General features: G+C 70.6%; 394 protein-coding genes, 8 tRNA genes and 1 pseudogene (2 of these 403 running past the window's edge). 193 read left to right on the top strand and 210 right to left on the bottom strand.

Annotated features, from left to right (window positions below):
- From OG430_RS33015 to OG430_RS32925, 19 genes are all read left to right on the top strand, one after another.
- Positions 1 to 319, top strand: partial view of a hypothetical protein gene (locus OG430_RS33015; RefSeq protein WP_327356296.1) — the 3' portion only. It extends 128 nt beyond the left edge of the window; only the last 319 of its 447 coding nucleotides appear in the window; its start codon lies off the left edge, out of view; the stop codon is at positions 317 to 319.
- Positions 316 to 555: a hypothetical protein gene (locus tag OG430_RS33010; RefSeq protein WP_327356295.1), complete on the top strand. Its 240-nt coding sequence runs from the start codon at positions 316 to 318 to the stop codon at positions 553 to 555. The genes OG430_RS33015 and OG430_RS33010 overlap by 4 nt, the downstream gene beginning before the upstream one ends.
- The gene (locus tag OG430_RS33005; protein ID WP_327356294.1) at positions 552 to 1,553 is read left to right on the top strand and encodes a DUF3560 domain-containing protein; all 1,002 of its coding nucleotides are present in this window, start codon (positions 552 to 554) and stop codon (positions 1,551 to 1,553) included. Before OG430_RS33010 ends, OG430_RS33005 begins: the two co-directional genes overlap by 4 nt.
- A gap of 131 nt (positions 1,554 to 1,684) precedes the next feature.
- The gene (locus OG430_RS33000; RefSeq protein WP_327356293.1) at positions 1,685 to 2,671 is read left to right on the top strand and encodes a hypothetical protein; all 987 of its coding nucleotides are present in this window, start codon (positions 1,685 to 1,687) and stop codon (positions 2,669 to 2,671) included.
- A gap of 1 nt (position 2,672) precedes the next feature.
- A complete protein-coding gene (locus tag OG430_RS32995) occupies positions 2,673 to 3,233 on the top strand; it encodes a hypothetical protein (RefSeq protein WP_327356292.1) in 561 nt (186 codons plus the stop codon).
- Between the two features lie 284 nt (positions 3,234 to 3,517).
- Positions 3,518 to 4,399 (top strand): N-6 DNA methylase, encoded by an 882-nt coding sequence (locus OG430_RS32990; RefSeq protein ID WP_327356291.1) that lies wholly within the window; start codon positions 3,518 to 3,520, stop codon positions 4,397 to 4,399.
- Between the two features lie 144 nt (positions 4,400 to 4,543).
- A complete protein-coding gene (locus tag OG430_RS32985) occupies positions 4,544 to 4,936 on the top strand; it encodes a hypothetical protein (RefSeq protein ID WP_327356290.1) in 393 nt (130 codons plus the stop codon).
- A gap of 65 nt (positions 4,937 to 5,001) precedes the next feature.
- Positions 5,002 to 5,574: a hypothetical protein gene (locus tag OG430_RS32980; protein ID WP_327356289.1), complete on the top strand. Its 573-nt coding sequence runs from the start codon at positions 5,002 to 5,004 to the stop codon at positions 5,572 to 5,574.
- 45 nt (positions 5,575 to 5,619) lie between these two features.
- Entirely contained in the window at positions 5,620 to 7,299 is a 1,680-nt protein-coding gene (locus OG430_RS32975; protein ID WP_327356288.1) for a ParB/RepB/Spo0J family partition protein, read from the top strand.
- A gap of 116 nt (positions 7,300 to 7,415) precedes the next feature.
- Positions 7,416 to 8,069 (top strand): hypothetical protein, encoded by a 654-nt coding sequence (locus OG430_RS32970; protein ID WP_327356287.1) that lies wholly within the window; start codon positions 7,416 to 7,418, stop codon positions 8,067 to 8,069.
- A gap of 41 nt (positions 8,070 to 8,110) precedes the next feature.
- Positions 8,111 to 8,509, top strand: a complete 399-nt coding sequence (locus tag OG430_RS32965; RefSeq protein ID WP_327356286.1) for a hypothetical protein — start codon at positions 8,111 to 8,113, stop codon at positions 8,507 to 8,509.
- Positions 8,506 to 8,784, top strand: coding sequence for a phiSA1p31-related protein (locus tag OG430_RS32960; protein WP_327356285.1), 279 nt, complete (start codon positions 8,506 to 8,508; stop codon positions 8,782 to 8,784). The genes OG430_RS32965 and OG430_RS32960 overlap by 4 nt, the downstream gene beginning before the upstream one ends.
- On the top strand, positions 8,772 to 9,257 hold the full coding sequence (locus tag OG430_RS32955; protein WP_327356284.1) for a hypothetical protein: 486 nt from the start codon (positions 8,772 to 8,774) through the stop codon (positions 9,255 to 9,257). The genes OG430_RS32960 and OG430_RS32955 overlap by 13 nt, the downstream gene beginning before the upstream one ends.
- Before the next feature lie 108 nt (positions 9,258 to 9,365).
- A complete protein-coding gene (locus tag OG430_RS32950; RefSeq protein ID WP_327356283.1) occupies positions 9,366 to 9,737 on the top strand; it encodes a hypothetical protein in 372 nt (123 codons plus the stop codon).
- 67 nt (positions 9,738 to 9,804) lie between these two features.
- Positions 9,805 to 10,041 carry a hypothetical protein gene (locus tag OG430_RS32945; RefSeq protein WP_327356282.1) on the top strand — a complete coding sequence of 79 codons (237 nt, stop codon included), beginning with the start codon at positions 9,805 to 9,807 and terminating at the stop codon, positions 10,039 to 10,041.
- Between the two features lie 386 nt (positions 10,042 to 10,427).
- Complete coding sequence (locus OG430_RS32940; RefSeq protein WP_327356281.1) at positions 10,428 to 10,871, top strand: hypothetical protein; 444 nt, start codon at positions 10,428 to 10,430, stop codon at positions 10,869 to 10,871.
- Complete coding sequence (locus OG430_RS32935; RefSeq protein ID WP_327356280.1) at positions 10,868 to 11,335, top strand: hypothetical protein; 468 nt, start codon at positions 10,868 to 10,870, stop codon at positions 11,333 to 11,335. Before OG430_RS32940 ends, OG430_RS32935 begins: the two co-directional genes overlap by 4 nt.
- Positions 11,332 to 12,060, top strand: a complete 729-nt coding sequence (locus tag OG430_RS32930) for a hypothetical protein (RefSeq protein WP_327356279.1) — start codon at positions 11,332 to 11,334, stop codon at positions 12,058 to 12,060. Before OG430_RS32935 ends, OG430_RS32930 begins: the two co-directional genes overlap by 4 nt.
- 97 nt (positions 12,061 to 12,157) lie before the next feature.
- Positions 12,158 to 12,646, top strand: coding sequence for a hypothetical protein (locus tag OG430_RS32925; protein WP_327356278.1), 489 nt, complete (start codon positions 12,158 to 12,160; stop codon positions 12,644 to 12,646).
- Positions 12,647 to 13,099: 453 nt separating this feature from the next.
- Here the strand turns inward: OG430_RS32925 and OG430_RS32920 are convergent, their stop codons facing one another.
- The 5 genes from OG430_RS32920 to OG430_RS32900 all read right to left on the bottom strand — a co-directional run bounded on the left by OG430_RS32920 (position 13,100) and on the right by OG430_RS32900 (position 19,007).
- Positions 13,100 to 13,672 (bottom strand): dihydrofolate reductase family protein, encoded by a 573-nt coding sequence (locus OG430_RS32920; RefSeq protein WP_327356277.1) that lies wholly within the window; start codon positions 13,670 to 13,672, stop codon positions 13,100 to 13,102.
- Positions 13,673 to 13,835: 163 nt separating this feature from the next.
- Positions 13,836 to 14,495 carry an O-methyltransferase gene (locus tag OG430_RS32915; protein WP_327356276.1) on the bottom strand — a complete coding sequence of 220 codons (660 nt, stop codon included), beginning with the start codon at positions 14,493 to 14,495 and terminating at the stop codon, positions 13,836 to 13,838.
- A gap of 40 nt (positions 14,496 to 14,535) precedes the next feature.
- Positions 14,536 to 15,357, bottom strand: coding sequence for an HAD family hydrolase (locus OG430_RS32910; protein ID WP_327356275.1), 822 nt, complete (start codon positions 15,355 to 15,357; stop codon positions 14,536 to 14,538).
- The gene (locus tag OG430_RS32905; RefSeq protein ID WP_327356274.1) at positions 15,354 to 17,813 is read right to left on the bottom strand and encodes a phosphoribosyltransferase; all 2,460 of its coding nucleotides are present in this window, start codon (positions 17,811 to 17,813) and stop codon (positions 15,354 to 15,356) included. Before OG430_RS32905 ends, OG430_RS32910 begins: the two co-directional genes overlap by 4 nt.
- A gap of 18 nt (positions 17,814 to 17,831) precedes the next feature.
- On the bottom strand, positions 17,832 to 19,007 hold the full coding sequence (locus OG430_RS32900; protein ID WP_327356273.1) for an HpcH/HpaI aldolase/citrate lyase family protein: 1,176 nt from the start codon (positions 19,005 to 19,007) through the stop codon (positions 17,832 to 17,834).
- Positions 19,008 to 19,194: 187 nt separating this feature from the next.
- Here OG430_RS32900 and OG430_RS32895 point away from each other — a divergent pair, with 187 nt between their 5' ends.
- The gene (locus OG430_RS32895; RefSeq protein WP_327356272.1) at positions 19,195 to 20,025 is read left to right on the top strand and encodes a TerD family protein; all 831 of its coding nucleotides are present in this window, start codon (positions 19,195 to 19,197) and stop codon (positions 20,023 to 20,025) included.
- A gap of 8 nt (positions 20,026 to 20,033) precedes the next feature.
- On the opposite strand, the gene OG430_RS32890 is transcribed toward OG430_RS32895, so the two are convergent.
- The 6 genes from OG430_RS32890 to OG430_RS32865 form a co-directional block, all read right to left on the bottom strand.
- The gene (locus OG430_RS32890; protein ID WP_327356271.1) at positions 20,034 to 20,783 is read right to left on the bottom strand and encodes a TerD family protein; all 750 of its coding nucleotides are present in this window, start codon (positions 20,781 to 20,783) and stop codon (positions 20,034 to 20,036) included.
- Positions 20,784 to 20,918: 135 nt separating this feature from the next.
- On the bottom strand, positions 20,919 to 22,064 hold the full coding sequence (locus OG430_RS32885; RefSeq protein WP_327356270.1) for a DUF475 domain-containing protein: 1,146 nt from the start codon (positions 22,062 to 22,064) through the stop codon (positions 20,919 to 20,921).
- 70 nt (positions 22,065 to 22,134) lie between these two features.
- Positions 22,135 to 22,710, bottom strand: coding sequence for a TerD family protein (locus OG430_RS32880; protein ID WP_327356269.1), 576 nt, complete (start codon positions 22,708 to 22,710; stop codon positions 22,135 to 22,137).
- A gap of 166 nt (positions 22,711 to 22,876) precedes the next feature.
- Positions 22,877 to 23,452 (bottom strand): TerD family protein, encoded by a 576-nt coding sequence (locus OG430_RS32875; RefSeq protein ID WP_327356268.1) that lies wholly within the window; start codon positions 23,450 to 23,452, stop codon positions 22,877 to 22,879.
- Between the two features lie 179 nt (positions 23,453 to 23,631).
- A complete protein-coding gene (locus tag OG430_RS32870; protein WP_327356267.1) occupies positions 23,632 to 24,108 on the bottom strand; it encodes a peroxiredoxin in 477 nt (158 codons plus the stop codon).
- A gap of 135 nt (positions 24,109 to 24,243) precedes the next feature.
- The gene (locus tag OG430_RS32865) at positions 24,244 to 24,678 is read right to left on the bottom strand and encodes a DUF3052 domain-containing protein (RefSeq protein ID WP_327356266.1); all 435 of its coding nucleotides are present in this window, start codon (positions 24,676 to 24,678) and stop codon (positions 24,244 to 24,246) included.
- 518 nt (positions 24,679 to 25,196) lie between these two features.
- Here OG430_RS32865 and aceE point away from each other — a divergent pair.
- Together aceE and OG430_RS32855 are read left to right on the top strand one after the other, a co-directional pair.
- Positions 25,197 to 27,929 (top strand): pyruvate dehydrogenase (acetyl-transferring), homodimeric type, encoded by a 2,733-nt coding sequence (aceE, locus tag OG430_RS32860; RefSeq protein WP_327356265.1) that lies wholly within the window; start codon positions 25,197 to 25,199, stop codon positions 27,927 to 27,929.
- 137 nt (positions 27,930 to 28,066) lie between these two features.
- Positions 28,067 to 28,870 carry a potassium channel family protein gene (locus OG430_RS32855; protein WP_327356264.1) on the top strand — a complete coding sequence of 268 codons (804 nt, stop codon included), beginning with the start codon at positions 28,067 to 28,069 and terminating at the stop codon, positions 28,868 to 28,870.
- Here the strand turns inward: OG430_RS32855 and OG430_RS32850 are convergent.
- The 3 genes from OG430_RS32850 to OG430_RS32840 form a co-directional block, all read right to left on the bottom strand.
- Positions 28,867 to 29,178, bottom strand: a complete 312-nt coding sequence (locus OG430_RS32850) for a small hydrophobic protein (protein WP_327356263.1) — start codon at positions 29,176 to 29,178, stop codon at positions 28,867 to 28,869. The genes OG430_RS32855 and OG430_RS32850 overlap by 4 nt on opposite strands.
- Positions 29,179 to 29,242: 64 nt before the next feature.
- On the bottom strand, positions 29,243 to 29,635 hold the full coding sequence (locus OG430_RS32845) for a peptidase inhibitor family I36 protein (protein ID WP_327356262.1): 393 nt from the start codon (positions 29,633 to 29,635) through the stop codon (positions 29,243 to 29,245).
- Positions 29,636 to 29,827: 192 nt separating this feature from the next.
- Positions 29,828 to 31,456, bottom strand: a complete 1,629-nt coding sequence (locus OG430_RS32840) for an MFS transporter (RefSeq protein ID WP_327356261.1) — start codon at positions 31,454 to 31,456, stop codon at positions 29,828 to 29,830.
- 134 nt (positions 31,457 to 31,590) lie between these two features.
- On the opposite strand from OG430_RS32840, the gene OG430_RS32835 reads away from it, so the two are divergent.
- From OG430_RS32835 to OG430_RS32805, 7 genes are all read left to right on the top strand, one after another.
- Positions 31,591 to 32,232, top strand: coding sequence for a TetR family transcriptional regulator (locus tag OG430_RS32835; RefSeq protein ID WP_327356260.1), 642 nt, complete (start codon positions 31,591 to 31,593; stop codon positions 32,230 to 32,232).
- A 190-nt stretch (positions 32,233 to 32,422) separates the two neighbouring features.
- Complete coding sequence (locus OG430_RS32830; protein ID WP_327356259.1) at positions 32,423 to 33,634, top strand: alpha/beta hydrolase; 1,212 nt, start codon at positions 32,423 to 32,425, stop codon at positions 33,632 to 33,634.
- Positions 33,635 to 33,710: 76 nt separating this feature from the next.
- Positions 33,711 to 34,580, top strand: a complete 870-nt coding sequence (locus tag OG430_RS32825; RefSeq protein WP_327356258.1) for a DUF4429 domain-containing protein — start codon at positions 33,711 to 33,713, stop codon at positions 34,578 to 34,580.
- 154 nt (positions 34,581 to 34,734) lie between these two features.
- On the top strand, positions 34,735 to 36,093 hold the full coding sequence (locus OG430_RS32820; protein ID WP_442816597.1) for a sensor histidine kinase: 1,359 nt from the start codon (positions 34,735 to 34,737) through the stop codon (positions 36,091 to 36,093).
- Complete coding sequence (locus OG430_RS32815; protein ID WP_327356256.1) at positions 36,090 to 36,770, top strand: response regulator transcription factor; 681 nt, start codon at positions 36,090 to 36,092, stop codon at positions 36,768 to 36,770. The genes OG430_RS32820 and OG430_RS32815 overlap by 4 nt, the downstream gene beginning before the upstream one ends.
- A 120-nt stretch (positions 36,771 to 36,890) precedes the next feature.
- The gene (locus tag OG430_RS32810; protein ID WP_327356255.1) at positions 36,891 to 38,048 is read left to right on the top strand and encodes an alpha/beta hydrolase; all 1,158 of its coding nucleotides are present in this window, start codon (positions 36,891 to 36,893) and stop codon (positions 38,046 to 38,048) included.
- Complete coding sequence (locus OG430_RS32805) at positions 38,048 to 39,292, top strand: acyltransferase family protein (RefSeq protein ID WP_327356254.1); 1,245 nt, start codon at positions 38,048 to 38,050, stop codon at positions 39,290 to 39,292. Before OG430_RS32810 ends, OG430_RS32805 begins: the two co-directional genes overlap by 1 nt.
- Positions 39,293 to 39,465: 173 nt before the next feature.
- On the opposite strand, the gene OG430_RS32800 is transcribed toward OG430_RS32805, so the two are convergent.
- Both OG430_RS32800 and OG430_RS32795 read right to left on the bottom strand, forming a co-directional pair.
- Positions 39,466 to 40,509 (bottom strand): aldo/keto reductase, encoded by a 1,044-nt coding sequence (locus tag OG430_RS32800; protein ID WP_327356253.1) that lies wholly within the window; start codon positions 40,507 to 40,509, stop codon positions 39,466 to 39,468.
- 5 nt (positions 40,510 to 40,514) lie between these two features.
- Entirely contained in the window at positions 40,515 to 41,012 is a 498-nt protein-coding gene (locus OG430_RS32795) for a MerR family transcriptional regulator (protein ID WP_327356252.1), read from the bottom strand.
- Positions 41,013 to 41,100: 88 nt separating this feature from the next.
- Here OG430_RS32795 and OG430_RS32790 point away from each other — a divergent pair, with 88 nt between their 5' ends.
- Both OG430_RS32790 and OG430_RS32785 read left to right on the top strand, forming a co-directional pair.
- Positions 41,101 to 41,916 carry a serine hydrolase domain-containing protein gene (locus OG430_RS32790; protein WP_327356251.1) on the top strand — a complete coding sequence of 272 codons (816 nt, stop codon included), beginning with the start codon at positions 41,101 to 41,103 and terminating at the stop codon, positions 41,914 to 41,916.
- Between the two features lie 37 nt (positions 41,917 to 41,953).
- Positions 41,954 to 42,559 carry a GNAT family N-acetyltransferase gene (locus OG430_RS32785; protein ID WP_327356250.1) on the top strand — a complete coding sequence of 202 codons (606 nt, stop codon included), beginning with the start codon at positions 41,954 to 41,956 and terminating at the stop codon, positions 42,557 to 42,559.
- Positions 42,560 to 42,593: 34 nt separating this feature from the next.
- Here OG430_RS32785 and OG430_RS32780 read toward each other — a convergent pair whose 3' ends face one another.
- Positions 42,594 to 43,265, bottom strand: coding sequence for a pirin family protein (locus OG430_RS32780; RefSeq protein ID WP_442816596.1), 672 nt, complete (start codon positions 43,263 to 43,265; stop codon positions 42,594 to 42,596).
- 61 nt (positions 43,266 to 43,326) lie between these two features.
- Here OG430_RS32780 and OG430_RS32775 point away from each other — a divergent pair, with 61 nt between their 5' ends.
- From OG430_RS32775 to fabF, 5 genes are all read left to right on the top strand, one after another.
- Entirely contained in the window at positions 43,327 to 44,526 is a 1,200-nt protein-coding gene (locus OG430_RS32775) for a PucR family transcriptional regulator (RefSeq protein ID WP_327356248.1), read from the top strand.
- A gap of 89 nt (positions 44,527 to 44,615) precedes the next feature.
- Complete coding sequence (locus OG430_RS32770; protein ID WP_327356247.1) at positions 44,616 to 45,527, top strand: ACP S-malonyltransferase; 912 nt, start codon at positions 44,616 to 44,618, stop codon at positions 45,525 to 45,527.
- Between the two features lie 17 nt (positions 45,528 to 45,544).
- Positions 45,545 to 46,540: a ketoacyl-ACP synthase III gene (locus tag OG430_RS32765; RefSeq protein ID WP_327356246.1), complete on the top strand. Its 996-nt coding sequence runs from the start codon at positions 45,545 to 45,547 to the stop codon at positions 46,538 to 46,540.
- A gap of 83 nt (positions 46,541 to 46,623) precedes the next feature.
- Complete coding sequence (locus tag OG430_RS32760; protein ID WP_327356245.1) at positions 46,624 to 46,872, top strand: acyl carrier protein; 249 nt, start codon at positions 46,624 to 46,626, stop codon at positions 46,870 to 46,872.
- A 90-nt stretch (positions 46,873 to 46,962) separates the two neighbouring features.
- Entirely contained in the window at positions 46,963 to 48,234 is a 1,272-nt protein-coding gene (fabF, locus tag OG430_RS32755; protein ID WP_327356244.1) for a beta-ketoacyl-ACP synthase II, read from the top strand.
- 85 nt (positions 48,235 to 48,319) lie between these two features.
- Here fabF and OG430_RS32750 read toward each other — a convergent pair whose 3' ends face one another.
- Positions 48,320 to 48,814 carry a DUF3145 domain-containing protein gene (locus tag OG430_RS32750; RefSeq protein ID WP_327356243.1) on the bottom strand — a complete coding sequence of 165 codons (495 nt, stop codon included), beginning with the start codon at positions 48,812 to 48,814 and terminating at the stop codon, positions 48,320 to 48,322.
- Between the two features lie 281 nt (positions 48,815 to 49,095).
- On the opposite strand from OG430_RS32750, the gene OG430_RS32745 reads away from it, so the two are divergent.
- Entirely contained in the window at positions 49,096 to 50,001 is a 906-nt protein-coding gene (locus OG430_RS32745) for an SGNH/GDSL hydrolase family protein (protein WP_327356242.1), read from the top strand.
- Between the two features lie 64 nt (positions 50,002 to 50,065).
- Here OG430_RS32745 and OG430_RS32740 read toward each other — a convergent pair whose 3' ends face one another.
- Positions 50,066 to 52,522 (bottom strand): beta-glucosidase family protein, encoded by a 2,457-nt coding sequence (locus OG430_RS32740; protein WP_327356241.1) that lies wholly within the window; start codon positions 52,520 to 52,522, stop codon positions 50,066 to 50,068.
- 169 nt (positions 52,523 to 52,691) lie between these two features.
- On the opposite strand from OG430_RS32740, the gene OG430_RS32735 reads away from it, so the two are divergent.
- On the top strand, positions 52,692 to 53,258 hold the full coding sequence (locus tag OG430_RS32735) for a TetR/AcrR family transcriptional regulator (RefSeq protein ID WP_327356240.1): 567 nt from the start codon (positions 52,692 to 52,694) through the stop codon (positions 53,256 to 53,258).
- A gap of 11 nt (positions 53,259 to 53,269) precedes the next feature.
- Here OG430_RS32735 and OG430_RS32730 read toward each other — a convergent pair whose 3' ends face one another.
- Positions 53,270 to 53,650, bottom strand: a complete 381-nt coding sequence (locus OG430_RS32730; RefSeq protein WP_327356239.1) for a RidA family protein — start codon at positions 53,648 to 53,650, stop codon at positions 53,270 to 53,272.
- A 46-nt stretch (positions 53,651 to 53,696) separates the two neighbouring features.
- The gene (locus OG430_RS32725; RefSeq protein WP_327356238.1) at positions 53,697 to 54,515 is read right to left on the bottom strand and encodes an NAD(P)-dependent oxidoreductase; all 819 of its coding nucleotides are present in this window, start codon (positions 54,513 to 54,515) and stop codon (positions 53,697 to 53,699) included.
- Positions 54,516 to 54,564: 49 nt separating this feature from the next.
- On the opposite strand from OG430_RS32725, the gene OG430_RS32720 reads away from it, so the two are divergent.
- From OG430_RS32720 to OG430_RS32705, 4 genes are all read left to right on the top strand, one after another.
- A complete protein-coding gene (locus tag OG430_RS32720; RefSeq protein WP_327356237.1) occupies positions 54,565 to 55,521 on the top strand; it encodes a LysR family transcriptional regulator in 957 nt (318 codons plus the stop codon).
- Between the two features lie 53 nt (positions 55,522 to 55,574).
- On the top strand, positions 55,575 to 55,832 hold the full coding sequence (locus tag OG430_RS32715; protein ID WP_327356236.1) for a CopG family transcriptional regulator: 258 nt from the start codon (positions 55,575 to 55,577) through the stop codon (positions 55,830 to 55,832).
- Positions 55,829 to 56,227, top strand: a complete 399-nt coding sequence (locus OG430_RS32710) for a DNA-binding protein (protein WP_327356235.1) — start codon at positions 55,829 to 55,831, stop codon at positions 56,225 to 56,227. Before OG430_RS32715 ends, OG430_RS32710 begins: the two co-directional genes overlap by 4 nt.
- Before the next feature lie 109 nt (positions 56,228 to 56,336).
- On the top strand, positions 56,337 to 57,599 hold the full coding sequence (locus OG430_RS32705) for a pyroglutamyl peptidase (RefSeq protein ID WP_442816746.1): 1,263 nt from the start codon (positions 56,337 to 56,339) through the stop codon (positions 57,597 to 57,599).
- A 15-nt stretch (positions 57,600 to 57,614) separates the two neighbouring features.
- Here OG430_RS32705 and OG430_RS32700 read toward each other — a convergent pair whose 3' ends face one another.
- The 3 genes from OG430_RS32700 to OG430_RS32690 all read right to left on the bottom strand — a co-directional run bounded on the left by OG430_RS32700 (position 57,615) and on the right by OG430_RS32690 (position 60,137).
- On the bottom strand, positions 57,615 to 58,478 hold the full coding sequence (locus tag OG430_RS32700) for an aminoglycoside phosphotransferase family protein (RefSeq protein WP_327359325.1): 864 nt from the start codon (positions 58,476 to 58,478) through the stop codon (positions 57,615 to 57,617).
- 134 nt (positions 58,479 to 58,612) lie between these two features.
- Entirely contained in the window at positions 58,613 to 59,227 is a 615-nt protein-coding gene (locus tag OG430_RS32695) for a LysE family translocator (protein ID WP_327356233.1), read from the bottom strand.
- Between the two features lie 31 nt (positions 59,228 to 59,258).
- Complete coding sequence (locus OG430_RS32690; protein WP_327356232.1) at positions 59,259 to 60,137, bottom strand: EI24 domain-containing protein; 879 nt, start codon at positions 60,135 to 60,137, stop codon at positions 59,259 to 59,261.
- Positions 60,138 to 60,290: 153 nt separating this feature from the next.
- Between OG430_RS32690 and OG430_RS32685 the strand changes: the two genes are divergently transcribed.
- A complete protein-coding gene (locus OG430_RS32685; protein ID WP_327359324.1) occupies positions 60,291 to 62,843 on the top strand; it encodes a M14 family zinc carboxypeptidase in 2,553 nt (850 codons plus the stop codon).
- Between the two features lie 151 nt (positions 62,844 to 62,994).
- On the opposite strand, the gene OG430_RS32680 is transcribed toward OG430_RS32685, so the two are convergent.
- Both OG430_RS32680 and OG430_RS32675 read right to left on the bottom strand, forming a co-directional pair.
- Entirely contained in the window at positions 62,995 to 63,420 is a 426-nt protein-coding gene (locus tag OG430_RS32680) for an organic hydroperoxide resistance protein (RefSeq protein ID WP_327356231.1), read from the bottom strand.
- 72 nt (positions 63,421 to 63,492) lie between these two features.
- Positions 63,493 to 64,512: an NADP-dependent oxidoreductase gene (locus OG430_RS32675; RefSeq protein WP_327356230.1), complete on the bottom strand. Its 1,020-nt coding sequence runs from the start codon at positions 64,510 to 64,512 to the stop codon at positions 63,493 to 63,495.
- A 127-nt stretch (positions 64,513 to 64,639) separates the two neighbouring features.
- Here OG430_RS32675 and OG430_RS32670 point away from each other — a divergent pair, with 127 nt between their 5' ends.
- Positions 64,640 to 65,080: a MarR family winged helix-turn-helix transcriptional regulator gene (locus tag OG430_RS32670; RefSeq protein WP_327356229.1), complete on the top strand. Its 441-nt coding sequence runs from the start codon at positions 64,640 to 64,642 to the stop codon at positions 65,078 to 65,080.
- 13 nt (positions 65,081 to 65,093) lie between these two features.
- Here the strand turns inward: OG430_RS32670 and OG430_RS32665 are convergent, their stop codons facing one another.
- From OG430_RS32665 to OG430_RS32655, 3 genes are all read right to left on the bottom strand, one after another.
- Complete coding sequence (locus OG430_RS32665; protein ID WP_327356228.1) at positions 65,094 to 65,756, bottom strand: SCO2400 family protein; 663 nt, start codon at positions 65,754 to 65,756, stop codon at positions 65,094 to 65,096.
- A gap of 160 nt (positions 65,757 to 65,916) precedes the next feature.
- Positions 65,917 to 67,224: a PucR family transcriptional regulator gene (locus tag OG430_RS32660; RefSeq protein ID WP_327359323.1), complete on the bottom strand. Its 1,308-nt coding sequence runs from the start codon at positions 67,222 to 67,224 to the stop codon at positions 65,917 to 65,919.
- A gap of 5 nt (positions 67,225 to 67,229) precedes the next feature.
- Entirely contained in the window at positions 67,230 to 67,382 is a 153-nt protein-coding gene (locus tag OG430_RS32655) for a hypothetical protein (protein ID WP_327356227.1), read from the bottom strand.
- Positions 67,383 to 67,614: 232 nt separating this feature from the next.
- Between OG430_RS32655 and OG430_RS32650 the strand changes: the two genes are divergently transcribed.
- From OG430_RS32650 to OG430_RS32605, 11 genes are all read left to right on the top strand, one after another.
- Positions 67,615 to 68,577 (top strand): DUF3068 domain-containing protein, encoded by a 963-nt coding sequence (locus OG430_RS32650; RefSeq protein ID WP_327356226.1) that lies wholly within the window; start codon positions 67,615 to 67,617, stop codon positions 68,575 to 68,577.
- A gap of 256 nt (positions 68,578 to 68,833) precedes the next feature.
- Positions 68,834 to 69,991 carry a glycosyltransferase family 4 protein gene (locus tag OG430_RS32645; RefSeq protein WP_327356225.1) on the top strand — a complete coding sequence of 386 codons (1,158 nt, stop codon included), beginning with the start codon at positions 68,834 to 68,836 and terminating at the stop codon, positions 69,989 to 69,991.
- 73 nt (positions 69,992 to 70,064) lie between these two features.
- Complete coding sequence (locus OG430_RS32640; RefSeq protein ID WP_327359322.1) at positions 70,065 to 70,736, top strand: class I SAM-dependent methyltransferase; 672 nt, start codon at positions 70,065 to 70,067, stop codon at positions 70,734 to 70,736.
- The gene (locus OG430_RS32635) at positions 70,733 to 75,301 is read left to right on the top strand and encodes an alpha-(1->3)-arabinofuranosyltransferase (protein ID WP_327359321.1); all 4,569 of its coding nucleotides are present in this window, start codon (positions 70,733 to 70,735) and stop codon (positions 75,299 to 75,301) included. The genes OG430_RS32640 and OG430_RS32635 overlap by 4 nt, the downstream gene beginning before the upstream one ends.
- On the top strand, positions 75,298 to 76,713 hold the full coding sequence (locus OG430_RS32630) for a condensation protein (RefSeq protein ID WP_327356224.1): 1,416 nt from the start codon (positions 75,298 to 75,300) through the stop codon (positions 76,711 to 76,713). The genes OG430_RS32635 and OG430_RS32630 overlap by 4 nt, the downstream gene beginning before the upstream one ends.
- Positions 76,710 to 77,456, top strand: coding sequence for a class I SAM-dependent methyltransferase (locus tag OG430_RS32625; RefSeq protein ID WP_327356223.1), 747 nt, complete (start codon positions 76,710 to 76,712; stop codon positions 77,454 to 77,456). Before OG430_RS32630 ends, OG430_RS32625 begins: the two co-directional genes overlap by 4 nt.
- A gap of 13 nt (positions 77,457 to 77,469) precedes the next feature.
- Positions 77,470 to 78,462: a hypothetical protein gene (locus OG430_RS32620; protein WP_327356222.1), complete on the top strand. Its 993-nt coding sequence runs from the start codon at positions 77,470 to 77,472 to the stop codon at positions 78,460 to 78,462.
- The gene (locus tag OG430_RS49520) at positions 78,459 to 78,689 is read left to right on the top strand and encodes a Trm112 family protein (RefSeq protein ID WP_442816595.1); all 231 of its coding nucleotides are present in this window, start codon (positions 78,459 to 78,461) and stop codon (positions 78,687 to 78,689) included. The genes OG430_RS32620 and OG430_RS49520 overlap by 4 nt, the downstream gene beginning before the upstream one ends.
- Before the next feature lies 1 nt (position 78,690).
- A complete protein-coding gene (locus OG430_RS32615) occupies positions 78,691 to 79,455 on the top strand; it encodes an FkbM family methyltransferase (protein WP_327356221.1) in 765 nt (254 codons plus the stop codon).
- 173 nt (positions 79,456 to 79,628) lie between these two features.
- Complete coding sequence (locus OG430_RS32610) at positions 79,629 to 80,216, top strand: hypothetical protein (protein ID WP_327356220.1); 588 nt, start codon at positions 79,629 to 79,631, stop codon at positions 80,214 to 80,216.
- Between the two features lie 66 nt (positions 80,217 to 80,282).
- The gene (locus OG430_RS32605) at positions 80,283 to 80,942 is read left to right on the top strand and encodes a maleylpyruvate isomerase N-terminal domain-containing protein (protein WP_327356219.1); all 660 of its coding nucleotides are present in this window, start codon (positions 80,283 to 80,285) and stop codon (positions 80,940 to 80,942) included.
- Positions 80,943 to 81,111: 169 nt separating this feature from the next.
- Here the strand turns inward: OG430_RS32605 and OG430_RS32600 are convergent, their stop codons facing one another.
- Complete coding sequence (locus OG430_RS32600; RefSeq protein WP_327356218.1) at positions 81,112 to 81,768, bottom strand: DUF4360 domain-containing protein; 657 nt, start codon at positions 81,766 to 81,768, stop codon at positions 81,112 to 81,114.
- A 276-nt stretch (positions 81,769 to 82,044) separates the two neighbouring features.
- On the opposite strand from OG430_RS32600, the gene OG430_RS32595 reads away from it, so the two are divergent.
- A complete protein-coding gene (locus OG430_RS32595) occupies positions 82,045 to 82,926 on the top strand; it encodes a GNAT family N-acetyltransferase (RefSeq protein WP_327356217.1) in 882 nt (293 codons plus the stop codon).
- Positions 82,927 to 82,984: 58 nt separating this feature from the next.
- Here the strand turns inward: OG430_RS32595 and OG430_RS32590 are convergent, their stop codons facing one another.
- Entirely contained in the window at positions 82,985 to 83,689 is a 705-nt protein-coding gene (locus OG430_RS32590; protein WP_327356216.1) for an esterase/lipase family protein, read from the bottom strand.
- 263 nt (positions 83,690 to 83,952) lie between these two features.
- Here OG430_RS32590 and OG430_RS32585 point away from each other — a divergent pair, with 263 nt between their 5' ends.
- A complete protein-coding gene (locus tag OG430_RS32585; protein ID WP_327356215.1) occupies positions 83,953 to 85,449 on the top strand; it encodes an acyl-CoA synthetase in 1,497 nt (498 codons plus the stop codon).
- Positions 85,442 to 86,803: a carboxyl transferase domain-containing protein gene (locus tag OG430_RS32580; RefSeq protein ID WP_327356214.1), complete on the top strand. Its 1,362-nt coding sequence runs from the start codon at positions 85,442 to 85,444 to the stop codon at positions 86,801 to 86,803. The genes OG430_RS32585 and OG430_RS32580 overlap by 8 nt, the downstream gene beginning before the upstream one ends.
- 405 nt (positions 86,804 to 87,208) lie before the next feature.
- Here OG430_RS32580 and OG430_RS32575 read toward each other — a convergent pair whose 3' ends face one another.
- Positions 87,209 to 87,628 (bottom strand): ATP-binding protein, encoded by a 420-nt coding sequence (locus OG430_RS32575; RefSeq protein ID WP_327356213.1) that lies wholly within the window; start codon positions 87,626 to 87,628, stop codon positions 87,209 to 87,211.
- Positions 87,629 to 87,782: 154 nt separating this feature from the next.
- Between OG430_RS32575 and OG430_RS32570 the strand changes: the two genes are divergently transcribed.
- Together OG430_RS32570 and OG430_RS32565 are read left to right on the top strand one after the other, a co-directional pair.
- A complete protein-coding gene (locus tag OG430_RS32570) occupies positions 87,783 to 88,634 on the top strand; it encodes a helix-turn-helix domain-containing protein (RefSeq protein ID WP_327356212.1) in 852 nt (283 codons plus the stop codon).
- Complete coding sequence (locus OG430_RS32565) at positions 88,631 to 88,822, top strand: DUF397 domain-containing protein (protein ID WP_327356211.1); 192 nt, start codon at positions 88,631 to 88,633, stop codon at positions 88,820 to 88,822. The genes OG430_RS32570 and OG430_RS32565 overlap by 4 nt, the downstream gene beginning before the upstream one ends.
- Before the next feature lie 567 nt (positions 88,823 to 89,389).
- On the opposite strand, the gene OG430_RS32560 is transcribed toward OG430_RS32565, so the two are convergent.
- From OG430_RS32560 to OG430_RS32540, 5 genes are all read right to left on the bottom strand, one after another.
- Positions 89,390 to 90,520 carry an esterase-like activity of phytase family protein gene (locus OG430_RS32560; RefSeq protein ID WP_327356210.1) on the bottom strand — a complete coding sequence of 377 codons (1,131 nt, stop codon included), beginning with the start codon at positions 90,518 to 90,520 and terminating at the stop codon, positions 89,390 to 89,392.
- Positions 90,521 to 90,629: 109 nt separating this feature from the next.
- Positions 90,630 to 92,762: an ATP-binding protein gene (locus tag OG430_RS32555; RefSeq protein ID WP_327356209.1), complete on the bottom strand. Its 2,133-nt coding sequence runs from the start codon at positions 92,760 to 92,762 to the stop codon at positions 90,630 to 90,632.
- A gap of 184 nt (positions 92,763 to 92,946) precedes the next feature.
- Positions 92,947 to 96,675, bottom strand: a complete 3,729-nt coding sequence (locus OG430_RS32550; RefSeq protein ID WP_327356208.1) for a S8 family serine peptidase — start codon at positions 96,673 to 96,675, stop codon at positions 92,947 to 92,949.
- 182 nt (positions 96,676 to 96,857) lie between these two features.
- Positions 96,858 to 98,084, bottom strand: a complete 1,227-nt coding sequence (locus OG430_RS32545) for an MFS transporter (protein ID WP_327359320.1) — start codon at positions 98,082 to 98,084, stop codon at positions 96,858 to 96,860.
- Between the two features lie 727 nt (positions 98,085 to 98,811).
- Positions 98,812 to 100,107, bottom strand: coding sequence for a helix-turn-helix domain-containing protein (locus tag OG430_RS32540; protein WP_327356207.1), 1,296 nt, complete (start codon positions 100,105 to 100,107; stop codon positions 98,812 to 98,814).
- Positions 100,108 to 100,574: 467 nt separating this feature from the next.
- Between OG430_RS32540 and OG430_RS32535 the strand changes: the two genes are divergently transcribed.
- The 5 genes from OG430_RS32535 to OG430_RS32515 all read left to right on the top strand — a co-directional run bounded on the left by OG430_RS32535 (position 100,575) and on the right by OG430_RS32515 (position 110,632).
- Positions 100,575 to 101,612 carry a rod shape-determining protein gene (locus OG430_RS32535; RefSeq protein WP_327356206.1) on the top strand — a complete coding sequence of 346 codons (1,038 nt, stop codon included), beginning with the start codon at positions 100,575 to 100,577 and terminating at the stop codon, positions 101,610 to 101,612.
- A gap of 40 nt (positions 101,613 to 101,652) precedes the next feature.
- Positions 101,653 to 101,910, top strand: coding sequence for a CBU_0592 family membrane protein (locus tag OG430_RS32530; RefSeq protein WP_327356205.1), 258 nt, complete (start codon positions 101,653 to 101,655; stop codon positions 101,908 to 101,910).
- The gene (locus OG430_RS32525) at positions 101,907 to 103,517 is read left to right on the top strand and encodes a sensor histidine kinase (RefSeq protein ID WP_327356204.1); all 1,611 of its coding nucleotides are present in this window, start codon (positions 101,907 to 101,909) and stop codon (positions 103,515 to 103,517) included. The genes OG430_RS32530 and OG430_RS32525 overlap by 4 nt, the downstream gene beginning before the upstream one ends.
- A gap of 141 nt (positions 103,518 to 103,658) precedes the next feature.
- On the top strand, positions 103,659 to 109,922 hold the full coding sequence (locus OG430_RS32520; RefSeq protein ID WP_327356203.1) for a non-ribosomal peptide synthetase: 6,264 nt from the start codon (positions 103,659 to 103,661) through the stop codon (positions 109,920 to 109,922).
- Positions 109,922 to 110,632 (top strand): thioesterase II family protein, encoded by a 711-nt coding sequence (locus OG430_RS32515; protein ID WP_327356202.1) that lies wholly within the window; start codon positions 109,922 to 109,924, stop codon positions 110,630 to 110,632. Before OG430_RS32520 ends, OG430_RS32515 begins: the two co-directional genes overlap by 1 nt.
- A gap of 95 nt (positions 110,633 to 110,727) precedes the next feature.
- Here OG430_RS32515 and OG430_RS32510 read toward each other — a convergent pair.
- From OG430_RS32510 to OG430_RS32500, 3 genes are all read right to left on the bottom strand, one after another.
- A tRNA-Ile gene (locus OG430_RS32510) sits at positions 110,728 to 110,801 on the bottom strand.
- A 200-nt stretch (positions 110,802 to 111,001) separates the two neighbouring features.
- Positions 111,002 to 111,074, bottom strand: a tRNA-Asn gene (locus tag OG430_RS32505).
- Positions 111,075 to 111,079: 5 nt separating this feature from the next.
- Positions 111,080 to 111,152: transfer RNA gene (locus OG430_RS32500), tRNA-Asn, on the bottom strand.
- Between the two features lie 148 nt (positions 111,153 to 111,300).
- On the opposite strand from OG430_RS32500, the gene OG430_RS32495 reads away from it, so the two are divergent.
- The 5 genes from OG430_RS32495 to OG430_RS32475 all read left to right on the top strand — a co-directional run bounded on the left by OG430_RS32495 (position 111,301) and on the right by OG430_RS32475 (position 117,504).
- Positions 111,301 to 111,609 (top strand): YtxH domain-containing protein, encoded by a 309-nt coding sequence (locus tag OG430_RS32495; protein ID WP_327356201.1) that lies wholly within the window; start codon positions 111,301 to 111,303, stop codon positions 111,607 to 111,609.
- A 76-nt stretch (positions 111,610 to 111,685) separates the two neighbouring features.
- Positions 111,686 to 113,125 (top strand): FGGY family carbohydrate kinase, encoded by a 1,440-nt coding sequence (locus OG430_RS32490; protein ID WP_327356200.1) that lies wholly within the window; start codon positions 111,686 to 111,688, stop codon positions 113,123 to 113,125.
- A 167-nt stretch (positions 113,126 to 113,292) separates the two neighbouring features.
- Positions 113,293 to 115,026 carry an ABC transporter ATP-binding protein gene (locus tag OG430_RS32485; RefSeq protein WP_327356199.1) on the top strand — a complete coding sequence of 578 codons (1,734 nt, stop codon included), beginning with the start codon at positions 113,293 to 113,295 and terminating at the stop codon, positions 115,024 to 115,026.
- A complete protein-coding gene (locus OG430_RS32480; protein ID WP_327356198.1) occupies positions 115,026 to 116,954 on the top strand; it encodes an ABC transporter ATP-binding protein in 1,929 nt (642 codons plus the stop codon). Before OG430_RS32485 ends, OG430_RS32480 begins: the two co-directional genes overlap by 1 nt.
- A gap of 28 nt (positions 116,955 to 116,982) precedes the next feature.
- Positions 116,983 to 117,504, top strand: a complete 522-nt coding sequence (locus OG430_RS32475; protein WP_327356197.1) for a methyltransferase family protein — start codon at positions 116,983 to 116,985, stop codon at positions 117,502 to 117,504.
- Positions 117,505 to 117,653: 149 nt separating this feature from the next.
- Here OG430_RS32475 and OG430_RS32470 read toward each other — a convergent pair whose 3' ends face one another.
- Together OG430_RS32470 and OG430_RS32465 are read right to left on the bottom strand one after the other, a co-directional pair.
- Positions 117,654 to 118,016, bottom strand: a complete 363-nt coding sequence (locus OG430_RS32470; protein WP_327356196.1) for a VOC family protein — start codon at positions 118,014 to 118,016, stop codon at positions 117,654 to 117,656.
- Positions 118,017 to 118,052: 36 nt separating this feature from the next.
- Positions 118,053 to 119,390, bottom strand: coding sequence for an RNA polymerase sigma factor (locus tag OG430_RS32465; protein WP_327356195.1), 1,338 nt, complete (start codon positions 119,388 to 119,390; stop codon positions 118,053 to 118,055).
- Between the two features lie 136 nt (positions 119,391 to 119,526).
- Between OG430_RS32465 and OG430_RS32460 the strand changes: the two genes are divergently transcribed.
- Complete coding sequence (locus tag OG430_RS32460) at positions 119,527 to 120,216, top strand: hypothetical protein (RefSeq protein WP_327356194.1); 690 nt, start codon at positions 119,527 to 119,529, stop codon at positions 120,214 to 120,216.
- A complete protein-coding gene (locus tag OG430_RS32455; RefSeq protein ID WP_327356193.1) occupies positions 120,213 to 121,208 on the top strand; it encodes a nucleotidyl transferase AbiEii/AbiGii toxin family protein in 996 nt (331 codons plus the stop codon). The genes OG430_RS32460 and OG430_RS32455 overlap by 4 nt, the downstream gene beginning before the upstream one ends.
- Positions 121,209 to 121,253: 45 nt before the next feature.
- Here OG430_RS32455 and dnaG read toward each other — a convergent pair whose 3' ends face one another.
- The 4 genes from dnaG to OG430_RS32435 form a co-directional block, all read right to left on the bottom strand.
- Positions 121,254 to 123,149: a DNA primase gene (gene dnaG, locus OG430_RS32450; protein ID WP_327356192.1), complete on the bottom strand. Its 1,896-nt coding sequence runs from the start codon at positions 123,147 to 123,149 to the stop codon at positions 121,254 to 121,256.
- A 30-nt stretch (positions 123,150 to 123,179) separates the two neighbouring features.
- Entirely contained in the window at positions 123,180 to 124,442 is a 1,263-nt protein-coding gene (locus OG430_RS32445; protein ID WP_327356191.1) for an NAD(P)/FAD-dependent oxidoreductase, read from the bottom strand.
- 139 nt (positions 124,443 to 124,581) lie between these two features.
- Positions 124,582 to 125,895, bottom strand: a complete 1,314-nt coding sequence (locus OG430_RS32440) for a deoxyguanosinetriphosphate triphosphohydrolase (RefSeq protein WP_327356190.1) — start codon at positions 125,893 to 125,895, stop codon at positions 124,582 to 124,584.
- Positions 125,896 to 125,949: 54 nt separating this feature from the next.
- Positions 125,950 to 126,951 (bottom strand): sirohydrochlorin chelatase, encoded by a 1,002-nt coding sequence (locus tag OG430_RS32435; RefSeq protein WP_327359319.1) that lies wholly within the window; start codon positions 126,949 to 126,951, stop codon positions 125,950 to 125,952.
- A gap of 320 nt (positions 126,952 to 127,271) precedes the next feature.
- Here OG430_RS32435 and OG430_RS32430 point away from each other — a divergent pair, with 320 nt between their 5' ends.
- The 3 genes from OG430_RS32430 to OG430_RS32420 all read left to right on the top strand — a co-directional run bounded on the left by OG430_RS32430 (position 127,272) and on the right by OG430_RS32420 (position 131,387).
- On the top strand, positions 127,272 to 128,003 hold the full coding sequence (locus OG430_RS32430) for a SanA/YdcF family protein (protein ID WP_327356189.1): 732 nt from the start codon (positions 127,272 to 127,274) through the stop codon (positions 128,001 to 128,003).
- 156 nt (positions 128,004 to 128,159) lie between these two features.
- A complete protein-coding gene (locus OG430_RS32425) occupies positions 128,160 to 128,927 on the top strand; it encodes a glucose 1-dehydrogenase (protein WP_327356188.1) in 768 nt (255 codons plus the stop codon).
- Positions 128,928 to 129,167: 240 nt separating this feature from the next.
- A complete protein-coding gene (locus OG430_RS32420; RefSeq protein WP_327356187.1) occupies positions 129,168 to 131,387 on the top strand; it encodes a molybdopterin oxidoreductase family protein in 2,220 nt (739 codons plus the stop codon).
- Here OG430_RS32420 and OG430_RS32415 read toward each other — a convergent pair.
- Together OG430_RS32415 and cutA are read right to left on the bottom strand one after the other, a co-directional pair.
- Positions 131,311 to 131,820 (bottom strand): gamma-glutamylcyclotransferase family protein, encoded by a 510-nt coding sequence (locus OG430_RS32415; protein WP_442816745.1) that lies wholly within the window; start codon positions 131,818 to 131,820, stop codon positions 131,311 to 131,313. The genes OG430_RS32420 and OG430_RS32415 overlap by 77 nt on opposite strands.
- 38 nt (positions 131,821 to 131,858) lie before the next feature.
- Positions 131,859 to 132,206, bottom strand: coding sequence for a divalent-cation tolerance protein CutA (gene cutA, locus OG430_RS32410; protein WP_327356186.1), 348 nt, complete (start codon positions 132,204 to 132,206; stop codon positions 131,859 to 131,861).
- Between the two features lie 264 nt (positions 132,207 to 132,470).
- Here cutA and OG430_RS32405 point away from each other — a divergent pair, with 264 nt between their 5' ends.
- Positions 132,471 to 133,496: a hypothetical protein gene (locus OG430_RS32405; protein WP_327356185.1), complete on the top strand. Its 1,026-nt coding sequence runs from the start codon at positions 132,471 to 132,473 to the stop codon at positions 133,494 to 133,496.
- Positions 133,496 to 134,758 (top strand): HAMP domain-containing sensor histidine kinase, encoded by a 1,263-nt coding sequence (locus tag OG430_RS32400; protein ID WP_327356184.1) that lies wholly within the window; start codon positions 133,496 to 133,498, stop codon positions 134,756 to 134,758. The genes OG430_RS32405 and OG430_RS32400 overlap by 1 nt, the downstream gene beginning before the upstream one ends.
- A 187-nt stretch (positions 134,759 to 134,945) precedes the next feature.
- Here the strand turns inward: OG430_RS32400 and OG430_RS32395 are convergent, their stop codons facing one another.
- The gene (locus tag OG430_RS32395) at positions 134,946 to 135,590 is read right to left on the bottom strand and encodes an NADPH-dependent FMN reductase (protein ID WP_327356183.1); all 645 of its coding nucleotides are present in this window, start codon (positions 135,588 to 135,590) and stop codon (positions 134,946 to 134,948) included.
- 296 nt (positions 135,591 to 135,886) lie between these two features.
- On the opposite strand from OG430_RS32395, the gene OG430_RS32390 reads away from it, so the two are divergent.
- Together OG430_RS32390 and OG430_RS32385 are read left to right on the top strand one after the other, a co-directional pair.
- Positions 135,887 to 136,423, top strand: coding sequence for a hypothetical protein (locus tag OG430_RS32390; RefSeq protein WP_327356182.1), 537 nt, complete (start codon positions 135,887 to 135,889; stop codon positions 136,421 to 136,423).
- A 141-nt stretch (positions 136,424 to 136,564) separates the two neighbouring features.
- On the top strand, positions 136,565 to 137,194 hold the full coding sequence (locus OG430_RS32385) for a class F sortase (protein ID WP_327356181.1): 630 nt from the start codon (positions 136,565 to 136,567) through the stop codon (positions 137,192 to 137,194).
- A 4-nt stretch (positions 137,195 to 137,198) separates the two neighbouring features.
- Here the strand turns inward: OG430_RS32385 and OG430_RS32380 are convergent, their stop codons facing one another.
- The 3 genes from OG430_RS32380 to OG430_RS32370 all read right to left on the bottom strand — a co-directional run bounded on the left by OG430_RS32380 (position 137,199) and on the right by OG430_RS32370 (position 139,907).
- Positions 137,199 to 137,984, bottom strand: a complete 786-nt coding sequence (locus OG430_RS32380) for a sulfite exporter TauE/SafE family protein (RefSeq protein ID WP_327356180.1) — start codon at positions 137,982 to 137,984, stop codon at positions 137,199 to 137,201.
- 70 nt (positions 137,985 to 138,054) lie between these two features.
- Positions 138,055 to 138,186 carry a hypothetical protein gene (locus OG430_RS32375; protein WP_327356179.1) on the bottom strand — a complete coding sequence of 44 codons (132 nt, stop codon included), beginning with the start codon at positions 138,184 to 138,186 and terminating at the stop codon, positions 138,055 to 138,057.
- 116 nt (positions 138,187 to 138,302) lie between these two features.
- Positions 138,303 to 139,907 carry a ferredoxin reductase family protein gene (locus OG430_RS32370; protein ID WP_327356178.1) on the bottom strand — a complete coding sequence of 535 codons (1,605 nt, stop codon included), beginning with the start codon at positions 139,905 to 139,907 and terminating at the stop codon, positions 138,303 to 138,305.
- A gap of 106 nt (positions 139,908 to 140,013) precedes the next feature.
- Here OG430_RS32370 and OG430_RS32365 point away from each other — a divergent pair, with 106 nt between their 5' ends.
- Entirely contained in the window at positions 140,014 to 140,409 is a 396-nt protein-coding gene (locus OG430_RS32365; protein ID WP_327356177.1) for a LysR substrate-binding domain-containing protein, read from the top strand.
- Positions 140,410 to 140,433: 24 nt separating this feature from the next.
- On the opposite strand, the gene OG430_RS32360 is transcribed toward OG430_RS32365, so the two are convergent.
- The 3 genes from OG430_RS32360 to OG430_RS32350 form a co-directional block, all read right to left on the bottom strand.
- Positions 140,434 to 140,925 (bottom strand): allene oxide cyclase barrel-like domain-containing protein, encoded by a 492-nt coding sequence (locus OG430_RS32360; protein ID WP_327356176.1) that lies wholly within the window; start codon positions 140,923 to 140,925, stop codon positions 140,434 to 140,436.
- An 83-nt stretch (positions 140,926 to 141,008) separates the two neighbouring features.
- The gene (locus tag OG430_RS32355; RefSeq protein ID WP_327356175.1) at positions 141,009 to 141,218 is read right to left on the bottom strand and encodes a DUF397 domain-containing protein; all 210 of its coding nucleotides are present in this window, start codon (positions 141,216 to 141,218) and stop codon (positions 141,009 to 141,011) included.
- 12 nt (positions 141,219 to 141,230) lie between these two features.
- The gene (locus OG430_RS32350) at positions 141,231 to 142,082 is read right to left on the bottom strand and encodes a helix-turn-helix domain-containing protein (protein WP_327356174.1); all 852 of its coding nucleotides are present in this window, start codon (positions 142,080 to 142,082) and stop codon (positions 141,231 to 141,233) included.
- A 235-nt stretch (positions 142,083 to 142,317) separates the two neighbouring features.
- Between OG430_RS32350 and OG430_RS32345 the strand changes: the two genes are divergently transcribed.
- Positions 142,318 to 142,788: an ATP-binding protein gene (locus tag OG430_RS32345; RefSeq protein ID WP_327356173.1), complete on the top strand. Its 471-nt coding sequence runs from the start codon at positions 142,318 to 142,320 to the stop codon at positions 142,786 to 142,788.
- Positions 142,789 to 142,845: 57 nt separating this feature from the next.
- On the opposite strand, the gene OG430_RS32340 is transcribed toward OG430_RS32345, so the two are convergent.
- Together OG430_RS32340 and OG430_RS32335 are read right to left on the bottom strand one after the other, a co-directional pair.
- Positions 142,846 to 143,400: a GNAT family N-acetyltransferase gene (locus OG430_RS32340; protein ID WP_327356172.1), complete on the bottom strand. Its 555-nt coding sequence runs from the start codon at positions 143,398 to 143,400 to the stop codon at positions 142,846 to 142,848.
- Positions 143,391 to 144,644, bottom strand: coding sequence for an XRE family transcriptional regulator (locus OG430_RS32335; RefSeq protein ID WP_327356171.1), 1,254 nt, complete (start codon positions 144,642 to 144,644; stop codon positions 143,391 to 143,393). Before OG430_RS32335 ends, OG430_RS32340 begins: the two co-directional genes overlap by 10 nt.
- Before the next feature lie 245 nt (positions 144,645 to 144,889).
- On the opposite strand from OG430_RS32335, the gene OG430_RS32330 reads away from it, so the two are divergent.
- The 4 genes from OG430_RS32330 to OG430_RS32315 all read left to right on the top strand — a co-directional run bounded on the left by OG430_RS32330 (position 144,890) and on the right by OG430_RS32315 (position 146,951).
- On the top strand, positions 144,890 to 145,141 hold the full coding sequence (locus OG430_RS32330; RefSeq protein WP_327356170.1) for a hypothetical protein: 252 nt from the start codon (positions 144,890 to 144,892) through the stop codon (positions 145,139 to 145,141).
- 100 nt (positions 145,142 to 145,241) lie between these two features.
- Positions 145,242 to 145,847, top strand: a complete 606-nt coding sequence (locus OG430_RS32325) for a DUF5753 domain-containing protein (RefSeq protein ID WP_327356169.1) — start codon at positions 145,242 to 145,244, stop codon at positions 145,845 to 145,847.
- Positions 145,848 to 145,989: 142 nt separating this feature from the next.
- Positions 145,990 to 146,232, top strand: a complete 243-nt coding sequence (locus OG430_RS32320) for a hypothetical protein (RefSeq protein WP_327356168.1) — start codon at positions 145,990 to 145,992, stop codon at positions 146,230 to 146,232.
- Between the two features lie 140 nt (positions 146,233 to 146,372).
- Positions 146,373 to 146,951, top strand: a complete 579-nt coding sequence (locus OG430_RS32315) for a hypothetical protein (RefSeq protein WP_327356167.1) — start codon at positions 146,373 to 146,375, stop codon at positions 146,949 to 146,951.
- A gap of 408 nt (positions 146,952 to 147,359) precedes the next feature.
- On the opposite strand, the gene OG430_RS32310 is transcribed toward OG430_RS32315, so the two are convergent.
- The 3 genes from OG430_RS32310 to OG430_RS32300 all read right to left on the bottom strand — a co-directional run bounded on the left by OG430_RS32310 (position 147,360) and on the right by OG430_RS32300 (position 150,042).
- On the bottom strand, positions 147,360 to 148,004 hold the full coding sequence (locus tag OG430_RS32310) for a response regulator transcription factor (protein ID WP_327356166.1): 645 nt from the start codon (positions 148,002 to 148,004) through the stop codon (positions 147,360 to 147,362).
- Between the two features lie 38 nt (positions 148,005 to 148,042).
- Complete coding sequence (locus OG430_RS32305; protein ID WP_327356165.1) at positions 148,043 to 149,329, bottom strand: sensor histidine kinase; 1,287 nt, start codon at positions 149,327 to 149,329, stop codon at positions 148,043 to 148,045.
- Between the two features lie 101 nt (positions 149,330 to 149,430).
- Entirely contained in the window at positions 149,431 to 150,042 is a 612-nt protein-coding gene (locus OG430_RS32300; protein WP_327356164.1) for a sensor domain-containing protein, read from the bottom strand.
- Positions 150,043 to 150,367: 325 nt separating this feature from the next.
- Here OG430_RS32300 and OG430_RS32295 point away from each other — a divergent pair, with 325 nt between their 5' ends.
- From OG430_RS32295 to OG430_RS32280, 4 genes are all read left to right on the top strand, one after another.
- A complete protein-coding gene (locus OG430_RS32295) occupies positions 150,368 to 151,576 on the top strand; it encodes an NAD(P)/FAD-dependent oxidoreductase (RefSeq protein ID WP_327356163.1) in 1,209 nt (402 codons plus the stop codon).
- The gene (gene nirB / locus OG430_RS32290) at positions 151,573 to 154,128 is read left to right on the top strand and encodes a nitrite reductase large subunit NirB (protein ID WP_327356162.1); all 2,556 of its coding nucleotides are present in this window, start codon (positions 151,573 to 151,575) and stop codon (positions 154,126 to 154,128) included. The genes OG430_RS32295 and nirB overlap by 4 nt, the downstream gene beginning before the upstream one ends.
- Positions 154,125 to 154,481 carry a nitrite reductase small subunit NirD gene (gene nirD, locus OG430_RS32285; protein WP_327356161.1) on the top strand — a complete coding sequence of 119 codons (357 nt, stop codon included), beginning with the start codon at positions 154,125 to 154,127 and terminating at the stop codon, positions 154,479 to 154,481. The genes nirB and nirD overlap by 4 nt, the downstream gene beginning before the upstream one ends.
- A gap of 96 nt (positions 154,482 to 154,577) precedes the next feature.
- Positions 154,578 to 155,033 (top strand): group III truncated hemoglobin, encoded by a 456-nt coding sequence (locus OG430_RS32280; protein ID WP_327356160.1) that lies wholly within the window; start codon positions 154,578 to 154,580, stop codon positions 155,031 to 155,033.
- 99 nt (positions 155,034 to 155,132) lie between these two features.
- Here OG430_RS32280 and OG430_RS32275 read toward each other — a convergent pair whose 3' ends face one another.
- From OG430_RS32275 to OG430_RS32260, 4 genes are all read right to left on the bottom strand, one after another.
- A complete protein-coding gene (locus OG430_RS32275) occupies positions 155,133 to 156,062 on the bottom strand; it encodes an oxidoreductase (protein WP_327356159.1) in 930 nt (309 codons plus the stop codon).
- A gap of 116 nt (positions 156,063 to 156,178) precedes the next feature.
- Complete coding sequence (locus OG430_RS32270) at positions 156,179 to 156,949, bottom strand: SDR family NAD(P)-dependent oxidoreductase (RefSeq protein ID WP_327356158.1); 771 nt, start codon at positions 156,947 to 156,949, stop codon at positions 156,179 to 156,181.
- A gap of 114 nt (positions 156,950 to 157,063) precedes the next feature.
- Positions 157,064 to 158,431: an MFS transporter gene (locus OG430_RS32265; protein WP_327356157.1), complete on the bottom strand. Its 1,368-nt coding sequence runs from the start codon at positions 158,429 to 158,431 to the stop codon at positions 157,064 to 157,066.
- 135 nt (positions 158,432 to 158,566) lie between these two features.
- The gene (locus OG430_RS32260) at positions 158,567 to 159,151 is read right to left on the bottom strand and encodes a TetR/AcrR family transcriptional regulator (RefSeq protein WP_327356156.1); all 585 of its coding nucleotides are present in this window, start codon (positions 159,149 to 159,151) and stop codon (positions 158,567 to 158,569) included.
- Between the two features lie 77 nt (positions 159,152 to 159,228).
- On the opposite strand from OG430_RS32260, the gene OG430_RS32255 reads away from it, so the two are divergent.
- From OG430_RS32255 to OG430_RS32240, 4 genes are all read left to right on the top strand, one after another.
- Positions 159,229 to 159,843: a hypothetical protein gene (locus OG430_RS32255; protein ID WP_327356155.1), complete on the top strand. Its 615-nt coding sequence runs from the start codon at positions 159,229 to 159,231 to the stop codon at positions 159,841 to 159,843.
- Between the two features lie 126 nt (positions 159,844 to 159,969).
- A complete protein-coding gene (locus tag OG430_RS32250) occupies positions 159,970 to 161,226 on the top strand; it encodes an ABC transporter substrate-binding protein (protein WP_327356154.1) in 1,257 nt (418 codons plus the stop codon).
- A complete protein-coding gene (locus OG430_RS32245; protein WP_327356153.1) occupies positions 161,223 to 162,158 on the top strand; it encodes a carbohydrate ABC transporter permease in 936 nt (311 codons plus the stop codon). Before OG430_RS32250 ends, OG430_RS32245 begins: the two co-directional genes overlap by 4 nt.
- Before the next feature lie 20 nt (positions 162,159 to 162,178).
- Positions 162,179 to 163,015, top strand: a complete 837-nt coding sequence (locus tag OG430_RS32240; RefSeq protein ID WP_327359317.1) for a carbohydrate ABC transporter permease — start codon at positions 162,179 to 162,181, stop codon at positions 163,013 to 163,015.
- A 166-nt stretch (positions 163,016 to 163,181) separates the two neighbouring features.
- Here OG430_RS32240 and ppdK read toward each other — a convergent pair whose 3' ends face one another.
- The gene (gene ppdK, locus OG430_RS32235) at positions 163,182 to 165,890 is read right to left on the bottom strand and encodes a pyruvate, phosphate dikinase (RefSeq protein ID WP_327356152.1); all 2,709 of its coding nucleotides are present in this window, start codon (positions 165,888 to 165,890) and stop codon (positions 163,182 to 163,184) included.
- Positions 165,891 to 166,315: 425 nt separating this feature from the next.
- Positions 166,316 to 167,452, bottom strand: a complete 1,137-nt coding sequence (dusB, locus tag OG430_RS32230) for a tRNA dihydrouridine synthase DusB (protein ID WP_327356151.1) — start codon at positions 167,450 to 167,452, stop codon at positions 166,316 to 166,318.
- Between the two features lie 66 nt (positions 167,453 to 167,518).
- Between dusB and OG430_RS32225 the strand changes: the two genes are divergently transcribed.
- Positions 167,519 to 168,982 (top strand): MFS transporter, encoded by a 1,464-nt coding sequence (locus OG430_RS32225; RefSeq protein WP_327356150.1) that lies wholly within the window; start codon positions 167,519 to 167,521, stop codon positions 168,980 to 168,982.
- A gap of 11 nt (positions 168,983 to 168,993) precedes the next feature.
- On the opposite strand, the gene OG430_RS32220 is transcribed toward OG430_RS32225, so the two are convergent.
- A complete protein-coding gene (locus OG430_RS32220; protein WP_327356149.1) occupies positions 168,994 to 169,926 on the bottom strand; it encodes a helix-turn-helix transcriptional regulator in 933 nt (310 codons plus the stop codon).
- Between the two features lie 197 nt (positions 169,927 to 170,123).
- Between OG430_RS32220 and OG430_RS32215 the strand changes: the two genes are divergently transcribed.
- Entirely contained in the window at positions 170,124 to 171,497 is a 1,374-nt protein-coding gene (locus tag OG430_RS32215; RefSeq protein ID WP_327359316.1) for an MFS transporter, read from the top strand.
- Positions 171,498 to 171,569: 72 nt separating this feature from the next.
- Here OG430_RS32215 and OG430_RS32210 read toward each other — a convergent pair whose 3' ends face one another.
- Positions 171,570 to 171,773 carry a DUF6243 family protein gene (locus OG430_RS32210; RefSeq protein ID WP_327356148.1) on the bottom strand — a complete coding sequence of 68 codons (204 nt, stop codon included), beginning with the start codon at positions 171,771 to 171,773 and terminating at the stop codon, positions 171,570 to 171,572.
- Positions 171,774 to 172,034: 261 nt separating this feature from the next.
- Between OG430_RS32210 and OG430_RS32205 the strand changes: the two genes are divergently transcribed.
- Together OG430_RS32205 and OG430_RS32200 are read left to right on the top strand one after the other, a co-directional pair.
- The gene (locus OG430_RS32205; RefSeq protein ID WP_327356147.1) at positions 172,035 to 173,039 is read left to right on the top strand and encodes an aldo/keto reductase; all 1,005 of its coding nucleotides are present in this window, start codon (positions 172,035 to 172,037) and stop codon (positions 173,037 to 173,039) included.
- Positions 173,040 to 173,065: 26 nt separating this feature from the next.
- Entirely contained in the window at positions 173,066 to 173,662 is a 597-nt protein-coding gene (locus OG430_RS32200) for a TetR/AcrR family transcriptional regulator (RefSeq protein WP_327356146.1), read from the top strand.
- Between the two features lie 30 nt (positions 173,663 to 173,692).
- Here the strand turns inward: OG430_RS32200 and OG430_RS32195 are convergent, their stop codons facing one another.
- From OG430_RS32195 to OG430_RS32185, 3 genes are all read right to left on the bottom strand, one after another.
- Positions 173,693 to 173,899 carry a hypothetical protein gene (locus OG430_RS32195; protein WP_327356145.1) on the bottom strand — a complete coding sequence of 69 codons (207 nt, stop codon included), beginning with the start codon at positions 173,897 to 173,899 and terminating at the stop codon, positions 173,693 to 173,695.
- Between the two features lie 95 nt (positions 173,900 to 173,994).
- Entirely contained in the window at positions 173,995 to 174,645 is a 651-nt protein-coding gene (locus OG430_RS32190; RefSeq protein ID WP_327356144.1) for a response regulator transcription factor, read from the bottom strand.
- A complete protein-coding gene (locus OG430_RS32185; protein ID WP_327356143.1) occupies positions 174,633 to 175,892 on the bottom strand; it encodes a sensor histidine kinase in 1,260 nt (419 codons plus the stop codon). Before OG430_RS32185 ends, OG430_RS32190 begins: the two co-directional genes overlap by 13 nt.
- A gap of 177 nt (positions 175,893 to 176,069) precedes the next feature.
- On the opposite strand from OG430_RS32185, the gene OG430_RS32180 reads away from it, so the two are divergent.
- Positions 176,070 to 176,471, top strand: coding sequence for a hypothetical protein (locus OG430_RS32180; protein ID WP_327356142.1), 402 nt, complete (start codon positions 176,070 to 176,072; stop codon positions 176,469 to 176,471).
- A gap of 95 nt (positions 176,472 to 176,566) precedes the next feature.
- Here OG430_RS32180 and OG430_RS32175 read toward each other — a convergent pair whose 3' ends face one another.
- The gene (locus OG430_RS32175) at positions 176,567 to 177,949 is read right to left on the bottom strand and encodes a glycine--tRNA ligase (RefSeq protein WP_327356141.1); all 1,383 of its coding nucleotides are present in this window, start codon (positions 177,947 to 177,949) and stop codon (positions 176,567 to 176,569) included.
- A 203-nt stretch (positions 177,950 to 178,152) separates the two neighbouring features.
- Here OG430_RS32175 and OG430_RS32170 point away from each other — a divergent pair, with 203 nt between their 5' ends.
- The 4 genes from OG430_RS32170 (at position 178,153) to OG430_RS32155 (ending at position 181,389) form a co-directional block, all read left to right on the top strand.
- Positions 178,153 to 179,130 carry a metal ABC transporter substrate-binding protein gene (locus OG430_RS32170; protein ID WP_327356140.1) on the top strand — a complete coding sequence of 326 codons (978 nt, stop codon included), beginning with the start codon at positions 178,153 to 178,155 and terminating at the stop codon, positions 179,128 to 179,130.
- 77 nt (positions 179,131 to 179,207) lie between these two features.
- Positions 179,208 to 179,984 carry a metal ABC transporter ATP-binding protein gene (locus tag OG430_RS32165; RefSeq protein WP_327356139.1) on the top strand — a complete coding sequence of 259 codons (777 nt, stop codon included), beginning with the start codon at positions 179,208 to 179,210 and terminating at the stop codon, positions 179,982 to 179,984.
- A 1-nt stretch (position 179,985) separates the two neighbouring features.
- Complete coding sequence (locus OG430_RS32160; RefSeq protein WP_327356138.1) at positions 179,986 to 180,888, top strand: metal ABC transporter permease; 903 nt, start codon at positions 179,986 to 179,988, stop codon at positions 180,886 to 180,888.
- Positions 180,889 to 180,978: 90 nt separating this feature from the next.
- Positions 180,979 to 181,389 (top strand): Fur family transcriptional regulator, encoded by a 411-nt coding sequence (locus OG430_RS32155; protein ID WP_327356137.1) that lies wholly within the window; start codon positions 180,979 to 180,981, stop codon positions 181,387 to 181,389.
- On the opposite strand, the gene OG430_RS32150 is transcribed toward OG430_RS32155, so the two are convergent.
- Genes OG430_RS32150 through recO form a run of 3 tightly spaced genes read right to left on the bottom strand, consistent with a single transcriptional unit; the run spans position 181,386 to position 183,572 of the window.
- A complete protein-coding gene (locus tag OG430_RS32150) occupies positions 181,386 to 181,901 on the bottom strand; it encodes a YcxB family protein (RefSeq protein ID WP_327356136.1) in 516 nt (171 codons plus the stop codon). The two genes, OG430_RS32155 and OG430_RS32150, sit on opposite strands and share 4 nt — an antisense overlap.
- A gap of 34 nt (positions 181,902 to 181,935) precedes the next feature.
- A complete protein-coding gene (locus tag OG430_RS32145) occupies positions 181,936 to 182,772 on the bottom strand; it encodes an isoprenyl transferase (RefSeq protein ID WP_327356135.1) in 837 nt (278 codons plus the stop codon).
- Between the two features lie 50 nt (positions 182,773 to 182,822).
- Positions 182,823 to 183,572 (bottom strand): DNA repair protein RecO, encoded by a 750-nt coding sequence (recO, locus tag OG430_RS32140; protein ID WP_327356134.1) that lies wholly within the window; start codon positions 183,570 to 183,572, stop codon positions 182,823 to 182,825.
- Positions 183,573 to 183,735: 163 nt separating this feature from the next.
- Between recO and OG430_RS32135 the strand changes: the two genes are divergently transcribed.
- On the top strand, positions 183,736 to 184,152 hold the full coding sequence (locus tag OG430_RS32135; RefSeq protein WP_327356133.1) for a hypothetical protein: 417 nt from the start codon (positions 183,736 to 183,738) through the stop codon (positions 184,150 to 184,152).
- A gap of 27 nt (positions 184,153 to 184,179) precedes the next feature.
- On the opposite strand, the gene OG430_RS32130 is transcribed toward OG430_RS32135, so the two are convergent.
- From OG430_RS32130 to OG430_RS32120, 3 genes are read right to left on the bottom strand one after another with little or no spacing between them, the layout of a single operon-like run.
- Positions 184,180 to 184,836 carry a hypothetical protein gene (locus OG430_RS32130; RefSeq protein WP_327356132.1) on the bottom strand — a complete coding sequence of 219 codons (657 nt, stop codon included), beginning with the start codon at positions 184,834 to 184,836 and terminating at the stop codon, positions 184,180 to 184,182.
- Positions 184,829 to 186,754, bottom strand: a complete 1,926-nt coding sequence (locus tag OG430_RS32125; RefSeq protein ID WP_327356131.1) for a beta-galactosidase — start codon at positions 186,752 to 186,754, stop codon at positions 184,829 to 184,831. The genes OG430_RS32130 and OG430_RS32125 overlap by 8 nt, the downstream gene beginning before the upstream one ends.
- A gap of 46 nt (positions 186,755 to 186,800) precedes the next feature.
- Positions 186,801 to 187,529, bottom strand: a complete 729-nt coding sequence (locus OG430_RS32120; protein ID WP_327359314.1) for a FadR/GntR family transcriptional regulator — start codon at positions 187,527 to 187,529, stop codon at positions 186,801 to 186,803.
- 203 nt (positions 187,530 to 187,732) lie between these two features.
- On the opposite strand from OG430_RS32120, the gene OG430_RS32115 reads away from it, so the two are divergent.
- From OG430_RS32115 to OG430_RS32095, 5 genes are read left to right on the top strand one after another with little or no spacing between them, the layout of a single operon-like run.
- A complete protein-coding gene (locus OG430_RS32115) occupies positions 187,733 to 189,367 on the top strand; it encodes an ABC transporter substrate-binding protein (RefSeq protein ID WP_327356130.1) in 1,635 nt (544 codons plus the stop codon).
- A 40-nt stretch (positions 189,368 to 189,407) separates the two neighbouring features.
- On the top strand, positions 189,408 to 190,370 hold the full coding sequence (locus OG430_RS32110; protein ID WP_327356129.1) for an ABC transporter permease: 963 nt from the start codon (positions 189,408 to 189,410) through the stop codon (positions 190,368 to 190,370).
- On the top strand, positions 190,367 to 192,376 hold the full coding sequence (locus OG430_RS32105; RefSeq protein WP_327356128.1) for a dipeptide/oligopeptide/nickel ABC transporter permease/ATP-binding protein: 2,010 nt from the start codon (positions 190,367 to 190,369) through the stop codon (positions 192,374 to 192,376). The genes OG430_RS32110 and OG430_RS32105 overlap by 4 nt, the downstream gene beginning before the upstream one ends.
- On the top strand, positions 192,373 to 193,665 hold the full coding sequence (locus OG430_RS32100; RefSeq protein ID WP_442816594.1) for an oligopeptide/dipeptide ABC transporter ATP-binding protein: 1,293 nt from the start codon (positions 192,373 to 192,375) through the stop codon (positions 193,663 to 193,665). Before OG430_RS32105 ends, OG430_RS32100 begins: the two co-directional genes overlap by 4 nt.
- A complete protein-coding gene (locus OG430_RS32095; RefSeq protein ID WP_327356127.1) occupies positions 193,662 to 194,597 on the top strand; it encodes a dihydrodipicolinate synthase family protein in 936 nt (311 codons plus the stop codon). The genes OG430_RS32100 and OG430_RS32095 overlap by 4 nt, the downstream gene beginning before the upstream one ends.
- Before the next feature lie 233 nt (positions 194,598 to 194,830).
- Here OG430_RS32095 and OG430_RS32090 read toward each other — a convergent pair whose 3' ends face one another.
- The 5 genes from OG430_RS32090 to leuA form a co-directional block, all read right to left on the bottom strand.
- Positions 194,831 to 195,505, bottom strand: coding sequence for a response regulator transcription factor (locus OG430_RS32090; protein ID WP_327356126.1), 675 nt, complete (start codon positions 195,503 to 195,505; stop codon positions 194,831 to 194,833).
- Positions 195,502 to 196,902: a sensor histidine kinase gene (locus OG430_RS32085; RefSeq protein ID WP_442816593.1), complete on the bottom strand. Its 1,401-nt coding sequence runs from the start codon at positions 196,900 to 196,902 to the stop codon at positions 195,502 to 195,504. Before OG430_RS32085 ends, OG430_RS32090 begins: the two co-directional genes overlap by 4 nt.
- Positions 196,903 to 196,978: 76 nt before the next feature.
- Positions 196,979 to 199,054: an MMPL family transporter gene (locus OG430_RS32080; protein WP_327356124.1), complete on the bottom strand. Its 2,076-nt coding sequence runs from the start codon at positions 199,052 to 199,054 to the stop codon at positions 196,979 to 196,981.
- Between the two features lie 223 nt (positions 199,055 to 199,277).
- Complete coding sequence (locus OG430_RS32075; RefSeq protein ID WP_327356123.1) at positions 199,278 to 199,979, bottom strand: tellurite resistance TerB family protein; 702 nt, start codon at positions 199,977 to 199,979, stop codon at positions 199,278 to 199,280.
- Positions 199,980 to 200,162: 183 nt separating this feature from the next.
- Complete coding sequence (gene leuA, locus OG430_RS32070) at positions 200,163 to 201,893, bottom strand: 2-isopropylmalate synthase (RefSeq protein WP_327356122.1); 1,731 nt, start codon at positions 201,891 to 201,893, stop codon at positions 200,163 to 200,165.
- Between the two features lie 319 nt (positions 201,894 to 202,212).
- On the opposite strand from leuA, the gene OG430_RS32065 reads away from it, so the two are divergent.
- The 3 genes from OG430_RS32065 (at position 202,213) to OG430_RS32055 (ending at position 205,041) form a co-directional block, all read left to right on the top strand.
- A complete protein-coding gene (locus tag OG430_RS32065; protein ID WP_327356121.1) occupies positions 202,213 to 203,286 on the top strand; it encodes a M4 family metallopeptidase in 1,074 nt (357 codons plus the stop codon).
- A 94-nt stretch (positions 203,287 to 203,380) separates the two neighbouring features.
- Positions 203,381 to 203,647 (top strand): protealysin inhibitor emfourin, encoded by a 267-nt coding sequence (locus OG430_RS32060; RefSeq protein ID WP_327356120.1) that lies wholly within the window; start codon positions 203,381 to 203,383, stop codon positions 203,645 to 203,647.
- A gap of 32 nt (positions 203,648 to 203,679) precedes the next feature.
- Positions 203,680 to 205,041: a GH1 family beta-glucosidase gene (locus tag OG430_RS32055; protein WP_327356119.1), complete on the top strand. Its 1,362-nt coding sequence runs from the start codon at positions 203,680 to 203,682 to the stop codon at positions 205,039 to 205,041.
- A gap of 41 nt (positions 205,042 to 205,082) precedes the next feature.
- Here the strand turns inward: OG430_RS32055 and OG430_RS32050 are convergent, their stop codons facing one another.
- Positions 205,083 to 205,946, bottom strand: a complete 864-nt coding sequence (locus tag OG430_RS32050) for an NAD-dependent epimerase/dehydratase family protein (RefSeq protein WP_327356118.1) — start codon at positions 205,944 to 205,946, stop codon at positions 205,083 to 205,085.
- Between the two features lie 141 nt (positions 205,947 to 206,087).
- On the opposite strand from OG430_RS32050, the gene OG430_RS32045 reads away from it, so the two are divergent.
- On the top strand, positions 206,088 to 206,933 hold the full coding sequence (locus OG430_RS32045; protein WP_327356117.1) for a helix-turn-helix transcriptional regulator: 846 nt from the start codon (positions 206,088 to 206,090) through the stop codon (positions 206,931 to 206,933).
- A gap of 101 nt (positions 206,934 to 207,034) precedes the next feature.
- Here OG430_RS32045 and era read toward each other — a convergent pair whose 3' ends face one another.
- A complete protein-coding gene (gene era / locus OG430_RS32040; protein ID WP_442816592.1) occupies positions 207,035 to 207,982 on the bottom strand; it encodes a GTPase Era in 948 nt (315 codons plus the stop codon).
- 53 nt (positions 207,983 to 208,035) lie between these two features.
- Here era and OG430_RS32035 point away from each other — a divergent pair, with 53 nt between their 5' ends.
- The 5 genes from OG430_RS32035 to OG430_RS32015 all read left to right on the top strand — a co-directional run bounded on the left by OG430_RS32035 (position 208,036) and on the right by OG430_RS32015 (position 212,018).
- Positions 208,036 to 209,025: a LysR family transcriptional regulator gene (locus OG430_RS32035; protein WP_327356115.1), complete on the top strand. Its 990-nt coding sequence runs from the start codon at positions 208,036 to 208,038 to the stop codon at positions 209,023 to 209,025.
- A gap of 149 nt (positions 209,026 to 209,174) precedes the next feature.
- Positions 209,175 to 209,963, top strand: a complete 789-nt coding sequence (locus tag OG430_RS32030) for an AzlC family ABC transporter permease (RefSeq protein ID WP_327356114.1) — start codon at positions 209,175 to 209,177, stop codon at positions 209,961 to 209,963.
- Positions 209,960 to 210,301: an AzlD domain-containing protein gene (locus OG430_RS32025; protein ID WP_327356113.1), complete on the top strand. Its 342-nt coding sequence runs from the start codon at positions 209,960 to 209,962 to the stop codon at positions 210,299 to 210,301. Before OG430_RS32030 ends, OG430_RS32025 begins: the two co-directional genes overlap by 4 nt.
- A gap of 52 nt (positions 210,302 to 210,353) precedes the next feature.
- The gene (locus OG430_RS32020) at positions 210,354 to 211,508 is read left to right on the top strand and encodes a PLP-dependent cysteine synthase family protein (RefSeq protein WP_327356112.1); all 1,155 of its coding nucleotides are present in this window, start codon (positions 210,354 to 210,356) and stop codon (positions 211,506 to 211,508) included.
- A 33-nt stretch (positions 211,509 to 211,541) separates the two neighbouring features.
- The gene (locus OG430_RS32015; protein ID WP_327356111.1) at positions 211,542 to 212,018 is read left to right on the top strand and encodes a RidA family protein; all 477 of its coding nucleotides are present in this window, start codon (positions 211,542 to 211,544) and stop codon (positions 212,016 to 212,018) included.
- A 110-nt stretch (positions 212,019 to 212,128) separates the two neighbouring features.
- Here the strand turns inward: OG430_RS32015 and OG430_RS32010 are convergent, their stop codons facing one another.
- From OG430_RS32010 to OG430_RS31985, 6 genes are all read right to left on the bottom strand, one after another.
- Positions 212,129 to 213,076: a WxL protein peptidoglycan domain-containing protein gene (locus OG430_RS32010; RefSeq protein WP_442816591.1), complete on the bottom strand. Its 948-nt coding sequence runs from the start codon at positions 213,074 to 213,076 to the stop codon at positions 212,129 to 212,131.
- An 84-nt stretch (positions 213,077 to 213,160) separates the two neighbouring features.
- Positions 213,161 to 214,462: a beta-xylosidase gene (locus tag OG430_RS32005; protein WP_442816590.1), complete on the bottom strand. Its 1,302-nt coding sequence runs from the start codon at positions 214,460 to 214,462 to the stop codon at positions 213,161 to 213,163.
- Between the two features lie 305 nt (positions 214,463 to 214,767).
- On the bottom strand, positions 214,768 to 215,247 hold the full coding sequence (locus OG430_RS32000) for a hypothetical protein (RefSeq protein ID WP_327356109.1): 480 nt from the start codon (positions 215,245 to 215,247) through the stop codon (positions 214,768 to 214,770).
- Positions 215,248 to 215,533: 286 nt separating this feature from the next.
- Positions 215,534 to 215,878: a cytidine deaminase gene (locus tag OG430_RS31995; RefSeq protein WP_327356108.1), complete on the bottom strand. Its 345-nt coding sequence runs from the start codon at positions 215,876 to 215,878 to the stop codon at positions 215,534 to 215,536.
- Positions 215,879 to 215,987: 109 nt separating this feature from the next.
- A complete protein-coding gene (locus tag OG430_RS31990; protein WP_327356107.1) occupies positions 215,988 to 216,716 on the bottom strand; it encodes a hypothetical protein in 729 nt (242 codons plus the stop codon).
- 121 nt (positions 216,717 to 216,837) lie between these two features.
- Positions 216,838 to 217,731, bottom strand: coding sequence for a helix-turn-helix transcriptional regulator (locus OG430_RS31985; protein WP_327359311.1), 894 nt, complete (start codon positions 217,729 to 217,731; stop codon positions 216,838 to 216,840).
- A 115-nt stretch (positions 217,732 to 217,846) separates the two neighbouring features.
- Between OG430_RS31985 and OG430_RS31980 the strand changes: the two genes are divergently transcribed.
- On the top strand, positions 217,847 to 219,325 hold the full coding sequence (locus tag OG430_RS31980) for an MFS transporter (protein WP_327356106.1): 1,479 nt from the start codon (positions 217,847 to 217,849) through the stop codon (positions 219,323 to 219,325).
- A gap of 152 nt (positions 219,326 to 219,477) precedes the next feature.
- Here OG430_RS31980 and OG430_RS31975 read toward each other — a convergent pair whose 3' ends face one another.
- The 5 genes from OG430_RS31975 to OG430_RS31955 form a co-directional block, all read right to left on the bottom strand.
- On the bottom strand, positions 219,478 to 219,831 hold the full coding sequence (locus OG430_RS31975) for an MmcQ/YjbR family DNA-binding protein (protein ID WP_327356105.1): 354 nt from the start codon (positions 219,829 to 219,831) through the stop codon (positions 219,478 to 219,480).
- Positions 219,828 to 221,132 (bottom strand): hemolysin family protein, encoded by a 1,305-nt coding sequence (locus OG430_RS31970; protein ID WP_327356104.1) that lies wholly within the window; start codon positions 221,130 to 221,132, stop codon positions 219,828 to 219,830. Before OG430_RS31970 ends, OG430_RS31975 begins: the two co-directional genes overlap by 4 nt.
- Complete coding sequence (gene ybeY / locus OG430_RS31965) at positions 221,129 to 221,626, bottom strand: rRNA maturation RNase YbeY (protein ID WP_327356103.1); 498 nt, start codon at positions 221,624 to 221,626, stop codon at positions 221,129 to 221,131. The genes OG430_RS31970 and ybeY overlap by 4 nt, the downstream gene beginning before the upstream one ends.
- Before the next feature lie 14 nt (positions 221,627 to 221,640).
- Complete coding sequence (locus tag OG430_RS31960) at positions 221,641 to 222,702, bottom strand: PhoH family protein (RefSeq protein ID WP_327356102.1); 1,062 nt, start codon at positions 222,700 to 222,702, stop codon at positions 221,641 to 221,643.
- Positions 222,703 to 222,997: 295 nt separating this feature from the next.
- On the bottom strand, positions 222,998 to 224,131 hold the full coding sequence (locus OG430_RS31955) for a carbohydrate kinase family protein (RefSeq protein ID WP_327356101.1): 1,134 nt from the start codon (positions 224,129 to 224,131) through the stop codon (positions 222,998 to 223,000).
- 97 nt (positions 224,132 to 224,228) lie between these two features.
- Between OG430_RS31955 and OG430_RS31950 the strand changes: the two genes are divergently transcribed.
- Positions 224,229 to 225,539, top strand: coding sequence for a family 4 glycosyl hydrolase (locus OG430_RS31950; RefSeq protein WP_327356100.1), 1,311 nt, complete (start codon positions 224,229 to 224,231; stop codon positions 225,537 to 225,539).
- Between the two features lie 160 nt (positions 225,540 to 225,699).
- Here the strand turns inward: OG430_RS31950 and OG430_RS31945 are convergent, their stop codons facing one another.
- From OG430_RS31945 to hrcA, 12 genes are all read right to left on the bottom strand, one after another.
- Complete coding sequence (locus OG430_RS31945) at positions 225,700 to 226,713, bottom strand: adenosine deaminase (RefSeq protein WP_327356099.1); 1,014 nt, start codon at positions 226,711 to 226,713, stop codon at positions 225,700 to 225,702.
- Positions 226,714 to 226,720: 7 nt separating this feature from the next.
- Positions 226,721 to 228,502 carry an aminotransferase class V-fold PLP-dependent enzyme gene (locus tag OG430_RS31940; protein WP_327356098.1) on the bottom strand — a complete coding sequence of 594 codons (1,782 nt, stop codon included), beginning with the start codon at positions 228,500 to 228,502 and terminating at the stop codon, positions 226,721 to 226,723.
- 65 nt (positions 228,503 to 228,567) lie between these two features.
- Positions 228,568 to 229,473 (bottom strand): ribonuclease Z, encoded by a 906-nt coding sequence (locus OG430_RS31935; RefSeq protein WP_327356097.1) that lies wholly within the window; start codon positions 229,471 to 229,473, stop codon positions 228,568 to 228,570.
- An 18-nt stretch (positions 229,474 to 229,491) separates the two neighbouring features.
- The gene (locus OG430_RS31930; RefSeq protein WP_327356096.1) at positions 229,492 to 229,845 is read right to left on the bottom strand and encodes a histidine triad nucleotide-binding protein; all 354 of its coding nucleotides are present in this window, start codon (positions 229,843 to 229,845) and stop codon (positions 229,492 to 229,494) included.
- 62 nt (positions 229,846 to 229,907) lie between these two features.
- Positions 229,908 to 231,029 (bottom strand): tetratricopeptide repeat protein, encoded by a 1,122-nt coding sequence (locus OG430_RS31925; protein WP_327356095.1) that lies wholly within the window; start codon positions 231,027 to 231,029, stop codon positions 229,908 to 229,910.
- Positions 231,026 to 232,390, bottom strand: coding sequence for an ATP-binding protein (locus OG430_RS31920; RefSeq protein WP_327356094.1), 1,365 nt, complete (start codon positions 232,388 to 232,390; stop codon positions 231,026 to 231,028). Before OG430_RS31920 ends, OG430_RS31925 begins: the two co-directional genes overlap by 4 nt.
- A gap of 57 nt (positions 232,391 to 232,447) precedes the next feature.
- The gene (locus OG430_RS31915) at positions 232,448 to 235,660 is read right to left on the bottom strand and encodes a S41 family peptidase (protein WP_327356093.1); all 3,213 of its coding nucleotides are present in this window, start codon (positions 235,658 to 235,660) and stop codon (positions 232,448 to 232,450) included.
- A gap of 45 nt (positions 235,661 to 235,705) precedes the next feature.
- Positions 235,706 to 236,257: a hypothetical protein gene (locus tag OG430_RS31910; RefSeq protein ID WP_327356092.1), complete on the bottom strand. Its 552-nt coding sequence runs from the start codon at positions 236,255 to 236,257 to the stop codon at positions 235,706 to 235,708.
- Between the two features lie 226 nt (positions 236,258 to 236,483).
- Positions 236,484 to 237,215 carry a 16S rRNA (uracil(1498)-N(3))-methyltransferase gene (locus OG430_RS31905; protein WP_327356091.1) on the bottom strand — a complete coding sequence of 244 codons (732 nt, stop codon included), beginning with the start codon at positions 237,213 to 237,215 and terminating at the stop codon, positions 236,484 to 236,486.
- Positions 237,212 to 238,288, bottom strand: coding sequence for a nitronate monooxygenase (locus OG430_RS31900; protein ID WP_327356090.1), 1,077 nt, complete (start codon positions 238,286 to 238,288; stop codon positions 237,212 to 237,214). The genes OG430_RS31905 and OG430_RS31900 overlap by 4 nt, the downstream gene beginning before the upstream one ends.
- 100 nt (positions 238,289 to 238,388) lie before the next feature.
- Positions 238,389 to 239,522: a molecular chaperone DnaJ gene (gene dnaJ, locus OG430_RS31895; RefSeq protein ID WP_327356089.1), complete on the bottom strand. Its 1,134-nt coding sequence runs from the start codon at positions 239,520 to 239,522 to the stop codon at positions 238,389 to 238,391.
- The gene (hrcA, locus tag OG430_RS31890) at positions 239,523 to 240,539 is read right to left on the bottom strand and encodes a heat-inducible transcriptional repressor HrcA (protein WP_327356088.1); all 1,017 of its coding nucleotides are present in this window, start codon (positions 240,537 to 240,539) and stop codon (positions 239,523 to 239,525) included.
- A gap of 172 nt (positions 240,540 to 240,711) precedes the next feature.
- Between hrcA and OG430_RS31885 the strand changes: the two genes are divergently transcribed.
- Both OG430_RS31885 and OG430_RS31880 read left to right on the top strand, forming a co-directional pair.
- The gene (locus OG430_RS31885) at positions 240,712 to 241,479 is read left to right on the top strand and encodes an MBL fold metallo-hydrolase (protein ID WP_327356087.1); all 768 of its coding nucleotides are present in this window, start codon (positions 240,712 to 240,714) and stop codon (positions 241,477 to 241,479) included.
- Between the two features lie 35 nt (positions 241,480 to 241,514).
- Complete coding sequence (locus OG430_RS31880; protein ID WP_327356086.1) at positions 241,515 to 242,324, top strand: DUF3097 domain-containing protein; 810 nt, start codon at positions 241,515 to 241,517, stop codon at positions 242,322 to 242,324.
- A 105-nt stretch (positions 242,325 to 242,429) separates the two neighbouring features.
- Here OG430_RS31880 and hemW read toward each other — a convergent pair whose 3' ends face one another.
- A complete protein-coding gene (hemW, locus tag OG430_RS31875) occupies positions 242,430 to 243,662 on the bottom strand; it encodes a radical SAM family heme chaperone HemW (protein ID WP_327356085.1) in 1,233 nt (410 codons plus the stop codon).
- Between the two features lie 27 nt (positions 243,663 to 243,689).
- Positions 243,690 to 245,621 (bottom strand): SpoIIE family protein phosphatase, encoded by a 1,932-nt coding sequence (locus OG430_RS31870; protein ID WP_442816589.1) that lies wholly within the window; start codon positions 245,619 to 245,621, stop codon positions 243,690 to 243,692.
- Positions 245,622 to 245,695: 74 nt separating this feature from the next.
- Between OG430_RS31870 and OG430_RS31865 the strand changes: the two genes are divergently transcribed.
- Both OG430_RS31865 and OG430_RS31860 read left to right on the top strand, forming a co-directional pair.
- A complete protein-coding gene (locus OG430_RS31865; protein WP_327356084.1) occupies positions 245,696 to 249,841 on the top strand; it encodes a HAMP domain-containing protein in 4,146 nt (1,381 codons plus the stop codon).
- A gap of 11 nt (positions 249,842 to 249,852) precedes the next feature.
- Complete coding sequence (locus OG430_RS31860; protein WP_327356083.1) at positions 249,853 to 250,443, top strand: response regulator; 591 nt, start codon at positions 249,853 to 249,855, stop codon at positions 250,441 to 250,443.
- A 30-nt stretch (positions 250,444 to 250,473) separates the two neighbouring features.
- Here OG430_RS31860 and OG430_RS31855 read toward each other — a convergent pair whose 3' ends face one another.
- The 4 genes from OG430_RS31855 to lepA all read right to left on the bottom strand — a co-directional run bounded on the left by OG430_RS31855 (position 250,474) and on the right by lepA (position 255,668).
- A complete protein-coding gene (locus OG430_RS31855; protein ID WP_327356082.1) occupies positions 250,474 to 252,357 on the bottom strand; it encodes an AMP-dependent synthetase/ligase in 1,884 nt (627 codons plus the stop codon).
- Between the two features lie 297 nt (positions 252,358 to 252,654).
- Positions 252,655 to 253,008: a hypothetical protein gene (locus OG430_RS31850; protein WP_327356081.1), complete on the bottom strand. Its 354-nt coding sequence runs from the start codon at positions 253,006 to 253,008 to the stop codon at positions 252,655 to 252,657.
- 193 nt (positions 253,009 to 253,201) lie between these two features.
- Positions 253,202 to 253,534: a hypothetical protein gene (locus tag OG430_RS31845; protein ID WP_327356080.1), complete on the bottom strand. Its 333-nt coding sequence runs from the start codon at positions 253,532 to 253,534 to the stop codon at positions 253,202 to 253,204.
- A 268-nt stretch (positions 253,535 to 253,802) separates the two neighbouring features.
- On the bottom strand, positions 253,803 to 255,668 hold the full coding sequence (lepA, locus tag OG430_RS31840; RefSeq protein ID WP_327356079.1) for a translation elongation factor 4: 1,866 nt from the start codon (positions 255,666 to 255,668) through the stop codon (positions 253,803 to 253,805).
- Positions 255,669 to 255,874: 206 nt separating this feature from the next.
- Here lepA and rpsT point away from each other — a divergent pair, with 206 nt between their 5' ends.
- A complete protein-coding gene (gene rpsT / locus OG430_RS31835) occupies positions 255,875 to 256,141 on the top strand; it encodes a 30S ribosomal protein S20 (RefSeq protein ID WP_327356078.1) in 267 nt (88 codons plus the stop codon).
- Between the two features lie 252 nt (positions 256,142 to 256,393).
- Here rpsT and holA read toward each other — a convergent pair whose 3' ends face one another.
- Entirely contained in the window at positions 256,394 to 257,383 is a 990-nt protein-coding gene (gene holA, locus OG430_RS31830; protein WP_327356077.1) for a DNA polymerase III subunit delta, read from the bottom strand.
- A 101-nt stretch (positions 257,384 to 257,484) separates the two neighbouring features.
- Here holA and OG430_RS31825 point away from each other — a divergent pair, with 101 nt between their 5' ends.
- On the top strand, positions 257,485 to 257,730 hold the full coding sequence (locus OG430_RS31825) for a hypothetical protein (RefSeq protein WP_327356076.1): 246 nt from the start codon (positions 257,485 to 257,487) through the stop codon (positions 257,728 to 257,730).
- 14 nt (positions 257,731 to 257,744) lie between these two features.
- On the opposite strand, the gene OG430_RS31820 is transcribed toward OG430_RS31825, so the two are convergent.
- From OG430_RS31820 to leuS, 6 genes and pseudogenes are all read right to left on the bottom strand, one after another.
- Positions 257,745 to 258,521 (bottom strand): arylamine N-acetyltransferase family protein, encoded by a 777-nt coding sequence (locus OG430_RS31820; protein WP_327356075.1) that lies wholly within the window; start codon positions 258,519 to 258,521, stop codon positions 257,745 to 257,747.
- 256 nt (positions 258,522 to 258,777) lie between these two features.
- Positions 258,778 to 261,480: pseudogene (locus OG430_RS31815) on the bottom strand (ComEC/Rec2 family competence protein); the annotation flags it as partial.
- Positions 261,477 to 262,226 (bottom strand): ComEA family DNA-binding protein, encoded by a 750-nt coding sequence (locus OG430_RS31810; RefSeq protein WP_327356074.1) that lies wholly within the window; start codon positions 262,224 to 262,226, stop codon positions 261,477 to 261,479. The gene OG430_RS31810 and the pseudogene OG430_RS31815, both read right to left, overlap by 4 nt.
- Positions 262,227 to 262,844: 618 nt before the next feature.
- The gene (locus OG430_RS31805) at positions 262,845 to 263,690 is read right to left on the bottom strand and encodes a DegV family protein (RefSeq protein ID WP_327356073.1); all 846 of its coding nucleotides are present in this window, start codon (positions 263,688 to 263,690) and stop codon (positions 262,845 to 262,847) included.
- A gap of 99 nt (positions 263,691 to 263,789) precedes the next feature.
- Positions 263,790 to 264,566 carry a hypothetical protein gene (locus OG430_RS31800; RefSeq protein WP_327356072.1) on the bottom strand — a complete coding sequence of 259 codons (777 nt, stop codon included), beginning with the start codon at positions 264,564 to 264,566 and terminating at the stop codon, positions 263,790 to 263,792.
- A 184-nt stretch (positions 264,567 to 264,750) separates the two neighbouring features.
- On the bottom strand, positions 264,751 to 267,633 hold the full coding sequence (gene leuS / locus OG430_RS31795; RefSeq protein WP_327356071.1) for a leucine--tRNA ligase: 2,883 nt from the start codon (positions 267,631 to 267,633) through the stop codon (positions 264,751 to 264,753).
- Between the two features lie 522 nt (positions 267,634 to 268,155).
- On the opposite strand from leuS, the gene OG430_RS31790 reads away from it, so the two are divergent.
- Both OG430_RS31790 and OG430_RS31785 read left to right on the top strand, forming a co-directional pair.
- The gene (locus tag OG430_RS31790; protein ID WP_327356070.1) at positions 268,156 to 269,391 is read left to right on the top strand and encodes a cytochrome b/b6 domain-containing protein; all 1,236 of its coding nucleotides are present in this window, start codon (positions 268,156 to 268,158) and stop codon (positions 269,389 to 269,391) included.
- Positions 269,388 to 270,968 (top strand): NADH-ubiquinone oxidoreductase-F iron-sulfur binding region domain-containing protein, encoded by a 1,581-nt coding sequence (locus tag OG430_RS31785; protein WP_327356069.1) that lies wholly within the window; start codon positions 269,388 to 269,390, stop codon positions 270,966 to 270,968. Before OG430_RS31790 ends, OG430_RS31785 begins: the two co-directional genes overlap by 4 nt.
- Before the next feature lie 129 nt (positions 270,969 to 271,097).
- Here the strand turns inward: OG430_RS31785 and OG430_RS31780 are convergent, their stop codons facing one another.
- The 3 genes from OG430_RS31780 to OG430_RS31770 all read right to left on the bottom strand — a co-directional run bounded on the left by OG430_RS31780 (position 271,098) and on the right by OG430_RS31770 (position 272,527).
- Positions 271,098 to 271,805, bottom strand: coding sequence for a hypothetical protein (locus OG430_RS31780; RefSeq protein WP_327356068.1), 708 nt, complete (start codon positions 271,803 to 271,805; stop codon positions 271,098 to 271,100).
- Positions 271,802 to 272,287: a SigE family RNA polymerase sigma factor gene (locus tag OG430_RS31775; RefSeq protein WP_327356067.1), complete on the bottom strand. Its 486-nt coding sequence runs from the start codon at positions 272,285 to 272,287 to the stop codon at positions 271,802 to 271,804. Before OG430_RS31775 ends, OG430_RS31780 begins: the two co-directional genes overlap by 4 nt.
- 167 nt (positions 272,288 to 272,454) lie before the next feature.
- A tRNA-Ala gene (locus OG430_RS31770) sits at positions 272,455 to 272,527 on the bottom strand.
- A 220-nt stretch (positions 272,528 to 272,747) separates the two neighbouring features.
- On the opposite strand from OG430_RS31770, the gene OG430_RS31765 reads away from it, so the two are divergent.
- Positions 272,748 to 274,043, top strand: a complete 1,296-nt coding sequence (locus OG430_RS31765; RefSeq protein ID WP_327359309.1) for a glycosyltransferase 87 family protein — start codon at positions 272,748 to 272,750, stop codon at positions 274,041 to 274,043.
- Here the strand turns inward: OG430_RS31765 and OG430_RS31760 are convergent.
- From OG430_RS31760 to OG430_RS31750, 3 genes are all read right to left on the bottom strand, one after another.
- The gene (locus OG430_RS31760) at positions 274,022 to 274,255 is read right to left on the bottom strand and encodes a hypothetical protein (protein WP_282536901.1); all 234 of its coding nucleotides are present in this window, start codon (positions 274,253 to 274,255) and stop codon (positions 274,022 to 274,024) included. The two genes, OG430_RS31765 and OG430_RS31760, sit on opposite strands and share 22 nt — an antisense overlap.
- A 3-nt stretch (positions 274,256 to 274,258) precedes the next feature.
- Positions 274,259 to 274,492 (bottom strand): hypothetical protein, encoded by a 234-nt coding sequence (locus OG430_RS31755; RefSeq protein ID WP_327356066.1) that lies wholly within the window; start codon positions 274,490 to 274,492, stop codon positions 274,259 to 274,261.
- 86 nt (positions 274,493 to 274,578) lie between these two features.
- Complete coding sequence (locus tag OG430_RS31750) at positions 274,579 to 275,985, bottom strand: MFS transporter (protein ID WP_327359308.1); 1,407 nt, start codon at positions 275,983 to 275,985, stop codon at positions 274,579 to 274,581.
- A 184-nt stretch (positions 275,986 to 276,169) separates the two neighbouring features.
- Between OG430_RS31750 and OG430_RS31745 the strand changes: the two genes are divergently transcribed.
- Positions 276,170 to 277,036, top strand: coding sequence for a helix-turn-helix transcriptional regulator (locus OG430_RS31745; RefSeq protein WP_327356065.1), 867 nt, complete (start codon positions 276,170 to 276,172; stop codon positions 277,034 to 277,036).
- 71 nt (positions 277,037 to 277,107) lie between these two features.
- Here OG430_RS31745 and OG430_RS31740 read toward each other — a convergent pair.
- The 7 genes from OG430_RS31740 to OG430_RS31710 form a co-directional block, all read right to left on the bottom strand.
- Positions 277,108 to 277,180, bottom strand: a tRNA-Ala gene (locus OG430_RS31740).
- A gap of 107 nt (positions 277,181 to 277,287) precedes the next feature.
- Complete coding sequence (locus OG430_RS31735) at positions 277,288 to 277,962, bottom strand: histidine phosphatase family protein (RefSeq protein WP_327356064.1); 675 nt, start codon at positions 277,960 to 277,962, stop codon at positions 277,288 to 277,290.
- On the bottom strand, positions 277,959 to 278,408 hold the full coding sequence (gene rsfS / locus OG430_RS31730; protein ID WP_327356063.1) for a ribosome silencing factor: 450 nt from the start codon (positions 278,406 to 278,408) through the stop codon (positions 277,959 to 277,961). The genes OG430_RS31735 and rsfS overlap by 4 nt, the downstream gene beginning before the upstream one ends.
- A gap of 161 nt (positions 278,409 to 278,569) precedes the next feature.
- A complete protein-coding gene (locus OG430_RS31725; protein WP_327356062.1) occupies positions 278,570 to 280,423 on the bottom strand; it encodes an LCP family protein in 1,854 nt (617 codons plus the stop codon).
- 16 nt (positions 280,424 to 280,439) lie between these two features.
- On the bottom strand, positions 280,440 to 281,075 hold the full coding sequence (gene nadD, locus OG430_RS31720) for a nicotinate-nucleotide adenylyltransferase (protein ID WP_327356061.1): 636 nt from the start codon (positions 281,073 to 281,075) through the stop codon (positions 280,440 to 280,442).
- A gap of 76 nt (positions 281,076 to 281,151) precedes the next feature.
- The gene (locus OG430_RS31715) at positions 281,152 to 281,316 is read right to left on the bottom strand and encodes a hypothetical protein (protein WP_327356060.1); all 165 of its coding nucleotides are present in this window, start codon (positions 281,314 to 281,316) and stop codon (positions 281,152 to 281,154) included.
- Positions 281,317 to 281,444: 128 nt separating this feature from the next.
- Complete coding sequence (locus OG430_RS31710) at positions 281,445 to 281,624, bottom strand: hypothetical protein (protein ID WP_327356059.1); 180 nt, start codon at positions 281,622 to 281,624, stop codon at positions 281,445 to 281,447.
- Positions 281,625 to 281,789: 165 nt separating this feature from the next.
- Here OG430_RS31710 and OG430_RS31705 point away from each other — a divergent pair, with 165 nt between their 5' ends.
- Positions 281,790 to 282,884 (top strand): M48 family metallopeptidase, encoded by a 1,095-nt coding sequence (locus OG430_RS31705; protein ID WP_327356058.1) that lies wholly within the window; start codon positions 281,790 to 281,792, stop codon positions 282,882 to 282,884.
- A 136-nt stretch (positions 282,885 to 283,020) separates the two neighbouring features.
- On the opposite strand, the gene OG430_RS31700 is transcribed toward OG430_RS31705, so the two are convergent.
- From OG430_RS31700 to proB, 5 genes are all read right to left on the bottom strand, one after another.
- Positions 283,021 to 284,094, bottom strand: a complete 1,074-nt coding sequence (locus tag OG430_RS31700) for an SCO2583 family membrane protein (RefSeq protein WP_327356057.1) — start codon at positions 284,092 to 284,094, stop codon at positions 283,021 to 283,023.
- A gap of 101 nt (positions 284,095 to 284,195) precedes the next feature.
- Positions 284,196 to 284,804: an SCO2584 family spore wall biosynthesis protein gene (locus OG430_RS31695; protein WP_327356056.1), complete on the bottom strand. Its 609-nt coding sequence runs from the start codon at positions 284,802 to 284,804 to the stop codon at positions 284,196 to 284,198.
- Between the two features lie 80 nt (positions 284,805 to 284,884).
- Positions 284,885 to 286,168 carry a glutamate-5-semialdehyde dehydrogenase gene (locus OG430_RS31690; protein ID WP_327356055.1) on the bottom strand — a complete coding sequence of 428 codons (1,284 nt, stop codon included), beginning with the start codon at positions 286,166 to 286,168 and terminating at the stop codon, positions 284,885 to 284,887.
- An 85-nt stretch (positions 286,169 to 286,253) separates the two neighbouring features.
- On the bottom strand, positions 286,254 to 286,760 hold the full coding sequence (locus OG430_RS31685; RefSeq protein WP_327356054.1) for a hypothetical protein: 507 nt from the start codon (positions 286,758 to 286,760) through the stop codon (positions 286,254 to 286,256).
- A gap of 256 nt (positions 286,761 to 287,016) precedes the next feature.
- The gene (gene proB, locus OG430_RS31680; protein ID WP_327359307.1) at positions 287,017 to 288,123 is read right to left on the bottom strand and encodes a glutamate 5-kinase; all 1,107 of its coding nucleotides are present in this window, start codon (positions 288,121 to 288,123) and stop codon (positions 287,017 to 287,019) included.
- 424 nt (positions 288,124 to 288,547) lie between these two features.
- Here proB and OG430_RS31675 point away from each other — a divergent pair, with 424 nt between their 5' ends.
- Positions 288,548 to 290,632, top strand: a complete 2,085-nt coding sequence (locus OG430_RS31675) for a hypothetical protein (RefSeq protein WP_327356053.1) — start codon at positions 288,548 to 288,550, stop codon at positions 290,630 to 290,632.
- 184 nt (positions 290,633 to 290,816) lie between these two features.
- On the opposite strand, the gene obgE is transcribed toward OG430_RS31675, so the two are convergent.
- The 17 genes from obgE to folC form a co-directional block, all read right to left on the bottom strand.
- The gene (gene obgE / locus OG430_RS31670) at positions 290,817 to 292,259 is read right to left on the bottom strand and encodes a GTPase ObgE (protein ID WP_327356052.1); all 1,443 of its coding nucleotides are present in this window, start codon (positions 292,257 to 292,259) and stop codon (positions 290,817 to 290,819) included.
- Between the two features lie 164 nt (positions 292,260 to 292,423).
- A complete protein-coding gene (gene rpmA, locus OG430_RS31665; protein WP_327356051.1) occupies positions 292,424 to 292,681 on the bottom strand; it encodes a 50S ribosomal protein L27 in 258 nt (85 codons plus the stop codon).
- Positions 292,682 to 292,697: 16 nt separating this feature from the next.
- The gene (gene rplU / locus OG430_RS31660; RefSeq protein ID WP_327356050.1) at positions 292,698 to 293,018 is read right to left on the bottom strand and encodes a 50S ribosomal protein L21; all 321 of its coding nucleotides are present in this window, start codon (positions 293,016 to 293,018) and stop codon (positions 292,698 to 292,700) included.
- A gap of 247 nt (positions 293,019 to 293,265) precedes the next feature.
- Positions 293,266 to 294,627 (bottom strand): phospholipase D-like domain-containing protein, encoded by a 1,362-nt coding sequence (locus OG430_RS31655; protein WP_327356049.1) that lies wholly within the window; start codon positions 294,625 to 294,627, stop codon positions 293,266 to 293,268.
- Positions 294,628 to 294,849: 222 nt separating this feature from the next.
- Complete coding sequence (locus OG430_RS31650) at positions 294,850 to 298,899, bottom strand: Rne/Rng family ribonuclease (protein ID WP_327356048.1); 4,050 nt, start codon at positions 298,897 to 298,899, stop codon at positions 294,850 to 294,852.
- A 248-nt stretch (positions 298,900 to 299,147) separates the two neighbouring features.
- Positions 299,148 to 299,930, bottom strand: a complete 783-nt coding sequence (locus OG430_RS31645) for a TIGR03936 family radical SAM-associated protein (RefSeq protein WP_327356047.1) — start codon at positions 299,928 to 299,930, stop codon at positions 299,148 to 299,150.
- A gap of 48 nt (positions 299,931 to 299,978) precedes the next feature.
- On the bottom strand, positions 299,979 to 301,436 hold the full coding sequence (locus tag OG430_RS31640) for a hypothetical protein (RefSeq protein WP_327359306.1): 1,458 nt from the start codon (positions 301,434 to 301,436) through the stop codon (positions 299,979 to 299,981).
- A gap of 128 nt (positions 301,437 to 301,564) precedes the next feature.
- Positions 301,565 to 303,490 carry a TIGR03960 family B12-binding radical SAM protein gene (locus OG430_RS31635; RefSeq protein WP_327356046.1) on the bottom strand — a complete coding sequence of 642 codons (1,926 nt, stop codon included), beginning with the start codon at positions 303,488 to 303,490 and terminating at the stop codon, positions 301,565 to 301,567.
- Between the two features lie 52 nt (positions 303,491 to 303,542).
- Positions 303,543 to 305,150, bottom strand: a complete 1,608-nt coding sequence (locus tag OG430_RS31630) for a CYTH and CHAD domain-containing protein (protein ID WP_327356045.1) — start codon at positions 305,148 to 305,150, stop codon at positions 303,543 to 303,545.
- Positions 305,151 to 305,302: 152 nt separating this feature from the next.
- Positions 305,303 to 306,493, bottom strand: a complete 1,191-nt coding sequence (gene rodA / locus OG430_RS31625) for a rod shape-determining protein RodA (RefSeq protein ID WP_327356044.1) — start codon at positions 306,491 to 306,493, stop codon at positions 305,303 to 305,305.
- Positions 306,493 to 308,670: a penicillin-binding protein 2 gene (mrdA, locus tag OG430_RS31620; protein WP_327356043.1), complete on the bottom strand. Its 2,178-nt coding sequence runs from the start codon at positions 308,668 to 308,670 to the stop codon at positions 306,493 to 306,495. Before mrdA ends, rodA begins: the two co-directional genes overlap by 1 nt.
- A 28-nt stretch (positions 308,671 to 308,698) precedes the next feature.
- Positions 308,699 to 309,373 (bottom strand): rod shape-determining protein MreD, encoded by a 675-nt coding sequence (gene mreD, locus OG430_RS31615; protein WP_327356042.1) that lies wholly within the window; start codon positions 309,371 to 309,373, stop codon positions 308,699 to 308,701.
- A gap of 3 nt (positions 309,374 to 309,376) precedes the next feature.
- Positions 309,377 to 310,324: a rod shape-determining protein MreC gene (mreC, locus tag OG430_RS31610; protein WP_327356041.1), complete on the bottom strand. Its 948-nt coding sequence runs from the start codon at positions 310,322 to 310,324 to the stop codon at positions 309,377 to 309,379.
- 202 nt (positions 310,325 to 310,526) lie between these two features.
- Complete coding sequence (locus OG430_RS31605) at positions 310,527 to 311,546, bottom strand: rod shape-determining protein (RefSeq protein WP_327359305.1); 1,020 nt, start codon at positions 311,544 to 311,546, stop codon at positions 310,527 to 310,529.
- A gap of 328 nt (positions 311,547 to 311,874) precedes the next feature.
- The gene (ndk, locus tag OG430_RS31600; protein WP_327356040.1) at positions 311,875 to 312,285 is read right to left on the bottom strand and encodes a nucleoside-diphosphate kinase; all 411 of its coding nucleotides are present in this window, start codon (positions 312,283 to 312,285) and stop codon (positions 311,875 to 311,877) included.
- A gap of 93 nt (positions 312,286 to 312,378) precedes the next feature.
- The gene (locus OG430_RS31595) at positions 312,379 to 312,732 is read right to left on the bottom strand and encodes a DUF4233 domain-containing protein (protein ID WP_327356039.1); all 354 of its coding nucleotides are present in this window, start codon (positions 312,730 to 312,732) and stop codon (positions 312,379 to 312,381) included.
- A gap of 5 nt (positions 312,733 to 312,737) precedes the next feature.
- On the bottom strand, positions 312,738 to 314,225 hold the full coding sequence (gene folC / locus OG430_RS31590) for a bifunctional tetrahydrofolate synthase/dihydrofolate synthase (protein ID WP_327359303.1): 1,488 nt from the start codon (positions 314,223 to 314,225) through the stop codon (positions 312,738 to 312,740).
- 208 nt (positions 314,226 to 314,433) lie between these two features.
- On the opposite strand from folC, the gene OG430_RS31585 reads away from it, so the two are divergent.
- Positions 314,434 to 315,441 carry a rod shape-determining protein gene (locus OG430_RS31585; RefSeq protein ID WP_327356038.1) on the top strand — a complete coding sequence of 336 codons (1,008 nt, stop codon included), beginning with the start codon at positions 314,434 to 314,436 and terminating at the stop codon, positions 315,439 to 315,441.
- A 201-nt stretch (positions 315,442 to 315,642) separates the two neighbouring features.
- Here OG430_RS31585 and OG430_RS31580 read toward each other — a convergent pair whose 3' ends face one another.
- Positions 315,643 to 316,809 (bottom strand): sensor histidine kinase, encoded by a 1,167-nt coding sequence (locus OG430_RS31580; RefSeq protein WP_327356037.1) that lies wholly within the window; start codon positions 316,807 to 316,809, stop codon positions 315,643 to 315,645.
- A 181-nt stretch (positions 316,810 to 316,990) separates the two neighbouring features.
- Between OG430_RS31580 and OG430_RS31575 the strand changes: the two genes are divergently transcribed.
- Together OG430_RS31575 and OG430_RS31570 are read left to right on the top strand one after the other, a co-directional pair.
- The gene (locus OG430_RS31575; RefSeq protein WP_327356036.1) at positions 316,991 to 317,593 is read left to right on the top strand and encodes a vitamin K epoxide reductase family protein; all 603 of its coding nucleotides are present in this window, start codon (positions 316,991 to 316,993) and stop codon (positions 317,591 to 317,593) included.
- A 50-nt stretch (positions 317,594 to 317,643) separates the two neighbouring features.
- Positions 317,644 to 318,264 (top strand): hypothetical protein, encoded by a 621-nt coding sequence (locus OG430_RS31570; protein WP_327356035.1) that lies wholly within the window; start codon positions 317,644 to 317,646, stop codon positions 318,262 to 318,264.
- Positions 318,265 to 318,399: 135 nt separating this feature from the next.
- Here OG430_RS31570 and OG430_RS31565 read toward each other — a convergent pair whose 3' ends face one another.
- Entirely contained in the window at positions 318,400 to 321,033 is a 2,634-nt protein-coding gene (locus OG430_RS31565) for a valine--tRNA ligase (RefSeq protein ID WP_327356034.1), read from the bottom strand.
- 137 nt (positions 321,034 to 321,170) lie between these two features.
- On the opposite strand from OG430_RS31565, the gene OG430_RS31560 reads away from it, so the two are divergent.
- Positions 321,171 to 322,151: a hypothetical protein gene (locus tag OG430_RS31560; protein WP_327356033.1), complete on the top strand. Its 981-nt coding sequence runs from the start codon at positions 321,171 to 321,173 to the stop codon at positions 322,149 to 322,151.
- Between the two features lie 101 nt (positions 322,152 to 322,252).
- Positions 322,253 to 323,275: a hypothetical protein gene (locus OG430_RS31555; protein WP_327356032.1), complete on the top strand. Its 1,023-nt coding sequence runs from the start codon at positions 322,253 to 322,255 to the stop codon at positions 323,273 to 323,275.
- A 114-nt stretch (positions 323,276 to 323,389) separates the two neighbouring features.
- Here the strand turns inward: OG430_RS31555 and clpX are convergent, their stop codons facing one another.
- The 5 genes from clpX to OG430_RS31530 form a co-directional block, all read right to left on the bottom strand.
- Positions 323,390 to 324,676 (bottom strand): ATP-dependent Clp protease ATP-binding subunit ClpX, encoded by a 1,287-nt coding sequence (clpX, locus tag OG430_RS31550; protein WP_327356031.1) that lies wholly within the window; start codon positions 324,674 to 324,676, stop codon positions 323,390 to 323,392.
- A gap of 200 nt (positions 324,677 to 324,876) precedes the next feature.
- Positions 324,877 to 325,563, bottom strand: a complete 687-nt coding sequence (locus tag OG430_RS31545; RefSeq protein WP_327356030.1) for an ATP-dependent Clp protease proteolytic subunit — start codon at positions 325,561 to 325,563, stop codon at positions 324,877 to 324,879.
- A gap of 46 nt (positions 325,564 to 325,609) precedes the next feature.
- Positions 325,610 to 326,215: an ATP-dependent Clp protease proteolytic subunit gene (locus OG430_RS31540; RefSeq protein ID WP_327359302.1), complete on the bottom strand. Its 606-nt coding sequence runs from the start codon at positions 326,213 to 326,215 to the stop codon at positions 325,610 to 325,612.
- A 927-nt stretch (positions 326,216 to 327,142) separates the two neighbouring features.
- Positions 327,143 to 328,528 (bottom strand): trigger factor, encoded by a 1,386-nt coding sequence (gene tig / locus OG430_RS31535; protein WP_327356029.1) that lies wholly within the window; start codon positions 328,526 to 328,528, stop codon positions 327,143 to 327,145.
- Positions 328,529 to 328,728: 200 nt separating this feature from the next.
- Positions 328,729 to 328,805 (bottom strand) — tRNA-Pro (locus OG430_RS31530).
- Positions 328,806 to 328,958: 153 nt separating this feature from the next.
- Between OG430_RS31530 and OG430_RS31525 the strand changes: the two genes are divergently transcribed.
- Positions 328,959 to 329,032: transfer RNA gene (locus OG430_RS31525), tRNA-Gly, on the top strand.
- A 53-nt stretch (positions 329,033 to 329,085) separates the two neighbouring features.
- Here OG430_RS31525 and OG430_RS31520 read toward each other — a convergent pair.
- Together OG430_RS31520 and OG430_RS31515 are read right to left on the bottom strand one after the other, a co-directional pair.
- A complete protein-coding gene (locus OG430_RS31520; protein WP_327356028.1) occupies positions 329,086 to 331,242 on the bottom strand; it encodes a protein kinase domain-containing protein in 2,157 nt (718 codons plus the stop codon).
- Between the two features lie 69 nt (positions 331,243 to 331,311).
- Positions 331,312 to 331,506, bottom strand: a complete 195-nt coding sequence (locus OG430_RS31515; RefSeq protein ID WP_327356027.1) for a hypothetical protein — start codon at positions 331,504 to 331,506, stop codon at positions 331,312 to 331,314.
- 520 nt (positions 331,507 to 332,026) lie between these two features.
- On the opposite strand from OG430_RS31515, the gene OG430_RS31510 reads away from it, so the two are divergent.
- On the top strand, positions 332,027 to 333,211 hold the full coding sequence (locus OG430_RS31510; RefSeq protein ID WP_327356026.1) for an acyltransferase family protein: 1,185 nt from the start codon (positions 332,027 to 332,029) through the stop codon (positions 333,209 to 333,211).
- Between the two features lie 92 nt (positions 333,212 to 333,303).
- On the opposite strand, the gene OG430_RS31505 is transcribed toward OG430_RS31510, so the two are convergent.
- The 5 genes from OG430_RS31505 to OG430_RS31485 all read right to left on the bottom strand — a co-directional run bounded on the left by OG430_RS31505 (position 333,304) and on the right by OG430_RS31485 (position 341,249).
- On the bottom strand, positions 333,304 to 335,898 hold the full coding sequence (locus tag OG430_RS31505) for a MinD/ParA family ATP-binding protein (protein WP_327356025.1): 2,595 nt from the start codon (positions 335,896 to 335,898) through the stop codon (positions 333,304 to 333,306).
- Positions 335,899 to 335,922: 24 nt separating this feature from the next.
- Positions 335,923 to 337,269: an EsaB/YukD family protein gene (locus tag OG430_RS31500; RefSeq protein WP_327356024.1), complete on the bottom strand. Its 1,347-nt coding sequence runs from the start codon at positions 337,267 to 337,269 to the stop codon at positions 335,923 to 335,925.
- A gap of 67 nt (positions 337,270 to 337,336) precedes the next feature.
- Positions 337,337 to 337,801: an HD domain-containing protein gene (locus OG430_RS31495; RefSeq protein WP_327356023.1), complete on the bottom strand. Its 465-nt coding sequence runs from the start codon at positions 337,799 to 337,801 to the stop codon at positions 337,337 to 337,339.
- 94 nt (positions 337,802 to 337,895) lie between these two features.
- Positions 337,896 to 340,337, bottom strand: coding sequence for an ABC transporter permease (locus OG430_RS31490; protein ID WP_327356022.1), 2,442 nt, complete (start codon positions 340,335 to 340,337; stop codon positions 337,896 to 337,898).
- Between the two features lie 87 nt (positions 340,338 to 340,424).
- A complete protein-coding gene (locus OG430_RS31485; protein ID WP_327356021.1) occupies positions 340,425 to 341,249 on the bottom strand; it encodes an ABC transporter ATP-binding protein in 825 nt (274 codons plus the stop codon).
- 284 nt (positions 341,250 to 341,533) lie between these two features.
- Between OG430_RS31485 and OG430_RS31480 the strand changes: the two genes are divergently transcribed.
- Complete coding sequence (locus tag OG430_RS31480) at positions 341,534 to 342,745, top strand: cation:proton antiporter (protein ID WP_327356020.1); 1,212 nt, start codon at positions 341,534 to 341,536, stop codon at positions 342,743 to 342,745.
- Here OG430_RS31480 and OG430_RS31475 read toward each other — a convergent pair.
- Positions 342,702 to 343,808 (bottom strand): PP2C family protein-serine/threonine phosphatase, encoded by a 1,107-nt coding sequence (locus OG430_RS31475; protein WP_327356019.1) that lies wholly within the window; start codon positions 343,806 to 343,808, stop codon positions 342,702 to 342,704. The genes OG430_RS31480 and OG430_RS31475 overlap by 44 nt on opposite strands.
- 211 nt (positions 343,809 to 344,019) lie before the next feature.
- On the opposite strand from OG430_RS31475, the gene OG430_RS31470 reads away from it, so the two are divergent.
- Positions 344,020 to 345,252 (top strand): GNAT family N-acetyltransferase, encoded by a 1,233-nt coding sequence (locus OG430_RS31470; protein WP_327356018.1) that lies wholly within the window; start codon positions 344,020 to 344,022, stop codon positions 345,250 to 345,252.
- On the opposite strand, the gene OG430_RS31465 is transcribed toward OG430_RS31470, so the two are convergent.
- Both OG430_RS31465 and OG430_RS31460 read right to left on the bottom strand, forming a co-directional pair.
- A complete protein-coding gene (locus tag OG430_RS31465) occupies positions 345,249 to 346,079 on the bottom strand; it encodes an Fpg/Nei family DNA glycosylase (RefSeq protein ID WP_327356017.1) in 831 nt (276 codons plus the stop codon). The two genes, OG430_RS31470 and OG430_RS31465, sit on opposite strands and share 4 nt — an antisense overlap.
- 178 nt (positions 346,080 to 346,257) lie before the next feature.
- Positions 346,258 to 346,743: a ribose-5-phosphate isomerase gene (locus OG430_RS31460; protein WP_327356016.1), complete on the bottom strand. Its 486-nt coding sequence runs from the start codon at positions 346,741 to 346,743 to the stop codon at positions 346,258 to 346,260.
- A gap of 151 nt (positions 346,744 to 346,894) precedes the next feature.
- On the opposite strand from OG430_RS31460, the gene OG430_RS31455 reads away from it, so the two are divergent.
- Positions 346,895 to 348,370: an amino acid permease gene (locus tag OG430_RS31455; protein ID WP_327356015.1), complete on the top strand. Its 1,476-nt coding sequence runs from the start codon at positions 346,895 to 346,897 to the stop codon at positions 348,368 to 348,370.
- Between the two features lie 122 nt (positions 348,371 to 348,492).
- Complete coding sequence (locus OG430_RS31450; RefSeq protein ID WP_327356014.1) at positions 348,493 to 349,830, top strand: FAD-binding oxidoreductase; 1,338 nt, start codon at positions 348,493 to 348,495, stop codon at positions 349,828 to 349,830.
- Here the strand turns inward: OG430_RS31450 and OG430_RS31445 are convergent.
- Positions 349,827 to 350,408, bottom strand: a complete 582-nt coding sequence (locus OG430_RS31445) for a biotin transporter BioY (RefSeq protein ID WP_327356013.1) — start codon at positions 350,406 to 350,408, stop codon at positions 349,827 to 349,829. The two genes, OG430_RS31450 and OG430_RS31445, sit on opposite strands and share 4 nt — an antisense overlap.
- Before the next feature lie 276 nt (positions 350,409 to 350,684).
- On the opposite strand from OG430_RS31445, the gene OG430_RS31440 reads away from it, so the two are divergent.
- The 3 genes from OG430_RS31440 to OG430_RS31430 all read left to right on the top strand — a co-directional run bounded on the left by OG430_RS31440 (position 350,685) and on the right by OG430_RS31430 (position 354,584).
- The gene (locus tag OG430_RS31440; protein ID WP_442816588.1) at positions 350,685 to 352,097 is read left to right on the top strand and encodes an amino acid permease; all 1,413 of its coding nucleotides are present in this window, start codon (positions 350,685 to 350,687) and stop codon (positions 352,095 to 352,097) included.
- 140 nt (positions 352,098 to 352,237) lie between these two features.
- On the top strand, positions 352,238 to 353,785 hold the full coding sequence (locus tag OG430_RS31435; protein WP_442816587.1) for an amino acid permease: 1,548 nt from the start codon (positions 352,238 to 352,240) through the stop codon (positions 353,783 to 353,785).
- Between the two features lie 157 nt (positions 353,786 to 353,942).
- Positions 353,943 to 354,584, top strand: coding sequence for a superoxide dismutase (locus OG430_RS31430; protein WP_327356012.1), 642 nt, complete (start codon positions 353,943 to 353,945; stop codon positions 354,582 to 354,584).
- A 151-nt stretch (positions 354,585 to 354,735) separates the two neighbouring features.
- Here OG430_RS31430 and OG430_RS31425 read toward each other — a convergent pair whose 3' ends face one another.
- The 3 genes from OG430_RS31425 to OG430_RS49515 all read right to left on the bottom strand — a co-directional run bounded on the left by OG430_RS31425 (position 354,736) and on the right by OG430_RS49515 (position 358,881).
- Positions 354,736 to 356,193, bottom strand: a complete 1,458-nt coding sequence (locus OG430_RS31425) for a serine hydrolase domain-containing protein (protein WP_327356011.1) — start codon at positions 356,191 to 356,193, stop codon at positions 354,736 to 354,738.
- A 325-nt stretch (positions 356,194 to 356,518) separates the two neighbouring features.
- The gene (locus OG430_RS31420; RefSeq protein ID WP_327356010.1) at positions 356,519 to 357,127 is read right to left on the bottom strand and encodes a hypothetical protein; all 609 of its coding nucleotides are present in this window, start codon (positions 357,125 to 357,127) and stop codon (positions 356,519 to 356,521) included.
- Between the two features lie 140 nt (positions 357,128 to 357,267).
- Entirely contained in the window at positions 357,268 to 358,881 is a 1,614-nt protein-coding gene (locus tag OG430_RS49515; protein WP_442816586.1) for a serine/threonine-protein kinase, read from the bottom strand.
- A 218-nt stretch (positions 358,882 to 359,099) separates the two neighbouring features.
- On the opposite strand from OG430_RS49515, the gene OG430_RS31410 reads away from it, so the two are divergent.
- Genes OG430_RS31410 through OG430_RS31400 form a run of 3 tightly spaced genes read left to right on the top strand, consistent with a single transcriptional unit; the run spans position 359,100 to position 363,171 of the window.
- Positions 359,100 to 361,337, top strand: a complete 2,238-nt coding sequence (locus OG430_RS31410) for an MMPL family transporter (protein ID WP_327356009.1) — start codon at positions 359,100 to 359,102, stop codon at positions 361,335 to 361,337.
- A 5-nt stretch (positions 361,338 to 361,342) separates the two neighbouring features.
- Positions 361,343 to 362,536: a sensor histidine kinase gene (locus OG430_RS31405; RefSeq protein ID WP_327356008.1), complete on the top strand. Its 1,194-nt coding sequence runs from the start codon at positions 361,343 to 361,345 to the stop codon at positions 362,534 to 362,536.
- Complete coding sequence (locus OG430_RS31400; RefSeq protein WP_327356007.1) at positions 362,533 to 363,171, top strand: response regulator transcription factor; 639 nt, start codon at positions 362,533 to 362,535, stop codon at positions 363,169 to 363,171. The genes OG430_RS31405 and OG430_RS31400 overlap by 4 nt, the downstream gene beginning before the upstream one ends.
- Before the next feature lie 121 nt (positions 363,172 to 363,292).
- Here OG430_RS31400 and pepN (OG430_RS31395) read toward each other — a convergent pair whose 3' ends face one another.
- Positions 363,293 to 365,869: an aminopeptidase N gene (gene pepN, locus OG430_RS31395; RefSeq protein WP_327356006.1), complete on the bottom strand. Its 2,577-nt coding sequence runs from the start codon at positions 365,867 to 365,869 to the stop codon at positions 363,293 to 363,295.
- A 142-nt stretch (positions 365,870 to 366,011) separates the two neighbouring features.
- Between pepN (OG430_RS31395) and OG430_RS31390 the strand changes: the two genes are divergently transcribed.
- On the top strand, positions 366,012 to 366,656 hold the full coding sequence (locus OG430_RS31390; RefSeq protein ID WP_327356005.1) for a mycothiol-dependent nitroreductase Rv2466c family protein: 645 nt from the start codon (positions 366,012 to 366,014) through the stop codon (positions 366,654 to 366,656).
- A gap of 319 nt (positions 366,657 to 366,975) precedes the next feature.
- A complete protein-coding gene (locus tag OG430_RS31385) occupies positions 366,976 to 368,082 on the top strand; it encodes a hypothetical protein (protein ID WP_327356004.1) in 1,107 nt (368 codons plus the stop codon).
- A 78-nt stretch (positions 368,083 to 368,160) separates the two neighbouring features.
- On the opposite strand, the gene OG430_RS31380 is transcribed toward OG430_RS31385, so the two are convergent.
- The 3 genes from OG430_RS31380 to OG430_RS31370 all read right to left on the bottom strand — a co-directional run bounded on the left by OG430_RS31380 (position 368,161) and on the right by OG430_RS31370 (position 372,031).
- Positions 368,161 to 369,327, bottom strand: a complete 1,167-nt coding sequence (locus tag OG430_RS31380) for a serine hydrolase domain-containing protein (protein WP_327356003.1) — start codon at positions 369,325 to 369,327, stop codon at positions 368,161 to 368,163.
- A gap of 97 nt (positions 369,328 to 369,424) precedes the next feature.
- Positions 369,425 to 371,158, bottom strand: coding sequence for a TIGR03767 family metallophosphoesterase (locus OG430_RS31375; RefSeq protein ID WP_327356002.1), 1,734 nt, complete (start codon positions 371,156 to 371,158; stop codon positions 369,425 to 369,427).
- 429 nt (positions 371,159 to 371,587) lie between these two features.
- Positions 371,588 to 372,031: an NUDIX hydrolase gene (locus OG430_RS31370; RefSeq protein ID WP_327356001.1), complete on the bottom strand. Its 444-nt coding sequence runs from the start codon at positions 372,029 to 372,031 to the stop codon at positions 371,588 to 371,590.
- Positions 372,032 to 372,136: 105 nt separating this feature from the next.
- On the opposite strand from OG430_RS31370, the gene OG430_RS31365 reads away from it, so the two are divergent.
- Positions 372,137 to 372,682, top strand: coding sequence for a CGNR zinc finger domain-containing protein (locus OG430_RS31365; protein WP_327356000.1), 546 nt, complete (start codon positions 372,137 to 372,139; stop codon positions 372,680 to 372,682).
- 174 nt (positions 372,683 to 372,856) lie between these two features.
- Positions 372,857 to 376,141: a S8 family serine peptidase gene (locus OG430_RS31360; RefSeq protein WP_327355999.1), complete on the top strand. Its 3,285-nt coding sequence runs from the start codon at positions 372,857 to 372,859 to the stop codon at positions 376,139 to 376,141.
- A gap of 82 nt (positions 376,142 to 376,223) precedes the next feature.
- Here the strand turns inward: OG430_RS31360 and OG430_RS31355 are convergent, their stop codons facing one another.
- Together OG430_RS31355 and OG430_RS31350 are read right to left on the bottom strand one after the other, a co-directional pair.
- Positions 376,224 to 377,009, bottom strand: a complete 786-nt coding sequence (locus tag OG430_RS31355) for a hypothetical protein (protein WP_327355998.1) — start codon at positions 377,007 to 377,009, stop codon at positions 376,224 to 376,226.
- A gap of 1 nt (position 377,010) precedes the next feature.
- Complete coding sequence (locus OG430_RS31350; RefSeq protein ID WP_442816585.1) at positions 377,011 to 377,577, bottom strand: sigma-70 family RNA polymerase sigma factor; 567 nt, start codon at positions 377,575 to 377,577, stop codon at positions 377,011 to 377,013.
- Positions 377,578 to 377,899: 322 nt separating this feature from the next.
- On the opposite strand from OG430_RS31350, the gene OG430_RS31345 reads away from it, so the two are divergent.
- Positions 377,900 to 378,916 (top strand): aspartate-semialdehyde dehydrogenase, encoded by a 1,017-nt coding sequence (locus OG430_RS31345; protein WP_327355996.1) that lies wholly within the window; start codon positions 377,900 to 377,902, stop codon positions 378,914 to 378,916.
- Here OG430_RS31345 and OG430_RS31340 read toward each other — a convergent pair.
- The 3 genes from OG430_RS31340 to OG430_RS31330 form a co-directional block, all read right to left on the bottom strand.
- The gene (locus OG430_RS31340; RefSeq protein ID WP_327355995.1) at positions 378,913 to 379,428 is read right to left on the bottom strand and encodes a DUF1203 domain-containing protein; all 516 of its coding nucleotides are present in this window, start codon (positions 379,426 to 379,428) and stop codon (positions 378,913 to 378,915) included. The two genes, OG430_RS31345 and OG430_RS31340, sit on opposite strands and share 4 nt — an antisense overlap.
- A 211-nt stretch (positions 379,429 to 379,639) precedes the next feature.
- On the bottom strand, positions 379,640 to 380,887 hold the full coding sequence (locus tag OG430_RS31335) for a flavin-dependent oxidoreductase (protein ID WP_327355994.1): 1,248 nt from the start codon (positions 380,885 to 380,887) through the stop codon (positions 379,640 to 379,642).
- Positions 380,884 to 381,633 carry an ABC transporter ATP-binding protein gene (locus OG430_RS31330; RefSeq protein WP_327355993.1) on the bottom strand — a complete coding sequence of 250 codons (750 nt, stop codon included), beginning with the start codon at positions 381,631 to 381,633 and terminating at the stop codon, positions 380,884 to 380,886. Before OG430_RS31330 ends, OG430_RS31335 begins: the two co-directional genes overlap by 4 nt.
- A gap of 125 nt (positions 381,634 to 381,758) precedes the next feature.
- On the opposite strand from OG430_RS31330, the gene pepN (OG430_RS31325) reads away from it, so the two are divergent.
- The 6 genes from pepN (OG430_RS31325) to OG430_RS31300 all read left to right on the top strand — a co-directional run bounded on the left by pepN (OG430_RS31325) (position 381,759) and on the right by OG430_RS31300 (position 388,821).
- Complete coding sequence (gene pepN, locus OG430_RS31325) at positions 381,759 to 384,338, top strand: aminopeptidase N (RefSeq protein ID WP_327355992.1); 2,580 nt, start codon at positions 381,759 to 381,761, stop codon at positions 384,336 to 384,338.
- Positions 384,339 to 384,686: 348 nt separating this feature from the next.
- Entirely contained in the window at positions 384,687 to 385,994 is a 1,308-nt protein-coding gene (locus tag OG430_RS31320; RefSeq protein WP_327359299.1) for a sensor histidine kinase, read from the top strand.
- Positions 385,995 to 386,047: 53 nt separating this feature from the next.
- On the top strand, positions 386,048 to 386,428 hold the full coding sequence (locus tag OG430_RS31315; RefSeq protein ID WP_327359298.1) for a roadblock/LC7 domain-containing protein: 381 nt from the start codon (positions 386,048 to 386,050) through the stop codon (positions 386,426 to 386,428).
- Positions 386,425 to 386,787 carry a DUF742 domain-containing protein gene (locus OG430_RS31310; RefSeq protein ID WP_327355991.1) on the top strand — a complete coding sequence of 121 codons (363 nt, stop codon included), beginning with the start codon at positions 386,425 to 386,427 and terminating at the stop codon, positions 386,785 to 386,787. The genes OG430_RS31315 and OG430_RS31310 overlap by 4 nt, the downstream gene beginning before the upstream one ends.
- Positions 386,768 to 387,400: a GTP-binding protein gene (locus tag OG430_RS31305; protein ID WP_327355990.1), complete on the top strand. Its 633-nt coding sequence runs from the start codon at positions 386,768 to 386,770 to the stop codon at positions 387,398 to 387,400. Before OG430_RS31310 ends, OG430_RS31305 begins: the two co-directional genes overlap by 20 nt.
- The gene (locus OG430_RS31300; RefSeq protein WP_442816584.1) at positions 387,397 to 388,821 is read left to right on the top strand and encodes a cytochrome P450; all 1,425 of its coding nucleotides are present in this window, start codon (positions 387,397 to 387,399) and stop codon (positions 388,819 to 388,821) included. The genes OG430_RS31305 and OG430_RS31300 overlap by 4 nt, the downstream gene beginning before the upstream one ends.
- Positions 388,822 to 388,938: 117 nt before the next feature.
- Here the strand turns inward: OG430_RS31300 and OG430_RS31295 are convergent, their stop codons facing one another.
- The 3 genes from OG430_RS31295 to OG430_RS31285 all read right to left on the bottom strand — a co-directional run bounded on the left by OG430_RS31295 (position 388,939) and on the right by OG430_RS31285 (position 391,716).
- The gene (locus OG430_RS31295) at positions 388,939 to 390,048 is read right to left on the bottom strand and encodes a terpene synthase family protein (protein ID WP_327355989.1); all 1,110 of its coding nucleotides are present in this window, start codon (positions 390,046 to 390,048) and stop codon (positions 388,939 to 388,941) included.
- Positions 390,049 to 390,052: 4 nt separating this feature from the next.
- On the bottom strand, positions 390,053 to 390,955 hold the full coding sequence (locus tag OG430_RS31290; RefSeq protein ID WP_327355988.1) for a methyltransferase domain-containing protein: 903 nt from the start codon (positions 390,953 to 390,955) through the stop codon (positions 390,053 to 390,055).
- A gap of 146 nt (positions 390,956 to 391,101) precedes the next feature.
- Positions 391,102 to 391,716: a LysE family translocator gene (locus OG430_RS31285; RefSeq protein ID WP_327355987.1), complete on the bottom strand. Its 615-nt coding sequence runs from the start codon at positions 391,714 to 391,716 to the stop codon at positions 391,102 to 391,104.
- A 99-nt stretch (positions 391,717 to 391,815) separates the two neighbouring features.
- Between OG430_RS31285 and OG430_RS31280 the strand changes: the two genes are divergently transcribed.
- Positions 391,816 to 393,519, top strand: a complete 1,704-nt coding sequence (locus OG430_RS31280) for an aminotransferase-like domain-containing protein (RefSeq protein WP_327355986.1) — start codon at positions 391,816 to 391,818, stop codon at positions 393,517 to 393,519.
- Positions 393,520 to 393,543: 24 nt separating this feature from the next.
- Here OG430_RS31280 and OG430_RS31275 read toward each other — a convergent pair whose 3' ends face one another.
- The 4 genes from OG430_RS31275 to OG430_RS31260 form a co-directional block, all read right to left on the bottom strand.
- Complete coding sequence (locus OG430_RS31275) at positions 393,544 to 395,106, bottom strand: carboxylesterase/lipase family protein (RefSeq protein WP_327355985.1); 1,563 nt, start codon at positions 395,104 to 395,106, stop codon at positions 393,544 to 393,546.
- Between the two features lie 245 nt (positions 395,107 to 395,351).
- Positions 395,352 to 396,314 (bottom strand): LysR family transcriptional regulator, encoded by a 963-nt coding sequence (locus OG430_RS31270; protein ID WP_327355984.1) that lies wholly within the window; start codon positions 396,312 to 396,314, stop codon positions 395,352 to 395,354.
- Between the two features lie 543 nt (positions 396,315 to 396,857).
- Positions 396,858 to 397,934, bottom strand: coding sequence for a DMT family transporter (locus tag OG430_RS31265; protein WP_327355983.1), 1,077 nt, complete (start codon positions 397,932 to 397,934; stop codon positions 396,858 to 396,860).
- 104 nt (positions 397,935 to 398,038) lie between these two features.
- Positions 398,039 to 399,100 (bottom strand): EamA family transporter, encoded by a 1,062-nt coding sequence (locus tag OG430_RS31260; RefSeq protein WP_327355982.1) that lies wholly within the window; start codon positions 399,098 to 399,100, stop codon positions 398,039 to 398,041.
- A gap of 104 nt (positions 399,101 to 399,204) precedes the next feature.
- Between OG430_RS31260 and OG430_RS31255 the strand changes: the two genes are divergently transcribed.
- Positions 399,205 to 399,723 carry a MarR family winged helix-turn-helix transcriptional regulator gene (locus OG430_RS31255; protein ID WP_327355981.1) on the top strand — a complete coding sequence of 173 codons (519 nt, stop codon included), beginning with the start codon at positions 399,205 to 399,207 and terminating at the stop codon, positions 399,721 to 399,723.
- Positions 399,724 to 399,805: 82 nt separating this feature from the next.
- Complete coding sequence (locus OG430_RS31250) at positions 399,806 to 400,036, top strand: hypothetical protein (protein ID WP_327355980.1); 231 nt, start codon at positions 399,806 to 399,808, stop codon at positions 400,034 to 400,036.
- 96 nt (positions 400,037 to 400,132) lie between these two features.
- Here the strand turns inward: OG430_RS31250 and malQ are convergent, their stop codons facing one another.
- Complete coding sequence (malQ, locus tag OG430_RS31245; protein WP_327355979.1) at positions 400,133 to 402,283, bottom strand: 4-alpha-glucanotransferase; 2,151 nt, start codon at positions 402,281 to 402,283, stop codon at positions 400,133 to 400,135.
- Between the two features lie 7 nt (positions 402,284 to 402,290).
- The gene (locus tag OG430_RS31240; RefSeq protein WP_327355978.1) at positions 402,291 to 402,533 is read right to left on the bottom strand and encodes a hypothetical protein; all 243 of its coding nucleotides are present in this window, start codon (positions 402,531 to 402,533) and stop codon (positions 402,291 to 402,293) included.
- A 271-nt stretch (positions 402,534 to 402,804) separates the two neighbouring features.
- Between OG430_RS31240 and OG430_RS31235 the strand changes: the two genes are divergently transcribed.
- The 4 genes from OG430_RS31235 to OG430_RS31220 all read left to right on the top strand — a co-directional run bounded on the left by OG430_RS31235 (position 402,805) and on the right by OG430_RS31220 (position 408,619).
- Positions 402,805 to 405,777, top strand: coding sequence for a beta-N-acetylglucosaminidase domain-containing protein (locus OG430_RS31235; RefSeq protein WP_327355977.1), 2,973 nt, complete (start codon positions 402,805 to 402,807; stop codon positions 405,775 to 405,777).
- 141 nt (positions 405,778 to 405,918) lie between these two features.
- Positions 405,919 to 406,467, top strand: coding sequence for a PadR family transcriptional regulator (locus tag OG430_RS31230; RefSeq protein WP_327355976.1), 549 nt, complete (start codon positions 405,919 to 405,921; stop codon positions 406,465 to 406,467).
- Positions 406,464 to 407,204 (top strand): ABC transporter ATP-binding protein, encoded by a 741-nt coding sequence (locus tag OG430_RS31225; RefSeq protein WP_327355975.1) that lies wholly within the window; start codon positions 406,464 to 406,466, stop codon positions 407,202 to 407,204. Before OG430_RS31230 ends, OG430_RS31225 begins: the two co-directional genes overlap by 4 nt.
- Positions 407,201 to 408,619, top strand: a complete 1,419-nt coding sequence (locus OG430_RS31220; protein WP_327355974.1) for an FtsX-like permease family protein — start codon at positions 407,201 to 407,203, stop codon at positions 408,617 to 408,619. Before OG430_RS31225 ends, OG430_RS31220 begins: the two co-directional genes overlap by 4 nt.
- A gap of 168 nt (positions 408,620 to 408,787) precedes the next feature.
- Here the strand turns inward: OG430_RS31220 and OG430_RS31215 are convergent, their stop codons facing one another.
- Entirely contained in the window at positions 408,788 to 409,861 is a 1,074-nt protein-coding gene (locus tag OG430_RS31215; protein WP_327355973.1) for a mechanosensitive ion channel family protein, read from the bottom strand.
- Between the two features lie 273 nt (positions 409,862 to 410,134).
- On the opposite strand from OG430_RS31215, the gene OG430_RS31210 reads away from it, so the two are divergent.
- The 7 genes from OG430_RS31210 to OG430_RS31180 all read left to right on the top strand — a co-directional run bounded on the left by OG430_RS31210 (position 410,135) and on the right by OG430_RS31180 (position 417,864).
- The gene (locus tag OG430_RS31210; RefSeq protein ID WP_327355972.1) at positions 410,135 to 410,671 is read left to right on the top strand and encodes an HNH endonuclease; all 537 of its coding nucleotides are present in this window, start codon (positions 410,135 to 410,137) and stop codon (positions 410,669 to 410,671) included.
- Positions 410,672 to 411,077: 406 nt separating this feature from the next.
- Positions 411,078 to 412,313 (top strand): ROK family transcriptional regulator, encoded by a 1,236-nt coding sequence (locus OG430_RS31205; protein ID WP_327355971.1) that lies wholly within the window; start codon positions 411,078 to 411,080, stop codon positions 412,311 to 412,313.
- A gap of 91 nt (positions 412,314 to 412,404) precedes the next feature.
- On the top strand, positions 412,405 to 413,736 hold the full coding sequence (locus OG430_RS31200) for an ABC transporter substrate-binding protein (protein ID WP_327355970.1): 1,332 nt from the start codon (positions 412,405 to 412,407) through the stop codon (positions 413,734 to 413,736).
- 35 nt (positions 413,737 to 413,771) lie between these two features.
- Positions 413,772 to 414,713: a carbohydrate ABC transporter permease gene (locus tag OG430_RS31195; protein WP_327355969.1), complete on the top strand. Its 942-nt coding sequence runs from the start codon at positions 413,772 to 413,774 to the stop codon at positions 414,711 to 414,713.
- A gap of 5 nt (positions 414,714 to 414,718) precedes the next feature.
- Positions 414,719 to 415,573, top strand: coding sequence for a carbohydrate ABC transporter permease (locus OG430_RS31190; RefSeq protein WP_327355968.1), 855 nt, complete (start codon positions 414,719 to 414,721; stop codon positions 415,571 to 415,573).
- 6 nt (positions 415,574 to 415,579) lie between these two features.
- Entirely contained in the window at positions 415,580 to 416,845 is a 1,266-nt protein-coding gene (locus OG430_RS31185; protein ID WP_327355967.1) for a 6-phospho-beta-glucosidase, read from the top strand.
- Positions 416,842 to 417,864: an N-acetylglucosamine kinase gene (locus OG430_RS31180; protein WP_327355966.1), complete on the top strand. Its 1,023-nt coding sequence runs from the start codon at positions 416,842 to 416,844 to the stop codon at positions 417,862 to 417,864. The genes OG430_RS31185 and OG430_RS31180 overlap by 4 nt, the downstream gene beginning before the upstream one ends.
- A gap of 125 nt (positions 417,865 to 417,989) precedes the next feature.
- Here OG430_RS31180 and OG430_RS31175 read toward each other — a convergent pair whose 3' ends face one another.
- Complete coding sequence (locus tag OG430_RS31175) at positions 417,990 to 421,670, bottom strand: S8 family peptidase (RefSeq protein ID WP_327355965.1); 3,681 nt, start codon at positions 421,668 to 421,670, stop codon at positions 417,990 to 417,992.
- Positions 421,671 to 421,957: 287 nt separating this feature from the next.
- Between OG430_RS31175 and OG430_RS31170 the strand changes: the two genes are divergently transcribed.
- From OG430_RS31170 to OG430_RS31115, 12 genes are all read left to right on the top strand, one after another.
- A complete protein-coding gene (locus tag OG430_RS31170) occupies positions 421,958 to 422,425 on the top strand; it encodes a DUF3995 domain-containing protein (protein WP_327355964.1) in 468 nt (155 codons plus the stop codon).
- 52 nt (positions 422,426 to 422,477) lie between these two features.
- A complete protein-coding gene (locus tag OG430_RS31165) occupies positions 422,478 to 422,918 on the top strand; it encodes an RNA polymerase sigma factor (protein ID WP_327359296.1) in 441 nt (146 codons plus the stop codon).
- A complete protein-coding gene (locus OG430_RS31160; RefSeq protein WP_327355963.1) occupies positions 422,915 to 423,400 on the top strand; it encodes a hypothetical protein in 486 nt (161 codons plus the stop codon). Before OG430_RS31165 ends, OG430_RS31160 begins: the two co-directional genes overlap by 4 nt.
- Positions 423,401 to 423,679: 279 nt before the next feature.
- Complete coding sequence (locus tag OG430_RS31155) at positions 423,680 to 425,581, top strand: nucleic acid/nucleotide deaminase domain-containing protein (RefSeq protein WP_327355962.1); 1,902 nt, start codon at positions 423,680 to 423,682, stop codon at positions 425,579 to 425,581.
- Positions 425,582 to 425,635: 54 nt separating this feature from the next.
- Positions 425,636 to 426,193 carry an SUKH-4 family immunity protein gene (locus tag OG430_RS31150; protein ID WP_327355961.1) on the top strand — a complete coding sequence of 186 codons (558 nt, stop codon included), beginning with the start codon at positions 425,636 to 425,638 and terminating at the stop codon, positions 426,191 to 426,193.
- Positions 426,194 to 426,498: 305 nt separating this feature from the next.
- Positions 426,499 to 428,031, top strand: coding sequence for a hypothetical protein (locus OG430_RS31145; RefSeq protein WP_442816583.1), 1,533 nt, complete (start codon positions 426,499 to 426,501; stop codon positions 428,029 to 428,031).
- Positions 428,032 to 428,042: 11 nt separating this feature from the next.
- Positions 428,043 to 429,062, top strand: a complete 1,020-nt coding sequence (locus OG430_RS31140; protein ID WP_327355960.1) for a glutamate ABC transporter substrate-binding protein — start codon at positions 428,043 to 428,045, stop codon at positions 429,060 to 429,062.
- A gap of 150 nt (positions 429,063 to 429,212) precedes the next feature.
- Positions 429,213 to 430,538, top strand: coding sequence for a hypothetical protein (locus OG430_RS31135; RefSeq protein WP_327355959.1), 1,326 nt, complete (start codon positions 429,213 to 429,215; stop codon positions 430,536 to 430,538).
- Between the two features lie 47 nt (positions 430,539 to 430,585).
- Positions 430,586 to 433,081, top strand: a complete 2,496-nt coding sequence (locus tag OG430_RS31130; protein WP_327359294.1) for a serine/threonine-protein kinase — start codon at positions 430,586 to 430,588, stop codon at positions 433,079 to 433,081.
- A gap of 39 nt (positions 433,082 to 433,120) precedes the next feature.
- Positions 433,121 to 434,608: a protein phosphatase 2C domain-containing protein gene (locus OG430_RS31125; protein ID WP_442816582.1), complete on the top strand. Its 1,488-nt coding sequence runs from the start codon at positions 433,121 to 433,123 to the stop codon at positions 434,606 to 434,608.
- Between the two features lie 163 nt (positions 434,609 to 434,771).
- The gene (locus OG430_RS31120) at positions 434,772 to 436,109 is read left to right on the top strand and encodes a vWA domain-containing protein (protein WP_327355957.1); all 1,338 of its coding nucleotides are present in this window, start codon (positions 434,772 to 434,774) and stop codon (positions 436,107 to 436,109) included.
- 125 nt (positions 436,110 to 436,234) lie between these two features.
- A complete protein-coding gene (locus OG430_RS31115; protein ID WP_327355956.1) occupies positions 436,235 to 437,875 on the top strand; it encodes an FHA domain-containing protein in 1,641 nt (546 codons plus the stop codon).
- Between the two features lie 38 nt (positions 437,876 to 437,913).
- Here the strand turns inward: OG430_RS31115 and OG430_RS31110 are convergent, their stop codons facing one another.
- The gene (locus OG430_RS31110) at positions 437,914 to 438,912 is read right to left on the bottom strand and encodes a methyltransferase domain-containing protein (protein ID WP_327355955.1); all 999 of its coding nucleotides are present in this window, start codon (positions 438,910 to 438,912) and stop codon (positions 437,914 to 437,916) included.
- A gap of 124 nt (positions 438,913 to 439,036) precedes the next feature.
- Here OG430_RS31110 and OG430_RS31105 point away from each other — a divergent pair, with 124 nt between their 5' ends.
- Positions 439,037 to 439,441: a globin gene (locus tag OG430_RS31105; RefSeq protein ID WP_327355954.1), complete on the top strand. Its 405-nt coding sequence runs from the start codon at positions 439,037 to 439,039 to the stop codon at positions 439,439 to 439,441.
- Positions 439,442 to 439,463: 22 nt separating this feature from the next.
- Here OG430_RS31105 and OG430_RS31100 read toward each other — a convergent pair whose 3' ends face one another.
- The 7 genes from OG430_RS31100 to OG430_RS31070 form a co-directional block, all read right to left on the bottom strand.
- On the bottom strand, positions 439,464 to 440,129 hold the full coding sequence (locus tag OG430_RS31100) for a hypothetical protein (protein ID WP_327355953.1): 666 nt from the start codon (positions 440,127 to 440,129) through the stop codon (positions 439,464 to 439,466).
- Positions 440,126 to 440,551, bottom strand: coding sequence for an acyl-CoA thioesterase (locus tag OG430_RS31095; RefSeq protein ID WP_327355952.1), 426 nt, complete (start codon positions 440,549 to 440,551; stop codon positions 440,126 to 440,128). The genes OG430_RS31100 and OG430_RS31095 overlap by 4 nt, the downstream gene beginning before the upstream one ends.
- Positions 440,552 to 440,562: 11 nt before the next feature.
- Positions 440,563 to 442,227, bottom strand: coding sequence for an energy-dependent translational throttle protein EttA (gene ettA / locus OG430_RS31090; protein WP_327355951.1), 1,665 nt, complete (start codon positions 442,225 to 442,227; stop codon positions 440,563 to 440,565).
- 262 nt (positions 442,228 to 442,489) lie between these two features.
- Positions 442,490 to 443,899 carry a Cys-Gln thioester bond-forming surface protein gene (locus tag OG430_RS31085; protein ID WP_442816581.1) on the bottom strand — a complete coding sequence of 470 codons (1,410 nt, stop codon included), beginning with the start codon at positions 443,897 to 443,899 and terminating at the stop codon, positions 442,490 to 442,492.
- 237 nt (positions 443,900 to 444,136) lie between these two features.
- The gene (locus tag OG430_RS31080; protein WP_327359293.1) at positions 444,137 to 444,712 is read right to left on the bottom strand and encodes a single-stranded DNA-binding protein; all 576 of its coding nucleotides are present in this window, start codon (positions 444,710 to 444,712) and stop codon (positions 444,137 to 444,139) included.
- Positions 444,713 to 444,926: 214 nt separating this feature from the next.
- Positions 444,927 to 447,011 (bottom strand): YfjP family GTPase, encoded by a 2,085-nt coding sequence (locus OG430_RS31075; RefSeq protein WP_442816580.1) that lies wholly within the window; start codon positions 447,009 to 447,011, stop codon positions 444,927 to 444,929.
- A gap of 5 nt (positions 447,012 to 447,016) precedes the next feature.
- Positions 447,017 to 448,633, bottom strand: coding sequence for a dynamin family protein (locus OG430_RS31070; protein ID WP_327355949.1), 1,617 nt, complete (start codon positions 448,631 to 448,633; stop codon positions 447,017 to 447,019).
- Positions 448,634 to 448,953: 320 nt separating this feature from the next.
- On the opposite strand from OG430_RS31070, the gene OG430_RS31065 reads away from it, so the two are divergent.
- Positions 448,954 to 449,026, top strand: a tRNA-Arg gene (locus tag OG430_RS31065).
- 178 nt (positions 449,027 to 449,204) lie between these two features.
- Here OG430_RS31065 and OG430_RS31060 read toward each other — a convergent pair.
- Complete coding sequence (locus OG430_RS31060; RefSeq protein WP_327355948.1) at positions 449,205 to 449,645, bottom strand: VOC family protein; 441 nt, start codon at positions 449,643 to 449,645, stop codon at positions 449,205 to 449,207.
- Positions 449,646 to 450,400: 755 nt separating this feature from the next.
- Here OG430_RS31060 and OG430_RS31055 point away from each other — a divergent pair.
- Positions 450,401 to 451,015 (top strand): RNA polymerase sigma factor, encoded by a 615-nt coding sequence (locus tag OG430_RS31055; protein WP_327355947.1) that lies wholly within the window; start codon positions 450,401 to 450,403, stop codon positions 451,013 to 451,015.
- Positions 451,012 to 452,646, top strand: coding sequence for an IclR family transcriptional regulator domain-containing protein (locus tag OG430_RS31050; RefSeq protein WP_327355946.1), 1,635 nt, complete (start codon positions 451,012 to 451,014; stop codon positions 452,644 to 452,646). The genes OG430_RS31055 and OG430_RS31050 overlap by 4 nt, the downstream gene beginning before the upstream one ends.
- A 78-nt stretch (positions 452,647 to 452,724) precedes the next feature.
- On the opposite strand, the gene OG430_RS31045 is transcribed toward OG430_RS31050, so the two are convergent.
- On the bottom strand, positions 452,725 to 453,942 hold the full coding sequence (locus OG430_RS31045) for an MFS transporter (protein WP_327355945.1): 1,218 nt from the start codon (positions 453,940 to 453,942) through the stop codon (positions 452,725 to 452,727).
- Between the two features lie 120 nt (positions 453,943 to 454,062).
- Here OG430_RS31045 and OG430_RS31040 point away from each other — a divergent pair, with 120 nt between their 5' ends.
- A complete protein-coding gene (locus OG430_RS31040; protein ID WP_327355944.1) occupies positions 454,063 to 454,518 on the top strand; it encodes a GNAT family N-acetyltransferase in 456 nt (151 codons plus the stop codon).
- Between the two features lie 33 nt (positions 454,519 to 454,551).
- Here the strand turns inward: OG430_RS31040 and OG430_RS31035 are convergent, their stop codons facing one another.
- Positions 454,552 to 456,078: a YfcC family protein gene (locus OG430_RS31035; protein ID WP_327359291.1), complete on the bottom strand. Its 1,527-nt coding sequence runs from the start codon at positions 456,076 to 456,078 to the stop codon at positions 454,552 to 454,554.
- A 59-nt stretch (positions 456,079 to 456,137) separates the two neighbouring features.
- Complete coding sequence (locus tag OG430_RS31030; protein ID WP_327355943.1) at positions 456,138 to 457,493, bottom strand: M20/M25/M40 family metallo-hydrolase; 1,356 nt, start codon at positions 457,491 to 457,493, stop codon at positions 456,138 to 456,140.
- Between the two features lie 400 nt (positions 457,494 to 457,893).
- Here OG430_RS31030 and OG430_RS31025 point away from each other — a divergent pair, with 400 nt between their 5' ends.
- The 3 genes from OG430_RS31025 (at position 457,894) to OG430_RS31015 (ending at position 459,846) form a co-directional block, all read left to right on the top strand.
- Positions 457,894 to 458,319, top strand: coding sequence for a VOC family protein (locus tag OG430_RS31025; RefSeq protein WP_327355942.1), 426 nt, complete (start codon positions 457,894 to 457,896; stop codon positions 458,317 to 458,319).
- Between the two features lie 158 nt (positions 458,320 to 458,477).
- Complete coding sequence (locus tag OG430_RS31020) at positions 458,478 to 459,026, top strand: hypothetical protein (protein WP_327355941.1); 549 nt, start codon at positions 458,478 to 458,480, stop codon at positions 459,024 to 459,026.
- A 172-nt stretch (positions 459,027 to 459,198) separates the two neighbouring features.
- A complete protein-coding gene (locus OG430_RS31015; RefSeq protein ID WP_442816744.1) occupies positions 459,199 to 459,846 on the top strand; it encodes a class F sortase in 648 nt (215 codons plus the stop codon).
- Positions 459,847 to 459,905: 59 nt separating this feature from the next.
- Here OG430_RS31015 and OG430_RS31010 read toward each other — a convergent pair whose 3' ends face one another.
- Positions 459,906 to 461,373, bottom strand: the 3' portion of a protein-coding gene (locus OG430_RS31010; protein WP_327355939.1) for a nitronate monooxygenase. 170 nt of this gene lie beyond the right edge of the window; 1,468 of the gene's 1,638 nt are visible here — the last part of the coding sequence; its start codon lies off the right edge, out of view; its stop codon occupies positions 459,906 to 459,908.

The raw sequence follows: 461,373 nt of genomic DNA, 5'->3' as shown, positions 1-461,373 counted from the left end.
CTTGCCCAAGCTGTGGGCTCTGACCAGCCCGGAAGCACGACGGCACGTACTGCTTCTTGCCGCCTGGGAAGCCCGCGACGCCACAGCCGCCGAGCTCGAATCCCCCACATCCGCAGGCCAGTACGCGTGGGCGTTCACCCAGTACGCATCCTCGTGGGCCAGCAGCACCCGCGGGAACTCGGACGCGTTTTGCGCGGGACCGCACTCGGCACGCCATGCCGCCTCGTCCCTCGCCTTCGACCGCGACGACCTCTTGTTGTCCTTGCAGACGGCGCTGCTCCTGGCCTCCCGTGCGGCCACGCCGGAGGGGCGACCGTGAAGGCCGGCGACTGCGTGGGGCTGCGCGCTGCCCTCGGTACGCCGCTGTCCGACGCACACGGTCCGGAGATCGCCTTCCACATCACCGCGGCCGAAACCCTGGCCGGCCACGGCGCTTGGTACCACCTGCACACCGCTCACTGCGCAGCACAGGAAATCTTCGGGGGCTGGCACACCGGCCTCGCTCTGACCCCCATACCGCCAATCCGGCTCACGGAAGGACCACCACAGCTGTGACCATCGAGATCACGCACTCACGTCGCGACGGCACCCTCGTAGAGGGCAGCCGTAAGGGAGACGGCGTCTTCGAGCTCATCAGGCCGTACGGCTTCCGCTTCTTCCGTTCGCTGGGCTGCCTGGGCCTGCCCCGCTCACGCGACAAGGCGGCCATGATGTGGAAGATCAACCCTGCCGCCGAGGCCCTGCGCGCCGAAGGCTTCGAAGTCACCGTCACCATTGACGAGGACACCCGGCGCAGCTTCGCCGAGGCGGAAGCCGAACGCGTCGAGCAAGCCGAGGCGCGGGCCGACCGGTTCGTTGAGCGTGCCGGCCGCGCGGCCGGACACTCCGAGGCGCTGCAGGAGAGCGCGCACCGGCTGGCGTCCTCGATCCCTTTCGGTCAGCCCATTCTGGTCGGGCACCATTCGGAGCGCCGCGCCCGGCGCGACCAGGAACGCATCCACAACAGCATGGGCAAGTCCATCGCCGAGGGAAAGCGCGCCGACTACTGGGCGGGCAGGGCGGCAGCTTCCGAAAACTACGAAGAGTTCCGCAACGCCCCGCGGCGTACTCTGCGCCGCCTAGAGAAGCTGCGGGCGGATCTGCGCAGGGTCGAGAAGTGGCAGAAGGGCGAATCGGCCGGGGGCTACACCCGGAACATCGGCAGCCCGGAGACGGTCGCGGAGCTCAACCGTCGGCATGAAGAGCTGACGGAGGAGATCACCTACTGGGAGGCGATCATCTCGAAGGCGGAGGCGGACGGCTTCAAGATCTGGGGGCCGGCGGACTTCGCGAAGGGGGACTTCGCGCGCGTGCACGGCCGGTGGTTCCAGATTCTGAGGGTGAACCCGAAGTCGTTGACCGTGCCGAGCATCCTCAACGTGCACTCCAAGGTCGTCACCAAGGAGAACTCGGCGTTCGGCAACATGACGCACACCGTCCCCTACGACTCGGTGTTCGGCCGCAAGTCCGCCTCGGCCATGGCTGAGGCGCTCGCGCCCGCAGACGAGTCGTAACCCCAACACCCCCTTGTGAGCTGGGTGTTCGCAGTTGCCCCACCCCACATAGAGAGTAGAATTTGATTACGAGGTGAGGGGATCACGCACTCCCTCACCTCCCACCTCAGCCCCACGAGAACGGCATCCGCATGAGCAACACCCAAGCCCTCGCAAGCGGCGGCACCAGCGTCTACCTCGCAGGACTGAAACCCTCGATCCGCAACCTGGCCTCAGCCGCCAAGGCCTTGGCCCGGATCGACGAACTCAGCTGGGCGCCGCTGGGCGGATATCCCGGCAGCGACGTCCTGTGGCCCGTGCGCTGCCTGATCTGCGGCTGGGAAGGCACCCGCTTCTACAGCCACCTGCGCCTGGCCCGCCCCGCCAGCCGTCACCCCGGCTGCCTCCCGCAGGCAGAACATCCCGCCGCCCTGGCCAAGCTCGCCGAGCGAGCAAGGAGCACCTGCGAGTGTTCCGTGCCGCACGCGATCACACCCGAGCAGGTCGCACTGGCCATCGAGACCGTCACCCAGGCTCAAGCACGCGGCAACGTCCAGGGGTTGGTGATCGGGCTCGACCGTCTCCTGACCCCCTGCCCGGCGACCGGGGCCCGCGCGGCAGCGGTCGCCGCCCACGTCCGGTCAGCGAACCGCATCAACAACGAGGAAAGAATCTCCGTGGATCTCTACCTGCCCGGTGACCGGGTGGCCGTCCGGTACCTGTCGAAGCACCACGGCCCCTGCGTCGCCTACAACCGCACCGTCATCCAGTCCGAGCCCCACGAACAGCACGGACCGCAGGTCTGGGTGCACATGCCCGACGACGCCGTGTACGGCAGTCCGCTGCGGTTCGCCGCCCAGAGCGACTCCATAGCCTTGATGGAGAGCACTCCGATCGAGCGACAGAGCCCCGCGTTCCTGGCGGCCAACCTGAGCTGGCACCTCGCCGCTGCGGCCCCGAACTCCCTGCAGGCGACCTGGCCGCACCCCCGCAGCCATGCCCTGGTCACCGAGCCGTTCACGGAAGCCGAGCGTGCCGGACACGCCAGCATCGCCGCCCGGTACATCCAGCAGTGGCGCCAGATGGACCCTGCCGGGTTCCGCGCCTGGCAGCACTCCTGCTCTTCGGACGGTGTGTGACGTGACGGGCTGGATGCGCGGCATGTGGAGCATCACACTGCGGCACCCCGAACGGGAGGCGGGCACGTTCACCTATTTCGTACCCCACTGGCAGGCCCGCACCGAAGCAGAAGCACGCGGGGCCGCGACGGCTCGCCATGCCGATCGGGCCTCAGTGCTGCTCGACCCGCTCACCTTGCGCGAGATGATCGTCGGCGAAGTGGCGTACAGGGCTGCGGTGCGCTCGCAGGAACGGGCCGTGGCCTGGGTCGCCCTCGCGCAGCACGATGCGATCAACGCTCGCGGATGGCACGCCGCCGAGCCCGGCCACCGCGATGAACTGTGGCGCCAGGAGCTTCGGGAGATGCACGAGCGGTACCGGGAGCGGGTCATCGGCTTCGGCGACTCCCTCGCCGACATCCTGACTTCACCGCCTGGCACGAACGCGGGCTGGGACCTGGACCCGTACCGCGATGATCTCGGACGCATCGTGTGGGACGACATGCGCGCCGACATCCACAAGGCTGCGCTCTCCCACATCTGGCACACGCCGTACGGCGTCGTCTGGATCGACCAGGGCTGACCCTCGCCCCGCATGACCTGCACGGCTGTCTCCTCTTCACCATCCCGGCCCGCCCCTGCCTGCGAGGGCGGGCCCCCGCACACCCACACCCCCTCGCCGAAAGCGATCAACTCGTGACGCAGCTCGACCTGTTCGCCGCCCTCCAAGAAGAGCCGCAGCCCATCCCCGCCGCCTTCACCGCGCCCAAGGCGCCGCCCGCTCCTTCCCGCCCCACACCCACGGCGGCCGCGGCTCCAGCCCGGCCGCGCAGGACAAAGCCTTCGGGTGACCCGCACGGGCACGCCATGCGGATCGGCGAGGGCGTTGCAGGCGTATGGCACCGGCAGCACGGTGGTCCGCGCATCGAGGTGCCCATCGGTATCGTCGCCGCGCTCTCCCTGATCCGGCAGAAGGACGACAGGGGCCCGGACTTGAAGGCGCAGATCCTCGCCCAGGAAGACACGCAGTTGATCGGCATGTTCCGGGAGATCTGGTCAACCCACTGGATGCACCGGCCCGACCTGATCGAGCGGGCTCGCATCCTGCACGAGTGGCTCAACGACGAGGAAATCGACGGCCACCGCGCCTACGTGGTGCGCGCCGTCACCAAAGCCGCCTTGGAGCATGGCCTGTTCGACCTCACCGGGCATGCGGACCCGTACCTGCGCGCCCAGACGGATGTGCTGTCGCCGGTCATGATGCTCGTTCGTTCCAGCGGCGCCCAGCAGGGCCTCGGCGAGTACCACACCCCCGCCTCAGTAGCCGATGCCATGGCGAACATGCTCGCGGCCGAGAGCGTCATGGATATCCAGCTTGCGGTGGATGACCCGCAGCGCGGTCAGCACGTCCACGACCCGGCCGCCGGCAGTGGCGGACTGCTGCGCTCGGCGGCGCAGCACCTGCGTGAGCGGGGGCTCGATCCGGCAGATTTCCAGTGGTCGATGGTCGACATCGACGAGATCGCCGCCGCCTGCGCGGCAGTGAATTCGATCATCTGGCAGCTCGGGCCTCGGGTGACGGTCGCCTGCGCCGACTCGATCGTGAACCCGAGGGCCGTCGAGGAAGCGATGAAGCAGGCGCGGGCCGTGTTCGCGCACCGCGACGAAATGCTCGGCAAGGCGCGCATCATCGCCGCCCTGCGCCAGACGCAGCACCTGCTGGAGCAGAGCACCGCGGTCGCCGCCTGACTCAGGCAGGCGCGAAGCCGACAGCGGCAGCCTGCACCTTCCCCCTGAACTGCACAAACGGGTTTGACGCCCCCTCTGCGAAGAGTAGAATTCAAGTATCAGTTGGAGGGGAAATCCCTTCCATTACGACGAACGGACTCCCCCATGACCGCCACCATCCGCGCCCTTCGCATCGACCTCGACGGCCAGGTCCGCGACCTCGATATCGGCACCACACTCAATGAGCAGTCGAAGGTCATCGCGCGTGCGCTGCTCGACTCGGTGGAGGCCGTGCAGTTCATCAGGCGGACGAGCGGGCCCTCGATCGCCGTGCTCGCCGGGGAGCACCGCGACAACAAGCTCCCCAACTTCTACGCGGGTCTTGCCGTTCACGACCTCGCCGGAAGTCTCGGCCATGAACTCCAGGGACCGGTCGTCTTCGCCGGATACACGCGTGACGGCGAACTCGCAGACCTCCCCCAGGACGCGGCCGATGAGATTCGCGCACTGTGCCCGGACAACCCCGACGGCATTCCGGCCATCGTCCACATCCGCTGAACCCGCCCGCGGTACGGCCACCGCCCCGCCCCGTCCGCCGCACCTCTGGAACAGGACTTCTTCGCATGACCTCCACGGACACCACCGGCCTGCCGCCGATCACCGTTTCCCTGTTCGGCCTGCACCTTCTGGCCGAGGACCTTGCCGGGGAGCTCGGCGTCTGGAACGTCGTCGACGACTTCGAGCCCCGCCAGGCCCCCTCCGTCCACCTCATCGCCCCCGACCGCCGCGCGATCGGACTGCGTCTCCTCTTCGGCGGGCGGGCAGTGCAAGCCTTCGCCATCGGCGGCACACCCTCCGAGCCCGACACAAGCACCGACGAGCCCGGCCGTCACCGCCTGGCGGAGGGCATGCGCTACAGCACCGGCGTCACCTTCACTCACGCCGAGACTCCGCTGGAGTCGCTCCTGACGGCTGTGCGCACCGTGCTGCTCCCGGCATTCAACGGCCACCGTCCCTCACTGAACTCGCGCGGCCGCCGCCTCGCTCCCGCACCTGCCGAGCCGGTCAAGGAGGCCGACGAGGCGAAGCCTGCGGCGAAGGCGGGTCCCAAGTCCCGCGCGCGCAAGAGCACTGCCCGGACGAACGACGCGAAGCCCGCTCGCCGCAAGAAGGCGGCCGCTACCACCGCCATCTGAGTCCACCGCCCCGGATTACTGTCCACTCGCACGCGAAAGGTCATCATGACCGTCATTGACACCGAGAAGCCCGCGACCAGCACCGATCCTGGCGCGGAGGTGACCGCTGAACCGGCCGTCGGCGTCGAAGGGTTCGCCGGTGCGTTCGCCTGGGTCGACCCGCACACGCTGGTCGTCGACCCGTACAACCACCGCAAGCCCCATCCATCGGCGTCCAAGGACGACGAAGGCACCGAGGACGAGGAGTCCACGCAGGAGGGTGAGGACACCACCGAGCCGGATCCCGAACTGATCGCTTCTGTCGAGGAGATCGGCGTGCAGACCCCGCTGCTGCTGCGCCCGCAGGACGACGGGAAGACGCTCGGCATCATCTTCGGCCAGCGCCGCTTCAAGGCCGCCGTCCTCGCCGCGGAGAAGGCGATCGCCGCCGGCCGCTCTTACCTGCTGGTTCCGGCGATCATCCGGACCGACCTCAAAGGCGTGGACGATGACGCGCTGACAATCAGCCTGATCGAGAACAAGCACCGCAAGGCCGCCTCCGTACGCGATGACATCAACGCGGTACGGCAGTTGTCGCTGATGAAGATCAGCAAGACCCGCAAGGCCAAGCACGCCCGCTCCCTGGGCCTGACACCCGAGCAGGTCAAGGCCGCCGAGACGGCGGACAAGCTGAGCGACAAAGCTCTCAGCAAGGCCCTTCAGTACGACTTCGATTTCCTGGAGCTGGCCGATCTGCACGAAGTCGAGAGCCTCGACCATGCCTTGTGGTGGCTGCGCGACGCCAAAAAGTGCGACCTGGAGCAGGGCACCGGTCAGCGCGGCAACTGGGCGCACACCATGCAGCAGTTGCGCGACCAGCTCATCGACCAGGCCGAGCGCGCGAAGGTCACCGAGGAACTTGCTGCGGCCGGCATACCGCTCGTCGACCGCTGCTGGGACTGGACGAGGACCGCCGCCCGCCCCCTCACCGACCTCGTGACGGCAGACGGCGAACCGGTCACACCCGAGACCCATCGCGCCTGCCCAGGCCATGCAGCGTTCCTCGACCGGCAGGAGCCTGTCGCGGTGTGGCTGTGCCAGGACTGGCTCAAGTGCGGGCACCAGCTCAGCCCCGACGCTCCCAAAGACACCCGGGCACACAAGGACAAGGAGCTGGAGAAGGAGGAGCGGCGCACCGTCATCCAGAACAACAAGGCATGGCGGGCAGCCCGGTTGGTGCGCCACGAGTTCCTCGCCACGCTGTGCACCCGCAAGGGCGACGCGTCGCCCGCTGCATGGAAGGTGATCATGACGACGATCACCGGCACCAGTTACCTGTACGAGCACTTCATCGACACCGCCGACACGACCCTGACGGCTACGTTCCTGCGCGTCCCGGACCCCAATGAGGACCGCAACAAGTGGACTCGGGTCGGTGACCCGTTCGCCGAGGTGATCGCGAAGACCCCGGCTTCGCGCCGGTGGCAGATCCTGCTCGCGCAGGTCTGCGCTGCGCACGAGCAGCAGGCCATGGGCGACAGCGCCTGGCGCGGGGAGATCAGCTCCACCACCGCCGCCTGGCTCACGCTCCTGAAGGGCGAGGGCTATGCGCTTTCCTCCATCGAGGCCGAGACGCTGGCGAGGGCTGAAGAGCAAGCGCAGAAACGGGCCGAAGCACTGGCTGCAGAGGAGAAGGCCCAGGCGGAGAGGGACGCGGTACAGGATGCCGAGCTAGCCGCCGCCTGACGAGCACAGCCCTGTTGACCTGCATAAACGGGTTTGACGCCCCCTTCGTGAAGAGTAGAATTGACGTAACGGATGGAGGGGGCGCCACCTCCCAAGCACCACGAACGGAACATGCAATGACACCCACCACCCCCAACCGCAGCAACGTCCTCAACGCCCTGGAAGCCGCTAACCGCCCCCTTCAGCGATACGACCTCCTCGTAGCCGTCTTCTGGGAGATCGGATACAACCGCGACACCTACCGCACCATCCATGACCTCCCCAACGAATGCCTCCAGTGGCTCCGGTTCATCGACCGCATGCACACCGACGGAGAACTCGTCCTCCTCCCCTCCACGAAGTGGCGGCAGATACTCGGCACCGCCTTCGACACCGCCACCATCCACAAACAGCGCGGCTACTTCTGGTTCGCCACCCATAACCAGTACGCCCTCTGGTCCTCGGCCGACCGCACCCGAAGCGAACGCATCCTTGAGATCACCGCACGCCTCAAGACCGCGAACCTGCCCCCGCTCGAACTCCACCGCACCCACTGGGCCCGCAACGGCGGCCTCGTCGACGCCGACGACCCCGAAGCCGTACACACCTCCCTCGAGATCCTCGAACCAGACGGCGCACGCGTCGCTGAAGTCCTGTGCAATCACGCACCCGACGACGAGCAGCCCGCCCACACCCTCGCCGCCGCGCAGGCAGCAGCCGACCTCCTCGTGAACGCCCCCGCCGACCTCGCCTTCCTCCTAGCCCTCGTCAACGACAAGACCAGCCGATGATGCTCCTCTACGGAGCCTCGGTCTCCGCAAAGCCCCACCTCGTGACAGTGGCCACCTGGCCGACCGACCCTGACCAGCTCGTCCTCACCCGCTGCGGCCGCCTCGCCCTGCACGAGATCCCCGAACCCGCCCCAGGCCACCTGTGCGGCAGCTGCAAGCGCCTGCACGAGAGCGACCAGCGGCAGGAAGCAGCCGACCTAAAGCACCACCAACGCCGCCTCGAACCCGTCTGCCGCCAGATCGCCGACGAAATCCGACACCTGCGCGCCCAGCTCCTCACCGACATCGAACTGCCCGCCTACCTCCCGATGACACCCGCTCACCGCTCCGCAAAGTCATCCATCGTCACCGGGCTCCTCACCGCGCTGTCGATCGCTCTCGGTCGCCCCGGTGATGACGCCGCGGCCGAGAACTACCTCCAGCAGGCAGGTCGGCAGTGAACGGCCTTCCCTGGCAGGCAGGCTTCCCCACCACCATCTACGCCTTCAACGGCCACACATACGACCTCACCCGCCCCTACATCGCGCCCGACGGCTCGATATGGCGCTGGACCCGCTGGTGCACCGAACACCGGCGCCCCGTCGCCACCCGCAGCGGACACACCCCCGGCGACCCCGCAGCCAGCGCCGAGATCCGCGAACTCATCGCAGGCCACGCCTATCGCTACCTCGCCCGCCCCAACACCACGCAAGGAACACCCTCGTGGAAGCAGTGACCTGGCTCCGCCCCGAATACCAAGGCCGCGAAAACGAACTGACCACGCTCGCCGGCGGCGCCCGACTCGTCGGCGTCACCCGCTCCGCCATCAGCAACTGGGCAGCCCGCCACAGCAACTTCCCCCGCCTCGTCCTACTGACCGGCCCCCTGAACCAACGGACCAAGTACGTCGTCCGCGAAGAGCTCGTCGCCTTCGCCCGCGCACAGCGCAACAAGCCCCGCAGCGAGGTACGGACTCACAAACCCCACCGGCCGAGCGTCGAAGTCCGCGCCAGTGAAGTCGAGCACTACACGCAGCAGGTCGCCCGTCTCACTGAGCTCGTCGACCGACACAAAAAGACCTTGGCCGGCGCCGAGACCCGGCTGCGCACCGCACGGAAGCGACTGCGCGAGGCCCACGCCGGACTGAACACCGAACTCGAAGCGGCCCACAAGCACAACACCCCCGAGACGAGCGCCAACGGTGACTGAACCTCCCTGACGGGCCGACTCCCCCGTCCGGCCACAGCCCACCGCGTGCCAGCACGGCCACCCATCTCAAGCAGAGCACCGCACCGCACCGCACCAGAGAGACCAGTCTTGAACTCCACGCCCAACCCGCCCCTGCCCAACCCGCGCCAGGCCAAAGGCTTCATGGTCACCACCGCGCTCCCGGCGGCTCTTCCCGCATCGCGCCTCCAAGAAGGTGACACCTTCGCCCTTCACGAGAACCCGGGCGAGCATCTGCTTGTCGAACAGACCAAAGCCCACCCCCACCTGCCCTCCCAGCTGATCATCACCGTCTCCGGCAAAGACACCCCGATCACACTGCACGCCAACGAAGCCATACGGCCCCTACGGATGCCCCGAACCGTTCACGTCACCTGCCAGCTATGCGGCCGGACCACCGAAACCCATCTCGAACTCGTCGCCAACGGCGAGCCGAAGACATGGGTCTGCAACCGGCACTGACGAGCCTGCGGGCGGGCCCGCGAGGACCGCCCGCCTCCACAAGCGCCACAAACAGGACACCTGCGCAGTGACCTATGACGCTGAACGCACCATCACCGTTGGCGACATCACCATCCACGCGCGAACCAGCAACCCAATCACCCTGGGCCTCAATGTCATCACCTCCGGTCAGGTCGCCGTCCGCGCTCCCCGGCACGCCATCAACACCCAGGCGGCCGACCTTGCTCGGCGTCATCGCCGCTGGATCCACCGCCCCTTCAAGGCGTCATCGCCATCACGCCTTCCAGCCCGACAAGGCCCTTGAGGCGGTGACGGAGTTCAGCACCCTCCGGCAGCCCCCCGCCCGTGGATCGCCTCGGCCACCCATCAGACCGAGCCACTCCCATGCCAGCAGGACCCCGCCTCCGGCTTCCGACCCTCGACGCGGCAAGACATGGCCGCAAACTTGAACATTAGGCCGCAAACCGTCACCAGACCGCACGCCGCCATCGGCCAGGAATGACTCAAAATCGCCTGCCCTCAAACTAGGAGAACAGCCATGAAACCGGCCATACCGATCACATCCCCGACCACACTCCACACGTTCCGGACCCACTGCCATCCCACCCTCCGGAAGGAGCACGAGCAGAAAGCCGTACACCTCAACACCCGCGAGCAGGAAGGCCGCCAACTGTGACAACAACGACCCGCATGCCTCGCACTGATGCAGTCCGACCAGGTCTCGGCAAGGACTGGCGCGCGGTGTGGGAAATCGTGCACCACACGCTCAACGACGACGGGGAACGAGGCACGTCGTGCATCGTCACTCAGCTCGAAGCGCACCCGCTGACATCGAACACCACCCTTGCCCACGCCGTGTTCGTACGCCTGACGCAAGACCCAGACACTCCCGAAGCCGACATGCTCGACGCGCAGTCGCGACTGCTGGGCTACGCCGCAGGCGAGCCCTACGAAGACGGAACGCTCCCCCGCATACATAGAGTCCTCTGCACCGAATGCGGCTCAGACCAAGTGGCGTTCACAACGAGATCCTGGGCGAACTGCCGGACCTGCGGCCAGGGGCAGCCACAGGGCGAAGCAATGCTGTGCTCCGAGTACTGCAAGGACTGCAGCGCGAAGGCGCTGAGCGCATGACCAACGCAATCACCACGGCCGTCATCACGGAGATGTTCCCTCCACCGCCCGACGGCCGCACGCCAGAAGAACTGAGGGCCGAAGCCGAGGCCCTGGTCCCCACCGACGTCGACGAGTTCGACGAGACGTACTCCACCTCGTACGGCGTGCACAACGCCGAGGGCCCGTGGCCGAGATGGCTGGCCATTGCGCTCGTCTTCCGCGGCCTCAGCAAGAGCGCAACGATCGCCATCGAATACGGGGAAGTCACCATCCGGCATGCCGACGGCTCCTCATCGACGCTACGCCCCCGCGGCACCGACCCCGTACGACCGGACGTCCCCCCAATGGGCTGCCGGTACTGCGGACTGACCCGTAGACACAGCACCCAATCCTCGGCCTGGGGCAAGCACGCCTACACCGAACCAACACAGTTCCAGATCAAGGCGCGAATGCTGGAGCGCCGGAAGAAGGCAGGAAAGTGAACGCGCAGGAGATCACCACACCGGACGGAGTGCGGCGACCGACCCACTGGGAGTGGGACGCCGAGATGATCACGGGCACGGCGGCACGAACGCTGCTTTGGGGGCTGATGCCGTGCCCGCTGGACGGCCGGGAGAACCAGCTCCACGACTGGATACGGTTCGAGGTCTCCTACAACGACAAGGGCCACATCGTCGGGCTGAATCCGATCGCATGCGACCTCATGCCCAAGCACAACGACGACCCCAAGTCAGCGTTCGAGATGAGCATCCACCGCATCACCGCACTCGGCTTCGACCTACGCAGCAGCGTCCACTACCGGCCCGGCAAGGTACTCATCAGCATCAAGGACGAGCGGACCAGCGAAGACGTATTTGCCTGCCTCTTCGACCTGAACGACGCACCCGGCCAGCACTTCCACGTCGGCAATGCCATCGACGCGACGCACGGCGACGAAGGAGTGTGGGATCACGAGCGGATCATGACCGCCGCCGGCCACAACCCGTCCTTCCTCCACGAGGAGTGCCGCATCTGCGGACAAGAGTTCCAGCACCATGAGCGCCTGGTCCTACGCGTCGCCCGCGGCGACGAGCACGACCCCGCCAAGATCCACTGCGCCCTCGTCATAGCCTGCGGGCCCAACGCAGATATCCCTGAGTCCAGCCGCAGGGTCGCCCGGCTGGAGGCACACGGCATCGGCAGAGTGCCAGGCCTCAACCACCGGTGAACGAACACTCACGACGGGGCTGCAATCCACCCTCTACCCTGACCATAGGAAAGCCCAAGCACGGCGCCGCAACACCTGTAACCCCATGGAGAACCCCATGACCACCCCCGAAGCCCGCGCCGCCGGCCTCTTCCTCGGCGCCTTCAACACCGCCTTTGAAGACGACCGGCGCATGACGATCTCCGTCCACACAGAAGGCGGCACCGTCTCCGTCCTAGGACAACTCTCCGACAACCACCGCATGACCTTCCAGGCTGAGGACGTCACATTTCTCGTCGACCGCCTCGCCAACCTCCTCTCCAAGGAAAAGCCGCAGGGCTCCCTGACCGTCACTGTGCCCCACCTCGGACACATCAGAGTGCCCATCGACGCCTGGGCATGGAGCCTCACTGCTGACGGCAGCACAGAACCGCTCGACCCGGAACTGGCTGTCATCCTGCTCCCCTCAAGCGCGAACTTCCCACAGCCGGACGCCGACCTCGGCAATGGCATCTTCCACAGCACACCCTCCGCATCGATGGACAGCGAAACCCTGTCCGAGCTTCGCCGACGCGGCCTCACCATCACGGACTTCGACACCGCCTGAGTCCGCAGCCCGCGTTCGCTGCGGTGCTAGGCCGCGAACCCTGAGCGGTAGTCCGTCGATTGCCTAGCAATGCGTTAGCTGCGGCTTTGATACAGATGATCGCGTGAAGGGCCAGGCGGAGGGTCTCGGGGCACGCTCGGGGGACAGGCGGGGGACAGACGCCTAAGAACAGCCAGGGAAAGATCGGGAAGGATCCGGTAAGAACTGCTCTCGCCGCTAGGCTCCGCTCCTACCAGGACGAGCCTCTGACCTGCACGGATATCCATTTGACCTGGTCGAACACACTTCGGCGCTCTTGATCACGAAAGCATGATCCAACATCCTTACAAGGAGGATGTCGGCGGTTCGAAACCGTCCGCGCCCACAGCAATGACCAGCCAGGATGCCGATACGGCAGCCTGGCTGGTTTTTTGTGCCCCTACCGCGAGCAGCTGACGACGCCGGCGGACGACGTCAGCGGACGACGTCGAAAACGTTCTTCTGCAGGCCGTTGGCGTAGGCCTCGTGCTCGACCAGCTTCAGCTTCTGCTGGTCCTTGTCCGTGGCGCTGAAGAGCCGCTTGCCGGCGCCGAGCAGCAGCGGGAAGACGAGCAGGTGGTAGCGGTCGATCAGGCCGGCGTCCGACAGGGCCTGGTTCAGGGCGGCGCTGCCGTGGACGATGATCGGGCCGCCCTCGGTCTCCTTCAGCGCGGCGACCTCGTCGAGCGAGCGCAGGATCGTCTGCTCGCCCCAGTTGTCCACCAGGTCGTCCTCGGTGAGCTTGGTGGAGACGACGTACTTCGGCATCACCTTGTAGCCGGCGAAGTCCTCCATGTCGGGCCACACCGGGCTGAACGCCTCGTAGCTGGTCCGGCCGAGGAGTATCGCGGTGGCTTCTTCCTGCTCCCGGCCCTTGATCTCGAAGGCCTCGGGGAGGAATTCGATGTCCTTGAAGGTCCAGCCCGAGTTCCGGTAGCCCGGCTCGCCGCCCGGGCCCTCCACGACTCCGTCGAGGGAAATGAAGGCGGTGCTGATCAGGGTGCGCATCTCGGGTTCCTCGGTGTCTGGTGGCTGGTTGGCCGCAGGTAGGACGGTTTTCGGCCGGTGCGCGATTGGACCACACTCGTGGCTTCCTCGCACCAACTGTCATCTATGACTGCGGATCACGCGGGAACTCATCGGTCGCCGGCCGACTTTTCCGGGAGCGTCCTCAGAGCCTCCGCGCCAACGTCAGTCCGTCCGCCACCGCCAGCATCACGCTGTCCACGCGATCGTCCGCCCGTACGCGCTCGTTGAACTCCTTGATCGCCGCCGCGAGGCCGGTCGCCCCCGGGTCGGTGACCTCGCCGCGCAGGAACACGTTGTCCGCGACGATCAGGCCGCCGCGCCGCATGCGGGGCACCAACTCCTCCCAGTACGCGACGTAGTTGTCCTTGTCCGCGTCGAGGAACGCCATGTCGATGTGCGGGGCGAGGGGCAGTGCGCGCAGGGTGTCGAGCGCGGGGGCCAGGCGCAGGTCGATGCGGTCCGCCACGCCCGCCTTCTCCCAGGCGTCACGGGCGTGGGCCGTCCACTCCTCCGAGACGTCGCAGGTGAGGAGGGTGCCGCCGGGGGGCAGGGCCTGGGCCATCGACAGGGCGGACAGGCCCGTGAAGGTACCGACCTCGACGATGTGGCGGGCCCCGGTCAGGCCGACGAGGAACGCGAGCAGCGGGCCCTGCTCCTCGGCGACCTGCTTGCCCGCGTACATCGGCAGCTCGGTGTGCGTGACGTCGACGAGCATGCGCTGGACGGGGTCGAGCGGCGGGTTGTGGCCCAGCATGTAGGCGTACAGCTCGGCCGTGAGTGGTGTGCTGTTTCCCTTCGTCATGAGGGCAGCGTGCCCCAGCCGACGGCCGGGGCGACAGCCCTCAGCCGGACGCGTCCAGGAACTCGCGCAGGATCCGCTCCCCTGCCGCAACTCCCAGCTCCGGCAGCACCGTCAGCGAGGGCGCCGTCCAGCCCGTTTCCGCCAACTCGCCGTGCCCCGGCCGCCAGGCGCGGTCCGCCGCGAGCAGCAGGTCCGCGTCGAGGAGGGAGTCACCGGCCGCGAGGGTCAGCTCGGCGCCGGTCCGGCGGGCCACCTCGCGCATGGCGGCGCTCTTGGTCAGGGGCTTCGGCACGGCGTAGATCTTGCGGCCCTGCAGGGACACCGTCCAGCCGCGCCCCTGCGCCCACTCGCCGAGTTCCTTCACCCAGCCCTCGGGCAGCAGCGCGCGCTCGACGACGAGATACGCGAAGAGGTCCTCCGCCACCCGCTCCTTGAGAAGCCAGGACTCGTCGGCCGTACGCAGGAGATGTGCGCGCACCTCCGCGAGCGAGGCGCACTCGTCGGCGAGCCGGGCGGCGACCTGCCGCTGCCAGGACGCATCCGAGACGCCGTCGACGAGGATGTGCCCGCCGTTCGCGCAGATCGCGAACTGCGGGGCGGGGCCCGGGAGATGGATGCGCTGGTACTGCTCACGGGTGCGGGTCGTGGTCGGCACGAAGACCGCCTGCTCACCGAGTGCGGCGAGCAGGCCGGCCGCCGTCTCCGTCAGGTACGACAGCGGCTTGCCCTGGTACACCTCGACGCACAGCAGCCGGGGCGCCGACGCGTCCGGCATGTCCAGCTGCAGGGCGGGCGCGGAGTAGATCAGCGTACGGTCGAGATCGCTCGCCACCAGCGTGGTCGCGGTCCTGGTCGTGCTCATGCGGACGCCACCGCCTTGCCGTCCGCGCCCGTCGCGCCGCGCGTGTACTTGGGGTGGATCAACCCGACGCAGGTGTACGGGAGTTCGTCGACCTCCTCGACCGGCACCCCGCGCTGCTCCGCGAGCAGGCGTACGTGGTCCAGGTCGGCCCCGGCGCCCCGCTTGGCCAGGATCTTCCAGGGGACACGGCGAAGGAGCACGCGCGTCGTCTCGCCGACGCCCGGCTTCACCAGGTTCACGTCGTGGATCCCGTACGACTCACTGATCCGCTCAACCGCGGCCCAGCCCTCCCAGGTCGGCGCCCGGTCGGCCGACAGCAGCTCCTTGACCGACGCGTCCACCGCGTCCCCCACCTCGTCGAAGCGCGCGGCGACCGCGTCGAGGAACTGCACCGACACATCGGCCCCGGCCAGCTCCCGGTAGAACTTGGCCCCGTGGAAATCGTCGGGCCCGACCAGATCGGCCCGCAGCACGGTCCGCGATATCAGGCCGGAGACGGTCGAGTTGAGGCAGGCGGACGGGATGAGGAAGTCCTCACGCGTGCCGTAGGTGCGGACGCAGGAACCCGGGTCGGCGAGCACCGCGATCTCCGGATCGAAGCCGACAGCACCACCCGATGCCTCGAACTCCTTGACGGCCTCGGCGAGTTCACGGGTGATGGCGCCCTTGCCGGTCCAGCCGTCGACGAAGACGACGTCGGCCGGGTCATGGTGGGCGGCCAGGTAGCGCAGGGCGTTGGCGTCGATGCCGCGGCCGCGCACGATGGACACCGCGTAGTGCGCGAGGTCGACGCCGTGCCGGTGCTGGGCCCAGCGCCGCATCAGGACGCCGACGGGCGTGCCCGCGCGGGCCAGCGAGACGAGGACCGGGCGGGGCGTGCGTTCGGCGATGACCGTCTCGGTGACCACGCCGACGGCCTGCGCGATGCGGGCCGCCGACTCCGCGAGGGCGGCCTGGAACAGCTGCTGGTACTGCTCGCTCGGCTGGTACTCGACGGGCAGCGACTCCGCGTAGTGCGCGCCACCGCTCTGGATGGCCTCCTCGCGCTCCTCGGTGGGCGCCTCCAGCTCCGCGTCCGAGAGGTCCTGCAGCAGCCAGCCCACCTCGTCGGGTGCGTACGAGGAGAAGGCGGGGCCGCGAAGGGGCTCGGGCAGCATGCGGGGCCTTTCGGGTGCGTACGAGGGGACGTACGAAGGGATGACGGCCAGGACGACGCGCGAGGCGTGCCCGGCCAGCTGCGCCAACAGGCCGTCGGGAGCGTGCAGTTCGGGGGTGTCGGCGACGGAGTCCACGACGAGGACGATCGAGTCGAAGCCGCCGCCCGCGACGTTGTACGCGTACCGGGTGCCGGGCCCATCGGCCGGGGCGTCGTGCGCGGGGAAGGTGAGGCGGGTGCGGATCGCGTAGCCGGGGTCGTCGATGGCGAGGACGGGTGAGCGGGTGGTGGTGGAGTACGCGACGTCGAAGTCGCGGCCCTCCAGGTGGCCGGCCAGCCGCAGCGGGGCGTACATCAGTTCCTCGAAGCCGAGGACGAGCACCCGGCCCGCCTCCTCCGGGTCGCCGAGCGCCGCGGCCAGGCGGTCCGAGACGGCGGGCAGGGCTTGGGCGAGGGCGACCCGGTGGCGGGGCGTGAAGCCGTGCCGGCCGCCGTCGGGCAGGCCCTCGGGCCAGCCGAGGTCGACCCGCGTGACCGTGCCCGGTGCCGGACGCTGAGCGGGCACCGCACCCGACAGGGCGGCCTCCTGCTCGGCGACGATCGCCTGGCCCTTGTCGAGGACGCCCTCGGGCAGGCGCACCGTCCCGGTCGCGCCCGCGATCAGGTCGACCCGGGCCCCGATCTCGGCCGCGAAGGCTTCGAGCCGGCCCTGGTCCTCGGGCGAGCGCATGTCGACGAGCGCGACGATGACGTACCGGTCGCGCGGGTAGCGGGCGTGCAGGTCACGGATGGTGTTGAGGACGGTGTTCCCGGTGGAGAACTCGTCGTCGACGAGGACCAACGGGCCGTCGCCCGCGAGGAGTTCGGGATCCTCCGGCAGCAGCAGGTGCGAGGTCGCGTGCGAGTGGGCCTCCTCGAAGCCGCCCGCCTGCGCGACGCCCTCGACGGGCCGTCGGGTGGAGTGCAGATAGGGCGCGAGGGTCACCCCGTCGGCGACGCAGTGACCGAGCCCGGTCGCGGTCTCCGCATAGCCGAGGACGACCGCCCGCGCGGCTTCGGCCTCACCGAGCAGCGCGTACACCCGCTGCCCCAGCTCCTGCCCCGCCATGTACACGGTCGTGGGCCGCTGCGGAACGTGCTTGCCCAGCACGTTCGACACCAGCAGATGCGCCCGCTTGGGGTTGCGCCGCAGCGCGAGTCCGAGCAGGTCCTGCAGCTTCTCGTCGCCGACGAGTTCGACTCCGAGCCGCTCAGCGACCCAAGTACCCGACCACACTGCGTTGTTCACGTGGCTACTCATTCCTACCTATGTTGACGATCATCCGGGCAGCCCGGCGCTGAGCAGCTCCACGAAGCCGACGTCCTCGTTCGCGACGCCGAAGGCCTGCGCGCGCAGCAGGGTGCGTTCGGCCCAGGCGCGGTGCGGCTTCACCTCGTTCATCTTGTTCGCATAGCTGGACCCCATGGCCCCGCCGCCGTGCCGCTCCGGCCGCAGGATGTCCTGCGCGTCGCTGTACTCCTCGTGGCTGACCACGGAGAGCGCGTGCACGGGCAGGACGTGCGAGGGGTGGATGCAGGTCTTGCCGAGCAGGCCGTTGGCCCGGTCGAGCCCGATCTCCCGCAGCAGGCCGTCCATGTCGTGCTCGATGAGCGCCGTACGCAGCTCCTCTGCCCGGCCCAGGAAGGGGCTGGCCCGCAGCTGCGGCTTGAACATGCGCTCCTGGACCCGAAAGTACTCCCAGACCGGTCCGGTCACCGTAAAGCCGGTGCCGTCCGCCCGGCCCAGGACGTTCACGACGTCCGCGATGACGCCCGCCACGATCTGGACGTCGTACGCCGTCATGTCGGGCTGCCGGCGCAGTCCGTACGCCGAGCAGAAGTCGGTGACGCCGAGGCGCAGGGCGAGCACGCGGTCGCGGTACTTGTCGACGGTGCGGGCGATCCCGGTGAGCGTCTCGACGCGCGTCTCCAGGTGCAGCAGCTCCGGCGACTCCAGGACCGGCATCGCGAAGAGCCTGCGCCCGCTGCTCGCCTCGGCCGCGGTGAGCGCCTCGAGGAAGGGCACGCCCCGCTCCTCGGTGAACTTCGGCAGTACGAATCCGGACAACATTGCGGCGGCCGGTCCGAGGCGACGTACGAGATCGGGAATCTGCGCGGCCTCGCGTACCCGGACGAACAGCAGCGGAAGCTCCTGCGCACCGGGCTCACGGCTGACCTCGGCGAGCTCCGAGAACTGCCTGACCAGGTTCTCCTCGGCGGCGACGACATCGGCGTCGCTGATCGAGTCCTCCAGGCAGATCACCATGGACACGACGCCCCGCGCGGCCAGCTTCACGATGTCGGCGGCAAGGCGCGGCCTGGTGGCCGGGCTGTAGAGGGTGGCACCGAGCGCCGTGGAGAGCAGGGGTGCCGGGGAGTCGGCAGTGAACTCGCGCGGCTCGCTATGGAACAGACGATTCCGGATCTCAGGCGTGATATGCCCGAAATGACGCATGAGACTCCCCCGAGAAGACAAGGCCGGTGAATGGATGTGGCCGGTAATAGTACGTAGGGCAGCGTGTCAGGGGTTCCCGGTCGGCGTGAAATTCAGGTAACCCAGCCATGTCGGGCGTCCACACAATGCGCACACCAAGAGGCCCCCGCGTTGTCCTGGCCTGGACAGGGAAGGCAGGATGAACGGCATGACGCACGCGATGCTGAAGGGGTCGAACGTCCCGCTCGAAGCCACGGCCGTCCGCGCCGTGCTGCGCTGGGCCCCGAGCTCCGACGTGCCCGACGTCGACGCCTCGGCACTGCTGCTCTCGGCCGAGGGCCGGGTCCGCTCCGACGAGGACTTCGTCTTCTTCAACCAGCCACGACACCCGTCCGGCAAGGTGTGGCGCCTCGGCAAGAAGCGTCTGGCCGAGGGCCTGACCGACACCATCCAGGTGGATCTGGCGGGCCTCGACCCGGCGGTCGACAAGATCATGATCGTCGCGTCCGCGGAGGAGCGCCGCTTCGAGCACGTACGCGCACTGCGGATTTTGCTGTACGACGCCACCGCATCGGATGCGGAGCCGTACGCGTATTTCGATGTGAAGCCGGAGACGGGCGCCGAGACCGCACTGATCTGCGGCGAGCTGTACCGGCGCGGGGACGGCTGGAAGTTCCGGGCCCTGGGCGAGGGGTATTCCAACGGGTTGGTCGGCCTGGCCACCGACTTCGGGATCTCGGTGGACGAGTCCGAGCAGCAGGAGGCGGGCCCGGCGGGTCCGACCCCGGACGCCACGCCCGCGGCTCCGGTCCCGGCCCAGCCCGATGTGGCCTTGGCGCCGCAGCCCGCGTACGGCTACCCCCAGCCGCCCACTCAGGCGCCGCCGGCGCCCGCGTACGGCTACCCGCAGCCGGCCTCCCCACAGCCCGCGTACGGCTACCCCCAGCCCGCCTCGGCCGCCCCTGCCGGGGCCCCGGCGCAGGCCCCGGACCCGAACTTCCGGCTGCCTCCGCAGGGGCCGCAGTTCGTGGGCCGCTGAGCCCTGCCCTAACGCCGCTGCTCCGCGGTCGACTTGTAGCCGCGGCCCCACTGCAGTCCCCAGCCGTACAGCCGGTCGAGCTCGGCCTGGAAGCCGTACACGAACTTCACCTCGCGGCGCACGGTCAGCTCGCCCTTGACGTTCTCGATCGTCACCACCGCGCAGGAGCGCGCCTGCGGGGCCCGCTCGTCGAGGTCGATCTCGATGCGCGGGCCGCTGCTCGGGTAGAGCGTCACCTTGGCGTGCGTACGGTCGAACGCCGGGGTCTCGTCATAGATGTAGACGAAGACCAGCAGACGTTTGATGGCTTCCCGGTGGTCCAGATTGATGTAGACCGTCTCACCGGAGGCCGAGCCGAACCGGTCGTCGCCGCTGAGCTTCACGAACGGCGGCCCGTTCAGGTCCCCCAGGAAATTGCCGAGCGGCTGCACCACGCCCTTGGCGCCGTCCACCAGCTCGTACATGCAGCCCAGGTCGAGGTCGACATTGACCACGCCCTGGGTGTGGCCCTGCACCACATCGGGCTGGAACAGCTTGAACGGGTGCCGCAGCAGCCGGCCGTTCTGCCTGGAGCGGCCCTCGATGTCGGACGTCCGCATCTGCCAGGAGAGGTTGACCCGCAGATTTCCGCTGGCCGCGCCCTGTTTGCTCAAGCTGACCGTCGGGTGCCGCTTGGTCAGCTCGATCGAGTTGGTCGCCGCGCTGCCGGACTCGAACTGCGCGGAGTTCCCGCGCCAGAACCTCTCCCATGCGGACATCCCGCCGCCACCCCACCTTGTGTGCCGTGCCCCTGCGCCGCCGCAGGGGCCCCGTACCGATGAAAACGGGGCGGCCCAGAGGTTCAGGACCTCCTGGCCGCCCCGCTTCAGAGCGTTCCCTCAACTACCGCCGGGTCACACCCCGGACGAGACTTCGGCCTTCTCGTCCGAGGCGTCAGCTTTTCCCTCTGCGGCCGCCAGCGCCTTGTTGCGGCGCACGGAGGACCAGAAGGACCAGGCGATCAGGAGGACGCCGACCGAGCCGGTGATGACCTCGTGGATCTCGTACTGGATGGTGACGAGGAGGATGACCGCGAGCGCACCGATCGCGTAGTGCGCGCCGTGCTCCAGGTACACGTAGTCGTCCAGGGTGCCCTGGCGGACCAGGTAGACCGTGAGCGACCGGACGTACATGGCGCCGATACCGAGGCCGAGAGCCATCAGGACGATGTCGTTGGTGATGGCGAAGGCGCCGATGACACCGTCGAAGGAGAAGGACGCGTCCAGGACCTCGAGGTAGAGGAACATGAAGAACGCGGCCTTACCGGCCATGGCCACGGCCGAGCGCGGCTTGCCGGCCTTCTTGGCCTCTTCCTCTTCCTCGTGCTCGCGCTCCTCGTCCTCTTCGAGCTTGTTCTCGAAGTAGCCGGAGAGACCGCCGACGATCATGTACGTGACGAGACCGAAGACGCCGGAGATCAGCACCGTCTGCGCCTTGTCCACATGCCCGGTGTGGGTGTGGGCGTTGACCGCGAACGTCATCGAGGTGATGGCGAGCACCAGCAGCGCGATACAGGCCGACAGCATGTCGACCTTGCCGAGCTTGGCCAGGGGCCGCTCGAGCCACTTGAGCCACTGGATGTCCCGCTCCTCGAAAATGAAGTCGAGGAAGATCATCAGCAGGAACATGCCACCGAAGGCGGCGATCGACGCGTGGGCGTCGGTCACCAGCTCCTTGTAGTGCTCCTTCTCGTTCAACGCCAGGTTCACCGCGTCGATCGGGTTGAGCTTGGCGCTGATCGAGACGATCGCCACCGGGAAGACCAGCCGCATACCGAAGACGGCGATGATCACGCCGATGGTGAGGAAGATCTTCTGCCAGAAGGCATTCATCTTCTTCAGGATCCCGGCGTTGACCACCGCGTTGTCGAAGGACAGCGAGATCTCGAGGATGGACAGGATCGCCACGATCCCGAAACCGGTCCACCCCCCGTAGAGCACCGCTGCGACCAGGCCGATCGCGGTGACCGCGAACGACCAGCCGAAGGTTTTCAGTACCACTGGCTTCCCTATCGTTGGTTACGGGACTCCCCCGCGCCGAGTACGGGGCTCCCCCGAGCCGCGCGCGGCTTTACGAAACGTTGACCCCGAAGTCTAGAGCGATACCGCGCAGTCCCGACGCGTACCCCTGCCCAACGGCACGGAACTTCCATTCGGCGTTGTAGCGGTACACCTCGCCGAAGATCATCGCGGTCTCGGTGGAGGCGTCCTCGGAGAGGTCGTAGCGCGCGATCTCCTGGCCGTCGGCCTGGTTGACCACGCGGATGAAGGCGTTGCTGACCTGGCCGAACGACTGGCCGCGGTTCTCGGCGTCGTGGATCGAGACCGGGAAGACGATCTTCTCGACATTGGCCGGGACCTTGGCCAGGTCGACCAGGATCGACTCGTCGTCGCCCTCGCCCTCACCGGTGAGGTTGTCACCGGTGTGCTCCACCGAGCCGTCCGGGCTCTTGAGCTGGTTGTAGAAGATGAACCACTCGTCGCCGAGCACCCGGCCGCCGTTGCACAGGAGTGCGCTGGCGTCGAGGTCGAAGGGGGCTCCGGTGGTGGAGCGTGCGTCCCAGCCGAGCCCGATCAATACCTGCGTGAGGTTGGGTGCGGCCTTGGAGAGGGAGACATTGCCTCCCTTGGCGAGCGTGACGCCCATGTTCGTGTTCCTCCCCGAGTGGTGGAGCAGAGTGCAAAGAGGTGGTGAGCGCGTCCGGCGCCGCACAGCATGTGTGCGGCGCCGGACGGCTGGAACGCTGAGGCTCCGAACGACTCAGACGTACGGCTCGGTCGTAAGACCCGGTCGTACGCCTCGGACGTACGACTCAGACGTTCACGCCGAAGTCCTGCGCGATGCCGCGCAGGCCCGAGGCGTAGCCCTGGCCGATGGCGCGGAACTTCCACTCCGCACCGTGCCGGTAGAGCTCACCGAAGACCATCGCGGTCTCGGTGGAGGCGTCCTCGGAGAGGTCGTAGCGCGCGATCTCGGCGCCGCCCGCCTGGTTCACGACGCGGATGAACGCGTTGCGGACCTGGCCGAAGGACTGCTGGCGGTTCTCGGCGTCGTAGATGGAGACGGGGAACACGATCTTGGTGATCTCGGCCGGTACGCCGGCCAGGTTCACCTTGATCTGCTCGTCGTCGCCCTCGCCCTCACCGGTGGTGTTGTCACCGGTGTGCTCGACCGAGCCGTCCGGGCTCTTGAGGTTGTTGAAGAACACGAAGTTCGCATCGCTGCTGACCTTCCCGTCCTCCTTCGTCAGGATGGCGCTGGCGTCCAGGTCGAAGTCCGTACCGGTGGTGGTACGGATGTCCCAGCCGAGGCCGACCGTGATGTCGGTCAGGCCGGGGGCTTCCTTCGACAGCGAGACGTTGCCGCCCTTGCTGAGGCTGACTCCCATGAGTCCTCCCAATGGTGTCTAGGGGCAGCGCCCCCGAAGTACGTGCGTTGGCATCGGATCAACGACTGGATCCTAGTGACCGGTTCCCGGCTCAAACAGGCTCTTCGCCCGAAGGATCACGTTGTGGCCGTGTTCCCGGCCCGATCTTTCCCAAGGATTCGGTGATCCTCGGGAAGGATTCAGCCGACGGCGATCGCGCTGAGCGCCGTCACGTACTCGTTCAGGTCGCGCGCGTCAGGCAGCGCGTTGACGACGCTCCAGCGGACCACGCCCTCCTTGTCGATGATGAAGGTGCCGCGCACCGCGCAGCCCTTCTCCTCGTCGAAGACGCCGTAGGCCCGCGAGGCCTCGCCGTGCGGCCAGAAGTCGGACAGGAGCGGGTACTCGAGGCCCTCCTGCTCGGCGAAGACGCGCAGCGTGAACGGCGAGTCGTTCGACACGGCGAGCAGCTGGACGTCGTCGTTGACGAACTTCGGCAGCTCGTCACGGAGCGCGCACAGCTCGCCGGTGCACACACCGGTGAACGCGAACGGATAGAAGAGCAGCACCACCGTCTTCTCACCGCGGAAGTCGGAGAGCCGCACGGTCTCGCCGTGCTGGTTCTTCAGCTCGAAGTCCGGGGCCTTGGTGCCGGCATCGATCGCCTGCAGCGCCATGAGTACGCCAATCCCTTCGAAGGGGCTGTTCGGGTGGTGCCCAGCCTACGAGAGACGACCCGAGGCACACGTCGAAGCCCCCGTCGACCACAGGGGTCGACGGGGGCTTCGGTGGCTTCTGCCGGGCAGGGCGCCTCAGCGCTTGCCGGCCGCCTTGGGCGTGAGGAGCCTGGTGCCGCTCCAGTCCTTGCCCGCGTTGATGCTCTTGGTCTGAGACAGACCGGCGGTCGTCGCCGCCTCGCCGATGTCGCTCGGCTCGACGTAGCCGTCGCGGCCGGTCTTCGGCGTCAGCAGGAGGATGGAGCCGCCCTCCTCGATGTACGCGATGGCGTCCACCAGCGCATCGGTCAGGTCCCCATCGTCCTCACGGAACCAGAGCACCACGGCATCGGCGACATCGTCGTACTCCTCGTCGACGAGCTCGCCGTCATCGCCCAGGACCTCCTCGATAGCCTCGCGGAGCTCCTGGTCGACGTCGTCGTCGTAGCCGATCTCCTGGACCACCTTGCCGGGCTGGAAACCAAGCCTTACGGCAAGGTTTGTTTCCGCGTGGTCCGCGGTCGCGCTCACGGATTGCCTCCTGATCATGTTTCGGAAAGTTTGGTGGCCGCGCGCGTACGCGTGGCGTTGGCCGTAGTCCACACGGGCGGGGCGGATCGCGCAAGTACCCGGCCGTCGAGACCGCCGAAACGGTGACGTTCCAGGCCGTGTCACCGCAACTTATTGCCCGATTTCGCCCCACTCAGTGATTCATCCCACACCGTTCTGCCGGATTTGCCGGGCCTGGGGGTCTTCCCGGTCGGGGGCCCCGTCGATTAAAGGCGGCACCCGGGACTTTTCGAGTCGACATCCAGGACTTTCGTACGGGATCCATGGTCCAACGTCCTGGAGGAACACTCCAGCGGGGTGGGCGTATCGTTGCGATTTGGGCTGAAGACGCCGTACGTCGACCTTCCGAACGTCAGGGTTACCTCTCGGTACAGATGACGTTCAGACCCTCTGGGTAGACGATGGGGATCGTCGATAACCCCTTGATTGACCGTGTCACACCGTGCAGAGCAGCACGCCCGACGAGCGTAAGGAACAGCGTGGCTTCCGGATCCGATCGCAACCCGATCATCATTGGCGGCCTGCCCAGCCAGGTCCCGGACTTTGATCCCGAAGAGACTCAGGAATGGCTCGACTCGCTTGACGCGGCGGTCGACGAGCGGGGCCGTGAGCGCGCCCGCTACCTGATGCTCCGGCTGATCGAGCGGGCGCGCGAGAAGCGCGTGGCCGTGCCCGAGATGCGCAGCACGGACTACGTGAACACGATCGCGACCAAGGACGAGCCGTTCTTCCCGGGCAACGAGGAGATCGAGCGCAAGGTCCTCAACGCCACCCGCTGGAACGCGGCCGTGATGGTCTCGCGCGCCCAGCGCCCGGGCATCGGCGTCGGCGGTCACATCGCGACGTTCGCCTCCTCCGCCTCCCTCTACGACGTGGGCTTCAACCACTTCTTCCGCGGCAAGGACGAGGGCGACGGCGGCGACCAGATCTTCTTCCAGGGCCACGCCTCCCCCGGTGTGTACGCCCGCGCCTACCTCCTGGACCGGCTGAGCGAGCAGCAGCTCGACGCCTTCCGCCAGGAGAAGTCGAAGGCGCCGTACGGTCTTTCGTCCTACCCGCACCCGCGCCTGATGCCGGACTTCTGGGAGTTCCCGACCGTCTCGATGGGCCTCGGCCCGCTCGGCGCGATCTACCAGGCCCGGATGAACCGCTACATGCAGGCGCGCGGCATCGCCGACACCTCCAAGTCGCATGTGTGGGCCTACCTCGGCGACGGCGAGATGGACGAGCCCGAGTCGCTCGGCCAGCTCTCGCTCGCCGCCCGCGAGGGCCTCGACAACCTGACCTTCGTCGTCAACTGCAACCTGCAGCGCCTCGACGGCCCCGTGCGCGGCAACGGCAAGATCATCCAGGAGCTGGAGTCGCAGTTCCGCGGCGCCGGCTGGAACGTCATCAAGCTGATCTGGGACCGCAGCTGGGACCCGCTGCTCGCCCAGGACCGCGACGGCGTGCTCGTCAACAAGATGAACACCACGCCGGACGGACAGTTCCAGACGTACGCGACCGAGACCGGCTCGTACATCCGTGAGCACTTCTTCGGCGACGACCACCGCCTGCGCGCGATGGCCGAGGGCATGACCGACGACCAGCTCCTGCACCTGGGCCGCGGCGGTCACGACCACAAGAAGGTCTACGCGGCCTACAAGGCGGCCCTGGAGCACAAGGGCCAGCCCACCGTGATCCTGGCGCAGACCGTCAAGGGCTGGACGCTCGGCCCGAACTTCGAGGGCCGCAACGCGACCCACCAGATGAAGAAGCTGACGGTCGACGACCTCAAGCACTTCCGCGACCGGCTGCACATCCCGATCGCCGACAAGGAGCTCGAGGGCGGCCTGCCCCCGTACTACCACCCGGGCCGGAACTCCGAAGAGATCCAGTACATGCACGACCGCCGCAAGGGCCTGGCCGGGTATGTGCCGACCCGTGTGGTGCGCGCGAAGCCGCTGAACCTCCCGGACGACAAGGCGTACGCCACCGCCAAGAAGGGCTCGGGCCAGCAGTCGATCGCCACCACCATGGCGTTCGTCCGCATCCTGAAGGACCTGATGCGGGACAAGGAGATCGGCAAGCGCATCGTGCCGATCGCCCCGGACGAGTACCGCACGTTCGGCATGGACGCGTTCTTCCCGAGCGCCAAGATCTACAACCCGCTGGGCCAGCAGTACGAGTCGGTGGACCGTGAACTGCTGCTCGCCTACAAGGAGTCGCCGACCGGCCAGATGCTGCACGACGGCATCACGGAGGCGGGCTGCACGGCCTCGCTGATCGCCGCGGGTTCGGCGTACGCGACGCACGGCGAGCCGCTGATCCCGGTGTACGTCTTCTACTCGATGTTCGGTTTCCAGCGCACCGGCGACCAGTTCTGGCAGATGGCCGACCAGTTGGCGCGCGGTTTCGTCCTCGGCGCGACCGCGGGACGTACGACTCTGACCGGTGAGGGTCTGCAGCACGCGGACGGCCACTCGCACCTGCTCGCCTCGACCAACCCGGGCTGTGTCGCCTACGACCCGGCGTACGGCTTCGAGATCGCGCACATCGTCAAGGACGGTCTGCGCCGGATGTACGGCGAGAACAGTGAGGACGTCTTCTACTACCTCACCGTCTACAACGAGCCGATCCAGCACCCGGCCGAGCCCGAGGGCGTCGACGTCGAGGGCATCCTCAAGGGCATCCACCGCTACAAGGCGGCCGAGGCCGGCTCGATCCCCGCGCAGATCATGGCCTCCGGTGTCGCGGTGCCGTGGGCGATCGAGGCGCAGAAGATGCTCGCCGAGGAGTGGAACGTCAAGGCCGACGTCTGGTCGGCGACGTCCTGGAACGAGCTGCGCAGGGAGGCCGTCGACGTCGAGCGGCACAACCTCCTGCACCCGGAAGAGGAGCAGCGCGTCCCGTACGTGACGCAGAAGCTGTCCGGCGCGGAGGGTCCGTTCGTGGCCGTCTCCGACTGGATGCGTGCGGTTCCCGACCAGATCTCGCGCTGGGTGCCCGGGCGTTACAACTCGCTCGGCGCGGACGGCTTCGGCTTCGCGGACACGCGTGGTGCGGCCCGCCGCTTCTTCCACATCGACGCGCAGTCGATCGTGGTGGGCGTGCTGACCGAGCTGGCCAAGGACGGCAAGATCGACCGCTCCGTCCTGAAGCAGGCCATCGACCGGTACCAGCTGCTTGATGTGGCGGCGGCCGACCCGGGCGCGGCAGGCGGCGACGCGTAACGCTCCGCGGGGCGGCGGGAATACTGCGGGTCCGTTGTGGCTGGTCGCGCAGTTCCCCGCGCCCCTTTGGGGCGCAAAGCGGGCCGGGGACCTTCAGTGGTCCCCGGCCCGCTTACGCATTCCTTACGATGCTGGGCATGAAGGAACAACCCGCACAGATCCGTTGGGAGAACCGCACCCATCGGCCACTGCTCGCCCTGGCGATCCTCTTCGCCGTGGCGTACGCGGTGCCGATCGTGGCGCCCGATGCGGGCGACCGGATCCGGGCCGCGTGCACGATGGTCGAGTGGGTGGTGTGGGGTGCCTTCGCCGCCGACTATCTGATCCGGCTCGTACTGACCGAGCACCGCTGGCACTTCGTGCGCCACCACTGGCTGGACCTGGCCGCGGTGATCGTGCCGTTGCTGCGGCCGTTCCAGCTGCTCCGGCTCGTCGCCACGCTGATGCTGGTGGGGCGGCGGGCCAGGATGGCGTCCCAGGTGCGGATAACGACCTATGTGGCCGGGGCCGTGGTGGGCCTGCTGATGTTCGGCTCGCTCGCGGTCCTCGCGGTGGAGCGGGAGTCGCCGAATGGGAACATCAAGACGCTCGGTGACGCGGTGTGGTGGTCCTTCACGACCATGACGACCGTCGGCTACGGCGACCACGCGCCCACGACCGGACTGGGCCGGGTGCTCGCGGTCGGCCTGATGCTGTCCGGGATCGCCCTGCTCGGTGTGGTCACGGCGAACATCGCGGCCTGGTTCATCGCCCGCTTCGAGTCGGACGACGCGGAGGAGCGGCGGCAGACCGAGGCGATCCAGGCGCTGACCGAGGAGGTCAGGTCGCTCCGGTCGCAGGTGGCCGCGCTGGCCGGAACGCCCGTACTGGACAAGGCGGTTGTGCCCTCGCCCGTGGGGGCGCCGCCGGTGGCGGCGCCCCCACGGGACAAGGCGCTCTAGAACATTCCGTTGCCGAGGGTCGCGGCCCCCGCGATCCAGATGATCGCCAGAACCGTGTCGATCGCGCCGAGTACGACGGCGATCAGGGCCGGCACCGGCTGGGTGCCGTTCCAGCGGCGGCCCATCGCGAGCCAGCCGCAGATCACCGCGAGCGGCCCGAGCACGATCCCCAGGACGAAGAACCCTGCGACCGCGCAGATGACCCCGACGATGCCCAACGTCGCGCGATCCGGCCCGCTCCGTGACCAGTTACGGCCACGTGAGCGGGGGCGCCTGCGCGTACTGCTGTGTCCGAAGCCCGCCATCATCACTCCCTGAGTCGGTGGAGGGCGGCTCAGCGGTCCGGGTACCCCGGTCGGGGCGGGCCAGTCCTCAGGTCTCCCAGACCTTGAACGCGCGTACCCGATAAGGCGATTGAGGCGCCCAGGTGCCGCTGCCGGGATAGGTGGCGAACTCCCCCGTCTCCGCACACTCCGCGGACTGGTACGTGGTCACCGGCCGCCCGGTGCGATTGGCGAGGGCCTGCGCGCTGCTCCCCTCCGGCAGCGCGGTGCAGCTCTCGATGTCGACACCGCTCAGTTCGTACGTATACGAAGTGCCGGTGAAGTCCGCCCGTCCCCACAGGCAGAGCTCGCCGGGGCCGCACGCACCCAGCCGTGGTGGTGCGGCCCCGGAGGCGGGTGCGGGTGTCAGCGCAAGCAGGGCGGTGGCGAGGACGCCCGCCGCGACGCTGTTCCGCAAGGTCTTGAACCCCGTGTCGTACATGGTGGTGAACCCCCGTGTGGTGCTGGTCGATTGGCCCCACTCTGACCTGATCGGCGGCGTGGCCGGAAGGGTTGGCGGGGCCCGCCACCCTGATAGGCGAAAGCCCCGCCGGAGTGCTCCGGCGGGGCTTTCGGGCAGGACGGGTCGGGCTCCGGGCAGGACGGGTCGCGCTTTCGCCCGTGTCCTCGTGCGTCAGATGTGCGCGGCTCCCGCGCCCGCCTCCGCGTTGGCGCCGCGCTTGGTCAGCAGGGCCACGAGGACGGCGACCGCGGCGACGCCCGCCGCGACCAGGCAGGCCAGGCCCATGCCCGACATGAAGGTGTCGTGCGCGACCTTGCTGATCTGCGGGACGAGCTCCGCGGGGGTCTCCTTGGTCACCGGGGGCACGCCGACCTGGACCGCCTCCGAGGCCTTGTCCAGCTGGGCCTCGGTGAGCGGCGGAAGCTTGGCGCCGGTCCAGTTGCCCGGCAGGTCGCTGTCGACCTTGGACGCCATGACCGCGCCGAGCACCGCCGTGCCGAGGCTGCCGCCGATCTGCATGGCCGCCTGCTGCAGGCCGCCCGCGACGCCGGAGAGCTCCATCGGGGCGTTGCCCACGATGACTTCGGTCGCGCCGACCATGACCGGGGCGAGGCCGAGGCCGAGCAGGGCGAACCAGATGGACATGACGAGGCTGGAGGTGTCCGTCTCCAGGGTCGACATGCCGAACATCGCGACGGCCGTCAGGACCATGCCGCCCGCCAGCGGAATGCGCGGGCCCGCCTTGGTGATGAGCGCGCCCGCCAGCGGGGAGCCGACGATCATCATGCCGGTGAGCGGCAGCAGATGCAGGCCGCTCTCGACCGGGCTCTTGCCGAGCACGTTCTGCAGATAGAAGGTGACGAAGAACAGGCCGCCCATGAAGGCGATCGCCATCATGACCATCAGGACCGTGCCCGCGGACAGCGGCACGGACTTGAACAGGCCCAGCGGGATCAGCGGCTCCTTGACCTTCGTCTCCCAGAACGCGAAGACCACGAAGGCGAGCACCGAGCCACCGAGGAAGAGCCAGACCTTGGCGTCGCCCCAGCCCCACTCCGGCGCCTTGATGAGCGCCCAGACCAGGCAGAACATGGCCGCCGAGAGCAGGGCGATCCCGAGGATGTCGAAGGACCGCGGGGCGTTCTGCGCGCGGTGGTCCTTCAGGATCACCAGGCCGAGCACCAGGGCGATCAGGCCGACCGGCACGTTGATGAAGAACACCGACTGCCAGCTGACGTGCTCGACGAGCAGGCCACCGACGATCGGGCCGCCGGCCGTGGAGGCGCCGATGACCATGCCCCAGATGCCGATCGCCATGTTCAGCTTCTCGGCCGGGAACGTGGCGCGCAGCAGGCCGAGCGCGGCCGGCATCAGCAGGGCGCCGAACAGGCCCTGGAACACCCGGAAGGTGATGACCAGCGTGACGCTGTCGGAGAGCCCGATAGCGCCGGACGCGGCGGCGAAGCCGACGACGCCGATCAGGAAGGTCTGCCGGTGGCCGAAGCGGTCACCGAGCTTGCCCGCGGTGATCAGGGTGACCGCGAGGGCGAGGAAGTAGGCGTTGGTGATCCACTGGACGTCCGCGAAGGACGCGTGCAGCTTGTCGGCGATCACGGGGTTGGCGATGGCGACGATCGTGCCGTCCAGGGCGACCATCATGACGCCGATCGCGACGGCGAAGAGCGTCAGCCAAGGGTGTCCGCGAAGCCCCTTGGCCGGGGCGGCCGAAGCGGACGGGCCCGCCCCCGGCCGACCTCCTTGAGCCTTGTCCGCCTTGTCGACGGTGGTCTGACTAGTCATGGCGAGAAGAATAGTGACAGCCACTGACACTTGACGAACCATTTCACTAGTCGGTAACTGTCACGTAGCTCACAGGTAAGGTGAGCCGCACCCGTGAGCTGCACAAACAGCAAGAAAGAGGACCAAAGGCGACCATGGAGCCCGGAATCGGACTACGCGAGCTCAAGAAGCAGCGCACCCGAAACGCCCTGCTGCGCGTCGCGCTGGAGCTCTTCACGACCAAGGGGTACGAGCAGACGACGGTCGACGAGATCGTCGAGGCCGTCGATGTCTCGCAGCGCACCTTCTTCCGCTACTTCGCGGGCAAGGAAGAGGCCGCCTTCGCCGTGCAGGAGATGGTCGAGTCCCGCTTCGCCGACGCCCTGCGCGCCCGGCCCGCCACCGAGGCGCCGATCGAGGCCATGCGCCGGGCCGTGCTCGACTCCTGGGAGGCCATGGGCGAGTCGATCGCCGAGGTCGTCCCGCTCGAACTGCACATGCGGACGTACCAGATGATCGAGTCGACCCCGGCCCTGCTCGCCGTCCACATGCGCCGCTCCATCGAGATGGAGGCGGAGATCGCCCGCATCGTCGCCGAGCGCGAGGGCCTCGACGTCGAGACCGATCCGCGCCCGCGCGTGGCCGTGGCGGCCTTCAGCGGAGTGATGCGGATGACCGGGCAGATGTGGGGCGCGGCCGGCGACATCAGCGTGGAGTCGATGCGCGCCGTCACCGAGTCCTACCTCGACCACCTGGTGCCCGCCCTCGCCATGGACTGGCGGGCCGCCGGCAGGTAGCCCGCGGGCCGTGGCGGGAGCCACTGCGGGGAGCCGCCGAGGAGACCCCGTCCTCGGCGCACCCGGACTGTGGAAAAGGCCACCGGGGAGACCGCGGACTGTGGAGAAACCCCGGTGACAAAGCGCGGGTGACGTGATCTGCCCCACCCTCTGCCCGAACCGCCTCACGGGTCTCCTAGGGTGTCCCGCAGTGACTTCCTTCGATACATCCCCCCAGTTGAACGTCTGGCGCGCCCTGCTGGCGCTCGCGGTCGTCTTCCTCATGCTGACCACCACGGGCTGGACCGCCGTACGCAGCCAGCGAGCCGGCGACTCCCCGCTGGAGGCCGCGCTCGAGGCCTGGGGGCGCGGCACCATGAACGGCCGGGCGCTGCCCGACCCCGAGGCGCCCGCGGCCCGTATCACGCACTTCTTCTCCTCGCTGACGGCCAAGCAGCGCACCCGCCTCGCGCACCGCTATCCGCTCGCGGTCGGCAACATGGACGGCGCCCCGGTGCGGCTGCGCTACGAGGCCAATCACCTCGCCCTCGACCAGGCCCGCAAGGTCGAGCAGAAGCGCATGCACGACGACCGGCTCAATGACGAGGGCCGCGAGGAGGCGGGGCGCCGCATGCACCGCTTCGAGTCGCTCAGACTGCCGGGCCGGCAGATCCTCGCCTTCGACCCGATGGGCGCCGGCCGCGTCGCCGAGGTCCTCGGCAATCTCGACAAGGCCGAGCGCGTCTCGATCGTGGTGCCCGGCGTCGACACCAACCTGCTGACCTTCCAGAAGACGTTCGGCAAGTACACCGCCCCCCGTGGCATGGCCAGGGCGATCTACAACCAGGAGGGCGACCTGCGCCCCGGCACGCGGCGGGCCGTCATCGCCTGGGCCGACTACACGACCCCGGTCGGCGTCGGCATGGACGCGGTCACCGCCAAGCGCGCCGCGGACGGCGCGGTCCGCCTGAACGAGCTGGTGCGCTCGCTGCCCGGCCGCTCCGGGGTGGCGCTGTTCTGCCACAGCTACGGCTCGGTGGTGTGCGGGGTGGCCGCCGCCGAACTCCCCGACCGGGTCACGGACATCGCCGTCGCGGCCAGCCCCGGCATGCGCGCCGACAACGTCGCCGGGCTCGGCACGAACGCCCGGGTCTGGGCCATGCGTGACGGCGACGACTGGATCGAGGACATCCCGCATCTGGAGGTCGGCGGCCTCGGCCACGGCGCCGACCCGGTCTCCTCCGACTTCGGCGCCCGTGTCGTCTCGGCCGAGGGCGCGGTCGGGCACACCGGGTACTTCCTGCCGGGCACGGAGAGCCTGCGCAACTTCGCGCGGATCGGCGTGGCGGCGTACGACGACATCAGCTGCAAGGACGGCGGCGCGGACTGCCGGGAGGGCGCTCCCGGAACCGTGGCGGCCTGACGCGCGTAGAAGTTAGTGGCGCCGGGACCACGGCGGACCGCTTGCAGGGGGGACGTAGAGGGACGTGCCGCATACGATGAGCCGCATGGGTGACGTACTGGCCGGATTTCATGCCGCCTGGGAGTTCGACTCCGACTCCGTGCTCATCCGCTTCGAACGGGGAATCAGGACGCCGAAGCTGTTCCAGGCTCTCGGCGAACGCCGCATCCCCCACGAGGCGTTGAAGGCGGTGACGCTCACTCCCGGCAAGCGCGGGACGGTCGTCCTGCACGCCGTGCCGAGACCTGGCGCGGATCCGCTGATGGAGGCGGCCGCCGGGCAGCTCAAGGACGGCTGCGACCCCTACCGCCTGGTGCTTCCCGCCGAGCGCGAGACCCTCGCCGAGTACTACGCGGACGAGCTGCGTCCGCTGCTCGGCCGGGACACGCACAGCGAGGACTTCCTGGTGGCGGGGCCGGAGGGGCCGCTGCACTTCAAGGCGTACGACGGCAAGGCGTCCTTCGACGGCAAGTCGGTGGCCTATCGCTGGTTCTGGACGGGAGCGTCCTCGGCGAAGTGGAAGGCGGGCGACCAGACCTTCCAGGTCAGCGAGTTGAGCGGGGTCGAGTGGCGGTCTCCCGAGCTCTTCGACGGGTATCTGCGGCTCTTGCGGCGGGGCGCGGGCGAGGCGCAGCCGGCACAGGCGGACCAGGATCCGGCGGCGGTGGTCTTCGGGCTGGGGTACGGGCCTGTGCACGAGTCGCTGCCGTTCGCCGCTGCGGTGCTTTCGGCTGTACGGAGTTGTGGGCCGGCCGTTCTTGACGCGGCGCCTGCGGCTGCGCCTGGCCGGCGGGACCCGGCGGACATCGCGGATCGGATCCGGCATCTCGGGGAGCTGCATCAGGCCGGGTTGCTGACGGATGAGGAGTTCAGCGCGAAGAAGGCCGAGCTGCTGGCTGAGCTTTAGGCGGCTCCTTTTCTCCCCGCCCCGCCCCTTCCCGAAAGACTGCCATCGGCGTCAAAGAAAGTCCTCAGGCGCCGGACGGGCTGATAAATCAGCCCGTCCGGCGCCTGAGGACTTTCGGGAAGGGGCGGGGCGGGGAGAAAGTTGGCTCCGCGGTATGACGGCACAGTCGGCTCGCCCTGCCTACGCTGATCAAGCCATGAAAGCCATGAAATCTTCCTCTCCATCACGCCTGCGTGGGCGGTTCTCCGGAACGCGGGACGGGCTCCGCGAGCTGGGCCTTGCTCTGATGACGCCCGCCGCACCGGGGCGGGCCCCGCTCGCCTCGGCGCCCAAGCTGTGGGTGCGGCTGTCGCCGTACGTGCTCGTGCTGGCCTTCGTCGTCACGCTGCTGCCCGTCACGGTCACCGTGCTGACCCAGGACTACCGGGTGAACGGCGGCCTGGCCGGTGCCCTCGCCGTCGCCCAGACCACCCCGCTGCTGCTCGCCCTGACCCGGCCGCTGCACGCCTGGTGGGTCGTCTTCGCCGCGGATGTCGTGGGCGGGCTCGTACTCATCGCCGCCGACGGGACGCCGGGCCGTACCTGGCCCTGGACGCCCATGGCGATCGTCGGCTACCTGCTGCTCATGGTCCTGCTCGGCCTGCGCGAATCGCGGCGCACGCTGCTCGCCGTGTGGCTGGCGACCGGCACGGCGGGCCTCGCCTTCGAGCTGGCCCAGCCGAAGCTCGGCGCCGGCATGTGGGTGCTGCTCTTCGTGCTCAGCGGCCTCGCGCTCATCGCCACGTACGCGCTGCGCGAGCGCGGCATCGCCCAGAGCCGCCTCGTCGAGCAGGAGGCGCGGAACGAGCTCGAGCGCGCCCAGCGCACCCTGCTCGAGGAACGGGCGCGCATCGCACGGGAGTTGCACGACGTGGTCGCCCACCACATGTCGATGATCACCGTGCAGGCCGACTCGGCGCCGTACCGCATCCAGGGCCTCCCGCCCGAGGCCCAGGAGGAGTTCGCCACCATCGCGGGCAGCGCCCGCGAATCGCTGACCGAGATGCGGCGGCTGCTCGCGGTGCTGCGCAGCGAGGAGTCCGGGGGCGAGCGGGCGCCGCAGCCGGGGCTCGACAAGCTGCAGCAGCTGGTGGAGGCGACCGTGCGCGCAGGGGTGCCGGCCGAGCTGTCCCTCGCCGCCGAACTCGGCGACGTACCACAGGCAGTTGATCTGTCGGCGTACCGGATCGTGCAGGAGGCGCTGTCCAATGTGGTGCGGCACGCGGCCGGTGCACCGACCAAGGTGTCGGTGAGCGGGGACGGGAACGGGGACGATCTGACCGTGCTCGTGGTCAACGGTCCGCCGCCCGGGCCGGTCGCGCCCGTCGAGGGCCCCGGCGGCACCGGGCACGGCCTGGTCGGCATGCGGGAACGCGTACGGTTGGTCGGCGGCTCGCTCGACGTGGGCCCGCTGCCCGACGGCGGATTCCGCGTCGCGGCCCGGCTTCCGCTGCGTACGAAGGACGATCTGTGACCATCCGCGTGATCATCGTCGACGACCAGGCCATGGTGCGGGCGGGCTTCGCCGCGCTGCTCGCCGCGCAGAGCGACATCGACGTGGTGGGCGAGGCGCCGGACGGGCGCCAGGGTGTCGAGGTCAGCCGGTCCACGCACCCCGATGTGGTGCTGATGGACGTGCGGATGCCGGAGATGGACGGGCTCGCGGCGGCGCGGGAGCTGCTCGATCCGCCGGTGGGCGTGGTGCACCGGCCGAAGGTGCTGATGCTGACCACCTTCGATGTCGACGACTACGTGTACGAGGCGCTGCGGGCCGGAGCCTCCGGCTTCCTGCTCAAGGACGCGCCGCCCGCCGATCTGATCGCGGCGGTCCGGGTCGTGGCGGCCGGGGAGGCACTGCTCGCGCCGTCCGTGACGCGGCGGTTGATCGCGGACTTCGCGAAGTCGCGGCCCGCTCCTCGCAAGGATCCTTCGTTGCGGCTCAATGGGCTGACGCCGCGGGAGACCGAGGTGCTCGAGCTGATCGCCCGGGGGCTTTCGAACCAGGAGATCGCGGGCCATCTGGTGCTTGCCGAGCAAACCGTGAAGACGCATATCGGGCGGGTGTTGGCCAAGCTTGATCTGCGGGATCGGGCGCAGGCCGTGGTCTTTGCTTATGAGGCGGGGGTCGTGGTGCCTGGCGATGCTGGGTGATTGATACACCCCCTACCCAGGTATGACCCCCCACTTGGCGCCCCGGTGTGACGTACGACCCCAGGCCGTCTTCCTACCTTCCCTCCGTCAGCGAAACGGACGGAACGAGGGAGACAGGCCATGGCGGGCAAGCGGCTTCGATACAGGCGGACCCTGGTGGCGGCGGCGCTCACGACCACCGTCGTGGCCGGTACCGCGGGCTGGGCCGTCGGGAACGAGCAGGTCGCCGTCACCAGCCCGGTCCCCGGCGTCAGCTCCTGGCGGGCCGACCGGGAGCTCGGGCAGCCGATGCCCGACCCGGCGACCGCGAAGCCGGCCGAGGTGGCCCGCTTCTTCGCCGGTCTGAGCGAGCACGAGCAGCGGGACCTGATCGCCCGCCACCCCTTGGTCGTCGGCAATCTGGACGGCGCCCCGGTGGCGCTGCGGTACGAGGCCAACCGCAGCGCTCTCCAGGAGGAGCGCGCCAAGGAACGGCGCCTCGCCGCCGAGCCGGGCCGCACCGCGCAGGACCACGAGGCGGCCCGCGCCCGTGCCGAGCGGTACACCGGGCTCCTCGCGGGCGAGCGGCAGATACTCGCCTTCGACCCGCGCGGACGCGGCCAAGTCGCCGAGGTCTACGGCGACTTGGGGCGGGCCGAACACGTCTCCGTGATCGTGCCGGGCTCGGACATCGACCTGGACACGTTCGACCGTACGCGGGACCAGTACGGCACTCCGACCGGCATGGCCCGCTCCCTCTACGCCGCGACCGGACACCGCTCGGCGGTGATCGCCTGGGCCGGTTACACCACCCCGGTCGGGCTCGGACCGGACGCCGCCACCGGCCGCCTGGCAGCGGCGGGTGCCCCGCGCCTGGCCCGCTTCGTGCAGGGTCTGACCGCGTCCGGCGCACCCGAGCCCGCCGTGTTCTGCCACAGCTACGGCTCGGTCGTCTGCGGCCTGGCGGCGGACGAGATGCCCGCCGCCGACCTCGTGGTGGCCGGCTCCCCCGGGATGCGCGCGGACAACGTGGGCGACCTGAGGACCGAGGCCCGGGTGTGGGCCGCCAAGGACGGCGGCGACTGGGTCGACAACGTACCGAACGTCGAATTCCTCGGCCTCGGCCACGGCGCCGACCCCACCGACCCGTCCTTCGGCGCCCGCAGGGTCCCCGCCGCCACGGCCGACGGCCACACCGGCTACTTCGCCCCCGGCACGGACTCGCTGCGCGCGTTCGCCCGGATCGCGCTGACCGACGCCGGCTCCCTCAACTCCCTTGACGTACAAGGAGAGCACTGATGACCGCCACCCTCACGACGCTGCGCGAGAACGCGGGCAGGACGGTCGCGTCCATCGACGCCAAGACCCCCGCCCACCGCGACCGCGCCATCGACGGCCTGCGCGCCCTCGCCCTGCTCGCCGTGCCGCTGGGCCACTGGCTGCTCGGCGGCTTCACCCGCGACGCGGACGGCGCGCTGCACAACGCCAGCCCGCTGTCGACGTTCGGCTTCCTCTCCCCGGCCAGCTGGGTGCTGCAGATGCTCGGCATCTTCTTCCTGGTCGGGGGGTACGCGTCCGTCCTGTCGCTGCGCCGGGCGACCGAGCGCGGCGAGTCGACGGGCGCGTGGCTGCGCGGGCGGGTGGCCCGGCTCGGCCGGCCCGTGCTCGGGGTGAGCGCCGTGTGGGCCGCGCTGATTCCGGTGCTCTACTCGCTGGGGGTGCCGGGCGCGACCCTGCACACGGGGTCGACGCTCGTCGTCCAACCCCTGTGGTTCGTGGGCGTGTACGCGGTCGTCACCGCCCTCACCCCGTACTGCGTACGCGCCGCGCGGCGCCTCGGCGCGTGGGCGGCGGCGCCGCTGCTCGGGGTCGTGGCGGTGGTGGACTTCCTGCGGTACGGGCCGTTCGCCGAGGCCATGCCGTCGTGGCTGAGCGTGCTGAACATCCTGCCCGGGTGGATGTTCGCGTACCAACTGGGCGTGTCCTGGGGCGAGAAGAAGCTCGGCAGGCGGGGTGCCTGGTTGCTGCTGGTGGGCGGTACGGCGCTGTTCGCCGCGCTGCTGCTCGCGTTCCACTACCCGGCGTCGATGGTGGGGGTCCCGGGCGAGGCCCGGACCAACTCGCATCCGCCGTCGCTGCTCGTGCTCGCGCTGGCTTCGGCGCAGAGCGGGGCCGCGATCCTGCTCAGGGACCGGCTCGGGCGGCTGCTGCGCAAGCCCGCGCTGTGGGCGCCGGTGGTGGTCATCAACCTCTCGGCCATGACGATTCTGTGCTGGCACCAGACGGCGATGTGGGCCGCGGCCGCGTCCGGGTCGTTCCTGGGTTCGGTTCCGGGGCTCACCGAGGGGCCGGATTCCGTGGGGTGGATTGTGGCTCGGGTGTTGTGGTTGCCGGTGTTCGGGGGGCTGTTGATCGGGATCGGGCGATATGCGCGGCGCTTCGAAGCGCCTTGGCAGACGGGTACGCGGGCTTCGCAGGCGCGGCGTTGGGCGGCGGGGCTGCTGGCGGTCGGGTTCGGGGTGTTCGCGTTGGGTCTGGCTTAGGCCTTTGGGATCCCCACCCCGCCCCTTCCCGAAATTCTGCGAAGCCTTCCGCCCTTCGGGCGGTGTCCTCAAACGCCGGACGGGCTGGTAAAACCAGCCCGTCCGGCGTTTGAGGACAATCTTTGAAGCCGTCCGCAGGACTTTCGGGAAGGGGCGGGGTGGGGAAGAAATCTCTACTCGCGCCCGGCCGACGTGAACGCCATGTCCGCGTACCGGCCCCCGGCCACCTGATCGGCAATCGGCTCCAGGAGCGAGAGCTCGCTCTCGGTCAGCACCAGCCGCGTCGCCGACGTGTTCTCCTCGACCCGAGTCCGCTTGCGCGTCCCCGGAATCGGCACCACGGCAAGCCCGTGCACCGCGGCCTGCTGCTGGATCCAGGCGAGCGCGACCTGCCCCAGCGAGGCCCCGCGGGACTCCGCCAGCTTCCGCACAGGATCGAGCAGCGCCGCGTTCGCCGCCGCGTTGTCCCCGGTGAACCGCGGCATCGTCTGCCGGAAGTCGTCCGCCCCCAGCTCGCTGGAAGCGTTCACGAACGCGCCCGTCAAGAAGCCACGGCCGAGCGGCGAGTACGGCACGAACGCCGTTCCCAGCTCCGCCGCCGCCGGCACCACGGCCCGCTCCACGTCGCGGCTGAAGATCGACCACTCGGACTGCACGGCGGCGATGGGGTGCACCTCATGGGCCGCCCGCAGCTCGGGGCCGGTGACCTCGCTCAGGCCCAGGTGCTTGACCTTGCCCTCGGCGACCAGTTCGGCCATGGCGCCGACGGTCTCCTCGATGGGGGCGTCCACATCGCGCCGGTGCATGTAGTAGAGGTCGATGACGTCGACGCCGAGCCGCTGCAGGCTGCCCTCGACACAACTGCGAATGTACGCACGGTCGTTGCGCACGCTGCGCTTCGACGGGTCCTCGGGGTCCATGACGATGCCGAACTTGGTCGCGAGGACCACCTCGTCGCGGTGCGCCTGTATGAACGGGGCGAGGAACTTCTCGTTCTCGCCGAAGCCGTACATGTCCGCGGTGTCGTACAGCGTGACGCCCAGTTCGAGGGCCCGCTCCAGCGTGGCCCGCGCCTCGTCGACGTCGGTCGGTCCGTACGCGAAGCTCATGCCCATGCAGCCGAGGCCCTGGACGCCGACCTCCGGGCCACCGGTGCCGAGCCGGGTCTTGACGATCTTTTCGGGGTGCGCGGTGTGCGCGGTCTTCTCGGTGCTCATCAGGTTCAGGCCCTTCCCGACGTCCGCTGGGCGCCGGCATAGAAGTCGATCTTGTAGTCGAGTACGGCGAGCGTGTCCTGCAGCTCCGCGATCCGGCCGATGACATCGCGCCGGGTCTGCTCGAGCAGCTCCTGCCGTTCGTCGAAGGTGTGCTCGCCCTCCCGCACCAGCTCCGCGTAGCGCACCATCCCCGCGACCGGCATCCCGGTCAGGCGCAGCTTGCCGACGAAGGCCAGCCAGTCCAGGTCGCGGTTGCAGAAGCGGCGCTGGCCGGTGTGCGAGCGGTCCACGTGCGACATGAGGCCGATCCGCTCGTACCAGCGCAGGGTGTGTGCGGTGAGCCCGGTGAAGGCGACGACCTCGCTGATCGTGTAGCGGTCCTGGCCGTCGGGGCGTGGGTGCGGACGCGGGCCCGAGGCGCACGCGTCGACCGCGGCGGGCCGCACGAGGGACACGGGCTGTACGGATACCGACTGCACGGGCGTGCTCTCCATCACCGTCATGGCCTCCACGCTAAATCCTTGGAGTGCACTCCAGGCAAGTGAATTCCGCGGGACGGACCCGCTGTGCGGCCGAAGTAGGCTCGGGGGCATGCAGAGCCTGACCCTCATCGAGAACTGGCCCGTGCCCACCGCGGCCGCCGCCGTGGTCCGCGCGGACGGAACCGTCGCCGGATCGCACGGCCCGACCGCGCACCGCTTCCCGCTGGCCTCGGTCACCAAGCCGCTGGCCGCGTACGCCGCGCTCGTCGCGTACGAGGAAGGGGCGATCGAGCTCGACGAGCCGGCCGGGCCCGAGGGTTCCACGGTCCGCCATCTCCTCGCGCACACCAGCGGTCTGGCCTTCGACGAGCACCGCGTGACGGCACCGGCCGGCACGCGCCGGCTCTACTCGAACGCGGGCTTCGAGGTGCTCGGCGACCACATCGCGAAGGCGACGGACATCCCGTTCGCCGAGTATCTGCGCCAGGCGGTGTTCGCCCCGCTGGGGATGACGCACACCAGCCTGGAGGGGTCCCCGGCCAAGGACGGCGTCTCCACGGTGGACGACCTGGTGCGGTTCGCGGCCGAGGTGCAGGTGCCGCGGCTGCTCGACCCTCGTACGGTCCTGGAGGCCATGTCGGTCGTACACCCGGGACTCTCCGGGATCCTGCCGGGCTACGGCCATCAGAAGCCCAACGACTGGGGTCTCGGCTTCGAGATCCGCGACTCCAAGTCGCCGCACTGGACGGGCAGTTCGTCCTCGCCCCGCACCTTCGGGCACTTCGGGCAGTCCGGTACGTTCCTGTGGATCGACCCCGATGCGGGCGCGGCCTGTGTCGCCCTCGCGGACCGGGCGTTCGGCCCCTGGGCCGCCGAGGCCTGGCCGCCCTTCACCGACGCGGTGCTCGCGGAGCTGCGGCACTGATTCGGGCCCTACGGGCCAGGCGCTAGCCTGCACGGCCATGGCCGACATAGTCCGTGCGACCCCTGCCGACGTCCATGCCCTCGCCGCCGCGCTCACGAGCGCGTACGACTCGGATCCCGTCTGGAACTGGCTCCTCCCACGCGACCGAGCCCGCCGGCTGAACCTGCTGTTCACGGGCCATCTGTCGCAGCAGGTGGCGCGGGGCCGGGTGTGGACGGACATCGACCGTACGGTCGCCGCGGTGTGGTGTCCGCCGGGCGAGTGGAAGCTTCCGGTCAGCTACTTGCTGCGCAATGCGGCCGTGCTCGGTCGAGTGGGCCGGTCCCGGCTGCCCCTGCTGGCGGGCCGGTTGCTGACGCTCGAGCATCGGCATCCGGGCGCCCCCGAGCACTGGTACCTGGAGTTCATCGGTACGCACGCCGATGCGCGGGGCACGGGGCGTGGGTCTGTGGTCCTCGGCGGGTTGCTGGCGCAGGCGGACTCGGACGGGCGTCCGGTGTATCTGGAGTCGAGCAATCCGCGGAATCTGTCGTTCTACGAACGCCACGGGTTCAAGGTGCGCTCGGAGATGACCTTCCGGTCCGGGCCTCCGATGTGGGCGATGTGGCGCGAGCCGGATGAAATCAGCCCGTCCGGCGTTTGAGGACACCGCCCGAAGGGCGGAAGGCTTCGCAGAATTACGGGAAGGGGCGGGCAGGGGAGAATTCCCACACCAGGACCTCAGCCCCTGCCCCGATCCCCCGAAGCTCCAGCCCCGCCGCGTCGGAAACCCGGGCCGCATCCCCGGGGCCCAACTTCTCGGCGCCGAGCCGCACTTCGCCGCGCACGGCGTGGACGTACAAGAACGGCGCGTCCGGCAAAGCGGCCCGCTCGCCGTCCGACAAGCGGCGCACATGCAGCATCGCCCCGGCCCGCGGCACCGCGTACGGCGTGGAATCCGCGATCCCGCGCACGATCGCGTACGACGGCTCCCCGCCCGGCGACAGCGGGGCGAGCCACATCTGGAGGAAGGTCAGCGGCACCTCCCCGTCGTTGCGCTCGACGTGCCGGACCCCCGCCGCAGCGGACAGGTGCTGCACGTCCCCGGCCCGCACCACCGACTCGTGCCCCGCAGAGTCCCGGTGCGTGAGCTCGCCCGAGACCACCCAGGTCACGATCTCCGTGTGGCTGTGCGGATGCTCGTCGAAGCCCGCGCCCGGCGCCAGCCGCTCCTCGTTGCACGCGATGATCGCGCCGAAGCGCAGATTTCCGGGGTCGTAGTGGGGCCCGAAGGAAAAGGCGTGCAGGGACGCGATGCCGGCCCCCGGATCCCCGCCCTGGTACCGGTCGCCGGAGCGCCAAACGTCCATCACATCCCCCACCGTAGACCCGGCACGACGCCGACCCGCCCGGATAGGGCAGTCTTGTCCCGTGCCTGAACCCGAATCCACGCAGCCCGTGCCCTCGCCCGCCCACTCGCATTCCGCGACCCTGAAGCGTCTCGAGAAGTCCTCCGGCAGCCTTGCCGCGCAGGCCATCGCGCGCATGGACGAGACGCTGCCCTGGTACCGGGCGATGCCACCGGAGAACCGGTCCTGGATCGGTCTGGTCGCGCAGGCCGGTATCGCCGCGTTCACCGAGTGGTTCCGGCACCCGGAGACCCCCCAGGCGATCTCGACGGACGTCTTCGGCACGGCGCCCCGCGAGCTGACCCGGGCGATCACGCTGCGGCAGACCGTCGAGATGGTGCGTACGACGATCGAGGTGATGGAGTCCGCGATCGAGGAGGTCGCCGCACCCGGTGACGAGTCGGTGCTCAGGGAGGCGCTGCTCGTCTACGCCCGCGAGATCGCCTTCGCCACCGCCCAGGTGTACGCCCAGGCCGCCGAGGCACGCGGTGCATGGGATGCCCGCCTTGAGTCGCTGGTCGTCAACGCCGTTCTGTCCGGCGAGGCCGACGAGGGCGCCGTCAGCCGTGCCGCGGCCCTCGGGTGGAACTCCCCCGAACACGTCTGCGTCGTCCTCGGCACCGCCCCCGACGGCGACAGCGAACTCACCGTCGAGGCCATCCGCCGGGCCGCCCGGCACGCGAAGCTGCAGGTCCTGACCGGAGTGCTCGGGAACCGGCTCGTCGTCATCGCGGGCGGCAGCGACAATCCCCTAGCAGTCGCGAAGGCGTTGATCGGGCCGTACGCCGCCGGGCCCGTGGTCGCCGGACCCGTCGTGCCCGACCTGCTCGCGGCCACCCGGTCCGCGCAGGCGGCGGCCGCCGGGCTCAAGGCCTGCACAGCCTGGCAGGACGCCCCGAGGCCGGTTCTCGCGGACGATCTCCTGCCGGAGCGCGCGATCGCCTCCGACCCTGCTGCCAGGGACCAGCTGGTGGAGGAGATCTACAGACCGCTGGAGGAAGCGGGCTCCGCGCTCCTTGAGACGCTGAGCGTCTATCTCGAGCAGGCGAGTAGCCTCGAAGGCGCGGCCCGGATGCTCTTCGTGCACCCCAACACCGTGCGCTACCGGCTCCGACGTGTGACCGACGTCACCGGCTGGTCGCCCTCGGATGTGCGCTCGGCGTTCACCCTGCGCATCGCCCTGATCCTGGGGCGCCTGGCCGACGGGGATACCCAGCCATAGACTTTTGTCGGGGGTCGACAATTCCCCTGACTGTTCTTCGTCCCTGTCCCCACGGGCGGTGCCCACCGTCCACAAGAGAGAGTGTGAGAGTGCTCGTACTCGTCGCTCCCGGCCAAGGCGCTCAGACGCCCGGCTTCCTGACTCCCTGGCTCGACCTCCCCGGTGCCGCTGACCGCGTCGCCGCCTGGTCGGACGCCATCGGGCTCGACCTTGCCCACTACGGCACGCAAGGAGACGCGGACGCGATCCGCGACACGGCCGTGGCGCAGCCGCTGCTCGTCGCGGCCGGACTGCTCTCCGCTTCGGCACTGGGTGCCACGCCGAGCGCCGTGGCGGGCCACAGCGTCGGTGAGATCACCGCCGCCGCCTTCGCCGGAGTCCTGGACGACAGCGCGGCCCTCCAGCTCGTCCGCAAGCGCGGTCTCGCCATGGCCGATGCCGCCGCCATCACGCAGACCGGCATGTCGGCGCTGCTCGGCGGCGAGCCGGACGTGGTCCTGCCGCACCTGGAGAAGCTGGGCCTGACCCCGGCGAACGTGAACGGCGCGGGCCAGATCGTGGCCGCCGGCACCATGGAGCAGCTGGCAGCCCTGGCGGAGGACAAGCCCGAGGGTGTACGCCGCGTCATGCCGCTGAAGGTGGCCGGCGCGTTCCACACCGAGCACATGGCCCCGGCTGTGCAGGCCCTCGCGGCCGCCGCCGCGGAGCTGACCCCGGCCGATCCCACGGTGACGTACGTCTCCAACAAGGACGGCAAGGCGGTCGCCACCGGCGCCGAGGTCATCTCGCGGCTGGTCGGCCAGGTCGCCAACCCGGTCCGCTGGGACCTGTGCATGGAGACCTTCAAGGAGCTCGGCGTGACCGCGCTGGTCGAGGTGTGCCCCGGCGGCACCCTGACCGGCATCGCCAAGCGCGCGCTGCCCGGCGTGAAGACCCTCGCCCTCAAGACCCCCGACGACCTCGACGCTGCTCGCGAGCTCATCGCCGAGCACGCTGCCTGAGAAGGAGCTCCCGAGCAATGTCGAAGATCAAGCCCAGCAAGGGCGCCCCGTACGCACGCATCCTCGGTGTCGGCGGCTACCGTCCGACCCGGGTCGTGCCCAACGAGGTGATCCTCGAGACGATCGACTCGTCCGACGAGTGGATCCGCTCGCGCTCCGGCATCTCGACCCGGCACTGGGCCAATGACCAGGAGACGGTCGCCGCGATGTCCATCGAGGCGTCCGGCAAGGCGATCGCGGACGCCGGGATCACCGCGGACAAGATCGGTGGCGTGATCGTCTCGACGGTCTCGCACTTCAAGCAAACCCCCGCCGTGGCCACGGAGATCGCCGACAAGCTCGGCACCGACAAGGCCGCAGCCTTCGATATCTCGGCCGGCTGCGCGGGCTTCGGCTACGGCCTGACCCTCGCCAAGGGCATGATCGTCGAGGGCAGCGCGGAGTACGTACTGGTCATCGGCGTCGAGCGGCTCAGCGACCTGACCGACCTGGAGGACCGTGCCACGGCCTTCCTGTTCGGTGACGGCGCCGGAGCGGTCGTCGTCGGCCCCTCGGACGTGCCCAAGATCGGCCCCACGGTGTGGGGTTCGGAGGGCGACAAGTCCGAGACGATCAAGCAGACCGTGCCGTGGAACGAGTACGACTCCACGGGCAAGTTCCCTGCGATCACGCAGGAGGGCCAAGCGGTGTTCCGCTGGGCCGTGTTCGAGATGGCGAAGGTTGCCCAGCAGGCGCTGGATGCGGCCGGAATCACCGCGGACGACCTGGATGTCTTCATTCCGCACCAGGCCAACGAGCGGATCATCGACTCGATGGTGAAGACTCTGAAACTGCCGGAGCACGTCACGGTCGCCCGTGATGTGCGCACCACCGGCAACACCTCGGCCGCCTCGATCCCGCTCGCTATGGAGCGGCTTCTGGCGACCGGTGAGGCGAAGAGCGGCGATACGGCGCTCGTCATCGGCTTCGGGGCGGGTCTCGTGTACGCCGCCACGGTCGTTACCCTCCCCTAGGCATCGTCCGGACCTTCACGGATCTCCGTGAGGATCCCGGCCGAAGCCGTCAAACCACCTGATACACAAGAAGGAGCGCCAACATGGCCGCCACTCAGGAAGAGATCGTTGCCGGTCTCGCCGAGATCGTGAACGAGATCGCCGGGATCCCGGTCGAGGACGTCCAGCTGGACAAGTCCTTCACCGACGACCTGGACGTCGACTCGCTGTCCATGGTCGAGGTCGTCGTCGCCGCCGAAGAGCGCTTCGACGTGAAGATCCCCGACGAGGACGTCAAGAACCTCAAGACCGTCGGCGACGCCGCGAAGTACATCCTCGACAACCAGGGCTGAGTCCCGGCTGTCGCGTAATGCCACCCGGCGGTGGCTCCGTGCAAGTTCCGGATCCACCGCCCCATTCCAAGACGTGGAGAAAGAATTCCTGTGAGCTCGACCAATCGCACCGTGGTCGTCACCGGTATCGGCGCAACCACACCGCTGGGTGGCGACGCAACATCGACCTGGGAAGGTCTGATGGCCGGACGCTCGGGGGTCAAGCCCCTCGAGGGCGAGCGCTTCGCCGAACTGCCGGTCCGCATCGCCGCACCCGCGGCCGTCGACCCGGGCGAGGTCCTGCCCCGCCCGCTGGCCCGCAAGCTGGACCGCTCGGCGCAGTTCGCGCTGATCGCGGCCCGCGAGGCCTGGGCGGACGCGGGTTACGAGGCCAAGGCGGGCGAGGACGAGAAGATCGCCCCCGAGCGTCTCGGCGCGGTCATCGCCTCCGGCATCGGCGGCGTCACGACCCTGCTCGACCAGTACGACGTGCTCAAGGAGAAGGGCGTACGCCGCGTCTCCCCGCACACCGTGCCGATGCTGATGCCCAACGGCCCGTCCGCCAACGTCGGTCTGGAGATCAACGCTCAGGCCGGCGTGCACACTCCGGTCTCGGCCTGTGCGTCCGGCGCCGAGGCGATCGGCTACGCCGTCGAGATGATCCGCTCCGGCCGTGCCGACGTGGTCGTCGCGGGCGGTACCGAGGCGGCCATCCACCCGCTGCCCATCGCGGCGTTCGCCAACATGATGGCGATGTCCAAGAACAACGACGAGCCCGAGAAGGCGTCTCGTCCCTATGACAAGGCCCGTGACGGCTTCGTCCTCGGGGAGGGCGCGGGCGTTGTCGTCCTCGAGTCCGCCGAGCACGCCGCCGCGCGTGGCGCCCGGGTCTACTGCGAGGTGCTCGGCCAGGGCCTGTCGGCCGACAGCCACCACATCGCACAGCCCGAGCCGACCGGCCGCGGCATCGCGGCCGCGATGGTGAACCTCCTTGAGTCGACGGACCTCAAGCCGGCCGAGATCGTGCACCTGAACGCGCACGGCACCTCCACCCCGCAGGGCGACGTCGCCGAGATCAAGGCACTGCGCAAGACGCTGGGCGACGACCTGGACCACGTGGCGATCTCCTCCACGAAGTCGATGACCGGTCACCTCCTCGGCGGCGCGGGCGGCATCGAGTCCGTCGCGACGGTCCTCGCGCTGCACCACCGCAAGGCTCCGCCGACCATCAACGTCGACGACCTGGACGAAGAGATCGCCGAGGACGGCGCGGACATCGTCCGCGACACCCCGAGGGCGCTGCCCGAGGGCACGATCGCCGCGATCAACAACTCGTTCGGTTTCGGCGGCCACAACGTGGTCCTTGCGTTCCGAACCGTCTGATCTGTTCGTACGGTTCGTACACAGCCTGTACGTAACTGAAGGGGCCCCCACCACACGGTGGGGGCCCCTTCAGCTTGGGTGAGCTTCAGACCACCTGATGCAGCCACCGCACCGGCGCGCCCTCACCGGCGTACCGGAACGGCTCCAACTCGTCGTCCCAGGGCTTGCCGAGCAGCTTCGTGATCTCTGCTTCCAGGTTGGTCTCGCCCTGCACGGACCGGGCGAGCGCCGCGCGCAGACGGTCCTCCGGGATCAGGATGTCGCCGTGCATTCCGGTGACCGCGTGAAAGATTCCGAGCTCGGGCGTGGCGGAGTACCGCTCGCCCTCCGCAGTGGGGCAGGGCTCGGCCGTGACCTCGAAGCGGAGCATCTGCCAGCCGCGCAGCGCGGAGGCCAGCTTGGACGCCGTACCCACCTCGCCCTGCCAGGAGAACTCGGATCTCCAGGTGCCTGGAGACGCGGGCTGCCTGATCCAGTCGAGGTTGACGCGCACACCGAGCACGCCCGCGACTGCCCATTCGACGTGCGGGCACAGCGCGCGCGGGGCGGAGTGGACGTAAAGAACTCCACGTGTCGTCACCGGGACCTCCAGTGTGGGTGGGTCGATCGAGGTCGCCTTCCCCAGCGGCCTCGCACCCGTGCCGAACGATATTGCCCAAAGGTAACCAATATGGACAGATCTGACGTGATGTAATTTACCGGAACCGAGACACCGGCGTGTCTCTGGGTCGACTGGGGCAAAGCTACCGTGCGGTGCGAGCCCGAGTGTGACGTACCGTCGGTCCCAAGGCCCGGAAACAGTAAGCATTCACCCGGCAGGACGCCATAGTCGGCACAGGGGAGACGCGGAGGAGACGGAACATGCGGGACACCGGTCGGAGCCGCGTACGCGCCGCCGTCGCCACCGTGACGGCGGTGCTGCTCGCCGCCCCCCTGGTCGCCTGTGACGCGACCGGCGGCAACTCCCCCGCCCCCAAGGGCGCCCCGGCCGCCGACCCGACACCGAAGCCCACCCCCGCCTGGAACAGCAGGCCCGGCTCCGTCGCCGCGGTCGGCGACTCCATCACCCGCGGCTTCGACGCGTGCACCGTCCTGTCCGACTGCCCCGAGGTGTCCTGGTCGACCGGCACCGATCCGGAGGTGCGCAGCCTCGCCGTGCGGCTGCTCGGGAAGGACCGGGCGGCCGAGCGCAGTTGGAACTACGCGGAGACGGGCGCCCGCATGGCCGCCCTGCCCGAGCAGATGGAGCGCGCCGCCGCCAAGTCGCCCGAACTGGTGACGGTCATGGTGGGCGCCAATGACGCCTGCCGGGGCGCGTTGCGCGCGATGACGCCGGTCGCCGAGTTCCGCCGTGACTTCGAGGACGCGCTGCGGACGTTGCGCGGCAAGGCGCCGAAGGCGCAGGTGTACGTCGCCAGCGTGCCGGATCTCAAGCGGCTGTGGTCCGAGGGCCGGGGCAACGCCATGGGCAAGCAGGTGTGGAAGCTGGGCATCTGCCCCACGATGCTGGGCGACCCGGACGACATGGGTGGCGAGGCGGTCGAGCGCCGGTCGACGGTGCAGGACCGGGTGGTCGCGTACAACAAGGTTCTTGAAGAGGTGTGCGCGAAGGACCAGCACTGCCGGTACGACGACGGGGCGGTCTTCGACTACCGCTTCGGCACGGACCAGTTGAGCCACTGGGACTGGTTCCACCCGAGCAAGGACGGCCAGTCCCGCCTTGCCGAGCTGGCGTTCCGCGCGGTGACGGCGGAAGAAGAGCGGTAATGGCTCGGGCCCCGGGGCATCCGTCAGGAAGCGCCCCGGGGCTCGTGCCGGCTTGAGGGGGCGGTCAGACCGTGAGCGTCGCCTTCAGGCGGACGTCGGTGAGCGAGTGGGACGCCTGGACCTCGTACGAACCGGAGACGAAAGTCCAGGAGTTGATGGCCTCGTCCCAGATCTCGAAGGCGCGGTGCGGCAGTTCGACGCGCACCTCGACGCTCTCCCCGGGCGCGGCCTCGACGCTCGCGAAGCCGGCCAGGCGGCGGGCCGGGCGCTCCACCCGGTCTTCCTCGGGGACGGCGAGATAGATCTGGACGACCTCGCGGCCGGTGCGCGTACCGGAGTTGGTGACGCGGACCGTGGCAGTGCCGGGCGTCGCCTCCAGGGAGTCGTACGTCCAGTCGGTGTAGCCGAGGCCGTGGCCGAAGGGGTACGCGGGGGTGGCGCCGGACTTCTCCCAGGCGCGGTAGCCGATGAACAGGCCTTCGGTGTATGGGACTTCACCGTCGACCGGGGTGACCTCGGTGACCGGGGCGTCGGCGAGCGCGCCCCAGGTGGTGGGCAGCCGGCCGCCCGGCTCCTCGGCACCCAGCAGGACGTCGGCGAGTGCCGCGCCGCCCTCCTGGCCGGGGAACCAGCTGAGCAGCACGGCCGCGACGTCCTCGCGCCAGGGCAGCTCGACCGGGGAGCCGGCGTTGACGACGACCACGGTGTTCGGGTTGGCGGCGGCGACGGCGCGTACGAGATCGTCCTGGCGGCCGGGGAGCCTGAGGTCGGTGCGGTCGAATCCCTCGGACTCGACGCGCTCGGTGGTGGCGACCACGACGACCGCCGTGTCGGCGGCGCCTGCGGCGAGGGCCGCCTCGACGATCAGTTCGTCGGCGTCGCGCCGGGGCTCGCGGTGGGCGAAGGTGAAGCCGATGGCCTCGATGGGCGCGTTCGGCATCTTGGCGAGCTCGTGGAAGAGGCTGACCTCGATCTGCGTGCCCTCTTCGAGGGCGACCCGGGCGATCTCGACGGGCGTGCCGAAGAACGCCTCGAACGGGTCGGCGCCGGGGGCGAGGACGCGCTTGTCGTCGGAGAGTTCCTGTCCGTCGACCGCGAACCGGAAGCGGCCGAAGCCGCGGGTGCCGAAGGCGTGCTCGCCGGTGACGCGTGGCGTGAAGGTGCCGGTCAGCTCGACGCTGTGCACATCGGCGAAGACGACGCCCTCGGGCAGGTCGGTGTTGAACCACTGGACCTGGCCGCTGGGCGCGCTGAGCGTGCCGAGCTCGGTGCCGGACTCGTCGCGGACGACGGCCCGGAGGGTGAACCCCTGGTCGGCGGCGGTGAGTTCGTCGGTCGGGTCGGCGCCGAGCGCGTACGTGAGCGAGCCGTCCGGGAGCGCGGCGGTCAGGCCGTCCAGCGGGGAGACGACCCGCTCGGGGAAGACCGTGGCGGAGCCGCCGCCGAGCACGCGGGCGTCGCGGGCGGCGGCGCCGATGAGGGCGACGGTTCCGGTCGGGGCGAGCGGCAGGGTCCGGTCCTCATTGCGCACGAGGACGAAGGCGCGCCGCGCGATCTCCCGGGCCACCTCCTGGCCGTCGTACGTCTCGGGCAGCTCGGTCACGACGGGCTCGGCGCCTTCGAGGATGCCGACGCGGGCGGCGAGCCTGAGGACGTTGCGTACCGCCTCGTCGACGACGGACTCCTCGACCTCCCCGGCGCGCACGGCGGCGGCGAGCGCCGGGCCGTACACGGTGCGCGGTCCCGGCATCGCGACGTCGAGGCCGGCCTCGACGGTGCCCTTGGTGGAGCGGGCCGCGAACCAGTCGGAGACGTTGCAGCCGTCGAAGCCCCATTCGCCGCGCAGGACTTCATTGACCAGGTAGCGGTGCTCGCTCATGGTCACGCCGTTGACCTGGTTGTAGGCGGTCATGATGCCCCAGGGGTGGGCGTTCTTGACGATCGCCTCGAAGGGGGCGAGGTAGAGCTCGCGCAGGGGGCGCGGGGCGATGAGGTTGTTGACGGTGAAGCGGTCGGTCTCCGCGTCGTTGCCGACGAAGTGCTTGACCGTCGTGCCGACGCCGCCGTCCTGAACGCCCTGGACGTAGCCGGTGCCGATCTCGCCGGTCAGGTACGGGTCCTCGGAGTAGCACTCGAAGTGCCGGCCGCCGCGTGGGGTGCGGTGCAGGTTCACGGTCGGCGCGAGCAGCACGTGCACGCCCTTGCGGCGGGCCTCCTGCGCAAGCACCCGGCCCGCGCGGCGGGCGAGCGCCGGGTCCCAGGTGGCGGCGAGCGCGGTCGGCGAGGGCAGGGCTATGGACGGGTCGTCGGCGGTCCAGCGCACGCCACGCACGCCGATCGGGCCGTCGGACCAGACGACGGACTGCAGCCCGATCTCGGGGAGTTCGGGCAGGGTCCACATGTCCTGGCCGGCGAGCAGTTTCGCCTTGGCGTCGAGGTCCAGCTTGCCGAGTGCGGCTGTGACGACCGCCTCGCGTGCCTGGTCTGCCTGGGCCTGTGCGGGGCGTGCGGTGTCCGCCATGACCGGGTCCCTCCTCGTTGAAGTCCGTTCCGTTCTCCCATCATGCCTCGACTACCTGTAGAGTGGTAGGTTTCGTTATCCTGTCGTTACTGATGGATGCCGTACGGTCCTCTCAGCAGGGCCGGTACAGGGCCTGTGCAGGGCCGATCAGGAAAGGGCGGGGTTCGAGATGGCAGCCAGGGCGAGGAGTGAGGAGCGGCGCGCGGAGATCGTGCGGTCCGCCCTCGAAGTCATCGCCGAGCGCGGCTACCGGGGGGCGTCCCTGGCGGCCGTGGCCGAGCGGGTCGGCCTCACCCAGCAGGGGCTGCTGCACCACTTCCCCACCAAGGAGGCGCTGCTCGTCGCCGTCCTGGAGGAGCGCGACCAGTGGGACGCGACGCCGAGCCGCGAGTGGCGACTGGACCTGCTCGGCTCGCTGGTCGAGTACAACGCGATGCGGCCCGGCATCGTCCAGACCTTCTCGGCGCTGCTCGGCGAGAGCGTCACCGACGAGCATCCCGCGCGTGACTTCTTCACCCGGCGGTACGCGACCGTGCGCGGGGAGATGGCCCGGATGCTGCGGGCCGAGTTCGGCGACCGGCTGCCGTCCGGGCTCACCCCCGAGCAGTCCGCGCCGCTCCTTGTCGCGGTCCTCGACGGGCTGCAGTACCAGTGGCTGCTTGATCCGGAGGCGGTCGACATGGCCGAGGCGTTCCGGGGGTTCCTGCTGCTGCTCCAAGGACCGTCCTCCGACTAGGAGTTGACGGCTTAGGAGGTGAGCGCGGCCACCACCTCGACCTCGATCAGGGCCTCGGGCCGGAAGAGCCGGGGCACCTCGACGGTGGTGCTGGTGGGCGGGGTCCCGGTGAGGAACTGCCTGCGTACGGCGGCGTATTCGGGGAGCCGGGTGATGTCCGTGAGGTACGTACGGATGTTGACGATGTCGTCGAGGGTCGCGCCATGGGCCTTGAGCAGGGCGGCGATGGTGACGAAGATGCCGTGGCTCTGGGCGGCGAGGTCCTCGCCCTCGGCTATCTGGCCGGAGAGCTGGAGGAGGGTGCCGCCGCCCGGGAGCTGGATGCGGGCGACCTGGGAGTAGGGGCCCAGCGGCTGCGGGGCTTCGGACGGGTTGTCCAGGGTGAACTGCATGACGGGTCCTTGTGGTTGAGGGCGCTTGAGCCGAGTGAAGGGGGCGCTATCGGTTGGCGCGGATGCGGGCGGTGAGGGCCGCGATGTCCTCGTGGGCGATGTCCGGATGGGCCTTCAGGTGTGCCAACACCGCCTCCATCGCCGGGAGTCGGGTGACCTCGGTGGCCAGCGCCACGTCCTTCACGCCGAGCGCGACGTCGAAGTGCACGTCCGTCGCGAAGGCGCGGGACACGGCGCCGCCCAGCGGGCTCTTGGTGAGGGCCGCCTTCGCGGTGGCCTCGTCGACGCCCAGCGCGTCCGCGAGCGCCATGGCCTCGGCGACCAGGGCGACCCCGCCCATCACGGCGGTGTTGACGACGAGCTTGAGCGCGGCGCCGGAGCCGGGCGGGCCGGTGCGGGTCACGGTGCCGAGCGCGGAGAGCAGGCCCTCCACGGCGTCCGCGTCGCCGCCCGCGAGGATGCCGAGCTGCCCGGCGGCGGCCTTGTCGGTGCTGCCCATCACGGGGGCGTCGACGAGGGTGACGCCCTGCGGGAGGCGGTCGCCCAGCGCCTTGACGGCGTCGGGGCCGACGGTCGACATCTCGATCCAGTACGTTCCCGGGCCCAGCTCCGGGATGACCTGGTCGGCGACCGCGCTCAGGGCCTCCGGTCCGGCCAGCATCGTGAGGACGACGTCGGCCCCGCGGACGGCCTCGGCGGGGCCGGCGGCCTGGCGGGCGCCGGCGGCGACGAGGGGTTCGGCCTTGGCGGGCGTGCGGTTCCACACCGTCAACGGGTGTCCGGCGGCGAGGAGTTGACGGGCCATGGGGGCGCCCATGTGGCCGAGTCCGAGGAAGGCGATCTGCTTGGGGGCGATCTTCTGCATGCCTCAGACGCTAGGACTGCCGACATGATGCCACAAGCGAATGTCTAGCATGGCTCCCATGCCGAACCCGCATGGCGCATCCTCGTCACCCCTGCCCGAGGTCTCCACATCCTGGCTCGCCGTGTTCCTGGAGGTGGCCCGGCAGGGGTCGTTCACGGCGGCCGCGGTGTCGCTGGGCTATACGCAGTCGGCGATCTCCCGCCAGATCGCGGCGCTGGAGGCGGAGCTGGGCGGTGCGACCCTCTTCGACCGGCTTCCCCGCGGCGTACAACTCACCGAGCCCGGCCGCGTGTTGCTGCCGCACGCCGAGGCCCTGACGGAGCGGTTGCGCGGTGTGCGACGGGAGCTGGACGCGCTGCGGGAGGTGTCGGGCGGGCGGCTGCGGGTCGGGGCGTTCCCGACGGCGGACGCGGCGCTGCTGCCGCGGGCGATCGCGGCGTTCCGGGCCCGCTATCCGGGGGTCGAGCTGACGCGCGAAGAGGGGCTCACGGCAGGGCAGTTGGCGCGGCTCGATGCCGGGGAGCTGGATCTGGCGGTGGTGTCGACGACGGGTGGGGATGCGCTGGCCTCGTACGAACTCCACCATCTTCTCGACGAGTCGATGTACGTCGCCCTGCCCGCCGACCATCGGCTGGCGGGCCGGCGCCGGGTGCGGCTCGCCGAGTTGGCCGACGAGGACTGGATCTCGGGCAGCCCCCGGATGGAGCGGAGCCTGCTCGGGCCTGCCGTGCGGGACGGGTTCCACCCCCGGGTCGCGCATGTGGCGGCCGAGTGGATCGCCAAGCAGGGGTATGTGGCGGCGGGGCTGGGGGTGGCCCTGATCCCGGCGCTCGCTGCGGAGTCCGTACGGCCGGACATCGCGCTCGTCGCGGTGCACGAGGCGGACGCTCCGGCACGCGCGGTGTACGCGGCGACGCTCCGGGGGCGGTCGCTCTCACCTGCGGCGGGGGCGTTTCTGGGGGCGTTGCGGGAGGCCGTGGGCGGGCTGGGCGGGGCCTCGGGGTGATCCCGTCGAGCAGAACCGATTCGTCATGCTACCGGCGATGCTACCGTTGTCGCATGAGTGGAACCACGCGGAAATACTCGATCAGCATGCCGGAGGACCTCGCGGAAACGGTGCGGGCGCGCACTGGCCCCGGCGGCTTCTCCGCCTTCGTCACGGCTGCCGTCGCCCGCGAGATGGAGCGCCAGCAGCTGCGTGAGCTCATCGACGCAGCAGAGGCCGAGCACGGATCGTCCGACCGCGCAGAGGTGGACGCCTACCGTGCGGTGCTGCGCGGCGACGACGTCCGCGACGACAACGCGGCCGCGGCATGACGGCGGGCGGCACCCTGATCCTGGACAGCGAGGGGTTGTCCAAGGTCGTCCTGCGCAATCCCAAGCTCACGGCTTGGTTGGTTGCCGCCGAAGAAGAGGACGCCCGGGTCGTCACCTCGGCTGCGACGCTTGTCGAGGCACGTGACCCCCATGTCAATCAGGCCAAATTCGACTGGGCCGTCTCCCGCATCCACGTGGAGCCGGTCACGGAGGAGATTGCCCGACAAGCATCGAAACTGCTGGCCGCTGCGAAGCTGCACGGACACAAGTACGCGATCGACGCCATACTGTCGGCACTGGCCCTCAGCTCCCCGGCCCCTGTCACCGTGCTGACCTCCGACCCCGATGACATCACCACCCTCTGCGGAAACCGCGTACGCACCATCAAGGTCTGACACCCCGGCCTCACCCGGCCCACCCATAGCGCCCGCCCCACCCGCCCCGCGATACTTCCGATACCCACACACTCAGGCGACGGAAGGACCCGGGGCTCCCGTGACAGCAATGCGCGTACGTCTGACGGCAGTTGGACTCTCCCTGGCGGCAGCGGCCGCGGCGACGGTGGCCGCCGCGCCCACCCCGGCCGGCAGCAGCACCGCCCCGCCCACCGTCGAGGAGCAGCGCCTCGACCGGGCCGTGCCGCAGGAGATCCTGCGGCTCAGCGGGTTCGACTCCGTGGCGCCGGCGTTCGTACGGGCGTTGGAGCAGGCCTCGTCGTACGCCGAGGCCGAGCGCATTGCCGTACGCCATGGGTCGAAGCTGTGGAAGCGGGCCGTGGCGCGGGCGCAGGGGCGGGGTCCCGGGGACGGGCTGAGCCGGGACGACGATCGGCCGCTGTACTGGGCGCGGCTCGGGATGACGCGTGAACTACGGGGCTGGAGCCCGGAGTTCGGGCTGTCGGAGCAGGGCCGGGCGCGGCTGCTCGGGGCGCTGGAGCGGGCCTCTCGCGGGCAGGACAGCCTCGACTATCCGAAGGGGCGGGGCTTCAAGCGGGTCCTGGTCACCGGGTTCGACCCGTTCACCCTCGACCGGGACGTCCGGATCAGCAATCCGTCGGGGGCGACGGCGCTGGCACTGGACGGCACCTGGATCCGTACGTCCGACGGCGGGCGCGCCCGCGTCGAGACCGCCGTCTTCCCCGTGCGCTGGCAGGACTTCGCGGACGGCACGGTCGAGCGGGCGCTGCGGCCCGCCCTTGCGAAGGTCGACCTGTTCACCACGGTGAGCCAGGGCCGCCCCGGCCGCTTCGACATCGAGCGCACCAACGGGGCGTGGCGGGGCGGCTTCCCGGACAACGACAACCTCTCCCGTACGGAGACCATCCCGGTCGGCGATCCGGGCTCACAGCCGCAGTGGACGTCGACGACCCTCCCGTACAAGGAGATCGTCGAGGCGAAGACCGGGCGCTTCCCGGTGTACGACAACACGTCGGTGACCGAGATCCCGGCGGGCGGCACCGAACCGGTCGTCCGCCCCGACGGGCCCACGCCGGGGTCGACGGCCCGTGCGGGCGGCGGCGGCAACTACCTGTCGAATGAGATCGCGTACCGCGCGACGCTGCTGCGGGACCGGCTCGGGCTGCACATCCCGGGCGGCCATGTGCACACGCCGGTGCTGGAGTTCGGGGCCGGGAACACCGATCCGGCGACCGGGAAGGTCACGGACCCGGAGTTCGTGCGCAATCGGGTCGACATCGTCGAGCAGGTACGGGCGATCGTGGGCGTGGCGGCTTCAGGTTCCGCAGGTTCTTCAGGTTCTTCAGGCTGAGGAAGCCGCGGGGCCTCAGCGGGCGGCGAGTACGCGGTCGAGCGTCGCCCGGCCTGCGGGCCCCCAGGTCTTCTTGCCGCCGGGACGGCCCTCCTCCCCCGCCCGGCCGATGGCCACGAGGCCCAGGCCCCGCTGGACCGCCCAGCCACGAGCCCTCCTCATCGTCGCCTCGTCCACAGTCCCGTACGCCTGGAAGAAGCGTGCGGCCGCGCCCTCGGGCAGGAGGACCCAGGCGGCGGAGAGGTCCGTGGCCGGGTCACCGGCGCACAGCTCGCCGAAGTCGAGGACTCCGGACAGGGTCCCGTCGGCGACGACGACGTTGGCCGGGTGCAGGTCGCCGTGCAGCCAGACGGGCGGGCCCGACCAGTCCGGGGCGGCCACGGCGTCGTCCCAGACGGCGCGCAACTCCGGGTCGAAGCGGGAGGCGTCGACGCCGAGCGCCCTCAGGGGCACGCCTCGCTGCGGGTTGACCGGCGCTTCGGCCGGGGCTTCCCGGTGGAGCGCGCGCAGGAAGCCTGCGAGGGTGCCGGCCGCGCGCTCGCCCTCGCTCACGGGCGCGCGGTCGGCCGGGGTGCCCGGGACCCAGGTCGCGATGGTCCACGGCTTGGGGAAGCGGGCGGAGGGTTCACCGAGGCGCAAGGGGATCGGAACGGGGAGCGGCAGCCGCCGGGCCAGCTGCGGCAGCCAGCGGTGTTCCTTGCGCAGCAGCTCGGGGGCGCGGTCCGTGCGCGGCAGGCGTACGGCCAAGTCGTCGCCCAGGCGCCAGAGTTGGTTGTCCCAGCCGGTGACCGTGTGGTGCAGGTCGAGGGTGGCGAGGTCGGGGTGCTGGTCCCGCAGGAGGGAGCGCACCAGAACCTCGCCGATCTCCGCGTCGCCCATGGCCGGGACCTCTCTGTCGACTCTGTCGGGGGTCAAGGGCCGATGCTAGTGGGGAGAAAGGGGCAGTCGGAGGCCCGATATGCCCCATTATGGCTGCCTCTTTCCCCTCACTTGGCCCTCACTTGGCCCCGCCCTCAGTGCGACGGCGCGAAGGCCAGGCTGATGCCCAGGCCCGCCAGGACCGAGCCGATCACCCGGTTCAGGACCTTCTGGGCCCGCAGCATCGCCTGGCGCAGGCGGGCCTGGGAGAAGAAGAGGGCCACCACTCCGAACCACGCCATGTGCGCGAACGACATGAACAGGCCGTACCCCGCCTGCCGCAGCAACGACGTGTCCGGGCCCACGACTTGAGTGAAGGTCGAGACGACGAAGAGGGTCGTCTTCGGGTTGAGGACGTTGGTGAGGAAGCCCGTGCGCAGCGCGGCCAGCGGAGAGAGCTCCGCCTTGCGGTCGAGGTCGACCTCCAGGTCGCCGCGTGAGCGGAACGTCTTGATGCCGATGTAGACCAGGTACGCCGCCCCGATCAACTTGATCGCCGTGAAGAGCGCGGTCGATGAGGCGATCAGGAGGCCGACGCCCAGCATCGTGTAGGTGACGTGGACCAGGACGCCGGTCGCGACACCCAGCGCGGCGAGCAGGCCGGTCGCACGGCCGTACAGATAGCTGTTGCGGATGACCATGGCGAAGTCCGCGCCGGGGCTGATGACGGCGAGGACGGTGATGACGGCGACTGCGATCACTTCTGGCATGCACAGATCGTGACCCGCGAGCAGTCAGGGCTCAACGGCCTTCCGGATACTGGGACGCAGGGGGCGTGTTGGGCCATCCCTGCGGCTGGCCCTGCGGCCACTGGCCCTGACGTCCCTGCCCCTGCCCCTGCGGGCCCGTCTCGTCCTCGTCCCCGTCGGCCGGCTGTCCCTCCCCCCGAAGGTCCCGCACCATCAGCGTCGCCCCCGCCACCGCCCCCGGCATCAGGAACACCGCCACGAAGGGGATCAGGAAGCACACGGCCAGCGGCACCCCGAAGCCCCAGATCAGCATCCGGCGCGAACGCATCAGGGCGAGCTGCTCGCGGACTTCGACCCGGCGGCGCTGCAGCGCGACCGACGTCAGCTCCTGGGTGAGGAAGAAGCCGGTCACGCAGAACCCGATCGCCGGGACGACCGTCTGGCCGAGGACCGGGATGAAGCCGAGCGCGAAGAGCAGGACCGCCCAGGCCAGGGCGCGGACCAGGATGCGCAGGCTGTCCCGGCCGGAGATCCACAGCTCGCGCCAGAGCGGCAGGCCCGACTCGGGGGCCGTGCCGTCCGGCGACTCGGACTTGTCGACCTGCTCGGACAGCGACTCGTAGAAGGGCTGGCCGATCAGGAGCGTCACCGCCGTGAAGGTGATCACCGCGAGCAGCAGGCCGAGCGCGAAGATCAGGGCGACCAGGAAGCCCCGGAACAGGCCCAGCCAGGGCGAGCTCCAGTCGTCCGCGAAAGGCGTGGCCCAGGCGGCGAAGTCGTCGGCGCCCAGACTCAGGCCGTACAGCGCGGCGACGTACAGAACGAGGGTGATCAGCCCGGGCAGCAGGCCGAAGCCGAACCAGCGGCCGTGGGTCGCCACCCACCGCTGGCCCTTGAGGAGATAGCCGAAGCCTGTTGCAAGATCGCGCATGGTCCTCAGCCTATCGGCGCCCACCGACAGCGGGGCCGCCGGTCGGCCCCTGGTACGCGTGTGTAACCAAGACACCCTTGTTGTGGGCGAGTTGACACGGTAGACCCTCTCCTATTGATCTCCGGGAGGTATCCATCCGTGCGTGTACGACCTGTGGGCATACCAAGACCCATCCTCATCGCCACCGCGTCGACGCTGAGTGCCCTGTTGCTCGCGTCGGCGTCCCCTGCGACCGCCGAGCCCAAGCAGGACCCGAAGCCGGACCCCGGCCCCACCCGCGAGCACGACGCGGCGGACGCGGGCCGTGCGGCCAAGTCCCCGGCCGAAGCTGCCGCCCGCGCGCTCAAGGGACAGATACCCGACCTCGCGAAGCACACCGGCGGCTACCCCCGCGAGCAGGTCCTCACCCCCGAGCCGGCCAACCCCGCCGACAAGTCGATCAAGTTGGGCCTGACCCCGTACCACTCCATAGCCCCGAAGCTGAACTCCCTGCAGAAGCTGGGCGACCGGGTGAGCGTGGAGATAGCCGGGCGGTCCGCGAACGGCCATCAGCTGTACCTGGTCACGGTGACCGCGCCCGAGTCGGCGGGCGAGGCCCGGCGTCAGGAACGTATGCGGGAACGCATCGAGAACTCCCCCGCCGCGGCCGCCAAGGACAAGGCGATCAAGCGGGACTACAAGACGCCCGTCCTCATCAACAACAACATCCACGGCAATGAGTGGGAGGGCACGGACGCGGCCCTGAAGCTCATCGAGGAGCTGGCGAAGGCCAAGGACGAGAAGTCCGAGGACCTGCTCGACCACAACCGGCTCTACTTCAACGTCACCGCCAATCCCGACGGCCGCATCGCGGGCACCCGCGCCAACGGCAACGGCTTCGACCTCAACCGGGACATGGTCACCGCCTCGCAGCCGGAGGACCGGGCGATCCGGCAGATCGCCATCGACAAGCAGCCGGCCGTGATGATCGACCTCCATGGGTACGTCAACGGCACGCTGATCGAGCCGACCACTCCCCCGCACGGCGAGAACTACGAGTACGACCTCTTCCTGAAGAACGCGTACGCCAACGCCCTTGGCATGGAGGCCGCGGTCAACGGTCTCGGCTACACCAAGGAGAAGGACGGCGTCGAGCCCGCCGTCATCCCCTTCCGCGACCAGGAGGAGGGCTGGGACGACTGGCCGCCGGTGTTCACACCGCAGTTCATGCCGTTCCAGGGCGCGGTCGCCGCGCACACCATCGAGTTCCCGATGACGGTGAACAACGAGGAGTACGACGAGCTGCCGGTCCCCGAGCTGCGGCGGCGGTCCGCCATCAACGTGGACATCGCGGGTGCCGTGATGCGGGCGACGCTCAAGTACACGGACGAACACCGGAGTTCGGTGCTCGCCGACCAGATCGAGACGTTCCGGCGCGGGGTCGCGGGTGCGGAGCAGGTGCCGATCTCGGAGGAGACCGTGCCGGGCGTTCCGGGCATCGGCCCGGAGGACGTCTACACGACCAAGTTCCCGCGCGCGTACGTCATTCCGGCCGGCCACGCTCAAAGGTCGGCGACGGCTGCCGCGCGGCTCGTGGACCATCTGCTCGCCAATGACGTCAAGGTGGAGCGGGCGACCCGGGACTTCCGGCTCGGGGGCCGTTCGTACGCCAAGGGCTCGTACGTCGTCGATCTGCACCAGTCCAAGCGGGGCATGGCCAATGTGCTGCTCGCGGACGGGCGGGACATCAGCGACAAGGTGTCGGTGATGTACGACATCTCGGGCTGGAGCCTGGGCCGCCTGTGGGGCGCGACCGTCACGCCGGTCCAGGGCGGCAAGCTGGACGTCCCGCGCCGTCCGGTGCACGACGCCACGGCGGCCGGATATGTCGCGCCGCGCGGCGATCTGCGGCTCCGGCTTGAGGACCCGCAGGAGGTCGCGGCCCTCAACTCGCTTCTGGCAGACGGGATTTCGGTACGTCGAGCGGCGGACGGCAGCGCGATCGTCCCGTCGTCCGCCCGTCGCCGGGCGGCACGGCTCGCGGTGAAGTACGACGTCGCCTTCGATGCGACGAAGGTCAAGGGCGTGGCCCCGCTGCACCGTACGCGGGTCGCCGCGGCCGTGGAGCCGGGCGAGCTCTTCGCCCTGCGCGAGATGGGCTTCACGGTGACGCCCGTCTCGACCGAGGCGCTGAACGACGGCTTCGACTGGGCGAAGACGGATGCCCTGTTCGTCTCGTCGGGGCTCGACCACGCGAAGCTGAACGCCGCCGCCAAGAAGGCGCTCAAGGCGTTCCTGACCGGCGGGGGCCGGGTCGTGGCGCGCGGTGAGACGGGTGCCGCGTTCAACGCGGACGCGGGGCTGCTCGCGGCGAAGGCCGTCGCGGGTCACGGCGATGCGAACGGCGTGGTGAAGGTCGTGAACGCGGGCGGGCGGGTCACGGGCGGCGCTCCGGCGCACAGCTTCGTCTACTCGCCGGTGTGGTTCACCGACCTCGGACCGGGTGTCCGGGTCGACCAGTCGTACGCCACCGGGGACTTGCTCGTGTCCGGGCACTGGCGGGCGCTTGAGGACGGCTCGGGCGGGCCGGCTGCCGCGGCCGGCAAGGCGTCGGTGGTCAGTGGCAAGGCGGGCGCTGCGCGGGTCACCCTGTTCGGCACCGAGCCGCTGTTCCGGGACCACCCCAAGGGGGTCTTCCCGCAGGTGGGTCGGGCACTGCTCGGTTAGTCGTACGCGAACGTCCAGTCGTACGCGAGCGTCCTGACGTACGTACCAGTCGTACGCGGGCGTCCTGACGTACGTACACGAAGAGGGCCGCACCCCAAGCCGGGGTGCGGCCCTCCCGCGTACAAGCGCGAAGCCCTACGAGCGCAGAGGCTTAGGCGACAGCGAGGGAAACCTCGATGTTGCCGCGGGTCGCCTTGGAGTACGGGCAGACCTGGTGGGCCTTCTCGATGAGCTCCTGGGCCTTGGCGGCGTCCACGGTCGGGATGGAGGCCTTGATGGCGACGATGATGCCGAAGCCCTCGTCGTTCTGGCCGATGCCGACCTCGGCGGTCACGGTGGAGCCCGTGATGTCGACCTTCTCGTTCCGGGCGACGACGCCGAGGGCGCCCTGGAAGCAGGCGCTGTAACCGGCGGCGAAGAGCTCCTCCGGGTTGGTGCCCGCGCCGTTGCCACCCATCGCCTTCGGCGGGTTCACGACGACGTCGAGGTTGCCGCTGGTGCCGGTGACCTTGCCGTCACGGCCGTTCTCGGCGGTGGCAACGGCGGTGTACTTGACGTCGGACTGCTGAATAGCCATGGAAAAACATCCTCCGGTTGGTGCTCCGCCGGGCTCGCGCCCACGACCCGGCGGTGCGGTCTGCAGTCGACCCTACTTGGTCGGGCTGACGATCATCTTCCCGGTGTTCTCACCCCGGAGGAGGCCGAGGAAGGCGTCCACGCCGTTCTCGATGCCCTCGACGAACGTCTCGTTGTACTTGAGCTCGCCGCTCGCGATCCAGGACGCGACGTCCTGGACGAACTGGGGCTGAAGGGCGCCGTGGTCCTGCACCATCAGGCCCTGCAGGCGCAGCCGCTTGCCGATGATCATGGCCATGTTGCGCGGGCCGGGGGTCGGCTCGGTGTCGTTGTAGCCGGCGATCATGCCGCAGATGGTGATGCGGCCGTGCAGGTTGAGGCGGCTGATCGCGGCCTCCAGGTGGTCGCCGCCGACGTTGTCGAAGTAGACGTCGATGCCCTCGGGGGCGGCCTCCTTCAGCTGCTCGGCGACGGGGCCGTTCTTGTAGTTGAAGGCCGCGTCGAAGCCGTACTCCTCCACCAGGAGCTTGACCTTCTCGTCGGAGCCCGCCGAGCCGATGACCCGCGAGGCGCCCTTCAGACGGGCGATCTGGCCGACCTGGCTGCCGACCGCGCCGGCCGCGCCGGACACGAAGACGGCGTCGCCCTCCTTGAAGGAGGCGACCTCGAGCAGGCCCGCGTAGGCGGTCAGGCCCGGCATGCCGAGGACGCCGAGGTAGGCGGAGAGGGGCGCGAGGTTCGCGTCCACCTTCTTGGCGTGCTTGGCCGGTACGTCCGCGTAGTCGCGCCAGCCGAGGCCGTGCAGCACGTGGTCGCCGACCGCGAAGCCCTCGGCGTTCGAGGCGATGACCTCGCCGACCGCGCCGCCGTCCATGGGCTGGTCGAGCTGGAAGGGCGCGATGTACGACTTCACGTCGTTCATGCGGCCGCGCATGTACGGGTCCACCGAGAAGTGCAGGTTCTTGACCAGGATGCGGCCCTCGGCGGGCTCGGTGACCGGGGTCTCACGCAGCGCGAAGTCGGTCGGCTCGGGCCAGCCGTGCGGGCGGGCGACGAGGTGCCAGGCGCGGGAGGTGGCGGGGAGTGCGGACATGAGGGTGCGGCCTCCGAGGTCTTCGCGATCTTCGCGGATGGGATGCTCCAGCTGATTTAGTTCAGCATGTGAAACAACCCTGCGCCTGATATTTCATGTTGTCAAGTAAATGGGTACGCTGGTGAGCATGGCCACCGATCGAGCACCGCGCACCGACCCTCTGACCCTTGAGGTCGTCGAGCTGATCGGCACCGTCGTGGCGCGCTACCACGAGGAGTACGAGCAGGTCGCGGGCAAGCACGCGCTGACCGGCGCGCAGGCGCGGCTGCTCGGGCTGCTCTCGCTGGAGCCGCTGCCGATGCGGCGGATCGCCCAGACGTTGAAGTGCGAGCCGTCGAACGTGACGGGCATCGTGGACCGCCTGGAGGCGCGCGGCCTGGTCGAGCGGCGGCCGGACCCGGCGGACCGCCGGGTGAAGCTGGCCGCGCCGACCGAGGAGGGCGTGCGGACCGCACGGGAGCTCAGGGACGAGTTGGGCTTCGCCCGGGAACCGCTTGCCGAGCTTTCGAGGGACGACCGGGTGGCACTCCGGGATCTGCTGCAGCGAATGCTGGGCCAGAAACCGTGAGCCGAGCCAGGCGCTAGGTGCACCACCACAAGAACCGGTCGCACGTCTCCGAAGGCGTGGGGCTCGGAGTGGGCGTCGGCTTGGGTGCGGGTGGGGTGGTGTTCGGTGTCGTCGGGCGCTGGGAGGTGGCCGGGGCGGTGGGTGAAGTGCCGCCGTCGGGGCTCTCCTTGGGGCCCTTGGACTCCTTGGCGTCGGGGTCGTCCGCGTCGTCGGACTCCTTGGCGCTCGCGCTCGACGCGGATGCGCCGGGCGCGGCGGACGAGACCTGGTCCGGGCCCGAGGACTTCTTTCCGTCGCCCGGTTCCGCCTCCTCGCCCGACGATTCCCCGTCGTCCACGGGCACGTCCGACACGGAGGAGCCCGCCTGGTCGTCGCCCGGCGACTCGCTCGCCAGCTCCGCCAGGCTCAGGCCGCCCGCCGCGAGCACGAGGCCCGCGCCGACCAGCAACATCCGGCGGCGCCTGCGCCGGTGCACAGCGGCCCGTCGGGAGCGGCGCTCGCCCCGGCCGCGGCGGGGCTCGCGGGTCTCCTCGGCGTACGTCTCCTCGGGGTCCGCCGCCTCCTCGACCGCGGCGATCTCCTCGGCGTACCGACGGCAGGCCTCGGCGGGGGTGCCGCAGCCGGGGCAGGCGAAGGCGCCGTTGAGGTGGCGGCGGCAGGGGTGGCAGTAGTCCATGACGTGGGGAGATTAAGCGGGCCACCGGTCACGGATCGAGACGACCTTGTGAAAGTTGTGTGCCGGTGGGGCGGGCCGGTATGCGTATCCGGATATGACCACCCAGGAATGTCCCGTTCCGCCCGGCCACGGACGACCGCGGACGACCGCGGACGACCGCTCAGCCTCCCACGGCGCCTCGCAGCCGCTGAGCCCTCAGGACGAGTTCCAGCTCGAACCGCCGGTCCGGATCATCGACCTCGTCGCCCCACAGCTCCCGGATCTGCCGGAGGCGATACCGCACCGTCTGCGGATGCACCCCGAGCCGGGCCGCCACCTCCGGCGCCCCGCCCCGTGTCTCCAGCCAGGCGAGCAGCGTCTCGGCGAGGCGGCGCCCGTGTGCGGGACCGCAGTGGGTGAGCGGGGCCAGACAGCGGCGGGCCAAGTCGTCGATCAGTTCCTCGGGTTGGAGCAGGACCAGGGCCTCCGTGTGCTCCGTACAGAAAAGGACCTCGCCGGACGGCAGCAGGCCGCGCTCCATCAGGCGCACCGCGGCATCCGCCCAGCGCAGCGACTTGGCCGCGTCCGCGAGGGGCACGGGCGGGCCGATGGCGCCCGACCAGCCGGCCATGGCGCGGCGCAGGAGTTCGGGGCGGCCCGCGGCGTCCGGGTCGGGGACGACCATGCGGGGCTGTTCCGTCTCCATGTCCAGGAGCACCCCCTGGCCGACCGCGGGGGCGACCGCCTCCCGGGCGGGCCGCAGGAGCACGCCCACGGCGACCGTCTCGGGCAGCGACCAGCCGATCCGGGCACCGCGCTCCGCGAGGGCCTTGGCCGGATCGGTGCGGTGCTCGGCGAGCAGGAGTTCCATCAACTTCCGCTGCAGTCGCAGGCGTTCACCGGCCTGCCGGGCGGCGGCCTCCGCGTAGCCGCGTACGGACTGGTCCACGAGGCCGTCCAGATACTCGAAGCCCAGCTCGGCGAGCTCGTACATGGCGGGCGGCGGGAAGTCGACCTGCTGGCCGAGTTCGGTGAGCCGGCGCCAGGCGAGGCGGACGCCGAGCCGGTAGATGGACTGCAGGTCGTCGAGGGTGCGGCCGTGCAGGCCCTCGCCGCGGCCGAACTCCTGGAAGACCTCCGGGTAGTAGCGCGGCCGGTCCTCGGCCAGGGCCAGCTGGTGGACGAAGCCTTCGAGGGCGCGCCGGATCCCGATGAGGGCCATGGGCTCGCCCGAGTCGTCGAGGACCAGCGGCAGCCCCGGGTACTCGCGGCGGATCTCCCGCAGGATGTCGTTGGCGAGGTGCGGCACCTCCTCCAGGGCGAGCGCGGCGAACTGCTTGACCTGCAGGCGTGGCACTTCGCGCCAGGCGGAGCCCGGCGACAGCGGGGAGCGGCTCGGCGCCGCCCGGCCGGCGGCCTCGGACAGCAGCGGACGGACCGCGTCCGAGGAGGGCTTGGGCGAGGGCGTGGGGGGATGGCGGGCCGGCATCGTGGTCAACGGTTCTGCCGCGCCGTCTCGTAGGTCACGAGCGGCGTGTTGGGCTGGTCGGGCGTCTTGTTGAGCAGTGCCACGATGCCGAAGCCGGCGCCGACGGCGAGTGCGGCGGCGAAGGCCGCGGTCAGGATGGCGGCGAGCAGTCTGTGCATGACGGGGTAGGCCTCTCTGATCTGAATCTCGTACGAAACGATCCGAGGTCGCCCACACCCAGGCAGTTACCGGCCCCATCCGGCAATTGCCCAGTGTCGACTGTGCGTTGACAGTGCGTCAAGGGTGCGCCTACGGTTCCGGGCCCATACACGCACGCGCACTTCCCTCCGCCGCGCTTCTCGACGCCCCATGCGCCGCAACGAGCCGCCTAGACCCTCCTGGAGAGCCCGGATGCGCAGAACCGCAAGCCCCTTGTCGCTGGTCATCCTCGGCCTGGGCGTTTTCCTGCTCGTCCTGTCGCCGATGCTCGCGTGGTACGTCGAACCCCACGCGAAGCGCACCCCGATCGACGTCGACCAGACGACCGTCTTCAAGGGCAAGGGTGCCTATTTCGACAGGTTCAAGGCCGAGTCCGTGCCGTACGCGAATCTCACCGTCACCCGCCAGGTGCGCGGCGATGTCGCCGACAGCGAGGACAGCGGGCGGGCGGTGTGGGACGTGGTCACCTCGGTCGACCCGGACGACTCGCTGCCCGCGGCCGATCCGAACGACTCGCTGCAGTTCACCCAGGAGCGCTGGGTCACCGACCGCAAGACCAACAAGCCGGTGCACTGCTGCGAGGAGGAGCCCTACATCGAGGGTGAGGCCTACCTGAAGTTCCCCTTCGACGTGCAGAAACGCTCCTACACCTGGTGGGACAACACCCTGGGCGCGACCGTCCCGCTGAAGTACCGCGGAACGAAGGAGATCCAGGGCTACAAGGGCCTGTGGTTCACCGCCACGGTCAAGGCCACCAAGACCGGAACCCGGCAGGTTCCAGGGCGACTTGTGGGGTCCAAGGCGGCTCAAGTCATCGCTGAGGAGTGGTACAAGAACTACGGCGTCGAACTGGTCGCCGACCAGCGCACCGGCCGCATCATCTACGCGCAGATCGGGCCGCGGAAGACGCTGCGGGCGCCGGGGTCGAAGCGGGACGCCGTGGTGCTCCTGGACAGCAAGAAGATCGCGTTCACCGAGAAGACCCAGAAGGCGCAGGTCGAGCTGGCGGACGCCGATTCGAGCAAGCTCAAGACGGTCGGCGAGACGCTGCCGATCGGGACGGCGGGGCTCGGTCTGGTCCTTTCGGCGGCAGGGGTGTTTCTCGTCGTACGGGGCCGGGAGAGGCCAACCACGCAGCAGTCCAGCACGATGTGATGAGGCGTCAGCTAGAAGTGACCCCAAAATTGTCACTTCCGTGAGTAGCCGCATCGAACAGTGCGGCGAAAACTATCCACCCCCACCGAATGAGCACAGCCGTGCACAGTCGATCCACACATGGGCACGGCGGCACCTCACAACTGAATACACGCACCACACCCTCAGCACCCGCACCACCCGCCTAACACCCAGGCACGGCCCCCCGGTCACCCCCCACTTTCGTCACCGCACCCCGAGACGAGTTGGAGCACGGATGCCCCAGCACGTACCTCCCTCGCTGCGCGCCATGGAACCTCAGGAGGCCCTGCATCATGCACAGACCGGCGCGGTCCCCCCACACCCGCGCCGCATCGTCTTCCTCTCCCGCCGCGACCTCGGCAACCCGGCCGCCGGCGGTTCCGAACTCCTCGTCGACCAGCTGGCCGACGGGCTGACCAAGCGCGGCCACCAGGTCACGCTGTTGTGCGGCGGCCCGGCCGCGTACCGCGACTACCGCGTGGTCTCGGCGGGCGGCGACCTCGGCCACTACCTCAAGGCCCGCTCGGCGTTCTCCCGCCAGGTCGGCGACTGCGATCTCCTCGTCGAGGTCTGTAACGGCATGCCGTACCTGGCACCGCTGTGGCACAGCGGGCCCACGCTGTGCCTCGTCAACCACGTCCACACCGACCTCTGGGGGATGCGCTATCCGGGCCCTGCCGCCCGGCTTGGCAGAAGACTGGAGCACTGGTCGCTCTCGGGCGCCCAGCGCGGCAATCTCCTGGTCGCCGTCTCCCCCTCCACGGCAAGCGCCCTGCAGGCGATCGGGGTCCCGCCCGAGCGGATCCGGGTCGTGCACAACGGAGTCGACGAGCCGGGCCCCCTGGAGCCGCGCTCCGAGGAGCCCTTGTTCCTCGCGATGGGGCGGCTCGTCGAGTACAAGCGCATCGATCTGCTGCTCAGGCTCTGGGAGCGGGTACGTCCGGTCACCGGTGGCCGTCTCGTGATCATCGGGGATGGCCCGGAGTTGGGCCGGCTGCAGCAAATGGCGGGCCCCGGCGTCGAGTTCGCCGGGCATGTCTCCGAGGCCGAGAAGCACCGGCTGCTCTGTGCGGCGTGGCTGCTGCTGCACCCCTCCGCCGTCGAGGGGTGGGGCCTGGTCGTCACGGAGGCGGCCACCCGTGGGACGCCCGCGATCGGCTTCGACGTACCGGGACTTCGCGACTCCATCGAGGACGGGGTCACGGGCATGCTCGCGCGCGGGGAGTCCTCGTTCGCGGCGGCCTGGTGCACGTTGGCGCTGTCCGCCGAGCGCCGGAGAGGCATGGGCAAGGCCGCTGCCAGCCGGGCCGCCGACTATCGCTGGTCCAACACGGTCCGCCAGTTCCAGGCGGTCGCCGCCGAAGCAGTGGCAGAACACAGGGAGCGCGGGTGAAGCACGGGTGATACGTCAGGCCGGCTTCAGGGATCCCTCCCTGAAGCGTTCGGTGACGCTGTTCCGCGCGTTCATGCGCGAACAGTCCGACCCGGAGCACACGTACAACCTCCTGGCCCGCGACGCCGCCGACCAGGTCGAACGGTACGTCCGCCTCGACGGACGTACCGTCGTCGACATCGGCGGCGGAGGCGGCTACTTCACCGAGGAGTTCCGGCGGCGCGGTGCGCAGAGCTATCTCTTCGAGCCGGACGCAAGGGAGTTGGGCAAGGAACCGCCCAAAGGGACGGTCGTCGCCGACGGCTATCTCCTCCCGCTCCAGGACGCCGTCGCGGACGTCGCCTTCTCCTCCAACGTCCTTGAGCACGTGGACGACCCGGGCACCTTCCTCAGCGAAATGGTCCGCGTCACCCGTCCCGGCGGGCTGATCTACGTCTCCTTCACCAACTGGTACTCCCCCTGGGGCGGCCACGAATGGGCGCCCTGGCACTACCTGGGCGCCGAACGGGCCAAGCAGCGCTATCAGCGCCGCACCGGAAAGCCCGCCAAGCACACCCTCGGCGAGAACCTCTACGCCATCCACATCGGGCCCACCCTGCGCCAGGTCAGGGCCCGTGACGACGTCCAAGTCGTCTCGGCCAGATCCCGGTACTGGCCCTTCCTCGCCTCGGCCGTCACCAAGGTGCCGGGCCTGCGCGAGTTCGCCACCTGGAACCTCCTCCTCATCCTCCGGCGGTGTCCATGACCAGCACGGTCCAGACCCCTCAGCTGCCTCCGCAGGCACCTGCTCCCACCTCAGGTGCCCCGCAGGGCCCTCCCGAGGGCCCACGGTCCAGGCGGTGGCTGATCGGGTTCTGGGCCGTGGCGCTCGTCCTGTTCATCGCGGCCGCGCCCGGGAAGATGACGTTCGACACCAAGCTCGGGGTGAACGTCGACCCGTGGAAGTTCCTCAGCGACCTCGGTGAGCTGTGGCACGACCGGGCGGGCTTCGGCGGGATCGCGGACCAGTACATCGGGTACGTCTTCCCGCAGCTCCCCTTCTACGGCATCGCCGATCTGCTGCAGATACCGGTGTGGCTGACGGAGCGGCTGTGGATGTCGCTGATCGTCGCGACCGCGTTCTGGGGTGCGCTGCGGCTCGCGGAGCGGCTGAGCATCGGCTCCGGTTCGTCGCGGCTGCTCGGCGCGGTGGCGTACGCGCTGTGGCCGACGTACACCATCGTCATCGGCTCGACCTCGGCGGCCGCGCTGCCGGGCGCGCTCCTTCCGTGGGTGCTGCTGCCGCTGACGAACGACCGGGTGAGCGCGCGGGTGGCGGCGCTGCGGTCGGCCGTGCTCATCCCCTTCATGGGCGGCGTGAACGCGGCATCAACTCTGGCTTCCCTGCTGCCCATCGGCCTCTATCTGCTGTCGCGTCCGAACGGTCCGCGTAAGCGGAAGCTGATCACCTGGTGGGTGCCGGGCGTCATCCTGGCGACCGCCTGGTGGACCATCCCCCTCGTTCTCCTCGGTCTGTACGGGGAGAACTTCCTGCCGTTCGTGGAGTCGGCGCAGACCACCACGGACACCATGTCCGCCACCGAGACGCTGCGCGGCGCCGGCAACTGGGTGGCCTATCTGAACTTCGGCGACGCCTGGCTGCCCGCCGGCTGGACCGTCGCCACGGCCGTACTGGCCATCGTGTGCTCGGCGTTCGCCGCCGCCTTCGGTCTCGCCGGCCTCGCCAGACGCGACCTGCCCGAGCGCCGCTGGCTGGTGCTCACCGTCGCCTCGGTCGCCCTGCTCACGCTGGCCGGGTACGGCGGCGCGTTCGGCGCGCCCTTCCACGGCACGATCCAGGACTGGCTGGGCGGCGCCCTGGTGCCGTTCCGGAACATCTACAAGTTCCAGACGGGCCTCGCCCTCGCGCTCGCTCTCGGCCTGATGCACCTGGTGGGCATCGCGGTCCAGTCGCGCGGCGCCCGCCCCGTGCGCGGCCGCCGGTACGCACCGCTGATCGCCGCGGTCCTGGTGATCCCCGGGCTCGCGCTGCCCTATCTGAACGGCACGATCCTGCAGTCCGGTGCCTTCAAGAAGCTGCCGAACCACTGGCAGGCGACCGCCGACTGGCTGGAGAAGTACTCCCCCGACTCCCGCGCCCTGGTCGTCCCCGCCACCGCGCACGGCATCTACACCTGGGGCTCCCCCATCGACCAGCCGCTCGACGTGCTCGCCGAGTCGCGCTGGGCACAGCGGGACTACGTGCCCTTCGGCACGCCCGGCAACCGGCGTGCCCTGGACGCCATCGAGCAGGCCCTGATGACAGGCGGCCAAGTGCCGGGCCTGCAGGACTACTTGAGCCGTTCCGGTCTGCACTACGTCGTCGTACGCAACGACCTCGACCCCGACCAGATCGGCTCCGTACCGTCCTCGACCGTCAAGCGGGCTCTGGAGGCCTCCGGGTACACCCGGGTCACCGGCTTCGGGCCGAAGATGACCGGCGGTGTCATCGCCGACGACACCCCGACCCAGATCGAGGGCCTTTATCCGAGGCAGCAGGCCGTCGAGATCTACCAGCCCGGCGAGGACGCCCAGCGCCCCGGTCAGGCCGGGATCCAGCAGGTCGCCAACACGGCCGTGGTCAGCGGCGGCCCCGAGGCGATCCTTCCGCTGTCGGCCGACCCGTCGATGCGCAACCGTCCGGCCGTGCTCGCCGGGGACAACCACCCGGGCCTCGGCCAGCCTCCGCTGTGGGCCGTGGGTGACGGGATGCGCCGGGCGGACACCCGCTTCGGACTGCTCAACTCCAGTACCTCGTACACCTATACGCCCGAGGAACGCAATCACAGCGGCAGCGTCCAGGACCCGGGCGCGAAGCCCAAGCAGATCCTGCCGTCCGAGGGCATCGAGCACCAGACGACCGCGTCGCTGCGCGGCGCCAAGTCGGTGACCGCGTCGTCCAGCGGCAACTGGCTGTTCCACCTGCCGCAGTACGACCCGGTGAACGCCTTCGACAACAACGGCTCCACCGCCTGGGCCGAGGGCACCCCCGGCAAGCCCGAGGGCCAGTGGGTGCGCGTCGACTTCGACGAGAAGAAGGAGATCGACTCTTCGATCTCCCTGACGCCGCTGCCGCAGAACGGGGTGCGGCCCGCGCCGACCCGGGTGAAGGTCGAGACCGACCGGGGCGAGGCGATCAGCCCGCTGCAGCCCAACGGCATGCCGCAGAACGTCAAGGCACCCCGAGGTCCCGCCAGTTGGCTGAAGGTCACCATCCTCGATGTGCAGGAGGCGCGGCCCGGACTGAGCGGGGCCGGCTTCTCCGAGATCACCGTTCCCGATCTCGTGGTGAACCGGCTGCTCGACCTGCCCGCCGACGGCGACGCCGCCGACGGCACCGCGACCACCTACTCGCTGCACCGCAGCGCCGACCCGGGCGGACTCGCCCCGACCTCCGCCGAGGTGGGCCTGCACCGCAAGTTCAAGACGGCCGGCGAGGGAACGTACGAGGTGAAGGCGAGCGCGACCACCGTGCCCGGCGACAAGCTCGACGAGCTCCTCTACAAGGTGGCGCCCGAGCAGGAGCAGCAGATCAGGGCGAGCGCCGACTCGACGGCGCAGCTCGGCCCGAACCTGTCGCCGCGCAACCTCACCGACGGAGACCTGACGACGGCCTGGATCGCGGGCGACTCGGCGGTGATCCACCTCCGCTGGCCCGACAAGCAGCCGGTCGGCGAGATCATCCTCGCGGGCGCGGGCGGTCTGTCGACGCGGCCCGAGGAGATCACGATCCAGTCCCCGGACGGGGCGGCGACGGTGGGCGTCGACAAGAACGGCGCCGCCCGCTTCGAGCCGATCACCACGGACCGGATGGACATCACGGTGACCAAGTCGGCGCCGCTGACCGTCCACAACCCGTTCGCCGATGAGCAGATGCAGCTGCCGATCGGCCTCACCGAGATCTACATCCCGGCGCTCGACAAGTACCGCACGCCGCAGCCGAAGGCGGACGACACCTTCGAGCTGGGCTGCGGCGAGGGCCCGCCGCTCGCGATCGACGGGACGCTGCACGCGACCAAGGCCTCCGGCACGGTCCGCGACCTGACCGAGCGCAGGCCCATCAAGGTGGAGCTGTGCGCCGGGGCCGCCTCCGACGGCAGCGTGTCGCTCGGCGCGGGCGACCACACGGTGGAGGCCGACGACAAGGGTCCCCTCGCCCTCACGGACATCTCCCTCACGCGGGGTTCCGTGAGTGAAGCGGCCGCCGACACAAGGAAGTTGACCGTACGCGACTGGGAGGGCGACCGGCGCGAACTGGCGGTCGACGCCGGTCCGGCCTCGTACGTGTCGACGTACGAGAACTACAACGACGGCTGGAAGGCCACCCTCAACGGCAAGACCCTGCAGAAGGTCCGCCTCGACGGCTGGCAGCAGGGCTGGCTCGTTCCCGAGGGGCAGGCCGGCACGATCAAGCTGGAGTACGAGCCCGCCCGGGTGTACGAGGGCGGCATCATCGGCGGCGGCATCGCGGTGCTCGTCCTGGTGGGGCTGCTGTTCTACCGGCGCAACGAGGAGAATTCCGACGGGCCTTCGCCCGTGCCGCCGTCTCCGGGGCTGATCCTCGGCACGGTCGTGCTCACGCTGATCGGCATCGTGATCGCGGGACCGTTCGCGCTGCTCGTGCCCGCTCTCGCGCTGCTCGCCTGGTGGAAGCACGCGCTGCTCGTGCCGATCGCGTTCGTGGCGATGGCGGGCGCGGGGATCGCGGCGGCGACCGGGGCCGGGCAGGCGGTCTCCTCGGACGAGGGTGCCTTCGGTCCTGCGGCCCAACTGCTCGCCCTGATCGCGCTGTTCGCGGCGCTGGCGACGGTACGCGAGGAGCGTGCGCCCGAGCCCGCGGTGGGCCCGCACGCGCCGATGTACGGCCCCGCCCCGCAGGTGCCCGGCGCGCCTCCCGGCCCTTCCGCACCGCTCGGGCCGTACGCGCCCGGCGGTCCCGGCGGGGCTCCCGGCGCACCTGGCGGGACTCCCGGCGGGTCCACGGCGACCTTGCCGGTCACGCCGCGCCCCGACGCCGACCCGCCGACCGCGCCCCTGCCACGCCGTGAGCGGGGCACCAACCCCGGTCCGGGTCAGGACGGTTCGACGCCGCCGCTGGGCACGGCCCCGCGCGCCGGTGAACCGGAGTCGGGCCCGACGGTCTCGGCACGGGGGCCCGCCAGCGCGCAGCCGGAGCCGTCGACGACACGGCTCTCGCCGCGCAAGCGGCCGAAGTTCAGGCCCACGCCCCCGGAGTCGACGGGCGGGGCGGGGGAAGGAGACCAGGCATGACGGCACTGCAACACCCGGGCCCGGACACGGGATCCGCGGGGCCGGGCCCGGCCGGGGCGGCCCCGCACCCCCGCGTCCCCTTCCCCGTCGTCGACGAGGTCGCCCGGCACTGCCTCCAGGAGGAGGAGCCGGAAACCGTCCACATAGAAGTGCACCTGCCCGGCCGTCCGGACCCGGACCGGCTCACGGCCGCCTTCGTCGAGGCACTGAAGCGGCACCCCCGCATCCTGATGCGGGAGGCGCCGGGGCCCTGGTACCGGCGCCGCTACGAGTGGGAGCTGACGCCGGGGCCCGAGGTGGAGGTCGTCACCTTCCCCGAACCGGGGCCGGACGCGCTCAAGCTCGCGCGGCAGCGGGCGCTCGCCGACGCGCCCCCGCTGTCGGCGTCCCCGCCCATCCGGCTGGAAATGGTGGACGACCCCGAAGTGCCGGGCGGGGCCGTGCTGTTCCTCGTCATCAACCACACCGCCCTGGACGGGCCCGCCTGTCTGCGGGTCCTGGCGACCGCCGCCGAGCTGTACGGCGGGCAGGACAACTCCCCCGTGGCGCCACCCGTGCGCGCCGCGTCCGGGGACGGCCCGGCGGCCGAGCCGGTGGACATGCCGGGCGGCTGGGCCACGCCCGCGCACGTCGCGCCCGGCCTGCCCGAGCACTCGCCCGGCAACGGCATGCTGATCGCCGAACTCCCGGTGCCGAAGCGGCCGAAGGGGGCCGCGTACACCGTCAACGACCAGCTGATGGTCGCGACCGCCCTGATGATCGCGCACTGGAACCGCGAGCACGGCAAGGGCGCACGCCCGATGCGGATCACCATGCCCGTGGACGACCGCACGCGCGACGCCGACATGCCCATCGGGAACGGCACCCGGCTCGTGGAAGTACCTTTCGCCGCCGACGAGTTGGTGACCGGTGAGCTGGACGGCGACGAGATGTCCGCCGACCGGGTCCGCGATCTGCTCTGCCGCACCGCCGAGCGCACCCGCGCCCTGAAGGCCCTGAGCCGCCCCCAGTTGGGGCGCGGCGCGAACCTGCTGACCGCACCGGTGGTCCCCGTGTCCTGGCGAGCCGCCCTGACCAGGGGCCTGCGGCGGGCCGCCGGCCCGTGGACGTCCACGACCCTGCTCAGCAACATCGGCCGCATCCCGTACGCCCTCGACTTCGGCGACGCGGGCCGCGCGCACGCCGTCTGGTTCTCGGCACCCGCCCGGGTCCCGCGCGGCCTCACCGTGACCACCGCGTCCACCGCGGGCCGCCTCCACCTCGCCCTGCGCTGGTCCAAGTCGCTGCTCAGCCAGGGCGACGGCACCCACCTGCGGGACCTGTTCGAGCACTACATGCACGCGACGGAGCTCCCGGCCCCCGAGCCCGACCCGACCTCCGGTCCGACGACGAGCGAGGGCGGCGACGTATGACCACCACGACCTCCACGACGCGCACCCGGCCCCCCGGGCTGCGCGACTTCTACGAGGACCCGGCCGTCCCCGTCGCCTCCGGCGACGCCCGCAGCCTGCGCCAGGCCCGGATGCTCGCCGACGCCCTCGGCCCGGCCACCGCGGCGCCCGGTGTCGTCCTCGACATCGGCTGCGGCGACGGCACCGCGGCCCGGGCGGCCGCACCCCTGCTCGCGGGCCACCGGGTGATCGGCGTCGACTGGTCGCAGGACGCGCTCAAGCGCGCCCAGTCCCACATGTCGTACGTCGTGCGCGGTGAACTGTCCGACGGCGGGCTGCCGTTGGCCGACGCGAGCGCCGACGCCGTCCTGTTCAGCGAGGTCATCGAGCATCTCGTCGACCCGGACAGCGCCCTCGACGAACTGCGCCGGATCCTGAAGCCGGGAGGCCATCTGATGCTGTCGACCCCCAATCTGGCCGCCTGGTACAACCGTGCCCTGCTGCTCGCGGGCGTCCAGCCGGTGTTCTCCGAGGTGAGCCTGCGCGGCATCCACGGCCGGCCGGGCAAGGAGGTCGTGGGCCATCTGCGGCTCTACACCGCGCGGGCGCTGCGCGAGTTCCTGACCGCCTCGGGCTTCGAGGTGGTTCGCGTCGCCGGAGCGCCCTTCCACGGAGTGCCCCGGGTGCTCCGCCCCCTGGACAGACTCGCCTGCGCACGACCAAGTGCCGCCTCGATCCTGCTCGTTCACGCCCGCAGGACCTAGCGTGTGGTGGGGGGTGGCCTCTGCGCTGCTGGCCAACACGCTGTACAGCATCGGCTTCGTACTGGAAAAGAGGGCTCTGGGGAAGCTGCCTTCGCTCTCCACGCGACAGCCGTTCGTCCTCCTTCGTCATGTCCTGGGCAGCCCGCTGTGGATCGGCGGATCGCTGGCCCTCGCGGCGGGCTTCGGGGCGCAGCTCGCGGTGTACCGGACGCTGCCGATCGCGGCGGCCCAGGGCATCTTCGTGTCCGGCCTGGTGCTCCTCGTCCTCCTGTCGTCGGTCCTGCTCGGCGAACAGACGTCGGGGCGTGAGCGGTACGCGATCGGGGCGATCCTCGCCGCGCTGCTCATGGTCGTCCTCTCCCTGAAGGAGGGCGCCGACCAGGTCAGCAAGCACGCCCCGGTGCAGCTGGTGCTGCTGATCTGCGTGCCGTCGCTGGCTGCGGGCCTGTGGCTGTACGCGGCCGCCGAACGCCGGGCCAAACGCCAGCACCGGATGCCGACGAACGGAGTCGAGTACGGGGTGGCGGTGGGCCTGCTGTACGGGGTGAGCTCGCTGGCCATCAAGGGGGTGTCGAGCTATCTGACGACCTCGGGACTGGCCGGAGCCGCCCGAGGGCTCCTCTCCTCCCCCTATCCGTACCTGCTCCTCTTCACCTTCCCGTTCGGCCTGATCATGTCGCAGGCGGCGCTGCAACGGTCCCGGGCCTCACTGATCGTGCCGGTGTGCACGACGGTTACGTGTCTGTTCACCGCGGTACTCGGGACACTCGCGTTCGGCGAACCGCTGCCGGACGAACCGGTGCGGCTCGCGCTGCGCATCGCGGGGACGGCCCTTGCGGTGTCGGTGCTGCTCGCGCTGCCACGCCACGACGAGCCGGCCGCCCCCGCGTCTCCTGAGCCTCCTGCCCTCCCCCCACCTCCGGACAGCCCCAGGGAGTTGACCAGCACCGAATCACAAATCCTGCGTGAATCCGGCTTGAACCCCGAAGGAGCTGACCAGCCTTGAACTCCGACGACCCGCTGCTGAAAATCCTCGCGTGCCCCCTCGACAAGGGCCCGCTGCACCTCCTCACCCCGGAGGACACGCTCTACAACCCCCGCCTTCGCCGCCGCTACCCGATCATCGACGGCATCCCGCAACTCCTCCCCGCCTCCGGCGAGCAGGTGTCCGACGACGAGCACGAGAGTCTCCTCAAGCGAATCGAGGCGGGCGAGGCCAGCGAGGTGACGTGACATGACCGTCGCCGCACGCATCGGCCCGCTGCTTCCCGCCCGACTGGTCGGATCCCTGGCCCAGTTCGTCTATCCCCGCTTCGAACCGGAGCTCGCCCATCTCGCCGACTTCTGCCCGGCCGGCTGCGACACGGCGGTCGACGTCGGCGGCTGGTTCGGGCCCTGGTCACACCGGCTCGCGCGGCGGGCCCGGCGGGTGGTCGCGGTCGAGCCGGTGCCGCACCTGGCCCACACTCTTGAGTCGACCACGCCGTCCAACGTCGACGTCGTCCAGGCCGCGGCCTCGGACCGGCGGGGCACTGCCCGGCTGTGGCTGCCGCAGGGGGATCGGGGCGAGCGGGGAGTGTCGTCGCTGGTACGCCGCGACATTCATGCCCGGGCGGTGGATGTGCCCTGTCTGACGCTGGACGGGCTCGGGTTGCGCGAGGTCGACTTCATCAAGATCGATGTGGATGGGAACGAGTTGGCGGTGCTCAGAGGCGCCGAGTCCCTCCTCGACCGGGACCGCCCGGCGCTCATCGTCGAGTTGGAGGCGCGCATCCAGCCGATGGGGCCGGTGGTGTCGCTGCTCGCGTCGCACGGGTATCGGGGGTGGGTGCTGCCCGAGCGGTCGTGGGTGCCGCTCGACGACTTCGACCTGGCCGGTCATCAGGCGCGTAGAGAGTACGTCGTCCGACGCGGGCTGCTGCGTCGGGTGCTGCCCTTCCGTGGGCCTCGGTATGTGAACTCCGTGCTGTTCCTGCCGGACGGTCGGCAGCCTGGGTGAGTTCTCCATTCCCCTCCCCGCCCCTTCCCGAAAGTCCTCAAGCGCCGGACGGGCTGATGAATCAGCCCGTCCGGCGCTTGAGGACAGAGGCCGAAGGCCGATCTGGGGGCTAGGGGCGCAGCCCCAGGCTGCGCAGCATTTCGGGAAGGGGCGGGGAGGGGAAGAATCACCACATGGCCCACACCAGCACCCCGTTCACACCCCACGACTTCCAGCTGGTCCTCCTGCGCCGCATGGCAGACCACAACCCCGACCTCGTGGAAGACGCCCGACGCCGGCTAGGCACAAGCGTCGCCGACATGCGCGAGGCCAACCGCCGCTGGCAGGCCATGACCCGCTCACCCCGCGGCCGGGGCGCGGCCTCGCGGTACCGGCAGGTCCTGGGCCCGCCCGAGCAGACCCTGACCCGGAAGATCGGCGACCTGGAGTGCGAGGCGCAGCTCTGGCCCGTCCCGCTCTGGCCGGACCTCCGGTTCGAGATCCTGCTCGCCCCGACCGGCGCCGTATGGAACGAGTGGCTGATCCGCACCCCGGGCACCGCGGGCCCGACCCTCACCGGCCTCGACGACCTGACCCCTTGGTCCGCCACGGTCGATGAGGTGGCCCGCGCCTTCCCGCCGGCCCAGCCCCTGGAGGGCACGGCCCCCACCCGCTGGCGCCTGCTGTTCACCGCACCGGAGACAGCCGACGGGCAACGGCGGCGCTGCGTGGCCGAGTTCACCTGGGGACTGTTGCAGAGGCTGTCGTTCCCGGACCACTGATCACATACGCGGGACGCACCGGATATCTGATCGCGTACATACGACCAACCGGATACGGTCCGCGCCATGACCACCACCCCACCGGCGGCAGCCCCCCGCACCCCCGTGACCGCCGACGACGTCAAGCACGCCGTCCGACTGGCCCTCGCCACCCTCCGCAAGGCCCCCGCCGATGCCTGGCAGGGCAAGGCCGGGACGCTGGAGTGGACCTGCTGGGACACCGTCGAGCACCTGGCCGACGACCTCTTCTCGTACGCCTCCCGGTTCGGCCTCGAGTCCCCGCCCCAGGAGCGCGAGGTGCCCTTCCTCTGGGAGGCCCGCACCCCGGGCGGCCCCGCCAACGCCGTGCACGCCGACCCCGCGGCCGGCCCCGACGGGCTGCTCCAAGTCCTGGAGGCGTGCGGTGCGTTCCTCGTGGCGCTGGTCCGTCTGACCCCGCCGGAGGTCAGGTCGTACCACGTGTTCGGCCACTCGGACCCCGAGGGCTTCGCCGCGATGGGCGTCGTGGAGACCCTGGTGCACACCCACGACGTGGCCGAGGGCCTCGGCCTGGACTGGGAGCCGCCCGCGGACCTGTGCGCCCGCACCCTGGCCCGGCTCTTCCCGGACGCCCCGACCGACACCGGCCCGTGGCCCACACTGCTCTGGGCCACGGGCCGCGCGGAACTGCCGGGCCGGCCGCGCCTCACCAAGTGGCGCTGGTACGGCGAGCCGAGGGCCGACTAGGGCCTGTCCGGCGGATCTTCGCGGACTAGCCCGCGGCGTCTGGTGCGTGCTCTCGGCGTGCGCCCGGATCGCCCTCGTACTGGACGTACTTGGGTGATTCGGGCGTGCGGCGAGAGTGCGTGCCAGGCGTCGTGGGCCCGCGAAGATCCGCCGGACAGGCCCTAGCCGGTCAGTGCGGGCACTCCTTCCAGGCGATGTGGTAGATCGTGCTGATGTCGCCGTCGGTGGAGTCCATGGTCATGAAGCTGGTCTTGGCCGGGTCGGAGGTTCCCGCGTCGACCCGCAGTTCCGTGTTGATGTTGAAGTTGCGCTGAACTCCACAGGGTGCCCAGACCAGTTGGGCCCAGTCGGTCGAGTCGGTGGCCTGCCAGTTGTCGTTGAGCGGGCCGGTGAACGGATGCGAGATGGATGCCGTGCTGGGCGAGCCCTGGAAGTAGTACGAGGCCTTCTCGGTGCTCTTCGCCCCGGCCTGCAGCGAGGCATAGCCGCGGTAGTCGGCGCTGGCGATCGCGTAGGTGAAGCCCTGCGGGACGTGTACGACCAGGTTGAGCTGGCAGTTCTTGCGGAAGGCGGTCGGGCCCGAAGCGCCTCCCGTCTGGGCGAGGTAGTCGCTGTAGGTCACTGTGAAGGCCGTGTTGTCCTCGGACACGGCGACGGCGGCGGTGCCCTGCGGACAGCCGGATCCGTTGACCGTGGCGACCTCGATCACGATCTTGTCCGGCGGCGGGTCGAGGATCACGGAGGTGCCGGGGGTGGCGGCTTGCGCGGGGAGCGCGGAGGCGAACAGCGCGACCATCGCGCCGCTCACGAGAAGTCCACGAGACATGGTCGGTCCCATCCGGTACGTCGGGGAAGTGGGGGGTGCACCGTGCCGATGAAGGAGCTTGCGTGGGATCGATCGGATGGTATGGACCAGCCCGGAGGGCGCCTAGGTCGTTCTCCGGCCATTCCTGTGACGGAAGGGCCGTTACGTTGCGGGCGGCGCGAAAGTGACGCCCGTGGCACGTACAGCCAAGACCCCTTCTCCGTAAGCCTCATACGTGATCCACTGACGCTCGCGCTCCGATCCGCGCACCCTTGCCGCCCCTCACCAGGAGTCGACTTGCCCCTCCGCATCACCGCCCTCACCGACCCCGAACGCTCCCCCTCCGGCCACCGCCTGGCCTGGCTGGCGAGCGACGGCGACGGCTCACCCCTCGGGTCGGCCTATGTGCGGATGTTCGCCAGGGAAGGGCAGGAACACCTGGCCGAACTGCAGCTGAACGTCCATCCGGCCGAGCGGCGCAAGGGAGTTGGCGCGGCACTGCTCGCGCCCGCGGTGGCCGCCGTACGGGAGGCCGGTAAGCGGTCCCTCGTCGCGCAGGCCGACGCCGGTACGCCCGGCGACCGCTTCCTCGCCGCGAACGGCTTCCGCCAGGTGCTCGCGCTGACGTACGCCCGGCTGCCGTTGGCCGAGGCCGACCTGACCGCCGTCACGGGCCTCGTCGAACTACCGCACCCCGGCTACCGGTTGGCCTCCTGGCGCGGCACCGTGCCGGACGAGCTCGCCCGGACCTTCGCCGACTCCCGTCGCGCCATGGACGACATGCCGATGGACGACACCGACTACGGCGTCATGACCTGGGACGTCGAGCGATGCCTGGCCGCCGCGAAGGCCATCGCGGACCGCGGGGAACTGCTCACCACGGTGGTGGCGATGGACGAGTCGGACGGCACGATCGCCGGGTTCACCGAGCTCGTCGTCCCCGGCGACGGCAAGGGCGACGGTCTGCACTACGGCACCGGCGTGCTGCCCGAGCACCGCGGGCACGGCCTCGGCAGCTGGATGAAGGCCGAGTCGATCCGCCGGGCCCGCGAGGAGCACCCGGGCCTCGGCGGCCTGATCACGGACACGGCCGACAACAACACCCACATGCGCGCCATCAACGACAGCCTCGGCTACGTACCGACGCACAAGGCGCTGGAGTACCAGCTCGATCTCTGAGTACGCGTACGGGCGGGGCCTGTCCTCAAGTCCCGCCCGTACCCGCCTGGTTCGAGCGTCAGCGGACGAAGGCCCGCACGCCCTGCGACACCCCGTCGTCGCCCAGCAGATCGTTGTGCTTGAGGCACCCGGCCGCGTTGTTCGTCGCGCCGGAGAGCGGCACGCTGCTGTCGGGGTTGATGACCTCGTCGCAGTTGGACCACCAGGTCGCGTACGCCACGTCGCCCGGCGTCTCGTCGCCCTCCGCGAGCCCGTCCTGGACGTAGCTGCCCGGCGTCATGTCCTTGCACGCCTGCGACCAGAGCGCACAGGCCCAGGCGGTGCTGGTGCCGTGGTTGGGGCCGGCCAGGGAGACCCAGTGCGCGACCTTGGACGTGCCGCCGCCGTGCTTGACGTACCAGCGGGTGACGAGGCTCCCGAAGGAGTGCGCGACGACGTCGACCTTCGCGGCGCCGGTCTGGGCGCGGACCTGCTCCACATAGGCGGCGAAGCGCCCGGACAGCGTCTCGTTCACGGACTGGCTGGTGTCGTAGCCCCAGGAGAACAGCTCGGCGTCGGTGTACCCGTCCGCCTTGAAGTCGTCCCGCAGCGAACCCCAGACGCCGGGGTCGGCGTTGTAGCCGTGCACGAAGATGACCGGGGTGTGGGCCGCCTTCACCTGAGGCCGCGCCTGCGACGGTGCGGCCTGGGCCGTGGTCAGCGGCATCAGCAGGGCGGCGGTGGCAGCCGCGACGGCCAGGGGTGCGGATATTTTGCGCAGCACGAATTCCCCCTCGGGTTAGAGGACTTGTGAGGGCCTACGAGGACTTGTTACGCGCGAGTAGTCCTGAGAATGGTGGGGCCTGCGCGAGTGAATGAACAGCCCTGTGCAGCGATGGAGTTACCGCGGGATACCCCGTTCCCGTCGGCTGCCTGCATGGCTACCGTGCATGGCTACCGTGCCGCTGCAGTGCGGCTCGTCCTCGTGATGCCAGGGTTTGGGTAGAGCCAATCGACAGCAGCGTGACGATGCGAGGAGTACGTAGCGTGAGTTCTGCCCCGCCAGCCCCCTTTCCGGCCCTCTTCCCGGCCCTTGCCGCGGACCCCGGCCGCCCCGCCCTGCGCTTCGGCGAGCGGTCGCTGACATACGGCGAACTGGCCGCTGCGGCCGGGGCGTTGGTGCCCGAACTCTCCGGGGCCGGCATCTCCGGCGCCGGCGGCCGGGTCGCCGTATGGGCCACGCCCACCCTGGAGACCGCCGTCGGCGTGGTGGCCGCGCTGCTCGCCGGGGTGCCCGTGGTGCCGCTGAACCCGAAGGTCGGCGAGCGGGAGCTGGCGCACATCCTCGGCGACAGCGCACCGAAGGCCGTGCTCGCCGGGCCGGGCGAGCAACTTCCCGCGGCGCTGGACGCGTTGGCGCGTACGGACGTCGAAGTGACCCCGGGAACGGGCGCCCCGGACCGCCCGGTCGCGCTGCCCGCCGAGCCCGACCCGGAGTCCCCCGCCCTGATCGTCTACACCTCCGGCACCACCGGCCCGCCCAAGGGCGCGGTCCTCCCCCGCCGTGCCGTCGCCGCGAGCCTGGACGCGCTGGAGGACGCCTGGCAGTGGACGGCGGACGACGTGCTGGTGCACGGGCTGCCGCTGTTCCATGTGCACGGCCTGATCCTCGGGATTCTGGGCCCGTTGCGGCGGGGCGGATCGGTGCGGCACCTCGGGCGGTTCTCCACGGACGGGGTGGCGCGTGAGCTGGCCGACGGGGCGACGATGCTGTTCGGGGTGCCGACGATGTACCACCGCATCGCCGAGTCCGTGGCGGACGATGCCGGCCTGGCCAAGGCGCTGTCCGGGGCCCGGCTCCTTGTCTCCGGGTCCGCCGCACTGCCCGTGCACGACCACCAACGGATCGCGGCGGCCGCCGGTTGCCGGGTGATCGAGCGGTACGGCATGACGGAAACGCTCATGAACACCAGTGTCCGCGCCGACGGCGAGCCGCGGGCGGGCACCGTCGGCGTGCCCCTCGCCGGGGTCGAGCTGCGGCTGGTGGAGGAGTCGGGTGAGCCGTGCCCGGACGATCCGGAGGCGGTGGGCGAGATCCAGGTGCGCGGCCCCAACCTCTTCAGCGGCTATCTGAACCGGCCCGACGCCGACGCCGCCGCCTTCACGGAGGACGGCTGGTTCCGTACGGGCGACATGGCGGTACGCGACCCCGACGGCTATGTCCGCATCGTCGGCCGCAAGGCCACCGACCTCATCAAGAGCGGCGGCTACAAGATCGGGGCGGGTGAGATCGAGAACGCGCTGCTGGAACACCCGGGCGTGCGCGAGGCCGCGGTCACCGGGGAGCCGGACCCGGACCTGGGCGAGCGGATCGTGGCATGGATCGTCCCGACCGACCCCGAACAGCCGCCGGGCGAGGCCGAGTTGGCCGACCACGTGGCGGCCCAGCTCGCGCCGCACAAACGTCCCCGAGTGGTGCGGTACCTGGCGGAGCTGCCCCGCAACGACATGGGGAAGATCATGAAGCGGGCGCTCGATGCCTGAACGCACGACCGCCCGCACGACCGCCCGCGGGGCCGTCGCGGCCGTGGCGGACGAGGGCTCCTTCACCGAGCTGCCCCCGCCGCCCACCGACCGCGCGGGCAAGCCCAACGGCCCGCTGGACTGGCAGGGTTACGCCGACTCGCGGGCCCGCGCCACGGAACGTACCGGCGAGACCGAATCCGTCGTCTGCGGAACGGCGGCTGTCGGCGGGCGCGAAGTCGCCCTTCTCTCCTTCGAGTTCGGTTTCCTCGGCGGGTCCCTCGGCGAGCGCACGGGCGACCGGATCGAGGCCGCGTACACGCATGCGCGCGAGCACCGCCTGCCGGTCGTGTCGCTGATCGCGACGGGCGGCAGCCGCATGCAGGAGGGCATGCTCGCATTGACCCAACTACAGCGCGTGGCAAGGCAGTCGGCACTCACCCGTGCGGCCGGGCTTGCCCAGCTGGCCGTGGTGCGGGATCCCACGACGGGTGGCGGCTGGGCCACGCTCGGGGCCGGGGCCGATGTAGTGCTCGCGCTGCCGGGGGCGCAGGTCGGCTTCGCGGGGTCGCGGGTGCGGCCGCCGGACGCGGATCCGGCGGCGTACACGGCGCAGGGGCAGTTGGCGGCGGGGGCGGTCGACGAGGTCGTACGCCCCGAGGAGCTGGCGGGGCGGCTCGCCCTGTGGCTGCGCCTGCTCTCCGCAGAAGCCCCGCATGCGCCGACCGCGGCCGATCCGCCCCGCGCCCTCGGCCGGACCGACCTGCCGGCGACCGGCTGGGACGCGGTGGAGCGTGCCCGATCCGCGCAACGCCCTCGCGCCGGGGCCTACTTGGACGCGTACTTCACCGAGCGCCTCGCGATCAGCGGCGACCGCTGCGGCGGCACCGACCCGGGGATGCTGTGCGGGTTCGGGCTGCACGAGGGGCGCCCGGTCGCCTTCGCCGCGCAGGCCGGGACGGCGACGCGGCCCGCCGGATACCGCACCGCCGCCCGCCTGGTCCGCCTCGCGGAACACCTGCGCATCCCCGTGCTCACCCTGGTCGACACCCCTGGCGCGGCGAACGACGCGGAGGCGGAGCGGGCCGGGGCCGGGGCGGCCATCGCCGACCTCTTCGCCGCGGTCGCCGCGGCGACGGTGCCGTTGACCACGCTCGTGATCGGCGAGGGCGGCTCGGGCGGGGCGCTCGCGCTGGCCGCGCCCGGCAACACCTGGGTCACGCCGGACAGTTACTTCTCCGTCATCGCACCCGAGCTCGCCGCGGCCATCCTCAAACGCCCGGCGGACCAAGTCCGTTCACTGGCCGACGAGTTGCGGCTCAGACCTCAGGACCTGGCCGAACTCGCCCTCGTACAAGGGACTGTGACGCGGTGACAGATGAGCAACGCACACCAACCGAACCGAACAGGGGCGCAGTTGTTCCCGCGAACAGGTGATCGTTGCCGCTGAGATTGCTTTAGTCCTATGTGACCAACGATGCTTACGGTGCGCAAGCAACGGGCTGCAGACCGTGATTGCCGTACGTCCCATACGAGCAATACGTGCGTGTGTCACCGCACGCATGCGAACCGTAGAACCAAGGAGAACGCACCACATGAACTTCCTCACCGACCTCCTCGCCGGCGTCTTCCACTTCGTTGGCTGGCTGGTCTGATCGAAGTCCCGCAGCGGCGCCGTCTCCCCTCGTCCCAAGGGGAGACGGCGCCGTCGCGTTGTGGCCGTGAATCGCCTTCCGCGCGACCGCCTGGGCATCACGTCAGCAGCCGTGACCGCCACCTCCTAAGGACCTGCCTCGGACCGAACGATCTCGGCCCACACCGTCTTGAGCGGGGCAGGCCCCAGCTCCGTCCCCCAGCGCGTGGCCAACGCCTCGACCAGGAGCAGGCCGCGGCCCGACTCGGCGCAGCCGTCGGCGTGTTGGGCGGGGCGACGGGGCGAGAGGTCCGCGCGGGTGTCGGAGACCTCGATACGGAGCGTGTTCGGAGGGGTGAGCCTCAGCGTGAGACGGAAGCTCCGGCCCGGGACGCGGCCGTGCAGGGCAGCGTTGTTGGCGAGTTCAGCTACGACCTGTTCAGCGTTTTCGAAGTCGCATGCCCACTTGGCGAGTTGCTCGACCGTGAGTCGACGGGCGAGGCGGGCACCTCGGGGCGTCACCGAGAGCAGGATCGTGAACTGAGTGCTGGCGATTTCTTGATTCACGTCACTCAGCGTGGCGGCGCGTGCGTCACTTGTTGAGCGTTGCGGGCTGCGCGTATCCGTTTGTCTCGCCGTTGTCTCGGCTTGTCTCGCCTGTCCGGCGTGCCGACGGGGTACGGGTGCGCGTTGAGGTTGGGCAGCAAGCCGGAGGTGCGCGATGACCGTCGACGACAGCGTGGACGAACCTGGTTGGGATGTCGATCCGGAGGACGAGATCAGTGCGGTGGTCGAGTACACCGGACATCTCCTCAAGCGCCGGCGGGAGACGGTCGGGATGAGCGTGCCGCAGTTCGCGCATGCCGCCGGATACAGCGAGGACCAGATCCGCAAGATTGAACGCGGTGCTCGCATTCCGCGAACGGAGTTCCTGGACAAGGCGGATGAGGTATTGCGGGCCGGTGGGTTCATCTCGGCGATGAAGCCGGAGATGGAGCAAGCTCGGTACCCGAAGAAGGTTCGGGATCTGGCGAAGCTGGAAGAGCAGGCGACCCAGCTCGAGTCGTACGGAAACCACAATCTGCACGGCCTGTTGCAGACGAGGGAGTACGCCAAGGCGCTGTTCGAGCTGCGGCAGCCCGCGCTCTCCGAGGACAAGGTCGAGCGGGAGGTAGCGGGCCGCCTGGCGCGACACTCCATCTTCGAGCGGGACCCCGCGCCGGCGCTGAGCTTCGTCTTGGAAGAGGTGACACTGCGGCGCCCCATCGGCAGCACAATGGTGATGCAGCGGCAGCTTGAACACCTTCTGGAGGTAGCCCAGTTGCGCAATGTCACCATCCAGGTGATGCCAACTGCTCACGGTGGCCACGCCGGAATGGACGGGAAGATTCAGGTGCTGAGGTTCAGAGACGGTACGGCCGTCGGACAGTCCGAAGGGGCATTCGCCAGTCGGCTCGTCTCCGACCCGAAGGAGCTCCAGATCCTTGAGCTGCGCTATGGCATGATCCGAGCCCAGGCTCTCACGCCACGGGAGTCGCTGGCTTTTACCGAGCAAGTGCTGGGAGAGACATGAGCGACGGCGCCGAACTGGACTGGTTCAAGAGCAGCTACAGCGACAGTAGCGAACCCGGCGACTGCGTAGAGGTAGCCACAGCCACCACCCACATCCACGTCCGCGACTCCAAGCGCACCTCAGGCCCCCAGCTGACCTTCGACGCCACGTCCTGGGCCGACTTCGTCACCTACGCCGCGAAGGCCTGACGCACTCCGGCCGCGAGCCCTCGATTCGCCGAGCTCACTGCTCAACTGCCTGATTGCGTGGCTGGTGTGGGTGGGTGGTTGCGCGGAACTCCGTCTCTTTCGTCGCTGGCTGCGGGTGCTCTGTGGCTGGCTTTCTCCAACTGATGTCAGTACGGGGCCACGGGGGAGAGTGCCGGTGTTGGAGGGTGGGGGCAAGGCAAAGAGACAAAGACCGCAGCGAGAGAAGGGGGTGGAGGGGGAGCGGGCGGAGGGCGGGGTCTGGAGGCTTAGTGGGGGAAAGGGGGCCCAAAAGCGCCCCTTTTGTACTGGTTCTGTTGCCCCTTTTCCCCCACCAAGCCCCAGCCAGCCCTCCGGGCCCCCGCCAGCCCCCTCCTCCCCTTCCCTCGCTGCGGTCTTTGTCTTTGCCCTGCCCCCGCCTCTTCGGTTGCCGGGACTTCTCCCCCTGGGCCCCGTACTGACATCAGTTGGGGAAAGCCAGCCAAAAGAGCACCCGCAGCCAGCAACGAAACAGACGGAGGTCCGCGCAACCACCCACCCCCACCAGCCACGCAATCCAGCTTTTCGCCCCTACCTCCCCCCACCAGAGCCTGCCGGCAACCGCACCCGAACCCCGTAGAGCCGGGTGATCTGCTGAGCCAGCTCGTTGTCATCGCTGACCAGCAACACCCGAAGCCCCCGCCCGGCCCCACCGCCACTACCACTACCACTACCGCCGCCACTGCCACGGCCACCGCCACGACCACCACCCACGACCGCCATCCCCTCGATGTTGTCGATCAACGGGTTGTTCCCCGGCGGGAGTTGGGACGGTGCCCCCAGCGAAGGGCAGGCGTTCAGGTCCGCGAGCAGCGTCTTGCGGGCCACGCGCACCGAGCCGTCCCCGGCCAGCCGCTCGACACCCGATACGTCCGAAGCTCCGCGCAGGTCGGCGACGTACAGCTTCGCGCTGAGGAGGAAGTCCGGGGTGAACCCGCGTTCCAGGACGAGCAGCCGCCCGTCCCCCGTGGGTGCGAGCTCCACCAGGCCCTTGCCCGGGTCGACCGCGTACGCGTACTGCGGTCCGAGCCTGAACTCACCCCGCCCGTACGACCGTTGCCAGGTCTGGACGCGCTGCAGCGTACGGCCCGCCGCATCCACCCCGTCGTCGGCGAGCGGCCCCTCCATCCCCGCGACCAGGCGCCGCCCGTGCGAGAGCCAGGTGAGGCTCTCGAAGGTCTGGTTGGTGCGGGCCCGCCCGGCCGGGGCGACCCGGAGCGCGTCCGGGACGGGGAGGCGGCCGAGGATCTCGCCGTGGGGGCCGATGCGGCGTATGGACGGTTCGACCTCCGACGTCACGAGGTGACTGCCGTCCCGGTCCACGACCAGCCCCTCGGAGTCCAGGGCCTTCCCCGCCTCGTCGGCGAGCGGGAAGTACCCGGTGGCCCGGGCGTGCGGCACCGGACCTCTCGCCACGTCCAGCGTGAAGAGGGCCGAGCGGTCGGAGACCGCGGCGACCGACCCGTCGTGCCGGACGGCGAGCGCGGAAAGGCCCCCGACCAGCCGCCCGTCGCCCGTCCGGGCCTTGTTCAGCGAGTCGGAGTACCCGGCGACGGACACGTACGGCGAACAGGCGCCCGGCGCCCGGGGCGCGGCCTCGGCGGCTCCCGGGACCACGGCGGCGAGCAGAGAAGCAGCTACGACGGCGACGCGCAGACGCATGGCGGACCCTCCAGTGGCAGGCAGGCAACCCGAGGAGTGTCGTATGCCCAACTGGCAGAGATGTGAAGGGAGTTGGACGACTGCGCGAAAGGGGAGCCGCACAACCCGGCTACGCGAACTCCGTCGGATCGGGGCTGCGGATCGACCCGAGCACCTGACGGACCCCGGCGCTGACGGACTCGACGGCGAAGCCCGCCCGGTACTGCCGCTCGAAGCGCGCGGACCCGAGCGCCGCGCGGGTCTGTTCCTCGCACAGCCGCCGGTGCTCGACCATCTCCGGGGCGCCCAGGTGGGGCGTGCCGAGGATGCCCCAGGCCTTGTCGCCGAGCCCGAGCAGCCCGGCCGCCAGCCCGGCCCGCCCGGCGCCGACGGCGGCGCGGGCCATCGAGTCCAGGGTGACGGCGGTGCCGTAGAGGTCGTCCAGGAGCGACTTGGCCTCCAGGGCCGTACGCAGCGAGGTGAGCGCCTCGCCATGGCGGCCCTGGACGATGCTCAGATTGCCCAGGACGAAATCGCCGTACGCACCCGCCCAGATCTCGCCGATGGCACCGGACAGATCCTTGAGCCGCTGCACCTTGGCACGGACCTCGGCGGCCTCGCCGCGCATCATGTGCGCATAGCTCCACGACGCCAGGCTCACGAGTTTGACCAGGTCCGGGCCCGTGCGCGCGGCACCCTCGTGGGCCTGCGCGTACTTGGGGAGCGCGCCAGCCGTATCACCTTGCAGGGTCAGCGCCCCCGCCTGCACGTACAGCGAGCCCGCCGCCGCCATCTCGTCGTCGACGCGCTCGGCGAGGTCCTGCCCGCCCACAGCCAGCTGCAGGGCATCGTCGAGATCGCCCTGCCCCATGGCGAGCAGCCCGCACGACCAAAGGGCTCTGGCCCGCCCGCCCTCATAGGTGGGATCCAGCGCGAGGGCCGCCTCCGTGTAGTGCCGGCCCTCGCGGAGGTGGCCGCAGCAGAACCAGAAGAAGAGCAGGTCGCCGGCCATGTCGAGGGACGCGCCCACCGACGTGTCCAGGCAGGTGTCCATGGCGGCACGCAGATTGGGCAGTTCCACGGTCATCCGCGCGCACCAGGCCGGCTGGTCGGGGCCGATCCACTCCTCGTACCCGCTCATCGCCAGGTGGCGGTAGTAGTCGCGGTGGCGCAGCCGCAGCCGGCGGGCCTCGCCGATCCGCTCCAGCCATTCGGCGCCGTACTCACGGATGGTGTCGAGCATCCGGTAGCGGCGGGCGCCCGCGACGCCCTCGCGCAGCACGATGGACTTGGCGATCAGGGAGTTCAGTACGTCGGTGAGGTCGAAGCCGAACAGCGGGTCGCCGGTGCACACGAAATCGACGGCGAGTATGTCGAAGCTGCCGGGGAACACCGCGAGCCGGGCCCAGAGCAGCCGCTCCTCGCTGGTGCACCACTCGTGGCTCCAGCCGATGGTGGTACGCAGCCCCGCATGGCGGGAACGCGTGGCGAGCTGCCCGGTGTCGTCGAGGTGGTCGGGTGCGCTCGGCTCGTCGAAGCCGTCGGGCGACAGCACGGACATCCTGCGGGCGAGGTGCCCGATGAAGAGGTCGGCCGGCATGGTCCGCAGCGGGGCTGCGGCCAGTTCGAGGGCCAGCGGGATGCCGTCTAACAGGGCGCAGACCTGGGCGAGTTCATGGTTGCTGTGCCGTCTGAGGGTCCCGGCGGCCGAGGCCTCCTGGATGCGGGCGCGGAGCATCGTGATCGCGTCGCCGCCGAGGGCGGTCTCCATCGGGCCGATGGTCAGGACGCGCTCACCGGGGACGTCGAGGGCCTGTCTGCTGGTCACGAGGATGCGCAGGCCGGGCGCGGCGTCGAGCAGCAGCCGGGCGAGGCGGCCGCACTCCTCGACGAGGTGTTCGCAGGTGTCCAGGACGAGCAGCAGCTCGCGGCCGCGCAGATAGTCGACGAGTACGTCGAGCAGCGGGCGGGACGTCTGGTCGGCGGCCCCGAGGGCGCGGGACACGGCCTGCGCCACGTGGCGGCCGTGCAGGACGGCCGACAGCTCGACCAGCCAGGCGCCGTCCGCGAGTTGACCGGTGAGTGCGGCGGCGGCGCGGAGCGCTATGCGGGTCTTGCCGACACCGCCGGGCCCGGTGAGGGTGACGAACCGGTCCTCGGCGAACAGGGCGGAGACATCGCGCAGTTCGGCGGCCCGCCCGATGAACGGGGTCGCCTCGTCCGGCAGATTGCCACGCTCCCGCACTTGCCCACGACCTGGCACGGGACCCTCCCACTGGTTCCGTTGCTTCCATTATCCGCGCAGCGGAGCCCTTGGCTCCCCTCGTGCGGGCAACTCCGTCATGACCGCCACGACTGTCACGACCGCCACGGAATCGGCCCGGCACGGGGCACACCCACATCAGTGGAGTGCCGCCGTACCGGGCCGAACCGGCGGTCGTACGAGGCTACTTGACCCCGACCGCCCTGATGATCTCCTGCTTCACGGAACCGCCCTGGTCATCCTTGGCGGAGGCCCGCAGCGAGATGAAGTCGGCGCTCGCCGGGACCTTCAGCGTGCCCTTCCAGGACGTGCCCGACCCGCCGAGCCGGACGGAGGTCCAGTTCTTGCCGTCGTCGTACGACACCTCCAGGGTCCCGCCCGTGATCTTTCCGGTGCCCTCCGCGCCCTTGACGTACTCGGCGAAGATCCCGACCGGCAGGCGCTGCCCGCCCCGGACGTTGCCCGTGAGGTCGGTGTCGACGTCGAAGCCGAGGTTCAGCAGGGGCAGGAAGGTGTAGCGGTCCTCGGGGGTCTCGGACGACTTGAAGGTCCACTCGGAGTGGCCCTTCGTGGACAGGCGCCAGCGCTCGGGGTCGCTGGTCGTGTCCGTGACGACCTTGAAGTCCTGCTCCTCGGACGTGACGCCGTCCTCGTCGCCCCAGGCGTAGGCGCCCGAGCTCATCTTGCGGTCGACCTGGACCCCGTCGACGTACACCTCGGTGAACTGCGTGAGCCCAGACTCGCTGTCCCAGACGTCGCCGAAGCCCGTGTGGTCGGGGCCGGAGTCGCCCCAACCCGGCGTGTTGAACTGCAGGTTGTTGCCGTAGCGCTGCTGGCCCCAGCCGAGCCCGGTGCCGAGCCACGGGTGCAGGACGGGCTTGAACCAGTTGAGTTCGGTGCGGCTGCCGCCCTTGTACGGCACGGTGCCGGAGCGCTCCTCGATCACGCCCGGGCCGTTGGTGACCGACTGGTGCCAGAGCTGGCCGGGGCCGGTGGACACGTAGTCGGTGCGCTCGCGCGGGTAGGCGATCTTCTCGGGGAAGCCGATGCCGACCGGGAAGGTGTCGGTGATGGAGTAGCGGAACTCGCCGCCCGGTGCGGGCTTGGTGGCGTGGAACTTGCTGTCCAGGACGGCCAGTTCGCGCTTGCCCGGCTCGAAGGTCAGGTCGCGGTTCGGGATCGCGCCCTTGTGGCCCTCGGACAGGTCGTAGACGTACGGGGTGTACTGGGTGCCTTCGAGTTCCAGCTTGCGGCCGTCGCGGGCGGCGGCGATCAGCCTGGCCCCGTCCGCGGCGTTGACGGTGCCGATGTGCAGCGGCCGGTCCTCGTACCCCTCGGTGCCGAACCAGTCCATCAGCCGCCCGGGGGTCTCATCCGTGACGAACAGCGCCTTGGCGCCCGCGTCCTGCGCGGCCTGCCCCAGCTGCCAGGCCTCGGCCGTGCCGTCGGCCTTGACGACAACTGCCTTGCCCTTGACGTCCTTTCCTTCGTACGCGGCCGGGGTGCCGTTGCCCGCGTTCACGACGGGCAGCTTCAGCCCGCCGTTCAGGATGGTGCCGCCGCCCTGCACGGTGACCCCTTCGAGCCGCCGGCCCGCCGCCTCGACGGACAGGAGCGGCTTGCCCAGGCGCCACACGGTCCGGTACTCGAAGTCGCCCGTGGACGGCTTACGGGTGGGTGCCGCGAAGATGGAGTCGAAGGTCAGCGGGACCTGGACGGTGCCGCCGATGCCGGTGCCCGCGCCGGTCTGGCTGTACTCCATGAGCAGCTGGCGGGTCTCGGTGCGCTTGTCGACGTCGGCCTTGACCTCGCGCAACTTGCGCCCGTCCAGGGTGATTTCACGGTCCCGGTCGAGCTTGACCTCGGGCTCGGCGAGGAAGCCGATGCCGAGGGAGTCCTTGCCGTGGCTGCCGCGTACGTCGACGAAGGAGCTGAGCGAGTACGTGCCGGGCTTCAGGCGCAGCTTCAGGGTGCCGGAGTCGCCGACCTCCTCCTGGTACGGCTCCGAGCCCTCGGCCAGCTTGAGGATGTTCAGCAGGGACTTGGCCCCGGCCCCGTCGCGGTCCTTGACGTTGACCGTGAGGGTGTACCGCTCGTCCTCCTTGACCAGGCCGAACGCGGTGTGCGCGACCGTCGCGTCGCCGGCCTTGGCGGTGATGTGCCCGCCGAGGTTGCCGACCGGGGCCTTGGCGCCGTCGCCGGTGACGGTGGTCTGCGCGGTGCCGTGCGCGGGGACGGTGAGCTTGGCGTCGGCGAGGGTGACGGCACCCTCCGGGGCGCCCTCGGCGGCGAGGGTCAACTCCACTGCCTGGTCGGAGGAGTTGGTGTAGGTGACGGTCTTCGTCACCGGCTTGTTGTCCTCGTACGGCCAGCTGTAGTAGCCGAAGTCGACGCTGCCCGTCGCGGTGACCTTCGCGTCGATCGCGTCGGGCACGGAGACGCGGCCCGCGCCGAGGTCGTACGGCGAGTCGGTGAGCGTCTTGGACGTCGACATCAGCCCGTCCTTGAGCTGCTGCGCCGTCCAGTCCGGGTGCTTCTCGGCGAGCAGGGCGGCGACGCCCGCGATGTGCGGCGTCGCCATCGACGTACCGCTCATGTCGGTGTAGAAGCCCTCACCGGCGACGAGTTGGGAGCGGGCCGCGACGATGCCGACGCCGGGGGCGGACAGGTCGGGCTTGAGGGCGTAGTCGCCGCGGCGGGGGCCCTTGCTGGTGAAGTACGCGGCCTGGTCGGTGGAGTCGACCGCGCCGACGGTCAGCGCGGAGTCGGCGGCACCGGGCGAGCCGATGGAGCCGGGCGTGCCCGAGTTGCCCGCCGCGATCACGAAGAGCGCGCCGGTGTCCTTGGTGAGCGTGTTGACGGCCTGCGCCATCGGGTCGGTGCCGTCGCTCGGCTCGCGCGAACCGAGGCTCATGGACACGACCTTGGCGTCGACGTCCTTCGCGGCCCACTCCATGCCCGCGATGATCTGCGAGTCGTAGCCCTCGCCGTTGTTGGCGAGGACCTTGCCGATGGCGAGCTCGGCGCCCGGCGCGACCCCCTTCTCCTTGCCGTCGCTCGCCGCGCCGGAGCCACCGACGGTGGAGCTGACGTGGGTGCCGTGCCCCTGCTTGTCGGCGACTTCCTCGCCCTCGATGAAGGACTTGGACTGGCTCACCCGGTCCTTGAGGTCGGGGTGGGTGAGGTCCGCGCCGGTGTCGAGGACGGCGACCTTGACGCCCTTGCCGGTGAGCCCGGCCTCCCACGCCTTGGGGGTGCCGATCTGGGCGTTGGACTCGGCCATGTCGGCCTCGACGCGGCCGTCGAGCCAGATCTTGGCGATCCCCTCGTCGAAGGTCCGGGTGCGGGCCCCGTCCTCGGTGACCGTGCGCCACAGCTCGGCGTTCTTCTCCGCCTCGACCGCCGTGCCGTTGATGCTCGGCAGGGAGCGGACCTTGTCGCTGCCCTCGGGGGTCGCGGCGCTCCGCGCCGCCTTGCCGTACGTGACGATGAGCGGGAGCCCGTCCGCCTTGTGGCCCTTGGCGTCCGCGAGCCCCTGACGTATCAGCTCGCTCACGTTGAAGAGCCGCTTGTCGAGCTTGCCGGAGGCCAGATACGGACGCGCCTCGTCCGGTACGACGCTGATGTTGGCGCCGTCCTTCGACGTCTGGGTCCGCACCGCGCCGGTGGCGCCCTTGGGCCGCTCGACCGCCACGGACTTCTTGCCGTCGCCGAGTTCGGTGACCGTGACCTTGTCGCCGGTGATGAGCGTGACGGTCTGCGCGGCGCGGGCCACGGCGGTCGCCTTCGCCGGCGCGTCCGCCGGGGCCTGGGCCGCGTCCGGCCCGGCCATGGCCTGGCCGGCCGGGAGCAGTGCGAGCGCGAGCGTGGCCGTCAGCAGCCTGGCTCTGCGCCGCGCGGGTGCTCTGGTCATCGTTGGGTGCCCTCTCCCTCGACGGTCCCGGGCCGGGGGTGGGGCCCGAGTGCTGGGAAGAGTGTCAGGGGGCGAGTGTTGCGGGGATGTTGACGGGAGCGGGCGGGAAACCGCCATGGCAGCTATTTGCCAAGTGCGGGGAGCGGACCGGGGGTTGCCCCGGAGGGGGCGGGGTCGGGCCCCTACGCCTGCGGCGCCCGCGCGTCATACCGGGCGAAAGCCCGCCACTTCAGGGCAAGCAACCCGACCGCGACCACACACGCGAGCCCGCCTCCCGTGATGGCAACCTTCGGCGACGTGAGGTCCGCGACCGACCCGGCGAGGAAGTCCCCGAGCCGCGGCCCGCCCACGACGACCACGATGAACACGCCCTGCAGCCGGCCCCGCATGTCGTCCGGGGTGGCGGCCTGCAGCATGGTCGCGCGGAACACCATCGAGATGGTGTCGGCGCACCCGGCGAGGGCGAGAAAGAACATGCCGAGCCACAGATTCCGGGTGAGCCCGAAGACGGCGATGGCGACGCCCCAAGCGGCGACGGACAGCAGGATCGCCAGCCCGTGCCGCTGGATCCGCCCGAACCATCCGGAGAACACCCCGCCGAGGAGCGCCCCCACGGCGGGCGCGGCGACCAGCATCCCCGCCGTCTTCGCGTCCCCGCCGAACCACAGCACCGCGACGGCCGGGAACAGGGCCCGAGGATGCGCGAGGACCATGGCGCACATGTCCGTGAAGAACGTCATGCGCACATTGGGCCGCGTACCGAGAAACCGCAGCCCGTCCAGGACGGAGGCCCGCTTGGCCCCGTCGCCCGCACTCCGGATGGGCTTCATGGCGGGCAGCCGCCACATGGCATAGAGCGCGGCGGTGAAGGTGACGGCATCGATCAGATAGGCCGCCTGATACCCCCAGAACCCCACCACCAGACCGCCCACCATCGGCCCGACCATCGTGCCCGAGGTGGTCGTCATGGACCCGAGCGCATTGGCGGCGGGCAACTGCTCGGGCGGCAGCAGCCGGGGAATCATCGAGGTCCGGGCCGGCGAGTTGAGCGCCATGCACGCGGCCTGCAGCGCAACGACCGTGTAGAGCAGCCACACCCGGTGATACCCGGCGAACGCGGCCACGGCGAGCACGACCGACAGCGCACACAGCCCCGCGGCGGTGACGAGCCCCAGCTTGCGCCGGTCGAAGGTGTCGGCGATCGCCCCGCCGTACAGCCCGAACACGACGAGCGGCACCAGCGAGAACACCCCCACGAGCCCCACCGAGAAGCTCGACCCGGTGATCTCGTACACCTGCAACGAGACGGCCAGCGCGGTCATGGCCTGCCCCAGCCACGACACGGTGTTCCCGACCCAGAGCCGACGGTAGTCCTTGGAGGTGCGCAGGGGGGTGAGGTCGGCGAGGATGCGGGGGCGCTTGACGGGTGCGGGTTGGGCGGGCCCCGGGGAAAGGTCTCCGGCTTGGACAGGCCCCGGGGAAGAGTCTCCGACTTGGACGGGACCTCGGGAGGGGTCGCCGGCTTGGCCGGGTATGCCGGATGAGTCCGTTTGGCCTTCCTGGCCTGAGGTCGCGCTGGTCACAGGGGATGCTAACGCGTGCCCCTTACACCCGACCGGGGCGGCCACCAAGGCCCGCTGCGAACCCCATCCCAGCCCTCGCCGCACCGGCCGCCGCCCGCCTGCCCCGCCCCCGCTGCGGGCAGGCCTCCTCAACTATCCCCACCCCGCCCCCCGCTATAGGCAGGCCTCCCCACCCATTCCCGCCCCCCGCTGTGGGCAGGCGTTCCGCAGGGCGAGGGGGGTCCCCCCTGCTCGAGCGAAGCCGAGAGCTTGGGGGAGGGTGGGCACAGCCCGAAGGTGCCGCACGCCGTGAAAGCAGGGCCCCGGCCCACCACGGCGCCGCACGCCATTGAGTCTGGGCTGCCCCGGCCCACCACGGCGCCGCACGCCATTGCCTCAGGGCCACCCCACCCCTGGCGCCGCAAGCCGTTGCGTCAGGGCCGACCCCACCCCCAGCGCCGCAAGCCCAAAACCCGACCCCCAACGAAGCCCGCCCGGCCCCTGAGGACCGGGGGCCCGGGGGCAGAGCCCCCGCGACCCAGGCGGGAACGCGACCCAGGAGGGACAAGCCTCACTACCTCGCAGCAACCACCCGCCGACGAGGCACAAACACCCGACGCCGCAGCGCAGCAACCCCCGCGGCAACCCGCGCAGACCGAAGCTCCGCCATCCCCGAGGGCACCAGCCGCAACAACTCCCCGGCCCCGTCCCCCTCCCCCAGCACCAGCCGAAGCTCCGCGAGCTCGATCCGCAACAACGCCCGCGTCCGGTGCTCCGCAGGCCCCCGCAGCGCCAGCGACAGCTCCAGCGCCGACACGGCCCGCCGCACATCCCCTTGCGCCCGATGGATCCGGGCCCGCTGATGCACCAGCGCCCCCAGCGGATACGCCCCGCACTCCGCGTCCCCCCGATCGGCCCACCGCTCGGCCAGATCGATGTCCTTGAACGCGCCGCACCGATCCCCGCGCACCGCCCGCGCCACCCCTCGCTGGCCGTACAGATACGCCCGCCCCCCGGGCCCGGCCAGGGCTCCGCCGAGCCCCACCGCCGCCTCGGCGAGCACCAGCGCCTCGGCGGGCTGCCCGCACTCCAGGGCCTGCACGCTCAGGTCCCGCAGCACCAGCGCCCGCAGCACCGGCCGCCGTGCCGCACAGCCGAAGGACAGCGCGAGCCCGAAGGCGCCCTGCGCCGCACCGTGCCCCAACTCGTCCATCCAGCACCGCCCGAGCATCCGGCACAGCCCGGCGGCCGCGGCGAGCGCGGCGGGCTCGGCCTCCTCGAACGCGGGGCCGGCCAGGGCTTCCTGCAGCCGCGCCACCACCAGTTCGCGCGCCCGCCCGCCCCCGTACCGCTCCAGCACTCCGTCGATCTCCGCCACCGCCGCGCAGCGTCCTGCGGGCGCCGGACCCCCACGGCCGGCGCCCGCTCCCCCTTCCCCCACCAGGTCCGCCAACTGCACGCGCCGATACGCCAGTTGGCGCAGTCGACGCAGCTTGACGGGGTCCTGGTGCCGGCCGAGCAACTCGGTCAGGCCTCGCGCGGAGTCCGACGCGCAGGCACAGTCGTCCGCCGGTCGGCAGGCCGATCCCCCCACAGGAAAGGCCCCCTGCCCGACGTCCGACAGACCGAGCTCGATGCCGCCCACTGCGCGCTCGAGACGCTGGGAGAACACCCCGGCGAGCAGTTGTCCGGCGGGCGGCCTCGGCCGGGTTCCGGTGAGCCAGTGGGAGACGGTCGAGCGGTCGTACGAGACGCTGAACCCCAGTTCCGCACCGCGCGCGTTGACGGCCCTGGCCAGCTCGGCACCGCTCAGGCCCGCCTCGGCCATCAGTGCGCGCAGCCGGTCGTTCGGCAGCTTCCTCGTCCGCATGACCCCTCCCTCTGCCTGGCCCCCGTCCCTCAGGTGCCCACCACCCACCCGTGGCGGGCACCAGCCATTCGCTGCACCAAGTGGTTCCCAAACGCAACCACCTGTCCCCCAGCAGACGCCGGGACCCCCTTCCGTCACCCCAGACCGGCCGCTCGCTCCGGCTCCGACGACTGAGCCCCATGCGTCTTCCGGGGACATTTCCATCCACAGGGTGACCGTAACAACACGGCATGTGACGGAGTTTCAACATCAACGGCCGGAAACCGACGGAGAGTTGAGGCTCTGGCCCACGCCTGAGGGCCTGTGCGGCGAATGGTGGCTCCAGCAAATGGCCGAAGGTTGCCGTCCCCGTTCGCCGAGCCCGAACGGCGCACCCCAACGCGCGCCTCACCGGGCCTCACCTGACGATGCGTAAGGGACCGCACCCGCGGCCCCGTACACGGTCTGCGCTCTCGGGAGGCTCTGCCATGACCGTAAGCCTTGAGCAGCTACGCCGCTGCCACGTCGCCGTCGATCTGGGGGCCGCGCGTACGCGGGTCTACGTGAAGGGGGCCGGGCTCGTCGTGGACGAGCCCAGCGTCGCCGCCGTCAACACCAAGACCGGCGCCCTGATCGCCGTGGGCGAGTTCGCCGAGCGCATGACGGGCCGCACCCCGGGCTACATCCGGGTGGTGCGGCCGGTGTCCGGCGGCACGGTGGTCGACATCGAGATGGCCCGCCGCATGCTCAGCCAGCTCCTGGACGACAAGCTCCGCCGCGCCCTGCGCCGCAAGCCCCGCCTGCGTGCCGCGGTCTGCACCCCGCACGACGCCGACCCGCTCGCCCAGCGCGCGGCGACCGAGACGCTGGTGGGCCTGGGCGCCCGCCGCGTAGAGCTCGTGGACACCCTGATCGCGGCAGCCGTGGGCTGCGGCCTGCCCGTGGAACAGCCCGAGGCCACCATGATCATGGTGTGCGGTGCGGCGACCACCCAGGTCGCGGTGCTCTCGATGGGCTCGATCGTCACCGCCGAGCGGATGGCGGTGGGCGGCGACGCGATCGACCACGCGATCCTGCAACACCTGCGCCACCAGCACGAGTTGGTGCTGCCGAGCCAGTCGGTGCGCCCGCTGCAGCTGGCGCTGAGCGGCAACGGCCTGACCTCGCACGGCCCGGAGAGCACGGAGATCCACGGCCGCGACGTGGCCACCGGCCTCGCCCGCTCGGTGCAGGTCCAGACGGCCGCCGTACGCGATGCCATCCACACCCCGCTGACCGCCGTGCTCGACGGCATCGGCAAGGTGCTGCGGAACTGCCCGCCGGACCTCGTGGCCGACCTCGCCGACCGGGGCATCATGATGGTCGGCGGCAGCGCGCTGCTGCCCGGCCTGGACACGATGCTGCGCAGCGCCACGGGCATGCCGGTGGCCATCGCGGAACGCCCCGACGTGTGCGCGATCCTGGGCCTGGGCGCGCTCCTGGAGGGCAAGGTCGCCCCGATGCACCTGGACCCCCTGGCCCAGTGACCGCAACACCGACACCAGGACCAGGAGAGGAGCGCACCCCATGGCCATGTCCATCCAGCTCATCGGCGCCGCCCTGATCCTGGTGTCGTTCGTGCTCGCCCAGTCCGGCCGGGTCGCCTTCGGCTCGGCCGGTCATCTCTGGCTGAACTTCATCGGCTCCTCGCTCCTCACCATCGAGGCGGCGGCCGGCGAGCAGTGGGGGTTCCTGCTGCTCGAAGGGGCCTGGGCGCTGTACTCGCTGCTCGGCCTGGTGGACTGGGCGCGGGGCCGCCCGGTCAGCGGCCAGGAAGCCGCGTGAGCGAAGGTCCGGTCCCAGGTCCGGTCGACGGCCCGAGGGTGCCGCTCCTGGAGGCGGTCCTCAGCGTCGGCACGGACCTCGAACTACGGGCCACACTGAAGCACTTGGTGGACGCCGCGGCCGAGCTGACGGACGCGGCGTACGGGGCGCTCGGCGTCGTCGACCCGGCGCAGGGGCGGCTCACCGAGCTGTTCACCGCGGGCATGGACGAGGCGACCCGGGCCGCGATCGGGCGCCTCCCGTGCGGCGACGCCGGGCTGCTCGGCGTACTCATCAAGGACCCGAAGCCGCTGCGGCTGACCGATCTCACCGAGGACCCCCGTTCGTGCGGAATGCCCGCCGGGCATCCCCCCATGCGCAGCTTCATCGGCGTCCCGGTCCTGGTGCGCGCCGAGGTGTTCGGCAATCTCTATCTCACCGACAAGAGGCACGGCGCAGCGTTCACCGCCGAGGACGAGCAGCTCCTGCGGATCCTCGCCGCGCAGGCCGGCATCGCGATCGGCAACGCCCGGCTGTACGAGGCCGCGCGGCAGCGCGAGCGCTGGATCGAGGGCGCCGCCGCGGTCACCACGGCGCTGCTGTCCCGGAAGTCGCCGACCGATGCCCTGATGGTCGTGGCCGAGCAGGCCAGGAAGCTCGCGGACGCCGCGGCCGGGGTGATCCTGCAGCCCACGGTCGACGGCGGCATGGAGATCGTCACGGCCTCCACGCACGGGGACCCCGGCGACCTGGTCGGCACGACCATCTCCCCCGGCAGCCCGGTCCTGGATCAACTCCTGGGCGGCGAGGCGGTGTTCGTCGAGGACTCGTCGACCGACCCGCGGATGACTACGCCGGTACGCGCCCGCTTCGGCCCGAGCATGCTGCTGCCCCTGCAGGCCGAGGGCCGACTGATCGGCACCCTCGCCCTGCCCCGCAGGATCGGCGCCCGCACCTACACGGCGACGGAGCGCGTCCTCGCCGGCCACTTCGCCCAGCAGGCCGCGCTCGCCCTGGTCCTCGCGGACGCGCAGGAGAGCCGGGAGCGCCTCGCGGTGTTCGAGGACCGGGACCGGATCGCCCGCGATCTGCACGACCTGGTGGTGCAGCGCCTGTTCGCCACCGGGATGATGCTGGACGCCGCCAAGCGCCGGGCCCAGCTCACGGACGTCGAGGACACCATCGGCAAGGCGGTGGACGAGCTGGACTCGACCATCCAGGAGGTGCGTACGGCCATCTTCGCCCTGCAGCAGCCGCCCGCCGACGCCCCGACCAGCTTTCGCGGCAAGGTCCTGCGGGAGGCGGCGGGGGTCGCGGCGGTGCTCGGGTTCCAGCCGTCCGCGCAGTTCACGGGGGCGGTGGACAGCCGCATCGGGGAGCGCACGGCGGGGCATCTGCTGACCAACCTGCGACGCGCCCTGGAGACGGCCTCGCGCCGCCCGGAGGTGTCCCGCATCGAGATCACGGTCGACGCGGCGGCCCGACTGCCGGACGGGCGGGACGGGGTACGGCTCACGGTGTACGACGACGGGGCCAGGGACGCGGCCGCCGAGGGCGGCGACAGCGGCGGCGAGGGTGACGGCGAGGGCGTTGCGGGTACGACGCTGACCTGGCAGTCACCCCTCTGAGGCCTGTCCGACCCGAACCTCCCGCACATGCTTTCGGATAGCGCCCATTACTCTCGTCCCCAACTGCGCGGCCCCAGCGGCACCACCTGCCACAGGGGCCCTGACCAGCAGTGTCACCTGCCTTCCGAAATAGGGGAGTTCATGTCCGTCAGTCGCCTGCACCGCCCCGGCCATCCGACGGAGGGCCTGCTGGAAAGCCTCCGCCGCCCTGCCGAGAAGGCCCCGCAGGAGACGGCCTTCACCTTTCCCCGCTTCGATGAGCACTCCGGACTCGAACTGCCGCCGGTCCGCCTGACCCGCGGGGAACTCGACTCCCGCGCCCGCGCCTTGGCGGTCGCCCTCACCGAACGTGGCGCACGGCGCGGACGCGTACTGCTTCTGCTGCCGCCCGGTCCGGCCTTCGTGGTGGGCCTGTTCGGCTGTCTGTACGCGGGTGCCGCGGCGGTGGCATGCGCGCCGCCCAAGGAAGGCACGGGCGGCGCGCTCGCCGAACGCTTCGTGCAGATGGGCAAGGACGCCGAGGTCGCGGCAGTCGTGGCCCCGCGCGGCCGGACGGCGGAGCTGCGCCGGATCTGGGCCGAGGGCGGCGCCCCCCAGGGACCGGACTGGATCGAGGTCGACGCCGACGCGAGCGACGTACCGGCTGCGCCCGACCTGTGGACGCCTCCGGACGCGGACGGCCACGACCTGGCCCTGCTTCAGTACACCTCGGGCTCGACCGGCACCCCCAAGGGCGTCATGGTCACCCGCGACAACCTCCTGGAGCAGCTGCGCGTCTTCCGCGACCTGGCCGAACTCCCGGACGGCGCCGACGTGGTGACCTGGATGCCCGTGTACCACGCGCTCGGCATCGCGGGCACGGTCACGATGTCCCAGTTCGTCGGCGGCCACTGCACCGTCCTCACCCCGGACGACTTCGTCGCCGAACCCTTCCGTTGGCTGAAGGCGATATCCGACGCACAGGCCCCGGTCTTCAGCTGCGGCCCGAACTTCGCGTACGACCGCTGCGTCGAGCGCGTCACCCCCGAGCAGCGCGAACAGCTGGACCTCGGCCGCTGGCACGCCGCCTTCAACGCGGCCGAACGCATCCAGGCCCGCACCATCGAGGCCTTCACCGACGCCTTCGCCCCGCACGGCTTCCGCCGCGAGGCCTGGTTCCCCGGCTACGGCCTCACCGAGGTCACCCTCGGCATCAGCGGCCGCCGCGGCCCCGACCCGCTGCGGCTCACGCTGGACGCGGCCGCCCTGGAGGCGGGCCGCGCGACCCCGGCCACGACCGACACCGCCCGCACGGCCGAGCTCGTGGGCTGCGGCACCCCGCACCCCCGCGTCCGCATGCTCGTAGTCGACCCGACGACGCTGACCGAGTGCGCCGACGGCGAGGTCGGCGAGATCTGGGTGGCCGGCGACGTCGTCAACCAGGGCTACTGGCAGCGCCCCGAGCAGACCACGGAGACCTTCGGCGGCCAACTGGCCGACGGCGAGGGCCCGTTCGTCCGCACGGGCGACCTCGCCTTCTCCCAGGACGGCGAGATCGTGGTCTGCGGCCGGCTGAAGGAACTCATCATCATCCGCGGCCGCAACATCCACCCCCAGGACGTCGAGTCCGCCGCCCGTAGGGCCCACCCGGCCCTGGAGACGGCACCGGCGGCCGCGTTCTCGGTGGACACGGAGAGCGGCGAGCAGCTGGTCCTGGTCCAGTCGGTCGAGTCCCCCGAGGACCTCGACCTGCCGGCCCTCGCCACCGAGGTACGCGCCGCCGTCGCCGCAGATCAGGAAGTCGAGGCGCACACGGTCGTGTTCGTCCGCCCGGCCGACATCCCGATGACGGGCAGCGGCAAGATCCGCCGCACCACCTGCCGCCAGGCCCACCTCGACGGCGAACTCACCCCGCTGCTCACCTCGTCCGTCACCTCCGCCCCGGCGGAAGAGGCGGCCGACGCCGAGGATCCGCAGACCCCCGCAAGCCCCTTGCGGGACATGGTGATCGCCCTCCCCGCCGAGCTCCGCGCCCAGGTCCTCACCGCGGAGATACGCCGCCGGGTCGGCGCCCTCCTGCGCGTCGACCCGGCCTCCGTCGCCGAGGACCGCCCCCTGACCTCCCTCGGCCTGGAGTCCCTGCGCACGGTCGAACTCCGGCACGGCCTGAGCCGCGACTTCGGCGTGCCGCTGCCGCTCGCCGACTTCTTCCGGGGCGGCATCCCGACGGTGGCGGGGCTGATCGCGACCGGACTGACCTCCGAAGAGGCGGTCACACCCGGGGAGTTGGTCCGGCCGACGCTCACACCGAACCCCTCGGCCCGCCACGAGCCGTTCCCGCTGACCGAGATCCAGCACGCCTATCTGGTCGGCCGGAGCAGCGGCTACGAGCTGGGCTCCACCTCCATCCACCTCTACACCGAGTACGCCTCCCCCGACCTCGACCTGCCCCGCCTCCGCCGCGCCCTGACCGCCCTGGTCGCCCGGCACGAGATGCTGCGGGCCGTCGTCGCCTCGGACGGCACCCAGCGCATCCTCTCCGAGGTGGGCGAGGTCCCGGTCACGGAGTACGACCTCCGCGAGGCGCCCGACGAGGACCAGAGGGCTCATTTGGCCGCCCTGCGCGCGGAGTTGAGCCACCAGGCCCTCCCCCTGGACACCTGGCCGATGTTCGATATCCACGTCACCTGGCTCGACGGCGACCGTGACGGCAACCACGCCCGCGTCCACATCGGCATCGACCTGCTGATCGCCGACGTGGCCTCGATCCGCCTGTTCTTCCTGGAGCTCGGCGACCTCTACGCCGACCCGACCGCCCAACTCCCGCCGCTCGACGTGTCGTTCCGCGACTACGTCCTCGCCGCGCAGGAGCTGCGCGACTCACCGGCGTACGACACGGCACGCGCGTACTGGAAGACCCGGATCGAGACCCTCCCCCCGAACCCCCAACTCCCCTTGCGCGCAGGGACACTTCCCACCGGCAGCACTCCCCTGCGCACCCGCCGTCAGGACCGCCTGCCGGCCGCCGACTGGATCCGGGTGAAGGAGCGCGCCGCCGCCCGCGGCCTCACGCCCTCCGCCGTCCAGCTCGCCGCGTACGCCACCGTCCTCGGCGCCTGGAGCCGCAGCGGCCACTTCACCCTCAACGTGCCGCTCTTCAACCGCCACCCGCTGCATCCGCACATCGACCGCGTGATCGGCGACTTCACCTCGGTGACCCTCCTGGAGGTCGACCTCCGCCCCGGCGGCGGGTTCACCGCGCTCGCCGCACGCATGCAGCGGCAACTGTGGCAGGACATGGACCACCGACTCTTCAGCGGCGTGGACGTCATCCGCGAGATCGCACGGGTCCGCGACGTGCCGCCGCACGCCTTCTCCGCGACGGTCTTCGCCAGCGCCCGCGAACAGGGCCGCGACCAGGACTTCACGGGCGGCGAGGTGGGCGCGGACTGGCTCGGCGAGACCGTGTACGCGGTGTCGCAGACGCCCCAGGTCCGCCTCGACCACCAGGTGTACGAGGACCGGGGCGACCTCACCTACAAGTGGGACGCGGTAGAGGAGACCTTCCCGCCGGGCGTTCTGGACGACATGTTCGACGCCTATACGCGGCTGCTGTGGGGCCTCGCCGACGAGGCGGGCGCCTGGGACGCACAGGGTGAATCGGTGTTGCCCGCACGGCAGTTGGCGCTGATCGAGGCGGCCAACGCGACCGAGGAGAAGGTGCCGGACGGGCTGTTGATCACGGACCTGGTCGAGCAGGCGCTGACGCATCCGGAGCGCACGGCGGTCGTCGGGGCGGGCCGCGAGCTGACGTACGGCGAGCTCTACCGACACGCCTGCCGACTCGCACGCCAACTGCGTGAACTCGGGGCTGGTACCGGCGAGTTGGTGGCGGTCGGGATCGGCAAGAGTGTCGAGCAGATCGTGGCGGTGGTCGCGGTGCAGCTGGCGGGGACGGCGTATCTGCCGGTCGACCCCGCGCTGCCGACGGCCCGCCGGGAGTGGCTGCTCGCGCACTCGGGGGCCCGGCTCGCCCTGGTGGCGGAGCGGGGCGACTGGCCGGCCACGGTCGGCACGCTCGTCGTCGACCTGACCACCGAGGACGGCGACGACTCGCCGCTGGAGCCGGTACAGGGGCCGGACGCTCTCGCGTACGTCCTCTACACCTCGGGCTCCACCGGCACGCCCAAGGGGGTCGCGGTCTCGCACCGCGCGGCCCTGAACACCTGCCTGGACTTCGCTGACCGCTGCGAACTCAACGCCGATGACCGGGTGCTGGGGTTGTCGGCGCTCGGGTTCGACCTGTCCGTGGCGGACATCTTCGCCGTCCTCGGACGGGGCGGGGCCCTGGTCCTGCCCGCACCCTCGGCCGTCACCGACCCGGCCCGCTGGCTGGCCCTGATGGCCGAGCACCGGGTCACCCTGTGGAACTCGGTCCCGGCCCTGATGCAGATGCTCGTCGAGCACATCGGCGACGCCCCGGCCCCGCCCGCCCTGCGGACGCTGCGCGAGGTGTGGCTCTCCGGCGACTGGATCCCGGTCGACCTGCCGGCCCGCATCCGGTCCGCGGCCCCCGCCGCCCGGGTCACGTCGGCGGGCGGCGCCACGGAGGCCGCGATCTGGTCGGTCGCCCACGTGGTGACCGAGGACGATGCCGGACGCGACTCGATCCCGTACGGCACCGCCCTGCGCAACCAGACGATGGAGGTCCTCAACGACCGCCTGGAGCACTGCCCGGTCGGCGTCACCGGCGAGATCCACATCGGCGGCACCGGCCTGGCCGACGGCTACTGGAGAGACCCGGAACGCACCGCCGCGTCCTTCGTCACCGACCCCGCCTCCGGCCGCCGCCTGTACCGCACGGGCGACCTGGGCCGCTGGCTCCCGTCCGGCGAGATCGAGATCCTCGGCCGCGAGGACTTCCAGGTCAAGATCCGCGGCCATCGCATCGAACTGGGCGAGATCGAGGCGGCGTTGCTGCGCCGCCCCGAGGTACGGGCGGCGGCCGTCACAGTCATCGGCTCCACCCGCGGCACCCGCCGCCTCGCAGCCGTGATCGTCCCCGAGACCCCACCAGCCACACAACCCGGGACCACCCCGCTCACCTACCGGGCCGACCTCCACCCTGACACCGCGCCCGCCCCCCTGAACCCCTTGACCACCAAGCCAACCCACCCCACCCCCCACACGAGCCACCCACCAACGGCCGCCCCCGACAGACCGGCCGCACAGGCCAGGACCACCCCCGCCACCTACCGGGCCGACCTCGGCGAGGGCGTCCTGACCGACCCCCTCGGCCGCCTCGCCTTCAAGGCGAGCCGTCCCGGCCTGCGTACGGACCTCCCGGCCGCCGCCGACCGGCTCGTGCTGCCCACCGCGAACCCGCCCGCCCGCACCAGCCGGCGCACCTTCGCCCCCGACCCGCTCGCGGTCGACGCCTTCGCCGGACTCCTCGGCGTCCTCGGCGCGTACGAGGACGCCACCGGCACCCTGAAATACCGCTACGCCTCCGCCGGCGGCCTCTACCCGGTCCAGACGTACGTGCACATCGCCCCCGGCCGCATCGCCGGCCTCGACGGCGGCACGTACTACCTGGACCCGCACCGCCACCGCCTGGTCGCCCTGACCACCGGCGCCACGATCGACCCCGGGGTCCACACGCCGGACAACCAACTCATCGCGGATTCAGCCGCGTTCACCCTCCTCTTCGTCGCCCGCCGCTCGGCGATCGAGCCGCTGTACGGCAGCCGGGCACGCGACTTCTGTCTGATCGAGGCGGGCCTGATGGCGCAGTTGCTGGACAGCGCGGCGCCGGAGCTAGGGCTCGGCCTGTGCCAGGTGGGCGTGCTGCACCCGACCGAGGCCCTGCGCACGGCCCTCGCCCTGGACGACGACCACGAGGTGCTGCACGGGATGCTCGGCGGGTCCCCCGACCCCGAGGAGGCACCGGCCCCGGAGGTCTCCCTGACCGACACCCTCCGGTCCGCCCTGGCCGCGACCCTGCCCGACTACCTGGTCCCCGCCACCTTCGTCGAGGCCGACCGCCTCCCCCTGACCTCGCGCGGCAAGCTCGACCGCGAGGCGCTGCGGGAACTGGCCGAAGCCGCCGAGCCGGAACCCACCGAGCCCGACGACGCGGCCCACACGGAGACCGAGGCGAAGATCCTCGCCGTACTCCGCACCGAGCCGGGCCTCACCGCCCTCGCCCTGCACGACCATCTGCTCGACCTGGGCGTCGACTCCGTCGCCATGGTCCGCCTGCACCGCCTGCTGCAGACGGCCCTGGACCGCCGCTTCCCCCTGGTCGCGATGTTCGAGCAGCCCACGGCCGGCGGCCTGGCCGCCTACGTCACCGGCCTCCCCCCGGCCACCGAGGCCGAGGACCCGGCCGCCACCACCCGCCCGCAGGACAGGGAAAACCAGTAATGCCGACGCCCCCCGAGAAGCCGTCCCTGCGTCTCTTCTGCATCCCCTACGCCGGCGGCTCGTCCTACGTCTACCGGGGCTGGCAGCGGGCCTTCCCGGCCGGCATCGACGTCTGCCCCATCGAGCTGCCCGGCCGCGGGACCCGCATCCGCGATCCCCTGCCCACGGACCTCGACGCCCTCGTGGACGACATCCTCGCCACGATGGACGACCGGCTCGACGGGCCCTTCGCCCTGTTCGGCCACAGCTTCGGCGCGGCCCTGGCCTTCGAGGCGGCCACCCGCCTCGAAGCAACGGGCCGACCGCCGGCCCACCTGGCGGTGGCGGCGTACCGCGCCCCGTCGTCCGCGCCCGTCACGGACTCGGACGCACGGCTCCCCGACGCCCAATTCCGCGAGGTGCTGCGCAAGATGGGCGGCACCCCCGCCGAACTCCTGGACGACGACGCCTTCATGGAGATGGCGATGCCGGTCATCAGGGCGGACATGCTCCTGGCCGACGCCTACGGCGACCGCACACCGCCCCCGCTGAGCTGCCCCGTCTCGACGCACGGCGGCGCGGACGACTGGTTCACCCAGGCCGACCTCAAGGCCTGGTCCCGGCACGCCGGCGGCCGCTTCGCGATGCACGAGTACCCGGGCGGCCACTTCTTCCTGCAGACCCACGAGGCGGAGCTGCAACGGGCGCTGAGGAGCGAGCTCCATCCCTGAGGGGCCTGGAGTGAAATAAGGGCCGCCACGGTTTGCGTGGCGGCCCTTACGGATACATGTGCGCAGGTCGCATCGTTTCTGCACCTGCTGCCTTGTGGGGCGGGTGGGACTCGAACCCACGGCCGACGGATTATGAGTCCGCTGCTCTAACCGGCTGAGCTACCGCCCCGGAACGGCGTGTCGCGTACACATGTACGCGCCGTCTGCCGCAGCATAGCCGCTCATACGATCTCCTGCGTCGGATGGTCGGCTCTGCCCGGCTGCGCATCTACCGGCTCGCGGTCGGTGCACGTCGATGAGGACTGCGTCGCAGGCAGGACGGTTCCACCGGACATGAAAAAGGACCCCGAAGGGGTCCTTTTTTCACTGCTCTCCCAACTGGACTCGAACCAGTAACCTGCCGATTAACAGTCGGCTGCTCTGCCAATTGAGCTATGGGAGACCGAGCTCCCCCGACTGGACTCGAACCAGTAACCTGCCGGTTAACAGCCGGCTGCTCTGCCAATTGAGCTACAGGGGATCGTCTCGTTGCGACGAAGCCACCTACCTGGGGTTTCCCGGGCGGCGGACGTTCGCTGCGACACATACATTAGCGCAAGCAGGGGGGTGCTCCGCCAATCGGTATCGGGTAGGCACCCAGTACGCGACGTAGAGGAAGGGTGACAGCCATGCGGTACAAGCTCACGTTCGTCGTCGGACTGGCCCTCGGGTACGTGATCGGGACGCGGGCCGGGCGCGAGCGCTACGAGCAACTGAAGAAGACCGCCCGCCAGATCTCGCAGAATCCCGCGGTCCGCAACACCGTGGAGTCGGCGGCGCAGGGCGGCCGCGAGTTCGCGGGCAAGGCCTTCGCCTCGGTGAGCGACAAGGTCGGGGACAAGGTCCCGGACTCGGTGGCCGACCGGGTGCGTTCACTGAGGGAGAAGAACGGCAAGGGCGGCGCCGGCGAGGACGACTGGGGCACGAGCAACACCTGACGCCGGTGGCGTAATACCTGAGGTTTGCCTCTCCAAGGGCTCAGGACACTCCCGCGGTAGGGCAAAATCTTGAGGCATGGGGATAGTCGCCGGTCTGGACAGTTCTGCCGAGTTCACTCGCATCGTCGTGTGCGACTCGGATACGGGTGCCGTGCTGCGGCAGGGCTATGCGCCGCATCCGGTGGAGGGCCGGCCTTCGGACATCGATCCGCAGGCCTGGCTGCTCTCGCTCGGTGAGGCCGCCGGCGGCGGGCTCCTGGAAGGCGTGCAGGCCATCGGGGTCTCCGCGCAGCAGAACGCCGTGGTGCCGCTGGACGCACAGGGCAACACCGTGCGCCCCGCGATCGTCGGCGGGGACAAGCGGGCCCAGGTCGCGGCCGTCGATCTGGTCGACGCGCTCGGCGGGCGGCAGGCCTGGGCCGAGGCCGTGGGCTCGGTGCCCGGGGCGCCGCATCCGATCACCAAGCTGCGCTGGCTGGCGAAGACCGAGCCGGACGCCGCGCAGCGCACCGCGATGGTGCTGCAGGCGCACGACTGGCTGGTGTGGCAGCTCCTCGGCCGTCCGGCGCGCCGCACTGCGGACCGCGGCGGCGCCTCCGGCACCGGCTACTGGTCGGCCTCGACCGGCGCCTACCGCCCCGATCTGGTCGAGCTGGCGCTCGGCCACCAGATAGCGCTGCCCGAGGTGCTCGGTCCCGCCGAGGCCGCCGGGACCACGCCGGAGGGGCTGCTGATCTCGGCCGGCACCGGCGAGACGATGGCCGCCGCCTTCGGGCTCGGCATCGGCGTGGGTGACGCCGTGGTGTCGCTCGGGGCCTCCGGGTCCGTCATGGCCGTGCATCACGAGGCGCTTGCCGACCCGAGCGGAATGATCACTTCCTTCGCCGACGCGACGGGGATGCACCTGCCCGTCGTCCACACGCTGAATGCGGTACGTGCCCTCCGTGGCACCGCCGATCTGCTCGGCACCGACCTGGACGGGCTCTCGGAGCTCGCCCTGAAGTCGACGCCGGGCGCGCACGGACTGGTCCTTCTGCCCTATCTGGAGGGCGAGAAGACCCCCGCGCTGCCGCACACCGCGGGCACCCTGACCGGCCTTCGCCGGGAGTCGATGAAGCCGGAGCACCTGGCGCGGGCCGCGTTCGAGGGCATGCTCTGCTCGCTGGCCGACGCGATGGACGTACTGCGCGGCCGGGGCGTGGAGGTGCGCCGGGTCTTCCTGCTCGGGGCGGCCGCCGAGCTGTCCGCCGTGCAGGCCGCAGCGCCGATGCTGCTCGGGGCGCAGGTCGTCGTGCCGCAGCCGGCCGACTACGCGGCGCTCGGCGCGGCCCGGCAGGCGGCGTGGGCGCTCGGCGTCTCGCAGGGCTCGCTCACCGCGCAGGCGCCGCCCGCCTGGCAGGGGGCCGCGGCTCAGGTCTTCGAGCCGGGCGAGGAGCTGGCGGTGGGCAAGGCGGTGCGCCAGCAGTACGTGGCGGTGCGCGAGCAGACCCATCCGGGTGCGTTCGGGCCTGCCTGATCCTGACCCGGTGGGGGCCTTGGTCCCGGCCCGTGGGGACGGGGCTCTGGCCGGTTCTTGACCCTCCCTTGAGTTAATCCGTTGAGCTCCGGGCGGTCGGGTGTCGCAGGATGGGGTGAACCGTTGATTGATGAAACGGTGACCCCGGCTAAAGCGATGGGTAGCTCGTGCTCATACGACTCCTGCGGAAACACCTCGCTCCGTACAAGAACTCCATAGCCCTGCTGGTGCTGCTGCAGTTCCTGCAGACCTGCGCCACGCTGTACCTGCCCACCCTGAACGCCGACATCATCGACAAGGGTGTGGTGAAGGGGGACACGGGCTACATCCTGTCCTTCGGCGCCATCATGATCGCGATCACCGTGGTCCAGGTGGTGTGCAACATCGGTGCCGTCTTCTACGGCGCCAGGACCGCCGCGGCTCTCGGCCGGGACGTCCGGGCCTCGATCTTCGACCGGGTGCAGTCGTTCTCCGCCCGGGAGGTCGGCCACTTCGGGGCTCCCACCCTGATCACCCGTACCACCAATGACGTCCAGCAGGTCCAGATGCTGGTCCTGATGTCGTTCACGCTGATGGTGTCCGCGCCCATCATGTGCGTCGGCGGCATCGTGATGGCACTCAGCCTCGACGTCCCGCTGTCTTCGGTGCTCGTCGCGGTCGTGCCGGTCCTCGGGATCTGCGTGACCATCATCGTGCGCAAGCTGCGGCCGCTGTTCCGCACCATGCAGGTGCGGCTCGACAAGGTGAACCAGGTGCTGCGCGAGCAGATCACCGGTAACCGTGTGATCAGGGCGTTCGTCCGGGACTCGTACGAGAAGGAGCGCTTTCGCGGCGCCAACACCGAGCTGACGGACGTCTCGCTCGGCACCGGGCGGCTCCTCGCCCTGATGTTCCCGATCGTCATGACGACGGTGAACATCTCGTCCATCGCGGTGGTCTGGTTCGGTGCGCACCGCATCGACAGCGGCGGCATGGAGATCGGCGCGCTGACCGCGTTCCTGGCCTATCTGATGCAGATCGTGATGAGCGTCATGATGGCCACCTTCATGTTCATGATGGTGCCGCGCGCCGAGGTCTGTGCCGAGCGCATCGAGGAGGTCCTGGACACCGAGAGCAGTGTGGTGCCGCCCAGCAACCCCGTGCGGGAGCTGACGCGGCACGGGCATCTGGAGATTCGCGGCGCCGGGTTCTGCTATCCGGGTGCCGAGGAATCCGTGCTCCAGGACGTCCGGCTGGTGGCCAGGCCCGGGGAGACGACCGCGGTGATCGGGTCGACGGGCAGCGGGAAGTCGACGCTGCTCGGACTCGTACCGCGACTGTTCGACGCCACGGACGGCGAGGTCCTTGTGGACGGGGTGGACGTACGCACCCTGGACCCCGCGCTCCTGGCGAAGACCGTGGGGCTCGTGCCGCAGAAGCCGTATCTCTTCTCCGGGACCGTCGCGACGAATCTGCGGTACGGAAACCCGGACGCGACGGACGACGAACTGTGGCAGGCGCTGGAGGTGGCGCAGGCCCGGGACTTCGTGGAGCGCCTGGAGAACGGGCTCAACTCGCCCATCGCGCAAGGCGGGACGAATGTGTCCGGCGGTCAGCGCCAGCGGCTCGCGATCGCGCGGACCCTGGTGCAGCGGCCGGAGATCTACCTCTTCGACGACTCCTTCTCGGCCCTCGACTACGCGACGGACGCCGCGCTGCGGGCCGCGCTCGGGCGGGAGACCGCCGAGGCGACCGTGGTGATCGTCGCCCAGCGGGTGGCGACCATCCGGGACGCCGACCGCATCGTGGTCCTCGACGAGGGCCGGGTCGTCGGGACCGGGCGCCATCACGAACTGATGGACAGCAATGAGACCTATCGGGAGATCGTGCTCTCCCAGCTCACGGAAGCGGAGGCTGCCTGATGGCCGGGCCTGCAGGGCGGATGATGGCCGGGGGCGGCCCCGATCAGCGGTCCATGGACTTCAAGAACTCCGGCAAGCGGCTGCTCGCGCAGTTCAAGCCGGAGCGGATCACAATGTACGGCCTGCTGCTCGCGGTCGTGCTCAGCGTGGGCCTCTCGGTGGTCGGGCCGAAGATCCTCGGCCACGCGACCGACCTGATCTTCTCCGGCATCGTCGGCAAGGACATGGAGGCCGGGCAGACCAAGGCCGAGGTGCTCGCGAAGATGCGGGAGCACGGCCAGGGCAAGATGGCCGACATGCTCTCCGGGATGGACTTCACCCCCGGCAAGGGCATCGACTTCAACGCGGTCGGCGAGGTGCTGCTGCTCGCGCTCGCGATCTTCGTGGTGGCGGGCCTGCTGATGGCGATCGCCACGCGGCTGGTGAACCGGGCGGTCAACCGCACCGTGTACCGGATGCGCGAGGACATGCAGGCGAAGCTGTCCCGGCTCCCGCTGTCGTACTTCGACAAGCGGCAGCGCGGTGAGGTGCTGAGCCGGGCGACCAACGACATCGACAACATCGGGCAGACCCTGCAGCAGTCGATGGGCCAGCTCATCAACTCGCTGCTCACCATCATCGGCGTACTGGTGATGATGTTCTGGATCTCGCCGCTGCTCGCGCTCGTCGCGCTGATCACGGTGCCGCTGTCGTTCCTGGTGGCGACCCGGGTCGGCAAGCGCTCGCAGCCGCACTTCGTGCAGCAGTGGAAGACGACGGGCAAGCTCAACGCGCACGTCGAGGAGATGTACACGGGCCACGCGCTGGTGAAGGTCTTCGGGCGGCAGGACGAGTCGGCCCGTGACTTCGCCGAGCAGAACGACGCGCTGTACGAGGCCGGGTTCAAGGCGCAGTTCAACAGCGGGGTCATGCAGCCGCTGATGTTCTTCATCTCGAACCTCAACTATGTGCTTGTGGCTGTCGTGGGTGGTCTGCGGGTCGCTTCCGGGTCGCTGTCGATCGGCGACGTCCAGGCGTTCATCCAGTACTCGCGGCAGTTCTCGATGCCGCTGACGCAGGTCGCGTCGATGGCCAACCTGGTGCAGTCCGGCGTCGCTTCGGCCGAGCGGATCTTCGAGCTGCTCGACGCGGAGGAGCAGGAGCCGGACCCGATGCCGGGCGAGCGGCCGGCGCATCTGCGGGGTCTGGTCGCGCTGGAGAACGTCTCCTTCCGGTACGAGGAGGACAAGCCCCTGATCGAGGACCTGTCCCTCACCGTGGAGCCGGGGCACACGGTCGCGATCGTCGGGCCGACGGGCGCGGGCAAGACCACGCTCGTCAACCTGCTGATGCGGTTCTACGACGTGACGGGCGGGCGGATCACGCTCGACGGGGTCGACATCGCGAAGATGTCGCGCGACGAACTCCGGTCCGGGATCGGCATGGTGCTGCAGGACACCTGGCTGTTCGGCGGGACGATCGCGGAGAACATCGCGTACGGCGCGGCGAAGGACGTGACGCGGGAGGAGATCGAGGAGGCCGCGCGTGCGGCCCACGCCGACCGGTTCATCCGTACGCTCCCCGAGGGCTACGACACGGTGATCGACGACGAGGGCACGGGCGTCAGCGCGGGTGAGAAGCAGCTCATCACCATCGCGCGGGCCTTCCTGTCCGACCCGGTGATCCTGGTGTTGGACGAGGCGACGAGCTCGGTCGACACCCGTACGGAGGTCCTGATCCAGAAGGCGATGGCCCGGCTCGCCCACGGCCGTACGTCGTTCGTGATCGCGCACCGGCTCTCCACGATCCGGGACGCGGACACGATCCTCGTGATGGAGAACGGCTCGATCGTCGAACAGGGCACGCACAGCGCGCTGTTGGAGGCGGGCGGGGCGTATGCCCGCCTGTACAAGGCGCAGTTCGCTCAGGCTGTCGCCGAGGTGGACTAGCCGGGTCTGCTGCCGCACTCTGGGTTTCATGCGCAAGGGTGCGGCAGCTGCGGGCAGCGCGGTCTTCTTCCTGGCCGCTCCGATGGTCGTCACGGGGGTAGTCCCGTGGTGGCTCACCGGGGGCTGGGACGCGGGTCGTTCATGGCTTCTTCCGGTACGTATCGCCGGCTGGGCGGTGCTCGTGGGCTCGGCGGCCCTGCTGATCCACTCGTTCGCCCGTTTCGTGGTGCAGGGACTCGGGACGCCCGCGCCCGTGGCGCCCACGGAGCATCTGGTCGTCACCGGGGCCTATCGCTACGTGCGGAATCCGATGTACGTGGCTGTGGTGGCGCTCATCCTTGCGCAGGGGCTGGTGCTTTCGCGGCCGCTGCTGCTCGGGTACGGGGGCCTCGCCTGGGCGGTGATGGCGACGTTCGTGCGCATCTATGAAGAGCCCACGCTGCGGCGGCAGTTCGGGGCGGAGTACGGGGCGTATCGGGGGGCTGTGCGGGGGTGGGTGCCGGTGCTTCGGGCTTACCGTTCCGCTCCCCCACCCCGCCCCTTCCCGTAATTCTGCGAAGCCTTCCGCCCTTCGGGCGGTGTCCTCAAACGCCGGACGGGCTGATTCATCGAGCTCGGCCTCGATGAATCAGCCCGTCCGGCGTTTGAGGACAGTCTTTGAAGCCGGCGGCAGCCTTACGGGAAGGGGCGGGGCGGGGACTATTTCGACTTGTCGACGACGCAGAACCGGTTGCCCTCCGGATCGGACAGCACGACGAAGTCCGCGTCGGCCGGATACTGCCAGCCCAGCACGACCTCCGCCCCAAGGCCCACCAGTCGGTCGATCTCGGCCTGCGGATCATCCGCGTACAGATCGAGATGCACGCGCGGCTGCAGCTGGGGTCGCGTCTCCAGCGTGTCCAGTGCCAGGTGCGCGCCCGCCGCACCATCCGGCGGCACCAGGATCACCGAATCCACCACGGGTCCGGGGTCACGCGGGACATACCCCAAGGCCCGACTCCAGAAGGCCAGCGCCCGCTGAACGTCGTCCACTCCCAGCACGGTCGTACCAAGCGTCAGCATGAGCCCATGCTGCCGGCCCGGGCCGTGCCGGGCCCGTCAGTCCAGGTAGCCGCGGAGCTGGTCCGCGAAGGCGTGGTCGCGGAGCTTGTTGAGGGTCTTGGACTCGATCTGGCGGATGCGTTCCCGGGTCACGCCGAAGATCCGGCCGATCTCCTCGAGGGTGCGCGGACGCCCGTCCGCCAGGCCGTACCGCAGCTGCACCACCTTGCGCTCACGCTCGCCGAGAGTGGAGAGCACGGCCTCCAGATGCTCCCTGAGCAGCAGGAACGCCGCAGACTCCACGGGCGACGTCGCATCGCCGTCCTCGATCAGGTCGCCGAGCGCGACATCGTCCTCCTCGCCGACCGGGGCGTGCAGCGACACCGGTTCCTGGGCCAGGCGCAGGACCTCGCTGACCCGCTCGGGCGCCAGGTCCAGGTGTGCGGCGACCTCTTCGGGCGTGGGCTCGTAGCCCCGCTCCTGCAGCATGCGGCGCTGGACGCGGACCACGCGGTTGATGAGCTCGACCACATGGACCGGGACCCGGATGGTGCGGGCCTGGTCGGCGAGGGCCCGGGACATGGCCTGGCGGATCCACCACGTGGCGTACGTGGAGAACTTGTAGCCGCGGGCGTAGTCGAACTTCTCAACTGCCCTGATCAGGCCCAGGTTTCCCTCCTGGACGAGGTCGAGCATGGTGAGCCCGCGTCCCACGTACCGCTTGGCGACCGACACGACCAGGCGCAGGTTCGCCTCGATCAGGCGGCGCTTGGCCATGCGGCCCATGACTACCAACTTGTCGAGGTCCAGGGCGAGTTGGGAGTCCAGGTCGGAGGCGGAGCCCAGCTTCTCCTCGGCGAAGAGGCCGGCCTCCACGCGGCGCGCGAGGTCGACCTCGTCGGCCGCGGTGAGCAGCGGGATCCGTCCGATCTCGCGCAGGTACTGGCGGAACAGGTCGGACGAGGGCCCGCCGGTCTCGGGCCGGGTGCGGGGCTCGGGAGCCTCGACGTGCTCCACGATCTCCACTGCCTCGGGAGGCTCCGCCGGCTCCGCGGCCTCGGCCTCCGCCGTCGCGGGCGGCGCTCCGGCCGCCTCCGCCTCGGGGTGGTGCACGGCCCGGCTCTGTGCCGGGACCGCGGTGATGATGTCCCCGTCCGGGGCTCCGGCGTCGCCGGATTCGCCCTGGGGCGGGGTGGGTTGAGTCAACGTCTGGGTCTGGGTCTGCACGGGGGCGACCTCCATGGTGATCGCAGCTGCCGGTTCGGGGGCGTGCGGCAGCGGGACGTCCGGGGCGTCGACGGCCGCGCCGCCGTATGTCCCGTAATCGTTGAGCGGATCCGCGGGGTTGTCGGGCCCGTGTTCGCTGGGCCGGCCGCGCTCCGAGGACTCAGGCACCGCCCCCAGTGTGGGGTACGACACATCTCCGCCACGAGGGGCGTGCGGTGACTTTTTGAGTCCGGTCCGTGACCACCCGGTTACCCACGAGGGAAACTCGCATGCCGGTTCGGGACGTGTCTGCGACGATCGAACGATGTACGATCACCAACTTTCGGCCCCCTCCTCGGGGTACCGCCCAACTCCGCTGTACGAGGCCCATGTCACCGTCCGCTGCGAGGACGCGGAGACCTTCGGGGCCTTCGAACGGTGGGCCGCCGAGGCCTCGTTGAAGGTGACCCACATCGTCCTCGCCCGTGGCCGTACGGTGTCGCAGCCGATGCTCACGCTGCGCGACGCGAGGTCGTACGAGGAGCAGCTCGGGGTGGCCCGGGCGGTCGCGGAGCGGCTGCGCGACGCGGGGTTCGAGCCGGTGCGGATCAAGGTCGAGACTGCGGTCCGGTCGCCCGAGGTGCCGCGGGACGCGGACGCCGACCGATTCACCTTCGGGGAGCGGCACTTCGAGCACCACGTGAAGCTGCTGCTCGACGCCGGCTTCGACCGCGCGGCGCTGACCGGGGTGGCCGTGGCACACGGGGCGCATCTGTCGTGGAACGCGCGGCGGGTGCGGGAGGGCGGACGGCACGAGCGCTTCTTGACGCAGCGCTGCTTCGGGGTGGGCGCGGAGTCGGCGGGGCGGGAGCTGGATGCGTTGCTGGCGGGGCTGTCGGCGTACGAAGTGGTCGGTGTGGAGCGGGAGTTCGTGCTGTACGACAGCGACCTGTCGGTGGACGACGGGTGGATCGAGCCGAGGAACGTGACGAGGAAGGCGGGGGCGGTGGCATGAGCGAGGCATGGCGGAAGTTCAGCTGGAACGACGACCAGGAGGTGCCGAGCGAGCCGCTGAGCGAGGAGCAGCGTGCATGGCTGAAGCTGCCGCGCACGCTCGTGCCGGCCGATTCCCGGGTGGTCCAACAGGCCGTCTTCGAGCCCGCTTTCAAGCATCTGGACCGGGCCTACCGGGCCCTCGACCCGGACTTCGCCGACCAGGAGCAGGCCGCCGCATGGAAGGCGGCACGGCAGGATGCGCTGCACACCGTGCTGGCGGCGGTCGCCGGCTCGCCGTGGGTCGACTCGCTGGTGCTGCGCGGCAGTGTGCTCCTTCCGCTGTGGCTGGGTGAGGCGGCGCGGGAGCCCGGTGACCTGGACTTCGTCGTCGTGCCCGAGGGCTGGCGGGTCGAGGAGGGGCGCACCCGGCGGATGCTGGACGGCATCGCGGAGGCGGCCCAGCGCATGGCGGAGCAGGGCGGTGGGGCGCTCGGGATCTCGGCGGGCGGTGCGGTGATCGAGGAGATCTGGACGTACGACCGGGTGCCGGGCCTGCGGATGATGCTGCCGTGGGCGGTGCCCGGACTGCCGGGCGGGCAGGTCCAGTTGGACTTCGTGTTCAACGAGAAGCTGCCGGTGCCGCCGGAGCCGGTGGCCTTCCCCGGCGGGGTGGTCGTGCAGGCCGCGACGCCCGAGCTGTCCCTGGCCTGGAAGGTGATGTGGCTGGTCAGCGACGCCTACCCGCAGGGCAAGGACCTGTATGACGCGGTGCTGCTCGCGGAGCGGTATCCGCTGCGGTACGCGCTGCTCGACGAGGTGTTCCGGCTGGCCGAGGCCGAGCCGTATCCGTATCACGCCGTGGAGTCGGCCCACATCGAGCGGATCCAGGACGACGTGGAATGGGAGGACTTCCTGAAGGAGTACCCGCAGATCGGCGGGCACGACTTCGCGCATGTGGACCGCCTCAAGGCCGCGCTGGCGCCCACGTTCCTGGAAGTGCCCGAGGCTTGACCGGCCGCCCGCCCGTCAGGGCCGGCCCGGTCCGGTCCGGTCCGGTCAGAGCGCGTCGGCCCCGCGGTCCATCAGCGCCCGGTTGTACCGCTGGAGAACCATCAACTCCTGCTGTACAGCGGCCAGTTGCTGGGGGTCGGCGTGCTGGCCGAGCCGGGCCAGCGTGCCCTGGACCTCGGCGATGCGCCGGTCGACCGCGCGGCGGCGGACCCAGACCAGCTGCTCCCCCGCGTAGGCCACGTCGACCGCTCTGCGCATGATGGCCTCGACGGCCAGTTCCGTGACCATGGCACGGACCGCGTCGTCGGGCGCGGCCTCCCGGACACGTACGAGATATTCCTGCGGGTCCTGCGTGCCGAGCTCCGCGCCGCCCGCCTCCATGATCGCCTGGCGTACGGCGGCGTAGGGTGCGGCGGTGAACTCGTCGATGCCGTACGCGTCGAAGGCCGGGGAGACCAACTCGGGCCGCTGCAGGGCGAGCTTGAGCAGCTCGCGCTCGGTGGCGAACACCGGGTTGCGCAGGTTCAGGGCCGGGCCCGAGGGGCCGGAGGAGCCCGCTGTGAAGGTCTGGCCCTGAGCGGGTGTGGGCGCGGGCCCCCGGCCGCCCCGGTCGCGGGCCCAACGGGCCAGCTGGGCCACCCGCTTGACCACGAACTGGGTGTCGAGGATGCCGAGCATCCCGGCGAGCTGGACCGCGACCTCGTGCTGCGCCCCGGTGTTCTTGATGCGGGCCACGATGGGCGCGGCCTCGTCCAGGGCACCCGCACGGCCAGCCGGGGTCTCCAGGTCGTACCGGGCCACGATCTGGCGCAGGGCGAACTCGAAGAGCGGAGTGCGGGGTTGGACCAGGTCGGCGACCGCCTCGTCGCCCTTGGCCAGGCGCAGGTCGCAGGGGTCCATGCCCTCGGGGGCGACGGCGATGTAGGTCTCGGCGGCGAACTTCTGGTCGTCCTCGAAGGCGCGCAGGGCCGCCTTCTGGCCGGCCGCGTCGCCGTCGAAGGTGAAGATCACGCGCGCCGAGCCGTTGTCCATGAGGAGCCGGCGCAGGATCTTGATGTGGTCGCTGCCGAAGGCCGTGCCGCAGGTGGCGATGGCGGTGGTGACGCCGGCCAGGTGGCAGGCCATGACGTCGGTGTAGCCCTCGACGACGACCGCGCGGGAGGTCTTGGCGATCTCCTTCTTGGCGAGATCGACGCCGTACAGGACCTGCGACTTCTTGTAGATCGCGGTCTCGGGGGTGTTCAGGTACTTCGGGCCGTTGTCGTCGTCGCGGAGCTTGCGGGCGCCGAAGCCGACGACATCGCCGGAGATGTCCCGGATCGGCCACATCAGTCGGCCGCGGAAGCGGTCGATGGGGCCACGGCGGCCCTCCTGGGAGAGGCCGGAGAGGGTGAGCTCCTTGTCGCTGAAGCCCTTGCCGCGCAGGAAGCGGGTGAGGTGGTCCCAGCCGGCCGGGCTGTACCCGACGCCGAAGTGCGCCGCGGCGGCTTGGTCGAAGCCGCGCTCGGCGAGGAACTTCCGGCCGATCTCGGCCTCGGCGCTCTCCAGCTGCTCGACGTAGAACTGCGCCGCGACCTTGTGCGCCTCGACCAGGCGGATGCGCTCGCCGCGCTGGTGGGAGGGGTTGTACCCGCCCTCTTCGTAGCGCAGCGTGATGCCCGCCTGGCCGGCCAGGCGCTCGACGACCTCCGAGAAGGACAGGTGGTCGACCTTCATCACGAACGTGATGGTGTCGCCGCCCTCCTGGCAGCCGAAGCAGTGGAAGAGGCCCTTGCTGGGGCTGACCTGGAAGGACGGTGACTTTTCGTCGTGGAAGGGGCAGAGCCCCTTGAGATTGCCGCCCCCGGCGTTGCGCAGCTGGAGGTACTCGGAAACGACGGCGTCGATCGGGACCGCGTCCCGTACCGCCTTCACGTCGTCGTCATTGATCCTGCCTGCCACGCGTGAAGTCTACGGGGGCGGACTGACATCTCAGTCTGCGAGTGAGCTCAGGGGGACGGAAGCATCGGTGAGCTGCGTCGCGTCCAGGGTGCGGCCCGAGCGGATCAGGCGCTGTACGTCGTCCGTGACGTCCCACACGTTCACGTTCATGCCCGCCAGGACCTTGCCCTCGCTCAGCCAGAACGCGATGAACTCGCGCTTCCCGAGATCGCCGCGGATCACCACTTGGTCGTACGAGCCCGGGGGCGCCCAGCCCGAGTACTCGAGGCCGACGTCGTACTGGTCGGAGAAGAAGTAGGGCACGCGGTCGTACGTGACCTCCTGGCCGAGCATCGCGCGGGCGGCGGCAGGACCGCCGTTCAGGGCGTTGGCCCAGTGCTCGACGCGCAGGCGGTGGTCGAAGAGCGGGTGGCGGGCGGCGGCCACGTCGCCCGCCGCGTAGATGTCGGGGTCGGAGGTGCGCAGGCTCGCGTCCACCGCGATGCCGCCGCCGTGCTCACGGTCGGCGAGGGCGAGCCCGGCGGCCTCGGCGAGGCCGGTGCGGGGCGCGGCGCCGATCGCGGCGAGGACGTCGTGCGCGGGGTGCTCCTCGCCGTCGTCCGTCAGGGCGGCCAGGACCACGCCGTCCTGACCGGTGATCTCGGTGAGCTTGGCGCCGAAGTGGAAGCGGACGCCGTGCTCGGTGTGCAGGTCGGCGAAGAGCTGTCCGAGCTCGGGCCCGAGGACGGAGTGCAGCGGGGTCGGCTCGGGTTCGACGACGGTGACCTCCGCGCCGTACGTACGGGCGGCCGCGGCGACCTCCAGGCCGATCCAGCCGGCGCCCGCGATGACCAGGTGGCCGTTGTCCCGGCCGAGGGCGCCGAGGACACCCTTCAGGCGTTCGGAGTGGGCCAGGCGGCGCAGGTGGTGGACGCCGACGAGGTCGGTGCCGGGGACGCTGAGGCGGCGCGGCTCGGCGCCGGTGGCGAGCAACAGCTTGTCGTAGGCGATGGCGGTGCCGTCGCCGAGGCGTACCGCCTTCTTCTCGCGGTCCAGCGAGACGGCGGGCTGGCCGAGGTGCAGCTCGATGTCGTGCTGCGCGTACCAGGCGGGCTCGTGCACGAAGACGCTGTCGCGCTCCTCCTTACCGAGGAGGTAGCCCTTCGACAGCGGAGGGCGCTCGTAGGGGTGGTCGCGCTCGTCACAGATGAGGATCACCCGGCCGGTGAACCCTTCGGCGCGCAGGGATTCGGCCGCCTTGGCGCCGGCCAGACCCCCACCGATGATGACGAACGACTGATCCGCGTCCACCACTTGATGCCTCCTCGCCACTGCCGTACAACTGCCGTTCCATCTTGCCGCCATCTGCGAGCGTCCCGCACGGAGCGTAATCGCGGAAGGGGGTGGCGCCCGTTCGTGGCTCATTCCTGTCGTGTGCCGGGGGCAATTCCGGTCAGGCCCGTGCCCCTGTGAGCCGGGCGTGCAGGGAGCGCGCGGAGGCGTCGGTGAGGGCCGCGATCTGGTCGACCACCACGCGTTTACGTCCCTGTTCGTCGGGTGCGGCGTCGAAGAGAGCCCGGAACTGGGGGTCCAGGCCCTCGGGCGCCCGCGCGGTGAGCGCCGCGGCGAGCTCGGCGATCACGACGCGCTGGTCCGCGCGGAGCCGCTCCTGCTCGTCACGCTGCATCACATAGCGGTCGGCCACGGCCTTCAACACCGCGCATTCATGGCGTGTTTCACGCGGTACCACGAGTTCCGCGGCGTACCGCGTGAGTCTTCCTGTGCCGTACGCGGCGCGCGTGGCGGCCTCGGCGGACTGGCAGAAGCGGCCGATGAGCTGGCTGGTGGCGTCTTTCAGCCTGGCCTGGGCGACGGCCGATCCGTCGTAGCCGTGCGGCCACCATTCCTGGTCGAGGAGGCGGTCCAGGGCCTCGCCGAGCTCTTCGGGGGACGTGTCCTCGGGGACGTACCGGCCGATGGCGACCTCGAAGACCGCCTGCCGTTCGGGTTCCGCGTGCAGGCAGTTGGGGTCGATGTGGCCCGCGTGCAGTCCGTCCTCGACGTCGTGCACGGAGTACGCGACGTCGTCGGACCAGTCCATGACCTGGGCCTCGAAGCAGGTCCGGTGGGCGGGGGCGCCCTTGCGGGCCCACTCGAAGACGGGCCGGTCGTCCTCGTACACCCCGAACTTCGTCGACTTGGGGTCGTGCGGGTGGGCGCCGCGCGACCAGGGGTACTTGGTGGCGGCGTCGAGCGCGGCACGGGTGAGATTCAGTCCTACGCTGACGAGCTCGCCCGTGGTGTCGCTGGGGACGAACCGCTTGGGCTCGAGGCGCGTGAGCAGTCGGAGCGACTGGGCGTTGCCCTCGAACCCGCCGCAGTCCTCGGCGAATTCGTTGAGCGCCTGCTCGCCGTTGTGCCCGAAGGGCGGGTGGCCCATGTCGTGCGCGAGGCAGGCCGTCTCGACCAGGTCCGGGTCGCAGCCGAGGGCGGCGCCCAGCTCGCGGCCGACCTGGGCGCACTCCAGGGAGTGCGTCAGCCGGGTGCGCGGGCTGGCGTCCCAGGCCTGGCTCCTGGTGCCGGGCGTGACGACCTGGGTCTTGCCGGCCAGGCGGCGCAGGGCCGCGGAGTGCAGCACGCGCGCGCGGTCGCGCTGGAAGGCGGTGCGGCCGGGGCGCTTGTCGGGCTCGGTGGCCCAGCGCTCTATGGCTGCGGGGTCATAGGCGTCGGTCGGTCGGGGGCCGTTGAGCGGTGCTGTGCCTTCCATAGCCCCGACAGTAAACGGAAGCAGTGACAATCCGGGCGTCAGGTGACTGTTGGCTCAGGAAGCGGAGGCCAGTTGGAGACGGTCGGTCGTCGTGGTGGCGGTGAGCGCCTGGTCGTAGCGGTGCAGCAGCAGCTGGGCGACGGCCGGGTGCGCGCCGAGCGGGGCGGCCGCGATCCAGGGGGCGCCGGCCGCGGACTGGGCGGCGAAGCGGCCGGGTGCGGTGAAGTACGAGGCGACGGCGGCCCGGTGCCGGCCGCGGGCGGCGAGGGAGCGCAGGGCGGCGGCGACGGTGGGCGCGGCGGCGGACGCGTAGGCGGGAATGACGGGGACGCCGAGCCTTTCGGCCAGTTCCTGAGCGGTACGCCTGGTGTCGGCGAGCCCTTCCGGGTCGCTGGAGCCGGCCGCGGCGAGGACGACGCCGGCGCTCCGGCGCACGGCGGGGGTGAAGCCAGGGCCTGTTGTGAGTTCCCCGTCGTCCGCGCGAAGCGCGGGCGCAGCGGCGTTCGGTGCGTGCCCTCGGTGTGCGGCGTCACAGGTCATGTGGCGGAGCCACCTGTCCTGCGACGCCGTGCAGCGAGGGTGCGTGCCGGGCGTCGGGGCGCAGGCGGGGAACTCACAACAGGCCCTGGGCCCGGTGGGCCAGCCGGCTTCGACGAGGCGGGCGTACAGCGCCTCCACGAGCAGCGGGTGCGGGCCGAGCGGGGCGGCGATGCGGGTGTGCAGGTGGGGAGCGGCTGCCGCGGCGGCGGGCAGGTCCTGCTTGACGTGGTAGCCGCGGCCGAGCAGGAGGGGCACGAGGACGGCGCGGCCGGGGCCGAGCGCCGCGAGGGTGTCGGTGAGCAGTGGCTCGTTGAGTTCTATGTGGCCGAGCCGGACGGGCAACGATGGACGCAGCTCGCGGACTCTATTGAGTAGGGACGTGACGGTGGCGAGGGTGCGGGGGTCGCGGCTGCCGTGGGCGGCGAGCACCAGGGTGGGAGGTGGTTCGGGGCGGCGCCTGCCGCTGAGGGAGACGTGGCTGAGCTGGTCGCCGAGCTGGGCGGTGATCCGGTTCATGAGCTGCGCCGTACTGTCGAAGGTGTCGAAGGTGGCGGACTTGTCGAAGGTGCCGTCGAGCGTGCGGTCGTCGCGCGGAGGGTTCGACGCTGTCATGGGCCAAGCGTGGGGGGCGGAGATTGCCGCCTCGTTGCGCGGCGGTGACGGGTGCTTTCCTGTGCGCTCACGGGGCTCCTGCGTGGGGTGTCAGGGCCGGTGAGGTTCCTCACGCGGGGCGGGCGAACTGATCGAGCGCGGGCGGGCGTCATAGCCGGAGCCGGGGACGGGGGCCGGTTGCTGGGACGGGATGGGCACGACTGGTGGGGATTGCGGGGGTTCGGATGGGCGAGTCGGCGGGGCGGCTGAGGACTGCCGGGACGCGGGTGCGGGCTGCGGTGGGGCGGGTGCGGGTCCGGCTGCCCCGTACCCGGCGTGGGCGGCGGCGGGCCGTGCAGGGGCTGATGCTCGGGTGCGTGCTCGCGCTGCTGCCGTCGACGTGGATGCACGCGGTGGCGGACAGCCGGGTCGGCAGCACGGCCACGGCGCCGCGGGCGCAGGTCGCGATGGTGTTCGGGGCCGGGCTGTGGAACGGCGAGCCGTCGCCGTATCTGGCCCATCGCCTGGACGCGGCGGCCGAGTTGTACCGGGCGGGGAAGATCGAGGTCGTCCTGGTCACCGGGGACAACAGCCGGGTGGAGTACGACGAGCCGGACGCCATGCGCGCCTATCTGAAGAAGCACGGCGTGCCGGACCGGCGGATCGTCAGCGACTACGCGGGGTTCGACACCTGGGACTCCTGCGTGCGGGCCAAGAAGATCTTCGGCGTCGACCGCGCGGTGCTGATCAGCCAGGGCTTCCACATACGCCGGGCGGTCGCGCTCTGCCGCTCGGCGGGCATCGACGCGTACGGCGTGGGGGTCGAGGCCGTGCACGACGCGACCTGGTACTACGGCGGCGTACGGGAGTTGATCGCCTCGGGGAAGGCGGCGGCCGACGCCCTGTTCGAGCCGGACCCGACGTTCCTCGGGGAGCGCGAGCGCGGAGTGACCGATGCCCTGAGGGCGCGGCGCTGAGCACATCTTCTGGCGCTGATCTTGTGTTGCGGCGATGACAGAGCGGGGCCGTCCTGCCAGACTGACGCCGGTCGATATGCCAATTAGTCATATGGGCCAAGCCGGTTGAGCCGGTCGCCCCCGACCGGTTCCAGGACGCAGGGAGCGCAGGGAGCCATGACCGCTGATCTGAGCAACAAGGTCGTCGTCGTCACCGGAGGCGCACGCGGGCTGGGCGCCGCCGCGGCCCAGGCCGTCGTGGCGGGCGGTGGGCGGGTGGTGCTCACCGATGTGCTCGAAGAGCAGGGCGCCGAGACCGCGGGGAAGCTGGGCCCGGCCGCCCGCTTCCTGCGGCACGACGTGACCAGCGAGCGGGAGTGGCAGTCGGCGCTCGACTTCGCGGTCGCCGAGTTCGGCCGGCTCGACGGCCTGGTCAACAACGCGGGCATCTCCACCGGGCAGCTCCTGGAGCACGAGACCGTCGAGCACTTCCGGCAGGTGATCGACATCAACCTGACCGGCGTCTTCATCGGCCTCAAGACGGCCATCCCACTGCTGCGCGCGCAGGGCGGCGGCTCCATCGTCAACATGTCCTCGGCGGCCGGCCTGATGGGCCTCGCCCTGACGGCGGGCTACGGCGCGTCCAAGTGGGGCGTGCGCGGCCTGACGAAGATCGGCGCGATCGAACTGGCGGAGGCGAAGATCCGCGTCAACTCGGTCCACCCCGGCATGACTTACACCCCCATGACGGAGGGCCTCGGCCTCCGACCGGGCGAGGGCGGCTACCCCGGCACGCCGATGCGCCGGGTCGGGGTGCCGGAGGAGATCGCGGGGGCGGTGGCGTTCCTGCTGTCGGACGCGGCGGCGTATGTGACGGGGGCGGAGCTGGCGGTGGATGGGGGATGGACGGCGGGGCCCACGTTGAAGGCGCTGACCGGGATGTAATCCAGCCCATCGGGCCTCTCCAATCAGCCCGTCCGGCGTTTGAGGACACCGCCCGAAGGGCGGAAGGCTTCGCAGAATTTCGGGAAGGGGCGGGGCGGGGAGAAGAGACGGGGCCCGGGGCGGCGCCCCGGAGACCGAGCTCGGCCTCACCACGCCCCACCCCCCGGAGGGAGCCCCCCGTACCGCGCACGTAACCCGCGAGGCCGAGCCACGTAACACCCCCGACGCATGCTGAACCGCATGCACTCCACGCCGACGCTCACCCATTGCCCGTACTGCGCCCTGCAATGCGGGATGGGGCTGGCCCGGGATCCGGCCGGGGCCGAGGCCGGGGGCGGCCTCACCGTCGTGGAACGCCCAGACTTCCCCGTGAACCGCGGAGCACTCTGCGGAAAGGGCCGCACCGCCCCCGAAGTGCTCTCCTCCCGGGTGCGACTGACCGAGCCCCTCATCCGGTCCCACGCCACGGGCAGGCTCGAGCCGGCCACCTGGGAGGAGGCCCTCGACAAGATCGCCGAGGGGCTGGCCCGCACGCGCGGCGAGCACGGTCCGGACGCGTGCGGGGTGTTCGGGGGCGGCGGACTCACCAACGAGAAGGCGTACAGCCTCGGCAAGTTCGCCCGCATCGTCCTCGGCACCTCGCAGATCGACTACAACGGCCGGTTCTGCATGTCGTCCGCGGCGGCGGCGCACCAGCGGGCCTTCGGGCTCGACCGGGGGCTGCCGTTCCCGCTGGAGGACATCCCGAAGACCGGGTGCGTGATCCTGGTCGGCTCGAACCTCGCCGAGACGATGCCGCCCGCGCTGCGCTACCTGACCGAGCTCCGGGCGAACGGCGGCAAGCTGATCGTCATCGACCCGCGCCGCACGAAGACCGCCGAGCAGGCCGACCTGCACCTGGCCCCGCGCCCCGGCACCGACCTGGCCCTCGCCCTCGGCCTGTTGCACCTGGTGGTGGCGGAGGGGCGTACGGACGAGACGTACATCCGGGCACGTACGAGCGGCTGGGAACAGACGCGGGCCGCCGCGATGGCGCACTGGCCCGAGCTGGTGGAGCGGATCACGGGCGTGTCCGTGCCCGAACTGCGGGAGACCGTACGGCTGTTCTGCGAGCCGGAGGCCGCGATGGTGCTCACCGCGCGCGGGCCCGAGCAGCAGGCCAAGGGCACCGACACGGTGGGCGCGTGGATCAATCTCTGTCTGGCCACCGGGCGGGCCGGGCGGCCGCTGTCCGGGTACGGCTGTCTGACCGGGCAGGGCAACGGGCAGGGCGGGCGGGAACACGGGCAGAAGGCCGACCAGTTGCCGGGCTACCGCAAGCTCACCGATCCGGCGGCGCGCGCGCATGTCGCGGGGGTGTGGGGGGTCGACCCGGACTCGTTGCCAGGGCCGGGGCGCAGTGCGTACGAGCTGCTCGACGCGCTCGGTTCGGACATCCGCTCGCTCCTGGTCATGGCCTCCAACCCGGTGGTGTCGGCGCCCCGTGCCGCGCACATCGAGGGGCGGCTGCGGTCCCTTGACTTCCTGGCGGTCGCGGACGTGGTGCTCTCCGAGACGGCCCAACTCGCCGATGTGGTGCTGCCGGTGACCCAGTGGGCCGAGGAGACGGGCACGATGACCAATCTGGAGGGGCGGGTGCTGCTGCGGCGCAAGGCCGTGCAGGCTCCCGCGGGCGTACGCAGCGACCTTGAGGTCATGCATGAGCTGGCGGCGCGGCTCGGGGGGACGGCAGGGGTCGGGGAAGGGCTGGAGAAGAAGTTCCCGACCGATCCGGAGGAGGTCTTCGAGGAGTTGCGGCGGGCGAGCTCCGGGGGGCCCGCGGACTATGCGGGGATCAGCTATCGCCGGATCGCCGAGGAGGACGGGGTCTTCTGGCCGTGCCCCGCGACCGACGGGACCGGCCCCGACGCCGATGCCGATGCCGATGCCGGAGCCGATGCCGGAGCCGATGGGGCCCAACACCCGGGCACACCAAGGCTGTTCCTCGACCGGTTCGCGACCGACGACGGGCGGGCCCGGTTCGTGGAGGTCGCCCATCGCCCGGCCGCGGAGGAGCCCGACGGGGAGTACCCGGTGCTGCTGACCACGGGCCGGGTCGTCGCCCAGTACCAGTCGGGGGCCCAGACCCGGCGGGTGGCCGAGTTGAACGCGGCCGCGCCCGGCCCCTTCGTACAGCTGCACCCGCAGCTCGCGGCGCGCCTCGGGGCCGCCGAGGGGGACGCGCTCGCGGTCGTCTCGCGGCGCGGGCGGGCGGTGGCGCCGGCCCGGATCACGGCGGGGATCCGGCCCGACACGGTGTTCATGCCGTTCCACTGGCCGGGCGAGGGCCGGGCCAACACGCTCACGAACCCCGCGCTCGACCCGGTGTCGCGGATGCCCGAGTTCAAGGTGTGCGCGGTGCGGGTGGAGCGGGCGGAGCGAGTGGACGGGGCGAACGGGCCCGGCGCGAACGGAAGTTGAGCCAGTCGCCGCCCTCAATGGGTGTGCCGTGGGCGCGCAGTCGTGCGGTCACGGCGGGGGCGGCGACGTACACCCAGGCCCGGATGGGGGTTCCGGAGGCGGTACGGGTCACCTCGCGGGCGATGCGCAGATAGAGGTTGTGCGGGTCGCCGGGGGCGTAGTCCTCCAGGCGGTCGAGGGCGGCGAGCAGGGCGGGGTACGCCTCGGGCCGCGCGGTGACCAGCTCGCCGTGCACCTCGCCGCCGGGCGCCTCGACGGCGTACGGGTAGCCGGGACCCTCGTACAGCACGGCGCCCGCGAGCAGGCCCGGCTCCTCGGCGGCGAGGCGGCCGCGCAGGAAGAGGTCGTGGTTGTGCTCGCCGGGGCGCAGGGTGCCGTAGACGAAGAAGGGCAGCATCCGCCCCTCGGCGGGCGTCGACTCCCCTGCGGGCATCGGCTCCCTTGCGGGCGTCGGTTCGCCGGTGGGCATGCTCACCGGGCGGTCTCCTGGCGCACCCACTCCAGATACGCCGCGCTCCCCCGCACCACCGGCGTCGCGATGATCTCGGGCGTCTCGTAGCCATGAGCCTCGGTCAGCCAGGCCTCCAGGGCCGGGTAGCGGTCGGTCGTCGTCTTCAGCAGGAGCTGCCACTCCTGGTCGGTCGCGAGCGCGCCGTCCCAGCGGTAGACGGAGGTGACGGGCCCGGCGATCTGCGCACAGGCGGCGAGCCGCGCCTCCACCGCGCCCCGGGCCAGGGCCTCCGCCTTGGCCGCGGCGTCCGTGGTGGTCAGCACCGCGAGTACGTCCGGATCGCTCGGTTTCCTGGGCTCGCTCGGCACACCCGGTCCTTTCGGTCGTCGTCCCTCGGCCTTTCGGCCGAGGGCGGTGTCGGTTCTGCTCGTCTCGGTGGGGGACGAAGCCTCGGTGCATAAGTCCCGAATCATCAACTCAGGCCTGTTTTCCGGCTGTCTGTTACACAACGGCCGGATTCCCGTGATGGTCGCCGCCTACCTTCGATTCTGGTGGCCGACCCCTCGGCCCTGTCTTCGGACAGAGCCTGCCGAATCCCCGGCACCCCCCGGTCGGCCACCACCATCTTGCCGATGCTCCCGCCAGCGGGACCCGAGCCCGAGACGGACGCTGCCGCCGCCATGATCTCCCGTTGCCGCCTGTTCCAGGGCGCCGCCGCCGCGGCCCTCGCCGCACTGGCGCTCACGGGCTGCGCCACGACGCAGAACGGCCTGGCCGCGGGCGAGCCCGCCCCCTCCGTCTCCCCGCAGCCACGGCCCGAGGCGGTCTGGCCGTCCTGGTCCGGCGGTTCGTCGAAGTCGCCGGCCGCCGACACCACCGCCCATCAGCCGCCGCCCCGCCCCCTGAAGAACCTCGACGTGCCCGAGGGCGGCCTCGCGAAGATGCCGGTACGGGACGTGCTGCGCGCCGATCCGCAGATGAAGCAGCAGGCGAAGCGCGCGGACATCACCAAGCCGGGCCGGGCGGGCATCCGCCCCGCCCGGCTCGCGGACCTCACCGGCGACGGCACGACGGAGCTGCTCGTCGCCGTGGACACGGAGACCGGCCGGACCATCCTGGCCGCGTACACCGAGCGGGACGGGAAGGTCTATCCGATCCTGCTCACCACCGCCCAGCGCGCCACGATCGAGACCGTCGGCAACGACCTGGTGATGCGCAGCCCCAGCGCGGACGGCGGCGAGAAGGCGGTCCGCTACCACTGGGACGGCGCCCGGATGATGACGGTGAGCGACACCACGACGTACCGCAAGGGCGGCCCCTCGTCGGTGCCGGAGTCGTCGAAGGACCTCGAGTCGCCGCCTCCGACCAGCGACGGCAAGTCCCCGGACCCGACCCCGACCCCGACGGCGGCCGACCCCACGGCCACGAACTCCGCGACTGACTCCGGGACGAACGCCGCGACCGACTCCGTGACCGACTCGGGGACTGCCCCCGGGACGGACGGCGGCACCGGCACCGGCACCCCGCAGGACCGCGGCGACTGGCTCAATTCCGCCCCCGGCCGGAACGCCACGCAGCACGCCGCACCGGTGGACGGCACCGGTGCGGCCTCGGACACCTACGACGCCCCGGACGCCGATGCGGTCGGCGGGGAGTGATGATCGCGTTCATCCGCAGGGCACGCCTCGCCCTGAACTGTCTGGGCCTGCGCTGGAAGATCGCCGCCCTGCTCGCCGCGGGCTGCGCCCTGGTCGCGGTGACCATCGGCCTGCTGATCCACCACACCCGTTACGACCAGGTCGCCGCGACCGCCCGCTCGGGTGCCACGGCCCAGCTGGTGCGGGTGCGTCAGCTGTACGAGGTGACGGGCCAGGTCGAGCAGGACGACGTGGACGCCGCGATCGACTCCCCCGCGCTGCCGGGCCCGCTGCGCGAGGCCGCCCTGCACGGCCGGCGCACCACCTACCTCGACATGGACGGCTCCGACCCCGCGGTGTGGGCGGCCCGCCCGATCGGCGGCTCCCATGTGCTGTCCGTACGCGAACCGCTCACCGAACAGCGCGCGGACCTGCGTGAGCTCGACAACTGGCTGATCGTCTGGGGCGCCGTCATCGTCGGCCTCGCCGCGCTCGGCGGCGCGGCACTCGCGAGCCGGCTGAGCCGCGATCTGCGCACCGCCGCGTCCACCGCGCGCCGCATCAGCCAGGGCGAGCTCGACGCCCGGATCGGCCATCCGCGTCCCCCGAGCACCAAGAACGAGGTCGCCGAGCTCGCCTCGGCCGTCGACACCATGGCCGCCAGCCTGCAGCACCGCCTGGAGGCGGAGCAGCGCTTCACCGCGGACGTCGCGCACGAGTTGCGCACCCCGCTGACCGGGCTGCACACCGCGGCCGAGCTGCTGCCGCCGGGCCGGCCGACCGAGCTGGTACGCGACCGGGTCGCGGCCCTGCGCACCCTCACCGAGGACCTCCTTGAGGTGGCCCGGCTCGACGCGAAGATCGAGAAGCCGGACCTCGAAGTGCACCCGCTGGGCAAGCTGGTGGAGGGGATCATCCAGCGGGCCGGGTTCGCGGCGGAGTTCGGGGGCGGGGCGGACACTCCGGTGCGTACGGACGCGCGGCGACTGGAGCGGATCCTCTCCAACATCATCACCAATGCCCGCAAGCACGGGTCCGAGCCCATCGAGGTCCTGGTGTCCGGGACGTCGGTCACGGTCCGCGACCACGGCCGGGGATTCCCCGACCACCTCCTCAAGGACGGCCCACAGCGCTTCCTCACGGGCGCGGCCGAGCGAGGGCAGGGGACCGGGCTCGGGTTGACCATCGCGCTGGGTCAGGCGGAGGTGATCGGGGCACAGGTCCTGCTCCGCAATGCGGTGGATGGCGGGGCAATGACCGAGGTCGTCCTACCGGAGGCATAGGCGAGGCCTCTTGGGGGCGCGGGGAACTGCGCAGTCTTTTAGGGGCGCGGGGAACTCCGCAATCCTGTAGGGGCGCGGGGAACTGCGCAGTCTTTTAGGGGCGCGGGGAACTCCGCAGTCTTCTAGGGGCGCGGGGAACTGCGCAACCCCAGCCCCGGACGCCCCCGCGACGCACGGCCCCGCACCCTCATTTCCCGTACGGCCGTACCGACTTGGCCTCACGCAGGGCCAGGGCCCACCACTCCAACTGGTCCAGCATCACCTTTGCCGCAGCGTCGCACCCGGCAGGGTCCCTGTGGCGGCCCGTCTCGTCGAAGTGGCCGTGGACGTGGTGGAAGGAGACCGTGTCCCGCACCGTCACCGCGTGCAGCTCCGCGAAGATCTGGCGCAGGTGCTCCGTGGCGCGCAGGCCGCCGGAGACCCCGCCGTACGAGACGAAGGCGATCGGCTTGGCCTGCCACTCGGTGAAGTGCCAGTCGATGAGGTTCTTCAGGGGCGCGGGGTAGGAGTGGTTGTACTCGGGGGTGAGGACGACGAAGGCGTCGGCGGCGGCCAGTTTCGGGGTGACCTTGCCGAGCAGTTCCCGGGCCTCTGCGGAGGGCCGGTGCGAGAGGGCGGCGGGCAGCTCGGTGACGCCCAGGTCGACGAGGTCGACCTCGAACTCCCCGCGCTCGCGGACGCGGGACAGGAACCAGTCGGCCACGACCGGGCCGAAACGGCCCTCGCGGTTGGAGCCGAGGATGACGGCGATGCGTACGGGGGAAGTCACTGCGGAAGTCACTGCGGAAGTGGCGACGGAAGGCGCGGCGGACGGCACGACGGAAGTAGTCATGCGCACAGGCTGATACCTCAACCTTGCTTCAGGTCAAGCGCCGCCCCGCGCCCCACCCCCGGCCGGGGCGGGTCACCCGTTCACAGGCGTACCGCCCCGACTTCGGTACTTTCCACGGGCACCCCGATGACCTGCTGCGATGACCCCGCAAGGGAGCGCGGAACCCCTCATCCGGCGCCTATCTGACGTCGCATCAGGAGGCGTGTCCGGGCGAGTGCCACTTACCTCGGTAACAAGGACGCGACCGACGCAGTGGCACATGGGGGTGCCGCCGGCCGTGCCCTCTCGGAGGACACATGCGCACCGCCGCCACCCGCCTGCTGACCGGCTCGGCGCTCACCGCCGTGGCCTCGGCCTGCCTCGCCGCCGGGCCCGCGTACGCGCTCACCGCCGCGGACGGCGGGAGCCTAGAGGTCTATCCGTCGAGCGTCACGCCGGGAGCCGAGGTCACCGCGAACACCACCGCGTGCGGCTCGGGCGGCACCGCCTCCGGGGATGCCAGCGCGGTCGGTGCGGGGGCGTTCAAGCTGGCGCCGACCACGCACAAGGAGGACGCGGTCGGCCAGTTCAAGGTGCCGACCTCCGCCTCCCCCGGCACGTACGCGATCCGTGCGAAGTGCGCCGAGGGCGCGGAGGTGTCGGGTGACCTGGTCGTCACCCTCACCGCCTCCGCCGCCCAGCCGGTCCATCCGAAGGGACATGTGAAGACGGGGGTCGGCGGCGCGCTCGGTCCCGACCCCGTGCAGACCGCGGCGGGCGTGGCGGCTCTGGCCGTCGCCGCCGCGGGCGGTACCTGGCTCCTGCATCGCCGGGCGAGAGGCGACGGGATCTGACCGGACATCCTCCGCTGTCCACCGGTACCGCCTTCCCCCGCCCCCTCCGATTCCGCGCCGCACGCGGCTCGGAGGGGGACGCGGGGCTCATGACGTAACCCCTGGTGCTGCCCAGCGCGGCGACGACCCGAGGAGGCCCTCATGCGAACCCTCCGCACGGCGATAGCCGCCGTCAGCATCCTCGCCCTGTGCTGCGGGCTCTGGCTCCTGCAGCACGGCACCGCGGGCCACGCCCCGCCGCAGCCCTCCCCCGCCGAGGCCGGCCGCCTCGCCCACGCCCGGCCGGCCGCCCCCGCCGCGCCGGGGCTCGCCCCGTCGCCCCCGCTGCGCATCCGCATCCCGTCGATCCGCGTCGACGCCCCGCTGATGGGCCTGGCCCTGACCCCGCAGGGCAGCCTCGACGTGCCGCCCGCCGAGCGGCGCAATCTGGCCGGCTGGTACGAGTCGGGCACCACGCCGGGCTCGACCGGAACGGCGGTGGTCGCCGGACACGTCGACAACGCGGAGGGCCCCGCCGTCTTCTATTCGCTCGGCGCCCTGAAGCAGGGCCAGGTCATCGAGGTCGACCGCACCGACGGCAGGACCGCGCTGTTCACGGTCGACGCGATCGAGGTGTACGACAGCCGGGCCTTCCCCGACGAGAAGGTGTACGGCGCGGCGCGGCGTCCCGAGATCCGGGTGATCACCTGCGGCGGCGGCTACTCGAAGAAGACCGGCTATCTGGGCAACGTGGTGGCGTTCGCCCACCTCACGGGCACGAAGCCGAGCTAGGGGCTCAGGCCAGCCACTGGTCGTACGCCAGCTTCGCCACCAGCGAGACGACGACCACGACAAGCACGCCGCGCACGAACCCGCTGCCCTTCTTGAGCGCCATCCGCGCCCCGGCCATCCCGCCGGCCAGGTTGAACACGGCCATCACGGCGGCCAGTTGCCACAGCACGGTGCCCTTGTAGCTGAACATCGCGAGCGCCCCGATGTTGGTGCATACGTTGACGATCTTCGCCGTGGCGGAGGCGTTGACCAGGTCCAGATGGAGCACCGCGGTCAGGGCGATCACCAGGAAGGTGCCGGTGCCGGGCCCGAACAGGCCGTCGTAGAAGCCGATTCCGAGCCCCGCGACGGCGATCGCGGCGAGCACCCGCTGCTTGGTCGGCGGCCCGACGACGCCGGTCGTCGAGGAGCCGAAGGAGGGCCGCAGCATCACGAAGGCGAGCACGCCGAGCAGGACGACCATGATGAAGGGCCGCAGGACGGCGGTGCTGATCCCGGCCGCGAAGGACGCGCCGCACATCGAGCCGACGAGGGCCGCGAGTCCGATGCGTACGGCCAGCCTCACGTCGATCGGGGCCTTGCGGACGTAGGTGACCGCGGCGGCGGAGGTGCCGACGACGGCTACCGCCTTGTTCGTGCCGAACACGTAACTGTGGTGCACGTTCGGCACGCCGAGGAGCAGCGCGGGAAGCAGCAGCAGGCCGCCGCCGCCCACCACGGCGTCGATCCAGCCGGCCGCTGCGGCGGCGAGGCAGAGCACGACGATCGTGGTCAGGGATATGTCAGGCATGATCACGACAGTATTCGGGGGTTCCGCGGGGGCTGGAACCGGGCCCCCGCAGCAGCCCGTCCGGCAAGAACTACGGCGCGGCCTGCGGCTCGGGGTTGCTCACCGGCAGCCGGTCCGGGGCCGGCGGCGCGGCCGGGTCGACCACCACGACCAGGAACGTGGCGGCCAGCGCACTCGCCCCGGCCAACCCCGTGGCGAGCATGCGGCGAGCGTGGCGCGTAGGCCCACGGCCTTCGATGGACTTGCGGTGGCGTCCCATGGCGTGGAGGTCGTCCTGTTCTGAAACGGGGTCGGATTCGGAGTCGGAGTCGGAATGACTCAGTAGGAGAAGTTCTCGGCGTGGATGCGCTCCTCGGGCACCCCGGCCCGCACCAGCGCCGCGATCGCCGCATTGGCCATCCCGGGCGGCCCGCACAGATACACGTCGTGGTCGGCGAGGTCCGGCACGAGGTTGCGCAGGGCCTGCGGGGCGAGCGGGTCGAAGGAGGCGTCGGAGCGGCCCAGGAGGTAGTGCAGGCCCGCCTGCCGGGACGCGGCGATGGACTCCAACTCCTCGCGCAGGACGAGCTGTTCGGCACTTCCGGCCCGGTAGAGCAGGGTGAGGTCGCCGGGTCCGCCGGGCAGGGTCTCGAAGAGCGCACGCATCGGCGTGATGCCCACACCACCCGCGAGCAGCAGCACCTTGCGCTGCTTGCGCTTGTGCGCGGTCATGGCGCCGAACGGGCCGGTGGCGAGGACCCGGGTGCCGGGCTTGAGGCGACGGATGCGCCGCGTGTGGTTGCCGATCGCCTTGACGGTGATCCGCAGGGTGTCGTCCTTCACGGGCGCGGACAGCGAGAACGGCAGCGCCGTGTGCCAGAGCCTGCGCTGCAGGAACCGCCAGCGGAAGAACTGCCCCGGTTCGGCGCACAGTTCGTCGAGTTCGAGGCCCTGCATGACGACGGAGACGACGTCGGGCCCCTCCTTACGGACGTCGAGCACCCGCAGGCTGTGCCGCAGGGCCTGCCGTACGGGCACGACCAGGCGGTACCAGACCAGCAGGACGGCGACCGTGGCGTGCATCATCGCCCACGCCCAGGCACCGAGGACGCTGCCCGCGATGTCGGGCCCGACCAACTGATGGGCGAAGGCTAGGCCCGCTCCGAGGTAGGTGAGCAGGTGCACGGCCCGCCAGGTCTCATGGGGCACACGACGACGTACCGCACGGGCAGAGGTCACACCGACCGCCGCGAGCAGTGCGGTACCGAGCGCGGCCGCGGCGAGGCCCGGATAGCCGAGGAGCCGTACGGCGGCGGTGAGCAGGTCGATACCGCCGTGGGCGGCGTACGCGCAGAGGGCGAGCAGGGCATGCCCGAAGCACAGCGAAAGCACCCAACGCCCGCCCAGCGCATGCCTCCTGGCCAGCCGGTCCGCCCCGATGCCGTGCTCCACGGCGGGCACCCGGGCCATCAGGAAGAGCATGACGAGGATCCCGTACCCGGCGAGCAGCCCGGTCAGATGGGCCCCGGTCGCGAACAGCGCGTCGAGCCGCGCGGAGGGCTGCACCTGCACGCCCCACATCCCGGTGACCGCGGCGGCACCGGCAAACAGCGCGGCCCGCAGCGACTTCGGCGAGACCCGCACGCGGGGCGCGGGCTTGACCACGGCCCGCGGGCGCACCTGGCGCAACTGCTGCGTCTGATCCACCGGCCCCACGGATGCCTGCGCCTCGTGATGCCCGAGCAGCACCCGCATCCCGTGCACCGCCGCCTCCCGCACCCGGGCACCGGCCGGCGCGGCAGCCGCCACGGCGGGGTCACGGGTCGGGCGGGGCGGCACCTCGTCCTGCCGCTGCGGGTCGGGCGTCACGTGCCCCGCCTGCTGCAGGTAGGAGGCCAGGGCGGGGTACGCGGTGAGGTCTGGGTGGACGGTGTCGGTGGTCACGACGCTGAACATAAGGGCTCAGGGGCGCCGGAAATAGCTGGTCAGGGCGTTATCCGAGATCCTTAAGGTTGCTTTGAGGATCGGCTCAAAAAGGGTTAAGGACCGAGTGGCACTCGACCACCCGCCGGCGGGCCGTACGTCGGTGAGCATCGACGAACTCGCCGGCCAGCCCTTCGCCACCGCCCGCGAGGGGCATTGGCTTCGCGGGCTGCTCGACCGGCTCTTCGCCGCACGAGACCTCACGCCGAGGATCGTCTGCGAAAGCGACGAACACAGCGCCATCGCCGACCTGATCGGCACCGGACCCGGCATCGGTCTGGTCCCCGCCTTCGCCCGCCGCAGCGCCACCCGCGCCCCCATCGCCTGGGTCCCCGCGGAAAGCCCGGACCACCGTCGCACGGTCACCCTGTATGGGGGTGCCGACACCAGCCTGCCGACCGCGGTCCAGCTGATGCGTACGACGATCACCAACTGGGACTGGAACCCGGGCGAGTTGAAGTGACGCGGTCCGGACTTCCGGCACACATCAGCGCAGGATTTCGGCTCGCATCCCCTCGTCCGGCGTGGCGATGTCCCAGTAGCGAGCGCTGCCCCTCGCCGCACTGAAGTCGCCGGTGCCGCCGGTGATGGCCATGTCGAGCGACTTCGCTCCGCTCACCCAGAGCGACTGCATCGTCAGCGAGCCGCGCTCAAGCTGGATCGTAATCAGGCACTGCGTGGTGAGCTTCTCGCCATCGACGTGAATGACCTGGCACGATCCGCCCCCGCGCCCGACGTTGCGGTCGTCCTGCATGGCCGCGCCGGAGTAGACGTACGTATCACCCAAGCTCGCTCCTTTCGGACCGAGATCAATCTGCTCGTACTGGTCGTTCTTGACGTCGAGTTCGAGGACCTCGACCCGGCCCTTGTCCGAAGTGTCGGCATCTGCGCTGCCTACGGCGGAGAAGCCGACCAATGCGGTGGCCACAGATACGGCGGCAAACTTGGCGAACCGTGCCCGCGAGCTGCTGGTGACCATGATGGATTCCCCTCGTTGCGATCTCCCTGTGCGAACACCTCGACACTATGAATGGCCAGTCATGACGTCCAAGACCAATATCGCTATGCCGTCATGACATCGCAGGCATGAGAAGCGGACCGGTTGCGGATGCTGCGTATCAAGGTGGCGAGGCAGTTGGGGGTTGTGGTCAGGATGACCTCCGGGTCGTCGCTTTCGCGGAGGTGGATCGTTCCGGCGGGGGTGGTGGCGAGGTAGACGCAGGACGAGCCGCTCTCGCTGTAGGTGGACTTCTGCCAGGTCAGTTCTGACATGGGTGGCTCTCCCTAAAAGGTCTTGGCGATGCGATGGATGAGGTCTTTGGACGCCGTGGGCGTCAGTGTGGCCTTCTGCATACGGTCCAGGATCATCCGGTACGTCTCCAACTTGGCTGCAGCATCGACGAGTTCGGTGCCGTGGCTCGTGTCCAGCTGGGCAGTGTCGAGGGCCGTCACGGGGCCGTGGGCGTAGTCCAGGCCGTGGCCGGCTGTGGGGAACGACGTGCCGTCGAAGGGGATCACACGCAGGGTGATGTGCGGCTCCTCGCTGACCTCGATCAGGTGGTGGAGCTGAGCGAGCGTCACGTCACGCCCGCCGAACTGCATGCGCAGCGCGGCCTCGTGGATGATCGCGGTGTACGGGACCGGAACGTCTCGGAAGAGGACAGCCTGGCGCTTGATGCGGTGGGATACACGGTGCTCGATCTCGTGCGGCCGCAGCGGGGGGACCGCTTCACGGAAGAGCGCGCGGGCATGCTCGGGGGTTTGCAGCAGACCGGGAATGTTGATGACCTGGCAGACGCGGAGCGCCTTCGCATGGTGCTCCATCTCCGCGAGATCGAGAAGCGGGGAGGGCATGGTGTCCCGGTACTCCTCCCACCAGCCGCGAGTGCGGTCGGCCGCCATGTCGGCGACGGCATCGATCAGGGGTTGGTCTGTGCAGTCGTAGATGTGAGCCAGGGTGCGGACGCGGTCGGCGCTCACCCCGAAGCGGTTGGCTTCGATGTTGCTGATCTGGGCCTGTGTGGTGCCCAGTGCACGGGCGGCCTCGACGGTGGTCATCCCCGCACGCTCGCGCAGGCGGCGCAGCTCGACGCCGATGCGGACGCGGCGCGCCGTGGGGGTGCTCCTCGGTGCCATGTTCTCGCTCCGTTCCGTACGCCTGGTGGGGCTGTCACCCACACGAGGTAAATCGCTGATGTATTTGGGATTGAGTGCAAATACATCAGGGTCTGCAGTCTACGGTGATTCCCTAGCCGCTCAACTGGCCTTGCCCATAAGACGGAAGAGCCCCGCACGCCCCCGCGCACGCGACATGCCACCGCCAGGCCGAGCCAATAGGGCAACCCGAATCGACTCTCCATAGGAGGCGTTCATGGTCACCGTATCCCCGCCCGAACCCTGGTCGTACGCCCTTCACTTGCCCCACGACCCCCGCGCCCCGCGCGTCGCCCGCATGACCCTGCGGGCCGCACTCTCCGGGCATGGCATTCCCGAACTCCTCGACACTGCCGAGCTGTTGACCTCCGAGATGGTCACCAACGCCTACCGGCACACAGAGGGCGCCGCAGCCATGCGGGTACGCGGGTTCGAGGGCGGACGCATCCGGGTCGGCGTGTGGGACTCCAACCCACACATCCCGCCACCCTTCGACCGACCGCCCAGGATGCTCGGGCCTGCACCCGACCTGGCGCCGGACGGCGAAGGCGGGCGCGGGCTGCTCCTCGTACAGCTGTGGGCCGACGACTGGGGCGGGTATCCGCTGGGGGACGACCTCTTCGGGCGGGGCGGGAAGCTGTTGTGGTTCGAGCTGGAGGCTGCGCCGGGGTTGGCGCGGGCGGCGTGAAGGAGCCCCCGCGGGTCAGGCCCGGCCCGCACTACCCACGGGTCATGGAGAACTCGGTCACCCGAATGTGCCGCGTCGCAGGGTTGGTTCCGGAAAGTCCTTGGCCTGGGGAAGATCCTTCACCATTGCCGCGTACACAGGTGAGTCGCCGGCCGGCCTGAACTCGTCCACCTGCCGGTAGCCCCAACTCTCATAGAGGCGAATGACCTTGGGGTGATCGATCTCGACCTGCAGCGATGCCACTCTCGCTTCTACGGGGGCTATCAGCGCGTCGTGAATCGGCTTGGCCCGCCCGGTCCCCTGCCAGCGGGGCAGCACCATGAGTTCAGAGAGCGCGAACACCGGTCCTCGCAGGCCCTTGGGCTTGGTGCTGCCCGCCCACCACCCCCCGGGCTTGAGTACCGCACCATAGGCGAACCCGACAGGGCCGCCGTCCTCCCAGCCGAGGATGCACCGCCAGTTCTCGCGGGATGACCAACGGTCCAGGAAGTAGGTCCAGCGCTCCCGGCGGTGGTACGGGTCGGGGTTGTCTGCGTACACATCGTCGTGGATATCCAGCAGCATCGAACGCACGTCTTGGGCATCGGTGTGCCGGTACCGCTTCAGGTCCACTGACGAGACACCTCGATCCACTCGACAACTTCGGGCGCCTTTGATCCGGAGGCGAGCAGTAGATCACGCCCACCAGCCAGGACATTGGCCGTCCTCCGTGATCCGGAATCAGGCGGGAGCAGGGCCGATGCCTCCCGCGCGGTGGCGCAGGCCAACTCAAGCTCGCCCTGCCTGACTTGCGCGAGGGACAGGTGCGCGGTGAAGAGTGCCCTGTCGCGAGTCATGCCCTGTGGGATGGCCGACAGTGTGTGGTGCAGACAGGACTCGGCCCGGCCGTGCTGTCCGACCGCCACCCACACGTAGGAGGACAGGGCATTGAACTCAGCAGGCGTGTAGAAGTTGATCCACCCCGAGCGCTCCGCTGTCCCGCAGCGTGCGAAGTTCTTCTCTGCCAGACGGAGGGCACGCAATGCTTCTGTGGGCTGGTTCAGTCGGGCCAGCGCGTTGGCATTGCGCATGTGTCCGAGTGAGGAAAAGAGAGGATCACGCCGTGCAGCAGTCGAACGCTTCATCACATCGGCACTGGCGGCAGCCTCAGAGTGGTTCTCGCGCATGCTCGACGCCAGCATTAGGTGATCCCATACGCGGTACAGCGTCTGGCTGTCTCGGGAGAGGCCGGCCAGCGTCATCGCCTTGTCCAGGTGCGTACGGGACCGCTGCGGTGCACGGGCGTCGATAGCGGCAAAGGCCGCGGCTGCCATCGCGTCCGAGGCGAGACGGTGCAGCATGTCACGCACACGACTGGAGACCGTTGCGGTCGACAGCGCGGACTGGACCCGCATCCCCAGCTCGACGGCCAGGTTCTCCACTCGCCGCGTGCCTCCCATGACCTGGTCCTGCTGAAGGATGTCGGCGTAGTCCCGGCTGAACCGCACGACATCGCTGACGCCGAGGCGTCTCGGCTGCGCCTGCGGAGCGGCGAAGGCTATTGCCGCTCCGCCTACCGCCTTACCGAATGCGCGACGCTGCACGGGCCCGTCCTCCGATGGTGCGCGACTCTTCGTGCGTCGGGGGATGAACCCTAGAGCCTCGGATGTGGAGTCCAATACCTCTTCGATGCAAAGCCGAATTCGGTCCTGCGGCCACTTCGTCTCGTATCGCAGCCAGCGACGTACATCGGAATCAGTGACCGAGCCGGGGGAACCAGTCAGCCGTTCGACGGCGAGGTTAATCCCCCGGGCCAACCAAGCCTGAGAGAAGCCGAGTTGGTCCATCCGCGCTTCAAGCTTGGCGTTCGCGTGCACCTCATGAAGGTAGCGCTCCGCTATCAGGCCACGACAGCGCGAAGGTAAAAATCACCGGGGTCACGCGTTGAAGCCTCACCTGGTTTCGCCTGTCTCGGATGTCGGCGTAGTCGTTCACTGGTTGTCACCAGAAGCCAGCCCCCACACGAGGCGAGGAAGATGATGCACCGCCAGGAATTGGCAGAGCCGCCCCACGCCGTGACGTTCACCGAGTCCATCACGCAGCTCAGGAAGGCGGCCGGCCTGTGAGCACCGATCCCATGGACGAGGCAACCGAGGTCTGGCGCGCATTGCGCGACACGCTTCAGGATGCCGGAATCCACCTGACCTCCCTGTCCGTCGATCCGCCCACCCTGCCGGGCAGCGCCTACGGCATTCAGCTGGGGCGAGTCGCCGTCCCTGTGGCGCAGAAGTTGACCGAGGTGGTGAAGAAGCATGGCGGACCAGGCCCCGACGCCGCAGGACACCCTGTCGAAGAAGCTCAAGCGGCGGAATGACCTGACGGGGAAGTGGCCGCGGTGATCAAGCTGGCGCCACCGTCTACGGCGTAAGCCGCCACTGAGTTTCTGACCTCCGATCCGACCCGAGGAGACAGTCATGGCTGAGCCCACGAAAACCTGGGACGAACTGCACGAGGAAGGCATGGGTCCTACCCAGGAAGCGTTCCTGGACCTGGTCAGGCAGACCAGGGAGACCAAGCACTACTGCCCCGATGTGATCTGGGGGAACCTCCAGACACCCGAGTACGTGAGGGCGATGCTCGCGCTCGTGGTCGACTTCCTCGAATCGCCGCGCGACATCGAGGCCGGTGTCCAGGCCCGCACGGCACGAGCAGAGCTGTTCGGCAAGGACGGGCGTACGTACCGGACCCTCCTCGGTGAGCAAGCGCTGCGGTCGAACATCGGCGGAGTCGAGGTCATGCGCGGCCAACTTGAGCATGTCCTGGAGTCGTTCGACATTCCAGGTGTAACTCTCGGGATCATCCCTAGCCGCGCTCAGCTCGCAGTGTTCCCCGGCAATTCGTTCGGGATCTTCGACGGTCAGCGAGTCGAGGTCGAGCTGTTCGGGTCGTCGCCCACCTACACCGACGAGGCGCAGATCCGGCGCTACGAGACGGCGTTCGGTCTGCTGGAGCAGTCCGCCGTCTTCGGGGAGGACGCCAAGTACATCGTCCAGGCGGAACTGGCGGCCATACAGCAGTAGCCCACCGACTTCCGTCTCCGTGGTGACCTGGCCAACTGCGCCTCACGCAAAGTGTCCAACCCACGAGGGGCGGGGGCCTGCACCCCCGTCCCCCAGTACGTCATCTCCACCCCCAACCCGACTAAGAGAGAAGGGGTTTGTGATGAGCACAGCAACCAAGCTAAGGCAGGGCCGCGACCTAGTCGACGACGCCTTGTTCAACCGCCTGGTCGACTTCCTCGCCGAGGAGGAAGGCCTAGAGCCCAGCATGGCCGAGCGTCGCATGGACCAGGGCATTGCGTTCGTGTGGACGATGGGAACGCTCGGCCGGGTCATGTCTCCGTCCAAGCAGATTGATCCCGCGTGGCATGCGTTCATCCTGCACACCGAGGCGTACCGCGAGTGATGCACAGCGAGCTTCGGCGAGCTGGTCCACCACAATCCGCGGTCCCGCCGACGAGATCAGGCGACCATGAACGACGTGGCCGCCGAGATCCGGGCGCAGGGCTTTGAAGTGGACGTACGGGACTGGCAGACCGCAGCGGAGTGCAATCCGACGACGTGCTGTGGCGACGGTCCTTGCTGCTGACCGTCTGGATCCAGCGGATGCCCGCGCTCCCCGCAGCGCGGCGCGGGCACCCCCGGAAGGGCCCCTCCTTGCGCACGATCAACGGGCACGGGCGCATCACCGTGTTCCCCCTGCTCCACTCATGGCCGGACAACTGGTGCGTCATGGCGTACACCAGCTACGACACCGGAGCCGTCGCTGTCCTCGGCCTGATCCCGGTTGAGGGCAACGTGTTCGAGCCGGGCAACCTGTTCGCCCTCGCCCACCGGCACAGTCCCGACAAGGTCGGGGACTGGCGCGGGCCGGGCGAGCACGCGGCCTGTTGCTGGCTGACCTGCCTCGGCTCGTCCGCCCGCGCGATCCCCAACCCGGACTCGTTCACGGTCATCGCGGACTGGCAGCTCGATCTGGACCAGGCCGAGAAGGTCGACGGCACGATGTTCGGACACTCCCGCGTCGAAACCGGACGGATTCATATCGACGAACCGAACATTCCCGAGCGGGCGCTGACGCTCCTGACATCACGGCGCCCCGACCCACCCCTGTCGAGCGGGTAGAGCAGAGCCCCGCCGCACTTCACGAAGAGCGACGGGGCTCAGTAATCCGTCCGGGACAGCTGGGACTCAATCAACAATCTGACAGCACTCCCGGCGCATTTCATCCAGCCGAGCTCGCTACTTCAGGCCGAACCGCGACTTCGAGTTCAGCTGACCGTTGGTGAAGATCAGCATCGCGTTGCCCGTCTCGCTGTCCGCCCAGCACGTGAACGACGTGCTGGGCATCCCGCCGATGTTCGTGTCAGGGAGGCCCAGGGTCCAGATTTAGGTAGACCGAATCTACATAGATTCGGTCTACCCGCGCCGACCTGGTGTGGGGCCCAGGCGATGTGCTTGCCGCCTGGGGCTAGCAGTTGTCCCCGGGTCGTCTCACCCGTGTGCGGCCGGCCTCACCCTCGTGCGGCGGACTTACGCATCCAAATACCGCAACACAGCCAACACCCGCCGATGCCCACTCCCCGAAGGCGGCAGATCCAGCTTGGCGAAGATATTGGCGACATGCTTCTCGACCGCCCGCTCCGACACCACGAAGGACGCCGCGATGTCGTTGTTCGTACGGCCCTGAGCCATCAGGTCGAGGACCTCGCGCTCGCGTGGGGTGAGGGCGTCCAAGGCCGAGGCGCGGCGGCTGGCGCCGAAGAGCTGGGCGACGACCTCGGGGTCGAGGGCCGTGCCGCCTGCGGCGACGCGCTTGAGGGCGTCGACGAACTCGCCGATGTCCACGACGCGTTCCTTCAACAGATAGCCGACGCCCGCGCCGCCGTCGCCGATGAGCTGGGCCGCGTACTTCGTCTCGACGTACTGGGAGAAGATCAGTACGCCGGTGCCGGGGTGGTCACGGCGGATGTCGACGGCGGCGCGGAGCCCTTCGTCGGTCTGGGTCGGCGGGAGCCGGATGTCGATCACGGCGGCGTCCGGGGCGTGTTCGGCCACGGCCGCGCGCAGGGCGTCCGCGTCGCCGACCGCGGCGAGGACCTCCACCCCGCGCAGGGTGAGGAGTTGGACCAGACCGTCACGCAGAATCGCGGAGTCTTCGGCGATGACGATGCGCATGGGCCCTCACGGTCGGCAGCGACTGCCGGCAGCGGCAGTCAGGAGTACGGGAGTACGACGGTGACCACCGTAGGCCCACCGGCCGGACTCGCACACTCCAGCGTGCCGTCGACGGTGCGCACCCGGTCGAGCAGCCCGCGCAGCCCGCTGCCGCCGCCCACGGCCGCGCCGCCGCGCCCGTCGTCCCGTACGACGAGCCGGAGTTGCCCGTCCGCGGCCGTCACGTCGACCTGCGCCGCCCGCGCCCCGCTGTGCTTGATCACGTTCGTGAGGAGTTCGGCGGCGCAGAAGTACGCGATGGACTCGATGGCCGGCGAGGCACGGCCTTGGAGGTCCGCGGTGAGCGTGACCGGCAACGCGCTGTCGGCGGCCAGGGTCGCGAGGGCCGTGTCGAGGCCCTGGTCGAGGACGGGCGGATGGATGCCTCGTACGAGATCGCGCAATTCGGCGACGCCCGCTTTGGCGCTGCCCTGCGCGGTGTCGACGACGGCGAGGACCTGCGCGCGGTCGGCGTCGGCGGTGAGCAGTTCCCGGATGATCGTCAGCTGCATGCCGAGGCCGACGAGGCGGGCCTGGGTGCCGTCGTGGAGGTCGCGCTCGATGCGTCGCAGGGTGGCCGCGGCGTCGTCGACGGCGTGCGCGCGGGTCTCCTCCAGGGTGCGGATGCGGCTCTCGGTCCGGTCGGGTCCGAGGAGGGCGCGCAGGACCATGCGGTGCGGGACGAGCGCGCGGTGCAGCAGCCACGGGGCGACCGCAAGAAGCACAACGCCGGCGGCCACGACGAGCAACCACCGTGGCCAGCTGTCGAGTTGGACGTTCGCGATCTCCAGGGACACCCGCCGGGTGCTGCCGTCGGCGGCCCGGACGGTGTAGTAGTTCCAGTTCTTCAGGAACGGGTGCAGGACGAACATCAAGCCGTATACGTACGTGCACACCGCGACGCCCAGCGCGAGTGCGGCCGTGAGCGGCACGGCGAGCGCGCAGCCGACCGCCCGCCACGCCACCCGGTCCCGCAACACCGCCCGCCGCCAGCCGAACGCCCCGGCCTCCTCGCCGCCGCGCCGCGGGGCCTCGATGTCGAGGCCGAGCAGCCCACGGGCGAGCCCTCGCTGCACCTCGCCGAGGGCGAGCGCCCCGCGCACGGTGCCCGCGATCAGCCAGGGCCCGAGCGCGGTGATGGTGAGCGCGCCGCCGAGCAGCAGGCCGAGCAGGACGAGCACGCACGACACCAGGGCGAGCGGCAGCGCGAGGGCCGTGTACAGCAGGGCGGCGAGGCTTCGGCGGGTGAAGGGGGCGGTGGCGAGGGCGATGAGCTTGCGGGGCATGGGGATCAACCTAGACGGGCGGGAGCCGGGAGCCGGTGGGCTCAGAGCCGGTGGACTCAGAGCCCGTGGACTCAGAGCCCGTGGACTCAGAACTGGTGGACTCAGAACTGGTGGATGATCGGGATCGAGAGCAGCACGCACCCGGCGGCCACGACGAGGGCGATCAGCGCCGAGCTGCGCAGCCCTGCCCGGTCCGCCCCGTGGAAGGCACGGACGAGTCGGCCCTGCAGCGCGGTGAAGCCCTTGACGATCCACGGCATCAGGAGCCCGACGAGCACGGTGCCGCCGAGGATGTGCACGCCCCAGGCGCCGGCCAGGGTGGGGCCGCCCCAGGACTGGGCGTAGTCGGCCGGCTGATCGCTGTCGGGGCGCAGCGGGTAGCCGAGGTTGATCAGCATGACGAACCAGACGAAGCCCGTGACGACGGTCGCGATCAGGGTCAGCGGCAGCGTGAGCACGGCGTGCGCGAGGGCCAGCGGCTTGCTCGCACGATCCGGTTCCGGCACCTCGACACCGAGCAGGCGCCGGGCCAGGGAACGCTGGATACGGCCTGCGGCGGGGCTGCCGACCAGGGCGAGGACGAGGCAGAGCAGCGCGGCGGGGAGGGCGATCAGGAGGTACGCGGCGCGGCGCCAGGTCTCACCCGTGAAGGGAGCACGCAGAATGCGACGCCAGACCGGCTGGGTACGAGCTGCGAGGGTTGCCGTAGCCATGAGAACCACCTCTTCTTAGGGGCGAACGCGACCCCTCAAGCGTCCCGCCGGGCCCCTTCCCGAACGATGGTGCAGGCACGGAACCCCGGGGTGGGGTAAACCGAACCTCGATGCAGCCCGTCCGGCGTTTGAGGACAGAGGCCGAAGGCCGATTCGGGGGTCCGGGGGCGAAGCCCCCGACGCTGTCCGCAGGACTTTCGGGAAGGGGCGGGGTGGGGAAAAAGAAGCCCCTCACACCCCACCCCCGCCCACGATGAGCCCACCGTTCCCCGCGGGAAACCCAAGGGAACCCCTCGGGAAACACCCCCACCGCACTCTCGACACCATGGCCCAACAAATCGTGGTGATAGGCACCGGCACGGCAGGCACCGCCCTGGCCCGAGCCCTCGCGGCAAGCGAGCACGCCGAAGTCACCCTGATCGGCGAGGAACCCCACGCCCCGTACAACCGCGTCCTCCTCGCAGAGGTCCTCGCAGGCCGCTACGCCCCCGAAGTGATCGCACTCCCCTCCCCCGGCCGGATCCACCACACCCGCGCGACCCGCATCGACCGGGCGGCCAAGCAGGTGCACACGGCGGACGGCGCCACGCTCACGTACGACCGCCTGGTCCTGGCCACGGGCTCCAACCCGGTCCTGCCCCCGCTGCGCGGCATGTCCCCACGGGCCGGCCTCCCCGACGGCGTCCACGCGTTCCGCACGATGGACGACTGCCTCGCCCTCAACGAGGCCGTCGCCAAGGACACCCGCGCCGTGGTCATCGGAGGCGGCCTCCTCGGCGTCTCCGCCGCCCGCGCCCTCGCCCAGCGCGGCGCCCAGGTCGTCCTCGCCCAGCAGGGCGAACGCCTCATGGAGCGCCAACTCGACCCCACGGCAAGTGCGTTGGTACGCCGCCACCTCACCGCGCTCGGCGTCGAGGTGCACACGGAGTGCCGCGTCCGCGGCCTCGGCACCACTGACGACAGGGTCCGCCGCGTGGAGCTGGCCGACGGCTACTCCCTAGGCGCCGACGTCGTCGTCATCGCCTGCGGGGTACGCCCCCGCATCACCCTCGCCCAGGAGGCGGGCCTCGACGTCCGGCGCGGCATCGTCGTCGACGACGAGCTGCGCACCTCGGACCCGTACGTCCACGCCATCGGCGACTGCGCGGAACACGCGGGCCGCACCTACGGCCTCGCGACACCGGCCCTCGAACAGGCCGCCACCCTCGCCGAGTTGCTCACCCAGCCGGAGAGCAAGCAGAGGTACACCGGCACCCGCACCCTCACCCGCCTCACCCTGAACGGCACGGGCCCGCTCGACCTCGCCACCTTCGGCGACCCTGACCCACTGCCCGGCGACGACGTGGTCCGCCTGGCCGATGCCACCCGCGGCACCTACCGGAAGGTCGTCGTCCGCGAGGACCGCCTGGTCGGCGGGGTGCTGCTCGGCGAGCTCGCCACTGTCGGCGCGCTCGCCCGCGCCTGGGAGGCCGACGAAGAACTCCCGCAGGCCCCCCTGCTCCACCTGCTCACCAACGACGGAGGCCCCGCATGACCCCCGTAAGCAACACGACCCCGCCGACGATCCTGCTCATCGGCCACGGCATGGTCGGCCAGCGCTTCCTCGAGGCCCTGGCCGAGCGTGGCATCACCGGGCGCAGCCGCGTGGTCGTCCTCTGCGAGGAGCCGCGCGCCGCCTACGACCGGGTCCGCCTCACCTCGTACTTCGAGGGCCGCACCCCGGACGAACTCTCCATGACAGAGCCGGACTTCATGGCGAAGCACGGCATCGAGCTGCACCTGGGCGACCCCGCCGAGCACATCGACCGGGCGACGAAGACCGTCACCGCGCGCTCGGGCCTGACCGTCACGTACGACACGCTCGTGCTCGCCACCGGCTCGTACCCCTTCGTGCCGCCGGTGCCCGGCAAGGACGCCGAGGGCTGCTTCGTCTACCGGACGATCGAGGATCTTCTGGCGATCGAGGCGTACGCGGCGGGCGCGCGGACCGGCGCCGTGGTGGGCGGCGGTCTGCTCGGCCTGGAGGCGGCGGGCGCGCTGCAGGGGCTCGGACTCGACACGCACATCGTGGAGTTCGCGCCCCGCCTGATGCCGGTCCAGGTCGACGAGGGCGGCGGCGCGGCCCTGCTTCGCACCATCACCGACATGGGCCTGACCGTGCACACGGGCACCGGCACGCAGGAGATCCTCACCAGCGACTCCGATGGCACCGACACCGTCACCGGCATGAGGCTGTCCGACGGTTCGGACATCGCCACCGACCTCGTCGTCTTCTCCGCGGGCGTACGTCCCCGGGACGCGCTCGCGCGTGACTGCGGGCTCCTGGTGGGTGAGCGCGGCGGCATCACCGTGGACGAGCAGTGCCGTACCAGCGACCCCGACGTGTACGCGATCGGCGAGTGCGCGCAGGCCGCGGACGGCCGGGTGTACGGCCTGGTCGCGCCGGGCTACGAGATGGCGCTGACCGCGGCGGCCACGATCGACGACGACCAACACGCCTTCACCGGCGCCGACTTGTCGACCAAGCTGAAGCTGCTCGGCGTGGACGTCGCCTCGTTCGGCGACGCGCACGGCACGGCGGAGGGCTGCCTCGACGTCGTCTACTCCGACTCGCGCTCGGGAACGTACAAGAAGCTCGTGGTCGCCCCGGACGGCGTCCTGCTCGGCGGCATCCTGGTCGGCGACGCGGACGCGTACGGCATGCTGCGTCCGCTCACCGGCAGCGTCCCGCCCATCTCCCCCGAGCAGCTGGTCCTGCCGGCCGGCGCGGGCGCACCCGTCCAGCTGGGCCCGTCCTCCCTGCCGGACGACGCGGTGATCTGCTCCTGCCACAACGTCACGAAGAAGGCGATCGCCGCCTGCGCCACCCTGCCCGAGGTCAAGAAGTGCACCAAGGCCGGTACGGGCTGCGGCAGTTGTGTGAAGGTGATCGGGCAGCTGCTTCCGCAGTCCGGCGACAAGGGGCTGTGCGGCTGCTTCCCGTTCACGCGCAGTGAGCTGTACGAGATCGTCCGTACGCTGCGCCTGACGACACACGCCGAACTCCTCGACAAACACGGCCGCGAGGGCGCGCGCGGCGGGGACGGCTGCGAGGTCTGCAAGCCGACCGTGGCGTCGATCCTGGCGAGCATCCCGGGCCACGGCCACATCCTCGACGGCGAGCAGGCCGCCCTGCAGGACACCAACGACCACTTCCTGGCGAACATCCAGAAGAACGGCTCGTACTCGATCGTGCCGCGCATCCCGGGCGGCGAGATCACCCCGGAGAAGCTGATCGTCATCGGCGAGGTGGCCCGGGACTTCAACCTCTACACGAAGATCACCGGCGGCCAGCGCATCGACCTCTTCGGCGCCCGGGTCGAGCAACTGCCGCTGATCTGGACAAGGTTGGTGGACGCGGGCTTCGAGTCGGGGCACGCGTACGGCAAGGCACTGCGCACCGTGAAGTCGTGCGTCGGGCAGACCTGGTGCCGGTACGGGGTGCAGGACTCGGTGCGCATGGCGATCGACCTGGAACTGCGCTACCGGGGACTTCGGGCCCCGCACAAGCTGAAGTCGGCGGTCTCGGGCTGCCAGCGCGAGTGCGCGGAGGCCCAGTCCAAGGACTTCGGGGTGATCGCCACGGCCAACGGCTGGAACCTGTACGTCGGCGGCAACGGCGGCGCCAACCCGCGCCACGCCGACCTGCTCGCGAAGGACCTCTCCGACGCCGAGCTGATCCGTCTCATCGACCGCTTCCTGATGTTCTACATCCGTACGGCCGACCGCCTGGAGCGCACCGCACCCTGGCTGGACCGGATCGAGGGCGGCCTGGAGCACGTACGGGACGTCGTCGTGCACGACTCGCTCGGGATCTGCGCCGAGCTGGAGGCGCTGATGGCCGCGCACGTCGCGCACTACCGCGACGAGTGGGCCGAGACGATCAACGACCCGGAGCGCCTGGCCCGCTTCGTGTCGTTCGTCAACGCACCCGACGTACCGGACCCGACCGTCCAGTTCGTCCCGGAGCGCGACCAGATCAAGCCGGACCTGCCCCTCCTCACCCTCGACGCTCCGCGCCCCCTGGAAGGAAGCTCCGCCCGATGACGATCGCCCCGGAATCAACCTCCACCTCGCTGAAGCTCCAACTCCGCCTGTCCGACGACTGGTTCGAGGCCTGCGACGCGACGCTGCTCACGCCCGGCCGCGGGATCGCGGTCCTGCTGCCCGACGGCCGCCAGGCGGCCCTGTTCCGGGACCGCGCGGGCCGCACGTACGCGATCGGCAACCGCGACCCCTTCACGGGCGCCGCAGTCCTCTCCCGAGGCCTGCTCGGCTCGGCCGAGGGCCGGGCGTTCGTGGCATCCCCCCTGCTCAAGCAGCGCTTCGACCTGGAGACGGGGCGGTGCCTGGACGACGAGGAGGTCACGGTGGAGGCGTACGAGGTACGAATCGGCTGAGCGCGGGCCGGGCCCTGGGCTGGCCGGGCCTTGTGTCCCGGGGCCCGGTGACCTTCGCCCCTAAAAGGCCCGCCCGCCCGGGCGCACCGTGGAGTCATGGAATCCTCGCGCGCCCCCCGCGACATCGAAACCCGCGCCGACCTCGACACGCTCCTGCGCCGCTTCTACACGACGGCCTTCAAGGACTCCCGGATCGGCCCGTTCTTCACCGAGATCGCGGGCACCGACCTGGAGGTCCACATGCCCCGCATCACGGACTTCTGGGAGAGCGCGCTGTTCCGCTCCGCGGAGTACCGCCGCAACGCCTTCACCCCGCACGCGGCCCTGCACTCCGCGGTCCCCCTGACCGCCGAACACTTCGGCCGCTGGAACCAGCTGTGGCAGGCCACCGTCGACGGCCTGCACCGGGGCCCGAACGCGGACCGCGCGAAGGCCACCGGCGAGCGCATGTCGATCGCCATGCTCAAGCGCCTCAACGGCGGCGAGGCGGACACCTCCGGTGACGGCCCCGGGTTCGTCCCGCTGGCTGCGGTGGAGCTGCGAGCCGCGTAGCGCTCCGCGGGGAGGCGAGTGCGGGTAAGTGCGTACCCGCGGGTGCGTCGTGGCCGGGCGCGCAGTTCCCCGCGCCCCTTCGGGGCGCTCCCCTCAGCTCTACGAGACCTTCAGGCCCTCGTACGTCACCCCCGTGAGCTGCTCCGAAGCCACCCAAAGCCGCTCCCCCGCCACATCGTTCAACGTCCACGCGGCCCGCCACGACTTCGTCGGCGCCCCTCGCCAGCCCTGGAGCTTCGGCCCCGTGAAGGAGTCGGGACGCACCCCGGGCGCGGTGGCGGCGTACAGCGTGGGCAGGGCGCCCGCCTCGGCGGACTGGGCGAAGATCCTGTTGCCGAGCTCGGCGGCGCGCTCCTTCAGCCTGCTGCCCTCGATCTTGGCGCCCGCCGTCTGCAGATTGGTGCTCGCATAACCGGGGTGCGCGGCGGCCGCCACGACATCGGAGCCCACCGTCCCGAGCCGGCGCGCCAGTTCGTGGATGAACAGCAGGTTCGCGGTCTTGGAGCGGCCGTAGGCGATCCAACGCCGGTATTTCCGCTCGCTGTTGAGGTCGCCGATGTCGATGTTCGACAGCGCGTGGAATCCGCTCGACACACTCACCACCCGCGCCCCCGCCGTCGCGAGCAGCTTGGGCAGCAGCAGCCCGGTGAGCGCGAAGTGCCCGAGGTGGTTGACCCCGAACTGCGTCTCGAAGCCGTCCGCCGTCCTGGCGTAGGGCAGCGCCATGACGCCCGCGTTGTTGATCAGCAGGTCGAGGCCCTCGTGCGCGTACCCGGCCGCGAAGTCCCGTACGGCCGTCAGGTCGCCGAGGTCGAGCACCCTGAACTCGACCTGCGCGTCCGGGACTTCACCGAGGATCCGCGACTCCGCTTCCTTGCCGCGGGCCTCGCTGCGGCAGGCGAGGATCACCCGGGCGCCCCGACGGGCCAGTTCGCGTGCCGTGACAAGGCCGATGCCGCTGTTGGCGCCGGTGACCACCGCGGTGCGGCCGCTCTGGTCGGGGATGTCGCTCGCGTTCCAGCCCGTCATGGCGGGGTCCTTCCGGAAGACGTGGTTGTTACTCCAGCGTTAGTACGTCAGCGTACGGCCGGAAAGCGCCCACGGCACCGGTCCAAGAGCCCCGCAACAGGGCGCACACAAGGCCTTTACGCGGCCGCGCCACCGTCGATCACCAGGTCGGTGCCGACCACGGAAGCGGCGTCCTCGGAGGCCAGGTACAGCACCGCGGCCGCCACTTCCTCGGCCGACGAGACCCGGCCGAGCGGCGACTGCTCCTTCATCCGCACCGCACGCTCCGCTTCGCTCTCGCCGGGCAGCAGCGACATGGTGGTGGCGGAGGCGCCGGGGCTCACGGCGTTGATGCGCACGCCGTCGCCGATGTGGTCGAGGGCGGCGCCCCGGGTGAGCGCGGAGACGGCGGCCTTGGAGACGCCGTAGGCGGTGGTGCCCGGGATGCGGGTGTGCGGGCCCAGGTTGGAGGAGATGTTGACGATCGCGCCGCCGCCCTCCTGCCCGCGCATCTGGGCGACTTCGGCCTGCAGGGACAGCAGGACGCCGGTGACGTTGATGTCGAGCAGCGTCTGCCAGTCGTCCTCGGCGACGTCGGCGATGGGCCCGGCGCCACGGAAGACCCCGGCGTTGTTGACGGCGACGTCGAGCGACCCGAACCGCTCGACGGCGGCTCGGACGAGCGCCTTCACGTCTTCGGAGCGGCTGACATCGGCGGCGTGGGCGTACCCGGTGCCGCCCTGCTCCTCGATGAGCGCGACGGTCTCCTTCAACGGACCTTCACCGCGCCCTGCGACGACGACGTTGGCCCCTTCGGCGGCAAGGGCGAGCGCGATGGCACGCCCGAGCCCGGAGCCGGCGCCGGTGACGAGGGCGGTCTTGGCGGTGAAGCGAGCGGTGCGGGACATGATGAGCCTCTCCTCTTTGCGGCTAAACCGCCGCCGCTCTCGCGGACCGGGTTCTCGCCGTCGTGGTTTCTCAATTGATGGTTGCGGTGGAGATTGGGGCATGGTGCCCACGCATCAGCAATGCACTGAGCGGTAGTTCAGAAGAGCAAGCAGCGCGAACCCGGCGGCCGCGGCGGCCAGCGAGGGCCCGTCCCCGCCCACGGCGAGCACGAGGGCGAACACGACGGTCGCCCCGAGCTCCATGGCCGTGTTGAGCACGCCCCCGGCCAGGCCCGCCTCCCCGGGCGGCACCCCGTCCGTGGCGAGCACGGCGGCCCCCGCGAAGGAGGCGGCGGCCCCGGCGGGCAGCAGGAGCAGGCCGGGCAGCAGCCCGGTGACGTACGGCAGTGACGGAGTGAACCCGGCGAGCGCGAGCAGCCCGAGCCCGGCCGCCCCGACGAGCAGCCCGCCACCGGCGACCCGCCCCGCCCCGTACCGCCCGATGAGCGGTCCGGCCAGGCGTCCCGAGAGGATCAGCGCGGCGGCAAAGGGCACGAAGGCGGCGGAGGTCTCCAGCGGCGACCAGCCCCTGCCCTCCTGCAGATGCAGCGAGAAGAGCACAAAGGTCGTCGAGGTACCCGCCGCGGTCAGCGCGATCGCGACGAGCCCGAGGCCCCGCCTGCGGTTCAGCAGGAAGCGCGGCGGCAGCAGCGGCGCGACGACCCGCCGCTCGACGGCCAGAAACCCGAGGAGCAGGCCGATGCCGGCGAGCAGGGGCAGGAGCACCTCGTACGCAGTCCAGCCGTACGCATCCGAGAGCACGAGCCCGTAGCTCGCGAGGACGACGCCACCGGTGGCGAGCCCGGCCCCCGCCGGATCGAGGCCCGGCTTCTGCTCGGCAGGGGGTGCGTCGGGCAGCAGCCGGGGCGCGAGTAGCAGCGCCCCGACGGCCACCACGAGCGGCACGGCGAAGGCCAGGCGCCAGGACGTCACCGCGGAGATGACCCCGGCGAGCAGATTCCCCGCGGTCGCCCCGAGCATGGAGAGCCCGCCCCAGGTCGCCATCGCCCTGCCGTACGCGGCCGGCTCGGGGAAGACGGACCGCAGCACGGCCATGGCGGCGGGCGCCACGAGGGCGGCCCCCGCACCCTGCGCGAAGCGCGCCCCGAGCAGCGCCGGATACGACGGCGCCAGCGGCACGAGCACGGAGGCGGCCGCAAACCCGACGAGCCCCACCGTCAGCACCCGCCGCCCCCCGAACCGATCGGCAAGCCGCCCCCCGAACAGCAACAGCCCCGCGAAGGTCAGCCCATAGGCAGCACTGAGCAACACCAGCTCGGCCCGCACGAGCCCGAATTCCCGCCCGATGTGCGGCAGCGGCACGGCGATGGCGGCAAGCGTGAATATCAGCGTGACCTGCACGACCCCAAGCAGCACAAAGGCCGGCCCGGCCTTGCGCCGCACGACCTCGACCGCGGCCCCCTGGACCTGGACGCCACTCACAATCCCCCTCTTTCTGAACCGATCGTTCCATTATCAAGGCATGTAAAGGCGCGCATAATCAGCCCGTCCGGCGTTTGAGGACAATCTTCGGAAGCCGGCGGCAGCCTTACGGGAAGGGGCGGGGCGGGGCGAAAATCAATCCAGCAACCCCAACGCCTGCTCAGCCGCATCCCGAACCCGAGCAGGATCGCTCGAAGCCTTCCCCACGACCCGAATCCCCTGCATCAACACCAACAACATCCGAGCCAAAGCAAGCGGATCCCGATCCGAAGCAAGTTCCCCCTGAGCCTGCGCACGCACAAGCGCAGAGTGGAGAGGAGTCTCCACATGCCCCCAACTCACCTCCACCCGCCGAGCCGCAGCAGCATCATGCGGCCCCAGCTCCGCAGCGGTATTGGTGACAAGACACCCCCGCAACCGCACGGAGTCGTCCGCGGCCTCCGCCGCGAACCGAAGCACCAGCTCCCGCACGGCGGGCAGCACCGGCCCGGGCTGCGACAGCTCGGCAAGCAGCACCGGATCACGGCTCTGCGCATACCGGTCCATGGCCTTCAGGTACAGCTCGTGCTTGTTCCCGAAGGTCGCATAGAGGCTGGCCCGCCCGATCCCGAGATGCTCCACGAGATCCGCCATCGAGGTCGCCTCGTAGCCACGCTCCCAGAACAGCTCGAGAGCGGCCTGGAGCGCGGCATCCGGATCGAATTCCTTGGTCCTGGCCACATCGAGAACACTAGCCCTATCCAGAACGACCGGTCAAGAAAAATCCGCAAGACCCCACCCCCGCTACCGTCGAAGACATGAGCACAGGCAGCACTGGCAGCACCGGCAAGACCGGCAAGACCGGCAAGACCGGCAAGAAGATCACCGAAAAGCTCACAGCCGCCGCCCTGACGGAGGCAACCGGCAAGGACTGGCTCGGCTGGTTCACGGTGCTCGACAAGTGGGACGCCACCAGCAGGACCCACACCGAGATCGCCCACCACCTGTGCGAGCAGCACGGCGTGAACGGCTGGCACGCCCAGTCGATCACCGTCGGCTACGAGCAGGAGCGCGGCCTGCGCGAGGTCGGCCAGTCCCGCGACGGCGAGTGGAAGCTAGGGGTGAGCAAGACCGTCGATGCCTCGCCCGAGCGGGTCATCGAAGCGTTCGCAGACGAGTCCGTACGCCGCCGCTGGCTGCCCGACAGCACCCTCACCGTCCGCACCCACCGGCCGGCCGCATCCCTCACCGCGGAATTCGACGACGCCTTCGGCGGGGTGAGCCGCATCGACGTACGCCTGACCGTCCTCGCCCCCGACAAGGTCCGCATCGGGCTCGGCCACCTGAAGCTGCCCGACGCCCAGGCGGTGGCGACGTACAAGGAGTTCTGGCGGGACCGCCTGACCGACCTCAAGGCGCTCCTCGAAGGCTGAGACTTTCGACGGAGGCCGGGCGTCGCCACATTGGCGCAATAACTCTGTCGTAATCGCCCTGCATGGTTGATCGTTGGGCCGAGCGAAATCTCGGTTCGGTCCGGACGACCCTGGGGGCGCAGCAGCATGACCATCAGCCGACGACACCTCATCGCCACCACCGCGGCGGGCGCCACCGCCGGCCTGCTCTCCGCCTGCGGCTCCAACACCGGCCGTGACGAGGGGAGTTCGGGCGGCAAGCCGGTCATCGAGCAGTGGTACCACCAGTACGGAGAGGCCGGCACCGAGCAGGCCGTGAAGCGGTACGCGGACGCGTACGACAAGGCCGACGTCAAGATCCAGTGGCGGCCCGGCAACTACGACCAGCAGCTCGCGTCCGCCCTGCTCACCAAGTCCGGCCCGGACGTGTTCGAGTCGCCGGGCCCGAGCCTGGACCAGATCAAGGCCGAGCAGGTCGTCGACCTCACCGAGCTGATCGAGGACGTCAAGGACGACTTCAACCCGGCGGTGCTCGCCCCGAAGACGTACGAGGGCCGGATCTACGGCATCCCGCAGGTCATCGACATGCAGCTGCTCTACTACCGCAAGAGCCTCCTCGACGACGCGGGCGTCGAGCCGCCGCAGACGCTGGACGAACTGGTGGACGCGGCGAAAGCGCTCACCTCAAAGAAAGTCAAGGGCCTCTTCCTCGGCAACGACGCGGGCGCCGGCGTACTCGGTGGAACTCCCCTGTACGCGACCGGACTTGAGCTTGTCACGGAGGACGGCAAGGTCGGCTTCGACGACCCGGCGGCCGCCCGTACCCTCGCCAAGATCCGCCAGCTGTACGCCGACAAGTCGCTGCTGCTCGGCGCGCCCACCGACTGGTCCGACCCGTCGGCCTTCATCCAGGGCCTGACCGCGCTGCAGTGGTCGGGGCTGTGGGCGCTGCCCCAGGTGAAGAAGGAACTGGGCGACGACTTCGGCGTGCTGCCCTTCCCCAAGGACGGCGCCGGGAAGGCATCCGTCCCGGTGGGTGCGTACGGTGCGGCGGTCAGCGCCCGCGCCAAGGACAAGGACGCGGCGAAGGCGTACGCGAAGTGGCTGTGGGTCGAAAAGGCCGAGTACCAGGAGGACTTCGCGCTCTCCTACGGCTTCCACATCCCGGCCCGGATCTCCCTCGCCAAGAAGGCGGGCAAGCTCAAGGAGGGCGCGGCGGCCGACGCGGTGCGCTTCGCGACGGAGAGCGGGTTCGCCGCGCAGCCGCTCCTGTGGACCCCGAAGTGCCAGACGGACTACTCGGACGCGCTCAACCGCATCATCAAGGACGGCGCCAACCCGGAGAGCGAACTGAAGGCGGTCGTACGGAAGGTGGCGGCCGAGCTGGACCGGGTCAAGAAGTGAAATCCGGGCTCAAGTCCCGTCTGGGGACCCAGAACCGCACCCTCTGGTTCTGGGTCTTCGTCGGCCCGTTCGCGCTGGGCCTCGGCATCTTCACGTACGTCCCGCTCCTCTGGAGCGTCTACCTGAGCTTCTTCGACGCGCACAACACGGTCACCCCGGACGTCTCCGAGGACTTCGTGGGGCTCGACAACTACACGTCGATGCTGCGCGACGACTCCTTCACCGACAGCCTGCTCACCTTCCTCGTCTTCTCGCTCTTCATCGTCCCGGCGACCTTCGCGCTCTCCCTCGCCCTGGCCCTGATGGTGAACCGGCTGCGCCGCGCCCAGGCGTTCTTCCGCTCGGTCTTCTTCCTTCCGGCGGCGTGCAGTTACGTGGTCGCGGCCCTGGTCTGGAAGCTCTCGATCTTCAACGGGGTGCGCTTCGGCCTGGCCAACACGCTGCTCGGCTGGTTCGACACGGACCCGGTCGCCTGGCTGTCCACCACCGACCCGCCCTGGTACTGGCTGGTGATCGTGACCGCCCGGCTCTGGCTGCAGGCGGGCTTCTACATGATCCTTTTCCTTGCCGGCCTGCAGCGGATCTCCCCGCAGCTGTACGAGGCCGCGGCGGTGGACGGGGCCAGGCCCGGCTGGCAGGTCTTCCGTCACATCACGTTCCCGCAGCTCAGAGCCACCTCGATAGCGGTGACGCTGCTCCTCGTGATCAACGCCTTCCAGGCCTTCGACGAGTTCTACAACCTGCTGTCCGACTCCCGCGGCTACCCGCCGTACGCCCGCCCGCCCCTCGTCTACCTCTACTACACGGCGCTCGGCCAGGGGCAGAACCTCGGGCTCGGCAGCGCGGGCGCGGTGATCCTCGCGCTGATCATCGCGGTGGTGACGATCGGGCAGGCCAAGTGGTTCGGGCTCGGCAAGAAGGAGGCGGCGTGACGGATCGGTCCCCACGCCAGCTGGAGAACGCCGTGGTACGGGTCGGCCGCGCCCTGCGCATCGCCCTCCTGATCGCGCTGGCCCTGCTCTTCCTGGTCCCCTTCTACCTCCTCCTGCGCAACGGACTCGCCTCCGAGCAGGACATCACGGCCCCCGACTGGACGTTCTTCCCCTCCGAACTGCGCTGGTCCAACGTCACGGAGCTCTTCGACGACCCGAACGTCCCCTTCGCCCGCTCGCTCCTCAACTCCGCGCTGATCGCGGTCGCGACGACCCTCGGCACCCTGCTCCTGGCCTCACTGGCGGGATACGGCCTGGCCCGGATCCCGTACCGCCACGCGAACAAGGTCTTCTACGCCATCCTCGGCACCCTGATGGTCCCGGCGGCCGTGACCTTCGTACCGAGCTTCGTCCTCGTCTCGACGCTGGGCTGGATCTCCACCCTGCGCGGCCTGATCGTCCCGACCCTGTTCTCGGCGTTCGCCTGCTTCATCTTCCGCCAGTACTTCCTGGGCTTCCCAAGGGAGTTGGAGGACGCGGCCCGGGTCGACGGCCTCGGCTACTGGCGTACGTACTGGCGCATCGTCGTCCCCAACGCCCGCCCGGTCTTCGCCGCGGTCGGCACGATCGTCTTCATCGGCGCCTGGAACTCCTTCCTGTGGCCCCTGGTCATCGGCCAGGACCGCGAGGCATGGACGGTGCAGGTCTCCCTGTCCACCTTCATGACGTCCCAAGTGGTCCGCCTGCACGAGCTGTTCCTCGCGGCGGCGGTGTCGATCGTGCCACTGCTGCTCGTGTTCCTGGTGTTCCAGCGGTGGATCGTGGCGGGGGTGGAGCGGTCGGGGATCAGCGAGTGAGTGGGCATCGTGCGGGGAGCCACCCGCGCGGGCGCAGAAAGAAAGGGCACCCCCGCACAAGGGTGCCCTTTCTTTCTCTCTCACACCGGAGCCGCAGCCGAGTCGGTGAGGGTCAGGATTGCCCGACCGCGGCTCCGGAGCCAACTACGCCGCAAGCGGCGAGGGTTCAACGACTGTCGCTGCCCTTCGACTCGGCCGCCGCACGGCCCGCCTCGAGCCGCGCCACCGGAATCCGGAACGGCGAGCAGGAGACGTAGTCGAGCCCGACCTCGTGGAAGAAGTGCACCGACTCGGGGTCGCCGCCGTGCTCACCGCAGACGCCCAGCTTGAGGTCGGGGCGGGTGGCCCGGCCGGCCTCGACGGCGCTGCGTACGAGCGAACCGACGCCGTCCTTGTCGATGGTCTCGAACGGCGAGACCCCGAAGATGCCCTTCTCCAGGTACGCGGTGAAGAACGAGGCCTCCACGTCGTCGCGCGAGAAGCCCCACACGGTCTGGGTCAGGTCATTGGTGCCGAAGCTGAAGAACTGGGCGGCCTCGGCGATCTGACCGGCCGTCAGCGCGGCGCGCGGCAGCTCGATCATCGTGCCGATGGTCAGCTTCAGGTTCGTGCCCGTCGCGGCCTCGACCTCGGCGATGACCGCGTCGGCCTCGTCCTTGACGATCTCCAGCTCCTGGACGGTGCCGACGAGCGGGATCATGATCTCGGCGCGCGGGTCGCCCTTGGCGTTCTTGCGCTCGGCCGCGGCCTCCGCGATCGCCCGGACCTGCATGGCGAACAGGCCGGGGATGACCAGGCCGAGGCGGACACCGCGCAGACCCAGCATCGGGTTCTGCTCGTGCAGCTTGTGCACGGCCTGAAGCAGGCGCAGGTCGTTCTCGTTGGCGTCCTTGCGGGACTCGGCGAGCGCGACACGGACCGACAACTCCGTGATGTCGGGCAGGAACTCATGCAGCGGCGGGTCGAGCAGACGGACCGTGACAGGCAGTCCGTCCATCGCCTCGAACAGCTCGATGAAGTCCTTCTTCTGCAGCGGCAGAAGGGTGTTCAGGGCCTGCTCGCGCTCCTCGTCGGTGTCGGCGAGGATCAGCCGCTCGACCATCTCGCGCCGCTCACCGAGGAACATGTGCTCGGTGCGGCACAGGCCGATGCCCTGCGCCCCGAACCGCCGCGCGCGCAGGGCGTCTTCGGCGTTGTCGGCGTTGGCCCGCACGCGGAGGCGACGTACGCGGTCCGCGTACGCCATGATCCGGTGCACGGCGGCGACCAGCTCGTCGGCGTCGTCGGCGCCCGCGTGCATCCGGCCCTCGAAGTACTCGACGACCGGCGACGGCACCACCGGGACCTCACCGGCGTACACCTTGCCGGTGGAGCCGTCGATGGAGACGACGTCGCCCTCCTCGATGACGGTGCCGTTGACGGTCAACCGCCGCCGCTTGGTGTCGACTTCGAGCTCCTCGGCGCCGCAGACACAGGTCTTGCCCATGCCGCGGGCGACGACGGCGGCGTGCGAGGTCTTGCCGCCGCGCGAGGTCAGGATGCCCTCGGCGGCGATCATGCCTTCGAGGTCGTCGGGGTTGGTCTCGCGGCGGATCAGGATGACCTTCTCGCCGGAACGCGACCACTTGATGGCGGTGTACGAGTCGAAGACGGCCTTGCCGACGGCGGCACCCGGCGACGCGGCGATGCCGCGGGCGATCTTCTCGGCCTTGGCGTCCTCGTCGAAGCGCGGGAACATCAGCTGGGCGAGCTGGGCGCCGTTGACGCGCTGCAGCGCCTCGGCCTCGTCGATCAGGCCCTGGTCGACGAGCTGCGTCGCGATCCGGAAGGCGGCCGCGGCGGTGCGCTTGCCGACGCGGGTCTGCAGCATCCACAACTGGCCGCGCTCGATGGTGAATTCGATGTCGCAGAGATCCTTGTAGTGCGTCTCAAGGGTCTCCATGATCTGCATCAACTGGTCGTACGACTTCTTGTCGATGTTCTCCAGATCGGCGAGCGGCACCGTGTTGCGGATACCGGCGACGACGTCCTCGCCCTGCGCGTCCTGCAGGTAGTCGCCGTACACGCCCGCGTGGCCGGAGGCCGGGTCACGGGTGAAGGCGACACCGGTGCCGGAGTCGGGGCCGAGGTTGCCGAAGACCATGGAGCAGATGTTGACCGCGGTGCCGAGGTCGCCGGGGATGCGCTCCTGGCGGCGGTAGAGCTTGGCGCGGTCGGTGTTCCAGGAGTCGAAGACCGCGTGGATGGCGAGGTCCATCTGCTCGCGCGCATCCTGCGGGAAGTCCCGGCCCGCCTCGGTCTTGACGATCTTCTTGAAGCGCGTGACCAGCTTCTTGAGGTCGGCCGCCTCGAGGTCGGTGTCGACCGTGACCTTCTTGGCTTCCTTGGCCTTGTCGAGCGCGTCCTCGAAGAGCTCACCGTCGACGCCGAGGACCGTCTTGCCGAACATCTGGATCAGCCGGCGGTACGAGTCCCACGCGAAGCGCTCGTTGTTGGACTGCTTGGCCAGTCCCTGCACGGACTTGTCGGAGAGCCCGATGTTGAGGACGGTGTCCATCATGCCGGGCATCGAGAACTTCGCCCCGGAACGTACGGATACCAGCAGGGGGTCGTCGGCCTGGCCGAGCTTCTTCCCCATCGTCTTTTCGAGGGCGTCGAGGTGCGCACCGACCTCGTCACGGAGTGCCGCGGGCTCGTCCCCGCTGGCGAGGTACACCTTGCAGGCCTCGGTGGTGATCGTGAAGCCTGGAGGCACCGGCAGTCCGAGATTGGTCATCTCGGCCAGGTTTGCACCTTTACCGCCGAGGAGGTCTTTGAGGTCCCGGTTGCCCTCGGTGAAGTCGTAGACGAACTTCTGCTCTTTGTGTTCCGACACGGGACTCGACTCCTCGAGTGCTGGGTGGCTGCCCTGACGTCGAGGAACATACCCAGATCGAAGGCTTCTGTGGAGGTCCACCTAGTGGTCGTGCGGCCGTAACCACCCGTCCGCCCCCAGATCGAAAGTGACTCTTTGGTAGGCGAAGTTTTTAGGGCCCGAAGGAGCTTTGACCGAATCGAGGGTTTGAGTGCTCACATGAGCGCCACAAGGAGCACTTGAGGCCGAGTTGAGTTCAAGACTTGAACGCAAAAAGGGTGGCACGGAGTGCCACCCTTCATCGCGCACACACTCTCAAGATCCGCTCATGTGAGCAGGACCCTCCTCAAGGTGGCGAGAATCACGCGTTGATCGATCATCATTCATGACCGAAATCGCGGTGCGATGCTTACCCGCCGGAGGCGCCCCGCCGGCCCGCGCGCCGCTCAGCCACCAGAGGTGTCCAGTTCCGCGTCTTCGCTGATGCCCGCGCAGTCGTAGGGGTCCTTCAGCCAGCCGTCCGGCAGCACGACCCGGTTGTTCCCCGACGTGCGCCCACGCGGCCCGTCCGCTCCGAGCGGCCACTCCTGGTCCAGGTCCAGCTCGTCCAGACCGGCGCGGAGTTCAGCCAGCGAAGACGTGATGGCGAGCCGCTTGCGCATCTCGGAGCCGACCGCGAAGCCCTTCAGGTACCAGGCCACGTGCTTTCGGAAGTCGATCACGCCACGGGTCTCGTCGCCGATCCACTCGCCAAGGAGTGTCGCGTGCCGGACCATCGCGTCGGCGACGGTGCTCAACTGAGGCCGCTGGAAATCCGTACGCCCCTCGAACCCGGCAACCAGGTCCGCGAACAGCCACGGCCGCCCCAGACAGCCGCGCCCCACGACCACCCCGTCGCACCCGGTCTCGCGCACCATCCGCAGCGCGTCCTCGGCCGACCAGATGTCGCCGTTGCCGAGGACCGGGATCTCCGGGACGTGCTCCTTGAGGCGGGCGATCGCGTCCCAGTCGGCCGTGCCGCCGTAGTGCTGGGCGGCGGTGCGGCCGTGCAGGGCGATCGCGGTGACGCCCTCCTCGACCGCGATCCGGCCCGCGTCGAGGTAGGTGATGTGCTCGTCGTTGATGCCCTTGCGCATCTTCATGGTGACCGGCAGATCGCCGGCCCCGGCGACCGCCTCGCGCAGGATCGCCCGCAGCAGGTTCCGCTTGAACGGCAGCGCGGAGCCACCGCCCTTGCGGGTCACCTTGGGCACCGGGCAGCCGAAGTTGAGGTCGATGTGGTCGGCCAGGTCCTCCTCCGCGATCATGCGGACGGCCTTGCCGACGGTGGCCGGGTCGACTCCGTACAGCTGGATCGAGCGAGGCTTCTCGGTCTCGTCGAAGTGGATCAGCTGCATGGTCTTCTCGTTGCGCTCGACCAGCGCCCGCGTCGTGATCATCTCGCTCACGAAGAGGCCCTTGCCGCCGCTGAACTCGCGGCAGAGGGTGCGGAAGGGGGCATTGGTGATGCCCGCCATGGGGGCCAGCACGACGGGAGGCTCCACGACATGCGGGCCGATGGTGAGCGGAGAGAACGCGGTCATTGCCCCATTGTCCCGCACGGCCCGCCCTCCACGCGGAGGTCGTTAGTTAGGCGTACTATCGTCGGCATGCCCGAGCTCTCCCCACGGCGACGGATGCTCGTCCTCGCGATCTGCTGCATGAGCCTGCTGATCGTCAGCCTGGACAACACCGTCCTGAACGTCGCGCTCCCCGTCATGCGCGAGGACCTGCACACCGATGTCGCGGGCATGCAGTGGACCATCGACGCCTACACCCTGGTCCTGGCCTCGCTCCTGATGCTCGCGGGCTCCACCGCCGACCGCATCGGCCGCCGCAAGGTCTTCAAGGCGGGCCTGGTCGTCTTCACCCTCGGCTCGGTGCTCTGCTCCCTCGCCCCGAACCTCGAATCGCTTGTCGCCTTCCGCATGCTCCAGGCCGTCGGCGGCTCGATGCTCAACCCGGTCGCGATGTCGATCATCACCAACACCTTCACCGAACCCCGCGAACGCGCCCGCGCCATCGGCGTCTGGGGCGCCGTCGTCGGCATCTCCATGGCCGCCGGCCCGCTGATCGGCGGCCTGCTCGTCGACTCCGTCGGCTGGCGCTCGATCTTCTGGGTCAACCTCCCCGTCGGCCTCGCCGCCCTGCTGCTCACCATCCGGTACGTCCCCGAGTCGCGCGCGCCCAAGCCGCGCCGCCCGGACCCGGTCGGGCAGGTCCTCGTCATGGCGCTGCTCGGTGCACTGACGTACGCGATCATCGAGGCCCCCGAGGCGGGCTGGACCTCGCCGGAGATCCTGGCCTTCGCCGCGCTCGCCGCGGCCGCGCTCACCGGGCTCCTGCTGTACGAGCCCAGGCGGGCCGAACCCCTCATCGACCTGCGCTTCTTCCGCAGCGCCCCGTTCAGCGGGGCGACGGTCATCGCGGTCAGCGCCTTCGCCGCGCTCGGTGGCTTCCTCTTCCTGTCGACGCTCTATCTGCAGGACGAGCAGGGGCTCGACGCGCTGCACGCCGGGCTGTGGATGCTGCCCATGGCGGCGATGACCTTCCTCTGCGCGCCGCTGTCGGGCCGGCTCGTCGGCAGTCGCGGGCCCCGCCTCTCGCTCCTTGTCGCCGGGGTCACGATCACGGCGAGCGGGGTGCTGTTCGCGGCGTTCCAGGCGGAGACTTCGAACGGCACCCGGCTGCTCGGCTACGTCCTGTTCGGCCTCGGCTTCGGCTTCGTCAACGCCCCCATCACCAACACCGCGGTCGCCGGCATGCCCCGCGCCCAGGCCGGGGTCGCGGCCGCGGTCGCCTCGACCAGCCGGCAGATCGGGCAGACCCTCGGGGTCGCGGTGATCGGGGCCGTGCTCGCGGCGGGCGTCACGGCGTCCAAGTCCGGTACCGGCGGCGGTGACTTCGTGGCGGCCAGCGGGCCCGCCTGGTGGATCATCACCGGGTGCGGTCTCGCCGTCCTGCTCGTGGGCGCGCTGAGCAGCGGTGCCTGGGCGCGGGGTACGGCGGTGCGTACGGCAGAGCGATTGGAAGAGCCCGCCGTCGGTCAAGTGTCGGCGAGCACGCGCGCGTAGCGCCCGAAGGGTCAGGCTTCGGCGAGCACGCGCGCGTAGAGCTCGTCGAGCCGCTCGCTCGTCCCCTCGTCCTTCGGGGTGTACGTCACCAGCTGCGGCCCGATGCGCGGCCCGAGCCACAGCCGCGTGAAGTCGAACGTCATCAGGCCCAGATCGGTGGAGAGGAACTTCGTGGCGGGCTCGTCCGGCTGCAGGACCTCGTGCCGCTCCCACACCTCGCAGAACTCCGGCGACGCGTCCTGCAGCCGTCGCACCAGGTTCTTCCACAGCGGGTCCGCGACGTGCTCGGCCATCGCCGCACGGTACTTGGCGACCATCTTCGGGATCGCCTCCGGGTTGACGAAGCCCTTGCGCCAGGCGGGATAGAGGAAGCTCAGGACCAGGAAGTTCCGGTCCTCCTGCGGCACTTGGTCGAGGTCGATGACCAGGCGGCCGTAGGTGCGGTTGTACGCGAGGAGGTCGAAGCGGCTGTTGATCACGGCGGCCGGGAGCGGCTCGAGCTGCGTCAGCATCGTCACCATGGAGGGCGAAAGCGCCGGACACTGCGGCTCGGCGTGCGGATCGCTGACTCCGGCGAGGGAGAAGAGATGGGTGCGCTCGGCCGCGTCGAGCAGCAGCGCCCGCGCGATCGAGTCGGCGACCTGCGCGGAGACCTGGATGTCCCGGGCCTGCTCCAGCCACGTGTACCAGGTGACCCCCACGGCGGCGAACTGCGCGACCTCCTCGCGGCGCAGCCCCGGCGTCCGGCGCCTGCGGCCGTGCGGCAGGCCCACCTGCTCGGGGGTGATGCGCTCGCGGCGGCTGCGCAGGAAGGCGGCCAGCTCCCGCCTGCGTACGGCGGGTTCCCGCAGGTCCGCGCCGTCCCGGCCGTCCGTGGCCGGCCGGTCGCGTGTGACTGCCCGGTCTTCCGTCGCTGCCCGGCCGTCCTGCACCATCGTGGTCATACTCCCAGCCTGCCGACTCACTCATCCCGTTGCCAGGTACTGCTTGTACCAGGATAAAGAAACTCTGGTACCAGGCTGAGCGGAGGCCGAAGCTGGTTGTCGTGAGCCAAACGACGATACGAAACGCGTCCACCGGAAACGGGTCCGCACCCCACCCCGACTCCTCCCCCGCCCAGGCCGCCGCACCGACGCCGACCCTGGGCCCGCTCGGTCTGTTCACCGTTCTGCTGGGCGCCGCCCTCCCCCTGATCGACTTCTTCATCGTCAATGTCGCCCTGCCCGCCATCGGCCACGACCTCCAAGCGGGCCCCGCCCTCCTGGAGTTGGTCGTCGCGGGCTACGGCGTCGCGTACGCCGTGCTCCTCGTGCTCGGCGGCCGGCTCGGCGACATGGCGGGCCGGCGCCGGCTCTTCCTCATCGGCATGGCGGCCTTCGCCCTGACCTCGCTCGCCTGCGGCCTCGCCCCGGACGCCTGGACGCTGGTCGGGGCCCGGGTGGCCCAGGGCGCCGCGGCCGCGCTGATGCTGCCGCAGGTGCTCGCCACCATCCAGGCGGCGACCCAAGGTCCGCGTCGAGCACGGGCGATGGGCCTGTACGGGGCGACCGCGGGCCTTTCCATGGTGGCCGGGCAGATCCTCGGCGGGGTCCTGGTCGCGGCGGACGTGGCGGGGCTCGGCTGGCGTGCGGTGTTCCTGGTGAACGTGCCGGTCGCCCTGCTCGGCGTGCTGCTCGCCGTGCGCAGCGTCCCGGAGACGCGCAGCCCGCAGCCCGCCTCGGTCGACGTACCGGGCACGGTGCTGCTCGCGGTCTCGCTGATCACGCTGCTCGTACCGCTCACGGAGGGGCGGGCCGCGGGGTGGCCGGTGTGGACGTGGGTGTCGCTGGCCGTGTTCCCGCTCGCCGTGGCCGCGTTCTGCGTGGTCGAGCAGCGCGCGGACCGGGCTGGGCGCACCCCGCTGGTGCCGCCGAGCCTGCTCCGACTGGTCTCGCTGCGGCGGGGGTTGGCGCTGGTGCTGCCCTTCTCCATCGGGTTCTCCGGCTTCATGTTCGTGTTCGCGGTGGCGCTGCAGCAGGGGCTGCGGATGGGGCCCGTCGAGGCGGGGCTCGCGCTGGTGCCGATGGCGGTCGTGTTCTTCGCCGGTTCCCTCTGCGGGCCGCGGCTGACCGCCCGGTACGGCAGCCGGGTCGTCACGGCGGGCGGGCTCGTCCAGGCGGTGGGCATCGCGCTCGTCGCGGTGACGGTGTGGCGGGGCTGGCCGCAGCTGGGCATCTGGGAGCTGGCGCCCGGCGTCGCGCTCGCGGGGCTCGGGCAGTCGCTGCAGCTTCCGGTGCTGTTCCGGATCGTGCTCGCCGACGTACCGGCGCACCGGGCCGGAGTGGGCGGCGGCGTCATGGTCACGACGCAGCAGTCGGCGCTGGCCCTGGGCGTGGCCACGCTGGGCTCGCTGTTCCTGACCCTGGCGGACGGGCGCGGGATGCGGGACGCGCTGCTGATCACGCTGCTCGTACAGCTGGGCCTGATCGCGCTGACGGTGGGGCTGAGCCTGCGGCTGCCCAAGGCCGTGGCCTGAGCGGCGGTCGCCCGGCGCACAGCACGAAGGCCCGCAACTCCCCGGGGAGTTGCGGGCCTTCGTCGCGTCAGGTCAGGCCTGCGCGTCGTCCTGCGCGGGAGCCTCGTCCGGCTTGCTCAGTGCGCGCTCGCGCATCTTGGCCACCAGGTCCTGCTTGCGGTCCGCGGCGACCTTGCGGTCGGCGTCGCGCTCCTGGGTGACGCCCTGCTGGTCGGCGCGGGACAGCTTCTTGCGCTGCCCGCCTACGCCGAGGAGGTTGTTGCGGCTCTTGGCCATGGGGTTCTCCCATTGGTGAGAAGTGGTCCGGTGTTCATCAGGCGGGGTCGGGGCGGTGTGTCCGCCGCACTCTCACTCGTAGATCTGGAAGAGGGTCATGGACGGACGATATCGCGTGCACCGGGGCGGCTCAGCCAGTTTTTCCGGGCATCTGCCGACGACCGGGGACTGACAGATGACAGATATTGAAATCTGTCATCTGTCATGCGATGGTTGATGAGCACCACCCCTCACACCACCTCTGACCACCGAGGAGTCCTCATGCGCACCCGCACCCTCAGCCCGCACGGCCCGCAGGTCTCCGCCCTCGGCCTCGGCTGCATGGGCATGTCCGCCCTGTACGGCGACGCCGACCGGGCCGAGTCCGTCGCCACCATCCATGCCGCGCTCGAAGCGGGCATCACCCTCCTCGACACCGGCGACTTCTACGGCATGGGCCACAACGAACTGCTCATCAACGAGGCGCTGCGCACCGCACCCCCCACCGCCCGCGAACAGGCCCTGACGAGCGTGAAGTTCGGCGCCCTGCGCACCGTCGAGGGCGGCTTCACCGGGTACGACGGCCGGCCGAACGCGGTGAAGAACTTCGCGGCGTACTCGCTGCAGCGGCTCGGCACCGACCACATCGACATCTACCGGATCGCCCGGGTCGACCCCGACGTACCGATCGAGGAGACCGTCGGCGCGATCGCCGAGCTCGTCGAGGCGGGCCATGTCCGGCACATCGGGCTCTCCGAGGTCGGGGCGCAGACGCTGCGCCGGGCCGCCGCCGTCGCGCCGATCTCGGACCTCCAGATCGAGTACTCGCTGATCTCACGCGGCATCGAGGACGAGATCCTGCCGACCGCCCGTGAGCTCGGCATCGGCGTGACGGCGTACGGGGTCCTGTCCCGTGGCCTGATCAGCGGGCACTTCACCCGGGACCGGCAGCTCGCGGCCAATGACTTCCGGGGCATGAGCCCGCGCTTCCAGGGCGAGAACCTGCAGCGCAACCTCGATCTCGTGGACGCGCTGCGCAAGATCGCCGAGCAGAAGGGCGTCTCGGTCGCGCAGACCGCGATCGCCTGGGTCCTGTCCCGCGGCGAGGACATCGTGCCGTTGATCGGAGCCCGCTCCCGCGAGCGGCTGAGCGAGGCGCTCGGTGCGCTCGACGTGACGCTCGACGAGGCCGACCTCACGGCGATCGAGCAGGCGGTGCCGGTGGGCTCGGCCGCCGGTGAGCGCTACCCGGCGGCGCAGATGGCACACCTCGACAGCGAGCACTGACCGACCCGCCGGGTACGGTCTCCACCATGGCCACCGAAGCACTGACCGCCGAGCGCATCCTCGCCGCGACCGAGGACGTCCTGCGCACCTTCGGCCCCGCGAAAGCCACCGTCGTGGACGTGGCGCGGGCGCTCGGGGTCAGCCATGGCAGTGTGTACCGCCACTTCCGTACGAAGGCGGCGCTGCGCGAAGCGGTGACCAAGCGCTGGCTGGACCGCACCACCGACGAGCTGCGGCGCATCGCCGAGGACGCGTCGGCCTCGGCGGCGGACCGGATGCGGCGGTGGAACGTCGCGCTGTTCGACGCGAAGCGCGCCAAGGCCGGAGCGGACCCCCAGCTCTTCGCGACGTACGAGGTACTCCTGCGGGAGAACAGCGGGACGGTCGACGAGCACATCGGCGATCTGGTCGCCCAGCTCACGACGATCGTGGAAGAGGGCGTCCGGGCGGGCGAGTTCAGGCTCTTGACGGCCGATGCGGCCGGCACGGCACGCGCCGCCTTCGACGCGACCCTCCGCTTCCACGACCCGGTGTACGCCGCGCAGTGGACACAGCCCGGCATCGAGGACGAACTGACGGCCGTCCTCGAACTGACCCTGCGGGGCCTGGCCTCCCCGAACTGACTCCGGGTCCACGCCTGGCCTGCGCCCGGCCTACGCCTCCGAAGGGTCCACCGTCGCCTGGTGTTCCTCCGCGAGGTGCTCCTCCGCCTTGAGCCACGGCAGGAACTGGGCAGTGCGGCGCCAGCCGCAGGTGCCGCAGACCAGGGCTCGCTGGACGCCCTTCTTGCTGACCTGGACGGTGTGTTCGCGCCCGTGCTGGTCCCAGCGGCTGACCTTGCTGGTGGTCATGGACGGCATCCGTGCCTCCTGGCACTCCCGGCACTCCTGTGGTCTGTGTGCGCCGACCAGTGTGCAGCAAGTCCAACATCAACAGGGCGATCCCGCCGGGTTGTTCAGCTCTGGCCCTGCTCCAGATAGCGCAGCACCGCGAGGACCCGCCGGTGATCCGCGTCCGCCTGCGGCAGGTCGAGCTTGGCGAAGAGGTTGTTGATGTGCTTGGCCACCGCGCTCTCGCTGACGACGAGTTCGGCGGCGATCCCGGCATTGGACCGCCCCTCGGCCATCAGCGCGAGGACGTCCCGCTCGCGCGGGGTGAGCCGGTGCAGCGGGTCGGGGCCGCCGCGGACCAGGAGTTGAGCGACGACCTGGGGGTCGAGGGCCGTGCCGCCGGCCGCCACCCGGTGCAGGGCCTCGATGAACTCCTCGACGTCGGCGACCCGCTGCTTCAGGAGGTAGCCGACGCCTCCGGTGCGGGTGGCCAGGAGATCGGCGGCGTACCGCTCCTCGACGTACTGGGAAAGCAGCAGGACCGAGGTGTCGGGCCACTGCCGGCTGATCGTCAGCGCCGCCCGGACGCCCTCGTCGGTGAAGCCGGGCGGCATGCGGACGTCGACGACCGCGAGGTCCGGCCGATGCTCCTCGACCGCCTTCAACAAGCTCTCGCCGTCGTCCACTTCGGCCACGACGTCGAAGCCCGCGGTCTGCAGGACCTTGACCACGCCGATCCTGAGCAGGACGGAATCCTCGGCGATCACAGCACGCACGGCAGCTCCACGGTGATGACGGTCGGGCCCCCGGCCGGGCTGTCGATGCCGAAGGTGCCGTCGACGGAGGCGACCCGGCGGCGCAGTCCCCGCAGGCCGCTGCCCGCATGGGGGTCGGCCCCGCCCACGCCGTCGTCCGTGACGGTCACCCGAAGTATCCCGCCCCGCCGCACCACACTCACCTCGGCCCGCTCCGCGTGCGCGTGCTTGGTGACATTGGCCAGGGCCTCGGAGACCACGAAGTACGCCACCGCCTCGACGGCGGGCGCGGGCCGTTCGGCCAGGTCGACCCGGAGTTGGACAGGGAAGGGCGCGCGGGCCGCGATCCCGGACAGGGCGGCGTCGAGGCCGCGGTCCTCCAGGACGGCCGGGTGCAGGCCCCGCACCAGTTGGTTGAGCTCTTCGATGGCGGCCTTCGCCTCGCTGTGGGCCTCGTCGATGACCCGGCGGGCGTCGGGCGGCAGATCGGTGAGCGTGGCGCGGGCCAGGCCGAGGTTCACGGCGAGCGAGACCAGCCGCTGCTGGGCCCCGTCGTGCAGGTCGCGCTCGATGCGGCGGCGCTCGGCGTCGGCCGCCGCCAGGGTCTCGGCCCGGCGCTCGGTGAGGTCGTCCACGCGCTGTTCGAGCTCTTCGGCACGGCTGGGCCCCAACAGGCGCAGGGCGACCGGCACTTCGGCCCGGATCAGGGAGTCGGCAAGCCGGGGTGCGGCGAACAGCAGGCCGAGGCCGCCGAACATGAGGAGCCAGCCCCACTCCCACAGCCACCAGGTGACCGACCAGTGCAGGGGCAGCGGCCAGCTCCACACGTAATTGAGCAGCGCCGCCGCACCCCCCACCCACAGCAGCAGCGCGACCGCCTCGGCGACGCCGAGCAGCAGCCCGGCCAGCTGGTGGTACGCGAACTGCCGCCAGTACGCGCCCGAGCGCATCCGGCGCCAGGCCCGCACCAGGTCGTACCGCCCGGCCACCGCCGTGACCGGCGGGATGTCCGCGCGCGCGTACGCCCTGAAGCGGTGGCGCTGCAGCCAGGTCCGGGGCACCACCGAGCCGAGGGCGAGCACCAGCGGGACGAGGGCGGCCGCGGGCACGGAGAACAGCGCGAGCAGGAACCACACCCACAGCAGCAGCGCCGCCCCGTGCAGCAGCACGCCCGTGGCGAGGAAGCCTGCCTGGGGGCGCAGGCGCTGCGGCCGGAAGGGCGCCGCCACGGCGCCGGTCAGCCGCCGCACGGAGCTGGGGATGTTCATGAAATGACGGTAAACGTCCAGGTCAGCCGTCGCCAATATCGCCAGGGCCCGCATCGGGGGTAGTGCTGGGACCACCCCAAGTCGGAAAGCAGCGTTACTGACCTCGGCCGCTCGAAAACGGAGTGTTGATCGCAGGCCCGGAACACCGGGTTCACCGCACCTGCGAAAGGCACTCCCATGGCTCTGGTCACCCTCAACTCCCCGTACCCCACCGGCCTGTTCCGGGGCGTGCCGAGGCGGGTGTGGCAGGGCCGGCTCCTGGTCGGTGCGGGCGCGGCGCTGCTCCCGTGGATGGGCTACCTCGCCGCCACGCTGCCGCCGGCGCAGGCGCTCGCGTGGATCGCGCTCGACTCGGCCGAGGCGGCCTGTCTGCTGCTCACGGGACGGTCGCTGGTGCGGGGGGACGGGCGGCACCGGGTGGCGGCGGCGGGGGCCGCGGCGCTCCTGCTCACGGATGCCTGCGTGGACCTGCTGACCTCGGCGCCGGGTACGGAGTTCGCGTCGGCCGTGGCGATGGCCGTGGCGGCCGAGCTTCCGCTGGTGGCGCTCTGCCTGGCGCTCGCCAGGGCCCGCCGGTGACACCCGCCCCGGCCACCGGCGCCTACGCGAAGGCCCCGGCCCCCCATCGAGGGGGCCGGGGCCTTCAGCAACGTACGACCGGAATCAACCGGGAATCAGCAACCGACCAGACGCGTCGCGAGGTAGCCCTCGATCTGGTCCAGCGAGACGCGCTCCTGCTGCATCGTGTCGCGCTCGCGCACCGTCACCGCGTTGTCGTCCAGGGTGTCGAAGTCCACCGTCACGCAGAACGGCGTGCCGATCTCGTCCTGGCGGCGGTAGCGGCGGCCGATGGCGCCCGCGTCGTCGAAGTCGATGTTCCAGTTCTGCCGGAGCGCGGTCGCGAGGCCCTTGGCCTTCGGGGAGAGCTCCGGGTTGCGGGACAGCGGCAGGACCGCGACCTTGACCGGGGCCAGGCGGTGGTCGAAGCGCATGACCGTGCGCTTCTCCATCTTGCCCTTGGCGTTGGGCGCCTCGTCCTCGTTGTACGCGTCGAGCATGAAGGCGAGCATCGATCGGCCGACGCCGGCCGCGGGCTCGATGACGTACGGAGTCCAGCGCTCCTGGGCCTCCTGGTCGAAGTACGAGAGGTCCTGGCCGGAGGCCTTGGAGTGGGCGCTCAGGTCGAAGTCGGTGCGGTTGGCGACGCCTTCGAGCTCGCCCCACTCCGAGCCGCCGAACTGGAAGCGGTACTCGATGTCAGCGGTGCGCTTGGAGTAGTGCGAGAGCTTCTCCGCCGGGTGCTCGAACCAGCGCATGTTCTCCTCGCGCATGCCGAGGCCGGTGTACCAGTTCCAGCGCTGCTCCATCCAGTACTCCTGCCACTTCTCGTCCTCGCCCGGCTTGACGAAGAATTCCATCTCCATCTGCTCGAACTCACGGGTGCGGAAGATGAAGTTGCCCGGCGTGATCTCGTTCCGGAACGACTTGCCCATCTGGGCGATGCCGAACGGCGGCTTGCGGCGCGAAGTGGTCTGCACCTGGGCGAAGTTGGTGAAGATGCCCTGCGCGGTCTCGGGGCGCAGGTAGGCCGCCGAGCCGGTGTCCTCGGTGGGGCCGAGGTGGGTCTTGAGCATGCCGGAGAACTGCTTGGGCTCGGTGAACTGGCCCTTGTTGCCGCAGTTCGGGCAGTTGACGTCCGCGAGGCCGTTGGCCGGCTCGCGGCCGTGCTTGGCCTCGTACGCCTCGATCAAGTGGTCCGCGCGGTGCCGCTTGTGGCAGGCGGTGCACTCGGTCAGCGGGTCGGAGAAGGTGGCGAGGTGGCCGGAGGCCTCCCAGACCTCGCTGGCCAGGATCACCGACGAGTCGATGCCGACGACGTCCTCGCGCGAGGTGACCATGTAGCGCCACCACTGACGCTTGAGGTTCTCCTTGAGCTCGACGCCCAGCGGTCCGTAGTCCCAGGCAGCCTTCTGACCGCCGTAGATCTCACTACAGGGGAAAACGAAGCCACGGCGCTTGCTCAGGCTGACGATGGTGTCGATCTTGTCGGCGGCCACGATGCTCTCTTCATTTACGACGGCGGGCAGCGAATGCTCCAGGTTACCGGCGGGGCTACCCCCCGGATCAAATCGGTTCCGTTATGGGGGGACCTCGCGCGACGGAGGCAGCCGTCACGGTGCGGCCCCCCCCCAGGAGAGAACCCAGTGACCCCTGACACCTTTATTGACAATCGTTTCCACCTTTGATGAAAATGAGTGTCATGAACGTACGACGCCCCCGCCGCCTCATATCCACCGTCGCCCTCGCCGGAGCCTCCGTCCTGGCCCTCGGCACCCTCTCCGCCTGCGGCACGTCCAGCGCCGCCGACAACGGCAAGCTCGACGTGGCGGCGTCGTTCTACCCCATGCAGTTCCTCGCCGAGCAGATCGGCGGCAAGCACGTCAACGTCGACAACCTGACCAAGCCGGGCGTCGAGCCGCACGACCTGGAGCTCAGCCCCAAGCAGACGGCCCAGCTCGGCGAGAACAACGTCGTGCTGTACCTCAAGGGCATCCAGCCCGCCGTCGACAAGGCCATCGACCAGTCCGGCGTGAAGACGGTCGTCGATGCCGCCACCCTCACCAAGATGGAGGTGCACGGCACCTCCAGCGGTCACAGCCACGACCACGGCGACGAGCACGCCGAGGAGGACGGGCACGACCACGAGTCCGAGGCCGGCACCGACCCGCACATCTGGCTGGACCCGGTGAAGTACGCCGAGGTCGCCAAGGGCGTCGGCAAGGCCCTGGAGAAGGCCGACCCGGACCACTCCGCGGACTACAAGAAGAACACCGAGGCCCTGGTCAAGAAGCTCGACGGGCTGAACACGGAGTTCAAGGACGGCCTGAAGAACGTCACCTCCAAGACCTTCATCACCACCCACTCCGCCTTCGGCTACCTCGCCGAGCGCTACGGCCTGGACCAGGAGGGCATCTCCGGGATCGACCCCGAGTCCGAGCCCAGCCCGGCCCGGATCAAGGAGCTCCAGGAGACCGCCAAGGAGGACAACGTCTCCACGGTGTTCTTCGAGACCCTCGCCAGCGACAAGACCGCGAAGACCCTCGCCCAGGACACCGGCCTCAAGACCGACGTCCTCGACCCGCTCGAGGGAATCACCGACAAGTCCAAGGGCGCTGACTACATCGAGGTCATGCAGTCCAACCTCGCCGCGCTGCAGAAGGCCCTCGGCGCGAAGTGACCCACACCCGCAGCACCGGGACGGCCGTCCGTACCGGTGCACCCCGCAGCACCGCAGCATCGGAGGCGCGAGCAGCCATGGATCCCGTCGTCACCCCGGCTCCCGTCATAGCCCTGCGCGCGGCCCAGGCCACGCTCGGCTCGCGCCCCGTGCTGCGCGGCATCGACCTCACCGTGCACCGCGGTGAGGTCGTCGCCCTGCTCGGCGCCAACGGCTCGGGCAAGTCCACCGCCGTGCGGTCCGTCATCGGTCAAGTCCCGCTCACCAGCGGCTCGGTGGAGCTTTTCGGTACGCCGCTGAAGCGCTTCCGGGACTGGGCGCGCGTGGGCTACGTACCGCAGCGCACGACCGCCGCCTCCGGTGTGCCCGCCACCGTCCGCGAGGTCGTCTCCTCCGGGCGTCTTTCGCGTACGAAGCTGCGCTGGCCATCGAAGGCCGACCGGGCCGCCGTCGACCGGGCCATCGACCTGGTCGGGCTCACCGACCGCGCCAAGGACTCGGTGAACGCGCTCTCCGGCGGCCAGCACCAGCGGGTCCTGATCGCCCGCGCCCTGGCCGCCGAGCCGGAGCTGCTGATCATGGACGAGCCGATGGCCGGCGTCGACATCGCCAGCCAGGAGATCCTCGCCACGACCCTGCACGCACAGGTGGCGAGCGGCACGACCGTGCTGCTCGTCCTGCACGAACTGGGCCCCCTGGAGCCCCTGATCGACCGCGCCGTGGTGCTGCGCGACGGCTGCTGCACGCATGACGGGCCGCCGCCGAAGGCCGTCGGCCAGCACGCGCTGCCCGGCCACGACCACGTACATCCGCACTCGGACGCCGAGCCGATCCGCACGGGACTGCTGACCTGACATGGAAATCCTCCAGAGCGCCTTCATGCAGCGGGCCCTGATCGCCGCCGTGCTCGTCGGCATCACCGCGCCCGCGATCGGCATCTACCTCGTGCAGCGCCGCCAGGCACTGATGGGCGACGGCATCGGCCATGTCGCCATGACCGGTGTCGGCCTCGGCTTCCTCATGTCCGCCAACCCGGTGTGGATGGCGACCGCCGTCTCCGTCCTGGGCGCCGTGGTCATGGAGCTGATCCGCTGGTACGGGCACACCCGGGGCGACATCGCCCTCGCCATGCTCTTCTACGGCGGCATGGCGGGCGGCGTGCTGCTCATCAACCTCTCGGACGCGGGCTCCAACGCCAACCTGATGTCGTATCTCTTCGGCTCGCTCTCGACCGTCTCCGACTCGGACGTGACGGCGATCTGCGTCCTCGCGGCCTTCGTCGTCCTGGTGACGGTCGGCCTGCGCCGGCAGCTGTTCGCGGTCAGCCAGGACGAGGAGTTCGCCCGGGTCACCGGCCTTCCGGTCCGGGTGGTGAACCTGCTTGTCGCCGTCACCGCGGCGATCACCGTGACGGTGGCCATGCGGGTCGTGGGCCTGCTGCTCGTCAGCGCGCTGATGGTGGTGCCGGTCGCGGCCGCCCAGCAGATCACCCGGTCCTTCAAGGTGACGTTCGTGCTCTCGGTGGTGATCGGGATCGGGGTGACCCTGTCCGGCACCGTGACCTCGTACTACCAGGACGTACCGCCCGGCGCGACGATCGTGCTCATGGCGATCGGGGTGTTCATCGCCCTGACCGTGCTGGCCGCACCGCTCGGCCGACGGCGGGCCCGCGCGCAGGAAGCCGCGGAGGCGGCGGAGGCCGTGTGCACGCTGCAGGTGCCCGGCGCCCGCGAGAGCGCCGACGACGTCAAGGTATGACGCACTCCACGTAAGGCATGCCTTACGTGCCGGGCCAACCTGGCACAATGGCCCGGCAGGAGTCGTGCAGCGTCGTGAAGGAGGCACCAGGTGACAGCGCCCGTACGCGGCCGGTCGACCCGGCAGCGCGCCGCAGTGGCGGCCGCACTGGACGAGGTGGACGAGTTCCGCAGCGCCCAGGACCTGCACGACATGCTCAAGCACCGGGGCGACTCGGTCGGCCTGACCACCGTCTACCGCACGCTGCAGTCCCTCGCCGACGCGGGCGAGGTCGATGTGCTGCGTACGAACGACGGGGAGTCGGTGTACCGCCGCTGCTCGACCGGTGACCACCATCACCACCTGGTCTGCCGCGTCTGCGGCAAGGCCGTCGAGGTGGAGGGGCCGGCCGTGGAGAAGTGGGCCGAGGCGATCGCCGCGGAGCACGGCTATGTGAATGTGGCGCACACGGTCGAGATCTTCGGTACGTGCGCGGAGTGTGCCGCGAAGGCGAAGGGCTAGGGCCTGTCCGGGTTGGCCAGGAGCGCGCGGAGCCGGTCCAGGTCCTCGGGGGTGCGCAGGCCGCGCTTGGGCAGTACCTCGACGACCAGGATGCTGCGGTCACGGCTGAACAGCACGAAGTGGTCCCGGAGTTCGCGGTAGCCGCGGAACATGGACCAGCGCTGGGTGAGCGTGCAGTGGTCGGTGGCGACGGTGATGCCTTCTGCCGTCACCGTCGCGCGGTACTCGCCCTGCCATTCCACGGTACGGATCACCTGGTGCGCCTGCAGATACGGGATCGACCAGATGACGGCCGCGCAGAGGAACGCCGTGCCGATCGATATCGCCGAGGGCTTGTCGGCCAGCACGGCCAGCAGGCCGAGCAACGCGAACGCCGCGACGAACGCCCATTTCACGAAGGTCAGTTTGCGCAGCCGGTCACGCGCCCCGATGCCCGCCAGCACGTCCTTGCGCCTCGGTCTGTAGACCAGTTCAACCGCATCGGTCGCCGTGTCCCGCCCCTGATCACTCATGGGCGGGACCATAGCGTGCATCACCGACAGCCGGTCAGCGGGCCTTCATGTCGCCCGCCGCGAGCTGCTGCTCGTTCGGGATCGCGCCGCCGAACCGCCGGTCGCGGGAGGCGTATTCGACGCACGCCCGCCACAGGTCGCGGCGGTCGAAGTCGGGCCAGAGCACGTCCTGGAAGACCATCTCGGCGTAAGCGCTCTGCCAGAGAAGGTAGTTGGAGGTGCGCTGCTCGCCGCTCGGGCGCAGGAACAGGTCCACGTCCGGCATGTCCGGGTAGTAGAGGTACTTCGCGAAGGTCTTCTCGCTGACCTTCGACGGGTCGAGCCGCCCGGCCTTCACATCCTCGGCCAACGCCAGCGCCGCGTCCGCGATCTCGGCGCGGCCGCCGTAGTTCATGCAGAAGTACAGGGTCAGCTTGTCGTTGTCCTTGGTCTGCTCCTGGGAGATCTCGAGCTCCCTGGCGACCGACTTCCACAGCTTGGGCATCCGGCCCACCCAGCGGACCCGGATGCCGAGTTCGTCGAGCTGGTCGCGGGTCTTGCGGATGAAGTCGCGGTTGAAGTTCATCAGGAAGCGGACCTCGTCCGGCGACCGCTTCCAGTTCTCCGTGGAGAAGGCGTACAGGGAAATGGCCCCCACGCCCATCTCGATCCCGCCCTGCAGCACGTCGAGGACGCGCTCGGCACCCACCTTGTGCCCCTCGGTGCGGGGCAGGCCGCGCTCCTTGGCCCAGCGGCCGTTCCCGTCCATGACGATCGCCACGTGCTTCGGGACGAGCTCGCCGGGGAGCTTGGGCGGGGTGGCCCCCGACGGGTGCGGCTCCGGCGTGCGGTAGTCGTCGCGGCGCCGTCCCAGAATCCCGCGTCGTGCCATGTGGTGTCTCGCTCCCCTGGTTGCTGGTCGTACTGGCGTTGCTGGTCCTACTAGCTTTTCTCTACGTAACGCAGCGAGCGCAGTCCGCGCTCCAGATGCCAGTGCAGATACGCGGACACAAGGCCGCTGCCCTCCCTGACATGCCGTGCCTCGCACGCGTCGGCCGTCTCCCAGTCCCCCGTGAGCAGCGCGCCGAGCAGGGCGATGGCCTCCGCAGAGGGTACGACGCTTCCCGGAACGCGGCACTCGGCACATATGACGCCGCCCGCGGCGACGGAGAAGAACCGGTTGGGCCCGGGCATTCCGCACTTGGCGCAGCTCTGGAAGCTGGGCGCGTAGCCGTTGACGGCGAGGGAGCGGAGCAGGAAGGCGTCGAGGATGAGGTGCGGCGCGTGCTCGCCCCGGGCGAGGGTGCGCAGGCCGCCGACGAGCAGGAGGTACTGCTGGACCGCGGGCTCACCCTCGTGATCGGTGAACCGCTCGGCGGTCTCCAGCATGGCCGTGCCGGCGGTGTAGCGCGCGTAGTCGGCCACGATTCCGCCACCGTACGGAGCGATCAGTTCACTCTGTGTGCACAACGGCAGCCCGCGGCTGACGAGTTCACTGTTGCGTGAGAAGAACTGCACGTCCACGTGCGAGAAGGGCTCCAGGCGGGCGCCGAATTTGGACTTCGTCCGCCGCACCCCCCGGGCCACGGCCCGCACCCGACCGTGCCCCCGCGTGAGCAGCGTGATGATGCGGTCGGCCTCGCCCAGCTTCTGGGTGCGCAGGACGATCCCATCGTCACGGAACAGGCTCATGGGGCCATTCTCCCGTACGGGATCGCCCTGCGGGGACCGCTCCGGTCACGGACCTGGACGCGGACACCTGGGCCTGCCCCCTACCCCCGAACGCCCCGCCGGACATGCGCCCCGCAAGCCCCCGCGTTGTGATGGAACGCCCCCCACTTCTCCGGAGGCACCCATGCCCGTTCGCCCGCGCATCCGCATGTCGGCAGTCCTGGCCGGCACCGTCCTCGCCGCCGCCCTGACCGCCGCGTCCCCCGCCGGGGCGGCCGCCGGGGCCGTCGCCGCACCCTGTACCGGCTGGACCATGACGTCCCCGGCGGCCGGTGCGACCTTCGCGGTCGGGGCGGCCCTGCGGATCGGCATCGCGCGGCAGGCGTCCGCCCCGCAGAAGACGCTCACCAAGGTCGACCTCTACAAGGCCGTCCCCGGCGGCACCCCGACCCTGGTCACGACCGTCTGGCAGGGCTCGCAGCCGGTGACGGCCACGTTCACGCTCGCGGGGAAGGTGCCGGCCGGGCTCGCGGGGCGGTATCTGTACCGGGCCACGGCCGGGAACTGCACGGTGGAGGGCAAGGCCTTCACCGTGGCGTAAGTATCCGCCGGGGCAAGGGACTTCGGCTCAGCCCTGTCCGCGCGTACGCTCCCGGTGGCCCTTCACGTCGGGGAAGCCCATGTGGTTCGGTTCCCGCTCCGCCTCACCGAGCCACAGGTGCCCGGCGTACTGCTGTACGGCGGTGACGAGGGCCTCCTGGTCCTTCCGGTGGACCGGGACGCGGTAGCGCAGCCGCGGGAGCGAGGGGTTCAGGGGCTCCTCGTCGCGGACCAGGTTCCACAGGACGGGGTGATCGCGGTCGATCGGGCCGCTGGGGCAGAGCTCCAGCGAGTGCTGCTTCACCTTGCCCTTGCCCATCGGCTTGCTCCAGTACAGGCCGACTCCGGCGAGGGTGTCCCAGGGGATGACCTTCTGGCCCGCCTGACCGCTGACCCACAGGCCGACCTGGTCGACGCAGAGGAAGGCGTTCCGTGACTTCCAGGAGATGCGCAGGACGAAGCAGAACATGATGAGGAGGAATCCGCCGAGTACGGTGACCGCGATCCCGCCGGCAGCCGACGCGTCCCCGATGATCCCGGCGGTCAGCAGGATGCCCATCACCAACAGGGCAGCACCCACCAGGGCACAGCCGGATCCGCCGAGGGCGCTCTGCCGGAACATGGTGCGGCCGGTCCTGATGAGCGTGGCGGTGGGCGCGGGGCCTTGGGCATAAGGGCTAGTCATGGCCAGGGAGTGTAGATACCCCTCCCCGCTCGACCCGCACCGTCCCCTCCTGGTGATCGAGCCGCACCAGCCACCGCGTCCCGTCCCCTGCCACCCGCGCCCGCACCTGAACCCCCGCCGGCAGCCCAGCCACCACCGGCGCCACCCCGGCCTCCGCCCGCACCCGGTCGAGGAGGTCCCGCATCTCCCCCGGAGCCGGCCGCATCCCCAAGTACCAGGCCACGCCCGCCCCGTACGCATGCCGGGTGACGGAAGGGCCCCCGCCCGGGAACGACCGGACCTCCGCCGCCCCCTCCAGGTGGATCTCCTCGCGCCACGACCCGTCCGGCGCGACGTCGAACTCCTCGACCCGGACGCCGAGAACGGAACGCAGCGGCCCGGGGTGGCCGCCGAGGTGGACGCGGTCGTGCTCGTCCGTGATGCCCGAGAAGTACGACACCACCAGCGTGCCGCCGCCCCGGACGTACGCGGCCAGCCGCTCGGCCGTCCGCAGGGAGAGCGAGTACAGGTTGGGGACCAGGAGCAGCCGGTACGCCGACCAGTCGCGGTCGCCGTCCACCCCCACCACGTCGCACGCCACCGACGCGTCGTACAGCGGACGGTGGTGGGCCAGGGCCGCGTCCAGCATGCGTACGTCCCCGCTGGGGTGCGCCTCCTGTTCCAGGGCCCACCAGTTGGGCCAGTCCAGGAGCAGGGCGGCATCGGCCCGTTCGGGGATCGAGCCCAACAGCTGGGGAGAGGTGGCCAGTTCGGCGCCCAGCTCGGACACCTCGCGGAAGATCCGGGTCGACGGGCCCGCGTGCGGCACCATCGCCGAGTGGAACTTCTCCGCCCCGCCCCGGGACTGGCGCCACTGGAAGAAGAGCACCGAGTCCGCGCCGTGCGCCACGGCCTGCCAGCTGTCGAGCCGCATCCGCCCGGGGGGCTTGCGGCCGTTGCGGGTACGCCAGTTGACCGCGCTGGGGGCCTGCTCCATGAGGAGCCAGGGCTGCCCGTCGCGCAGCCCGCGCATCACGTCGTACGAGAAGGCCGCCTCGTGGACCGAGGCCGGGTCGAGGGGGTCCGGGTAGGAGTCGTACGACACCACGTCCAGCTCGCGTGCCCAGCGGAACAGGTCCAGGGTCGGGGCTACGGGGACGAAGTTCGTCGTCACGGGCACGCCCGGGGTGATCCGGTTCAGGACTTCCTTCTCCGCCGCACAGCAGGCCAGGAGCTCGTCCGAGGAGAAGCGGAGGTAGTCCAGCTGCTGGGCCGGGTTGCGGAAGGAGGGAGCCGTGCGGGGGGTGAAGATCTCGGACCAGTCCCCGTAGCGCTGGGACCAGAAGTCCGTGGACCAGGCCGAGTTGAGGGCATCCAACGTCCCGTACCGCGTGCGCAGCCAGTCCCTGAAGGCCGCCGTCGAGACCTCGCAGTGGCAGTGCCGCGACACATGGCAGCCGTACTCGTTGCCGATGTGCCAGAGCGCGAGGGCCGGATGGTCTGCGTACCTCTTGGCGAGTTCCTCCACCAGACGGACCGCGTACGCGCGAAAGACCGGGCTCGACGGGCACCAGTGCTGGCGGGAGCCGGGGTAGAGGCGGGTGCCGTCCGCCAGGACGGGAAGCGTCTCGGGGTGCAGGCGCGCCAGCCACGGGGGCGGGGACGCCGTCATCGTGGCCAGGCAGACGGCGACACCGGCCTCGGCCAGGCGGTCCAGGTGCGGGTCGAGCCAGGTGAAGTCGTAGGCGCCTGGGGTTGGTTCGGACCGCGCCCAGGAGAAGATGCCGACCGTGGCCAGGTTCACCCCGGCTGCCTCCATCAGCTCGGCGTCCTCCTGGTGAACGTCCGGGCCCCACTGCTCGGGGTTGTAGTCACCGCCGTACGCGAGCGAGCCGAGCTTGTCGTAGAAGTGCGCCAACCTGCCTGATATCTCGGCCACTTGAACCTCCGATCGCCTGATCCCCCGATCCCCTGCTCACCAGAAGTCACTTCACGCCCAACGTCCCCTGCCAGGCCCGCGCCTCGATCCCCCGGAAGTGGTCCGCCATCGCCCGCTGCGCCTGCGCCACGTCGCGGGCCCTGAGGGCGGTCAGGATGTCCCGGTGGCGGCGGGCCGTGACGTGCGGCGACGGGTCCTGGTCCCAGCCGCGTACGCCCGCGACCCGGTGGAAGACGTGCCAGAAGGCCGCGAGCAGCTGCGGCACCAGCTCGTTGCCCAGCGAGCGGTAGAGCGTCTCGTGGAAGGTGCGGTCCAGCTGGGGGAAGGGGCGGCCCGCGTGGGCCTCCTCCTCCATGCGGGCCACGACCTCTTCGAGCGCGGCCAGCTCCTGGTCCGTGACGGACTGGGCGACCCGGCTGATCAGGCCCTCCTCCAGGACCTCCCGCACCTGCAGGATCTCACCCAACGCCTGGGCCTCGTCCTCCAGTTGGGTGAGTGCGCGGAAGGTCAGCCCGTCGACCAGCGGCGTGAGGGACGCCTGCCCGACATAGGTGCCGTAGCCGTGTCTGATCTCCACGATGTCCAGGGCCTGCAGCGCCTTGAGCGCCTCGCGGACCGAGTTCCGGCTCACGCCGAGGCTCTCCATGAGTTCGGTCTCGGTGGGCAGGGGGGCGCCGGGGCGGAGTCGTTCGTCGAGTATCAACTGCATGACCCTGCGCTGCACCTGGCCACCGGTGCGCCGCTTGTTGCTGGCGGATTCGGGCATGCCCCGCATGGTACGCACGACAGACGTCCCACGTCCCACCTCCTGCAGCAGATCTCTGCGCGATCCCTTGACCGGCCCCTGTGCCACTCCTATGGTCGCGGCGGCACCTGTAGACGTAGGACGTGGGATCTCCAGGATCACCGGGAGAGCCCAACAGCCCCCCGTTAACCGGAACTTGTACCCCGAACTGGTACCCGGAACTTGGAGAAGCCGTGAGTGACGCGACGCCGGGATCGGCACTGCACCGCCGGTCCTTCCTGAAGTACACCGGTGCGCTGGGCGCGGCCGCCGCCGTGACCGGAAGCCTCTCCGCCTGCTCGGGCGGCCCCGAGTCCACCAACGACACCGACGGGGACGGCAAGGGCGGCTCGGGCACGCTGACGGCCGTCATCGGCTATGGGAACGACGGCAGTTGGGACCCGACGCAGACCGCCTCGGCCTTCGCCATGGCCGGCAACCACCACATCTACGAGGGCCTGCTCGACACCGATCCGATCACGCGCAAGCCGTACCCCGCGCTCGCGACCGAGGCGCCGAAGGACCTGAACGCCACCACCTGGCGGTTCACGCTGCGCTCGGGCGCCAAGTTCCACGACGGCAAACCGGTCACTGCCGACGACGTCGTCTTCACCTTCGCCCGCATCCTGGACCCGGACACCGCGACGCTCGCCAAGGGCTTCTTCGCGTCGTGGCTGAAGGAGGTCAAGAAGGTCGACGCGCAGACCGTCGAGCTGGTCCTCAAGTTCCCCTTCCCGGACGGGGCTCCGCGGCTCACCCTCGCCAAGATCATGCCGAAGCACGTGTTCTCGAAGCCGGGCGCGTTCGACAAGGCCATCACGGGTCTGGCCGTCGGCTCGGGTCCGTACAAGCAGACCAGGCACACCCCGAAGTCGAACACGACCTTCGAGGCGTACGACGGGTACAACGGCCCGCGCAAGGCGGCCTTCAAGAAGATGAACTGGCTGACCATCGTGGACGCCCCGGCCCGCGTCGCGAAGATCTCCGGGTCGAGCGCGGGCGCGGCGATCGCGGACAACGTGCCGTACGCGAACATCGAGCAGCTCAAGAAGGACGGCCTGACGGTCGAGGGCGGCGCGGGGATGAACAACCTGTTCCTGATGTTCAACACGAAGCACAAGCCGTTCGACGACGTACGGGTGCGGCAGGCGCTGCACTACGCCATCGACCGGGAGAAGATGATCTCGGCGGCGCTCAAAGGGCACGGCAAGGCCGCGCGTTCCTTCCTGAACGAGGGCAACCCCGCCTTCCGGCCGGCCAAGACCGTGTACGCCTACGACCCGGACAAGGCGAAGGCGCTGCTCGCGGAGGCCGGGGTCAAGGGGCTGAAGATCAACCTCATGGCGGTGAACGTCAGTTGGATCGTCGACTGCCTGCCGACCATCGAGGAGTCCTGGCGCAAGATCGGCGTGGAGACCACGCTGGAACCGCAGGAAACCGCGGCACTCTTCACCAAGCTGGACCAGAAGAAGGACTTCCAGGTCATCGCGGCCGCCTCGAACCCCAACCAGTTCGGGCTCGATGCCGACCTGATCATGCACTACAACTACGGGCCGCAGAACCTGTGGATGACGACGTACTCCAAGTGGGCCACCAGCGCCGAGGCCAAGCAGCTCTTCAAGCAGATGGACGCCGCGACGCGGGAGCCGGACGCCGAGAAGAAGAAGCAGATGGCGCAGGACTACATCGACATCGTCGCGGAGAACGCGGTGCTCTACCCGGTCGTGCACAACGAGCTGATGACGGCCTGGGACCCGGACAAGATCACCGGGATCACGGCGCAGCCCTATCCGGGGATCAATCTGCTCAAGGCCAAGTGGGCCAAGTAGGCCGAGTGGGCCGCGCAAGAGGTCGGGAGCGTACGTACGCATGATCGCGATCGCCAGGATTCTGGCCCGCCGGATATTCCTGCTCGTGCCGTTGATGCTGGGCATCGTGTTGTTCGTGTTCCTGGTGATGCGGTTCTCGGACATCGATCCGGCGGCGGCGTTCTTCCAGGGCACCAACCCGACGGAGCAGCAGCTGCACGACTTCCGTGCGGAGAACGGGCTGCTCGATCCGCTGCCCGTGCGGTACTTCGCCTTCGTGGGCGATCTGCTGCAGGGGGACATGGGGACGAGCGTGCTGACGAAGGCGCCGGTGCTCAAGACGGTGAGCACGGCGCTGCCGCTCACCATGCAGCTGACGTTCCTGGGGCTGAGCATCGCGGTGGTCATCGCCCTGGTGCTCGGCATCACGGCGGCGATCTACCGGGACCGGCTGCCGGACCAGCTGATCCGGGTGGTCTCGCTGACCGGTGTCGCGGCGCCGGGGTTCTGGCTGGCCCTGCTGATGATCCAGTATCTGGCCGTCAAGGCGGGCTGGTTCGAGACCGGCGGATACGTCAATCCGGCGGACTCCTTCACCGGGTGGCTGCAGTCGATGACCCTGCCGGCGCTCGCCCTGTCGCTGCCGGTGGCCGCGCAACTGACGCGGATCGTGCGGACCTCCGTGGTGGAGGAGCTGGACAAGGACTACGTACGCACGGCGATCGGCAGCGGGCTGCCGCCGGTCGTCGTGGTCGGCCGCAATGTGCTGCGGAACGCGCTGATCAATCCGCTGACCGTGCTCGGCCTCAGGGTCGGCTATCTGCTCGGCGGGGCCGTCGTCATCGAGACGATCTTCGCGCTGCCCGGCATGGGGAACGAGATGATCAACGCCGTGAAGAACGGCGACCCGGCGGTGGTGCAGGGCGTGGTCATCACCACCGCGGTCGGGTTCGTCGTGGTGAACCTGGTCATCGACATCCTGTATCTGCTGGTCAACCCCCGGCTGAGGAGCGCTGCCCGATGACCTCCCTGATGAAGCGGGGCGATCTCGCCGCACGGCTGTCGCGGCCCGGTGTCCGGCTGCGGGGCTTCGGCCGGCTGCCCGTGCTCTCGCGCATCTCCGTCGTCGTCCTCGCGGTCGTGGTCCTGGCCGCCGTGCTCGCGCCGCTGATCGCCCCGCACGACCCGCTCGACCAGGCCCCGCAGATCGACGGCACCGGGCACCCCTCCGGCGCGCACTGGCTCGGGCAGGACAGCCTGGGCCGGGACATCCTCAGCCGGCTGATGTACGGGGCCAGGCTCTCCCTGATGATCGGCGTGGGCGCGACGCTGCTCGGGCTCGTGGCGGGGGCCCTGCTCGGGGCCGTCGCGGCGACCTCGCGCAAGGCGGTCGACGAGACGGTCATGCGCTGCCTGGACGTGGTGATGGCCTTTCCCGGGATCGCGCTCGCGGCGGTCCTCGTCGCCGTGTTCGGGGGCGGCACGACCGTCCTGATCTGCGCGATCGCGTTCCTCTACACGCCGCCGATCGCGCGGGTCGTACGGGCCAATGTGATGGACCAGTACGGCGAGGACTACGTGACCGCCGAGCGCGTCATCGGGGCGCGCACGCCGCACATCGTCCTCAAGCACGTCGCCATCAACTGCGCCGCCCCGATCCTGGTGTTCTGCACCGTGCAGGTCGCGGAGGCCATCGTCTTCGAGGCGTCGCTGTCCTTCATCGGGGCGGGGGTGCGGCCGCCGGACCCGTCCTGGGGCAGCGTCATCGCGGACGGCAAGAACCTGGTGCTGATCGACGGCTGGTGGGCGACCGTCTTCCCCGGGCTGCTGATGCTGCTGACCGTGCTGTCCTTCAACGTCCTCTCCGAGGGCGTCTCCGATGCCTGGGCGGCGCCCGTCGCGCGGGACGTACCGGCCAAGAAGGCGCGTACGGAAGACAAGTTGGAGGCGGCCGAGCCCGGTACCGGCACCGTCCTCGAACTGCCCGGCCTCACCGAGGCCGCCGCCCGGCTGCGCGCACGCGCCCGGCCGCTGCCCGGCGGGCCACCGGTGCTCCAGGTCTCGGACCTGGCCATCGGGTTCGCGGACCGGCACGGGGGCACGGACATCGTGGACGGCATCAGCTTCGACGTACGGCCCGGTGAAGTCCTGGGCCTGGTCGGCGAGTCGGGCTGCGGGAAGTCGCTGACCGCGCTGACCGTGATGGGCCTGGAGCCGAAGGGGGCACGGATCCGGGGGCGGGTCACCTTCGCCGGGAAGGAGCTCATCGGCCTTCCGATGCGGGCCCGGCGGCGCCTCCTCGGGCACGACATGGCGATGATCTATCAGGACGCGCTGTCGTCGCTGAACCCGGCGATGACGGTGCGGGCCCAGCTCAAGCAGGTCGTCCGGCGGGGCGGGAAGCGCACGGCCGTCGAGCTGCTTGAACTGGTCGGGCTCGACCCGGACCGGACCCTGCGCAGCTATCCGCACGAGCTGTCCGGCGGTCAGCGCCAGCGCGTGCTGATCGCGATGGCGCTGTCCCGCAACCCGAAGCTGATCGTCGCCGACGAGCCGACCACCGCCCTGGACGTGACCGTGCAGGCGCAGGTGATCCAGCTGCTGCTGCGGCTGCGCGAGGAGTTGGGGTTCGCGCTCATCCTCGTCTCGCACGACCTGGCGCTCGTCGCGGACGTCACCGACCGGGTGGTGGTGATGTACGGCGGGCAGATCGTGGAGACGGGTGTCACCGCCGATCTGGTCGAGGCGCCCTCGCACCACTACACGCGGGGGCTGCTCGGGTCGGTGCTCTCGCTGGAGGCAGCGGCCGAACGGCTCACGCAGATCAAGGGAGTTGTGCCCTCCCCGGCGGACTTCCCGGCCGGGTGCCGGTTCGCGGACCGGTGTCCGATGGCGAGCGAGGTGTGCCGTACGAGGGCGCCCGAGCTGGTCGGGGGCGGGAGGGCGCATGCGGTGGCCTGCCACCATCCGGCGGTGGTCCTCGCCGTGCCCGGACCCCGTACGAGCGAGGGAAGCGAGGCCGTGAAATGAGCGCCGCCGAGGAGCCGTTGAGCGCGAAGGGCGGGACGTCGGGCGCGCCAGGTGAGTCGTTGAGCACGAAGGGCGGGTCATCGAGCGCGCAGGGCGGGTCATCGAGCGCGAAGGGCAGGCCGTCCAGCGCGCAGGGCGGGTCATCGAGCGCGAAGGGCAGGCCGTCCAGCGCGCCGGACGAGCCGTTGATCGCTCTGCGGGACGCCCACGTAGTCCACAAGGCCCGCTCCGGCGGCCTCCTCTCCCGCGACCGGGTGTACGCGCTCACCGGCGCCGACCTCACCATCGCGCCCGGCGAGACAGTGGGCGTCGTGGGCGAGTCCGGGTGCGGGAAGTCGACCCTCGCCAAGGTCCTGGTCGGCGTGCAGAAACCGACGCAGGGCACGGTGTCCTTCCGCGGCAAGGACCTGTGGACGATGAAGCCCGCCGAGCGCCGCCTGGCCATCGGCTCACACACCGCGATGATCTTCCAGGACCCGTCGACCGCCCTCAACCGAAGGCTCCCGGTCCGCCAGATCCTGCGCGACCCCCTCGACGTACACAGGAGAGGGACGGGCAAGCAACGGGACGAGCGGGTACGGGAGTTGATGTCCCTGGTCGGCCTACCCAAGGCCCTCGCCGACGGCCTGCCCGGCCAGCTCTCCGGCGGTCAGCGCCAGCGCGTCGCCATCGCCCGCGCGCTCGCCCTGGAGCCCGACCTGGTGATCGCCGACGAGCCGACCAGCGCGCTCGACGTGTCGGTCCGCGCCCAGATCCTGAACCTCCTGCTCGACCTGAAGGAACGCCTGGGCCTTGCCCTCGTCTTCGTCTCGCACGACATTCAGACCGTGCGGCGCATGAGCGACCGGGTCATCACCATGTACCTGGGCCGCATCGTCGAGGAGTCGCCGGCCGAGGAGGTACTCGACCGGTCCCGGCACCCGTACACGCGGGCGCTGTTCTCGGCGACGCCCGGGCTGCTCGACCCGATCGACCCGATCCCGCTGATCGGCCCCGTACCGTCCGCGACCCGGCCGCCCAGCGGCTGCCCGTTCCGCACCCGGTGCTGGAAGGCGGACGCACAGTGCGCCGAGACGATGCCGGACTTCGCGTCGAACGGGAGCGTCACGGACCACCGTTACCGCTGCCACCACCCCGTGGGCGACGGCCAGTCGACCCATGAACTCGTCACGCAGGCCGCCGCGACCGCCACGACCGACACCGCGACGAGCGCACACCAGGCCGCCGCCACGGCCCCAGAAACAGGCACGGAGACGGCCGCCGCCACGGCCGAAGAGGAGCGTTCATGACCCTTCCCACCCCGCTGACCGGTGTCGTCCCGCCCGTCTGCACGCCCCTGACACCGGACAGCGAGGTGGACGTCCCCTCCCTCACCAGACTGGTCGACCACCTCGTCGGCGCGGGAGTGGACGGCCTGTTCGTGCTCGGCTCAACCTCGGAGGTCGCGTACCTGCCGGACGGTCATCGTCGTACGGTGATGGAGACGGTCGTACGTCATGTGGCGGGCCAACTGCCCGTCCTCGCAGGCGCGATCGACATGACGACCCTGCGCGTCCTCGACCACGTGCGGGCGGCCGAGCGGGCGGGGGCGGACGCGGTGGTCGTCACCGCGCCCTACTACACGCGCACCCACCCCGCCGAGATCGCCCGGCACTTCCGCCTGGTCGCGGCCGCGTCCGGGGTGCCGGTGTTCGCGTACGACCAACCCGCGTCCGTCCCCCTGAAGCTGGGCGCGGACCTGGTGTTGGAGCTGGCCGCCGAGGGGGTCCTGGCCGGGCTGAAGGACTCCAGTGGGGACGAGGGTGGCTTCCGGCAGGTGCTGCTCGGCGCCCGGGCGCGTACCGACATCAGCGGCTTCGGCGTGCTCACCGGCTCGGAGCTGACCGTCGACTCTGCGCTCGCGATGGGCGCGGACGGGGTGGTGCCCGGCCTCGGCAATGTGGACCCGGAGGGCTACGTACGCCTGTACCGGTCCTGCCGCGCGGGCGACTGGGAGCGGGCCAGGGCCGAACAGGAGCGGCTGTGCGGCCTGTTCGGAATGGTCGAGGTCGGCGATCCGGCCCGGATGGGGCGCAGCTCGTCGGCGCTCGGCGCGTTCAAGGCGGCGCTGCACCTGCGCGGGGTGATCGCCTGCCCGGCGACCGCGGCTCCCCAGATCCCGCTGTCCTCGTCCGAGGTGGAGCGGGTGGGGAAGTACCTGGCGGCGGCCGGCCTTCTGTAGCGAGAGCTGCTAGGTGGGGGGAAACGGGCACTTTTCGGCCCTGTATGTCCGTTACGGCCGACCCTTTTCCCCCACGTAGCCTCACTCGCCCCCTCTTCGGGCGCGTACTGACCGGTATCGGGGAAAGTCAGCCACCGAGCCGCCGCAGCCGACGACGAAAGAGGCGGAGGCCACCCGCACCACCCACCCACACCAGCCACGCAATCCGCTTTGAGCAGTGATCGGTCACAGCGTCAGCCGGAGCCCGCCCCCGGAGCCACAAGCCCCGACTCATAGGCCACGATGACCAGTTGGGCTCTGTCCCGGGCGCCCAGCTTGCCCATGATGCGGCTGACGTGGGTCTTCGCGGTGAGCGGGCTCAGGCCCAGCGTCTCGGCGATCTCCGTGTTGTTGAGGCCCCGCGCGACCAGGGCGAGGACCTGCCGCTCGCGGCCCGAGAGGCCGTCGGGCCCGCCCGCGCCGACGTCCGGCGCGTCGGGGGTGCGCAGGACGCGGGCGATCAGGCGGGAGGTGGGGCCGGGCGACAGCAGGGACTCCCCCGCGGCCACCGTGCGGATGGCGTCGAGGAGTTCGGCCGGCTTGGTGTCCTTGACCAGGAACCCGGAAGCGCCCGCGCGCAGCGCCTCGACCACGTGCTCGTCGGTGTCGTACGTGGTCAGGATGAGGACCTTCACCCCGGCCAGGTCGTCGTCCTCGGCGATCAGCCGGGTCGCCTCGATGCCGTCGAGGTCGGGCATCCGGATGTCCATGACGACGAGGTCGGCCCGTGCGGAACGGGCCAGCTCGACGGCCTCGCGGCCGGTGCCGGCCTGGCCGACGACCTCCAGGTCGCGGGCCGATTCGACGAGCATGGCGAAGGAGGCACGGACCAGCGTCTGGTCGTCGGCGAGCAGGACGCGGATGGTCATCGGTCGGCCTCTTCTCGTACGTTGCCTTCTCTTGCGCCGCCGTTGCCTGCGCCTGCGGCGTCGTTGCCTGCTCGTGTGCCGCCGTCGCCTGCGCTTGCGCCGCCGTTCCCTGCGCTTGCGCCGCCGTTCCCTGCGCGTGCGCCGCCGTCACCTGCACCGCCGTCGCGTAGGCCTGCGCCGTCGTCGCCCAGGCCTGCGCCGTCGTCGTCCTCGCCCGCGCCGTGCAGCGGGAGTACGGCCGTGACCGCGAAGCCGCCCCCGTCGCGCGGCCCCGCCTGCAGGGTGCCGCCGACGCTGCGGACGCGCTCGCGCATCCCGACCAGACCGTACCCGGGGGTGCCCGCCGCCTTCGCGCCCGGCTCCCCGTCGTCCACCACCGTGACCCCGAGCGTCCCGGCCGCCCGCCGCACCGTCACCTGGACGCCGACCGCGGGACCCGCGTGCCGCACCGCATTGGTCAGCCCCTCCTGCACGATCCGGTACACGGCGGCGCCCACCGCGGGCGGCGCCCCCTCCGCGTCGACGTCCAACTCGACCCTGGCCCCCGCCGTACGCGCGGCCTCCGCGAGGTCGGCCAACCCGTCGAGCCCCGGCAGCGGGCCGCGCCCCGTCTCCTCCGTATCGGCCCGCAACACCTCCAGCGTGGCCCGCAGTTCACCCCTTGCCGTGCGGCACGTCTCGGAGATGCCGTCCAGGGCCTGGCTGATCGCGGCCCGGTCCAGGCGGTCCGGATCGACGGTCAGGACGTGCGAGGCCACCGAGGTCTGGACGCCGATGAGGGTGATGGAGTGGGCGAGCAGGTCGTGCAGATCGCGGGCGATGCGCAGCCGTTCCTCGGCGACGCGGCGGGCGGCCTCCTCCTCGCGGGTGCGTTCGGCGCGTTCGGCCCGGTCGACGATGGCGCCGATGTAGTTGCGGTGCACGCGGACCGCTTCACCCGTTATCGCGCACAGCAGGATCCAGCCGGAGATCCGCAGCAGCTCCACGCCTTGGTGCGGGTTGATCGAGAGGAGCATGATCACGCTCAGGCCGAGCAGCGTCGGCATCACGATCAGGGTCCGCCGCCGCGGTCCGGCCACCGCGAGCGAGTAGATGGCGACCATCGTCACCGGGATCAGCGCGGAGTGGGCGTTGTCCAGTCGGTGGTAAGTGCCCTCAAGGACGATGAGCGTCAGCAGCACACCCATCGGGAAGTGCCGCCGCCACGCGAGGGTCAGCGCCGAAAGCCCGTACAGCGTCCAGCCGAGCAGGTCCGGCGTCTGCGCGTTGTCGCCCTGCGCCACGAACGCCAGCGGCACCGACGCCAGGCCCATCGCCGCCGCGAACAGCCAGTCACGCCGCGTGGGCCGCTTGTCGCCGCGGCCGGGATGCACCCTGGTGGTCAACACGTCCTCCATCCTCGCCGATACGGCCGAAGGCCGGACCCCCGGGGCGAGAAAGCCCGGGGATCCGGCCGGCGGTCCCGCTTGCGGTTCAGTGCGCGCCGGCGGGCTGCTTGTCCGGCTCGGGCAACACCTCGTGCCCCGCGGCCGGTTCCTTGGACAGCGGTCCCGGCCACCACACCTTGCGGCCGAGCGCCACACTCGCGCTCGTCACCAGGTACGTACGCACCAGGAAGGTGTCGAGCAGTACGCCGATCGCGATGACGAAGCCCAGCTCGGCCAGCGCGACCATCGGCATGGACATCAACACCCCGAAGGTCGCGGCCAGTACGAGCCCGGCCGAGGCGATGACCCCGCCCGTCGTACGCAGCGAGGTGAGCGCCGCCGCCGAGGGGTCGGCGCCCGCCAGGGACTCCTCGCGCATGCGGTGCATCAGGAAGATGCCGTAGTCCACGCCGAGGGCCACCAGGAACACGAAGGACAGCAGCGGAAGTCCGGGATCCGTGCCCTCGAACCCGAGCAGCGAGTCGAAGACGAGCCCGCCGATGCCGACCGACGCGCCCCACACCGCGACCACGGCCCCGATCAGCATCAGCGGCGCGACGAGGCTGCGCAGCAGGGCGACGAGGATCACCAGGATGGCCAACAGGACCAGCGGCACAATGATCTTGGTGTCGCGTGCGCTGGTGGTCTCCAGGTCGAGCGCCTGGGCGCTGGGCCCGCCGACGTAGGAGTCCGGAAGCCGCTCGCGCAGGGCCTCGATGGTGGCGGTCTCGGCGGCGGACTGCGGGGCGCCCTTGGCGAGGACGGCGATCTCCGTCCAGCTGCCGGTGGAGCGGCCGCGTTCGGCCCCCACGACCCCTTCGGTCGTACGTGCCGTACCGAGCGCCTTCTTCGCCTCGCCGGTCGGCGCGATCACCACGATCGGCTGGCTGGACTTCTCGGGGTAGGCCTCGGCGAGGGTCGCCATGGCCGTGACCGACTCGGGCTTGGAGGTGAAGGTGTCCTCTTGCTTGAGGTCCCCCGGCAGGCTGAACGAGCCGAGCGCGAGGGCACCGAGCACCGCGGCACCGGTGACGAGCACCGCGATCGGCCGGCGCCCGGCGGAGCTGCCCATCGCCGCGAACAGGGACTTGCGCTGCTTGGGCGCACTGCCGAACGCGGGGATCAGCGGCCAGAACACGCGACGCCCGAACAGGACGAGCAGAGCGGGCAGCAGCGTCATCATGGCGACGAGCGCGCACAGCACACCCACTGCCGCCATCGGACCCATCGACCGGCTGGAGTTGAGGTCGGCGGCGAGCAGGCAGAGCATGCCGGCGGCGACCGTCCCGGAGGAGGCGAGGACGGCGGGGCCGCAGCCGCGCAGTGCGCTCGCCATGGCGTCGTACGGCCGTTCCTTGCGCCGCAGTTCCTCCCGGTACCGGGAGATGATCAACAGCGCGTAGTCCGTCCCCGCGCCGAAGACGAGGATCGTCATGACGCCCTGGCTCTGTCCGCTGACGGTGATGTCGAAGCCCTGATGCAGGCCGTACGTCACCGCCATCGACAGGGCGTCCGCGACGCCGGCGACGACGAGCGGGACCAGCCAGAGAAGCGGGCTGCGGTAGATGATGATCAGCAGGATCGCGACGACGGCGACGGTCGTGTAGAGCAGCGGCCCGTCGAGGGACTTGAAGACCTCCTTCGCATCGGCGGTGAGCCCGCCCTGCCCGCCGACCTCGGCGGTCAACCCGTCGCCCCCCTGGACGACTTGCCGCACCTCGTCGACGAAGGCGGCCAGGGCCTCGTCGTCCTGGCCGGGCTCGGTGCTCGACACCGGGTACATCAGGGTGCTGCCGTCCTCGGACGGGATGCCCTTGGGCTCGTTGGCGAGCTTGTGGTCCGCCGCGACCTTGTCGACCTGCCGTGCCGCCTCGGCCTTGTCCTTGGCCGTCAGCCCGCCGTCGCGCTGGTACACGAGCACCAGCTCGGTGGCCTCGCCGCCCGGCATCTGGTCCTGGATCTTGGCGACTTGGGTGGAGTCGGCGTTCCCCGGGAGGTAGTCGACCTGGCGGTTCTGCTGTACGTCGGCGAGTTTGCCGGCGAGTGGCCCGGCGAGGGCGAGCACGCCGATCCACAGCGCAAGCGCGATCCACGGCAGGGTGCGCCTTTTCTTGGCCGCCATGAGGTGGCCCCCCTTCTGAGACTGTGATCTCAGACTCCCGTCCGGGGAGGGCGACTTCGTCGGGCTCAAGGGCGAGGTGGGGGGTACTCCCGCGGGTGCGGTGGGGGACCTGTTACTCCCGGGGGAGTAATTTCCCCCGCCAAATCAGCCCGTCCGGCGTTTGAGGACAGTCTTTGACGCCGACGGCAGTCTTACGGGAAGGGGCGGGGTGGGGGAAAGGTCCCTACGACGGCGTACGCGCAGCCGCCAGCAGACGGGCGACGTCATCCGCGCAGATCATCAACGCCCCACCGACCGTGGTCAAAACCTCCCGCTCAGCCGGCGAATACGGCCCATCGGCCAAAGCGATCCGCGCCCCCTGCAACAGCAGCGACTCCCGCCCCACCGGGGCAAGATGAGCCACCAACGGGTCCAGGGCCTCATGGAGCTCGATGGCCAGCGTGGCCCCGGCCCCGTCGTCGACCCCCGCCAACCGCCCCGTATCCGCGGCCAGCGCATCGACCAGCGTCGCCAGCTGATCCTCCGTGCACTCCTCGAACCCCGCGGAGCGCACCGCCCCCACGGCCACCCCGAGCACGGCCTGCGACGACGCACCCCCGGCCGCGAGCACGGCCAGTGCCACCGTGTGCACCGCGTCCCGCAGCATCGCGGAGAACCGCACCGTCGTGGGGTGGTCGAGGACGTCGAGCCCGAAGTGCCCCTGGCACGCGGCGCATTCGACGACCGGGCCGGCCTGGCCGCGCGGCAGCAGCGGGACGCCGAGCAGGACGAGGCGCCGACGCCCGGTCCGGCGGCGGTAGTTGCGGTCGCCACCGCATCCGGGGCAGAAGAACTCACCGTCGCCGACGGTGGTCCAAGCGGTGCTGATGCCGCAGATACGTGGTTTCCGGCCAAACCGCCCTCGCGGTCCCCGAGCTGGCAGCACGTCGCACCTCCGTAACGCTTCGGCAACATTGCCGCATTGGCGTGATGTTAGCCACATCAGTGATACGACGTCAGCACCTTGGACCGCAGATGGCCAAGACCTGACGTACACGATGCCCCGTACAAGCGCAGGGCCCCGCCCACCACATGGGTGGACAGGGCCCTTAAGCCGCAAAAGGGGTGATCAGCGAGCGGCGCGGTTGACTGCCGAGATGACCGCCTTCAGGGAGGCGCGCGTGGTGTTGGCGTCGATGCCGATGCCCCACAGCACCTTCTCGCCGATGGCGCACTCGATGTACGAGGCGGCCTGCGCGGAGGCGCCCTCGCTCATCGTGTGCTCCTGGTAGTCCAGCAGGCGTACGTCGATGCCGATGGCCTGCAGCGCGTCGAAGAACGCCGAGATCGGGCCGTTCCCGGACCCGGTCAGCACCGTGTCCGCGCCGTCCACGACCGCCTCGACGGTGAGGGTGTCCACGCCGTCCTTGTCGGTGGTGGTCTGGCCGGAGCGCAGCTGGATGCGCCCCCATTGAGCCGCAGCGTTGCCCTCGACGGGCAGGTACTCGTCCTGGAAGACCGACCAGATCGCGGCCGGCGTGACCTCGCCGCCCTCGGCGTCGGTCTTGGCCTGAATCAGCTTGGAGAACTCGATCTGCATGCGGCGCGGCAGGTCCAGCTTGTGTTCGTTCTGCAGGACGTACGCGATACCGCCCTTGCCGGACTGCGAGTTGACCCGGATCACGGCCTCGTAGGAGCGGCCGACGTCCTTGGGGTCGATGGGCAGGTACGGGACCGCCCACTCGATGTCGTCGACGGTCTTGCCCGCGGTCTCGGCGCGGACCTCCATCGCCTCGAAGCCCTTCTTGATGGCGTCCTGGTGGGAGCCGGAGAAGGCGGTGTAGACCAGGTCACCTGCGTACGGGTGGCGCGGGTGGACCTCCATCTGGGTGCAGTACTCGGCGGTGCGACGGATCTCGTCGATGTCCGAGAAGTCGATCTCCGGGTCGACGCCCTGGGAGAAGAGGTTCATGCCCAGCGTCACCAGGTCGACGTTGCCGGTGCGCTCGCCCTGGCCGAACAGGCAGCCCTCGATGCGGTCGGCGCCGGCCATGATGGCCAGCTCGGCGGCCGCGACGGCCGTACCGCGGTCGTTGTGCGGGTGCACGGACAGGCATACGTACTCGCGACGGGACAGGTTGCGCGACATCCACTCGAAGCGGTCCGCGTGCGTGGAGGGCGTCGAACGCTCCACCGTGGCGGGCAGGTTGAGGATGATCTCGCGGTCCGGGCCGGGCTGCCACTCGTCGCAGACGGCCTCGCAGACCTCCAGGGCGAAGTCCAGCTCGGTGTCCGTGAAGATTTCGGGGCTGTACTGGTAGCCGAAGACCGTCTCGGGGCCGATCAGCTTCTCCGCGTACTCCATCACCAGGCGCGTACCGTCCACGGCGATCTGCTTCACCGCGTCGCGCGAGCCGCGGAAGACGACTTCACGCCAGACGGGAGCCGTCGCGTTGTACAGGTGCACGGTGGCGCGCTTGGCGCCGACCAGGGACTCCACGGTGCGGGCGATCAGCTCTTCGCGGGCCTGGGTCAGGACGGAGATGGTGACGTCGTCCGGGATCGCGTCCGGGTCCTCGATGATCGAGCGGACGAAATCGAAGTCCGTCTGCCCGGAGGACGGGAAGCCGACCTCGATCTCCTTGTAGCCCATGCGCACCAGCAGGTCGAACATCTCGCGCTTGCGGGCCGGTGACATCGGGTCGATCAGCGCCTGATTGCCGTCGCGCAGGTCCGTGGAGAGCCAGCGGGGGGCCTTGGTGATGCGCTTTTCCGGCCACGTGCGATCCGCGATGTCCACCGCGTCGTATCCGCGGTACTTGTGGATCGGCATGCTGGAGGGCTGCTGGAAGTTCGGCATTTTGCGTAGGGCTCCTCGGTTATCCGCTGGGGGCGACCGACCGTCGTACTGGCAACGCCGAACTCCGCGGGGAGGGGGTCGGCCTACGACTTACAGACCCTCGCCGCGGCAGCTAAGGAGAAGCAGCCCGAAACGCATGATGGCGGTGAGACTAGCGGAGCCGGCACGTCGTGTGCCGACCCGTATCAGTATGCGGGACCACTGCCAGGTACCGGGAGGTAACGGTCATGGCGTGATCAATACCTCTTCGATCCCTCTATTTCATCAATCACGGTTGCAAGTAGTGACAGAGGCATGACCCAGTGCCACATTGCTCGCCATGACCGCCAACCAAACAGGCTTCGAGCCTGTCTTCTGCACCATCGTGCCGCCGCACCTTCTCGACAAGCTCGCCCAGGCCGAGAACCCCGCGATCGCCGAACCGGCGCGCAAGACCCTGATCCAGGACGCGTCACTGCGTACCGACCGCCGTCTGACCACCGTGCTCGGCGCCGCCGCCGTCGCCCCGCCCAAGGGTGCCGCGGCCGAGACCGTCCACCGGACGATCTACGACTGCCAGCACAAGACGAGGCTGCCGGGAAAGAAGGTCCGCGGCGAGGGCGACAAGCCCGGTAAGGACGCGACCGTCAACCGAGCGTACGCGGGCCTCGGGGCCACCTTCGACCTGTATCTGAAGGCCTTCAAGCGGAACTCGATCGACGGTCAAGGACTGCCGCTGATCGCCAGCGTGCACTTCGACGAGAACTACGGGAACGCCTTCTGGAACGGCCGTCAGATGGTGTTCGGCGACGGTGACAACGAGATCTTCCTCGACTTCACCATCCCCGTGGACGTCATCGGCCACGAACTCGCCCACGGCGTCACGCAGTACACCGCGAACTTCACGTACTTCGGCCAGCCGGGCGCCCTGAACGAGTCGATGTCGGACGTCTTCGGCTCCATGGTCAAGCAGCACGCCCTCGGCCAGACCTCCGAGCAGGCCGACTGGCTGATCGGTGCGGGCCTGCTGCACGAGAACGTGCAGGGTGTGGCGCTGCGCTCGATGAAGGAACCCGGCACCGCGTACGACGACGACGTGCTCGGCAAGGACCCGCAGCCCGCGACGATGGACGACTACGTCTACACCGGACGGGACAACGGCGGGGTGCACATCAACTCCGGCATCCCCAACCACGCCTTCTTCCTGCTCGCCACGCACCTCGGCGGCAGCGCCTGGGAGCGGGCCGGCCAGATCTGGTACGACACCCTGATCAAGGGCGACCTGAAGGTCGACACCAACTTCGAGACCTTCGCCAAGGCCACCGTGGCCGCCGCGCAGCAGCGCTACGGCGACGGCGAGGAGTACCAGGGTGTCCTCAAGGCCTGGTCCCAGGTCGGAGTGGCCACCAGCTGACCCGGGGGTCCGTCCGCCGGACGGGCCGACCGCCCGATCCGGTTCGCCCGATCCGGTCTACCGCCGGGGCCGTTCCCGTACTAGACAGGGACCCATGCGTATTCAGGTAAGGCGCACGGGAGGCTTCGCCGGAATCGACCGCCATGCCGAGGTGGACACCTCGGGGCGGGCCGATGCACAGGAGTGGCATGCCCTGGCCGAGCAGGCAGTGGCCGCGGGCCGGGGCACGCCACCGATAGGGGTTCCGGACGGGTTCAGCTACCAGATCACCATCGACGGGCGGACGGCGTACTGCTCCGACCCGAGGCTCACGGACGAACAGCGCAAGTTGATCTCGCGGGTCCTCAAGGAAGGTGCCTAGCCCACCCGTTGACACCCGTACTCGTGGTTACCATGATCACGAGCATGGCCCCGACCCGCGCACCCCTGCCCCGCTTCCCCCACGACTTCCTGTGGGGCGTGTCCACGTCCGCCCACCAGATCGAGGGCGCCGCGGGCGAGCGGGGTCCTTCCGTGTGGGACGCCTTCAGCGCGGTGCCGGGGCAGGTCAAGGACGGTTCGACCGCGACCGTCGCCTGCGACCACTTCCACCGCTACCGCGAGGACGTCGCGCTCCTCGCCGACCTGGGGGTGGGTGCGTACCGCTTCTCCGTCTCCTGGCCGCGGGTGCATCCGCACGGCGACGACCGGGTGAGCGCCGAGGGGCTCGGCTTCTACGACCGGCTCGTGGACGAGCTGTGCGCCGCGGGCATACGTCCCCTGCCGACGCTCTTCCACTGGGACACGCCCCTCGCGGTCGAGGAGCGCGGCGGCTGGCTGAACCGCGACACGGCCGCTCGCTTCGCCGAGTACGCGGCCGTGGTCGCGGACCGCATCGGCGACCGGGTCGAGCGGTGGATCACCCTCAACGAGCCTGCGGAACACACCCTGTTGGGGTACGCCATCGGGGAGCACGCCCCCGGCAAGGAGCTGCTCTTCGACGCGCTCCCGGTGGCCCACCACCAGCTCCTCGCGCACGGGCTCGCCGTGCAGGCCCTGCGGGCGGCGGGCGCGCGCAGCATCGGGGTGGCCAACTCGCACGGGCCGACCTGGGCCGCCTCGGACGCCCCCGAGGACACGGCCGCCGCCGACTTCTACGACGTACTCCTGAACCGGCTCTTCTCCGATCCGCTGCTCCTCGGCCGCTACCCGGACCCCATCGGTGAGCTGATGCCGTCACCGTCCCTCGACGCGGACCTGAAGACGATCTCCGAACCGCTCGACTGGTACGGCGTGAACTACTACCAGCCGACCAAGGTGGGCGCGCCCGGCCTGGAGCCCACCGACTTCAACGGGGTGACCATACCGCCCCAAATGCCCTTCGCACCAAGGGACATCGAGGGCTACCCGGTGACCGACTTCGGCTGGCCGGTGGTTCCCGAGGCCCTCACCGAACTCCTCCTCGCCTTCCGTGACCGCTACGGCGACCGGCTGCCCCCGATCATGATCACCGAGAACGGCTGCTCGTACGAGGGCCTCGACGACCAGGACCGGATCGCGTACCTCGACTCCCATCTGCGGGCGCTGCACCGGGCGATGGCGGCGGGGGTCGACGTACGCGGCTATTTCGTGTGGTCGCTGCTCGACAACTTCGAGTGGGCGGAGGGGTATTCGCAGCGGTTCGGTCTGGTGCACGTGGACTACGAGACGCTGGAGCGGACTCCGAAGGCGTCGTACGCGTGGCTGCGGGATGCCTTGCGGGGGCAGCGGGGCTGAGCCTCGCAGGGCCCCTCAGGACCCCTCAGGGCCTCCGGGGCTTACAGCGCGCCGGCGTCCCGTGCCGTCCACACCGACGGGTACACCGGACGGAAGCCCAGTTCGCGGCGGATGCGGTCGGTGGAGGTGCAGGCGAACCAGGGGTCGTCGTCCACCCGGTCGTACAACTCCCCTGGAATCTCACGGCCGTTGAGCTGGTACAGCTCCACCGCGGTGATCGGGGCGTCGTCCGCGATGTTGTAGATGCGGCCGTCCGCGCCGGGTGCGTACAGCAGGCGCAGCAGGGCCTGGGAGACATCCGCGTGGTGCACCATCTGCAGGCGCTGGGCCGCCGCCCACTGGCCGGCCCACATCAGGGACTGCGCCAGGTGCGGGTCGCCCTCGCCGTACACGAAGGAGAGGCGGCCGATCCGGACGTCCAGGCCCTCGGCCGCGTGCAGGGCGAGCAGGCCGCGCTCCGCCTCGGCCTTCGCCCGGGGGTACGCGCCCCACATGGCCCCGCCCGGAATCGTCTCGTCGTCCTCCGTGAGCATGCGGCCGCGGCCCTTGCCGTACACCAGGCCCGTGCTGACCTGGACGAACCGGCGGGCCCCCGAGGCGACGGCCGCCCGGCCGAGTTCGAGGGCCGCGTCGCGGTTCACCGCCCAGGCCTCCTCGTCGGGCACGCCGCGGAACGACGCCGCGATGTTGACCACCGCGTCCACGCCGGTCAGCGCCTTGCCGAGGGTTTCGGCGTCCCGCAGATCACCGGCCGCCACCTGGGCGCCGAGCGCCGCGAACGGCTCGCCCTTGGCCTCGTCGCGCACCAGGACCCGCACCTCGTCGCCGGGTGCGCGCTGCTGCAGCAGCCTGGGCACGAAGCGGCTTCCGACGGCTCCGGTCGCGCCTGTCACCAAAGTCAGCATGAGCTGTTCTCCTCAGTCGGTCGGGTGACTCCCTTGCGTGCCTCAAGAGTTGAGGAGGGCGCGGGCCGGCGGGAGAGACCTCTTGATCAGGGGACTGCCGGTCCCTGGATACGCCGCCGGGTCCGGGCCAAGCTGGGGGGTGTGAACCGAACCGAACTCGCCGACTTCCTGCGCCGCAGCCGGGGCCGCCTCGACCCTGCCGATGTCGGGCTGCCGCCCGGGGCGCGGCGCCGCACGCCCGGGCTGCGGCGCGAGGAGGTGGCGCAGCTGGCCGGGATGTCCGTGGACTACTACGCCCGCCTGGAGCAGCGGCGCGGGCCGCGCCCGTCCCGGCAGATGCTGACGGCGCTGGCCCGCGCGCTGCGCCTGACCGACGACGAGAGCGCCCATCTCTTCCATCTGGCGGGCGAGGAACCACCTCGCGGCGGGGCCTCATCTCCCCACGTGCGCCCGGGACTTCTGCTGATCCTGGACCGGCTGCACGACTCGCCCGCGCAGGTCGTCAGCGATGTCGGCGAGGTGCTTGCCCAGAACCGGATGGCGGTGGCGCTGGCCGGCGACACCATGTCCCGGCCGCCGGCCGAACGCAACCTGATGCGGCGCTACTTCACCGAACCGGACTGCCGCGCCCTGTTCCCGCCCGAGGACCACGCCGACCACGCCCGCTCCCACGTGGCCAACCTCCGCGCGGTCACCGCGGCCCGGCCCGACGATCCGGTACCGGCCGCCCTGGTGGCCGAACTGCGCGCCACGAGCGCCGAGTTCAGGGAACTCTGGGAGGCCCACGAGGTCGCCCTGCGCCGCTCCTGTACCAAGCGCTTCGTGCATCCGCTGGTGGGACTGCTCGAGCTGGACTGCGAGGTATTGCTCAGCGCGGGCCACGACCAGATGCTGATCGTGTACACGGCGCGGCCGGGTTCGGAGGCGTACGAGCGACTGGAGCTGCTGCGGGTGGTGGGCCTGCAGGACCTGACGCCGACCCCGTAGCGGCAGCGGTGGCCCGGGCGGTCAGAACCCGAGCCGAACACCCGGCCCGCGCAGCCCCCGCTCAGAACCCGAGCCGAACACCCGACCCACGCAGCCCGCCCTCAGAACCCCAGCTTCCGCAGCTGCTTCGGGTCGCGCTGCCAGTCCTTGGCGACCTTGACGTGCAGGTCGAGGAAGACCGGCGTACCCAGCAGTGCCTCGATCTGCTTGCGGGACTTGGTGCCGACGTCCTTCAGGCGCTTGCCCTTCGGGCCGATGATGATGCCCTTCTGGCTGGAGCGCTCGATGTAGACGAAGGCGTGGATGTCGAGCAGCGGCTTGTCCGCCGGGCGGTCCTCGCGCGGGATCATCTCCTCGACGACGACCGCGATGGAGTGCGGCAGCTCGTCCCGTACGCCCTCGAGCGCGGCCTCGCGGATCAGCTCGGCGACCATGACCTGCTCGGGCTCGTCGGTGAGGTCGCCCTCCGGGTAGAGCGGCGGGCTCTCCGGCAGGAGCGGGACGATCAGGTCGGCGACCAGGTCGACCTGGGTGTTGCCGACCGCCGAGACCGGGATGATCTCCGCCCACTCGAAGCCGAGCTCCGTGGCGAGCTGGTCGAGGGCGATGAGCTGCTCGGCGAGGGTCTTCGAGTCGACCAGGTCCGTCTTGGTGACGAGAGCGATCTTGGGGGTCTTCTTGATCCCCGCGAGCTCCTTGGCGATGAACTTGTCACCGGGGCCCAGCTTCTCGTTCGCGGGCACACAGAACCCGATCACGTCGACCTCGGCCCACGTCGTGCGCACGACGTCGTTCAGGCGCTGGCCGAGCAGCGTGCGCGGCTTGTGCAGGCCGGGGGTGTCCACCAGGATCAGCTGCGCGTCCGGGCGGTGCACGATGCCGCGCACCGTGTGCCGGGTGGTCTGCGGGCGGTTCGAGGTGATGGCGACCTTCGTCCCGACGAGGGCGTTGGTGAGGGTCGACTTGCCGGCGTTGGGTCGGCCGACGAAGCAGGCGAAGCCCGCGCGGTGAGTCGGTTGGGTCGGGGAAGGAGCGCTCATGGCGCCCATTCTCCCCGATCCGCCGTTCGCCGCTGACCGCGCGTCCCCCGTACCGTGACCATGTGATTGAAATGCGGCAATTGACCATCTTTAGGACGGTGGCCCGTACGGGCTCCTTCTCCGCGGCCGCCCGCCAGCTGGGCTACACCCAGCCGGCCATCAGCCAGCAGATCAAGGCCATCGAGCGGGCCCTGGGAACCCCGCTGATCGTCCGCTCGGGCCGCCAGATGCAGCTCACCGAGGCCGGCGAGTCCCTGTGCCGGCATGCCGCGACCATCCTCGGCGCCATGAACACCGCCGAGGCGGAGATCAAGGCCATCGCCGGGCTGCGGGCAGGGCGGGTGCGGGTCGCCGCGTTTCCCAGCGCCTGCTCCGCGCTGGTCCCCAAGGCCATCTCGCTGGCCCGGCGCGCCCACCCCGACCTACGGGTCACCCTCGTCGAGGCGGAGCCGCCGGAGGCCGTGGGGCTGCTGCGCGGCGGCGACTGCGAGGTGGCCCTGGTCTTCGACTATCCGGCGGTCAAGGACGCGGCCACCGGCCGCTCCGGCGACAGCAAGGCCGCCGATCTCGCCGAGCTCAGCGCCCACCCCCTGTTCACGGAGCGGATGCGGGTCCTGCTCCCGCCCGGCCACCGCCTGTCCGGCACCGCCCGCACCGAGCCGCTGCACCTGACCGAGCTGGCCAAGGAGAGCTGGATCGCGGGCTGCCCGCAGTGCCGGGGCCATCTGGTGGACGCCTGCCAGGAGGCCGGGTTCCACCCGGACATCGACTACGCCACGGACGACCACCCGGCCGTCGCGGGCCTGGTCGCCGAGGGCCTGGGCATCGCCCTGGTGCCGCAGCTCGCCCTGCTCGGCGGGCTGCCGCCCGGGGTGCGCGCCCTGGAGGTGGCACCGGCCCAGGAGCGGCGCGTGCTCGCGGTGACGCTGCCGGACCTGGACGCGGTGCCCGCGGTGGCGGCGATGATCCAGCAATTCGGGCTCGCGGTGTCGATGACGGAGCTGGCCGCGGCCCAAAGGGGCCCTTTGGCCACCTCCAAGAATTCCGCATGAAAAGGACTTAGGTCGGTTACCGAGGTCCATTAGGAGAATTTGCAGCACCCCTCTCGGATCGCTTCACAAGTAGGGACCTTTTCGGCTACTGAGCCTCTTTTCCGGTTTCTAGCATGAAATGCGAAAGGACCCGACAGAGAGGTTGGATCATGGCTGCCGCTCAGACCCTCACGCCGCTGCGCCCCGAGGCGGCCGAGCCTGCCGCAGGCCCGGGCGTGACCGACTGGCGCGCCGCCGCCTCCGCCGCGGGCCCGGTCATGCTGGGCTATCTGCCGGTCTCCTTCGCCTTCGGCGTCCTCGCCCCGACCTTCGGCCTGCCATCCTGGGCCGCGATCGCCATGTCGGGCGTCGTGTTCGCGGGCTCCTCGCAGTTCGCGGCGCTCGGCCCGCTGCAGGCCGGGGCCTCGCCCGTCTCGATCGTCTTCACCACGTTCCTGATCAACCTCAGGCACGCCCTCTACTCGCTGACCATGGCGCCGAAGACCCGCGGCTGGGAGACCCACGACAAGCTGGGATTCGCCTGGCAGCTGACCGACGAGGCATTCGCGGTCCACTCCACCGAATTCTCCAAGCGCACCCGCGGCGCCGGCGAGTGCCGGAAATTCAATTTCCTCATCCACTTCGCCTGGGCGGGTTCCACCGCACTCGGCACGGTCGCCGCCGGCCTCATTCCGGACAGCAAGGCGCTCGGTCTCGACTTCTCGCAGACGGCGATGTTCATCGCGCTGCTCGCGGTCCTGATCAAGGGCAGCCGTGAGCTCGTCATCGCCGTCCTCGCCGGTGTCCTCGCGGTCCTGATGACGGCGGCCGGGCTGCCGCTGTGGGCGGTGATCGTGCCGACCGTGGTGGCCGCGACGGTGGGGCTGCGCTGGGAGAACAAGTCCCCCGTCGGCAACGTACGTACGGAATCCGAAATCGCTGAGGAGAGCACGTCATGAGCACCGGCACCCTGATCGCCGTCCTGATCGGCATGACCGTCGTGACCTACGGCGTGCGCGTCGCGCCGCTCTTCCTCGCGGGCCGCGTCACCATCCCCGAGTCGGTCCTGCGCTGGATGAACTACGTGCCGCCGGCGGTGCTCGCCACCCTCGTCCTCCCTTCGCTGATCACCCCGGACTCGCACACGAACGCGCTCGAACTCGGCCTGAACAACCCGCTGTTGCTGGCCGCCGTGCCCACCGTGCTGGTCGCCTGGCGCACCAAGAACATGTACGCCACCGTCGGCGTCGGCGTCCTGGCCGTCGCGCTGCTCCGCTGGTTCGCCCCCTTCGGCTGAGCCGCGCCCCCTACGTATCCCCCGCACAGCACCACCCGGAAGGACGCCCCCGATGACCATCGCCCCGCAGAACCACGCAGCCCTCACCAGCCCCGCCGCCCTCGGCACCGGTGACCTGGAGCTGGACATCGACCGCTACGACCCCGAGTACCGGGGCTGGCTGCGCGAGGCCGTCCGCAAGGTGCAGGCCGACGGAAACCGCAGCGCCGACACCCACCTGCTGCCGGTGCCGCTGCCCGCCGAGTGGGGCATAGACCTCTACCTGAAGGACGAGTCGACACACCCGACGGGCAGCCTCAAGCACCGCCTCGCCCGCTCGCTCTTCCTCTACGCGCTGTGTAACGGCTGGGTCCGCCCCGGAAAGCCGGTCATCGAGGCGTCGTCCGGTTCCACGGCGGTCTCGGAGGCGTACTTCGCGAAGCTCATCGGGGTGCCGTTCATCGCGGTGATGGCGAAGACGACGGCCCGGTCGAAGATCGACCTGATCGAGTTCCACGGCGGCACCTGCCACCTGGTGGACAACCCGTGCGAGGTGTACGAGGTCTCCGCGCGCCTCGCGGCCGAGACCGGCGGCCACTACATGGACCAGTTCACCTACGCCGAGCGGGCCACCGACTGGCGCGGCAACAGCAACATCGCCGACTCGATCTTCCGCCAGCTCGCCCAGGAGCCGCACCCCGAGCCGGCCTGGATCGTCGCGGCCGCGGGCACCGGCGGCACCTCGGCCACGCTGGCCCGCTACGTCCACTACACCCAGCGCGCGACCGGCATCTGCGTCGCCGACCCGGAGAACTCGGCGTTCTTCGAGGGCTGGCTGCACCACGACCCGGCCGCCGCCACCCAGGTCGGCTCGCGGATCGAGGGCATCGGCCGGCAGCGCGTCGAGCCCAGCTTCATCGCGGGCGCGGTCGACCGCATGATGCGGGTGCCGGACGCCGCGTCCATCGCCACCATCCGGGTCCTGGAGCGGCTGCTCGGCCGCAAGTGCGGCGCCTCCACCGGCACCAACGTCTGGGCCGCCTTCAAGCTCGTCTCCGAGATGCGGGCGCGCGGCGAGCGGGGCAGCGTGGTGACGCTGCTGTGCGACCCGGGCGAGCGCTACCTCGACAAGTACTACTCCGACGCCTGGCTCGACGGGCAGGGCATCGACATCGCGCCGTACGAGGAGCGCGTCGAGCGCTTCCTCCTCACCGGCGAACTGGCCTGACCCCCACCCCTACGGAGATCCGGAGATCCTGAGATGAGCACCCCGAGCACCCCGAGCACCCCTGAACAGCGCCTCGCCGAGGCCGGCCTGTCCCTGCCCCCGACGCCCGCGCCGGTCGCGGTCTACGTCCCCGCCGTACGCAACGGTCCGTACGTCTTCACCTCCGGCCAACTCCCCATGGTGGAGGGCAAGTTGCCGCTGACCGGCAAGGTCGGCGCCGAGGTCACGGCCGAGCAGGCCAAGGAGCTCGCCCAGCAGTGCGCGCTCAACGCCCTTGCGGCGGTCAAGTCCGTGATCGGCGACCTGTCCGCGGTCAAGCGCGTCGTCAAGGTCGTCGGCTTCGTCGCCAGCGCGCCCGACTTCACGGCTCAGCCGGGCGTGGTCAATGGCGCGAGCGAGCTGCTCGGCACGGCTTTCGGTGACGCGGGCGTGCATGCGCGCAGCGCGGTGGGCGTGGCGGTGCTGCCGCTGGACGCGCCGGTCGAGGTGGAGATCCAGGTCGAGGTCTGAACGATCCATTGCGATAAATCAGCCCGTCCGGCGTTTGAGGACAAGGGGGGTCTGGGGGCGCAGCCCCCAGCCTCCGGAGGATTTCGGGAAGGGGCGGGGCGGGGAGAAATTCATGAGGCCCGCCGCCGACGCCGCACCACCCACAGCCACCCACCCCCACCAAGCACCACGACCAGCACCCCGGCCGCCAGCCAAGGCAACGCGAAGAAGGACGCGGACCCCGAGGTCCGCACGGACGCGGCGGTAGCCGTCAGCGTGACATCGCCCCAATCGAGCTGCGGAGCCCCGACCCACCGCTCAGTGAGCCGCACCTTCTGCCGGGGCAACAACTCCGAGGGCACCCGGGAGAGCTCCCGCGACAGCAACGTACGCCCGAACAACCCCTCCGCCCGCAACGTCGCCTTGGGATTCAGCGTCACATTCCCCCGGTTGTGCAGCGTGTACGTGATCACGGCAGTGCTGTCCCCGGCCCCGGGCACCAGCGGCTGCGTACGCGACATCCGCATGTCCTCCACCGCGAGCGCGGCCACGGTCGGCCCGCCGACCCGCAGATACACCCGCGCCCCGACCGCACGTCGAATCCCGACCGCCACGTCCCCCTCACCGCCGGAGACCCGCTCGTCGAGGGCGACGATCGCACCCGGGTGATCCCCCGGCTCGGCCCCCTCGGGCACGGCCAGGGAGAACGGCACGGTCACCGACTTCCCCGGCGCCACCGTGACCTTCGACTTCGCCAGCCGGACCCATGCCCCGACCGCGCGCTGCTTCTCGCCCCGCGTCCGCACCGCGAAGCCCCCGTCGCGCGCGGTGTTGTACGCGTCGGCGCCGTACAGCCGGAACGTCGTGGGCCGGTCGGCCTTGTTGGTGACGGTGACCTTGTCCTTGAGCGTGCTGCCGGGGTCGGCGGAGAGGTAGAAGTACGGGCGCCCGCCCAGCTTGGACGCGGCCGGGTACACGGACCAGCGCCCGTTGTCGGCGGCGTACGCGGCGGGCGGGGCGAGCAGTTGGAGGCCGACCGCGGCCACGGCGACGTACAGAAGACAGATGAATCTACGCACAGGTCCCCCCGGCTGGGAGGTGGGCCGGGTGCGCGGCCCACCACTGGTGATCGAAGCGTTCGTACGTCCCGAGAGGGATGTACGTCAGGTGAGCGTGAGCGTCAGCACCCCGGAGTACGCCCCGGGTGGCGTGAACTCCGGCACCTTCAGCGAGACCCGGGCGTCGACGGTGAACTCACCGCCGGTGAGTGCCGCGTTGGGGGTGGACGCGAGGGTCGCCCCCGAGCTGCCGACCGTTCCGGGCGAGCCCGCCGCACAGGTGCTCGGCGAGCCTGCCTTGGTCTGGCAGACCGGTGTCCAGCCCAGCTTCGACGCGTCGACCTTCGCTCCGCCGGGACCGGTGAAGTCGGTGACCTTGCCGGTCAGGGACCAACCCGCGGGCCCGCCGCGGAAGTCCTTGACCGTCACCGTCTGCAGCGACCCGCGCGAGAAGCCGCCCTGGCCGAAGTCGACCGGCGTCATCTCGACGGTGTCTCCGGCCTGCGTCATCGACAACGTGCCTGCCTTCACCGAGGAGTTGAGCTTCTGGCTGCCGGCGGGGAGGGGGGTGTCGTCGATCACGACATACGCCGCCGGGCCTGCGCCCTTCTTGGTGGACCAGGCACTTCCTTCGTACGCGACGATGCCTGTCGTCGCCTTGTCGCTGACGGGCAGCGCCGCGCTGAAGCCGCCCTGTGCGTCGGCCGTCACGGTCTTCTTGTCGGCCGTCTCGGTGTCCCCGGCCCGGCCCGCCACGGTGACCTCGGCCCCCGCGGTGAACTTCGACCCGGTGACGGTCACGCTGTCGCCGGGCTTGCCCGAGGCCGAACCCAGTTGCAGGGAACGGGGGTTGGTGTTTCCGGCCGGCGCCACGTTCAGCGTCAGCGAGGCCGGTGCCGGTGGATTGAGCACCGTGCACGGGGTGTCGAGCGACATGATGTAGTTGGTGTTGATGTTGTAGTCGCCGGGCGACAGGGTGACCTCACCGGGCGCGGTGAGGGTCAGGGTTCCCGTCATCTCGAAGCCCGGGAACGTTCCCTTGGGATCGACCGGCGGATTCTTCCTGGGCCCCGCGACGGTCGCGTCCCCGCTCTGGGCTCCGCCGACGGTCACCTTGCCGGTGGGCAGCATGATGTCAGCGGGCAGGGCGAGGTCGACGGGGTTGCTGGCCGCGGGTTTGACCACCTTGTACGTCACGTTGACCGTGTCGCCCACCTTGGGCGTCATGTTGTCGACGGTGATGTCCGCGGTGGTCGGGCCTTCGATCGGCGGGATCCCCGCGATCGGCGGCGGCACACAGCGGGTCGGGAACTCGACCTGCTGGGCCGCGGTGGCCAGCGCCGTGGCGTTCGGGGCCAGCGCCCCGCCTGCCCCGACCGCGAGCGCGGTCACCCCTAGTGCCGCCATCCAGCGGCGTCTTCGTCTTGCTGAAGGCATGTTTGCCCCCTCCTGGTGAATGCCGGGCGCAGCGGCTCTTCTGCGCCGACGGGGGCCATTGATGTGCGGGGTATGTGAAAAGTCAATGGAATCGAAACACTTCACCTGATGACCCATCAGATGCTGTCAAGATCCGCATTTCCGCAGGTCAGTTGGTACGCATCCGAAGGTGCGGGCAGCCCGGAGACCGGTGCCGCACGGGGCGACACCGGTCCGTCATGCCGATACTGCGGTCACTCGGCCGAACGACGCTTGCCCGGTCGAACGGCGGTTGCTCAGTCGAACACGAACGGGCCAGGCGCCTGCGCCCCGGTCGAGTTGCAGGTCACGTTGATGCCCATGACCACGAGCGTCACCGAGCCCGGGAAGGCGTCGAGCGTGTCGCCGGAGGCGACGGTCCCGGTCAGCGGGCCGGAGTTGACCCCGCCGCCGGCGGGCATCGCGGGGTTGCTGCTGCCCGTGAACTCGACGGTCCCGCCGCCGGCCTTGGACATCTTGAGCGTGGAGTTGACGGTGTTCGCCTCCACCGCGACCGGCGTGGTGATCTCGGACGAGGTGACCGTGATGGTCGCGGTGGTGCCGCTCTGGGTTGCCGTGAGGGTCGCCTCACCGCTGCCGTAGATACCGCAGTCGGCGCTTACCGTGGCCGCGCCCGGTGCGACCGCTGCCGCGGCCGGTGCGAAGGCGAGGCCGGCCAGGGCCAGCGCTCCCGCGGTGGCGGCAGCGCTGATCCCGAACTTCCTGCTGTGCTTCATCGCTTCCCCTTTTCCGATAGGAAGGCGCACACCATCGCCACAAGGGTTGCTTGGGGGTGTGCGCGGACCGTCCGCGGGCGGGGGTGCGGCACGCCGCGCGGCGGCTCTTATCTGACGGTCCGTCGGAAAGAACTGTCATCCATTGATGCGCGGATAGAAAGCGATTGCAAGAGGAAGTCCCTTGATTCTTCAAGGGACTTGAGTGGTGGATGTTACTGATCTAGAAGTCAGTACGTTCGTTGTGCCGAGCTCACGCGGTCCCGGCGGAGCGCACCGTTCCGTCCGCTCAGACGACGACCGTGGAGCGCACCGCCGCGTCCGCCCCGGCAAGCAGCACCGGCGTCCCCGCCCCGCCGAGGTCGCGTACCGCCGAGAGGTCCTCCTCGGACAGGGCCCCGGCCTCGGAGACCACCGCCGCCGCCTCCAGCGACTTCGCCCCGCTCGCCACGGCCATCGCGACTGCGGTGCGCAGCGCGCTGAGCTTCAGGGAGTCGAGGTCGACGGTCCCGGCCACGTACGTACGCCCCGTCTCGTCACGCACGGCCGCGCCCTCGGGCACGCCGTTGCGGGCCCGCGCCGAGCGGGCCAGGGTGACGATCTTGCGGTCCTCGGGGTCAAGCGTCTCGGTCATGCCCCGAGCATACGTAGGCCGCGGCGGGGCATGCGGAGCACCCCGGCCCGACCCGCTCCCACAGGTCGTGCCGGGGTGCTCTCCCCTCCGGGCGTCCCCCGATGCCCCGTTACTTGGCGGCGGAGTCGCCGCTGAGCGCCTTCTTCAGGTTGGCCGCGGCCTTGGTGTAGGCCTGCCGGAAGTCCTTCTCGCCCCGCTCGTCTTCACCCCAGTTGTGGAGGATCGTGGTGATGTTGGCGCCGACCCGGACGGTCGCGATCTCGAAGTCGATGGCGTAGCCGTTCGACTCGAAGTGCATCCGGTATCCGACCGCCTCGTCACCGAGCGGGGGCAGGTCCACCTTCTTGAGCCTGGCCTTCGCGGCCTTGCCCTCATAGGTGGTGTCGAACGTCGTGCACGACTTCACCGCGCCCGCGAGCTTCTTCATCGCGCTCTCGGAGTCGGCGACGGGATAGCCGCTGACGTCCTGGCCCAGCGTGCTCGTGTCCCCGTCACGCGCGAAGAGCTGCTGACGGCCGACCTTGTAGTCCGAGAGCAGCCGTCCGGTGTTGACGACATCGAGGAACACCTGGCAGTCGGCCTGCTCGGCCTTGCCGAAGTCGGTGCTCTGGTTCACTTCCTCCTGGTCCAGGACGGTGTCCTTCTGGAGCTTCCACCCGTCCGGCAGGTCGGCGGCGCCGATCAGAACGCTCTTGGCCTGTGCGGCAGTCAGCGGCTGCGGCCCTTGCGGCTTCTTCGGGGACTCCTTGGCGTCCGCGGCACCCCCGCAGGCGGCGGCGAAGAGCAGGGACGAGGCGGCGAGGCAGGTCGCAGCGAACCGCAGGGGACGGGCACGCACAGGTTCTCCCAGTGGGGGTTGGATTGGTATGAACCAACCTAAGCCGCACCTAAAGACCGCATTACCGCCATTAGACCTGAGCCGGGCGCCTTTAGCCCCTCGCGTTCCCCGGCGAAAGGTGCTACCCCGCCACGGGATACATCGAGCCCCTACGGCCCTCCGGCGAGGACAGCCACTCCATCCTGCTGGCCGTGTCCGTGCCCGGCTGCGGGGTGTGCAGCACGATCGTGAGGTCCGGCCTGGCCGGCACCCGCAGCTGGGTCGACTCGAAGAACAGGGCCCCGACCAGGGGGTGTTCCATCTCCTTGGCGAGCTGCCCGCCGGGCTGGATGTCCCGCCGCTGCCACAGCTCGACGAACTCCTCGCTGGCCTGCGAGGCCTCGGCCACCACGGCCTGGAAGCCCTCGTCGTCCGGGCACTCGGAGCAGGCCGCCCGGTACTGCGCGACGACCTGGGGCGCGTTGACGCCCCAGCTCTTCGCCCGCGACCGGTACACGGGGTCGGTGAAGAAGTTCACCAGGCAGTTCTGCGTACGGTCGGGACGCATGCCGAGCACCATCGCGGCCGCGTCGTTGTACATGACGCAGTTCCAGTACTGGTCCATGATGTGCGCCGGATACGGCATCCAGGTGTCGATCAGCCGGCGCAGCCCCTCGCACATCTGCTGGTCGGCCTCCTCGACCTCCGGCGCGGGCGGGTTGAGCCCGGCGAGGACGTAGAGGTGGCGGCGCTCGGAGCTGCTCATCCGCAGCACCCTGGCCACCGAGTCGAGCACCTGGGGCGACACGGAGATGTCCCGCCCCTGCTCCAGCCACTGGTACCAGGAGGCGCCGACCCCGGCGAGCACGGCGACCTCTTCACGCCGCAGACCCGGCGTACGCCGACGGGCCCCGCCGTCCGGCAGACCCGCCTGCGCGGGCGTGACCCGGGCCCGGCGGCTCATCAGGAACTCGCGGAGCTCCTGCAGCCGGTGCGCCTTCATCGCGGCGGCCCCCACGGGCGCCTCGAACGGCATGGACTGCGACTGCCTGGCTGCCTCGGCCACGTACGTCTCCCCCTGGCTGGTGGTGCGACCACCAGCATAAGTTCCGGCTCCCCACTGTTATTCCGGGGCCCCGATGCTGCTGTGCATGGCGATCGACACCCCGACAACCGCGACCACCGACCCGACCACTCCTCCCCGCACCAGCGCTCCCCCGGCCCCGGCCCAGGTCTCGGCCCCGGCTCCGTCCTCGGCGACAGGGGCCCCGGCGCCGCTGGGCGTCCGCGCCAAGCTGATCCTCTTCGTGCTCTGCGCGGCGCAGTTCATGGTCGCCCTCGACTTCTCCGTCCTGAACGTGGCGCTGCCCGTCCTCGGCAAGGACCTGGGCATGAGCCAGTCCGCGCTGCAGTGGGGCGTGACGGCCTTCGCGCTGCCGTCCGGCGGCTTCCTGCTCCTCTTCGGACGGATCGGCGACCTCTTCGGCCGCCGCAAGCTGTTCCTCACCGGCCTCGCGCTCTTCGGCGCCGCCTCGCTGCTCGCGACGTTCGCCTGGGACCCGGCGTCGTTCCTGACCGGGCGCGCACTGCAGGGCCTGGGCGCCGCCGCGATCGTGCCGACCGGCATGTCCCTGCTGACCACGACCTTCCCCGAAGGCCCGCAGCGGGACCGGGCGTTGGCCATCTCCGGCACCGTCCTCTCGCTCGGCTTCACGGTCGGCATGGTGCTCGGCGGAGTCCTCACGGACACCCTCGGCTGGCGCTCCACGATGGGCCTGCTCGCCCTCTTCACGCTGCTCGTGCTGCCCCTGGCCCCGACCCTGCTGACCGAGTCCCGCCACCCCGAGCGGCCGCGCCTCGACATCCCCGGCGCGATCACCGTCACCGGCGGACTGCTCTCCCTGATCTACGCCCTCTCCACCGCCGCCGAACGCGGCTTCGGCAACGCCCCGGTCCTGGTCACCCTGATCGCCGGCCTCGCCCTGCTCACCGCGTTCGGCGCCATCGAGGCCCGCACCGCCCAGCCCCTCGTCTCCCTGCCGATGCTGCGCCGCCGCACCGTGGCGTGGGGGAACCTGGCCGGGCTCGTCACCTTCTCGATGATGTCGACGGTCATCTTCGCGCTGACCCTGTACCTGCAGGAGATCCTGGGCCTCTCGGCCTTCCAGACCGGCCTGATCTTCGGCGTCGTGGGCGTCGCGGGCATCGTCACGGGCTCGGTGGCCCCGAAGGTAATCGGCCGCTTCGGCGCCCAGCGCACGCTGGTCGGCTCGCTGGTGCTGCAGGGTGTCCTCACCGCGAGCCTGCTCGGTCTCGGGACCGGGGGCTGGTCGGTCTGGCTCGCGGTGGTCGGGGTGACCGTGGCCTGCATCGGGCACCTGGGCGCGATCATCGCGTACAACGTGACCGTCACGTCCGGTGTCCCGAACTCCGAGCAGGGCCTGGCGACGGGCCTCGCCACGAGCACCCAGCAGGTGGGGCTCACGATCGGCATCCCGCTGCTCGGAGTCCTGGCGACGACGTCGACCGACCTGCTGTCGGGGGCACGGACGGTGCTGGCCATCGACTCGGCGATCGTGCTGGTCGCGGCGGTGCTGGTGGGCGTAGGCCTGCGGGTCCGTCGCGGCTAGAGATTTCCTCCCCGCCCCGCCCCTTCCCGAAAGGCTGCCGCCGGCTTCAAAAGACTGTCCTCAAACGCCGGACGGGCTGATGAAATCAGCCCGTCCGGCGTTTGAGGACACAGCTCCGCAGGATTTCGGGAAGGGGCGGGGTGGGGTAAAAATCAGCCCCGATCCAGCCGCAACCGCTCAGCCTTGGGAAGACCGGCGACCACCAGGTCATACGAGTCCTCAATGAGCTCGCGGACCAGCTGGTCCGGCAAAGCGCCCACCGTCACGGTGTTCCAGTGCCGCTTATTGAGGTGCCACCCGGGCACAACCCCCGCATGCTGCTCCCGCAGCCGAACCGCGTTCTCAGGCTCACACTTGAGCGAAACCTTCAGCGGCGAAGCATCCAGCGCGGAAAGCGCGAAAACCTTGCCGAGCACCTTGAAGACAGACGTCTCCGGATTGAACGGAAACTCCTCCACCGAGGCATTGAACTCCAAGCAGAACGCCCGCAGTTCCCGTGGCGTCACGCCGACTCATCCCCCTCCACGGAGGCCGCGACCTCCACCGGCTCCACCAACACCGTCACGATCTTGTTCCGCCGCCCCGCCGCCGCCTCGGCGGTCAGCCGCAGCGCTCGCCCGTCCGGCAGGGACACCGAGGTCGTCGCCCCGGCGATCGGCACCCGGCCGAGCGCCTTCGCGAGCAGCCCGCCGACCGTCTCGACATCCTCGTCGTCGAACTGCTCGAGCCCGTACAGCTCCCCGAGATCCCCGATGTCGAGCCGCGCGGTGACCCGGTAGCAGCCGCCCTCCAGCTCCTCCACGGGCGGCAGTTCACGGTCGTACTCGTCGGTGATCTCGCCGACGATCTCCTCGAGGATGTCCTCGATGGTGACGATGCCGGCCGTGCCGCCGTACTCGTCGATGACGACCGCGACGTGGTTGCGCTCCTGCTGCATCTCGCGCAGCAGATCGCCCGCGTTCTTCGTGTCGGGCACGAACGACGCGGGCCGCATCGCCGTCGACACCAGCTCGGACTCGGCGTCCCTGCTGATGTGCGTCTTGCGCGCCAGGTCCTTCAGGTACACGATCCCGACGACGTCGTCCTCGCTCTCCCCGGTCACCGGAATGCGCGAGAACCCGGACCGCAGCGCCAGGGTCAGCGCCTGCCGGATCGTCTTGTACCGCTCGATGACGATCAAGTCGGTGCGCGGCACCATGACTTCACGTACGAGCGTGTCACCGAGCTCGAAGACGGAGTGCACCATGCGGCGCTCGTCGTCCTCGATCAGCGACTCCTTCTCGGCCAGGTCCACCATCGCCCGCAGCTCCGCCTCGGACGCGAACGGGCCGCGCCGGAAGCCCTTTCCGGGGGTCAGCGCGTTGCCGATGAGGATGAGGAGGGGAGGGATCGGGCCCATGATCCGGGCCAGTGGCAGCAGGACGTACGCCGATGCCGTGGCGGTGTTCAACGGGTGTTGGCGCCCGATGGTCCGGGGCGACACTCCAACGGCGACGTAACTGACGAGCACCATGACCGCGATCGCGACCGCCAAGGCCTGCCAGGTCTCGTCGAACTCCCGCAGACAGGCGTACGTCACCAGCGCGGCGGCCGCCATCTCGCAGGCCACCCGCACCAGGAGGGCCACGTTCAGATAGCGCGTCGGGTCGGCGGCGACCTGCGCCAGCTTCGCGCTGCCGCGCCGGCCGGAACGTACGGCTTCCTCCGCGCGAAAGCTCGACACACGCGCGAGGCCCGCCTCCGCACAGGAGGCGAGCCAGGCGACGACGAGCAGCAGGACGACGCCGAAGATCAGTTGCGTACTCACGAGACCGTGGGGGCGGGAGACGGACCGGTCATGCCCTGCTCGGCGCGCCAGCCGTCCACGATGGCCTGCTGGAGGCCGAACATCTCGGCCTTCTCGTCCGGCTCCTCGTGGTCGTAACCGAGCAGGTGCAGCACCCCGTGGACGGTGAGCAGCTGCAGCTCCTCGTCCATGGAGTGCCCGGTCGGCGCCTCTTCGCCCTGCCGCTTGGCGACCTCGGGGCAGAGCACGATGTCACCGAGGAGGCCCTGCGGGGGCTCCTCGTCGTCCTTCATCGGCGGGCGCAGCTCGTCCATCGGGAAGGACATGACATCGGTCGGACCGGGCAGGTCCATCCACTGGATGTGCAGCTGCTCCATGGCCTCGGCGTCCACGACGATCACCGAGAGCTCGGAGAGCGGGTGGATCCGCATCCGCGCGAGTGCGTGGCGGGCGATGTCGAGGATCGCCTGCTCGTCGACCTCGGTTCCGGATTCGTTGTTGACGTCGATCGACATGTGCGTGCTTCTCGCTACTTCCGTTTGTCGCCGCGGCGGCCCTTGTGGGAGCCGTTCTCCGTGCCGTTCTCGTTGTCGTACTTCTCGTACGCGTCGACGATACGGCCGACGAGCTTGTGCCGGACGACATCGTGCGAGGTGAGCCGCGAGAAGTGCACGTCGTCGACGCCGTCCAGGATGTCCTGGACCTGGCGCAGACCGCTCTTCGTGCCGTTCGGCAGGTCGACCTGGGTGATGTCGCCCGTGACCACGATCTTCGACTCGAAGCCGAGGCGGGTGAGGAACATCTTCATCTGCTCGGCGCTGGTGTTCTGCGCCTCGTCGAGAATGATGAAGGCGTCGTTCAACGTACGTCCACGCATGTACGCCAGCGGGGCGACCTCGATGGTCCCCGCCGCCATCAGGCGCGGGATCGAGTCCGGGTCCAGCATGTCGTGTAGCGCGTCGTAGAGCGGGCGCAGATACGGGTCGATCTTCTCGTAGAGCGTGCCCGGCAGGAATCCGAGTCTCTCTCCGGCCTCGACCGCGGGGCGGGTCAGGATGATGCGGCTGACCTGCTTGGACTGCAGGGCCTGCACCGCCTTGGCCATGGCCAGATAGGTCTTGCCGGTGCCCGCGGGGCCGATGCCGAAGACGATCGTGTGCTTGTCGATCGCGTCGACGTACCGCTTCTGGTTGAGCGTCTTGGGGCGGATGGTGCGGCCGCGCGAGGAGAGGATGTTCTGCGTGAGCACCTCGGCCGGGGTCTCCTCCGGTCCTTCGCCGTTCTCGCCCGCCTTGAGCATGGCGATCGAGCGTTCCACAGAGTCCTCCGTCATCGGCTGTCCGGTGCGCAGCACCAGCATCATCTGGTCGAACAGGCGGTGGATCAGGGCGACTTCGGTCCGGTCGCCCACGGCGCTGATCTCATTGCCCCGGACATGGATGTCGGCCGCCGGGAAGGCCTTCTCGATCACGCGCAGCAGAGCGTCTCCGGAACCGAGGACTGTCACCATCGGGTGGTTCGCCGGGACGGTGAAGTGGGCTCGGGAGGGTTCCTGCGCAGGGGTATGAGCTGTGGTGGGTGTCTGAGTCATGGGCCGGCTCTGTGGCCTGCTCACTCTCCTCGTGCGGGGCTCGCGCCGCTCGACAGCCTTGCACTGCCAAGAGTACGTCGGAGCACTGACAACACCGAGGGCTTTTTCCGTCCCCTGCGAGCTGGCCTCGAGTGCGGCTCAAAGTCAGCCCGTCCGGCGTTTGAGGACATCTTTGAGGGTGGTGAAGCCGGCGGCAGCCTTACGGGAAGGGGCGGGGAGGGGCAAAAGAAGGCCCGTCCGGCCAGGACCGGGGGCCCGGGGGCAGCGCCCCCGCGACCTCGACCGAAGACCACCCCTACCCGGCAGACGCCGCCCGGAAGCCAATAGTCGGCACCGCCCGAGCCAGCGGCCACGCCCGCGTAGCCGTGGGCAGCAACCCCGCCAGAAAGGCATAGCGGCGCAGAGCCGCAGGGTCCTGCTCACAGCGCCGACCAACCTCCTGCCACCACGCGGCAACCTCGTTCCACCCGGGCGCCGACAGAGACCCGCCGAACTCCTGCACCGACAGCGCAGCGGTCAGCCCGGCAAAGGCCAGCCGATCGGCCAGCGGCCACCCCGCCAGCGTCCCGGTGACGAACCCCGCCACGAAGACATCACCGGCACCGGTCGGGTCGAGGGCCGCGACCTCGATGGCGGGGACCGAGGCGGTCTCACCGGTACGCCCGTCCACGGCGTACGCCCCCTCCGCCCCCAGCGTGACGACGGCGAGCGGCACCTTCTCGGCGAGCGCGTGCGCAGCGGCCCGCGGACAGGAGGTGCCGGTGTAACGCATGGCCTCCTCGGCGTTCGGCAGGAAGGCCTCGCAGTGCTCCAGATCGGCGAGGCCCGCCAGGTCCCAGCGCCCGGTCTCGTCCCAGCCGACGTCGCCGAAGACCCGGCTGCCCTTGGCCGCGGCCTGCGCGATCCACTCCGCGCGCGTGCCCGGCGTCAGCGAGGCGATGGCGGCACGCGCGCGTGGCGGGCAGTGGGGCGCGGGCTCCTCGGGCGGCGGCTCGTGGCCGTGCGAGACCATCGTCCGTTCGCCCTCGTACGCCATGGAGACGGTGACCGGCGAGTGCCAGCCGGACACCTTCCTGGACGGCGACAGATCGATGCCCTCGCCCTGTTCCAGGGCGTCCCAGCAGTACTCGCCGTAGTGGTCGTCACCGAAGGCCGCGGCGAGGGAGGTACGCAGGCCGAGCCGGGCGAGCGCCGTCGCCATGTTGGCGGCGCCGCCGGGGCTGGAGCCCATGCCGCGCGCCCAGGACTCGGTGCCGCGGACCGGCGCGCTGTCGAGGCCGGTGAAGATGATGTCGAGGAAGACCGTGCCGGTCAGGTAGACGTCCCAGGGCGGGTCCTCGGGCGTGCGCAGGGCGGCGAGGGGATCGAGACAGCCGCTCTTGGCAGGCTGCTCGAACAGGTCGGCTCTCACCGTGGGATCGGTCGCCACTTCGCGCTCCCCGTACATGGTGCGTGCAGGTCAGGACAGTGTGCCTCATCACTCCTGTCATGCCCGGTTGTCGGTGTCGTGAGGTACGTTCCGCGGCATGAGGCTGACGATTCTGGGCGGTGGCGGATTCCGGGTGCCGCTGGTGTACGGCGCACTGGTGGGCAGCGAGATCACCGAGCTGACGCTGTACGACACGGATCCGGTGCGGGTCGGCGTCGTGCGCTCGGTCCTGGAGCACTTCGAGGGCGGTCCCGCCGTGCGGATCGCTGCGGAACTCGACGACGCCCTGCGGGGCGCGGACTTCGTGTTCTCCGCGATCCGGGTGGGCGGCACGGCGGGCCGGGTGCGGGACGAGCGCGTGCCGCTCGGCGAGGGCGTCCTGGGCCAGGAGACGGTCGGCGCGGGCGGTGTGCTGTACGGCCTTCGCACCATCCCGGTCGCGCTGCACATCGCGGAGCGGGTTGCGGCGGTGGCGCCGGACGCGTGGGTCATCAACTTCACCAATCCGGCGGGCATGGTGACCGAGGCGATGGCCTCGGTGCTCGGCGAGCGCGTCATCGGCATCTGCGACTCCCCGGTGGGCCTGGTGCGCCGCGCGGCACGCGCCGCCGGTGCGGACCCGGACTCGGTGACGTACGACTACGTGGGCCTCAACCACCTCGGCTGGCTGCGGAAGTTGACGGACGCCGACGGCCGTGACCTGCTGCCCGCTCTGCTCGCGGATCCGGCCGCCCTGGACTCTTTCGAGGAGGGCAAGCTCTTCGGTTCCGAGTGGCTGCGGGCGCTCGGCTCGCTTCCCAACGAGTACCTGCACTACTACTACTTCCGGCGCGAGACGCTGGCGGCGGTGCGCTCCGCGGACGAGACGCGCGGGGAGTTCCTGGACGCCCAGCAGGGCGGGTTCTTCGAGGCCGCCGCCTCGGAACCGGCGCGGGCGTACGAGTTGTGGGAGCGTACGCGGCTGGAGCGGGAGTCGACGTACATGGCGGACAGCCGGGCGGCGACCGGGGGTTGGGAGCGGGACTCCTGCGATCTGGACGGCGGGGGGTACGACCGGGTCGCGCTGGCTCTGATGCGGGCGATCGCCTCCGGCGAGGGGGCGCGGCTCATTCTCAATGTCCGCAATGGGACGACGGTGCCGGCGCTGCCCGCGGACGCGATCATCGAGACGGTGTGCGAGGTGTCGTCCGAGGGGGCTCGGCCCCTCCCCTGCTCCCCGCTCGGGGAGGCGGAGTTGGGGTTGATGCTGCAGCTCAAGGCCGTTGAGCGCGCGGCGATCGAGGCGGCCCTCTTCAAGGACCGGGATGCGGCGCTCAGGGCCTTGGCCCTGCACCCGTTGGTGGATTCGCCTGCGGTGGCCGGGCGGATTCTGGCAGGGATTTCTTCCCCTCCCCGCCCCTTCCCGTAAGTCTGCGACGCCTTCCGCCCTCCGGGCGGTGTCCTCAAACGCCGGACGGGCTGATTCATCGCTGATGAATCAGCCCGTCCGGCGTTTGAGGACAAGGGGGGTCCGGGGGCGCAGCCCCCAGCCTCCGGAGGATTACGGGAAGGGGCGGGGTGGGGAGAAATCAGTCCTCGAACTCGTACGCCTCCACCTCGGCCAAATACCGGGCACGCCGAGCCTCGTCGTCCTCCAGGAACGAGGCCAGGAACGAGTTCCGCGCCAACTCCCTGAGCCGCTCCGGCCCCAGCCCCAACGCCTCATGCACCGCATGAAACGTATCCCCGACATACCCCCCGAAGTACGCCGGATCATCGGAGTTGACCGTGCAGAGCAGCCCCGCCGCCATCATCCCCGGCAGCGGATGATCCTCAAGCAGATCGACCGCCCGCAGCCGGACGTTGGACAGCGGGCAGAGCGTGAGCGGAATGCGGTCCCGGACCAGGCGCTCGACCAGCTCCGGGTCCTCCATGCACCGCAGCCCGTGATCGATCCGCTCGACCCCGAGGACGTCCAGCGCCTCGCTGATGTACGCCGGCGGCCCCTCCTCCCCGGCGTGCGCGACCCTGCGCAGACCGAGCTCGGCGGCGGCCTCGTACACCTCGCGGAACTTGGCGGGCGGATGCCCGACCTCCGCCGAGTCCAGGCCCACCCCGGTGATCCGGTGCAGATAGGGCTTCGCCGCCTCCAGGGTCTGCAGCGCCGACTCGGCGGACTCGTCCCGCAGGAAGCACATGATGAGCCGCGTGGAGATGCCGTGCCGCTGCTCGCTCAGGTCCAGGGCCCGCCCCAGGCCCTCGATCACGGCCCCGATGCCGACGCCGCGCGAGACGTGCGCCTGCGGGTCGAAGAAGATCTCCGCATGGCGTACGCCCTGTGCGGCGGCGCGCGTCAGATAGGCGTCGGCGAGCTCGGCGAAGTCCGCCTCCGTCCTGAGCACCGCCATCAGGCCGTAGTACAGGTCGAGGAAGGACTGCAGGTCCTCGAAGAGGTAGGCGCGGCGCAGCGCCTCGGTGTCGGCGAAGGGCAGCTCGATGCCGTTGCGGGCGGCGAGCGCGAAGGCGAGCTCGGGTTCGAGGGTGCCTTCGATGTGCAGGTGGAGTTCGGCCTTGGGGATCACCGCGCCATCGTAGGCACGCAAGCCGTGCTCATCCCGCACGCCCTGGTGTGAACCGGCATACGTCGGGCAGCTCGAACCACTGCAGATCCCCGAACCCGGAGACCCCCGCCGCGGCGACCCCGCCCTCGTCGCGCCCGTCCCGCTCCGCCAGAATCGCCCGGGCCTGCGCCAACTGCCGTGCCAGATCGGCCTCCGCGGCCCCCGCCGCCACCCGCGCCGCGGGCCCGAGCCGCCCGGCAGCATCGAAGCTGAGCCCCGCGAGCCGCACCGCCCGCGCCCCGCCGGAGCGATGCCGCCACAGCCCCGTGCGAAGGTCGAACCGGTACTCCGGCAGCAGCCGCCACCCCTCCTCCGCCACGAGCCGGACCGCCTCGATGACGTAGTCCACGACGGCCGGCGCCATGAAGTAGTTGAGGCTGACCCGCACCCACCCCGGCTTCAGCCCTTCGTGCCCCTCCAGGATCTCCCGCTCGTACCGGTGCGAGGTGTCCTGGTCGATGGCGAGCAGCCGATGGCCGTACGGGCCCGCGCAGGAGCAGCCGCCCCGGCACTGGATTCCGAACAGGTCGTTGAGGACGGCCACGACGAAGTTGTGGTGCAGAAAGCCCCGCCCGCTCGGAGAAGCCCCGCTCGGGGAACGCCCGCTCGGGGAACGTACGAGGAAGGACACGATCGGCAGCCGGGCGGCCGTCGGACTGCCGAGGATCTCGATCGCCGGGCAGTCCCGCCAGGCGGCGAGCACCCGGCGGGTGATCCCCTCCTCGCCCGCGCGGATGGCGGCCGCGCCCACGGCCTGCTTGAGCAGGAAGACCAGGCCGGCCCGGATCGAGTCGACGAGGGCCGGGGTGCCGCCCTCCTCCCGGTGCTCCGGGTCGGCGATGTAGTGGTGCTCGACGGTGTTGACGTAGTCGACGGTGCCGCCACCGGGTTCGGCGGGGACCGCGTTGTGCAGCAGCTCGCGGCGGACGGCGAGGATGCCGGGGGTGCCGGGCCCGCCGATGAACTTGTGCGGGCTGAGGAAGACGGCGTCCTTCCAGGGCTGGTCGAAACGGCCGGCGTCCCCCGCCATGGCGACGTCCAGATACGGTCCGGCGGCCGCGAAGTCCCAGAAGGCCAGGGCCCCATGACGGTGCAGCAGATCGCTCACCGCGTCCGTGTCGCTGATGATCCCGGTGACGTTCGACGCGGCGGAGAAGGTGCCTATGCGCAGCTCGCGATCGCGGTGCCGGACGAGTTCGGCCTCCAGGTGCACGAGGTCTATGTGCCCTTCGGCGTCCTCCCGGATGGGCACGACGTCGGCGGTCGATTCGCGCCAGGGCAGCTCGTTGGAGTGGTGCTCGTACGGGCCGACGAAGACGACCGCACGGCGCCCGGCCGGCGCGCGGTGCAGCCCGAGGATGGTGATCAGTTTGTTGATGGCGCCGGTCGCGCCCGAGCCGGTGAAGATGACCGCGACCCGCTCGTCGCCGCCGATGGCCTGGCGGATGATCGCGCGGGCGTCCTCACGGAAGACGGTGGTCTGCAGGCCCGTCCCGGAGGCCTCCGTATGGGAGTTGGCGTAGTACGGCAGCACGGCGCCGCGGATGAAGTCCTCGATGAAGGTCAGCGCCCGCCCCGAGGCGGCGTAGTCGGCGTAGGTGATCCGCCGTTCCCCGTAAGGCCCGTCGAGCAGATGGTCGTCACCGATGAGGGAGTCCCGGATGGTCTGCAGGAGGGCCGCCGATGCGCCTGCCGCGCCCGGAGGTGGGTCCGAAGATGGGTCCGGAGGCGGGTCCGACGCGTCTGCTGCACTTTCGCGTATTGCGGCCATACATCCAGCCATATCGCCGTTCACCCGGCATGACCACACCCTTCAGGGGGCGTGAACGGCTCGTATCAGGGGCGCTTGGGCAGTGGAACACGCAACAAGTCGGCGGCGACGGTCAGTTCACCTTCGAACCCGGCGGCCCGCGCCTGCCGCTCGAACTCCGCGGGATCGGCGTACCGCTGCGAGAAGTGCGTAAGGACCAGATGCCGTACGCCGGCGTCGCGCGCCACTCCGGCCGCCTGTCCGGCGGTCAAGTGACCGTGATCGGCGCCGAGTTGAGCGTCTTCGTCAAGGAAGGTCGACTCGATGACGAGCATGTCGGCACCCTCGGCGAGCGCGTACACGCCCTCACACAGCCGGGTGTCCATGACGAACGCGAACCGCTGCCCGCGCCGCACCTCGCTCACGTCGTCGAGGCCGATGCCGTTCAGCACTCCCCCGCGCTGCAGGACGCCCACGTCGGGCCCCTTGATGCCGTGCTCCCTGAGCCGCTCGGGCAGCATCCGGCGCCCGTCCGGCTCGACGACGCGATAGCCGTACGACTCCACCGGGTGCGACAGCTTGTGGGTTTCGAGGCGGTACGTCGCCGAGGCGGCCAGCTCCCCGTCGGCGGCGACCGGCGCCTGCGTGAGCCGCACGGTCTCGCGGTAGGCGGTGGCGTACCGGAGCCGGTCGAAGAACTGCTGCCCGCTCGCCGGGTAGTGCGCGGTGATCTCGTGCGGCACCCGGTCGAGGTTGATCCGCTGGATCACCCCGGCGAGGCCGAGCGAGTGGTCCCCGTGGAAGTGCGTGACGCAGATCCGGTTGAGGTCGTGCGCGGCGACCCCGGCCCGCAGCATCTGACGCTGGGTGCCCTCGCCCGGGTCGAAGAGGATGCCCTCGCCGTCCCAGCGCAGCAGATAGCCGTTGTGGTTGCGGTGCCGGGTGGGGACCTGGCTGGCGGTGCCGAGCACCACCAATTCACGTACGGACACGTCGAGTTACCCTGCGACCTATCCGGGAGGCCATTCGAGGCCGCGTCCGGCCAGGACGTGGGCGTGCGCGTGGAAGACGGTCTGGCCCGCGCCCGCACCGGTGTTGAACACGATGCGATAGCTCTCGACGCCCTCCCCCTCGGCCACCTCACCGGCGGCCCGCAGCACCTCGGCGGCGGCCTCCGGGTCGCCGGCGGCGAGGGAGGCGGCGTCCGGGAAGTGCACCTTGGGGATGACCAGGACGTGGGTCGGGGCCTGCGGATTGATGTCCCGGAAGGCGAGCGTCGACTCGGTCTCCTGGACGATCGTGGCAGGAATCTCCTTGGCCACGATCTTGCAGAACAGGCAGTCCGCCTGCGGTTCGCCGGCCATCGGCGGGCCTCCCTCGGCTCTGTGGATCAGTTGATGCGCATGGTATCCGGCGAAGCCCTCGGCTACTTGACCAGCTTGCGATCGGAGTTGATGGTCAGCCAGGGCACCACCAGGCCGGTCCAGAACAGGAACTGCGGGATGCCCCGGCCGGTCCACGGGATCTCGGCGATCAGGAGCGCGCAGAGCGTGGTGAGGCCGGCCTGGGCCACGACTATGCGGGCCCAGAGCTGCCGCCGGAGCAGGGAGCCCACGTTCAGCCGGACGCCGGTACGCAGCCGCCGGTAGATGCGCCAGGCGCCGAAGGCCCAGACGGCGGCCATCGGGACGAGCACCCACAGGCGGCTGCCGAGCGGCACGGGCAGCGTCCGCTGCACCTCTCCGTCCACGTGGAACAGGTCGATCACCACGCCCGCGATCACCAGACAGAGCAGGGCGAGCCAGCGGGTGCCGCGCAGCAGCCGGTACGTGGCCCGGTCGAGGCCGCTGCGCAGCTCGCGGGAGTCGGGGGCGACGGCGAGCGCGTCGGCGTACATCGTGGAGGCCTGGGACGCGAGGACTTCGTCGGTCTCGGCGGCCTTCGCAGTCTGGCTCTCCAGAGCCTCGGCATGGGTGGGGTCGAGGCGGAGGATGGCGCGCTCGATCTCGCCGACGTCCTCGCCGCTGTGGCCGTACTTCGCGAGAGTCAGGGCGACTTCGTAGGCGAACACCTCGTCCGGGGCGAGCCGAATGGCCTCTTTGGCGAGCGCGGTGGACTCCTGGGTGAGATTCCGCATCTCGTCGGGCGTCACCGGCTTGCCTATTCGGCCGGCGCTGTTCAGGATGACGGCGTTCCGCCAGGCGATGTTGGCCAGTCTCGCGTACCCCAGCCAGAACTCCGGATCGATCCGGATCACCTCGCGCAGCGCCTGCTCGGCAGCCGGGGGACGACCCACCTGCTGCAGCGCTCGCGCGTGCACCAGAAGCGCGTAGACGTACTCCGGAGCCCTCCTGAGCGCTTCCTCGGTCGCCTCGACTGCCTCGTCCGGCCGATCCGCGTCCAGGTGCCCGCGTGCCATGCTCGTCCAGGCCCGTACGTCGTCGGGGTCCTCGGCCACGCGCTTGGCCAGCAGGGCCACCCCGTCGTCGTACCGCCCCATGTCGAGCAGCGCCTCGGCCCGCTCCACATCCGTGTTCCCCGTGGTCACAGCTTCCGCCTCTTCTTCAGATACGCCACCAGGTCGTCGTACATCCCGCCGTCGTTCGCGAACATCGCCACATTGCGGGCTGCCGCGAACCACGGCTCGGTGGACGGCACGACCCCCTTGGCCGCGCCGAGCAGGTCCTTCATGCCGATCATGCGAACCGTGCCGGTGCGCGCCGAGTCGAGCAGCGCGGTCTCCGCCGCGGACTCGCAGACATGGGCGAGGTCGGCGCCGGAGAGGCCGTCCGTGGCCTTGACGAGCTTGCCCAAGTCGACGTTCTCGATGGGGCGTTCACGCAGGTGGTAGCGGAGGATCGCCTCGCGGGCGGGTGCGTCCGGGGGCAGCACAAGGAGGGTGCGGTCGAGGCGGCCGGGGCGGCGCAGGGCGATGTCGACGTCCCACGGCACATTGGTGGCGGCCAGGACGAAGACGCCCTCGTTGGCTGCCGCGTCGATGCCGTCGAGCTCGGTGAGGAGCTGGTTGACGGTGTTGCGCATGCCGTTGTGCTGCGTACGACTGCGCTTGGCGCCGAGGGCGTCGAGTTCGTCGAGGAAGACGACGCAGGGGGCCTTGCGGCGGGCGGTCTCGAAGACCTGGTGCATATTGCGTTCCGAGTTGCCGATCCACATGTCGAGGACGTCGTTGACCGACACGGACAGGAAGCTCGCGCCCAGTTCACCGGCCACGGCACGGGCGATGAAGGTCTTGCCGCAGCCGGGCGGCCCGTAGAGGAGCAGTCCGCCGCGCAGGCTCTTGCCGTACAGCTTGCGCAGTTCGGGGTTGCGCAGCGGTGCGAGGAAGGCCGCTTCGATGCGGTCCTTGACGTCCTGCATGCCGCCGACGTCGGCGAGGCGCCGGGTGCCCGGCCGGTCGACGTCCCAGGCCTCGGCGTCACCGGGGTCGCCGGTGCCGTCGGCGGCGAGCGGGGGTTCGAGGCCGCTCTCGCCGTTGTCGCCGTTGTCGGCGGGCTGTTCGGCGGGGCTCTCGACGAACCGCGGGGGTATCGCCTCACCGATCTCCTGCTCGGCGGCCCGCCAGTCGAAGCCGGGCCTGGCCTCCGCCGGGGCGCCTTCCGAAGCCGCAGGAGAAACAGAAGGAACAGGAGCAGCAGGAGCGGCAGGAGCGGCAGGAGCAGCAGGAGCAGCAGGAGCAGCCGCAGGCATCCCCATCGCCCGCACCATCAACTCCCGTGCCTGTACGTCCCCGGGCGCGTGCTGCAACGCGACAGCGGCCTCGGTGACCGCCTCGTCCCCGCGCCCGGCGGCGAGCAGCAGCTCCGCGAGGTGCAGGCGCAACGGCACATCGGCGGGCGCGGCACCAACGGCCGTGCGCAGGCTCTGTATCAGGGGGGAGTCATCCGACATGGCCACACTTTACGTATGCGACGCGGCGGCCCGGATGCCTCCCCCCTCCCTTCCCGATCACGACAGCGGAGGAATCTCCGGCGCCGACTTCGCCGGACTCTCGTCCAACGAGGCCAGCGCGAGCCGCACCGCCTCGTCCAACTGCGGATCGCGCCCGGCGGCGTGGTCGTGGGGCGCGACCACGACCTCCACATCGGGGTCGACGCCGTAGTTCTCGACGCCCCACCCGTAGCCCTCGAGCCAGATCGCGTACTTGGGCTGGGTCACCAGCGTCCCGTCCACCAGGCGGTACCGGCTGTCGATCCCGACGACCCCGCCCCACGTCCGCGTACCCACCACGGGCCCGATCCCGAGCGCCTTGATCGCCGCGTTCACGATGTCCCCGTCCGACCCGGAGAATTCGTTGGCGACCGACACCACGGGCCCCCGGGGCGCATCCACCGGGTAGCTCGACGCCCGCATGCCGCGCGGCAGGTCCCAGCCCACGATCCGCCGGGCCAGCTTCTCCACCACGAGCTGGGAGGTGTGACCGCCGCGGTTCTCGCGTACGTCGACGATCAGCCCTTCCCTCGCCACCTCCACCCGCAGGTCTCGGTGGATCTGCGCCCACCCGGGCGCCTGCATGTCCGGCACGTGCAGATACCCGAGCCGGCCGCGCGACACGGCGTGCACATAGGCCCGCCGGTCCGCGACCCACGCGTGGTACCGCAGCGGCTCCTCGTCGTCGAGCGGCACGACCACCGAATGCCGCGGATCGCCGCCGCCCGAGGGCGCGATGAGCAGCTCGACGGGCTTGCCCGCCGCGCCCACGAGCAGCGGCCCGGGCCCGGTCACCGGGTCGACGGCCCGCCCGTCCACCGCGAGGATCGCGTCCCCGACCCGCACGGCGACGCCGGGCGCGGCGAGCGGGGCGTGCGCGTACGGGTCGGACGTCTCGGAGGGAAGGATGCGGTCGATCCGCCAACTGCCGTCCCCGTGGCGGGAGATGTCCGCGCCGAGCAGCCCCTGCCGGGAGTCCGCGTGCCCGTGCCCGCCCGGCGGGATGACGTACGCGTGCGAAGTGCCGAGCTCGCCGTGCACCTCGTACAGCAGATCCACCAAGTCGTCATGCGTGGCGACGCGTTCGAGGACGGGCCGGTAGCGGTCGAGTACGCCGTCCCAGTCGACTCCGCCCAGGTCCTCGCGCCAGAAGTGGTCGCGCATGAGGCGGCCGGTCTCGGCGTACATCTGGCGCCACTCGGCCGCGGGGTCGACGGTCTGCCGGATCCGGCCCAGATCGACGGTGATGTTGCTGTCGCTGTCGTCGTCGCCCGAGGCGCGCCGGTCGCTGGGGACGACCTTCAGGACGTCCCCGGTGTGCAGCACCACCCGCTTGCCGTCGCCGCTGACGGCGAAGTGGTCGGCGTCGGAGGAGAGTTCCTCGATCCGCTGTTGGGCGAGGTCGTACCGTTCGAGCAGCGTCTTGGGGTCCGGGTCGTCCGGCCTGGCCCGCGAGACGCCGAGCGCGCCGCGCACCGGGTGGCGCAGCCAGAGCAGCCCGTCCTTGGCGGCCCGCAGCGTGGAGTAGCGGGCGGCCTCGACGGGGAAGGCGATTATCCGGTCGGCGAGCCCGTCGAGATCGATCCGCGTGGCCGGCGCCTCCTCGGAGGCGTCCTTCTCCGGGGCCTCGAAGGGCCGCCCGTGCCGCTGCGGCCCGAACGGCGACGGCGTGGTGGCCGAGAGCGTGATCAGATGCGGCCGGCACGCGCCCACGAAGGCCAGGTCGAAGACGTGCGCGTCGTAGACCGGATCGAAGGACCGCTCCGACAGAAACGCCAGATGCTTGCCGTCCAGCGTGAAGGCGGGCGAGAAGTCCCTGAATCGCAGCGGCGTGGCCTCGGAGACGGACAGGTCCCCGGTGTTGGCGAGCTTGAGCTGCCGCAGCGGCGAGGGTCCGGCGTGCGACCACGCCAGCCACCCGGAGTCCGGCGAGAAGGCGAGCCCGCGCGCATCCCCGTCCTCGCTGCGGTCGACCTCCCTGACCTCGCCCGACTCCCGCTCGACGAGCAGCACCCGCCCGTCGTGCGAGGCGACGGCGGCGCGGCTGCCGTCCGGCGCCATGGCGAGCGCCTGCACCCGCCCCAACTGCCCTGCCGCCACCCGCCGTACGGACGCGCCGGGCCCGACCCCGGCCGCGGGCGCGAACTCCAGGGCGTCGTCGCCCTCGGCGTCCGTCACCCACACCACGTGCTCCTCGCCCTCGACCCGGAAGGTCCGCGCAAGGCGCGCCCGCACCCCCGGCTCGGCGGTGAGCGCCCGCGCGGGCCCCTCCCGGTGGGTCACCCAGTGAATGGCGCCCCGCACGGAGACGGCGCTGCCCCGACCGGTGTGGTCGGGTGAGGCATCCCCGAGATGGCGCTCGGCCTTGACGGGGTGCGGCTGCAGGTCGGTCCGCTGGCCGCCGAGCCGGACCTCGACCCGGCGCGGTTCGGCGGCCACCAGATCGTCGAGGAGCCACAACTCCCCACCCGCCGCATAGACCACCCGCACACCGTCGGTGGCGGCATGCCTGGCGTAGAACCCGTCGACTCCCGTGTGCCGCCGCAGATCCGACCCGTCGGCCAGCGACGAGTAGACGGCCCCGACCCCCTCATGATCGGAGAGGAAGGCGATCCGCTCCCCCACCCACATCGGGTACTCGAGATTCCCGTCCAACTCCTCGTGTACGCGGACGAATTCGCCGGTGCCGTCCCCCGCGCCGCTGTCCCGGTCGATCCACAACTTGCCCGCGGTGCCGCCCCGGTAGCGCTTCCAGTAGCTGGCCTCGCGCCCCATGGCCACGGACACGACCAGCACCTCGCCGCCCGGCCCGTACGCCACGTCCCCGACGGGCCCGTACGGCAGCACCCGGCCGGGACCGCCGTCGAGCGGCACGGCACGCGCCCAGCTGCGGCGCAGCGAGGCCTGGCCCTGCGTGGTGAGGGCCAGCACCTCACCTCCGGGGGTCCACCCGCGTACGGAGGTCTTCGCACTGCCCCAGTACGTGAGCCGCTTGGAGGGGCCGCCGTCCACCGGCGCGAGATGCACCTCGGGCGCCCCGTCCCTGGTCGAGGTCCAGGCGACTTGGGTGCCGTCGGGTGAGATCCGTGGATGGTTCACCGGCATGTTGTCGGCACTGACCCGCCAGGCCCGCCCGCCGTCGAGCGGCGCGACCCAGACGTCGTCCTCTGCGGTGAAGGCGATCAACTCGCCCTGGAGATGGGGGTACCGGAAGTAGGCAGGGTGCGTCACGAGCTCACCCTAGGCAGGACGGCAGTGCCAGGTCAGGGCTTTGGATCACTTGCCCGGCATGCAGTCACAGGTGGGCGGCACGGCCGTCACTGTCACGGTGACCGTCACCGTGGGCCGCGCGGGGTCGTCCGGCGGCGGATCCGGTGACGGATCGGCGGGTCCCGAACTCGACGTCGCCGCCGAACAGTTGCCGAGCACATGCGCGTGGAAGACCCGCTTGCCGTCCACCTTCGCGGTCAGGTCGCCCTGCACACACCGACCGCCGCGCTCCTCGGTCACCTTCCCGGTGAGGTCGATGTCGCGCCCGTCCTTGGTCTCGCCCTGGCAGTCCACGGTGGCGACGCTGCGCACGCTGGGCGAGCCCGACGACTTGGGCGTGGTCTTCCCGCCCTCCCCCATCGTGGCCACACAGCTGAGCCACTGCACGTCGAAGCCCTCGCGCTCCAGGGCCTTGGTCCCGGTCTGATCGGTGGTGACGGCGACCGCGACGGAACTCAGCCCGTCCCCGACGGGTTCACAGGCGGCAACCCCGATGGCGGCAGCACCCGCAAGCCCCACCGCGAAGAGCACCCGCCGTACACGCCTCAATGCCCCCATAGGGGACAGGTTCCCACTGCGCTCCCGCGAGGGGTAGGCATCATGCGGACAAAATCAACCGGTCCGCATCCATCAACCAGCCCCGCACCCACCAACCGGTCCGGCACCCATCAGCCCGTCCGGCGTTTGAGGACAGAGGCCGAAGGCCGATCCGGGGGCTAGGGGCGAAGCCCCAGGCCGTCCGCAGGACTTTCGGGAAGGGGCGGGGTGGGGAAGAAAAAATCCCTCAGCCCCAACGCCCGCTGCGCCCGAGCAACAACGCCACAGCCGCAGTCCCCGCAGTGGACGTACGCAACACACTCGCCCCGAGCCGGAAGGGAGAAGCTCCCGCTTCCTCGAACACCGCCAACTCCGAAGGAGAAACGCCCCCTTCGGGCCCGACGACAAGCACGATCGACCCAGCAGCCGGCAGCGAGGCCGAGGCAAGCGGCGCACTGCCTTCCTCATGCAGCACCGCCGCAAAGTCGGCAGCAGCAAGAAGCCCCGCAACCTGCTTGGTCGAAGCCGCCTCCCCCACGGAGGGAAACCGCAGCCGCCGCGACTGCTTCCCCGCCTCCCGGGCCGTGGCCCGCCACTTGGCAAGCGACTTGAGCCCCCGCTCACCCTTCCACTGCGTGATGCAGCGCGACGCGGCCCACGGCACGATCGCGTCGACGCCGGTCTCCGTCATGGTCTCGACGGCGAGTTCACCCCGGTCGCCCTTGGGCAGGGCCTGCACGACGGTGATGTGCGGCTGGGGCTCGGGCTCCACCCGGACCTCGGCGACATCCACGTACAGGACGTCCTTGCCCTCGGTCCCGGCGACCACGCCGAACCCACCGGCGCCCGCCCCGTCCGCGAGGACGATCTCCTCGCCGACCTGCAGCCGTCGTACGGACACGGCATGGCGTCCCTCGGGCCCGTCGACCGTCACACGCCCCGCGACCACCTTGTCGACGAGGAAGACCGGAGCCGTCATGCCCCCGCCCCCCGGAGGGCCAACGCCGCCTTGGCCGCGTCGAGTTCGGCCGCAAGCACCTCGACGAGCTGCCCGGCCGGCAGCTCCCGCGCCATCCGGTGCCCCTGCCCCGCCCACAGCGCCATGCCCTGCGCGTCCCCCGCCTTCGCGGCGGCCTTGCGCAGGCCGGTCGTCATGTGGTGGACCTGGGGGTACGCGGCCGGGGCATAGCGCCCGTGCTCGCGCATGAAGCGGTTGACCAGGCCACGGGCGGGGCGTCCGGAGAAGGCCCGCGTCAGCTCTGTGCGTACGAACAACGGGTTGGTCATGGCCTGCTTGTGCACCACGTTCGCGCCCGACTCGGGGCAGACCAGGAACGCCGTGCCCAACTGCGCCTGCTCCGCGCCCGCCGCGAGCGCGGCCGCGATCTGGCCGCCGCGCATCAGTCCGCCGGCGGCGACGATCGGCAGCTGCACGGTCTCGCGGACCTGCGCGATCAGCGAGAGCAGCCCGAGCCCCGCACCGTCCGCCTCGGGGTTGTCCCGGTGGGTTCCCTGGTGGCCGCCGGCCTCGATGCCCTGCACACACACGGCGTCGGCGCCCGCCCACTGGGCGGCCTGGGCCTCTTCCGGGGTGGTGACGGTGACGACGGTCAGCGTCCCCGCGCGCGCGAAGGCGTCGAGCACATCGCGGCTGGGGCACCCGAAGGTGAAGGAGACGACCGGCACCGGGTCGTCGAGCAGGATCGCCAGCTTGGCGTCGAAGCCGTCGTCGCGCCCGCTGTCCGGGTCGCCGAGCGGGGTGTCGTACCAGGCGGACTCACCGGCGAGCTGGGCGGCGTACACGGCGACGGCGGCCGGGTCCGCGCAGGTCGGCTGCGGCATGAACAGATTGACCCCGAACGGCTGCCCGGTCATCCCGCGCAGCTGCTTGATCTCCTGGTACATGCCGTCGGCGGTCTTGTACCCGGCGGCGAGAAACCCGAGCCCGCCCGCTTCGGACACGGCCGCGGCGAGGGAGGGGCACGAGGCGCCGCCCGCCATGGGGGCCTGCACGATCGGGTAGGGGCAGAGATCGGTCAGTGCGGAGGACATGAACGCATCGTGTCATGTCCTCCACGCCGTACTCGAATCGAGGGTTCCGCCTGTCATATGCAGGCGGAACCCTCGATCCCAGCAGGCAGAACCGGCGGGCTCAGCGCCCGTTGAAAGCATCCTTCAACCGCGAGAACAGCCCCTGCTGCCCCGGCTGGAACTGCCCGGTGGGCCGCTCCTCGCCACGCAGCTGCGCAAGCTGCCGCAGCAACGCTTCCTGCTCGGGATCGAGCTTCGAGGGCGTCAGCACCTCGACGTGGACGATCAGGTCACCCCGGCCACCACCACGCAGATGCGTTACGCCTCGCTGGTGCAGCGGCACGGACTGCCCGGACTGCGTCCCGGGACGGATGTCGATCTCCTCCATCCCGTCCAGCGTCTCGAGCGGCACCTTCGTACCGAGCGAGGCCGCCGTCATCGGGATGGTCACCGTGCAGTGCAGATCGTCGCCGCGCCGCTGGAACACCGTGTGCGGCAGCTCGTGGATCTCGACGTACAGGTCACCGGCGGGACCGCCACCGGGCCCGACCTCGCCCTCACCGGCGAGCTGGATCCGCGTGCCGTTGTCCACACCGGCCGGGATCTTCACGGTGAGCGTGCGCCGGGAACGTACCCGCCCGTCACCCGCACACTCCGGGCACGGGGTCGGTACGACGGTCCCGAAGCCCTGGCACTGCGGGCACGGCCGCGAAGTCATGACCTGGCCGAGGAAGGACCGCGTGACCTGCGAGACCTCACCGCGACCGCGACACATGTCACAGGTCTGGGCCGTGGTGCCCGGCGCGGCGCCCTCGCCGGAACAGGTCGTACACACGATCGCGGTGTCGACCTGGATGTCCTTGGTGGTCCCGAAGGCCGCCTCGTCCAGCTCGATCTCGAGCCGGATCATGGCGTCCTGGCCCCGGCGGGTCCGCGAGCGCGGGCCGCGCTGCGAGGCCGTGCCGAAGAAGGCGTCCATGATGTCCGAGAAGTTCCCGAAGCCGCCCTGGCCGAAGCCGGCGCCCGCGCCGCCCGACTGGGACAGCGGGTCCCCGCCGAGGTCGTAGACCTGCTTCTTCTGCGGGTCGGAGAGCACCTCGTAGGCGGCGTTGATCTCCTTGAACCGCTCCTGGGTCTTCGGGTCCGGATTCACATCCGGGTGAAGCTCACGGGCCAGCCTGCGGAAGGCCTTCTTGATCTCGTCCTGGGAAGCGTCGCGGCGCACGCCGAGCACGGCGTAGTAGTCCGTGGCCACTTACGACTCCGCCAGGATCTGTCCGACGTAACGTGCCACTGCGCGTACCGCTCCCATCGTTCCCGGGTAATCCATCCGCGTCGGTCCTACGACGCCCAGCTTGGCGACTGCCTCGCCGCCCGAACCGTAGCCGACCGAGACGACGGACGTGGAGTTGAGCCCCTCGTGGGGATTCTCATGCCCGATCCGTACGGTCATGCCCGAGTCCTTGGCCTCGCCCAGGAGCTTGAGGAGCACGACCTGCTCCTCCAGCGCCTCGAGCACCGGCCGGATCACGAGCGGAAAATCATGTCCGAAGCGGGTGAGATTGGCGGTACCGCCGATCATCAGCCGCTCCTCGCTCTCCTCGACGAGCGTCTCGAGCAGCGTCGCGAGGACGGTCGAGACGGTGCCGCGGTCCTCGATCTCGAACGACTCCGGCATGTCCTGCACCAGCTGCGGCACATCGGAGAAGCGCCGCCCGGCGACCCGGCTGTTGAGCCGGGCCCGCAGATCGGCGAGCGAGGTCTCACCGAACGGGGCGGGGCAGTCGACGTGCCGCTGCTCGACCCGGCCGGTGTCCGTGATGACCACGAGCATCAGCCGCGCCGGAGCCAGCGAGAGCAGCTCCACGTGCCGCACCGTGGACCGGGTCAGCGAGGGGTACTGCACGACGGCGACCTGCCGCGTCAGCTGCGCGAGCAGCCGCACGGTCCGGCCCACGACGTCATCGAGATCGACGGCACCGTCGAGGAAGTTCTGAATGGCCCGCCGCTCGGGAGCCGACAGCGGCTTGACGCCCGCCATCTTGTCGACGAAGAGCCGGTAGCCCTTGTCCGTCGGGATCCGCCCGGCACTCGTATGAGGCTGGGCGATGAACCCTTCCTCCTCCAGCGCCGCCATGTCATTGCGCACGGTGGCCGGGGAGACCCCCAGCCGGTGCCGCTCGGTGAGCGCCTTGGAGCCGACGGGCTCCTCGGTGCCCACGTAGTCCTGGACGATGGCGCGCAGCACCTCGAGCCTGCGTTCACTGAGCATCGCGCGCACCTCCCTGCGGTCGTCGTCCCTTGCGACTCACCCACCCTTTGGCACTCACGGCGGGTGAGTGCCAGCCATTCACGTGTCAGTGTACGGCCGTGAGGTACGGCCCCGGCAAGGGCGGTTGCAGGGATGCCGTGCCGGGCCACGCGCACGGGGTTAGCTTCGTTCCATGCAGTTGACTTGGGACCAGCAGGACGCCGGGGCCGACTGGGAGCAGCTCGCCCCCTCAGTGGGCCGTCGCCGCCTGCCCGGCTGGGACTGCACGGTCGGGCTCGTCGCGGGCGAGGGCGCGGCCCTCATGATCGATGCGGGTTCTACGTTGCGTGAGGGTTCCGAGCTGCGGGCGCAGGCCCAGCGGCTGCTCGGCGGGGGCCGGCGGGTGACCCACCTGGCGCTGACCCATCCGCACTTCGACCACGTCCTGGGCGCGGCCGCCTTCGCGGGGGTCGAGGTGTACGGCGCGGTGGGCCTGGACACGGTCTTCGCGCGCGGCCGGGACGAGCTGGCCGCGGACGCGGTACGCCACGGAGTCGCGCCGAAGGCCGCGGGCGAGGCAGCGGATCTCCTGGTGCACCCGCACCACCTGGTGTGCAGCGAGTGGACGCTCGACCTGGGCGGCGGGACCCAGGTGCTGCTCGCGAACGTCGGCCCTGGCCACACGGGCCACGACCTGGCGGTCCTCGTCCCCGGCACATCCGGCACATCCGGCACTTCCGGCTCTCCGGAGATCGTCTTCTGCGGCGACTTGGTGGAGGAGTCGGGCGAGCCACAGGCCGGCCCGGACGCGATGCCGTCGCAGTGGCCGCGCGCCCTCGACCGCCTCCTGGAACTCGGCGGCGAGGACGCCCTGTACGTCCCCGGCCACGGTTCCGTGGTGGATGCGGCCTTTGTCCGGGCCCAGCGGGACAGCCTGGCGGCGCGTTACGGCGTGTCGTAGTTGCGCTCCCGTCCCCTTTTCCTATCGTCGGCCGAATGCGCAGCTACAGCCCCGACCTGACCCCGCCCTGGAAGAAGCCGAAGCCGGTGCCGACGGTGGAGGCGGAGACCGATCTCGTGGTCGAGGAGGCCGCCACCGGTTTCTGCGGGGCGGTGATCCGCTGCGAGGCGGGCACGGTCACGCTCGAGGACCGCTTCGGCAAGCACCGGGTGTTCCCGCTGGAGCCGCGCGGCTTCCTCCTGGACGGCAAGGTCGTCACCCTGGTCCGCCCCTCGGCGGCATCTCCGGCACGTCCCACTCGTACGGCCTCGGGTTCGGTGGCGGTCCCCGGCGCCAGGGCCCGGGTCGCCCGCGCGGGCCGCATCTACGTGGAGGGCCGGCACGACGCGGAGCTGGTGGAGCGGGTGTGGGGCGACGACCTCCGCATCGAGGGCGTGGTCGTCGAATACCTGGAGGGCATCGACGACCTCCCCGCGATCGTCACGGACTTCGCCCCCGACGCGGAGGCCCGCCTCGGCATCCTGGTGGACCACCTGGTCCCGGGTTCGAAGGAGTCCCGCATCGCGGCGGCCGTGTCGAGCGAGTACGCGCTGGTGGTGGGCCACCCGTACATCGACGTCTGGGAAGCGGTGAAGCCTTCGTCGGTGGGCATCGCGGGGTGGCCCCGGGTGCCGCGTGGGCAGGACTGGAAGACGGGGGTCTGCCGGTCCCTCGGGTGGCCGGAGAACACGGGCGCCGCGTGGCAGCGGATCCTGTCCTCGGTCCACTCGTACCGAGACCTGGAGCCGGAACTCCTTGGCCGCGTCGAGGAGTTGATCGACTTCGTGACGGCGCCACAAGATTGATCCCCCCCGACGCCGGACGGGCTGGTTTACCAGCCCGTCCGGCGTTTGAGGACAGTCTTTGAAGCCGGCGGCAGCCTTACGGGAAGGGGCGGGGCGGGGAGAAAATCAGTCCACCAGATCCCGAACGACCGCATCAGCCAACAACCGCCCCCGCAAGGTCAACACAGCCTGCCCCGAGGCAAAAGCCTCACCTTCGAGCAACCCTTCGCCCAGCGCACGCTGAGCCGCCGCAAGCCCCGCCGGCCGAAGCAGCGAAAGCGAAACACCCTCCCGGAGCCGAAGCTCCAACAGAATCCGCTCGACCCGCCGGTCCTCGGCAGAGAGCAGCTCCCGCCCGGCCCCGGGCGACGAACCAGCCGCAAGCCGCCCGGCATAAGCCCCGGGATGCTTGACGTTCCACCACCGCACCCCACCCACATGGGAGTGGGCCCCGGGGCCCGCACCCCACCAGTCGGCCCCCCGCCAGTAAAGCTCGTTGTGCAAACACCGCCCGGCCTCCGAGGTCGCCCAATTGGACACCTCGTACCAGGAGAACCCGGCCTCGGCCAGCACGGAATCGGCGATCAGATACCGATCCGCATGCACATCGTCATCGGTCATCGGCACTTCACCCCGCCGAATACGGCGAGCGAGCTGCGTCCCTTCCTCCACGATCAACGCGTAGGCGGAGATGTGATCCGGCCCCGCGCCCAGGGCGGCGGAGAGCGACGCCCGCCAGTCGTCGTCCGACTCCCCCGGCGTGCCATAGATCAGGTCAAGGTTCACATGCGCGAACCCCGCCGCCCGCGCCTCCGCGACACACGCCTCCGGCCGTCCCGGCGTATGCGTACGGTCGAGCACCTGAAGCACGTGCTGCCGGGCGCTCTGCATCCCGAACGAGACCCGGTTGAACCCGCCCTCGCGCAGCTCGGCGAGGTACGCGGGGTCCACGGAGTCCGGGTTGGCCTCGGTCGTGACCTCCGCGTCCGGGGCGAGGCCGAACTCGTCGCGTACCGCCCCAAGGACCCGCACCAGGTCCGCCGCGGGCAGCAGCGTCGGCGTACCGCCACCGACGAAGACGGTCTGCACCGCGCGCGGATCGTCGCCGAGGACCTTGCGGGCCAGCCGGATCTCCTCGACGAGATGACCGGCGTACGAGTCCCGTGACGCGAGCGCCCCGTCCGGCCCGCGCAGCTCGCTCGCGGTGTAGGTGTTGAAGTCGCAGTAGCCGCAGCGCGTCGCGCAGTACGGCACGTGGAGGTAGAACCCGAGCGGGCGCGCGGCCGCCCCGGTCAGGGCGGAGGCGGGCAGCGAGCCGTCGTCGGGGACGGGCTCACCGTCGGGGAGTGCGGAAGGCATGCACCCATTGTCCGGTACGCCGCCGGGTCACCGTGCCTGGAGGACGAGCAGCGCCATGTCGTCGTCGGCCGGGACCTCGGAGAAGTCGTGCACGAGGCGCCGGATGCGCTCGGCGACGAGGGGCGCGGTGAGTCCGGCGCAGGCGGCGAGGGCCGTGGCGAGGCCGTCCCCGTCGTCGAGCTGGCGGCGGCCCGAGCGGCGCTCCGTGACGCCGTCGGTGACGCAGAGCAGGGTCTCGCCGGGGGCCAGGACGAAGGAGTCGCTGCAGTACTCCGCGCCGTCGAGGACGCCGAGCAGCACCTGCGGTTCGGCCGTCGCCCGTACGTTGCCGTCGGGGCGCAGGAGCAGCGGCAGCGGGTGTCCGGCGCTGGCGAGGGTGCAGCGCACGCCCTCGTCGGTGGGGATCAGCTCGCCGTAGAGGAGGGACAGGAAGCGGGTCGGTGAGCCGTCGTCGTGCAGCCCGACCCCGCCCGCCTCGGCGACGGCGCGGGCCGCGGACTCGGCGGCTTCCATGGCGTCGTCGAGGAGCAGGCGGTTGAGGCGGTCGAGGACGTCGGCGACCTGGTAGCCCTCGCGGGCGAGCAGGCGCAGCCAGGGGCGGGCGAGGCCGGTGACGACGGCGGCCTCCGGGCCGTTCCCGCAGACGTCGCCGAGGGCGAAGCACCAGCGGCCGTCGCCTGCCGGGAAGACGTCGTAGAAGTCACCGCCTGCGAGGCCCTCGCCGCGCGGTTCGTAGACGAGGGCGGTCTCCAGTCCTGGGACCTCGGCGACGGCGCTGGGCAGCAGTCCGCGCTGCAGTACGCGACTGATGGTGGCCTGCCGGGCGTACTGGCGGGCGGCGCCGATCGCGAGGGCGACGCGGCGGCTGAAGTCGTCGAGCAGGGCGGTGACTTCGTCCGGGAAGCGCTGCAGACCGGTCCGGCCGAGCAGCAGGGTGCCGAGCCCGCGGCCGCCCGCGACCAGGCGGTAGGCGACCGCGCTCCCGGTGAACTCGCCGACGTTCTCGCCGGGCCAGGGCACGGGCAGCGGGCCGCTGTGCGGGAGGCCGGTGAACAGCGGCGGGTCCTTCTCCAGGACGCGGCGCAGTTCCTCGATGCAGCTCTCCTTGTAGTGCCAGACGCGGGAGAGCCGCGGCGCGACGGCGGGCCCGGACTCGCTGTCGAGCCAGATCGCGCACCAGTCGGCGAGGCGGGGCACGATCAGCTGGCCGGCGAGGGCGGCGACCATGTCCTCGTCGAGCTGCCCGGCGAGCAGGTCGGAGGCCTCGGCGAGGAAGGCGAGGGCGCCGCGCTGCTCCCAGTCGCCCCGCTCCCTGGACCGCTTGGGCGTGGGGTCGAGGATCTCGGCGACCCTGAGACCGCGTTCCAGGGCCTGGTCGGCCGCGTACGCCTCGAGCTGCCGTGCGGCCTGCACGCCGTCTACGGGGAGGCGGGCCCAGACGGTCTTGGAGCCGGTGCGGTAGGTGATGCCCCAGGACTCGGAGAGGCAGGCGACGAGCTGGAGGCCGCGGCCGTACTCGGCGATGGAGATGCCCCGTTCGGGCGGCAGGGTCTCGCCCTGCACGGCGCGGGCGGGGTGGTGGTCGGTGACCTCCAGCATGAGGGAGGTGCCCTCGCCGTCCGGCGAGTCGTCCGCGTACTCCATCCGGCAGGTCAGTTCGACGTTGGTGCCGGCGTGCACCACGGCGTTGGTGACCAGTTCACTGACGAGGACCACCGCGTCGTCCGTGAGCCGGTCCGTGAAGCCGTCCGACGCGGGCAGCGCGGTCTCGGTCCAGTCGGCGAGCGCGGCCCGGACGAAGCGGCGGGCGGCCGCGGGCGCGAGCGGGTTCCCGGGCAGGGAAGTGCTGGAACAGGCCCGCCCGGCATGACGGCGGGCCAGCGGAAGTGGCTGGCTGAAAGCGGTCTCCCGCTGCATTGGAATGGACCCCACAGTGCGGCTCCCGAGCAGTTCGGGCATTACGTCTCAAGCAACACGGACAGAGTGACAGACTGGCCTCGCCCATAAGCGCCGAGTTACTGAAGTGGGCCGCCATGAGTGAGAACAGTGGTACGTCCGTGCTTTCAAACGGTCAGTTTCGGGCCTCCGAACTCCGCCCCCTGCTGGCCGCGATGACCGCCCTGCGGGACGGGGACTTCCGCATCCGCGCGCCGGAAGGCGAGGCGGGGATCCCGGCCGAGCTTGCAGCGGTGTTCAACCAGGTCGCCGACCGGAACGAGCATCTGTCCTCCGAGCTGGCCCGGTTGCGCCGCGAGGTCGTGCGGCACGGCAGGCTGGACGAGCGGCTCGCCGCGTCGCCCGGCCAGGGCTCCTGGTCCTCGACGGTGCGCGATGCGAACACGTTGGTGGACGCGCTGGTGGCACCCGCGGCGAACGCGACGCGGGTGCTGGACGCGGTGGCCGGCGGCGACCTCACCCAGCGGGTCGACCTGCACGACGGCACCCGCCAACTGAGGGGCGATTTGCGCCACTTGGGACGCGCCGTCAACAAGATGGTCGACCAGCTCTCCCTCTTCACCAGCGAAGTCACCCGCGTCTCGCGCGAGGTGGGCACGCAGGGGCGGCTCGGGGGCCGGGCCAAGGCCCAGGGCCTGTCCGGGAGTTGGCGCGACGTAACGGAGGCCGTCAACACCATGGCGGCCCGGCTCACCGCCCAGGTCCGGGACATCGCCGCGGTGACCACGGCCGTGGCGAGCGGTGACCTGACGCGTACGGTCACCGTCGAGGCGACCGGTGAGCTGCTCGAACTGAAGCTCACGGTGAACACGATGGTGGACCAGCTGTCCGCCTTCGCCGACGAGGTCACCCGCGTGGCCCGCGAGGTCGGCACCGAGGGGCAGTTGGGCGGCCGCGCCCAGGTCAGGGGCGCCTCCGGGGTCTGGAAGGACCTCACGGACAACGTGAACTTCATGGCGTCGAACCTGACGTCCCAGGTCCGCAACATCGCGCAGGTCACCACCGCCGTCGCCAACGGCGACCTGTCCCAGAAGATCACCGTCTCCGCCCAGGGCGAGATCCTGGAGCTCAAGTCGACGGTGAACACGATGGTGGACCAGCTGTCCGCCTTCGCCGACGAGGTCACCCGCGTGGCCCGCGAGGTCGGCACCGAAGGGCAGTTGGGCGGTCAGGCGCATGTCCGGGGCGTCTCCGGCGTGTGGAAGGACCTGACGGAGAACGTCAACTTCATGGCGGACAACCTGACTTCCCAGGTCCGAAACATCGCCCTCGTCTCCACGGCCGTCGCCCAGGGCGACCTGTCGAAGAAGATCACGGTCGAGGCCAAGGGCGAGATCCTGGAGCTCAAGACCACCATCAACACCATGGTGGACCAGCTGTCCGCCTTCGCCGACGAGGTCACCCGGGTCGCCCGCGAGGTCGGCACCGAGGGCAACCTCGGCGGCCAGGCCCAGGTCCGCGGCGTATCGGGCGTGTGGGAAGAGCTGACGGACAACGTCAACTTCATGGCGCTGAACCTGACGTCCCAGGTGCGCAACGTCGCCCAGGTCACCACGGCCGTCGCCAACGGCGATCTGTCCAAGAAGATCACCGTGGATGCCCGGGGCGAGATCCTGGAGCTCAAGGACACCATCAACACCATGGTGGAGCAGTTGCGCGCCTTCGCCGACGAGGTGACCCGGGTCGCCCGCGAGGTCGGCACGGACGGCCGGCTCGGCGGCCGGGCCCGGGTGGAGGGCGTCTCCGGCGTCTGGCGCGACTTGACCGACAACGTCAACTACATGGCGGACAACCTCACTTCACAGGTGCGGAACATCGCCCAGGTCGCCACGTCGGTGGCGCAGGGCGACCTGTCGAAGAAGATCGACGTGGACGCGCGCGGCGAGATCCTGGAGCTCAAGTCCACCATCAACACCATGGTGGACACCCTGTCCGCCTTCGCCTCCGAGGTGACCCGAGTGGCCCGCGAGGTGGGCTCCGAGGGCCAACTGGGCGGCCAGGCCCGGGTGGAGGGCGTCTCCGGCACCTGGAAGCGTCTGACGACCAACGTGAACGAGCTGGCCTCCAACCTCACCACCCAGGTCCGCGCCATCGCCGAGGTCGCCTCCGCGGTGACCCAGGGCGACATGTCCCGCGCCATCACGGTGGAGACCCAGGGCGAGGTCGCCGAGCTCAAGGACAACATCAACCTGATGGTGTCCAACCTCCGCGAGACCACCCGCGCCAAGGACTGGCTGGAGTCGAACCTGGCCCGTCTGGCGGGCCTGATGCAGGGCCACCGGGACCTGATGGAGGTCGCCGACCTGATCCTGCGCGAGCTGACCCCGCTGGTGAACGCGCAGTACGGCGCGTTCTTCCTGGCCGACCCGGACGACGAGAGCGCTCCGCTGCGTACGGCGACTCCGTCCAAGGGACTCGCCTTCATCGCCGGGTACGGATCGGCGCAGGGCGCGGTCGTCGAGGCCGGCGGGATGCCGGTGCACGGTCTGGTGCGGCAGGCGGCGCTGGAGAAGAAGCGCATCCTGATGGAGGACGCGCCGCCGGACTACATCAAGATCAACTCAGGTCTGGGCGAGGCCTCTCCTAGCAGTGTCGTGATCATCCCGATCCTCTTCGAGGACCGGCTGCTCGGCGTGATCGAGCTGGCCACGTTCTCCCGGTTCTCCGATGTCCACCTGGCGTTCTTCGACCAGTTCGTGAACACCATCGGCGTCGCGATCAACACCATCATCGCCAACTCCCGTACGGAATCCCTGCTCGGCGAGTCCCAGCGCCTGGCCCTGCAGCTGCAGGAGCGCTCGGACGAACTGCAGCGCCAGCAGGCCGAACTGCAGCGCTCGAACGCCGCGTTGGAGGAGAAGGCGGCCCTGCTCGCCACCAGCTCCCAGTACAAGTCGGAGTTCCTGGCGAACATGTCGCACGAGCTGCGCACCCCGCTGAACTCCCTGCTGATCCTCGCCCGGCTGCTCTCCGACAACCCGGAGAACCATCTCAACGACCAGGAGGTGCAGTTCGCGACCACCATCCACCGCTCGGGCACGGATCTTCTCCAGCTGATCAACGACATCCTCGACCTGTCGAAGATCGAGGCCGGCCGGATGGACGTACGCCCGAAGAAGCTCCCGCTGATCAAACTGCTCGACTACGTGCACGCCACCTTCCGCCCGCTCACCCTGGACCGGGGCCTCGCCTTCGAGGTGGCAGTGGGCGAAGGAGTACCGCGCGAGATCTACTCGGACGAGCAGCGCCTGCAGCAGATCCTGCGCAACCTGCTGTCCAACGCGGTCAAGTTCACCGCGTCCGGCAAGGTCGAGCTGCGGGTCACCCGGGTCCGCGACGCGGAGGTCGTCTCGGACAACGACGACCTGCTCGCCTTCGAGGTCCTGGACACCGGGATCGGCATCGCCCCGGAGAAACTCCCGGTGATCTTCGAGGCGTTCCAGCAGGCGGACGGAACCACCAACCGCAAGTACGGCGGCACCGGCCTCGGCCTCTCCATCAGCCGCGAGATCGCCGGCCTCCTCGGCGGCCGCATCATCGCCACCAGCGACCCCGGGAAGGGATCCATCTTCACGCTGTACATCCCCGCCTCGCACGCCGCTTTCGACAGCCCGGACGGCCCCGAGTACGAGCCACGGACGCCGAGGCTGCCCGAACAGTCGGTGGACGACGCGGTCGTCGCCTACGACCAGGAGGAGGCCTGGCCCGCACCGACCAAGCTGGAGGCGTGGCGCACGGGACGCGCCGGCACCGTGTTGCCGGGCCGCCGGGTCCTGATCATCGACGACGACATCCGCAACGTCTTCGCCCTGACGCATGTCCTCGGCCGCGTGGGCATGCCCGTCCTGTACGCGGAGAACGGCAGGGAAGGCATCGAGACGCTTGAGCGCAATCCCGACACCGAGCTCGTACTGATGGACATCATGATGCCGGAAATGGACGGCTACGAAACCATTTCCGTCATCCGCCGGACGCCTCGCTGGGCGAACGTCCCGATCATCGCGCTGACCGCCAAGGCCATGCCCGGAGACCGGGAGAAGTCCATCGCGAGCGGCGCCAACGATTACGTACCCAAGCCAGTGGACGTGGACCGGTTGCTCACCGTCGTCTGCGCTCTCCTGGACCCCGAGGGCTTGGAATCGGAGCAGCCTCTCGACGCAAGCAACGCACCGGGGCAGGACGGCAGCCTTGGGGAGGCCGCCTCCCCGCCGATCAGTGAGTAGGCGTTACCAGCATGAGCACTGAGGTTTCGACCGACGACCGCGCAAGCATCCTCCTTGTCGACGACATGGAGGACAACTTGATCGCTCTCGAAGCCGTCCTGGGGTCATTGAACGAACCACTGATCCGGGCGCGTTCCGGCGAGGAGGCGATGAAGGCGCTGCTTCGACAGCCCTTCGCGCTGGTCCTCCTGGACGTCCGGATGCCCGGGATGGACGGCTTCGAGACCGCCGCGAACATCAAGCGGCTCGACCAGACCAAGGACGTCCCGATCATCTTCCTGACCGGTACGGACGCCGACACGGGCTATGCCTTCCGCGGCTACGCGACGGGCGCCGCGGACTACCTGACAAAACCTTTCGACCCCTGGGTGCTGCGCGCCAAGGTGACCGTCTTCCTCGATCTGTACCGCAAGAACAAGGAGTTGGAGCGCCTGCTCGCCCGCGAGCAGGCCCAGTTCGAGGAGCTGTCGTCACGTCTCACGGCGATCGAGGAACACCTGGCGGCACGCGAGGACGACGAGGCCGAGGCCCGGGAGATGCGCGCTCATCTGACGCGCATGGAGGAGGTCCTGACACAAATGCGGCGCGGGCCCGGCCACTGAGGCCGTACCCACGCCGCCCTTGGTCCGCTGCTACGCCTCGCGGGTACCGGCGTACATGTCGTCGATGAGCTCCTTGTAGGCGCGCTCGACGACCGGCCGCTTCAACTTCAGGCTGGGCGTCAACTCGCCGTGCTCGACGTCGAGATCACGCGGCAGGAGCCGGAACTTCTTGATCGTCTGCCAGCGCTGCAGACCCTGGTTCAGCTCCTGTACGTAGCCGTCGACGAGCGCGACGGTCCGCTGGTCGGCGACCACCTCGGCGTAGGACTTCCCGGTGATGCCCTGCTCCTCGGCCCAGCCGAGGATCGCAGGCTCGTCGAGGGCGATCAGCGCGGTGCAGAAGTTCCGGTCGGCGCCGTGCACCAGGACGTTGGAGACGTACGGGCAGACGGCCTTGAACTGGCCCTCGACCTCGGCGGGCGAGATGTACTTGCCGCCGGACGTCTTGATCAGGTCCTTCTTCCGGTCCGTGATCCTCAGGTACCCGTCCGCGGACAGCTCACCGATGTCCCCGGTGTGGAACCACCCGTCGCTCTCCAGGACTTCGGCGGTCTTCTCGGGCAGACCGTGGTAGCCCTCCATGATGCCGGGGCCGCGCAGCAGGATCTCGCCGTCGTCCGCGATGCGCACCTCGGTGCCGGGCAGCGGCTTGCCGACGGTGCCGGTGCGATACGCCTCACCGGGGTTGACGAAGGAAGCGGCACTGGACTCGGTGAGTCCGTACCCCTCGAGGATGTGGATGCCGGCACCGGCGAAGAAGTAGCCGATCTCCGGCGCGAGCGCGGCGGACCCCGACACACAGGCCCGCATCCGGCCGCCGAAGGCCTCCCGCAGCTTGCTGTAGACGAGGGCGTCGGCGACCTTGTGCTTGGCCCCGAGCCCGAACGGCACCGAAGCCGTCCCGGTCCTGCGGAAGTTGTCCTGGCTGACCTTCGCGTACTCGCGGGCGACCCCGGCCGCCCACAGGAAGATCTTGTACTTGGCGCCGCCGGCGGCCCGCGCCTTGGCCGCGACACCGTTGTAGACCTTCTCGAAGATCCGCGGCACGGCCGCCATGTAGGTCGGCTGGACCACCGGCAGATTCTCGATGATCTTGTCGATCCGCCCGTCGACGGCGGTCACGTGCCCCAGCTCGATCTGCCCGCTGGTGAGCACCTTGCCGAAGACGTGCGCGAGCGGCAGCCACAGGTACTGCACGTCTTCGGAGTTGAGCAGGCCCGTCGCCGCGATGGCCTTCGCCATGTACGACCAGTTGTCGTGCGGAAGGCGCACGCCCTTGGGCTTACCCGTGGTGCCCGAGGTGTAGATGATCGTGGCCAGTTGGTCGGCGGTGATGGCGCCGATCCGCTCCTTGACCGCGTCCGGGTTCTTCTCCAGATAGGCCGCACCGCGCGCCTCGAGGTCGGCGAGCGAGAGCACCCAGCCCTCGGGGTCGCCCTCGGCCGCGAGGTCGCCGTCCGCGTCGATGACCACGACGTGCTGGAGCTCCGGCAGTTCGGCCCGGCGCTCCCGCGCCTTGGCCAGCTGCGCGGCGTTCTCGGCGATCAGCACCCGACTGTCCGAGTCGGACAGGATGTACGCGGATTCCTCGGCGTTCGTCGAGGAGTAGACGGTCGTCGTGGCCGCGCCCGCGCACAGGATGCCGAGGTCGGCGAGGATCCACTCGATCCGGGTGTCGGAGGCGAGCGCGACCCGCTGCTCCGCCTGTACGCCCAGGTCGATCAGTCCGGCTGCGATCGCGAAGACCCGCGTCGAGGCCTGTTCCCAGCTCAGCGACTTCCAGTCGTCGGGCCCCTCGCCCGAGGCCACCGGATAACGGTAGGCCTCGCCGTTCGGCGTGGCCGCCACGCGCTCCAGGAAGAGGTTCGCCACGGAGGGCGGTCGGTTCTCGATCATGGTCTGTGTGTCGCTCACGACATCCTCCGGCCCGCGACAGTGCATGCGACTGGCTTGCTGCGGCTTGCTTGCGGCTGCCCTGCTTGCGGCTGCTGGTGCGGCTGCTTGTTTAACTGGCGAGTAACCATCGAGCAGTGATCAGAGTAGAGCGCTCCGGCCCGGCGCGTAAGGGGCGGCGGCCTGTCACTTCCTACAGAGACCGTTGCTGGTCGCAACCGGTCGGAGCACGGGAAAAAGCACGCCACGTCGGGACACGAGAAGAGGCCCGCCACGCGAGGTGCGTGGCGGGCCTCTGCCCGAAGCGAGAGCCGTGCCTCAGGTGACCGAGGCTCCGACCCCGGCGATGAGGTCGGCGAGGATGTCGACATCGAGCCCGACGTTGGTCTCGTTGGTCAGCGAAGTCGAGATGCCCGCCGGACCGTTCACCTTCGCACCGGTGTCGGCGTTGGCGCCGTTGACTTGGCTGTTGACGCCGATGTCGACCAGCGCGCCGACGTCGAGGCCGACGTCCACGTTGCTCTCCACCGCGGCAGCGGCATCGACCGTGGCGGTGGCATCCGCCTTGGGCGGCTTCGGCCCGGCCGCGGAAGCCACCGAGGTACCGGCGCCGAGCAGCAGAACCGCCGTGCAGACCACACCGGCCGCCCGCATCATCACGTTCTTGTTCATGGGAATTACCTCCTTCAAACAGGAACGGTAACCAGAATTGGGCCAATCTAACGGCGATAATTCATCTGCACACACAAAACACCCCAAGGGCCCATTAGGAATACAAATAAAATGCGGGCCCGGCGCAATGCGCCGGGCCCGCGATTCACCTTGCCGCCGCTCGAGGAAACGGCAGGGTATGCGCCTGAGTGATTCAGCCGCCGATCGGCATGCCGCCGACCAGGCCCGAGCCCGGGAGGGAGCCGGAGGCACCCTTGGTGGCGCCGGCCAGCGCGTTGGTCTTCGACGCCAGGTCGTTCTTCGTGGCGAGCTTGTCGGCGACCTTGCCGAGCGCACCCACGACGACCTCGGCGTTGACGTCCTTCAGCGGGTTCTTGACGTCCGTGTTCGAGACCGTGCTGCTCTTCGCCAGCTGGTTGTCGTCCTTCGCCGGAGCGTTGTCGACGTCGTCCGCGAAGGCGGGCGAGGCAACACCAAGGGCCATGACGGAACCGGCAACGAGCGCAGCAGCCTTCGAGTACTTCACTTTGAAATCCCTTTCTGTAGCGGCGTTCTTCACGGTCACGACCGTCGTGCCGCCCGAGCGTCTTGCTGGCCGCTCGGAACGCCGCTGCCACCCTTCGTAACGGGACGCCCCTGCCTGCGGAAACTCTAAATCTGAGGCTTTTTTGGCATTCACTCGGATGCCGCAAGCGCTTTTCCAATTGACACATCAACGCAAAAGGCGCCCGTCCGGTGGGGGACGGGCGCCTTTCGCTGAGCCTGGCGGCCCGGCGGAGGGTCGAGCGGTCGGGCTACTTCTTCTTCGAAGCGCTCTCGTCGCTGGAGAGCACCGCGATGAAGGCCTCCTGCGGGACCTCCACGGAGCCGACCATCTTCATGCGCTTCTTGCCTTCCTTCTGCTTCTCGAGCAGCTTGCGCTTACGCGAGATGTCACCGCCGTAGCACTTGGCGAGGACGTCCTTGCGGATGGCACGGATGGTCTCGCGGGCGATGACACGGGAGCCGATGGCGGCCTGGATGGGCACCTCGAAGGCCTGCCGCGGGATGAGCTCGCGAAGCTTCGCCACGAGCCGCACGCCGTACGCGTACGCCGCGTCCTTGTGCGTGACGGCGGAGAAGGCGTCGACCTTGTCGCCGTGCAGCAGGATGTCGACCTTGACCAGGCTGGCGGACTGCTCGCCCGTGGGCTCGTAGTCCAGCGAGGCGTAGCCACGGGTCTTGGACTTCAGCTGGTCGAAGAAGTCGAAGACGATCTCCGCGAGCGGCAGCGTGTAGCGGATCTCGACACGGTCCTCAGAGAGGTAGTCCATGCCGAGGAGCGTGCCGCGACGGGTCTGGCAGAGCTCCATGATCGAGCCGATGAACTCGCTGGGGGCGAGGATCGTGGCGCGTACGACGGGCTCGAAGACCTTGTCGATCTTGCCTTCGGGGAACTCGCTCGGGTTGGTGACCGTGTGCTCGGTGCCGTCCTCCATGACCACGCGGTAGACCACGTTGGGGGCGGTGGCGATCAGGTCGAGGCCGAACTCGCGCTCCAGGCGCTCGCGGATCACGTCCAGGTGCAGCAGGCCGAGGAAGCCGACGCGGAAGCCGAAGCCGAGGGCCGCGGAGGTCTCCGGCTCGTAGACCAGCGCGGCATCGTTGAGCTGCAGCTTGTCGAGGGCCTCGCGCAGGTCGGGGTACTCCGAGCCGTCCAGCGGATACAGGCCCGAGAACACCATCGGCTTGGGGTCCTTGTAGCCGCCCAGGGCCTCCGTGGCGCCCTTGTGCAGCGAGGTGATGGTGTCACCGACCTTGGACTGCCGGACGTCCTTCACGCCGGTGATGATGTAGCCCACCTCACCGACGCCGATGCCGTCGGCCGGGGTCATCTCCGGCGAGGAGACACCGATCTCGAGCAGCTCGTGGGTGGCTCCGGTGGACATCATCCGGATCCGCTCGCGCTTGTTGAGCTGACCGTCGACGACTCGTACGTACGTCACCACACCGCGGTACGAGTCATAGACCGAGTCGAAGATCATCGCGCGGGCGGGGGCGTCCTTGATGCCGACCGGGGCCGGGACGTCCCGGACCACGCGGTCGAGCAGCGCGTCCACGCCGACGCCGGTCTTCGCCGAGACCTTCAGCACGTCCTCCGGCTGGCAGCCGATGAGGTTGGCCAGCTCCTCGGAGAACTTCTCCGGCTGGGCGGCCGGCAGGTCGATCTTGTTGAGCACCGGGACGATGGTGAGGTCGTTCTCCATCGCCAGGTACAGGTTCGCGAGCGTCTGGGCCTCGATGCCCTGGGCCGCGTCGACAAGGAGGACCGTGCCCTCACAGGCGGCGAGGGAGCGGGACACCTCGTACGTGAAGTCCACGTGTCCCGGGGTGTCGATCATGTTCAGGATGTGGGTCTTGGCCTGGTCGTCGCCCTCGGTGGGCGCCCAGGGCAGACGGACCGCCTGGGACTTGATCGTGATGCCGCGCTCGCGCTCGATGTCCATGCGGTCGAGGTACTGAGCACGCATCTGCCGCTGGTCGACCACTCCGGTCAGCTGGAGCATGCGGTCGGCGAGCGTGGACTTGCCGTGGTCGATGTGCGCGATGATGCAGAAATTGCGGATCAGAGCCGGGTCGGTACGGCTCGGCTCGGGCACATTCGTAGGGGTCGCGGGCACGCAGGGTCCTGATTCTTGAGACGTCCGCAGCTCTCTGCGGCCTCGGGTCGGATCTATACGTAGCTTCCATCGTCCCATGCGCGGCGGACTGCGCTCGGTTTGGGCCGGTCGGGTGGCCACTGGTAGCCTGGTGAGCTGTGTCTTCTGGCCCTCTCAGCGAGGAGGCACACCCAATGAAGAATCATCGAACCTGAAAAGGCTCTTTCGTGGCGAACATCAAGTCCCAGATCAAGCGGAACAAGACCAACGAGAAGGCGCGCCTGCGCAACAAGGCCGTCAAGTCGTCGCTCAAGACCGCTGTCCGCAAGGCCCGTGAGGCTGCCGCCGCGGGTGACGTCGAGAAGGCCACCACGGCCCTTCGCGCCGCCAACCGTCAGCTCGACAAGGCTGTCTCCAAGGGTGTCATCCACAAGAACCAGGCCGCCAACAAGAAGTCGGCGCTTGCGACCAAGGTTGCCTCCCTCAAGGGCTGAGCTCCTGAACTCGAGCTCTGCTGAGTCTCACCGACTCCGCCGAGCTCACCTGATGTGATCGCCGGGACGGATCAAGCGGGCCCTCTCTTCCGCTCCTGACCGGCACCCCCGTGCCGCACACGGCCTGCGTTCGCCACGCGGGTGCGGCGCACCAAAGCTTCAAGCAAAGGCCCCGGCCGATGTCCTCCCCAGGACTTCGGGCGGGGCCTTTGTGCTGCCCGTACAAGGGCAAGCAGGTGCTGGGCTCGGGGCTCAGCGGGCGCCCCGGGAGCGGGCCGCCCGGGCCACCGTGACGACCGCCTTCTCCAGGGCGTACTCCGGGTCGTCCCCGCCGCCCTTCACGCCCGCGTCCGCCTCGGCGACGGCCTTGAGGGCGGCCGCGACGCCGTCCGGCGTCCAGCCGCGCATCTGCTGGCGGACCCGGTCGATCTTCCAGGGCGGCATGCCCAGCTCCCGGGCGAGGTCGGCGGGGCGGCCGCCGCGGGCCGAGGAGAGCTTGCCGATGGCGCGGACGCCCTGGGCCAGCGCGCTGGTGATCATCACGGGGGCGACGCCGGTGGACAGGGACCAGCGCAGCGCCTCCAGCGCCTCGGCGGCCCTGCCCTCCACCGCCCGGTCGGCGACGGTGAAGCTGGAGGCCTCGGCGCGGCCCGTGTAGTACCGGCCCACGATCGCCTCGTCGATCGTGCCCTCGACGTCCGCGACCAGCTGGGACACGGCGCTCGCCAGCTCGCGCAGATCGCTGCCGATGGAGTCGACCAGGGCCTGGCAGGCCTCGGGCGTCGCGGACCTGCCCAGCGCCCGGAACTCGCTCCGGACGAACGCGAGCCGGTCGGCCGGCTTGGTCATCTTCGGGCAGGCCACCTCGCGGGCGCCCGCCTTGCGCGCCGCGTCGAGCAGACCCTTGCCCTTGGCGCCGCCGGCGTGCAGCAGGACGAGGGTGATCTCCTCGGCGGGGGTGCCGAGGTAGGTCTTGACGTCCTTGATCGTGTCGGCGGACAGATCCTGCGCGTTCCGCACCACGACGACCTTGCGCTCGGCGAAGAGCGAGGGGCTGGTCAGCTCGTCGAGGGTGCCGGGCTGCAGTTGGTCGGGGGTGAGGTCACGCACGTCCGTGTCGGCGTCGGCCGCTCGGGCAGCGGCCACGACCTGCTGCACGGCACGGTCGAGCAGCAGATCCTCCTGGCCCACCGCGATGGTGACGGGGGCGAGCGGATTGTCGTTTGCGGGGTTCCTGGCCATTGCCGTCAAGGATCCCACGGGGGACTGACAGTCCGGTGCGGGCCGGGATACCGGGGCGGGCTGCGTGCGGGCCGGTCCGGCGCGTGGGCGAGAATGTGCACGTGAGTGACGTACGACATGTGCTGGTGCTGCCGGACCGCGATGCCGCGGAGGAGGTGGCGCGGGAGCTCGCCGAGCGCTTCGGCGTCGGCGAGGAGCCGCAGATCCTTCGGGACGCCCTGGCCGGCGAGGACGACGCCGAGGACGCCCAGTGGCTGGTCGTCCTCGCGGACGCCGACGGGCGGCTCGACCCCGCGGCGCTCGACGAGTTCGCCGCGGAGTACGAGGGCTGGCGCGAGGAGCCGTAGGGAGCTGCCGCAGGTCAGCGCTTGGGCTGCTCGGGGAGCCGGTCGAGGGCGATCCCGAAGTGTTCCCGGTAGGCCGTGAAGACTTCGGCGTCGGTGCTGAGTTCCTCGGTCTTCCGCTCGCCGTCGACGGTGGTCGTCAGGGTGCGGCCGCTGAGCGTCACCCGGCCGTGCTCGGTGAGCAGGGAGCAGACCAGCGACCGGGTGAAGTGCGAGTCGGGCGAGGTGCGGTGGTACCAGGCGCCGCTCTTGAACTCCTCGAGTTCGCGCGGGCGCCGGTCCAGGAGGAACTCCGGCTTGCCGTCCTTGAGGACGTCGAGATCCCCCGCGGGGGCGTCGGCGATCCGGAACGTACCGCCGGGATCCTCCTGCTCGCCCCGCTCGTCGAGGGCCAGCGGGAGGTGACTGTGCGAGCCGAACCCGATGTCGGCGAGCCAGGGCCCCTCCGAGGTGTCCACCCGCAGCGCCATGTGGTCGTACGGAATGCCGAGACGCCCCTCGGAGCCGTACACGCGGGCCTGGAGCAGCGTCACCTGGAAGCCGAGGGAGCGCAGCAACTGGGCGAAGGCCCCGTTCAGTTCGTAGCAGAAGCCTCCTCGGCGGGCGTCCACGACCTTGGCGACCAGGGCCTGCTCGGTGAGCTCGATGTCCTCGCCGAGGTGGATGGAGAGATTCTCGAAGGGGACCGTGCGCAAGTGCCGCAGATGCAGGTCGCGCAGGGCCCCGGCAGTCGGTACGGCAGGCCGCTCCGCACCGATCCGGCGCAGGTAGGCCTCGGTCCAGTTGTGATCCATGGGACCAGTCTGGCCCGGATGCGGCGTCGGCGACCAGGCGGTGGCCGGGGTCCGGTGGGGACGGTGGGCATGGCAGGGATGGCGGGCACGGTGGGGACAGCGGGGACGGCTTCGGGCGTCGCCTCGGGTGGGGCCGACGCGCCAGCACGGTCACTCCTTGCGTGGCTGGGGAGGCGCGCATGAACTCACCACCTGGGGCTTGGTCTTGGCCTTGGCGTGCCGCGGCGCGGTGGGGCGGTTGCCGGTGCGCTCCCCCGGTGGGCACCGCGCGCAGGGCGGAGCCCGCTCCGGTCACCGCGATCGCGCCGTCCGTGTCCGTACGCAGGACGGCCGCACCCGAGGACCGCAGCGCCTCGATCGTGCGGGGTGAGGGGTGTCCGTACGGATTGCCCGTCCCACAGGAGATCAGCGCGAGCCGTGGTCGGACTCGGTCCAGGAAAGCGGGGTCCTGGTAGGCGGAGCCGTGGTGGGCGACCTTGAGGACGTCGATGGGCGGCAGGGCCGGGGCGGTGCGCAACAGCGCCTCCTGAGCGGGTGGTTCGAGGTCTCCGGTGAGCAGCAGGGTCACTCCCGCGGTGCGCACCAGAAGGGTGACGCTGGCGTCGTTGGGGCCCTCGGGAGCGGGGGCGGGCATGGCGGCCGTGGGGGGCCAGAGGACCTGCCAGCGCACCGGCCCGGCCCGGCGCCGCTCCCCCGCTGCCGCCTGGACCATCGGGACACGGTGAGCGGCGGCCTGGACGCGTACGAACTCGGCCTGGTCCCACGGTTCTTGGAGCCCCGTCGCCTGAATCGCGCCGACCGCGCGGCCGCGCAGGACACCGGGCAGCCCCGCGACGTGATCCGCGTGGAAGTGAGTGAGCAGCAAGAGTGGGATGCGCGTGACACCGAGCGAGCGCAGGCAGCGGTCGACGAGAACCGGGTCCGGGCCCGCGTCGATGACCACCGCGGTGCCCGCGCCGGTCGAGAGGACGGTGGCATCGCCCTGCCCGACGTCACACATCGCGAAGCGCCAGCCGGGCGGCGGCCAGCCGGTCATCATGCGGGTCAGCGGGACCGGGCGGAGCACTACGAGGAGCAGGAGCAGGGCGCAGGCCAGGGTAGCCAGACGGTGCCTGAGGAGTCTGCGGCCGAGCAGGACGACGACCACGGTGACGACCGCCAGCAGGAACGCGCCCCGCCAACTTCCCGGCCAGTCCACCCCGGCCCCCGGCAGAGCGGCGCCGGTGCGGGCGATGTCGGCGATCCACCCCGTGGGCCAACCGGCGCACCAGGCCAGCGCCTTACCGGCCGGCAGCGCCAGCGGTGTCACGGCCAGGGCCGCGAAGCCGAGCACCGTGGCCGGCGCCACCGCGAACTCGGCGAGCAGGTTGCAGGGCACCGCCACCAGACTGACCCGGGCGGCCAGCACAGCGACGACGGGAGCGCAGACGGCCTGGGCAGCGGCGGCCGCGGCGAGCGCCTCGGCGAGCCTGGGCGGCACCCCGCGGCGCTGCAGGGCCTGGCTCCAGCGCGGGGCGAGGGTGAGCAGGGCGCCGGTGGCGAGGACGGAGAGCAGGAAGCCGTAACTGCGGGCCAGCCAGGGGTCGTACAGCACCAGGACCAGGACCGCGGTGGCCAGGGCCGGGATCAGTGACCGGCGCCGCCCCGTGCCGATGGCGAGCAGCACGATCAGCCCGCAGGCGGCGGCGCGCAGCACGCTCGGGTCGGGTCTGCAGACGATGACGAAGCCGAGGGTGAGCGCCCCGCCGAGCAGGGCGGTGGCTCTCAGCGAGATGCCGAGCCGTGGCGCGAGGCCCCGTCGCTCGGCACGCATCGCGGTGCCGGGCGGGCCGATCAGCAGCGCGAGGACGATGGTGAGGTTGCTTCCTGAGACGGCCAGGAGGTGGGTGAGATCAGTGGCCCGGAACGCGTCCTGCAGCTCGATCGGAACGCGCGAGGTATCCCCGACCACGAGCCCCGGCAACAGCGCACGGGCGTCCGGCGCCAGCCCGTCGGTGGCCTCGCGCAGCCCGGCGCGCAGCCTGCCCGCGGTGCGTTGGAGGGCAGTGGGCTGCCCGATGATGTGCGGCGGTTCACCTTCCGGCACGCGCAGGACGGCCGCGATCCGGTCACTGCCGGGCAACGGCGGAGCGAGCCGCACACTCAGCCGGAGCCGGGTGGAGGGGAGCAGGCCGAGCCAGGAGGTGGGGCCTGTACTGCTGTCGCGGGCCGCGGGAGCGTGGCTGCCCGCGGGGTCGGCGGCTCCCGCACCGCTTGGCCTCCCACGGGTGTCGGCCTCGCGTTCTCCGGGCTCACCGGGAGTGGGCTCACGGGCCAGGAGCAGGACGGGAGTCCGAGCCGTGGTCGCTGCGCCGTCGCGTGTGACGACCCGCGTGACGTCTGCCTTGAGCACGACGCCCGGCCGGGGCAAGCGATCGCCCTGTACGCGCGGGCGGGACAGCCGGGGATCCTCCGTGACCTCCAACTCGACGGTGGCGTACGCGTATTGACGGGCGAGGTCGGGCAGCGGCCCACGGTGCAGGTCCGCCGCGTGCAGCCCGGCGGACGCGGCCGCCGCTCCGGCACACAGCAGAGCCACGGCTGCGGCCACGGAGAGCCGGCCCCACCCACCGCCCGCCGCGGCTCCGAAGCCCCGAACCGGTCCGGCATGCGATCCCCCCATCGAACCACCGGCCCGGTCCACCCCGGGCCCGCCCGCACGCCCCTCACCCACATCCCCCTCAGAAGCCGCCCCCCGCCTTCCTCGCACCACTTCCACGACCAACAGCCCCATCGCAAGCGCCACACAGGCCGCCACCACCACAGTGGTCCACCGCGCGGACCCCCCCAGCGCCACGGCGGCCGTGCCCCAGGCCGCCAGCGCGGGAGGCACCAGGCGGAGGTCGGCCGGTCCTTCCTGCCGGGGGTGCGAGGCGCCGAGCCGGTGCTCGGCCGCCTCGTGAACTGCCGGGCGCCTCATGGCCGTACCGCGTTCCGCAGATCCGCGAAGCGGCGGTCGCCGATGCCGTTCACCTGGCGCAGTTCCTCGACGGAACGGAAGCCTCCGTGCTCGGTGCGGTAGTCGATGATGTGCTGGGCCAGAACCGGCCCGACCCCCGGCAACGTGTCCAACTGCTCGGCGGTGGCGGAGTTGAGGCCGACCACGCCGCCCGCCGGTCCCGCACCGGCTCCGGACCCAGAGCCGGAGCCGGCGACAGGAGGAGCGGCGCCGGGGGCAGCCCCGACGACCACCTGCTCGCCGTCCACCAGCACCCGAGCCCGGTTGATCCCCCTGAGATCCGTGCCCGACCGCACCCCGCCCGCCGCCCGCAGCGCGTCCTCGACCCGTGAGCCCGGCGGCAGTCGGTGAATGCCGGGCCTGCGCACCTTGCCGCCGATGTCCACGACGATCCGGTCACCGGGACCACCCCCGACTCCCGGCCCGGCCGCCACCGAAGACGGGGCATCCCCGGCCTCCGAGCCCGCTCCGGCCGCCGCCATGTCTCCCGCGCCTGCGCCCGCACCACTGCCGCGCACCACCTCCGGCGCCCGCACCGCCTGCGGCCGCCCCGACCAGAAGTGCTGCACCGCGAACCCGGCCGCGAGCACCAGGACCGCGGCCAGCGCGACCAGGCTGCCGCGCTCCAGCCCGCACCTCAACTGCAGCCACAACGGCAGCCGTTCCCGCACAGCCGGCCACAGGCGGGCCACCTGGGCCCGACGCACCGGCGCCCTCTCCTCACCGGCAGCCGAGGGGGCGTACGAGCTCAAGCCCGCGGTCGCCTCAGCCTCAGCAGCAGCCACACCTGCACCCGCACCCGCAGTCACCTCGGGGCCATCGACAGCAGCACCAGGCGACTCAGCAGGCAGCGACTCAGGCGCAGCCCGGGCCGATACCCCGCCCGACGCCCCACCCGATCCCCGCGCGGCTTGGTCGAACATCGCCTCCGCCCGCAGCCGCAGACGCTCGGCCGAGGCATGCCGGCGTCGGGCGCGCCCACGCACCTGGAGGGGACGGCGCCGGACCCGGCCGTCGGAGGCCGGTCCACGTCCGGGGCCACTGCTGGCGACAGAAGATCGAGGAGTCATGCCCGCGACGCTAGGCAACTCGCCCCAAGCTTGCTGATCTTGCTCAATTCCCGGGGAATACCCAGCAGTTGTGGATAACTCGGTCACCCACACGAGCCACAAAGGCCCCACTCACACGTCACGTCACGTCACGTCACGTCACGTCACGTCACGTCACGTCACGTCACGTCACGTCACGTCACGTCACACGGATCCGGAACCAGACCGACGATCGCAGTCCCCGTCGCAGCCCCCGCCACCCCGAAACCACACCCCTCACCGAGGCGAAACCACAGCCCCCAACAACCCGGGCCCCGTATGCGCCCCGATCACCGCCCCCACCTCGCTCACATGCAGCTCCCCAAGGCCGGGCACCCGCTCCCGCAACCGCTCCGCAAGCGCGGCCGCCCGCTCCGGCGCCGCCAGGTGGTGCACCGCGATGTCGACCCGGCTCGTCCCGGCCCGCGCCGCCACGATCTCCTCGAGCCGGGCGATCGCCTTGGACGCCGTACGTACCTTCTCAAGCAGCTCGATCCGCCCACCGTCCAGCTCTAGCAGCGGCTTCACCGCGAGGGCCGAGCCGAGCAGCGCCTGCGCGGCGCCGATCCGCCCGCCGCGGCGCAGATAGTCCAGGGTGTCGACGTAGAAGTACGCGGCAGTCGAGGCGGCCCGCTTCTCCGCGGCGGCGACCGCCTCGTCGACCGTGCCCCCCGCCTCCGCGGCCTCCGCGGCCGACAGTGCGCAGAAGCCCAGCGCCATCGCGACCATGCCGGTGTCCACCACCCGCACCGGCACCGGAGCTTCCTTCGCGGCAAGCACCGCGGCGTCGTACGTACCGGAGAATTCCGCCGACAGATGCAGTGAGACGATCGCGGTGGCCCCCGCGTCGGCGGCCGCGCGATAGGCGGCGGCGAACTGTTCGGGGCTGGGACGGGAAGTCGTCACCGGACGCCGCTTCTGCAGCGCGAGGGCCAGCGAGCGGGCCGAGATCTCGGTGCCCTCTTCGAGCGCCTGATCGCCGAGGACCACGGTCAGCGGAACCGCGGTGATGCCGTGCCGCTCCATCGCCCGCTGCGGCAGGTAGGCCGTTGAATCAGTGACGATCGCGACATGGCGGGACATGAGCTGGAGATTACCTGCCCCGGCACACGGGCGGCAGCCCGGCCCCGTCCGGCCGGAACTCCGACCGAGGCGCCGGCCGGAGCGCCGCCCGGGACTCGGTCAGGTGGTGCCTTCGGGACGCGCCTGCTTCTGCCAGGGGTACGTCACCGGACGGCTCGGCGCGATCGCCTGCGGACCGTCGTCGTCACTCGCCCTGGCCTGCTCGGGCCAGGTCTGCTCGGCAGGTGCCGCGGGGCCGTCCACCAGGGTCGGCTCCGGCCAGGTCTTCGGCGCCGGGCCGGCGCTCCCGGATGCCGCGCCCGTCCCCGAGCCGTGGGTTCCGGCCTCCGGAACGGCGTCCCAGTGCCGCAGCGCCCCCGATTCGACGTCGATCTGCCGCCCCAGGTCCGCCAGGTCGTCGTCCGCGAACTTCCGGGCCCGGTCCCGGGCCGCCCAGCGCAGCGAGTCCGCCGCGTCAGTGATCTGTTGCGTACGTTCCCGGAGCTCGGGCAGCCGCTCGCCGAGCCTGCCCTTGTCGGGCTCGCGCTCCAGGAGCCGCAGCGCGTCGTCGAGCTCGTGACCGTGCGCGCTGAGCCGCTCGAAGAGCCGCATGGATTCCTGCAGCGAGGCATCCTCCGCGATGCCAGCGCCCAGTGCGTCCTGGGTGGCCCGCATCGACGTGCGCAGCTTCAGCCGCAGCTGCGCGAGCTCGCCCGCGGGCCCCGGCTGGGCAAAGGTCCTGGCCCGCAGCTGCGTGTCCTCCACGGTGCGCCGGGCCTGCGCCACGGTACGGTCCACGCCGCGCTTGGCCGCCGTCACGACCTTGACCGTGACGAACACCCCCAGCGCCACGAACAGCACAAAGAGCAGCGCCACTACGGCGATCACTGCTTCCATCGGGGCTCCTCCTGGGCTGGGCCGTCACCTCCACGGTAAACGCGCCGGGGCAGGCCGGGAGTTCCTTCGAACCCCCAACCTGCCCCTACCTTCCCCGTAGGGGAAGAAACCGGGTCACGCCGGAACGATCACACGGCCGCGCTCACACGGGCGTGCTCACACGGACAGGAGCACGCGGAAGCGATCACGCGGGGACGATGTTCACCAGCTTCGGCGCCCGCACGATCACCTTGCGGATCCCGGCGCCGCCCAGCGCCTCCACGACCTTCTCGTCGGCCAGCGCCAGCTGCTCCAGCTCCTCGTCGGAGATCGACGGGGAGACCTCCAGGCGCGCCTTGACCTTGCCCTTGATCTGCACGACGCAGGTCACGGCCTCGGCAACGGCGTACACCGGGTCGGCGACCGGGAAGTCCTGGTGGACCACCGAGTCGCTGTGGCCCAGCTTGCGCCACAGCTCCTCGCCGATGTGCGGGGCCAGCGGCGCGACCAGCAGCACCAGCGGCTCGGCGACGCTGCGCGGCAGCGCGCCGCCCACCTTGGTCAGGTAGTTGTTCAGCTCGGTGACCTTGGCGATGGCGGTGTTGAAGCGCATCCCGTCCAGGTCCTGCCGTACGCCGTCGATCGCCTTGTGCAGGGCGCGCAGCATGGGCTCGTCGGGGTCGGCCTCGACCACGGTGGCCTCACCGCTCGCCTCGTCCACGACGTTGCGCCACAGCCGCTGCAGCAGCCGGTACTGGCCGACCACCGCGCGCGTGTCCCACGGCCGCGAGACGTCCAGGGGGCCCATCGCCATCTCGTACAGGCGCAGGGTGTCGGCGCCGTACTCGACGCAGATGTCCTCCGGAGTGACCGAGTTCTTCAGGGACTTGCCCATCTTGCCCAGCTCGCGCTTGACCTGCTCGCCCTCGAAGAAGAACTTGCCGTCGCGCTCCTCGACCTCGGCGGCCGTCACCGGGAAGCCGCGGCTGTCCCGGTAGACGTACGCCTGGATCATGCCCTGGTTGTACAGCTTGTGGAACGGCTCGGCCGACGAGATGTGGCCCAGGTCGAACAGCACCTTGGACCAGAAGCGCGCGTACAGCAGGTGCAGCACGGCGTGCTCGGCACCGCCGACGTACAGGTCGACACCGCCCGTCGGCTGCCCCTCGCGCGGGCCCATCCAGTACTGCTCGATGGCCGGGTCGACCAGCTTCTCGCTGTTGTGCGGGTCCAGGTAGCGCAGCTCGTACCAGCACGAACCGGCCCAGTTCGGCATGGTGTTGGTCTCGCGCCGGTACGACTTCACGCCGTCGCCCAGGTCCAGCTGGACGTTGACCCACTCCTGGTTGCGCGACAGCGGCGTCTCCGGAGAGGTGTCGGCGTCGTCCGGCTCGAAGGTGCGCGGCGTGTAGTCGTCGACCTCGGGCAGCTCCAGCGGCAGCATCGACTCGGGCAGCGAGTGCGCGACGCCGTCCTCGTCGTAGACGATCGGGAAGGGCTCGCCCCAGTAGCGCTGGCGGCTGAACAGCCAGTCGCGCAGCCGGAAGTTGACGGTGCCCTCGCCGATGCCGCGCCCGGCCAGCCACTCGGTGATCTTGGCCTTGGCCTCGACGACGCCCAGGCCGTCCAGGGCGATGTCGGCACTCGACGAGTTCACGATCTTCGCGTCGTACGAGACGAACGCGTCGTCCCAAGTGGACGGGTCCGTACCGCGGTCGTCCGAAGGCTCGACGACGCAGCGCATCGGCAGCTCGAAGGCGCGCGCGAAGGCGAAGTCACGGGTGTCGTGCGCCGGGACGGCCATGATCGCGCCGGTGCCGTAGCCCATCAGCACGTAGTCGGCGATGAAGACCGGGACCTGCTCGCCACTGACCGGGTTGGTCGCGAACGCGCCGGTGAAGACGCCGGTCTTCTCCTTGGCGTCGGCCTGCCGCTCGACGTCGGACTTGGCGGCCGCGAACGCGCGGTACTTGGCGACGGCCTCGGCCGGGGTGGCGTGCCCCTCGGTCCACACGTCGTGCGTGCCCGCGGGCCACTCGGCCGGGACGATCTTGTCGACCAGCTCATGCTCGGGCGCCAGCACCATGTAGGTCGCGCCGAACAGCGTGTCCTGGCGCGTGGTGAACACCGTGATCGCGCCGGAGTCGCCGACGGGGAAGTCGACGCGGGCGCCCTCGGAGCGGCCGATCCAGTTGCGCTGCTGCAGCTTGATGGCCTCGGGCCAGTCCAGCGCGTCCAGGTCGTCGATCAGGCGGTCCGCGTACGCCGTGATCCGCATGTTCCACTGGCGCAGCTTCGACTTGAAGACGGGGAAATTACCGCGCTCGGAGCGGCCGTCGGCGGTCACTTCCTCGTTCGCCAGTACGGTGCCCAGGCCGGGGCACCAGTTGACGGGGGCGTCCGAGGCGTACGCCAGGCGGTAACCGGTCAGCACGTCGGCACGCTCGGCGGCAGTCAGCTCGCTCCACGCGCGCGTGGCGCCCGCTTCGCCTGCCGGGACGACACGCTCACCGCTCTCGAACTGGGCGGCCAGCTCGTCGATCGGGCGGGCCTTCTGCGCGTCCGCGTCGTACCAGGAGTTGAAGATCTGCAGGAAGATCCACTGGGTCCACTTGTAGTACTCCGGGTCGATCGTCGCGATCGAGCGGCGCTTGTCGTGACCCAGACCCAGCCGGCGCAGCTGGCTCTTCATGTTGTCCATGGCGGCTTCCGTCGACACACGCGGGTGCGTGCCGGTGGCGACCGCGTGCTGCTCGGCGGGCAGGCCGAAGGCGTCGAAGCCCAGCGTGTGCAGGACGTTGTGGCCGGTCATCCGCTGGAAGCGGGCGAAGACGTCGGTGGCGATGTAGCCCAGCGGGTGGCCGACGTGCAGGCCCGCACCGGAGGGGTACGGGAACATGTCCATGATGAACTTCTTGGGCCGGGCGACGACTTCGGCGTCGCCGGCCAGGTCACCGGTGGGGTTGGGGGCCGCGTACGTGCCGTTGGCGTCCCAGAAGTCCTGCCAGCGTGCCTCGATGTCGGCCGCCATGGCAGCCGTATAGCGGTGAGGGGCTGCGACTTCGGCAGCCGAATTCGTCTCGCTCATGATCCTTAAGGCTCCATCGATCGTCTCTGCCGGCGGTCTCGGCTGCGACGTACAGCCGAAATGAAAAATCCCCTCGCACAGGAGGGGACGCCGCGCTGACTCCGACCGCCCTGGCTACGACGGCCAGTGGTCGGGACTCTTCAGCGCGGCTCGCTAAGCAGAAGGCGTACGGCACGCATGGCGTCAGGGTACCGCAGCGCCTCCAGGGCCCGCATCGAGCTTCTGGCCGGACCCCACCGGGTGCGGGGTTACTCGGCGTACCGCCTTGTACCGGGGCAACACCACAGCACGATCGCCACTTGATAACGACGCAATAACTCAAACCCCGTACCGGCCGGTATGGAGCCACTTAGCATGCGGCAGCGGGACGAACTTTTCGAACCATCCGGAGTCACCCCCATGAACTCTCGAATCTCCCGAATCTCCCGAAGCCCTCATCACAAGATCGCTTCCGGTGCCCCTCGCGAGTTGAGCCGCATCACGCGCGGGGTCTTATCGACGGCATTACTACTGCTGATACCCGTGACCGTCCTCGTCGCCGGTGACGGATTTCGCACCGCCCTGGACTTCACCACCGGAGTGCTCTCGCTCGTGGCGCTGACCTGCTCCGTGGTGTGGGGCCTGGTCGCCTCCGACCGGCTCTTCCTCAGCAGCAGACAGCGACTGCTCGCCCAGGGCGTGCACCGGGCCACCGCGGTCGCCTCGATCGGCTTCCTGCTGCTGCACGGCACGGTCAAGATCGCCCTCGACCATGTGTCGCTGCTCGGCGCCCTGGTCCCGTTCTCGCTCGGCGTGCGCGGTACGTCCGGGCTCATCGGCTTCGGTTCCCTCGCGGGCCTGCTCATGGTGGCGACCGGCGTCACCGGGGCCCTGCGCAGCGCCTTCGCCTCGCCCGCGCGGGTGGCGGGCCGCTGGCGGGCACTGCACATGCTGGCCTACCCGGCCTGGTGCTCGGCCCTGGTGCACGGCCTGTACGCGGGCCGGGAGCCGAAGCCGTGGGTGGTGACCCTGTACTGCCTGTGCCTGGCCGCCGTCGCCGGGGCGATCGCCCTGCGCAGCGCCCCGCTGCCGATCAAGCGGAAGGTCGCCGCCCGCATCCTCGCGCTGCTGCGGCCCGTGCCGGACGCGGCGTCCGCCCGCTCCCCACAGGAGCCCCCGGCCCGCCGCACCGCGCCCCTGCCCGGCCTTGCGGCCGCCGAGACGCCTCCGGAGCTGTCCGAGCTCCCGTCCCAACTCCCGCCGCGGCACGGCCCTTTCGAGCCCCCGTCGCCCGGCCTGTACGAGGCCCTCCCACAAGCTCTCGGCTCGGGCCCGTCGGGCCCCACCGGCATGGCGGCCGCCTACCGCGCGGTCTCCGCCGCCCCCGGCGCCCGCCCCGCCCCGGAACCTCGCTGGCCCGCCCCCTCGCCGCCCCTGCCGACCGAGGCCCACTCGGCGACGGACGAGCCGCCCGGATACGCACCGGTCGCCTACGACCCGTACGACACCGGAGCAACCCCCACCTACCAACCCGTCGCCTACGACCCTTGCGACACCGGCGGGACCCCCGCCTACGACCCCTACAGCACGAGCAACACCGCAAGCACCGGCAGCACAGGCAGCACAGGCAGCAGCGACACCCCGCTGTACGACAGCCTCACCGACACCACTCCCCTGCCCGGCACACCCCCCGCCCCCTTCCAACCCCCCAGCGCAGGCAGCCCCTGGACCACGCCGTCCACCCCGAGCACGCACAGCGCCACCGGAGGCCGCCGTTGAACGCGCCCCTGCCCGATGTCCCCGAGGTCCGCGTCGTCGGCCTCCCCCAGCTGACCTCCGGCTTCGACCTCGTGGAGCGGCTCGACCTGTCGATGCACCTGAAGGTGCACGGGCCCCTCGAACCCGTGCGCGGCGAGCGTCTCGCCGCCCTCGCGGACGAGATCGCCCTGCGCGGCCGCGGCGGGGCGGGCTTCCCCTTCGCCCGGAAGCTGCGCGCGGTCGCCGAGGCGGCCATCAAGCGGGGCGTACGTCCCGTCGTGGTCGTCAACGGCAGCGAGGACGAGCCCGCCTGCCGCAAGGACACCGTCCTGATCAACCGCGCCCCGCACCTCATCCTCGACGGCGCCCTCCTTGCCGCCGAAGCGCTCGGTGCGCGCACTCTTGTCATCGGTGTGACCCGCGACTCCACCGAGGCCTCGATGAGCGCGGCCCTCGCGGAACGAGGTCTGTCCAACCGCAGAAACGCCGCCATACGCGCGCGCGTGCAGCGCAATCCCGAGCGCATGGTCACTGGCGAGGCCTCGGCCCTGGTCCGCTCCGCCGACGGCGGCCCCGCGCTCCCGCCGGGCCGCAAGGTCCGCGCGTCCGACTCGGGCGTGGGCGGGGCCCCGACCCTCCTGTCGAACGCCGAGACGTTCGCCCAGCTCGCGGTCGCCGCCCGGATCGGCGCCGCCCGCTACCGGCACACCGGCCTCTTCGAGGAGCCCGGCACGGTGCTGCTCACGCTCTCCGGAGCGGTGGCCCGCCCCATGGTCGTCGAGGTTCCCACCGGGGTACCGCTGCGCTACGTCCTGCAGCTGGCCGGGGCCCCGCCGCTCCCGCAGGGCGTGCTGACCGGCGGCTACCACGGCGCCTGGCTGGACTCCCTGACCGCGCACGACGCCGTGGTCTCGCGCGCCTCGCTCGAGGCTCTCGGCGGCGCGCTCGGCGCGGGCGCGGTGCTGCCGATCGGCCCCGAGACCTGCCCGCTGGGCGAGGCCCTGCGGGTGGCCCAGTGGCTGGCCGCCGAGAGCTCGGGCCAGTGCGGCCCCTGCCGGCTCGGCCTGCCCGCGGCGGCGGCCGGGCTCGCCGATCTGCTGGCCGGCGGCGGCCCCGCCGCCCTGGAGGCGCTGCGCGAGGTCACGCGCGCGGTGAACGGCCGCGGCGCCTGCAAGCACCCGGACGGCGCCGCGCGCTTCATCGACTCCACCCTCTCCGCCTTCAAGGACGATCTTGCCGCGCATGTCCTGAGCGGCGGCTGCGGCCGCGAGACCAGCGGCGTACTGCCGTTGCCCGCGCCGGGGCAGCAGGAGCTCGGCCTGCCGAGCGGCGAGAAGCTGGCGGTCGACTGGACCCTCTGCCAGGGCCACGGCCTGTGTGCGGACATCGTCCCCGAACTGATCCGGCTCGGCCCGGACGGTTTCCCGTCCGTCGCCGACGCCGCGGTCCCGCTGCCGCTCCGGGGACGGGCCCAGCGCGCCGTACGCCGCTGCCCCGCACTCGCCCTCCGCCTGGAGCGCACACCGGGCGAGCCCCCGTCCCGTCCCGCACTCCTGAGCGCCCCGGACCGCAAGGCCCTGGACAGCGGCCGGAGTTGAGGCCCGGCCGGCCACGTACGCCCGCGCACAAGACGTCGACGTACGCCCGGGGACAACGCGAGGACGGGCCGCCCGATCGGACGGCCCGTCCTCGCGTCACTCCACGCACGTCACTCCCCGCACGTCACTTCAAGAGGGCAGCAGCTCGGGCCGGAGGGCCAGATCGCGCAGCTGTGTGCGGGTGAGCGGCGGAGCGTCGAGGAGCGGGCCCAGCCGCCTGCCCTCGCCCAGGAATCCTTCGGCGTCGCTGATGGTCAGCACCCCGCCATCCGGCAGGTTCAGCCAGGCCGTGAACCTCTCGCCCCAGAGCACCTTCGCGTCCGTCTCCTGCCAGATCGACAGGCCCCGGCCGTTCGGCAACCGCTCGCTGGTGCAGTCGTCCGGAGGCGTGTTGCCCGCTCCGGGAGCGCAGAAGTCCTCCGGAAGCCCCTCCTTGGCATCGACCTCCTCCGGCGTCATCACCGTGACCGTCAGATGACCGACCCCGCCGTCCCGGCGCACCGCGTAGTGGCCGTCGAGCGGGCCCACCGGTTTCGGCCCGTCCGGCCAGGAGACCTCCTCGATCTTCCCCACTCCCGCGGGCAGCAGCTTCGCGAGCTCCGCTGCCCGACCCGTGGAGGCCGCGGGACCCGCCCCCTGCGGTCCGGCGCCGTTCGCCAGGAACACCGGTACGCCGGTGACCACCACGGCACCGACCGCGGTCAGGGCGGCACGCCTGCGCCAACGCAGCCGTGCGGCCCGTCCGTACACCGCCTGATCGGACCCCCGCGACGGCCCCGCCTCCTCCGCCACCCGCGTGAGCAGGGCCTTCACCGCCGCGTTCTCGTCGCCGTTCATACGTACTCCTCCCGCATCACGGCGCGAAGCGCCTCCAGCCCCCGTGCCGTGTGGCTCTTGACGGTGTTCTCCCGCATGCCGAGCAGTTGCGCGGTGTCCTGCACGCTCAGGTCCTCCCAGTAGCGCAGGACCAGCACGGCCCGCTGCCGCGGGTTCAGCCCGGCCATCGCCGCGCGCAGCGCCAGCGCGCTCTCGGGGTCTCCAGCCGGTGCGGGGCGGTCGGGCAGTTCGCCGTACGCCTGCTCCCACCGCCAGAACCGACGGCGGCCGGCGATGAACGTATTGACCAACGTCTTTCTGGCGTATGCCTCGACGTTGTCGAGGCGACGCAGCCTGCGCCAGCCGAGCACCACCTTCACCAGCGTCGCCTGGACCAGGTCCTCGGCCTCGTCCCGGTTGCCGCAGAGCAGATAGGCGCTTCGGAACAGCGCGCCGCGTCTCGCCTCGATGAAGGCGTGCAGCGGCTCCTCGTCCGACGTCATCCCCCGCCCCTCTCCCGGCCCACGGGTGCGGACCGTCCTTACCCTTTCAGTGCGCTGGGCAGGCCGGGAGGTTGCAGCCGCGCGTCAATGACCGTCCCAGGGGCGGCGGAAGATCCCGGGAAACGCAAAAATCCCGTCCGATCGATGCGATCGGACGGGATTCACTGTGGAGCTAAGGAGATTCGAACTCCTGACCCCCTGCATGCCATGCAGGTGCTCTACCAACTGAGCTATAGCCCCTCACTGCGTGCCGCCCCGGGCCTTGCCCTCGGCGACGTCGACAACATTAACGGGCAACCCGTCCCTGCACCAAATCGTTTGTCCTGGCCCCTGGCAGTGCCCCACCCACCAGGTACTGTCGTATCGCGTGACCACTGTGGTGCGGGCAGTCCCGAAGACGAACGAGGACCGGCGGCAGAGCGAGCGGGACTGGGGCGCCGGGGCGCCGAGCAGACGCGGCGTGCTGACGGCCCTGGCCGTCTGCCTGCTCTCCTTCACCGCGTTCTGGATCGTCCAGCGCCTGGCCGGGGTGACCCTGCTCGACGTGATGGTCTACCGCGCGGAGGGCATGACCGTCCGCCAGGGCGGCGACCTCTACGCGATGCTGGCCACCGAGCACGAGCTGCCGACCACCTACCCGCCGTTCGCAGCCCTGCTGTTCACGCCGCTGACGCTGCTCTCCGTACCGCTGATGCGCACCCTCGCCACCGGCTTCAACCTGCTGCTCGTCCTCGGTGTGGTGTACCTCGCCCTGCGCCTGGTCGGGAACTGCCTGCGGCTGCCGTCCCTGCAGCAGCGCGGGCGGCGCTTCGTCGTCGCGCTGTGGATGTCCGCGCTCCTGGTGTGGAGCGAGCCGGTGTGGACGACGCTGCGGTACGGCCAGATCAATCTGCTGCTCGCGCTGCTCGTCCTGTGGGACCTGACCCGGCGGATCGACAACCGCTGGGCCGGCATCGGCATCGGCATCGCGGCCGCGATCAAGCTCACGCCCGCGCTGTTCGCGGTGATGCTCTTCCTCGCGGGTGTGGTTCAGGCGGTACGTCTGATCCGCGCGGGACAGCGCTGGTGGAACCCCCGGCTCCGTCAGGCGGCCGTGGCGACCGGGACCTGCGTGCTGGTCTCGGCGGCGAGCGCGGTCGTCCTGCCGTACGACTCGCGCCGCTTCTGGACCGAGATGATCTTCTCGGCGAACCGGCCGGGCAAGGCCGAGGACACCGCCAACCAGTCGCTGCGCGGTGTCGTGGCCCGGCTGCTGCACACCGCCGACCCCGGCCTGTGGTGGGCGGCCGCGGCCGCTCTGGTCGCCGTGGCCGGGCTGACCGTCGCGGTGGCCCTGCTGCTGCGCGACCGGGTCGCCTGGGCCACCATCGCCTGCGGGATGACCGCCCTGCTGATCAGCCCGGTGTCCTGGTCGCACCACTGGGTGTGGGCGGTGCCCGCGCTGATCCTGCTGATCGCGGAGGTCCGCCGCTCGGGCAGCCGACGGCTCCTCGCGCTGACCTCGGTGGCGTTCCTGGTCTTCTACTCGTTCTCGCTGTGGTGGGTGCCGCACTCGGGCAGCAGCATGTCTGTCCGCCATGAACTCGACCAGAATCCCGGGCAGTTCCTGCTCTCGGCCGGCTACGCCCTGTTCGGTCTCGCGTTCCTGACGTTGGCCGCGCTCCGGCTGCGTACGACGGAGGCGGCGAGCACCGAGGCCCAGAGCGGAACTCAGGCCGAGGCTCAGGCCGGAACTCAGGCCGTCGCGAAGGAGTAGAAGCGCTTGAGCGTGCAGTGCTCGTCGAGCAGCCGGCCATAGATCGGCTCGCCCTCGAGTTCGCGGTACGTCTCGATCGGGTCGCCCTTTATGATCAGCGCCCGCGCGCACTCCTCGCACCAGTACTGGTACTCGGAGTTGACTGGTTCCATGTCGCGGACGATCGGCGTACCACTGCCGCACCAGTCGCATTTCCGCCTGTGTGCACCCATCGATCAGCTCCAGCTGTGGCCACAGGCCGTGCACACATAGGAGATTCCGCCGTTGTCGCCGAGTACCTGGGCGACGTGGGCGGAACCGCAGGACGGGCAATTCAGGGCAGCGGGGCCGAAAGGGGCCTCGTTCGGGGGGCAGGTGAAGCGGAGCGCGTATTCCGGCAGCCAGTCGTAGCCCTGTGCCTCGGCCACGTCGAGCAGGTCGTTGACCTCCTCGAGGATGCTCGCAGGCATCAGGCGTCTCCCTCCCGTCGGCGCTCATCGCCGGTGTTGGGACCCCCTTCCGGCCCGCTCGATTCTGCCACGGTCATGCAAATGGGTCAGCGACGCGCGCGTACCAGTCCGGACACGGCGCCCACAGCGGCCGCCGCGGCCAGCGCATAAGCGCACACGAGGAGCGCATCGGCAGACCCTTGCGCCCCTGCGAGCGCACCCGCGCTCTCAAGGCGGTTGAGGAACAGCGTGCCGAAGGTGGCGACCCCGATCAGCTGCCCGAGCTGGGTGACCGTGGCGAGTAGTCCGCTGGCGTCCGCCGCGTCCTCCTGCCGTACGGTCGCGAGCGCGCCGGTGAGCGTGGGGCTGAAGCCGAGCGCCAGACCAGCGCCGACGCCCGCAAAGGCCACATAGAGCCAGAATCCGCCGTCGCCGCCGTCGCGGAGCACCAGCCCCACCGCCGCCACCGACACGGCGGCCAGCGCGAACCCGGCGGGAATGAGCGCCCCTTGGACGCGCCGGGGCCAGCGTCGCCAGGTCAGCCCGATCGCGCCGAACACCGCGGCGGTCGGTGCGAAGGTCAGGCCCGCGCGCAGCGCGCTGTGCCCGAGGCCGCCCTGGAAGTGCAGGGTCAGCGTGAACAGGAAGCCCGCGTTCACGCCCATCACGAGCAGAATGCGCACGATCGCCCGGCCCATGCCGGGAATCCGCAGCACACGCGGTGCGATCAGCGGCGCACCGCCCCGCGCCGCCAGCCTGGCCTCGTACGCCACGAACGCCGTGAACAACACGGCACTTGAGGCCAGCGACAGCCAGGACCAGAGCGGCCAGTCCTGCTCCTGCCCGAGCACCAGCGGCACCGTGAGCAGCGACACCGCGCCACCGAGGAGCACCAGGCCCGGCAGATCGAGCCCACGCGCGCGTTCCGGCTCGTCCAGGCGGTCCTTGGGCAGTACGCGCGCGCCGACGACGAGCAGGGCGATGCCTATCGGCACGTTCACCAGGAACACCGGGCGCCAACTGGTGCCGAACAGATCGGCGTTGACCAGGACGCCGCCCGCGACCTGCCCCGCCGCGGCCCCCGTGGCGAGCACGGCGGAGTAGGCGCCGAGCGCCCGGACCCGGGCCTCGCCCACGAAGTTGCGCTGGATCAGGCTGAGCACCTGCGGGATCATCACCGCCGCGCCCGCGCCCTGCACCAGGCGGAAAGCGATCAACTGGCCGGTGCCCTGGCTGAGCCCGCAGGCCAGGGAGGCGGCGGTGAAGAGCGCGATGCCGGCCAGATGGACCCGACGGTGGCCGAGGCGGTCGCCGAGCCTGGCGCCGGTGATCAGCAGGACGGCGTACGAGATGCCGTATCCGGCGACCACGAGCTGCAATCCGGCGCCGGACGCGTCGAGTTCGGTGCCGATCGTGGGAGCCGCGACATTCACGATGAACACGTCGAGCAGGGCCATGAACTGAGCGGCAAGGATCAGCGCGAGGAGCTGTCCGGGGCGCCGGGCGGGGCGCATGTCAGTGGCAGCGGCTTTACTTGGTGGAGCAGTTGAAGCAGTTGGACCAGTCGAATCAGTGGTCGTCGTCATGGCATCGAGCCTGACGGCAGGTGGGTACGGGTAACAAGAGCCCGCTGATACAGGTACTGACAGCACCTGGCAAGGAAGCCGGGCCCGTTCGACCATGGGGGATGTGACAACGATGGCCGTGAGCACACAGCGCCGCCGGCCCGAGCTGGCCGCGTTCCTGCGCAGCCGCCGGGCCCGGGTGACACCCGAGGACGTCGGCATGCCGCCCGGCCTGCGCCGCCGCACTCCGGGCCTGCGCCGCGAGGAGGTCGCCCAGCTCTCCGGGGTCGGGGTGACCTGGTACACGTGGCTGGAGCAGGGCCGCCCGATCAACGCCTCGGCGCAGGTCCTGGACGCCGTGGCCCGCACCCTGCGCCTCGACCGGCCGGAGCGGGAGCACCTGTACCACCTGGCGGAGGTGCCGCACTCACCGGACGACGAGGACCAGGCCTGCGCCCTGGAGGTCGGCCCGGAGATCCAGGGCATCCTCGACGCCCTGGACCCCAATCCGGCCGTGGTCTACAACGCCCGATACGACGTCCTGGCCACCAACCCCGCCTATCGCGACCTGTTCTTCCCTCCGCCGATGGGCGACTCGAACCGGCCCAATGTGCTGTGGGGACTGTTCATGGTTCCGGAGCCGTCCTGTCCCCTGGTGTTCCGCGAGTCCGAACTTCCCGTGATGGTCGCGCAGTTGCGCGGGGCGTACGGGCGGCACGTGGGCGAGCCCGCGTGGGAGTCGTTCATCAGCCGGCTCTCGGCGGCCAGCCCGTTCTTCGCCGAGCTGTGGGCCAGCGGTGACGTGGTGCCGCCGGGGTCACGGGTGAAGACGTTCCGGCACGAGGCGGTGGGCGAGATGCGGATGACCTCGGTCTCCCTGTCGATCAACGGCATGCCGGAGGCCCGCATAGTGACCTACACACCGAACGACGGGCAGAGCCGCGACCGCATGGGCGCCCTGCGGGAATTCATGCGGGCCACCACCACCCAGCCCTCCTAGGCAGACATCTCCGGGCCGGAAACGAAGAATCCCGCCCGGTCGAAATGACCGGACGGGATCTTCTGTGAATGTGGAGCTAAGGAGATTCGAACTCCTGACCCCCTGCATGCCATGCAGGTGCTCTACCAACTGAGCTATAGCCCCTTGCGTTCTTCCCGCTCGGCGGGCGAACAAGAAGAACTTTAGCCCGTGACCTGCCGGAAAGTGAAATCCGGGGTCGGGGCCGCCGAACGCGTGAGCTCGCGGCGAGCTCAGTCGTCGTCGCCGAGCACCGGCACCGGGAGTGTCCCGGCATTGTGCTCGAGCAGGCGCCAGCCGCGCGCGCCCTCGCCGAGGATCGACCAGGCGCAGTTGGACAGGCCGCCCAGGCCCTCCCAGTGGTGGGAGTCCAGGCCGAGGAGGCGGCCGATGGTGGTGCGGATGGTGCCGCCGTGGCTGACCACGACGAGCGTGCCGCCGTCGGGCAGCTTGTCCGCGTGCTGCAGGACCACGGGTGCGGCCCGGTCGGCGACCTCGGTCTCCAGTTCGCCACCACCGCGCCGCACCGGCTCGCCGCGCTTCCACGCCGCGTACTGCTCGCCGAAGCGCGCGATGATCTCCTCGTGCGTGAGGCCCTGCCACTCACCGGCGTAGGTCTCCCGCAGCCCCTCCTCGTGCGTGACCTCGAGCCCCGTGAGGGACGCCAGCTCACCGGCCGTGGCGGCGGCCCGCTGAAGGTCGGAGGCCACGATGGCGTCCGGCTTCAGCGAGGCGAGCAGCCGGGCCGCGCGGCGGGCCTGAGCGATGCCCTCGTCGGTCAGCGCGATGTCCGTGGAGCCCTGGAAGCGGCGCTCCAGGTTCCAGGACGTCTGGCCGTGCCGCCACAGGATGAGGCGGCGGCCACGGCCACCGGACGCGTTCAGAAAGGCCTGCACGGAGGTGGTCACCGGAAGTCTCCGGCCGCGAGGTCCGCGTCAGCCTCCGCCTCTGCCTGCTCGGCGTGCTTGGCGCTCTTGCCGCGGGTGGCCTTGGCCTCTTCCGGCAGGTCGAGCTCGGGGCAGTCCTTCCACAGGCGCTCGAGGGCGTAGAAGACGCGCTCCTCGCTGTGCTGGACGTGCACGACGATGTCGACGTAGTCCAGGAGGATCCAGCGGGCGTCGCGGTCGCCCTCGCGGCGTACCGGCTTGGCGCCGAGCTGCTTGCTGAGCTGCTCCTCGATCTCGTCGACGATCGACTTGACCTGGCGGTCGTTGGGCGCGGAGGCCAGCAGGAAGGCGTCCGTGATCGCCAGGACGTCACTGACGTCGTAGGCGATGATGTCGTGCGCGAGCTTGTCTGCGGCCGCCTGCGCGGCAACGTTGATGAGCTCGATGGAGCGGTCTGTCGCGGTCACTGCACGGCTTTCCGTCGGCGGTCGTTACGACTCAAGGGTCTCACGGACCGCCGACGGTGCCCCAAACGATTACTTCGGCCCCGTTCCCGCAAGGCCTGGCCGGCCTTCCGGCAGGGGCCCGGCGGCCTTCCGGCAGGGGTCCGGCGGCCTTCCGGCCGGCCCTAGCCGCCCTTGTAATCACTGCCGAGCGTCACCGCGATGTCCGCATTTGCGGCGACCTTGCCCTTCTTCACGGCCCCGGCCGGCAGGCCCAGCGTCTTGGCGACCTCGGCCGCCTCCGCCTTCTTGCCCGCGTCGGCGTACGTGACCTGCGAGGACGAGGCCGCGCCGGAGCTGCTGACGGAGACCGTCCAGCCTCCGTTGACCAGGTCGACCCGGGCATCGCCGACCGCCTCCTTGCTGCCGACGACATGCACGCGGACCGCCGCGCCCTGCTCCGGTGCCTTGACCGTGCCGCCGAGCAGCTTCTTGACGACTCCGTCGGTGGCGCCCGCGGTGAGCGCCCCGTTCTGCTCGACCGGGAGGACCTCGGAGTCGTAGTGGCCGCCCTTGGCGCGTCCGCCCAGCTTGGCGAGGAAGGCGCCGAGGTCCTGTTCCTTCAGCGAGGGGTCCATGATCTGGCCGAGCGTCTTCACGGCCTCGGTGGCGCCCTGCTCGTTGCCCGGGACCTTCCGGAGCACGCCGCGCAGCACTTCGCCGAACCGCTTCAGCTGGGCGGCCTCGGTCTCGCCCGGGGCTCGGTACGTGGCGTACGCGACCGCCGCCGGGCCGCTGAGCGTCTGGTCCTCGCCCTTGCTGACGATCGGGGACTCGCCCTTCTTCTTCGCGTCGGGGTCCGGGACGTCCGCGTCCGTGTCGATCTCGATGGTGCCGACGATGTCGACGAGGTTGCTCAGGAACGGGGTGTCGAGGCGCCAGGTGCCCTCGATGTCCGTGCCGAGGAGCTGGTCGACGGCGTCCCGGGTGCCGCCCGCGCCGTCCTCTTCCACCGACTTGCCGAGCGTGGTCGTGGCACCGTCGTCGTCCGTCACGGACAGCGAGTTGGGCAGCAGCACGGTGGCACCGCGCTCGGTGGTGGTGTTGTCGACGAGCAGCGCCGTGGAGGTGCCGCCCTTCTTGGTGTTGTGCAGATGGACGACGACGACATCGCGCTTCTGCGGCCCGCTCTGCGCGGCGTTGTCGGCGTCCGGGCCGGACATGCCGGGCAGCTTGCCCGCGTACCAGAGGTAGCCGACACCACCGGTCAGGACCAGCGCGACGAGTACCACCAGCGCCACCATCCGGTTGCGGCCGCGGCGCTTGGCCTCTTCGCGGCGCTCGGTGCGGGACTCGGTGAACTTCAGCCAGTCGATGACGTCTTCGGAGTCCTCGTCGGGCTCCTCGATGAACTGGAACTGCTCGGTCTGGTACTCCCGCCCGACGTCGCCCTGCGGCTCCGGCTCGCGCATCGGCCGCTGCAGCGGGGGCTCGGCGGGCCGGTGCTGCTGCGGCACCCAGGCGGTCTGCTCGTCGACGCGGGGTTGTGCGCCGGTGTCGTGGATGCGGGGCTGCTGACCCGTCTCATGGCCGACGCGGGGCTGCTGGCCGGTTCCGTCGTAGACGCGCGGCTGCTGGCCGGTTCCGGTGTTCTGGCCGTAGGGGTCGTACGAGGATCCGTAGCCCTGACCGTGCGGCTGGTCGTACCCCTGCTGCTCGTAGCCCTGCTGCTCGTAGCCCTGCCGGCCATAGCCGTGCGTGGGCTGCTGCTGACCGGTGTCCGCGGCGGCGCCGTACGGGTCGTACCCGTAGCCCTGGTCCTGCTGCTGGGGCTGCTGGGGCTGCTGGGGCTGCTGCGCGGCGTACGGGTCGTACTGCTGCTGCACATGCTGCTGCTGGGCGTGCTGCTGCTGCGGTGCGACCTGCTGGTACACCGGCCGGCCGTACTCGTCGTATCCGACGACCTCGTACTGCTGACCCTGCTGACCCGCGTACGGGTCCTGCTCGCCCGCGTACGGGTCGTACTGTCGGTCGTTCACCGGTGCCCCTCTCGGCTCACTCGCCGCGGTACAGCTCGCGCTTGTCGATGTAACGCACCACGCCGTCCGGCACCAGGTACCAGACGGGGTCACCCTTGGCGACCCTCGCCCGGCAGTCCGTCGAGGAGATCGCGAGCGCGGGCACCTCGACCAGCGAGACCCCGCCCTCGGGCAGGCCCGGGTCGGTCAGCGGATGGCCGGGGCGGGTGACTCCGATGAAGTGCGCCAGGTTGAACAGCTCTTCCGTGTACCGCCAGGTGAGGATCTGGCCCAGGGCGTCGGCGCCGGTGATGAAGAAAAGGTCCGTGTCCGGGTTGAGTTCACGCAGATCGCGCAGGGTGTCGGTCGTGTACGTGGGCCCCGGCCGGTCGATGTCGATGCGGCTGACCGAGAACTGGGGGTTCTCGGCCGTCGCGATGACCGTCATCAGATAGCGGTCCTCGGCCGGAGTGACCTGCTTGTCGCTCTTCTGCCAGGGCTGCCCGGTGGGCACGAACACCACCTCGTCGAGGTGGAACTGCGCGGCGACCTCACTGGCCGCCACCAGGTGTCCGTGGTGGATCGGGTCAAACGTTCCGCCCATGACGCCCAGGCGGCGCTTGCCCGTGCTGAAGGCGCTCGCCGGGCCGGTAGGCATGTCCTGCTCTCCCATGCGTGCAGACCCTACCGGCCCGTTCGGCCGGCCCCGCCGTCGGCGGGAGTCCGGCCCCCTTCGGCGGGAGTCCGGGTCAGCGGTCCCGGTTGAACCGCGTGGTGATCCACAGCAGCAGGAACAGCACTGCGAGTGCGCCCCCGCCGGTGAGGTAGGGGCTGAGACTGTCGTGTTCGCCGCCGTGCTCGCCGCCCTCGGAGGCGAGGGTGGCCAGCTGGACTGCGGTGCTGTGGAGGCTCATCGTCGGCAGGACCTATCCGGGTGGGAGCGGGTTGAGACTTCGGGCACATCGTATGCGGGGGACTCCCGCGCGATCACGCCGACTCAGGCAAGAGGGGCACGGGTGCGGGGAACGGGGGCGTGCGGCCCTCAACCTTCGCGGCCGTCATCGGCGTCACTGTCGTTGCGGTAACCGCGCAGCAGGAACCACGCGAGGAAGGCTCCGCCGACCACCGAGACGATCAGCACGATCCGCAGGACGTTGCCGGGCCCCTGCTGCTTGGCGGCCTCGGCCGCGGCGGCGAGCAGGACGGTGCTGGTGTGCTCCATGACGGCGATGCTCCTTCGTTGCGCTGCGCGCCCACCGTAGCCCGCGGCCCGCGGGATGCGGTCGGCACCCCTCGACCGGAACCGAAGCGCATACGCTGAACGTTCTTCGAGGGGCGGGGACCACGCGCACAAGAGCGGGACAACTCGCAGAATTTGGGGGCCAGCATGACCGAAAGCACCGAGAACAACGAGAACCTGCCGGGCCGCAACCGCCGGCGCTTCCCGGGTATCTCCTCCCGTGCCTATGAGCACCCGGCGGACCGCTCGGCACTGGTGGCCCTGCGCAAGCTCAGCGGGTTCGACACCGTCTTCAAGGCACTCAGCGGGCTGCTGCCCGAGCGCAGTCTGCGGCTGCTGTTCCTGTCGGACTCGGTGCGGGTGAGCGACGCCCAGTTCGCGCACCTCAACACCATGCTGCGGGACGCCTGTTACATCCTGGACCTGGAGAAGGTCCCCCCGATGTACGTGAACCAGGACCCGGTGCCGAACGCGATGTGCATCGGCCTGGACGAGCCGATCATCGTGGTGACGACGGGCCTGGTGGAGCTCCTCGACGAGGAGGAGATGCGCGCGGTCATCGGCCACGAGGTGGGCCACGCGCTGTCCGGGCACGCGGTGTACCGCACGATCCTGCTGTTCCTCACCAACCTCGCGCTGAAGATCGCGTGGATCCCGCTGGGCAACGTCGCGATCATGGCGATCGTGACCGCGCTGCGCGAGTGGTTCCGCAAGTCGGAGCTGTCCGCGGACCGGGCGGGCCTCCTGGTGGGCCAGGATCTGCAGGCGTCGATGCGCGGCCTGATGAAGATCGCGGGCGGTAACCACCTGCACGAGATGAACGTGGACGCGTTCCTGGCGCAGGCGGAGGAGTACGAGGCGGGTGGCGATCTGCGCGACTCGGTCCTCAAGATCCTGAACGTACTGCCCCGTTCGCACCCGTTCACCACGGTGCGCGCCGCCGAGCTGAAGAAGTGGGCCGAGTCCCGCGAGTACCAGCGGATCATGGACGGCCACTACCCGCGCCGCGACGAGGACAAGGACGCCTCGGTGTCGGAGTCCTTCCGCCAGTCCGCGAGCAACTACGCGGAGAACGTGCGCAACTCCAAGGACCCGCTGATGAAGCTGGTGTCCGACATAGCGGGCGGGGCGGGCGACCTGGGCGGGAAGCTGCGCGGGAAGTTCGGCGGGAGCGGCGGCGGCACGACCACCACGGAGGAGCGCCCCGAGGACGGCCCTGAAGACGACTCCGGCAACAAATGAGCCCGTCCGGCGTTTGAGGACAATCTTTGAAGCCGGCGGCAGCCTTTCGGGAAGGGGCGGGGAGGGGCAATAGACAGCCCGTCCGGCGAGGACCGGGGTCCGGGGCAGAGCCCCGCGACCCCGGGCCGGTCGAGCATCAGGTGCTGGGCGAGGGCTGCGCAGAAGCTGCCAAAGACCCACACAGCGCGGTCGTGCCACCCGTGGCATAGGGGTCGGTTCCGGCCGGGCCCTCGGCCTTGGCCGTCTGCCCCGCGAGCAGCGGCCGAAGCCGCCCCGCCGAGTCCGTGGCGCAGGACAGCGGCCCGGCCTGGACGTACGACAAGACCAGCTCGGCCCTGCGCATCTGCAGATCCTCCGCGTCGAAGCGGAAGTGCAGCTCACGCCGGACCGTGAAGAGCGAGGCGCGCCCGCCGTCGCCGCCGACCGGCCGCAGCGCGTAGACGAAGGTGTGGTCCGAGGTCACCTCCAGGGCGTCGGACCCCGTCTCGGTGACGTGCAGCGTGCCCTGGACCCGGGTCTTGGAGTCGGCCAGCTCCACCTTGGCCGGGTCGAAGCGGACCAGCCACCCCGTGGCGGCGTGCCGGCCGTCGGCGAGGGGATGGTCGAAGCTCGCGTCGAACTGCTCGAGCTGCTCGGGGCCGAGGAGTATCCGCACCTCGCGCACCCTGTCCCCGGTCAGCACGTCCGGGTCGAGCGAGGAGTGCACCAGATAGTCCTTGGCCGTGGAGAGCGCGGTCATCACCTGGCCCTCCGAGAAGTGCGCGGTGCGCCGCGCCGCGGGCAGCGTGACCCCGGCGGCGCCGACCCTGAACTGCGCGGCCGGGCTGTGCTCGTAGAGCTCGGTGGTGGAGCGCCCGCCGGGCACGGGGCCCTGCGGCACCAGCGGGATGACCGTCATGCGCAGCGGTCCCGCGGGGCGTGCGGCCGGCTTCTGATAGGGATGGCGTACGCCCATGTAGATCGCGGTACCGAAGGCCACCGCGATCAGCACGACGAGGATCATCGCCTGCTTGGAGAAGCCTTTGACCGCGGCCGCCGGGCGGCGGCGTACGGCCGGTGAGTGATCGGTGATGCGCTCCTGGGCGGAGAACTCCTGAAGCCGGGCAGCGCGGACGAACGACTCGTCGAAGACGACGGATCGGTACTCTTCCTCTCCACCACCGGCGACGCCCTCGGGTGTGCCCTCAGGTGGGTCTCCAGGCCCGGCCATACCTTCAGAGTAGGTCTCGCGGGCCGAAGGTAAACGCCCTGGTACACGACAACTTCTGACGGACTCTCACTACGGATTCTGACGGAGTCTCACGGAATCGGTCAGGGCAGGCGCGGAGCTGCCGGTACCGGTGAGTGCGAGTAGTCCGGGGACGCCGAGGGATCGCCCCCGACGTCGGCCGTGGCGGGCGGCGGTATCTGGTCCTCGCTGCCCGAGGAGGCGCCCCGGTAGACGGCGGTGAAGGCGAGGGCGACCATGCCGATGCCCATCAGCAGGGCGAGGATCCAGGCGACGGGCCGGTGCCAACGCCCTTGCCCGCGACGGGAATGGCCGTCCTCGACCAGATCGAAGTCGATGCCCTCGTGGTCGAGGTGCGGGTCCCGCCCGAAGGCGTCCCGGCCGTGGCGGCCACCACGCCCCACGCCCGATCCGTACCCGTCATACCCGTCGTACCCGTCGTAGAACTCGTCCGGATCGTCGTCGCCCCCCGCCCCGTGGACCGGTGCGTGCCGGGCGGCCGCGTCGGCCTCCGCGCGGGCCTGGGCGGCCGCCAACAGGCGCTCCACGGCGGTGGGTTCATGGACGGTCGCGGCCCGTACGAAGTCCTCGTCGAAGACCACGGCGGCGAACTCCTCGTCCGCACCCCCGTGGTGGTCGTCGTCGGGCTCCCAGCCGTCCGGAAACGGCGAGCCCCCCACGTCGTCCGGCACGCAACCAGAGTAGACCTGAGGGGGTCAATTTGGGCAGACGGTAAGGGAATTCACCTATAGCTGCCGCCGCGGAAACCGGGTCAGCGCGTGTGCCCGTCGCCCGTGACGATGTACTTCGTCGAGGTCAGCTCGGGCAGACCCATCGGGCCGCGGGCGTGCAACTTCTGTGTGGAGATGCCGATTTCGGCGCCGAAGCCGAACTGGCTGCCGTCGGTGAACCGCGTCGAGGCGTTCACCGCGACGGTGGTGGAGTCCACGAGCTGGGTGAAGCGGCGGGCGGCCTGCTGCGAGGTGGTGACGATCGCCTCGGTGTGCCCGGAGGTCCACAGGCGGATGTGCTCGACGGCCTTGTCGAGGGAGTCGACCACGGCGGCCGCGATGTCGTACGAGAGGTACTCGGTCTCCCAGTCCTCGGCGGTGGCCGGGACCACGGAGGCCTTGGATCCCTCGGCGTACGCGGCGATCCGCTCGTCCGCGTGCACCGTCACCCCGGCCTCGGCGAGGGCGTCCAGGGCGCGCGGCACGAAGGCGTCGGCGATGTCCTGGTGGACGAGGAGCGTCTCGGCGGCGTTGCACACGCTGGGGCGCTGCGCCTTGGAGTTGATCAGGATGTCGACCGCCATGTCGAGGTCGGCCTCCGCGTCCACGTACACATGGCAGTTGCCGGTGCCGGTCTCGATGACCGGGACGGTGGACTCCTCGACGACGGTCTTGATCAGCGAGGCACCGCCGCGCGGGATGAGCACGTCGACGAGGCCGCGGGCGCGCATCAACTCCCGTACGGAATCACGGGATTCGCCCGGCACCAGCTGGACGGCGTCCGCGGGCAGCCCGGCCCCGCCGACCGCGTCGCGCAGCACCCGTACGAGCGCGGTGTTGGAGTGGTACGCGGAGGACGAGCCGCGCAGCAGCACCGCGTTCCCCGACTTCAGGCACAGCGCGGCCGCGTCCACGGTCACATTGGGCCGCGCCTCGTAGATGATCCCGACCACCCCGAGCGGCACCCGGACCTGCCGCAGGTCGATGCCGTTGGGCAGCGTCGAGCCGCGTACGACCTCGCCGACCGGGTCGGGCAGCGCCACCACGTCGCGCACGTCGGAGGCGATCGCCTTGACCCGCTCGGGGGTCAGCGTCAGCCGGTCGATGACCGTCTCGCTGGTGCCGGCCTCGCGGGCCTTGGCGATGTCCTGCGCGTTGGCCTCGACGATTTCCTTCGTACGGACTTCCAGCGCGTCCGCGATCGCACGCAGCGCGTCGTCCTTGGCGGCCCGTGGCAGCGGCGCGAGGTCCGCGGAGGCGGCACGGGCGCGGTAGGCGGCCTGGGCGACGGGCGACATGTCGGCGTACGGGGAGAGCGAGGTCATGAGGGCAGGGTAATCCGAGCCGGAGCCCTGTCCATCGGGTATCCCACTCCCCGAGACATCCCTGAGCACAGGGCCCGGACTCGGCTCAAAAGGGATGCACTCCGACGGGTGCCGCGGGCGGCGGACCGTATCCCTCCGCGATGCGCTGGTGGTAGGTGTCCCGGTCGATCACTTCGAGGCCGACGATCTCCCAGGGCGGCAGCTTGGCGCTCTGCCGGTGCTCGCCCCACAGCCGCAGGGCGACCGCCGCCGCGTCGTGCAGATCGCGGGCCTCTTCCCAGTAACGGATCTCCGCGTGGTCACCGGCGTACCGGCTGGTCAGCAGAAAGGGATGGTCGTGGGCCAGCTGCTCCAGGCCCCGCCGGATTTCCGGCAGCGGAGCGGCGGGGCCCGAGACGCTCAGCGTGACGTGCCAGAGCCGGGGCAGCTCGCCCTGGGCCTCCTGCTCGTCCTGCCGGTCGGTCTGCCCCCGGTCCGTCGCCTGGTCCGCCGTGTCCTCGGCGGCATCCGCGTGGAAACTCTCCCCTGCCCTGACACTCGTCAGTGCCCGCTCAGCTCCTCGGGGCGCCGCCCCAGGGCGCACTCGTCTCACCGGCGGCCTCCTGTCAAGCCTCTGTCGTGTGGAACTCTCCCCCAACAAAGTTGACCAGCCCACGCGCCTTCGCGTGACGGTTTTGCGGAAGGTCCCTCACTAAGGGCGTCAACTGGCGCGCACTTTCGGCCGGTTATTCGCCCTGATTAGGGGCGCAGGACGACGTTCGGCGGGTGCAGAGCGACGAATACGGGTGCCGGACGACCAGGATTACGGGTACGGGACGACCGGGATCAGGGGTACGCGACGACCGGGATCACGGGTGCAGGACGACCAGATCGTCCCGGTGCACGACCTCGCGCTCGTACGCGGGACCGAGCTCCTTCGCCAGCTCGCGCGTCGACCGGCCGATCAGCTGCGGGATCTCCTTGGCGTCGAAGTTGACGAGGCCACGGGCCACCGCGCGGCCCTCGGTGTCGCGCAGTTCGACCGGGTCGCCGGCGCTGAACTCGCCCTCGACCGCCTTGATCCCGGCGGGCAGCAGCGAGGTGCGCCGCTCGACGACCGCGCGGACCGCCCCTTCGTCGAGCGTGAGGGCGCCCTGCGGCGTGGAGGCGTGCTGCAGCCAGAGCAGTCGGTCGGCCGAACGCCGTCCGGTGCTGTGGAAGTGCGTGCCGGTCCCCCGCCCGGCCAGCGCGTCCGCGGCGTGCACGGCCGAGGTCAGCACGACGGGGATGCCCGCGGCGGCGGCGATCCGGGCGGCCTCGACCTTGGTGACCATGCCGCCGGTGCCGACGCCCGCCTTGCCGCTGGAGCCGATCTGGACGTGCGCTATGTCGGCGGGGCCGCGCACCTCCTCGATGCGCGAGGTGCCCTCCTTGCTCGGGTCACCGTCGTACAGGCCGTCCACGTCGGACAGCAGAACCAGCAGATCAGCGCGTACGAGATGCGCGACGAGGGCGGCGAGCCGGTCGTTGTCGCCGAAGCGGATCTCGTCCGTCGCGACCGTGTCGTTCTCGTTGACGACGGGCAGCGCGCCCATCGCGAGCAGCTGGTCGAGGGTCCGCGAGGCATTGCGGTGGTGGGCGCGGCGGGCCATGTCGTCGCTGGTCAGAAGCACCTGCCCGACGCGTACGCCGAAGCGCGCGAAGGACGAGGTGTAGCGGGCCACGAGCAGGCCCTGGCCGACGCTGGCGGCGGCCTGCTGGCGGGCGAGGTCGCGGGGGCGGCGGCGCAGTCCGAGCGGGGCGAGGCCGGCGGCGATGGCGCCGGACGAGACGAGGACGATCTCCTTCTCGCCGCCGCTGCGAGCCTTCGCCAGTACGTCGACGAGCGCGTCGACACGGTCGGCGTCGAGGCCGCCCGACGCGGTGGTCAGCGAGGACGACCCGACCTTGACCACGACCCTGTGAGCTTCCGCGATGCTCTGCCGCTGCTGGCTCTGCCTTGCGCCTGACACGTACGACCCCATCCTTTGCAGTGTCTGCAATCTACGTGAGGTGTGCCGCACGCCGCCGCCGCGTTTCGAGGGGCGGGACATACGCCGCTACGCCGTCTGCGGCGCGGCCGTCGAGCCGCCACGCTTCCCCGGCCGGTGACCCCGCGAACGCCTTCGCCCGAGCGTTCGACCAAGCCCTCGACCAGGGTCAACGGCGGACGGGCGAAATCCACCTGAGGTTCAGTGGTTTTGCCCGTTTATCCGGTGATTGATGTCACGGAGGATTGCTCCAGCAGAGGGAAAAGCCATACGGTCAGGGGTCAGCCTTCCCCCACGAAGGTCATGAAGGCTGCCCGCCTTTGCCGCACCCCCAGTCGCACACCCCATTTGACCCGCAGGAGCCCAGCCCGTGCCCTCAGCCGGACTCGCCCCCCGTCGCATCGTGCAGCTCTCCGCGCTGTGCGCGATGTTCGCGCTCTTCACGGCCCAGCTCGCCAGCGCTCTGCTGCCGAACCTGCCCGTGTTCATCGTCGCCTCCGTCGGCGGTCTGGCCCTCGACACGTACCTCCAGTACAAGCAGCCCGGTCTGCTCGCCGTACTGAGCAAGATCCGCTTCGACGTCACGGTGCGCCAGCTCCTGCGCGACATGCTGATCGTGGTCGGCCTGCTGCGACTGCCGGGCATCAACCCGCTCGAGGAGCAGGCGCCGCTGACCATCGCGCTGCTCGCCTTCTACGTCGTGCACTTCGCCAACCAGGCGCTCGCCGTCCTGATCCGCCGCACCCGCCAGCTGCCCATCGTCACGCGGAACATCGACGCTTCCGCGCTGCGCCTGAGCGCCGCACCGCCGCGCATCCTGGCCCGCCGCCAGGCACACCGGCTGCTGACCTTCTCGATCCCGGCCACCATCGGCATGATGGCGACCGCGATCAGCGAGGACGTGCTCGAAGGCGCCATCGGCGTCGGCATCTCGCTGGCCCTGATGGTCGGCGGCACCGGCTATCTCGCGACGTGGCTGCTGCCCAAGAAGCGCGCGGTGCACGAGAAGAAGGTCATGGAGTGGCTGGACAAGTGGCTGGCCGCGTACAAGCCGACCGTCGCCATGTACTTCTCCGGCGGCACCAGCTCGGCGTACCAGGCGAACATGTGGCTCTCCACGCTCGCCGCCGTCGACGGCAAGCCGCTGATCGTGCTGCGTGAGCGCTTCATGGTGCAGAAGATCGACGCCACCGACGTGCCGATCCTGTGCGTGCCGAAGGTCGCCAACATGTTCGCGCTCGAGAACTCGACGCTGAAGATGATGCTGCACCCGGCCAACGCCGCGAAGACCTCGCAGGTCCTTCGCATCCCCACCATCAAGCACGCCTTCACCAACCACGGCGAGAGCGACAAGCTCTCCTCCTGCAACCCGTACGCCAAGGCCTACGACGAGGTCTGGGTCGCCGGACCCGCCGCCCGCGACCGCTACCAGCTCGCGGACATCGGCGTCGAGGACAAGGACGTCGTGGAGGTCGGCCGGCCCCAGCTGTCGCCGATCCTGCCGTACGAGGGTGCGCCGAAGGGCACGTACACCACGGTCCTCTACGCGCCCACCTGGGAGGGCTGGGACGGCAACCCGGGCAACACCTCGGTGATCCTGGCCGGCGAGAACATCGTCAAGCACCTGCTCGCCGACGACGCCGTACGCGTCCTCTACAAGCCGCACCCGATGACCGGCTCGGTCGACCCGCGCGCGGGCGCCGCCAACGAGCGCATCAAGGCCATGATCCGCGAGGCCAACACCGGCCGCTCCGGCGCCCGTCCGGGCCCCGAGGCCGCGCGCGAGCTGGCCCGCCGCACCGTCGCGCTGGACCAGCTCACCTCGACCCACTTCCGCACCAGCGCCGACGAGATGGAGCGGATGCTGCTCCAGGGCGCCCCGGACGGCGACCGCGCGGCGGCCGTCGCGGAGGCCACCGAGGCCTGGGAGGCGGCGTACTGGGCGTCGTTCCCCGAGTGGGAGCACCAGGTCATCACGGACGCGCGTCCGGCGATCTTCACCTGCTTCAACCAGGCGGACCTGCTGATCAGCGATGTCTCGTCGGTGGTCTCGGACTGGCTGAGCAGCGAGAAGCCGTACGCGGTCGCGAACACGACCGGCATGTCCGAGGCAGACTTCCGGGCCGGCTTCCCGACGGTCCGCGCGGCCGCGATCCTCTCCCCCAAGGCGGGCGGCGTCCCGGCGCTCCTGGAGTCCGTACGCCACCCGGAGAAGGACCCGTACGCCGAGGAGCGCGCAGAGCTCAAGGAGCACCTGCTCGGCCCCTCCGACCCGCCCTCCATCGACCGCTTCAACGCCGCGATCCGCGCCCTGTGCACCCGCGCCGACGAGCGCCGCGTCCGCATGACCTCCCGCCTGGCGGAGATCCCGAGCCAGCGCGAGGGCGACTCTGACGAGTTGGGCGAAGACATGGACGCGGAGTCCAATGGCGCAGAGGACTCCGTCAACGCGTAGTCGCTGCGTAGTCGCTGCGCTGACAGGCATGTGGAAGGGCCCCGGGAAGTTTTCCCGGGGCCCTTCCGCTTGCTCACGATTCTGCGGGTTGGTCGCCATCTGCGGGCCGGTGGGGGCTGGTCGCGCAGGTCCCCGCGCCCCCTGTGGAGCGCGCCCTTCGGGGCGCGCCCTCGGGGCGTGCCCCCTAGAAGGGGTTGAACTCGTCGTACTCCTGCTCCGACTCGTCCTTGTCCGACTTGTCCCGACGCCGCTGCGCAGCAGGACGAGGCGCCTCCAGGCGGTGGTCCTCGCCACGCCGCCCCAGCATCTCGGCGCCCGCGACCACCGTCGGCTCCCAGTCGAAGACGACCGCGTTCTCCTCGGGTCCGATCGCCACCGCGTCGCCGGCGGCCGCACCCGCCTTCATCAACTCGTCTTCCACACCAAGGCGGTTGAGCCGGTCCGCGAGATAGCCCACGGCCTCGTCGTTGTTGAAGTCGGTCTGGCGGATCCAGCGCTCCGGCTTCTCGCCGCGCACCCGGTACAGCGCCTCGCTGCCCTCGTCCTCCCGCGTGACCGTGAAGCCCGCGTCGTCCACGGCCTTCGGCCGGATGACGATGCGCGTCGCCTCTTCCTTGGGCTTGGCGGCCCGGGTGGCGGCGATCACCTCGGCGAGGGCGAAGGACAGCTCCTTGAGGCCCGTACGCGCCACCGCGGACACCTCGAAGACGCGATAGCCACGCGCCTCCAGGTCGGGCCGGACCATGTCGGCCAGGTCCTGGCCGTCCGGGATGTCGATCTTGTTCAGGACGACGATCCGCGGCCGGTTGTCGAGCCCGCCGTACTGCTTGAGCTCCTCCTCGATGATGTCGAGGTCGGAGATCGGGTCCCGCTCGGACTCCAGCGTCGCCGTGTCCAGTACGTGCACGAGCACGCTGCAGCGCTCCACGTGCCGCAGGAACTCAAGGCCCAGGCCCTTGCCCTGGCTGGCGCCCGGGATGAGACCCGGCACGTCCGCGATGGTGTAGACGGTCGAACCGGCCGTGACCACACCGAGGTTGGGCACGAGCGTCGTGAACGGATAGTCCGCGATCTTCGGCTTGGCGGCGGAGAGCACCGAGATCAGCGAGGACTTGCCGGCGCTCGGGTAGCCGACGAGGGCCACATCGGCGACCGTCTTGAGCTCGAGCACGATGTCGCGCTCTTCACCGGGCACACCGAGCAGCGCGAAGCCGGGCGCCTTGCGGCGGGCGGAGGCGAGCGCGGCATTGCCGAGGCCGCCACGGCCGCCCTGTCCGGCCACGTAGGTGGTGCCCTGGCCGACCAGGTCGGCGAGCACGTTGCCCTTCTTGTCGAGGACGACGGTGCCGTCCGGGACGGGCAGGACCAGGTCCTCGCCGTTCTTGCCGGAGCGGTGGTCGCCGGCGCCGGGCTGACCGTTGGTGGCCTTGCGGTGCGGGCTGTGGTGGTAGTCGAGGAGCGTGGTCACGTCCTGGTCGACGACCAGGATGACCTCGCCGCCACGGCCGCCGTTGCCGCCGTCCGGGCCGCCGAGCGGCTTGAACTTCTCCCGGTGTACGGAGGCACAGCCGTGGCCCCCGCTACCCGCGGCGATGTGCAGCTCGACGCGGTCCACGAAGGTGGTCATGGTTCGGTGCCTCCTGGGGGTACCCCCGGCCGAAAGTCGGGAGCGTACGGAATTGTCTTACGTCTAACACGCGAAAGGCGGACCTGCTTCCCCGTGAAGGGAAGCAAGGTCCGCCCTCGCAATGAGTTCGCGAAAGTCGCAGAACCCGCTCTACGGAACCGAAATTACTCGGCGACCGGAACGATGTTCACGACCTTGCGGCCACGGTGGGTACCGAACTCCACGTTGCCCGCGGCGAGCGCGAACAGCGTGTCGTCCTTGCCACGGCCAACGGAGTTGCCCGGGTGGAAGTGGGTACCGCGCTGGCGGACCAGGATCTCACCGGCGTTGACGAGCTGACCGCCGAAGCGCTTCACGCCGAGCCGCTGAGCATTGGAATCGCGCCCGTTCCGAGTGGACGATGCGCCCTTCTTGTGTGCCATGTCTCAGTCCCTACCCTTACTTCGCAGCCGCGGGGATCTCAGTGACCTTGATCGCCGTGTACTGCTGGCGGTGGCCCTGACGACGGCGGTAGCCGGTCTTGTTCTTGTAGCGAAGGATGTCGATCTTCTCGCCCTTGTGGTGGTCCACGATCTCGGCCTGAACCTTGATCCCGGCCAGCACCCACGGGTCGCTGGTAACCGACTCGCCGTCGACAACGAGCAGCGTAGAGAGCTCTACGGTGTCGCCAACCTTGGCGGTGGAAATCTTGTCAACCTCAACGATGTCGCCGACAGCAACCTTGTGCTGCCGACCACCGCTGCGCACGATGGCGTACACGCGGATCTCTCTTTCGCTCGGAACGGGACCCCTGATGCCAGCCGCTCACACAGCCCCGAGGGGCTGAATATCCGGAAGGACGAGCGGCCTCTCCTGCGCCTTGAAACTTCCAGGGCCCGTGGAGGGAGGTGCTCAGAGGTGTGGCGTACAGACGCCGACGGTCAAGATTACGGGTCCTCGACCGAAAGGGTCAAACCAGCCCGGCGGCCGGGGCCCGCCCACCACGCTGAGTGGTGGGCCCCGCACGCTACGGCCTCGGCGGCTGCGGCGGCTCACCGTCCGGCGGCAGCGGCTTGACGCCCTTGCACAGATCGGTGGTGTCGGCGCTGCCCGGCCAGGCCACGGTCCGCAGCCGGTCGAAGTTGACCCGGTACATGTCGTGCACCTGGTCGTCGTCGACCTTGACTATGACCTCGTCGTTCTCGCGCAGCGCGGGCGCCGTGTAGTTGCCGGACCCGGAGAAGGTGACCTTGTTGCGCTTGCCGTCGTAGACGCCGTCGATGAGCACGTACTTGTTGTGCACGATGTACGGCGCCACCAGCTTCTGGCCGGGGTGCAGCGGGTCCCGGTCGTCGTTGTAGCAGCGCACGGACGGCCCGCCCGAGGTGTGCAGCTTCTCCCAGGTGCCCTTGGTGCCGCCCTGGCTCTTGGCGCTGTCGGTCTCCGCGTACGTCACGTACACCGAGCAGCCCTTCTTCTTCAGGTCCACCAGCTTGTCGGCGATCTGCTGTCGGGTGAGCTTGAAGATCGAGACCCGGACCTTGGTGCGCTGGGTCACGCCGGCGGTGTCCTTGTAGGTGCACTTCACGTTGTTGAGGACCGAGTAGATCGTGTCGGTCTCGTTGGTGGAGCCTTCCCGGGGGAAGAAGTACGCCTTGTACAGGCCGTTGCTGACCGTGCGGTAGTGCCAGTCCGCCCAGTTCTTGCGGGTCATCTCGTCGAAGTAGTCGCCGTAGGCGTCGTACAGCGTCGGGTTGTTCGGCAGCAGCAGCGCGTCGTTGAAGAACTTGGTGTGCGCCGACGGCGTCGAGTTCGAGGTGGTCTGCACGACCACGTCCTTGGCGCCCTCGACCTCCGAGAACAGCCAGAACTTGTTGTGCATGATCGACTTGCCCCACTGGGGATCGCCGAGGCACGACTTGTCCTTCGCGCACAGGGTGATGAACGACGGCTTGGCGCGGTCGGTGCCGAACGCCGTCGCGAGCTGCGCGTACACGGTGTTCTCCGGGCGCTCCGTCTTGCTGGTGGAGTCCAGCAGGATCTGTACGTTGACCCCGCGGTTCTTGGCCCGCACCAACGCGTCGACCATCGTCTGTTCCCAGACGTGGTAGACCGCGACCTTGATCGTCGAGCCGGGCACGGCTGCGTCGGTGAGCTGGACGAGCCGGGTACGGATCGCGTACTGCTGCTCGGTGGTGCCCAGCGGGTCGTTGAAGATGGGGCCCTCGGTCCAGGTGGGCCCCTCGGCCGCACCCGCGCTCCCCGTGCCCACGGCGGCCTGGACTCCCGCGGCCGACAGCACCGTGGCCAGTGCGACGGCCTGGCGGCCACCCATGGTCGGCTTCACCGCACGGTGCCGGCCCGTGCCCTTCAGGCGCACGCGCGCCATGGCGATCCCCTCCCTCACCGCACGCACGCGTCTCCCCAACGCGTCCTTGCGGACTCTTGCTGTTCAAATGTGTGACTGAATGAGTTTTACAGGTATACCCCTGCGGTCCAAGAGGCGGGGGCGATTACCGGACCCGATCAGCCTCAAGGGGGAACGCCGACGCCCCCTGCGCAAAAGGCTGCGCAGGGGGCGTGCGGTGACTGGCGGAGGACTGCCGGAAGGTCAGCTCTCGTCCGTCGAGGCCGAGACGGTGGGCAGCGTCTGCTGCTCGGCCGCCGCGGTCTTCTTGGACGCCTTCTTGGCCGTCGTCTTCTTTGCGGCCGTCTTCTTGGCCGTTGACTTGCTTGCGGCCGCCTTCGTGGTGGCGGCCTTCTTCGCGGTCGCCTTCTTGGCCGACTTGCGGGCCGCCTTCTTGGCCGGGGCCGCTTCCTCGGCAGCGTCCTCGGACGTGGCCGCCTTGGCGGCCTTGTCCTCCTTCGCAGCCTTGGGCTCGGCCGTCTCCGTGGCGCTCGACGGGACCACCAGGACGGCGGTCTCCTCGGCGGCGGTCGGGGCGGCGGCCTTGCGCACGGCCCGGCGACGCGGCCGCGCGGGGGCGGCATCGGCGACGGGCTCGGACGCGGGCTCCACGACCGGCTCGGCCACGGGAGCGGGCTCCTCGGCCTTGACCGGAGCAGCCGGGGTCTCCACCACGGATGCCTCCACCGGCGTCTCGGACGCCTTCGGGGACCCGGCCGGAGCCGACGCCTTACGGGTCGCACGCCGACGCGTCCGGCCCTTCGGCGCCTCGTCCGCCGCCGGAGCCTCGGGCTCCGCCTGCGCGGCCGGTGCGGGCTCGGGCTCGGCCACCGGGGCCTCGGCCACGACGACCGGCTCCGGAGCCGCCACCGGCGCCTCCTCAGCCTTCCTCGGCGCACCTGCGGGAGCCGACGCCTTGCGGGTGGCCCGACGGCGCGACCGGCCACCGCGGGACGCGGCCGCCTCGGCCTCGGCGGGGCTGCTGTACAGCTCCTCGTCCGGCACGAACTCCGGCTCGTCGAGCTTCACCGGCGCCGCGGCCTCGGCCGCGACCTCCGCCTCGGTCTCGACCTCGGCGGACTCGTGCTCGTGCGTGTGCTCCTGGCCCTGGTCCGCGTTGCCACCGCGGCCGCGCTTCTTGGAGCGCTTGCCACCGCCGCCGCCACCGGCGGTCGTCGGCTGCTCCATGTGCACGATCACGCCACGGCCGTTGCAGTGGACGCAGGTCTCGGAGAAGGACTCGAGCAGACCCTGGCCGACCCGCTTACGGGTCATCTGGACGAGACCGAGCGAGGTGACCTCGGCCACCTGGTGCTTGGTCCGGTCCCGGCCCAGGCATTCGAGCAGGCGCCGCATGACCAGGTCGCGGTTGGACTCCAGGACCATGTCGATGAAGTCGACGACGACGATGCCGCCCAGGTCGCGCAGCCGCAGCTGGCGCACGATCTCCTCGGCCGCCTCCAGGTTGTTCCTGGTGACGGTCTCTTCGAGGTTGCCGCCCTGACCGGTGAACTTGCCGGTGTTGACGTCGACGACGACCATCGCCTCGGTCTTGTCGATCACCAGCGAACCGCCGGACGGCAGCCAGACCTTGCGGTCCAGGGCCTTCATCAGCTGCTCGTCGATGCGGTACGTCGCGAAGACGTCGACCTCGGACGTCCACTTGGAAAGGCGGTCGGCCAGGTCGGGCGCGACGTGCTGGACGTATCCGTGGATCGTCTCCCACGCCTCGTCACCGCTGACGATGACCTTCGAGAAGTCCTCGTTGAAGATGTCGCGCACGACGCGGACGGTCATGTCCGGCTCGCCGTACAGGAGCGTCGGGGCGTTGGAGGCGCCGCCGCTCTTCGACTTCTTCTGGATGTCCTCCCACTGCGCCTGCAGGCGTTCGACGTCGCGGCGCAGCTCGTCCTCGCTCGCGCCCTCGGCGGCGGTGCGCACGATGACGCCCGCGTCCTCGGGGACGATCTTCTTGAGGATGGTCTTCAGACGCGCGCGCTCGGTGTCGGGCAGCTTGCGGCTGATGCCCGTCATCGACCCCTCGGGGACGTAGACGAGGTAGCGGCCGGGCAGCGAGACCTGGCTGGTCAGGCGGGCGCCCTTGTGGCCGATCGGGTCCTTGGTGACCTGCACCAGGACCGACTGGCCGGACTTGAGGGCGGTCTCGATGCGGCGCGGCCCGTTGGCCATGCCGAGCGCCTCGAAGTTGACCTCACCGGCGTACAGGACGGCGTTGCGGCCCTTGCCGATGTCGATGAAGGCGGCCTCCATCGACGGCAGGACGTTCTGCACCTTGCCCAGGTAGACGTTGCCGACGTACGAGGTGGCCTGCTCCTTGTTGACGTAGTGCTCGACGAGCACGTTGTCCTCGAGGACGCCGATCTGCGTACGCTCGCCGCTCTGGCGGACGACCATCACGCGCTCGACGGCCTCGCGGCGGGCCAGGAACTCGGCCTCGGTGATGATCGGGACGCGGCGACGGCCCTGCTCGCGGCCTTCGCGGCGGCGCTGCTTCTTGGCCTCGAGACGGGTCGAGCCCTTGATGGACTGGACCTCGTCCGAAGGCTCGGACTCCTTCTTGGCACGGGGCTCACGGACCTTGACGACCGTACGCTCCGGGTCGCCGTCCGACGGCTCGGCCTCGGAGGAGGAGTCACCGGCACGGCGACGGCGGCGGCGCCTGCGACGGCTGCTGCTGGAGCCACCACCGGACTCGCCGCGCTCGTCGTCGTCCTCGGCGTCCTCTTCGACCTGCTCGGCCGTGTCCTCGGCGTCCTGCTCCGCCTGCTCGGCGGCCTGCGCGTCGGTCGAGTCCTCGGCCTCGTCGCTGTCCGCGGACTCGCCACGGCGGCGGCGACGGCCACCGCGACGACGACGACGGCCCTGTCGGCCGCCCAGCTCGTCGGAGTCGTCCTCGCTGTCCGCGGCGTCGGCGCCGTCGGCGTCCTCGGTCTCGTCCTGCGCGGGCTCCTCCTGCGGTGCCTCGGCGGCGGCCACCGGCTCGGCAGGCTCACCACGACGGCGGCGGCGACGGCGTGCGGGGGCCTCGGTCTCGACCTCGGCTTCGACCTCCGCCTCCGGCTGCTCCTCGACCACGGGCTCCGCGGCCTCGGCGGCGGCCGCAGCGGCGGCGGCGCTCTCGGGGGTCTGGAACATCGGCGCCTGGAACACCGGCGCCTGGAACACGGCGACGGAGGGCCGCTTGGGGCGGCCCGCGTCGTCGGCGCTGTCGTCGTCGGCAGCGGTCGCGTGGGAGCGGTTGGGCTCCGAGAACATCCCCGACTTGCGGGTGGCCCGGCGCCGGCCGCGGCGCGGCCCGGCGGAGTCCTCGTCGGCGGCGGGCGCGGTCTCGGCGGCGGGCGCCGCGACGACCGGGTCCTCCTCTGCTACCGGGTCCTCGGCCACGGGCTGCTCGGCCTCGGCCTCGGCGGCGGGCGCGGCGACCTTACGAGTGGCACGACGGCGCGAACGTCCACGCGGAGCGGCATCCTCGGCCGGAGCCTCGACAGCAGCCGGAGCCTCCTCGACCGGCTCGGCCTCGACAGCCACAACCGGCTCGGCAGCCTCGACCGGCGCAGCGGCCTCAGCGGCGGGCGCGGCGACCTTACGAGTGGCACGACGGCGCGTACGCCCACGCGGAGCGGCATCCTCGGCCGGAGCCTCGACAGCAGCCGGAGCCTCCTCGACCGGCTCGGCCTCGACAGCCACAACCGGCTCGGCAGCCTCGACCGGCGCGGGCGCCCCGGCCGGAGCGGCAGCCTTGCGGGTGGCGCGACGACGGGTACGAGCGGGGGCTGCGGGCTCCTCGGCCGGAGCCTCGACGGCGACAGGCGCGGCCTCGGCCTCGACCGCGGATACGGCGTCAGCCGTGTCCGCGGCGTCGGCGCCCTTCGGCGCACCGGCGGGCGCGGAGGCCCGGCGGGTGGCACGACGGCGCGTACTAGCAGGCGCGGCGGCCTCCTCGACCGGCGCCTCGGCCGGGGTCTCGGCCTCGGCGGCAAGCGCGGCGGCGGCCGCGGCCTCCTCCTCGGTCTCCTCGGCAGAGGCGGCGTCGGCGACATCCGTGGCCGGTATGGCCACGGCCACCGGCTCTTCGATGTCTGCCGCGTCTTCTGGGCTCACGGTCTTCGCGACCGGCGGCCCCGCGGGGCGCGAAGCAGCGCGGCGCCGGCGGCGCGGCGGCAGCTTGTCGCCTGGGGTGTTGCTGTTGTCCTCGGCGTCCCCGGTCACACCGGGTTCGGTCGGCTCGAGCATGCGGGCGGTTCTCCCGTCACGGCTCCCGGGCGCCGCGCCCTTTTCCGGTGACGTCCGCGGCCTGCGCGCAATGCGCTGGGCCGCCGTCCGGAGGGCGCGGGCGCCGCACGGGAGCTCTCAGTGTCTGTCTCGCCGGTTCCGTCCGCGGTATTGCGGACGGCCTGGCGAAAGTCTGGTGGTCTTCGCACGGCCCGACCCAGGTGGCTTCGTAGATGCCAGGGCCCTGGGCTGCGCTACGACGGCGGTCCTTACGCGGGGCCTTCCGGCGCCTGCGCTGCCGCGGCGGTCAGCTCGGCGTCCCCCGGTCGGGGGGTCGCGGCTGCCTCGCGGTCGGGCGCGAGCGGGTCGGTCACCGTGCCGGTCTCTTCGTCGAAGAGCCCCTGCGCCAGCCTGGTCACCGCTGCGGGGACCGGCGGCGCCAGGTCGGCCACAGCTCGGAGACCGGACAGGACGTCGTCGGGTCGAACGGCAGGCGTCACGTGCCGAACAACCAGCCGCAGTATCGCACAGGGCCCATCCACCGGCCTATCGGCCGAAGGAGGCTGGGCCTGGAGATCTGCTACAGCGGCACGCGCGTCAAAGGCCCGCATGCCGTTCTTGGTACGTCGCTCGACCTCGACGGATTCCGCCGCGAGGAAGGTCTCGACCGCGCGAGCGGCCTCCTCCACCGTGACGCCGTCGAGCCTGAGGTCCCACACGGAGGCCTGGAGCCGGTCGGCGAGTCCGGAGGTGCGCGCCTCGACCGCATCGGTGATGTCGAGCCCGGTGGGGAGCGACTCGTCGAGGAGGTCGCGGAGCTTCGCGGGGTCGCGGTGCGCCGTGAGGGCGATCTCCAGATACTCGGCCTCGCTGCCCGTGCCGGTGGGTGCGGCATTGGCGTACGACACCTTGGGGTGCGGGGTGAAGCCGGCCGAGTACGCCATGGGTACCTCGGCGCGGCGCAGCGCGCGCTCGAAGGCGCGCTGGAAGTCGCGGTGGCTGGTGAACCGGAGGCGGCCGCGCTTGGTGTAGCGCAGTCGGATGCGCTGCACCGCGGGTGCGGGCGGCGGGCCTTCGGGCTGTCGCTTGCCCAGTGTCGTTCAGTCCTTCGTGAGCTTCGGCCATGCTGTCGTAGCAGTCGTACTGCTACCTAGAGTACGTGCCTCAGCAGAGCTCGGTTCCCGTCGGGGCTTGACAAGCTCGACGGGCTCGCGCTCCGGCTCGCGCGCCCCGAAGACCATCCGCCGGAAGTCCGCGCGGGCCTGGCGTGCGCTGTCCCGGGCCGCTGCGACGGCCTGGCGTGCGGCGCGGCCGGCGTCCCTGACGGCCTTGGCGGCGGGCCGCCAGACCAGGTCGCGCACGGCGTGCCCGGCAGCGCGCACCGCGTGCCCGACCGGCGTGAGCACCGACCGGTACACCCAGCGGACCGGCTCCACGAAGACCCACCGCAAAAGCTTCGCCAGGAAGCGCCAGACGGCCACGGAGATGTATCCGGCGATCCGCCACGCATGCCCGAACGCCGTCCCGATCTCCCGCGCCACCACGGCGATCGCCCGCCCGACGGGCGTGAGCACCCAGCGCCAGACGAAGCGGACGGGCTCGACGAAGACCCAGCGCAGCAGCGTGCCGATTCCGGTGCCGAGTCCGCGCACGAGCCAGGCGATCCCGTGCCCGAAAGGCGTGAGCACGCGCGCGTACAGCCACGTCAGGGGTACGACGACCAGCGTCCGGCCGAGCCACGCGAGCCCCTGCCCCACCGGCACCACGACGTACCGCCACAGCGCCACCCACGGCCACACGAACAGCGCCCTGCCCAGCCACACCAGCGCCCGGCCGAGCCACATCAGACCGGCACCAACTGCCCGCCCCAGCCAGACCATTCCGTGCCCGAAAGGCGTGAGCACGCGCGCGTACAGCCACGCCAGAGGGACGACGACCAGCGTCCGCCACAGCCACACCCCCGCGGCGCCCGTGCCCCGCCCGGCAGCCGCGAACGCGTGGCCGATCATCCGCAGCGTCCAGACGACGCCGTGCCCGACGGGCGTGAGGATCCGGCGGTACGTCCACACCGCGGGCACCACGAGCAGCATCCGCCCCAGCCAGGCCAGGCCGATGCCGACCGGCACGACGACGTACCGCCACAGCGCCACCCACGGCCACACGAACAGCGCCCTGCCCAGCCAGGTGATCCCAACTCCCAGGCCGGACGCGACAGTTCGCACCAGCCAGGCGAAGCCCAGCCACAGCGGAGTGAGCAACTGCTCCCAGACGAAGACGGCGGGGACCGCGATCAGCACCCTGCCGAGCCAGGCCAGCGCCCGGCCGACCGCCGTGGCCGGCACCACGAACAGCCAGTGCCCGAGCCACCCGAGCCCGCGCCCCAACGGCCTGAGCAGCGCCCGGTCCAGGAACCGCCCGCACGCGGCCAGCGCGTCCCACGCCATGCGCACCGGCACGACGAGGACCAGCACGACGATCCGTACCGGTATGCGGATGGCCACGGCCAGACAGCCCTCGGCCTGGGGCGGCGGGCCCTGGGGGGCCTTTTCGAGTTCCATATCGGCCATGACGCGAAAGAGGCCCTTCCGGATGCGGTTGATCGGCAACGAAAGGGCCTCGATCGACGGACGCCGGGGCCCGAAGGCCCCGGCGCCGCCTGCTACTTGCTGCTTCTCTTCGCTGCCTGCTACTTGACGACCGTCAGCGGCAGGAGCTTCTTGCCGGTCGGGCCGATCTGGATCTGCGTGTCCATCTGCGGGCAGACGCCGCAGTCGAAGCACGGGGTCCAGCGGCAGTCCTCGACCTCGGTCTCGTCGAGCGAGTCCTGCCAGTCCTCCCAGAGCCAGTCCTTGTCCAGGCCGGAGTCCAGGTGGTCCCAGGGCAGGACCTCTTCGTACGTACGCTCACGGGTGGTGTACCAGTCGACGTCGACGCCCGTCGTGGGCAGCGTCTTCTCGGCGCAGGCCATCCAGCGGTCGTAGCTGAAGTGCTCGCGCCAGCCGTCGAAGCGACCGCCGTCCTCGTACACCGCGCGGATGACCGCGCCGACGCGGCGGTCGCCGCGGGACAGCAGGCCCTCGACGATGCCGGGCTTGCCGTCGTGGTAGCGGAAGCCGATGGAGCGGCCGTACTTCTTGTCGCCGCGGATCTTGTCGCGGAGCTTGAGCAGACGGGCGTCGGTGTCCTCGGCGGAGAGCTGCGGGGCCCACTGGAACGGCGTGTGCGGCTTGGGCACGAAGCCGCCGATGGAGACCGTGGCGCGGATGTCGTTCTGGCCGGAGACCTTGCGGCCCTCGGCGATCACGCGGGTCGCCATGTCGCCGATCTGCAGGACGTCCTCGTCGGTCTCGGTCGGCAGGCCGCACATGAAGTACAGCTTCACCTGACGCCAGCCGTTGCCGTACGCGGTCGAGACGGTCCGGATCAGGTCCTCTTCCGAGACCATCTTGTTGATGACCTTGCGCATGCGCTCACTGCCGCCCTCGGGGGCGAAAGTGAGGCCCGAGCGGCGGCCGTTGCGGGTCAGCTCGTTGGCGAGGTCGACGTTGAACGCGTCCACGCGGGTCGACGGGAGGGAGAGGCCGATCTTGTCTTCCTCGTACCGGTCCGCGAGGCCCTTGGCGATGTCGCCGATCTCGGTGTGGTCGGCCGAGGAGAGGGAGAGCAGGCCGACCTCTTCGAAGCCGGTCGCCTTGAGGCCCTTCTCCACCATGTCGCCGATGCCGGTGATGCTTCGCTCCCGCACGGGGCGCGTGATCATGCCGGCCTGGCAGAAGCGGCAGCCGCGGGTGCAGCCGCGGAAGATCTCCACGGACATGCGCTCGTGGACCGTCTCGGCCAGCGGTACCAGGGGCTGCTTGGGGTAGGGCCACTCGTCGAGGTCCATGACGGTGTGCTTGGACACGCGCCACGGGACGCCCGACTTGTTCGGGACGACGCGGCCGATGCGGCCGTCGGGCAGGTACTCGACGTCGTAGAAGCCGGGGACGTAGACATTGCCGGTCCTGGCGAGGCGGAAGAGGACCTCCTCGCGGCCACCCGGGCGGCCCTCGGCCTTCCAGGTGCGGATGATCGCCGTCATGTCGAGCACGGCCTGCTCGCCGTCACCGATGACCGCACAGTCGATGAACTGCGCGATCGGCTCGGGGTTGAAGGCCGCGTGGCCGCCCGCGAGGACGATCGGGTCGTCGATCGTGCGGTCCTTGGCCTCCAGCGGGATGCCCGCGAGGTCCAGGGCCGTGAGCATGTTCGTGTAGCCGAGCTCGGTGGAGAAGGAGAGCCCGAACACGTCGAAGGCGCTGACGGGGCGGTGGCTGTCCACGGTGAACTGCGGCACGTCGTGCTTGCGCATGAGCTCTTCGAGGTCCGGCCACACGCTGTACGTGCGCTCGGCGAGCACGCCCTCGCGCTCGTTCAGCACCTCGTAAAGGATCATGACGCCCTGGTTGGGCAGCCCGACCTCGTACGCGTCCGGGTACATGAGCGCCCAGCGGACATCGCAGGCGTCCCAGTCCTTGACGGTGGAGTTGAGCTCTCCGCCGACGTACTGGATGGGCTTCTGGACGTGCGGGAGAAGCGCTTCCAGGCGTGGGAAGACGGACTCGACAGGCATCTCGGCGTCTCTCATGAGCTGGCAGGGGTGACCATCAAGCGTACCCCGGCGCTCAGCCGCCGAGCGACGCCCGCAATTCCTCCTCCGCCGCCCTGGCCCAGACCCCCGGCAGTTCCCGCTCCCGGTCGGCCGCGGCCGACTCCTCCTGGCCGTACAGCAGGCCCCAGGTGAAGGCGGACTCCCCCGCCAGATGCGCCTGCACCGCCAGGGCCCGCAGGGCTTCGCGCGCGACCACGCTGTCCTGGTGGTCGCCGAGCAGGCCCTGTACGGCCTTCATCCGCTTCGCGAACCGCTCGGCGGGCGCCCCGAGCGCGGGGGTGGCCGCCTCGCCCGCGTACCGGGCCCGCTTGGCGGCCTTGCGGGCCTCGTGCATGGCGAGGTCGCGCTCCGTGCCGGCGTCCGGCGCGAGGGCGTGCTCTATGCGGGTCGCGAGGCGCGCGTAGTCCTTGAGGACGGCCTTGGGCAGCGCCTTCTCGGGTGCCGCGGCGGCGGCCGGGAGCAGCGGGGGCGCGGCAAGGAGGGCGTCGAGGGTGTCCAGGAGCATGAGGTAGCGCTTGCCGTCGAGCACGGCGACCGTCCGGCGCCGCGAGCCGGTGCGCCGGGCAACGGTCCAGATGCGCAGCCGGCCACGGACCGGGCCGAGCAGCAGGGTCCTCGGCAGGGCGGTGATGCGGGCGGTGAACCGTTCGGTGAGGACCTCCTGGTCGCGGTCGACGCCCAGTTCCCCCGCGAGCCACTTGAGCTCGTCGCTCACCGGGTCGGTGACCGTGCGGTCGAGGATCTTCCGGTACGTGCGGAAGGCGCTCCGCATCCGCCGGGTGGCCACCCGCAACTGATGCACGGAGTCGGGCAGATCGCGGCGGACGGCGGGGTCGAGCGAGACGATCGCGTCGCGCTGGGCCCGCAGATACGCGAGGACGTGGTCCCCGGCGGTCCCGGGTCCCTCGCCCACGGCCGCCGCGACCGCCTCGGCCACGGCCTCGCTCTTACCGGCCTTCTTCCCGTCCCTGACCGCCCTTCCTTCGGGCTTGGCCTTCTTGGCCTTGCGTTCCTTCGGTGCGGTCTCCGCCAGGGCCCGGCCGAGCTTCGACGTCGAGGCGGACCGCCGTACGCCCGCCTTCTTGAGCTTCTTCTCGACCTTGTCGAGGAGCGCGGGGTCGCCGTCGTCCGCCAGCTCCACCTCGATCTCGGACCACTCGGCCGTCCCGCCGCCCCCGGTGAGCCGCTCGGCCCGCACCCCGTCGACGCTGACCTCGGCGAGCAGGGCACCCTCCGTATCGACGAGGTGGCGCACTTCCCGCGCAGACAACAGCCGCACCAGGGGCACGAGTTGCCCCTCACGCACCCGGGAGCGCACGAGGCCGCCGAGTACTCGCGGCAGCGTGTCCGAGAGCGGCGCGCGGATCTCGTCCCGTACGCCCTCCGCGAGCGACACCGGCAGCTTCAGGTGCCAGCCCGCGTCGGCCCCGCCGGTGCGCCTGCGCAACGTGATCGAGGCGGCGGCGAGGCGCTGGTCGGGGGTGTCCCAGTAGACGGCGTCCAGTTCGACGACGCCCTTGCCGACGACATCCACGACCCCGGCGACGCCGGTCAGGTCGGGCAGCTTCGCGCCGGCCGCGACGTCGTACTTCCGCTCGATCTCGCGCTTCGTCTCCGCCATGAACCGACTTTAGAAGCGATTTCAGACGGTGGGCAGTCCCTGGCGGCAGCCAACCGGGAAGGACGCGGTGGACGTGCCCCGAAGGGGCGCGGGGAACTGCGCGACCAGCCACGACGCACCCGCAGGTGCAATCCGGCCGTCCAGCGGAGCGCTCACGCCGACATGGGGCGTTGCACTCTGATCGACTGCAGCAGCCCGATGGCGATCCAGACCGCGAACATCGACGTACCGCCGTACGACACAAAGGGCAGCGGTAGCCCCGCCACCGGCATGATGCCGAGCGTCATCCCGATGTTCTCGAAGGCCTGGAAGGCGAACCAGGCGATGATCCCGGCGGCGACGATCGTGCCGTACAGCTCGGTCGTCTCGCGGGCGATGCGGCAGGCACGCCACAGGACCACACCGAGCAGCAGCAGGATCAACCCGGCCCCGAGGAAGCCCAGTTCCTCGCCGGCGACGGTGAAGATGAAGTCCGTCTGCTGTTCCGGGACGAACTGGCCCGTGGTCTGCGAGCCCTTGCCGAGCCCGGAGCCGGTCAGGCCGCCCGAACCGATCGCGATGCGCGCCTGGTTGGTGTTGTAGCCGACGCCCGCCGGGTCGAGCGCCGGGTTGGCGAAGGCCGCGAAGCGCGCGATCTGGTAGTCGTCGAGCAGGCCCAGCTGCCAGACCGCGATCGCACCGCCCGCGCCCGTGCCGAGCAGCCCGAAGATCCAGCGGTTGGAGGCGCCGGAGGCGAGCAGCACGCCGAGGACGATCATCGCCATCACCATGACCGAGCCGAGGTCCGGCATCAGCATCACGATCATTATCGGGACGACGGCGAGACCGAGGGCCTGGACGACGGTGCGGTGATCGGGATGGGCGCGGTCGCCCGCGTCCACCCGTGCGGCGAGCAGCATCGCCATGCCCAGGATGATCGTGATCTTCACGAACTCGGAGGGCTGCAGGGACATCCCGCCGACCACCAGCCAGGCATGCGCGCCGTTGATGGTCGCGCCGAGCGGGGTGAGGACGAGGAGCACCAGGAAGACCGAGACGCCGTACAGGATCGGGACCGCTGTGCGCAGGGTGCGGTGGCCGAGCCAGATGGTGCCGATCATCAGGGCGAGCCCGATTCCGACGTTCAGGAGGTGCTTGAGCACGAACGAGAACTTGTCGTCGCCGACGAGTTCGGTGCGGTTGCGGGTCGCCGAGTAGACCAGGGCCGAGCCGATCACCGACAGCGCGAGCGCGGAGAGCAGTATCGGCCAGTCCAGGCGGCGCGCCACGGAGTCGCGGGCGAACAGCTTGGACAGGACGCCGCGTTCGGGTCCGTATCCCGATACGGAGAAACCGCCGGCCATCAGTCCCGCCTTCCGTTGCCGGGACCCGGGAGTCCGGCCGCGAGCTCCTGCACGGGCGGCTCCTCCTTCTTGGGCTCGTACGGCTTGATCTTGGGTGCGTCGATCGAACCGTCCGACTCGATCTTGGGGAGGTCCTTCTCGGGCTTGGGCAGCAGGGCCTTCTTGAGGTCCTGCTCGCCCTTCTCGTTCAGGCCGTACATGGCGTCGTAGATCTTGCGCACGGCCGGACCGGAGGCGCCGGAGCCGGTACCACCCTGGGAGATGGTCATGACGATCGTGTAGTCCTCGGTGTACGTCGCGAACCACGAGGTGGTCTGCTTGCCGTAGACCTCGGCGGTACCCGTCTTGGCGTGCATCGGGATCTTGTCCTGCGGCCAGCCGCCGAACCTCCAGGCGGCGGTACCGCGGGTGGCGACTCCCGCGAGGGCACCGTCTATCAAGTCGCGCGTCTTGGCGTTCATCGGCAGCTTGCCGTGCGACTTGGGCCTGATCTCCTCGACCTGCTTGCCGTCGGGGCTGACGACCGCCTTGCCGACGCTCGGGTCGTGCAGGGTGCCGCCGTTGGCGATGGCCGCGTAGATGGTGGCCATCTGGATCGGGGTGACGAGGGTGTCGCCCTGGCCGATCGAGTAGTTGACGGAGTCACCGGCGCGCATCTTCATGCCTTCGAGGCAGTTCTCGTACGCGAGCCGCTCGACGTACTCACCGTTCTTCTTGCCGGTCTTGCACCAGGAGTCCTTGTTGGCCGCCCAGAAGTCCTTCTTCCACTGGCGGTCGGGGACCCGGCCCTTGACCTCGTTCGGCAGGTCGATGCCGGTCTCCGCGCCGAGACCGAACTGGTGGGCCGTCTTGTAGAACCAGTCCTTGGTGTCCTTCTTCGGCTTGTTCCCGCCGTCTTTTTGCCACTGCTGGTGGGAGAGCGCGTAGTAGACGGTGTCGCAGGAGACCTCGAGGGCCTGGCCGAGGGTGATGGAACCGTGGCCCTGCGACTCGAAGTTCTTGAAGACCTGGTTGCCGATCGAGTACGAACTCGGGCACGGGTAACGGCCGTTGAAGTCGTACCCCGCGTTCACCGCGGCCGTGGTCGGGATGACCTTGAAGATGGAGCCGGGGGCCGCCTGGCCCTGGATGGCGCGGTTCAGGAGCGGGAAGTTGGACTTCTTGCCGGTCAGGTTGGCGTAGTCCTTGCCGGAGATGCCGCCGACCCAGGCGTTCGGGTCGTAGTCCGGGTTGGAGGCCATGGAGATGACGCGGCCGGTCTTGGACTCCAGGACGACGACCGCGCCGGCGTCGGCCTTGTAGTTCTCGCCGGTGTTCTTGTCGAACTCGCCGCGGGCGGTCTTCATCGCCTCGTTGAGCTCGTACTCCGCGACGCGCTGCACGCGTGCGTCGATGCTGGTGACGACGTTGGCGCCGGGGCGGGCGGGGTCGGCCTGGGTCTTGTCCATGACGCGGCCGAGCTTGTCGACCTCGTACGCGGTCACGCCGGCCTTGCCGCGCAGCTGCTTGTCGTACGTCCGCTCCAGGCCGGAGCGGCCGACCTGGTCGGAGCGCAGATACGGGGACTCGCTGTCCTTGGCCTTCTGGATCTCGTCGTCCGTGACGGGCGAGAGATAGCCGAGGACCTGCGAGGTCTGCGCCTTGCCGGGGGCGGCGTAGCGGCGTACGGCGGTGGGCTCGGCGGTGATGCCGGGGAAGTCCTCGGCCCGCTCGCGGATCTGCAGGGCCTGCTTGGGAGTTGCCTCGTCCGTGATCGGGATGGGCTGGTACGGCGAGCCGTTCCAGCAGGGCTGGGGGGTCTTGGCGTCGCACAGGCGGACCTTGTCGGCGACGTCCTTGGGCTTCATGCCGAGGACCTGGGCGAGGCGGGTGAGGACCGCGTCGCCGTCGTCCTTCATCTTCATCAGGTCGGTGCGGGATGCGGAGACGACCAGGCGGGTCTGGTTGTCGGCGAGCGGGACGCCGCGGGCGTCGAGGATCGAGCCGCGGACGGCGGGCTGGACGACGCGCTGTACGTGGTTGCCGTTGGCCTCGTCGGCGTACTCGTCGCCGTTGCGCACCTGGAGGTACCAGAGGCGGCCGCCGAGGGTGAACAGGAGGGAGAGGACGAGGATCTGCAGGACGATGAGACGGATCTGCACGCGGGGGGTGCGTCCGGTCTCCGGGATGTTGGTCACGACTCGCTCCCCCTCGACTGGTGTGCGCTCACAGGCGCTTGACCCCCTTGATGCGTCCGGCGCGGGCCACCCGGGCCTTCGCCGCCTTCATCCGCAGACCGCCGCGCTGGTTGCCGATCCGCAGGCCGGTGCCGGTCGTGAGCCAGCCCGAGGAGACGTCGCTCGCCTTGGTGGAACCGCCTCCTGCCTCGCCGAGCGGGTCGTTCTCGGCGCGTCTGGCCAGCGCCATGATGCCGGGGACGACGAAGGGCGCCAGCAGCAGGTCGTAGATCGCGGCGGTGAACAGCAGGCCGCCGAGGCCCACATGCTGTGCCGCGTCGTCGCCGACGAGCGCGCCCACACCCGCGTACAGGAGCGTGGAGCCGAGCGCGGCGCCGACCACGACGACCATCGGGCCGGTGGCGGAGCGGACCTGGCCGCTCTCGGGCTTGACCAGACCGGCGAGGTAGCCGATGACGCACAGCACCAGGGCGTACCGGCCGGCCGCGTGATCGGCGGGCGGCGCGAGGTCGGAGAGCAGTCCCGCGCCGAACCCGACGAGGGCGCCGCCGACATGGCCGTACACCAGGGCGAGACCGAGGACGGTGAGCAGCACCAGGTCGGGCACCGCGCCGGGCAGATGGAGCCTGGCGAGGACGGAGACCTGGATGACCAGGGCGACGATCACCAGCGTGCTGGAGAGGAGGATCCGGTTGAAACGCATCAGCTACTCCTCCTCGGTGCCGGCGGCGCCCGTGGACGCGTTCGGTGACGGGGTGACCGTGACGGTGACGGTGGGCGTCGGCTTGGGCTTGGTCGGCTCGGGCAGCACCTTGTCGCGCGGGTCGGTGCGCGGGGCCTGGACGACGATGCCGACGATGTCGAGCTTGCTGAAGGCGACGTACGGCTTGAGATAGACGGTGCGCGTCAGGTCGCCGCCGGACGGGTCCACGCGGACGACCTCGCCGATCGGGACGCCGGGCACGAACGGCTTGTCCGCCTGGGAGCCGAAGGTCACCATGCGGTCGCCCTTCTTGACCTTGGCCTTGCCGTTGAGCATCTGGACGGAGAGCTCCTGGCCGCCGTCGCCGGTGGCGAAGCCGAGTTCGTCGGTGGACTCCATGCGGGTGCCGACCGTGAAGTCCGGGTCGTTGGCGAGGAGGATCGTGGAGGTGCTGGGGCCGACGGTGGTGACCCGGCCGACCAGGCCGTCGCCGTTGAGGACGGTCATGTCGCGCTTGATGCCGTCGTTCGCGCCGGCGTCGATGGTGACGGTCCAGGAGAAGCCCTGGGCCGCTCCTATGGCGATGACCTCGGCGCCCTTGATGCCGTACTGTCCGGCGCCGGCCGTCTTGAGCATCTTGTCGAGCTGCCGGACACGGCTGCGGTTGCGGTCGTCGCTGCCGAGCTTCGCTTTCAGTGCGGCGTTCTCCCGCTCCAGCTGGGCGACCCGGCTGTGCCGGTCGCCGGAGTCGCGGACGGCCGCGATCGCGTTGCCGAGCGGGTCGACAGCCGCTGATACGGCGTTCTCCGCCGGTCCGAAGACCGTGGCGGCGGCCTGGCGGGCACCGTCGACCGGAGACTCCTCGCCCCCTCTGATGTCCACCGTGATCAGTGCGAACGCGATGGCGATCAGTAGCACCAGGAGCAGCCGGCTCTCTCGTGTGTCCCTCACGTGCGGCGGCCGTGCCTTCCTCGTCGGAATCGGTTTGGCTGTGTTGCCTGTATGGACCGGCTTGCGGGTGCCGGTGCGTGATTGTGTCGCCGGGCCGTCTGCCTGACTTCTCGTCCGGCTGTCCGACCTGGCTGTCTTGCCTCTATATCAACGATCCGCCGTACGGAAGGGCAGGCCCGTACGGCGGATTGTTGGTTTTACGTCATCTGCGCGGCGTCGCGTCGAGCACCTGCTGCAGTGCCTCGAACTCCTCCACGCACTTGCCGGAGCCGAGCGCGACGGAGTCGAGCGGGTCCTCGGCGATGTGGATCGGCATGCCCGTCTCCCGACGGAGGCGCTCGTCCAGGCCGCGGAGCAGGGCGCCGCCGCCGGTGAGGACGATGCCCCGGTCCATCACGTCGCCCGACAGCTCGGGCGGGCACTTGTCGAGGGTCGTCTTGACCGCGTCGACGATCGCGTTGACCGGCTCCTCGATGGCCTTGCGGACCTCGGCCGCCGAGATGACGACGGTCTTCGGGAGTCCGGAGACCAGGTCGCGGCCGCGGATCTCGGTGTGCTCGTCCTTGTCCATGTCGTACGCGGAGCCGATCGTGATCTTGATCTGCTCTGCGGTGCGCTCACCGAGGAGGAGGCTGTACTCCTTCTTGATGTGCTGGATGATCGCGTTGTCCAGCTCGTCGCCGGCCACGCGGATGGACTGTGCCGTGACGATTCCGCCGAGCGAGATCACGGCGACTTCGGTGGTGCCGCCGCCGATGTCCACCACCATGTTCCCCGTGGCCTCGTGGACCGGGAGGCCGGAGCCGATGGCCGCGGCCATGGGCTCCTCGATGATGTGTACCTGGCGGGCGCCGGCCTGGGTCGACGCCTCGATGACGGCGCGGCGCTCGACTCCCGTGATGCCGGACGGCACACAGACGACGACGCGCGGCCGGGCGAGGTAGCGGCGCTTGTGGATTTTGAGGATGAAGTAGCGGAGCATCCGCTCGGTGATCTCGAAGTCGGCGATGACGCCGTCCTTGAGCGGGCGGACCGCGACGATGTTGCCAGGGGTGCGGCCGATCATCTTCTTCGCCTCTGCGCCGACCGCGAGGATGCCACCGGTGTTCGTGTTGATGGCGACTACGGACGGCTCATTGAGTACGATCCCGCGACCCCTGACGTAGACCAGCGTGTTGGCGGTCCCGAGGTCGATCGCCATGTCACGGCCGATGAACGACATTTTGGTTCCCATCAGGAGCGTCTGGCCTTCCCACGTGGAGCGTTAGGGCTTGTTAGGTCGGCGAGTTCGGGCACAGTGGCGTGAAGACTTCATCGTAGTCTCGCCTGCACGGACACGGCGCGAGGGTCTCCGCCATTGTCAGCAGAGGATTCGCCGTCCCGCTAATGGGGACGAGCCGACGGAAGGATGCGTTCCCCCAATCGGCTTGCATATGCCAAAGGACGGCCGCGGGATCCACGGCCGTCCCAGGTCAGGGACCCAGCATTCCTGACGCTCAGTCAGGAATTAAGCGCTGCGGGTCGGTCCCGATCAGACGAGTCGGTCCCGATCAGACGAGTCCGGGGAAGAAGATCTTCAGCTCGCGCTCGGCGGACTCCTCGGAGTCCGAGGCGTGGATCAGGTTCTCCCGGACGATGGAGCCGAAGTCACCGCGGATGGAACCGGGGGCGGCCGCGATCGGGTCGGTCGGGCCGGCCAGGGCGCGGACGCCCTCGATGACCCGCTCGCCCTCGACGACGAGCGCGACGACCGGGCCGGAGCCCATGAACTCGACGAGCGGCTCGTAGAAGGGCTTGCCCTTGTGCTCGCCGTAGTGCGCCTCGAGGGTGTCCTGGTCGAGGTGGCGCAGCTCGAGAGCGGTGATCTGCCAGCCGGCCTTGCGCTCGATGCGGCCGAGGATCTCGCCGATCAGGCCGCGGCGGACGGCGTCGGGCTTGAGCAGGACGAGGGTGCGGCTCACAGGACGGCTCCTTGATAACTCGGGTGAGCGGGTGCTCAGAGGCTACAGGGCTGGGAACTGCGGTCGTTACGCAGCGTCAAGCCAGCCCCTTCGTCACGCCGGGTCAGCTCCCGCCTCGGCCTGCGCCGCGAACCGTGCCTTCGCCTCGTCGATCTTCTTGCCGAAGTGGATCGAGGCCCACCACAGGCCCGCGAAGCACGCGCCCAGGAAGAACATGATCGGGACGACGAACCCGGACGCGATCAGCCCGATCTGCAGGGCCCAGCCCAGCTGCACCCCGCCCGGCCGGCTGATCATCCCGCAGAGCAGCACCGACAGGACCATGGCGACCGCGCACACCGTCCAGACCGTGCCCTGCGTCAGATCGGGGTCCTTCATGGCGACCAGGCCGGCGAAGCCGATGATGAAGAACTCGCCGATCAGCGTGGAAGCACAGAGCGTACGCATGGAAGTCAGCCCCTCCCCAGGAGCAGCCGGGCCTCGCCGACCGTGATGACGGAACCGGTGATGAGGACTCCCCCGCCCGCGTACTCGCCCTCTTCCTCGGCGAGCGTGATCGCGGCCTCCAGGGCGTCGTCCAGGCGCGGCTCGACCTGTACGCGCTCGTCACCGAAGACCTCGACGGCGATGCCCGCGAGTTCGTCCGCGTCCATCGAGCGGTGACTGGAGTTCTGCGTGACGACGATCTCCGCGAAGATCGGCTCGAAGGCCTCGAGCAGTCCGCGTACGTCCTTGTCGCCACTGGCCCCGACGACCCCGATGAGGCGGCTGAAGTCGAAGACCTCGCTGATCGCCTCGGCGGTGGCGCGGGCCCCCGCCGGGTTGTGCGCGGCGTCCAGGACGACCGTCGGGGACTTGCGGACGACCTCCAGGCGGCCCGGTGAGGTGACCGTCGCGAAGGCCTTACGGATCGTCTCCACGTCCAGCGGGTCGGAGCGCTGGGCGCCGACACCGAAGAACGCCTCGACCGCCGCGAGGGCCACCGCGGCGTTGTGCGCCTGGTGGGCGCCGTGCAGCGGCAGGAAGATCTCTGTGTACTCGCCGCCGAGCCCGCGCAGGGTCATCAGCTGGCCGCCGACCGCGATCTGCCGGGAGACGACGCCGAATTCGAGGCCCTCGCGCGCGACCGTCGCATTGACCTCGACGGCCTTCTTCAGGAGCACCTGGGCCGCGTCCACCGGCTGCTGGGCCATGATCACGGTGGCGTCCTGCTTGATGATCCCGGACTTCTCGACGGCGATCTCGCCGGGCGTCGAGCCGAGCCGGTCCGTGTGGTCCAGGTCGATCGGCGTCACCACGGCGACATCGGCCTCGATGACGTTCGTGGCGTCCCAGCTGCCGCCCATGCCGACCTCGACGACGGCCACGTCGACGGGGGCGTCCGCGAAGGCCGCGTACGCCATGCCCGTGAGCACCTCGAAGAAGGAGAGGCGGTACTCCTGCTGCGCGTCGACCATCTCGACGTACGGCTTGATGTCCTGGTACGTCTCGATGAAGCGCTCGGCACTGATCGGGGTGCCGTCCAGGCTGATGCGCTCGGTGACCGACTGGACGTGCGGCGAGGTGTACCGGCCGGTGCGCAGCTCGAAGGCGCCGAGCAGCGCCTCGATCATGCGGGCCGTGGACGTCTTGCCGTTCGTGCCCGTCAGGTGGATCGAGGGGTACGCGTGCTGCGGCTCGCCCAGGACGTCGAGAAGCGCCTTGATGCGGGCAACCGACGGCTCCAGCTTGGTCTCGCCCCAGCGCGTGGCCAGGTCGGCCTCCACTTCGCGCAGGCCCTTGTCGACCTCGGGGTCGGCGGGGCGCGGCGGGACGTCGGCGGTCGCGGACGGGGCGCCCTGCGTGCGCAGGGTGCGGCTGCCGGCCTCGATCACCGCCAGGTCGGGGTCTCGGTCGGTCTCCGAGGCGACGATCTCGTCGAACTCGTCGGGCAGGCGCATGCCGTCCACGAGTCCTTCGAAGGGGTCGGGCTCGCTGCTGTCGCTGGGGGGGAGCTCACTCACGTACGCCAGTCTACGGAGGCCCACCGACAGCGCGGGGCGCGCCACCTGTCGCCGGGCCCGCAGGCCGTCCACGGGACCTTCGGCCTGCCCGGTTCAGGACCTTCGGCGCACCGATTGCCGGCGTCTGCGGGCAAACTTGCGGATCATGGACATAGGGATCGACCTCGGCACCGCAAACACCCTGCTCTACGCCCGTGGCCAGGGCATTGTGCTCAATGAGCCGTCCGTCGTCGCCGTCCGGGAGGGCGTCAAGGGCGCGCTCGCCGTCGGCGCGGAGGCCAAGGAGACCATCGGCCGCACCCCCGGGTCCATCACCGCGATCCGCCCCCTGAAGGACGGCGTGATCAGCGACTACGAGGCGGCCGAGGAGATGATCCGGCACTTCGTCCGCAAGGCCGTGCCCGGCCGCAAGCCCCGTACCCGCATGGTCGTCTGCGTGCCCAGCGGGGTCACGCCCGTGGAGCGGCGCGCGATCGTGCATGCCGCGCAGCGCTCGGGCGCCCGCGCGGTCCACCTCATCGAGGAGCCGATGGCCGCCGCGATCGGTGCGGGTCTGCCGGTGTCCGAGCCGCGCGGCTCGATGGTCGTCGACATCGGCGGGGGCACGGCCGAGGTCGCCGTGATCTCGCTCGGCGGGATCGTCACGGCGCAGTCCCTGCGGGTGGGCGGCGACCGGCTCGACGCCGCGATCACGGACTACGTACGCAAGGAGCACTCGCTGCTCATCGGCGAGCGGACCGCCGAGGACATCAAGGTCGCGATCGGGTCGGCGTGGCCCGTGCCCGGTGAAGACGCCTTCGAGATGCGGACGTTCACCGTGCGGGGGCGGGAGAAGGTGGGCGGGCTGCCCAAGACGGTCGACCTCACGGTCAAGGAGGTCCGGGCCTCGCTCGACGAGCCGATCGAGGCGGTCATCGCGGCGGTGAAGACGACGCTGGAGGAGTGTCCGCCGGAGCTGTCCGGGGATGTCATGGAGCACGGGATCGTGGTCACGGGTGGCGGGGCGTTGCTGCCTGGGCTGGACCTTCGCATGTCTGCGGCGACCGGGATTCCGGTGACCATCGCGGAGAATCCGCTGGACTCGGTGGCGCTTGGCTGCGGGAAGTGTGTGGAGGAGTTCGACTCACTGCAGCGGTTGATGTCTGCGGCGTAGGCCTTCCGGAGCCGGCGGGATTGAGGCTTGGGTCGGCCCGCTCAGGTCGCGGGGCTTCGCCCCGGGCCCCTTCATTCTCCCCGCCCCGCCCCTTCCCGTAATTCTGCGAAGCCTTCCGCCCTCCGGGCGGTGTCCTCAAGCGCCGGACAGGCTGATTCATGCCGGCGGCAGCCTTACGGGAAGGGGCGGGGCGGGGAGAAATCAAGCCGCAGGCAACCCCGTCGGCAGCTCCGCCACCACCTCGTACGCCCCCTCCGCATGCCCCGCCGTGAACGTCCCGCCCACGCTCCGTACCCGCTCGGCCATCCCGGCCGTGCCCGTGCCGGCCGACACCGGGGCCCGTGAAGGGGCCGACGCCGGGAGGGTGTTGCTCACCGTGATGCGGGCCTGGTGGTCCGCGATCGCTATCCGGACGCCGACCAGCTCTCCCGGTGCGTGCTTGGCCGCGTTCGTCAGGCACTCCTGGACCACGCGGTAGACCGCCGCCTGCCGTAGCGGGGACAGCCGTTGGGCCGCCTCGTCCACGTCCAGCTTCACCGGGCTGCCGGCGCGATCGCTCTGCTCGGCGAGAGCCGCCAGGGCGTCGAGGCCCGGGGTCGGGGCGCCGTCCGCGCCGCGCTGGACGATGATCTCGTTGAGAACGCGGTGGGCGCGGCGCGAGGTCTCCGAGAGCTCCTCGAAATCCTTCGCGTACGACTCCCCGCGCGCCCGGCGCGCAAGCACCTCGGCCCGCACGGTCAGCAGCGTCAGCTCGCGCCCGACGAAGTCGTGCACATCGCCCGCGACCCTGGCCCGCTCGGCCTGCACCGCCCCGAGCACGGCGGTCTCGGCGCGCTGCGCCTCCAGGGCGCGCACCAGGTCCTGCCGGTTGGCGGCGATGCCGACACCGGCCGCCAGTACCCCGATGGGCACCACCAGGCTGAGGAACGAGGGCAGCGAGTCACCGCCGTGCAGCGGCCAGCCCGGCAGGCTGAACAGCACCAGCGCGCACACCACATACGCCACGACACCGAGGACGCCCGCCCGCCAGCCGCGGTAACGGCCCAGCGAGTAGAGCGCGAACTGCACCAGCGTCAGCTCGTGCAGCCACCACAGGAAGATCAGGGCGACGGCGTACGGCACCCACGGCTGCCGGCGCCGCAGCAGGAGCGTCGACGCGCCCAGGAACAGCACGAAGGCGGCTTCCACCGGGGAGTCGAGGGAGTTGTCGGCCTCGGCGAGCCCGGGGATGTCCAGCGCCATCAGCGCGAGACAGCTCAGCGCGGTCAGGACGTCGAGGATCCGGGGACAGCCCACCCAGCGCCGAGCGCGGCGACGGCCCGCGGCCGTCAGCCGGTCGAGCGCCGAGACGGCGGGCTGGGGGTTCATGTCTTCCATCATCAGGGGTCTTTAGGCCCGATCCAGCGGACTTCCGTCCCGATTTAAGTGATTTATGGCACCTGGATCGGCCATTACCGGCAGCAATCAGCCAAAAGTACGGAATTCCCAGGACCCATTCGGGACCATCGAGCCTTCCGACGACCCATGCGTCACGGCGAGGCTGGGAGGTATGTCCGACCTCTCGACGCCCGCCGCCCGCCCGATCCCCGCCCCGCGCGCCCTGAGCCTGCTCCTGCTGGTCACGGGCGCACTCGGCACGCTGGCCTCGGCGGTCCTGACGTACGACCGCATCGAGAGCCTCGCCAACCCGGCCTTCGTCCCCGGGTGCAACATCAACTCGGTGCTGAGCTGCGGCGACGTCATGGACACCTGGCAGGGCAATCTGCTCGGCTTCCCGAACATGCTCCTCGGCATCCCCGCCTTCGCCGCCCTCGCGGGCCTCGCCGTCGCCCTCCTCACGGGCGCCGCGCTGCCGCGCCGGGTCTGGCTGGGGCTGTGGGCCGGGGTGACGGGCGCGTTCGTGTTCGTGGTCTGGCTGATCACCCAGTGTCTGTACGTCATCGGGGCGCTGTGCCCCTGGTGCATGGTGATCTGGGCGCTGGTGATCCCGCTCTTCTGGTACGTCACCGTGTACGCGCTCCGCACCGGGGTGATCCCCGCCCCGCGTCGCCTCGTGGCGACGGTGACCACGCACACGTGGGCCGGACCCGTCGTCCTCTACGGGGTCCTGGTGGTCCTCGTACTGACCCGTTTCGGCGACCGGCTGCTCTAGCCACGGCGCGGTTCGTCCGGTGCGGTGGGGCGCCGGGTTGCAATCAATTCATGTGGTATGCCCAGAATTCCGGCCGCCGTACGCGGCAGATCATCGGTGATGGCGCGGTCCTGCTGTGGACCGCCCTGTGGGCCGCGGTCGCGGTGATCGCGTACCGGCTCGTCCAGCTCCTGTCCCGGCCCGCCGAGGACGTCGAGACGGCCGGGCGCAGCTTCAGCTCGGGCCTGACCAACGCGGGCACGACGGCGGCGAAGCTTCCGCTGGTGGGCGGGAAGCTGGACGCGGCGCTGCGGAATGTGGCGGGGGCCGGGGACAAGCTCGCGTCCGCGGGGGACGGCGGGCAGACGGCGGTGGACGCACTGGCGGTGGCCGGCTCCATCGGGCTCTTCGTCCTGCCGGTCGGGCTGGTGCTGGTGCTGTGGCTGCCGCGGCGGTTGCGGTGGACTCGGCAGGCTGCGGCGGCGGCTTCGCTGGCCGCTACGGAGGACGGGCGGGAGTTGCTCGCTCTGCGTTCCTTGATGCGGCCTCTCGATGACGTGGCCCGGACGGCCGCGGAGTTGCCGGACGCGACTCCGGGGAGCCTGGCCGAAGGGTGGCGCAATGGCGATCCCGAGACGCTGGACGCGTTGGCCGAGGCGGAGTTGGAGCGGCTGGGGTTGCGTACCGCTTGATTTCCCCCACCCCGCCCCTTCCCGAAAGTCCTCAAGCGCCGGACGGGCTGATGAATCAGCCCGTCCGGCGCTTGAGGACAGTCTTTGAAGCCGGCGGCAGCCTTACGGGAAGGGGCGGGTAGGGGAATAAATCCCTTACGCCGACGGCAAGTTGGCCAGCTGGCCCTGGATTCGCTCGATGTCCGCCTCCGCCTTCGCGAGGCGACCCCGGATCTTGTCCACGACGTGGTCGGGCGCCTTGCCAAGGAACGCCTCGTTGCCCAGCTTCGCGTTGGCCGCGGACACTTCCTTCTCCGCCGCCGCGAGGTCCTTCGTGAGCCGCTTACGCTCGGCCGCGACATCGATCGTCCCCGACAGGTCGAGCTCGACCTTGGCACCCGAGACCGGCAGCGAGGCCGTCGCGCTGAAGCCCTCCCCCTCCGGCTGCAGACGCAGCAGTTGGCGGATGGCCGCCTCGTGCGGGGCCAGCGTGGTGCCGTCCAGGGTCAGGCGGGCCGGCACCTTCTGGCCGGGCTGCAGACCCTGGTCCGTACGGAAACGGCGGACCTCGGTGACGACCTGCTGGACCGTCTCGATGTCCCGCTCCGCGGCCGGGTCCCGGAAGCCCGAGTCCTTCGGCCACTCGGCGACGACCAGCGACTCGCCACCCGTGAGCGTCGTCCAGAGCGTCTCCGTGACGAACGGGACGATCGGGTGCAGGAGCTTCATCGTGACGTCGAGGACCTCGCCCAGGACGCGCTTGGTGTCCTCGGCCTCGGGGCCGCCCGCGATGAACGTGGTCTTGGTCAGCTCGACGTACCAGTCGAAGACCTCGTCCCACGCGTAGTGGTAGAGCGCCTCGCTGACCTTCGCGAACTGGTAGTCCTCGTACAGCGCGTCGACCTCGGCCACGACCTCGTTCAGGCGGGACAGGATCCAGCGGTTGGTCGCCGACAGGCGCTCGGCGGGCGGGAGTTCGCCCTCGATCGTCGCGCCGTTCATCATCGCGAAGCGCGTCGCGTTCCAGATCTTGTTGGCGAAGTTGCGGGACGCCTGGACCCAGTCCTCGCCGATCGGCACGTCCGCGCCCGGATTGGCGCCCTTGGCCAGGGTGAAGCGGACGGCGTCGGAGCCGTACGCGTCCATCCAGTCCAGCGGGTCCACCGCGTTCGGGTTCGACTTCGACATCTTCTTGCCGAACTCGTCACGGACCAGGCCGGTCAGGGCGACGGTCTTGAAGGGGACCTCGCCGTCCATCGCGTACAGGCCGAACATCATCATCCGGACGACCCAGAAGAAGATGATGTCGTGCCCGGTGAGCAGGACGTCGGTCGAGTAGAACTTCTCGAGGTCCGGGGTCTGCTCCGGCCAGCCGAGCGTGGAGAACGGCCACAGGCCGGAGGAGAACCAGGTGTCGAGGACGTCCTCGTCCTGGGTCCAGCCCTCGGCCTCCGTGCCGGGCGCCTCGTCGTCGGGGCCGAGGCAGACGACCTCGCCGTTGGGCCCGTACCAGACAGGAATCCGATGCCCCCACCACAACTGCCGTGAAATACACCAGTCGTTGAGGTTGTCGACCCAGTCGAAGTACCGCTTCTCCATCTCCTTCGGGTGGAGCACGACCTCGCCGTCGCGGACCGCGTCGCCCGCGGCCTTGGCGAGCTGCTCGACCTTGACCCACCACTGCAGGGACAGGCGCGGCTCGACGGTCGTCTTGCAGCGGGAGCAGTGGCCGACGGAGTGGACGTACGGCCGCTTCTCGGCGACGATCCGGCCCTGCTCGCGCAGCGCGGCGACGATCGTCGAGCGGGCCTCGAAGCGGTCCAGGCCCTGGAAGGGGCCGGGGACGGTGATGACGCCGCGCTCGTCCATGATCGTCAGGGACTCGAGGTCGTGCCGCTGGCCGATGGCGAAGTCGTTCGGGTCGTGGGCCGGAGTGACCTTGACGGCGCCCGTGCCGAACTCGGGGTCGACGTGTGCGTCCGGGACGACGGGGATCGTACGGTCGGTCAGCGGGAGCTTGATCCGCTTGCCGATGAGGTGCGCGTACCGCTCGTCGTCCGGGTGGACGGCCACGGCGGTGTCACCGAGCATCGTCTCGACGCGGGTCGTCGCGACGACCACGGTCTCGTCGCCCTCGCCGTACTTGATGGAGACGAGCTCGCCGTCGTCGTCCTGGTAGTCGACCTCGATGTCGGAGATCGCGGTCAGACAGCGCGGGCACCAGTTGATGATGCGCTCGGCGCGGTAGATCAGACCGTCGTCGTACAGGTCCTTGAAGATCGTCTGGACGGCCTTGGACAGGCCCTCGTCCATGGTGAAGCGCTCACGGGACCAGTCCAGGCCGGCGCCGAGGCGGCGCAGCTGGCCGAGGATCCGGCCGCCGTACTCCTGCTTCCACTGCCAGGTCTTCTCGACGAAGGCCTCGCGGCCGATGTCGTGGCGGGACTTGCCCTCTTCCGCGAGCTGCTGCTCGACCTTGTTCTGCGTGGCGATGCCCGCGTGGTCCATGCCGGGCAGCCACAGCGTCTCGAAGCCCTGCATGCGCTTGCGGCGGGTGAGGGCGTCCATGAGCGTCACCTGGAAGGCGTGGCCCAGGTGCAGGGCGCCCGTGACGTTCGGCGGGGGGATGACGATCGTGTACGGCGGCTTGTCGCTCTTGGCGTCCGCCGTGAAGTAGCCGCGGTCCACCCAGCGCTCGTACAGCGGCCCCTCTACCTCGGCCGGAGCGTACGTCTTCGGCAGTTCGGGTTCGGGGAGGCTGTTTGGCTGCTGCTGAGTGTTCTCGGTCACGGGCCACAGTTTACGGGCGTCACGGTCCCGTACCGAAACCAGATTCGTTGGTAACGGTGTGCACCCTGCCACCCCATGGTGCGGCCCCGTCCGTCAGGATGTTCGGACTACATAAGCACCTGGAGGGGACAGACCCGATGAGCTACAACCAGCCGGGCCCGTACGGCGGCCAGCCTCAGCAGCCCGGACCGTACGGTCAGCAGCCGCAGCAGCCGGGCCCCTACGGCCAGCAGCCGCAGCAGCCCGGCTACGGGTACCCGCAGCAGGCCCCGCAGGGTGTACCGCCGCAGCAGCCGGGTTACGGCTACCCGCAGCAGGGCCAGCCGGGCGGCTTCAGCCAGCCCCAGCAGCCGGGGCAGCCGTACGGGCAGCAGCAGGCCCCTTACGGCCAGGTTCCGCCGCCGCCCGCGGGCGGGGGTGGTGGCGGCAAGAAGGTCGGCATCATCATCGCCGCCGTGGTCGCGCTGGCGGCGATCGGTGGTGGCATCTACTACTTCACCTCGGGTGACGGCGGCAGCACCGAGGTCGCCGATGACGGCAAGACGTACAAGTTGACGGCGCCGGCGACGGTGCTGGGTGGCGAGTACAAGAAGGACGACAGCGGCTCCGGGGGCGGCCCCACGGACGACGACGGGTTGAAGGACGCGGAGAAGTGGGGCGTGAAGAACGCCAAGGAGGTCGAGGGACAGTACAAGGCCGGCGACGAGGACAACCCGATGTCCGGCCAGATGCTCAGCTTCGGCGGTGTCTACGGCGAGATCGCCGACCCTGAGAAGGTCGTCGACGCCGCGTTCGCGTCCCTCAAGGCCGAAGCGGAGAAGGAGTCCGACGGCGAGGGCGAGCTCGTGGGCAGCCCTCAGAAGTACGAGCCCGCCGGCTTCGACAACGGCATCATCAAGTGCCAGGAAGCGAAGATCAAGATGTCGGGCGAGGACACCTCCGCAGGCGCCCCCAAGGAGATGTCGGTCCCGATTTGCATCTGGGGCGACCACAGCACCCTCGCCGTGGTGAGCCACTCCGACATCGCAGGCATGCTCGCGGGCCGCAACACCACCCCCGAGAAGGCCGCGGAGTTCGCCGCCAAGCTCCGCAACGACGTCCGCGTCGAGGTCAAGTAGCTCCAGGTCAATGCCGAAGGGGCCCCGGTCAGTTGACCGGCGCCCCTTCGGCATACGTTCAAACAAAGCACTCATACCAGCACGTGGAGGGGACAGACCCCATGAGCTACAACCAGCCGGGCCCATACGGCGGCCAGCCTCAGCAGCCCGGACCGTACGGTCAGCAGCCGCAGCAGCCCCAGCCCGGCTACGGCTACCCGCAAGCGCCCCAGCCGCCGCAGCAGCAGCCCGGATACGGCTACCCCCAGCAGGGTCAGCCTGGCGGGTACGGCCAGCCTCAGCAGCCCGGCCAGCCGCAGCCTCCGTACGGCCAGGTCCCGCCGCCGCCCTCGGGCGGGGGCAACGGCAAGAAGATCGGCATCATCGTCGCCTGTGTGGTCGCGCTCGCGGCGATCGGCGGCGGGCTCTACTTCGTCACCAAGGACGACGACAGCAAGGGTGACGGCGGCAAGGGCGGCACGGTCGCCAACGACGACAACAAGGGCAAGGGCAAGGACGAGGGCGGCGACGGGCAGGACCAGGAGCAGACCGACGACAGCGGGGTCTCCGCGGCGACCAAGGGCTACAAGCTCGTCCTGCCCGAGACGATCGGCGCGTACAAGAAGGGCAACGTCGGCGGCACCCAAGGGGCCCTGACCGGCGCGGAGAAGCTGCAGGCCGAGTCCATCGGGATCCAGGACGCGTCCGCCGCCAAGGATCAGTACTCGACCACCAAGACCGGCAGCACCACGGGCAAGATGATGACGTTCGAGGGCTATTACGGCGAGGTGGCCGACCCCGAAGCGGCCATCGACGGGTACTTCCGCCTTGCCGAGAAGCAGCTCAGCAAGGGCAGCGGTGGGACCACGGCCGAGCTGACCGGCAGCCTCGAGAAGGTCGAACCCGCGGGCTTCGAGGGCGCTCTGATGAAGTGTCAGACAGTGAAGTTCACCTTCAAGGACCCTCAGCCGGGCCAGCCGAGCACCTTCGAGGCGCCGTCCTGCGCCTGGGCCGACTACAGCACCGTCGCCATGGTGCAGCCCGTCGACATGGCCAAGGTCATCAGCGGCGGAGCCGCCTCGACGACGGAAGAGGCCGCGGCGGAGGCAGCCACCGTCTACAAGGCCGTACGCGTGAAGAAGTGACGTAGCAGGCGGCGTAGCAGGCAAGGACACGAAAGGGGCGCCCCCGCCAACTACCCGGCGGGGGCGCCCCTTTCAGCTGCGTACAGCCGAAGCGTGCTCAAGCAGAGCGCTGTGTCACGCGCTCTTCTCGTGCGGTCCGTCCTTCTTGCCCACGATGCGCGGGACCAGCGTCGGGTTCACGTTCGAGCGGACGACGTCCGCCGAGATGACCACGCGGGCCACGTCCTTGCGGGACGGGACCTCGTACATCACCGACTGGAGGACCTCCTCCATGATGGCGCGCAGGCCGCGCGCGCCGGTCTGGCGGAGGATCGCCTGGTCCGCGATGGCCTCGAGGGCGTCGCGGTCGAACTCCAGCTCCACGCCGTCGAGTTCGAAGAGGCGCTGGTACTGCTTGACCAGTGCGTTGCGCGGCTCGATCAGGATCTGGAGGAGCGCCTCGCGGTCGAGGTTGTGGACCGAGGTGAGGACGGGCAGGCGGCCGATGAATTCCGGGATCATCCCGAACTTCACCAGGTCCTCCGGCATGACGTCCTCGAACTGGTCCTTCTCCTCGAGCTCCCGCTTGGAGCGGATCGTCGCGCCGAAGCCGATGCCCTTCGCACCCGCGCGGCCCTCGATGATCTTCTCCAGGCCGGAGAAGGCACCGCCGACGATGAAGAGGACGTTCGTGGTGTCGATCTGGATGAATTCCTGGTGCGGGTGCTTGCGGCCGCCCTGCGGGGGGACCGAGGCGGTCGTGCCCTCGAGGATCTTCAACAGGGCCTGCTGTACGCCCTCACCGCTCACGTCGCGCGTGATCGACGGGTTTTCGCTCTTGCGGGCGACCTTGTCGATCTCGTCGATGTAGATGATTCCGGTTTCGGCCTTCTTGACGTCGTAGTCGGCCGCCTGGATCAGCTTCAGGAGGATGTTCTCGACGTCCTCGCCCACATAGCCGGCCTCGGTGAGGGCCGTCGCGTCGGCGATGGCGAACGGGACGTTCAGCATGCGCGCGAGGGTCTGGGCGAGCAGGGTCTTGCCGGAGCCCGTGGGGCCCAGCAGGAGGATGTTGGACTTCGCCAACTCGATGGCGTCCTCACGCCCTTGGCCCCCGCCGTTCTCTCCGGCCTGGACCCGCTTGTAGTGGTTGTACACCGCGACCGAGAGCGCCTTCTTGGCGGGCTCCTGGCCTACGACGTACCCCTCGAGGAACTCGTAGATCTCGCGAGGCTTGGGGAGTTCCTCCCAGCGGACCTCGCTCGTCTCCGCGAGCTCTTCCTCGATGATCTCGTTACAGAGGTCGATGCACTCGTCGCAGATGTATACACCGGGTCCTGCGATGAGCTTCTTGACCTGCTTCTGGCTCTTGCCACAGAACGAGCACTTGAGCAGATCGCCGCCGTCACCGATGCGTGCCACGAGGTGCTTCCCCTTCGCCTGGGAGACGCCCGTGTGAGCGTCTCCTGGTGCCTCTATCCGACGGTACCTTGCCGAGCCCCCCGTTCGGGCCCCCCTTGGCGCGGTTCACTTTGACGTGAACGCCTACAAACCACACCAAGGGGAGGCAGGTGTTGCTTCGTCGAGTCCGGAGCTCGAGTCCGGATGACGTCGGGCCGACGTCAGGCGACCGACGCGTTGTTCATCTTGCGGGTGGAGATGATCTGGTCGATCAGGCCGTACTCGAGCGCGTCCTCGGCCGTGAGGATCTTGTCGCGCTCGATGTCCTCGCGGATCTTCTCGATCGACGTCTTGCCGGCGGAGTGCTTGGCCAGCATCTCCTCCAACTGGGCGCGCATGCGGAGGATTTCGTTCGCCGCGATCTCCAGGTCGGAGACCTGACCGCGACCGGTCTCGCTGTACGGCTGGTGGATCAGCACGCGGGCGTTCGGGAGCGCCATGCGCTTGCCCGGCGTACCGGCCGCGAGCAGGACCGCGGCGGCCGAGGCCGCCTGGCCCATGCAGACCGTCGACACATCGGGCTTCACGAACTGCATCGTGTCGTAGATGGCCGTGAGAGCGGTGAAGGAGCCGCCCGGGCTGTTGATGTAGATGGAGATGTCGCGGTCCGGGTCCATCGACTCCAGGCACAGGAGCTGCGCCATGACGTCGTTGGCGGACGCGTCGTCGATCTGCACGCCGAGGAAGATCACGCGCTCCTCGAAGAGCTTCGCGTACGGGTCGTACTCGCGCACGCCCTGCGAGGTGCGCTCGACGAAGCGCGGGATGACGTAACGGGACTCGGCGCGCGGGCCGTTGTACTCGGCCATGGTGCGCTCGTAGAGGCCGCTGCCGGGGAAATCGTTCACTGTCTCTCCTGGAAGTGGGCTGGGGTCGGCTACGGGGCTGTGGGGCTCAGGCCCCGGTGCCGCCGCCGCCCGGCACGCCGGAGGCCGTGGTGATGACCTCGTCGATGAGGCCGTACTCCTTGGCCTCCTCCGGGTCGAACCAGCGGTCGCGGTCGGAGTCGCGGGTGACCTGGTCGAAGCTCTGGCCGGTGTGCTGGGCGGTGAGCTGGGCCATGCGCTTCTTGGTGAGCAGCAGCCGCTCGGCGTGGATCTTGATGTCCGAGGCAGAACCGGCCAGGCCCGCGGAGGGCTGGTGGATCAGGATCTCGGCGTTGGGCAGCGCGAAGCGCTTGCCCGGGGTGCCGGCACTCAGCAGGAACTGGCCCATCGAGGCGGCCATGCCCATCGCGATCGTCACCACGTCGTTCCGGATGTACTGCATGGTGTCGTAGATCGCCATGCCCGCGGTGATCGAGCCGCCGGGGCTGTTGATGTAGAGGTAAATGTCCTTGTCCGGCTCAGCGGCAAGGAGAAGCAGCTGCGCGGTGATCTTGTTGGCGATGTCGTCGTCCACGGCCTGGCCGAGGAAGATGATCCGCTCGCCGAGCAGCCGGTTGTAGACCTGGTCGCCGAGGCCACCACCGATGGAGGGGTCGCCGGCGGCGGAGGGCATCAGATTCGTCACGTATCCACCTGCTCGTCTTGACGACGGCGCCGGGCCGTCTCGCGTCTGTCTCGCGTCTTCTGCTGGGGCGTGGGACCCCTGGGTACTCGCCCCTGCGGGCGGCGTTCGGGGACTCCCCTGCCCTCGTAGTTATGGACCCTAACGCGCGGGTCCCTTCGGGGAATCCCGCAATAGGAACTGTTCGCTGTGAGCGCAGGGTGCTGCGCAGGCTGGGGTGGGTTTTGACCTGGGGTCGGCGGGGGCGGTGACCTGCGGTCGGCGGGGGCGGGGCTGTCTTGTGGTGGTGGCCTTTTTGGGTGGGGGTGACGGGGGGCCGTCTGCCCGGTGTGGGGGCGTTGCCGGGTGCGGGTTGTGGGTGGCTGACGGGGGGCCGTCTGCCCGGTGTGGGGGCGTTGCCGGGTGCGGGTTGTGGGTGGCTGACGGGGGGCCGTCTGCCCGGTGCAGGGGCGTTGCCGGGTGCGGGCTGTGGGTGGCTGACGGGGGGCCGTCTGCCCGGTGCAGGGGCGTTGACGGGTGCGGGCTGTGGGTGGTTGGGCGCGCAGTTCCCCGCGCCCCTTTCGGGGCACCTCCGCCGCCGGCTCACGGGCGGCCGTCGGGCCCGTGTGGGCGCGTTGCCGGGTGCGGGCTGTCGGTGGCTGGGCGCGCAGTTCCCCGCGCCCCTTTCGGGGCACCTCCGCCGCCAGCTCACGGGGAGCGCGAGGGGTGCCAGGGGACGGGAGCCCCTAGCCCGGGACGGAGCAGCGTGAAAGCCCAGGAGACGGCAGCGTGGAGGCCCCGGGGGGCGGCGGCGTGGGGCCGGGGCGGGCAGCGTGGAAGCCCGGGGACAGCAGCGTGGAGGCCGGGAGAGAGGGCGGGAATGCGAAGGGCCCCCGGGACTGGTGTCCCGGGGGCCCTTCGTTGTGGTGCTGGTGAGGCTTAGGCCTCGGTCTTCTCGTCCGCCGGGGCGTCCTCGGTGGAGGCCTCGACCGTCTCGGCGGTCTCGTCCTCGTCCTCGTCGCTCAGGTCGACGACCTCGCCCTTGGTGTCCTTGACCGTGGCGGCCTCGACGACGACCGCGAGGGCCTTGCCGCGGGCGACCTCGCCGACGAGCATCGGGACCTGGTTGCCCTCGACGACCGCCTGGGCGAACTGGTCGGGGGACATGCCGGAGGAAGCGGCGCGACGCATGAGGTGCTCGGTGAGCTCCTCCTGGCTGACGTTCAGCTTCTCCTTGTTGACCAGCTCGTCGAGCAGGAACTGGGTCTTGATGCCCTTGACCGCCTGCTCCTTGGTCTCGGCCTCGAACTCCTCGACCGTCTTGCCCTGGATCTTCAGGTAGCCCTCGAGGTCGAGGCCCATCTGACCGAGCTGGTGGTGCTCCAGGTTGTGCTTGCGGGTGTTCACCTCGTCCTCGAGAAGCTTCTCGGGGATCGCGATGTCCGCCAGCTCGAGGAGCTTGTCGAGGACGCGCTCCTGGGCCTGGGTGGCCTGGTCGTACTGCTTCATGTTCTCGAGGCGCTTGCGGCTGTCCGCCTGCATCTCCTCGAGGGTGTCGAACTCCGAGGCGAGCTGCGCGAAGTCGTCGTCCAGCTCGGGCAGTTCGCGGGCCTTGACCTCGGTGACCTTGACGGTGACCTCGGCGTCCTTGCCCTCGGCGGAGCCGCCCTTCAGCTGCGAGGTGAAGGTCGCCTCGCCGCCGGCCTCGAGACCGGTGACGGCCTCGTCGATGCCTTCGAGGAGCTCGCCCGAGCCGATGGTGTACGAGACGCCCTCGGCCACACCGTCGGCGAGGACCTCGCCGTCGACCTTGGCCTCGAGGTCGATCGTCACGACGTCGCCCTCGGCGGCGGCGCGCTCGACGGCCGAGGTGGAGGCGAAGCGCTCACGGAGCTGCTCCACCGACTTCTCGACGTCCTCGTCGCTGACCTCGACCGCGTCGACCTCGACCTCGATGCCGGAGTAGTCCGGGATCTCGATCTCGGGGCGGATGTCGACCTCGGCGGTGAAGTTCAGCGTCTCGCCGTCCTTCAGCTCCGTGATGTCGACCTCGGGCTGGCCCAGGACGTTGAGCTCGGCCTCGTTGACCGCCTCGGTGTAGAACTTCGGAAGCGCGTCGTTGACCGCCTCCTCCAGGACCGCACCGCGGCCGAACCGCTGGTCGATGACGCGGGCCGGGATCTTGCCCTTGCGGAAGCCCTTCACCGTGACCTGCTGGTTGATCTTCTTGTACGCCGCGTCGAGGCTGTCCTTGAGCTCCTCGAAGGGCACCTCGATGCTGAGCCGAACCCGAGTGGGGTTCAGGGTCTCCACGGCGCTCTTCACGGTTCGGTCTCCTTGTGGCTGACTGCTTGGATTCTGCCGAGCCAGAGAGCTGCGGCCGATCGCGACGCCCGGAACTTCAGTCGATGCCGGTAGTCAGTGTGCTGACCGGGAAAAGAGCTGAGACACACGAGCGCGCAGCTTGCATAGTAACCGCAGCTGGTACGCGCCCCAAAAGGCGATCTTGAAGGTCAAGAGTGAGGTGGTCGGGGTGGCGGGATTTGAACCCACGGCCTTCCGCTCCCAAAGCGGACGCGCTACCAAGCTGCGCCACACCCCGTCGGTGCGACACGTAGGGTACATGCCCGCAGGCCATGCGGCTGCCGCATTGTTCGCGGGGGCTTCGCGGGGAATGGGGTGTGCGCCTCGGGGCAGGGACCCGCTACGATGCTTTTCGTGCGGCGGTCACCGAGTGACCTGCGGCGCAAACTGTGCGGGTGTAGCTCAATGGTAGAGCCCTAGTCTTCCAAACTAGCTACGCGGGTTCGATTCCCGTCACCCGCTCCACATGGCTCCGGCCCAGGTCGAGGATTGACTCCTCGACCTGGGCCGCAGTCGTTTCAGCGGGCCGGGCCCGGGGTGTTCCGGTGCTGGGTCACGTCGATGCTGAAGACCGTGGAGCCGGGCAGCGCGGCATAGAGGGCGTCGCCGTCCAGTACGAGGCGGGTGGCCTCCTCGGCCAGGGGATCGGCAGGGGGTGTGCCCTTGGGGGCCAGGGTGCTCCAGCGTTCGTCTCCAGTGGCCGTGTCCAGGGCGAGCATGCGGCCCGAGATGTTCCCGAAGTAGACGGTGCCACCCGCGACGACTGGGGCGCCGAGGCTGTTGACGGAGGTGCCGCGGTCCCAGAGCGTCCGGCCGGTCCGCACGGACAGTGCGAAGACCCGGCCCGAGCTCTCGCCGTAGACGATGCCGTCGGCCAGCCAGCGGTGCTCGGTCCAGGACAGGTTCTGCGGCAGCCGGAGCTCCTGGCGCTCGCCCGTGCGCAGGTCGATGCGGACCTGGTGGGTGACCTTGATTTCCATGTCGTCGGTGCGCAGGAGGACCAGGTCGCCGCGGTCGGTGCCCAAGGGGGCGAGCAGGCCGCGGATCGGCTTCAGCTTCCGGTCCTGGCCCTTGTCGCCGCCGAGGAACGTCACGTGGGTCGTGGTGCCCTCGTCGCCACCGACCGTCTGGTGGATCAGTGCCGCCCGGTCACCTGCCGGGAGCAGGAAGCGCATGTCGTCCACCTCGCCGCCGATCGATGCCGAGCCGCGGCTGGTGCCGGTGCGGGCGTCGACGCGCAGGATCGCCTTGCCCTTCCCGTCCGGCATGAAGACGGTTTCACCGACGAGCACGGCGGATATCTCCCCGTCGGTCACCACGGTGGGGTCGGTACGGGACGTCGGCTCGGTCCAACGGACCTCTCCCGTCCCCGCGTCCAGCGCCTGCACCGCGTACTGCTGGTCGATCTCGCCCGTGGGGCTCTCGGTGACCGAGCGGAGGTCGTGCACATAGACCAGACCATGGGCCGCCCCGATCATGCGGCGCTCCCCCGGCGGGTCGGAGGACGCGTCGGTCGTGACCTTGTGGAATCGCTTGTGCCACAACTCGCGCCCCGTCGCCGGGTCGAGCTTGACCGCCTTCGTGCTCTCGGTGGTGCAGTACAGCGCCTCGTACGCGTTCAGGCAGTCGGGGGCGACGGTCGCGGGAAGCTTCTTCTCCTTCTTCAGCTGGACGTTCCAGGGCCTCCAGCCCTCCGGTACGTCCCCCGTCGCGGCCCCGTCGCCGTCCGCGGCGCGTACGACCAACAGCGAGGCCAGCGCGGCCAGGACCACCCCGGCGGCCGCGGCGGCCGCCACCCATCGGCTCCGGCGCCTTCGGGGACCGGCCGCGGCCTCCGCCTCAGCCGTGGGTCTCGCCGGCACCGGACGCCCCTCCAGCATCGCCAGCAACTCATCAGGCGTCGGCCGGGACTTGGGCTCCTTGTCCAGGCAGGCCTCGACCAAGGGGCGCAACTCGGGTGGTACGCCGTCGAGTTCGGGGGCGCCCGTGACGACTCGGGTCGCCGTCTCGAAGGGGCTGACGCTGTCGAAGGGGCCGCGTCCGGTGGCGGCGTACACGAGGACCGAGCCGAGGGAGAAGACGTCCGCGGCGGGGCCGACCTCGCGGGGGTCGGCGAGCTGTTCCGGGGACATGAAGGGCGGGGTGCCCATGACGCGGCCGGTCTCGGTGAGGTCCTGGCCGTCGTCGTAGAGGTGGGCGTCGCGGGAGATGCCGAAGTCGATGACGCGCGGGCCGTCCTCGGCCAGCATCACGTTGGCCGGCTTGAGGTCGCGGTGGATCACGCCGACGCGGTGCAGGTCGCGCAGCGCCTCGGCCAGGCCGGTGGCCAGTTCGCGCAGCCGGGGCAGCGGCAGCGGGCCGTCCTTGCGGACGTGGGCGCCGAGGTTCTCGCCGGGTATGTAGAGCGTCGCCATCCAGGGGTGCTCGGCGTCCGCGTCGGCGTCCACCACCGGCGCGGTGAAGGCGCCGCTCACCTGGCGGGCTGCGGCCACCTCACGGCGGAAGCGGGTGCGGAACTCGGGGTTGTCGGCGTACTGGGCGTGCACCACCTTGACGGCGAGCCGGCGCCCCGACGCCGAGCGGGCGAGGTAGACGACGCCCATGCCGCCGGAGCCGAGCCGCTCCGTGGTCCGGTAGCCGCCGATCTCCCTGGGATCGGAATCGCGCAGCGTCATGCCTCGTACGCCCCCCGTACGTCCAGCGCGGTGCCGCCGGCGTGAGGGTCGTCCGGACCCTCAAGGCCGTCAGAACTGGATGTCGTTGATTGTTTTCGCTATGGAGTCCAGGAACCTCTGGATGTCGTCGGCCATACCGGTCGACGCCAGGAAGAAACCGAACAGCACGGCCACGATCGCAGGGCCGGCCTTGATCGAGTTCCCGCGGATCAGCACCACGAGGATGATCCCCAACATCAGCACCACAGACAGCGAAATGGCCACACTGATCACACCCTACGTCGGTCCGCTCACCCGCCCAGAGGCGCACGACCCCGCGCACCCCCGCCAGAACCATCGTGCCACCAACAGGCCTGACCTATGCGGCGGGTGACGCATCGTCGGCCACTGTCACAGACGGCCATCCCGCCCGCCGCGACGCGACGAGGGCCGCGCGCCAAGCCGACAGCGGGCCGACAGCGGGTCTACGCACGGTAATTCGTTGGTGACGGGTGCACGGAATTCGGCTTGATCGTTTCCATGTGGACACAATCACGCACAGGTTGTTCGTCAGGAATTCGAATTGTTGCTGCGGCCACAACAGTGTCCGACGAATCGGGCATATCACCAGAGTCGCCCGCGGACGTTATGCCCTAATTAAGCAGTACAAGCATGAGTGTATCGGGTTGAATCGGGCAGGAATATGCCCCCCGAGACGCGGAACTCGTCGTGCATGGACGGAAATTCAGAGCGAATCCCCAACAGCGTTTTACGAATTGCTTCATCCGCCGCTAAGGTGCCTCAGATGTTCCACACTGCCGGTTCCCCCGCAGGCGCAGTGCGGTCACAGCACAGAGCGCCGCTTCCCCCGCAGAAGACGCAGCAGCCGCTGCCGACAGAGCCCACACAGAGCCCGCAGGCCACAGCGGTCCCCCAGCCGCCCCGGCCCGCGAAGCAGCGTGATGCCTTCTTCGACAACGCCAAGTACCTGGCCATCGTGCTCGTCGCGATGGGCCACGCCTGGGAACCGCTCACGGATCACAGCCGCGCCGCCGAGGCGCTCTACATGACCGTGTACGCCTTCCACATGCCCGCTTTCATCCTTATCTCCGGGTATTTCTCCCGCAGTTTCGACATGCGGACCGACCGGCTCAAGCGACTCGTGAGCGGGGTTCTGGTCCCCTTCGTGCTCTTCGAGGTCGCGTACACCTTCTTCAAGCGGTACGCGGACGACGATCCGACGCAGCCGATCAGCCTGCTCGACCCCTGGTACCTCACCTGGTTCCTGGCCGCGCTCTTCGTCTGGCGGCTCACCACGCCGCTGTGGAAGGTCGTCCGCTGGCCGGTGCTCCTCGCTCTCGCCATCGCCGCGATGGCCTCGGTCTCCCCCGACATCGGGGACGACCTCGATCTGCAGCGCGTACTTCAGTTCCTGCCGTTCTTCGTGATGGGGCTCTTCCTCAAGCCGGAGCACTTCCAGCTGGTGCGCCGGCGCGAGGTGCGGATCCTGTCCGTGCCGGTCTTCGCGCTGGCCCTCCTCGTCGCCTACTGGGCGGGGCCGCGGATGAGTTCAGCGTGGTTCTACCACCGGGACAGCGCGCAGGAGTTGGGCGCGCCGTGGTGGGCCGGTGCCGTGATGACCCTCGCGATGTTCGGCTGCTCGATGGTGCTCATGGCCTGCTTCTTCGCCTGGGTGCCCCGGCGGAAGATGTGGTTCACGATCCTGGGCGCCGGCACGCTGTACGGCTATCTGCTGCACGGCTTCCTCGCCAAGGGCTCGCGCTTCTGGGGCTGGTACGAGGACTACTCGTGGCTGCACAAGCCGTTCGGCGAGATCTTCGTGACGGTGGTCGCGGCGACCGTCGTGACGCTGCTGTGCACTCCGCCGGTGCAACGGATGTTCCGGTTCGCCATGGAGCCCAAGCTGAACTGGGCGTTCAGGCGGGACGCGGCGGAGGTGGCGAGGTCGCGGGAACGGGCCTCGCGCTGACGCCCGGCGCTCCTCCTTCCATACGTTGCCGATCAGTGCCCGCACACCTCTGGTGAGGTGTGCGGGCACTGGTCGTTGCGGAGCTCTTCGCGTCAGCCCCGGCGCTGGGCGAACTGGAGGGTCTCCGCGGCGATCCGGGTGACGGCCTCGCGGGTCGCGCGGGCGAGCAGGTCGGTGCTGATGGCTCCGCCTGCCGCCAAGTGGCGGTCGTACGGCAGGAGTTGGACGCTCGCGCCGGTCGCGCGGAGCTTCTGGACGGCCTTGGAGGTGTCGAGGCCGCCGTGCGGGACCGATTCGGCGAGGACGACGACCGTGCCCTCGATGATGTGGCGGGGCAGGCCCGACATCCACTCCAGGACCGCGTGCGTGCTCGCCACGCCCTCGAAGGTCGCGGGCGCGACGAGGACGCGGGCCTGGGCGGCGGAGAGCGCGGTGCGGGCTACCTCGGCGGGCAGGGTCTCGCAGTCCACCACCGTGATGCCGAAGTAGCGGCGCAGCGAGACCATCGCCTTCTCGTACAGCTTGGGGTCCAGCATCGCGCCGACCTTGCCCTGGCTGCCGGGCAACAGCCAGGCGTTGTCGGGCAGCTGGACGAGATACCCCGTCACGTCGAGGAGGGACATCGACGGCTCGACCATCTGGGCCAGGTCCCGGACCGTCCAGCGCAGCGCCTCGGCGCCGAGCCGGAACGGCAGGGTGCCGAGCGCGGGGTCGGCCTCGACGAGGAGGACGGGGTCGTGGCGGTAGTGGGCGTACGTCTTGCCGAGCAGGGCGGCGACCGTGGACTTGCCGGCGCCGCCGCGGATGGAGGTGACGGCGATCTGGCGTCCTGTGACGATCTGCTGCTGCAGCACCTCGGCCTTGCCCGAGGCCAGGGTGACCTCGCGGGCCGCGGACGAGGACACGGTCCGCTGGACGGCCCGCAGCGCCCGGGCCACGAAGGGCTCACCGTGGCGGGGCTTGCGCCGGGTGGCGGCGAGGGACTCGTCGACGACGGGGAGCGAGCTGAACATGTGGCGGGGCGCAGGGGGGCCTGCCGGGGTGTACGTCGCCGGGGGCTGGGCCTGCGCCTGGTAGGCCAGGGAGGCCTGCGGCGGCGTTGCGGGGTTCGGCTGCGGCTTGAGCGCGCCGAGGGCGACGGTGGCCCGGCTCGGGGGCTCACTGCCGACCGGGCCCGCCTCGGTGTTGAGCGCGGGCAGGGCGAGGGTGCCGGGGTCGGGCCGGAACGGCTCGGTCGCCGGGACGTACGGGGCCGGGATGGGGAGAGCCGTGGCCGGGGGCGGAGTGCCGGGGGCCGGAGGTCCGGCGGCGGGCGGGAGCGGGGCGCCGGGCACCGAGGGCTCGGCGGCGGGCGGCCGGTAGGACGCGGGGATGGCGTCCTCGATCACGGGCTCCGGGGGTACGGGGGTGAGCCGAGCGGCGGCTCCGGGGTCGAAGTCGCCCTGGGGGGTGGGGTCGAAGGCCGGGATAGGGGCGGGCTCGACCTCGGGGGCCAGGTCGAAGGCCGGGATAGGGGCGGGCTCGACCTCGGGGGCCAGGTCGAAGGCCGGGATAGGGGCGGGCTCGACCTCGGGGGCCAGGTCGAAGGCCGGGATAGGGGCGGGCTCGACCTCGGGGGCCAGGTCGAAGGCCGGGATAGGGGCGGGCTCGACCTCGGGGGCCAGGTCGAAGGCCGGGATAGGGGCGGGCTCGACCTCGGGGGCCAGGTCGAAGGCCGGGATAGGGGCGGGCTCGACCTCGGGGGCCAGGTCGAAGGCCGGGATAGGGGCGGGCTCGACCTCGGGGGCCAGGTCGAAGGCCGGGATAGGGGCGGGCTCGACCGCGGGAGCCAGGTCGAAGGCGGAGGCATAGTCGGCCGGGACGGCGTCCGTGATGGCCGCGTCGGGCTCGGGGAGCGGTGAACTCTGCGCCGGGGCGGGGGTGATCTCCCGCTGCTCGTCAGCCGGGACCACATCCCTGATGGCCGCGTCGGGCTCAGCGAGCGGTGAACTCTGCGCCGGGACAGGATCGATCTCCCGCTGCTCGTCAGCCGGGACCACATCCCTGATGGCCGCGTCGGGCTCAGCGAGCGGTGAACTCTGCGCCGGGACAGGATCGATCTCCCGCTGCTCGTCAGCCGGGACCACATCCCTGATGGCCGCGTCGGGCTCAGCGAGCGGTGAACTCTGCGCCGGGACAGGATCGATCTCCCGCTGCTCGTCAGCCGGGACCACATCCGTGACGGCCGCGTCGGGCTCAGCGAGCGGCGAGGGGTCGGCCTCGGAGGAGGAGGCTTCCTGCAGCACCTCGGCCGGGGCCGCTTCCGTGGCCACCGCGTCGGGCTCAGGAAACGGCGAGCTCTCAGCCTGGGCCTCGTCGGCCGCCGGCGAGACTTCGGCCGGCTCTGCAGGTGCCGAACTCGGCGTTGCCGCCTCGGCGTTCACCGGGGAGCGGGATTCCGGGGAGCGGGTTTCCGGGGAGCGGGTTTCCGGGGCCTCGTCCTGTCCATGCTGCACCACGGGTTCCGGCTCGGCCCCCTCCGCCGCCAGGACGACACCGACACCGACACCGACACCGGCATCGGCATCGGCATCGGCATCGGCCGACAACGCCTCAGCCGCATAGCCGGCCGGGATGGCGTCCTGGATCTCCGGCTCGGCGTCCGCGTACTCGTACTCGTCCTTCGGCTTGTCCGTCATCTCAGCCATGTTCGTTTCTCTCCCGCTACCCCGTCAGAACCCGTACGCACCGAACACGCCCACCGCCAGCGGGAACAGCCCCACCACACCGATCGACTCGGCCAAGTCGGCCCACCGCCCCAGCCTCGCCCGCACCGGCTCCGGCGGATGCGCCGCCAGCGCGAGCAGGGGCAGCAGCGCGGCCGCCGACAGGAGTGCGAGCGGGCCCGCGCCGCCCGCGTGGTCGAGCCAGAGCGCGGCCAGGCGTACGACCAGGCACGCCGCGGCGGCGTACACCGCGAGTACCTCCACCACCAGCGGGAAGGCCCGGGACCTGGCGCAGAGCACCAGCACGGTGAGCGCCACCAGGGACACCGTCCACACGCTTGGCTCGGCGGCCGTGAGGAGCCAGCCCGCGGCCGCGGCCGAGACCGTCGTGAGGAGCGTCGCGAGGGCGAGGCCGCGGTGGGTCGCGGCGAGGGCGTTGCGTACGCCCTGGCTGCTCACCGAGGTTCCCGCGGAGCGGCGGTCGTCGATGCGGGTCAGGCCCGTGCCGAGCAGCGCCAGGCGGGGAAGGAAGCCCAGGAGGAGGATCGAGAGGACGGCAAGGACGGCTCCGGTGCGGGCCGCGTCGTCCGTCAGGGCCAGGGCAGCCTCCCAGATCGCCGCGAGCCCCGCGGCCGCGGCCGCCCCGGTCAGGCCGCCCCGGCCCAGCGGCGAGAAGAGCCCGAGGAGGGCGAGGGTCAGCGTGAGGGCCCCCGCGAGGAGGGCGAGTCGCGCGGGGCCGGACAAGGCGTGTGCGTCCGCCAGCGTCCAGGCGCCGAGTGCGGCCAGCACCCCGCAGGTCAGCAACAGCACTGTGGCGAGGCCCCGGTTGGCCCCGAGCCGGGACGCGAGCGCCCCGCCCGCCGCTGCCACGAGAGCGGCACCGAACAGCCCGTACGCCACCGGCTCCAGGCCGAACGCACCGCGCGCGAGCAGGCCCGCGATCGCGGCGAAGAACACGGTCGCCGCCCCTGCGCCGATCCGCCGCACGGCGGGCCGCCAGCGCCAGGAGCGCAGATCGAGGTCGGCGCCCGCTTCGACGGCGGGCGCGGCGTCGGAACGTACGAGATGAAGCACCGCGCCCGGCGCCAGAGAGGCGGCGGCGAGGGTGCTGTCGGGCGGCAGGGGCACCCCGTCCGCGGTGGTCAACCGGCGGGTCAGCGGCCGCGCGGCCGCCTGGTCGCCGAGCAACTCCAGGAGATCCGGGAGCAGTTGGCCTATCGGTACGTCGGACGGCAGGACCGTGTCGGCCCGTCTGCGCTCACCGACCAGCGTCACCCGGGCCAGGCCGGAGCGGGGCCCCTGGGGGGTCTGAGGCGCACGAGGCGCACGGGAAGTCGCTGCTGTGCTCACCACGCGCGGGAACCTATCATCGCGCCGCGCGCCCGCCCTTGGCGCCTGCGCCCCATGGCCGTCACCGCCATCAGTCGCCCTCCACGAGGCCGAGCAGCTGCCGCGTCCGTGCGTACTTGTGAGTCAGCCGTCGCCGGGTCTCCTCGTCGAGGCGGGCCCGGCGGGCCGGGTCGCAGTTGTGCGCGATGTCGGCCGCCTTCACGAGGCGGGCGCCGTCGGTGTCGAGGATGCGCTGCGTGTACTCCGGCAACTCCTCGCCCTGGCGCTTGGTGAGCGCGAGGACGATGTCCTTCGTGCGCTGCGAGAGGGCCGCGTCCGCCAGCCACTGCTCGGACAGCTGCTCGTCCTCGACGGAGTCGTGCAGCCAGGCCGCGGCGATCTGTTCGTCGTCGCCGCCCCGGGCCCGCGTCCCTTCGGCGACCGCCTGCAGGTGCAGCACATAGGGCTCACCCGCCTTGTCGGTCTGGGTCGCGTGCGCCTCGCGGGCGACGGCCTCGACCTCGGCCAGGCTCAACCACTGCTGCCGCTCCGCCATCGGCTCCCCCTTCACCCCTGTCACGTGCGGGACATTCTCCCGCACGTCAGGGGGGTCTGGCAGCCGCGGCCCCACACCGTCCTTGTCGCAGGCGCTATCGCCGGGCGCCGCGCAGGGCCGCCCGCGCCGGCAACGTGGCGGCGCCGAGGCCGAGTACGAGGATCGCGCCCACGAAGGAGCCGTACACGAGGGGCGGGATGTACGGGTCCTGCCCGGTCAGGCCGTTCATCATCGGGATGAGCGTGGCCAGGGCGATACCCGTGCCGAGGACGATGCCCGCGCAGGCGACCAGGAGGGCCTCCCAGCGGACCATGCGCATGATCTGGAGGCGGGTGGAGCCGATGAGGCGGAGCATGCCGAGTTCGCGGCGGCGGTCGAGGACCGTCATGACCAGGGTGTTGACGGCGGCGACCGCGGCGAAGCCGCCGAGGACCGCGGCCATGGTGGTGTTGGCCCAGGCGTTGAGCTTGCGGTCGAGGGACTGCGCGGTGGTGTAGCCGCCACGGTCCAGGACCTTGCCGAGCGGGGCGAGCGCCTGCGCGGTGCCGCCCTTCGTCCAGACCTCGGAGAGGAAGGGCGAGGTGACGTGATGGGCCAACTGCGCGTAGGGAAGGGTGACTTGGGAGAGGCCGAGGCCTCGGCCGTACGTCGCCGCCACCACCGGTGACGCCTTCGTGCCGTCGGGCAGCATGAGCTCCAGGCGGTCACCGACTCCCACCTTCGCCGAGCGCGCCAGGGACGCGTCGATCGCGACCTCGCCCTTGCCGAGCTTCAGCGAGCCGCCCTGCACGTCCAGGTCCTGCACCCGGGCCAGGTCCCGCGCCGAGCCCGAGACGCCCTGCGTGGACGCCGACTCGAGGTAGCGGTCGCCGCCCGAGCCGACGGGCACGAGGACGGAGGACTTCAGCAGGCCCACCGAGGCGGAGACGCCGGGGGCCGCGCCCGCCTTCGCCGCCGCGTCGACGGGCAGGCCCGCGCCGCTCGGCGAGGCCACGATGTGGTCGGCGGTGATGCCGGCCTGCCGCTGGTCCGAGGCCACCCGGTCCTCGCTGGTGTGCATGAAGACGAGCGTCGAGGAGAACGCCATGGCGAGCACGATCGGGGTGATCGCGGACGCCAACCTGCGTGCGTTCGTACGGGAGTTGGCGGCGGCCAGCGACGCGGAGGCGCCCGCGCCCCGCAGCGGCAGGCCGAAGAGGGCGGCGCAGGCCCGCGCGATCAGCGGCCCCAGGAGGGCGACCGCGAGCATGAAGAGCATGACGACGCCGAGCGCGGCATTGGCCGCGTCCTCCCCCGTCGACGAGGCCGCGAGCCCCGCGCACAGCGCGCCGCCCACGGCGGCCGCGATGCCCAGCGGCGTACGGATCCAGCCGGGCCTGAGTCGTTCCACGGAGGCCTCGGCGAGGGCCTGGCCCGGCTTGATCCGGGACGGGCGGCGGGCCGCCATGTAGCCCGCGAGCAGCGCGGTGACCAGGACCGCGCCGCCCGCCGACACCAGCGGGATGAACGACACGGAGAGGTCGACGGCCTCCGGGACCGCACCCTTCTCCTTGAGTTGCCCGAACCACCAGGTGGCCAGGCCGATTCCGGGCAGCAGACCCACCGCGGCGGCGACCGGAGCGAGCAGCAGCCCCTCCGTGGCGATCGACCGGCGCAGCTGGCGCGGCGTCGCCCCGACCGCCCTGAGCAGCGCGAACTCACGGGCGCGCTGACCCACCGAGAGCGCGACGGTGCCGGCGGCGGTGAACACGGCGACCATGGTGGCGACCCCGCCGAAGGAGCCGCCGAGCCCGGTGAGCAGTTCCTTGGCGCCGGCCAGCGAGCCGTCCTCGGCCGCGCCCCGGTCATCGCCGGTGTACACCTTGGCCTTGCCGCCGAGCGCGTGGGCGACCTGGGCCTTCAACTCCCCTGCATCGACGCCACCCTTGGGCAGGACGGCGATCGCGTCGATCTTCCCGGGGTGCCCGGAGAGACGTATGGCGTCGGAGTCCGCGAACCAGACGGTGCCGCTGCCCGATTTCGCCAGGCCCGAGACCCGGAAGTCCTTCGGTCCGCCGGCAGTGGTGAGGGTGACGCGGTCGCCCACGTGCCCCTTGTCCAGGACGACTTCGCCCGCGCGCGGGGCCGCGCCGCTCGCCAGCGCGGTGCCGGTGAACTGCGCCGAACCCCAGCCGTGCGCGGTGAGCGGTCCGTCGGCGGACTGCACCGGGTAGCTGACGTCGGCGACGGCGGTACGCGCCCCCGGCACCGAACCGGCCTTCGCCACCAGCGAGTTGTCGATCCGGGCCCGGTCCGGGAGCGGCGTCTGCGACTCGCTGTCGCCGCTGCCGAGGTGGGCCGTCTGGTCGGCGGCCGCCACGACGGGCGCGCCCGCGTAACGGGTGGGCGGCACGGAGGCGCGGATGCCCGTCTCCAGGAGGATGCCGCAGGCGGACACGATCATCGCGGCCATCATCAGGGCGACGAACGTGCCCACGAAGGAGGCGGGTTTGAACCGGACCGCGGCTCGCGCGAGGCCGTTGCTGAGGGATTTCATCGGAGTCTCGGGATCTCTGTCTCGGATCCCTGGCTCGGGATCTCTGTGTCGGATCCCGGTCGCGGGATCTCTGGGGAAGCGGCGCGGCTATGCCGCTGCGGCGGTCGCGTAGGCCGGGGCCGTCAGGGCGGTCATGCGGGCGGCGATCTGAGCCGCCGAGCCGCGCTCGATGCGGTCCGCGATCGAGCCGTCCGCGAGGAAGAGGACGCGGTCCGCGTACGCGGCCGCCGAGGGGTCGTGCGTGACCATGACGACGGTCGCGCCCATGCGGTCCACCGCGCCGCGAAGGAGTCCGAGGACCTCGGCGGCGGTGGTGGTGTCGAGGGCGCCGGTCGGCTCGTCCGCGAAGACGACGTCGGGCCGGGTGACCAGGGCGCGGGCGATGGCGACGCGCTGCTGCTGGCCGCCGGAGAGCTCGCCGGGGCGGCGCTTCCCCTTGTCGCCGAGGCCGACCTGGGCCAGGACTTCGGCGGCGGCGCGGCGGTCGGGGCGCTGTCCGGCCAGGCGCATGGGGAGCAGCACGTTCTGCTCGACGCTCAGCGAGGGCAGCAGGTTGAAGGCCTGGAAGACGAAGCCGAGGCGGGAGCGGCGCAGGGCGGTGAGCTTGTTCTCGCTCATGCCGGTGATCTCGGTGCCGCCGAGCCGGACCGTGCCGTCGCTCGGCCGGTCGAGGCCCGCGGCGCACTGCAGGAAGGTCGACTTGCCGGACCCGGAGGGGCCCATCACGGCGGTGAAACTGCCGCGTTCCAGGGCGAGATCGATGCCGCGCAGGGCGTGCACGGCGGAGCCTCCGCGCCCGTACTGCCGCCGGACGCCGCGCAGTTCGACGGCCCAGTCCGCCACGGGGCCCTGCGGGCCGCCGGCCGGTCGAGCCTCGTCGTGCTCACGCTTCTTGCTGCGTCGCAGCCCCATGTCCACCGTCTCCGTCCATGTTCATCACGGTCATCGCGTACGTCGCTGATCTATGACTCGAACGTACGGATTCGGGGGGTGCGGGAACCATGGCGGTCGCTGGCGGATCGGGGGTGGGGTTCTCCCCACCTCTGGCCGGGGGCAGGGCGTGAATGGTTGCCGCTCTAAACCTTTTGGTAAGCTAAATATTGACGCGTTCTTGACGCTCCCTTTGCCATCGAGCCATGACATCGAGCCAATGACACGGAGGAAAGCCCATCGGACACGCAGACACCCTCATCGCCATGGGCGGCGCATTCCTCGCCGCCGCGATCCTGGCCCGCCTCGGCGGCCGCATAGGACTGCCGACCATCCCCCTGTTCATCCTGGCCGGGATCCTGCTCGGCCCGCACACACCGGGCATCGTCCTGGTCGCCGACCCGCACGACCTGGAGATGCTCTCCGCACTCGGCCTGGTCCTGCTGCTCTTCTATCTCGGCCTCGAGTTCCACATGGACGACCTCAAGGCGGGCGGCCGCAAGATGGCCCTCGCCGGAGGCGCCTACCTCACGCTGAACGTCGGCGCGGGCCTGGGCTTCGGATTCGCCCTCGGCTGGGGCACCTCCGAAGCGCTGGTCCTCGCCGGGGTGCTCGGCATCTCGTCGTCCGCGATCGTCACGAAGGTCCTGGTCGACACCGGCCGGCTGGGCAATCCGGAGACCAAGCCGATCCTCGGGATCATCGTGGTCGAGGACATCTTCCTGGCCCTGTACCTGGCGGCGCTGCAGCCCGTCCTGTCCGGCGCGGACAGCCTCTCGGCGGCCGTCATGGACGGCGGCAAGGCCTTCGGCTTCCTGCTGCTTCTCGCTCTCGTGGCCCGTTTCGGTACGCGCCTGATCCAGCGGCTCTTCGACGTCGAGGACAACGAGCTGCTGGTCATCTCCTTCCTGGGCGCGGCCGTGTTCGTCGCCGGAGTCTCGGAGTGGTTCGGGGTCGCCGACGCGATCGGCGCCTTCATGGTCGGCCTGATGCTCGGCTCGACCACGTCGGCGGCGCGCATCCGCAAGCTGGTGCATCCGCTGCGGGACGCCTTCGGCGCGATCTTCTTCTTCGCGTTCGGGCTCTCCATCGACCCCGGTGACCTGCCGGTGGTGCTGTGGCCGGTGCTCGCCGCGGTGGCGCTGACGCTGGCGATGAACGTCCTCGCGGGCCTCGCCGCCGGACGCGTCTACGGCTTCGGCCCGGGCCCGTCCGCGAACATCTCGGCAACGCTCCTTGCCCGCGGCGAGTTCGCCCTGATCCTGGCGACGATGGCAGCGGGCGCGGGCCTGGACGCCCGCCTCTCCCCCTTCATCGCGGGGTACGTACTGCTCCTCGCGGTACTGGGGCCATTGGCGGCGGGCCAGGCGCACTGGCTGGCGCGGATCTTGCCGGGCAAGGGGAGCGCGGAACCCTCAGCGTCCGAGGGTCAGCTCACGCGTCACGACACAGAAGCAGCAGTGCCCGGTCGTCGTTGACGTCCTTCGCGACCGCCTCGATCAAGTGCCATGCAGCGCCGTGGAAGCCGCCCGCGACATAGCGGTCGGCCTCGCCGGTCAGGCGGTCGATGCCCTCCGCGATGTCCCGCTCGGACGTCTCGACCAGGCCGTCCGTGAAGAGCATCAGGACGTCGCCGGGGCGCAGGGAGCCCTTCACCGGGTCGAACTGCGCCCCGTCGTACACGCCGAGGAGGGGGCCGTCCGCGGCCTTCTCCTCCCAGCGTCCGGTGCCCGCGTGCAGCTGGACCGCCGGCGGGTGCCCGGCCGACAGGAGCTCGTAGTCGCCGGACTCCAGGTCGAGGGCCAGGTGGATGGAGGTCGCGAAGCCCTCGTCCCAGTCCTGGCGCAGCAGATAGCCGTTGGCCGCCGGCAGGAACTTGTGCGGGGGCAGCGAGCCGAGCAGCCCGCCGAAGGCGCCGGACAGGAGCAGGGCCCGCGACGCCGCGTCCATGCCCTTGCCGGAGACATCGGTGAGGACGACCTCCAGGGTGCGGCCGTTGTTCGTGCGGGCCGCGACCACGAAGTCGCCGGAGAAGGACTGGCCGCCGGCCGGCCGCAGCGCCATCTCGCGGTGCCAGCCCGTCGGGAGCGCGGGCAGCTTGCTCTGCACCCGAATGCGTTCGCGCAAGTCGAAGAGCATGGTGCCGCCGCGCCGCCAGGGCACCCCGACCCGGCTGCGGAACTGCGCGATGACCAGGCCGAAGAACCCGCAGGCGGCGACCGTCAGGACGATGCCCGGCGTCACCCGGGCCGGCCCCTGCGTATAGGGGCCGAGCGTCAGCGACTCGACGATCAGGGCCGCGGCGGCGGCACCGTACAGACCGAGCAGGCTCGCGGGACGGAGCAGCAGTCCGCCGGCGACGATCGGCACCACGAGCAGCGCGGGTGAGAACCAGACGGGCATCGCGATCGTGCCGACGGTGACGGCCGGGACGGTCAGCAGCAGGGCCGCGAGGGCGATCCAGTCAGAGCCGTCGCCGCGGAAGTAGTCGACGCCGGATTTGCGCAGCGCGATCCGTACCCGGTGCACCTTCTTGCGCATCCGGGCAGGGAGCGTCTCGGCTTCCGAGCGGCCGATGAGTCCTCCTGCGCTGGTTCGTGGACTGTTCTGGACCCTATACAGGCGATGCCGCGCTGTGCACGGGAGGTGCGCGTTGTCCTTCTCACGGGCGGGCACGCGGACGGTGGATCGCCCCGCCGGGCGGGCCTAAATCCCCTCGCCGACGGAACCGATGGCCTGGTAGGGATGCCGTATGACGACTGAATTGCGGGTACTTCGGCCCGAGGACTGGGATCGCTGGTTCAGCACGCTGGAGCTGGCGTTCGGAGGGGTCAGAGAGGCGGAGGAGGAGCGGGAGTTCGACCGGTCGGTCACCGAGTGCGAGCGGTCCCTCGGCGTGTGGGACGGCACCGACGTGGTGGGCACCAGCGGGGCGTTCTCCTTCCGGGTGGCCGTTCCGGGCGGCGCCCTGGTGCCCGCGGCGGGCGTCACGATGGTCAGCGTCGCGCCGACGCACCGCCGGCGCGGGGTCCTCACCGCGATGATGCGGCGGCAGCTGGACGACGTACGGGAACTCGGCGAGCCCCTCGCGCTGCTCACCGCGTCCGAGCCCTCCATCTACGGCCGGTTCGGCTACGGCGCCGCTACCCAGCAGCTGTACGCGGACATCGATTCGGCGCGGGTACGGCTGGCCGTGCCGCCCGGTACGGATGACGTACGGCTACGGCTCGTGCCCCCGGGCGACGTACTGGACGAGTGCGAGGCGCTCTACGCACGGCAGGTGCCGGCCCGCCCCGGCATGCTGGCCCGGACGCCCGGCTGGGAGCGGCAGGGGCTTGTCGACCCGGAGAGCGAGCGCAGCGGGAAGTCGCCGCTGCAGTGTCTGCTGGCCGAGCGGGAAGGCGAGTTGGTGGGCTATGCCCGCTTCCGCACCAAGCCTGACTGGCATTCGCTCGCGGTGCCGGACGGATCGGCGATCCTGCACGATCTGGAGGCGGTGGACCCGGCGGCGTACGCGGCGCTGTGGCGGTACCTCTTCGACCTCGACCTGACGTCGAAGATCGTGCTGCGCAACCGGCCGGTCGACGACGCCTGGCAGCACATGGTCTCCGACATCCGCCGGTGCGCCCCGCAGGCACGGGATTCGCTGTACGTACGTCTCGTCGAGGTCGGCGCCGCACTGTCGGCCCGTACGTACCAGGCGCCCGTCGATGTGGTCCTGGACGTCGAGGACGCCTTCTGCCCCTGGAACGCGGGCCGTTGGCGGCTCACCGGCGACACCAAGGGCGCGTCCTGCGAGCGGACCACCGACCCGGCCGATCTCGCCCTGTCCGTACGGGAGTTGGGCCAGGCCTACCTCGGCGGGTTCTCGCTCGCCTCACTGGCGGCGGCCGGGCGGGTGCGCGAGCTGCGGGGCGGGGCGCTGGCGGAGGCTTCGGTGGCCTTCGGGTCCGCGGTGGCGCCGTTCCTGCCGCACGGCTTCTAGACGGTCTTGCGCGTCCTCTTCGGGCGCTGGCACTTGGGGCACCAGAAGAGGTTGCGGGCGGCGAGATCGGCGGTGCGGATCTCGCCGCCACAGATGTGGCAGGCCTGTGTGGCCCTGCGATACACGTACACCTCGCCGCCGTGGTCGTCCACGCGGGGCGGACGGCCCATCGCCTCCGGGGTGTGCTCGGGGCGCACGGTGTCGATGCGGTTGTTGCGTACGCCCTCGCGCATCAGCTCCACCAGGTCCGTCCACATCGCGTCCCATTGCTTGCGGGTGACGTCCTTGCCGAGGCGGTACGGGTCGATGCGGTGCCGGAAGAGGACTTCGGCGCGGTAGACGTTGCCGACTCCGGCGATGACCTTCTGGTCCATGAGCAGTGCGGCGATGGTGGTGCGGGAGCGGGCGATGCGGGCGTAGGCCTTGCCCGGGTCGTCGCCGTCCCTGAGCGGGTCGGGGCCCAGGCGGTCGTGTATCGCCTGCTTTTCCTCTGCCGTGACGAGGGCGCAGGTGGTGGGGCCCCGCAGGTCCGCGTACGCGATGTCGTTCAGGAGGCGGAGGCGGACCGTGTCGGTGGGCGGGGGTGCGGGGGCGTCCCCGAAGCCGAGCTTGCCGAAGAGGCCGAGGTGGATGTGTACGTGGCCCACCGGGCCGAAGCTGAGGAACAGGTGCTTGCCGTGGGCCTCGGCGCTCTCCATGACCTGGCCGTCGAGCAGGGCCGCGCCGTCGGAGAACTTGCCCTGCGGGCTGGTCACCCTGAGGCGGGTGCCCTCGAACCGCTCGCGGTGGTCGGCTGCGAGCCGGTGGATGGTGTGACCCTCGGGCACGGTGTTCGGTCCTCCGTTTTTGATTCCCCACCCCGCCCCTTCCCGGCAGTGACACTTGCGGCTTCGCCGCGGGCCTCAAACGCCGGACGGGCTGATAAATCAGCCCGTCCGGCGTTTGAGGACAGTCTTCTGAAGCCGGCGGCAGCCTTACGGGAAGGGGCGGGGTGGGGAAAAGTTCCTACGCCTGCGGGTGGTGCGCCGGGATCGGGGGAAGCTCGCCCGTCGTCTCGTACGCCGAGAGCATCTCGATGCGGCGGGTGTGGCGCTCCTCACCGGAGTACGGCGTCGCGAGGAAGATCTCGACGAACTTCGTGGCCTCTTCCTGGGTGTGCATCCGCCCACCGATGGAGATCACGTTGGCGTCGTTGTGCTCGCGGCCGAGCGCGGCCGTCTGCTCGCTCCACGCGAGAGCGGCCCGCACGCCCTTCACCTTGTTCGCCGCGATCTGCTCACCATTGCCCGAGCCGCCGATCACGATGCCGAGCGCGTCCGCGTCCGCGGCCGTTCCCTCGGCGGCACGGAGGCAGAACGGCGGGTAGTCGTCCTGGGCGTCGTAGATGTGCGGACCGCAGTCGACGGGCTCGTGGCCCTGGGCCTTGAGCCACTCGACGAGGTGGTTCTTGAGTTCATAACCGGCATGGTCGGAGCCGAGATACACGCGCATGGCACCGAGTGTGGCACGTGACGGGCGGGGTAGGCGCGGCCGGGTCGGGACCTTGGTCCTTCTGCAACGATCCGGAATCAGGCCTTCCGTCCCTGGCCTTCGTATGGGTTGAATGCTTGGGCTCGTCATCCGAGAACTTAAGGATCTGTCCATGACCTCGCAACCGCACCTTGCGAAGGAAGACAGGCGTCCCGCTGCTCCTGGGAATCCTGGTAACACCCCCGGCACCGTCGAAGCCCCCGTCACCGGCGGCGGCGACGAGCTGAAGGCCGGGCTCAAGAACCGTCATCTGTCGATGATCGCCATCGGTGGCGTGATCGGGGCGGGGCTGTTCGTCGGCTCCGGTTCCGGCATCGCCGCCGCCGGGCCCGCCATCCTGCTGTCGTACGCGATCGTCGGCACGATGGTCGTCCTCGTGATGCGGATGCTCGGTGAGATGGCCGCCGCCAACCCGGCCTCCGGGTCGTTCTCCGAGTACGCGGACCGGGCGCTGGGCCGCTGGGCCGGGTTCTCCATCGGCTGGCTGTACTGGTTCTTCTGGGTCGTGGTGCTCGCCGTCGAGGCGACCGCGGGTGCGGTGATCCTGGAGGGCTGGATACCGGCGATCCCGCAGTGGGGCTGGGCGCTCATCGTGATGGTGGTGCTCACCGCGACGAACCTCGTCTCCGTCTCCTCGTACGGTGAGTTCGAGTTCTGGTTCGCCGGGATCAAGGTCGTCGCGATCGGCGGCTTCGTGATCATCGGGCTGCTCGCCGTGTTCGGCATCCTGCCCGGCTCCGACAACCCCGGCGCGGGCTTCGCGCATCTGACGGACACCCACGGCTTCATGCCGAACGGCGCCGGCTCCATCCTCACGGGTGTGCTCATGGTCGTGTTCTCGTTCATGGGCAGCGAGATCGTCACGCTCGCCGCCGGTGAGTCCGAGGACCCGCAGCGCGCGGTCACCAAGGCCACCAACAGCGTGATCTGGCGCATCGGTGTCTTCTATCTCGGTTCGATCTTCGTCGTGCTGACGCTGCTGCCGTGGAACGACAAGTCGATCGAGAAGGACGGCTCGTACGTCGCCGCGCTGAACTCCATCGGGATTCCGCACGCCGGGCAGGTCATGAACGTGATCGTCCTGACGGCCGTGCTCTCCTGCCTCAACTCGGGGCTGTACACGGCCTCGCGCATGGCCTTCTCGCTCGGCAAGCGCGGGGACGCGCCGCGGGCGTTCGGGCGGACCGATGGCAGTGGGGTGCCGCGGACCGCGATCCTCGCTTCTGTCGTCTTCGGGTTCGTCGCCGTCTTCTTCAACTACATGTGGCCCAAGACCGTGTTCGCGTTCCTGCTGAACTCGTCGGGCGCGGTGGCGTTGTTCGTGTGGCTGGTGATCTGCTTCACGCAGCTGAAGATGCGCGGGATCATCCAGCGCGAGTCGCCGGAGAAGCTCGTCGTGAAGATGTGGCTCTTCCCGGTGCTCACCTGGGTGACCATCGCGGCGATTTCGTTCGTGCTCGTGTACATGCTGTTCGATGACGCGGGGCGGGAGCAGGTGCTGCTTTCGCTGCTCGTGGCCGCGTTGGTGCTCGGCATTGCTGTCGTACGTGAGTGGGTCTGGGCTCGGCGCAGGCGCGTCGGGGCCTGACGTTCCGCTCGGCCGGCGGGCGGTGGCGACCATGACGGTTGCCGCCGCCCGCTGCCGTGTTGACGGGAACGTCGGCAGAAATGCTGACGGCGGATGTCAGGTTATTCGGGGACGGTGTCCCCATGACCACACAGAACCCGTTGAAGAACGTCCTCAGCGCCCAGGACACCGGCTACGACGAAGAACGCTCCGGCTTCCAGGCCGCCTACGCCCACCGGCCCGCGCTCGTCGTCGCCGCCGAGACCGCCGACGAGGTGCGTGCCGGGGTGGCGTACGCCCGGGAGAACGGGCTGAGCGTCGCCGTGCAGTCCACGGGGCACGGGCTGTCCGCCGCCACCAACAGCGGCGTGCTCATCTCCACCCGGCGGCTGAAGGACCTCACCATCGACGCCGACCGGCGCACCGCGCGCGCCGGTGCCGGGGTGACCTGGGCCGAGGTGATCGCGGCCGGCGCACCGCACGGCCTCGCCCCGGTCAATGGATCCGCGCCCGGTGTCGGTGTCGTCGGCTATCTCACCGGAGGCGGACTCGGCATCCTGGGGCGGCAGTTCGGGTACGCCGCCGACCATGTCCGGGGCTTCGACATCGTGACGGCCGACGGTGCGCTGCGACAGGTGGACGCGGAGCGCGAGCCCGAGCTGTTCTGGGCCGTGCGGGGTGGCGGGGGCAACTTCGGCGTCGTCACCGCCGTGGAATTCGATCTGATGCCGCTGGCGACCGTGTACGGCGGGATCCTCGCCTTCGCCGACGAGCAGGTGGAGCGCGCGCTTGCCGCGTATGTGGCGTGGGCGGAGAACGCGCCCGAGGAGCTGACCAGTTCGGCGGCGCTGATGGCCTGGCCGGACGCGCCGTTCGCGCCCGAGGCGTTCCGGGGGCGGTACGTCCTGACGGTGCGGATCGCCTTCACCGGGTCCGCCGAGGAGGGCGAGCGCCTTGTGGCGCCGCTACGGGAGGTGACGCCGCCGCTCGTCGACGACCTGCGGACGATGCCGTACACCGAGAGCCACACCATCCACAGCGACCCGCCCGCGCCCCATCCCTATGACGGGGACAACCTGCTGGTCGACGCGGTGGACGCGGCCGCCTTGCGCGCACTGACCGGGCCGGACGCCCGGGGCGCGGTCGTCCAGGTGAAGCACCTGGGCGGGGCGCTGGCGCGCGAGGCGAAGGTGCCGAACGCGGTGGGGCATCGGGGGGCGCACTGGCTGGTGACCGTGCTGTCGGCGCTCTTCGAGGTGGACCGGGGGACGGCTCGGGCCGCGCACGGGAGGGTGCTGGAGCCGCTCCAGGAAAGGAAGTTGGGGCGAAACCTGAACCACCTCTTCGGCGAGTTCGGCGAAGAGGTGGTCCGGGACGCGTACGAGCCGGAGACGCTGCGGCGGCTGGCGGAGGTGAAGGCCGCGTACGACCCGGCCAACACCTTCCGCCACAACTACAACGTGCGGCCCAAGGTGGACTAGCGGCGGCCGACGAGCTTCCAGGCCGCGGGAAGTGCCCCCATCGCCAGCGCGGCCTTGAGGCCGTCGCCGATCAGGAACGGTACGAGCCCCGCGGCCACCGCCGCGCTCAGGTTCATCCCCGTCGACGCCATCAGCCACGGCACGCCCACCGCGTAGATGACCGCGGAGCCGAGCACCATCGTGCCCGCCATGCGCAGCACCGAGCGGTCGCCGCCGCGGCGGGCCAGCTCGCCCACCATCGTCGCGGCGAGCAGCATCCCGAGGACGTAGCCGAAGGAGGCGCCGCCCCAGCCGGACGTGCCGCCCTGGAACCACGGCACGCCGGCCGCGCCGACCAGCGCGTACACGGCGAGCGAGGCGAAGCCCCGCTTGGTGCCGAGCGCGGTGCCGACCAGGAGGGCGGCGAAGGTCTGGCCGGTGACCGGGACCGGGGAGCCGGGGACCGGGACCACGAGCTGGGCCGCGGCGCCGGTGAGGGCCGCGCCGCCCACCACGAGCGCGATGTCGCGGGTACGGGAGGCGGGCAGCAGGTCGGCGAGGACCTGCCCGGGGCGGGCGGTGACGGCAGCGGTGGCCATGGGGACTCCGGGCGAAGCTAGGCAGGACGGGACATCGGTGACGCTAACCCAGGTGTTAACGCGCGATCACCATCAGCCGCCGACAAAGCGGGGGTTGGGACCTTGGTGAGGTCCATACAAAGAGGCCCCCGCACACAATCGGCAGGCGTGACGCTCGTCACTGAGGTCCGGGCGGTCGGTGTCCTTTTTGCGTAGATGCAGGGTGCCGGGAGAGACTGTGGGGTCCCGCCAAATCACTGAGATCGCTCAGATCGCTCAGAGAGTACGCACCCCACCATGCCCCCCACCTCGCAAGACGCCCCCGACGCCGCCGCGCCCAAGGCGACCCCGGGCCTCGACCCCGGTTCCGAGCCCCTCTCCACCGGGCTCAAGCAGCGGCACCTGACCATGCTCGGCCTGGGCGGGGTGATCGGTGCGGGGCTGTTCGTCGGCTCGGGTGCCGGGATCGCGGTCGCGGGCCCGGGCATCGTCCTCTCATACCTGATCGCGGGTGTGCTCGCGATGCTGGTGATGCGGATGCTCGGCGAGATGTCCGCCGCGATGCCCGCCTCGGGTTCGTTCTCCGTGCACGCCGAGCGCGCCATCGGGCGCTGGGCCGGGTTCAGTGCGGGCTGGCTCTACTGGTTCCTGCTCGTGGTGGTGCTCGCCGTCGAGGCGACCGCGGCCGCGCAGATCGCGAACAGCTGGGCACCCGCGGTCCCGCAGTGGACCTGGGTGCTGATCTTCATGGTGGTCTTCACCGCGTCGAACCTGGCCGCGGTGCGCAACTTCGGCGAGTTCGAGTTCTGGTTCGCGGCCCTCAAGGTCGGCGCGATCGTGCTGTTCCTGGTGCTCGGCTCGCTCGCGATCTTCGGCGTGCTGCCGGACACGGACCCGGTCGGCCTCACCCATCTCTCCGGCGACGGCGGCTTCCTGCCCAACGGTTGGGAGGGCGTGATCTCCGGCGTGCTCGCGGTGGTCTTCGCCTTCGGCGGTCTGGAGGTCGTCACGATCGCGGCCGCCGAGTCCGAGGACCCGGCCCGCTCGGTGTCCCGCGCGGTGCGCAGCGCGGTGTGGCGGATCCTCTTCTTCTACGTCGGTTCGATGCTGGTCATCGTGACCGTGCTGCCCTGGACCATGCAGAAGGCGGGACTCAGCCCGTACGTCACCGTCCTCGACTCGATCGGCATCCCGGCAGCCGGCACGATCATGAACATCGTGGTGTTCGTGGCGCTGCTCTCGGCGCTCAACGCCAACCTGTACGGCTCGTCCCGCATGGTCTTCTCGCTCGCCGAGCGCGGCGAGGCGCCGAAGGCACTGCTCAAGGTCTCGCGCGGCGGGGTGCCGCAGCGAGCCGTGCTCGCGTCGGTGGCCTTCGGCTTCGTCTCCGTCGTGCTCAACCTCAAGTGGCCCGACTCGATCTTCCTCTACATGCTCAACGCGGTCGGCGCGGTGCTGATCTTCGTCTGGGCGCTGATCGCCGTCTCGCAGCTGCGCCTTCGGCGCCGCATCGAGCGCGAGGCGCCGGAGCGGCTCGTCCTGAAGATGTGGCTCTTCCCCTGGCTGACCTGGGCGGCGCTCGCCGGGATGGCCGCGCTGGTCGGGCTGATGCTCACCGACAGCACGGCGCGGCCCCAACTCCTGTGGTCGGCGGGCGCGGCGGCCGCGGTGCTGGTGGTGGCGGGGATCCGGGAGTTGCGGCACAAGTAGCCCGTCGCGGCAGTCGTGACCAACGTATGACCCTGTGTAAAGAAACTGTCCGGATAACGGTCGGGGTCTACAGCTGAGCGGTGCGGGAGCCCAGACTGGCGGGGCTCTTGCCGTCTCAAGTAATGGACTCCCCCACGACCATGGCTCGGACATCGCTCTCACCCGAGAAGGCCGCGGCGCCCGCAGACGCCGCCACGCCTGTCACGGGCAGCTCCCCCGCCACTGGCGGCTCGCCCCTGCACAACGGCCTCAAGCAGCGCCATCTTTCGATGATCGCCCTCGGCGGCGTGATCGGTGCCGGCCTCTTCGTGGGCTCCGGCGCCGCGATCTCCGCCGCGGGTCCGTCGATCATCCTCGCCTATGCGATATCCGGCGCCCTCGTCATGCTCGTGATGCGCATGCTCGGCGAGATGTCGGCGGCCAACCCGGCCTCGGGTTCGTTCTCGGTGCACGCCGAGCGGGCGATCGGGCCGTGGGCCGGATTCACCGCGGGGTGGTCGTTCTGGTTCCTGCTCTGTGTGGCCGTCGGCCTTGAGGGGATCGGCGCCGCGAAGATCGCGCACGGCTGGCTTCCGGCAGTGCCCGAGTGGGGCTTTGTCGCCCTGTTCATGCTGCTCTTCTGCGTCACCAACCTGATCTCGGTGAAGAACTTCGGCGAGTTCGAGTTCTGGTTCGCCGCGCTGAAGATCGGCGCGATCGTCCTCTTCCTCGGCATCGGCATCCTCGCCATCACCGGCGTCCTGCCCGACACCGAGGCCCCCGGCCTGTCCAACCTGACCGGCAACGGCGGCTTCTTCCCCAACGGCAGCGAGGGCCTGATCATCGGCCTCCTCGCCTCCGTGTTCGCGTACGGCGGCCTGGAGACGGTCACCATCGCCGCGGCCGAGTCCGAGCACCCGATCAAGGGTGTGGCGAAGGCCGTGAAGACGGCGATGTGGCGGATCGCGATCTTCTACGTCGGCTCGATGGCCGTGATCGTGACGCTGGTCCCCTGGAACAACCCGGCACTGCCCAACCCCGACAAGGGTTCGTACGTCGTCACCCTGGAGCACCTGGGTCTGCCGGCCGCCGGCCAGATCATGAACGTCGTCGTCCTGATCGCCCTGCTCTCCGCGATGAACGCCAACATCTACGGTGCGTCGCGCATGGCCGGCTCGCTGGTCGCGCGCGGCCAGGGACCGAAGGCGCTCGGCAGGATCTCCGGCGGAGTGCCGCGGATCGCGGTGCTCGTCTCCAGCGTCTTCGGGTTCGTCTGCGTCCTGCTGAGCTACTGGTACCCGGAGACCCTCTTCGCCTGGCTGCTCAACATCATCGGCGCGATCATCCTGGTCGTCTGGTTCTTCATCGCCGCCGCCCAGCTGCGGATGCGCAAGAAGCTGGAGCGCGAGGCGCCCGAGAAGCTGGTCGTGAAGATGTGGGCCTACCCGTATCTGACCTGGCTGGCCCTGGCCGGCATGGCGACGGTCTTCGTCCTGATGGCCCGCGAGGAGGAAACCCGCGTCCAGCTGTACTACACGGGCGGGCTGACCCTGGCGCTCGCGGTGATCGGCTTTGCGCTGCAGCTGTCCCGGAAGGTGCAGGCACTGACGGACAAGGTGGCGGTGCTCACCACGCGGGTCGAGGCGCTGGAGCCGAAGTCGGAGCCGAAGCCCGAGTCCGAGTCCGAGTCCGAGCCCGAGTCCGACTGACGCATCCCACACACCTCAAGGCCCCCGCCGGACACCGGCGGGGGCCTTTCGCATGCCCCTCGCACCTCATGCCCCCTCACACCCCGCGCACCTCTTGCTGCTAGCCTGCAGTTGCAAGTCTTTTGCAATAAGAGTTGTCGAAGGGCGTTGTCGAGTCATGGCCATCTACACACTTCCTGAACTTCCGTACGACTACGCGGCGTTGGCCCCGGTCATCAGCCCGGAGATCATCGAGCTGCACCACGACAAGCACCACGCGGCGTACGTGAAGGGCGCGAACGACACGCTGGAGCAGCTGGAGGAGGCCCGCGACAAGGAGTCGTGGGGGTCCATCAACGGGCTCGAGAAGAACCTCGCGTTCCATCTCTCCGGCCACATCCTGCACTCGATCTACTGGCAGAACATGACGGGCGACGGCGGCGGCGAGCCCCTGCAGGCCGACGGCGTGGGCGACTTGGCGGATGCCATCGCCGAGTCCTTCGGGTCCTTCGCCGGTTTCAAGGCCCAGCTCACCAAGGCCGCGGCCACCACCCAGGGTTCCGGCTGGGGCGTCCTCGCGTACGAGCCGGTCAGCGGCCGTCTCGTCGTCGAGCAGATCTACGACCACCAGGGCAACGTCGGCCAGGGCTCCACCCCGATCCTGGTCTTCGACGCCTGGGAGCACGCCTTCTATCTGCAGTACAAGAACCAGAAGGTCGACTTCATCGACGCGATGTGGGCGGTCGTCAACTGGCAGGACGTGGCGAAGCGTTACGCGGCCGCGAAGGAGCGGGCGTACAACCTGCTGCTGGTGCCGTAGGCAGGGGAAGGCTTTTCTCTTTGGGGGGATTCCCCCCAAACCCCCCACTCCTGCTCGTGATCGTCTTCTCAACCTTCACTTGCAGGCGGAAGAACGGAATGCCCCCGCGAGGACGTGACTCGCGGGGGCACTCCTGCTTCACGGGGACCGGTCAGCCGGTCTTCGGCGTGACGCGCATGCCGACGTAGACGCACTGGGTGCCGTCGGTCAGCGTGGAGAAGACCACCGGCATGTAGGCCTCGCTGAACGCCGGCCCGGCGCCCGTCCCGGCGAAGACCGTCTCGCTGACCGGCAGCAGGTCGATGTCGAGCGGCGGGGACATGTCCTTCATGCCGTCCACGAATTCGTAGAGCAGGTGCGCACTGCCGTCGTCCTTCTGGCTGACGGTCAGCACGACGCCCGCGCGCGTGTACGTGCCCACGAGGGGCGCCAGGTCCACGGCCGGGGGCTGCTCCGCCGGTCCGAAGTCGTCGGGCATGCGCACTCCGGCCAGCTCGGCCAGGAGTTCCCGCATCAGGTCCGCGTAAAGGGTGCGGGCCCCGCCGCCATTGGTCAGCAGGGCGACGGCGACGCCCGCCCCCGGGACCACGCGCAGATAGGACTGCTGGGCGACGGCCGAGCCGTCGTGGCCGTAGCCGGATATGCCGTCCCAGTCGTACAGCGTCCAGCCGAGGCCCCAACCGTCCGAGCTGACCGTCCACTTGTCCGGGCAGGTGACCTCGCGGTGCTGCATCGCCGCGACGGACTCGGCCGACAGGATGCGGGTGCCGTCGGGGGCGGTGCCGCCGTTCATGTGCATCCGGACGAGCCGCAGCGCGTCGCCCGCGGAGTAGATGACACGGCCGTACGGGCCCGCCGAGCGCGGCATGAAGTCCCAGACCGGCGCCGGGTCGGGGTAGCCGCCCGGCTCGCCGAGGTGGCTCATGGCCACCCGGAACCGCAGCGCCTCCTCGGGCAGCGTCATGGTGTGCTCGAGGCCGAGCGGCGCGAGCAGCCGCTCCCGCAGGGCCTCGTCCCAGGTCTGGCCGGTGAGGATCTCGATGAGGCGGCCGAGGACGACGTATCCGAGGCTGCTGTAGGAGATCGCCGTGCCGGGCGGACAGTCGAGGGCGACGTCGTGGGCGGCCTCTACGTACTTGCTGAGGCAGTCGTCCCCGCGCCCGGAGTCGTAGGTGAAGTCGCAGGTCAACCCGCCGGTGTGGCTGAGGAGTTGACGTACGGTGATCGTCTTGGTGGCCTCCGCGTCCGGGGTGGCGAACTCGGGCACGAGGTCCACGACGCGCGCGTCCAGGTCGAGCTCGCCGGAGTCCACGAGCTGCATCACCAGGGTCGCGGTGTAGATCTTGGCGATCGAGCCGGAGTGGAACACCGAGTCGGTGGTGGCCTCCACCCCGGTGCCCATGTGCAGCACCCCGCTGGCCAGTTCGTGGATCTCGCCGTCCTTGAGCACGGCGAGGGTCGCACCCGGCACGTGATGGGCCTCGCGCAACTCGTCGAGACGGGCCTGCCAGCGGTCGAGCGAGAACCCCTCCCCGCCCGAACCTGCGGTCCCCCAGCCGCCCTTCGCCGTCCAGTTGCCCTCGGCATCCCAACTTACGTCGTTCGACAAAGCGTCCTCCGTGTCATGCATGTTCGGTCAACGACGATCCTTGTCCGCCACGACCGGCCGATCAAGATCGCTGTCGACAATGCGTTCAATGCGCCGACACGGATCAACTTCGCTTCTGCCGGGGCCCGGACGGCTAGGGCGTGTCCGGCGGATCTTCGCGGAAGAGCCCGCGGCGTCTGGTGCGTGCTCTCGGCGTGCGCCCGGATCGCCCTCGTACTGGACGTACTTGGGTGATTCGGGCGTGCGGCGAGCGGGGGCACCCCCGGCCGGAGGCTGGGGGCGCGTGCCAGGCGTCGTGGGCCCGCGAAGATCCGCCGGACAGGCCCTAGGCGCTCAGCCCGTCGATCTCCCCGACCGCCTCGAACTCCCTTGCAAGGCCCGTCTCATGGAGCCGCGCGAAGGGAGTGAAGGGGATGCCGTACTCCGACTCGCCGCGGTCGAAGTTCCAGGACTTGTGGACGCGGAAGCGGTACGTGATCCGCACCGGCCCCGGCGCCGCGACCTCGACCGTCCCGGTCAGCCGGTACTGCACCCCGCGCAGGGCCAGCCAGAGGTCCGCGCTCCCCGGCCGGGCGATGGTCACGCCGCGCCAGCCGCTGTCCGCGGGATACGTTCCCGGACCCCGTTCCCGCGCCTCCTCGCGCCACCGGTCCAGCCGGCCGTCCACCGCCGTCCGCACCACGGGCAGGGCGAGCAGGGCGCGGGCGTCCAGGCGGTACGGGGCGCCGGTGCCGCGCAGATAGTGGCGCAGGGTGCCGGCCGCGGTGCGCAGGCCGAGGGCCGACCAGAGCGGGGGCAGGGCGCGGCAGACCAGGTGGAGGGCGCGGTCGCCGGGGCGGGGTGCGAGGGTGGCGTAGGGGGCGTTGTCGTTGGGCAGCGCGGGGTCGTCGCGGCCGCCGTCGCCGCCGATCGCCTGCTGTGCGCTCGTCCCCATGCTCGGACGCTAAGCGAGGCCGTCGCCGCACGCCTGTCGAGGCCCGCCTGGCCTGCTCCGGGGGACGGCCGTACTGCGCCGGCGTCGCCTTCGATGTCGAGGTGTCCATGAGGCGCCGCCCCCATGGCCCGTCAGGGCTGTCATGGGATCGGCTTGCGGATGGCGTCGCGTATCTTGCTGGTCTCCGCCGCGGCCACTTCGAGTGAGTCGGCCGCTGGGGTGAACTCGATCGCGACAGTAGTGCTGTCGTCGCCCCAGCCGCACACCGTTGCCGCGTCCACCGTCGTGCAGCGGAAGTCGACGTCCGAGCCGGGAACGCTGATCATCTTGGGCCCATCGCTGACATTCTCGCTGCCCGTTACGGTCATGGCATCCATCAGGCCGTCTCGGGTGTCCCCCGGGTACTTGAACCGACCGGACGAGCCGTACACCGACATCTTTTCGAACCCCGGTGCCTTGTCGGTGCCGAGGTAGTCGACGGAGTGGTGCAGCACGTCCTTCTCGGTCCAGTCGTCCGGTTGCGGGTCCGTGAAGTTGGTGCCTTCGGCGTCACGCTTGTATGCGCCCCCCACCATCGTGGCGGGTGTGACGATCTCGTGTGTGGCCTTGGGAAAGGCCGCGTCCGAGAAGCCGTAGATGCCGTAGCCCCCGCCGCCGAGCACGATCAGGGCTCCCACCCCACCGAAGACGCGCAGTCCGGTGCGCTTCCTCCTCGGCGGCGCGGTCGTCGCCGGCCGGCCCCAGGGGGGCTGCACCTGGCCCCAGGGGGGCTGCTGCGGAAAGGCGGGCGGGAGATCGGACCGCGGGGCGGCGGCGACGGTCACGGCACCGGCGATGTGCCCCACGGCCGGTGCGGGAGCGTACCCGGCGGCCGGCGTCGGCACGGGTGGCACGGCCGGGGCGGGCAGCACGGCGGCCGGGGCCGGCAGGGTCGGCGGGTGTCCGGCCATGCCCGGCGTCGCCTCCGGAGCGGTGTCCGGCGCGAACAGGTCCAACAGCGCTTCGGGGGTCGGCCGTTGTGCCGGTTCCTTGGCCAGGCAGGCGGCAACCGCCGGGCGTATGCCCTCGGGCACGGCGGACAGGTTCGGCGGCTCGTGCACGGCCCGGTACATCAGCCCCATCGGGGTGCCCTCCCCGAACGCATGGCCACCGGCCGCCGCGACCAGCACCGCACCCAGTGCGAACACATCGGCGGCGCCGCCGACTTCCATCCCCTGGGCCTGCTCGGGGGCCAGGAATCCAGGGGTGCCGAAAGCCGCTCCGGTGGAGGTCAGCCGGGTCGACTCCAGGGCGCGGGCGATACCGAAGTCGAGGACGCGCGGGCCGTCGTCGGCCATGATTATGTTGCCCGGCTTTAGGTCACGGTGGATCAGGCCACAGGTGTGAATGGCCTGCAGCGCTTCTGCCAACGCCGCACCGAGCAGCCGCAGTCGGGCCTCGCCCATCGGGCCTTGTTCGGCCAGCAGACGCGACAGCGTCGGCCCCGCGATGTAGGCGGTCGCCAGCCAGGGTGCCGCCGCGTCCGGGTCGGCGTCGACCACCTGCGCGGTGTGGAACCCGCCGACCCTGCGGGCGGCGTCGACCTCGGCGCGGAATCGGGCACGGAAGTGCGGATCGGCGGCCAGCTCGGGGCGGGCCACCTTGACAGCCACGGTACGTCCGCCCCGGGACCGGGCCAAGTACACCGTCCCCATGCCGCCCGCTCCCAGCTCACGCTCCACGGCGTAATCACCGATGCGCTCCGGCACGTCCACGCCGTCCACTCCCCAACCCATGCCCCGCACGCCCCCGTTGGAATGCCGCGGGCCAGTATGGCCGACCCCTCCGCCCGGCGTCACGCGCGGCCTCTCACCGACCAACAGCCCCGTACGCCGTAGGGAAACCCCCACCCCCTGGGTCCACCGATCGGTGGAAGCAGAGTCCAACCGGCCGGTGCTGTCGCCAATCACCCCTGGTCACACAGGATTTGGGCATGAACTCAACGACTGTGCGCCTCGCTCGCTGGAGTGCGCTGCACCCCTGGCGGGCCATCATCGGCTGGCTGGTGTTCGTGGTCCTGTGCCTGGGCGTCGGCAGCGCCGTCGGCACCAACGCGGCCACCACCGAGGACTACCGGGTCGGCGAGGCCGGCCGGGCCGAGGCGATCGCCGACGAGGGCGGGCTCGAGCGGCGGCCCACCGAGCAGGTGCTGATCTCGTCCAAGTCGGGGGCGCTGGACAGACCGGCCGCCGAAGCCGCCGCGAAGGAGCTCACCTCGCGGATGGAGGGCCTGCCCGCCGTGCGGGGCGTGGAGCGGCCGCGTACCTCCGAGAACGGCAGGATCCTCCTGGTCCAGGTGACCATGAGGGGCGCGGAGATGGTCGCGGACGCCCAGGTCCACACCTTGCAGGCACAGACCGAGGCCGTACAGAAGGCGCATCCCGACCTCGTGGTGGAGGAGACCGGAAGTCCCTCCACCGGCAAGGGCGTCGACGACCAGCGCGACAGCGATCTGGCGCTGTCCGAGGCGATCACGCTGCCGGTCACGCTCATCACGCTGTTCGTGGTGTTCGGCTCGGTGGTGATGGCCGGGGTGCCGCTGCTGCTCGCCCTGTCGTCGATCGCGGCGGCGATCGGCCTGGTCATGGTGGTCTCGCACCTCTCCCCCGATGCCGGGGTCGGCAACAACGTGATCCTGATGATCGGCCTCGCGGTCGGCGTCGACTACACGCTCTTCTACCTCAAGCGGGAACGCGAGGAACGGGCCCGCTCGGGCGGCAAGCTGAGCTCCGAGCAGCTGGTGGAGCTGGCCGCGGCGACCTCGGGCCGGGCGGTGGTGATCTCCGGGCTCGCGGTGATCGTGTCGACGGCGACGCTCTATCTGGCCGCCGACGTGATCTTCTCCTCGCTCGCCACCGGCACCATCGTGGTGGTCCTGGTCGCGGTGCTCAGCTCGCTGACCGTCCTGCCCGCGCTCCTCGTGAAGCTCGGGCAGCGACAGGAGCGGCGGGCCGCCCAGAGGGCACACGCCGGGCGCGGGCCGCGCAAGGTCAAGGGCTCGAAGGACGGCCGGATCTTCGGCGTCCTGCTGCGGCCCGCGACCCGCCATCCGCGCGCCACGCTGCTCGTCGCCGTCCTCGGTCTGCTCGCCCTGGTCACCCCGCTGTTCGGCCTGAACATCACAGAGATGAGCCGGGACACCCACTCCCGCGACATCCCCGCGATGCGCGTGTACGACCGCCTCAACGAGGCCTTCCCGGAACTCCGGGTGACCCATCAGGTCGCCGTACGCGCCGACGCCGACCAGTCCGGTCAGGTCGTCGCCGCCCTCGAAGAGCTCGGCCGCCGCACCCAGGACGACCCACTGTTCACCGGCACCCCGCGCCTGCGCACCTCGGCCGACCACCGGATCAGCGTGCTCGAACTCTCCGTGCCGCACCTAGGCAACTCCGAGGAGGCGTACCGCTCCCTCGACCATGTCCGTGACGACTACCTGCCCGCGACCGTCGGCAAGGTTCCCGGCGCCGAGACGGGAGTGAGCGGCGATGTCGCCCGCTACACGGACTATCCGGCGCACCAGAACAGCAAACTGCCGCTGGTCCTCGGCGCGCTGCTGCTCGTCACGTTCGGCATGACGCTGTTCGCGTTCCGCTCGATCGTGCTCGCCCTGCTCGGCGTCGTACTGAATCTGCTGTCGGCGGCGGCCGCGCTCGGGCTGCTCGTCCTAGTCTTCCAGGGGACCTGGGCCGAAGGGCTGCTGAACTTCACGTCCACCGGCTCGATCGGCTCGCGCGTCCCGCTCTTCCTCTTCGTGATCCTCTTCGGGCTCTCGATGGACTACCAGGTGTTCGTGGTGAGCCGCATCCGCGAGGCAGCCCTGAACGGGGTGCCCACGCGCCAGGCGGTGCTCGACGGGATGCGCAGTTCGGCAAGTGTGGTGACCAGCGCGGCCGTTGTCATGACGACGGTCTTCGTGAGCTTCGTCTTCCTGCACATCATCGAGATGAAGCAGATCGGTTTCGTGCTGGCCGCGGCCGTCCTGCTCGACGCCTTCATCATCCGCATCATGATCCTGCCGTCGGTGATGCTGCTGCTCGGGGAGGCCAGTTGGTGGCCTTCGCGCGGAGTGTCCCGGGCGCGGCGGGCCCGTGCCGGCCGGGAGGCGGCGGCCACGGCACCGGCACCGGTTCAGCAGGGGATTCCGGTGCCGTCGTCGGGCAACGTACGTTGATCGACATGAATCCTTCCGTCGGGCCGGTCCAAGGTGACGCCCCCTTCTGGTCCAGGTCGCTGAGCCGCTGGAACGCGGTGTGCTGGGTGCTGTTCGGCGCCATGGCCATCGGCCTGGTCGCCCTGGACCGGCCCGACGGGAGCAAGTACACGGCGCTGGCGCTGCTCGGGTGCGTCGTGGTCTGCTACGCGGCCCTCGACCGCTTCCCCGACAACCCGGTGGTCCGGCCGCACCTGTATCTGTCGGTGCTCGTACTGGCCCTCGGCGGGCTCGCGTTCAACCGCAGCAGCTATGCGGCGCTGTTCATGGTCACGCTGCCGCACTACTGGATGTTCGGCCGCACCCGGCGGGTCTCGATGGCCTTCCTGGGGCTCGCCGCCGGGGCGACCCTGCTGGGCAGCTGGCTGCGGCAGGGCTGGTCCGGGGAGTTCTTCGGCGAGACCCTCGTCTCGACCCTGATCGTCGTCGCGGTGGGTGTCCTCATCGGCCTCTGGGCCCACTCGGTGGTCGCCGAGAGCCAGGAACGGGCCCGCCTCATCGAGGAGTTGGAGCGCACCCAGGTCCAGCTCTCCGAGGCCCACCAGCGCCAGGGCGCGGCGGACGAGCGGGAGCGCCTGGCGCGGGACATCCATGACACCCTCGCCCAGGGCTTCGCGTCCATCGTCGTCCTCTCCGAGGCGGCCCAGGGCGCGCTCGACACCGATACCGAAAGGAGCCGCAAGCAGTTGCGTTCGATCGAGAACACCGCACGCGAGAACCTGGCCGAGGCCCGCGAACTCGTCGGCTCCGCCCAGCAGAGCGGCCAGGTGGCCGCGGGGACCGTGGCGCAGACCCTGCGCCGCACCCTCGACCGCTTCACCGAGGACACCGGGATCCCGGTCGACGCGGAGCTCGCGGACATCACCTGCGACCAGCAGACCCGCATCGCGCTCCTGCGCTGCACCCAGGAATCGCTGGCCAACATACGCAAGCACGCCGGCGCCTCGGCCGTGGGCGTGGTCCTGGCCCGGCAGCCGGGCGGGGTCGAGCTGGAGGTCACGGACGACGGACGCGGCTTCGTCGTCGGTACGTCGCCGGGGTTCGGCCTCGACGGGATGCGCAAGCGGCTGGCCGAGCTGGGCGGGGAGTTGACCGTGACGAGCTCGGTCGGCGACGGGACGCGCATCCTCGCCATGATTCCTACGGAGGTCTCCGCATGACGGCCAGTGAGCGGCTGCGCATCATCGTGGTCGACGACCACACGGTCATGCGGGCCGGCGTCGTCGCCCTCCTGTCCGGCGAGCCCAGCATCGAGATCGTCGGCGAGGCCGGGGACGGCCGGGCGGCCCTGGAACTCATCGAGGAGCACGCCCCCGACCTGGCCCTGCTCGACCTGCGGATGCCGGTGCTCGACGGGGTCGCCACCACGGCTCAGATCGTGGCGCGGCATCCGCGTACCCGGGTACTGATCCTGACGACGTACGACACCGATGCGGAGATCGAGCGGGCGGTGGAGGCCGGGGCGATCGGCTACTTGCTGAAGGACGCGACGCGGGAGCAGCTGGTCGCGGCGATCCACGCGGCGGCGCGGGGGGAGACCGTGCTGGCGCCTCGGGTGGCGGAGAAGTTGGTGGCTCGGATGCGACGGCCTGTGCAAGTCCCCTTGACGGGGCGGGAGGTGGATGTGCTGAACGCTGTCGCGGACGGGATGACGAACGCGGAGATCGGGCGCCGACTTGTCATCGCCGAGGCGACCGTGAAGACGCATCTGCTGAGGTTGTTCGCGAAGCTCGACGCGAAGGATCGCACCCATGCGGTGGTGATCGCGCTGGAGCGGGGGTTGTTGCGGCGCTGATTTTCTCCCCACCCCGCCCCTTCCCGAAAGTCCTGCGGACGGCTTTGTCCTCAAACGCCGGACAGGCTGATTCATGCCGGCGGCAGCCTTACGGGAAGGGGCGGGGTGGGGGAAAGATCCCTTAACCAGCCGCAGCCGCAACGTCGCACGCCTGGCCGCGCAGCGTCCTCGCCAGGTCGTCCCGGGCCTCCAGGACCAGGCGGCGAAGGGCCGGAGCAGAGTCGGCGTGCGCGGAGAGCCACGCGTCCGTCGCGTCCAGCGTCTCTTGCGAGTCCTGCAGGGACGGGAACAGGCCGCGCACCACGTCCATGCCGATCTGGATCGAGCGCTCGGCCCACACCCGCTCGATCGCATCGAAGTACGACGCGGTGTACGGCGCGACCAGCGCGCGCTGCGACGCCTGCCCGAACCCGGCGATCGTCGCCTCGACCAGCGCGTTGGACAGCGCGTCCGACTCCACCACCGCGGCCCACGCCTGTGCCTTGACCGCCGCGGAGGGGCGGGCGGCGAGGCAGCGGACCTGGTGGCGCTTGCCCGAGGCCGTGTCGTCGCGGGCCAGTTCGGCCGCGAGCACCGACTCGTCAGCCTTGCCCTCCGAGGCCAGCGGCTCCAGGAACGCCCAGCGCATTTCCTGGTCCACGTCGAGGCCGTCGATCTTCGCCGTACCGTCCAACAAGCCCTGAAGCAGCTGGAGATCGGCCTCCGTCGACGCGACCGAGGCGAAGAAGCGGGCCCAGGTCAGCTGGTGCTGGCTGCCCGGCTCGGCCTGCCGCAGCTCGCGCAGCGCGCCCTCGGCGGCGAGGCGGCCGCCCTGCTCGCGCCAGTCGGGGGCCGCGTAGTAGGTGAGCGCGGAACGGGTCCAGGTGTGCAGCATCTGCAGGACGCCGATGTCGGACTCGCGCCCGGCGAAGCGCAGCACGATGTCGATGAAGTCGCGGGCCGGCATCAGCGCGTCCCGCGTCAGGCTCCACAGGGCCGACCAGCACAGGGCGCGGGCCAAGGGGTCCGTGATGTCGCCGAGGTGGGACCGGAGCGTGTCGAGGGACGCCTCGTCGAAGCGGATCTTGCAGTAGGTCAGGTCGTCGTCGTTGACCAGGATCAGGTCGGGCTTCTCGGCGCCCGCGAGCTCGGTGACCACCGTGCGCGGGCCGTCCACGTCGAGCTCGGCGCGGGCGTAGCGGACCAGGTCCGCGCCCTCGCGCCGGTAGAGGCCGACCGCGACGCGGTGCGGGCGCAGCTCGGGGTGCGACTCGGCCGCCTCCTGGACGACCGCGAGCTCGGTGATGCGGTCTCCGGCGTCGTAAGTCGCCTGGGGCGTGAGGGAGTTGACGCCCGCCGTCTGCAGCCACGACCGGGACCACGAGGTCAGGTCACGGCCCGAGGTCTCCTCCAGGGCCGAGAGCAGATCGCCGAGCTGTGTGTTGCCGTACGCGTGCCGCTTGAAGTAGCGCCGCGCGCCTTCGAGGAACGCGTCCTGACCGACGTACGCCACGAGCTGCTTGAGCACGGACGCGCCCTTGGCGTACGTGATGCCGTCGAAGTTGAGCTTCGCGTCCTCCAGGTCACGGATGTCGGCCGTGATCGGGTGCGTGGACGGCAGCTGGTCGGCGCGGTACGCCCAGGCCTTGCGGTTGTTGGCGAAGGTGATCCAGCCGTTGGTGAAGCGCGTCGCGTTCACCATGGAGAAGGAGCCCATGAAGTCCGCGAAGGACTCCTTCAGCCACAGGTCGTCCCACCACTGCATGGTGACCAGGTCGCCGAACCACATGTGCGCCATCTCGTGCAGGATGACGTTGGCCCGGCGCTCGTACGACGCCTGCGTCACCTTGCCGCGGAAGATGAACTCCTCGCGGAAGGTCACACAGCCCGGGTTCTCCATCGCGCCGAGGTTGTACTCGGGCACGAACGCCTGGTCGTACTTCCCGAAGGGGTACGGGTAGTCGAAGTGGTCGTGGAAGAAGTCCAGGCCCTGCTTGGTGACCAGGAAGACATCGTCCGCGTCGAAGTGCTTGGCGAGGCCCTTGCGGCACATCGCGCCGAGCGGGATGTCGAGGGTGCTGCCGTCCTCGAAGGTGCGGGTGTACGAGTCCGTGACGTAGTGGTACGGGCCCGCGACGATCGCCGTGATGTACGTGGAGATCGGCTTGGTCTCGGCGAACTTCCATACGCCGTCCGCGAGTTCACCCACCCCGTTGCTCCAGACCGTCCAGCCCTCGGGCGCCTGCGCCTCGAAGCGGAAGGGGGCCTTGAGGTCGGGCTGCTCGAAGCAGGCCATGACCCGGCGGGAGTCGGCCGGCTCGTACTGCGTGTAGAGGTAGACCTCGCCGTCCTCGGGGTCGACGAAGCGGTGCATGCCCTCGCCGGTGCGGCTGTAGGCGCACTGGGCGTCGACGATCAGCTCGTTCTCCGCCCGAAGGTTCTCCAGGGCGATCCGGGAGCCGTCGAAGACCTCGGAAGGGTCGAGGTCCGTGCCGTTCAGGGAGACCGCAGTGACGCTCGGTGCGATGAGGTCGGCGAAGCTGGCCGCGCCCGGCTCGTTGCAGCGGAACCGGACCGTCGTCACCGACCGGTACGTCCGCGGCTCAGCCTCGGCGTCGCCGATCGCCGACCGCAGGTCGAGGGACACCTCGTACCCGTCGACGGACAGCAGGGCGGACCGCTCGCGGGCCTCGTCGCGGGACAGGTTCTCACCGGGCACGGGCACTCCTTTGTGACGCGTACGTGATCTGTTCGAATGCCTGCCGATCCTCCCATGCCGGACAGAGCGAGGGCATCCGGGAATGCCCTCGTCGCGGTCCGCGTTGGGGCGGGCAGACCCGCATCGCTTCTTGAGGAGAGAAATGACTGCCCAGCCGACGAACGACAAGGTCAAGGCCGACTTCTGGTTCGACCCGCTGTGTCCCTGGGCCTGGATGACGTCCCGCTGGATGCTCGAGGTCGAGAAGGTCCGTCCGGTCGAGGTGCACTGGCACGTGATGAGCCTGGCCGTCCTCAACGAGGACAAGGACGTCCCCGAGGAGTACCGCGAGGGCCTGAAGCAGGCCTGGGCTCCGGTCCGCGTGGTCATCGCGGCGCAGCAGAAGCACGGCGACGAGGTGGTCGGGCCGCTGTACACCGCGCTCGGCACGCGTTTCCACAATGAGGGTCAGGGCCCCACGCGGGAGGCCATCGCCGCGGCGCTGGAGGAGGTCGGGCTGCCCGCTTCCCTTCTTGAGTACGCGGACTCGTCCGAGTACGACAAGGAGCTGCGGGCGTCGCACGCGGAGGGGATCGAGAAGGTCGGGCAGGAGGTCGGTACGCCGGTGATTTCCGTGCCGGGTGCGGAGGGGTCCGAGGTCGCCTTCTTCGGGCCGGTGGTCACCCCGGCGCCCCAGGGGGAGGCTGCGGCTCGGCTGTGGGACGGGACGCTGCTGGTGGCGTCGACGCCCGGCTTCTACGAGATCAAGCGGACTCGGACCGCTGGGCCGGACTTCTCCAACCTCTGAGATTTTCCCCCACCCCGCCCCTTCCCGTAAGGCTGCCGCCGGCTTCCGGGGTGGGGGTGGGTGGGAAGCCGTCCGTCACTGAAGTCCTCAATCGCCGGACGGGCTGATTTATCAGCCCGTCCGGCGATTGAGGACTTTCGGGAAGGGGCGGGGTGGGGACGAATCCGTGACGCTCAGCCAGGCACCGGCCCGTAACCCGCCCGGCGACCAGCCCTTTTCGGCAGTCGAACGCTCGTCCTTTAGCCCGAGCTTGTCCGCATTTGTCGACGAGACGGTAACAGCGGTTACAGCGGCGGCAGACCGCGGGAAACCCCCGTTCATGAACCACAACACCCCGGTCTCCCCCCGCCCCCTCAGCCACCTCACCGACGCCACCACCCGCGTCCTCACCGCCGCCCAGCTCCGGGCGCACGGCGTCGCCGCCGCCGACCTGACCGCCGCGTGCCGGCCCGGAGGGCCCTGGCAGCAGATCCTGCCCGGGGTGTTCCTGCTCCACCCGGGCCCGCCCACCAGCGAGGAGCGGCTGCACGCGGTGCTGCTCTACGCGGGGCGGCCGCCCGGGGAGAAGGTGACGCTGCCGCAGCAGTCGGCGGACTCCGCGGCCGCCGCCTCGCTGCCGCCGAACCGTCGCCCGGCCGTCGACGCGGCCGCCGCCGCGGCGCCGGAGATCCCGGCCGCGTACGGCGACGCGATGATCACCGGGCTCGCCGCCCTCACCCTGCACCGCTTCTCCTCCGCTCCCCCGCTGCTCGCCCTGGAGCGCATCGACGTCCTGGTGCCGCGCACCCGCCGGCTGCGCTCCACGGGCCCCGCGCACCTGGTCCGCAGCCACGCGCTGCCCCGGCCGCAGCTGGTCACCGGAGTGCCGGTGGCGCCCGTGCCGCGGGCGCTGGCCGACGCGGTCGCCCAGCTCGCGGACGCCAGCGCCGTGCGGCGGCTGCTCACGGAGGCCGTACGCGGCGGACACTGCGAACCGGCCGCCATCGTCAAGGAGTTGAACCAGGCCCGGCTGCTCACCCGCCCGCACGTGGTGGACGCCGTGGACTCGCTGCTCGCGGAGGGGCGGGCGATCGCCGAGGACCGGCTGTATCGGCTGGTGAGCGAGCACGGCCTGCCCGACCCGCTGTGGAACGTCGACCTGCGGCTGCCGGGGGGCCCGCACATCGGCGGTGTGGACGCCTACTGGCCCGACCAGGCGGTGGCGTTGGAGCTCGACACCCGCGCACCCCGCCAGGACGAGGACGCCCTGTGGTCCGAATACGCCCGCAAGCGCGAGCACTTGGAGCGGCTCGGCATCACGGTCGTCCACATCACCCCGAAGAAGCTGCGCGACGCGATGGACCAGCAGGCCCAGGTCGTACGCACCGCACTGATGGCGTCGAGCGACCGGGATCCGGCGGCGTACGTGGTGGTGCTGCCCCGATAGCGGCCGGCCCGAGGGGTGAGGGGGAGGAGGGGCGGGGCCCGGACGGCGGGCCCCGCCCCTCCTCATGCGCGCTCCCGACTACTTCTTCGGGCAGAACTCCGCCTCGGCGACCGCGTCGCTGTCGCCCGACCAGTCGCCGTTGAAGTTCAGGGCGAGCGAATGGCTGCCGTCGGTCGTGGTCAGCGCCAGGGACGAGGAGCCGTGGATGCCGCCGCTGTGGCCCCAGACCACGCCGCCGCAGGGCAGCTCGTTGCGCATCAGGCCGAGGCCGTAGCTCACGTTCGGCACGCCCTCGATCGGCACCGTGTCCTTCATCTCCTTGAGCTGGGCCGGCGGCAGCAGCTTGCCGCGCAGCAGCGCGCTGTAGAAGCGGTTCAGATCGCCGGAGTCGGAGATCATGTCGCCCGCCGCCGACGCGAGGGTCGGGTTCAGCTCGGTGACGTCGTACGTCTTGTCCGTCGGCTTGGGCTCCGCGGAGAGCTTCGAGTACGCGCGTGAACTCGGCTTCGGCACCGACGCGTCGGTGCCCGGCGAGGTGGTGGCGTGCAGGCCGAGGGGTTCGATGATGCGCCGCTCGATCTCATCGGCGTACGGACGTCCCGAGACCTTCTCGACGATCATTCCGGCGAGTACGTAGTTGGTGTTGGAGTAGCTCCAGGAGGCGCCCGGCTCGAAGGTGGGCTTGTGGCCCATGGCGATCTTCACCAGCTGCTCTGGCGTCCAGGTGTCGTAGCGGTGCTTCAGGAACCCCTTGGCGAACACGCGCTGGCCGAAGCCGTCGTCCGTGGTGTAGTCGAAGATGCCGCTGGTGTGATTGAGCAGCTGCCGGACGCTGATCCTGCTGCCGTCGTGACCGTGGCCCTCCACCACACCCGGCAGCCACTCGGCCACCTTGTCGTCCAGGTCGAGCTTCCCCTCGGCCTCCAGCTGGAGCAGCACCGTGGAGACGAAGGTCTTGGTGATGGAGCCGACCCGGTAGCGGTCGTGCGCGCTGCGCGGCTTGCCCGTCCTGAGGTTGCCGACGCCCGAAGTGCCTTTCCAGCGCCCGCTCTTGTCGATGGCCTGCCCGGCGACGCCCGGGACCCCGTCCTTGACTGCGGCGTCCATGGCCGCCTGGGTGCCGGTGTGGTCCGAGCGCTCGCTCGCGGCCTGCGCGGGTGCCGCGAACGCGGTCGCGGTCAGCGCGCCCGCCACCGCGATGCCGATCAGCGCGCCGCGTACCGGTCGTGCTGTACGTACTGCCATGTGAACTCCCCTGTTCCCCTCCGACTTACTGCGGTCAGCGGGCAGGACCTCGCCCGGGTCCGGGAGGGTTGAGCGGGTCGCGGGGGTTGATCACTTTTCAGCCTTTGCGCAGGACCAGCTCGGTGTTGCGGTCCTCTGGGTCGCCGCCCAACGTGGGCTTGGCGCCGGGCGCGTTGAAGGCCAGCTCCCGGTAGAGCGCGCCGAGTCCGGGCTGGGAGAGATCGGCGAAATCCGTTCGGTGCGGGGCGGCCGACTCGATGAGCGTGGTGAACAGGGAGAGCGTGCCGTCCTTGTTGTCGGTGATCTCGATGACGCGGGCCAGCTGCGGGAAGTCGATGTGCGAGGCGGTGGTGACCTCCCAGAAGCCGCCGTGCGGGGTGATGTTGTTCTTGTGGCTGTGGCCGTTGATCCAGGCGACGACGGAGCGGTGCCCCTTGAGGACCTGGAGGACCTCGTCGCCGCCGTGCCGCTTCTCGCCGGGGTGCGCGGGATCGGTGCGCAGATTGCGCATGCTGGCGCTGGTGTGGTGGCTGAAGACGACGACGTACGCGCCGTCCTTGTCGGCTGCCTTCAACGTCCGCTCCAGCCACTTGAGCTGGGCGGTGCCGAGGGAGCCCTCGTAGTGGCCGCCCGGGTCGGTGGTGTCGAGGCTGACGCCGAGGACCCCTTCGGCGATCTCGAAGGCGTAGTACTGGGTGGTGGAGGCCAGGTTGGCCTGCGTATAGCCGTGCCCGACGGGGCCGTGGCCCGCGTGTGCCGGGTCGAGGTGGGCCTGTAGGTACTCGGCCGGGGTGAAGGGCGCGCGGGCGGGGTCGGGGGTGACCGGACGGAGCTTCCGCGACTGGGACTTGATGAGTTCCTTGAAGTGGGCGCCCTTCGGGTCGAGGCCCTTCTTCACGGACTTCCAGAAGGCGGCGCCCTCCGCCTCGGGCAGCTCCATCAGCTTCTTGCCCCCGGTGGCGAAGTCCGTCAGCCAGGCGTCGCCGGGTGCGAAGCAGCCGCCGGGCAGGGAGTCGTGGTTGCCGACGGTGGAGTACCAGGGGAGGTTGAGGCCGGGGCTGCGGACCTGGCGGGTGGCAGCTTCCAGGAACCCGTCGAGGTGCGGGAAGCCGAGCCGCTTGTCGGCGTCGCGCAGGGCGTCGTCCGGGTGCCAGTAGAGCTTCAGCCCGCTGTCCTGTACGCCCTCGTAGCGGCGCGGGTCACCGGTGTTGGGGGTGATGGTGCCGCCGCTCATGGCGGTGAGGAACCAGTCGAGTTCGGCCTTGGAGTTGTTGTCCGTGTTGTCGCCGGTCGTCATGACGAAGCTGAGCGGGGCGCCGGTCGCGGGGGCGCCGCGCAGGGCGTTGACGCGCTCGACGAGGCTGACCGCGCCGGCCACGGACAGGGCCTCCTGGGGGCGCCAGGCGCTGGCGGTCTGGGCCCTCAAGTACTCGTAGCGCAGGGGGTGTTGTACGTCGACGATGTGCAGGTCGGTGAATTGCACGAAGGCGGCGAGGGTCTTGCGGCGGGTGGCGCGGTTCGGCTTGGCGGCGGCGAGGTCGGTGCGGGTGAGGCGGGGCCAGGCGGTTCCGCTGCCCAGGCGGCGGTAGCCGGTGGTGCCGCTCGGTTTGGCCACCGACTGCAGCGTGGTGTTCCTGGTGTACGGGGCGAGCGCGGGCGGTGGGGCCTGCCTGCCTCGGACGGGTGCGGCCGCGGGCGGTGCGGCGGCGCCCGCCTCGCCGCCGCCTAGGCCCAGGGCCAGGCCGAGTCCGGTGGCTGCGCTGGCCGCGCCTGCGGCGGTGAGGAAGGTGCGGCGGTCGAGGGCTTCGGCGACTGTGCGTATGCGCGGCATGGCGCGGTCTCCCCGTGTTCGATCGCTTGGGCTCGGCTTTGGCGGGACCGAAGTCCCGGGCCCTACTGGATCGTTGGCAATGGGGATGGCCTGCGCGTTAACGCGTGCGCAACGCTTTGGGCCGATCACGGTACGTGGATCAACCTTGAGTTGGGCACGTCATGCAGCTCTCGCTGCGGGGTTCTCTGTTGGTTACGTTGCGTTCATTCGCGGGGGTACGGGGGCGCCTTCGGCGGGATTTTCCCCACCCCGCCCCTTCCCGTAAGGCTGCCGCCGGCTTATGGGGCGGGGGTGGGTGGGCACCCGTCCGTCACTGATGTCCTCAAACGCCGGACGGGCTGATTTCATCAGCCCGTCCGGCGTTTGAGGACACTGCCCGGAGGGCGGAAGGCTCCGCAGGATTTCGGGAAGGGGCGGGGTGGGGAGAAATCAGACCCGCCCCACAGCCGGCCGCTCCCGCCAGAGCGACAGGCCCACGTCCACCAGCCCCACCCGGGGCAGGTCGGGCACCGCGTCCAGCGGGTGCCAGGCGGCGAGGTCCGTGGACCCGGCCTCCTCGTGCCGCAGCGAGCCCCCGGTCACCAAACCCTCATACACAAGCCGCAGCCCCTGAAAATCCGCCATCGCCCCGAGCTTGCGCGGATAGCGGCGGCGGATCGAGTCCACCCCGAGCAGCGTCACCGGCCGGACGGCGTACCCCGTCTCCTCCTCGGCCTCGCGGATCACCGTGTCGTAGGGGTCCTCGCCGTGCTCCATGCCGCCGCCGGGCAGGGTCCAGCGTCTGCTGCCGTCACCGGCGATCCAGCGGGCGAGCAGTACCTGATCATCCCGTACGCACACTGCGTAGGCCGCGACCCTCAGTTCTTTGTGCACATGGAGACGTTAGAGGCAATCCACCTTCCCGTGACGACCCGTTAGCCGAGAAGCCCCGAACCGGTGACGTACCCTTGACCGGTTAGTACCGAAAAGGAGCCGGACATGTCCGCCGAGACCGACCCCCGCCCGCTCGTCGGCGAGCCCCTCGCACTCGATCTGCTCAATACCCGCTGGATCCACGAGGGCGAGCGCCAGGATCTGCTGACCGGGGTCGACGGCGCCCGGATCTGGCTGGCCTCGACCGGTCTCGACGACCGGTTCGACGCGGACGCGACCACCCTGCGCCATCTGCTGCAGGCCCGCGACGCGATCGGGGCGATCGTCGACAGCCCCGGTGATGCGGCCGCCGCCGCGCGGGTCGACGAGGTGCTGGGGCACGGTCGCATCCGCGCGACCCTGACCAGCGAGGGTCCCGGTGAGCACGCCGAGTTCGACGACGTGGCGTGGGGGCCGGCGTGGCTCGCCGCGCGCAACTACCTGGAGCTCCTGAGCACCGCCCCCGACCGGATCAGGGCCTGCTCGCACGACGCCTGCATCCTGCACTTCTTCGACACGTCGAGGAACGGGACCCGGCGCTGGTGCTCCATGGCGATCTGCGGCAATCGAGCGAAAGCCTCCCGGCATTACGCCCGCACCAAGACGACCTGATTCCGGGCACCGCCTGGCCCAAAACCCCGTCGGCGCCGGATGGCGTATGGCGGAAGTACGCCATGGCCTCATCCCGCCTCGGACAACTCTCCCCAAACACCCGACACTTACGTAAAGCTATGCGGTCATCCGGTCCCGAATTGCGGACCATCTCTTTCACGTACAGGGATGCAGATGACCCTCGAATCCCGCGCACCCAGAACGGGTGCTAGACGCGCGGCCCAGATAGCCATGGCGGCGGGTCTGGTGGCGGCCCTCGCGGCGGCCGGCCCGACCCCCGCCTTCTCCGCGGACGACCCGGCGGCGACCCCGGTCAAGTCGGCCGGGGACAAGCTCGGTTCGACCGACGCGCAGCTGCTCGCCGATGCCCAGGCCGACGGCGACAAGACGGTGACCATGATGGTCGCCACCGCCCCCGGTGCCACCGAGCAGGTCGCCGACCAGCTCGACGCCGTGAAGGGCGGCACGGTCGGCAAGCGGTACGACAAGCTCGGCTACGTCCGCGCCACGCTGCCGACCGCGCAGGCCGAGGACGCCATCAAGAAGGCGTCCAAGCTGGACAGCGTGCACGGCATCGACCTCCGCCAGGAGATCGAGCTCGACGACCCGACGCCCAAGGCGGACCGGGCCAAGGGCGCCAAGGCCGCCGCTCGGGGAACCGCTGCCGCGCCCGGCAAGGACACCCCGGCGAAGAACCCGTACAACCCGTCCTTCGAGACCGGTGCCGTCGACTTCGTGAAGAAGAACCCGAAGGCCGACGGCCGCGGGATCACGATCGGCATCCTCGACTCGGGCGTGGACCTCGGCCACCCGGCGCTGCAGAAGACCACCACCGGTGAGCGCAAGATCACCGACTGGGTCACCGCCACCGACCCGGTGGTCGACGCCGACCCGACCTGGCGCCGGATGAACGCGGTCGCCCCGGTGACCGGGCCGACGTTCACCTTCGACGGCAAGACGTGGACCGCCCCCGCGGGCAGCTACCAGGTGCAGTACTTCCGCGAGTCCGCCTCCACCGGCGGCGACGCGAACGGCGACCTGAACCGGGACGGCGACACCACCGACGTGTGGGGCATCCTGTACGACGCCGCCGCGGGCACGGTCCGGGTCGACCTGAACGACGACAAGAACTTCACCAACGACGAAGCCATGAAGCCGTACAAGAGCGGCTTCCAGGTCGGCTACTTCGGCAAGGACGACCCGGCGACCGATGTCGTCGAGCGCGTGCCGTTCGTGGTCGAGGTCCGCAAGGACGTCGTCTACAACGCGGCCGGCGCGAAGTCCGACTTCGTCAACATCGGCATCATCGAGTCCGAGCACGGCACGCACGTCGCGGGCATCACCGCCGCCAACTCGCTGTTCGGCGGCAAGATGAACGGCGCGGCGCCCGGCGCCAAGCTGGTCTCCTCGCGGGCCTGCTCCTGGGGCGGCGGCTGCACCAACGTCGCGCTCACCGAGGGCATGATCGACCTGGTCACCGCCCGTGGCGTCGACATCGTGAACATGTCGATCGGCGGTCTGCCCGCGCTGAACGACGGCAACAACGCGCGCGCCGAGCTCTACAACCGGCTGATCGACACCTACGGCGTGCAGCTGGTGATCTCGGCCGGCAACTCCGGCCCCGGCACCAACACCATCGGCGACCCCGGTCTCGCGGACAAGGTGATCTCCGTCGGCGCGGCCATCTCCAAGGAGACCTGGGCCTCCAACTACGGCTCCGCCGTGGAGAAGCCGTACGCGATGATGCCGTTCTCCTCGCGCGGCCCGCGTGAGGACGGCGGCCTGACGCCGACGCTCGTAGCGCCCGGCGCGGCGATCAACACCACGCAGACCTGGATACCCGGCGGTCCGGTCCCGGAGGCGGGCTACCAACTGCCCGCCGGTTACTCGATGTTGCAGGGTACGTCGATGGCGTCGCCGCAGGCCGCGGGCGCTTCGGCCCTGCTGCTCTCCGCCGCCAAGCAGCGCGACCTGGACCTCACCCCGCAGAAGCTGCGCACCGCGCTGAACTCGACGGCCGACCACATCCGTGGCTTCCAGCCGCACGAGGAGGGCGCCGGACGCATCAACATCGTCGACGCCTGGGAGTCCATCAAGGACGGCGCCACGGCTCACGAGTACAAGGTCGAGGCCCCCGTCGACACGGCCCTGGAGCAGGCGCTCAAGAAGCCGGGCACGGGCATCTACGACCGTGAGGGCGGCCTCAAGGCCGGCCAGAAGCGGACGTACGACGTCACCATCACCCGCACCAGCGGCCCGGACCGCGCGCTCCGCCACGAGCTGCACCTGGCCAACAACGACGGCACGTTCCGCATCGCGTCCTCCGACGAGGTCTCGCTGCCGCTGAACAAGCCGGTCAAGGTGAAGGTCTCCGCCAAGCCCGGCTCGGCCGGCATCCACAGCTCCATCCTGGAGGTGGACGACCCGCGCACCGAGGGCGTCGACAAGCAGATCATGTCGACCGTCGTCGTCGCGAAGGCCCTGGCGAAGCCCGCCTACACCTTCTCGGCGTCCGGCTCGGTGCAGCGCAACAGCACCAAGTCGTACTTCGTGACGGTCCCGCAGGGCGCCAAGTCCCTGGAGGTCGCCATCGGCGGCCTGAAGACGGGCAGCCAGACCCGCTTCATCTCCATCCACCCGTACGGCGTCCCGGTCGACCCGACCTCCACGCCGAACTGCTACAACAACTACCCGAACCCGGCCAACACCTGCCGCCCGGACCTGCGTTCGTACGCGGACCCGCAGGCGGGCGTCTGGGAGATCGAGGTCGAGGCGCGCCGTACGTCGCCGCTGCTCGACAACCCGTACAACCTGGACGTGGCCGCGCTCGGCGTCTCCTTCGACCCGGCCGTCGCCACCCTTCCCGAGGCCAAGGTGGGCACGCCCGCCCCGGTCGAGTGGAAGGTCACCAACGGCTTCGCCGCGATCGACGGCAAGCTGAAGGGCGGCCCGCTCGGCTCGTCGAAGTCGGCGCGTCCGACCATCGCGAACGGTGAGTCGCAGAAGACCACGGTCGTCGTTCCCGAAGGCGCCGAGAAGCTCGACGTCGCCATCGGCAACACCGCGGACACCGCCGCCGACCTGGACCTCACCGTCCTCAACGAGGCGGGAGCCGTGGTCGGTTCGGCCGCGGACGGCGACTCGGAAGAGGCCGTCTCGCTGGCCAAGCCCGCGGCGGGCACGTACACGATCGTCGTCGACGGTTATGCGATCCCGTCCGGGTCCACCGCCTACGACTACCTCGACGTGTTCTTCGCCCCCTCGCTCGGCCAGGTCAAGGTCGACGAGAGCAAGGCCGTGAAGCTCGCCAACGGGGCCTCCGCCCAGGTGGCCGCCGAGGTCGTCGTCGCGGGTGCCGCGCCCGAGGGACGGCAGTTCTTCGGCGAGGTGTCGGTGCTGAACGCGCGGGGCACGGTGGCCGGGTCCGGCAGCGTCAAGATCGAGAAGGTCGTTCCGTAACACCCTTTGCCTGTAAGGGAGTTACGTAACTGGGGCGGGCGTCCGGTGTGTGCCGGGCGCCCGCCCTCTCGCGTCCGCGGGGTCAGTCGCCGGGGCCCGGCGGGGTGTCGCAGGTGATCTTCCCGGCTCCCGGGAGTGCCTTCAGGAGCATGGCCCTGACGCGCTCCAGGTCCTTCCCGGTGGCCCAGTTCACCGGCTGCGTACCGCCCTTGTCGATGGTGATCAGCGTGTGGTCGCCCACCTTCAGCCTCGGGTCGACGTTCCAGTCCATCGGGAACGTGACGTCGGCCGGGCCGCTCTCCGGCTTGTAGTAGCGCTGCACCTTCAGCGTGATGCGGTCCATCCGCTTTCCCTCGACCGGCGCCACCCGGACGACCGTGCCCTCGACCATGAGCCGGGAACAGGCCACCCAGCCCTCGGGGCTGAGGCTGTTCGCCGGGCCACTGCCCTGCTTGCCGGCATCCGCGCTGTCCCCTCCGCTGGGGGAGGCCACCACCTGCTTGCTGCCGCCCTTGTCGGCCGTCGCGTCGTCTCCGCTGCCCTGCATGCTCCCGAGCAGCGCCACGCCCCCGACCAGCGCCGCGACCCCGGCTGCCGCCCCGGCCCCGGCTAGCGCCACGCTGAACAGCCGCCGCCTGCGCACCGGGTTCAGCCACCGCTCCTTGGGCGGCTCCGGCTCGGGCTCGGCCTTCGGCTCGGGTACGGGCTCCCCCAGTGCGTCCCCGATGGCCTTGAGCTGATCCCGCAGCAGTGCGACATCCGCCACAGCGGCCAGATACCCGGCGTCGCCCCGGACCTCCTCCGGCACCGGCTCCCCGGTGATCGCCGCCATCAGCGGGTCCACCTGCGCCTGCTCCTCCCCGGCCACGTCACACCACCTCGTCCTCGTGCAGCCGGGCCCGCAGCGCCCGGACCGCGCCGTGCAGCCTGCTCTTCACCGTGCCCTCCGGAATGCCCAGCTCGTCCGCGATGCCGCGCACCGAGAGGTCCGCGTAGAAGCGCAGGACCACCACCTGACGCTGCAGGTCGGACAGCTCGTCCAGGCCCTGCGCCACGGTCAGCGAGAGGACCCGTGACTCCTCGGCCCCCTCGACCACCGCGGGCGCCTGCCGCAGCGCCACGAGCCGCTCCCCCACCCGCTCCTGCCGCCGCCGGGACCGGTGCCAGTCCATGGCCCAGTTGGACGCGACGACCGCCGCCCACGCCGACACGTCCCGCGGCGCCTCGCGCCCCGTGGCGGCGCGCTCGAGCAGCCGCAGCCGCACCTGCTGAACCCCGTCGAGCAGATCCGTCTGCGGTACGCCACCGAGCGCGAGGACGGCCCGCACCCGGGCCTCCTGGGCCGGCTCGAGCGGATCCTCCGAGTCCCCGGCACCTGCCCGAGCCCTCGACTCCGCTCGCGCAGGGGACACCCCTCTCCCGCTTCTGCGCAGCAACGCCCCACCCCTCCCTCAGGGCCTGCCCGGCGGGTCAGGCCGGAGTCGCGGGCTCTGGCATGCTTTGCCGGCATCGTCGGCCTCATCCGGCCTGACCCGCCGGACAGGCCCTACCTGCGTTTCCCTTATGACGCCGAAGCGCCCGGAAACGTTCGGCCCCGGCCCCAGGTCTTCGCGACGGGTCCCACGTCGTCTTCGTGACATGTCCCACGTCGTCCGCCCCTCGGACAATGGATTGGACAAGCGCACCCGGGTCAGAAGCATGATGGGCAGGCTGCCCCAGGTGCCGCCAGGCACGTTCGCCACCAGGTAAGGAGCCCTTGTGAGGGTCGGAATCGTCGGTGCCACCGGTCAGGTCGGCTCAGTCATGCGCAAGATCCTCGCCGAGCGGAAGTTCCCGGTCGACGAGCTCCGTCTCTTCGCCTCCGCGCGCTCGGCGGGCAAGACCCTGGACGGCGTGACCGTCGAGGACGCCGCCACCGCGGACTACTCGGACCTGGACATCGTGCTGTTCTCCGCGGGCGGCGCGACCTCGCGTGCGCTCGCCGAGAAGGTCGCCGCGCAGGGCCCCGTCGTGATCGACAACTCCTCGGCCTGGCGCGGCCACCCCGAGGTGCCCCTCGTCGTCTCCGAGGTCAACCCGGACGCGATCCGCAACCGCCCGCTGGGCATCATCGCCAACCCGAACTGCACCACGATGGCCGCGATGCCGGTCCTTCGTCCGCTGCACGACGAGGCCGGCCTGGAGGCCATGGTCGCCACGACCTACCAGGCCGTGTCCGGCTCCGGTCTGGCCGGTGTCGCCGAGCTACACCAGCAGGCCTGCAAGGTCGCCGAGGCCGCCGACCAGCTGACCTTCGACGGCGAGGCCGTGGACTTCCCGGAGCCCGGCGTCTACAAGCGCCCCATCGCCTTCAACGTGCTGCCGCTCGCGGGCAACATCGTGGACGACGGCTCCTTCGAGACCGACGAGGAGCAGAAGCTCCGCAACGAGTCCCGCAAGATCCTCGACATCCCCGGCCTCAAGGTCTCCGGCACCTGCGTCCGCGTCCCGGTCTTCTCCGGCCACTCGCTCCAGGTCAACGCCCGCTTCGCGCGCCCGATCAGCGTCGAGCGCGCCTACGAGCTGCTCAAGGACGCCCCCGGGGTCGAGCTCTCGGAGATCCCGACCCCGCTACAGGCCGCCGGCAAGGACGCGTCGTACGTGGGCCGCATCCGCAACGACGAGACCGTCGACAACGGCCTCGCGCTCTTCCTCTCCAACGACAACCTCCGCAAGGGCGCCGCGCTGAACGCGGTGCAGATCGCCGAGCTGGTCGCCGCCGAGCTGAAGGGCTAACGCCCTTCAGGCCTGCGCACCTCGAAGTGGAAGCAGCCGTATTCGACCGCGCGTACGTGCACGAGGGCGACCTCCGGGTCGGCGAACGCTTCCGCGAAGGCCGCGTCGAATCCCTCGGTGGCCGTCTCCGGGATCTCCAGGAGGCGGCCTCCGACGATGCGGCCTTCGGCGCTGTAGCGGCGCAGGGTGCGCAGGGCTCCCGCCCGGCTGAAGGGGTACGCCGCGCCGTCGCCCTCGGGCCCGTCGCACTCCTGCGCGTGAATGAACACGGGCCCTTGTTCGTCGTACGCGCCGGGCTTGGCCCAGGTTTCGGCGGCCCAGCGCCGCAGTGGGGCGTAGGAGACCAGGGCGATCTGCTCGCCCTCGCGGCTGAGCCGCAGGCAGCAGCGGAGCGGGGCGCCGCCCTCGTCGTCCTGGTACGCCTGGCAGGCGTGGCCCGCGTCGTCGGCTTCCCGGAGTTGGGCGAGTGTCTTGGGGTCTATGGGGCGGGGCGTGTAGGTCGTCGTGGTCATGGGATCAGCGTGGCTCAGGTGGGTGGGTAGGTTCCGGCGGATTTCAGACATCAAATTTCCCCCACCCCGCCCCTTCCCGTAAGGCTGCGACGCCTTCCGCCCTTCTGGCTGTGTCCTCAAGCGCCGGACGGGCTGATGAAATCAGCCCGTCCGGCGCTTGAGGACACAGCTCCGCAGGATTTCGGGAAGGGGCGGGGTGGGGAAAATGTCCCTACCGAACCGACCACGACCCGCGCCCGTTCAGCAACGCCACATCCGTCCCCGTGGTCCGCCGATACGCCGCTTCGATCGAGCCCAGCTCCGCAGGAGTGAGCACGTCCTCGACCCGGTCGAACCCGGCCGGCGCCCGATCCGCCACAGCCCGCAGCAAGCGATCCGCCGGCATCTCCCGGTTCGCCAGAACCAGCGCGTTCACGGCCGGCAACCGCTCCGCCTCGTACGCCCGCAGCCCCGCCTCCGGCGAGGAGGCAAGGGCCAGGCACCGGGCAAGGACGCGCGCGTCCAGGACCGCCTGGGACGCCCCGTTGGAGCCGATCGGATACATGGGATGCGCGGCGTCGCCGAGCAGGGTGACCCGGCCGAGGCCCCACGACGACAGGGGATCCCGGTCCACCATGGGGTACTCCAGGATCCGCGAGGTCGCGGAGATGAGGCCGGGCACATCCAGCCACGGCACCTTCCAGGACGCGAACAGCGGCAGCACGTCGGCGAGTTGACCGGCCCGGTCCCAGTCCGCCCCGCCCGGCGAAGCCCCCGACCGCACCTCCGCGACCCAGTTGATCAGCGCGGCCCCCTCCGACTCGGCGGCCCGCGACACGGGGTACGCCACCAGCTTGGCCGTGGCGTTGCAGCCGAGGACCGCGACCGTACGGCCCGTGAGGAACGGCTCGCCGCGGGTCATGCCCCGCCACATGCGGATGCCGCTCCAGAGCGGCGGGCCCTCGCCGGGGTGCAGCTGCGCGCGGACCGCGGAGTGCAGGCCGTCGGCCCCGACCAGGACGGACACGGTCTCGGCGGGCCGCTGCCCGGAGAACGACACCCGCACCCCGCCGTCGCCGGGCAGCTGCTCGAAGCCGAGCACCGCCGCCCCGGTCCGCACCGGACCGATCCGCGCGACCGCCGCGTCGAGCAGGATGCGCTGCAACTCCCCGCGGTGCAGCGAGTACTGGGGCCAGTGGTAGCCGAGGGCGAGTCCGCGCGGCTCGCCCCAGATGCGGTTGCCGTGCCGGTCGAAGTGGACCATCTCGGCGGTGGGCACGGCGGTCGCGGCGAGCGCGTCGCCGAGGCCGAGCTCCGTCAGCTCCCGTACGGCATGCGGCAGGAGGTTGATGCCCACGCCCACGGGACGCAACGACCGCGCCGCGTCCACCACTTGCACCGGCAGTCCGGCCGCATGCAGCGACAGCGCTGCCGTCAGCCCGCCGATCCCGGCGCCCGCCACGAGAACCCGGTCCGTCATGGCCGCCGCACCGCCCGTCCGACCTCGGCCCGCAGCCGCACGAAGGCGGGCAGCTCGCGGGTGGCTATCTGATCGCGGGGCGCGGGAAGCGGGACCGGCAGGTCCAGGCGTACGCGGCCGGGCGCGCCGGTGAGGACGACGACGCGGTCGCCCACGTACACGCTCTCGTCGATGTCGTGCGTCACGAGGAGGATGGTCATCCCGTCCGAGCCGCGCACCGTGAGGAGCAGGTCCTCCAGGTCCTCGCGGGTCTGTGCGTCGACCGAGCCGAAGGGCTCGTCCATGAGGAGGAGGGTGGGGCGGTACGCCAACGCCCTTGCGAGCGCGGCCCGTTGCTGCATGCCTCCGGAGAGCTGCCAGGGATACTTGCGGCCTGCTCCTTCGAGGCCGACCGCCGCCAGGGCCTCCTCCGCCGCGGCCCGGCGTGCGGCCCGGGCGCTGCCGCGGCGGCGCAGCGGGAGGGCCACGTTGTCGCGTACGGACAGCCAGGGGAAGAGCGAGCGGGTGTAGTCCTGGAAGACGACCGCGAGAGCGTCCGGGACCCGGTCGACGACCTTGCCGTCGATGACCACCGCGCCCTCGCTCGGCGTGATCAGCCCGGCCACGCAGCGCAGGAGCGTCGATTTGCCGCAGCCGGAGGGGCCGACGAGCGAGACCAGTTCGCCCCGGGCGATGTCGAGGTCGATCCCGTCGACGGCCCGGTGACCGTCCGCGTACGCGTGGCCGAGCCCCTTGATCTCCAGCACGTACCCCAGGATGCCCAACAGTCGGATCCCTGCCCAGAGCAAATGCGACCGGCCCTTTCGGGGGCACCGTGGAAGGATGGCGGGAAAACCGAACGACATATCCGGCTCAACGAGGAGATGACCGCGTGCCTGGCACCAATCTCACCCGCGAAGAGGCGCAGCTGCGGGCGCGCCTGCTCACCGTGGACGCGTACGAGATCGACCTCGATCTGAGCGGCGCGCAGGAGGGCGGCACCTACCGGTCCGTCACCACCGTGCGCTTCGGCAGTGCCGAGGCGGGCGCCGAGACCTTCATCGACCTGGTCGCGCCGACCGTGCACGAGGTCGTGCTGAACGGCGAGAGCCTCGATGCGAAGGCGGTCTTCGCGGACTCCCGGATCGCGCTCGCGAACCTGCAGGCGGGGCCCAATGAGCTGAAGGTCGTCGCGGACTGCGAGTACACCAACACCGGTGAGGGCCTGCACCGCTTCGTCGACCCGGTCGACGACCAGGCTTATCTGTACACCCAGTTCGAGGTGCCGGACGCCCGCCGCGTCTTCGCCTCGTTCGAGCAGCCCGACCTGAAGGCGACCTTCCAGTTCACCGTGAAGGCGCCGTCCGGCTGGACCGTCATTTCCAACTCGTCGACGCCCGAGCCGTCGGGCGATGTGTGGGTGTTCGCGCCGACGCCGCGGATCTCGACGTACATCACGGCGCTGATCGTGGGTCCGTACCACTCGGTGCACAGCAGCTACGAGGGCCCGGACGGGCAGAGCGTGCCGCTCGGCATCTACTGCCGGCCCTCGCTCGCCGAGTTCCTGGACGCCGACGCGATCTTCGACGTGACGCGGCAGGGCTTCGACTGGTTCCAGGAGAAGTTCGACTACGCGTACCCCTTCGAGAAGTACGACCAGCTCTTCGTGCCCGAGTTCAACGCGGGGGCCATGGAGAACGCGGGTGCGGTGACCATCCGCGACCAGTACGTGTTCCGGTCGAAGGTCACGGACGCCGCGTACGAGGTGCGGGCCGAGACGATCCTGCACGAGCTCGCCCACATGTGGTTCGGCGACCTCGTGACCATGGAGTGGTGGAACGACCTCTGGCTGAACGAGTCCTTCGCGACGTACACGTCCATCGCCTGCCAGGCGTACGCCGAGGGCTCGAAGTGGCCGCACTCGTGGACGACGTTCGCCAACTCCATGAAGACGTGGGCGTACCGGCAGGACCAGCTGCCGTCGACCCATCCGATCATGGCTGAAATTGGCGACCTCGATGACGTTCTCGTGAACTTCGACGGCATCACGTACGCCAAGGGCGCGAGCGTCCTCAAGCAGCTTGTCGCGTATGTGGGGATGGACGAGTTCTTCAGCGGGGTGCAGGCCTATTTCAAGGCGCACGCCTTCGGGAACACCCGCCTGTCCGACCTCCTCGGCAAGCTGGAGGAGACCAGCGGCCGCGATCTGAAGGCCTGGTCGAAGGCGTGGCTGGAGACCGCGGGCATCAACGTCCTGCGCCCGGCGATCGAGACCGACGCCAACGGCACGATCACCTCCTTCGCGGTACGCCAGGAGGCCCCGGCCCTGCCCGCGGGCGCCAAGGGCGAGCCGGTCCTTCGGCCGCACCGCATCGCGATCGGCCTGTACGACCTCGACGACAGCTCCGGCAAGCTGGTGCGCTCGGACCGGATCGAGCTCGACATCCTCGACCGTGACCTCACCGAGGTGCCCGAGCTGGTCGGCCGGCACCGTCCCGCGGTGATCCTGCTCAACGACGACGACCTGTCGTACGCCAAGGTCCGCCTGGACGCCGAGTCGCTGCGTCATGTCACCCAGCACCTGGGCGACTTCGAGGCCTCGCTGCCGCGCGCGCTGTGCTGGGCCTCGGCCTGGGACCAGACGCGGGACGGCGAGCTGGCGACGCGCGACTATCTGTCGCTGGTCCTGTCGGGCATCGGCAAGGAGTCGGACATCGGTGTGGTGCAGTCGCTGCACCGGCAGGTGAAGCTGGCGCTCGACCTGTACTCGGCCCCCGAGTGGCGCGAGCAGGGCGTGGCCCGCTGGACCGAGGCCACGCTGGCCCACCTGAAGTCCGCCGAGCCGGGCAGCGACCACCAGCTGGCGTGGGCGCGCGCCTTCGCCGCGACGGCGCGTACGGACGAGCAACTCGACTTCCTGGCCGCCCTGTTGGACGGCTCCCAGTCGGTGGAGGGGCTCGCGGTCGACACCGAGCTGCGCTGGGCGTTCCTGCAGCGTCTCGCGGCGACCGGCCGTGCGGACGAGGCGGCGATCGCCGCCGAGTACGCGCGCGACAAGACCGCGGCCGGCGAGCGGCACGCGGCCACCGCGCGTGCGGCCCGCCCGAGCGCCGAGGCCAAGGCCGAGGCATGGGCGTCGGTCGTCGAGTCGGACAAGCTCCCCAACGCGCTGCAGGAAGCGGTGATCGGCGGCTTCGTCCAGACCGACCAACGCGCGCTCCTCGCCCCGTACACGGAGAAGTACTTCGCGGCGGTCAAGGGCGTCTGGGAGTCCCGCTCGCACGAGATGGCCCAGCAGATCGCGGTCGGGCTCTACCCGGCGCTGCAGGTCTCGGCGGGCACGCTGGACGCGACGGACGCCTGGCTCGGGTCCGCGGAGCCGAACGCGGCGCTGCGGCGCCTGGTTTCGGAGTCGCGCTCCGGTGTGGAGCGGGCGCTGAAGGCGCAGGCGGCGGACGCCGCCGCAGGCTAGGGCCTGTTGAGCATCTGACGCACTGCCATGTGCCCGGTACGAAGGCGTTGTTACGCCGCCGTGCCGGGCACATGCATATCGCGCCAAGGAAACGGAGCAACGTCAACCGCATTCACTCGAACGCGTTACGCTACCCAACCGTAAGCTGATCTTCGGGTGCGTACGGGAGTTGCGGTGCAAAGGGTGAGTGCGGGGATATCCCCGGGAAGTCCCAAGTCCTCCCCTCCGTTGTGGCTGGTAGGACCAGCCGCGGCCGCCGGGTTCGTGGCACTGGGCCTCTACCTGGCCGAGCCGGCCAACCTCCTGGCCGGCATCTGGTGCGGCGCCCTGGTCGTCGGCCTGACCGCCATGCTCAGCATCTTCATCACGCTCAACCACCGGCAGATCACCGAACTCAAGGTGGCCGCGACGGCGCGGGACGAGGACCTGGCCCGGCAGGAAGCGGCGACCGTACGTCTCGCCGAGCAGCTTCTGCCGGAGCTCGTGGCCCGGCTGCGCAAGGGCGAGTTCGCCGAGGAGGTGCTCGCCGGACTCGACGTCCCGGCCGCGCACCAGGCGGTGCTGCGCTCGGTGCTCGACGCGGTCGCGGCCGAGGAGGACCTGCGCGACTCGGCGCAGCGCGCCTTCGTCAACATCGCCCGCCGCGTACAGGCGATCGTGCACCAACAGGCCCAGGAACTCCGCGAGATGGAGGACCGGCACGGCCAGGCGCCCGAGGTCTTCGGCGATCTGCTGCGCCTCGACCACGGCACCGCGCTGATCGGCCGCCTCGCCGACTCGATCGCCGTGCTCGGTGGGGCCCGCCCCGGCCGCCAGTGGTCGAAGGCCGTGCCCCTCTACTCGGTGCTGCGTGGCGCCATGTCGCGGATCATCGACTTCCAGCGGGTCGAGCTGCACTCGGTCTCCGAGATCGCCGTCGTCGGCACCGCGGTCGAGCCGCTGATCCACGCGCTCGCCGAGCTCCTCGACAACGCCACCCGCTACTCGCCGCCCAACACCCGCGTCCATCTCACCGCCGTCGACGTCCAGTCGGGCATCGCCATCGAGATCGAGGACGGCGGCGTCTCCATGAGCGAGGAGGCGCGGACCCGCGCCGAGCGCATGCTGAGGCAGGCCCAGCAGGGCATCGACGTCAACGACCTCGGCGAGACCCCGCGCCTCGGCCTCGCCGTGGTCGGCAAGCTCTCGCAGGTGTACGGGTTCCAGGTCTCGCTGCGCCCGTCCGCGTACGGCGGTGTCCGTGCGGTGCTCGTCGTGCCGCAGGAGCTCATCACCACGACGGCGGCCGCGACGGGCCTGGCCCACGGCATCGGCGCGTCCTCCGGGCCGCGTACCGCCACCAGCACACCTCCCGCGGGGACCGCTGTCGCCAGTACGCCCCTCGCCGGAACCACGACGTTGGTGGAGCGGGCGACGACCGGCCCGAGCCTGGACGCGGAGACGCCCGTAGTGACCGAGCGCACCCCGAACGGCCTGCCGCAGCGCCGCCGCAAGGCCCCCACCGCAGCAGCCGCAGCACTTCCGGGCCCGACCGAGCCCGAGTCCGAGCCCGTGGAGCAGACCCAGCCCGGTATGTGGCTGGCCGCCTTCCAGAGCGGCGTCTCGGGCGAGACCGCACCCGAGGTCGAGACCACTAGCAAGGGGAACGAGCAGTGACGCAGCAGCAGGTACACCCCGGCAAGGCAGCAGGCACAGCCAATCTGGACTGGATGCTGAAGGACCTGGCCGAGGGCGTTCCGCAGACCCGTCAGGTGGTCGTCCTGTCCGCGGACGGCCTGCGCATGGCCCAGCACGGTGGCGACACCGACTCGGCGGACCGCCTGGCCGCCGCCTGTGCGGGCCTGCAGTCCCTGGCGGGTGCCGTCGCGGCCGAACTCCCGCAGAGCGAGGGCCGGATGCGGCTCGTCGTCATCGAGATGGACGGCGGCTTCTTCTACCTGATGGCGGCGGGCGCGGGCGCGTACCTCGCCGTGCTCGCGGGCGAAGGGGTGGACGCGGGCCTGATGGGGCAGCGCATGCGCGACCTCGTGCTGCGGATCGGAGCACACCTGAGCAGCCCGCCGCGGCAGGACGCGCAGGCCGCCAGGTGACGCAGCCCCCCGGCCAGGAATGGGACGAGGGCGGGCCCGAGCGGCTCTATGTGATCACCGGTGGGCGCAGCGGTTCGTCCGCGCCCACCGCGCTGGACCTGGTCACCCTGATCGTGGCCAAGTCCGGCCCGCGGCCCGGGATGCAGCCCGAACGGGCGGCCATCATGCGGATCTGCCAGCGCCCGCTGTCCGTCGCGGAGATCTCCGCGCACCTGGGCCTGCCGGTCAGTGTCGTCACCGTCCTGCTCAGCGATCTGCTCGCCGAGCAGAAGGTGATCTCCCGGCCGCCCGTGGCTCCCGCCAAACTCCCCGACATCAGCTTGATTGAGGCAGTGATCGATGGACTTCAGAAGCTCTGAGCTGCTGCCCGGCGGGCCGAGCAGCGAGGACGAACTTCCGCAGACGGCGGCCGCCGCGGTCAAGGTGGTCATCGTCGGCGGCTTCGGGGTGGGCAAGACGACCCTGGTCGGCTCGGTCAGCGAGATCAGGCCGCTGACCACCGAGGAGACGATGACCCAGGCCGGGGTCGGCGTCGACGACACGGCGGGCGTCGCCACCAAGTCGACCACCACCGTGGCCATGGACTTCGGCCGCATCAGCATCAACGAGGAACTGGTCCTCTACCTGTTCGGCACCCCCGGCCAGGAGCGCTTCTGGTTCCTGTGGCGCGGCCTGTTCGAGGGCGCGCTCGGCGCGGTGGTCCTGGTGGACACCCGCCGCCTGGAGGTCAGCTTCGACGTCATCGGCCGCCTGGAGGAGCGCGGCGTGCCCTTCGTGGTCGCGGTCAACTCCTTCCCGGACGCGCCCGGTCACGCCCTCGACGAACTGCGCGGCGCACTCGACCTGCCGGCCGAGGTGCCGATCGTGGAGTGCGATGCGCGGAGTCGGGAGTCGAGTCGGGATGTGCTGATGGCTTTGATGCGGTACTTGCAGTCCATCGCCCTGACTAGTTCGTCCCCGGAGGCATCGTGAGCACGTCCGAGTCACCCATCGAGTCCGGGCTCGCCCCCGCTCCAGGCGCCGGGGCCACGCCTCCGCCCGGCTGCCCCGCGCACGGGCTCGGGCCCGAGGGCATCCGTCGCCTCCACGGCCCCGAGGCGGAATCCGACCCCCGAGGCCTGTACGAGAAGCTCCGCGCGGAACACGGCGCGGTCGCGCCCGTCCTCGTCCAGGGCGATCTGCCGGCCTGGCTCGTACTGGGCCACCGCGAGAACCTTGAGGTGGCCCGTACACCGTCCCGCTTCTCCCGTGACTCCCGGCGCTGGCGCGCCATGCGCGAGGGGCAGGTGCGGGCCGACCATCCGCTGACGCCCATCGCCGCCTGGCAACCGGTGTGCAACTTCGCGGACGGCGCCGAGCACGAGCGCCTGCGGGGCGCGGTCACGGAGTCCCTGGAACGGTTCGACCGGCGCGGCGTCCGCCGCTATGTCACCCGCTTCGCGAATCAGTTGATCGACCGCTTCGCCCAGAGCGGCCGCGCCGACCTGGTCCAGGACTTCGCCGAACAGCTGCCGATGCTGGTGATGACCCAGCTGATCGGCATGCCCGACTCGTACGGTCCGCGCATCGTGGAGGCCGCCCGCGACATGCTCAAGGGCACCGAGACGGCCGTCCAGTCCAACGAGTACATCACCGGAGCCCTGCGCCAACTCCTTGAGCGCAAGAGGGAGCAGCCCGGCCGGGACTTCACCTCGTGGCTCCTGGAACACGACACGGCCCTGACGGACCAGGAGATCCTGGAGCACGTACGCCTCGTCCTCATCGCCGCCTTCGAGACGACGGCAAACCTGATCGCGAACACCCTGCGCATGGTCCTCACCGACCGCCGTTTCAGGGCCAATCTGTCCGGTGGCCATATGACGTTGCCGGACGCGCTCGAACAGGTCCTGTGGGACGAGCCGCCGCTCACCACGATCCTGGGGCGGTGGGCCACGGGGGACATGGTGCTCGGGTCCGCCTCCATCAAGGAGGGGGACATGGTGCTGCTCGGGCTCGCGGCGGGCAATGTCGATCCGGAGATCCGGCCCGATCTGACCCGGGCGGTGCATGGCAACCGGTCGCATCTCGCCTTCAGCGGCGGGCCGCACGAGTGCCCCGGGCAGGACATCGGGCGGGCGATCGCGGACACCGGGATCGATGCGCTGCTCGCACGCCTACCCGATCTGGAACTGGCCGTCCCCGAGGCTGAGTTGCTGCGGTCCGCCTCATTGATGTCGCATCAGCTGGTCTCACTGCCGGTGACCTTCACACCGCGCGGTGCGGAGGTCACGGACTCCACCCCGGCGCCCCCGAAATCGGCGCCTCTGCCGGAAGTCGCTTCGCCGCGAGCAGAGCCTGTGATCGAGGCCGCAACCGCCCGGCGGTCCTGGTGGTCACGGCTGTTCGGGAGCTGAGGTTCTCGTTCTCAAACGCCGGACGGGCTGATTCATCGAGGCGGGCCTCGATGAATCAGCCCGTCCGGCGTTTGAGGACACAGCTCCGCAGGATTTCGGGAAGGGGCGGGGTGGGGGTCAGTTCTTCAGCTGCTCCCACCACCACGCGACAGCCGGTATGTCGGGCGCATCCGTACGGACATCCGTCGGCGTGGCCCGCCATCTGATGTCGTACGAAGCCCCTTCCGCAGGAAGCGAGTTCCGGTTCCGCGGACTGGCGTACCGCGGCGCCAGGTTCTGCCACTCGATGCACCCGCTCACATAGTGGGCCAGCGAGTCCAAGTAGCGTCGCAACGGCTCGTCCGCCCCACGGGCAAGCCGTTCCCTGAGCCGGATGAACAGCGTCATGGCCCGGTCCCGGAGGGCCACCGCGGGTCCAAGTGCCTCCCGCGGGGAACACCCCTGATCGGCGGCCACCACATTGAGCAGGTTCTGCTCCCAAGGCGACTGGTGATCCTCCTTGTTGTACGAGAACAGATCGTTGTCGCACGACACGATGAACCCCGCCGCGTCCGTCAACGCCTGTACGGGGGCGGAGTACAGGACCTCCGGGGGCCCTGAAATCTCGTTCGCCACATCGCACCACGTGAGCGTGAACCGTGTTCCGTTCACCGACATCCGCATGGCGCAGAACTCGTTCAGCGACGGCATCACGCCCCGCTCGGAGTTGGCCGTCTGCCACCCGGCACCGAACAGCCAGTCCCGCGTCCCCTCGGAGAATCTCCGCAGCTGGAAGGGGGTCAGCATGGCGCGCGTCCGCGAGACCAGATCGTCCAGCGCGGCCGTGAGCGGCGAAGGCGGCAGGAGCCCGGAACCAGGTGCTTCGATGGCACGGACCAGGCGGGCGCTGTGGTCGGCGATGGCAGCGGTGCTGGTGGCGGTGGAGCCGGAGTCCTGCCAGTCGTCGACGGCATTGGCCCAGTAGTTCCACTCCACAAACAGGAGCATCGCCTCCACGTCACCGTACGGAATGATCCGCGAGGTGAAGTCGGCGGAGTGGGTGGCGAGTCCCCAGGCGCGCTCCACCGGGTCCGCGTAAAGGCCGAAGTGGTCGATCCACTCAACGGCCCGGGCCTCCAGTTCCGCCGCCTTGGGGTGGATCAGCGATTCATTGAACGGGCAGTAGAAGGGCGGCAGTTCCCAGCCGATGCGCGAGGACGCGCTGCCTTCTGCATACACGGGTGGCACCGGCTCAGCGCTCCCCTTCTGCGCCGACGAGACGGAAGAGCAGCAGCCTGGTCTCCATCGCGTGGTCGCGCCAGATGCGGAACAGCTTGCCGTGGGTGATCGCCGACTCGGTGAGCCGTTCGCGGGTCCAGGCCTCCCGGGGCTGCTCGCCGGTGCGCTCCGTGCGCTCCAGCTCGGCCGTGTTCCAGGCCATCGACTGCACCCAGAACTCGGCGACCCGGTCGGTGACGTCCTCGTCCTGTTCCAGCTCGAAGCCCGCGGCCTCGGCGGCGGTGATGTATTCGGTCAGGGTCCCGAGGCGGGTCTTGTAGTAGTCGTCGATGAACTCGGTCCACTCGGGGCGGCAGATGAAGTGCTCCTGGATGCCGAACCAGCCGCCGGGCTTCAGCGACTTGGCCACCACCTCGAAGAGCCGCTCGCGGTCCATGTAGCCCGAGCTCTCATTCGCGTACGCGGCGTCGAAACGCTCGGTGGCGACGTACTCGTGCACGTCGGCGAACAGCGGAGTGACCCGCTCCCCGACCCCGGCCCGGGCCGCCAGGTCACGGATGACAGGAAGATGCTCGCCCGCGACGGTGAGACCGGTGACCCGGGCGCCGTGCTCCTGTGCCCAGTAGAGGGAGCCGCCGCCCACACCGCAGCCGATGTCGAGGACGGAGCCGGGCGGGCTCGCGTACACGCCCCAGGTGCGGGCCGCGTGGTCGACTATCGCCTCCTGGGAGCCCACTATGCGGCGCTGCAGCGCTCGTTGGGAGACCGTCGTGTTGGGTGTGGCGCCCGACTCGAAGAGGCCCATATGGAAGTGGATCCTTGGTCCTGGACCGTATTTGTAGAGGATGTCGGCCGTCTTGCGCGAGTAATACAGGGGCACTTGGGTCTCATCGAAGGCGACGAGGCTGCGGTCCATCGATTCTCCGGTCCTACGGTCGTGGGGGTGGCGGGGCGGATCAACTGTGCCCGAAATTGATCGTTCCCGTCACCCCGCCTCGGACCACACCCCGTGAAATCGGCGTAACGCCGGCACGGTTGCGCGCTGGACAGCGAGGCCGGAAGTCAGAGAAAAGCCAGCTTGGCTCCAAGTGCGGCGAAGGCCCCCGCGAAGATCTGGCGCATCCAAGTGAGCACCTTGGGGCGCGAGATGACCTGCCCGCGCATCGCGGCGGCGAACCGGCCGTACGCGGCGAAGACGACGAACGTCAGCAGCATGAACACCAGGCTCAGCACGACCATGTGCGCCAGGGCGTAGCTCGCCCCGGGATCCACGAACTGGGGCAGGAACGCGAAGAAGAACAGCGTGAGCTTGGGGTTCAGGAGGTTGATGAGCACGCCGGAGACGATGACCTTCCCGGCCGAGGGCGGTGTGCTCTCCTGCTCCACCGTGAGCGAGCCCTTGTCCCGGAACGTGGTTACCGCCATGTACAAGAGGTAGGCCACGCCCGCGTACTTGAGGATCTGGAAGGCCATGGCGCTGGTGTGCAGCAGCGCGGCGAGCCCGGTGATCGCGGCGAGCATGTGCGGCACGACGCCCAGCGTGCACCCGACGGCGGCGACGACACTGGCCCGGGTGCCGCGGGCCAGGCCGGCCGCGATCGTGTAGAGGGCGCCGGTGCCGGGGGTGACGACCATGATGAGCGAGGTCAGGAGGAATTCCGGGGTGAGTGCGAACATGCTCTGACTCTGGCGGGAGAATGGACTGGTGGACAGGTCCAATGGGGGGCGGTTCGAGGGGTCCATAACTGGCTTAGGGGAACGGGAGTTGGGGGCGGCATGGCGAGGGCTGGGATCGGCGGGGCCGGGGCGGAGGCCAGGAGCGGCGTGGTCGGCTCGGCGGCTGGAAGCCGTACGCAGGCCGGGACAGCCGGGAACGCGCCGCCGGGCGCCGCCGACTTCCTCCAGCTGCGTACCACCGACGCCCCCGCGGGCGGTCTGGCCGACTGGCTGGCGCGGGAGTTGCGGGCGGCGATCGCGGACGGGCGGCTGCCGGTGGGCACGCGGTTGCCCGCGAGCCGGGTGCTCGCCGGGGAGTTGCGGGTCTCGCGAGGCGTGGTCACCGAGGCGTATCGCCGGCTCGGCGAGGACGGGCAGGTGGCGGGACACGGCCGGGGCGGCACCGTCGTCCTGGCGGCCCCGGTCGCCGCGTGGGACGACGCAACGCACACCCGACCCGCAGCTCCCGCACCGGGCGGCAGGAGGCACATCCAGCCCACCACCCCCGCCCGCCACACCGCTGGGCACACCCAGCGCACAACCCCCGCCCGGGACAACACAAGGCATGCCCGACCCACAACCCCCGCCCGGCACAGCGCCGAGCGCGCTCAACCCGCGTCCCGCGCGCCCGCGTTCGCCCCCACCCCCGGACTCGACGTCTTCGATGCCATCCGTGCCGCCCCCGCCCGGATGGACCTCACCCCGGGCCTCCCCGACCTCGCCGCCTTCCCCCGTGCGTCCTGGCTGCGGGCCGAGCGGGCCGTGCTCGCCGGGCTTGCCCCCGCCGACTTCGGGTACGGCGACCCGCGCGGCACCCCCGCCCTGCGGCAGGCGATCGTGCACTGGCTGGCCCGGAACCGGGGCATCCGGGCGGAGCCGGACGAGCTGATCGTGACCTCCGGGACCGCACAGACCCTCTCTCTGGTCGCCCAAGTCCTGCGCGCCGAAGGCATATCGGCCCTCGCGGTGGAGGAGCCGAGCTCGCTGGGCGCCCGTCAGCATCTGCACAACTGGCAGCTGGACACCCCGCCCGTACCGGTCGACGCGGACGGCCTGCGCGTCGACGTCCTGCGTGCCACCGGGGCGTCCGCCGTGCTCCTCACCCCCGCCCACCAGTTCCCGATGGGCGTCGTCCTCGCGGGCGAGCGCCGCCGTGAACTGCTCGCCTGGGCCGCCGAGTCGAACGGCCTGATCATCGAGGACGACTACGACGCCGAGCACCGCTACGACCGCCCCCCGGTCGCGGCCCTGCGCTCGCTCCTGCCCGACCAGGTCCTGTACGCGGGCAGTGTGTCCAAGATCCTCGCCCCGGCCCTGCGGATCGGCTGGATGCTGCCCCCGCCCCGCCACCGCGACGCCCTCGTCGAGGCCAAGCGTTTCGCCGACCTCGGCAACGCGGCCCTCCCCCAGCTGGTCCTCGCCCACTTCCTCGCGTCCGGCGCGATGGAACGCCACCTGCGCCTGAGCAGGGCCCGCCATCGCCGCCGCCGGGACACGATGATCGCGGCGCTCGGCCGGTACCTGCCGGACGCGACGGTCCACGGTGCGGCGGCGGGCCTGCACCTGACGGTCACGTACGACAGCGGCAGGACGGACACGGAGGTGGCGGCCGGGGCCCTGGAGCGGGGAGTCAAGGCGCACCCCTTGTCCTGGCACGCCCAACTCCCCGGCACCCAGGGCCTGGTCCTCGGCTACGCGGCGGCGCACCCCTCGGCGATCACCGAGGGCGTGGCCGTCCTCGGCGACCTCCTGCGCGGAGCCTGACGCACCACCCGGGCCGCGCTGCGGCTACTTCGCCTGGAGTTCACCGTCCCAGTGCTCCCGCTCTCCACGGCGCGGGTCGTGCACCTCGACGCTCTGCGCCTGGTCGTTGTGCCAGAACGACATGACGGAGCGCGCTTCGGTGTCGTACGCGTTCCAGTCCGGCGCCCCACCGCTCGCGAAGCCGACCCACGCCTGGTGCATCTCGTCGGCGAGCGCCTGCGGCGGTTCGGCCCCCGTGAGGTACAGGCTGTCCGGGTTGGCCAGGGTGTCCCACATGAAGGGCAGCTCCAGGGCGTGCGAGGAGCCGAGCTCGATGTCGTGCTCGTTGGGCACGGTCGGGGAGCGGAAGCCGAACTCGTAGACGTGCGTGCCGGCCGACGCGTTCGCGCGCGCCTCGGCGATACGGATCGTGGGGATCCAGAACATCCGGTCGGTGAGCACCGCACAGGCGATGGCCGGCGCCTTCGGCCGCTTGTACGGCTCGACGTTGTACTCCGAGTCCCGGTACAGCGCGTACGACCCGTCGGGTGCGCCGTACTGCCCGAGCCTGACCCGGAACAGGATCGGGTCGGTCCAGGCGACCATCCAGGTGGGCATGACGAAGAGCCGGAACTCCTCGCTGTTGGTACCGAGCAGCAGCTGCACCCGCTCGCCCGCGCCCTCCGCGATGGCGGAGATCGGGGGCTGGGTGAGGAAGTCGCCGTCGATCACGGGCATCAGCGACATCCCGCAGGACGCGATGGTCGAGGCCCCGTACTTGGTCTTGTTCGCGTTCGTCACCACATCGCTGTTCACCGCGGCCTGCGCCTTGATGAGGTCGGCCATCGGGACGTCGATCAGGTCGGCCTTCGTCGCGCCCGGCCTGCCCAGCTCCTTGGCGATCTCCCTGATGACGAGCTTGGCGTCCTCGACGGTCTGCGCGATGTGCGCCGTGCCGCTCTGCACGATCGCCTTGTGGAACAGGTCGGTGTCGCGGGAGAGATGGGCGAGGATGCTCATCGCGCCGGCGGACTCGCCGAAGACGGTGACGTTGTCCGGGTTCCCGCCGAACCTCGCGATGTTCTGCCGCACCCACTGGAGCGCGAACTCCTGGTCGCGCAGGCCTCGGTTGGCCGGACAGTCCGCGCCTTCGATGTAGGCGAATCCCTCGACGCCGAGCCGGTAGTTGAGGCTGACGCAGACCACGCCGTCGCGGGCGAAGGTGGCGCCGTCGTAGCCCCTGACCGCGGAGGAGCCGGAGGTGAAGGCGCCGCCGTGGATCCAGACCATGACCGGCAGCTCCGCGCCGTCCTCGGGCCTCGGGGTCCACACATTGAGGTTGAGCCAGCCGTCGCCCTCGTAGGACGGCTCGGGCATCAGCTTGCCCATCTCGCTCTCGGGGTCGAGGAGCGGCTTCGGCGGGGTCGGGCCGTAGGTGTAGGCGTCGTGCACGCCGGTCCACGGCTCGGGCGCCTGCGGGGCGGCGAAGCGGAGGTCGCCGACCGGCGGGGCGGCGTAGGGGATGCCGAGGAAGCGGGCTATCCCGTCCTCGACGATGCCGGAGACCTTGCCGTACGCCGTGTTCACCTCGGACGTCTGGATGGGCATGTGGATTCCTCCCTGAGCGCGGAGTGCGGAGCGCGGATGCTGTCGGCGGGCCTGATGTCCTTGCCGTCCGCCCGACCGCCCAAGGTGACCAGTGATCAACCGTCAGTGACAGCCGCCCGCCCGGGAGTTGGCCCGAAGCCGACCGGAGCCACCCGCGCGGCCTGCACAGTTCACACACGTACCGCACACAAGTGGGCGCGAATCACTCGCCCCAAATCGGCCAACCGGTCCCAAAACGGCGCACCTTACGCCGGGGCGTCACCCGCACTCGCCCCAGAACCCGTGCCCGCGCCCGCCCCCGAACCCGCCGCCGCATCCCGCAGCGCCCCGAGCACCCGGGCCACCGCAGGCCCTTCCTCCGCCCCGCGCCGCACCGCGGCGACGACATGGCGGCGCGGCTGATCGGCGCGCAGCTCGCGCATGACCACGCCGTCCGTGTGCGCCTGCCGGGGGCCCGCCGCCATCCGCGGCACCAGCGCGACGCCCATCCCGGCCTCGACCATGGCCAGGATCGCCGTCCACCCGGCCGCGCTGTGCGCCTGCTCCGGCACGAACCCGGCGACCTCGCACGCGGCCAGCGTGATCTCCGACCAGGGCCCGCTCCCCCCGAAGATCCACTGCTCCCCGGAGAGATCGGCGAGCCGGAGCCGGCTCTTGTCCGCGAGCGGATGCCCCACGGGCAGGGCCACGTCCAGCGGATCGGCGAGCAGCGGTACGCGGGTGAACTTGGGGTCACGGGCGGTCGGCGCGTGCGCGGCGAGGGACAGGGCCAGGTCCACCTCGCCACCCGAGAGCAGTTCGTACGCCTCCGCCGCCTCGGCCTCCCGGACCCGCACGTCGAGCCCCGGCGCCACCTCGCGCAGCTGCCGCACTGCGGGCACGACCAGGGCGGGCACGGCGGTCGAGAACGCCCCGACCCGGACCTCCCCCGCCTCGCCGTGCACATAGCCCGCCAACTCCGCGTCGGCTAGCTCCAGTTGGGCGAAGACGAGCTCCGCGTGGCGTAGCACCAGATGGGCCGCGTCGGTCAGGCGTACGCGCCGCCCCTGCGCTTCGAGCAGCGGTACGCCGACCTGCTTGGCGAGGTTGGACAGCTGCTGGGACACGGCCGAGGGCGTCATGAGCAGCGCCTCGGCAGCCGCGGTCACGGTGCCCCGGTCGCGCAGGGTCCGCAGGATCTGCAGCTTCTTGATGTCCCACTCGGTCATACGCGGCAACTTATCCCGCGCACCGGCGGGCCCCGCGCGCCGGCGGACCCTGCTCGCCGCGGAGCTCTGCCCGCCGCGGAGCTCTGCTCGGGCAGAGACGAAAGACTCGATTGCGTGGCTGGGGCGGGTGGGTGGTGCAGGTGGCCTCCGCTTCTTTCGTCGTCGACCGCGGACCGTCTGTGGCTGGCTTTCCCCCATGACGGTCAGTACGGCCCCGGGAAGCAGCTGCGCGAGTCGAGGGAGCAGCTAGAAGGGAGCAGCCAGGCGGGAGCAGCCAGGCGGGAGCAGCTAGGCGGGAGCAGCTAGGTGGGGGGAAACGGGCAGAAAAAAGGGGCAAATTGGGGCAGTAATTGCCCCTTTCCCCCCACCCGACCCTCCCCATCTCCGCCGCCGCCCCTTTTGCCCCGCACTGACCGCAATTGGGGAAAGCCAGCCACAGACGGTCCGCAGCCAACGACGAAGGGGGCGGAGGCCACCTGCACCCCCCACCCCCATCAGCCACGCAATCCCGCTTTTGCCCCTACCTCCAGGCCATCACGCGGCTCACTCAGCGGCGCCGCGATCGGCGGCACTGCGAGCCGCGGCACTGCGATCGGCGGCGCTGCGAGCCGCGCTACCGCTATCGGCGCTGCTGCGATCGGCGCCGCTCCGATCGACGCTGCCACGAGCCGCGCCGCCACGGGCCGCGCCGCTGCGGGCCGCCCCCAGGATCACGCCGCCCAGGATCAGGACCATGCAGACGATCTTCATCAGGTCGATCTCCTCGCCCAGGATCACCAGCGAGAGGGCCGCGACGCAGACGGGCTGCATGTAGTAGATGACCCCGGCGCGGGCCGCGCCGATGAGCGAGATCGCCTTGTTCCAGGCGAAGAAGGCCACGGCCGAGGACGCGACACCGACGTAGAGGAGCGGCGAGACCGTCTCGGTGGAGACCTCGAAGCCACCCTGGACGGACAGGCTCACCAGGTAGGCGGGCAGCAGCATCAGGGTGCCGAGGACGAACGTCCAGAGCAGGAAGGCGAGGCCGCCGATCTCGGCGGGCTTGCGGCGCAGGATCGCGCTGTACGAGGCGAAGGAGACGGCGGCGCCGATCATCCACAGGTCGCCTGCCGCGAAGTCCATCGCGAGGGAACCCTTGCTGACGAGCAACAGCACTCCGGCGCAGGCGATCAGCATCCCGGCGATGCGGCGGGCGCCGAGGCGGGCGCCGGTGAAGCGCTCGTACAGGGCCATCAGGACCGGCGAGGCGGCCATGATCATGCCCATGTTTCCGGCGGAGGTGGAGGTGCCGGCCTGGTTGACCAGGGTGTTGTAGACGGTGATCCCGAGGAGGGCGGCGACGAGCACGAAGCGTATGTGGCGGCGGATCAGGTCCCGCTGCCGCCAGGCCTCGCGGGCCGCGAAGGGGGCGACGGCGACGATGGCGATGATCCAGCGCCAGAAGGCGTGCTGAATGGGCGGGACGGAGTCGCCGAGGGCCCGTGCGGCGACGAAGCTTCCGGACCAGACCACCGTCGCGACGGCCGCGAGGACGAGGCCGCGGGCCGGGGCCTGCTGACCCTTCGTCGACGTCGAGGTCGCGACTGCCTCGCTGCTGTGGGCTCGGTCCAGGACTGCCATGACGTATCCCTTGCCTGTCTCCCCTGGTCAGGGGCCTAGTTGATGGAGCTTGACGATGCCTTCGCGGGGGTTTCCCTCGCCGACGTGATCTACAGTCCCATCCCTCACTTGCTTAGGTCCATCGAAAACTTTCGACCGTTCTTTGAAGCAGAACTGAACGTTTCGGAGCTCGCGACCACCGTGGTCACGCCCGGCGCCCGCTGCGGCGCCAGCTGCCCCGCGAGCGTCGCCCCGAACGCGATCGTCATCCCCGCCAACTGCACCGGGGTCAGCGCCTGACCGAGCGCGGCCCAGCCGATGACGGCCGCGGCGATCGGGGACATCGGGCCGAGGAAGGTGGCCTGCGACGCGCTCAGCCGGCCGATGCCGCGGAACCAGAGCCAGTACGCGACCGCCGTGTTGACCAGCGCGAGGTAGAGGTAGCCCGCGATGTTCCGCCCGTCGAGCGCGGGCGGCGCGCCCTCGACGAGGAAGGCGAGCGGCGCGATCAGGAGGCCGCCCCAGGCGAGCTGCCAGCCGGTCATGGCGAGCGGGCCGACGCCGTCCGGGCGGCCCCAGCGCTTGGTCATGATGGTGCCGGTGGACATCGACGCGGTGCCGGCGAGCGCGGCGAGTACGCCGATGAGGTCGAGCCCGGCCGTCGCCTTGAGCACGACCAGGCTTACGCCGAACGCCGCGGCGATCGCCGTGAGGACCTTGCGCACGGTGACCCGCTCCCCGAGGACCAGGGCCGCGAGCCCCACCGCGAACAGCGGCCCGACCGAGCCGAAGACCGCCGCGAGGCCGCCGGGCAGGCGGTAGGCGGCGAGGAAGAGCAGCGGGAAGAAGGCCCCGATGTTCAGCGCACCGAGCACGGCCGACTTCCACCACCAGGCGCCGCGCGGCAGCACCCGGGCGAGGGCGAGGAGCGCGAGGCCCGCGGGCAGGGCGCGCATCAGGCCGGTGAACAGGGGCCGGTCCGGCGGCAGGAACTCCGTGGTCACGGCGTAGGTCGAGCCCCAGGAGATCGGGGCCAGGGCGGTGAGGGCGATGGTGGCGATCTTGCCGGTGCCGGTGCCGGTGCCGGTACCTGTGCCTGTGCCTGTGCCTGTGCTGGTGCCTGTACCTGTGCTGGTGCCTGTACCTGTGCTGGTGCTGGTGCTGGTGCTGGTGCCAGTGCGCTTCATGGTTCCCCCTCGGAAGTAGCTTGCTGGAAAGTAGCTTACTCCTAAGCTACTTTCCGTCAAGCAACTTTCTTGCGACCGAGCGAGCGGGCGCCGATACTGGGGACATGAGCGCATCTCGAAAAGCCTCGGAGGCCCCGGACGCGGTCGACGCGATCATCGACCAGTGGAACTCCGTCCGCCCCGAACTCGACGTGGAGGCGATGGCGGTCTTCGGGCGGATCGCCCGGATCACCGCGAAGCTGCAGACGGTGATGGACCGGACGTACGGTCAATTCGGCATCAACCGGGGCGAGTTCGACGTCCTTGCCACGCTGCGCCGGGCCGACGAGCCGTACACGCTCTCCCCGCGCCAGCTCTCGGCGACGCTGATGCTCACCACGGGCGGCATGACCGGACGCCTCGACAAACTGGAGCGCGCAGGCCTGCTGGCCCGCTCCCCCGACCCGAATGACCGACGCGGCCTGCAGGTCACTCTCACCGAGAAGGGCCTCGCCCTGATCGAGGAGGCGGTGGTCGCGGGCCTTGAGGTACGCCAGGCGATCCTGACCTCGCTCGACGACCGGGAGACGGAGCAACTGAACGGCCTCCTGCGCACGCTCCTTGCCGCGACGAACCAGGCGTGACGAACCAGGCGTAGGGCCGGTCCGTGCCCCGTACGGGCACCCCGGGCGCGCGGGTCGTTCCCGCATTCGCTACGTTGGCTCCGTGGACAAGAAGAACGCCCTGCGCGCCGGCGCCGTAGCAGCCGGTACGACGCTGATGATGCTGCTCATGACGTCCCCCGCGCTTGCGCTCACGCGCGACGACGGCGACGACCCGGGCCCCGGCCTGAACGTGATGGAGACCCTCGGGCTCTACGTCGTGGCCCCGATCGTGCTGTTCCTGGTGATCGCCGGCCTGGTGATGGTCGGGGACAAGTCCCGCAAGCAGCAGTAGCGACGACGCTTCCCGTCGAGGGCGTCCTTGTGTGTACGCACACGAGGGCGCCCTCGACATGTCCGCGCGGCCGTGCGTCAGGAACGTACGCCTGCGTCAGGAACGTAAGGCGGAGAGCAGCGCGTGCATGCGCGGCGACGCCACCAACTCCTCCAGCGTGACCGGGCTCCCGTCCGCCCCCGCGATCGGGAGCCGCCAGTTCGGGTACTCGTCCCAGGTGCCCGGCAGGTTCTGCGGGCGGCGGTCGCCGACGCCGTCGGGCAGCCAGACGCCCACCATCCGGGCCGGTGTGCGCGCCAGGAAGCGGTAGACGGCCCTGATCTCGCCCTCCTCGTCGCCCCCGCCGCCCGGCAGCAGCCCGAGCCGGCCGAGGATGCCCAGCCACTCCCCCACCTCCGCCGAGTCCTCGGCCTGCGCCACGAGCAACGGGGTCGTCAACAGGCCGAGGCGGTGGCGGAGTTGGACGTGTTCGCCGGTGAGGCGGGCCGCGGTGGACGGCAGGTCGTGCGTGGTGGCGGTGGCCACGCAGTCCGTGCGCCACTCCTCGGGGGCGAGCGGGCGGCCCGTGCCCTCCCAGTCGCGCTCGAACCACAGCACCGACGTGCCGAGGATGCCGCGCCGCGCCAGCGCCTCGCGTACGCCCGGTTCGACCGTCCCGAGGTCCTCGCCGATGACGGTCGCGCCCGCGCGGTGCGCCTCCAGCGCGAGGACGGCGAGCATCGCCTCGGCGTCGTACGAGACGTACGTGCCGTCGGTGGGCGGGTGTCCCTCGGGGATCCACCAGAGCCGGAACAGGCCCATCACGTGGTCGATGCGCAGCGCACCGGCATGGGCGAACAGGGTGCGCAGCAGGCCGCGGAAGGGTGCGTAGCCCGCGGCGGCGAGCGCGTCCGGGCGCCAGGGCGGCAGACCCCAGTCCTGGCCGCGGGAGTTGAAGGCGTCGGGCGGGGCCCCGACCGTCATCCCGCGCGCGTGGAACGCCTGTTGGGCCCAGGCGTCGGCCCCGCCCGGGTGCACGCCGACCGCGAGGTCGTGGACGAGTCCGATGTCCATGCCCGCGTCCCGCGCGGTGCGCTGGGCGGTGCCGAGTTGGGCGTCGGTAAGCCAGGCGAGCCAGCAGTGGAAGTCGATGCGGTCCATGAGCTCGCCGCCGGCCCGGACGACGCCCGGGGCGTGCGGGTCCCGCAGTGTCTCGGGCCAGGTGTGCCAGTCGGGGCCGTACCGTTCGGCCAGCGCACACCACGTGGCATGGGCTTCGAGGGCTTCGCCCTGTTCGGCGAGGAAGTCGCAGTAGGCGGCGCGCCGGCCGGGGCTCAGCGGGACGGTGCGGATCAGTTCCAGGGCCTTGAACTTGAGCGCCCAGACGGCGTCCCGGTCGATCAGGGCGCCTTTGCGGAGGACGGACTCCCGCAGGGCCCCGGCCTGTTCGAGGATCCCCTGGACGTCATGCCCGTCATGCCCGTCATGCCCGTCATGCCCGTCGCGTCCGTCGTCGATACGTTCCCGGGTTCGGGCCGGGAGGTACGCGTACTCCGGTATGTCCTCGATGCGTAAGTGCACCGGGTCCGGGAAGCGCCGCGAGGAGGGCCGGTAGGGCGAGGGGTCGCTCGGCGCCCCCGGCACGGCGGCGTGCAGCGGGTTGACCTGGAGGAAGCCGATCCCGTGCGCCCGTCCCGCCCAGGCGGCGAGCTCCGCGAGGTCCCCGAGGTCGCCCATGCCCCAGGAGCGCCGGGACAGCAGCGAGTAGAGCTGTACGAGGACGCCGTACGTCCGCTGCTGCGGGACGGGGACCCGCTCGGGGGCGACGACGAGGTGGACCTGAGCGGTGCGGTCGTCGGGGGCGGTGGCGTGCAGGGTGTGGATCCCCAACGGGAGTCGGGGGACGTCCGCGTCCTCGTGCGTGCCGTCATGCACGTCGTCGTGCACGTCGTCGTGCACACCAGAGCCGGCCGCGGCTGCCGTCCACTCCAGCGTCTCGCCGTCCTCCGTCTCCACCCGCAGGCGGGTCCCGTCGGGCAGTCCGGACACCCCGTCGGGCCACACCACGGTCGGTGGGAGCAGGCGGCGGCGGAGTGCGGCCTCGCGCAGGGTGAGGGCGTCCCGGATCGCGCCCGGTGCGGACGCGTCGACCCCCAGCGCCGCGAGCGCGGCGACGATCGCGGCGGCCGGGGTCTCGACGGTGCGGCCCGGCGACGGGGAGTAGGAGGTGGCGACGCCGTGCAGGGCGGCCAACCGGGCAAGGGTCATGGGGTCATCAGACTCCCGACGCGGTACCCGTGGCGGTGGGCTCGCTGGTCAGCGGCGCGGCGTCGGCGAGCGGGGGCTCGCTGGTCAGGGGGGCGAAGGCGGCGAGCGACGGTTCGCTCGTCAGCGGCGCTTCGAGGGTGCAGCAGGAGCAGGAGCCGAGCAGGCCCGAGTCGGGGTCGGAGACGCGGGACAGGTCCGGCTCCGGGCGTTTGGAGAGGGCGTCGAGCAGCAGGTGAGCCGATGCGGCCACGGGGGCCTCCTTGACATAAGCGGTGGCAGGGTCCAGACGAGCTCTACCCAGCGAATGGTCCGGCATTCGGGCAACGTGGCGCTGCTCACATTGTGTGCCGGGTACGGGAGTTGGCCAGGGCCTGGACGAGATCGCGACACGCGGCCCGTTCCCAGGGGTGCAAACCCGGCACAACGGTCACGCGCATTGACACTGTCACCACCGTGGTGGTGGGCTCGGGTCCACCCTGGATCCCCCACTCCCGGGGCTGTCGAGAAGGGCAGGACCAACCGTGCAGGTCCGGCGCAGGAAGGGTGCCGCGGCCATCGCCGCCGCCGTCATCAGCGGTCTGCTCGGCGCCGCGCCGGGCGCCCTCGCGGCTCCGGCCGATCCGGGCATCAGCTCTCCCGACGCGCAGGACCCGCAGGGCGCGGACCGGCTGCCGTCGGTGTGGCCGAAGCCACAGTCGATGCGGGCCGCGGGCGGGGCGGTCCCGGTGGGCGACGAGGTGTTCCTGCTCACGGACGAGGGCGCGGATCCGTACGCGGTCGAGGCCCTGCGTGAGGTGCTGCGCTCGGCGGGTGCGCGCATGGTCAGCGAGGTTCCCTCCGAGGACGCGCTGCCGCCGAAGGGTCTGCTCGTACGGGCCGGATCCGGCGCGGGCTCCGGCACTGGCGTCGGCGCCGGTCGCTCCGGCAGCGATGCCGCCCTGCGCGCCCTGAAGGCACCCGAGCGCGCCGACCTGCCCACCGGGGGTTACCGCCTGGCGGCCGGCCGGATCGCGGGCCGCGACACCCTCGCGCTCCAGGGCGTGGGCGAGGACGGACTGTTCCACGCGGTGCAGACCCTGCGGCAACTGATCCGCGACAGGTTCGTGCCCGGTGTGCAGGTCAGGGACTGGCCGGGCACGGCCGTGCGCGGCATGACCGAGGGCTTCTACGGCACGCCGTGGACGCGCGAACAGCGGCTCGCGCAGCTCGACTTCATGGGCCGTACCAAGCAGAACCGTTACGTGTACGCCCCCGGGGACGACCCGTACCGCCAGGCGCGCTGGCGCGAGCCCTACCCGGCCGACGAGCGCGCCGACTTCCGCGCGCTCGCCGAGCGGGCCCGGCGCAATCACGTGACGCTGACCTGGGCCGTGTCGCCGGGCCAGGCGATGTGCATGGCGTCCGACGGCGACGTACAGGCGCTGATCAAGAAGCTGGACGCCATGTGGGCGCTGGGCGTCCGGTCCTTCCAACTGCAGTTCCAGGACGTGTCGTACAGCGAGTGGCACTGCGACGACGACGCCGACACCTTCGGCTCGGGCCCCGAGGCGGCCGCGAAGGCGCAGGCTCGCGTGGCGAACGCGGTGGCCGCACATCTGAAGGATCGGCACCGGGCGGCGGATGCGCTGTCCCTCATGCCGACCGAGTTCTTCCAGGACGGTGCCACCGAGTACCGCGCGGCGCTCGCGCGGGAGCTGAAGGGGAGGACGCAGGTCGCGTGGACCGGGGTGGGGGTCGTGCCGAGGACCATCACCGGGCGCGAACTGGCCGGTGCGCGCGGGGCGTTGAAGCATCCGCTGATGACGATGGACAACTATCCGGTCAACGACTACGCGCAGGACCGTATCTTCCTGGGCCCGTACACGGGCCGCGAGCCCGCGGTCGCCACGGGTTCGGCGGCGCTCCTCGCCAACGCGATGGAGCAGCCCGCGGCTTCCCGCATCCCGCTGTTCACGGCCGCCGACTACGCCTGGAATCCCAGGCACTACCGGCCCGAGGAGTCCTGGCGGGCCGCGATCGACGACCTGGCGGGCCCGGACCGGAAGGCCCGCGAGGCGGTCGCCGCGCTCGCCGGGAACGACGCTTCCTCGGTGCTCGGCGGCGAGGAGTCGGCGTATCTGCGCCCGCTCGTCGCCGACTTCTGGCGTGCCAGGGAGAGCGCGGACCAGGGTCGCCTGGACGAGGCGGGGCAGCGACTGCGGGCCGCCTTCGGCGTGATGGCGCAGGCGCCCGAGCGCCTCAAGGGCAGCGAGCTGGCACGCGAAGTGAAGCCGTGGCTGGACCAGTTGGCGCGCTACGGCACGAGCGGTGAGCTCGCGGTGGACATGCTCCTTGCGCAGGCGAAGGGCGAGGGGGCGGCCGCCTGGACGGCGGCACGGAAGCTGAACGCGCTCCGCGGCGACCTGAAGACGGCCCGGGTCACGGTCGGCAAGGGCGTCCTCGACCCGTTCCTCGACCGGGCCCGGCGGGAGTCCGCCGCGTGGACGGGCGCGGCACACCCGCAGGGCAAGGCCGAGGTCAACGAGCGTACGGAGAGCTCCACTTACACGGTCCGGCTGCCCCGCCCCCGCCCGCTCGACGCGGTGACCGCGATGGCCGCGCCCGGCGCCGAGGGCACGGTGGAGGCCCATGTGCCGGGCGAGGGCTGGCGCGCGCTCGGCAAGCTGGCCGACGGCGGCTGGACGGAGACCGGGGCGCCGGGCCAGGGCGCCCGGGTGGACGCGGTCCGGGTCACCGGCGACGCGGCCCGGGTCGAGCGCCTCGTCCCCTGGTACGCCGACGGACCGGCCGCCGACCTGTCGCTGGCCCGCGCCGAGACGGACGCGGAGATCGGCGGCACCTCCCAGCGGGTGGCCGCCCGCCTGACGTCCACGCGCCCCGGCGACGTACAGGGAAAGCTGACCACCCGGCCCCCGAAGGGCATCACGGTCCGCACCCCGGCCGACTCCCGCCTGCCGCGCGGCACTCAGGTGTCCGTCCCGGTCGAGGTGACGGTCGCACCGGGGACGGCGGCGGGCACGTACGACGTCCCGGTCTCCTTCGGCGAGGAGACCCGCACCCTGACGGTCCGCGCCTACCCCCGCACCGCAGGACCCGACCTGGCCCGCTCAGGGCAAGCCTCGTCGTCCGGTGACGAGACGAGGGACTTCCCCGCGTCGGCCGCCAACGACGGCGACGCGAAGACCCGTTGGTCCTCCCCCGCCGCGGACGGCGCCTGGTGGCAGCTGCGGCTCCGGGAGCCGGTGCGCCTGGGTCAGGTGGTCCTGCACTGGCAGGACGCGTACGCCTCCCGCTACCGCGTCCAGGTGTCCGCGGACGGCCGCACGTGGCGCACGGCGGCCACGGTGAAGGACGGGAAGGGCGGGCGGGAGTCGGTGCGGATGGATGCGCGCGAGGTGCGCTTCGTCCGGGTTCAAGGGGAAGAGCGAGCTACCCGGTTCGGGTATTCGTTGTGGTCGGTCGAGGCGTACGCGGTCAAGGAGGACCCCCGCTAGAGCCCCGGTTCGCAGACCCGCGGACCGGACCCGCGAATTGGACACGCCAGAAGCGGAATCAAATCTCTCACTTCACTTCGGCCTGCAGCTTCTTCCCGTCGGCTATTCACTCAGTACATATAGCCGGTGCATAGTGTGCGTATGAGCACTCGCCACGTCCTGCTCGGACTGCTCGCGGCAGGCCCCAGCCACGGCTATGACCTCAAGCGACGGCACGACGAACGTTTCCCGCAGGCCCGCCCGCTGGCGTACGGGCAGGTCTATACGACCCTGCAGCGACTCGTCCGCGACGGGCTCGCCGAGATCGACGGCACCGATTCGGACGGCGGACCGGAGCGCACCAAGTACCGGTCCACCACCACCGGCAGCCGCGAACTCATCGGCTGGATCGCACAGATCGCCCCGCCCGCGCCCTTCGTGAGCAACGAGATCTTCGCCAAGGTCGTCGTCGCGACACTCGCCGCCACGGCCGGCGAACCGACCGATCCGGCCGCGTACCTGCGGGCCCAACGCACCGCCCACATGGCGCGCATGCGCGAACTCACGGCGGTCAAGACGGCGCCGGGCACCGACCTCACCACCGTCCTGTCCGCCGACTACGCCCTCAACCACCTCGACGCCGACCTGCGTTGGATGGCCACCACGGCGAGCCGGCTCGCCACCCTCACCGAGGAGATCAACACCGTATGAGTACGACTGCGCACGGAGGGACCCCGCTGCTCGCGGCCCGCGACCTCCACCTGGCCTACGGGAAGACCCAAGCCCTGCGCGGCGCGTCCGTGGAGCTCGGCGCGGGCGAAATCCTCGCCGTGTCGGGCACGAGCGGCAGCGGCAAGTCCACGCTGCTGCACTGCCTGACCGGAATCGTCACGCCCGACGAGGGCGCGGTCGTCTACGACCAGCGGCGCGTCGACCGGCTCTCGGAGGCGGAGCGCAGCGAGCTGCGGCGCACCGAGTTCGGCGTGGTCTTCCAATTCGGCCAGCTGATCCCGGAGTTGACGGCCATCGACAACGTCGCCCTGCCGCTGCTGCTCGCCGGCACCGGCCGTGCCGCGGCGCACGCACAGGCCGACGAGTGGCTGGAGCGTTTCGGCGTACGCGGCCAGGCCGAGCAGCAGCCCGGGCAGCTCAGCGGCGGACAGGGCCAACGGGTCGCGCTGGCCCGGGCGTTGGTGACGCGGCCGCGGGCGGTGTTCGCGGACGAGCCGACCGGCGCCCTGGACACGCTCGCCGGCGAGCAGGTGATGACGGCGCTGGTGCACGCGGTGCGCGAGACGGGGACGTCGGTGCTGCTCATCACGCACGACGCCCAGGTGGCGGCGTTCGCGGACCGCGAGGTGCGGCTGGTGGACGGGACGCTCGCTCCCGAGGCGGGCGGGGCCGCGTACGGGGCGGCCCCGGCTTCTTCGCAGGAGCGTGCCCGATGAGCGCCCAGACCGCGCCCGGGTCGGTCCTGCGCGGGGCGAAGCCCGGCTGGGGTGCCCGCTGGAAGGCCTGGTCGGGCGGCATCCTGGCCAATCTCCGCATCGCGTGGCGGCTGCTGCGCGGCTCGGACCGGCGCGAGTGGTGGCGGGCCGGGCTCACGGCGCTCGGCGCGCTGCTCGGCACCGGCTTCGCCCTGGCCGCGGTGACGGTCGCCGCGATGTCGGGCTCGCACCGGGTCCCGGTCGGCGGCACGCTGCTGAACGGCGAAGGCACTCGCGTCGGCGTGGTCCTCGCCCTGCTCGGCCTGCTCGCGCCGGTCCTCGGCTTCCTCGGGCAGTGCGCCCGCATCGGGGCCGTGCACCGCGACCGGCGGCTCGCCACGCTGCGCCTGATCGGGGCGAGCCCGCGTCAGGTGCGGCAGATCTCCGCCCTGGAGTCGGGGCTGACCTGCCTGGCGGGCTCGCTGCTCGCGCTCCTCGGCTTCATCGGATTCCTGCTGGCCATCGGGTACGTTCCCGAGCTCCCGGCCGTCGTCGGCGGCGTCCTCGTCACGCTGGGCGTACCGCTGCTCGCCGTCCTCGTCGGTGTCTTCGCGCTGCGCCGTGTCGTGGCCTCGCCGCTCGGTGTGGTGCGCCGGATCAAGCCGGAGCGCCGCCGGGTGCCGCGGCTCGTCCTGGTGGCGGGTACGGCCCTCGTCGTCGCGGCGGTCGACCTGATCGTCCGGGCCGGCCAGGACCCGACCGCCGTGCTGCTTCCGCTCGGCGTGATCGCCGCGGTGACGCTCACCGGCGCCGCGGCACTGGCCGCCGCCGGGGGCTTCGCCAAGTACATGGGCCGCCGCCTGTCGTCCTCGCCGCGACCCGCCGTCCTCATCGCCGCGGGCCGGCTGCGCCTCGACCCCTGGGCGGCGGCGCGTACGCATGCGTCGGTGCTGCTCGTGGCGGTGGTCGGGGTGGGCTTCGCGGGGGTGTGGCAGATCGTGCACGACGGGGTGGTGCGCGAACAGGAGATGCACACCGACGTCTCCTACTACGACACCGGCTTCGCCATGATCGGCGCGGGCGTCCTCGTCGCCCTCGGCATCGGCCTCGTCGCCCTCGCGATCGGCACCGCCGAGTCCCTCGCCACCCGCCGCCGCACCCTCGCGGCCCAGGCCGCGGCGGGCGTCCCCCGCTCGGTGCTGCGGCGCGCGGTGCTCCTGGAGACGGCGCTTCCGCTGGCCCCCGCGGTGGTCCTGGCCGGGGTCGGCGGGTTCGGGCTGTACGCGGGCTACGGCGGCATGACGGGCGAGCCCTTGCCGCTGGTTCTGCCCCTGCTGGTCCCCTTCGGCGTGTACGCCCTGTGCCTGCTGGCGGCGGCGACGTCTTTGCCCCTGCTGGGCCGGGCTGTGCGTCCGTCGGAGCTCCGCTACGAGTAGCGAACGGCTTTCACCCCACCCCGCCCCTTCCCGTAAGGCTGCCGCCGGCTTCAAAGACTGTCCTCAAACGCCGGACGGGCTGATTCATCTCTGATGAATCAGCCCGTCCGGCGTTTGAGGACACAGCTCCGCAGGATTTCGGGAAGGGGCGGGGTGGGGAAAAAGTTCCTACTTCGCCAGATTCGGCGGCGCTATCGGAGACGCGGCGAGCGACTGCGGCGAAGTCGAAGAGGCGTACGCGGACGGCGCGGAAACAGCCGGCGCCGCAGGCGCGTCGTCCTCGTCCCCGGCCCCGACCGGCAGGGGCCCGCCGACGATCCGGATCCCCGCCGCGTCGAAGGCCCGCTTGATCCGCCAGCGCAGCTCCCGCTCAACGCCGAGCGCCTTCCCGGGCATCGTCTTCGCGGAGACACGTACGACCATCGAGTCCAGGTAGACCGCGTCAAGGCCAAGAACCTCGACCGGCCCCCACAACCGCTCGTTCCAGGGTTCGTCCTTGCTGAGCGAGTCGCCCACCTCGGCGAGCACCTCCTGGACCTTCTCCAGGTTCTCGTCGGAGCGCACGGTCACGTCCACCCCGGCCGTGGCCCAGCCCTGGGAGAGGTTCCCGATCCGCTTGACCTCGCCGTTGCGGACGTACCAGATCTCGCCGTTGTCCCCGCGCAGCTTGGTCACGCGGAGCCCCACCTCTATGACCTCGCCGGACGCGACGCCCGCGTCGACCGAGTCCCCGACGCCGTACTGGTCCTCGAGGATCATGAAGACGCCGGACAGGAAGTCCGTGACGAGGTTGCGCGCACCGAAACCGAGCGCGACCCCCGCGACGCCCGCGCTCGCGAGCAGCGGTGCGAGATCGATCTCGAAGGTGCCGAGGATCATCAGCGCGGCCGTGCCGAGGATCACGAACGAGGCGACCGAGCGCAGGACCGAGCCGATGGCCTCGGAGCGCTGGCGGCGGCGCTCCGCGTTCACGAGCAGCCCCCCGAGCGCGGTGCCGTCGACGGCCTGGGCGCCCCGGTTCATCCGGTCTATCAGCTTGGTGATGGCCCGCCGGATCACACTGCGCAGCACCGTGGCGATCACGATGATCAGCAGCACCCGCAGCCCGATGGCGAGCCAGGAGCCCCAGTTGTCCTCGACGAAGCCCGCGGCGCTCTTGGCCTTCTCCTGAGCGTCGTCCAGGGTTGCTGGGTCGTTGGACCCCGCGGCCGACAACGTCGACAAGGCGGCGGACAGGAACACGGCAGGCACCTCCAGGTGTAGCGGCCTGCCCGCAAGAGGGAGATCCCAAGAGGGATGTAGCGGGCAGACCCACCACACTAACGGGGCATTGTGTGTGGATCGTTGTCATGTTCGAGGGAGAGACGCTTCGCACCTGGGGATGAACGAGGTGTGGTCGAAAACACTCCGAGCCCGTTACTCGGACATGGTGGCGCTTCGACCAGCACTGAGGGGAGACTGAGAGCAGATCGTCCCGGCGCGAGCCACGCGCCGCCGGCGTAATAGGAGGCATCCGTGCCGCACGTCCTGGTTCTGAATGCGTCGTACGAGCCCCTCGGCGTCGTACCGCTCCGCCGCGCGCTCGTCCTCGTCCTTGAGAACAAGGCTCTCTGCCTCGAGGAATCCGGCGCCTTCATGCACAGCGCGACTCGCACCATCCCCGCACCCAGCGTGGTCCGGCTCAAGCGCTTCGTGAGGGTCCCCTACCGGGGGCCCGTGCCTTTGACCCGCCGGGCGCTCTTCGCCCGCGACGGCGGCCGGTGCGCCTACTGCGGTGGCGTCGCAACCAGCGTCGACCACGTCATCCCGAAGAGCCGGGGCGGACAGCACGCCTGGGAGAACGTCGTCGCGTCCTGCCGCCGCTGCAACCACACCAAGGCCGACCGCCATCTCCTCGAGCTGGGCTGGCGACTGCGGCACAAACCGGCCCCGCCCACCGGTCTCGCCTGGCGGATTATCGGGACCGGGCATAGGGATCCGCGCTGGCTGCCTTACCTGCAGCCATACGGCGCGGACGACGCGTTGGCCCGGATCGACGGCATCTCTGCCTGAGGCCGGGCTTTTGTGTGGCCGGGGCCCTTCGAGGGGCGGGGCCCTTCGAGGGGCGGGGCCCTTCGGGGGGCGCCGGCCCGGGGCGGGCGGGGCGGCCCGGGGCGGGCGACGCAGGGGCGGGGCCGGGGCCCGGGCGAGCGGCGGGCGCCGGGCCGCGCCGCCCCGCCGCGGCGCCCGCCTGAGGTGACGAGTGGAGGAAAAGGGGCGCTAGAGCGTCCGATACGCCCCTTATCTGAGCCCCATTTCCCCCACTTGCCCCCTCCCCTCAGGTAACGACTTGGCCGCTGCCCGTGTGCGGTGTCTTGACGCTCCCCCGAGCTGCGCTGCTACGTTCCTCGCAGCGCGATAGGAAACCTTCCTAACAGTTCGCGTGGCCAGTACGAAGGACCGCACGAAGGGGCAGCTCATGGCCGGTACGACCCCCGGTACCCCCGGACCGCCCTCCGCCACTCCCGGCACCCCCCGGGTCCTGCGCGCGATGAACGACCGGGCCGCGCTCGACCTGTTGCTCGCGCACGGGCCGCTGTCCCGGACCCGGATCGGGAAGCTGACCGGTCTCTCGAAGCCGACCGCGTCCCAGCTGCTCGCCCGCCTCGAAGCCGCCGGCCTCGTCGTCGCGACCGGGACCAGCGAGGGCCGGCCGGGGCCCAACGCCCAGCTGTACGCGGTGAACGCGCAGGCCGCGCACGTCGCCGGACTCGATGTCACCCCCGAGCGGATCCTCGCCGCAGTCGCCGACGTCACCGGGGCGACGGTCGGCGAGTTCGAGGTCCGCACCCCCGGCCGGGCCGGCCAGGGCGTCGTACGTCAGGTGACGGAGGCCATCGACGGCGCCGCGAAGGCCGCCGGGGTGACCAGGGCCCAGCTGCATCGCGTCGTCATCGGCACGCCCGGCGCCTTCGACCCCGGCACGGGACGGCTCAGGTACGCCAGCCACCTGCCGGGCTGGCACTCCCCCACGCTCCTTGACGAGCTCGCCGCCGTACTGCCGATGCCCGTCGAGTACGAGAACGACGTGAACCTCGCCGCCATCGCCGAGCAGCGCCTCGGCGCGGCCCGCGAGCACGACGACTTCGTGCTGCTCTGGGACCAGGAAGGGATCGGCGCCGCCCTCGTCATCGGCGGGCGACTGCACCGGGGCTGGACGGGCGGCGCCGGTGAGCTCGGGTTCCTGCCCGTGCCCGGGACGCCGCTGGTCCGGCAGGTCACCAAGGCCAACAGCGGCGGCTTCCAGGAGCTGGCCGGCGTCCAGTCCGTGCCCAGGATCGCCAAGCAGCTCGGCATCGACACCCCCGAGCAGCCCTACCTCCAGGTGGCCACCTCGCTGCTCGCCCGGGCCGCAGCCGACGAGAGCGGCGACGAGCAACTCGCCCAGCTGCTGCGGCAGTTCGCGCAGCGCCTCGCCATCGGTCTCTCCTCCGTGGTCGCCGTGCTCGACCCCGGTCTGATCGTCCTGTCCGGCGCCCTGTTCCCCGCCGGCGGGGAGCCGTTGCGTGCCCTGATCCAGTCGGAGCTGGCCGAACTGGCCGCGTCCCGGCCCCGGCTCGCGCTCGGCGAAGTCCATGAACACCCCGTTCTGCGCGGTGCGCTGGAGAGCGCGCTCGCCAGCGCCCGCGACGAGGTGTTCGACACCTCCCGCTGACCACCACCACCCAAGAGTCCCGCCTCAAGTTCCGTCCCGAGTCCTTCCCGACGTCCTGCCAAGACCCGAGCCCGCCAAGGGAGACAGCGCCATGCGCAAAAACCGCCGGCTGATCGCAGCAGCCGCAGTCGCATCAATATCGGTCCTTGCCTCCGCCTGCACCGGTTCCACCGAGAACGGCGCGAACGACGACCCCAACGCCAAGACCACGATCAACTTCTGGCACGGCTGGTCCGCGGACAGCGAGAAGAAGGCCATCGAGCAAGCGATCGGCCGCTTCGAGGACGCCCACCCGAACATCACGGTGAACATCACCCCGAATGTGACGGACCCGAAGATCAACCAGGCGTTGCGGGCCGGGGGTTCGAAAGGACCGGACGTCGTCTCCTCCTTCACGACGGACAGCGTGGGGAAGTTCTGTTCCTCGGGGGCCTTCGCCGATCTGAAGCCGTTCCTGGCGAAGTCGAAGGTCGACGTGACGAAGGTCTTCCCGAAGGCGCTGCAGGAGTACACGCAGTTCGACGGCAACCAGTGCACGCTGCCGCTGCTCAATGACGCGTACGGCCTCTACTACAACAAGGACGCCTTCAAGAAGGCGGGCATCAAGGCCCCGCCGAAGACGTGGAGTGAATTCGAGAAGGTCGCCGTCAAGCTGACGAAGGCCAAGGGCGACTCGTACGAGCAGGTCGGGTTCATGCCCAACTACCACAGCTATGAGACGACGCCTGGGCACTACGTCGCCCAGTGGGGGCCGACCTATTTCGACAAGGACGGCAAGTCGAACATCGCCAAGGACCCGGCCTTCGCGAACATGTTCAAGTTCCAGAAGCGGCTCATAGAGAAGCTGGGCGGCTTCGAGAAGCTGGAGCGGCACCAGAAGACGTTCGGTGACGAGTTCGGGGCCAAGCACCCCTTCCACACCGGCCAGGTCGCGATGCAGCTGGACGGCGAGTGGCGGCTCGGGATGACGAAGGACGCCGGGGCGAAGTTCGAGATCGGGACCGCGCCGCTGCCCGTCCCGGACGACCAGGTCGCCGACTACGGCAAGGGCTATCTGTCGGGCACGATCATCGGGATCCCCGGCAACAGCAAGAAGCAGAACGCCGCTTGGGAGCTGGTGAAGTTCCTGACCACGGACACCGATGAGGTCGTGGCCTTCGCCAACGCCATTCACAATGTGCCCTCCACGCTGGAGGCGCTGAAGTCGCCGAAGCTCGAGGTCACGCCCGAGTTCAAGACGTTCATCGAGATCGCGCAGCACCCGAAGTCCAACACCACCCCGGCGGCGGCCGACGGCGGCGCGTACCAGGTGACGCTGCAGCGCCTCGGCTACGACTACGAAAAGGGCCGGCAGACCGATCTGCAGGCAGGTCTGGAGAAGACCGCCGCGCAGATCGACACGGACATCGAAAAGGCCAAGTAGGCGTCGGGGGCTCAGGGACTCAAGGACTCAGGGGAATGACCAAGTACACCCTGCGGGCGAAGCGCCGGCGGTCGGCGCTTCGCACCGCGGCCTTCATGTCGCCCTGGATCATCGGTTTCGGCGTCTTCTTCGCCTATCCGCTGCTCTCGACCGTCTATTTCTCGTTCATGGACTACGACGGGATCCGCCCGCCGACGTTCAACGGGCTCGACAACTGGACGTACGTCTTCGACAACTACCCGCTGTTCTGGCCCGCGATGAGGAACACCCTGTGGTTCGTCCTCGTCATGGTCACCTGCCGGGTCGCCTTCGGGCTCGGGGTCGGGCTGCTCATCACGAAGATCAAGACGGGTGCCGGTGTCTTCCGGACGCTCTTCTATCTGCCCTATCTGGCGCCGCCGGTCGCCGCGACGCTGGCGTTCGTGTTCCTGCTCAACCCCGGTACCGGGCCGGTCAATTCGGTCCTCGGTGATCTCGGGCTGCCGACGCCCGGCTGGTTCACCGACGCCGCGTGGTCGAAGCCGGCGCTGACCTCGCTCGCGGTGTGGGGCGTGGGCGACCTGATGGTGATCTTCATGGCCGCGCTGCTCGACGTACCGAAGGAGCAGTACGAGGCGGCCGAGCTGGACGGTGCGAATGCCATCCAGCGGTTCCGGTTCGTCACGCTGCCGAACATTTCGCCGATCGTGATGTTCGCCGTGGTGACGGGCGTGATCCAGACGTTGCAGTACTACACGCAGCCCTTCGTGGCCGGAAAGGTCGCCTCGGGAATCATCGGCAATTCCGGTCAGCAATTCGAGCCCGGATATCCGGACCAGTCGACGCTGACCATTCCGCAACTCGTCTACGACCTGGGCTTCTCGCGCTTCGACTACGGCGCGTCGTGTGTGCTGGCCCTGGTGCTGTTCGTGCTCGCCATGGCGGTCACGGCGCTCCTCATGCGCCGCCGCGGCGGCCTGATCCAGGCAGGTGACTGATCACTATGTCCACTGTTGCCGCTGTGACGGCACGCCGTAGGGCGCTGCTCGAATGGGTCGGGGTGCACGCGCTCGGAGTCGCCGCCGCGCTCTTCTTCGTGCTGCCCTTCGTGTTCGTGTTCCTGACCTCGGTGATGAGCGACCAACAGGCGCTCACCCGCGATCTGTGGCCGCGCGACTGGGAATGGAGCAACTACCGCGAGGTGTTCGACACTCCCGGCTTTCTGACCTGGTGGAAGAACACACTGCTGTACGCGGGCCTGGGCACGGTCCTCACCCTGCTCTCGTCCATTCCCGTGGCGTACGCGCTCGCCAAGTTCCGCTTCCGGGGCCGGAATCTGTCGCTGATGCTGGTCATCTCGATGATGATGCTGCCGCCGCAGGTCATCATCATCCCGATGTATCTGTTCTGGGCGAAGCAGCTGGATCTGGCGGGTACCTTGTGGCCGCTGATCATTCCGATGGCCTTCGGCGACGCCTTCTCCATCTTCCTGCTGCGGCAGTTCCTGCTGACCATTCCCAATGAGTATCTGGACTCGGCGCGGGTGGACGGCTGCGGTGAATTCCGTACGCTGATCCGTGTGGTGCTCCCGATGGCGAAGCCGGGAATCGCCGCGGTCGCCCTGTTCCAGTTCTTCTACGCCTGGAACGACTACTTCGGGCCGCAGATCTACGCCTCGGAGAACCCGGCCGCCTGGACGCTGAGTTACGGACTGGAGTCGTTCAAGGGCGCGCACCATACCGACTGGAATCTGACGATGGCCGCGACCGTACTGGTCATGGCGCCCGTCATCGTCCTCTTCTTCTTCGCCCAGAAGGCATTTGTCGAGGGCGTCACCCTGACCGGAGTGAAGGGCTAGAACCATATGAAACTCGCAGTGGTGGGGGGCGGCTCCACCTACACCCCCGAACTCATCGACGGCTTCGCCCGGCTCAGGGACGTCCTGCCCATCGAGGAGCTCGTCCTCGTCGACCCGGCGGCCGACCGTCTCGAACTGGTCGGCGGTCTGGCACGGCGCATCTTCGCCAAGCAGGGCCACCCCGGCCGCATCGTCACCACCTCCGACCTGGACGCGGGCGTCGCGGACGCGGACGCCGTGCTGCTGCAGCTGCGCGTCGGCGGGCAGGCCGCCAGGCAGCAGGACGAGACGTGGCCGCTCGACTGCGGCTGCGTGGGCCAGGAGACGACGGGCGCGGGCGGCCTCGCCAAGGCGCTGCGGACCGTCCCGGTCGTCCTGGACATCGCCGAGCGCGTACGCCGCTCGAACCCGAACGCCTGGATCATCGACTTCACCAACCCGGTCGGCATCGTCACCCGCGCCCTCCTGCAGGCCGGCCACAAGGCCGTCGGCCTGTGCAACGTGGCGATCGGCTTCCAGCGCCGGTTCGCCGCCTCCCTCGGCGTCGAGCCGGGCCAGGTGTTCCTCGACCACGTGGGGCTCAACCACCTCACCTGGGAGCGGGGCGTACGCATCGGCGGACCCGACGGCGAGGACGTACTGCCCAAGCTCCTCGCGGAGACGGGCGACGAGATCGCCGACAACCTGAGCCTGCCGCGCCCGCTCCTCGACCGGCTCGGCGTCGTGCCCTCGTACTACCTGCGGTACTTCTACGCGCACGACGAGGTCGTGCAGGAGCTGGCGACCAAGCCGTCGCGGGCGGCCGAAGTCGCCAAGATGGAACGCGAGTTGCTGGAGATGTACGGCGACCCGACCCTCGACGAGAAGCCGGAGCTGCTCGCCAAGCGCGGCGGCGCCTTCTACTCGGAGGCCGCCGTGGACCTGGCCGCGTCGCTGCTCGGCTCCGGCGGCAGCCCGTACCAGGTGGTCAACACCTACAACCGCGGCACGCTGCCGTTCCTGCCCGACGACGCGGTCATCGAGGTCCAGGCGACCGTCGACGGCTCCGGCGCCACGCCGCTCGCCGTGCCCGCACTCGACCCGCTCTACAGCGGACTGATCGCCAACGTCACGGCGTACGAGGACCTGGCCCTGGAGGCGGCCCTGCGCGGCGGCCGCGACCGCGTGTTCAAGGCGCTGCTCGCCCACCCGCTGATCGGCCAGTACGCGTACGCCGAGCAGCTGACCGACCAACTGATCGCGCACAACCGGGAGCACCTCGCGTGGGCATGACGCAAGACCCGCGCGAGGCGGCGGTGCTCGCCATCGACGCGGGGAACAGCAAGACCGACGTCGCGGTCGTCGCGGCCGACGGACGCGTCGTCGGCTCGGCCCGCGGCGGCGGCTTCCAGCCGCCCCTCGTGGGCGTCACGGCGGCGATGGACATCCTCGCCGAAGCGGTCACCGAGGCCTTCACCGCGGCGGGCGTCACCGGCGTACAGCATGTCTCGGCCTGCCTGGCGAACGCCGATCTGCCCGTCGAGGAGGAGGAGTTGACGACGGCGGTACGTTCCCGGGGCTGGGGCTGCTCCGTCGACGTACGCAACGACACCTTCGCCATCCTGCGCGCGGGCCTGCAGCTCGGCGACGAGCCGCGCGGGGTCGCGGTGGTGTGCGGGGCCGGCATCAACTGCGTGGGCATGACCCCGGACGGGCGCACCGCGCGCTTCCCGGCGGTCGGGCGGATCTCCGGGGACTGGGGCGGCGGCGGGGGCCTGGCGGAGGAGGCCCTGTGGCACGCGGCCCGCGCGGCGGACGGCCGGGGCGGGCCCACGGCCCTGGCGGACGCCCTGCCGGCGCACTTCGGGCTCGCCTCGATGAGCGCGCTCATCGAGGCGCTCCACCTGGGGCATGTCCCCGTGCTCCGGCGGCATGAGCTCACGCCGGTGCTCTTCGCCGTCGCGGCGGCGGGTGATGCGGTGGCGCGTTCGATCGTGGCGCGCCAGGCGGAGGAGGTCGCGACGATGGCCTCGGTCGCGCTGGGCCGGCTCGATCTCCTTGACGAGGTGGTGCCGGTGCTGCTCGGCGGGAGTGTCCTCGCGGCGCGGCACGCGCTCCTGGACGACCGGGTGCGGGCCCTGCTCGCGGCTCGGGCGCCGAAGGCGGTGCCTCGGGTGATCGTTGCCCGTCCTGTCCTTGGAGCTGCGCTCCTGGGGCTCGATTGGCTGGGCGCCGACCCTGAGGTGCACGCGCGCGTACGTGAACATTTTTCTCCCCGCCCCGCCCCTTCCCGTAAGGCTGCCGCCGGCTGAAAGGACTGTCCTCAATCGCCGGACGGGCTGGTTTCACCAGCCCGTCCGGCGATTGAGGACAAAGGTCCCACCCCGCCCCAAGCCGGCCGCAGGCCTTTCGGGAAGGGGCGGGGTGGGGGAAGAACTCACTCCCAGTGCGGCCACTCAGGCGCATACCCGCACCAGTCCGAAGGACACCCGACCTTGTAGGCCCGAGTCACTGTCTCGGTGAGCGAGGCGCCCCCGGGCGCGGATCCGGTGACCTTCAGCGAGACCCAGCCCTGGGACAGCCCCGGCACGGACACGCGCCAACTGCCGTCCGCCTTGCGCACCTTGGCCGAGGCCCAAGTCGCCCCGTCATCCGTGGAGTACTCGACCCGTACCCGGTCGACCGCAGCCCCCCGCGCCCCGGCCTGATACCCGAATCCGACCCCGAACTCGAAGGCCCGCCCCACCCCGACGGAGTTGTCCCCGTCGAGCCCGGCAACGTCGTACCGCGTGTCGAGCAGCCCGAGCGCACGCTCGGACGACGTACGCCCCGAACGGAACCGCCAGGTGTCCGACACCTGGGTGCCCAGCTCCCAGGACGAGCTCTCCCGCCGCACCGTCGAGGTCAGCTCGTACGCGGCATTCCGCGCCGGCACGTCGAACACGCCCCGCCCGCCGGAGTCATTGCGCCCGACCAGCTCACCACCGGCGGTCCGCAACTCCGTCGTCCCGCTCTCCAGCTGGGGCGTGGCCACGGACCGGTGACCGCGCGCGTCGGAGAGCATCGGCAGCGCGAGCCGCAGCTTGTCGCCGTCGCGGGTGGCCTGGGCGCGCCCGTCGGAGCCGGTCACGGACAGGGACGGGTTGAAGGGGCCGGTGAGCCAGTTCTCCTCGACCGTCCTGCCGCGCCGGTACACGGTCGGCTCGGTGAACTGCTCGCCGAGCGTCATGTCCCGCTCCCCGTCGGGCACCAGGTATTCGAAGGTCGCGGCCGTCCACGGCACATCGGGCGTGTAGTACGCGGTCAGCTTGTGCGGCGCCCGCACCACCGTGTTCTGCTGGACCAGGTTCAGGCCCGCGTAGCGCGCCCAGCCGTACAGGCCCTTGACGTCATTGGGGTATCCGGTCGTGCGCACGCTGTGCTCCACGCGCGCCAAGTCGGCGCGCCTGTCTACCCAGTTGGCGCCCGCGGGGACGCCGTTCTCGTGGCTGTGGAACGTGAAGTACGCGCGGTCGCCGTTGCGCTGGGCCTTGATCTCCAAGGTGACCGGGCCGGCCGCGAGGCGCCCCCGGAGCAAGGTCTGGGCCGGCTCCTGCACCACCAGGACCTGGTCGTCGGGCTCGGCGGAGACCCAGCCCTTGCCCAGCAGCACCACCTGCGGCTTCTTGGCCAGGATCGCCCGGTAGCGGCGGTCGGCCTCGCCGCCGGGAAGGCCGTAGCCGGGCTCGAACAGCACGATGCGGTCGGCGAGTTCACGCCCGTCCAGGTCCGTGCCGTCGCCCACGTCGACGACCTGGCCCTTGAGGTCCCACTCGATGCGGTCGAAGTAGTACGGGCGGATCGGGATGTCGAGCGGATCCGGTCCGGTCGTCGCGGCGTGCAGGAACGGCTGCTCCCAGCTGGCCCCGGCGAAGTAGGTGACGCCCGGAATCTTGCCGCTGCCGACCGCGTACGCCTTGAACTGCCCGTCGAACAGCGGCGTGAGCAGCCCGGTGGGTGCGCCCGTCACCTGCGAGACCAGGCCCTGGGCGGAACCCTGGCTGCTGATGCGCATCGTCGGGTCGTCGACACCGAGGGTGACCGGCTTCGCGCCGGACAGGTCGGGGGTGACCGTGCGGTCGCCGGTCAGGGTGACGCGTTCGGCGAGCTGGACGGTGGCGACGGAGACGGGCACGTCGTTCTCGTCGTCGTACTCCCAGACGCTCCCGAGCAGCCGGTACGTGCCCTCCGGGAGCCGCAGTTCACGGGTGCCCTCGGTGACTCCGGTCAGCTGGGACTCGCCGGTCTTCTCGTTCTGGACGACGACGTTCGTGTACGCGCGGTCGACGCCGGGACGCTTGGCGGGGGCGGCCAGCGTCAGGGTCGCGGTCTTGGCCTCCGCGTCGATGCCGACGGGGGTGCGGACCCGGCTGCCGTCGGAGCCACGGGCGGTGATCCAGGCGCTGTGCGTGCCCGGCCCGGTCGCGGACCCGTCGATGCGCACCGTGGCGGTCGCGGTGCCGCCCGCCGGAATCGTGAGCCTGCGCTCAGCGAGCGCCACGCGCGCGTAGCCGTCGATTTCGAGGCTGAGGCGGACGCTCTTGTCGCCGGTGTTCCGGTACGTCACCTTCCGGGTGACCTCTTTCGCGTACGGCCAGGTCAGCTCGGCGGAGACGGCCGCCGGGGTGGCCTGCACGCGCGCGTGGAGCGCACCGGGGACGTCGACGCTGCCCGCGCCCTGCTCGTAGACACCCGCGTCGTCCACCGCGTCCGCACTGCCGACGAGGGCCGACTTGAGCTGCTGCGCATCCCAGTCGGGGTGGCCCTGCTTGAGGATCGCGGCGGCTCCGGAGACGTGCGGGGTGGCCATCGAGGTGCCGCTGATGGTGGCGTAGTGCTCGCTCACCGCGACGCTCTCGAAGGTGCCCTTCGCGCGGGCCGCGGTGATGTCGCTGCCGGGCGCGGTGATCTCGGGCTTGACGCCGCCGTCGTCGAGGGCGGGACCCTGCGAGGAGAACTCGGACATGGCGCGCTGCTTGGTGATCGAGCCGACGGTCAGGGCGCTGGGCGCAGCGGACGGGGAGCCGATGGTGTTCGGCTTGCCCTCATTGCCCGCGGCGACGACGAACAACGGGCCGCCCCCGGCGGACAGTTGCTCCACGGCCTGGGACAGCGGGTCACTCCCGTCGCTCGGCTCTCCGGAGCCCAGCGACATGGACACGATGTCGGCCTTCTGGGCGGCCGCCCACTCCATGCCCTCCAGGATCCAGCTGATGTAGCCGGAGCCGCCTCCGTCGAGCACCTTGCCGTTGAGGAGATCGACGCCGGGTGCGACGCCCTTGTAGCGCCCACCGGAGGCCTGACCAACACCCGCGACGGTCGACGCGACATGGGTGCCGTGCCCGTTGAAGTCCTCGGCCGTCTCGTCCCAGGTGAAGTTCTTCTCGGCGACGACGCGGCCCTTGAGGTCCGGGTGGGTGGTGTCAGCCCCGGTGTCCAGGACGGCGACCCTTACACCCTTGCCGTCGAGGCCCTTCTTCCACGCCTCGGGCGCGCCGGTCATCGGCACGCTCTTGTCGAGACTCGCCTCGACCTTGCCGTCCAGCCACACCTTGGTGGCCCTGGCCGTACGTGAGCTGCCCGCAGTCTCCTTCACCAGGCCCTGCCAGACCTCGGCGGCCTCGGTCTTGCGCACGGACCGGGCGGCGAGGCCCAGCTCCTCGAACTCGCCCTTCCGGGAAGCCCCTTGGAGCTCGGCCCGCTCCGTGGCGATGAGCGGGATGGTGGTGCGCTTCGCGTCGTCGTGGCCCTGCGCGACCAGCGCCGTCACATCGAAGAGCTGCCGGTCCAGGCGCCCTGCGCCGAGCGCGTCCGTGGCGTCGACGGGGATGACGTACTCGTGGTCGTCGAGCCGGGCCCGGGTGAACGCGACCTGCTCCCGCCCCTTGCCCGCCCTGACCCCGCTGACCTGCAGGGACTTCCCGCTCCCGGTGTAGGTGACCCGGTCGCCGCTGAGCAGTGTGACCGTGTGCGCGCCGGGTGCGGCGGTGGGCGCGGTCCTGCCCTTCGAGCCCGGCCCCGGGTCGGCCCCGGCGGGCGTGAGCCCGGTGGCGAGCAGGGCGACGGCGGTGGCCGCCACCACCCCCATGGTTCTCGTACGTCTTCCCATCCCGATCCCCATTCCCATCCCCAACCCCTCAGCGCGCGCGGTGCGGGTTCTTGGCTCCTGGCTTCTGGCTCCTGGCGAACACCATTGGCGCGGTTGGGGGTTGGGGGACGCCAGGGGCTGGGGTGGCGGTAACCCGTCATGGCAGGTATCCGCCGCTGAGCGCTCCCGCGAAATTGGCCGCACACGCGGGGAACGTTTCGCCCGTACGCCGCCTCTGGAGGTTGCCCCACCCTCATCGCTGCCCACTGGAGGCCCCCATGCCCACCGCCGAACGCACGGCCCGTCGCGCCGCCACCCTCATCGCCTCGGTCCTGGCCGCCGACGCCGCGCTGCACCTGTTCTGGGCCACCGGCTCCACCTGGCCGGCGGCCGACGAGAAGTCCCTGTCGTACGCGGTCCTCGGCCTGGACACCCCCTTCACCCCACCGGTCCTCGTCCCGCTCGCCCTGCTCCTGCTCACGGCGTCGGGGATCGTCCTGGCCCGGGCCGGGCGCCGCACGCGCGTACTTCAACTGGGCGTACGCGCAGTCACCTTGGGCTTGTCCGCACGCGCGGCAGCCGGTCTCCTCTGGCTCGTCACGAAGTCCCCGGACTCCGCCTTCTACTGGCTGAACCTGGCCCTCTACACCCCGCTCTGCCTGACCCTCGCGGCAGCGGCCCTGCGCGTGGGGCGGTCCCGGCCCGCGACCGACTCCGTCCCCCTGGAAGACTCGCTCCGTGCCTGACGAAGCCACCGTCCAGCGGGTCCGCGCGGCCCAGCGCGGCGACACCCTCGCGATGGCGGCCCTGCTGGACGAACTCACCCCGTACGTGGGCCGGATCTGCGCCCCGATCGCCCTCGACCAGGGCCCGGACGCGGCGCAGGAGGCCCTGACCGCGGTGTTCCGCGCGCTCCGCTCGCTCAAGCAGCCGGCCGCGCTGTACGGCTGGGTGCGGGCGATCGCGGTCCGCGAGGCCGTCCGGGTCGCCCGTCGTTCGGCCCGCGCGGTCCCGGCCGACCTGAGCGAGCTGCCCGCGCGCGGCGACCCCCAACTGGCCGCCGACATCAGGGATGTCCTGGACCGCCTCTCCCCCGAGCACCGCGCGGTCCTGGTCCTGCGCGACATCGAGGGCCTGGACGAACGGGCCGCGGCGGAACTGCTCGGCCTGCGCGTGGGCACGGTCAAGTCCCGGCTCTCGCGGGCCCGCGACACCTTCCGGAAGGCGTGGACGTCATGACGTACGAACAGGACAACACCCGGTGGCCGACCACCGACCTGGACCCGGTACGCCGCCTGCACGCGCTCGCGGCGGGCGTCCGCGGCGCCCAGGTGAGCGAGCGCCTGATCGAGGCGCCCTTCGACCAGGTGTGGCCGATCCTGGCCGATCTGGAGGGCGAGTTGGGCCGCGTCCTTCCGGACATGCGAGGCGTACGGATCACCCACAGGAACGGCGAGCAGGTGACGGCCGTGGCCCACAGCAAGTACGGCTTCCGCGCCCGCCTGGCAGGCGTCCAACGCCCCGGCTGGTGCTGGCTGCAGAGCCGCTTCCTGCTGGTGGGGGTCGCGGCGGTGGCGGAGGGGCCCGACACCCGGGTGGCGCTCACCGGGGGCGTACGGGTGCCGGGGCGGGCGGCGTTGGTACCGGTGGGGGTGGGGCTGTCGGGGCGGCGGAGCCTGGACAGGTTGGGCTCTCTCTTCAGCCCGCCCTCAGCTCTCTAGCCCGTCCGGCATCTCTCTAGCCCGTCCGGCATCTCTCTAGCCCGTCCGGCATCTCTCTAGCCCGTCCGGCGTTTGAGGACACCGCCCGGAGGGCGGAAAGCTCCGCAGGATTTAGGGAAGGGGCGGGGAGGGGCAAAATCAGCCCGTCCGGCCAGGACCGGGGCCCGGGGCAGAGCCTCGCGACCTGGGCCCGAACAGACCCACCTCCACCCGGAGTTGGGCCTCCCCTTGGGCCCATGGACCCGTGCCCAGCCACACGGACATACCTAACTTGAGCCCATGGCTCAGGCAGAGGCCCCACCCCACCCGCTCCCCCACCGCGTGACCCACCTCCGCCTGCTCCTGGCCACCGCATTCACGATCACCGCCGCATCCACCCTGGGCGTACTCCTCGTGGCCCCACCGAGCGGCCAGCTCCTGGGCAGACTCGCGTACGCCGCAGCCCCCACCACACTCGGCCTGTGGCTCGCACTGCGCACACGCCGCGGCGGCATGCGCACGTACGCCGGCCTCGCCGCCGTCCAGATCTGGCTCACCCTGGGCGCGCTGAACACGATGGGCTCGGGCAGCGGCCGCGGCCTGACCCAGCTCCTGATCCCGGCCGCGATGGCGGCCCTGCTCCACCGACGGGACGTACGCGACTGGTTCCGCAGCGCCCCGGACACCCGCGACCCCGGCCGCAGCAGGGGCCGCGCACGGGGCTTCAGCCCGGCCCGGATGCTGAAGTGGCGGCACAGCGAGGAGGGGCAGACCACCGCCGAGTACGCGGGGCTGCTCACGATCATCGCGGGCATCGTGCTCGCCGTACTGGCCCTCGGGATCGGCCCCCAGGTCGCCACCACCGTGCAGAACGCGGTCTGTTCCATCACCGGCATGGGCTGCGCGGCCCCACCCACCACGGACGAGAGCGGCGACAAGCCCGGCAACAACGACGGAGACGAGACCGAAGGCGACGAGAACGGGAACGGGAACGACGACGGAAGCAAGGACGGAAGCGACAACGGAGACGAAGACGAGAACGACGACGAGGGCTGCTTCTCCGGCGTAGGCGCCTTCTTCGGCTGCGCGAAGGACCAGACCGTCGGCGCGGTCGAGGGCATCGTCGTGGACGGTGCCTGGGGCGACGTCAAGGACACCGTCAACTCGGTGATCCACCCCATCGACACCGTGAAGGACACGGTCACCGGCCTGTGGGACTACGGCAAGGACTGGGTCACCACCGAGTTCGACGGCTACCGCGACAAGTGGAACGACGGCGACTACCTGGGCATCGTCGGCCAGGCGGTGACCGTCAACCCGCGCCTGATCTGGAAGCTCGGCGGCGACTTCGTCGTCACCCCGGAGGCCCGCGAGGCCTGGAGCAACGGGGAGTACGGCAGGTCGATCGGCCAGGTCCTGTGGAACGGCGGCTCGCTGTTCATCCCGGGCCTCGGCGAAGCCAAGATCGTCCAGAAGCTGACCAAGCTCCGCAAGATCGCGGACGGGGCGCACGACGCGGGCAAGAAGCTCCCGGACGGCAAGAAGCCGGACCCGGACGGCAAGAAGCCCGACCCCGACGGCAAGGACCGCGACCTACCGGTCACCTGCCCGGCGTCGTACCACGGCAACGACGGCAGCCTCACCGAATCCCCCGGCGCCCCGACCGTGGTCCTCGCGGTCTACCAACACCCCGCAGACCCAGCCGAATCCGGCATCGTACGGATCAACAACCGCCGCTGCGGCCGCATCAACCTCAACGACTCCGGCAACACGCTGTCCCAGCTCTCCATGCGCCTGCGCATGGAACACAACCTCCCCAGCACCCGCAACATCGCGGTCTACCGCATCGGCGAGGGCCCCGACGCCCGCTACATCGCGGCACCCAACGAGGGCAACCGGGGACTCCACTCGGAGCAGGTCCTCGACCAGTACCTGAAGGACAACGGCATCTCGCCCGACGAGGTGACCGGTGTCTACTCCGAGCGCCAGCCGTGCATTTCGGGCGCCGAGTGCGCGCGGATCGTGGGCCGCTACCCGAACGCGCAGAACGACATCTCGTGGAGCCTGGAGCCGGATGTCGGCATCAGCGGGAAGAAGAACCTCGCCAGGAATGCCGGAAGGATCGGCGAGGCGCGGGGAAACTACCAGGGGCCGTCCGGAGACCTGCCGGGCGACGGCGACGTCACCTGGCTCGGCAACTGACCCCCGCCGGCCGGGCGGCCGAGCGGCCAATCGACCACACGTACAAGGAGATCCATGCACGACGAGGCTCAGCGCGCCTTCGACACCGCGCTCACCCGGGACCTGGACGGCCTCGTCGCCGAGGGGCCGCCCGCGGCGCGGGCGACGGCCGTCGCGCGCGGCTGGGACCTGCCCGCGGACGCGGTGGGGGCGCTGACCCGCTGGGGTGTGCCGGTGCTGCCGGCGGGCCCCTCCGGGATCTCCACCCTCGCCGGGGACGTGCAGACGGAGCCGGAGCCGCAGCTCATGGCGCGCGGCATCACGGCGTACCGCCTGGCCAGTTACTTCGGGCGGCCGATCGGTGCCCTGCCGGGGAGCGGCGCGGTGTACGGGCTGCCCGAGGAGGAGCACTTCCCGGTGGTGCTGATCAATACGTCGGTGCCGGCGTTCGTCGAGATCGCCTGGCGGCTGCACTTCACCACGCAGGCCCTGATCCCGCTCGACGAGGCCGAGGAGTACGAGCAGTTGGAGGGGAACCTGCAGCGGTTCTGCGACTGGATCCACGAGCTGGATCCCGGCTGCAAGCCGCCGGGCGCGGCGAGTTGGTGGGACGGGATCGCGGGCAGTTGGTAGCGGGGCCCGTCGACGGTGGTCTGTGACCGAAGGTAACCGGCGCCGAACGGGAACCGAACAGATCCAGATCGCGTATACAAGGGCAGGGGGCGGTACGGGCGTCTCGTGCTGCGTTACGCACCGGAAGCCCAGCAGGAACAAGCGGCACGAACCAGTGGTTCCTGGCACGGGGAACAAGCAACAACAGCAGGAATCAGGGCTCAACCAGCGCGGTCCCAGGCTTCGATACGAACAAGATCCAGTCAGCACTGGTGTCGATGTCAGTCCCTGCGGCCATACTGTCGGATGACCAAGGGGGAGGTCACGTGACATACCCGCCGAACGGCAACGCGGAGCGGCCACCTACGGCCCCGCCCACCATGCCCGCAGGGCCGCCGCCCACGGTGCCGCCGCAGGCACCGGGCGGGCCCGGTGTGCCTGGTGCGGCCGGTGTGCCTGGTGCGCCCGTGGAACCCGCGGCTGCCGCGCGTCGCCCCGCCTGGGCCGAGGCCACGGACCGGCTGCGCGCCGCGGCCACCACGGAGCCCGGCCGGCTGCGCCTCATCGGGGCCGTGCTCGCGGTGCTCGTCATCGCGTTCGGCGCCGTCACCGCCTGGCAGGAGTCCGACCGCTCTGCCGCCGCCGACTCCGTGCTGCACCGCAGCCAGCCGCTGAGCGCCGACGCGGCGAGCATCTACCGCTCCCTCGCGGACGCCAACACCGCGGCGGCCAGCGGCTTCCTGACCGGCGGCCAGGAGCCCGCGGACCTGCGCGAGCGATACCAGGACGACATGGACAGGGCCGCGGAGAAGCTGGCCAACGCGGCGGCGAACAGCAAGGGCTCGACCACTTCGGCCGCCCAGATAGCCAAGCTGAACCGGCTGCTCCCGGAGTACGCGGAGCGCATCCAGACGGCCCGGGACAACAACCGCCAGGGCCTGCCCCTGGGCGGCGCCTACCTGCGCAATGCGAACGACCTGATGCAGAACGAGATGCTCCCGGCCGCCGAGGAGCTGTACGACGCCGAGAAGGCCCGCCTCGACTCCGACTACGCCGACGCGAAGTCCTACCCCTGGGTGGCCATCTTCCTCGGCCTGGTCGCGCTCGGCGCGCTGGTCTGGGCGCAGCGCCGCAACTACCGGCGGACCAACCGGGTGTTGAACCACGGCCTGGCCACCGCGACCGCCGCGACCACGGTGGTGCTGCTCTGGCTGTCGGTCGGCCACACCCTGGCCTGGTCGGCGCTCTCGGACTCGTACGACAACGGCATTCGTTCACTGAATGTCCTCAACGACGCCCGGATCAGCACCCTTCGGGCCCGCAGTGACGAAAACCTCACGCTGGTCGCACGCGGCGCCGAGACCGTCACCAAGGAGGGCAAGGACAAGGGCAAGGACGCCTACGACGTCAGCTTCATCAAGCTGATGAAGTCCCTGGACGGCGGCCGCGGCGACCGCCTCGAAGGCTCCCTCGACAAGGCCCTGGCACTGGGCGACGACGAGGGTGACGCTCCGGTCAAGGCTGCGATGGATGCCGTGGAGGCTTGGCAAAAGCGCCACACGGCCGCCCGCGAGGCCGATACACAAGGTGACTACGAGACGGCGCTCGCCCGGGTCATCGGCGGGAAGGACTCCAAGGGCAAGCTCATCGAGAAGAAGGACGCCACGGGCGAGTGCTTCGACGTGGCGGACAAGGCGCTCGACCAGGCCTTGGCACTGGAGAAGCAGGACTTCCTGAGCGCTGCCGAGGACGGCAGGGGGGCGATGACGGGTCTGCCGATCGGCGCCGCCGTACTGGCCGTGCTGGCCGCGGCGGGTGCCGTGCTCGGTATCGGGCGCAGGCTTTCGGAGTACCGGTGAGAGGGGGCGAGATGACCAAGATGAGGGCACCACTGGAGTTGAAGCGTCCGTTCGCCAGGCTGCGCGGCTGGGGCGGCGTGGCCTCGATGGCCGTCGCCTGCCTGCTGGCCGCGTGCTTCGTGCTGCTGCCCGTGAAGGGCGCCGCGGACGAGCAGGTCGCACAGGGCGGCTCGGGCGTGGCCCACGCCGTCCAGGCGAAGGCCGAGAAGTGCGACGACGAGAGCCCGGACAAGAGCCTGCCCAAGTCCTCCGACGACGGCCCCACAATCGAGGCGATCAAGGCCCGGGGGGACAACGCCAAGCTGGTCATCGGCGTCGACCAGAACAGCTACCGCTGGGGCTACCGCGACCCGGACGACGGCAAGTTGCACGGCTTCGACATCGACCTCGCCAAGGAGATAGGCCGCAGCATCATGGGCCACGAGGACGCGGTGACGTTCCGCGCGGTGCCGACGAACCAGCGCATCCCGATGCTCAAGAGCGGCAAGGTCGACCTGATCGTGCGCACGATGACGATCAGCTGCTCGCGCAAGGCGGAGGGCGTCGAGTTCTCCACCGCGTACTTCAAGACGGGACAGCAGGTGCTCGCGCCCGAGGGCTCCCCGATCAAGGGGTACGACGACACGCTGAGCGGCCGCCGCGTCTGCGTCGCCGACAAGTCCACGGCCGACGAGGCGCTGAAGAAGGAGTCGCACGGCGCGAAGATCATCCGCGTGGTCAACCAGCTGGACTGCCTGGTGCAGCTGCAGTTGGGGAACGCCGACGCGGTGGTCACGGACAGCGCCCTCGGCGCCGGCCAGGCCGCGCAGGACCCGACGGTGGAGCTCAAGGGCGAGCCGTTCACCGAGGAGTACTACGGCGTGGCGGCCAAGCAGGGCGCCGACGACTTGGTAAGCCGGGTCAACGACATCCTGGAGAAGTACCGCGACGGCGGTGACGGCAGCAAGTGGGAGAAGGCGTACGACACTTGGCTGAAGGCCGACATGGGTGACAGCCCCGGCCCGCCGCCCGCCAGGTACCAGAAGGACTGAGCGAAGAAGAACTGAACAAAGAAGAGAAGGACTGGGCAAGGACCGGAAGTACTGGCCGGGAGCACCAGCAGGACTGGTCGAGTACCAGCGGAACCAACCGGGTTGAACGACCGTGGCGCCAACCGTGCGCCCAGGTGGGAGAGGTGATCGATGGGCGTCGCGGGACCCCCCGGACCCGTCATGGACCGGGACGAGGTGGACCGTGCCCTTGCCCGACTGGGCGCCGAGCACGAGGCCATCGAGTCCTCGCTGCTCGCGTTGCAGGACCACGCGGGCCGCAGGCTCCTCGAGGGCGCCGGGCTGACCGGCACCACCAAGGAGCGCTGGTCCGTCGCCGAGGGCGAGATCACCCGGCTCTGGGCGTACTTCGACGCGTACACGGACGCCCTGACCGGCGCCCGTGAGGTGCGCGCGCGCCGGCGCTGGCCGAGCCGCGAGGACCTGGTCGAGCTCACCGACGTGCTGCGCGGCGACGGCATCACCGTCTCGGGCGGCGCGCACCCCAATGGCGCGCCTTCTTCGATCACCGGATCGCCCACGCTCTCCGAGCAGTTCACGCTGGCCGACCTGGTCGCCCGGATGAACGAGCTGTATGCGAGCAGCCTGGACATGGTGGTCGCGGCCGACGCGGTCTGGTCCGCGCTGCCCGCCCGGATCGATCTGCTCTCGGCCGAGCTGGCCCGCACCCGGCAGCTCGCCTCCTCCGTCGGCGTACGTCCTGGTGAGCATCCTTCGGGTGACGATCTGGAGCGCATCACAGCCGAGTTGACGTCCCTGCGCGCCCAAGTGATCTCGGATCCGCTGGCGTTCTGGATGCCGTCGCCGTCGCGCAGTTCCGCGCCGGGCGGCGGCCGGCCCGACACCGGGCGGTACGACCGCGAGGCCCAGGCCCTGGAGGAGGTGCGCCGCGAGATCGACGCGGTGCTCACGGTCCGCCAGGACGCCGAGCTCCGGCTCGGCAGGCTGCGCGACGTGCTGTCCCGCGCGGACCGCACCCTCGCCGAGGCCCGCTCCGCGCGCGGTGAGGTGCTTGCGAAGATCGCCGCGTCGGAGGTGCCCCCGGTCAGCGGCCCGCCGACCGCGCTGCAGGATCAGCTGGCGACCGCCGCCGAGTACCGCAGACATGCCCAGTGGCACCGCCTGTCACCGCTCCTGGAGTCCCTGGAGCGCAAGGCGGAGGACGAACTCCTGCGCGCCCGCGAGTCGTTGAGCGCCGTCACCCAGCCGCTCGCGGTCCGCGCCGAGCTGCGCGGCCGCCTCGACGCGTACAAGGCGAAGGTCGCCCGGCACGGCGCCGCCGAGGACCCGCTGCTCATCGAGCGGTACGACGCGGCCCGCCGCATGCTGTGGAGCGCACCCTGCGATCTACGCGTGGCCGAGCAGGCGGTCCTGCGCTATCAGCACGCGGCCGCGGAGGCGCTGGCCGCACGAGTCCCGCAGCAGGGCGGACCACAGGACCGTAGGGGGGAATCTTGACCAGTCAGGAATGTCAGCGGCCCGGTTGCACCGGATCGTACGAGGACATGGGCGGTGGTGAGCTCTACTGCGACACCTGCGGCCTGGCTCCCGTCGTCGCGCCGAACGGCATGGTGAGCTCCCAGCCGACCGGTATCACCGGGGGCGGCGGCCGGGGCAGCAGCTCGTCCTCGCGCAGTTCCAGGGCCAGTTCGCGCTCGTCCCGCTCCTCGCAGTCCCGCCGCTCGGTGTCGGGCCGGCTGTCGCGCTCGCTGTCGGGGCGTACGTCGTCGCGGTCGGTGTCGGTCCGCAGCTCGGGCGCGTCCACCGGGGCGTCGGGGCGCAACCGCCTTGGCGCGGGCCTGGTCTCGGTGCCCCAGGTGCCGCGGCCCAACCCGGGCGAGATGGTCCAGGAGAACCCCGAGGTCCCCGAACGCAAACGGTTCTGCTCGCGCTCCGACTGCGGGGCGCCGGTGGGCCGTTCGCGCGGGGAGCGCAAGGGCCGCACCGAGGGCTTCTGCACCAAGTGCGGCCACCCGTACTCCTTCATGCCGAAGTTGAGCACGGGCGACATCGTGCACGGTCAGTACGAGGTCATGGGCTGTCTCGCGCACGGCGGGCTCGGCTGGGTGTATCTCGCCATCGACCGTGCGGTGTCGGACCGTTGGGTGGTCCTCAAGGGCCTGCTCGACACCGGTGACCAGGACGCGATGGCCGCGGCGATCTCCGAGCGGCGCTTCCTCGCCGAGATCGAGCACTCCAACATCGTGCGGATCTACAACTTCGTCGAGCACCTCGACCAGCGCACCGGCTCCCTCGACGGGTACATCGTCATGGAGTACGTCGGCGGCAAGTCCCTCAAGGAGATCGCCAACGACCGGCGCACCCCGGACGGCAAGCGCGATCCGCTGCCGGTCGAGCAGGCGTGTGCGTACGGCATCGAGGCCCTGGAGGCCCTCGGCCACCTTCACAGCAGAAACCTTCTGTACTGCGACTTCAAGGTGGACAACGCCATCCAGACGGAGGACCAGCTCAAGCTCATCGACATGGGCGCGGTCCGCAGGATGGACGACGACGAGTCGGCGATCTACGGCACGGTCGGCTATCAGGCCCCCGAGGTCGCCGAGGTCGGCCCGTCCGTCGCCTCCGATCTGTACACGGTGGCGCGCACCCTCGCGATCATGACGTTCGACTTCCAGGGCTATACGAACGTCTTCGTGGACTCGCTGCCCGACCCGGACAACATCGAGGTCTTCCGTAAGTACGAGTCGTTCTACCGCCTCCTGGTCCGTGCCACCGACCCGGATCCGGCGCGGCGGTTCGCCTCCGCGCAGGAGATGGCGGAGCAGCTGACCGGTGTGCTGCGCGAGGTCGTCGCGGTCCAGACGAGCAAGCCGCGGCCCGCGCTGTCCACGCTGTTCGGGCCCGAGGTCAAGGTCACGGACACCGAGCTGTTCGCGGAGCGCGACCTGGAGGTCTCGAAGCTGGGCGCCCGGCGCGACGGCAAGGCCGCCCCCGCCCTCTCCAACGGCGGGCCGCTGCCCGCGATCCCCGCCCCGCCCGGCAGCACGGGACCCGGCCCCACGGACCCGCCCAACGCCGCGCACCTGATCCGCACGCTGGACGCCCCGGCCGTGGCGCTGGCGCTGCCCGTGCCGCGCGTCGACCCGAGCGACCCCAACGCCGGGTTCCTGGCCGGGCTCATGGCCTCCGCGCCCGCCGAGCTGATCAGCGCGCTCGCGGCCGCGCCCGCGACCTCCCTGGAGCTGCGCCTGAGGGAGCTGCGGGCCCGCCTGGAGATGGGCGAACTGAACTCCGCCACAAAGTCGTTGGACGATCTGGAGCAGACCAACCCGGACGACTGGCGCGTCGTCTGGTACCGCGGTGTGGTCTCCCTGGCCACCGGCGACTTCGCGAGCGCCGCGCTGTCCTTCGACGGGATCTACGACGCGTTCCCCGGCGAGCCCGCGCCCAAGCTGGCCCTCGGCGTCTGCGCGGAGGTCCTGGGGCAGTTGGACAACGCCGCGGAGTACTACCGCCTGGTGTGGACGACCGACCCCAGCTATGTGTCGACGGCCTTCGGCCTCGCCCGGGTACAGCTGGCGGCCGCGGACCGGCGCGGCGCGGTGCGTACCCTGGAATCCGTACCGGAGGCGTCGATTCACTACACGGCGGCCCGGGTAGCCGCCGTACGGGCCCGCTTGCGGGACCAGGCGCTGCACGAACCCCTGCTTGACGACCTGACCGCCGCCGCCGGCCAGGTCGAGGCGCTCAGGCACTTCGGCCTGGACGCGGTGCGCCGCGAGCAGTTGTCGGCCGAGGTCCTGGGGACCGCCCTTGACTGGGTACTCTCCGGTAGCCGCGGCAGTGCGCCGCAGGGCGGGCAGCAGGGACAGCAGGGAGCCGCGCACGCGGTGCTGCTCGGCAGCAGTCTGGACGAGCGGGGCCTGCGTTTCGGCCTCGAGCGCTCGTACCGGACGCTTGCCAGGCTGGCGCAGCGCGGTGAGGAGAGGATCGAACTGGTGGAGCGGGCCAACCGTTTCCGCCCCCGGACGTGGGTGTGATTGATGTCGCAGATGCACCAGCAGACCGACGGGGCGGCCATGCCTGAAATGTTGAAGTGCCCCAGTTGCACCGAGCCGCTGGAGAGCGGCGACCTGTTCTGCGGTGCGTGCGGATTCGAGCTGTCGGCGGCCGCGCAGCCCGCGCAGGACCACCCGACCGTGGCGATCAACGGCGCTGCGGCGCGTGCGGCTGCCGCAGCGGCGGCGTCGGCTCCGCCCATGCCCGCCGCTCCCCCGGCGCCCGCGGCTGTCTCCTCGTCCGTGGAGTGGCCGGAGGCCCCAGAAGTAGACAGCTCGGACACGCCCGCGCCGGTCCACCTGCCCAGCGACCTCGCGGGCACCGACTCGGGCGGCAGCGAACTCCCGGCGGACGGACCCGACTTGAGGCCCGCCGGCACGCTCTCCCCAGATCTCGGCTCCGCTCGAGCAGGGGGGACCCCCCTCGACAACCCGCCGGCCCCGGCCGCCGCCGAGTCCCGCCCCGGCCCCCTGACGGACTTCGACGAGCGCGAAGGTCTCACCGACTTCGACGAGCCCGGCGCCGCCGCCCAGGCCCCGCTGCCCGACCCGCGCACCACCGCGCCGGAGCCCACGCCCCCGGCCGGCACCAAGCTCTGTGTGGCCTGCCGCTCCGGGCAAGTCGACCCGGACGGCTACTGCGAGCGCTGCGGCCACGCCCAGCCCCGCGAGCGCGACCACATGGAGCAGGAGCTGGACGCGGTGGCCGCGGTCAGCGACCGCGGGCTGCGCCACCATCGCAACGAGGACGCGTTCGCGGTCTCCGCGACCGCCCTGCCCGACGGCTCGCCCGCGGTCGTGGCGATCGTCTGCGACGGCGTGTCCTCGGCAACCCGCCCCGACGAGGCCTCACTTGCGGCCTCCCAGGCGGCCAATGAGTCGCTGCTCGCGTCCCTGCCACGCGGTACGCATCCACAGCAGGCCATGCACGAGGCGATCGTGGCGGCCGCCGACGCGGTCAACTCCATTGCCACGGAACCGGGTCAGGCGATGGAGCACGACCCGCACCGCCACCAGAACGCACCGGCCTGCACCATTGTCGGCTCCGTCATCGCGGGCGGCCTGCTCGTCGTCGGCTGGGTCGGCGACTCGCGCGCCTACTGGGTCCCCGTCGACCGCTCCGCGCCCGCCGCCCGGCTCACCGAGGACGACTCCTGGGCCGCGCAGATGGTGTCCGCGGGACTGATGAACGAGGCCGAGGCGTACGCCGACGAGCGCGCGCACGCGATCACGGGCTGGCTCGGCGCGGACGCGTACGAACTGGAGCCGCACACCGCTTCCTTCAAGCCCGACCGGCCGGGTGTAGTGGTGGTGTGCACGGACGGACTGTGGAACTACGCGGAGGCGGCGGACGACATGGCCGCGGCGATCCCCGTGGACGCCGCGCAGCGCCCGCTGCACAGTGCCCAGGTCCTGGTCGGTCACGCCCTGGACGGCGGGGGCCACGACAACGTAACAGTGGCGGTCCTGCCGTTCCCCGCCCCGCCGCAGGGGGCAGGATCGGCCTGAGGCCGGCCGAGCCACCACCACACCTGAGGTCGGCCGAGCCACCGCAACGTACGCCTCATCACTCACCACGTACGCCTCATCACTCAGCAGTTGTCACCCACGTACCGGCGGTCGCACCGCTGCCGTGGGAAAGCTTGTGGAAGAGCTAGGGGGAGCAAAATCCATGGCCAATTTCTCGAAGTCGAATGTGCCGCAGTTCTCGGTCGACGTGTACCAGAACGAGTACCTGCCGGACGGCGGCCGCGAGGTCAACGCGATCGTGACCGTGACGTCGACGGGCGGTGGCACGCTGGGGGGCATGGCCGCGCGCACGTACGCCGCGGGCGGCGGGCCCGACGCGGCCGTCGCGATCATGGTCGACTGTTCGGGCTCGATGGACTACCCACCGACCAAGATGCGCAACGCGCGCGACGCCACGGCCGCCGCGATCGACACCCTGCGCGACGGTGTGCACTTCGCGGTGATCGGCGGCACGCACGTCGCCAAGGAGGTCTACCCGGGCGCCGGGCGCCTCGCCGTCGCCGATGCGCAGACCCGTGACCAGGCCAAGCAGGCGCTGCGCAAGCTCAGCGCGGGCGGCGGCACGGCGATCGGCACCTGGCTGAAGCTCGCCGACCGGCTCCTGGCCAACGCGGACGTCTCCATCCGGCACGGCATCCTGCTCACCGACGGGCGCAACGAACACGAGTCGCCCGAGGACCTCAAGGCCGCGCTCGACGCCAGTTCGGGCCGCTTCACCTGCGACGCCCGCGGCGTCGGCACGGACTGGGAGGTCAAGGAGGTCACCGGCATCGCCTCGGCGCTGCTCGGCACCGCCGACATCGTGGCCGACCCGGCCGAGCTCTCCGCCGACTTCACGCAGATGATGGAGCAGGCGATGGGCAAGGAGGTCGCCGACGTCTCGCTGCGGCTGTGGACCCCGGTGGGCGTGGAGATCAAGTTCGTGAAGCAAGTCGCGCCCACGGTCGAGCAGTTGACCGACCGCCGTACGCAGACGGGCCCGCGGGCCGGCGACTACCCGACCGGCTCCTGGGGCGACGAGTCCCGCGACTACCACGTGTGCGTCGAGGTACCGAACGCCGAGCTGGGCCAGGAGATGCTCGCCGCCCGGGTCTCCCTGGTGATCCCCAAGGACGACGGCAGCGTGGAGACGCTCTCCCAGGCGCTCGTACGGGCCGTGTGGACGGACGACATGGCGGCGTCGACCTCGATCAATCCGCAGGTCGCGCACTACACAGGTCAGGCGGAACTGGCACAAGTCATCCAACAGGGTCTGGATGCACGCAAAGCGGGCGACGTGGATGGCGCAACGGCCAAGCTGGGCCGGGCAGTTCAGCTCGCGAGCGCCTCGGGGAACGAGGACACTGCGAAACTCCTTGCGAAGGTGGTCGACGTCGTCGATGCCGCGGAAGGTACTGTGCGACTGAAGGCGAAGGTCGCGGAGGCCGACTCGATGACGCTCGAGACCCGGTCGACAAAGACCGTTCGCGTAAAGAAGTGAACGCCTTTTGTACGTAACGCAGTTGCCCCGTGACAGTAAGTGATCGGGCGCGACTGCGGCAGGGCCCCGAGGGGCGACGAGAGCAGGGCCCGAGGGGCCGAAGAAGGAGAGGGGGAAGCGCCGACATGCCGACCTGCCCGAACGGACACCAGTCGGGTTCCGACGACTGGTGCGAGGTCTGCGGCCACCGCATGGCCGGAGCAGGGGCGCCCGGTGCTGTGCCGCCGCCTCCCCCGCCGCCCCCGGGCGCCGGTTACGGCTACCCGCAGCAGCCCGGCCAGCCCGGACCGCCGCCACCGCCCGGCGCCGGTTACGGCTACCCGCAGGATCCCGGCGCCGCTCCCGAGCTGTGCCCGCAGTGCCAGACTCCGCGCGAGGCGAACGCCCCGTTCTGCGAGCAGTGCCGCTGGAACTTCCTGACCAACACGGCGACGTCGTACACGCCCGCGGCCCCGCGCCCGCAGGGCGGCCCCGCCCTCAACCTGCCGCCGGGCTTCTCGCAGGCACCGCCGCCGGGCCCCGGCTCCCCGCAGGGTGCGCCGCCCGGCCCCGGTTTCCAGCAGGCCCCGCCGGGTCCCGGCACCGTGGGCGGCGAGTACACCAGCTCGCGGCCCTCGCAGATGAACCGCCCCGCCGAGCCGCTGCCCGGCCCGCACTTCGGCGGAGACGACGACTGGCAGAACCGGCCGCAGCCCGGCCAGGCACCTCAGCCCGGCATGGGCGCACCCGGCCAGCAGGGCCCCGGTCCGGGCGCACCGCAGGGCATGGGCGCACCGCAGGGAATGGGCGCGCCACAGCCGCCGGCACCGCAGGGCATGGGCGCGCCTCAGCCGCCCGCGCCGCAGGGTCCCGGTCCGGGTCAGGGTGGTCCGCAGGGCTTTCCCGGCCAGGGGCCCGGTCCGGGTCAGGGCGGTCCGCAGGGCTTCCCCGACCAAGGCCCCGGTCCCGGTCAGGGTGCGCCGCAGGGCTTTCCCGACCAGGGCTTCCCCGACCAGGGCTTCCAGCAGGGGCCGCCGCCTCCGCCGCCTGCTGCCGGGTTCCAGCAGCAGGTCCAACCGGCTGGTGAGCCGCTGCCGCCGAACCCCAGCTTCGGCGGTGACGACGACTGGATGATCCCGCCGCCGTCCGGCCAGGCACCCCCGGCTGCCGCCGCCTCGTCGGCCCCGCCGATGCAGCAGCAGCCGTTCGCACCGCAGGGCCAGGGCGCCCCGCAGGGCTACCCCGACCAGAGCCAGGCCGGCTTCGACCCGAACGGCGGCGGCTTCCCGGGCGGACCCCCGCAGCAGCAGGGCTACCCGGACCAGAGCCAGGGCCAGCCCCAGGGCGGCTACGGCTACCCGCAGACCCAGGCGCCCGCGCCGACGGGCTGGACGGCGACGGTCGGGCCCGACCGCGACTACTTCATGGCGATGATGCAGCGCAGCGGCCCCGACGCGTCGGGGCTCAACCTGCCCGCGTACTCGCCGGAGCAGCAGCGCCAGCTGGTCGGCAACCAGATCACGATCGGCCGCCGCCGGCACTCCACCGGCGACACCCCGGACATCGATCTGTCGGTGCCGCCGGAGGACCCGGGCGTCTCGCACCAGCACGCGGTCCTGGTCCAGCAGCCGGACGGCTCCTGGGCGGTCGTCGACCAGAACTCCACCAACGGCACGACGGTGAACGGCGGCGAGGAGCCCATCCAGCCCTTCGTCCCGGTCCCGCTGCAGGACGGCGACCGCGTGCACGTGGGCGCGTGGACGACGATCACCGTCAGGCGCGGCTGAACCTCATCCGCGTAAGGCGGTAGAAGCACCAAGGACAGTCACGGAAGCGGCCAGGCGTACGGACCGGCTGGATCATCCAGCCAGGCCCATGCGTACTGGCCGCTCACCGTCACCCCGAACCGCTCCCGCTCCGGCCGCCCCTCGCGCCGCCACAGGGCCAGCGCCTCATGTGGATCGAGCACGCCCTCGGTCAGCGCGAGCAGGAACCGGAACAGCTCGTTCTGCAACGCCCCGCGCGGCAGCCCGCCGATGTGCTGCGGCCGCCCGGCCCGCTTCTCGGCGCCCCGCAGCGGCACGAAGTAGGCGGGCGTGTGCAGGAAGTGCCCCTCCGCGTGCCCCGAGTCCCGCACTTCGAGCGCGATCAGACCGGTCGCGAGCGGCGCCAGGATCCGGGCCCCCGGCCGGCACTGCGCGATCCAGGGGCGCGGCACGGTGGTCAGGGTGCAGGTCGCGATGATCCGGTCGTACGGGGCCCGCTCGGGGCACCCTCGCGCGCCGTCCCCGGTGACCACGGCGGGGCGGTGTCCGGCGGCGGCCAGATGCGTGCGCGCGGCCTCGGTGATCTCCGGGTCCAGGTCGACCGTCGTGACCAGCGAGTCCCCGAGGCGATGGGCGAGCAGCGCCGCGTTGTAGCCGGTCCCGGCGCCGATTTCGAGCACCGCGTGCCCCTCGCGCACGTCCAGCTCCACCAGCATCTTGGCCATCAGCGACGGCTGGCTGCTGGACGAGATCAGCTCCCCGTCCCGCACCCGCGTGGCCAGCGGTGCGTCCGCATAGGCCCCGCGCAGCCAGCGCTCCCGGCGCTCCGGGTCGGGGTCCTCGCCCCAGAGCCGCTCATAGCCCGTCGTCGTACCGATGAAGTAGTACGGAACGAACACATGCCGTGCCACCTGCGCGAACTCCGCCCGCCACGACAGGTCGCCGTCGAACGCCCCGCTCGCCTCGATCTCCGCCACCAGGGCGGCACGGGCCGCCGCGGCGTGGTCGGCGTCCACGCGCGGGTCGTCGAGGCGGGGTTCCGGTTCCGGCGCACCCATATACCCACTGTGCTGCGCTTTGGCCGTGGATGCGAGGGCCCATGCCGCCACAGTCGCCATCGGTCGCCTGGAGAGAAGTCCTAGGCCCCAAGTCTTCGGCCGCCCCGTCTGAGACCATGGACAGGTGAAAGAGATCCCGCGCGGCACGCTTCAGGAGCAGACCTTCTACGAGCAGGTCGGTGGCGAGGAGACCTTCCGGCGCCTGGTGCACCGCTTCTACCAGGGCGTTGCCGAGGACCCGCTGCTGAAGCCGATGTACCCGGAGGAGGACCTGGGTCCGGCCGAGGAGCGCCTTGCCCTGTTCCTGATGCAGTACTGGGGCGGCCCCCGCACCTACAGCGACAACCGCGGCCACCCGCGCCTGCGCATGCGGCACGCCCCGTTCGTGGTCGATCAGGCGGCGCACGACGCATGGCTCAAGCACATGCGGGACGCGGTCGACGAGCTCGGACTGAGCGAGGAGCACACGCACACGCTCTGGAGCTATCTGACGTACGCGGCCGCTTCGATGGTCAACACGGCGGGCTGACCCGGCAGTCGAGAGCGCCGGCTCAGGTCGGCGTCACACTCAGGGCGCCAAGTCCCGCGCGCCGTACGGCGATGGATCCGTAGGGCGTACGCAGCCGGAGCCAGGCCCCCGCGGACAGCAGGGCCAACTCGCTCTCGGGGCGCAGGAATCCCACGGACTGCGCGGCGTGCGCGGCACGCACCGGAAGCTCGGTGTCACCGACGGGGCGGGACCAGATCACCCGCCCGATCCGGTCGAGTTCGGACCGGGTCCGCTTCTCGGGCTCCAACTCCTCGACCTGCGCCCGGAATTCGGCCACCGCGCCGCTCACGAACCGGCGTACGGCCTGGGATCCCGGAAGCCCCGGCACCTGTTGCCAGCCGCCGCGCGGGGGCAGCACCCCGGCCCAGGGCGGGCCGGTGACGGCGGCGGGCACGACGGCGCCGCCCGCCGACTCGTCGATGGCTTCGAGGAGTTCACCCGCGGAGACGGTCACATCGAACGTCTCTTGCTGCTGCGCGAGCCGCGCCGTGCGGATCGCGAGGACCTCGAACGACGCGGGCCGCCCGAAGACCGCGAGCGCGCCGCCCCCGGCCTGCAGGCGCACGGCCGCGGCCTTGTCGTAGTGGATCAGCCGGGCCAGGAAGGCGGCGAGGTCCGCCGCCTCCCCGACGTCGGCGAAGCGCACCGGCTGCGTGAGCGCCGTCATGCGGCGAGCGCCTCCGGCCCATCGAGGTACTCCTGGAGGTACAGCTTCTCCTCGGCGGTGATCCGCCGAGGCCGCTGGGCCTCCAGGTTGAAGGGCACGACGACCGTCGAGGCCCGCACGTACACCTGCTCGGGATCCTTGATCTCGTACGCGATGGTGAGCGAGGCCGCGCCTATCTTCGTCACCCACGACTCGACGGTGACGGGCTCGTGCCGGTGCACCAGCGGCCGTACGTAGTCGATCTCGTGCCGTGCGACGACGGAGCCGCCGGAGAACGACGGCGACCCGTCACCCGGCGCGAGCCGGAACATGAAGTCAATGCGCGCCTCTTCCAAGTACCGCAGGAAGACGACGTTGTTGACGTGCCCGAAGGCGTCCATGTCCGACCAGCGCAGGGGGCAGGAGTAGATGTGCCTCGTCATGGAAGTCGACCTCAGCCTCGGGTCAGCTTCTTGTACGTGGCACGGTGCGGACGGGCCGCGTCCGCGCCCAGGCGCTCGATCTTGTTCTTCTCGTACGACTCGAAGTTGCCCTCGAACCAGTACCACTTGGACTCGCCCTCGTACGCGAGGATGTGCGTCGCCACTCGGTCCAGGAACCAACGGTCGTGGGAGATGACCACGGCCGCACCCGGGAACTCGAGCAGCGCGTTCTCCAGCGACGACAGGGTCTCGACGTCGAGGTCGTTCGTCGGCTCGTCGAGGAGGAGCAGGTTGCCGCCCTCCTTGAGGGTCAGCGCCAGGTTGAGGCGGTTGCGCTCACCACCGGAGAGCACCCCGGCCGGCTTCTGCTGGTCCGGGCCCTTGAAGCCGAAGGCGCTGACGTACGCGCGCGACGGCATCTCGACCTGGCCGACGTTGATGTAGTCGAGCTCGTCCGACACGACCGCCCAGAGGGTCTTCTTGGGGTCGATGTTGGCGCGGCTCTGGTCGACGTACGAGATCTTGACCGTGTCGCCGATCTTGATGCTGCCCGAGTCCGGGGTCTCCAGACCCTGGAGCATCTTGAACAGCGTGGTCTTGCCGGCACCGTTGGGACCGATGATGCCCACGATGCCGTTGCGCGGCAGCGTGAAGCTCAGGTCGTCGATGAGCACCTTGTCGCCGAAGGCCTTCGAGAGGTTCTCGACCTCGACGACGATCGAGCCCAGACGCGGGCCCGGCGGGATCTGGATCTCCTCGAAGTCCAGCTTCCGCATCTTGTCCGCCTCGGCGGCCATCTCCTCGTAGCGAGCGAGACGCGCCTTGGACTTGGTCTGCCGGCCCTTGGCGTTGGACCGCACCCACTCGAGCTCTTCCTTGAGCCGCTTGGCGCGCTTCTCGTCCTTGCGGCCCTCGACCTTGAGGCGGGAGGCCTTCTTGTCGAGGTACGTCGAGTAGTTGCCCTCGTAGGGGATCGCGCGGCCGCGGTCCAGCTCGAGGATCCACTCGGCGACGTTGTTGAGGAAGTACCGGTCGTGGGTCACGGCCACCACGGCGCCCGCGTACTTCGACAGGTGCTGCTCCAGCCAGTTCACCGACTCGGCGTCGAGGTGGTTGGTGGGCTCGTCGAGGAGGAGCAGGTCGGGCGCCTCGATCAGCAGCTTGCAGAGCGCGACGCGGCGCTTCTCACCACCGGAGAGGTTGACGACCGGCCAGTCGCCGGGCGGGCAGCCCAGCGCGTCCATGGCCTGCTCGAGCTGGGCGTCCAGGTCCCACGCGTTGGCGTGGTCCAGGTCCTCCTGGAGCTTGCCCATCTCCTCCATGAGCGCGTCGGAGTAGTCGGTCGCCATGAGCTCGGCGACCTCGTTGAAGCGCTGGAGCTTGCCCATGATCTCGGCGGCGCCGTCCTGCACGTTCTCCAGGACGGTCTTGCTCTCGTCCAGCTTCGGCTCCTGCATGAGGATGCCGACGCTGTACCCGGGCGACAGGAACGCGTCGCCGTTGGACGGCTGCTCCAGGCCGGCCATGATCTTCAGCACCGTGGACTTACCGGCACCGTTGGGACCCACCACACCGATCTTCGCGCCGGGCAGGAAGCTCAGCGTCACGTCGTCAAGGATGACCTTGTCGCCGTGCGCCTTGCGCGTCTTGCGCATCGTGTAGATGTACTCAGCCAAGAGAAACCGTCCGGCAAGCTGGAAGTGGGCAGATACACCCCATCTTGCCAGTCGTCCATAGCGTGGGGGAAACCGGTTAGGTGACGGGCCCATTACCTGGACACGGGTAGCGACGGCGAGTGTTCCTCTCGTCACATCTCGTCACCGCGCCACCCGTGCCACACCGCCCCCCGAGCCGGACACCCTCACCCCCGCGCCCACAACGGGACCGGCCCCGGTCGCCAGAAGCGCCGGGGCCGGATCGATCACCTGTGAGGAGTGGCTACTCCCCGGCCTCGTTCTTCTTCTTGCGGAGCAGGAACACCGCCGCGCCACCGACCACGACCAGCACGACCGCTATGCCCGCGATCATCGGCGTCGCGTTGGAGCTGCCCGTCTCGGCGAGGTCCGGGCCGTCCGTGCCCGTGCCGCCGGCCGAGGCCGGACTGGGCGCTGCCGACGGCTCGCCGGAGTCGCCGCCCGCGGCACCCGCCGTCTTGCAGTCGAAGACGCCCTTGAACCTCTTCTCGAAGCCGTTCGGCCCCGTGATGGTGAAGTCGTAGGCCTGGTCCTCCTGGAGCGGGATGGTGACCGTCTTCGACTTGCCGGCCTCGATGGTGTGCTTGAGGCCCATCAGCTCGAAGGTGAACGCCTCGTCGCCCTCGTTGCCCGCCGTGATGTCCACACCGCCCTTGGCGCAGTTCTTCTGCGCGGACAGCGCGGGTATCGCGCCCTTCTTGGCCCAGTTGGCGGTCGCGGTGGCGGACACGGTGGACTGGCTGGAGCCCGCGAGGATCTGCGTCTGGCTCTTGGTCTCGGAGACGAAGGCCCGACCGACCGGCACGGTGGTGGAGCCCTGGACGGTCAGCGCGGCCGAGCCGTCCGCCGCGTCCTTGGGAATGTCGAAGTACAGCCGGCTGCCGTCCTTCGCCGAGGTGACCGGCTTGCCGTCCTTGCCGACGACCTTCACACCGCGCACCGCGGGATCCACGGGCGGGGCGACGGTCACGCCGTCCGCATCGGTGTGCACGGTGACCGGGCCGAGCTTCTCGCCCGCGTGACCGGAGACCGCGGGCGGGTCGAGGGTCAGCGAGGGCTTCGGCTCCGCCAGGTTCTCGGCGCTCTTCTCTAGGTAGTCGGCGAGCTTCTCGGCCTGCGGGTCGACCGCTTCCACGGCCGCGCCGTCCGAGTAGCGCCAGATGGCCACCTGGGTGCCCGCGGCGGCGGTCTTCTCACTCAGGCTGCCGGCCCCGGCCTTCTTCGCGAGCGCGGCGAGGTCGTTCACCTGCGGGTAGGAGTGCTGCAGGATCCAACGGATCTTGCCCGCCTGCTTGTTGCTGTTCAGCGAGGTCGCGCTCCAGGGGGTCTCCTGGTACTTCGCGTCCTTCTGCGTCGGGTTGTGGATGTCTATGCAGTACGTCTGCAGGGTGCCGCCGTCATCCACGGCCATCTCGAAGAGGCCTGCGGGGATGTGCTGCTCGGCGCCGTCCTTGCGGATGACCGCCTCGTCGTACGTCTTCAGCCCGCCCAGCGTGGCGGTCGCGCCACCCTGCTGCTGCGGGGCCTCATCGGCGGCGGCCGAACCAGCGCCGGCTATCGCGCCGACCGCGACGATGCCCGACACCAGTGCCGTGACGGCTAGGCGGGCAACGACCCGATGACGAACAGAGAACGAAGGACACACTGAAGACACTGAATTCCCCTCCGGGCGGGACGCATACACATGGGGTGCACATGGGGGGTTTCGATCCCGCCAACCTCTTGAGTTACGCCCGGCATCCTAGGGACGTGGTGCACCACGAACCCCGGTCATGCCATCGGATAACCGTTCCGACTCGGAATTGTTATCGCCGGTAACGCGACTGACCTGCCCGTATCGACAAATCCCCGGACAACTGCCGTTGCTTTTCGGCGATATGGCGCATGTCGGTCAGAACGCCGGCTCGGGCTCACGCACCGAATCCGGCACCGCCTCCGGTGTGGGTTCCGGCATCGACTCCGGTGCGTCCCCCTGCTCGAGGCCCCCTTCGGGAGGCTCTTCCTCACCCCCGCGCGGCGGCCGTTCGAACTGGGGCTCCGGCAGCCCTTCGGACTCCATCGCCGAACGCGTCACCTGCTCCTGACGCTCCGCCAGAGAGGCGTCCCCACCCCACTTCGCCCGCCGGAAGGCCGACGTACCGCGCGCCAGATCGTGTCCCATCGAGAGCGCCTCGATGTCCGCCGAGGTCCAGTGCTGACCGCCCCGGTCCTCCGTCCGCACCTTCAACCGCCCCTGCACCACCACCGGGTCGCCCAGCGACACGGACGCCCCCACATTCACGGCGAGCCCGCGCCAGCACCAGACCGTGAAGAAGTTGGTCTGGCCGTTCTTCCACTCCTGTGTGTTGCGGTCGTAGTGACGTGGTGTCACCGCGAGTCGGAAGCGTGCCATCGGCCCACTCGCCGCCTCCCGGAACACCGGCGCCGTCGCCACATTCCCCACCACCGTGACCAGCGTGTCGTTCATCGCGTCCCCTCCCATGAATCCCACGAATCCCATGGACCCCGCGGATCCTTCGGATTGCCGGATTGCCTCGGATGCCTTGAGTCCACAGGCAGGCGCACACGCCACCCGCGGACACACGTGCGGGCCCGTCCCGCACGGCTGCGACGGAGACCGGCCGGCGACCGCCGCGGTCTCAGAGAACACCCGTGGGAACGAGCCCGCTCAAGGCTGTGGGCTACCGGCCGGTTGTGGACAACGCCGTCACCCTCGCGGACCCCATCACCCCCGCACCGCCCACCGACCCCGCCAGCCCCGTCACCTTCACGTACTGCTCACGCACTTCGCGGTACCGCAGCAGCTCGGCGGCCACCGGATCGAGCACCCGGGCCCGCCCGCACCCGCCCGCCGCGTCCCGCAGTCTCCGCTCGGCCTCGAGCCCGTACCGCCGCGCCGGCCCCCGCGCCGCCATCCGACAGGCCCACTCCACGCACGGCCCGCCCACGATCCCCGCGATCATGAGCAGCACCGGCGTCCCGAGATTGGGCTCGAAGACGCCGATGACCTGGCCCAACAGCCAAATGCCACCCACCACTTGGAGCAGCGTCATGACCGCCTGCGCCAGCACCGCCGCCGGCCACCAGCCGGGCCGCGGCGGGCGCCGCACGGGCGCCCCGACGGTCACCGCCAGCTCGTCCAGCGCCTCGGGCAGCCCTTCACCGCCGCGCGCCGCCGCGTCCCGTACGGCTTGCGCCCAGGGGACCGGCAGCCCGGCCGCGGCCTCCCGGCCGACGGTGCGTACGGCCTGCTCGACCCGCTGCCGGGCCGTGGCCTCCTCGTCGAGCGGCGACGAGGTGGCCGCCCTCGCCACTCCGGGCGAACGCTGGGCCTCGTACCAGCGCCACAGCCGCAGCCACGGCGTCCCGCACGCCTTGCCCGCGCCTCGCAGCCAGGCGCGCTCCGCCGCCTGCCCGGCGGCCGTGGCACCCACCGCCTCGGCGAGCCGGTCGGCGAACTCCTCGCGGGCCCGCTCGCTGAGCCCGACCCGCTGCCCGGCCGCGTAGACGGTACGCAGATGGGCGGCCGCGGCGTCCAGGTCGGCGGAGATCCGGCGGGCCGCCGCGCCGCGCTCGGCCACGAACTGGCCCAGCGCCTCGCGCAGTTCGCCCACCCCTTCCCCGGTGAGCGCGGACAGCGCTCGCACGGTCGCACCCGGCTCGCCGTGCTCCCCGAGGGCGATGCCGTCCTCGTCGAGGAGGCGACGCAGATCGTCGAGCACCAGATCGGCGGCGTCACCGGGCAGCCGGTCGGTCTGGTTGAGCACCACGAAGGTGACTTCGGCATGCCCGGCCATGGGCCGCAGATACCGCTCGTGGAGGACGGCATCGGCGTACTTCTCCGGGTCCACGACCCAGATCACGGCGTCCACCAGGGTGAGCATGCGATCCACGTGCTCACGGTGCTCGACCGCCGCCGAGTCGTGGTCGGGCAGGTCGATCAGCACCAGGCCCTGCAGCTGCTCATTGCGCTCCGGACCCTGCAGCGGCCTTCGGCGCAGCCTCCCGGGAATGCCGAGCCGGTCGAGCAGCGGCGCCGCTCCGTCGGACCAGCTGCAGGCCAGCGGGGCCGCGGTGGTCGGCCGCCGCACCCCGGTGTCCGAAATCGCCACCCCCGCAAGGGCATTGAACAGCGTCGACTTCCCGCTGCCCGTCGCCCCGGCGAGCGCGACGACCGTGTGCCGGTCGGAGAGCCCGCGCCGTGCCGCGGCCTGGTCGAGAACCCGCCCGGCCTCGGCGAGCGTCCCGCCGTCGAGCCGGGTGCGGGACAGCCCGACGAGCTCACGCAGCGCGTCGAGCCGGGCCCGCAGCGGCGGTTCGTAGGTCGTCGTGGCCTGCTGGGGTCGCGAGTTGTGCGGCCGGTACGCCTCCACGCGCGCGTACTCGTCGGTGCCTGCGGGCCCATCGACGTTCTCGTACGCCGCCACGGCATCCACGCCCGCGTTCTCCACCCCCACCCGCGCGTACGCCCCGACGTCGGGCCCTGCCGAGTCCTTGGCCTGCGTCTCGCGCGCCGCCGGCTCGCGTACCGCCGCGCCTTGTTCATCGGCGTCGCTCACCCGCCGGGCGATGAGCCCGTCGTCCCAGCTGCGCCCGGCCTCCGCGCGGTCGACGTCCGCGGCCTCACTCTGGCCGTCCTCCTCTCCCGGCACGCGCGCGTGGAGCTCATCGTCGACTACGCGCGCGTTCTCCTTGCCCTCCTCGTCGACTGTGCTCGCGTGCTCGGTGGGCTCCTGCCCGCCGGCGTGGTCAGTGACGGCAGTCACCGCGGTCACCTCTCCTTCTGCAGTACGGACAGCGCGGCGATGAGTTCGGCCTGCGGTTCCGGATGGACGTCGAGGGCGTCGAGCGGTGCGAGCCTGCGGTCGCGTTCGGCCCGCAGGACCTTTTCGACGTACGAGGTGAGCAGTCGCCCCCCGCGGTCGCGGAGCTTCAACGCCCCGTGGGCGCCGATCCGTTCGGCGAGCAGCTCCCCGGCCGAACGTGCCCGCCGCCCGCCGAGCAGGGCCGTGGCAAGCAGCGCGGCCACCGCCTCGGCGTCCGGCGGGTCCTCCATGCCCCGTACCTGTTCCTCCGCGTACTCCTCGAGCACGCGGCGCCACCTGCGTACGGCAAGGCCGATCCGGTGCTCGGCGCCCTCCGCGTCGGACTCCCGCTCGGCGAGGCCCGGCGCGCCCGCCGCGGGTTCGCGCCGCCAGGATTCGTCGACGCGCTGGTCGGCCGCGCAGACGGAGCACAGCAGCAGCGCGCCGAGGCTCTCCACGACCGCGTCGAGCAGCTCCCCCGAGGTGCAGTCCAGCGGATAGCTCCGCCAGTGGCTGAGCGCACCACCGGCCAGCACGGCGCCGGCCTGAAGACGGCCGCGTACGCGCGCGTGCTCGCTTTCGTACGCTTCCTCGACGGCGGCGGTCAGCCGCAGCGAGGCCGCGTGCTGAGCGGCGACGGCACCCGCGAGCTCGGACATCCGACCCTTCAGCGAGTCGATGATTCCGGTGGCCGTACGGCTCATCGCGTGCACGCGCGCGGCGGGATCCTGCACCCGGTGATTGAGCCAGGCGCGCAGCGGTGCGACGGCGGTGGCGGGCAGCAGCCCACCTCCCCCTGCCGATTCGGGCAGCTCGGGAATGGTGAAGCGCGGCACCTCGCCGAGCCCCGCCTTGGCGAGCAGCGCCCCGTACTGCCGCGACACATCGGCCACGACCTGGTGCGGCACACGGTCGAGGACGGTCACGAGCGTCGCGTTGTACTCCTTGGCGGTCCGCAGCAGATGCCACGGAACCGCGTCGGCGTATCTCGCAGCGGTCGTCACCATCACCCACACATCGGCAGCACAGATCAACTCCGCCGCCAGTACGCGGTTGTCGGCGAGCAGCGAATCGATGTCGGGCGCGTCCAGGAGGGCCAGTCCGCGCGGCAGCGTGGCCGCGGTCTCGATCCGCAGCACCCGCTCCGCACCCTTGACCGGTTTGTCCCGCCGGCGTCCCCCGCCGCCCTCCTGCGCCTCCTCCTGAGGCACCCATTCCCGGGTGAGATCGGGCAGCACCCGATGCCCCGCGAACCAATGATGATCATCCGGGTTGCACACGAGCACCGGCGTGCGCGTCGTCGGCCGCAGCACCCCCGCCTCACTGACCTGCCGCCCCACCAGCGAGTTGACCAGCGTCGACTTGCCCGCCCCGGTCGACCCCCCGATCACCACGAGGAGCGGCGCTTCGGGCTGCCGCAGCCGGGGCACCAAATAGTCGTCGAGCTGCGCGAGCAGCTCGTCCCGGTTGGCCCGCGCACGCGGTGCGCCCACCAAGGGAAGCGGAAAGCGCGCGGCGGCGACACGGTCGCGCAGGGCGGAGAGTGCGTCGAGCAGCTGAGGCCGTACGTCCAAGGTCACCACATGCGAAGAATGCCCAATTTTGCCGACTTTCTGAAGGATATGCCCCCTTCTGCGCGCCGATCGGACTCCTACCGGACACTTGAGACAGAGGGGACGACTGGGGCGCAGGCATAACGAGTGCACAACACCCGGGGCGTCAGACGCCAAAAGCGCTGCGAGATTCGTACCTGCCTGCGATTATCAGGACCGCTTCACTGAACCTCCACATGGTGCCGCGCAGGCGAAGCAACAGGGACAAGGACCCGGGAGCCCTATCCTTGTCCCCGGCAAGGTCACGGATCTGCCCCACACCCGGGCTCCAGGCCACCGGCCACCACCCGGCCCCCGTAGCTCAGTGGATAGAGCAGGCGCCTTCTAAGCGCTTGGCCGCAGGTTCGAGTCCTGCCGGGGGCGCTTCAGCCCAGCCCGCTTCGGCCCTCCGCCCAGGAGGGCCCTCTTGCTGGTCAGGGCAACGTAGCGGGGCAGCGGTAGTGGGTGCGTAAGTGGTGGACCCGGCTGGCCGGGCGCCGGCTTCCGCGGCTTGTCGCGGCTGGAGATGTGGTCGGGCCGAGAATCGGTCGGATCCTCCCCCTCAGCTCAGTTGCTCGGCCAGCCCGACGATGATGCCCTCCGGGCCGCGGACGTAGCAGAGCAGATAGCTGTCCTCGAACCGGGCGATCTCGCCGATGACTTCGGCGCCGTGCGGGCGCAGGCGGGCGACGGTGTCTTCGAGGCCGTCGACGGCGAACATGACGCGGTGCGTGCCCAGGATGTTGTGCGGCTTGTTGCGCGGCTCGGTGCTGATTGCCGCGGGGGTGCGGTACTTCGACAGTTCGAGCCGGCTGTGTCCGTCCGGGGTGCGGAGCATCGCGATGTCGCAGTGGACGCCGTCGAGCCCGGTGCACTGGTCGGCGACGAGGCCCTTGACCTCCGCCCTGCCCTCCAGCTCCATACCGAGTTCCACGAAGAACGCGATGGCGGCCTCCATGTCCTCGACGACGATGCCGACGTTGTCCATCCGCTGAATCGCCATGCTGGCTTCTCCTTCTTCGTCGTGCGGCCGGTGGTGGCCGCTGATGTCCCTGGGACGGAGCCGGTGGCACGTTCTCGACATTCGCAGACCTCCGAACCGCGAAATATTTGGATCGGGTTCGGGTGAGATCCATCCGGGTGCGCCAACTCGCCGCCGACACGATGAGGATGGCTCCCGCGAAGGCCCGCACCGCGGTTGCCGCGCTGCGCGAGGCCTGGATCAGAGCAAGCATGCCCAGCCAGGCACCAGACATCAGGCATCAGGCATCAGGCACGAGACACCAGGTGCCTCCCAAGGCCCTGCCTGCCCTGGAGCACACACCGGAGCTCCCCTTGGAACCACACCTTCCAGCCCTCGCGCACTTCCGATCGCATCCGCATCCGTAGCTGTCTTTTCCAGGTTGCTTGTGATCCCGGAGGGAGAACAGGGCGTGGTGGGCCGTCGGGAGGGTGAAGCGTGATGCGCGTCCTTTCGGAATGGATGGAGATCAACTCACATGACGGCGTCCTTCGATTGGGCCGGGTTTGCCTCGGTCGTGGTGAGCGGTCTGGCTCCCGTGCTTGCCGCCCTGCTTTCCGGCCGTCCGGAACGGCAGCGGACCGGGAGGGGGCCGGCGACACGGGCTCCTGCCGTCGGGCAGACAGAACCGGGCGTACGGGTGGACGTCTTTGGCACTCAGGACGTCGCGATCACCGTTCACGTCGGGCCGGGGCCTGCCAGGTGCGTCGTCTGCACCCGTGCGAAGGAGGGGTTCCGTGGTAGGCGGTGAGGCGCGTTCAGAGAGCTTCGCCGTGGACAGCGGCCCGGGGCAGCAACTGCTCGACTATTACGAGCCGTTCATGAACTACATGCCCCGGTCGTTGCGAAGGAGGACAGGCAGAACGCTGTCGCTCCACGCCTGCCAGGACATAGCGCAGGAAGCCTTCCTCAGCGTGGCACGACGTCTCCAAGCCGGTGAGCTGGACGACGATGTCAACGTTCGGGCGTATCTGGCAACAGCCGCATGGAACCTCGCCCGGGACCGTCTGCGTACGCATCGACGGCTGGACTTGGTCGGAAATGATCTGCAGGCGATCCTGCCGGAACAACGCGACGACGACTCACCGGTGCACAGCGTCGACGTCCTGGAGGACCTGGTGTGGCCGGCGATCGAGGCGATGCCACCCAGCCAACGCCGACAGGTGGTGGACCTGCAGAGCCGCGGGATGACCGACCTCGAGATCGCCACTGTCCTCGGGATGCGCGCCGACCAGATCCATCGGGACCGGCACAAGGCGGTGGTCGCTCTCCGGCAGGCGCTGGCGAAGTTCATCAGAGACCAGCACCGGAGCAAGAACCGATGCGTGAAGAAGGACGGGGGACGGGTGTGAGCCACTTCAACGAGGGCAGTGACAGCGGCCAGGCACCACCTCTCCCTGCCGGACTCCTGGAACTGATGGGCAGGTTGGCGGGACCGCCGGACTACTGGTGCCGCGCCGACGGTGACTTCGGCGGCCCGGCCGAGCGCGTGGAGCCGGATCGCTCGGTGCGGCAGCAGGCGAACTCGCTGTACCGGCTGGGCTCGCGCGCACTGGCACGCGGTGAACTGCAGCAGGCGGCCGACTGGTTGGGGGACGCCGCTGCGTCCGGCCACCCAGGAGCACTGTTCCGATTGGCCGTTGTGGCTCTGCGGGCCGGCCAGGACTGGACCCATGACGCATGGTTCCTGATCGCCGAGTCTGCACGGCTGGGGCACGGAGACGCGGCCCGGCTGCTGCGTTCGCTCGCCCACCGGCGCCCCACCACGGAAGCGGAGGCTCCGCCGGTCGAGGACGTCGAATACTTCGACGAGGCCCGCCGCCTGCTCGGCGTCAGCGAGGACCTGCCGGCCTCGCAAGAGGTGCCTTCGGAGCGCGCGCCCGAGCCCGGCACGGCGGTCGGTCCCCCGCAACTGGTCCCCGTGCCGGCCCCTCCGCTGCCGCCCCTGGTAAGGGAGGCCCGCCACGAACGCATGGTGCCACCCCCGAATCACACAGACGATCAACGCAGTTCCGCCGGTCTGCGACGGCACGCCTCAACGCTCTGGCTCCCCGGTGACCGCGACATGCAGATCGGCCCCGGCATCCCGAACGATGGCTCCCCGGCAACGTCGCAAGAGCCGTGGTGGTCGGCGAACGCGCTGCGGTCGGCCGTCCTCAACGACATGGGGCGCAACCGCCCGGAGCTCACCACGCCACCCCGCGCATGGCAGGCGGCGCAGCAGGCCAGGGATCTGCTGCACCTCATCAACAGCGCGGACGGCATCGACACCCACGCCCTCGCGCAGCGGGCACGCATGTCGATGAACACCACCATCCGTTTGCTGGACTGGCTGCGGGACCAGGGCCTCATCACCACTGTCGGCGGTGCTCACCACGCCGGTGCGGTGATGAGGATGACCACGCACCGGGACCCCGGCCTGCTCCAGAGAGCGCTGGCCGAGCTGCGCGACGAACTCGGCGCCGCGATCTACCTCAGCAGTTACACCGACGGGGAGATCCATATCCTCGATGCCGCGTACAGCCACACCGCTCCCCCGGTCGAGGAGTGGGCACCCTTCACCGACACCGGCCACGCCAGCGCGGTCGGCAAGTGCCTCCTCGCCCAACTCGACTTCAACACCCGCATGGAGCACCTGGCGCGCTACCCCTCGATCCAGCTCACCGAGCGAACCATCACCGACCCCCGCGACCTGGTCGAGGAGCTCGATGGACACGGACCTCACGCCGCGCAGTTCGACCTCCTCGAGTACTCGAGCAAGGAAGTGTGCGTCGCCTACTCGCTCGGCATGCCCGGCCGGGCGTCGGCCGTCGCGCTGTCCTTGCCCGCCGAAGAGCACGGCCGCCTCGTCACCGTGGCCCGCGCCCTCAGCAAGCGGGCGACGGCCATCCTCCTCGCTCACCTCATCGCCGATGACACCGCGGTCACGGCACAGGAGTTGGGGGCCGCCGCGGTGCCGGAGCCAGGACGCGCCCTGCCCTGATCGCACGAAGGCCTGGACGACCAGTTTCTGTAGGCCCTGCAGGCCGCCGTCCTGCAGGGCCCAAGTCCCTTACGTCTGCTACGGAGTGGGAATTCCCCGTACGCCACCGGGTTCGTCGGCGGCGACCGCGGGAGTCCCGCCCCACCGCCCCTCCCCCACCCACGCGACCCCACCCGCCACCGCACACGCCGCCCCCACCGAGGCGAACGCCAGGAACGGGCCCGACAGGTCCAGGGACGCTCCCGCGAGGGGGGAGCCGGCTGCGCTGCCGATCAGGAGGGCGCTGGCGTAGGTGCCCATGGCGGCACCGCGGCTTCCTTCCGGGGCGAGGCGGCTGACCAGGTCCGCCGTACCGGAGAGGGCGGGCGCGCACATCGCGTTGGCGGGCAGGACGAGGACGCAGAGCCAGACCCAGTCGGGGGCGAGGCCGACCGGGATCAGGAGGAGGCCGAGGAGGATGGTGATCAGGAGGACCGAGGGCGGGCGGGGCATCGCACCATAGACGAGTCCGCCCGCGATCGAAGCCGCGCCGCAGCCGATCAGGAACACCCAGGTCCACTGGATCTCGCCCCTGTCCTGGAGGGTTCCGATGGCCGCCACCTCCAGGCCGACCACGGCCAGGCAGATGCCGGCTGTCGCCACCAGCACGCCCAGCATCTGCGGGGTCATCCAGTCCCGTAGCCGTACGCCGCTCGATGTCGGGTCCTGCGAACTCGCTCCGCGGACCGGCGGGTTGAGGACCGCGTAGGCCACGGCGGACAGGACGAGCAGGCCTCCCATGACGAAGAACGCCGTGGCCGGTGAGGCCTGGGAGGCCAGGAGTACGCCCAGTGAAGGACCGGCCATGTAGGCGAGGTCCGTGGTGAGTGAGTCGGCGACGTAGGCGGTGTGCCGGATGTCCTGCGGGACCATGACGGCCAGCGCGATCCGGATGATGGTGAAGGCGGGGAGCGTCACCAGGCCCGCGGCGAAGGACGCGCAGAGCAGGGCCGGGTAGGGCAGGAACGGACCCGCGCCCCAGAACGCGCCCTGGACCAGGACGACCGCCGCAATCAGTGGCCGCAGCCCCCACTTGTCCATCGCCCGGCCCTCGAGCGGCGACCCGATGCCCGCGCCCACCGTCCAGGCGGCGGTGACCAGACCGCCGAGCCCGAAGCCGAGCCCGAGGTTGCCCGAGACATGGAGGACGACGACCGCGGGGATGCCGAGCCCCGGCATCTTGGCCAGCAGCCCGACCACCATCAGGGACCGCAGCCCCGGTGTGGCGAACACCTTTCGATACGCGGCGAAGTTCACGGCGCGGAGGCTACAGCGACGCGGAGAAGGTGACGAGCCATATTCCGGCGCCAGTATCGCTAATGCACTAGTGCATAATTTAGTTGACGCTAGTGCGAAATGGCGGCTAGCCTCCCGGTCATGATCGACTCCAACGCCGTCACCGTCTCCCCCGCCCGCCCCGAGGACCACGCCAAGTGGCGTGAACTCTTCGCGGGATACGCCGAGTTCTACGCGGTCGAGCTGGGCGACGCCGAGTACGAGCAGGCCTGGTCCTGGATCCACGACCCCGCGCGGCCGACCAAGTGCCTCATCGCCCGGGACGCGGACGGCACGCCCGTCGGGCTCGCCCACTACCGGCCGGAGGACTCGCCGCTGATGGGGACGCGCGGCTTCCTCGACGACCTGTTCGTGGACCCCGCGCACCGGGGCGGCGGCGTGGTCGACGCACTCTTCGAGGCGCTGAAGCAAGCCGCCCGTGACGAGGGCTGGAGCTCGGTTCGTTGGCGTACGGCCGAGAACAACTACCGGGCGCGGGCCGTCTACGACCGGCACGGGGAGAAGTCGGTGTTCTTGACGTACGGCATGAACGTCTAGGCATCCAAGCCGCCGGACGTACGCCATGAACCTCTAGGTGAACGCCGCGCCGAACGCCACGAACCCGCAGATCAGCACGAACAGAATCGCCAGCAACGGCCAGACGAACCGCAGGTACTTGTCGTAGCCGACCTTGGCGAGGGCCACACCACCGATGGTCACGGCCGTCGTCGGTACCCAGAGGTTCATCCAGCCGCTCGCCGCCTCCCAGGCCGTGACGACCATCGCGCGCGAGACGCCCGCGAAGTCGGCGAGCGGCGCGAGGATCGGCATGGCGAGGGTCGCGTGGCCGGAGGTGGAGGGGATGAGGAAGGCGAGGGGCAGGTTCACCAGGAAGACGATGATGCCGAAGAGCGCCGATGAAGTGCCCTTGACCACGCCTTCGATGGAGTGGAGCACGGTGTCGGTGATCTTCGAGTTGTTCATGATGACCGTGACGCCGCGGGCCAGCATGATGACGAGCGCCGGCGAGATGAAGTCGCCCGCACCCTGAATGATCGTGGAGCTGAGCTTCGCCTCGCCCATGCGGGCCACCAGGCCGACGAGCACGGCCGCGCACAGGAACAGCGCCGACAACTGCGCGAAGGACCAGTCGAGTTCGAAGCCGTACGGCTTGGCGTCCGCCTTGCCGGTGAGGGCGCTCGACCAGGGCACCACCGAGAAGATCATGAAGGCGAAGACCAGGCCCACCATGATGAGCACGCCCTTGTGCAGCCGCGTCAGCTCGGGCGCCTCGCCCGCGTCGGTCGCCGTCTGCTCGCGGTCGCCGGGCAGGAATCCGCAGATCGAGTGGTCGGGGTTCTTCTGTACGCGCTTCGCATAGCGGATGACGTACAGGATGGTGACGGCCGTGAGGACCGCCCACATGAAGAAGCGCAGCACGATGCCGTCGCCCAGCGAGATGTCGGCGGCGGAGGAGGCCACTCCGGTCGCGAAGGGGTTGACCGTGGAGCAGAGCACGCCGACGCCCGCGCCGAGGATGGAGGCGCCGACCGCGACCATTCGGTCGTAGCCGAGCGCGAGCATCATCGGGACAAGCAGGCCGTAGAAGCCGAGCGTCTCCTCGGCGAAGCCCTCGACGGTGCCGAGGACCGAGAACACCAGCATCACGCCCGCGATGAGCAGAGCGCCGCGGTCGCGCAGCTTGTGGGCGAGGCGGGCGATGCCGCGGTCGAGGGCGCCGGTGGCGAAGACGACGGTGATGAAGGCGCCGATGGCGAGCACGAAGAGGAAGACGCCCGCGCTGCCGTACAGCTCGCCCGTCATCGACGGGCCGACCTGGCCGGTCTTGGTGTCCTGCACGCCGTAGAGGCCGTTGACCGGCGAGAGGAAGAGGTCGTTGAGCTTGTCGACGAAGCTCTGGCCGGACGGAACGCGGTGGTACGTGCCCTCGACGGGGGCGCCGTCGGCGTTGCGGTTGTACTGGCCGGAGGGGATGAGGAAGGCCAGGAGCCAGACGGCGACCGTGACGATCGCGAGGATCGTCAGGGCGCTGGGGAAGGTGAAGCCCTTCTTCTGCGGGGCTTCCGGCTCCTCGGTGGCGGTCGTGGTGCCGCCGATGCCTTCGGTGTCTCCCGTGTCTCTGGTGTCTCCCGTGTCTCTGGTGTCTCCCGCGTCGCTCACTGTCCGGCTCCCGTCGCGCGGAAGTCTGCGGCGTATTCGCGTACGAACGCGGCCATCGCCACGACCGTGTTGCGTACCTCGCTGAACAGGACCCGTTCGTTCGGGGCGTGCAGGTTGCACATGCTGTCCTGGGCGCCGAAGAGCAGCACCTCCGCGCCGGGGGCGGCCTGCGCGAGGCCGTTGACCAGGGGGATCGAGCCACCGGTCGCGACGTACTGGGCGTCGGTGCCCCAGGCTTCCTTGAGCGCCGTACGGGCCGCCTCGTACGCGGGTCCGCCGGTCTGCGCCTCGTAGCCGGGGCCGGTGTCGCCGGGGGTGACGGTGAGCGGGATGCCGTACGGAGTCTGCGCGCGCAGATGCTCGACGAGCTTCTCGCGGGCCTCCTTGGGGTCCTGCAGCGGGTGGAAGCGCAGATTCAATTTCGCCCGGGCGTACGGCACCACGGCCGATGCGGCATGTTCGACGCTGGGCGCGTCCAGGCCGATGACGGTGATGGCGGGCCCGCTCCACAGGCGTTCGCCGAGACCGCCGGAGCCGATCAGCGGCAGGTCGCCCTCGATGCCGGCGAGGGAGCGGAACTCGTCGTCCGTGTAGCCGGCCCCGCTCCACGGCTCCCTGCGCAGCCCGGCCACGGCCACATCGCCGTGCTCGTCGTGCAGCGTGGCCAGGGCCTTGAGCAGGACGAGCAGCGCGTCGGGCGCGGCCCCGCCGAACTCGCCGCTGTGCCGGGGCTCTTCGAGCGTGCGGACCTCGACCATCACCTCGCAGGCGCCGCGCAGCCCGGTGGTGAGGGTGGGGGTGCCGGGACGGAGGTTGCCGAGGTCGGCGATGACCATGGCGTCGCAGGCGAAGCGGTCGGGGTCGGTCGGCGGGTAGTCGTCGAAGGGGCTGCCGTACTCCTCCTGGCCCTCCATGACGACCTTGATGCCGACCGGGGGGCGGCCCTCGTACACCCGCAGCATGCCGAGGTGGGCGATGAGGTTGGCCTTGTCGTCGGCGATGCCGCGGGCCCGCAGACCACCCTCGACGGGGGTCGGCTCGAACGGCGGGGAGAGCCACAGGGATTCGTCGCCGGCAGGCTGGACGTCGTAGTGGCTGTAGAGGAGGACGGTCGGGGCGGAGGGGTCCGGCGGGGGGATCTCGCCGTAGATCACCGGGGAGGTGTCCGGGAGGTCGATGCGCTCGATGTTCTGGACGCCGGCGTCCTGGAGGAGCTGGACCACCAGGTCGTGGCATTCCTCCACGGGCTCCTTCGGGAAGCCGGGGAACGCGATCGAGGGGATCCTCGCCACCTTCTCCAGGTCCGCCTTGAGGCCGTCCATCAGGCCGTCGACCTTGGCTTCCAGATCCATGAGTTCAGCCCCTGTCCCTCACCACTCCGTCATTGGGGCCCAATCGACCATGCGGGGCATGACGTCGCATCCTGGTGGGGGGCCGAGTGGGCTATCCGGGGCGGCGGGGTGTCCGTGGGCGGGCTGCTTCTTTCTCCCCGCCCCGCCCCTTCCCGAGAGGCTGCCGCCGACTTCAAAGACTGTCCTCAAACGCCGGACGGGCTGAAGGAATGCCGCGCGGGTCGAGAAGGTGCCGGGCGGGTCGAGAAGGTGCCGGGTGGGCTCAAATGCGATGGCTGGAATATCTCCCTTGAGCGCGTCGGCGGCCGAACGTAAGATCCCCGGACGGCATCGCGCGTCGGTCACCGGCCGGGTGAGGCGTGGAGGTAGCCCGTGAGTGCCTTATGGAGGCATTCCCACCGTGTCAGTCGAGTTGAACCACACGATCGTCTTCGCCCGTGACAACCGGGCCTCGGCCGAATTCCTGGCCCGCATCCTGGACCTCGAGGTCGGTACCCCTTGGGGACCGTTCGTCCCCGTCTCCACCGCCAACGGCGTCACCCTGGACTACGTGTCCCTGCCCGCCGAGCATCCCCTCGCCTCCCAGCACTACGCCTTCCTCGTGACCGAGGACGAGTTCGACGGCGTCTTCGCCCGGATCAAGGAAGCCGGGATCGAGTACTGGGCGGACCCGCACTTCAAGCAGCCCGGCGAGATCAACCACAACCACGGCGGACGAGGCGTCTACTTCCTCGATCCGGGCGGGCACGGCATGGAGGTCATCTCCGCGCCTTACACGTTCGACACGCCGGAGCCCGGCGACACCCCGGAGTCCGGCCGGGCGTAAGGCCATCCGGCTGAGCAAGTCACCCGCACGAGGACCGCGCGGCGCCCTCCGCATGCGCGGTCCTCGCTGACGGCATTGGCTCGATGGCACGGAGCACGGGCCTCCCCCACCTCTGGCGGCTCTTCGGAAGCGCCGCCACCCGGGCTTCGGTGGAGGGCATGCTCATGCGCACTATCCGAATATCCCCGCGCTCCGGTCTGGTCGTCGCCGCCGTCGCGGTACCGCTCGCCCTGGCCGCAGGTCCCGCGACCGCTGCGGGTGGCGGCATCAGTGTCAGCGTCACCGGGACGACCGTGATGGTCTCCACCACCGCATGCCCGAGCGGGGGCAAGGCCGCGCTGATGAGCAACGGCAGCGCGAACTTCGCCCAGGGCAAGCAGGTCGACCTCGCGGGCGGCAGCTCCAGCCAGAGCGCCTCATGGACCGGCGTCAGTCCAGGGACACACACCGTGGCCGTGGTCTGCTCCGGCGGTGCCTCGGCCGGTGCGGCCCAGGTCACCGTCTCCGGGTCCACGGCCTCGCCCACACCGCGGCCCACCTCCACCTCCGTGCCCAGGGGCCTGGCGCGCGGTGGTCTCGGCGGCGGTGCGCACGGGGACACCGCCGGGCAGATCGCCGCGGGCGCCGCGCTCGCGGTGGTCACCGGGGTCGGCGGTACGTGGCTGATGCGTCGGCGCCGCAGCCGGCGGACGCTGCCTCCCGTGTGAGCCGGTGAGTACGGCTCCGCTCCGGTCTCCTGGCTCGCGCCGGGGCCGGGGCGGAGGTTCCTTTCACGACGGTTCCTTTCACGACGTCCTTCTCCGTACGTCGCCCATTCGTCCTCGTACGTTGCCGAGTACGCCCGGAGGTCAGCCCGTGCCCCGATCGCGAAGTCGCCTTGTGGACCGTCGGCGCCGTGGCTGGCGCGGCCACCGCGTCCAGGTGCCGTTGGCCGGGCTCACCGCGCTCGGTGTGCTGGTCGGATCCTGGCTGATGGCCGAGGGAGCCCGCGCCCCGGAACCGCCGCCCCGCCCGGCCACGGCGAAGGCCCGGGCCGCCGTGCACGGCGAGGCGCATCCCGCGCTGCCCGCGTCGCGGCCGCTGCGGATCCGGATCCCCGCGATCCATGTGGAGGCGCCGCTGATCGGTCTCGGCCTCGCGCCGGACGGGTCGCTCGATGTGCCGCCGGCCAGCGATCCGTATCTGGCGGGGTGGTACGAGCGCGGGGTGGCGCCCGGGTCGACCGGCACGGCCGTGACCGTGGGCCATCTGGACTCCGCGACCGGGCCGGCCGTCTTCTACAAGCTGGGGGCGCTCGGGCGGGGTGATGTGATCGAGGTCGATCGGGAGGACGGGCGTACGGCGTTGTTCACGGTGGAGAGCGTTGCCCTGCATGAGGGCAGTGCGTTTCCGGATGCTCAGGTTTATGGCAACTCGTCTCGGCCCGAGCTTCGGGTGATCACGTGTGGTGGGGCGTATTCGCGGGCCGCGGGTGGGTATTTGGCCAACACCGTGGTGTATGCGCGGCTCAGTGGGGTGCGGGGTTAGGGAGTTTTCCCCACCCCGCCCCTTCCCTTAAGGCTGCCGCCGGCTTCAAAAGACTGTCCTCAAACGCCGGACGGGCTGGTGGAGACGGACGGGCTGGTGGAGACGGACGAGCTGGAAAGCAGCCACTCCACCACGTCGAACGCCCCGTACGCCTCACCCTCGGGGCTCAACTCGCCCAAGAAGTCCAGGTCTTGGCCCAGCGTGAGGACCGGCGGTTCCACCGTGCCGCCCGGGCGCTTCTGGCCCAGGCCGATCGTTGCCAGCAGGCCGTTGCAGAGGCAGACCCGGCCCTCGGTGTCCGTTGCGGTCCCGCCCTTGCGGACGTACGCCGCCTCCGGCTCGGCCGAGCAGCGGTAGCCGATCGCGCCCTTCTCGGTCCGGTACGGCGTACGGAGATAGCCCAGGTCGCAGACCCGGCGCCGGGACGCGCGGACGTCGGACTCCGAGAGCGTTCCCGGGAGTTCGGCCACCTTGAAGGGGAAGCTCGTCGGCGACGCGGCCGGGTCGTTGCGCACCCGGAGCGTCCCGGCGCGGGCCCGCTCCTTCAGGGAGCCGCGCAGTGAGGCCTCCATGCCCGAGTCCTCGCAGAGCGCGAAGACGCTGCCGACCTGCACCCCGGCCGCCCCCGCCGCCCGCGCCGCGGCGAGCCGCGTGGGGTGGGCGGTGCCGCCGGCCAGCCAGAACGGGATGCCGAGCGCGGCCATCTTCGCCAGGTCCGGGAAGTCACGCGGGCCGTAGACGGGATCGCCGTCCGAGTCGAGCTTCATGGCCCCGCGGGGCGGCGCGCTGTGGCCGCCCGCGCCGTGCGTCTCGATGACGAAGCCGTCGGGGCGGGTCGCCTCGGAGCGGGCCAGGTAGGAGGCGAGCACGGGGAGGGACACGATCGCGAGTACGTCCGGGCGAGCCAAACCATCAACCAGGCCGGCAGGAACGGCAGTTCCCGCAGCCTCGGGCGGCCGGGACCTGATCTCCACGGACTGCACGCGCCGCACCCCGCGCGGCTTCGCCTCGCCGCCGCCATCTCCGCCGCACTGGCAGGAATGACCGTCGCCGCCCCCGCACCCCTCGCCTTCCGGACGAGCCACCGCGCCCAGCACGGCACGCGGATCGAAGTCGTACGCGTACGCCTCCTCGTCGCCGTCGACCGTGATCCGTACGGTCACCGGCTCCATCCGGGCAAGGCGCGTCGCCAGATCCGGGATGTGCCCCGGCACTCCCGCGCCGACCAGTACGCAGTCCACTCCGGCGAGTATCGCCCCGAACATCCCGGGTGCGACGCCCAGTTGGATCTTTTCGAGATAGTTGATGCCGACCAGCCCGTCGTGGCCTTCCTTCGCGAGCCACACCTCTACGAAGTTGCCGAGCACGGTGAGCAGTTCGGCCGCCTCGCCCTTCTCCACCCGGAGCTTGGGCTCGGTCCGGAAGCGCTCCGATGCGGCGACGCCCCCGGGAACGTAGAAGCGTTCGAGAACCGCGGCCGCCAACTCCGGCACGGGGAACGCGGCGAGCGCGCGCCGCACGTCGCCG

It is taken from the genome of Streptomyces sp. NBC_01304, assembly GCF_035975855.1.
Classification (GTDB): Bacteria; Actinomycetota; Actinomycetes; order Streptomycetales; family Streptomycetaceae; genus Streptomyces.
Note: the sequence above shows the minus strand (reverse complement) of the source record. Positions and strands in the feature narration are given on the sequence as shown.

Coding starts and splice junctions, on each gene's coding strand:
- OG430_RS33000 (WP_327356293.1), top strand. CDS start 1,685: ATGAGCAACACCCAAGCCCTCGCAAGCGGCGGCACCAGCGTCTACCTC.
- OG430_RS32990 (WP_327356291.1), top strand. CDS start 3,518: ATGCGGATCGGCGAGGGCGTTGCAGGCGTATGGCACCGGCAGCACGGT.
- OG430_RS32985 (WP_327356290.1), top strand. CDS start 4,544: ATGACCGCCACCATCCGCGCCCTTCGCATCGACCTCGACGGCCAGGTC.
- OG430_RS32980 (WP_327356289.1), top strand. CDS start 5,002: ATGACCTCCACGGACACCACCGGCCTGCCGCCGATCACCGTTTCCCTG.
- OG430_RS32975 (WP_327356288.1), top strand. CDS start 5,620: ATGACCGTCATTGACACCGAGAAGCCCGCGACCAGCACCGATCCTGGC.
- OG430_RS32970 (WP_327356287.1), top strand. CDS start 7,416: ATGACACCCACCACCCCCAACCGCAGCAACGTCCTCAACGCCCTGGAA.
- OG430_RS32940 (WP_327356281.1), top strand. CDS start 10,428: ATGCCTCGCACTGATGCAGTCCGACCAGGTCTCGGCAAGGACTGGCGC.
- OG430_RS32935 (WP_327356280.1), top strand. CDS start 10,868: ATGACCAACGCAATCACCACGGCCGTCATCACGGAGATGTTCCCTCCA.
- OG430_RS32925 (WP_327356278.1), top strand. CDS start 12,158: ATGACCACCCCCGAAGCCCGCGCCGCCGGCCTCTTCCTCGGCGCCTTC.
- OG430_RS32920 (WP_327356277.1), bottom strand. CDS start 13,672: ATGCGCACCCTGATCAGCACCGCCTTCATTTCCCTCGACGGAGTCGTG.
- OG430_RS32915 (WP_327356276.1), bottom strand. CDS start 14,495: ATGACGAAGGGAAACAGCACACCACTCACGGCCGAGCTGTACGCCTAC.
- OG430_RS32910 (WP_327356275.1), bottom strand. CDS start 15,357: ATGAGCACGACCAGGACCGCGACCACGCTGGTGGCGAGCGATCTCGAC.
- OG430_RS32905 (WP_327356274.1), bottom strand. CDS start 17,813: ATGAGTAGCCACGTGAACAACGCAGTGTGGTCGGGTACTTGGGTCGCT.
- OG430_RS32900 (WP_327356273.1), bottom strand. CDS start 19,007: ATGCGTCATTTCGGGCATATCACGCCTGAGATCCGGAATCGTCTGTTC.
- OG430_RS32895 (WP_327356272.1), top strand. CDS start 19,195: ATGACGCACGCGATGCTGAAGGGGTCGAACGTCCCGCTCGAAGCCACG.
- OG430_RS32890 (WP_327356271.1), bottom strand. CDS start 20,783: ATGTCCGCATGGGAGAGGTTCTGGCGCGGGAACTCCGCGCAGTTCGAG.
- OG430_RS32880 (WP_327356269.1), bottom strand. CDS start 22,710: ATGGGCGTCACGCTCGCCAAGGGAGGCAATGTCTCCCTCTCCAAGGCC.
- OG430_RS32875 (WP_327356268.1), bottom strand. CDS start 23,452: ATGGGAGTCAGCCTCAGCAAGGGCGGCAACGTCTCGCTGTCGAAGGAA.
- OG430_RS32870 (WP_327356267.1), bottom strand. CDS start 24,108: ATGGCGCTGCAGGCGATCGATGCCGGCACCAAGGCCCCGGACTTCGAG.
- OG430_RS32855 (WP_327356264.1), top strand. CDS start 28,067: ATGAAGGAACAACCCGCACAGATCCGTTGGGAGAACCGCACCCATCGG.
- OG430_RS32850 (WP_327356263.1), bottom strand. CDS start 29,178: ATGATGGCGGGCTTCGGACACAGCAGTACGCGCAGGCGCCCCCGCTCA.
- OG430_RS32845 (WP_327356262.1), bottom strand. CDS start 29,635: ATGTACGACACGGGGTTCAAGACCTTGCGGAACAGCGTCGCGGCGGGC.
- OG430_RS32840 (WP_327356261.1), bottom strand. CDS start 31,456: ATGACTAGTCAGACCACCGTCGACAAGGCGGACAAGGCTCAAGGAGGT.
- OG430_RS32835 (WP_327356260.1), top strand. CDS start 31,591: ATGGAGCCCGGAATCGGACTACGCGAGCTCAAGAAGCAGCGCACCCGA.
- OG430_RS32825 (WP_327356258.1), top strand. CDS start 33,711: ATGAGCCGCATGGGTGACGTACTGGCCGGATTTCATGCCGCCTGGGAG.
- OG430_RS32820 (WP_442816597.1), top strand. CDS start 34,735: ATGACGGCACAGTCGGCTCGCCCTGCCTACGCTGATCAAGCCATGAAA.
- OG430_RS32810 (WP_327356255.1), top strand. CDS start 36,891: ATGGCGGGCAAGCGGCTTCGATACAGGCGGACCCTGGTGGCGGCGGCG.
- OG430_RS32805 (WP_327356254.1), top strand. CDS start 38,048: ATGACCGCCACCCTCACGACGCTGCGCGAGAACGCGGGCAGGACGGTC.
- OG430_RS32800 (WP_327356253.1), bottom strand. CDS start 40,509: ATGAGCACCGAGAAGACCGCGCACACCGCGCACCCCGAAAAGATCGTC.
- OG430_RS32795 (WP_327356252.1), bottom strand. CDS start 41,012: ATGACGGTGATGGAGAGCACGCCCGTGCAGTCGGTATCCGTACAGCCC.
- OG430_RS32790 (WP_327356251.1), top strand. CDS start 41,101: ATGCAGAGCCTGACCCTCATCGAGAACTGGCCCGTGCCCACCGCGGCC.
- OG430_RS32785 (WP_327356250.1), top strand. CDS start 41,954: ATGGCCGACATAGTCCGTGCGACCCCTGCCGACGTCCATGCCCTCGCC.
- OG430_RS32780 (WP_442816596.1), bottom strand. CDS start 43,265: ATGGACGTTTGGCGCTCCGGCGACCGGTACCAGGGCGGGGATCCGGGG.
- OG430_RS32765 (WP_327356246.1), top strand. CDS start 45,545: ATGTCGAAGATCAAGCCCAGCAAGGGCGCCCCGTACGCACGCATCCTC.
- OG430_RS32760 (WP_327356245.1), top strand. CDS start 46,624: ATGGCCGCCACTCAGGAAGAGATCGTTGCCGGTCTCGCCGAGATCGTG.
- OG430_RS32745 (WP_327356242.1), top strand. CDS start 49,096: ATGCGGGACACCGGTCGGAGCCGCGTACGCGCCGCCGTCGCCACCGTG.
- OG430_RS32740 (WP_327356241.1), bottom strand. CDS start 52,522: ATGGCGGACACCGCACGCCCCGCACAGGCCCAGGCAGACCAGGCACGC.
- OG430_RS32735 (WP_327356240.1), top strand. CDS start 52,692: ATGGCAGCCAGGGCGAGGAGTGAGGAGCGGCGCGCGGAGATCGTGCGG.
- OG430_RS32730 (WP_327356239.1), bottom strand. CDS start 53,650: ATGCAGTTCACCCTGGACAACCCGTCCGAAGCCCCGCAGCCGCTGGGC.
- OG430_RS32725 (WP_327356238.1), bottom strand. CDS start 54,515: ATGCAGAAGATCGCCCCCAAGCAGATCGCCTTCCTCGGACTCGGCCAC.
- OG430_RS32720 (WP_327356237.1), top strand. CDS start 54,565: ATGGCTCCCATGCCGAACCCGCATGGCGCATCCTCGTCACCCCTGCCC.
- OG430_RS32715 (WP_327356236.1), top strand. CDS start 55,575: ATGAGTGGAACCACGCGGAAATACTCGATCAGCATGCCGGAGGACCTC.
- OG430_RS32710 (WP_327356235.1), top strand. CDS start 55,829: ATGACGGCGGGCGGCACCCTGATCCTGGACAGCGAGGGGTTGTCCAAG.
- OG430_RS32705 (WP_442816746.1), top strand. CDS start 56,337: ATGCGCGTACGTCTGACGGCAGTTGGACTCTCCCTGGCGGCAGCGGCC.
- OG430_RS32700 (WP_327359325.1), bottom strand. CDS start 58,478: ATGGGCGACGCGGAGATCGGCGAGGTTCTGGTGCGCTCCCTCCTGCGG.
- OG430_RS32695 (WP_327356233.1), bottom strand. CDS start 59,227: ATGCCAGAAGTGATCGCAGTCGCCGTCATCACCGTCCTCGCCGTCATC.
- OG430_RS32690 (WP_327356232.1), bottom strand. CDS start 60,137: ATGCGCGATCTTGCAACAGGCTTCGGCTATCTCCTCAAGGGCCAGCGG.
- OG430_RS32680 (WP_327356231.1), bottom strand. CDS start 63,420: ATGGCTATTCAGCAGTCCGACGTCAAGTACACCGCCGTTGCCACCGCC.
- OG430_RS32675 (WP_327356230.1), bottom strand. CDS start 64,512: ATGTCCGCACTCCCCGCCACCTCCCGCGCCTGGCACCTCGTCGCCCGC.
- OG430_RS32670 (WP_327356229.1), top strand. CDS start 64,640: ATGGCCACCGATCGAGCACCGCGCACCGACCCTCTGACCCTTGAGGTC.
- OG430_RS32665 (WP_327356228.1), bottom strand. CDS start 65,756: ATGGACTACTGCCACCCCTGCCGCCGCCACCTCAACGGCGCCTTCGCC.
- OG430_RS32660 (WP_327359323.1), bottom strand. CDS start 67,224: ATGCCGGCCCGCCATCCCCCCACGCCCTCGCCCAAGCCCTCCTCGGAC.
- OG430_RS32655 (WP_327356227.1), bottom strand. CDS start 67,382: ATGCACAGACTGCTCGCCGCCATCCTGACCGCGGCCTTCGCCGCCGCA.
- OG430_RS32650 (WP_327356226.1), top strand. CDS start 67,615: ATGCGCAGAACCGCAAGCCCCTTGTCGCTGGTCATCCTCGGCCTGGGC.
- OG430_RS32645 (WP_327356225.1), top strand. CDS start 68,834: ATGCCCCAGCACGTACCTCCCTCGCTGCGCGCCATGGAACCTCAGGAG.
- OG430_RS32640 (WP_327359322.1), top strand. CDS start 70,065: ATGCGCGAACAGTCCGACCCGGAGCACACGTACAACCTCCTGGCCCGC.
- OG430_RS32635 (WP_327359321.1), top strand. CDS start 70,733: ATGACCAGCACGGTCCAGACCCCTCAGCTGCCTCCGCAGGCACCTGCT.
- OG430_RS32630 (WP_327356224.1), top strand. CDS start 75,298: ATGACGGCACTGCAACACCCGGGCCCGGACACGGGATCCGCGGGGCCG.
- OG430_RS32625 (WP_327356223.1), top strand. CDS start 76,710: ATGACCACCACGACCTCCACGACGCGCACCCGGCCCCCCGGGCTGCGC.
- OG430_RS32615 (WP_327356221.1), top strand. CDS start 78,691: ATGACCGTCGCCGCACGCATCGGCCCGCTGCTTCCCGCCCGACTGGTC.
- OG430_RS32610 (WP_327356220.1), top strand. CDS start 79,629: ATGGCCCACACCAGCACCCCGTTCACACCCCACGACTTCCAGCTGGTC.
- OG430_RS32605 (WP_327356219.1), top strand. CDS start 80,283: ATGACCACCACCCCACCGGCGGCAGCCCCCCGCACCCCCGTGACCGCC.
- OG430_RS32600 (WP_327356218.1), bottom strand. CDS start 81,768: ATGTCTCGTGGACTTCTCGTGAGCGGCGCGATGGTCGCGCTGTTCGCC.
- OG430_RS32580 (WP_327356214.1), top strand. CDS start 85,442: ATGCCTGAACGCACGACCGCCCGCACGACCGCCCGCGGGGCCGTCGCG.
- OG430_RS32570 (WP_327356212.1), top strand. CDS start 87,783: ATGACCGTCGACGACAGCGTGGACGAACCTGGTTGGGATGTCGATCCG.
- OG430_RS32565 (WP_327356211.1), top strand. CDS start 88,631: ATGAGCGACGGCGCCGAACTGGACTGGTTCAAGAGCAGCTACAGCGAC.
- OG430_RS32560 (WP_327356210.1), bottom strand. CDS start 90,520: ATGCGTCTGCGCGTCGCCGTCGTAGCTGCTTCTCTGCTCGCCGCCGTG.
- OG430_RS32550 (WP_327356208.1), bottom strand. CDS start 96,675: ATGACCAGAGCACCCGCGCGGCGCAGAGCCAGGCTGCTGACGGCCACG.
- OG430_RS32540 (WP_327356207.1), bottom strand. CDS start 100,107: ATGCGGACGAGGAAGCTGCCGAACGACCGGCTGCGCGCACTGATGGCC.
- OG430_RS32535 (WP_327356206.1), top strand. CDS start 100,575: ATGACCGTAAGCCTTGAGCAGCTACGCCGCTGCCACGTCGCCGTCGAT.
- OG430_RS32530 (WP_327356205.1), top strand. CDS start 101,653: ATGGCCATGTCCATCCAGCTCATCGGCGCCGCCCTGATCCTGGTGTCG.
- OG430_RS32520 (WP_327356203.1), top strand. CDS start 103,659: ATGTCCGTCAGTCGCCTGCACCGCCCCGGCCATCCGACGGAGGGCCTG.
- OG430_RS32515 (WP_327356202.1), top strand. CDS start 109,922: ATGCCGACGCCCCCCGAGAAGCCGTCCCTGCGTCTCTTCTGCATCCCC.
- OG430_RS32495 (WP_327356201.1), top strand. CDS start 111,301: ATGCGGTACAAGCTCACGTTCGTCGTCGGACTGGCCCTCGGGTACGTG.
- OG430_RS32490 (WP_327356200.1), top strand. CDS start 111,686: ATGGGGATAGTCGCCGGTCTGGACAGTTCTGCCGAGTTCACTCGCATC.
- OG430_RS32480 (WP_327356198.1), top strand. CDS start 115,026: ATGGCCGGGCCTGCAGGGCGGATGATGGCCGGGGGCGGCCCCGATCAG.
- OG430_RS32475 (WP_327356197.1), top strand. CDS start 116,983: ATGCGCAAGGGTGCGGCAGCTGCGGGCAGCGCGGTCTTCTTCCTGGCC.
- OG430_RS32470 (WP_327356196.1), bottom strand. CDS start 118,016: ATGCTGACGCTTGGTACGACCGTGCTGGGAGTGGACGACGTTCAGCGG.
- OG430_RS32460 (WP_327356194.1), top strand. CDS start 119,527: ATGTACGATCACCAACTTTCGGCCCCCTCCTCGGGGTACCGCCCAACT.
- OG430_RS32455 (WP_327356193.1), top strand. CDS start 120,213: ATGAGCGAGGCATGGCGGAAGTTCAGCTGGAACGACGACCAGGAGGTG.
- OG430_RS32440 (WP_327356190.1), bottom strand. CDS start 125,895: ATGGAAGGCACAGCACCGCTCAACGGCCCCCGACCGACCGACGCCTAT.
- OG430_RS32435 (WP_327359319.1), bottom strand. CDS start 126,951: ATGAACCGGATCACCGCCCAGCTCGGCGACCAGCTCAGCCACGTCTCC.
- OG430_RS32430 (WP_327356189.1), top strand. CDS start 127,272: ATGGGCGAGTCGGCGGGGCGGCTGAGGACTGCCGGGACGCGGGTGCGG.
- OG430_RS32425 (WP_327356188.1), top strand. CDS start 128,160: ATGACCGCTGATCTGAGCAACAAGGTCGTCGTCGTCACCGGAGGCGCA.
- OG430_RS32420 (WP_327356187.1), top strand. CDS start 129,168: ATGCACTCCACGCCGACGCTCACCCATTGCCCGTACTGCGCCCTGCAA.
- OG430_RS32415 (WP_442816745.1), bottom strand. CDS start 131,820: ATGCCCGCAGGGGAGTCGACGCCCGCCGAGGGGCGGATGCTGCCCTTC.
- OG430_RS32405 (WP_327356185.1), top strand. CDS start 132,471: ATGCTCCCGCCAGCGGGACCCGAGCCCGAGACGGACGCTGCCGCCGCC.
- OG430_RS32400 (WP_327356184.1), top strand. CDS start 133,496: ATGATCGCGTTCATCCGCAGGGCACGCCTCGCCCTGAACTGTCTGGGC.
- OG430_RS32395 (WP_327356183.1), bottom strand. CDS start 135,590: ATGACTACTTCCGTCGTGCCGTCCGCCGCGCCTTCCGTCGCCACTTCC.
- OG430_RS32390 (WP_327356182.1), top strand. CDS start 135,887: ATGCGCACCGCCGCCACCCGCCTGCTGACCGGCTCGGCGCTCACCGCC.
- OG430_RS32385 (WP_327356181.1), top strand. CDS start 136,565: ATGCGAACCCTCCGCACGGCGATAGCCGCCGTCAGCATCCTCGCCCTG.
- OG430_RS32380 (WP_327356180.1), bottom strand. CDS start 137,984: ATGCCTGACATATCCCTGACCACGATCGTCGTGCTCTGCCTCGCCGCC.
- OG430_RS32375 (WP_327356179.1), bottom strand. CDS start 138,186: ATGCTCGCCACGGGGTTGGCCGGGGCGAGTGCGCTGGCCGCCACGTTC.
- OG430_RS32360 (WP_327356176.1), bottom strand. CDS start 140,925: ATGGTCACCAGCAGCTCGCGGGCACGGTTCGCCAAGTTTGCCGCCGTA.
- OG430_RS32355 (WP_327356175.1), bottom strand. CDS start 141,218: ATGTCAGAACTGACCTGGCAGAAGTCCACCTACAGCGAGAGCGGCTCG.
- OG430_RS32350 (WP_327356174.1), bottom strand. CDS start 142,082: ATGGCACCGAGGAGCACCCCCACGGCGCGCCGCGTCCGCATCGGCGTC.
- OG430_RS32345 (WP_327356173.1), top strand. CDS start 142,318: ATGGTCACCGTATCCCCGCCCGAACCCTGGTCGTACGCCCTTCACTTG.
- OG430_RS32325 (WP_327356169.1), top strand. CDS start 145,242: ATGGCTGAGCCCACGAAAACCTGGGACGAACTGCACGAGGAAGGCATG.
- OG430_RS32320 (WP_327356168.1), top strand. CDS start 145,990: ATGAGCACAGCAACCAAGCTAAGGCAGGGCCGCGACCTAGTCGACGAC.
- OG430_RS32310 (WP_327356166.1), bottom strand. CDS start 148,004: ATGCGCATCGTCATCGCCGAAGACTCCGCGATTCTGCGTGACGGTCTG.
- OG430_RS32305 (WP_327356165.1), bottom strand. CDS start 149,329: ATGCCCCGCAAGCTCATCGCCCTCGCCACCGCCCCCTTCACCCGCCGA.
- OG430_RS32300 (WP_327356164.1), bottom strand. CDS start 150,042: ATGGCTACGGCAACCCTCGCAGCTCGTACCCAGCCGGTCTGGCGTCGC.
- OG430_RS32295 (WP_327356163.1), top strand. CDS start 150,368: ATGGCCCAACAAATCGTGGTGATAGGCACCGGCACGGCAGGCACCGCC.
- nirB (WP_327356162.1), top strand. CDS start 151,573: ATGACCCCCGTAAGCAACACGACCCCGCCGACGATCCTGCTCATCGGC.
- nirD (WP_327356161.1), top strand. CDS start 154,125: ATGACGATCGCCCCGGAATCAACCTCCACCTCGCTGAAGCTCCAACTC.
- OG430_RS32280 (WP_327356160.1), top strand. CDS start 154,578: ATGGAATCCTCGCGCGCCCCCCGCGACATCGAAACCCGCGCCGACCTC.
- OG430_RS32275 (WP_327356159.1), bottom strand. CDS start 156,062: ATGACGGGCTGGAACGCGAGCGACATCCCCGACCAGAGCGGCCGCACC.
- OG430_RS32270 (WP_327356158.1), bottom strand. CDS start 156,949: ATGTCCCGCACCGCTCGCTTCACCGCCAAGACCGCCCTCGTCACCGGC.
- OG430_RS32255 (WP_327356155.1), top strand. CDS start 159,229: ATGAGCACAGGCAGCACTGGCAGCACCGGCAAGACCGGCAAGACCGGC.
- OG430_RS32250 (WP_327356154.1), top strand. CDS start 159,970: ATGACCATCAGCCGACGACACCTCATCGCCACCACCGCGGCGGGCGCC.
- dusB (WP_327356151.1), bottom strand. CDS start 167,452: ATGACCGCGTTCTCTCCGCTCACCATCGGCCCGCATGTCGTGGAGCCT.
- OG430_RS32225 (WP_327356150.1), top strand. CDS start 167,519: ATGCCCGAGCTCTCCCCACGGCGACGGATGCTCGTCCTCGCGATCTGC.
- OG430_RS32220 (WP_327356149.1), bottom strand. CDS start 169,926: ATGACCACGATGGTGCAGGACGGCCGGGCAGCGACGGAAGACCGGGCA.
- OG430_RS32210 (WP_327356148.1), bottom strand. CDS start 171,773: ATGGCCAAGAGCCGCAACAACCTCCTCGGCGTAGGCGGGCAGCGCAAG.
- OG430_RS32205 (WP_327356147.1), top strand. CDS start 172,035: ATGCGCACCCGCACCCTCAGCCCGCACGGCCCGCAGGTCTCCGCCCTC.
- OG430_RS32200 (WP_327356146.1), top strand. CDS start 173,066: ATGGCCACCGAAGCACTGACCGCCGAGCGCATCCTCGCCGCGACCGAG.
- OG430_RS32195 (WP_327356145.1), bottom strand. CDS start 173,899: ATGCCGTCCATGACCACCAGCAAGGTCAGCCGCTGGGACCAGCACGGG.
- OG430_RS32185 (WP_327356143.1), bottom strand. CDS start 175,892: ATGAACATCCCCAGCTCCGTGCGGCGGCTGACCGGCGCCGTGGCGGCG.
- OG430_RS32180 (WP_327356142.1), top strand. CDS start 176,070: ATGGCTCTGGTCACCCTCAACTCCCCGTACCCCACCGGCCTGTTCCGG.
- OG430_RS32170 (WP_327356140.1), top strand. CDS start 178,153: ATGAACGTACGACGCCCCCGCCGCCTCATATCCACCGTCGCCCTCGCC.
- OG430_RS32165 (WP_327356139.1), top strand. CDS start 179,208: ATGGATCCCGTCGTCACCCCGGCTCCCGTCATAGCCCTGCGCGCGGCC.
- OG430_RS32160 (WP_327356138.1), top strand. CDS start 179,986: ATGGAAATCCTCCAGAGCGCCTTCATGCAGCGGGCCCTGATCGCCGCC.
- OG430_RS32150 (WP_327356136.1), bottom strand. CDS start 181,901: ATGAGTGATCAGGGGCGGGACACGGCGACCGATGCGGTTGAACTGGTC.
- OG430_RS32145 (WP_327356135.1), bottom strand. CDS start 182,772: ATGGCACGACGCGGGATTCTGGGACGGCGCCGCGACGACTACCGCACG.
- recO (WP_327356134.1), bottom strand. CDS start 183,572: ATGAGCCTGTTCCGTGACGATGGGATCGTCCTGCGCACCCAGAAGCTG.
- OG430_RS32135 (WP_327356133.1), top strand. CDS start 183,736: ATGCCCGTTCGCCCGCGCATCCGCATGTCGGCAGTCCTGGCCGGCACC.
- OG430_RS32130 (WP_327356132.1), bottom strand. CDS start 184,836: ATGACTAGCCCTTATGCCCAAGGCCCCGCGCCCACCGCCACGCTCATC.
- OG430_RS32120 (WP_327359314.1), bottom strand. CDS start 187,529: ATGCGGGGCATGCCCGAATCCGCCAGCAACAAGCGGCGCACCGGTGGC.
- OG430_RS32110 (WP_327356129.1), top strand. CDS start 189,408: ATGATCGCGATCGCCAGGATTCTGGCCCGCCGGATATTCCTGCTCGTG.
- OG430_RS32105 (WP_327356128.1), top strand. CDS start 190,367: ATGACCTCCCTGATGAAGCGGGGCGATCTCGCCGCACGGCTGTCGCGG.
- OG430_RS32100 (WP_442816594.1), top strand. CDS start 192,373: ATGAGCGCCGCCGAGGAGCCGTTGAGCGCGAAGGGCGGGACGTCGGGC.
- OG430_RS32095 (WP_327356127.1), top strand. CDS start 193,662: ATGACCCTTCCCACCCCGCTGACCGGTGTCGTCCCGCCCGTCTGCACG.
- OG430_RS32090 (WP_327356126.1), bottom strand. CDS start 195,505: ATGACCATCCGCGTCCTGCTCGCCGACGACCAGACGCTGGTCCGTGCC.
- OG430_RS32085 (WP_442816593.1), bottom strand. CDS start 196,902: ATGGAGGACGTGTTGACCACCAGGGTGCATCCCGGCCGCGGCGACAAG.
- OG430_RS32080 (WP_327356124.1), bottom strand. CDS start 199,054: ATGGCGGCCAAGAAAAGGCGCACCCTGCCGTGGATCGCGCTTGCGCTG.
- leuA (WP_327356122.1), bottom strand. CDS start 201,893: ATGCCGAACTTCCAGCAGCCCTCCAGCATGCCGATCCACAAGTACCGC.
- OG430_RS32065 (WP_327356121.1), top strand. CDS start 202,213: ATGACCGCCAACCAAACAGGCTTCGAGCCTGTCTTCTGCACCATCGTG.
- OG430_RS32060 (WP_327356120.1), top strand. CDS start 203,381: ATGCGTATTCAGGTAAGGCGCACGGGAGGCTTCGCCGGAATCGACCGC.
- OG430_RS32055 (WP_327356119.1), top strand. CDS start 203,680: ATGATCACGAGCATGGCCCCGACCCGCGCACCCCTGCCCCGCTTCCCC.
- OG430_RS32050 (WP_327356118.1), bottom strand. CDS start 205,946: ATGCTGACTTTGGTGACAGGCGCGACCGGAGCCGTCGGAAGCCGCTTC.
- era (WP_442816592.1), bottom strand. CDS start 207,982: ATGGGCGCCATGAGCGCTCCTTCCCCGACCCAACCGACTCACCGCGCG.
- OG430_RS32030 (WP_327356114.1), top strand. CDS start 209,175: ATGGCTGCCGCTCAGACCCTCACGCCGCTGCGCCCCGAGGCGGCCGAG.
- OG430_RS32025 (WP_327356113.1), top strand. CDS start 209,960: ATGAGCACCGGCACCCTGATCGCCGTCCTGATCGGCATGACCGTCGTG.
- OG430_RS32020 (WP_327356112.1), top strand. CDS start 210,354: ATGACCATCGCCCCGCAGAACCACGCAGCCCTCACCAGCCCCGCCGCC.
- OG430_RS32015 (WP_327356111.1), top strand. CDS start 211,542: ATGAGCACCCCGAGCACCCCGAGCACCCCTGAACAGCGCCTCGCCGAG.
- OG430_RS32005 (WP_442816590.1), bottom strand. CDS start 214,462: ATGGCGGCACTAGGGGTGACCGCGCTCGCGGTCGGGGCAGGCGGGGCG.
- OG430_RS32000 (WP_327356109.1), bottom strand. CDS start 215,247: ATGAAGCACAGCAGGAAGTTCGGGATCAGCGCTGCCGCCACCGCGGGA.
- OG430_RS31995 (WP_327356108.1), bottom strand. CDS start 215,878: ATGACCGAGACGCTTGACCCCGAGGACCGCAAGATCGTCACCCTGGCC.
- OG430_RS31985 (WP_327359311.1), bottom strand. CDS start 217,731: ATGCCGTTCGAGGCGCCCGTGGGGGCCGCCGCGATGAAGGCGCACCGG.
- OG430_RS31980 (WP_327356106.1), top strand. CDS start 217,847: ATGGCGATCGACACCCCGACAACCGCGACCACCGACCCGACCACTCCT.
- ybeY (WP_327356103.1), bottom strand. CDS start 221,626: ATGTCGATCGACGTCAACAACGAATCCGGAACCGAGGTCGACGAGCAG.
- OG430_RS31960 (WP_327356102.1), bottom strand. CDS start 222,702: ATGACTCAGACACCCACCACAGCTCATACCCCTGCGCAGGAACCCTCC.
- OG430_RS31950 (WP_327356100.1), top strand. CDS start 224,229: ATGAGGCTGACGATTCTGGGCGGTGGCGGATTCCGGGTGCCGCTGGTG.
- OG430_RS31940 (WP_327356098.1), bottom strand. CDS start 228,502: ATGGCCGCAATACGCGAAAGTGCAGCAGACGCGTCGGACCCGCCTCCG.
- OG430_RS31930 (WP_327356096.1), bottom strand. CDS start 229,845: ATGGCCGGCGAACCGCAGGCGGACTGCCTGTTCTGCAAGATCGTGGCC.
- OG430_RS31920 (WP_327356094.1), bottom strand. CDS start 232,390: ATGTCGGATGACTCCCCCCTGATACAGAGCCTGCGCACGGCCGTTGGT.
- OG430_RS31910 (WP_327356092.1), bottom strand. CDS start 236,257: ATGGGGGCATTGAGGCGTGTACGGCGGGTGCTCTTCGCGGTGGGGCTT.
- OG430_RS31905 (WP_327356091.1), bottom strand. CDS start 237,215: ATGACGGCTCCGGTCTTCCTCGTCGACAAGGTGGTCGCGGGGCGTGTG.
- OG430_RS31900 (WP_327356090.1), bottom strand. CDS start 238,288: ATGTCCTCCGCACTGACCGATCTCTGCCCCTACCCGATCGTGCAGGCC.
- hrcA (WP_327356088.1), bottom strand. CDS start 240,539: ATGCTCAGTGAACGCAGGCTCGAGGTGCTGCGCGCCATCGTCCAGGAC.
- OG430_RS31885 (WP_327356087.1), top strand. CDS start 240,712: ATGCAGTTGACTTGGGACCAGCAGGACGCCGGGGCCGACTGGGAGCAG.
- OG430_RS31880 (WP_327356086.1), top strand. CDS start 241,515: ATGCGCAGCTACAGCCCCGACCTGACCCCGCCCTGGAAGAAGCCGAAG.
- hemW (WP_327356085.1), bottom strand. CDS start 243,662: ATGCCTTCCGCACTCCCCGACGGTGAGCCCGTCCCCGACGACGGCTCG.
- OG430_RS31870 (WP_442816589.1), bottom strand. CDS start 245,621: ATGCCCGAACTGCTCGGGAGCCGCACTGTGGGGTCCATTCCAATGCAG.
- OG430_RS31865 (WP_327356084.1), top strand. CDS start 245,696: ATGAGTGAGAACAGTGGTACGTCCGTGCTTTCAAACGGTCAGTTTCGG.
- OG430_RS31860 (WP_327356083.1), top strand. CDS start 249,853: ATGAGCACTGAGGTTTCGACCGACGACCGCGCAAGCATCCTCCTTGTC.
- OG430_RS31850 (WP_327356081.1), bottom strand. CDS start 253,008: ATGAACAAGAACGTGATGATGCGGGCGGCCGGTGTGGTCTGCACGGCG.
- holA (WP_327356077.1), bottom strand. CDS start 257,383: ATGGCCAGGAACCCCGCAAACGACAATCCGCTCGCCCCCGTCACCATC.
- OG430_RS31820 (WP_327356075.1), bottom strand. CDS start 258,521: ATGGATCACAACTGGACCGAGGCCTACCTGCGCCGGATCGGTGCGGAG.
- OG430_RS31805 (WP_327356073.1), bottom strand. CDS start 263,690: ATGTCCCGCCATGTCGCGATCGTCACTGATTCAACGGCCTACCTGCCG.
- OG430_RS31800 (WP_327356072.1), bottom strand. CDS start 264,566: ATGGAAGCAGTGATCGCCGTAGTGGCGCTGCTCTTTGTGCTGTTCGTG.
- leuS (WP_327356071.1), bottom strand. CDS start 267,633: ATGAGCGAGACGAATTCGGCTGCCGAAGTCGCAGCCCCTCACCGCTAT.
- OG430_RS31780 (WP_327356068.1), bottom strand. CDS start 271,805: ATGAACGGCGACGAGAACGCGGCGGTGAAGGCCCTGCTCACGCGGGTG.
- OG430_RS31775 (WP_327356067.1), bottom strand. CDS start 272,287: ATGACGTCGGACGAGGAGCCGCTGCACGCCTTCATCGAGGCGAGACGC.
- OG430_RS31760 (WP_282536901.1), bottom strand. CDS start 274,255: ATGGGTGCACACAGGCGGAAATGCGACTGGTGCGGCAGTGGTACGCCG.
- OG430_RS31755 (WP_327356066.1), bottom strand. CDS start 274,492: ATGCCTGCGAGCATCCTCGAGGAGGTCAACGACCTGCTCGACGTGGCC.
- OG430_RS31750 (WP_327359308.1), bottom strand. CDS start 275,985: ATGCGCCCCGCCCGGCGCCCCGGACAGCTCCTCGCGCTGATCCTTGCC.
- OG430_RS31745 (WP_327356065.1), top strand. CDS start 276,170: ATGGCCGTGAGCACACAGCGCCGCCGGCCCGAGCTGGCCGCGTTCCTG.
- nadD (WP_327356061.1), bottom strand. CDS start 281,075: ATGGGAGAGCAGGACATGCCTACCGGCCCGGCGAGCGCCTTCAGCACG.
- OG430_RS31715 (WP_327356060.1), bottom strand. CDS start 281,316: ATGAGCCTCCACAGCACCGCAGTCCAGCTGGCCACCCTCGCCTCCGAG.
- OG430_RS31710 (WP_327356059.1), bottom strand. CDS start 281,624: ATGGAGCACACCAGCACCGTCCTGCTCGCCGCCGCGGCCGAGGCCGCC.
- OG430_RS31705 (WP_327356058.1), top strand. CDS start 281,790: ATGACCGAAAGCACCGAGAACAACGAGAACCTGCCGGGCCGCAACCGC.
- OG430_RS31700 (WP_327356057.1), bottom strand. CDS start 284,094: ATGGCCGGGCCTGGAGACCCACCTGAGGGCACACCCGAGGGCGTCGCC.
- OG430_RS31690 (WP_327356055.1), bottom strand. CDS start 286,168: ATGACCTCGCTCTCCCCGTACGCCGACATGTCGCCCGTCGCCCAGGCC.
- obgE (WP_327356052.1), bottom strand. CDS start 292,259: ATGACCACCTTCGTGGACCGCGTCGAGCTGCACATCGCCGCGGGTAGC.
- rpmA (WP_327356051.1), bottom strand. CDS start 292,681: ATGGCACACAAGAAGGGCGCATCGTCCACTCGGAACGGGCGCGATTCC.
- OG430_RS31655 (WP_327356049.1), bottom strand. CDS start 294,627: ATGGCGCGCGTGCGCCTGAAGGGCACGGGCCGGCACCGTGCGGTGAAG.
- OG430_RS31650 (WP_327356048.1), bottom strand. CDS start 298,899: ATGCTCGAGCCGACCGAACCCGGTGTGACCGGGGACGCCGAGGACAAC.
- OG430_RS31640 (WP_327359306.1), bottom strand. CDS start 301,436: ATGGAACTCGAAAAGGCCCCCCAGGGCCCGCCGCCCCAGGCCGAGGGC.
- OG430_RS31635 (WP_327356046.1), bottom strand. CDS start 303,490: ATGCCTGTCGAGTCCGTCTTCCCACGCCTGGAAGCGCTTCTCCCGCAC.
- OG430_RS31630 (WP_327356045.1), bottom strand. CDS start 305,150: ATGGCGGAGACGAAGCGCGAGATCGAGCGGAAGTACGACGTCGCGGCC.
- rodA (WP_327356044.1), bottom strand. CDS start 306,493: ATGGCCGGCGGTTTCTCCGTATCGGGATACGGACCCGAACGCGGCGTC.
- mreD (WP_327356042.1), bottom strand. CDS start 309,373: ATGCGTTTCAACCGGATCCTCCTCTCCAGCACGCTGGTGATCGTCGCC.
- OG430_RS31605 (WP_327359305.1), bottom strand. CDS start 311,546: ATGTCGTTCATCGGCCGTGACATGGCGATCGACCTCGGGACCGCCAAC.
- OG430_RS31595 (WP_327356039.1), bottom strand. CDS start 312,732: ATGCGTACGCTCTGTGCTTCCACGCTGATCGGCGAGTTCTTCATCATC.
- folC (WP_327359303.1), bottom strand. CDS start 314,225: ATGCGCCTGCCCGACGAGTTCGACGAGATCGTCGCCTCGGAGACCGAC.
- OG430_RS31585 (WP_327356038.1), top strand. CDS start 314,434: ATGGACATAGGGATCGACCTCGGCACCGCAAACACCCTGCTCTACGCC.
- OG430_RS31580 (WP_327356037.1), bottom strand. CDS start 316,809: ATGAACCCCCAGCCCGCCGTCTCGGCGCTCGACCGGCTGACGGCCGCG.
- OG430_RS31575 (WP_327356036.1), top strand. CDS start 316,991: ATGTCCGACCTCTCGACGCCCGCCGCCCGCCCGATCCCCGCCCCGCGC.
- OG430_RS31570 (WP_327356035.1), top strand. CDS start 317,644: ATGTGGTATGCCCAGAATTCCGGCCGCCGTACGCGGCAGATCATCGGT.
- OG430_RS31560 (WP_327356033.1), top strand. CDS start 321,171: ATGAGCTACAACCAGCCGGGCCCGTACGGCGGCCAGCCTCAGCAGCCC.
- OG430_RS31555 (WP_327356032.1), top strand. CDS start 322,253: ATGAGCTACAACCAGCCGGGCCCATACGGCGGCCAGCCTCAGCAGCCC.
- OG430_RS31540 (WP_327359302.1), bottom strand. CDS start 326,215: ATGCCCTCCGCCGCCGGCGACCCCTCCATCGGTGGTGGCCTCGGCGAC.
- OG430_RS31520 (WP_327356028.1), bottom strand. CDS start 331,242: ATGACGCTGCGCGATTCCGATCCCAGGGAGATCGGCGGCTACCGGACC.
- OG430_RS31510 (WP_327356026.1), top strand. CDS start 332,027: ATGTTCCACACTGCCGGTTCCCCCGCAGGCGCAGTGCGGTCACAGCAC.
- OG430_RS31505 (WP_327356025.1), bottom strand. CDS start 335,898: ATGGCTGAGATGACGGACAAGCCGAAGGACGAGTACGAGTACGCGGAC.
- OG430_RS31495 (WP_327356023.1), bottom strand. CDS start 337,801: ATGGCGGAGCGGCAGCAGTGGTTGAGCCTGGCCGAGGTCGAGGCCGTC.
- OG430_RS31490 (WP_327356022.1), bottom strand. CDS start 340,337: ATGAAATCCCTCAGCAACGGCCTCGCGCGAGCCGCGGTCCGGTTCAAA.
- OG430_RS31485 (WP_327356021.1), bottom strand. CDS start 341,249: ATGGGGCTGCGACGCAGCAAGAAGCGTGAGCACGACGAGGCTCGACCG.
- OG430_RS31480 (WP_327356020.1), top strand. CDS start 341,534: ATGGGCGGCGCATTCCTCGCCGCCGCGATCCTGGCCCGCCTCGGCGGC.
- OG430_RS31475 (WP_327356019.1), bottom strand. CDS start 343,808: ATGCGCAAGAAGGTGCACCGGGTACGGATCGCGCTGCGCAAATCCGGC.
- OG430_RS31470 (WP_327356018.1), top strand. CDS start 344,020: ATGACGACTGAATTGCGGGTACTTCGGCCCGAGGACTGGGATCGCTGG.
- OG430_RS31460 (WP_327356016.1), bottom strand. CDS start 346,743: ATGCGCGTGTATCTCGGCTCCGACCATGCCGGTTATGAACTCAAGAAC.
- OG430_RS31455 (WP_327356015.1), top strand. CDS start 346,895: ATGACCTCGCAACCGCACCTTGCGAAGGAAGACAGGCGTCCCGCTGCT.
- OG430_RS31450 (WP_327356014.1), top strand. CDS start 348,493: ATGACCACACAGAACCCGTTGAAGAACGTCCTCAGCGCCCAGGACACC.
- OG430_RS31445 (WP_327356013.1), bottom strand. CDS start 350,408: ATGGCCACCGCTGCCGTCACCGCCCGCCCCGGGCAGGTCCTCGCCGAC.
- OG430_RS31440 (WP_442816588.1), top strand. CDS start 350,685: ATGCCCCCCACCTCGCAAGACGCCCCCGACGCCGCCGCGCCCAAGGCG.
- OG430_RS31435 (WP_442816587.1), top strand. CDS start 352,238: ATGGCTCGGACATCGCTCTCACCCGAGAAGGCCGCGGCGCCCGCAGAC.
- OG430_RS31430 (WP_327356012.1), top strand. CDS start 353,943: ATGGCCATCTACACACTTCCTGAACTTCCGTACGACTACGCGGCGTTG.
- OG430_RS31420 (WP_327356010.1), bottom strand. CDS start 357,127: ATGGGGACGAGCGCACAGCAGGCGATCGGCGGCGACGGCGGCCGCGAC.
- OG430_RS31410 (WP_327356009.1), top strand. CDS start 359,100: ATGAACTCAACGACTGTGCGCCTCGCTCGCTGGAGTGCGCTGCACCCC.
- OG430_RS31405 (WP_327356008.1), top strand. CDS start 361,343: ATGAATCCTTCCGTCGGGCCGGTCCAAGGTGACGCCCCCTTCTGGTCC.
- OG430_RS31400 (WP_327356007.1), top strand. CDS start 362,533: ATGACGGCCAGTGAGCGGCTGCGCATCATCGTGGTCGACGACCACACG.
- OG430_RS31390 (WP_327356005.1), top strand. CDS start 366,012: ATGACTGCCCAGCCGACGAACGACAAGGTCAAGGCCGACTTCTGGTTC.
- OG430_RS31385 (WP_327356004.1), top strand. CDS start 366,976: ATGAACCACAACACCCCGGTCTCCCCCCGCCCCCTCAGCCACCTCACC.
- OG430_RS31380 (WP_327356003.1), bottom strand. CDS start 369,327: ATGGCAGTACGTACAGCACGACCGGTACGCGGCGCGCTGATCGGCATC.
- OG430_RS31375 (WP_327356002.1), bottom strand. CDS start 371,158: ATGCCGCGCATACGCACAGTCGCCGAAGCCCTCGACCGCCGCACCTTC.
- OG430_RS31365 (WP_327356000.1), top strand. CDS start 372,137: ATGTCCGCCGAGACCGACCCCCGCCCGCTCGTCGGCGAGCCCCTCGCA.
- OG430_RS31360 (WP_327355999.1), top strand. CDS start 372,857: ATGACCCTCGAATCCCGCGCACCCAGAACGGGTGCTAGACGCGCGGCC.
- OG430_RS31340 (WP_327355995.1), bottom strand. CDS start 379,428: ATGACCACGACGACCTACACGCCCCGCCCCATAGACCCCAAGACACTC.
- OG430_RS31335 (WP_327355994.1), bottom strand. CDS start 380,887: ATGACGGACCGGGTTCTCGTGGCGGGCGCCGGGATCGGCGGGCTGACG.
- OG430_RS31320 (WP_327359299.1), top strand. CDS start 384,687: ATGCTCAGCATCTTCATCACGCTCAACCACCGGCAGATCACCGAACTC.
- OG430_RS31315 (WP_327359298.1), top strand. CDS start 386,048: ATGCTGAAGGACCTGGCCGAGGGCGTTCCGCAGACCCGTCAGGTGGTC.
- OG430_RS31305 (WP_327355990.1), top strand. CDS start 386,768: ATGGACTTCAGAAGCTCTGAGCTGCTGCCCGGCGGGCCGAGCAGCGAG.
- OG430_RS31290 (WP_327355988.1), bottom strand. CDS start 390,955: ATGGACCGCAGCCTCGTCGCCTTCGATGAGACCCAAGTGCCCCTGTAT.
- OG430_RS31285 (WP_327355987.1), bottom strand. CDS start 391,716: ATGTTCGCACTCACCCCGGAATTCCTCCTGACCTCGCTCATCATGGTC.
- OG430_RS31280 (WP_327355986.1), top strand. CDS start 391,816: ATGGCGAGGGCTGGGATCGGCGGGGCCGGGGCGGAGGCCAGGAGCGGC.
- OG430_RS31275 (WP_327355985.1), bottom strand. CDS start 395,106: ATGCCCATCCAGACGTCCGAGGTGAACACGGCGTACGGCAAGGTCTCC.
- OG430_RS31270 (WP_327355984.1), bottom strand. CDS start 396,314: ATGACCGAGTGGGACATCAAGAAGCTGCAGATCCTGCGGACCCTGCGC.
- OG430_RS31265 (WP_327355983.1), bottom strand. CDS start 397,934: ATGGCAGTCCTGGACCGAGCCCACAGCAGCGAGGCAGTCGCGACCTCG.
- OG430_RS31260 (WP_327355982.1), bottom strand. CDS start 399,100: ATGAAGCGCACTGGCACCAGCACCAGCACCAGCACCAGCACAGGTACA.
- OG430_RS31255 (WP_327355981.1), top strand. CDS start 399,205: ATGAGCGCATCTCGAAAAGCCTCGGAGGCCCCGGACGCGGTCGACGCG.
- malQ (WP_327355979.1), bottom strand. CDS start 402,283: ATGACCCTTGCCCGGTTGGCCGCCCTGCACGGCGTCGCCACCTCCTAC.
- OG430_RS31230 (WP_327355976.1), top strand. CDS start 405,919: ATGAGCACTCGCCACGTCCTGCTCGGACTGCTCGCGGCAGGCCCCAGC.
- OG430_RS31225 (WP_327355975.1), top strand. CDS start 406,464: ATGAGTACGACTGCGCACGGAGGGACCCCGCTGCTCGCGGCCCGCGAC.
- OG430_RS31220 (WP_327355974.1), top strand. CDS start 407,201: ATGAGCGCCCAGACCGCGCCCGGGTCGGTCCTGCGCGGGGCGAAGCCC.
- OG430_RS31205 (WP_327355971.1), top strand. CDS start 411,078: ATGGCCGGTACGACCCCCGGTACCCCCGGACCGCCCTCCGCCACTCCC.
- OG430_RS31200 (WP_327355970.1), top strand. CDS start 412,405: ATGCGCAAAAACCGCCGGCTGATCGCAGCAGCCGCAGTCGCATCAATA.
- OG430_RS31195 (WP_327355969.1), top strand. CDS start 413,772: ATGACCAAGTACACCCTGCGGGCGAAGCGCCGGCGGTCGGCGCTTCGC.
- OG430_RS31190 (WP_327355968.1), top strand. CDS start 414,719: ATGTCCACTGTTGCCGCTGTGACGGCACGCCGTAGGGCGCTGCTCGAA.
- OG430_RS31185 (WP_327355967.1), top strand. CDS start 415,580: ATGAAACTCGCAGTGGTGGGGGGCGGCTCCACCTACACCCCCGAACTC.
- OG430_RS31180 (WP_327355966.1), top strand. CDS start 416,842: ATGACGCAAGACCCGCGCGAGGCGGCGGTGCTCGCCATCGACGCGGGG.
- OG430_RS31170 (WP_327355964.1), top strand. CDS start 421,958: ATGCCCACCGCCGAACGCACGGCCCGTCGCGCCGCCACCCTCATCGCC.
- OG430_RS31165 (WP_327359296.1), top strand. CDS start 422,478: ATGGCGGCCCTGCTGGACGAACTCACCCCGTACGTGGGCCGGATCTGC.
- OG430_RS31160 (WP_327355963.1), top strand. CDS start 422,915: ATGACGTACGAACAGGACAACACCCGGTGGCCGACCACCGACCTGGAC.
- OG430_RS31155 (WP_327355962.1), top strand. CDS start 423,680: ATGGCTCAGGCAGAGGCCCCACCCCACCCGCTCCCCCACCGCGTGACC.
- OG430_RS31150 (WP_327355961.1), top strand. CDS start 425,636: ATGCACGACGAGGCTCAGCGCGCCTTCGACACCGCGCTCACCCGGGAC.
- OG430_RS31140 (WP_327355960.1), top strand. CDS start 428,043: ATGACCAAGATGAGGGCACCACTGGAGTTGAAGCGTCCGTTCGCCAGG.
- OG430_RS31135 (WP_327355959.1), top strand. CDS start 429,213: ATGGGCGTCGCGGGACCCCCCGGACCCGTCATGGACCGGGACGAGGTG.
- OG430_RS31130 (WP_327359294.1), top strand. CDS start 430,586: ATGGGCGGTGGTGAGCTCTACTGCGACACCTGCGGCCTGGCTCCCGTC.
- OG430_RS31125 (WP_442816582.1), top strand. CDS start 433,121: ATGCCTGAAATGTTGAAGTGCCCCAGTTGCACCGAGCCGCTGGAGAGC.
- OG430_RS31120 (WP_327355957.1), top strand. CDS start 434,772: ATGGCCAATTTCTCGAAGTCGAATGTGCCGCAGTTCTCGGTCGACGTG.
- OG430_RS31115 (WP_327355956.1), top strand. CDS start 436,235: ATGCCGACCTGCCCGAACGGACACCAGTCGGGTTCCGACGACTGGTGC.
- OG430_RS31110 (WP_327355955.1), bottom strand. CDS start 438,912: ATGGGTGCGCCGGAACCGGAACCCCGCCTCGACGACCCGCGCGTGGAC.
- OG430_RS31100 (WP_327355953.1), bottom strand. CDS start 440,129: ATGACGGCGCTCACGCAGCCGGTGCGCTTCGCCGACGTCGGGGAGGCG.
- OG430_RS31095 (WP_327355952.1), bottom strand. CDS start 440,551: ATGACGAGGCACATCTACTCCTGCCCCCTGCGCTGGTCGGACATGGAC.
- OG430_RS31080 (WP_327359293.1), bottom strand. CDS start 444,712: ATGAACGACACGCTGGTCACGGTGGTGGGGAATGTGGCGACGGCGCCG.
- OG430_RS31060 (WP_327355948.1), bottom strand. CDS start 449,645: ATGGCGATTCAGCGGATGGACAACGTCGGCATCGTCGTCGAGGACATG.
- OG430_RS31040 (WP_327355944.1), top strand. CDS start 454,063: ATGATCGACTCCAACGCCGTCACCGTCTCCCCCGCCCGCCCCGAGGAC.
- OG430_RS31030 (WP_327355943.1), bottom strand. CDS start 457,493: ATGGATCTGGAAGCCAAGGTCGACGGCCTGATGGACGGCCTCAAGGCG.
- OG430_RS31020 (WP_327355941.1), top strand. CDS start 458,478: ATGCTCATGCGCACTATCCGAATATCCCCGCGCTCCGGTCTGGTCGTC.